Source organism: Novacetimonas hansenii, from assembly GCF_014843995.1.
GTDB classification, from domain to species: Bacteria; Pseudomonadota; Alphaproteobacteria; order Acetobacterales; family Acetobacteraceae; genus Novacetimonas; species Novacetimonas hansenii.
Genome location: NZ_CP062147.1, coordinates 1,716,888 through 2,170,000, shown reverse-complemented (window position 1 = coordinate 2,170,000; position 453,113 = coordinate 1,716,888). Strand labels below are relative to the sequence as shown.

Below are 453,113 nucleotides of genomic sequence, written 5' to 3'. Positions count from 1 at the left end.
AAACAACCAGGAGGTTGGCTTAGAAGCAGCCATCCTTTAAAGAAAGCGTAATAGCTCACTGGTCTAATAGAAACCCTGCGCCGAAAATGTAACGGGGCTCAAGCCACGTGCCGAAGCTGTGGGTGCATACTTTGTATGCGCGGTAGCGGAGCGTTCCGTAAGTCTGTGAAGGGGACGGGGTGACCCTCCCTGGAGATATCGGAAGTGCGAATGCTGACATGAGTAGCGATAAACAGTGCGAGAAACACTGTCGCCGAAAGTCCAAGGGTTCCTGCGCAAGGTTAATCCGCGCAGGGTGAGCCGGCCCCTAAGGCGAGGGCGAAAGCCGTAGTCGATGGAAACCGGGTGAATATTCCCGGGCCTGCCAGAAGTGACGAATGCAATATGTTGTCGGGTCTTATCGGATTGACCCGGCTTTTGGAGCATTCCAGGAAATAGCTCTGGCATATAGACCGTACCCGAAACCGACACAGGTGGACTGGTAGAGAATACCAAGGCGCTTGAGAGAACGATGCTGAAGGAACTAGGCAAATTACTTGCGTAACTTCGGGATAAGCAAGACCCGTCCGTGGGCAACCACAGGCGGGTGGCACAAACCAGGGGGTAGCGACTGTTTAGTAAAAACACAGGGCTGTGCGAAGTCGAGAGACGACGTATACGGCCTGACGCCTGCCCGGTGCCGGAAGGTTAAGAGGAGGTGTGCAAGCACCGAATTGAAGCCCCGGTAAACGGCGGCCGTAACTATAACGGTCCTAAGGTAGCGAAATTCCTTGTCGGGTAAGTTCCGACCTGCACGAATGGCGTAACGACTTCCCCGCTGTCTCCAGCATCGGCTCAGCGAAATTGAATTCCCCGTGAAGATGCGGGGTACCCGCGGTCAGACGGAAAGACCCTATGAACCTTTACTGCAGCTTTGCAGTGGCATCAGAGACATTCTGTGTAGGATAGGTGGGAGGCTTTGAAACCGGGGCGCCAGTTCCGGTGGAGCCATCCTTGAAATACCACCCTGACTGTTTCTGATGTCTAACCGAGACCAGTAAGCCTGGTCCGGGACCCTGCATGGTGGGCAGTTTGACTGGGGCGGTCGCCTCCCAAAGTGTAACGGAGGCGCGCGATGGTGGGCTCAGGTCGGTCGGACATCGACTGTTGAGTGCAATGGCATAAGCCCGCCTGACTGTGAGAGTGACAGCTCGATCAGAGACGAAAGTCGGCCATAGTGATCCGGTGGTCCCGCGTGGAAGGGCCATCGCTCAACGGATAAAAGGTACTCTAGGGATAACAGGCTGATCTCCCCCAAGAGTCCACATCGACGGGGAGGTTTGGCACCTCGATGTCGGCTCATCACATCCTGGGGCTGGAGCAGGTCCCAAGGGTTCGGCTGTTCGCCGATTAAAGTGGTACGTGAGCTGGGTTTAGAACGTCGTGAGACAGTTCGGTCCCTATCTGCCGTGGGTGTTGGAGACTTGAGAGGATTTGTCCCTAGTACGAGAGGACCGGGATGAACATACCTCTGGTGCACCGGTTGTCGCGCCAGCGGCACAGCCGGGTAGCTAAGTATGGAAGGGATAACCGCTGAAAGCATCTAAGCGGGAAACCCACCTCAAAACAAGGTCTCCCCAAGGGCCGTGATAGACCATCACGTCAATAGGCCAGGTGTGGAAGCGCAGTAATGCGTGCAGCTGACTGGTCCTAATCGCCCAATAGGCTCATTCACACAGCCACTCAACGTGGAAAACATACATGCACAGCAGTCATCCACCCACTCTATCCTCTCAGCACCAACCTCCCACACAGTCCCTCAGGACTGACTGGATGATCTGGTGGCCATGGCGGGACGTGCTCCACCCGATCCCATCCCGAACTCGGACGTGAAAAAACCCAGCGCCTATGATACTGTGCCTTAAGGCACGGGAAAGTCGGTCGCCGCCAGATCTTCCAGTCAGCCCTGAATGAAAAAACCCTTTCCATATTTTATGGAAAGGGTTTTTTTGTTGTGATGGGGAATATTAAAAACCTGTTTGAGAACTCAGCCCCAATAACAAACCAAAATCATAAAGGTTTTTGGTGAAGCTTTTTCTAAAAAGCTTCAGAAGACGCCGCCTCTTTGAAAAAATATTTGCTTTCAAACACTCTCTAAGCAAACCGCGTAAAATACGCGTCATGGATATTACAGAAAAACACCAGAAGACAGAAGATGCGGCTTCGACCAAAGCCTTCCTTATGAGTCTCCCTTTTGCGCCAGCCGCGAGGCTGTGACTGAACGATCGTGCTGTCGATCATCAGATACGCGATGTAATCATCCCCATGATTGGTAGGGACCGACTTTTACACATTACGCGGCCATGAGAATTTGGTCCATAGCAGCGTAAACATGTTGTTCGGCCCCGGCTGTGGAACTGCGCCGGTTCAATAAGGCTGGGAGCCGTAGCCGCGTCGCACTGGATGTGCAGTCCGATCTGTCGATCGGGGAGCAGGTGACGGTAAGGGCGACGACCTGGCTGGATCGCCAGCTTATTGCCCGCGATCCGGTCGCGCTCGACGATGCCGGTTTCGGTGCCGAGGTCAGGGATGCGTTGGTCCGTTGCCAGGCGCATCTTATCGAGCAGGGCATTGCCCGGCAGGACGGGAAGAGGACGTATTATCCACGCGGCATGCTGACCACGTTGCCGCGCCGGGAACGGGATGATCTGGTCCGCAAACTGGAACGCGAGACGGAGATGGCCCACAGCCCTGCTGTTGCGGGAGAGTATGTTACCAGAACCTATCGTCGGCGCTTTGCTCTGGCGGCTGCACCCATGGCCATGATTGATGACAGGCTTCAGTCTCAGTTCGTGCGCTGGCCCCCGTCGCGGGAAAAGCAGCGGGGCCGGCACGTCTCGGGTGTCGAGTGCGACATGTGGGGGACGGAATGTAGAGGGAAGGGGGGATTACCTCATGCTGACCTGAAGTAAAAGTAAATCCTTCAGGTTTTTTCAGGAAGAATGCGGCGGTGCTATCGGCAACGTCCTCTTTCTTTTCAAGAATGGTCCGGTAGCGTTATGCCGGTTTCGGACGGCTTTTACGACGCCATTGAGTCAGTTTCAGGCCATCACGGAAATTCAGACCAAGCAGCGTGATATTCGTCGCACCTGCAAGAAGTTCCAGAGCCTGCACACCATAGAATGATGCATCAAACAAACCCGATCGAGCTCTCGCGGCGAGGAACAGGGCCGACGGAATAAGGATCAGGATACCGTTCGCGGCAATGAAGGGCATGCGCCTGAGTTTTTTACCCACCAGCCCGGTGCGCTGCCCCTGCGACAGAAAGACGCCCGAACCTCCTGTTGCAGCGAGTGCCGGGACAAGCAGAAGAAATCCCCATGGGATCGTCGTCTTGACGGCAATCACAACATCCCGGGCCAGAAAAAGCTCGGAGATGACCGTAGAAAGCCAGAAGGCTGCGATGGTCAGAAGCGCCACCACTCCGGCAAGGGGATGAATCAGTCTCGGCATGATGAGGGTCTCTACCGGTTGCACGCCCACACGCCGAGCGCCGATGCGGCAACGGCTAGTACGATGCGGATATTGTGAAGACGAAGCCAGGTATCGAGTTTTCCTGATACCTGATCCAGAGGGAGGCTCCTGGAGGAGAAACCCGTATTGGCAGGCACGAACCAGCCGAGTGTCAGGAAGATAACAGCGGCGATGCAGAGGGCGGCACCTGTCCAGAGAAGCCGGTTGACGGGATCGGCCAGGTTAATCCAGATCATGCTCACCAGCCCGATAAGAGCTGGAAGGACGACAGGCGGAATGGCTTTCTGAATGTATCCCCCATTGTGAGCAAACCATGCCAGGAATTGCTCGGGAGGGAGGCTTTTCCAGTAATTTCCGAGAATGGCCCCGATGGCAAGCATGACGCCTGCAAACATGGCGGGGCCGATAATGGCCAGCATGCGGCATAAAAGACTCATGACACGCTTCCCTGCATCAGATTGCCACGGACCAGAGGGTCAGGCTGTGCAGATACCTGCGACGCCCACCTTCTGGAACAGATGCGGTCTTGCAATGGCCGATGACGGATAGGCCTTCAGCTTCGAGCGGAACTCAGGATGCGTGAAGGCAGCGCGAAATGCCTCATTTGATTCCCAGACGGCATAGTTCAGGTATGTCGGGCTATCACCCAGGGCACGGTGCAACTGGGTCGAAATAAATCCGGGCTGGCGTTTCATGAAACCGGCATCGTCTTTCCAGACTTCAAGAAACCGCTCTTCATCCGCCGCATCAAGGGTGAACAGATTGATCAGGACAACCGGAGCCGCCTCGATCTCAAGCTGGCGCTCAATCGGGAAATTATCGTCCAGTGGCTTTCGATGAGACATTTTGGACACCATCCATGTTGATTGCATAGCGACAGTTCGCTACGTCTAAAATTATATGTCTATATGACATTATGATGTCAATAAAAATGGATGATGACAAATGCCGGAAGTTCCCGCTGATCCGAAAGGTCAGGCTTTGACGGATCTGATTCTGACGGTTTTCAGGACGAATAACCTGCTTCTGCTCTGGGGAGACCGTCTGGTTTCCTCTTTCGGTCTGACCAGCGCCCGATGGCAGATTCTGGGGGCTATCGTTCATGCAGAGCGGCCCCAGCCGGTCGCATGGCTTGCGCGCGATCTCGGAGCCAATCGCCAGAACGTGCAAAGGATTGTTAATGATCTGCATCATGAAGGGTTGGTTGTTTTTGCTCCCAATCCTCACCACAGACGGGCACATCTTGTCGTTCTTACGGAAAAGGGACGTGAGATTTATGACGCCGCAATCGGGGTGTACACGCCACGTGTAAATGCCTTGGCGGAAGAAATGAGTATTGATGATATTCAGGTGGCGTGTAATTTAATGAAGATATTAAAGTGTCATATCGAACGTGATTTAGATATTATTAAATTATAAACAATTTATTTGTAAATATTAATATTTTTATTGAAAATAAAAAACGATAATTAATGAAGATATCGCGTTCATTGTGTCCTGCACATAGTTTCATGCTGTAGCAGTCGGAGTCAGAGGGCTGCGCGGATTTTCGTGACGGGTTGAAAGGGCAGGAGAGAGTCTCCTGTCCGTCTGTCATGGAGTTTTTCTCCATGGCAACTGCTATTCCCAAGATCAGCCTGAGTTCTTCGCGCGACATTGAACGTCGCCGCTTGCTGCGGCGTCTGGCGTGATATTGCCGACACGCCGTAAGGATACCGGTCGTTGTTGAACCAGCCCACCCCTTGGAGAGTGGCCACTCATGCTGATGACCATGGATGAAGGCGAACCTCATGACTTTTGGGTAGCTTTTTTTAATGATTTCCCTCTCCTTCAGAAAAATCGGGTTCTCCAGACGAAGACGTTCAGTCTCGTGGGCCAAGTTTTCCTGAGGCTCGGATATTGGCCCGATCGGACGGTAATCCACTATCCATACCAAAGTCGGCCGCAATGCGCGTGCGCGACAGCCCGCTGCTTAATGCAATTTTCACAGCTTCGCGTTTGAAATCTTCCGTATGCTTCATGGTTTTGTCGGTCTCCTGATACGAGCTTAAAACGCGCAGATGACCGGTACAAAACCATTATTCTTGACAGATTTGCATTGCGACAGAATCAAGTATGCGATCATATGATCTACGTTCCGCTTGACTCAGATGCCGCGTTTTGTGCGTATGCTCATTCATGTCAGTGCGAACTTGCTCAACGTTTTTCCATAACTGGTTTGCAGTATCTTGGGTAATGCGTCGTGCTTTGCGCACATTCCCGATATCAGCTTCCAAAATGTTGGCGCGCATTGAAATATGAGCTTGGGCTGGGTCTTTGATTGATCCTCCTATTTCACCGGTTAGCGACCGCTGTTGTGCAAGGTTGCAACTTGGATAAGCATTGAACAATGTCTCTGCGTGGGCATATGCCAGTGTCAGCGGCAAGCAGGCTACGAATATAAGGAATTTCATCAGTTAATCTTCTTTCTTATGGAACAGTAAGCCCACCCGACAGCTTGCATCGTGTCAAGGCAACCAGCAGTAATAATTCATATATCAACAGGTGCCCCCTTGGCCTGCGCTTGGGCAATCAGAAAACGGTCAAACTGCTCTTTATGAGCCATGTTCATCTCGCCTGCCATGCGGGCATGAGTAATGCTGACTGGCAGCTTAACGACGTCCTGCCCAGCAACAATAGTCTCAAAATCCTGTGCCAGCAGGGCTGCCGCAGCAGCTTAGCGATGCGGAACTTGGCTTCATGGTCGAAGCTGTGCTCAGGGCCATGATGTTGACGTCATCCGTCATCGTAGCCTTGTAATTGGCCAGGCGTGCTACTTGGAAGAAATCGTCCATTCAGGTCCCGGCTTTGCGGCAATATCTCCCTTTTCTGCGTGAGCCGACATATTCTACGAGTTGAGCTTGCTGAAGACCTCCAATGTCCCTGCGGGCGGTCTTCAGGCTTACATTCCATACAGATACAATGTCTGTAGCTCTACATCTGCTTCCTTGCTCGAGTCTTAGCAGGAACCACCGTTGCCGTTCATTCAGTTCCCAATGATCAGGGACATTTACAGGGTCGTGTTCAAGGACATGTTCAGGGTCATTTCCTCTTACAGGCACTGCCTGTCTGCCACTTGCCACCACTCCAAGCCGATAAGCGTCTCTGGCTGCAGCAAGTGAAGAACACTCTGCCGAGTATGTCGAGAGATCAGCATTGCGTCCTGCGACCAGCCCAGAAACAAATGCCCGGATAACCGGCGACGAAACAACAAGACGCAAGAAATATATCGTATCTGGGCCATGCTGCGCGGAAAGCCAGTGTTTTACACTTTTCTCACTTGCGCCTGTCTGTCGCATAAGCCTCTTGATTACACCGTGGCTGTCTTCATGTTCTTTGCGTAACAGTTCGGCAACCGTCTTGGCATAGTTTTCACGATGCCCAAGAATACCCTTCCAAAGAGGTAGTTTCCTGCCCTTTTTCGGCAACATCTTCCGATCCTTCCGACGCTAAAATAATACTGCTTCAGAATGACGGAACGGACTCATTCTCACTGCGAGGGAAGATGTCCAGACCTTCATTATTGGCCTCGGAAAGGGCAAAACGTGACGAGCTGGAGATTCTACGATGATGATCAGACAGGGCCGATGGAACGCTTTGTTCGAGCTGCCGAATACGTCCGGATGTCAACGGATCTTCAGAAATATTCGACCGAAAATCAGTCGGAAGCAATCAGGCAGTATGCCAAGGCACGCGGGATTAAGATCGTCCGCACGTATGCCGATGCCGGGAAGAGTGGTCTTAAAATTGAGGGGCGCAATGCACTCAGACAACTTATTGAAGACGTTCAGGCAGGAAACACTGATTTCACATTAGTTCTTGTTTACGATGTCAGCCGTTGGGGCCGATTTCAGGACGCGGATGAAAGTGCTTACTACGAATATATCTGTCGTCGTGCGGGTATTGCAATCGAGTATTGCGCCGAACAGTTCGAGAATGATGGGAGTCCGATCTCAACCATCGTCAAGGGCGTTAAGCGTGCCATGGCTGGTGAATATAGCCGTGAACTTTCTACCAAAGTATTTGCAGGTCAGGGAAGGTTGATCGAGAAGGGGTATCGTCAGGGTGGGCCTGCTGGGTTTGGCTTGCGTCGAACCCTTATTGATGAGAACGGCACCATCAAGGGCATTCTTGGGCAGGGCGAACATAAGAGTATCCAGACTGACCGCGTTATCCTGACGCCCGGTCCGATCGAGGAAATCAATCTGGTCCGAACCATCTATCAGTCTTTCGTTTATCAGAAACGTAGCGAGAGCGAGATCGCCGACGACCTCAACAGACGTGGCATTTTGACAGATCTTGGACGTCTCTGGACCAGAGGAACAGTACATCAATTACTGATCAATGAGAAATATATCGGCGACAACGTATGGAATCGCCGCTCCTTCAAGCTAAAGAAGAAACGAGTTCGAAATGAACCGGAGGTGTGGATCAAAGCGGAAAATGCATTCGAAGCCATCGTCGAGCGTGAGTTATTTGAATCTGCAAGAAATATCATCAATACGCGCTCTTTCCGTCTGACTGATGAAGAAATGCTGCATTCCTTGAAGGAACTCTATCACCAGAAAGGCCTATTATCGGGTATAATCATTGATGAATGTGATGACTTGCCTTCCAGCGGCGCCTATAGCGCCCGTTTTGGCAGCTTGCTCCGTGCCTATCATCTTGTCGGGTTCAAGCCGGATCGTGACTATCGCTATATCGCGATAAACCGTGAACTACGCAGACTGTATCCAAAAATCATTCGACAGATAATCACTGAATTGCGGATCAAAGGAAGTGATGTATGGCAGACTCCGGAGAATGATCGCATCGTCGTCAATGATGAATTCAGTCTTTCCGTGACAATAGCGCGCTGTATAGAAACATCCACCGGACTGCTGCGCTGGAAAATGCATTTCGATAGCTCACTCATACCCGACATTACGATCGTCGTTCGTATGGACAGCGCCAATCGTAAACCTCTGGACTATTATTTATTTCCACGCATCGACATACTTTCCGGAAAGCTCCACCTGTCGGAAGAAAACAGTCTTGCTCTTGATGCCTATCGTTTCGACAATCTTGAACTCCTATATGATATCGCCACTCCTATTTCCATTGTGGAGGTCGCCTGATGTCTGTCATTCGTCCAAGCAGGATTGAAATGATCCCCATTAGCCGGATTACAGTCGTAAATCCACGCGCCCGCAACAAACGCCAGCATCGGGAAATTGTTAACAATATCGAGGCTATCGGTTTGAAACGGCCCATCACCGTAAGTCGCCGAGAGACCGCCAATGGTCCAAGATATGACCTCGTTTGCGGCGAAGGTCGGTTGGAAGCCTTTCAGATGCTCGGCCAGCCAGATATCCCAGCAGTTGTCATCAAGGCGAGCGAGAGCGAGTGTCTCGTCATGAGCCTGATTGAAAATATCGCCCGACGTACACCGCGCCCCATTGATCTCATGCGCGAGGTCGGCGCATTACGATCACGCGGTTATAGTGATACGGCAATCGGTAAAAAAATCGGTGCCGGTGTCTCCTGGGTTAATATGGCCGCTTCTCTCCTTGAACGTGGTGAGGAACGGCTTCTGACCGCAGTCGAAACCGGTCTTATTCCGATTACTCTGGCAATGGAGATTTCCCGGGCTGAAACAGAAGAAGCCCAGAACCTACTTCTTGATGCCTATGAAACGGGTAAGCTGAGGGGCAAAAAGCTGGCAGCAGTTCGGCGAATGCTCGAGATGCGCTTGCAAAGCCAACGTAAAGGTCTGCCAACAGGGCAGTTAGGACGTAAAACGAGCAGTCGTAGAATGACAGCCGCTGATCTAATGCAGGTCTATCAACGGGAGGCCGAAAAGCAGCGTTTGTTGGTTAAGAAGTCGGATTTTACTCAGACACGACTTTTGTTCATTGTTGAAGCCTTGAAGGATCTTCTGGCAAATGATGGCTTTATTAACCTGCTCAGAGCCGAGGGACTGGCGACCATGCCTCGTGGCCTAACGGTTAGAATATCGGGAAACGAGCATGACTGATGAAGTGACCGCTCCAGGGCATAGCCGTATTCATGTGGCTTTCGGCATGGATTTCCTCACGATTCCTGTTGCCTCAATCATTCCACTCAAGACATTGCCGCCTGATATTAGATTGAGCCGCACATATTCACAGATCTTGACCTCCATAAAAGCGATCGGACACCCGATAGAATCTCCGGCGGTTACGCCAGATACAACGAATGCTGAACGATGGTTCCTACTCGACGGTCATTTAAGAATTGAAGCCATGAAAGAACTCGGCTTCACAGAAGTCGAATGTCTTCTGGCTCCTGATGATGATACCTATACCTACAATAAACGGGTCAATCGTATACCACCGATTCAGGAACATCGGATGATCGCACGCGCCATGGAGCGCGGAGTATCATCGTCTGATATCGCTACCGCACTCAATGTTCAGGTAGAAGCGGTATTGAGGCGTTTCCGGCTACTGGACGGTATCAGTCCCGAAGCCGCGGGAATGCTGAAAGATACCCCCTGCTCAATGAAAGTATTCGATATTTTACGCCAGATGACGGCTGTACGACAGATCGAATCCGCTGATCTCATGATTGGCCAGAACAACTTCACAGTCATGTTCGCCAGAGCTTTACGGGCCGCGACGTCAGAAAATCAGCTAGTACCGAACAAAAGAGGAAAAAAAGAGGGTAGAGCGACACCATCAGGACAGCAGATTGCTCGTATGGAACGAGAACTCGCGGCACTTCAGACACAAGTAAAATCTGTCGAGGAAACCTACGGCATTGATAATCTGCATTTGACCGTGGCACGTGGCTATATCACCAAACTCCTTGCAAACAATAGGATAGTACGTTGGATGGAAACCCATCAACAGGATTACCTTTGTGAATTTCAGAAGATCGCTGAAACCGACCCGCTTGGTTCGATTGCTAAAGAAACGAACACCTGAATTAGAAAATGGGGCCCCTGACCCGATAAGCGCGGAGACCATGGGAAAAGCTACACTGTGGGATGGATCAAGCATGGAGGGGAATGGCGGCGAACCTGCGTGATGCCTACTAGGCGCTGGCTGCATTCATGGATTTTCAAGGCTGTCGATGGAGGGTAAGCCTTGAGCATATGGACATTGACAGATAAGTAATGGAGCCGGATTGAAGGCCATCTTGTGGGCGGTCGGCAATACAGAGTGCTGGTGGGCTGCCGGATGTATTTGGAAAATGGATTGCAGACTGCGTCCGTTTTCAACGTTGGTGACATTCCTGGGGCTGGTAAAAGCTTTTGCATACTTTAGCTGATACCACGGACTTCGAACATACCCTGATCGACAGTAATATTCGAAAGTTTATGCTGGTGCGACTGGTGCGACTGGTGCGACTGGTGCGCTGAATCTACCACTATCGACCGTTCATGTGGCAGGCTCACGATCCGAGCTGCACGCCTGTCGTCGATGCGATTTGCCCCAGATCGTGGCTCTTATGTCCGGTTTACAGGGCGTCGGCCATGTCATCGCCAATACCGCTTACGATGCAGAGCCTCTACGTGCCTGCATAGCTGATGATCTCGGGGCAACCGTACAGATCAAAGCCAATCCCAGCGGCACGACCATGTCCCCGATGAGTTGAAACCTCTATCAGAATCGCCATCAGGTCGAATGTTTCTTCAATAAAATAAAGTTCTTCCTCAGAATCTTCCTGCGATGCAAGAAAGCTTTCCCTGGATTTATGGGGTTCGTTCACCTCGCATGCGCGATGATCTGGCGATGCTGAATGCAGGCAACCCTAGGGATTTATGCAATTCATTTTGGGCTAGCTTCCAGAGGCTCAGGAGCATCCATCAATCGTAAGGAGGCGTTTGAACCATGCAGCAGGAGCGGCAATATTCGTCTGAGTTGCTGCATTTGTTCATGGGTAATATCACGAAAAATTGTGTCATTGACTGGCACTTGGATTTCAGTCAATTTTTTGAGACTGAGACGGCCTTTGGCTGTAGTGTGAAGCAGAATGCGCCGACGATCATGTGGGTTGACTTCTTTTTTTACCAGTCCGGCCTCAACCAGTTTATTGACTTCGATCGTGACAAATGCGCCGCTGAGATGAATATGCTCAGCAATCTGTATGATACCGACTTCTTCGTTTTCCATATGTGCAATAGAAATCAGAATAGTATATTGCGTTCCGCTCAAACCAATATACCGCCCGAGGCGACTGCGATTTTCCTGAATCCTGGCTGAAAATGCCAGAATATTGTGCAGCATTTCACGGAAAATACGATCCGACCCGTTAACCAGAAGCTCAGGCCGCGATACTGTCAGGGGGTGGGCCTCATCAAGAGGAGCCGTCAGGAGCGGGGAGTGGTTACGTATTCGGGAGCCGGAGAGTTTTTTCGCTTTCATTCTGACTTGATAGCATGCCGTATCCCTCTGTCGATCAAAAAAGCAGGGCCAGACCCATTTTCCGAACGTGGAAAATGAAAGGGGCGCAATATCTGGATCGGGTATTTATGGCATGTTAATGCATTATCCCAATCAAGGTGTTTGGTCCCGGGCTTTGATGGTGCATTATTTTCACGCGAATGGAAGGAAGCACTATGGACCAGGTTCACCACGTGAGCGCCATAACGACAGCGGTGGTCCGTCGAGCGATGTAGCATAGTCAAGAGAACCTGAAAGTTCTGGCGAAACGCTACGGGATTAACCCGAAGACGGTCGCGAAATGGAAAAAACGATCAGATATGCTGGATCGTTCCACCGGTCTCCGCACTCCCGCATCAAGCGTTCTGTCGATTGAAGAAGAAGCCGTAATCGTGATATTTTGCCGTCATATGTTACTGCCGCTGGACTTGTGTGATGCAAGATGTTTTTGACGCTATGAATATATAAAGCATGTTATTCAATATTTTTGGTACAGTAAATTATGCATTATGATGACAAGGGCAGGTTTGCTGATATCAGACAGGATGTCCATATAACGATATTTCACTATCTATGATGGTTATCTGAAAAGTCGGCACCAGCAAATCACTAAAAGTATAAATATTTTTCAAATGCCTTTGAAAGAAATTACATTTTTAAAAATCATGGTAAATTCTGAAATTTTACTTTCCTATCAATTGGTTATCTTAAAACGGCCTGTAAGCAGCCAGATATGATATTAATACGCGGAGTGCATCTCCTTCAGTCAGCTCGCGGATATTCAGCTAACTCGACCGACATACGCTTATGATGCGGCTTCTAATGGATTATGCTCCATCCATTCCTCTGGAGAGATATCAGGGAATGAGTCGGCGGCATGCGCGAAAACCCCTGCGCCTCGCCATTCTTCATGATTTCCGACGATATAGAGTACACGCTTTGCCCTTGTCGCGGCGACATTGAGCAAATTGGGCGTTCCACCGGCCCATGTCCGCGATCCGGGGCGTGCGCCGCGTCCAGCCCCCAGCATGAGGATAACAGCCTCAGCTTCTTTACCCTGGAAGGTATGGACAGTGCCGACATGACGGTCAATCCAGTCCTCCCGATCAGTTTGATTCATTCCGGGGAGGATGGCTGGTGTCCGCACCAGCAATTGACGTAGACGCGTTGCTGGCACACGGAAAGGGGAAATGACATACAGGTCCGGTCCCTTGGGCTGCATCCGGCAGAGTTCGGCAATTGCAGTGGTAATAAGTTGCCCTTCTGCCTCGACCCACTTGCCACTGGAAGGTGCATCCACATCGATCCATGCACTTGGGCCAAGTTTCTCGCGGATGGCGGATTGGCCTGCGCCTGTGGCATGGACCATACGTTCAGCATATGCAATCCGGTTGGCAAGGTCGAACATCGGTTTTTCACAGCGCCGATGTACAAGCAGGGGCATGCCAGTATCCCGGCTGGTTGGGCCTCCCGGCACCGGGTTCTCGACCGGAAAACGCCCCTGGATAATGCTTGCACGATCAGCCAGAACCTGTGCCGAGACCGCAGGTGCCGCCCAGGGAGTGGGGAGCAGGCCATTGCCTTGAAAGATCAGGGCCGTTGTATGCTGCGGTGTGGTGACTACTGGTTCGATTTGCAGTGGATCGCCAATCACGACGGCCCGACGGGCGCGCCAGAGGGCACCGACCGCCTGCTGTGGAGCGGCCTGGCCTGCTTCGTCAATCAGCAACCATCCGATTGATGCTTCTCGGAAGGTCTGGAACATCCGGCCGATCGATGCAAAGGTCGATGATACGACAGGCACCAGCAGGAAAAAGTATCCCCAGTCCTGCGGGCTCGCATTTGCCGCGCCATTGACAACCGCGTTCAGCGCGCGCTTAAGGGGTTGGGCGCCAGCGGCCACAAAGGCATGATGCAGGCGAACCGCTGCGATAAACAGTTCGTCGCGTGCATGGCGAAATTGCCCGCCATTCCATGGGCTGCTTTTTTGGAACAGATCGTCTGGCTGCGACCAGAACCCAGGACCGGGGAAACAGTTTCCAAGCTCCTGTTGGCCTTTTTCCAGTTGTTGTCCAAGCCGCGCAACTTTGGCCTGCAATGTTTCCAGGCGCGCTTTCGCGTCCGCATATTGTTCAGCAAACCGCGTTTCTTCGGCTGTTGCGATGTCAAGGCGCGCTCTGGCATCATGGGTTATCCGCTGCGCTTCTTCAAGTCGTACAACCTGTTCGCGGATTCCGTTTTCATGCGTCTTCCACGCCTGAGTGCGCAACATTTTTGAGAAAAAGGAGGGTTGAACGGAAGTCAGGGCGGTGAGTTTGCCAGCTTCAAGCCCTTCAATGCGATCGGCTTCATCCACCTGACCTTTGGCCACCATTGCTGCGTGCGATGCAGCCTCATGATCCAGCCGGAACTGTTCTTGCCTCTCGTCAGCCTGTGGGAGTTCCGTTTCCGTCTTACGCAGGGCCTCCCCCGCCTGGGACAGTGCAACCAGTTCGTTCCTCAGCCTTCGGCTATGGTCAAGGGCCTGTCGGAATGCGTCCCTGGCTTCCCGCCACTGTGCCATGGCCTGCGGATTTCTTGGCGGCGGATCAACTTCCGCCAATTTGCCTGGCCGACGTTCCTTAAGATGTTGCGCATTCGGCCATGCTGCGCGATTCAACCAGTCGTTCAGGCCCCATTCCTCGTTCCACCAGACACGGTCGAAGAATTGCTGCCGGTTTTTTGCCCGACCCAAGCGGGCTGCAATCAGGCCCCAGGCCCGCTTTTCAGGTTCGGCGTCTTGCTTCAACCCGAGCAGATGGGTCGCAGTCCGCCCAAAATGATCGAGGCCTTCATCCCGCCAGACAGATTTGTCGAGTGCTTTCTCGCGAACGGGGAGTTCAAGGCTGATATTTTCGACCGCGGCATTGTTACTGCTGGCGACCACGATGGCAAAATCCATCAGGTCGAGATCCCCGACACCATCAGCCGGATTTTCAATATCGGCCAGTTTTTCTGCGCGTGTAATCATCACCTGTGCAACCAGGTCGCGCAGCAGGGTTGTTTTTCCCGTGCCGGGAGGGCCGTTGATGGCGGCAAGACCTTCCGTCGCCAGATCACGGGTGATGACGTTGACCGCTGCCTGTTGCAGAAGGGTCAATGGATGGAGCCCGGGGCCGGGCCAGCGGCCAAGGGGAAAAAGTTCTGGCGACAGGAGGGCAGCCAGTTGCGTGCGATCGGTCAGCGCGTCCCAAGGGGCGACAGGCGGGTTCAGGCCAAGATAGGCGGCGAGGGCGGCTGGAAGAGTATCCGCATCACGCAGGGCGCGACCAAGGTCGGGAAGGTAGAAGCTTGAGAGCAAGTCACCATTCGGAGCGTTGACTTTCTCGCTCTCGATCACGCATGGCACAGGGATCCAGAGATCGTTTGGCACAGATAACGCCCCGGCGAGTTCATCAGCAACGCCATGCAGGTCCGTCCATGTCAGGGAGCGCGGTTTGCCTTCACTGCCGCATGGGGTGAGAAGGTCGGCAAAACGCGATTGCAGGGCTTCTGATTGACCGTCCCATTCTGCCAGGCCGGCAGGGCTGCCACCATCAAGAATATGTCCAACACCCCAGGCAAAACTGGCAATGGCCAGTGTATCTGGCACCATGATCCCCCATTCGTCGAGTACAACGCTGGCGGCGATCACGTTGCCTTTTTTGGTGGATCGATCAGTTTTGTCGTCTTCATCGGGGTCGTTTTCGCCAAGGGCGGAATTCAGGCGTTCGAATGATGCGCGGGTCGGCATAGCGCCGAGAATGACATTATACCAACGTCGCTTAACACGCGGTTTTTTGGCAGTTTGCGACTCTGTGGTCTTCTTCCGATCACTCTCAACAGACGCGACCGGAGGCTCCGGGGAGGGATCTGGCAGGACAGGCCATGGTGTGGAATCGTCCGGCTGTGGTGGATGCCACAGGTCCGGGCCGTCTGCTGCCTCGGTTCTCCGGTTTTTGATGCGGCCTTCGCGATCCACGGCTATGTCGTTCCAGCCCGCCTCCCGCGTGGCTTGCGGGGTCAGGACTTCCAGCGCAATCCAGGAGCGCAGGACACGGCGGGCTGTATCTGGTGTGACGGTCATAGCTGCATCTTTGCCCTCGTAACGCAATGAAACAAGTCACAAATCGCTGTCATAGGTTATCTGATCGACAGCTTTGGGCATATTTTATACTGTTCTGGGTACAAATGAGGCAGGGGCGTTGCTATTTCTGATATTCCCAGCCGGAAAATGTGGTGACTGGGTGGGGGGATTGAAGGATGAGGGGAAATGTTCAAGTTCGCCTGCTTATGGAATTTTTACCTCCCAATCGATGTAAGGGTTTCTGAAAACTCGATAGAGATCGTTGCTCCTGACAGCGTGTGCTGAGACCTGTCGGATGCGGGAAACCCTCTTGATTAGTCAGATTTTTTTGAGGATGTTTCTGTCACTTTAAGAAAATTTTCCCGATATATATGTGTTTTTACATGTTTATGTATGATATTTTTTTGAGAAAGAGAATAGGTATGTAAATTTTAAATATTACAATATCAATGATGATGTGTATATTTACGATATATTTAAAAAATAATTAATTAAACAAAATATTTTATCGGAATTTATGCGGATGATCGCATTATTATCGTTCCCTTTAGTGGTGTTTTAAGGGGAATATGCGTTTTTTTTCCTGAAATTGCCAGCATGAGGATATCAAATGTTCGATTTACCAATCCTTCATAGTCCTGGGCAATTGTTGTAAGGTCCGGGCTGGTAAAGCGGCTTAATGGATGATCGTCATGTCCTGCTACTTTTAATTGACAGGAAGGGCGAATGCCAACCGATATGTTATATTTATAAGCTGCGGAAAGCACCCCAAAGGCAATGCGATCATTGGCGCATAATAAAGTATTGGCGGGAAAACCATTATTTTCAAATGCCATGCAAGCGATTTCAAACCCGATTTGTTCGAAATCCCACGAAATCTTTTCTATGCTAACAATCATGGGGGGCACACCAGCTTTGTGTGCTGCCACCCGATAGGCAGCAAGGCGTTCTGTTGCATTCTGGTTTATCTTGGGCATATCAATATAGCATGGTGGTTCACCTGTTCTTATTAAATAGTCGTATAAAAGACCTATGCTCTGAAAATTATCATTTCCAACAAATGGTATATCAGTCCCAATATGGCTATCCATAAATACGAGGGATGTCTTCTCTTTAAGTGCCGTGAAAAGAGACGTATTTTTTTTGCTTCCCAAAGGGGCCACGATCGCGCCAGCCAAAGGCAGTGAACGAAGTGTTTCGATCGCTTTGCGTTCGGTATCTTCGTTTCCGTAAGAGCAAAGGATAATTGACCAGTATCCCTCTGCCGCGCATCGTTTTTCAATTTTCGATACAATCTGGGCATAGAATGGATCGGTAATAGTCGGTACCAGAATTCCAATATTTTTGGGTAATTTTCGGTTTAGATTGGTGGCAAACAGATTGGGCCTATAATCATGTTCATGTAAGGCATTTTCAATTTTTTTTCGTGTCGTGAGCTTAACACTGTCTGGATCGTTAAAATACTTTGATAATGTTGGGCGAGAAATGCCTATTACTTCAGATAATTCATCCATGGTGCGGATATTTTTTGCCACTTTGACCCCAGGTTAAACTTCATAGAGCTATTTTCCTATTTTGCCTATCGGGAACATATTTGCAATCCGATAAACCTTATTTTTCGCGCGTAAATTTTTATGTTGATGCGCGGTGTAATATCGTTAAAGAATGCGGTATCGGATTTCTTGATTCCGGTTGGGGCAACGCTGCGGAGACAGCGAGAGGAGATAAACGTGAAACAACCATGTCGATCCACGCAGACGCATGATGGCTTTCCTATCGGGAAAGCAGCATGACAAAGCGAGTGCTTGCCATTGGCGAGGTGATTGTCGAAATCATGGCGACGAGTTTAGGCAGGGGATTTAGCGAACCAATTGCATTGGTTGGTCCTTTCCCGTCGGGCGCGCCAACCATCTTCATCGATCAGGTTGCCCGGCTGGGAGTGCCTGCATCAATGGTTGGTGCTGTTGGTAATGATGATTTTGGCCTTTTGCTGCGTGAACGTCTTGCGTGTGATGGGGTTGATATCGTCGGCCTTCGATCAATTCCGCATGCAGCTACCGGCAGTGCGTTTGTGCGGTATCGCCCTGATGGAGATCGGGATTTTGTATTCAATATCCATGATAGCGCTGCTGCGCGCGTCGTGCTGGATGAAAAAACACGCTCAGTAATCGCGCAGTGTCACCATGTGCATATCATGGGCTCATCGTTGTTTTCTCCTCAGATGGTGTCCGTTATCCAGGCTGCGGTTGATGACGTGAAAAAACGCGGGGGCAGTGTCTCCTTTGACCCCAATGGTCGTAAGGAAATGCTTGATAAGCCCGGAATGCGTGATGCCTTGATGGGATTCCTTGCCCAGACTGATCTGTTTTTACCCAGTGGTGAAGAACTGACCGCATTGACACAGGCTCAGGATGAAGCGGGCGCTTTGGCTGAACTGCTGGATCTTGGCATTTCGGCAGTCGTCATCAAACGTGGCGGAGCGGGGGCAAGCTATTGCGATCGGCAGACAAGAATTGATGTGCCGGGATTGAAGGTAAACGAAATTGACCCGACGGGGGCAGGGGACTGTTTTGGGGCGACGTTCGTTGCCTGCTGGTTGACTGGCAGGATACCCGAAGAGTGTCTGCGTCTGGCAAATGCGAGTGGTGCCATGGCGGTTACCCGGCGCGGCCCAATGGAAGGGACCGCCAGCATGCTGGAACTGGAGGCCTTTCTCGCTACTCGCATGATGGAAATGAATACATGAGTTCAGAAATGTTAATGAAACTGGTCCAAGATCGGCGTGCAGGAAAGTGCTCCGGGATTGTATCTGTATGTTCGGCACATCCTTTGGTGATCGAAGCGGCTTTCCGTCAAGGATTGATGGAAAACACGGCTGTGCTGATCGAGGCGACCTGCAATCAGGTTAATCATCGTGGCGGTTATACCGGCATGACACCTGAAAAATTCCGTATTTTTGTAGAGAAAATCGCCCGGCAAGTCAGTTTTCCGGTGGAACGGATCATAATGGGGGGAGATCACCTGGGTCCTAATCCTTGGAAGAACTTGTCAGCAGATGCGGCAATGACCGAAGCACGGGCCATGGTTGCGGCGTATGCTAAAGCTGGATTTACCAAACTCCATCTCGATACAAGTATGGGGTGCAGCGGCGAACCGATTGCCCTTTCAGATTCATTGACAGCATCCCGAGCGGCAACGCTGGCAAAAGTTGCGGAAGATACCGTTCGTGAAAGGGGTACGGAAGCACCAGTATATGTGATAGGGACCGAAGTGCCGGTTCCGGGTGGCGCTCTCGAAGCAATTGACAGTCTGGAAGTCACCAAGCCAGACGCGGCAATAGCAACGCTTGATATACATCGTAGGGCTTTTGAGGAGGCCGGTCTATCAGATGCCTTTATTCGTGTTATCGCTGCTGTTGTGCAGCCTGGCGTCGAATTCGGCAATGAGAACGTCATTGTATATGATCGTGAAAAAGCACAGGCACTGAGTGCAAGTCTTGATAGCATGCCGATCCCGATTCTATTTGAGGCACATTCAACCGACTATCAGCCGGAAAAAGCGTTGGCGGCACTGGTGCAGGATGGATTTGCCATCCTGAAAGTCGGACCTGGTTTGACGTTTGCCCTGCGTGAAGCCCTGTATGGATTGGATCATATTGCCATAGAATTGCAGTTGGAGACTGATAGTACCGGTCTGCGCGTATGTATGGAAAAACTGATGCTGCGTGAGCCGGAATACTGGCAACGTTACTATCATGGATCGGATCAGGCACTTCGTATTCAAAGGCATTTCAGCTATAGCGACCGTATCCGTTATTATTGGACCCACCCTGACGCTATGGCTGCTGTTTCTCGGCTTTTCGGTGTGCTGGAAGATGTCGCGATCCCGGAGACGTTGATCAGTCAATATCTCGCACGTGTATATCCCCAAGTTATGAGTGGTCAGTTGCTCCCTACGCCCCGGGAACTTGTTATTGCGTCAGTCCAGCAGGTATTGGCGGAATATGCAGTTGCGGTGGGATAGGCCAGAGTACCATCGTAATTCATTGTCTGAGCAGATAATGGAAACTGCCTGAATGCATAGAATGCATGCATAATTTCCTAGAGAGCTATGCTTTTGTATGGAAATGCATTCAGGTTTCACTGAATTGGGATCAGGAAAAATAGATATCCAGTTCAGAATAATAAATATGCAACACGGATAAAAAAATGAAACTAAAATCAAAAGTTGCGATTGTTACTGGTGGGGCACAAGGGATTGGTGCCGCTATGGTGCGTGCCCTTGCGAGTGAGGGCGCGCGGGTCATGATTGCGGATCTTGCGCTGGAAAAAGCCAATGCCCTCGCCAGTGAACTTGGTGATGCTGCGCACGCAGTGAAGGTCAATGTCAGCGATAAAGCCTCTGTGGAGGCGATGGTGGCAGAGACCATCCGGGTTTTCGGCCGCGTGGATATCCTGATTAATAACGCCGCTGTCTTTGAACTTTTACCGATCCTTGAGATTACGGAACAAAGTTTCGATAAGCAGTTCAATGTAAATGTCAAAGGTACGCTTTTCTCAATCCAGGCTGTTGCGGCACAGATGATTGTACAGGGCCAGGGAGGAAAAATCATCAATATGGCATCGCAGGCAGGGCGTCGGGGGGAACCGCTGGTTGGAACATATTGTGCCAGCAAAGCAGCCGTTATTAGCTTGACCCAGTCTGCCGGTCTGGCCCTGATCAGCCATGGCATCAACGTTAATGGTATTGCACCAGGGGTGGTCGATACGCCCATGTGGGACGAGGTCGATGCCGGATTTGCAAAATATGAAAACCTGCCATTGGGTGAAAAGAAGCGTCAGGTAGGTCTGGCCGTGCCGGCGGGACGAATGGGACGCCCAGATGATTTTCGCGGCGTTGCGGTTTTCCTTGCCTCATCAGATTCTGATTACATCGTTGCCCAAACATTTAACGTGGATGGTGGCAACTGGATGAGCTGACTGACTGCATCGTAATCCGTCGCCGTGAAGATAACCAAGAAATAAAAATCACGGCACGATCAGGAGGTTTTAACGTGCAGGATACTTGTCCAAATGACCGTAATGCACGCATTGATCTGGCTGTAAAGGCAACACAACCAAGCCCGAATGCTGGTATCGTTCTGGCCGCTGCATCCATTGCAGCGGCCATCTGTGGTGGCCTTTATGGTTATGATACTGGGATTATTTCCGGTGCGCTTTTATCGATGACATCGGAATTCCATCTTGATCATCAGATGCAGGAGATCGTGGCTGCCGCCATTTTGGCCGGTGCTGTCATCGGTGCCTTACTGTCAAGCTGGTCATCCGAACGGTTTGGCAGAAAACATACGATTCTTGCTGTCGCCGCCCTCTTTGCGGTGGGGGCTGTGGCTTGTGGTCTTGCCCCGACGGTTGATGTGCTGATTATCACACGGATCGTATTGGGCATGGCGGTCGGAGCATCGACGCAGGTCGTGCCTATGTATATTTCCGAGTTGGCCCCACATGACCGGCGGGGAACCCTTGTTACCGTCTTCAATGTTGCGATTGGTGCCGGGATCGTTTTCGCGAATATTATCGGTTTTGGGCTGCATGAAGTGTGGACATGGCGCAGCATGGTTATGGTTGCCGCCATTCCGGCGGGGATTGTTTTCACGGTTATGTTGTTCATGCCTTACAGTCCGCGCTGGATTGCGGAAAAACAAGGTTTATTCGAAGCGGCCCAGACATTGCAGAAAGTCCGGTCCAGTCATGGTGAGATTCGTCATGAACTGACCCAGATTGATGATATCGAACGCACGGTAAAATCTGACGCCATGGGGTGGCGTGGCATTACCCAGCCATGGGTACGGCCTGCTCTTGTTGCTGCATTGGGTGTGGCATTTTTTACCCAGTGTGGCGGCCTGGAAATGATGATCTACTACTCCCCGACTTTTCTGCTGAATGCGGGATTTGGCCGGAATGCCGCTCTTCTCTCCAGTGTGGGTGTGGCGCTTGTGTATGCGCTGGTGACATTGGCGGGGTGTCTGCTGATTGACCGGATCGGGCGGCGACGACTGATGCTTGTCATGATTCCTGGCTCAGTCCTGAGTTTGATTGGGTTGGGTATCATGTTTGCATTTGATACGCATGGGGGGCTGGGTGGGATTATGACAATCCTATGCCTGCTTCTTTTCATGATGTTTAATTCAGGGGGGATCCAGATCTGTGGCTGGCTTCTGGGGGCAGAGCTGTTTCCTCTTGAAATGCGAGGGCCAGCAACAGCACTTCATGCGGCGACATTGTGGGGCAGTAATCTGGTCGTAACTGGGACTGCTCTTTCCGTGGTAAATGCGGTTGGTCTCGGCGTAACGATGTGGATCTACGCCAGTATCAATTTTCTGTCTTTTATATTCGTTTTCTTTTTTGTTCCTGAAACCGCCGGGGCATCACTTGAAGATATCGAAAATGCTCTCAGGAATAAAAAATTCTCAAAAGAATTCAATATAAAACAAATTACATAGGAGTTCATATGTATAATTAATAATTAAATAAAATAATTATTGAAGAGGGGGGAGTCGTGAAAATAAATAAGCCAAAAACATATACGGATTGGGCAGTCTGTGCTTTGGCCATTTTATTGGTTTTGCTGGGGTTGCCTTTGTTTATCATGGGGGTTCAGCTTCTCGTATTGGGAGGGTCAGCTTACTATGCCCTTGCGGGGGCTGCCATTATCGTAAGTGGTGGGCTCATGCTGGCAGGATCTGTTAAGGGGGTCTGGCTATATCTGATGGCCGTAGCGTTGACGTGGCCTTGGGCATTCTGGGAAGTGGGTACTGATGTCTGGGCGTTATTGCCCCGTGTATTTGGTCCCTCACTGCTTGCAATTGCAGTCGCTTTGACCATCCCGGTTTTCCATCGACGTGATGGAGAAAAAACAGTCGTAACAAGGAAAGTCTGATGAAGGTGCATCCTTATTTTCTATCTGGTACGTTCCTTGTTGGATTTTGTACAATTTATTCACTAGCTGGTGTAGGAGAAATACAGGCACAGGAAGCGACGAATGTTGTTCCGCCTGAACCGGGTAATGCGATTTCCAATTCCCCAGGCCAGACATCCGATAGCCGTTTTCAGTCCCCGTCACCAGATACGCCGCAGCCTCCTGGCATTAATGCGGCCAATATTCCGGATGGCCCTCCTGCCGCACCGTCCGAACCTACACCGGCAGTGTCACAGGCTGTCGATCATGTTGAACAGGGTGACTGGGTAGCATATGGTCATGACGCGACCGGACAGAAATACTCTCCACTAAAACAGATCACGACTGAAAACGTCACCAGACTCCAGAAGGCATTTGTCTATCATACCGGCAGTCTTCCTCGTCCTGGACAGCAGAATAAATGGGCGGCGGAGACAACGCCCATCAAGGTGGGGGATGGTTTGTACATGTGTTCGGCCATGAACGACATGATGAAACTGGACCCTGCGACGGGTAAGGAACTGTGGCGTTATCAGGCGGGTGTGAAATACGAGAGTATTCCTTATACTGCAGCATGCAAGGGGGTGGTGTACTATACATCATCCACAATCCCGCAGGGCCAACCGTGCCATAACCGTATCCTTGAGGGTACGTTGGATATGAGGTTGATTGAAGTCGATGCGGATAGCGGCAAGCTGTGTGATGGATTTGGATATCACGGGCAGGTTAATCTGATGAAGGGTATGGGGTATTCCGTGCCTGGATATGTGTCGGTCACATCTCCACCTCCCATTGTGAACGGAGCCATTATTGCCAATCACGAAGTTCTCGATGGTCAGCGTCGCTGGGCGCCGTCGGGTGTCATTAGGGGATATGATGCGGAAACAGGTCGGTTCCTATGGGCATGGGACGTCAAAAAACCGAATAATCATGGCGAACCTTTAGAAGGTCAGTATTATAGTCGTGGAACTCCGAATTCATGGTCTATCATGACGGGTGACAATGAACTGGGGCAGGTCTATATACCGATGGGCAGTGCTGCTGCTGATTATTACAGTGCCATGCGTTCCCCTGAAGAAAATGCAGTTTCCACGTCGATTGTAGCTTTGGATGTGAAAACAGGCACGCCACGCTGGGTGTTCCAGACAGTTCATAAGGATGTGTGGGATTATGATATTGGTTCCCAACCAATTATGATTGACCTGCCACAAGGTGATCATACGGTTCCTGCCATCTTTATTCCGGGCAAGCGTGGCCAGAATTTCATTGTTGACCGACGTACAGGTAAGCCCCTTTCACGAGTTGTGGAACGTCCTGTACCGACCGATACGGATGTACCGGGAGACGAGCGTTCCCCAACCCAACCTTATTCGCCCGATGTCCCTGCTTTTGAAGTAACACGTGATCTTAAAGAAACTGACATGTGGGGCATGTCACCGATCGACCAGCTTTACTGTCGCCTTAAATTTCGGCAGGCGCATTATGAAGGTGAATTTACACCGCCACAAATTCATAAGCCTTATATAGAATATCCTGGTTATGATGGCGGCAGTGACTGGGGGAGTATCGCCTATGACTCGACAACAGGCATTCTGGTCGGGAATTGGAATAATACTCCCATGTATGATCAGGTTATTACACGTAAGAAAGCCAATGAGCTGGGCTTGATGGCAGTTGATAATCCAAATTACCGACCTGATCCATCTGCGTCGGAAGGGAACGGACCACAGGCAGATACACCCGTTGGCATCTCGGTTTCACCATTTTTGAATAAATATACCGGGATGATGTGCAATGCCCCACCGTATGGCATGTTGACTGCCGTGGATATGCATAGCCGTAAGGTATTGTGGCAGGTACCTTTTGGTTCAGCCCGTGCCAATGGTCCATGGGGATTGGCAACGCATTTACCGCTTACGATTGGTGTTCCCTTAAATGGTGGACCGATCATTACAGCGGGTGGTCTTATCTTTGTGGCTTCGACAACAGATAACCTGATCCATGCTTATAATCTGAAAACCGGGAAAGAGATATGGAATGATATACTGCCTGGCGGCGGACAAGCAACGCCTATGACGTATGAATATAATGGCAATCAGTATGTCGCCATCATGGCGGGAGGACATCATTTCATGCAGACACCAGTAAGTGATGATCTGGTTGTGTATGCACTGCCTCACTGAATACTGTTGTCGTATATCTGATTGTGCAATAAATCCATTTTTCAGATATAAGGATTGAAGAACCATCAATTGATGTCTTTGTCATCGAATGTGCGGTGCAAGGAATAATGATTGATGGTTCTGTTCAATGCTATCTGTCAGAAGTGGTACCTGCTTTTTGGCGCCGGGGAACAGGCGCATTCGCGTGGGTTTGGCGAAGATGCCCATCAACATGCCGTCAAACTTCAGGAACTCTATATCGTTCCGTTTTTCGAAAGCGCCTTGGATAGCATAGAGATTGCTTGTGATTGCAGATGTCGGGCGCGCGGCTTTACGTCGTGACCTGGGGAACGTCATGAACAGTGCGATATTGGTGCTGCGGTGCAGGTCGCGGCATCTGACCGTGACAATCGGGGCGGGCTATCCCCGAACCGGCTATCGGCTTCAATCATATATGTCCTGCATATAGCTGCGTGCCATAGTTCTGGGGGGATGAAGGGGGGAGGTACATATTCAAAGGATATGCTCAGCAAGAGGAGCCTTGCGGGGCGCAATTTCCTTACCCCAGCCACCGCCAAGCGCCTTGTAGAGGGTTACACTGTTCGATAGTGCCTGAAGCTGCGTTGTAATGGCTGTGAGTTCGGCAGTATACCACGCCCTTTGGGCGACAAGTGTCGCAAGATAGGGGTCATAGCCAGCCCGGAATCTCTGCAGGGCGAGGGTATATTGTCGTTGGGTGGCAGAAACTGACGCCTGTTGGGCCGTCATCTGTCCGACATAGGTTTCCCGTCCGACCAGTGCATCGGCGACTTCCCGGAATGCGGCTTGGATCGTCCGTTCATAGCGCGCCATCTCTTCTCGTTGACGCGCATGCGCCTGCTTGAGCTGGGCTGTCAGCCGACCCGCGTCGAAGAGGGGCAGGGTGATTTGTGGGGCGACATTCCAGGCTCCCATGCCGCTTTGAAAGAGGCGGGTAATATTGTTGCTTGCCGTTCCATTGGCGGCCGTGATCTGGATTTTTGGGAAAAATTCGGCCCGGGCTGCACCGATATCGTCATTGGCGGCCCGTAACTCGCCTTCTGACGCCGCGATATCCGGGCGTCTGGCAATCATATCGGACGGCAGGCCAGCCGGGATATTTGGGAATGCCGTGACGCGATCAAGTGATGTTTTGGCGTTCATTGACTGGATGGTGGCGTCGGACAGGGGGGTACCCACCAGCAACGTCAACTGATCGAGGGTTTCCGCACGTTGGCGTGTATAGATCTGTAGATCTGTTTCAGCATCATGCAGGGCGGCTTCGGCTTCAGCTACGTCAAGTTGCGTGCCGGTGCCGACAGTGGCCGTCTGTTTGACAAGGTCATAGGTATGGCGCCTGTTTTCCAGCACATTCTGTGTGACCGTAACTGCCTGATTATTGGCAATCCAGTTCAGCATGGCCGTCGCCACACTGGAAATAATGCTCAGGCGCATGGCCTGCTGAGTAAGTGCGCTGGCCATATAGCGGTCGAATGCTGCACGGGATGCGCTGCGGATACGTCCCCATAAATCGACCTCATAAGCGGAAACGCCAAAACCAACTGCATATTGCCGCATATAAATAGGTTCATTCGTGCGGGAAAGGCTCCAGATATGAGAATTCATTTTCTGGATATTGGCGCCTGCCGTGCCGTTCAAGGTCGGGAAGAGGGCGGCATTTTCAATGTCGAATTGTGAACTGGCGGCCCGTGTCTGCTGTTGGGCAATATGTAGGTCCCTGTTATTTTGCAGGGCCGTGGCGATCAGGTTCTGCATGACCGGGTCACGGTAAAACTCCCGCCAGTCCTGCATAAGCGCCGTATCATTCTTGAGTGGCGGAGTGCTTTTGCCGTCAGATGGCCAGGTTGTCGAAACCGGTGCGGCCGGTCTGTGATAATGTGGGATCATGGTGCAGCCGCCGAGCATAGCTGACAGCGCAATCCCGTGAAGAAAGAGCGAGGACCGCACGATCAGATCACCTTCAGGTTTTTGTCAAGTTGTGGTGCAACAGTGCTGCCGTCATGCAGGGCGGAAGGAGGATGGACCACAAGCTGGCTTCCCTCGGGAAGGCCGTCGAGGATTTCCAGCCTGTCACCGAAATCCCGCCCGACCTTGACCTTGTGGATCGTCACCTTGTTATCACTGCCGACCGTTTCGACGGAAAGCCCGTCAGCCTCATAGTTCAGGGCTTCTGAAGGAATCATGATAACGGGCGTTGCGCGCGGGAAATCAAAATGGATTGTCGCGTAAAGCCCTGCTGTCAGGCGACCATCGTGATTGTCGATCTCGATCTCCACAGGCAGCATCCGGCTGCCCTGTTCCAGGGCATGACCCGTGCGCGTCACTGTTCCACGGAAGGTCTGTCCCGGCCGTTCCGGTACCACGATGGAGGCTGGTTCGCCTACCTTGAGCGTCAGGGCGGCATCTTGGGGCACATGGACACGTACGCGAAGACGGTCGGTGCGTGTTACCACAAAGAGTGGTCGCACCTGCGTAGCGTCGGCGCTGACCAGGTCGCCCGCTTCGATATTCCTGATGGTGATAACCCCGTCATAAGGGGCTCTTACTGTCGTGTAGGACTGGCGTTGTGCTGTTTCGGCAAGAACGGCATTGGCCGCTGCCTGTTCGGCCTGGCGTGCCCGTTGGGTCAGGCGGTCCACATCGAAATTCTGTTTGCTGACCGCCCCGCCGCCGACCAACCCGCCTGAGCGCCGCGCCGTAACGCCCGCCAGGTCCAGATTGGCGCGTGCCTGTGCCAACGTGGCCTGTGCCTGTTCGACACGATGGTCAAGTTCGGGGGCACGAATGATCGCGAGAACCTGTCCGGTATGCACCGGCGTACCGATATCCACCAATCGTGTTTCGATATAGCCTGACGCGCGGGCGTTGATCGCCGAGGTTTCTAGGCCCACCGTTTCCCCTGGCAGATCGAGTGGCACGGCGCTGGTCGATACACGTGCGATCATGGTCCGGACATCAGGGATCTGCTGGTTGCGTTCGGCGGCAATGCTGCGTGCTATGGCCGTGCGTTCGACATGCAGGTAGATCCCGTATCCGATCGCGACGATAATCCCCGTCCCGGCGAGGAGGCTGGCGGACAGCGGCCTGCACTTACGACTGGCGCGTGGGGGAACGGGGTCAGACATTCTCATATTCCTCAAGTATGCGGGTCTCGTTCCGGCGCAGGCGGCTGTAGAGCCAGGGGACGATAAAGAGGGTCGTGCAGGTTCCGATCATCAGCCCACCGATCACGGCACGACCCAGCGGTGCGTTCTGTTCGCCGCCGTCCCCAAGACCGAGCGACATCGGCAACATTCCGATTATCATCGCCAGGGACGTCATCAGGATTGGCCGCAGACGTTCCCGACCGGCCTCCATTGCGGCTTGCATGGCATTCAGTCCGTGCGCGCGGCTCTCCTTTGCAAAGGTGACGAGAAGGATGGAGTTCGCGCTCGCGACACCAACGCTCATGATCGCGCCCATAAGGGAGGGGACAGAGAAAGTGGTTCCTGTCACGAAAAGCATGAGTACGATGCCGCACATGGCTCCCGGCAGGCCGAGTATGACCACCAGCGGGTCCATAAAGGACTGGAAATTGACGACCATGAGCAGGTATACCGCGATGGCCGCCACCAGCAGGCCGATTTCGAGGCGCGTGAACGACGTGTTCATGCTGTCGATCTGTCCTGCAATCTCAATATTATTACCAGGCTTCAGCTCAGATCTATGCCGCATTACAATCCGACCGATATCGTGTGCAATGCTCCCGAGGTCACGATTTTCGGCGCTGGCATCAATGTCCAGAACGGGTTGGATGTTGCTGTGTGAAATTACGTCAGGGGCCACCGTGCGTTCAATGGTGGCGACATTCCTTAACAGGGTGGGGATAGACGTGGCCTGGGATGCGTTTCCGGCCACGACCAGCTTGCCCAGGTCATCAACGGTATTGACCTGATATTGCGGTGTCTGCACAGCGACCGGATACAGCGTTCCCATCTGCGGGTCAGGCCAGAAGTTCGGTGTGACGGTATTGGAAGAAGCCTGTGAGACCATCACGCTACGTGCGACATCGTTCAGTACCAGATTGAGGTCCTGCGCGCGTTCACGGTCGATCGATACATTCAGGGCCGGCGCTGCGAGTTGCTGGTGCAGATGTACATCCACCAGACCACGCACATGACGCATCTCCGCCATGATTTTATCCATGACAACACGGTTATTCGCCTGATCATATCCCGTAATCCGGACGTCGATCTGGGAAGTCAGGCCGAAATTGAGGATCTGTGTCACCATGTCGGCGGGTTGGAAGTAAAACACGACATCAGGGAACCGCTTGGCCAGCACAGTGCGCAGGCGGCTGATATATTGCGCGGTGGGGTGATGGTTTTCCGTTAATGCCACCATAATCTGTCCGTCATTCGGGCCAATTGTGGAGCCATCGTCAAATGGCATGGAATAGCGAAAGGGAATGCCAATATCATCAAGCACCAGTTCGCGTTCATTTGTGGGAACGATTTCCCGGATTGTATCTTCGACCTGATCGAAAATCCGTTCTGTCGTTTCGATCCGGGTCCCGGCAGGTGCGCGGACATGAAGCTTGAATTCGCCTGCATCTATACTCGGAAAGAAGTCCTGCCCAACCTGTGTTGCAAGCAGCACGGCCCCCAAGATGAAGATCCCCCCCAGCGCCGGGGCTTTCCATGTGCTTTGCAGAAGGGCGGAAAGCGCATTTTCATAACGCGTGCGAAGACGTTCGAACCGGGCATCGAATTTCGCACCGAAACGTTCGAATACCGTAGGTGGCTTGCCTGTTTCCTTGCGGCGTTTTCTGGCCTGTTCTTCGGAGCGCAGGAGAAGGGCTGCAAAAATCGGCACAAGTGTCCGGCTGATGGCGTAGGAGGCCAGCATGGCATACACTACGGCCAGTGCCATGGGTGTAAACAGGAACCTTGATGGTCCTGTCAGGAACTCGACGGACACAAATACGCATGAAATTGCCAGCGTTGACACAAGAGTTGGCAGTGCAATACCCGCGGCACCATCCAGTACGGCCCTGCGCAGTTCGGCGCCATCATGATGCAGGCGATGGATGTTCTCGATCGTGACCGTTGCGTCATCAACAAGGATACCCACAGCCAGTGCCAGACCGCCCAGCGTCATCAGGTTCAGGGTTTCACCGGTTGCAGACAGGATGGCAATCGAAGAAAGAATGGCAAGCGGAATAGACACGGCGACGATCAATGTCGAACGCCAGCTCGACAGGAACGCAAGGATCATGGCAGCAGTCAGCAGCCCGGCGATGATGGCTTCTGACGCAACCCCCTTGATCGCTGCCTTGACGAACAGGGATTGGTCAAACAGTTCGTCAATCTTCATGCCAGGCGGTGCTGCAGCCCGGGAAATCGGCAGCACGGTGTTACGCATGGCGTTGACGACGGCAAGTGTGGAGGCATTCCCGGCCTTCATGATTCGTAACAGGACAGAACGCTGCCCTTCACGGCGGACAATGTTGTGCTGTACTTCCCAGCCATCACGAACCTGTGCAACATCGCGGATACGGACGATGGCGCCTGTCACGGGATCTTTGCGCAGGGGAATGTTATTCAACTGTGCAGAAAAATAGGGGATGCCGTTCATCTGGATGTTATATTGCGATGGCCCGAATTTTACCGTTCCACCGGGCAGCGTCAGGTTCTGGGCATTGATGGCGTTGGACACATCCAGTGGACTGATCCTTAGGGCCTGCAGCTTGGTCGGGTCGATATCGACCATGATCTGGCGGATCTTGCCTCCGTGTGGGGGAGGCAACAGCGTGCCTGGAACCGGGGCCATCTGCTGGCGCAGGCGATACACGCCATAGTCGTACAGTTCACTTTCGCTGAGTTTGTCGGAAGACAGGGAAAGCTGAAGGACCGCAACACTTGATGCGCTGTACTGCATGATAATGGGGGGTTGCACACCGGGGGGAAGCTGGGCGCGGATCGACTGTGTCGCGGCCACTGTCTGGCCGAGTGCCACGCCAATATCCACGCCAGGTTGGAAATACAGCTTTTGAAGTACCAGGCCCGGTGTTGTCTGGCTTTCGATTGTCCGTAGGTTATTGATAAAAAAGCTATGGGAAAATTCCGTATAGGTACTGATGCGCTTTTCGGTTTCTGGTGCTGACAGGCCGTCATAATACCAGACGACAGTAACGACCGGGATGTCGATATTCGGGAAAATATCGGTTGGTGTCCTGAAGATGGCCGAAATGCCAAGCAGAAGGATCAGCACTCCCCCAACGATAAAAGTATATGGCTTTCGGAGCGCAAGACCAACAATGCCCATGAATTGGCAATTTCCTCTTTTCGCATCTGGTGGGGGATAACTGTGGAAAATTGATTGCCATGTTGCGCGACGTCAGATGGCATCGGTATTGATGCATGAATGGTCATAGTAATTTATCCCATCTTCTTACGACTAGCCGCTATATTTTGAATATGATTATGAATTTCATTCATTAATCATCCACAGGATATGGAGCCCTGAAAATTCTGTCTGGATAAAATGAAGTATTGCGTCATTGATACACCTCTCTGATATTTGTCGAGGGAATGCGTCATGAGACGGCCTGACTGTCGCATTCATGAGCACAATTGAAGGGCGTATGCGTCTACAGGGGGCTAATCGCGCTTGTGATGAAACCCTATATAGGGAAATATCAGGGATTCTGGCATAGGAACGGATATAGAAAAATCATGAAAGCGGTTTATCCTCTCGTATGCGCGGTTGCCATGACCATGACAGGGCAGGCATTGGCGGCGCCGACGCTGGAACAGGCTGTTCATTCTTCCACCCGGGATGCCAAGTTTATCGCGCGCGATCCAATCCGGCATCCTGTGGAGGAATTGCATTTTTTTGGTCTACGCCCTGATGCTCGCGTTGTGGAAATCTGGCCGGGAGGAGGATACTGGACGCAGATCCTTGGTCCCTATTTGCACGATCGGGGGAGCTATACTCTGGCGTTTGGTCCCGAAGATGGGGCCGGTTCCGCTTTTAGCAAGATGCTGGCCGCACATCCGCAACTTGCGCAGACGTTCAGGACCATACGGTTTGATGGCGAACATCTTGATTTCGCCCCGCCTGACAGTGCCGATCTTGTTTTGACATTCCGTAACCTTCATAACTGGATGGAAGCCGGGAACGCGCCACAGATGCTCGCGGCAATCCACCGGGTTCTCAGGTCGGGGGGAATATTCGGTGTTGAAGACCATCGCGGCCATACGGATGCCGTGCAGGATCCGCATGCGGGTGATGGGTATGTGCGCCAGTCTTATGCGATCTCGTTGATTGAAAAAGCAGGGTTCAAGCTGGTTGGTACGTCGGAAATCAATGCCAATCCGCGTGATACGGCCAACTGGCCAAAAGGCGTGTGGACACTACCGCCGACCTTTGCCCTTGGGGACACGGATCGTGCCAAATATGCCGCGATCGGGGAGGGGGATAATTTCGTCCTCAAATTTCAGAAAATCGACCGTTAAAAATACGGAGAATGATCATGAATAACAATGTTACGGACAAGATCGTTGTCATTACGGGGGCAAGCAGCGGTCTGGGGGCGGAAGCCGCACGGCACCTGGCGGGGTTGGGGGGCACTGTTGTACTTGGTGCGCGGCGCGAAGACCGTATCAAAACACTTGCCGACAGTATCCTTGCCAAAGGTGGCAAGGCTCTGGCGATTGAAACGGACGTGACGGACCGTGCCTCGGTCCAGAAACTTGTTGATACGGCCGTCAAAACTTATGGCCGCATTGACGTGCTTCTGAATAATGCAGGGGTTATGCCTTTGTCGCCACTCGAAAAACTGCGCGTTGATGAGTGGGACTTGATGATTGATGTCAATATCAAAGGCGTCCTGTATGGCATTGCGGCAGCTCTGCCCCATATGAAAGCACAGAAGAGCGGCCATATCATCAACGTATCGTCTGTCGCAGGCCATCGCGTTCTTGAAAACAGTGCTGTGTATTCGGCCACAAAATTTGCTGTCCGTGCTCTTTCGGAAGGACTGCGGGGAGAAGTGAAGCCGTATAATATGCGCACGACGGTCATTTCACCGGGGGCGGTTCAGTCTGAACTGCTTAATGGCATCCATGATGAAGCAACTGCCGAACAGCTCCAGAAGTTTGTGCCGAATATTGCTATTGGTGCTGACTCGTTTGCAAGATGCGTGGCATTCGCCATCAATCAGCCGGAAGATGTCGATATCAACGAAATTCTTTTCCGCCCTACCAGGCAACAGATTTAAGATGGGGCAGCTTATATAAATTTATTGTGGATGCGCTGTATACTTGGATATTTCGGCCCATTTGCATAAGACCATGAAGAAATTATCGGCAGCTTCTGCCTGAGTGCCGGCACATGTCCTTATATCTGTCGGCACAGCATAATACCAGCCCCAGAGCATTCATGAATATAATTCATGATAGTACTCGTTTTATTGGGGCTAGTCTATATGCCATTCATTCCTTATGTCTTCTATCACACCTCACCTGCCACAATGCATGAGATAGGCTGGCACATGGCAATAATGTGTCTGATGGCTGGTGCTTTGTTGATCTCTCGCATGATTATGAGGGAGGTCCATGGGTGTAAATGATCGTAATATTGAGGCAGAATGGACACTATCTCTCAAACAGCTCCTGAAATGATCCAGAATGCCGATAGTCAGGCAGGCTCTTGGGGCGCCGTGCTTGCCATGTCTCTGGGGGCCTTTGCGCTCGTTGCATCCGAATTCATGCCAGTCAGCCTTCTGACCCCGATTGCAGCGGATCTTCATATCAGTGAAGGGCAGGCGGGACAGGCCATTTCGGTATCCGGCGCATTTGCGGTCCTGACAAGTCTGTGTATTGCATCGCTTGCCAAGGGCGTGAATCGCAAGACGCTGTTACTGGCCCTCATTGGTATGATGATTGTTTCCGGGACAGTTGTGTCCCTCGCACCGAACTATATCATCTTCATGTTCGGGCGGGCGATGATTGGTGTCGTGATCGGCGGTTTCTGGTCGATGTCGGCTGCTACGGCCATGCGCCTTGTCGAAGATCATCATGTGCCACGTGCGCTTGCGATCCTGAATGGTGGAAACGCCCTTGCGACGGTTATTGCGGCGCCCGCCGGAAGTTTTCTGGGTAGTCTTATTGGATGGCGCGGCGCATTTTTCTGCGTGGTGCCTGTGGCTGTCATTGTTTTCGCCTGGCAGGTTCTCAGCCTTCCGTCCATGCCCAGTGAACGTCACCGACACTCTGCAAGCGTTTTTGCTCTGTTGACGCGACCGATCGTCAGAATGGGAATGGTCGCGGTCAGTCTCTTTTTCATGGGACAGTTCACACTTTTTACATATGTCAGGCCATTTCTTGAAACAGTTGCCCATGTCGATGTGTCCACCCTGTCGCTGATCCTGCTGTTGATGGGGGTTTCCGGCTTTGTTGGTACTGTGCTGATCGGGGGGGCATTGAAAAAAAGTGTCTATCCGGTTCTGATCGTCATTCCGCTCCTGATGGCCATCATGGCCGTCGGCCTCATTGTGCTGGGGAAATGGGTTGTCGTTTCTGCCATGATACTGACTGCATGGGGCCTGTTTGCGACATCAGCGCCTGTGGGATGGTGGACGTGGCTGGCCCGTACGCTTCCGCAGGATGCAGAAGCCGGAGGTGGGCTTATGGTTGCCGTCGTCCAGCTTGCCATCACGCTGGGGGCGACCTGTGGGGGCCTCCTCTTTGATGGGATCGGTTATCAGGCCACATTTGCCGCCAGTGCGCTTGTGCTTGTGATTGCGGCACTACTGGCGTTTGCAACGATGAAGACAGGGCGTGCCTGACCATGACGATGTAAGGCGGATGCAGGCATATCTGCCACCGGGGCAGAAAAGGTTAGGTTTTTATAGGGAGTGCAGAAATATTTCTGTATTGACTGGATATTTCCGATCAATGTCTCCCATCAGGATCAGGGCGTGTACTGGTCCCATTGGTCATGCAAACAGCAAGCTGGACATTCTTACTTGGCGACGGGGCGTTGATGGAACTGACGATTAATGGTGCGCGGCACCACATTGATGTTGAGCCGGATACCCCTTTGTTGTGGGTGCTGCGTGATGACCTGAAGATGACGGGCACCAAATACGGATGTGGCCTTGCGCAGTGTGGTGCCTGCACGGTGCTTGTCAATGGCAATGCAGTCCGATCCTGTGTCATGCCGGTTGGCGAAGTGGGTGCGGCAGAAATTACAACCATCGAAGCAATCGAACAGGACAGGATCGGCAAACGTGTTGTTGCTGCATGGGTCAGGCATCAGGTACCGCAATGCGGCTATTGTCAGTCCGGGCAGGTGATGGCGGCGACATCGCTACTCATGCGGACTGCGCATCCCACGGATGAGGATATCAGGGCGGCGATGGTCAATCTCTGTCGTTGTGGCACCTATAACGCTATCAGGGCGGCAATCCACGAACTGGCTGACACGACGGAAGGAAAGGGGCTGGACAGTGACTGATGCTCCGTTCGATGCGATGGGGATGGAGGAAATCCCGGTCAATCTCTCCCGGCGGGGCTTCATGCTCTCTTCGGCGGGTGTGGCGGCCGGAGCGTTCGTGCTGGGAATTGGCGTGCCTTTAGGGCGCGCCAGGGCAGAGGGGACGAAGCTGCGGGGTACGAATGTGCCGGCATTTCTGGAAATCCGCCCTGACAGTACGGTGCGGTTGCAGAGTCCCTTTGTCGAAGGCGGCCAGGGTACGTTTACGGCAATGGCGCAGATCGTTGGCGAAGAACTTGATGCTGATCCCGCGACTTTCCTTGTCGAAAATGCACCGCCCGGTGATGAATATGTGGTCATGGATAATGGCATGCGCATTACCGGCGGCAGCATGTCCATCCGCAATGGCTATTCCGCGATGCGCCGACTTGGGGCACTGGCGCGACAAATGCTGCTGCAGGCTGGTTCACTGCATCTTGGTGTACCGGTCGGGGAACTGACGACGCAGCCTGGTCAGGTGGTTCATACGGCCTCGGGGCGTTTGATTGCCTATGGTGAACTTGCCCACGAAGCGATGAATCTTCCTGTGCCGGCGCCAGAGAGTGTCACACTCAGAAAGCCAGGGCAGTTTCGCTGGATCGGTGCATCCGTACCGCGTGTGGATGTTCATGACAAATCGACAGGTAAGGTTGTCTACACGATTGATGTCAGCGTGGAGGGAATGCTTCATGCCGCCGTGCAGCATGCGCCACGCCTTGGCATGGATATTCAGTCCGTGCGTAATGAGGATCAGGTCCGGTTGATGAAAGGGGTGCATTCCACGCATCATCTTCCGGGCGCGTTCGCAGTTGTGGCCGAGCGTTGGTGGCATGCGAAGCGTGCTGCCGAAGCCGCCGAGATCGACTGGAAGGAAGCCGGAACGGATACGGGCATGCGTGTCATGCCTGCGGATTTCTCGACGGAGGCCTTCAGGAAGGAACTGGCCGATATACGCGGGCCGGGTCAGGAGGCGGAAACAAGAGGTAATGTCAGGACGGCGCTGCAAAATGTGCATACGGTCGTGGAGGCGACATATTTCAGCCAGTATGTGAATCATGCACAGCTTGAACCGCCATCCGCGCTGGTCCGGTTCAATCCGGATGGCACACTGGATATCTGGGTACCCAATCAGGCACCGGATATGTTCCGGGCCGACATGGCCAGACGCACGGGGCTGTCCGTGGAAAAAATTTCTGTTCACTCACAGATGCTTGGCGGATTTTTCGGGCGTCATTTTCTTTATGACACGGCAAGTCCCTATCCTCAGGCAATTATGCTTGCAAAGGCGACAGGTCGTCCCGTCAAATTGATCTGGAGCCGCGAGGAAGAATTCCTGCGCGATACGCTGCGGCCGATGGCGGCTGTGCAGTTTCGGGGCGGACTGGATAAGAACGGCATTCCCGTGGTTCTCGAAGCCGTAAGCGTGACGGAAGGGCCCACCGAAGGCCTGAATAACAAGCGCGGTGACAAGCTGGACGAGAGTGCCCTCGAAGGATTGACCGGGAAAGCATATGATATCCCGGACAGGCGTATTGCCCAGCATTATGTCAAAAGTCCCGTAATGCTTGGTTACTGGCGCTCTGTCGGGAATTCCATGAATGACTTTCTGTATGAAACATTTCTGGATGAACTGGCCGATAGGGGAGGACAGGACCCTTATGGGCTGCGGCTGTATCTGCTGCGTGATAACAGGCGCCTGACCACCCTGCTCAAGGCGGTCGGGGAACTGTCCGGTGGGTGGAAGCGCGGCCCGTTCACGGCGGAGGATGGTTCGCGTCGTGCACGTGGTGTCGCCATGGCTTCACCGTTCGGATCTCATGCAGCGGCGATTGCCGAAGTGTCGATCAAGAACGGTCGTGTTCGTGTACACGACGTCTGGGAAGCAATAGATCCCGGACAGGTTGTGAACCCCGCCATTGTCGAGGCACAGGTGAACGGGGCCGTGGCGCTTGGCCTGTCACAGGTTCTTCTGGAAGAGACGGTTTATGAAGATGGGGAGCCACGTGCGCGTAATTATGACGGGTATCCGATCCTGACGCTGGATCACATGGCACGCGTGCATGTGAAAATTGTCGAGAGTGGGGAAAAGATGGGTGGGGTGGGTGAACCCCCATTGCCCGCCATTCCGCCTGCTGTTGCCAATGCGGTTTCGACCCTGACGGGGCGGCGTATCCGTAGCATGCCACTGTCACGCCATGATTTTTCAAGCTGAGAATTCGATTGCGGAATATAAAATGAATAACCGCCTGAAGAAAATTTTCACAGTGGTGGTTCCTGTGTCAGCCGTTCTGGTTTCGGGAATGTCATGGTTCGTGACCCGGGTGCCAGCATCGCCTTTTGACCAGACAGGCCCGCAGGAGGAACGCGCGATCGCACTTGTCGCACGCGGGGATTATGTCGCGCGTCTGGCGGATTGTGTGGCCTGCCATACTGCGCCGGGTGGGACGGCCTATGCAGGGGGGCTGAAGATGGTAACGCCGATGGGTGCGATCTTTGCCACGAACATCACGCCTGATCGTGACACGGGTATCGGCACCTATACGCTGGCGGATTTTGACAGGGCGCTTCGCTCTGGCGTGGCAAAAGACGGGCATCGCCTCTACCCGGCCATGCCATATCCGTCCTATGCCCGGATATCGGATGACGATGTCCGTGCGCTTTATGCCTATTTCATGTATGGTGTTCCGGCCGTTCATCAGGAGAACCGGAAAAGCACGATCCCCTGGCCGCTGAACATGCGGTGGCCTCTGGCATTATGGAATGTAACTTTTGCCCGGTTTGGTGTTTATCAGCCAGATGCCTCTAAGGACGTCCAGTGGAACCGGGGCGCCTATCTTGTCGAAGGGGCCGGGCATTGTGGGGCGTGTCATACGCCACGAGGGCTGGCGTTCAATGAGAAGGGGGCAGACAGCCACAGTCGGACGTTTGTGTCCGGCGCGTTGATTGACGGGTGGTTTGCACCCAGCCTGCGTAATGACCCCAATACGGGGTTGGGTCGGTGGAGTGAAGACGATGTCTTTCATTTCCTGAAGACCGGCCGGAATACGCATGCCGTTGTTTTTGGCTCCATGACAGAGGTTTTTAATAATTCAACGCAGTTCTTCACGGATGATGATCTGCGTGCTGTTGCACATTACCTCAAATCCCTGCCCACCGATGGGCAGCGTGATACGTCCTCGTGGCATTATGAACCGACACAGACTGCCGCCCTGGAACCTGTAGGACAACAGGGTGTACCGGGTGCGCAGATCTATATGGCGAAATGTCGTTTTTGCCATGGCGTGGATGGCCGCGGGCAGGGGCAGTGGATTCCACCGCTGGCCGGGGTTGCGTCGTCTCTGGCGTCTGATAGTTCTTCGGCCATCAACATCACGCTGAATGGTTCCGCCCGTATCGTGGCAAATGGTATACCAGATGCCTATCGGATGCCATCATATCGCGCGCAGCTTTCGGACAAAGACATTGCAGATGTGCTGACATTCATCCGTTCGTCATGGGGAAACCGGGGGGCTCGCGTCTTGGTAAGTGATATTCAAAAACTCAGGGACAAGACTGTCCCAGCCAGCAGCGCTCCGGTTATTCTAAAAATACAGTAATATGTAATTCTGATATCGCGTTAGTGGTAATAAAAATCTGATTGATTACGGTGGGGAGAGAATTTTGTACATATTACAAGGTTCTGGCCTGTTAATATCATGAAAAATATTAAATGGCCGTCTATATTTCTTGGTGGACGCAACAACGTATGGTTCATTTTTTAGGGAGGGGAATTTCCAGAATCATGTATTGTTCGTTTTTGGGTTTTAAAAAATATTTCTGATATTTCTATTTTTAATAGTCTCTATGTTCGTCTGGTCCCCGCAATAAAAGAGACACGGCGCGCATGTACCAGAATTATGGTAAGACCATGCAGAAAACAGGTAGATTTCGAAATGCGGGTATGTATTGACTGTGTTTGCAGCCTACGGCGTGTTAGGGCTTGATCCAGTCTGCTGCGGCAGCGATATGGATGACCGCGAGGAACGATGTTGCTGTTTTTCATATCTGGTTGCGACTGCACGCCATTTCTTGAGGCGAGACCAGAGGTTCTCAACGAGATGCCGACACCGATAGGCCCATTTGGGGCGGGCGACCGGTGCATCACGTCGTTTCGCGGGAATGGCTGGTCAGGCTCCCATGTCCCAGATCGTCCACGTCTCATCCGTAAAAATGCCTGTTCTATCTCCTTCTTTCATCCCTACAATATCGGAAGAATTTCAAGGTCTAACAGGTCGTAATATTGCGTATATCCAGCATATGCCAATATAGGCAACAGTCCTGAAGCAAATGCAACATGACTGACTTTTTATGTGATGATGGGTGTTGGCCGTTCCGGGGGATGGATGATGACGGATGGGGATACTGCCACAGGGATGGTATCGGTCTTGGCAGTTCTGGCATTACAGTCGGCTCATGGTGGTCCGTTCACGTTTGTGCTTGCCGCAGGTGAATGCATTACAATTACCGGGGAGTCAGGCAGTGGAAAAACGGTGATGCTGCGTATGATTGCCGACCTTGACCCGCATGAGGGGGACGCACAGGTTGATGGGAAGGCCTGCTCAGCCATGCCTGCGGACCGGTGGCGTCGTCTGGTGCAGTATGTTCCGGCGGAACCTGCATGGTGGTCGGATGTCGTGACGGACCATATGGCGGATACGGACGAAGTGCGCGATCTGGTCGTACGTCTTGGTCTTCGGACAGATTGTTTGCGCACGCCGCTCTCGCGCCTGTCAACGGGGGAACGTCAGCGGTTGGCGCTGATCAGGGCGATACGGCTGAATCCCCGTGTCCTCCTGCTGGATGAACCCTGTTCGGCGTTGGATGGTGCAACGACGGACAAGGTGGAAACTGTCCTGCAGGCGTTACGGGCACAAGGAGTGGCCATTGTTCTTGTTTCCCACAATATGCGCCAGGCCGAGCGTATGGCTGACCGACAGTTTCAGATGAGGCATGGGCATCTGGAAGAGATACTGGCATGAGCCCGATCGTACTGACGACAGCAGATCTTCTGGTTGCTGTTGCGCTTATTGTTACCGGTGCCGCCCTGTCATTTTTTCTGTCATTGGGGCTGCATAGACTGCTGCTGGTATCCGCCGTGCGTATGGCGGCACAGCTTGCCCTTGTTGGCAGCGTGCTGTTGTTTGTGTTTGGTCACGCCTCGGTGTGGCTGACGGTCGGGTTGCTGACATGCATGTTCTGTGCTGCCACTTATGAGGCAGGGGCGCGTCAGCATGATCGGTTGGGTTCGGGCTGGCATTTCGGGATTGCCGGGGCAGCGACAGTGACAGGAACGCTCATTGTGGCGTTGATCGGGTTGAGGACTGCACTCCAGCCCCATCCATGGTATGTGGCGCGTACGGCAATTCCCCTGACGGGCCTGCTGCTGGGCAATGTCATGAATGCAACCAGCCTGTCGATGAACACGCTGCTGTCTGCCATTACACGTGAACGCCAGGCAATTGAGGCGCGGATCATTCTCGGGGCGACCCGTGCACAGGCAATGAATGGACTTATTCGTCAGGCGGCCCGTACCGCCCTGCTTCCCACGCTAAACCAGATGGCCGCCGCCGGGATCATTACCATGCCCGGCATTATGACAGGACAGATACTGGCAGGCATGAATCCTCTGGATGCATCCAGATATCAGGTTCTGCTGATGTCGCTGATCGTCAGTGGCAACCTGATCGGCGCAACGGTCGCAGCATATCTTACGGTCTGGCGATTGATGGACAATCGGGGAAGACTGCGGCTGGAACGGCTACTGTCCCGACCCGGTTAATAAAAAAAGTAGAGACCGGTTGCGTGCTCCAGGTCGCGATGCGGTCCTGTCATTGATTGTGCAGGCTATCTTGGCATGATCGATCGTCCGGGCTTTGGTGGTATCATGCAGGCACGAGTACCTCCTTGGCAGGCTGCATGATGGGCATAACTTGTTTATGCCCCTGATCGACATTTGCGATTTCACGATCGATTTCTGCGATGACCTGCCGTGAGAACGGGCCTAGATGGAGATAGAGGGCGCTTGTCATGATAACATAGGGCACGGCCTTGGGATTATGCAGGGCACAGTCGATCAGCATGCGCCAGAACTGTCCGGCCGTGCCGGGGCCTGCGCGGTGTATGCGCAGTATCAGGCGGGCGAAACTGCGCAGGTCGCCCTTGATCATCCGGTGCGCGCGCTCCCGCTTCAGCATCCGGCCCAGGCGGCGCACCCGGCCGAAATAGGCCACCGGGTCATAGATCGCCTTAAGCACCGTCCGGTAATCATTGAGCACATCCCGACGTGGCCGTTTCGTTTCGAAATTCAGGCCCGCCGTACACTGGTCCCCCGACTGCGTCTGGTCATCGGCGGGGAAAAGGCGTCCTTCGGCCAGCAGGCGGCGTGTCAGTTGCGTCGTGGGCAGGGCATAAAGCAGCCCGACCATGCAGACCGGGATTGCCGTATCCTCGATACATGCGATCATGCCGGCGGCGACGCTGCTCTTTTCGCTGTCAAAGCCGACGATGAACCCCGCATTTACGAAAATACCGGCCCTGTGGATTGTCTCGATGCTCTGTTGCAGGCTGCGCCTTGTATTCTGCTTTTTCTGCGTCATGACAAGCGTATCGGTATCCGGGCTTTCGATCCCGACGAAGATCGCAAAGAAATTCGTATCCGACAGGCTATGCAGAAGGTCTGGGTCATCGGCAAGGTTGATGGAGGCTTCGGTCGAGAACTCGAACGGGAATTTCCTTTCGGCCTGCCAGCGTTTCAGGTCCGGCAGGAACTTCTTGAGCGCCTTTTTGTTGCCGATCAGGTTGTCATCGACAAAATCCACATGGCCGCGATAGCCAAGGTTATACAGCGCATCGAGTTCGGCCATGACCTGCGCATTCGTCTTGGTGCGCGGCACGCGGCCATACAGTTCGATGATATCGCAGAATTCGCAACTGAACGGGCACCCGCGTGAAAACTGGACCCCGACATGAAGATACTGGTCCAGTTTCAGCAGGTCAAAGCGGGGAAGCGGGCTTTTAGTGACGTCGGTCTTGCCCATGGGGGCCTGAAAAGTGCCCTCCCGCGCGCCGCGGCGCCATGCCGCGATGAAATCGCCCATGATTTCCTCGGCCTCGCCCAGGACCTGGAAATTCGCATTGCCATACAGGGCGGGACTGGATGTGACATCGGGCCCGCCAACGACCACCGGCTTGTTGCTGGCGCGGCAGAGGTCGATGATATGCTGCGTGTCATTACGCTGTGGCAGCATCCCGCCGGTCATCACCATGTCGGCCCAGCGGAAGTCCTCATCGCTCAGGTCTTCGGTATTGCGATTGACCAGCCTGACATCCCATTCTTTGGGCAGCAGGGCCGCAACCGTAATCAGGCCAAGCGGCGCGGCAGGATAACGCGCACCGGTCAGATCACAGGCTTCCTTGTAATTCCAGAATGATCCTGCATTGAAAAGGGGAAAGATCATCAGAACCTTGCAGATGTCGGTCATTATGATTGAATCCTTTTGTTGGAACCAATCGCAAGAGGAAGGTGCATTAACTGTTTTACCGTTGGTAAAACGGTAATATTCCGGTGTATGTGCGTCATGTCTCGTCCATCTCTATGATTAAGGGGGCCTGGGGTCACAAGGGGGTATCAGGGGCGGGTTAGCTGGCAATGATCGATGAAGTGTTTCATGCGGATGCCCTATCTGCAGATAGATGATTGCTCACGAGATGCTGACCATGGATCCATACGGATCAAGTGGCAGGGCAATACGTACACACAGGCCCGTTGGCTGGTTATGGTGGAATGTCAGCCTGCCCCGATGGCGCTGCACGATGTCATAAATGATGGGAAGCCCCAGGCCCCCATCCGCATTGCCTACCGGGTTCAGCCGAGCGATGGGAGGGAGTGCAATATCATGCATGTCATATGGGATGCCGGGATCATGATCGGCAACTTCTATAATGGCTTCATGAACATCCCTGAAAGTACGGACCTGCACCTGACTGCTGAATGTTCTGGCATTGTCGATCAGGGTCTTCACCACGCGGGTGATGGCGACAGATTGACAGATGCAGATCAGGTTGGAATTGCCCTGATAATTTACGTGCGTGTTGCTCGCCCGGTAAGTAAAGCAGACCTCTTGCACCAGGCTACTGATATCAACCTGCTTTGTCGGTTCCGTGTCGCCCTTCCGCTTCAGGAATGACAATGTCCCATTCAGTATCCGGTTCATAAGCCATAAATCATTGCGCAGCGCGGCAGGGGCGGCATCCGGGCTGCCCATGATTTCAATCCGCATGGAGAGCCGTGTCAGCGGCGCATGCAGGTCATGACTGATCTTCAGCATCATGTCGTGAAAGGCCCGGGAGATGTAATGCGGTGCCACCGGTTTATGTCTGACCAGGGGCATGGACGTTATGCCATGGACAAAGGTTTGTCCGTTGTCGGTCCGTAAGCTTAGTGAGCGGTTAATGCGCCACAGGCACCATAACAAAAGGGAGCCCATTACGACAGGCAGCGACAGGAACATTATGATCATCGGCAATGTCGTACGTATGCATTGTGAGCGCTGATGATTGAGATGGTTATGGACGGTAATGAAAATCCTGTCCTGCGGCATGTCGATATGGGTGGAGGTCAGGCCACTTGGGTCGACGATACAGGTTGAGTCCGTGATGATGGCATCCCGATTGTTTGGCTGTGCCTTGAGAATGCGCCGCAGCAGGACAGAAACATGTTTGGTCTGGATTGGCAGGCAGGGGAAGGGCGCTGTGGTTCGAAACCGTGTATCAGCCGTGGACATACTGCGTGCGATGGCCTCACGCGTGGTAGGAGAACTGGTGCGCAGGGTGTCAATTGCCGTTTCGATTGCCAGTACATTTGGCCACAACCCAGGGGGCTGGGGGCGGATAATCGGGCACAACGTCATGGCCAGAAGGGATGCGACAATCATGGTCATCATTGTGCAAAAAATTATAATTGCGATCATTGGTCGATAAAATACGCGGGAAGACAGTAAAAAATATTCCGTCATTTTACGCACTTCCCCGGTCGATATTGAGTTGTATCCTGTATAGAAATATCAACGCAATCATGAATATTCTGTCTTGTTCGGGACAGGATGACTGTTACCCGACAGGAAGAAAACATTCCATCTGGCTTCATGCAGACAAAGAGCAAGAGAATATTATTATCAGGAGCATTATTTTTTTATATACGTGAAAATTCCACCTGAATTATTTGTTGCCAATTTTATGCCCTGCGTGGATATGCTGGGTTCCTGAATGTGTCATATATATCCTACGTTCTAAAGAATAATTTGGAAATTTTTAAAAACTTCCTTTATTAAAATATAAAAAATCATGCAGGCGTGTATGAAATAATCCCAATATTGGGATTATTTTAGAAAGCAGACCCGAAGGAAAAAACTTAATAAAATCAGTGTGATGTGTTTAGATCCGATGTCAGATGGTTCCTGCTATTGGTAACCTGTTCTGGATTGATGCCCATTGATAAAAAATATGTATCAAATGGGACAATTTTCGTGGATTATGATTTCTCTGACAGGATTTTGTTTCGGTTCTGGCACATGAAATAATCCATTCATCAGGTGCGGTATGTCGTATTTTTTATCACCGTATCCTGATCGTTGGCATTGAATGGACTGAAACGCGATATATTTCATAATAAAAGAACATATTTTCATTGTATTTTATAAATTGGTAATTTTTAATACATTTTGTTCTGAATGTTGGGGTATATTTTTTATTTACGTATATCTACAGGAAGCATGACAATACATCTCAGGCCAGGATTATTGTCGGACAGGGTGATGGTGCCTTTGTGAAGCTGAATGATGGCTTTTACCATGCTCAGCCCAAGGCCATTGCCGTCATGTGTGCGGCTTGTATCCAGGCGGACAAAGCGGTCGAACACATGGTGCATGGCCCCCAGTGGAATGCCAGGGCCGTTATCCGCGATTTCCACGCAGATCCTGTTATCCAGTGTCTGGATGCGGGCTGTTATCATGGTTTTTTCTGGTGTATGGCGCATGGCATTTTCAATCAGATTGGAAAAAGCCTGCCGCAGGAGAACGGGATGGCCCATGATGGTTGGGCAGGCATCCATGACTTTGGTAATCAATTTCTGACCACGATCTTCCATAACTGGACGATAGGGATCAAGAACTGATTCCAGTAATTGGTCTGGATCAAGCAATTCCAGTTTATCATTCCATGCGCCCGATTCAAGCTGAGCCAGTTTTAGCAATGAAGAAAATATTTCCAGTGCGGCATCCAGGTCATCGATTGCAAACCCGACCTGCTCACGCATTGTATCGGCGGGAACATGTTCCAAAATGGCGCATTCCAGATTCTGACGCATACGTGACAAAGGGCGACGCATATCATGAGCAATATCATTGGATACCTGTCGCAGGCTAACAATCAGTGCTTCATTTCGATCAAGCATCGCATTGAGGCTTTCCGAAAGGTGATCCAGTTCATCATGCGTTCCCCGCAGCGGAATGCGGCGTGACATATCACCCTGCATGATGCTGCGTGCAGCCATGCTTGTGGTTTCGATCCATTTCAGGATTATACTGCTAAGAAAAAGTCCACCCGCAATCCCGATCAGGCCGAATCCTGCAATCTCCCACAGGAGCGTTGTCCATAAGTCATGTTGCAGATGCGTCAGGGAGGATGCATCTATACCAACGAAGTAATACCCACCATCGTTGAGGATGTAACCAACCCCATAAACAATATTCTGATTCGTTTCCATGGGAAGTCGATGGGCCCATGACAGCCAGCGTTCGCCAGGAACGGGGCGCAGGTGCAGCATATTGCCAGCGACAATATTCTGTCCTGGCCCCTGAAGCAGATAATGAAAACCGGGTTCATGTTGCACCAACCCCCTTACAACCGGGAGAAGGTGGGGAACATCGGCAATCAGGGCATCTGCAAATGTTTCATGTCCTTCGTTTTGTACCTGCTGTCGTATTTCCTGACGCAGGGCAGCCTGACTGTAAAGGCCGGACATAACTGTCATGATCGTGCCGCCCAATATGAAAAGGCAGGCAAATAGTGTCACGATACGAAATGAGGCGCTGGCGATGATGCGGCGTATCTCTATAATACCAAATCTAGGCATCCTGTTAAAGTGCATCCTCAGGCGGCGTCATGATATAGCCACGGCCTTTTACTGTGTGGATGACGGGCGCCGCATTCCGCCCCAGTTTTTCGCGCAGGCGACTAAGGTGGGTTTCCACGATGTTGGTGCGGACGGGAAAATCCATGTTCCATACGTATTTCAGCAGCGTCTGACGCGAAAGAACAGTGCGTGGATTGCGCATAAAAAATTCCAGAAGGTTCATTTCCTGCGGCTGTAGCAAAATTTTCCTGCCATTTCGTGTAATGGAACGCGCAAGCAGATCCAGTTCGATATCTGCTATACGGATAAGCAGCGCATGATGGGTCAGTCTGGTACGCCGCAGAAGTACCTGAATGCGTGCTGCAAGTTCCCGCACGGCGAATGGCTTGACCATATAATCATCCGCTCCCTGCCGCAGACCGCCGACGCGGCTGGGAACACTATCCATGGTTGTAAGAAAAATAATCGGCGTTGCCATGCCATCCCCGCGCAAACGGGTCAGGATGGACAGGCCATCCATTCCCGGCAGCATCCTGTCAAGAAGAATGACATCCCATCGGCATTGCTGCGCCAGGCGCAGTCCTTCATGTCCATCTGACGCTGTATGAACGACGATGTTTTCAGGCAACAGCCCTTCGCTGACGTAACGGGCCGTATTTTGGTCATCCTCCACAAGCAGGACATGTACTGGGGATTCCTGATTACGAGAGTTCATTTGATGACTTCACTGTGTGATTAGGTTAAAAAGCAATGCATCATGGGCATTCAGCCGGGTGGAATGCGTATTGTCATCAATATTTCAAGAATTAAGGCAGGTGTTGATGAAGCGGCCTATGTCATGGTTGGGTATGATGCCGGATAACAGGATATCAGGGCATAAAGATTGAGCATGAGAACGAATTGAATTTCATATATAATATATGGGGCTGCCATGGAGAACAAGATTGCGCTTGGCATATTGGGGCTTTTTCATAAAGAGAATATTGACTGATAATGATGGGGAGAGAATATATTATAGAAAATTAAGTGGTTGAAATAACATATTTTTTGCAAATGCTCCCTTTGGGTTGCTGTAGTTCAGGACGGTCAGGGTTGATATTTCAGGGAGTGACATTTATAAAATAATGAATATTGTGAAATATATTATATTTATATCTGAGTGTGCATAAATAAATTGTCGTATATATGGAAAATCAGGCTCTTTCGTTTATTGCCATATATAATGACTCTCGCGATGATGACTTCCACCGCATATGCACAAACGGTTCCCATCAGCGTATTAAGCGCAGGTGTTACGCCGCAACAGAATATCCCTGATCATATTGACCCGCATGCCCATCTTTCGGGTGACTGGGGTGGATTGCGGAACTGGCTGCTCAGGCAGGGGGTTGATATCCGCATATCCGATACGAACGAATTATGGTCTGATCCTGTGGGGGGCGCGCAGGCATCAAATAACTATATTGGCTCCACGGCCATTGAAATGGTGACGGATCTGCATCTGTTGACAGGTCTGCCGTTGGGAACGTTCGATATCAGTGCCATGGAGATTCGTGGACGACCATTCAGTAATGTCCCTTTGTATGTTTTCAACCAGACCTCGAATATCGAAGCTGATGATAACGGTCGATTATATGAATTATGGTACAGCCAGAAATTCATGGGGGAACGACTGGCATTCCGTATTGGCAAGCTGGACCTTGGGCATGATTTCATGGTCAGCGGCGTTGGACTGAATTTCCTGAATGCTTCCTTTTCCTGGCCCATCATGCCCGATAATGACCTGTATGATCAGGGGCCTGTATCACCCGTGACGACGCCGGCGATACGGCTGCGCTATACCCTGTCTCCACGATGGAATTTTTTGGTTGCGGCTGCTGATGATAATCCCATTGGTGCCCCTTTCATTAATGTAAGGGACCCGTGGAATCAGAACCGCGATCCCGGCGGAACACGATTTAATTTCGATACAGGTGCGCTTTTCTTTGGGGAGATGCAATACCGGCGGGACATATCGGGGCGGGCAGGCACATATAAAATTGGTGGTTATTTTGATACCGGTCGATTTCCAGATCAGGCTGATTTTACAAAAAGCCATAAAACAAACTGGGCCATTTATGCCCTTGGCGATCAGACCCTGCAGCATTTGGGCAGAGTGACGGAACTCGATGCTTTCATCCGTGGGAACTGGACTGCGGATACGGACCGCAACCAGATTGTTTATGCGGTTGATGGGGGAATGGTTCTGAAGGGACCGTTTCAACGTGAAGGCGATGTCGTGGGGCTTGGAGCCGGCCTGGGCGCGGCTAGCCCCGATCTGGCACGGGCTGACCGGCGTTCCGGCCAACCCGCACAGGGAACCGAATATCATCTGGAACTGACCTATCAAATCCAGGTTACGCCATGGTTCATGCTTCAGCCTGATATTCAGGGTATCGTGTCACCCAGTGGCGGTATTCTCGATAGTAAGGGCCTGCGTGTGCATGACGAAGCTATTTTCGGGCTACACAGCAGTGTAACATTCTGAAGCAACGGAAAATGCAGGCATTTCCTGTTGCTGTCCTGCGTGACATGTACCAGGAAAACCCGGTTCGTGTGCATGCATCATCACGTTTGATCTTATCCAGTTAGAAGTTAACGTTTGTATGCAGGCCGAAAACGGCTTCGTTTCCGATGGCGCGTGCTGGATGGGATGGGTCGCCCGCACCGCCCATGGGGTGCAGGACATACTGAAAATCAGGTTGCACAACCATCCATGGCATGACCTGAGCCTGATAGGTCAGTTCAAAATGGTTTTCATTCCCTTGCACCATTGCGCCGCGCATGCGGTCATAGGCGCGTAATCCCGATGTCGCCCGGCCCATCCCCCAACCGAACCCCAAGGTGTCATTGACCCTGTTGGGAAAGGGGGCCTTCAGATTCAGGCCTGCATCAATGGCGAAGCTTATGGCATTGCGATCGCCACGATTTCCCGTCGCCCGTACAAATATACCCAACGCGCGTGATGCATCAGGGGCAGGGCGCCAGATCAACTGATCTATTATTCCGTAAATCAGCCAGTTCCCCCGATCCTGTCGCGGTGTGCCACCATCTGTGCCAAGAGATTGCCCCTGCGTGTTGTAACGGTAATCTGGAAATCGTCCTGTGTCGTAATAGCCACCAAGCTTATAGATGCCGGGCAAGCCGGACTGCCTGCTGGTCAGTCCGCGGTCATCAGATTGTGGATTCAGAGCATATTGAAGTTCAGTTATCAGCAAGGCGCCGGTCCCCATATTAAACCGGGTACCGCTGTTATCATTCATTGTCTGGCTTATGGCGATGCTCTGATTTGCGTTCGGGCGCGGAGATGAACTGTTCGATGGATTGTTGTCAGTTTCTGACGGATTGTCATCTGCTGCCGCAAACATGACCGTATAGTTCCCTTTGGGTCGATAGCGCAGACGGATCGCAGGTGAGGCGAGGGGCCATGAAGGACCACCACCGTAAAGGTTGACCGATGGTCCCATCGGCCAGCCGAAATTGGCATTCAGATAAAGGGCTGCGTAATCACTGATCAGGAATTCCGTGTCGAGATCCTGCTGACCTAGCTTGATATCCAGCGCGCCCCGTAGAAAGGATTGCTGGTACCACAGTTCAAACAGGCGGGTGGAGCGACCAGCTTCAAATCCGCTGATGGGATTGAAATCGGCCAGACGGTCCTGGGTAATGGGGCGTCCCCGAATCTGCAGGGCGCTTATGTTGAAAGTTCCCCCCTTCAGGCCCATCAGTTTTTCCAGATCTGCCGTCAGTGTTGGCATGGTCACGCCGATATAGGCCGGACCAGTGTCCGATCCCCTGCCATTGCCATTGCCATTGCCATTGCCATTGCTGCTGGCAATCCCGCCCGTAATATTACCCCATAGTTCGTTTGTATCCTGAATGTTCAAGGCTATGCCATAGCGGCCTAGCCATGGGCGCAGCCCCCCGACGGTCCCAAGCAGGTTACTGCCCCCACCATAGGGTGTGTCGCGATTCTGGCTGTTGGTGAGTGTATCGACCTGCCACGAATTACGTGCGGTTGCTTGGTCGATCTGTGCCAGGAACGGCACAGATCGACCAAGCATGGCCTGTCCATCCATAAGGGGAGTTTGGGTATAACCGGTATCGGGGGCGAAAGCGAAGAAACCTGCGACAAGCATGCCATGACATAGCCAATGGAAATATCCAGGACTGGAAACTTCTGGTATTTTGCAGGATGTCAGTTCGCATACTTGCAAGTGATTCTCATATTCTTATGCAAAAATATTGCAATCAAAGACGTTATTATACAGACAGAACATCCTGCGCAATATGACGTTTTTGCTAAATTTTCAATAATTTCACGCCGTTTATTATTTATTATTTTCAAATATAATAAAAATAAACTTAAAAATTATTTGTTTTTTGAAGAATTTATATTTTCCTCAATATTGTTGCGCGGTTGTCTTCTTGTGCGATGCCGCCGTGCCATGTCTTGCGCCTGTTCAGGTTCGCGTCATGTTGGTCTGTTATACGATCAATGGCCACCGGTTCGGTGGTCTGGACAGATCGTATCACGGAAGGCTGGGCATATAAATCATGCAATGGATGGTACGTTACGGGCTGCCGGTCCTGATGATGATCAGCATGTGTGGTTGTGTCGCCCATGCCGAAACGGCGGCGGATACGGACGATATATGCCGCAATGTGGAACAGGGTGTGCGCCTGCATGTTGATGGTGCCTATGGCGGTTATCCACATTCTGTCCTGCGCGATGCGGTGCTGGACAGCGTAACCTGCCCATCAGGTGAAGGGGAATTGCGTGCGTTTCATCGCATTGCCACGCCGCCACCTCACATGAGGATCGCAGTAACGCGCCCCATGGGACAGGGGCAGCAGGGATCGCTGTCTGTCATGCTGTTTTCCCAGGGGCGTTTCGTCATCGGGGAACGGATGTCGCTTTCGGTGTTTTCGCGCAGCCAGTCTCCTTTTTCAGTGAAGGCAGATATCAACCTGGCGGCGACACGCCTGTGGAACGACTTTGCCGCACGGATCGAACGTGGTGGGCCTGTTATTCCATGATGGAAGGGAACTGACAGGCCCAATGCGTCCAAAGCTGTTTATAGCCGCGGTTTTTTCCGTCATATGGGCCAATCCCGTGATGGCGATGCCGGGACCTGACACATCATTTCATGAAGCAGTCAGCATGGCCTGGGCCATAGATCCTGTCCGTACGGAATTGCAGGTTGGCCACCATTCCGCCCGTGCCCGCGCCAACGCGGCGGGGTCATGGTTTGCAGGTGGCCCGACCCTCTCGGGTGAGTATATGGATGACCATATGCTGGGCAGTAATGAAGGATACACAACCTATCAGGGTGGTGTGTCTGTGCCGCTATGGTTGCCCGGCCAGGGAAGTGCCACGCAAAAGGTCGCAAACGCGGAAGCTGCATCTCTGGACGAACAGCTCAATGTTGAACATATGGCGTTGTCCATTCGCGTGCTTGATGCTGGTGCTGCGGTTCTGATGGCGCGTGCCCGGGTGGATGTCGCCCATACATTGTACGATGCGACGGCCCGCATGGCTGGCAGCGCCACACGTGCAGTACATGGCGGCGAACTGGCCTCTGTCGATGGGCAGATGGCACAGGCTGCTATGGAAAATGCCCGTAATGAACTGGCACTGGCGCAGGAGGAGGCCGCGAATGCAGCCGCTTCTCTGGAGGTGTTGCTCGGCCATCCGGCGGTGCCGGATCTGGGTCGTTATGGGGGGGACGATGTTGCGCATGCTCGTTTCATCGCACCACGTGACATGGAAGATAACGATCCCCGTATCAAGGTGGCACACCGTAATGTGGAGGCCGCAGAGGCCAACATGAAGCTGGCGCGTCGCTCGTTCATGCCCAACCCTGAAATCGGCGTCGATGCGATCCATGAAAAGCAGTACGGCAGCCCGTGGGATGACCGTGTGGGACTGAATTTCAGTATCCCCCTGCCCAGTGAGGTCCGTAATACCCCCATCATGTCCGAAGCCCGCAACCGGCTGGCCACGGCCAGCAGTCAGGAAATACAGGCGCGACGTATGATACATCTGGAGATGACGCGGGTGCGTGAACGCCTGATTGCCGCCACCACGGCACGGCGGGCAACGCAGCTTGCCGCAGAAAACATGGAAAAGCGTGCGGCAGCGCAGGAACGGGCCTGGCGCGTGGGGGAAAGCGGCCTGGACATCGCACTTCAGGCCCGCCAGGCCGCCGCCAATACCCGACTGGTCAGTCAGAGGGCAGAGGTAGAGTGGCATGTCGCCACCATCCGTATGTTGATTGCAACTGGTGTGATGCCATGAAGCATCTGCCGACTGCCCTGCTGTTTGTGGGCCTGTCCTGCATGTCGGCGCACGCTGAACAGGTGGCGTTGCCACCGGTTGTGAAACTGGATGCCGCAGCCGTGCCCAATGAAGGCATCAGCGTCGTCCTGGCCGTGTCCGGCACGATTGCCGCCACGCAACCCGTCATAAGCCGGGTCATGCCCGACACGGCACGGGTTGTGCATATTCACCCCGCCGGAACAGGCAAGGTGCTGACCATTCTTGTGCAACCGGGAAGCGTTGTGCATCACGGGCAGGCGCTGCTGCGTTATCAGGATCACTCCTTGCATGTCGCGCGCCTGCAGGCGGTTCAGATGCGCGCGGCACTTGCGGCTGCCATCGCGGCCCGTGCCGATGCGGCAGGCGCTGTGCAGCGCGCAAGGGCGCTGGTGGGTGAAAGCGTATCCATGGCCGAACTGCGCCGCAGGCAGGATGCGCTGGCGCAGGCGGATGCAACCCTGCGTGCCCGTCAGGCGGATGTTGGCACACTGGGCCATCGTTTTGCGGAGGAGTTCAATTCTTCTTCTGAGCAGGGCGGCCAGAGCGGGGAGGACGAGACCTCGACCCTGATTTCCCCAGTTGATGGTATGGTACAGGCGATTGGTACATCCGTGGCGGGCGATGTGGACCCCACCATTGATGTGGCCACGGTCGCGGATCTGTCCATTGTGTGGCTTGTCTCCGACATCCCTCCTGACCAGGCCGTCAGGGTCGCACCGGGGGGGCAGCAGGTAACACAGGTGGCAGGTCGTTCTCTGCTCTCCCATATTGATACGGTCGATGGCATGGCCAGCCCGTTGACGGGGCTGGTCCGGGTTATCAGCAATGTACCCAATCCTACAGGCGTGCTGGTTCCCGGTATGGTGCTGGATGCCACGTTGGCACAGCATGACGCTGTGACGGGCATTATCGTTCCATCAGAGGCGGTTCAGCGGATTAACGGGCAAAACGTCGTGTTCGTGCGCATGGACCAGACCGATTACCGACCCGCTGTGGTCGATGTCGCGCTGGATGACGGGACGCAGGCCGTGCTGCGGTCCGGCCTGAAGGCGGGGGAGACTGTCGTGGGGCATGGCAGTTTCGCCCTGCGGTCGGTCATCGGTCTTGCCGGGATGGATGCGGACTGATGGCGCGCAGATACCTTGAGGCCCTGTTACAGGCACGTATGCTGGTTCTGGGAGGGCTGGGACTGGTGCTGGCGGCAGGCATCATGGCGGTGTCAGGCCTGCCGGTGGAGGCTGTGCCCGACATTTCGCCAAAGCAGGTGCTTGTCTCGGTCGTGGCGCCCGGCCTTGCGACGGAGGAAGTGGAAAAACTCATCACCTTTCCCGTGGAGGCCAGCATGACCGGGATTCCCGGCATGACCGACCTGCGCTCAGTCTCCCGCGGGGGGGTATCGGTGGTGTATGTGCAGTTCGCCGATGAAACCGATATCAATCTTGACCGCACCCGTGTGAACGAGCGCATACAGCAGGCGCGTGCGAACATATCCGTACCAGGCATTAGCGTCAGCATGGGACCGCTGGCGACAGGCATGGGCGAGATCATGCAGTTCCAGATCCGTGGTCCGGGGCGTTCGCTTATGGAACTCAACCGCATCATGAACTGGACCGTGGTGCCGCAGATGCGTCTTGTTCCCGGTGTGGTGGATGTCAATGTCAATGGTGGGGCGGAAGAAACCTATCAGGTGACATTGGACCCTGCGCGGTTGATTGGCGGCAACCTGTCGCTGGGCGAGGTTTATCGCGCGGTGGATGCTGCCAACGCGGCGTCCGGTGGTGGGTGGATCACGCATCATGCCGAACAGCAGAGCGTAGTCGGACGTGGGCTGGTCGGCAGTCTTGCGGATTTCGGCAACATTGCCGTGCGAACCAACGCCGATGGTTCCGTCGTGCGGTTACGTGATCTCGGACGCATCACCACGGCCCCCCGTACCCGGCTGGGTGCTGTCACACGCGATGGGCAGGGGGAGATTGTGATCGGTGTGGTGATGATGGAAAGCGGGGCCAGTTCCAATGCCACCCTGGCCGCGATAGGGCGCGCCCTGCCGGGTATCAGGCAGGCGTTGCCCGCAGGTGTGACGCTGGACCCCTATTACACGCGCGCCACTCTTACGGGACAGACCATCGCCACTGTTCGCGACAATCTGCTGATGGGGGCGGTACTGGTGGTGGGGGTGCTGGTGGTGGTGATCGGCAGTTGGCAGGCGGCACTGGTCATTGCCTCGGTCATTCCAGTGGCGCTTGTCTGCGCTATGGCTGGCATGCGGCAGTTTGGCATCTCGGCCAACCTGCTCAGTCTTGGCGCCATTGATTTTGGCATGATCGTCGATGGCTCACTTGTTGTGATCGAACATGTCCTGTCGCGGCGCGAGGAGGAGCCGGAGGCGCAATTCGTCCCATTGGTGGTTTCGTCCGTGCAGCAGGTCATGCGACCGGTCGGGTTCGCCATACTTGTCATCATCATGGTCTACTTGCCCATCCTGACATTGCAGGGGATTGAGGGACATATGTTCCGTCCCATGGCACAGACGGTCATCATGGCGCTGCTTGCATCGTTGGCGTACTGCTTCGTCTGTATCCCCGTGCTGGCCGCCCTTGGGCTGGGGGGCGTGCGGCCTGTGGGCGATACACGGCTGATTGCGTGGCTCCGCCGACCCTATACCCATATGGTGACATGGGGGGAGACGCATCCACGCATCCTGTTTGGCGGCACGATTGCGGTCCTGGTTATGTCAGCATTGCTGGCCACACGATTGGGGGGGGAGTTCATACCCCAGCTTGACGAAGGTGCGCTGGCGGTTACGACGACGCGGCTTCCCTCGGCTTCTCTCGATACCGTGTTGGTGTCGGTTACGAAGCAGGAGCAGATCCTGCGTCGGTTTCCCGAAGTTCGCTCCGTGGTCAGCAATACTGGCACATCGGCCATCCCGACCGATCCTATGGGCGTGAACGAAACCGATAGCTTCATCTTTCTCAACCCGCCTGCCACCTGGAAAACCGCCCGCACGCAGGCGGGGCTTGTGGCGGCGATGGACGATGCCCTGCGGCGTGAACTGCCCGATGCGCTCTATTCATGGAGCCAGCCGGTCCAGATGCGTATGGATGATCTGCTGTCAGGCGTGCGTACCCAGATTGCTGTGTCGATCTTTGGCGATGATCTTGCCACGCTGGCTGATCTGGGTGATCGGGTGGTGGCTGCCATGTCGGGTGTAAAGGGGGCGGCGGACGTGGCGGCGGCGGGTGATGGCATCGTGCCGCTGATCGTGGCTGATATAGACCGTACACAGGCTGCCAGCCGGAATGTGGCGGTACAGGACATCCTGGATACGGTGGAGGCGATCGGGGGACACATTGGCGCAAGGCCGGTGATCGTCGATAACGCCATCATCAGCACACAGGTCCGCCTTGATCCCCATGCCGCCCGGTCTGCATCGGCGATTGGCGCGCTGCAGGTCCGGCGGATGGACGGGCAGGGGAATGTGCTGCTCTCCCAGGTGGCGCATGTGCATGAAGTCGATGGACCGCCGCGCATAAGTCGCGACCGGGTGCGCCGGCGGATGGTGGTGCAGGCCAACGTGCGTGGGCGGGATCTTGCCTCCTACGTGGCTGAAGCACAGGCCCGCGTGGCACGGGATGTGAAGTTGCCCGCAGGCTATACGATGCAGTGGGATGGGCAGTTCCGTAACCTGCAATCGGCGGTACTGCGGTTGGAAATCGTGTTGCCGATTGCACTGTGCCTGATTTTTGCACTGCTGGTGGTGGCCTTTGGTGCAGTACGGCCCGCATTGCTGGTGTTTGTCAACCTGCCGGTGGCGGCAACCGGCGGTATTGTGGCACTGACATTGCGCGGCCTGCCGTTCAGCATTTCGGCCGGGATTGGTTTTATTGCGCTGTTTGGTGTGGCCATCCTTAACGGTGTGGTGCTGGTCAGTGAGATCGCGGCCCTGCGGGGGCAGGGGATGGCTGTGGTACAGGCGGCGTTCGCGGCTGCGGAATCCCGTTTCCGTCCCGTCATGGCGACGGCGCTGGTGGCAAGCCTTGGCTTTTTTCCCATGGCGTTTTCCGAAAGCGCAGGGGCTGAGGTCGAGCGTCCATTGGCCAGTGTGGTTATTGGTGGGCTGGTGACATCTACGGTGCTTACGCTTCTGGTGTTGCCATCGCTCTATGCACGGGTCATGCGGGAAAAGGTTCAGGGTTGATGCGTATTCTTATCGTCGAAGATGAACATGATCTTGGGGCGGCGGTGCAGGAGCGCGTGCGGCTTGATGGGCATGCGGTTGACTGGTTCATGACATTGGAGGACGCACGCGCGGCGATTGCGACCGTAGATTATGATTTCATGCTGCTTGACCTTGGCCTGCCGGATGGAAACGGGCGTGACCTGCTGCGTGACATCCGCAGGACGTCATCCGATATCGCCATCCTGATCACCACTGCGGAAGACCAGATCAGTGACCGCATTGCCGGCCTGTCCGAAGGCGCAGATGATTATATCGTCAAACCCTATGACCTTAATGAACTTGTGGCCCGCATTGTGGCCGTGGCGCGGCGTTATGCCGCCCCGCGTCAACGGGGGCATTGCCGTATTGGCGAGATTGCAATTGATCGGGAAAGCCGTTCTGTATCGCGCGATGGGCGGGTGCTGGATCTGACCGCACGTGAGTGGGCGATCATGGAACTGCTATCGCGCAATCCTGGCCGGATCTATTCACGCCAACAGATTGATACGGTCCTGTATGCACTGGATCAGGACGTGGAGAGCAACACGGTCGAAGTGTTCATAAGCCGCCTTCGTCGCAAAGTGGGCAATACGACCATTCGTACGATACGTGGTCGGGGGTACTGCCTGGGTGAAAAGGGCAACCAATGAAACGTTGGAGCCTGTCGACACGAATCGTCAGCGGCGTACTGCTGGTCGTCATACTGGGTCTGCTGTTGCTGAGTGCCGCTGTAGGCGGGTTCACCCGCTATGAGGTGACTGAACGGCTGGATAACTCGCTTCAGGAGGTTGCCGAACGTCTTCAGGCGGCTGTGGCCACTCGGTCGCATGATTTGAGTAATGGTTCTTCCATCGCCTGGCTGCCGGAAGTTGGCCCGCGTACGTTGGCCTATCAGGTGATGGATGAATCCGGTCGCGTTGTACTGCGTTCGCAAAATGCGCCGCAGGACCCCTTTGTCAGAGGGGGGCAAACCGGCTTTGCCAATGTGCCGCATTTCCGCGTTTACATGGCAGCTCCCATTACTGGGCAATATCGTGTCATCGTGGGGGAGCCAATGTTTCATCGGCGGGAAGCCATGCGGCGGGCGATGCTGATTTCCATTGTCCCGATGGTGGTTTTCCTGCCCGTTATCTGGTGGCTGGTACGCCTGATCGTGCGTCGTGCCATGCGCCCGCTGGACCGGTTGCATGACGAAATGCGTGCACGCGGCAGTGGCAATCTGCAACCTATTCCACCGCTTGATCTGCCGATCGAACTGATTTCCATACAAAGTGCGGTTAATACATTGCTGGCACGGCTGGAAACGGCCCTGTCTACCGAACGGGCTTTTGCCGCAAGTGCCGCGCATGAACTGCGCAATCCGCTTGCCGCCCTTCTGGCACAGGTGCAGATGATGGGACGGGTCCTGCCCGCTGGGTCTGAAGCAGGTAAAAGGGTGGATATCATTGTTGACCGTACCCGCCATCTGGGACGGACAGTAGAAAAATTACTCCAGTTTTCGCGTGCTTCTGCCGGTGTTGCTTTTCGGCGTGACCGTTTTGACCTGTTGTCGGTGCTGCATGTGCTGGTGGACGATCTGGAACATAACCTGTCCGATGGCCGGAGGCTTGTCCTAACGACAAATGGCATTGGCCATGTGTTCGTTCGCGGGGATATGGACGCAACAGGCATCCTGATACGCAACCTGCTTGAAAACGCATTACTGCATGGCAATCCCGCTGCACCCGTGGTGGTCGTGGTTGGTCCTGATGGTAGTATTGATATCGCCAATGACTGTACCGCCCTTGCGCCGGATACCCTGGCACGACTGACCAGCCCGTTCGTGCGGGGCAGTACCGTGGCCCATGGCAGCGGGCTTGGCCTGGCCATTGCCAGCAATATCGCCGGGCAGATGGATGCCAGCCTGCTATTGTCTTCCCCTCTTGCCGGTTCAGCACGGGGGCTTCGGGTTTCCTTACGTTTTCCCAATGCAGAGGTCATGACCATTCCTGATGATATGTGAAGGGATCGCGTTCAGGTTCGCGTCATGTTTACAAGATAAGGTTGTCGGGATGAACCAGAAAACCCCATTTACTGTCGTGCGGTATGATAAACCGACCATCCTGTTTCATTGGGTCTGTGCTTTTATTGTCATATTGCAGTTCGTGAGTGCCAATATATGGGGTCTTTTCCGTAATCCGCTGCATCATCATCTGGTCGTACTCCACCTGACAGCAGGCATGGTGCTGAGTGTCCTGTTTCCTATACGTATGATCTGGCGCATGGGATGGGGGCGTCATATCCGCGCCGCTGACCGCTGGTTGGACTATATAATGGCGCGTGGCGTGGAATACAGTCTGTACGGGCTGGTAATACTGGAAATGGCCCTGGGGTATTTGTGGCGATGGGGAAACGGACAGCCCATGAGCTTCCTGACCCTGCAGATAAGGCCACCATTCGAAAAATTTTCAGCTTCAACGATTTATCTGCTGCACCGTCTGCATCAGTGCAATGGTTGGCTGATCACGGCGTTGGCGATGGGGCACGCACTGGCTGCGTGTTTTCATTACTTCATTCTTCGGGACCATGTCCTTCAAAGAATGCTGATGACAGAGGATAGAGCAGATGAATATGGAAAATAACACTGCGCGTCGTCCCCAGGAAATCCACGCGACATCGCGGCTGGGCTGGTTGCGGGCTGCTGTTCTGGGGGCAAATGATGGTATCTTGTCAACATCAAGCCTGATTATTGGCGTTGCCAGTGCGCATGCAACACAGGCCAGCATTCTGTTGGCAGGAATTTCCAGTCTGGTTGCAGGGGCCATGTCAATGGCCGCAGGGGAATATGTCTCTGTCAGTTCGCAGGCAGATTCAGAGAAAGCCGACCTTGCACGTGAAAAAAACGAACTTGGTACCAGTTGGGATGCCGAGGTTGGTGAATTGGCCAGTATATATAGACAACGCGGCTTGGACGACCTTCTGGCGCGCAAGGTTGCTCTTCAACTGATGAAACATGATGCGTTGGGTGCCCATGCCCGCGATGAACTTGGAATTTCCGAGGCAACGGCAGCGCGTCCGGTACAGGCGGCTTTCGCATCAGCTGGTGCATTCTCATCTGGTGCCATATTGCCTGTGTTGGCAGCCCTGCTGTCACCGGCTGCAGTAGTATCATGGACAGTTTCTGCCGTATCGCTGACGGGCTTGGCTGTGTTGGGATTTGTGGGAGCCCGCGCAGGTGGCGCCGAACCCTGGCGTCCGGCAATGCGGGTTATTTTTTGGGGTATCATCGCCATGGCAGTGACGGCTGGTATCGGTCAGATATTTGGGGTTCAAGGATAAATGTTATAAATAATATATTAAATTAATATATGATATGTAAATTCATGTTTGTTTCGATATTTATATTCAGGTCAATTACCTGCGTGGTGTGTATTTTATTCGTTATTCGAGTTTATTTTTTGAATAAAAAACGTTGATATTTCGATGAATTTCCATTGGAAGGCAGTGTTTAATGCTGCCACAGTACACACATCAGTGCAGCATAATTTTCGATAACAAAATATTCATTCATGATACTTGGGCCAAGATTGATATGGCACGAATGTATGGTCGTGGCCTGTGCAGTCAGTCGTTAGCTGAGAGGCTGCCTGCAGGTTCAACTCTGCGGTGGTTATCTTTGTTGCCAGACCGACGACATAGGGAAGATAGGTCTTTCGGCGTCAGAAGGTTAACCTGTTAACTGTCCTTCGAAAAATTTGGAGTTGGGGGTTGCTGGGTATTATGATTTTTAGAGAATTTTTGAAAAGTTATCCTTAATAACCTCCTGGAATTATAAAAATTTTGGCAAATATTTTTCTAAAAATATTCAGAATATTCCGCCTTTTTGAAAAAAGTCGACATCTAAGAACTTTTCTTTTTTTCATCAATACTTTTTTTAAACAGTCTTTTATGATGTTTAAAGGTGTTCCAAGATTGATATGGATCGCTTCATACTGACAGATGCCCAATGAGCGAAAATAAAACTGCTGTGCTTTGGCAAGACGATGGATCGTGGCCGTAGCGAGAAGATTGACAGATTTTTTGCTGCCATGGGCCATCTCGTGGGTGCCCTCATCAGTCTACGATAATTTTCAAAAAGCTTTTTAAATACCCCTTAAAAACTGAATTTTCTCTAGTTGAAAGGCGGTTCCCACGACAATTCATGAATAATATTTATGTTTTCATGAAATAAAATCATTTTTATTCATGGTGTAATTAAGGCATATAGCATGAACCAATCTTAATCGCATTTATAGTGAAGGTTACCATCATGCAGAATTAGGAATTTTTAATATAGTATAAAAATATTATTTTTCTCTAAAGTGGGAGTGTAATAATGAAAAATAATTATAAGTTCAGTATTGATCGAATTTGTTTTGATGAAAACTATCAACCATCCGATAGAACGCGCCTTACGACCAATTTCGCAAACCTGGCGAGAGGGGAGTGCCGTCAGGAAAACCTGCGTAATGTTCTGTTGATGATAAATAATCGTTTCAATGATCTGGCACATTGGGATAACATAGATAGGGATCGCTATTCAGTTGAACTCGAAATAGTCTCTGTCAGTATGGATATAAATTCTCCTGATAAGAAAATTAGTTTCCCGTTGATTGAAGTTCTAAATACAACAATCATCGATAAAAAGGAAAGCAAGCGGATAGACGGTCTGGTAGGGAATAGTTTTTCTTCGTATGTGCGAGATTATGATTTCAGTGTTTTTCTGCCAAAATATAATAAAGATAAAGCAGAGTTTAGTGTCCCAAATAATTACGGAGATTTACACGGGAATATTTTTAAAAGTTTTATTAATTCAAATTTATATAAGGAAAATTTTAAAAAACTTCCTGTCATATGCCTTAGTGTCTCAACCAATAGAACGTATCATAGAACAGGAAATCATCATCCTATCCTAGGTTTTGAATATCAGCAGCATGAATTTTCTCTGACTGATCAATATTTCGGAAAAATGGGTATGGAGGTTCGATATTTTATGCCACGTAACAGTATGGCCCCGTTGGCATTCTATTTTTGTGGGGATTTGCTGTCTGATTACTCTGGGCTTGAGCTGATTGCTACCATCAGTACGATGGAGTCCTTTCAGAAGGTTTATCGTCCTGAAATTTACAATGCCAATTCTGCAGCATCCGATTGCTATCAGCCAAGTTTGAAGAACCAGGATTATTCTATCACCAGAATTATTTATGACCGTGAGGAGCGCAGCCAATTGGCAACGGCACAGGGGATATATACTGAAGAGCATTTCATAAAACCGTACCAAGATTTTCTTGCATAAGGCTCTATCAGCGACATTTCCGGATCAATCAGAAATACAAGGTTATTCTTTATGAAAATACTTCTCCCCACTTCAACGGCTGGTAGCCTGCCTAAGCCATCCTGGCTTGCCAAGCCCAAGACACTTTGGTCACCCTGGCAATTACAGGGAAACCAACTGATCGAAGGGAAGCAGGATGCGCTGCGTCTGGCGCTGGATGATCAGGATCGAGCAGGGATTGATATCGTCAGTGATGGTGAACAGACTCGTCAGCATTTTGTCACGACGTTTATTGAACATCTTAGCGGTGTAGATTTTGAAAATCGTCAGACGGTAAAAATTCGCAATCGTTACGAAGCAAGTGTACCGTCTGTTGTAGGTGCCGTGACACGCGAAAAGCCTGTTTTTGTCGAGGATGTGAGGTTTTTGCGTACCTTGACGCACAAACCCATCAAGTGGGCATTACCTGGTCCTATGACCATGATTGATACGCTTTATGATGCGCATTACAAAAGTCGTGAGAAGCTGGCGTGGGAATTTGCTAAAATCCTGAATCAGGAAGCCAAAGAGTTGGTGGCGGCAGGGGTGGACATCATCCAGTTTGATGAACCTGCATTTAATGTATTTTTTAATGAAGTGAATGATTGGGGTATTGCCACATTAGAAAGAGCGATTGAAGGACTTGAGTGTGAAACTGCGGTCCATATCTGCTATGGCTATGGCATAAAGGCGAATATTGACTGGAAAAATGCTCTGGGGAACGAGTGGCGCCAATATGAGGAGATCTTTCCGAAATTGCAAAAATCCAGTATCGACCTGATTTCTCTGGAATGTCAGAATTCCCGCGTTCCAATGGATCTGATTGAACTTGTTCGTGGGAAAAAGGTAATGGTCGGTGCCATTGATGTGGCATCAAATATCATTGAAACGCCTGAAAAAGTTGCTGATCTTCTGCGACGGGCACTTCAATTTGTCGATGTGGACAAACTTTATCCCTGCACGAATTGTGGTATGGCCCCTTTGTCGCGCGACGTGGCACGAAGCAAGCTCAATGCTTTGGGGGCCGGCGTAGAAATCGTCCGTAGAGAACTTTCTGCCTGATATGCAGGTGGATTGGTATTCCGGTGAGGATGCGCAGCGATACGGATATATGTTCTATCTTATTTTACAAGAAGGTTTTTATATATGAATGATATCTGAATGTTCCGAAGTGTGAGTGGTAGATAAAGTATTTTCGATCTATCTATTATTATTTCATAGTCATTATGATGATATGAAATATTCTTGGTAAAGATATGTAAGCATCGTACACATGAATGTCTGGGCAGCACTTTGTCTGGCTTTATGGAGCCAAGGAAGCATGTGACACGGATATGCACACTGATGGGCGTATTCCCCGCTGCTACTCATGATAGGGTTTATCAGGCTCGATCAGCGGGAATGGCCAATCGCTGCATATAATGGCATATGTACCCTTGCGTATTGTACTGATGTTGACCAGATGGGTGATAGTGACATGCGCATAGACACAATACTGTAGGACAAGAGAGTAGCCCGCAGATCATCGTGCGCCAGATACCACATGCATAGCTTATCTATTTAAAAGAGGATGCAGGAAATCCGTATGTCTGAATTGCATGATAGTGAATCTTCTTTTTTTCTACGGCGTGTCGTCAGTTAAGTTCTGAGTGTTGTGCGTGAGGGTTGTACTGTCTGTCTGCCTGTGGTGTCTGTTTTTCCGGTTTTGCGGGAGATAGATGGATGCGGCGCTATGGTTTGCGCGACGATCAGTGGGAGCGGATAAAGGATCTTCTACCCGGCCGGGAAGGTCATGTTGGCGGTACGGCTGCGGACAACCGGCTTTTTGTGGAAGCTGTGCTGTATCGTTACCGTACAGGCATCCCGTGGCGTGACCTCCCCGCCCGTTTCGGGGACTGGAAAAATGTGCATCGGCGTCTGCGCCGCTGGTGTGAAAGTGGTGTGATCGAGCGGATATTTCGTGATCTGGCCGCCGATCATGACAATGAATACATGATGATCGACAGCACCATTGTCCGGGCTCATCAGCATAGCGCGGGTGCTCTCAAAAAAGGGGTGCGGATCAGGCCATCGGACGCTCACGAGGCGGACTGACCACAAAAATCCATGCCATCTGCGATGCCCTGGGCAACCCGGTGGAACTCGACATTACTCCGGGACAGGATGCCGATATCACCCAGGCGGAGCCCATTCTGGAAAAAATCAACCCGGATGCCTTCCTTGCCGACAAAGCGTATGATGCGGACAGGCTGATTGACCGACTGAAAGAGCGCGGGATTACCGTGGTGATCCCGCCAAAACGCAACAGGACGACCCAACGGGAAACAGACTTCGCTCTCTACCGTGAACGAAACCTTGTCGAGAGATTCTTCAATAAACTCAAACAGTTTCGCGCCATCGCAACCCGCTACGATAAACTCAAATCAACCTTTCTCGCAGCCGTTCAATTCGCCTCAATCATCATCCTGCTTAACTGACGACACGCCGTAGAAAGTTAGCTTTTGCGTGCGCGTATCATAAAAAAAAGCGACATATGATGCGTAGCCCATCCGCCTCAGGCAGTTGGTTGATTTCGTGTTCAGATCTCTGGTAGGAGGAGGATGCATTAATAAAAATCATGCAGAGATGTTCAGACCGCGTGATAGAAGTTTATATAAATGAATTAAAATGATATATTCTGATGATTATATGAATTCTGTGCATTTATGGAGTGAAGCATGGGTGTTCTGGAGCGCCATCATCTGACCATCATTCAGGAGGTCGCACGGGAGGGCTCGTTAACGGCAGCCGGAATGCGCCTGCATTTGACCCAACCGGCGCTCAGTCATGCTATCCGCAAGATCGAAAACCAGCTTGATGTAAAAATCTGGCGACGGGAAGGGCGGTCTCTTGTGCTCACTCAGGCAGGTGAATGGCTGTTGTCATTGGCAAACCGCCTGCTTCCACAATTTGAACTGGCGGAAAAACGTCTTGAACAGTTCAGTAATGGAGAACGCGGTACGCTTCGTATCGGTATGGAATGCCATCCCTGCTATCAATGGCTTCTGAAGGTTGTATCACCTTATCTGGAAAGATGGCCCAGAGTGGATGTGGATGTACGTCAAAAGTTCCAGTTTGGAGGAATTGGCGCGTTATTCAGCAATGAAATTGATATTCTGGTTACGCCTGACCCTCTTTATAAACCTGGCTTGAAATTTACGCCGGTTTTTGATTATGAACTTGTGCTGGCTGTTGGTCCTGACCATCCTTTGCAGAATACAAAGTTTATAGCGCCGGAGCAGCTTGCGGATGAAACATTGATTACCTATCCCGTGCCATCCGAACGGCTTGATATCTACACGCAATTTCTGCAACCTGCGGGTATTGCCCCACGTCAACAAAAGCAGATTGAAACGACAGACATCATGCTTGTCATGGTGGCCCATGGACGGGGTGTTGCTGCACTTCCGCGCTGGCTTGTAAAAGAATATACTACACGCTTTAAACTTTATCCTGTAAGACTTGGTAAAAAGGGTATTGCAAAACAGATATTCCTGGGTCATCGGGAAACCGATGAGGAAATTCATTATCTGCGGAATTTTATTGAGTTCGCGGCCTCGCCTCATTTAAAAAGTTAGGATGCTTTCGTAAAGGCCATCACAATAGTATTTTGGCCATATAATATCGGAGGAGATATTATCTCCTCCTTCGCTATTTCCAGAATTTATGGCGCCGTATCAACAAGGATAACTTCAGCATCTGCAAGTGCGCTAACCTTGACAATATCAGTGCCTGAGATTGCAGCGCCATCGCGCTCTCCAATGGTTTTGCCCTCAATCTCCACACAGCCTTTAGCGACAACGAGGTATCCAAGCCTTTCAATACCAAGATGGTATTCGATGGTCTCGTTTTTTGTCAGCGTTGCGCCCAGTACGCGCGCCTCGGTATGAATGGGAAGGGCATCACCGTCGTTCTGGTAACCTGATGCCAGAGTGATGAATTTCCCTGCCCGGTCGTCTTTTGGAAAGGAGCGTGTGCCCCAGGATGGTGCATGACCGGCACGGTTCGGGAGAATCCAGATCTGGAAAAGGCGGGTGGCCACATCTTCCAGATTATGTTCACTGTGCCTGATCCCTGTACCTGCGGACATGACCTGGACATCGCCTGCTACAGTACGCCCCTTGTTACCAAGGCTATCCTGATGTGTAATCGCTCCTTCGCGCACATAGGTGATGATTTCCATGTTCTCATGCGGGTGCATGCCAAAGCCTGTGCCTGGTGCTATGATATCATCATTCCAGACCCGCAGTGCGCCCCAGTTCATGCGCGTGGGATCATAATAATTGGCAAAAGAAAAATGATGCCTTGCATCCAGCCACCCATGGCTGGCGTGGCCGAGTTTGTCGTAAGGACGAACTTCAATCATGATCTGTTTTCCCCGGATCAATCGAGTGAGTTATCTAGGGCAGATTATCTATGGGCAGGCAGGCGGTATATGGCAATCAAAGAAAGGCATCGTTTCTATTTTTGATGCCCAAAAGGGCGACAGGCATAATGAAAATAAGATATAGAAATTATTGACATTAATCATTTCCAGAGATTTTGTTATGCGCCTTCCTGATTTTGAAGCATGGGCCATTTTTGCAAAAGTGGCTGAGTTTGGCTCGTTTGCCAGGGCCGCAGAGGAGGTGCAGCTCTCAAAACCCACTGTTTCCAAAGCTATAGGACGTCTGGAACAGGCGCTTGGGGTTGCACTTTTCAACCGCAATTCGCGTCATATCTCCCTTACGGAAATGGGACGGATGTTGCTGGGACACGCTAATCGTATCTTGGCTGAAGCAGAGGCGGCGGAAACAGAAGCCAGGGGAGGCACACAACGTCCATCGGGCCTTATCAGGATTGCAGCGCCCATGACATTTGGCATTGGGCATCTTTCACCTGTTTTGCCTGCGTTTCTTGCGAAATATCCGGACATTGATATTACAGTCGATTTCAGTGACGCACTTGTCGACCTTGTCGCCGAGGGATACGACGTTGCACTGCGTATTGCCTCTCTTGCAGATTCTTCATTGCGGGCCCGTAAGCTGTGCGAAGTTCGACTTTTGCTGGTTGCAAGTCCCGAGTATCTGGAGCGGGTGGGGCGTCCTGATCATCCTCGTGATCTGGAGACACATAAAAGTTTTGTCTATACCAATACATCCGCACCTGGAAAGGTTCGGCTTCGGCAGGTCAATAATGGGAATGAATTTGTCCTGACACAAACCCCCCGTTTCCGTGCGGATAATGCAGAGGCTTTCCTACCTGCTCTTGCGGCTGGATTGGGCTTTGGTCTGTTCCCTGAATTCATGGTGGGCGAGGGGCTGGCTTCCAACAGGTTTGAGCGGATATTGCCAGATTGGGAAGCACCCGCCATTGCACTGTATCTTGTCACACCGTCCAGTTCGTTAAGACCGGTGCGAGTGACAGCCCTGCTTGACTATCTGGTGGAATGTTTTGGACAGACCGGATGGTTGGGATATGCAAAATAGCCCTTTCTTCTCGATGATTACCTCATCGAGATCGGTGCAGATGTAGAATGTTAAAAGTACTGGTCATCTGTCTGCATTGAGTTTATCCAGATCATGGCGATAAATACATGGAGCGTTTTCTTGCATCGCAGGGCGATTCTGCGGAAGCGTTTGATTTTACTGGAGGAATATTCGACCTGATGGCGCTTTCTTATAGGGCTCCAACTCATCGGGGCATGGTGGCGCGGCTGGGCCTGATCTGGCAAGGTTCGGACAGAAGCAGATGTAGAGGACTGATACCAACTGGAATGCCCTCAACATAACCCTGGCAACAGGAAGGAATGCGCGCTGCCGGTGTCCTGCGACACGGTATGTGGGACAGGGATATCATGAATCTATTGCTGCTGTATGGCGGCAATCAGCGCAAGTGAGTGTGCATTCAGCCACTATGCGCTGTAACATTGATATTCACATCTACTTCAAGCGCAACCCACTGGCCTGTACTCCACGGGCCAATGCCGACATTGAATGCCGAGCGGACAAGCTGGAGATGGCCTTTGGCATGCGCGTCGGAGCCTGAGATGTCGATGGTAAGAGGAAGGGTCACGGGTTTACTCACTCCCTTGATCGTCAATGTACCTTCGGCGTCATAAACGTTGCCACCTTTGGCTTTGAAATCCTTCACTTCGAAAATAGCCGTTGGGAACGCCTTGACGTCAAACCAGTCGTGACCGGGTAGGGCGCCATCACGTTGGCTGTCACTGGTTGTGACACTTGCCATATCGATGATGATCTTTGCATGGCCTGCTTCCGGGAAGGCTGGATCAAACGATATCGTGCCGTTATATTTCTCGAAATGACCTTCAAATGTCTTGCCGGTCTGTGTACCGGAGAACCCCAGTGTGCCGCTCCCTGATGCGAGCGTCCAATCTGCAGCAAAGGTTGGCGTTGAGAAAAAGAGGCTAACAGCAGCAGAAACGGGTAGAAAGATATGAAGAGCCTTCATGGGTTTTCTCTCTTCTTGCGTGTTATGGAGAGCATGCAAAAGGGCGGCAGCATCTGGCGAAGAACATGATCATGCAGTACGAACTGATGCCTGAAAGAGGCTGCGACATGCAGTAAGATCAGCGCAAGTAACCCCCATGAAGCCCAGTGGTGAAGTAATTTCAAGATTGCTTCGACAGGTGCCTTGTCAGGTAGGGTTGAAAAGACTGGAAGATCCGGCCATGGCACTGTTCCAAACAGCACTGTAGGAATGCCCAGAACCGAAACCGATACCATTGCCCAGCCACTCAGGGGGAGGAGAACCTGCAGACTGTAGAGGGCAAGATGTGCCAGATGCGCGGCTGTCTTTTCCCCCTGTGGCATCTCGTTCGGCAGGGGCGGCGCCCTGTGGCTCAGTCTCCACCCGATACGAAGCAGGATCAGGAACATCATGCTGATGCCAATGGATTTATGTAACTGATAGAGCTGGAACACACGTATCGGATCAAGGTGGAGATGGTCCATGACCAGACCCATTGCGATCAACGTCAGTATTCCCAGCGCGATCAGCCAGTGAAGGATAATCGCCACTGTGGAATACCGTGTGGTCCCGCTCGCTGTGCGTGCGGGCATCGACATGATGTCAGCCCTGCTTTTCAAAAGCACCGTTAATGCGTAACTGCACCTCATCCGACACATAGGGCACGTACATCTTCACGCCGAAGTCGCTGCGTTTGAGGGTGCCGGTGGCTTCAAACCCAGTGGTATATTTCTTGTCCAGCGCATTTATGCCTGCACCGATGAAATGCACTTTGAGGGTTTCGGGCTTCGTGACGCCATGCAGCGTCAGGTTGCCGGTGACGAGTGCATCATTCCGGCCAGTGACATGGATGGATGTGGATTCAAATGTGGCATTGGGAAACTTCGCGGCATCGAACCACTGCGTTCCCTTGAGTTCATCATTCAGCTTGCTGCTGGTTGTCTGTATGGAATCGACAGGAATGGTAACAGATAGTTTGGACGTGGTCGGGTTTTTGGGATCCAGTATCAGTGTGCCCGAGACATTGGAGAATATACCAAGATAGTTTGTAAACCCGAAATGTAACACGGAAAACCCAACCTGCGTATGGCCGGGTTCGACATCATAGGTGCCGGACTGTGCCTGTGCGGCGCTGGTTACAACCTGCGCAGAGGCCGTATTGCCAGTCACCAGGGCAAAAGCGAGAGCGGTGGCGGGGAGTGAAAGAAAGCTGTAGTTCATATGATATAACTCCGCTTCATCATAAAATTGTCTGAAAAACAGCTCCTTCATGCGCTCATAAGCATGCTGTGTGCTGTTTTGCTGACCCCTTCATTAACGCCGGAATTTTGTAGAAGAAATAACAACGATGGAAATATATAGTTTCCATATTTTCCCTATGAAGCGTGGGACGAACCGGTACGTGCCTGCCCCTGTTTGCCTTTGCGATGCCCGCGACCTTCGCTGCATGCGGCCGTTATTCTTCGTCTTGTGCCTGTTTTGGCCGGGCCGTATATACTGCGCATATGGAAGAAAAATCAGTAAATGATGCCTTCTGGCATGCGAAATGGCAACGTAATGAAATCGGTTTTCATGAACCGCAACCTAATATGTTGCTTATCGGTTATTTTTCGCAATTGCACCTCCCGACCGGGGCACGCATCTTCGTGCCCCTGTGTGGAAAGAGCCTTGATATCCATTGGTTACTGGCAAGGGGATACCACGTCAGCGGTATTGAACTGAGCCACATTGCAGTCCAGCAGTTGTTTGCTGAACTTGGCCTTTCTCCCTGCATCACGCCAATGGGTGTTTTAAAGCGTTACGAAGCGGGACATCTATGTATTTTTGTTGGCGATTTCTTTGACCTGACGCCCCAGTTTCTTGGTCATGTGGATGGGGTTTATGACCGTGCGGCACTTATCGCCCTTCCTGCCCATCTGAGGCAGCGTTACGCCAAACACCTGGTGGCCATCACGAACTCAGCCCCCGAATTACTTATTTGCCTGCATTATGAGCAGTCATGTAGGGCCGGACCGCCGTTCAGTGTCGATGAAGCTGAGGTCCGGCAGCATTATGAGGGGCAGTTTTTGTTGACCCGTTTGAAAAATCATGATGTTCCCGGTGGCTTGAAAGGCATCTGTCCGGCAACGGAAACGGTCTGGAAACTTATCCCCCGTAACAGGTGTGGCCTATAGCCTGCTGCCCTGTTGCGCCAATCGAACGGCCTGAACAGATGATCATTCCGATAATATACGGAAACCATGGAATTTCTGTCAGGCCGCTCCTCAAGAGATTATTTTTAGACCGTTGCTATTCCCCCGGCGTGTAGCGTCGCTCGACATGACCTTGCAGCTCTTCTGGGTAGAAGTAGACTTTGCGCAGATTGCCTTCGCTATACCGTGTGGCCTGGTCAATGAAATGGCGTGAGGTCGGATCACTGCTTTCCCCACCTGTGGAGACTGCCCACGCGCGGACTTTCTGGTCGAATTCCACGACGGCGACAAAACTGTTCCCACTTGTGCCGTAATAGCGTTTTGTGCCGGGATAGCGTTTTGCCCCAAACGAGGCGAGGGATCCCCATATGGCGGACGTGAACGGCACAGGCAGACTGGGCTTGGCATCGCTGAAGTTCTGGGTCAGATCGCTGTTTATCCTCTGAAAACGGTTGAGCGTGCCCCACGGAACCTGCCAGCATCCAAAATCGTGAACCAACCGGTTTACCGCCGAATCCAATCGTTCCAGCCTTTCCCCGTCGCTGATGCGTGTGGTCAGGTATTCATAAAGTGATCCGCCCTCTGCCTTGGCCAACGGGCGTACCCGTTCCAACAACCCATCCCCCCATAATACGGCCAGAGAAGTGGCCGTGGACTGCGCCGACCAGCGATCATCCCATTTGCGCAGCAAGGCCACTGGTTCGGCTAGCCGTGATTTCTGTGGTGCATTGGTGGGCAGGTGTTCCCACGCGGAAACAAGTTGTGGCACCAATATCGCAAATTCGGGAAGCCACGAATCATAGGCCGCAGTCATTAACGACTGAGCCGTGAAATCATGTCCTTCACTCAGCAACCGTGTGGCATGGATGCCTCGTGGATTTTCGCCCACCATGTCCATATAACGTGGGAAAGAGGCCCGTCGGGGGCTGTCGGGACCAGATGCAGACCAGGGCCAGTCATTGGTGTTCATGACCCAGCCACTGGATGGATTGACGACCTGCGGAAGTTCCGAAAGCGCATGTAACCCGTGCCAGTCAGTCGCCGGGTCGCTGCCATCAACGGGGTGTCGGTAATCAAATCGGTCGTTGCGACGTGGCACGAATTGCGGGTGTAAATAAGCGATCTCCCCCTTGCTGTCGGCAAAGATGGTGTTGTTTGATGAATTTGCCTGCAGCGCAGATACTTTCATGAAATGCGTGTAATCTTCTGCTTTGGTGCGCAGGAAGGACTGCTCCAGTGCTGGAACCGGTTTCCACATCAGGGCGGTGCTGACCCATTTATTTCCGTCTGTCCGGACAATGGGGCCATGATGTGTGGCGTTAACATTGAATTCGCGCACCGCCAGTGTGCCTGATGGCATGCGGATCCGCAATGTGACCTTGCGGGTTTCGACAGGTATCGTCTTGTCGCCATAACGGTAACAGGTTTGATCGCCGCAACGGGTGATTGTTTCCGCGAATTCATCAACCACGTCCACGCCACTCGATGTGTGCATCCATCCGGCGTGAGGGTTGAAGCCCTGATAAATAAAGAATTGCCCCCAAGTGACCGCGCCATACGCATTCAGCCCCTTGTCGCTGGTCATTTGCAGTTCGGAGCGGAAGAAGAAACTGGTATGTGGGTTGATAAGCAGTAGCGCGTGACCCGCCGCCGTATGGGCGGGGGCGATCGCAATCCCGTTGGAGCCTTTCGGTTCTTGCGGTTTTATGCCGCGCTCTTCCTCGCTTGGCGCGACAGGACGTTTTTCGTAAAATTCCTGAAGCCGAGAGAGTGAGATACGCTCCACATCGCCGCCGATGCTGCCTTCGGTAAAGCTGAGCGCCATCCATGGCTCGAAATGGGTAATGACACGTGGCTTTACCTGCGGATGTGTCCGGAGATACCAGTTGAGCCCATCAGCCCATGCATCCATCAGACGTTTCAGCCACCGGGGGGAGGAGGCATAATCCGCCTGCAGGCGAACCGGATCAACAAACATCCTTATCCGCAGATCCTGCCAGAGTGCGCTTTCGCCCTCTGCCTCTGCCAGGCGACCGAGTGAGACGAGGTAATTGGTTTCGACCCGGTTAAAGTCATCTTCTGCCTGTGCATAGCTGGCGCCGAACACGGCATCGGCATCTGTATGCCCACGTACATGGGCAATCCCCCAATCATCGCGGATGATTGTCACCCGCGTGGCTTCCTGTCGCAGGCGGCCGTACTCCTCGGGGGATGCGGCGCGCGTGCATGGGGTGGGCCCCATGAACAGGGCACCAAGAAAGAGAATACGAAAGGTTGCAACACGGGGACGCACGGTTATCATCGGCAAAAATCTATCCACAGGCGCAACGATATGCAAGATCGACTGACCGTCCTCATGGGAAAGGCCGTAATGCGTTTCACAAAATATTTTCCAATCATTGGGCTGATGGTGACGCTCCTTGCGGTCCCGGCATTGGCCGATGACCTGCTGATCCGTCCTGCGCGGGTCTTTGACGGGGTTGATCCGCATCCCCACGAAGGTTGGTCTGTGCTGGTTCATGACACACGTATCACCGCCGTCGGCCCTGCGCTGTCCGCGCCTGCTGGCGCACATGTGATCGATCTGCCGGGTATGACGTTGCTGCCCGGCCTGATCGAAGGACATTCACACCTGTTCCTCCATCCCTATAACGAAACGAAATGGGACGATCAGGTTCTGCATGAATCCCTTGCGCTGCGGACTGCACGCGCAACTGTTGCGGCAAGGGCGACCCTGATGGCAGGGTTTACCACGGTGCGTGATCTGGGGACCGAAGGGGCTGGTTATGCAGATGTGGGCCTTAAGCAGGCCATAGAGCAGGGGATCATTCCCGGTCCGCGCATGCTGGTTGCGACACGTGCGCTGGTGGCGACAGGCTCTTATGGACCAAAGGGGTTTGAACCCGGCGTCCCAATTCCGCAGGGCGCGCAGGAAGCTGATGGCCCCGACCTGGTGCGCGCGGCGCGTGAACAGATTGCTGCTGGCGCGGATGTGGTCAAATTATATGCCGATTACCATTGGGGACCGGGTGAACCCAGTCGGCCAACCTTCCTGATGGAAGAAATGCGCGCAGCGGTGGAGGCTGCTCATTCGGCAGGACGGATTGTTGCCGCCCACGCGCATTCAGCCGAAGGCATGCGCCGCGCCGTTCTGGCAGGCGTTGATACTGTCGAACATGGATCAGAAGGGACGCCAGACGTCTTTCGTTTGATGCATGATCACGGTACGGCGCTGTGTCCCACCTTGTCTGCCATGGAAAGCATTGCCCGTTATCGTGGCTGGAACGGCGAGGAACCTGCCCCCAAAGCCGTTCAGACCAGTCGCGCAAGTTTTGCCGCTGCGCGAAAGGCAGGTGTTATTCTGTGTGTCGGTGGTGATGTTGGTGTTTTTCCCCATGGGACCAATGCGCGGGAGCTCGAGGCCATGGTTGCCGCCGGGATGCCTGCCTCTGCTGTTCTGCAGGCTGCGACGTCTGGCAATGCGCGGATATTCCATATTGACGATCAGCTTGGCGCAATACGGCCTGGCCTACTGGCCGATCTGGTCGCTGTTATGGGGGATCCGACCCACGATATCAAAACACTGTATGCCGTGCGCTTTGTTGCCAAAGGTGGCAGCGTTATCCGCAATGGCGAGTGAGGAAAAACAGGCGATTGAGGGTTGTTGGGAGTAATTGTGCACTGATAACTCCCATAACAGAATGATAATTCTGTATTGTCGCACTGATATTATTCCGTAAAGTATTCCGTGAGATAATTATCCATAAAAATTCTAAACACCACCTTAATTTTTTAAGGTGGTGTATTTTAAAAAAAATCTATAATTATATAGATATATTTATCATACCCAAGTGTTCGTCTCATTCTCACTAAATATTTGGAAGGGGTATATCTACATGGAATGCCTATTCGGGCATTTTAATTTTTATGGATTTTATTAAGTGATTTTTTTTATCTATTTTCCCAAATACGCTAAAAGTACAAATCCCATCAGATGGTAGATTGAAATTTGAACAGTTACTTCCTATATATATTTTATTTTTCTCATCAATTTCATTGTAGTTAATGATATATGAAGTATATGTATTGACTCCTGCGGAGAGGGATGCCGTATCAACCGGGGTAAAGCGGCATGTCCTTAGATTTTCGTTCAGGTCACAATGTATCTTTCCTGTTCCGATTTCCGATAAACTAAAAGTATTGGCATATTTATAAATAAATAGTGATATGATAGAAAATAATATGAATATAAAAATAACATTTGACATAAATTTAACTATATTTCTCAACTTTCTCTCCTTTGTATTGTAGCTGACTGGCAGATATATTCCTTATAATAACATATTTTTCGAAATTATATATAGATCATAGCAAGGCAAATTTATCGCAGTCAGACTATGTAGCTATGTAAGGTTGAGATTTTTGTAAATTAATTATGTTTCAATATATTATATTAATATTCTGATATTTTATATCGTATTATGTATTGTTTGATTGCTGGCGAGATAAGCTTATGATGGCCAGTTACCTACGCTAGATCTTGCTTGATGATATACAGGACGTGCGCATCGTATCGAATATGCGGGAGTTGGTTTGAAGAGAGTTCGAAATTATATATGGTAATGCAAAAGACTGGTAAATTTCGGATTTTGTATACCAGCCAGTTGTACTATACTATCAGACGGGTTTTATACGATGGTGGTAAAAAATAGAGCAGGTTGAAGCCCCCTGAATGCAAGGCGCTCTTCTTGTGAATAATAGGCTGCCCAAGGCTGAATGTCGCCTGCTTCTGTCGCTCATTCTATGTTGACGCACTGTTAAATTCCCATCGGGTCCGGGGTATGGATACGTTCATCGTGGTAGCGATACATTTTAATGACTTATAATTTCAACCTGACCTTCCCGATTACGTGTTACTGGAGACAGCCTGATAATTGCGGCGAGGGTCAATGGCCCATAAAAGTGTGGAAATATCTGTCCTGCCCGAGATACCTCCCACCGCAGCGATGGTCCCAATACTTCTTGGTCAATCGCAGCGAGCATGAGGCCGGATTGTCCTTTGAAATACAGATCAACGGTTGCAGTTACTTGATCCGCGGTCGACATATGTATGAATCCATCAGAAATATCCAATAAAGAGCCGGAGAAAATCCCGTCATGTACCAGTGCGGCATATTCAGATGCGGTCAGGATTTTATAGACAATCTGTTTTTTCATAAAAAGTGCCTGTCAGGTATATTTTAAATGCCATCTGAGAAGAAATTATGAAGGACCATAAAGGGTAGATGTTAGAATAATAGCAAGTTTATTGAAATCCCAAACAGCACCATACTCCATAGCGTAACAAGAATAAATTTTCTCTTTATGATATTAATTGAAAGAAGGGACATAAGTGGATCATGAATATTTTTGCGTATCTTATCCTCTTTTTCCTTATATATCCCATTATTTTCACATATTCCCATAGAATCCATCAAAAAAAGGCGAAATTTACCCAATTCATCTTCTTTATACAAAGTTTTTTTGTTGATGGAGATTGTTGGTGGCCCACATCGCAATATGCGCATAATGAATAAATGATATTTACGTATTCCAAGGTATTGTGAGGCTTCCGCAGGAGAAAGAATGGATTTCCTGGGAAAGTGTATCAGGTCCGTTGTGCCATCTTGAAGCGAAGTCATCCGAATCTTCTTTCCTGCGTATCGTGGGGAATGCCACCTGCGGCTTTGTGGAGAGGAAGATATGATATCATTTCCGGCCTTCGCCTCCAATCTAAGGTGGCATTTCTTTCTTTTCCGAATGGATGGGAATATGGACCTGATGGTCTTCTTTCATCCAGCCAGACTGTCTGGTCACAGCTCGGGCAAAAGTCCTCATGACGTATGTTTTTGTGTGTGAGTTGCAATTCAAATAGAAGCATCATGTTGTTTTCATAAAACAAGCATTGACATATATATTATTTCAATTTAATTGGGGTATATTGCAATTATCTGTGTGCTTTATTTTTTGAGTTCAGGGTATGGAACGGGATTTTCATGAGTAATAGATGCGGGTTGATCGCTTTTTGTTTGTTAAAATCTTACAATGCAAACGTAAAATTATAGAAAATTTTCATAAAAAGCCCTGATTATCCCTTAACCCGGCATATTAAATGCAAGATATAGTCCTGAATTCCATGATCTGGCGTATTGTAAAGTCTCCTTTTATTTCCGGCCTGCTTTTCGCTCTACTGATGGCGGTGGTCTGCCTGACATATCTTTCACCTGACCGTCAGTTTTTTGTGGCAGTGGGGGGAGGAATTCTGTTTTTTCTTGTCCGCCGACATAATGAACGATGGTCGCGCTGTTTCCTGATGATCCTCTCTATTGTCGTATCCGGTCGTTATCTGGTCTGGCGGTTTACTTCCACCCTCGATTTTGACGGAATCTTGCAAACCGTTCTGGTTCTGGCGCTGGCTGTGGGGGAAATCTACACCACCATTCGCGTCGGGTTTACATATTTCCAGCTTGCATGGCCGCTGCGGCGACAGATTCATCCCCTGCCGGACGACATGGCCACATGGCCGGTCATTGATGTGTATGTCCCGACCTATAATGAGGATATTTCCATTGTCAGGACAACGGTGCTCGGGTGCCTGTCGATGGACTGGCCAGCGGATAAATTGAATGTCTATATCCTTGACGACGGGCGGCGGCGGGTATTTCGTGATTTCGCTCGGCAGGTCGGGGCCGGTTACATCAACCGTGCGCAGAACATGCATGCCAAGGCCGGAAATCTCAATCATGCCATCGGCGTGACGACGGGTGACATCATTGCGATTTTTGACTGTGACCATGTGCCTGTGCGCGGCTTCCTCAAGAAAACCGTCGGGTGGATGCTGGCGGATCCCAATCTGGCGCTGTTGCAGACCCCGCATCATTTCTACTCGCCCGACCCTTTTCGCCGTAACATGCGCCGCGGTATGGAGGTTCCACCTGAAAGCAACCTGTTTTACGGGTTGCTGCAGGATGGGAATGATTTCTGGAATGCGACGTTTTTCTGCGGATCATGTGCGCTTTTGCGACGTAAGGCCATTGTATCGATTGACGGGTTTGCTACCGAAACCGTGACCGAGGATGCCCATACGGCCCTGCGCATGCAACGCCGGGGATGGGGGACGGGTTATCTGCGTGAACCGCTTGCGGCAGGACTGGAGACGGAAACCCTGCTGCTTCAGATCGGGCAGCGTGTGCGCTGGGCGCGCGGGATGTTCCAGATGCTGCGGCTGGATAATCCGATGTTCGGGCGTGGCCTGCGCCTGACGCAGCGGATCTGTTACATGGCGGCGGCCACGAACTATTTTTTCGCCATCCCGCGCATGATGTTTCTGCTGGCCCCACTGGCCTACCTGTTCCTGGGCGTGACCATGATTGCGGCTTCGCCGTATGAACTTGCGGTCTATGCCCTGCCGCATCTGTTTCACACCACCATGACCATGTCCCGCCTGCAGGGACGGTGGCGTTATTCCTTCTGGAGCGAGATTTACGAATCCATGCTCGCGCCGTTTCTTGTGCGTATGACGTTCGTCACGATGCTGGCGCCCCACAAGGGCAGTTTTAATGTTACGGACAAGGGGGGGCTGCTGGACCAGGAGCGTTTCGACTGGCGCGCCTCGTATCCCAGCGTGATCATGGCCGTCATATTGGCGGTGGGATTATGCGCGGGGATATGGGCGGCGATTGTCCATTACAATGAAACGCTTGTATTTCGGGCAATGGCTGTCAATTCGATATGGGTGCTGTTCAGCCTGATTATCGTCCTTGGCGGTGTGGCGGCGGCACGTGAAACACGCCAGCGCCGACGTAACCATCGCGTCGTGGCGAACATTCCCTTCGAACTTACGGATGGGCAGGGGCAGGTTATCGCCTGTAATGCCGTTGATGTGTCGATGGGTGGCTGCCAGCTTCAGGTTCCGGTGCCATCATCCGATGCAGCAGGCGCGGAGGTATCGGTGCGCTGGTCCCTTGCGTCAGGGCAGGTGACGATGCGTGCCACAATCATTGCCCGACGCGAAGGGCGTGTGCATCTGAAATGGGTCATTCCGGGCCTTGCAGAAGAAAACGAGGTCGTGGGCCTTGTCTTCGGTCGCGATGATGCATGGGCGCAGTGGTCCGATTTTCAGCCAGACCATCCGCTTCGCAGCCTCTACCTGCTGGTTCTGAGCATCTGCGCGCTATTCCGTCCTGCCCGACGGACGAAGCCGCCCGCGCCGAGTGCGCCCGTGGAGGAGAAAAAGGCACCGCCGGAAGATCGGCTTCCGCCCCAGCAGCTTGTCATCCCGCCAGATCGCAATGTACGGTTATGTGGCATCGGCAAAACGGTTGTGATCGCCGCCCTGATGGTGTGTTCGGGTGCGCTGGTCCGTGCGCAGGCATCCCCGCCCACGGTGGATGGCGGTTCCGTTGTGGCGATTGATGATGCGCACATGACCACGGCGGATGTGGACGAAGTCTCCCGCACGCCAGTCACGTTCACCCGCACCTTTGCGGAGATGGGGCGAACGGAGGACATGGTGCTGGGCGCGGAGGCACCGCTTTATGGCCTGACTGCCAAAGTGGGCCGTGACGCCATCGTCACATCCGCGCGGCTTGATATTTCCGGGATCTCGCACATGGGGCATGCGGCAGGTCATCTTGCCATTGCCGTAAGCATAAATAACCAGGGCGTAGGCGTTATCTGTCCCGCCGCCGACGGGAATTTCGGGCCTGTCAGCCTGCCGGTCAGTACGATGTTCCTTGATACACGCAACAGGATAAATTTCCGCCTGTTCATGCGCACGTCGCAGGACGCCGGGGGGGCTGTGCCTGCCTGCGGGCCGGATGCGCGTGGTCCGGTGGGGAATGTGGTGCAGGTCACGGATCAGTCCGTCAAAATCCTGATTTCACAGCAATCAACCATGACAGTGGCAACCGTAAGTCTTGTGCCGCATCGTCTGCTCTCGACACTTCCTTATCCGGTGCTGGACCCGGACGCGGCGCAGGTGATGCCGGTTACTTTTGTCCTGCCGGATATGTCAGACCCCGCGCTGCTTGCATCTGCCGGGATGGTGGCATCATGGCTGGGCGTGCAGTCACAGGATCGCCGGATCCATTTCAACGTGACGGGTGCCCTACCTGCCGCAGGAAACGCGGTGGCCATCGCTGCGGGCCTGCCCGGACCATGGGGTACGCGGCCGTCGGGACCGGAACTTGCAGTTGTGCCAAATCCACAGGACAGGTTTGGCACGATCCTGGTGGTAACAGGACGAACGATGGCAGAGGTCCGGACGGCGGCAGGGGCGTTGGTCCTTGGGGCGGAACATGATGAAATGGGCGCGCACGCCCTTGCGCCGAGCCTGCATCCACCAGCGCGTCAGCCCTATGACGCGCCCGGATTGGTGCGTACCGACCGACCTGTTACGTTTGGGGAACTGGTATCAACTGCTGCATTGCGTACCCATGGCCTGACGTCCAAAACCCTCAGGGTCGAGATCACGTTGCCGCCGGACCTGCGGTCGTGGCGTTCCAGGCCCTTCATGGCGCATCTGCTTCTTCGCGCACCCGAAGATGGTGCGCTGGACAGAACAAAATCCCATCTAAGCGTAACGCTGAACGATACATTTGTGCATTCCTATCCCTTGGTGCCCTGGTCGATTAACCCGTTCCGCACACGTGGGACACCGGTGGAACATGCGCTGGAACTGCCGGTATGGAAAATGTCGCAGCATAATGAACTGCGGCTGTATTTCGATGTTCAAACACGCCATTCCCTCGCTGTCGCGTCCGATGCATCAGATGATGTGGTGGAATTGGATCCTTCCTCCAGCGTGGATTTTTCAAAATCACGCCATTTCGCAGTCCTGCCTGACATCAATCTTTTTGCGACTGCCGCATTTCCTTTTTCCCGTATGGCCGATCTGTCGGAAACGACCGTCCTGTTGCCGCCGCATCCTGCCCCGGACACGGTGGGGGCATTTCTTGACATGATAGGGTTCGTGGGGGCGGTTAACCGCTATCCCGCAACCGGGTTGGATGTGCGGACGACGGATATGCCGGTTGATGCGTCGATTACAGGCGATATCCTTGTTTTTTCCACGCAGGCGGAACTGGGTAACGGGCAGGCGGCCCTGGCGCGGGCGGGATATGTAAGTGGCCGCTCCCTCCTTGGATGGATCTGCGATCATGTCACGCCCCCTGACGGGGCTGCGGCTCCTCACACCTATAACCTTGCCGGGGGCGCCGTGGTGGCCGCGCAGTCGCCGTTCGTTGCACATCGTTCGGTGGTTGCTGTACTCGGTGCGACACCTGCTGCGCTGTCTGCCATGGTGCGTGACCTGCGCGACCCCGCTGATCTTGCACGTTTTCAGGGTGATATGGTGATCCGCCATGGGGCGCGGCTGGATAACTATCGCACGGGTGGGATCTATACCGTGGGGAATATGCCGATATGGATGCTGCCGGACTGGTATCTTGGCGGCCATCCACTGCTCTTGTGTGCACTGGCGCTGCTGGCCGCGCTGTGCGGGACATCATGCGCGATGATGCTCCTGAGCGCGCGCAGCAGGCGACGCATATTGAATGATGACCTGACTGGCGACCTGTAACAGAAGGAAACCGACCATGTATGATGGGCCTTCTGTGCCTTGCCGTCTTTTCCTGCCCGATATCCGCCGTACCGGGGCATGGATATGGAGGGGGCTTGCCCTCGTCGGGGCGGTCAGCCTTTGCAGGCCGGTGTCCTCCCTCTGCGCGCAGACGCCCGTGCGTTATGCGGAAAATATCCTCAATGAGCAGATAGAGGAGGGAGCGTTCTGGATCCATCATGGCGATGACGCACATGCCCTTCATGCGCTTCAGCGTGCATTGCGGATCGAGCCGGAGAATATCGAGGCCCGTTTGATGCTTGGTGCGGTGCAGGTCCATCATGGCGACCTGATTGCGGCGCGTGCCACATTGCAGATCCTGCAGGCGCAGCAGGGGACAGATGCGCAGGTCGCGGCCCTGCGTGGCTGGATCGGGCAGGAACCGATTGATCCGGTGGCGCTGGCGAATGCCCGTGCCGTTGCGGATCGTGGTAAGCCGTTGCAGGCAACCCTTGCCTATCGCACGGTTTTCCGGGCGGCGCATCCATTGCCGGAACAGGAACTGGAATATGACCGGGTCCTGGCGGGTTCCCTTTTGGGATATGGCGAGGCGATCCAGCGCCTGCGCGCGCTGGGTGCAATCTTTCCACATGACCTTGAGGTGCGCATGGCCCTTGCGCAGGCGTTGAGTTATCGGGCCGCGTCCCGCCCGGACGCGATCGAGGACATGCGTGTGCTGGCCACGTCCCCCACGACACCGGATTTTATCCGTGACGAGGTGATGCAGTCATGGCGCAAAACACTGGAATGGATGGGAACAGACCCGCAGGCCGAACCTTATTATCGCGAATGGTTGTCACTGCATCCAGATGATGGCGAAATGCGTCGCCGTCTGGCAACAGTGGAGGCCGCGCGGGTACAGGCGGAACGGCTGGCGTTGGTGGGGGCAGGGTACCACGCGCTGTCGCATGGGGAACTGGATCAGGCAGAAAGTGATTTCCATAATTCCATGCAGTCCGATCCCCCCCATGCCGAGGCTCTGGAGGGGCTGGGTCTAGTGGCGCAGCGCCGGGGGGATTTGAAATCGGCGCGTAATTTCCTGACGCAGGCCCTGAACCTTGCGCCCGGTAATGCAGGGATTCGTGATGCCCTTGCAGGGCTTGATGCGCCGGGCGGTGATCCGCAACTGGCCCGCCTGTGGGCATTGGTGGCGCATCATGAATATGAAGAGGCATGGGCCATGTTGCCTGCTGTGGAAAAGGACCATGGCAGGATTGTCGATACGTTCAGGGTCCGCGCCATCATTGAACAGTCGCGTCACCAGCTTGGCGATGCAGAGGCCGCCTGGCGCGGGGTGCTGCGCCTTGTTCCCGGCGACATGCCCGCAGCAGCATCCCTGTCCGATGTGCTGGTGGAGGAAGGTAAGATCCATGAAGCCGAAGGTTGGATCGCGCGTCTGAAAGCCGCGCGTTATCCCGGCGTTACGGCATTGGAATCCGGGGTGCTTGGCGCCATGGCGGAGGCCGAGACGGACCCGCGCAAGCGCATCGTACTGCTGGAACAGGCATTGCGTGATGCCCCGCATAATGGCTGGCTGCGCCTGCATCTTGCGCAGGTATGGTTGGTGCAGGGGCAGCCGACACGCGCGCGGAACCTGATGGCGGTCCTGTGCGATCCCCTGCCGAAAATGAATGGGGACGTACAGGCCTGTTTCATCTTCGCCCTGCAGGATCAGGATATGCCACGGGCCGATGCGCTTCTGGCGCGCCTGCCACCTGCTGATATCACTGCACAGATGTCTGATGGCGTGGCGCAGGTCATGCTGTGGCACCAGATCCGTGTTCTGCCGACAGACGACGCGCGCGCGATTCCCATGTTGGAACGAATGCCCGTTGTGCCCGACCCCGAAGGAACGCATGCGCGGCTGGTGGTGGATGCAATGCTTAAACGCCATGCCCCTACCGAGGCGACAGCAGGCGTGCTGCATCGTGCCCTGACGCAAAGCACGGGATATGTCAGTGTGAATCAGAGCCTGTCTTATGCCGGTATGTTCATGCAGATTGGCGATCCCGTGGCGGCGCAGCAACTGCTTGATGCGCTTCCGTCCATCACGCAGGGAAGGCATCTTACCCCCGCACAGGTCCGGGACCTGGGTGAAATGGAAAAAAGCCTTGCAATCGCACGTGCGGACCGCGCCGATCTGGACGGGCATCCCGACATGGCCCGGCGCCTGCTTGACCCACTATTGGCACAGACGCCAGATGATGCGGACCTGCTCCTTGCGCGGGGCCGTGTGGAAGCCGCGTTGCGCCAGCCCGGTCAGGCCATGGTTTATGACCGCAAGGCTTTGGCGCTCCGTCCGGAAGACAGGATGGCGGAGGCGGCCTTTGCACGTGACGGCCTTGCAAGTGGCCATGAACACATGGCGTTGGAGATGGCGCACAAACTGGCGGCCGGGCATCCGCAATGGGGCGATACGTGGGAGATACAGGCCGAGATTGACGGCCTGCATGGGCATGACCTTCGCCGCCTGCGCGATGTGCGGCACGCGCGGATGCTGGACTGTACGCCCACGCAAAATGAGGATGATTCCACCGGTCATGGTACGCATATCGATATAGGCTGCGCCCCGTATCACGTGCATGCCGGCGATGAATGGCCCGACATAAGCACAGGGTTCGTGCCCGACATGGGGGCGACGATGCCAGAGATTTATCATTATGACCCGCATCTGACCCCTGTGCAGGCGCTCGACCGACAAAGCGATTATCTATCCCGCGCCCTGTCACCGCAGGCAGACGGGAATATCGAAATCCGCGATCGTTCAGGGCAATCGGGACTGGGTCATATGACTGTGGTCAACATGCCCATGACAGCCACATTGCCGCTGTCCTCTACGCAAAATCAGTTGTTTGTTTCGGTAATGCCAAGTGTGCTGATGTCGGGCGATCCGCTGTCCTCCACCACCACGGCGCGACAGTATGGCAGTGTTGCCAGCAATGGTGTGCGTCCGGGATTCCGCGTGGCACCGGCTGTTGCCGGTGTGGCGTTATCTGTGCATTACCAGCGTCGGTGGCTGTCGGCTGATGTCGGGTCAACACCGTTGGGATTTGCGACATCCAACGTTCTGGGGGGAATCGAACTGACCCCACACCTGACACATGACCTGACCCTGCGCCTGACGGGGGAACGTCGGGCGGTGACAGACAGCCTTGTGGCCTATTCTGGCGCGCGGGACCCGGGAACCGGACGTGTGTGGGGCGGCGTGACCCGCAACAGGGGGCATGGACAACTGGAGTGGTCGCAGCCGGGATACAATCTCTATGCCGGCGGCGGGTATGCGGTCATGCAGGGCACGAACACGGTGGCCAACCATGAAGCCGAAGCAGGTGCGGGTGGCTCCGCCCTCGTGTGGCACCGCCATGATGCCCAACATCTGCGGCTTGGGCTGGACCTGGTCTATTTCGGATATCGCCGCAATTCGTATTTCTTTACGTGGGGGCAGGGGGGCTACTTCTCTCCGCATGCGTTCATGGCGGCTCTGATGCCGCTGACCTATGACGGGCATGCGGGGCGATGGACATGGATGTTCAAGGGGGAAGGGGGATATCAGCACTATACCGAGAATGCGACCGCGATGTTCCCGCTGGGTGAAGGGGGGATCGCGGCCCGGCAGAAATATGCCGGCCAGTCCACGGGAGGATTGGCTGGTAATGTGCAGGCTCGGGCGATCTATCAGCTCACCCCGTCTTTCCGCCTTGGGGTGGAGGGCGGATATTCCCGCTCAGGAAGCTGGGATGAAGTCCATGGGATGGTTATGCTGCATTACGCGCCGGGGCATTAGGAAAGGCGATCAGGGCCGGATGCGTCTTACGCGATAGGCGTGGCGGCATGATCTTTACCTGCGTCCCGGTGCGCCATACTGGCTGCCGTAACCACCACGATGATAACCGTCATGCCAGTAAACGGGATGGCGATCACGATGGGCGGCATGGCAGCCAGCGATGGAAAGGCCAAGAGCCATGATGACGAAGATGTTGAATGGGCGCATCATAAGATGTCCTGACTGGATAGATGTTTGGAACGTGCAGGATCGCAAAAGGTTCGGCATGTTCCGGGGACTGCCGGGATAAGTAACTTTTTAAAAAGTAGCAAAATGTGATATTTGCCGCTTAGAGACTGTTTGAAAACAAATCATTAATAAAAAAACAAGAAAAGTTTTTGGGTGCTGCCTTTTGATCGAAAAAGGCAGCATCTTCTGAAGCTTTGTTAGAAAAATATCCACCAAAAACCTTTATAATTTCAGTATGTTATTGAGTCTGACTTTTCAAACGGCTGCTTATATCCCAATGACTAGACACATCAAAACAACACTGCCCGGCAGGATTGGGCCTGCCGGGCAGTCTGCTTATTCTCCCTTATTTTCGTGATAGCAGGATGTTGCCGCGACTACGTGCCTTGCGGCGATATCCGGCTTTAGCCAACCTGCCCATCAGGTCTGATTGCCAACGATCACGTTCACTGTATTCAATGATAATATGACCGGGTAGCAGGCCGACAGGTGCGGTATCCAGAAAGGGTAGTAAGGCCCTATCCTCATATCCTTCAATATCAATCTTCAATACATCAACATGATTTACTTGGGCGTCTGTCAGGATATCAAGCAAAGGTCGAATACGAACGGTTTCTCCTTCACCCTGACCAATGCTACCACTCCCATAATCCATATTGGTCTGGATCAGGGTGCCGGGCTCATCCCTTTTACCTACGGCTGCCTTGACCAAAAAAGCTTTGATCCCGTTAAGGGCCATGTTGGTGGAAAGTCTTTCAAAGACAATGCCATTGGGCTCAATGGCGATGATCCTGGCCTTTTTGGTGGCAGCAAACAGGGAAAAGAACCCCATATTTGCCCCGATATCAACGAAGGTGCCACCAGTAGGCAGGCATTTGTCCAGCCATCGCCATTCTTTGGCATTGTAGCAGTTTCCGCAGACCGCTGACTTGGCATCAGTCTGGTTATCCTGTGGATAGAACCGAACTTTCAACCCGAACAGATATGAATCCACAGGGCCTTTACATTCCTGTTTGAACCTTTCGACAAAGGGGCGTCGAAAACGCATATATCCAAACAGGGTATCGAAAAATACCGTGCGTATCCGTTTCTGTATTTTGGTTGGGGGATAAGTTCCGAAGGGAAGTATGTTTATGTTATGTTCCTGAATGGGCACAACAAATGGCGGTGATTCCGCCACCTTTTGAAGTATCATTATTCACCATGTTTCATCGCCCTACGACAGGCGTGCTTGCACATCAACGCCTTTTGGCGTCGGGTGGGTCGTAGCGTGTGAAACAAGGTGAACTCACGCCCTACCTATTCCCCAGACGATAAACAGCACTTACTGTTCACCGCTGGACCATAGTCCGGGTGTTGTATTCGGCAGGCCACCCGACATAGGGGCCTCCTTGTTTCAACGGCGCTACGACACGCCACCTCACACTATAGCACATGTAGGGTTGCACTACCACAGTCAAATATAAGATACTGATTTAAAACAATATTACAAAAATATAGCCTAATTTTTTAGCAGCTATCATTAATATGTATGGGGGATGTTTGATCGGTGTTCATGCCAATGAACTACGGCGCGGACCTCACTGATGAACAGTGGGATTGAGCCGGCATTACATTCCAAGGACAGGGTCAGGCGCTTGCCCAAGGGAAACAAACATGCATCGGCATCATTGATGCCATCATGTATGTGGTAACGCATTGCTGTAAATGATGTGGGGTGTCCACGCATTTCCTGTCGTAGCACACGGTCTGTAAAATACGGGTGATGACGAACTGTCTATTACACCTTATGTAATATGGTGATAAAAGCTGCCGATGTATGAGGTGCAGCCCGCAATATGTGTAATTAACAGCCGTGGTATCGAACAGGAAAATCCGCCAATGCCGAGATCAAAAATTTTTGGAAATTTTTAGACCCTGATTGAATATTTTACCTTGTTTTGATAATTTTCCAAATAGGCGACAGGATCATGGTCGGTAATCTTATATGCTGGCATTGGGGCGGTCATGAGTGGTGGAAATCAGGACAGGTCTGCACAAAAAGTATTTTGTAAAAATCCGAAAAATTCATACCTGTCATGGTATATTTTGCAACCGGATTTCCAGATCCTCTCCTTGGCAGGTAAAAATATATGATTAAGCCTCTCCATTCCCGTAAGGACAGCGCAGTGTCGCGTCTTGCGCCTACGATGGCGTTAACACAGGGACAGGATGCCCTGATGGCGGAGGTGCTGTCTTTCTGTCGCGCCCATCAGGCGGATGACCACGCGGTGTTTGTGATTGAGGGGGATGCGGGTACTGGAAAAAGCCTGCTGCTCAACACCCTGTTTACCGCGATACAGCAGGCGGCACGGGGACAGGATATTCATGATCCACTTTATGGTACCCATAATTTCCTGTTGGTCAATCATCCGGAAATGATCAAGCTTTACCGTAATATTTCACAAAATCAGACTGCACTACGTAAAAAAGATTTCGAACGTCCGACAACCTTCATAAACCGTGCATATGGTGGGGCGCGACGTGCCGACATAGTTTTGGTAGATGAAGCCCACCTGCTGTTGACCCGCAGCGATCCTTATAACCGTTTTCGCCAGAATAACCAGCTTGAGGAAATTATCCGCCATGCGCATGTCGTGGTGATTATCTTTGATGCTCATCAGGTTCTGAAATTCAAGAGTCTATGGGATGGTGCCTCCCTTGCGCGATTGCTGTCGGGCGTTCCGGTCGTGACACGGCGATTGGAACATCAGTTTCGTATGCATGCCCACACGGATGTCATGCAGTGGATACGTGCGCTGCGAGATGGCATCCTGCGGCCACTGCCCGCACCGCAAACGTTTGATTTCCGTGTTTTTGATGATGCACAGGACATGTATGGCGCTATCAGGCAACGGGACATGCAATATGGTATGTGTCGGATGCTGGCGACCTATGATTATCCCTACATACTGAATGGACAGGATCATTTCATTACAGAAGGGCGTTTTCACCTGCGTTGGGATCGTGCCATGCCGCAGGCCCGCCTGCCGTGGGCGGAACGGCCCGATACGATTGACGAAGTGGGGTCGGTCTATACCATCCAAGGGTTCGACCTTAATTATGCTGGTGTCATCCTTGGGCCGTCTGTCACCTATGACCGCGCGACGGATCGTATCGTGATCGACCCCTCCCGTTACGAGGACCGTGCGGCCTTTACCGGTCGGGACGGGGTGGAGAACCCGGCAAAGGTCATGGTACGGATCATTCTCAATTCAATCAACGTCCTGATGACCCGTGGGGTAAGGGGGCTGTATATTTACGCAAGCGAACCAGGACTGCATGCCCGTCTGGCGCGATTGTGGGAGGAACGGCAGGTTTCTGATGCGCCCCAATCCGGGGAATGTTTATAATATATACCATGTTCATCGTTTCGGCGTGGCCTGCATGACAAAGCGCAGTTCTCCTCCTTTGAGGATATCTTCGTGTCGCAGATGCAGAAGGTCCTGTGTCCTGCCATTGAGGGTCACGGACGCAACATAAGGATGGCCAGCATCCAGCCCATCCGCCACCATGGTAAAGATGCGTCCGTTGGGCAGATGAATGACCGCCTTGGGCACGAACGGCCGGCCGATGGTGTAATCATTGCTGCCTGGTGCAACGGGATAAAAGCCCAGCGCGGTGAACAGGTACCATGCCGATGTCTGCCCCAGGTCGTCGTTACCGGCCAATCCGTCGGGACGGGCATTATACTGGCTGTCCATGATCTGTTGCAGACGCTGCTGTGTTTTCCATGGCGCACCGGCATAGTCATAAAGATAGGCGATATGGTGGCCTGGTTCGTTGCCATGCGCATACCATCCGATCAGCCCGCTGATATCCTCAACATTTTTGAATCGGGCAGGATCGACTTTCGTATCAAACAGTTCGTCGAGCCTGGTGGTGAATTTCTCATTCCCTCCCATTGTCGCAATCAGGCCGGGCACGTCTTGTGGCACGTACCACAGATATTGCCAGGCATTGCCCTCGGTATAATCGCTGCCATAGGCCGCGGCGGCAGGGTCGAAGGGAGTGTGGAATTCCCCTGTGCTCAACCGGGCCCGGAGGAACCCGGTCTGTGAATCCCATTCATTGTGCCAGTTACGGGCGCGTTTTTCAAAGGTCTCGGCAATGTGTGTCCTGCCCATCGCACGTGCCATCCGCGCAAGCGACCAGTCATCATAGGCATATTCCAATGTCTTTGACCCGGCTTCGGCTTCCCGGTCGATCGGGACATAACCAAGCTTCATGTAATCTGTCAGGTCGCCGTAAACGGGTGATGTGGCAGATGCAACCATCGCATCGAGTGCGGCATCCGCGTCAAAACCCCGCACCCCTGCCAAATAGGCGTCTGCGATGATCGGCACGGCGTGATATCCGGTCATGCACCATGTTTCCAGCCCCTGATAGGACCAGATCGGCAGCACGCCAACCGGGCTGGCCTGTTGCGCCGCAAGAAGGGAGCGCACGAACTGTAAACTCATATCTGGACGCAGCAGCGCCATGAGCGGCTGTTGCGCGCGATATACGTCCCATGTGGACCATGTGGAGTAGAAGCCAAAGCCGCGCGCCTTATGGACTTCCTGATCCGGGCCGCGATAATCCCCGTTGGCATCCATGCTTAGGGTAGGGGCAAGCATCGCGTGGTACAGCGCGGTATAGAACTGTGTGCGCTGATCAGTTGAGCCTGAGACGTCAATGACCGAAAGTGCCCGGTTCCATGCGGTTGTGGCATCGGCACGGCGCGCATCGAAATCCCAGCCTCTGCCCTCGGCCTCCAGGTTGGCGATGGCATTTGTCTCGCTGATGGGAGAGATTGCGACCTTCACCCCAAGTGGCGTGGAGAGAGTGCCGAAATCGAATACAGCCTCGACAGCGCGGCCATTCTGCTCATCGGGGTCAACGGGGGCATTCCCTGGTCCACGGAACCCGTGATAGGTCAGGTTGGTTTCGCGATTATAAAGGGTCCGCGCGACCATCGGACGTGAAAAGCGCATTGCAAAACATGTGGTCCGCCCCGGTGCCCACCCACGTGTGGTGCGACAGCCCGACACGGTTCCGTCTGAACGCACGCGCAGGCGCGTCCACAGCACTTTTCCCGGATAGTCATAGATGCTGGGGCGCAGGTCCAGCAGGATATGTGCGGGTTTGTCCGTGGGAAAGGTATAACGATGCCATCCTACCCGCAATCCGGCCGTCAGTTCAGCACGGACACCATAATCATCCAGCGTTACGGAATAAGATCCGGGATGTTCCTCCTCGGTCGCATGGCGAAAGCGTGAGCGATAGCCACTTAGGGGCTTGGCCGGATCGCCGGGTTCCATGCGGACATCGCCTGCAATGGGCATCAGCAGCCAGTCGCCAAGGTCGGAATGCCCCGCGCCAGAGAAGTGGGTCTGTGAAAATCCCATGATGGTGGGGTCATTATACTGGTATCCCCCGGCCCAGTCATAGGCATGGTGGAATTCCGGCATCGCGGTGTCGGGAGAAGGCTGGATCATGCCGAATGGAATGCTTGCCCCGGGGAAGGTATGCCCGGCGCCGCCCGTACCGATGCGCGGGTCCACCATGTCGGCGGGCAAGGGGGCATGTTGCATGCTGGCATGCCCGCTGCATGGGAAAATGAAGGCGGTAGCCGCCAGCATGACGGGCAGGCCGTACAGGATCGGGCGGCGTTTCATGAATGCATCCTGTCTTGGGTGTGGATCATTACGGACACGGCATTTTACATGACATGGTGGCGGTGTCATCCCGCGCCCTGAAGGGGGCTGGTTCCGGCGGAAAACATCCTGCCCCGTCATACCGGTTTCCGCGACAGGTTCCTTCAACGGGATGAATTGTCAACCCACGTTGACAAACTCACTTTTTTTTCGATTGTCACGCTTGTGCGCCGGGGGCAAATTATGACCATACTGCATAACTCCTACACAACCATGAAAACAGTAGCGTCAGCACCATGTAATTACAAATTGCCATGACAAGGGAAACCTGATCAGAAAGCGTTGCCAGAGATATATGTCGAATGTCGGGTGCGTCTGTCATGTATGTGCCGGCAATCGGGATTGTAATATCTCTGCATCAGGCCATGGCCGCGGATCGCGGGATATATGTGTGGTTTTTACAAATACGCTCCGTAATAAAGAAATATTTAATTTTACCCCAGGATTTCTGTGTCCTTGCGGTTTTTTTCTGATGCATGGGCAGGCGATGACGCCTCGCACTGCACCGGCAAAGGGGACATGATGCATTTCCAGCGTCTTCCAGGTGGCCGGGGCTGGCATTTCTGGTCGATATTGATTTTTTTGGTATCGATTGGTCTGGTTGCAGGCGTTCATATTTCCGGCGCCGTGGCAGAGGATCTTTATCGGGCGGTTGTAGGCAATGGCGTCATTGACCTCAGGCAATGGGATGCGCGGCACACCATTGCCCTGGATGGTGACTGGCAGGTTTTCTGCAGGTTGGATGGGGCACATCTGTCCATGCCTTCAGGGGATGCGCTGGTGCCGGATGCAACGCTCCACGTGCCCGGCCTGTGGAACACCACCAACATCTGTCGGCGGGTTAATGATAATCGACCTGCCGGATTTGGGGCACTTACCTACCGCATGGTGGTGCGTCTGCCACAGAACGTACCGCAACTGACGCTCCAGATTCCGCAGATCCTGTCGGCATCGCGCGTGTGGGTGGATGGGCATGTGGTGTCCCAATCAGGGGTGCCGGGCCTGCATGCGGGTGATGAAACGCCGCGCACCCTGCTGAACCAGTACGTGTCGATTGAACCGGGGCATTCCACGCTTACCCTTGCTGTGGAGGTTTCGAATCATTTCCATTTCGAGGGTGGGATCCTTGGCCCCGTTCTGGTCGGTGGGCATGATGACCTTCGGCAGGCCCTTGAATTCCGGCTTGTCTTTGACGCCGGGGTGTTGGGTGCCCTCCTGATCCTTGCCTTCTATATCGCCGCTTTTGGTGTCACGACCCATTCACGTGGATGGGGCTGGCTTCTTGTACTGATCATCTTCCTTGCCGCGCGTCTGGGCTGCACCAGCGGCCTGCTGGCACGGATGTTTCCTTCGCTGTCTGCTACATTCCTGTATCGGCTGGAATACCTGACCATTTACATGTCATGGCCGATCTATTTCCGGTTGCTGTGGGAGTTTTTTCCGGGGTGTCTGCATCGTTTCGCGGGGCGGTTTATACAGGTTTCGGCCGCGATGGGATGCCTGCTGACGATCCTGACCCCTGTGGCGCTGTTTACCCGGTTTCGCGATGTCTCCATCCTGTTTTTGATATGTTCCGCCTGGTACTACACATGGTGTGTTATCCGGGCGATCCGTAACAAGGAAAGCAGTGCTGAAATCCTTGGCCTTGGCGTCGTGATCTTCATTACCTGCGTCCTGCATGATGGCATGATGTATGCCCACTGGTGGCGGTATGGAACCGACCTTGCGCCACTTGGCGGGCTGATGCTGCTATTTTTCCATATCATTATCCTTGGACAGCGTTTCGTGGCGTCACTCAGCCATGTGCGTATCCTTTCGAATGACCTGGCCCTTTTGAATGCCAGCCTTGAGGCGCAGGTCTCTGAACGCACGCAGCAGATTGAACTTACGTTGGCCGAATTGCATCGCGCCAAGGACCGGGCGGAAAACGATGCGCGCAACAAGGGGCGTTTCCTTGCGCATCTGAGCCACGAGGTACGAACACCGCTGAATGCCATATTCGGCATGACAAGCCTGATGCTGCGCGATAGCCCGCGAGAGGACCAGAGACGCAGGCTTGAACTCATGCGCTTCGAGGGGGCAGGGCTTGTGCGGCTTCTGGATGACGTACTCGATATGGCCAGCCTGGAGACTGCCCGGATCGAGATTGTCCATGTGCCCTTCAATCTGGGGGATCTGTGCACGCAGTTTGCGGATGTCATGGTGGAACGCTGTGCGGAAAAGGGATTGGCGTTTACACATGAATTCGATCCCCTGCCGACGACGATATCGGGTGATCCGACACGGCTGCACCAGCTTTTGGGCAATGTCCTCGATAATGCGCTGAAGTTCACACAAACAGGTTCTATCAGGTTTGTTGTCCGGGCGGAGCGCTGCGGTCCGGGTGTGTGGGAGATCGCATTCGAACTGACCAACACCGGTCCCGGAATCCCGCCGCATGTGCTGAACCGTGTCTTTGATGAATTTGTACGTGGCCCGGATACGGAATTCGTACCGGGATCAGGGCTGGGCCTTGCCATTGTCAGCCGACTTGCTGTTGCAATGGGGGGGCGCGTTTCGCTGGACAATATTGATGGTGGCAGCAGGTTCACCTTTACCTTACCCCTTGGCGAGGTCGGTGCGATCCCGGTTGCGACCACGCAGGGCGCGTTGATACCGCGTGTCGGCCTGTCGGTCCTGCTGGTGGAAGATACGCCGGAAAACCGGCTGGTCATGCTGGAAATGCTCGTCCCTTACGGAATGGATATTGCTGTTGCCGCCTCCGGGGCGGAGGCGCGTGCGCAACTCGAAAGTGGATATTTTGACGTGATGCTGCTCGACATGGTGTTGCCCGACATGCAGGGGGAGGATCTGGCACGATATGTCCGTGCAAGTGCCGACGCCACGACAGCAGCAATGCCGATCATTGCCGTGACGGCAAATGTCATGGGGCCGGATATCATGCGTTATCGGGCAAGCGGCATTAGTGATACCGTTGCCAAACCTGTTTCCTTCGATGTGCTTTTGTCCACTATCGCTACTTTGTGTGGGGGGGGCATGCGCAAGGGGGGCGAAACTTCGGATGCCGGTTTTTCCATCGCGGCTGAAATGCCTGTCTTTGCCGCTGCATGTCGGGAGTGTCTGTCGGAAATACGCGACGCCATGGCCCGGGAGGATGGGGAGTGTATACGGCGCGTGGCCCATCGGATGCGTGGCAGTGCGCCTGTCTTTGGGTTCGCGGGGCTTGGGCGTATTGCGATGGACGTTGAAAAAGTGCTGTGCGCGGACCCGGCGCGCCTGGATGTCGCGCATCACCTGATGGCAGCGCTGGAGGCGACGATTGCGCGTTTTAATCCTGCCGAACAGACCATTTCCAGAAAAGTTGTCACATGAAACACGATGGTCCCATATCTGAGGCACAAGCGATCCTGCTTGTCGAGGATGCCCCGGAATTACAAGGTGTGATGCGGCGTTATCTGGAACGGTGCGGCTACCGGGTTACGGTTGCGGGCAGTGTTGCGGAAATGCAGGAAAAATGGGGTGCCAGCCTGCCTGATCTCGTGCTGTGTGATATCAACCTGCCTGATGGTGACAGCCGTGAGGCCGCGCGCAGGTTGCGCATACATGACCATGCCGCGCTGATTTTTGTCACCGCCCGCGACGAGGTTTCTGACCGTATCCAGGCGCTTGACGATGGTGGTGATGATTATGTGGTCAAACCGGTCGTCCTTGACGAACTCGCGGCAAGGGTGCGTAGCGTCCTGCGGCGCAGGGGCAGCAGGTCTTCCTTCCTGATGGTAGGGAACTGGCGCCTTGACCTTGTGCGCAAGCAGCTTGTCTCCCCCGGTGGGGAACAGGCAGTCATGACGGGGGGGGAATTTTCGCTGTTGATGGCCATGGCTGTATCGGTCGGGAATGTCGTGTCGCGTGACGTGTTGCTGGAGGCCATCGGCAGGCGGGATGACCGTGATGTTACCGTCCGCACGGTCGATACGTTGATAACGCGCTTACGTCGTAAAATACCACCGGCCTCCACGGCGCGGGACCTGCCACGCCCCGTGATCCGTACAGTGCGGCGCAGCGGATATCGTCTCGACCTTGTTTAAAAAACATTCGATATATCCGTTCACTATGCAAAGTTATCTGATCGGAATGACTTGTTAACGCAGGTTGACAAAATCATCGTCTTTCCGGTTGTCACCACCCTCTGTCGCGGGCAAACTTCGGGATGTGAACTGACAGGATATCTGCGCCGTAAAACAGGATGCCACCGGATATGCCCGGTGATCCCGGAATGACAGGGGTATGGAATATGGGATTGAAAAACTTTTTAAAAATATAAGAAAAATAAATTCATGAAATATCGGGTTTTTGAAAATAGATTCCGATTGCATGTCTGATATGGGGACCAGATCGGTGGTGTCCCATGTATATGCATGTTTTTCACAAACCTTTTCCTGTCAGGGAATTATCTGAATTTATGTCCCGAAATCAGGGACTGTGCCGGACGTAAATCGTTCCGATATTGCAACGTAATATCGTTGGAAATGTGTGTTTTCCCCCTATCATTTCCAATGCGATGCCACCCAGGATTTGTCTTGATGCATAACAGCCCCCTTCCTGCTCGGGTCACCCGTTTTCCTGCGGGTGGCAACCCACACTCCTATCCGCGTTTGCAGCATGTTCTGCGTGCAGGCACCAGCCTGTCGCGTGCTGTTTCATCTTCGCCCTGGTCGGTTGCCGTGCTGGCGGCCTTGATCAGTACGGGCGTGCCCCATGTGGCGATGGGGCAGAGTGCTGGCGGGGTGGTGGCGTCGGCTGGATATGGCGGCGTGGGCGGTGCCGGTAATGGTGGGGGCGGCGCTGGTGGCGGTTGGCCCGCAACTTCGCTGGCAGGCGCGGGTGCCGCGTCGTCCGACGGTGTGGGCGGCGCCGGGCATGACGGGTTGAGCCTTAGTGGAGAAAGCGGTGCGGGCGGTGCGGGCGGCGTAGTCGGTTCCGCAGGTACCACGGCTTATGATAACAGCTTCAACGCAGGCGGCGGCGGTGGCGGCGGGGCTGGCGTGATCGAAAGTGCCGGCGCATCCGTTACGTCCGCCATCACGGGGGGGCGTGGCGGTGGCGGGGGAAACAGCACCTGGAACGGCGGCGGTGGCGGCGGTGGCGGCGGTGGGGCCGGTGTTATTGCGACCGACAGTGTTACGGTGTCCAATGTCGTAACTGGCGGGACCGGCGGGAACGGTGGTGAGGCGGGTGTCTCCAGTGAGGGCGGCGGCGGCGGTGGCGGCGGCGGTGGCGATGGCCTCGACCTCCTTGCCAGTGGGAATGCCACGGCCACGACCAGTACTAACAGTGCGAGCATCACAGGTGGTGCAGGTGGCACCGGTGGCGCGGGGCAGGCCGTCAGTGGTGCGGCCAACACGAATGGTGGCGGTGGCGCCGGTGGTGTCGGCGTGGCCTTTATGGGGCAGGGGCTGACTCTTGCCAATGCGGGATCGATTACCGGTGGTGCGGGTGGCACAGGCGGAAGTGTCGGTGCTGGTGGTGTCGGCCTTGTCATGGTTGGTGGCGATACAGTGGATAATTCGGGGTCCATTACCGGCGGGATGGCTGGTGATGGCACAACGCAAGCCGATGCGATCCTTGCCAGTGGTACCGGCAACGCACTGTTACTGGAAAATGGTAGTACCCTTTCAGGCAATATTGAAATTGCTGCGTCCTCTGGCCTCGCCATCGCGTCAGGGGGGGCGGGCACGCTGAATAACGCCATTGTAATGGATGATGCGTCGTCCGCGCTGTCCTTTACCAAGGGGACGGGCGATGCGCTCGATGTTTCTGGTGTGATTTCCGGTGCGGGTGCCGTCACGGTGGCCGACGGGGCGCATGTGGTCCTCAGTGGTGTCAATTCATATGCGGGGGGGACCACGATTGATGGCGGAAGCCTGTCGATCTCATCTGATTCCGCGTTGGGCAATACGGCTGGCGGCCTAAGCCTGACGGATAACGGGAACCTGGAGACAACAGCGAACGTCACGACTGCCCGTAGCATCATGCTTGGCACAGGGGGGGGCGAAATTAGCCCCGATGCAGGCACAACCCTGAACGTGACTGCGCCTGTCAGTGGCACGGGCGGACTTACGATGGATGGGGCAGGGGCACTGGTGCTGGAAGGTAGCAATACCTATACCGGGGTCACGACGATCAGTTCCGGGACATTGGAACTTTCGGGGGCAGGTTCGATCGCAACGTCAGGCGGAGTTGTTGATAACGGAACGCTCGATATTTCAGGGTCCTCCATGGAGGCGAATTCGGTCGCATCCCTGTCGGGTAATGGTAATGTTGCATTGGGCGAAGAGACGCTGGTGTTAACCAATGCCAGTGGCACGTTTGGCGGGGTTATTGCCGATGGTGGTGTAGCAGGCGGCACCAGTGGCAGTCTGAATCTGACGGGCGGGACCGAGACACTTACCGGGGTCAATACCTATACCGGATCGACACAGATTTCATCAGGAACGCTGGCACTGGCGGGTGATGGAAGTATTGCGTCTTCCAGCCTGCTCTCAATGTATACCGGCGGTGTTCTTGATATTTCAGGCACATCCGACGGTGCATCCGTCACTGCCATAAATGATGCAAATGCAACAATCGCACTTGGCGGCAATACCCTGACAATCGGGGCAGGGGCCAAGGGAGTGGAGACACCGGAACTGCTTCTCGCCGGTGGTGTCAGTGGCAATATTGTGAACGGGGTTGTCGGCCCGATTGTGGATGGTGGGATCAGCGGTGGTGTCGGGGGCGGGATAACCCTCACGAATCCCGGCACGTCAGGGTCGACTGTCATCACCATCTTTGGTGGGGAGAACACTTATACCGGTGCGACGACCATCGGTAGTGGAACTGCTTTATTGCTTGCCTCTGCAAGTACACTCGGAGAGACGGACGGCTCATCCTCACAGGCCAGCATAGCATCATCCAGCCGTGTGGTGGATAATGGTATTTTTGATATCTCGCTTAACAGTACGGTGGCATCCAACACATCGGATACAAACAGCGATAGCAATAATGATACGCAGTGGACGATCGCCGCATCTTCCACCGCGATTACATCGTTGGCTGGGAATGGCGTTGTGTCACTGGGCAGCCAGAACCTGCTGCTGACGGATGCATCGGATACTTTTTCCGGCACGATTACCAATGATAGCATCGCCAATCAGCAGCTCGGCACACAGACAGATACAGTCGGCGGCAGCCTGACCCTGGCGGGGGGACATGAAACCCTGACGGGCGTCAATACCTATACGGGGGGGACCACGATCGAGGCTGGCACGCTGACGGGTACGACAGCAAGTTTCGGCAGCGGTGCGATCGTGGATAACGGCACCCTGGATATCGACCAGTCAACGAATGGAACGCTAACCAATCTGGTTTCTGGCACCGGCATGCTGTTCAAGGATGGAACCGGCACGCTGAGTGTGGCGCAAGCTGAGACCTATACCGGGGCAACGTCGATCAATGCAGGTACGCTGGCGCTGACGGGTGATGGTAGCATCGCGGCCTCAAGCGGGGTTACGCTCAGCGGCGGTACATTTGATATTTCCGGCACCACGGATGGGGCGTCGATTGCCTCCCTGTCGGGCAATAGCGGTGGCGCCGTTGCGTTGGGTGGTGAAACGCTGACTCTGACCGATGCTGCGGGGAGCTTCGCGGGCACCATTGCCGGGACGGGGGACGTGACGCTGCTTGATGGGCGTGAAACGCTGACGGGCAACAATAGCTATACCGGCGAGACCACGATTTCCGGTGGCACGCTGGCACTGGCGGGTGATGGCAGCATCGCGACCTCAAGCGGGGTTACGCTCAGCGGCGGCACATTTGATATTTCCGGCACCACGGATGGGGCTTCGATTGCCTCCCTGTCGGGCAATAGCGGTGGCGCGGTTGCGCTGGGTGGTGAAACGCTGACCCTGACCGATGCGGCGGGGAGCTTCGCGGGCACCATTGCCGGGACGGGGGGCGTGACGCTGCTTGATGGGCATGAAACGCTGACGGGCAACAATAGCTATACGGGTGAGACCACGATTTCCGGTGGCACGCTGGCGCTGGCGGGTGATGGCAGCATCGCGGCCTCAAGCGGAGTTACGCTCAGCGGCGGCACATTCGATATTTCCGGCACCACGGATGGGGCTTCGATTGCCTCCCTGTCGGGCAATAGCGGTGGCGCGGTTGCGCTGGGTGGTGAAACGCTGACCCTGACCGATGCGGCGGGGAGCTTCGCGGGCACCATTGCCGGGACGGGGGGCGTGACGCTGCTTGATGGGCATGAAACGCTGACGGGCAACAATAGCTATACCGGCGGGACCACGATTACCGGCGGTACGCTGACGGGTACGACGGGAAGTTTCGGCACAGGCGAAATTGTCGATAATGGTACCCTGGAACTCCGTCAATCAGCGGACGGTGCGTTGACGAATATGGTTTCGGGCACTGGTGCGCTGGTTATTGACAGCACGGGCAACATGACGTTGTCGGGTGTGAACAGCTACACCGGGGGCACGACGCTTGCTGGGGGGGCACTGACGGTTGCCAGCGCATCAGCCCTCAGCACGGGTGCGCTGAACATGGCACAGGGCACGACCCTCAATTTCGGTGCGGATGGGCTGGTGCTGTCAAATGCGCTGGTCCTGAACGGTGATCCCACCGTCAATGTGGCCAGTGGCCAGGGTACGCTATCTGGTACGCTTTCGGATGGCACATCGCCGGGCGATCTGGTCAAGGTCGGGGCAGGCACACTGATCCTTTCAGGGGACAGTACCTATAGTGGCGGCACCGAAATCGCTGACGGCACACTTGAAGTCGATGGCAGCATCGTCAGTCCAGTTGTCGCGGATGCAGGCACCACCCTGGCGGGCACTGGTACGGTCGGCACCACGACCATTTCTTCGGGAGGGACGCTCTCGCCCGGGAATGATGGTGATCCGATGGGAACCCTGACCGTCCAAGGGAACCTGACGATGGCCGCAGGTTCAAATTACGTGGTCAACCTGTCCGAAGATGGTGGCCATGATCTGGTTTCAGTGCAGGGTAAGGCCACACTGGAAGGTGGTACTGTCCGCAGTATCACGGCAGATGGAAGCTGGAACACGAATGTCCGGTATACGATCCTCAGTGCCACGGATGGCGTGTCGGGGAAATTCGCATCCGTGACGTCGAACCTTGCTTTTCTGAACCCGATCCTGACCTATAGCGCGGATGACGTCTATCTGCTTCTGGGGCGCAATACAGTCAGTTTCGCGTCGGTGGGGGATACACGCAACGAACGTGCCGTTGGTGGCGCAATGGATAGCATTAGCAGCGGATCGTTGTTCAATGCGTTGGTCCAGACGGATGCCAGCACTGCACGTCATGCCCTAAACGGCCTGTCGGGCGAACTGCATGCATCTGCCCGTACCGCGCTGATTCAGGACAGCTATTACATTCGCGATGCGGCAATAGAGCGTCTGCGTGGCGCGGATTGCGAGCGCGGTGCAGCCAGCGGCATGAAAACGGCATCTGCGAATGGACAGCGGACCGACGGGGCCTGCAGGTCTGAACATGCAGCATTGTGGATGCAGGCCTATGGATCGTTCGGGCATAATGCGGGCGACGGGAATGCGTCAGGCATGGGGCATTCTGTTGGTGGGTTCGTGCTGGGGGCGGATGCGCCGGTGTTGGGCTGGCATGTCGGTGGGCTGGTTGGATATGGACATTCCACTTTCGACAGTTCCGGGGTCTCGTCCTATGGGCACAGCAGCAATGTCAGCCTTGGTGGATATGCCGGGACGCATTGGGGACGTCTGGCGCTGCGGATGGGGGCGACCTATACGTGGGATATGCTGTCCATGACCCGTAATGCGCGCTTTACCGGCTTTTCCGATCGGTTGAGCAGCCGTTATAACGGCGGCACAGCGCAGGCGTTTGGGGATATTGGCTATCATCTTGACGCGGGGCCGGTTGGGATCGAACCTTTTGCCGATATCGCCTATGTTAACCTGCATACGGACCGTTTTTCCGAACATGGCGGTGCCGCTGCGCTTGCGGGACGTGCGCTTGATACCGGGGTGACTTATTCCACTTTCGGGGCGCGTTTCTCTTCCAGCTTCAATGCCGGTGGTGTTGTGTTGATGCCCAATGCAATGCTGGGATATCGCCATGCGTTCGGCCTGACCATGCCGACTGCGCGTGAAGCCTTCATGTCCGGCGGTGACACATTCGAGGTTGCCGGTGTGCCGTTGGCCCAGGATACCGCAGTCGTCAAGCTTGGCCTGCGTGCGAAGCTGAGCCGGGTTCTCGATATCGGTCTGTCCTATATCGGTCAGTATGGTCGTCGTTCGGTGGATAGCGGGCTGACGGGGAATATCCGGGTGAAATTCTGATCTTTCCCGGTCCATGGGCACCTTGTGACCCACAGGCAGGATAGGTTGGAGAGGATTGGGGGATAATTATGAAAAAAACGACCTCACTGGTCGTTGTCCTTGCCATGGGTCTTCTTGGCTGGGGTGTGGCGCATGCTGATCGGGCGCGTTCGGGTTCTGCGAAAGGTGCCGGGGCCAGTAGCGTGGCAGCAACGCCGTCTGCATCCCCGACGGCAGTAGGCGCGAAACCCGCGCCGACCGCACCCGCCATGGAAACCCTGTCACAGACATCTGGCCCATGGCTTGCCCGTTGCATGTATCCACATGGGGGTACCAATGGTCCGGCATTATGTACGATACAGCAGCGACTGGTTGTGCAGAATGCACGGAAACAGCCGATTGTGATGGGGGCAGTGACATTCACCAGAGAACGTGTAACGGGGACCTCTACGCTCGGCCCGTATACGTTGATGGTGGAATTGCCGCAGGGGCTGGCACTGGGCAAACCTGCGACAATTGCAGTGGATGGGGGTGTGGCGATCCCGCTGTCATGGATGACCTGCATGGGGACGGAGTGTATTGCGAACCACCCCGCGCTTTCCGATGCGATGTTGGCTGAATTTGCGCATGGAAAAACTGCACATCTGCGGTTCACCGGACTACGCGGCAGGGATATTACTCTTGATGTGACGCTTAAGGATTTGGATACAGCCATGACGGCGCTTGCTGGATGGGCAGCCAGGAAAAGCACGATGTAGGGTGATTTTCATTTTCATAAATGACAATGGAAGTTTTATAAATGCCACCTTTTAAAGGGTGGCATTTTTTTTTGAAAGATTTTCTGGCCCCTATCCATATCCCTCTTTGATCAAAGTTCTTTTGTCGTCCCAGCGGCATACAATAAGAGACAAGGGGGAATATAAAGCGTCCAAAGACCACCGTTGCGTCCTGATATGAACAGTTGCGTTGCCAGTGTCTGTGAGCGAGATTTATCCCCGACCGTTCGAGGGCGGGGAAGGTATAGCCCTATGGGAAGAGTATGCTTATATTTCCAGATCAGTACGAAATGTCATATGGGAATGATGGCAGCAACAAGAATACAGCATAAGATGCAAGAATATTTACAATAAAATTCGATGTTTATTATAATTAAAAACATTCATGTTCTGTATGTTTTCATAAATAAAATTCATTTATAGTTCATATCGTAAATAACTTATAAATATTTATATAGTTTAATTTTTAACACAATATTTAAAATAAAACAAATAAGTTCAATAAATATATGCGTAATATGATTTTTTTTGTACATACGACATATGTTTTGTCGCTGCTGTGCATCCATTTTACAAGAGGTGCGAACAGGCATCCTTCAGCTATCATAAAAACATATGGATCATAAAGATCGTTTATATGTATCTGTTGGATATTGGCAGTAAATGACTGTTTATCATGTCATTTTATGCTTCTTTTCTCTCGTGGTGAGTGGTCGTTTCGACTTCATGATTTGTTGGAAATCTGTTCGGCACATCGTTATCGTAAAGGAACAATATGAGGCTTTGAAACCATTCATTGGCCTTCTTTCATTCTGGTGGCGAGGTAAGAAATAATGACCAAGAATACGTATTTTCTTTATACAGCGCTTGTGTCTTTTATCTTGCTCCCGCATATCAGCGAAGCGCAGGCTGCCGGGCAGCTTACACGCGTGACGGGGGGCGATACACAACACTCCTCTACGGCCCGAGCTGCCGCGGCAAAGCAGCCGACAGGGATCACAGCGCAGAAAACGCCCGAAACCATTAATGTCAGCCGCAACCGGCAACCCGCATTGGCCAGTGGGCAGATGTCCTATCATACGGATCCGCGGGCAATCAGCACGGTCTCGCGTTCTTATATTGAAAAGCAGGCAGGCGCACAGAGCGTCATGCAGATGATCCAGAATGCACCAGGTGTAAATTTCGGGGCATCAGACCCGTTTGGCGTCACAAATCATTCTCTGCTGACAATGCGTGGCCTGAACCAGCAGGAAATTGCCTTTACAGTTGATGGCACACCACAAAATGACATCAATTCCGGGCAGGTTTTTGCATCACAGTTGCTGGACACCGAGAATCTGGCAGAAGCCCATGTATCGCAGGGGTCCTCTGCCATTGATACCCCTGTCTTTTCTGACCTGGGCGGAGAGGTGGCATATAAGTCCATAGATCCCACCGACAAGATGGGGGGGTATGCCGAGGCCATGTTTGGCACATGGATGTCTCGTAAGCAGTTTATCCGCCTGAATACCGGGTATATTGGCAATACTGGCATCAAGGGATGGGTATCGTTTTCGAACTTCCACGATCAGCACTGGACGGGACCAGGAACTGATAACCGCAAGCATATTGATCTTAAGTTTACGAAGGAATGGGGCGATGGTAATCGTGTTGCCGCCGTGTTCTCGTGGGCGGATCAGGAACTGTCTCAATATTACGAACCGACATTGGCGCAATGGAATGCCAAGGGGACATCTAATTATTATAACCCGACTTTTGTAAAGGGGGCCTCGGCATCGTATAATAAAAACTACTGGCAGTTAAACCATAATCCATGGGACGATATCAATGTTGGCCTCCCTATATCGTTAAAGCTGAACAAGCAGTGGCATTTCAATGCGGAACCCTATCTGTGGCATGGGTGGGGTGGCACGATTGCAGGTCAGACATTGCCATCTGGATATGCCTATTACGGATCTGAAAAGGTCACGGGCATGAGCGCCCTTCCCAATACTGTCGATGGATCGGCAGTGGTGGGCGAGCGCAGCACAGATACGCCGTGGCGCGTCGGATTCAATACCAAATGGACTTACAAGACCGGGATCAATGAACTGATCTTTGGTAACTGGTATGAATATGGTGATTTCAGTTATTGGTCTGATTTTACAGCTGTTGGTTCAAATGGGTTGGCTGCGGCGACATGGGGCAACGAATATGCCATCCGTATGCCCAATGGTAAACCATTGCGTGCAATGGATTATAATGTGGTGGAACAGACCAATGGCCTTTACCTTGCTGATACTGTTTCCCTTCTTAATGACAAGTTGAAAATTTCGGCTGGCCTGAAGGCAATGATGGTTGATCGGCGTGGGACGGACAAGATGCCGAACACGCAGTATGTCGTCAGTGGCAACAGTTTTCAGCCACTTCCGCGTGTTTCCATTCATTATCAGATCAATTCCCATCACCAGATTTATGTAAACGGCACAACCGGATTCCGGCCACCGTTGAGCATGAGCTTCTTTGACATCTACAACCCCAACACGGGTGCGGCAACGCAGCTTGGCGGTGGCAAGACGAAGGATGAATATTCCATCGAGGAGGAACTTGGCTACCGGTATCGGGACAAGACATTTACGGCATCTGTCGTGTTCTTCAACTATAACTTTACCAATCGGCAGATCGCATCACAGACTTATATCGGGTCGTCACCGGTTTCGACCTTCATCAATGTTGGCGGACAGACATCGCGTGGTGTCGATGTGGAATTTGGTACACGCCCATTCTATCACTTCAGCCCATATGTCTCGTTTGAATATCTGTATACGAGATTGGGCGATAACTTCAAGGTTGGGGATAACTACCTGCCGACCAAGGGCAAGGAAGCTGTGGCCTCCCCACGGTTTCAGGGTTCCGTGGGTATTTCCTACGATGACTCCCACTTTTTCGGGAATTTCGCGCTTAAATATATCGGAACACAATATTCGACCTTCATGAATGATCAGCAGATGCCCTCGCAGGTACATGCCGACATGTCCATTGGCTATCGCTTTCCGTCTTACGGACGACTGCAGAAGCCGACACTGCAGGTAAACTTCATTAATCTGGGCGATAATCATTACCTGTCTGGGATCGGTGGTGTCATGGCATCGGCCAAAAGCCATGAAAATGTCGGTAATACAGCCGTTGTTGGGGCGACTGGCACCCCAACTTACTTCATGGGGGCCGGATTTACGGTTGCGGTACAGATGGGGATCCATTTCTGATCGTATGTCACGCCCATGCCCTATTGTGCCAGCCTATGGGGCAGGGAATATCAATCGGCATATAGTATGAATGGATACGGCGCTTTCCGGTCATAAGGGGGAAGGGAACGTATTCATAAAAGAAAGGGTAGCAATAAGATGCATGAATACGATGGATCTTTTCCTGATTGGCGGCATTCTGGATTCTCTGCTACCCGATGAACTCTGGTTTGTTTCGACACAATGTTGGAATTACATTGTTTTTTGAAGACAGGAGAACGGCATGAGCCGTGTTATACGTGTCGCGGCCGCGCAGATGGGCGGAAACCAGAGCACCGATAGCCGTCAGTCCATTCTGGGCCGCATGATCGGGTTGCTGGAACAGGCCGCACAGCAGGGAGCGACACTTGTCGTATTTCCTGAACTTGCATTTACGACGTTTTTCCCGCGGATACTGCTTGATGGTAGTGTATTGGCGGAATATTTTGAAGCACATATCCCCTCGGATACAACAGAACGTCTTTTTAAGCGTGCCCGTGAACTGGGGGTTGGCTTTTACGTGGGCTATGCCGAACAGACGCCAGAGGGGCAGCGTTTCAATACGTCCATCCTTGTCGCGCCAACAGGGGAGATCATCGGGAAATACAGAAAAATCCATCTGCCCGGTTCGGTTGAACCCAGGCCAAATTCACGTTTTCAGCAGCTTGAAAAACGCTATTTTGAATATGGTGACACGGGATTCCCCGTCTTTCAGGGACCACAGGCTTGGGAAGATGCCCGTATAGGCATGCTGATCTGTAACGATCGTCGTTGGCCGGAAGCATGGCGTTGCCTTGCGTTGCAGGGAATGGAATTGTTGTGTGTAGGTTATAACTCCGCTGCCTATGACCCTAATGGTGGCAATAGTGAAAGCCCGGAACTGCGCACGTTTCATGCCTTGCTTGCCGTACAGGGTAATGCCTACATGAATGCGTGCTGGGCTGTCGCTGTGGCAAAAGCCGGTGTCGAAGACGGGGCGGCGTTGATCGGTGGGAGTTGTATCGTTGACCCGAACGGGGTCATAGTGGCACAGGCCAGCACATTGGAAGATGAAGTGCTGGTTGCGGATTGTGATCTGGACATGTGCCTGCAGGGACGCACCAAAATGTTCAACTTTGACCTGCATCGCCGTCCACAGTGGTACAGGCGTATCGTGGACCAGGTTGGCATCGAACTGCCCAAGGCGGAATAAAAATCGCACCGCTTGGTGCAGCCTTATGACCGGGTTCTCTGGTGCCCTGGCTGTCAGCCACCATTGGACAGGGGACAGTAGACCGGAACTGTTTTTATCTTCGTAAAATTGATAAATCGAAATGAAGATAGAGCCTGACTTTAAAATAAAAAGTGGGAGTTTCCATGACTGAATATGATCTTATACTGAAAAACGGTCACGTTCAGATCGATGGACTTCACCAATGTGATATCGGATGCCGCGATGGCCGTATTGCAGCCATAGGAAATATTTCCCCCTCCATGGGGCGTACGGTCATGGATTGTTCCAATCTTGTCATCCTGCCGGGGCTTATTGATCCTCATGTACATCTGCGTGATCCGGGAAACCCGGCGGTCGAGACGATACATGATGGCACACGCGGGGCGATCCTTGGGGGGATCACCACGGTGTTCGATATGCCCAACACATTGGAACCTGTGACCTCGCGTGCGGTACTGGATCGCAAACGTGATTTTGTGGCGGATCAGGCATGGTGTGATATCGGGATGTATGTGTGGGGCGTACACGACAATATCCCTGCCTTGTCCCACCTGGAACTGCAACCCAACGTCTGTGCCATCAAGGTATTCATGGCGGGCAACATGATGGTGGACGATGATGCAGGCCTTGAGGCCCTGATGCGCAGCGGCACCCGGCGTGTATGTTATCATTCAGAGGATAATGACCGGCTGCTGGAAAGGCGCAAACTGTTCACCGAAGGACAGCCCCATCGCATGCACAGTGAATGGCGGGATGTGGAATGTGCATTCCTTGGCACGCGCCGGCTGCTGGCTCTGGCGCGCAGGACAGGACGCCCGACCCACATCCTGCATGTTTCCACCATGCAGGAAATTGAATATATTCAGTCTTATCGTGACATCTGTACGGCAGAAGTCCTGGTGAATCACCTGACGCAGATTGGGCCGGAAGTTTATGATACGCACGGAGGATATGCGGTTATGAATCCGCCCATCCGGGGGCGCGAGCATTATGACGCCCTGTGGCGGGCGATCAACGAAGGTCATGTCGATTGTATCGGGTCGGATCATGCCCCCCATGCGCGTGCGGCAAAGGAACGCCCGTGGCCGTCGACTGCGGCCGGTCTGACCGGGGTGCAGACACTGCTACCCATCATGCTTGATCATGTGAATGCCGGGCGACTGTCGCTTGCGCGTATGGTGCAGCTTATGGCGCATGGGCCTGCACGGGTTTATGGCGCAATCAACAAGGGGCGGATTGCCCTGGATTATGATGCTGATTTCACGATTGTCGATATGAAGAAGAAACGCACAATCGAGGAAAGCTGGATTACATCCCCATGTGGTTGGACGCCGTTTCATGGCTATTCCTGTCACGGGTGGCCGCATGCGACCGTTATTCGGGGCCGTATTGTCATGCGTGAGGATCAGGTTCTTGGACAGGCCACAGGAAAGCCGGTCTTTTTTCATTAAAGGTCGGTTGCATAGACCTGTGGTCAATAAAATATTTCGGCACTCTGTCCGATGGATGACGGTTTCCTTCAGGAGATAAAACATGAATGGACGTGGGCGTATCCTGATTCTCAATCCCAATTCCTCAGCAAAGGTGACAGATGTAATCGAGGCGGGGATTGCTGGGATGCGTGGCATTGTTGCGCACGACATTGATGTCATTTGCCTGCCCGAAGGACCATTGGGTATTGCAACGCAGGCCGATGCGGACAGGGCGGCAGTGCTTGTTCAGGAAAAAATCCGCACTGAACCCGCCGATGCCTACATCATTTCGTGCTTCAGCGATCCTGGCCTGCTGGGCAGTCGTGAAGAGCATGCCGGGACAGGTCGTATCATTCTGGGATGCGGTGAAAGCGCGATTTTGCATGCCCTGACGCATGGTGATAAATTCGGCATCATTGCGTTATCGCCCCTGTCATGCATAAGGCAGGCACGGATCATACGCATGATGGGGCTGACGCAACGTTATGTTGGTAGCCAGTCGATTGACGCCAGTGCGGAAAGTGCGGCAACCCTTGCTGTCGCGGCGCGCATGATTCAGGCAGGTCGGCAGTTGATGGACAAAGGGGCAAACACCGTCATCCTTGGATGTGCGGGTATGGCGCATTTCTGTCCCATCCTTGAAACTGCGTTGGGCATTTCGGTGATGGAACCTACGATCGAGGCATTGGCAATGGCCATGGGGCGTATGGGATTGCGTCAGGCGCGTGCGCCGGAAGAACCGCAACATGCTCAGCGGTCATGAACAATATTTTCCACTTCCCTGATGAACTGTCGGCTTACGCGCGTCAGGGAACGGTTCTCTGCCCACACGACAGATGCCATGACCGAAATTTCAGGAACGAATGGTCGTTGCGCCAGTGAATATTGTGATGAATCCGCTGTCAGGGGATCAACTACAGCCACGCCAACCCCTGCATTGGCAAGCGCGCATGCAGTCAGCCCATAGCGCACTTCCACCGCGAAATGCAGGTCCTGTTTTGACTGTCTGAAGGCATGTCGCAATGCATCGCCCAGTTTCGTTCCGTGTTCCAGCGCGATAAAGCGATGCCTGACAAGATCCTGGGGTGTGACAACCGAAAGTTTCATGAGTGGGTGCTCGGGCGGCATGACGCACACCATATGCCCCTTATAGACGACTTGTGATACAATGCCGGGATGTTCGGCAAATCCCATGACAAACCCGATTTCTGACCGGTGGCTCAGGATATATTCTATGACATCCTCGTAACGATGCACGTCAAAAAAAGCCTTGAGGTTGGGCTTCTTTTTCTGGATCTGCTGGATTGCCTTTGCAACGACACCATAGCCTAGGGGAGGGGTCGCGACCAGGCGCAATTGCCCGATGCGGTTGTTCTTCAAATCTTCAATGCGCATCTCAATGCGTTTATGGATTTCGAAGATCGTTTCAGCCTCGTTGAGGAGGATTTTCGTTTCCTCGGTGGGGAAGATACGATTATTACTACGTTGGAACAGGGAGAAACCAACCTGTTCTTCCATGGTCTTGAGGGCGTTGCTAATCGCGGGTTGTGACAGCCCCAGCACCCGGCCTGCGGCCACGGTGGTATTGTAGCGCACAATCGCCCTCAGGATTTCCAGCTGCCTCAGGTTCACTTAAATACAACCTTTTACCATATGTATTGATGCTCAGGAATATTTTGAAAATAACCTGTCAAGAAAAACAATAAAAGTTTCTTGTTCTCGTCTTCCGCAAAAACACCTGCCGGATCATGTTGACATTACCCATCGGATACAGCCCGATAGGTGATGTCAATATACGATCATGGCCGCATCGTATGTCAGAGGCGATAGTCCGTACCCTCATTTTCAATCAGGCGCAGGCAGGCTTCCCATGCCATCTGTTCTATATCAAGCTGGACCTGTGCATCCGCTTGTGCGCCCAGATGAGCCTGTATGGAATGTGCGGGCACCACCAGTGGCGTATTCCCCGACTGTGCTGCAATCTGGATTTCGCAGGCGCGTTCCAGATTATAGATCCGGTTTACAGCTTCCGCCACAGTACGTCCCACGACGATCAGGCCATGATTGCGCAGGATCAGCGCCTTGTTCATCCCAAGGTCACGCGCCAGCGTCGTGCGCTCTTCACGTGACAGCACAAATCCTTCGAAATCATGATAACCCACGGCATCATGGAACATCATTGCCTGCTGACTGATGGGCAACAGGCCTTTGGCCTGCGCGGAAACGGCAGCGCCGGCACGGGTATGGGTATGGATCACGAACTTTACGTCCGGGCGCGCCTTGTGAATGGCGCTGTGAATATTGCAGCCAGCGAAATTCACCCGCAGATGGTCATTGCCGTGTTTGCGCTGCCCCTCTTCATCAATTTCGACCAGGTTGGTGGCCGTGACCTCATGAAACAGCAGGTCATAACGGTTGATGAGTAGCGTATCCGCCGTTTCCTCGATCCGTGCGGAGGAGTGGGTATGAATCAGGTCCGTAAAGCGGAAATGGTTCAGGATGCGAAAAATGGATGCAAGCTGCTGCCGTGTATCAAGTGAGGCGGGAACAGTCGGGAGGTTATTCCATACCATGCGGGCTCTCCATAATGGAAAGTGAGAAGATGCGGGAATGTCTGCTTTTGCCTGTTCATATATATAATCAGGTACGACGATTTTACGCGCAATATCGTTGCCGACAACGCGCAAATGGAAGATGCCCTATAATTTAAAATGACCTATTATCATTCCCCTTTATAGTTATGAATGGGGTGGTTTTTGGAAATTTTTCCAAGAGTATTTTATAATCATTATTTTTCCAAAACTACATGGTCTGGATCAGGCCACCATCGACACGAAGCGTGCTACCGGTGATGTAGGATGCCCTTCTGCTGGCGAGGAAGGCCACGGCATCCGCAAATTCATCTGCACGGCCATAGCGTTGCATGGGAATGGCCTGTTGCGATGCTGCGGCCACATCCTGTGGTGTGCATCCACGGCTGATGGCTGTAACGCGGTCAATCTGGTCCACGCGACGGGTATGGATGCGTCCGGGAATAACGGAATTAACGGTGATCCCGTCTGCCGCGACCTCCATGGACAGGGCCTTGGCCCACCCAATGACCGACATGCGCAATGCACTCGATAGCCCGAGCTGGGGAATGAGCTGGACAACACTCGAAGAGGCGATATTGATGATCCTGCCCCATGTCTGCTGGCGCATATGTGTCAGGGCCGCCTGTGCAATCTGGATGGGAACATTGACCATCGTTTCGAACTGCGCGCGCCAGGCTTGTGCATCCACGGCGGAAATGTCACCGGCTGGTGGACCACCACAATTGGTAATGACGATATCGATACCCAATGTCGGTATAAGGCCCAGCAATGTTTCGACCTGCGTGGGGTCGGAAAAGTCCACGGTATGGATATCTACCTGCGTCCGCGTCGTTTGCACGGACTGTCGCGCCTGTTCAAGGCGTGCTGTGGACCGGCCCGTCAGAATGACATCAACGCCTTCGCATGCCAGCGCCTGTGCGGAGGCAAGCCCCAGTCCCTGGCTGGACCCCATGATCAGTGCCCGACGTCCGCTGATATCCAGATCCATGATATGTCTTACCCATCCGTGTGTAAAAACAGCTTCATATCGAATAAATTTTATCGTTACATGAAGTTTATGAGCATGCGGGTCAGTGTTTCGCAACCCGAAATGAAATCATCCATCCGCATGGCTTCTCGCGGATTGTGGGAACCATTCTGATTACGCACGAAAATCATGGCTGAAGGAACTCCCATGGCTGCAAAAACTGCCGCATCGTGCCCCGCCCCACTGGGTAATTGCATGAAGCCAACGCCCTGTGCCTTCATGATTGTGCAAAGCCGTGCTTCCCATTGCGGGTCCATCTGCACCGGGGGCGTCGTGTCCTTGTGTCCCATTTGGAACCGGACGCCACGCTGCGCAGAAATTCGGGCGCACTGGGCAAGGAATTCCGACTGGAAGCGTTCCAGCATCCCAGATGATGTGCTGCGGGCTTCAAAGGAAAATGACACTGTATCCGCGATCTTGGCGATGGCGTGTGTTCGTGCATCGGTGCCGATACAGCCACTTGTCATGACCAGGTCTTCCCCATTGCGCAGATGTGCCTGCCAGTGTTTTTCCATGGTCGAGAGCAAGTCCGCTGCCGCCAGAACGGGATCGTGTCGCAGGGCAGGGGGGGTAGAGCCTGAATGCCCGCTTTCACCCATGCAGGTAATGGAGGGATAGCGGAAATTGCCCCGGATGGCGCTGACCACGCCTAACGGGATGTCACATGTGTCCAGAACGGGGCCCTGTTCGATGTGCAGTTCAATCCAACCAGCCAGTGTGTGCGGATCAAGCAGGCATCTCCCATCCGCGATTGCGGTTGTATTAATCCCGCAGGCGCGCATGCACTCCCCTAACGGGCGGCCGCTACCATGCTGGCGCAATGCCAGGTCTGCCGATCCCAGTCGTCCGAACAGAGCTGACGACCCGAGGTAAGGTTTGCCAAAGGCCGCGCTTTCCTCTCCCCGCAGAGCATAGACCCTAAGGTTGCGATGTGGCCGCGCGCCTCGTGCATGGAGTGATGCAAGCGCGATAACGCCCGCGATGACACCGGCCGCGCCATCGTAATTGCCGCCCTGTGGCACGGAATCCATGTGCGAACCGCAGGCAAGGGCGGGCAGGGACGTATCTTTCCCCCGAAGGGAGATGACAAGGTTTCCTGCCGCGTCAGAAGCAGTGTCCAGTCCCATCTGACGCGCATGGCGCGCAATGATCCCAAGTGCCGCATTTTCCTGTTCTGTATAGGCCAGTCGGGTGATGCCGATGCCATCAGCCCCCTGCAGGCGCAGTTCTTCGAACATGTTCTGCGCAAGTTTCAGGCTGTCGGGGAGCAGGATGGACGGCGTAAGGCTGGTCATGTGCGATGGGAGTGTCTTTATTATCGGGTGGTCATGCATTGCATTATGCGTCCATATCGCAGCAGCGGGGGCTGGTCGCGTCGCGCAGGGCACCTGTCAATGCTGCCACCCGTGTGATGCTGCGGGCGTGGCAGAACCGGTCCAGCCCATCAAGGATATCGGTCATGGCCAGACTGTTAATAAAAGAGGCCGTGCCCACCTGTACGGCCACAGCACCAGCCAGCATGTATTCCACCGCATCGTCTGCGGTTGTAATGCCACCGCATCCAATGACCGGAATGGCCACGCTGCGGGCACATTGATATGTCTGGCGCAGTATGATCGGCTTTATCGCCGCGCCCGACAGGCCGCCCATAACATTGCCCAGACGCGGGCGGAATGTGCGGGTGTCGATGGACATGCCAAGGATGGTGTTCGCAACGACCACCGCGTCGGCGCCCGCCGCCTCCGCCGCGCGGGCAATCATGCTCATGTCATGGCAGTTCGGGGTCAGTTTTACCCACAGGGGCAGGTCTGTGGCTGCACGCAACGCCGCAACCACCTTTGTGGTGGCGTTGGCCTCCATGGCGAAAGCCTTGCCGTCAGCCTCGATATTGGGGCAGGAGATATTGGCCTCTATTGCATCGACGCCTGCAATACTGACGGCGCGGGCCAGTGTTGCAAACCCCGCCGCGTCGGGGGCAGATATGGAAACGATCAGTGGCGTACCCCATTGGGTGTAATGTGGCAGCGTCCGGTTGATGAAATCCTCGACGCCACATGAAGGAATCCCGATGGCGTTCAGCATGCCCCCCGTGGTTTCAGCGACACGGGGCAGGGGATTGCCGGCACGTCTTTCACGGGTGATGGTTTTGGTGACGATGGCCCCCAACCTGCGGATATCCATGACCTGGCCCAGCCCGTCGCCAAATGTGCCCGAAGCCGGCATCACGGGGCTGTCAAGGCGCAGGTTGCCGATCATGACCGACATGTCCGTCATGCCAGTGTCTCCCTGATGTCAAAGACCGGACCGTCAAGGCAGACACGCCTTGTCACAGTCCCATGGGCCGACGCAAAATCGCGGACGCAGCAAAAACACATTCCCAACCCACATGCCATCTGCTGTTCCAGCGCGACCTGTCCGGGAAGGTCGAATTCAACCGCAAGTGCCCGTAGCATGTGCAGGAGGCGTGAAGACCCACAGGTGAAAAGCGCATCGCACCGATCCGCCGAGATCAGCCCGCGTAATGCCTGTTCGATCCAGGCCGGATCGCTGTTGCCCTGCGTATCCGTAACCGGGATGACGGACATGCCTTTCATGTTAAATCGGTCTGCCGATACAATAAGTTCAGGACTGCGGGCCGACAGAATGGCGGTGACGCCAATGCCAGCCATGTGCGCAGCCTCGGCCAGCGGTGCGAGTGTGGCAAGCCCGACGCCGCGCCCGATTACGACGATATGGCGCAGGTGTCCGGCAAGATCGTATCCTTTTCCCAACGGTCCCAGAATCCTGATGGTATCGGATGGGACCAGCGTGCTCAGGCCCCGTGTGCCGCTGCCTGTCACTTTATACAGAAACTGGATCTGTCCCGTCGCCGGGTCCGTGCCGTACAGGCTCATCGGGCGGCGCAGGTAGGGTGTTGCCCCATGGGCAGGTGGGCACTGCAACTGATAGAACTGACCCGGGGATGCGGCCGCGGCAAGGGGGGATGCCTGTATCACCAGATGCCAGTACTGTGCATTGACCGCCATGTTGGACAGGACCGTGGCGTCCTCTTCTGCGACTGTCGGGTGAAAGGCGGGGGCGGGGACGCCTGTTGCATGTTCCTGACCCGGTTCAGGATACAGATCATGGGAAAGGTGCTGTATGGTATGCGCCATGGCGGATCTGCTTTCCCATTTTGTTCATGATGCCCGTTCTGGATATCGGGAACCTGCGCGGTATTACTTGACAACATGAAAATCATTACGAAAAAAGGATATTATCGCTGGTGAGGATGTGCGCGATAGATCATAATATAGAGCATCATGATGCTGTAATGGCATCACCTCCCATACGCAGTATCAGGTAGGGTTTCCCTTTGCCGGATGTGGAATGGAAAACGCCATGAAACGGAATCGCCTTAGGATACATGCGGCTTCCTTGCATTATTTCGATGCGGTCTGCCGGGCCGGCACGATACGCGAGGCTGCACGGCGATTGAATATCGCGTCATCTGCGGTAAACCGACAGATTTTACGTCTTGAGGAGGAAATTGGCGCTCCTGTTTTCCTGCGCCTCTCATCAGGATTGCGCCTGACGGAGGCAGGACAATTGCTGGCCGCACATATCCGTACGGTTCTGCGTGATGCGGAACAGGTTGCGTCGCGACTTGATGAATTACGTGGGCTGCGTGCGGGGCATGTGGAAATCGCCACTGTTGCGGGAACCTGTGCCTGCCTGTTGTCGGATACGATCACGCAGATGGCACAGGATTATCCGAAAATTACCGTGGGGGTAAGGATCATTGATACTCATGCCATTGCGGAAGCCATCGTCAATGGGGATGTGCATCTGGGACTGGCGTTTGAAGTGCCCCGCCAGCCGGAGATACATGCAATGCATGTCGCGCAATTTCCGCTTGGGGCCGTCATCCTGCCACAAAGTCCCATGGTCCAGAAAAAAATCGTAGATATAAGTGAGTTTTCAGAACACCCAATCATCCTTCCCAAAGAAAATTTTGCCAACCGCAAACAGGTTCATTCTCTTTTGTTCAAGGCAGGAATGGAGGATTGGGGACAATATGAATCCGGTTCGATCGACCTGATGAAACAACTTGTGTTACGTGGTCTGGGTGTTGCATTCATGACGCGGATTGGTATCGAGCCTGAACTTCGTCAGGGTCTTCTGGCGCATGTGCCGCTGATGCAGGGGGATATGCCGATACGCAGTGAACTTGGATTGTTTGTCCATGCATCTTCACCATTACCGGTGGCGGCAGGTCTGTTCGCGGACAGGATGATGGCCATAATCGACCGCGAGTATGAGGCCACGCACACCAGCGCAAAGGAATGAATATACCCCCGACCGAATGTCAGTCGGGATCAGCATTCTGTGCGTCGCTGTTACGGGGGATAAGGAAGATGGTGGTGATGAGGTCGATGATATAGATGCCAGATAGTACCTTAAGCGCAGTATCAAACGACATGTAAACCAGTAATGCCCCAAAAAACATCGGCCCAAAACCACCCAGCGCCCGACCCACGCTCCAGATCACGTTTTGTGCAGTACTGCGGGCATAGGTTGGAAACAGGTCGGTAATCAGGGCACCATATCCCCCCATCATGCCGTTAATGAAAATGCCGGATACAAATCCCCCCACCAGAAGTTCGGTTGGGGTACGCAGCATTGTATAAAGCAGGACGGTAACAATGGCCCCGACCTGATAGATCAGGAAGGTTGGTTTACGCCCGATCCGGTCGGCAATTTCGCCAAAGGCCCAGACACCAAGGATCATGCCGCATACTGAAACGGCCGTCCAGATCCCTGATACATTCAGTGTGAAGTGGTAGACTTTCATCAGATAGGACGGCACCCAGATGATAATGCCATAATATCCGAAATTCTGTACTGTACTCAGGATCAGTATGGCCAGGCTGCGTTTGGTGCTTTCCACCGTATGGAACAGCGCCTTCAGCGGGAAATGCGGTATGCCCGTTTCCTTGACTTCGGCAAAGGCCTGGGATTCAGGGACTGTGCGCCGGATCATGAACGACGCCACCGCAGGCAGGCCCCCAATGATGAACATGCCGCGCCATCCTACATAAGGCAGCAGGAAAGGGGTAAGCAGGGCAGCAAATAAAACCCCGAATTGCCAGCTCATCCCCACATAGGACGCGATCCGTGCGCGTTTTTCACGTGGATAGGCCTCGGTCGCGAGCGTCATGCCCACGCCGAATTCACATCCCAGCCCGATTCCAGCGCAGAAACGATAGATGAAAAGATCCTTGAACCCCACCGAGAACGCGCACAGGAAGGTGAAGAAGGAAAAGACCAGTATGGAAATGCTCAGAACCCGGGCACGACCGAAATAATCCCCGGCGATTCCAAAGACCGATCCCCCCAGCGCCCCGCCAATCAGCGTCCATGTTACAAGAGATCCGCTTTGCGCGGTCGTCAGGTGCAGCGCCGTTGCAAGTGGTGTGAGAATGAACCCCAGCATCAGCAGATCGAAACCATCAAGCGCATAGCCGGACATGGCGGCGAACAGGGCACGTTTCTGGTTGGTCATGCGATACGTCCTTGGCAGGTGGAATGGTCGGCCCATCATAACTTTGTCGCAACAAAAACGTGGGTGTAACCAGACGATGGAATTCGTGCAAACACGGGGAGGGGAGGTAGATCAGGTTCGCATGTCAGCAAAGTAGATGAAAATATGTTAGATTTCATAGAAGTATAAAAATGTCGATATGATTTGTAAATAAACTGCATGCCCATAACCTATGATAATGCGCGTGTGCCTATTAATCATTGTGATGGAGGGGATATGTTGCGTATCGGCCACGTCTATCCCCCCGATCGTGGTTGTTGGCTGATACTGCCTTCGTGCCCTGCCGGGCGCCATGATCCTGTGTGCCTGTATGATCAAGATGACAGTCCAGCATCGCATGATCCGCCATGGGCCGCAGATAGTCCCGGCAGACGGACAAGGGCCTAAGCCTATATCATATAGTGTGAAAAGGTTTGCCAACAGCGCATAACACCCTGCGTCAAAAGGACTTTTCACGCGATATTGAGCACGAAAGACTTTGTCTGGTGGGAGTGTCTATATATATTCGTATATAGACAAGCGCGGCAAATGGTCTGCCATCCGGCAAAAGCGGCTTATACACCTGACGTGATCTGCGCTTGGTTGTCAGGATGGCCTGCTATATGGCCAATAAAATATATCCGGAGGTCACGGTATAACCATGCTTTACCAGACAATAAATCCGTATACGGAAGAAATTCTCAAGGAATTCGATTTACATTCGGATGCGCAGCTTGCAAATATTATCACAAATGCTGATGCAACATATACTAATATCTGGCGCAAGAAGAGCTATGCAGAGCGCAGCGCCGTTCTGCACCGGGCTGCGGAACTCATGCGGCATAATCGCGATGCGTTCGCAACCCCCATTACCGTGGAAATGGGCAAGCTGTTCCGTGAAGCCCAGGCGGAAGTGGATCTTAGCGCGGATATCCTTGATTATTATGCCGATAATGCTGAAAAATTCCTGGCTCCCGTCAACTTGCAGGTTGATGATGGCGAGGCGACGATCCTGAATCAGCCGATTGGCATCATCTTTTGTATTGAACCGTGGAATTTCCCTTATTATCAGCTTGCGCGCGTTGTCGGGCCAAACCTGATGGCGGGGAATGTGCTGATCGTGAAACATGCGCCTGGCGTGCCGCAATGTGCTGTCATGTTTGAAGACCTTCTAGCCGATGCTGGTGCACCCGCCGGGGCCTATTCCAATGTCTTTATCACCAATGAGCAATCGGCAACAGTTGTGGCGGACCCGCATGTGCGTGGCGTTGCCCTGACCGGAAGCGAGCGTGCGGGCAAGGCCGTTGCCGCCGAAGCAGGTAGCGCATTGAAAAAGAACACGATGGAACTTGGCGGAAGCGATGCTTTCATCGTATTGGATGATGCAGACCTTGATATCGCGATCAAATGGGCGGTATGGGGCCGGATGAACAATACGGGGCAGTGCTGTGTCGCGGCCAAGCGTTTCATCGTTCATGAAAAGGTTGCGGACACCTTTACTGCCCGTTTCAAGGCAGAGCTTGAAAAGCTGGTGGCTGGTGATCCCATGGATGAAAAGACGACACTCGGGCCGCTTTGCAGTGAAAGCGCGTTGAAACTTGTGCTGGGGCAGATTGAAAGCGCAGTCGCGCATGGAGCCCGCATTGTTACTGGTGGCAAGCGTATCGCGCGTTCGGGCTATTTCATACAGCCCACAATCCTGGAAAACATCAACAAGGATAATCCGGCCTTTCATCAGGAATTTTTTGCACCGGTAGCCATGATTTTTCGCGTACCTGATGAACAGGCCGCAATTGATCTTGCCAATGACTCCCCCTATGGGCTTGGTGGTTCTGTCATTACGACGGATATAGAACGCGGCAGGCATGTGGCCGCCCAGATTGAAACGGGAATGGTTTTTATCAACCGTTCGACGTGGACGGCTCCGGGGCTTCCGTTCGGCGGGGTCAAGAATTCCGGTTATGGTCGTGAATTGTCCTCACTGGGTATCGAGGAATTCATTAACAAAAAACTGGTGCACACCCCGGCATAAGCGCGCATTCAACCTGTCTGTCATGGCTGTGAATGACGAAGCAATCTTGGGTAAGGTTTTTCCAAACCTTTGCAAGGTGGGGCGTTTTCAAAAGACAATATCTGGTGCCCCCCCCAAAAAAACCTCCCGCGGCAATTGCCGCGGGAGGTCCGATTTTTTGCAATGCCGACGCAATGACCGGCCATGCGCATCAGAAGGGGGCGTCAATGTCCACAATGTTGATCAGCTTGTGGTTGACAAACTCCTTGATGCCCAATCCGACGAGTTCACGTCCATAACCAGAGCGGGCGATACCGCCAAATGGCAGGTCTGCCTTGGGCACGAGAGGATGATTGATGAACACCATGCCGGTACGGATGGCGTGGGCCACCCGCGTTCCACGGGCTTCGTCACGGGTAAAGACCGATCCGCCCAGCCCGTAAGGAGAGTCATTGGCGATGCGGATGGCATCGGCATCGTCCTTTGCCCGGTAAATCTGGGTGACGGGACCAAAGAATTCCCAATGACGGGCGGCATTCTTTTCATCAAGGTTCGACATGAGCAGCGGTTGGAAAAATGCGCCCTTTTCAGGCACCGGTGCCCCGATGACTTCGACCTTCGCACCGTGATCCATCGCCCGCGTCACCTGATCGCGCAGGTCATCTGCTGCGGCCTGAGAGGACAGGGGCGCAAGCGTGGTGGCAGGGTCCATCGGGTCGCCCGCCTTCAGGGCTGCAACGCCTTCCTTGTAAAGTGCAAGGAACTGGTCATAAATTGCGTCGGCCACGATCAGGCGTTTGGCTGAAACGCAGACCTGTCCAGCGTTCCAGTGACGACCGATAACGGCCCAGTGGGCGGCCTTTTCCACGTCGGCATCGTCAAGTACCACAAAGGCGTCTGCCCCGCCGAGTTCCATGGTCGCCTTCTTCAGTGCCTTGCCCGCAATCCCTGCGATGACTGTGCCTGCACCTTCTGACCCCGTCAGGGCAACACCGCATACGCGTGGATCGTTCAGGATCATGGCGGTATGGGGACGTGCCGCGTACAGGTTGCGGAACAGGCCCTTGGGCAGGCCGGCTTCGACCATCAGCGTGTCGAATGCCGCCGCACACTGCGGCAGGTTGGACGCATGCTTGAGCAGGACGGCATTCCCGGCCGAAAGCTGCGGCGCAATGATACGCACGACCTGATAGAAGGGAAAGTTCCAAGGCTCGATCGCCAGCACAATGCCCAGCGGTTCATGGACCAGGACGGCCTTGCCTTCGGCGGGATCGGCAACGGGCAGTATCTCGGGCTTCAGCAGTTCTTCGGCATATTTTGCATAATATTCAAAGATTTCCGCCGAAAGGATGACTTCCTTCTTGGCCTCTTCAAACAGCTTGCCCATCTCCAGCGTGCCAAGGCGGGCATATTTGTCAATGTCGCGACGCAGGATGGCGGCGGCAGCGTTCATGACCTTTGCGCGTTCGGCAAATGAGGTGTTGCGCCAGGATTCAAATGCGGCATGTGCTTCCGACAGGGCGGCCTGCACTTCGGCATCTGTGGCGTCGGGGAAGGTCGCGACGACCTCGTTGGTATAGGGATTGGTTGTTGCGTAAGCCATTTTCAGTCCTCGTATCTGTCAATTCGTTGCGTCCGGCATGTGATGCCGGACTGTATCCCGATGGTCCCTGCCAACAGGTCAGGCGGCGGCTTCGAGTATCTGACGGCTGACGTCAAGGGTAATATCGCCGTTTTCACCCAGATGGGTCATGCCGTGGTCCTCCAACTGCTGCACCAGGTCGGTAATGCCTTGCGCACCGATGTCATAGGCGGACAGGCGGGTCGGCACACCAAGGTTTTCAAAGAATTCCTCCGTCTTGCGGATAACCGCATTGATCCGCTCATCTTCCGTTCCATCGGTCAGGTTCCATACCCGTACTGCATACTGAAGCAGTTTGGCACGCTTTTCCTCGCGACGCACCTTCAGCAGAGCAGGAAATACCATGGCCAGCGTCCGGGCGTGGTCAATGTGGTATTTTGCCGTGATTTCGTGGCCGATCATATGCGTGCTCCAATCGTGTGGCACCCCTGCGCCGATCAGGCCATTAAGGGCCAGTGTCGCCACCCACATGAGGTTGGAGCGCAGGTCATAATTATCGGGTGCCGCCATGATACGTGGCCCGATTTCCACAAGGCTGGAGAGCAGCCCTTCGGAAAAGCGATCCTGCGCCATTCCGTCCACAGGATAGGTCATGTACTGTTCCATCACATGGACGAAGGAGTCCACAACACCGTTGATAACCTGCTTCATCGGCAGGCTCATGGTGCGTGTCGGGTCAAGCACGGAAAAGCGTGGGTAGACCAGGGGATTGGAAAACAGGAGCTTATCCCCAGTGGACTGCCGTGAAATCACGCTCATGCAGTTCATTTCAGACCCCGTGGCAGGCAGGGTGACCACCGTGCCCAGTGGCAGGGCCTTGGTCGCGGCTGTGCCTTGGCTGGTCAGGATGTCCCATGCCTCGCCTTCATATGGGACAGCGGCAGCGACGAACTTGGTCCCATCCATGACAGAGCCCCCACCCACGGCAAGCAGGAAGTCGAGCCTTTCTTCACGCACCATGGTTACGGCCTTCATCAGGGTTTCATAGGTGGGATTGGCCTCGATGCCACCGAATTCCCGAAAGGTCCGGCCACCGAGGGCGGCGCGTACCTCGGCAAGCGTCCCGCTGCGCTCGGCGCTTGAACCGCCATACAGGACGAGGACACGGGCCTGGGGTGACAACTGATCATCCAGACGGCCAATCATGCCTTTGCCGAACAGGACACGTGTTGGGTTATAGAATTCGAAATTCTGCATCATGCACCTATTAGACCGGTCGTATTTAGTAGACCGGTCATCTATTAAAATCCTGTTGCAGGACCTTTTGCCCCATGCACCAGGATCAGATTTCCAGAAGTTGCCTGCTGGCCTGCCACGCATGGTCAAAAGGCGGGGAACTGTGTGTGATCTTGACCATCAGCGTTGATCCCAGCCAAAGCTGGTACAACGATGACGCCAGCATTCCGGCAGGTTGCGTGCTGCCGATGGAGCCTTCTTCCTGCCCGATGGCGATGACCGTGCTGATCCGCTCGATAACGGTGGCAGTACCAATTTCAAGGATGGCACGCATACGTTCGGACAGGTCAGACACTTCTGCCGCCAGTTTTACAATCAGGCATTTGTTCCCGACCTGTCCGTCGATATGGGTATCACGCCAGAACTGACAGTATCGGGTAATCCGCTGTGCGGCATTGCCGTCGCGGTTCCTGAGGATATCGTCTATCCTGATCAGGTATTCTTCCACATAGGTCCGCAGGAGTTCTTCGCCAAAGGCTTCCTTTGATTCAAAGTAATGATAAAATGACCCCTTGGGAATGTCCGCGACATCAAGGATCTGCGCCAGGCCGACGGCCGAGAAACCACGCTGGCCGATCAGCGGTCTTGCTGCCTGCAATATGTGCTGCCGGGCAGCGCGATGTTTCTCTGCGATCTTCATGTCAGCTTATATAAAAGAGGATATATGCCCTGTCCACAAAAAATTAGACCAGTCGTCTTTTTTGTGGGCGGGTTCAGATCGCATGCCGGGCCATGATATCCCCCATGAGAGTGCCGACCAGATGTGTAAGACGTGAGAGCTGCCGGGTGCGGTCATGTACCAGGGCCAGCGTCAGGTGCGGCATGTCGGTGCCGACAAGCGGTACAAAGGCCAGATCCCCGCGTGCCACTTCGGACATCACGTCAAGGGAACTCAGAAAACAGATCCCGATACCTGTGGTGACAAGGGAAATGATCATCTGCACATTGTTTGCCCGGGCGGCCACAGCCGGAACGATCCGGCCTGCCTCCATAAGGCATGTGAACATGGCGGCCAGTGCCAGCGGCTGTTCCGGCGCAATCATGGGATAGGTTGCGCATTGCGCCAGTGTGACGGCGCCATGTCGTGCCAGTGCGTGATCGGGCCGACAGGCAAAGCCAAGGGGAAAGGACATGCGTCGAATTATGACAAGGTCGCGTGTTTCTTCAGGGTCCAGCACAAGGGCGAGATCCCCTTCGCCAGACAGCAGGGTCGGACAGATCTGTCTGTTGTCGCGGATGTTCATGTCCAGAATCACGCCTGGATGGCTGTGTTTCATGCGGTTAACCAGTTCGGGCAGGAAGGTGCGTGACAGCGCCTCTGGCGCCAGCAGGTCAACCTGTCCACGCCGTATGCCCTTCAGGTCATCTATCTGGCGGTTGAGGTCGTCAAGATCCTTTCCCCATCGTCTGGCACATCCGTACAGCAGCTCTCCTGCCGCCGTCAGGCGCATGCCGCTGGGCAGGCGTTCAAAAAGTGGCGTCTGGAGCTGTTTTTCCCCCAACAGGATATGCCGGTTGATGGCGGAGCCGGCGATGCGGAGTTCTTCTGCCGCCTTACGTATGGATTTATGGCGCGCAACCGCCAGGAAATAGACAAGGAAGCGGGAGAACGGTTGCATGTGTGCTTATTTTGAGAATGGGAAATGATCAATTATGATATATCCGAGATCACATTGGTTGTGAAATGATCTTTCTCCAGATCCGCTGGACACAGTCCGGCGACCCTTCAGGAGGACCCGCCGTGACCACGACCACCCGCCCATGCCCGCCCAACAGCCCTGCCAATATCCTGCCACGGAACATGACGTTCGATGTGGATGACTGGAATATCCTTGCCAGATGCTGGTATCCGGTGGCCCTTGTGCGGGATCTGGGGGCGCAGCCGCTGTCCATGACATTGCTGGATGCCCCACTGGTTATCTATCGTGCGGGGGAAGGTGATATTGTGATTGCCGATGACCTGTGTCCCCATCGGGGCGTTCCACTCAGCATGGGGAAAGGGGATGGCCAGACGGTGGCGTGCGCGTATCATGGTTTCCGTTTTGGTGCGCAGGGGCGGTGTGTAAGGGTGCCGGCGCACCCCGACAGTGCCATTCCGTCGAAGCTGAACCTGCGTACCTATCCTGTGGCCGAACGTTATGGTCTGATCTGGACATGCCTGCGGCCGGAAGGCGAAGTGCCGGAAATCCCGCCCATGCCACACTGGGACGATCCTTCCTATCAGCAGATCAACTGTCCTTGGATCGATATCGCCGGTTTTGCCGGACGGCAGGTCGAGGGGTTTATTGACGTGGCCCATTTTGCCTTTGTCCATACCGATACGTTTGCCGACCCGGAAAATCCGGTCGTGCCCCCATACAGGACAAGGCTGACCCCTGACGGGTTTGAGGCGGAATACCGTAGCAACGTGGGGAATTACCCCATTGGCGTGACCGACAGGGGACGACCGGGTTTTGAATGGTTACGGCATTTCCGGGTCCATGTACCATTTACCGCAACATTGGAAATCCATTTCCCCGATAATGGGCGCCTTGTAATCATGAATGCGGCATCCCCTGTATCTGCGCGCAAGACGCGGATGTTTGCACCGATGTGTCGTAATTTCGACAAGGAATTGCCGCTGCAGGATGTCTACGATTTCAACCTGAGGGTTTTCGAAGAAGATCGTGCCCTGGTGGAGGCGCAGAGGCCCGAGAACCTGCCGCTTGATGTCACGCTGGAGGCCCATGTGATGGCGGACCGCAGTTCTATTGCCTATCGCCGTGCCCTGCGCACGATGGGGCTAAGCCAGTTTTTCACGGCGTGAAGGTAGCTGTGGCGATGTCTTCCCTGTTTCCTGTCCTTGTTGAAAGTGTCACGTCAGAAGGGGCCAGGTGCGTGCGCCTGCGTCTGGTGGCGCGCGCGGATGATGAAAACCTGCCAGGGTTTGAGCCTGGGGCGCATGTGGATATCATGACGCCGTCTGGCCTGATCCGGCAATATTCGCTGTGTGGTTCAGCGGATGATACTTCTGCTTATGAAGTGTGTATCAAGCATGACAATGCCACATCACGTGGTGGGTCAGCATCATTATGCACCCAAGTCAGCCCCGGCATGGAATTGCAGATATCCAGCCCGCGCAATGCGTTCACGTTGCCTGAGGCACGACGATATTCGCTTGTGGCGGGTGGGATCGGCATTACGCCGCTATTGCCGATGCTGCTGCGCCTTCAGCGTAACAATGCAGAATGGGAATTGCACTATTACACACGGGAACCGGAACAGGCCCCGTTTGCAGATATGCTCCGCAACAGTTCGTATCAGGAACATGTCCATTTCAGACGAAGCCTGCGGGAGGGATATCCCGATTGCCTGAACATGCCTTCACCCGATACGGCAATCATGCTGTGTGGGCCAGATGGGTTCATGAATGCCGTTTCTTCTCATGCTGTTGCTGCGGGCTGGCGCGCAGAGCAGATCCATACTGAATATTTCCGTCCCGCAGAGTCCTCCCATAGCCTTATGGACCAGCCATTTGAGGTTGTGTTGGCCCGATCCGGGCAAACCATCCGGGTCCAGGCAGGACAGAGTATCGCATCCGCCCTGCTGGCTGCGGGGATAGAAATCGATCTGGCATGTGAGCAGGGCATGTGTGGTGCATGTATCGTCCCGCTTCTGGCCGGGGTGGGCGATCATCGTGACGTGGTGCTGACACAAGAAGAGCAGGGTGGTCACATTGCCCTATGCTGTTCACGTAGTCGCACCCCTTCGTTGACTCTTGATCTGTGAGCGCACGAGCCTGTCAGGAAGAGTTCATATTTCAAAAAAAATTTTTATAATATATATCTTTTATAAATTATATATTCCTGTCGTAAAAAAACGGGACCGCATTGTGCGGTCCCGTTTCGCTGTGTCTGCAAGAGACCAGACGATCAGTTCGTATTATCCAGTGCATAGACCACGAGGTCATCCGTCACCGGTGTCATCATGAAGTGGTGTCCACCCGCCATGATGGCAACATACTGCTTGCCTTTATATTCATACGTCATGGGTGTGGCCTGCCCACCACCGGGCAAGACGTCATTCCACACTTCCTTACCTGTATGGATATCAAAGGCATGGATCATGTTGTCGGTTGTTGCCGCAACAAAGATCAGGCCACCGGCTGTGATGACCGGTCCACCATTGTTGGGCGTCCCGATATTCAGCGGCAGGTGCGTCGGCAGGCCAAATGGTCCGTTGGCACGCGCACTGCCCAACGGGCGCTGCCACAGTAATTTTTGGGTGTGCATGTCGATGGCTGTAATCATGCCATAGGGCGGGCGATTACACATCATGCCGGTATATTCATCCCAGAAGGGTGAAACCACGATACCATACGGGGTTTCGGCCATGGCGCCTGCGCCCTCTGCCCCACCGCCACCGGGTTTATAGTTGGGGTCATCCACCGGCATCAGGCCCAACTTATCGGCCTTCTTGCGGCTGACCAACTGGTCATACATCGGTGTATTGTTCCAGTTGGCGATCAGGATTCCGCTCTTTTCGTCATATGCCACACTGCCCCAGTCGGATCCCCCATTATAGCCTGGATATTCCAGCCACGGCTTATCGATGCTTGGCGGCGTGAATTCACCCACATAATGGGCACGACGGTATTTCAGGCGGCAGTAAAGCTGATCAATGGGGGACATACCCCACATATCGGTTTCCTTGAGCGGGGCGAAGCCAAGGCGTGGCATCCCCACCGACCAGGGCTGTGTGGGGGCACGCGTATCATCCGGGACCATGCCAGGAGAGGGCGCAGGGCGTTCTTCCACCGGCAGCACCGGATCACCTGTACGGCGGTCGAGTACAAAGGTCTGTCCGCGCTTGGTGGGCATGATCAATGCCGGGACCGTGGAGCCGTCAGGTCTGGTGAAATCCATCAGCGTGGGCTGCGACCCGATGTCGTAGTCCCATACGTCCTTATGCACAGTCTGGAACACCCAGCGTGGCTCGCCCGTTTTGACATCGATCGCGACAACGGCGGAGGAAACCTTGTTTTCCTCCGGGCTGCGCATGGCGCTGTAATAATCGGCCGCCGAATTTCCGGTGGGCACATAAACCAGCCCCAGTGCATTGTCGCCGATCATGGCTGCCCACGAATTGGGGGTGCCACGACTGTAATGTTCGCCTTCCTTTGGTTCACCATGTTCATGCGGGCGATTGACATCCCATGCCCACAGGAAGCGCCCGGTTTCGGCATCATATCCACGGATCACCCCAGAGGGGGCCCAGCGGCGCTGACCGTCAAGGATTTCCTGATTGGTGATGATCGCACCGTTGACGATGGGCGGCGGCGCAGTTTCAGCCACGAAACCGGGCACCGACTCACCCATGCCTTTCATCAGGTTGACCATGCCGTGCCAGCCAAACCCTTCACACACTTTGCCATCCTCGCTATCTACCTCGATCAGGCGTTCATCCAGCGTGGCTTCAAGGATACGGTGATGGCAATGCTCGCCTTCGGGCACGGTCGAGGACGTGTAGTACACAACTGCCTTGCATGCCGCCGTATAGGGAATGCTTTCATATTTCTCGTTGGCATGGAAGTGCCAGATTTCCTTGCCTGTGGCCGGGTCGATGCGCATCATGTCATTCAGTGCGGAACACATGTACAGCCCGTCTCCCACCTTGATGGGGGTGGTTTCGGCGGCCCATTTGTTCACCTGCCCCGGACCAGGCTTACTGCCGGTGTGATAGATGAAGGCACGCTTTAGATGGCCGATATTTTGTGGCGTGATCTGGTTAAGCGGGGAAAAACGGGTCGCCCTGTCATCACGGCCATAGCCGGGCCAGTCATCATGCGCCGGATTTGCCGTGACCTGTTCCACCATCGGGGTGGCTTCGCTGGGCTCGGCAGGTGGTCCGTCTGGAATGTTCGCGGCATTGACGCCCGGCCCCTGCGGCGCGTTGGGGGATGGTGCGGAAAATGCATCAGCCAAGGGGGCTGGTTCCGTGGGCGGGACCGTGGCGTTGTCCTTGCCGGGGGGCTGTTCGGCAGGGGGAACCTGCGCCAGGGCGACCGTACAGGACATGCCTGCGATGATTGTGGCGCCCAGCAGAAAGGAACGCAGCATCGGGGGGGTAGACATCATGCAATCTCCCGCACGTTAAGGGTACGCGCGTTCTGTATACGACGCAGGACCGGCAGGCTTAGCAATACGCCAATAGCCAGCAGGGTGGGGCCGAATACACGCGGCAACAGGCCCCAGCCGTCAAAACCGACTTCCCACAATGCCCACAGCCACGTGAACGCGACCGCCGCGAGGTAAAGCATACCCCCAGCAACCCGGCCCATGGCCATGAGAATGCCTGCCACCGTTACGGCAAGGCCAACAATGATGTAGTACCAAGACCCACCAAGGAACGCGAGTTCCGCACCCATATAAACAAGTGGCAGGCCCAGTAAGGTGATAATGATCGCAAGCCCAAGCGTCGCCCATCCACCGGCGGTTTGGGGGACTGTGAAAGCGGACATGATGGATGTTCCTCCAGTATTGGTGATGCGGAGGCTAATCCCACCTTTACTGAACGTGAAAAAACGAAGTCGTGAAAATGGTCACGAGTTTATGAGTATTGTTACTGCGTGAACTGTATTCCGCCAAAAAACCACGTATTTCATTCCATTTTTAACAGACAGACCTGCGGTTTTCGCACGGTTCCAAGATTGTTATTATTTTTTTATCTATGGAAGGAACTATTTTGAATTCAGAATAATATAGGAGACGTTAACCTTTTGGTCTTGGTCGGTATCATAAAGACCAATTAGTCTATTCCCTGACGGGGGTCACAGGAAATCAATAACCTGTAGTCTATTTTTTCCTGTCATCGCATTGGCGGCTGCCACAGTCCATGCAGGGACACTATATTCATTCCCCGATCTGGAAAAATGAAAATTATTTTGTATATTTTATTTATAAATTGTGAAATTTAAAAAAATATGTATATTATAAATAAAAATGGAAGAAATTTCCGGTATATGTCATCAGGTAATGATGGGTGATATATAACCATAATATCACAAGACCGTTTCATGGATGGCTGTGAAACTACGAATCATTTTCTAAAATATAATAAATAGGGGTATGCTATCGCCCGACAGTAAGAAAAATAAAGTTTCCTCATAGTCCCTATATCAAAGATAGGCGGTTCTCTTGACTCTTCACTCGGGAGTTTTCTGTGTCATTATCATTCACCCAATCAGGTTTGCATCTGAACTGGCGATTTCCTGCTGGATAATACCAACAGTTTGGTGGGGGGCGTGCAGAAACCGAAGCAAGCGGTGGTGTGCAATCATACATGATTGCAATCACGCGTAAGGCATGGATTTTTCTGGAATCCACGGCTTGCAACGGTCTGTTTTCAGGTCGATCAGGAACATTATTCCCGCACTGATCCGTGCCCTTATGACCTTGTATGTAGTCAATGTGTTTGAGCCAGTAGCATGACTGCATGAAAACTCTTGTGCAGGAAAGGCGCCAACCCTCTGGCCCATTATCTGGGCAAGAGGGCGTCCTGTCGTTTATGCAAGCTTTTTTGTGATTTCAGCGACATGCTGGCCAAGGAATGTTGCACCGTCACGTTCATTCGCACTTGGCTGCCGGGAGCCGTCGCCTGCGGCAATCGTTGTGGCGCCATAAGGAGAACCGCCGGTCACTTCATCAAGCTTGAGCTGGCCTTGGAAACTATAGGGAAGGCCAGTAATAATCATGCCATGGTGGATCAGGTTCGACATCAGCGAATAAAGAGTGGTTTCCTGCCCACCATGCTGGGACGCGGTGGAGGTGAATACCGCACCTACCTTGCCGATCAGGGCCCCACGCAACCACAGGCCACCGGTCTGGTCCCAAAAATTGGCCATCTGTGCCGGCAGGCGACCAAAGCGGGTGGGGGCACCGAGGATGATCGCGTCGTAATCCGCCAGTTCATCAATTGTCGCGATGGGGGCATCCTGTTCAACCTTGAAATGATGCGCACTGGCGACCTCTGGCGGAACAAGTTCAGGAACCCGCTTTACATTGGCTTCCAACCCTGCGGAGCGGACACCGTCTGCCACTGCATTTGCCATTGTTTCAATGTGACCATAGGATGAATAATAAAGCACAAGAACCTTGGGCATGGTTGAGACCTCTTGAGGATAGCATATGAACAGGATTTGCAGGCAACGTGCAAAGCCCCCCGATCATATATCCTTGCTTGCATCAGAACAGGCTAAATCCGGAAATGATGTGTTTCCATAAATTATTCCATTCCTTATTGAAGAATGACATGTAAATTCTATACCAGTTTTTGGAATGATTTTTACAGGCATTAAAAAATCGTGGTTGTTAAAAATCAATATAAAATAAAGATATTCATCAAAAAATTTTATGTTTTTGACAGCGGTATTTCCAAACGACCTTTTAGCCTCCAACCATAAACTACTTGGCAAAAGTTTTGTTTGCCCGGTTCCGCTGGGCAGCGCACTCATGCGTAAGGAAAGCGAGTAGAGCTTGCACAGCAGGGAATCGCCCGTGGCATGTGGGGAATACGGCATGAACGATCCCCGCTGTTGGGCTCCAGTCGGGCAGAACTGGTGCCAGATGCCAGGTCTCTATATCGCGTCAGATCATCATGATGGGAAACTGCACAATTCCTACCCCAGCAGGGGGGATTCACGCAGGATGGTCATGTCATCCGTGCCAACCAGGGAAGGGGAATGGTGGCGGTCTGTCACGGCAGCTTTTCCAATAGCAATGAATGCATTCCCCGGATCGGTTTGAAAATCGAGAGAGGGGTATCCGTTCAGGTCTGCGGTGGCAAGAAGACCATAGTACCTGTGCCGGGTTGCGACAGGGCATTGTATGCTGGTGTCAAGCGTGTGCATCACAAGATAAGGGAATGCCTGTGGGGGAGGGGACAGTACACGGTATGGTAGATTTTTTGAAAAAGATCTATTTGAATGAAAGTGGATCGAAAAAACTTTCCCCAGGATAGCTGCCATGCAGGACAAAATCCGGTGCCACGCGCATAGACGTGTGCAGCACAGGACCGATAATCCTGTTAGGGTAGTGAGACCTTAATAATGAAAGCAGGAATTACCATGCGGGATAATACGCTTTTCTCACTTGCGGGCAAACGGGCGCTTGTTACCGGCGCTTCGCGTGGTATCGGGCTGGCACTGGCCCGGGGGCTTGGGCAATACGGTGCGAAAATCGTGTTGAATGGTCGCACGCGTGAACCGTTGGAGGCAGCGCGCATGGTGTTGGATGGGGACGGGATTGAGGCTGTTACAGCCCGGTTCGATGTGACGGACCAAGATGCCGTCATCACCGGGGTTGAGGCGATCGAACGTGATCATGGTCCCATTGATATCCTGATCAATAATGCTGGAATCCAGCGTCGCGCACCGCTGGAACAGTTCAGCCGTAAGGATTGGGATGCGCTGATTGCGACCAATCTCAATGCGGTCTTTTTCGTAGGGCAGGCCGTGGCGCAACATATGTTGCCGCGCAAGCAGGGTAAGATCGTCAATATCTGCTCAGTCCAAAGTGAACTCGCACGTCCTGGGATCGCGCCATATACGGCAACCAAGGGGGCGGTAAAGAACCTGACCAAGGGAATGGCCACAGATTGGGCGCGGCACGGGTTGCAGGTCAATGGGCTGGCGCCTGGGTATTTTCAGACCGAAATGAATGAAAATCTTGTTGCTGATAAGGATTTTACGAAATGGTTATGTCAGCGTACCCCTGCGGGGCGGTGGGGACGGGTGGATGAACTTGTCGGGGCGGCAGTGTTTCTCTCCTCAGAGGCATCAAGTTTCGTAAATGGACATATTCTGATGGTCGACGGTGGTCTTACGTCATCAGTATGAGGTAAATTCTTAGTATAAAATTGTAGGTATTTTATAAATATTCACGAAATATCGTATTTTTATGAATTCAAGGATTGCGGCATTCAAAGAGATTTCAAACCCATCGGACATAAGGGGATGTTTGAAAACAAACCTTTTATAAAAAATAGAAAAATATTTCTGGAGTTGCCTTTTGATCGAAAAGGGGGGGGCGAAGATTTTTGAAAAAGATTCACCAAAAACTTTTATTATCTCAAGATTTTATCGGACTTATCTTTTCAAACAGTCTCCAAGCGTATCCGTTGAGGTCAAGCGGCTTTGAACGCCAAAATGAGCTTGACCACAACGGATACTTTAAGATTCTTCAATATTTTCCTGGTTGGATATTCTTTGAATTCTCTGCGCCTGATCGTAATCAAAGCAGGAGATTTACTCGTCTTGCAGGGAAAGTAATATTTTTGCAGCCTGCCTGCGATCCGGGGCAAGGGCAAAAGCTGAGGAAAAATCACTTAACGGGAATTTCTGCGTCACGAGGATATCGGCAATTTCTGGTTTTTCGGACAGCAGGGCAAGAGCAGCATCGAATTCCACATCAAATCGAAAGGTGCCACGGACATCTATTTCCCTGTTGATAATCAGGGCCATCGGCGCTGCAATATCACCCGGCGGGAACATACCAACCTGCACCAGTATGCCACCGCGCCGTGTGTGGGTAATCGCATGTGACAGGGCTGCCGGCACGCCAGTAGCTTCGAACAGGATGTCGAATTCGTCTCTAACCTCGACATTGCTGGTATTGTAACATGCATTGGCCCCAAGCAGTCGCGCGCGTTGCAGGGGAAAATCCACCAGATCGGTGACGACAATATGTCCGGCCCCATGATGGGCAAGGGCGGCCACCAGCAGCAGCCCAATCGGTCCGGCCCCCTGTACCATTACGGTGCGTCCCCGGACGTCACCCGCGCGTGCAACCGCATGTAACGCGACGGACAGGGGTTCCGCAAGGCAGGCACGGCATGTATCCAGTCCTGGTGGCAGGTGACGCAGTTGCGTTGCCGCCAGCACCATCGTGCGACGAAAGCCGCCATCGGTGTGGGGATCACGCGCTGCACTCCCCAGAAAACGTGTGTTGCGGCACAGGTTGCGTCGCCTCGCCATGCATTCGGGACAGGTGCCACAGGGACGGGCGGGATGAATCGCCACCGCATCGCCTGGCGCAAATCCCCTGACCTCGCTTCCTATACGAGCAATAATGCCGCTGACCTCATGTCCCAGAACCATGGGGCCGTGTAATACCGATGCCCCAACGCCGCCATGGGCAAGGTAATGCAGGTCAGAACCGCATATGCCACCCCATGCCATGTCCACCCAGACCTCATCGGGTGCGGGTTGGGGCAGGGGAACCGGCTCCAGCCGCAGGTCATGTGCGGCATGAATGACCAGTGATTCGGTCATGCTGGGGAAGGTTTTGTCGTCGTCGAAAGGATACATGTCCATGACATCGCCCGCATTTGACAAAATGCAGCATACTGATGGCATATTTACACCATCAGGTGCATGACGCACGCGCCGCGTGTCATGAACGCAGCCATGCAGGCAGGTTTCCATCATGCTCCATCACAGGTTGCCTATAATGCAGTGCGATATGGTGCGATGCCACGTCCTTCGTTATCGACATCAACACGATGACCCATCATCGGCAGGGCACGATGATGGCAGTGTTCGCGGGTGCATGCGCGACAGCCAGGACCAATGGGAATGATCATGCGCGGATCTTTCAGGTCCAGCCCCGCAGAATAGACGATCTGGGGCGCATCGGTGATGGAGCAGCCAAGGACCACAGCCGTCAGACGTGGCCGGTCAAGATAAGAGATGCTGTTGCGTCCGACCGTCCGCGCGATATTGAGATAGACCGCGCCGTCGGTCGTCTGGGATAGCTGGACCTGCACCTGCTGGGGGGTGCTGAAGGCGCGGAAAATGTTCCATAACGGACACGGACCGCCAAAGCGGGACTGTGTAAAGCGGTTCGCGCTGAAACTTTTGAGAATGTTTCCCGCGATATCCGTCTTCAGGAAATAAAAGGGGATCCCCTCATGCCCTGGGCGTTGCATGGTGCTCAGCCGGTGGCAGGCCTGCTCGAAACTGACACCGAAATGGCGTTGCAGCAGTTCCAGGTCATGGCGCACTTCATGTGCCGTAACACGAAACCGCTCATAAGGCAGAAGCAATGCGCCCGCGAAATAGTTGGTAAGGTACACGCGTGCCAATCCCCGCGCCTCACTTTCCTTCAGGCGTGAACGGCGGACTACGCGTGCGAACAGGCTTTGATGTTCGATCTGGCCCAATGCCTGTGCCATCCAGAACGTGCTACTTTCCGAAGGGGCAAGGCGTGACAGGAACAGGATGCGCTGGCGACGGTCGATGTGCCACATCAGGCCCTTCTGACTCAGGTTGAGGTCGATTTCGGTACGGATGCCATGGCGGTCAAGCAGGTAGCGGGCAAGCTGCTCACCAGGACTGCCTTCATCAAGGCGCATCATCTCGAATTGCTGTTCCGCACAGCGATCAATCTCGTCAAAATAGTTACGTTGCGCCTGAACCCAGTCATTCACGGCTTCATAAGGTTCAACCCGATCGGGGCCGTCATGCTGCATTGCGCGTGATGATGCAGATCCTCCCCCGATCAGTGCTGCTTCGGCATGTTCTTGCCGCAGGAGATAGGCGCGATAAAGCCGCACGAACTGCGCACACAGGTCTGGGGCCACACGCATGGCGGCGTGAATACTGTCAAGCCGTATGGCATCCATGTCAAATACGGGATCAGCCAGAATTTCCCGCACGGCCTGTATACCGCGGGTTTCTTCGGTATCACTGAAATAATCCGCACCAACGGAGAAGAGAGTGCACAGCGCGCCAAGCAATGTAATGGGAAGCGGTCGTGTATCATGTTCAATCTGGTTCAGGTAACTGGCGGAAATACCCAGTCGCTGCGCCAGTGCGCTTTGTGTCATTCCGACGCGGTGTCGCTGATGACGGATACGTGATCCGGTAAAGGTTTTGGTGGCGGCTTTTTTCATCTTCGCAATCTTTGCAATTCGCGGCGCGGCATTCGCCCCTTTAAACGGCAAAACATCTTTCGTCCACAATCAGGATTTGCCAAAGTCTGGGTAACAAAAAAAACAAGAGCAGAAAACATGAAGCGCCATGACGGAACAAAAACAATTATAAAATAAACATGTTCCGCAAAACATAACGTGCGGATTGTGCTTTCTGGCACGGCCTGCCGGACATGAAACATCGTTTGTGCAATGTCCGGCAGGCTGCATGCCATACTGCATCCCTGCTCTTGCCTATTGTGATGCACTTCGTACGCAATCTTTCCCGCCGGTCTATTCGTCGCGGTTTCCTGGGTGGTGGATGCGGGCGCAACCCGATGGATTAAGGAACAGGACCATGATCAGCATGAATTATGAAAATTCCGCCCTTCGGTCAGTTCCCCGTACGGGGGCGGCCCTCCCGCAACAGCCCCCTACGGCTGGAAAGCATCGTTTCCGCCCGCAGCCTGATCATGGTCGCAGGGCATTGAATGTGTCCGCCCTGTGTGTTGACCGCCACCTGGGTGATTGTCCAGACCGGGCGGCCGTGATTATCCGCACCAATGCAGGCGCGGAGGCGGTGTGTTATCGCGAACTGCACGAACGTGTCTGCCGCCTTGCGAATGCGCTGAAGGATCAGGGTGTGCAGCGTGGTGACAGGGTCGCAATTCACCTGCCTCTGATGGTTGAAAGCATCGTGGCGCTGCTGGCCTGTGCCCGTATTGGTGCGGTGCATGTCGTGCTGGACACGGAACTTGATGCACATTCAATGGCGGAACGTCTGATGGAATGTGGCGCGGTTGCCGTCCTGACGGGGGATGGTATCGGTGGCGCGTCCGGTCCCGTTCCGCTGAAGGCTACGTTGGATGGTGCGCTGGAAATTGCGGGGACGCGGGCGCGGGTGCATCTGGTTCTGGTTACTGCCATCAACGGTGCGGAAATTACGATGACGGCCGGTCGTGACCATTATTATGATGCCATGGTGGACTGGTATGAACCTGATTTCCCGCCAGAAGCCATGTACCGCGACGATCCGTTATTCGTGCTCTATTCCTCTGTTGGTCGCAATGGTGCCTGCGCTGTAACCCATACGGTGGGGGATTACAGGCGCATGGCGTCCGATGCCATGGAAATGGCATATCCATACACCGACGCCGATGTTCCCTCTGGCCTGCTCAGCATGGCGTGGAATGCGGGACAGACGCCCCTTCTGGTGGGGCTTCTGGCGCATGGTGGTACCATCATAACCACGACGGAGGCGCTGATGACCCTGCCGAGCTGAGACAAGTATTCCCACTTGCGCAAAAAGACAGGCAGGGCGACGAAGGATCGGGTGTAGGGCCAGAAACCTGATCCTTTTTTCACGATATTGTTTTTATCGTTGGAAAACCTGCCTGTCAGGGTGGCGTTAAAGTTCATGATTGCCAAAATCAGAACTTCCACCAACAGGTTAATAAAAACCATCGTTACATACGTAACATTCCCAAACTGAATATAAAAATAATACAGACCTGCACGAAGCCGTGCCAGAGACGGGGAGGGCACGTGATGCCCGTGGCTATTCAATGAATGAACATATCGGCTGGGCCCTGATCGGCGCAAGTAACGTCGCCAGGCAATGGATTGTGGATGCCATTCGTGTACAGAATGACAGCAGCATTGTAACCGTCCTGAGTTCCAGTGAAGAACGTGGGGCGAAGTTCGCAAATGAAAAAGCCATTCCTGCACATGTGACAGATATTGGCGCAATCCTTGCTGATGACAGGGTGAATGCCGTTTATATCAGCACTGCCAATCAGTTTCACCATGCGCAGACCATGGCTGCTGCGGCGGCAGGTAAACACGTGCTCTGCGAGAAGCCGCTCGCCCTTCGTGTCACCGACGCGCATGACATGATTGCCGCGTGTCGTACGGCAGGGGTGGTGCTGGGGATCAATCATCACCTGCGCTGCAACGCCATGCACCAGGAACTGCGTCGGCTTCTGGCGGAAGGTGCCATCGGGCGGCTTAACGCCGTACGTGTGTTCCACGCCAATTTCCTGGCCCAGGCCCTGCATGGCTGGCGGATCAATGATGCGGGTGGTGGCGGGCTGATCCTTGACAGCACGATCCATGATATTGACACGCTCCGCTTCTTGATCGGCAGCAACCCGACCCACGTCATGGCCATGACGCAAAGCGGTCGTTTGGCTCATGACGGGGTGGAAGATGGCATCATGGTCATTATGCGTTTTCCCGGTGACGTGCTGGTGCAGATCCATGGATCCTATACCGTGCCATTTTCAGAAGGCGGCGTGGAATTTTATGGCAGCGATGGTGTCCTTGTCGGTCGCGATTGCATGAGCCAACGGCCTGCGGGTCGGCTGTTTATCCGTAATGCCGATGGGGAACGTGAAATACCCATCCATCACCACAATCTCTATCACTATGCACTTGCCACCTTCAGCGGTGCGGTGCGGGGCAGGGGACAGCCTGCCGCCACTGGCGAAGATGGACTGGCCGCGCTTGCCATAGCGCTGGCCATTCGTGAATCGGCCCTGACGGGCCGTCAGATCGAAGTGGACATTCCATGACACAGGCAGCATTCGGGGCCGTCGGTGCGGACGGTCGGATAATACGGGGCGCGGGCGCAACACGAATGGCCCTGAGCGTAAGCGAACTGCGACGTGCGGCATGGACGTGCTCGCTGGGCAGTGCGCTCGAATATTACGATTTCGCGCTCTACAGCCTTGCATCCGCACTGGTGTTCGGACCGCTCTTCTTTCCGTCGGTTTCCCCTGTGACGAGCCTCATTGCCAGCTTTGCAACCTATTTCGTCGGGTTTGCCGTAAGGCCTGTCGGTGGCATTATTTTTGGCACGTTGGGTGATACTATCGGGCGCAAGAAAGTCCTGCTCATCACGGTAACGCTGATGGGTCTTGCAAGCACGGGCATCGGCCTGATCCCCACGTACCAGACAATAGGGGTATGGGCCCCTGTCCTGCTGGTCACAGCGCGGGTGCTGCAGGGACTTGGCGCCGGGGCAGAGCAGGCAGGCGCGGCCGTGATGATGACGGAATATGCCCCGGCAGGACATCGTGGATTCTATGCCTCGCTACCGTTCCTTGGCATCCAGATCGGCACCATCATTGCCGCCATTGTCTATTGCGGCCTGTTGTTTGGCGTGACGGACATTACGCATTCATGGGTCTGGCGTGTTCCGTTCCTGGTCAGCGCCGTGATCCTGGTGGTTGCCCTCTATATGCGCCTCAAGCTGAAGGAATCGCCGACGTTCGAGAAAATCCAGCGTAAGACGCAAGAAGAGCATGAAGCCCTGGCTGTGGTCATCCGTACCTCATGGCGGACCATCATTGCGGGGATTGGCGTCAGGATGGCGGAAAATGGCGGCTCATCCATCTATCAGGTGCTGGCGATCAGCTATATCGTCAATACGATGGGCCTGCCGGGCCTGTGGGGCACGTCGGCCCTGATAACGGCTGCCGTGGTGGGCGGATTTACCGTGCCCATCGCCGGGTTGCTGAGCGATCGGTTCGGACGCATAAAAGTCTATCGCAGTTTTGCGATCCTGCAGGGCGTCACGGCGTTTCCCGTATGGTATGCTTTCAGCACGGGTCGCCCGCTGCTGGCCGTGCTTGCGCTGTCGATGGGACTGGGGATAACGACATGGGGCATGTTTGGGACACAGGCGGCGATGCTGCCGGAAATGTTCGGCGCACGTCATCGCTACATGGCGGTATCCATGTCACGCGAAGTATCGGCCGTAATAGCCGGTGGCGTGACGCCTTTGGTGGGGTCATTCATCATTCGCTGGGTCGCGGCATTCCATCCCGATGCGGTTCATCCCGGACAGATGGCGTGGCTGCCGATCGCTGGATATGTCGTCCTTCTTTCGATGACCACAATTGCAACCACGTTCTTTATTCCGGAATGCCGCAACCGCGATCTGCTTGAGCAGAACGATATTTTGTAAATTTTTATGATTAGACGGAAATGTAACAATGACTGATGTTGTCTCGACCGACGTGGTACATCTGCTGTTATCGGTGCGAAATGGCAAAACACCACCACCGGCACATGTGGATGATAATCTTGTGCCTTTGTCGATTGAAGATGCCTATCGTATCCAGGACGAGGTTGCGCAGCATCTTGGGCCGATTGTGGGGTGGAAGGTCGGGGCGCAGACGCCATCATCGGAACCGTTCTGTGCCCCCATCCATGCATCAACTCTCTTCAACGATGGTGCGACAGTCCCGCATGGACTGTGTCGCCATCTGGGCGTTGAGGCGGAAATAGCCTATCGCTTTGCCCGGGCTCTGCCCCCGCGTGAGCGGGATTGGACACGTGATGAGGTCATGGACAGGATCGGTACTATCCATCCTGTTATCGAGATTCTGGACACACGTTTCGAAACACCGGGATCACAGCATAAATTTCTGCACACTGCCGACCAGCAGAGTCATGGCGCACTGATCGTCGGGCCGGGGGTCGCCGAGTGGCGAAAATATAACCCTGTCGTGGAGCATGTGCGCCTTAGCATCAATGACGAGACTGTTGCCGAGCATGTGGGGGGAAACTCCGCCGGTGACCCGCTTCGTCTTCTGGTATGGCTTGCCAATCACGCCTCGCGCCGCAATCTGGGTATTGATGCGGGAAGTATCGTTACAACTGGTTCCACCACCGGGACTATCTTTGTGGATCATGGTGCGAGGGTCAGCGCAAGCTTCCCTGCCATTGGGTCCGTACATACCATTCTTGCCTGAAACAGGAGACAATACATCATGAAGCCTGAAATCCTGTTAATTGAACCGATGATGCCTGGAGTTGAAAAGCAGCTTGATGCGGCTTATACTGTTCATCGCTTTACCTCTGTGGAGCAATTGGAGGCGATTGCCCCCAACATACGTGCGATTGCAACGGGCGGGGCGACAGGTGTGCCCGCGCCGGTCATGAACAGCCTGCCCGCACTTGAAATCATTGCCATAAATGGTATTGGCACTGATGCCGTGGACTTGAAGGAAGCCCGGCGGCGGCATATTCATGTCACGACGACGCCAGGTGTCCTGACCGATGATGTGGCAGACATGGCGCTGGGTCTGATTCTGTCCCTGCTGCGTGGATTGCCAGAAAGTGATCGGTATGTGCGTGATGGTGCGTGGGGTCATTCACCCGCACCGGCCCTTGGTCATAAGGTCACAGGAAAAAAGCTGGGCATTATCGGAATGGGGCAGGTCGGTCGAGCGATTGCCCGGCGCGCCCAAGCTTTCTCAATGCCCATATCCTACACCGACCTGAAGGATTTCGGGCTGGATGAATATCATTTTGTTCCTGACCTGAAGGCATTGGCGCTGGAGAGTGAGATCCTTGTGATTGCTGCATCCGGTGGGCCCGGGTCGCGGCATCTGGTGAATCGCGATATTCTTGATGCGGTAGGAACGCATGGGGTCGTTGTGAATGTCGCCCGTGGTTCAGTCGTGGACGAGCAGGCATTGGTGCAGGCGTTGGAAGAAGGAACATTGGGGGGCGCAGCCCTTGATGTGTTCGAACATGAACCCAATGTGCCAACTGCCCTGATGCATTCCAATCGCACCGTGCTGCAGCCCCATCGCGCAAGCGCTACGGTGGAGACGCGTCTGGAAATGGGTAATCTGGTCGTGCGCAACCTTGCAGCTCATTTTGCAGGGCAGGCATTGCTGACGGCCGTTATCTGATTGTAACGGCTTTGCGACCGTATGATTCTCAACGCGAGAAACAGCGGCTGCTTAAAATAGATTATTAATGAGAGTAATAATATTCCCTAGATGTCGCCTGTTTATACAGGCGACATCCTATCGGGAATTTTGGTAACGGACTCAGCAGATTTTGTGTGAGTCAGATTTTTTCAGGGTTTTCTGAAGAAATAACAAATATCAGAAAGAAAATGTTTCTGGAATTATGACCTGTCAGAGCGGGTCTGTGACCAGGAACTTATTTTTCTCATTGTGTATTCTGATAGTGACCAAGTAAAATTATATCGGGGCCAGATGGATGATTGCATTTTTTGCAATGCGTAAAAACACATGTTGTCATGGATGGTCTTTTGTCAAAACGACCCTGATATTCGGTGCTCTCGTCACTATATCATCAGTACAGGCGCTGGCGCAGACTTTTCAGGACAATTCAAACAGTGATGCCAGATTGCGTGTCGCGACACCGCTGATGGCCAATCCCTCCAGCAAGCCTGTAGTCCCCCCCTTTTCACGGCCAGAAGCCCTGTTTACCAACCCGTTTGGCATGACGTCATGGCTACGGTCGCGGGGGGTTGCCCTGACCATGGACAATACCAATGAATATACAGATGCTCTTTCCGCCCCTACAGCCGGTCATCCGAATTACCGGCAGGGATCAAGTAATGCAGGTCAGGTCAATACTGCCCTGCATATTAACTGGGATAAGATACTGGGTCTAAAGGGCTTTGCCACGCATACGCTTTTTACCAGCAGGTATGGCACAACGGCCAATCGCATGATGGGAGACTGGCTGGCGCATTCGTCGGAAATATATGGGGGCGGAGGTAATGTCGTCGTCCACCTGGTTACGGCTTATGGAGAAGAAAACCTGCTTGGGGGGCGCGTTAGTATTGCTGGAGGACGTCTAACGGAAATGAGCGAGTTCAGCGCCAGTTCTCTTTTTTGCAATTTCCAGAATAACAGTTTTTGTGGACGGCCAAAGGCTGCGATTGATAACCAGTACATCACCTCCTATCCCGCTGGGGAATGGGGATTTCGTGTCCGCGGACGTCCATCACGTTATACCTACATACAGGCAGGTGTTTATTTCGCTGAACGCGGAATATATGCCAACAGCCAACATAGGACCGGATTTCATTTTAATTCATCGAATATTGTTGGTCAGTTGGCCCCCATTGAACTTGGGTGGGAGCCTGTATTGGGAAGCAAACATGAATTACCTGGACATTACAAGATTGGTGGACAGCTTATTTCAGCCCCCAACCCCGATAATTACTATGACGTAAATGGACAACCTTATGCCCTGTCGGGAAGGGCAGCCCGTAATCACCAACAGACATGGAGTACATGGCTGGAAGTAGATCAAAAAATTCTCCATCATCCCTATTCCAACTCTGAAGGTGGACTGACGGTCATGGGGGGAGTGATCTATAATGATCCTCGTACATCCTTGCGTAATTACGAAACATATGTAGCATTTGTAGATCGCGGTTTTATTAGAAGCAGACCGTACGATGCTTTTGGCATGGTGATGACATATGTGAAGATTGCTCCGGGAGTTTCGGATACGGATATACTTGATCTCTCCATGATACCGGCAAGGACTGCCCCCAATCATGCAACCGGCGTGCAGGGACATGCAACGATATTCGAGACGAATTACCAGATCCATGTCATGCGTGGTGTCGTACTGGCACCAGATTTTCAGATATATTTTCATCCCAATGCACAAAGAAACCTGAAAAATGTTGAATTTATAGGGTTTAAGTCCCAGATACAGATAATGTAATGTATAATTTACAGAATGTTTTCCGTAATATTTGCAAAGTATCATTCCATGAATGATGGGATGTGTCGTATTATTATTGGCATAAATACGATTTTAAAATTTCATAATTTATATGAATGGATGGTCATCAACCAGACGTGGGATAACGATATTGTTGCCTCGACATCCTTCGTGAGGCGACGGCAACGTCACGAGCCATGTAAAGTTCGCGCAACGATCCAGCGTTTGGGCAGGACGGCGAAGCCTTCGGCCTGATCGCTGCGTTTGACGCCTCGATCATCCATCGACCAAGTTCAACCAGCGCACCACGCAATTTCTATCCCCTGTCACTGATCAGATGGCGAAACCAGGGCAACAAAGACCTGATTTAGGCCGCTAGGAGCGGAACGCCGTCGCAAGCCTGTATGTCGGCAGGATGTACTATGGCCGCGACGATATAGAGGATCGCCTCCATGACCCGGCGCAAAATCCGTAAGTCGTGGTCTGCCCGGTCGTTTCTTCCTGGACATCAGCGGCGCAATCAGTGCCCACTGCGCATCGCGCAGGTCGCTTGCATAGTTTAGGTCGTCCCTTTGATACTGCGCTCGGGTGATTTCAGTTCAGGTCATCTTGATCTCATCAGGTTCTCGCAACCCCATGAATCATAACCGGCTCAAATCGCTAAACTTATTTTCGGTCAGGTACTAAGGCAAGTGGGTATCCGTTACCTGATATTTCTATAATGTCATATAGCAATATGCGGATCAGTCAGGCGAAGAGAATTATCATGGCAAAATGTGAAACCTGTGGGGCCGAATTTTCCTGTCAACCAAATGGAGCATGCTGGTGCATGGAACGTCTGCCTGTCCTGCCTGTACCCATAGATGCGCCATCGGGATGCTTTTGCCCAACATGTCTGGATAAGATGTCACTGTCTTATAAAAAAGAATAGTAATTAATGATTTTATAAATATTCGCATATAAAATATTATTATAAACCAAGTAAATTGCAAAGGAAATTTTGTGATCCCTGTATTATCAAAAGATATGATATGCATCGTTTGACCCTGCGCAATTGATTTATATCAACGACAGGCGAAGCTAAAGAAGCACGCTATGGCTATAAAGGGTTTGAAATGGATGGGCTATGCAATGGCCCCAACAGAGGCATAATATCCCATGAGATACGCCCACAGCAATTATGAAGCCTTTGTAAGGCCAGAAAAACCTGCCGGGATCGAGACACGTTCCGCATGGATTGTGGGTAGTGGCCTTGGGGGGATGGCAGCAGCAGCCTTTCTGGTTCGTGATGCGCAGATGCCCCCGTCACGTATCACCATATTGGAATCTTCAGATGCTGATGGCGGCGCGCTTGATGGTGCAGGCAATGCACAGACCGGTTGGCTTATTCGCGGCGGTCGGGAAATGGAGGAACAGTTTCAGTGCCTGTGGGATCTGTACCGGTCCATTCCTTCTCTGGAGGTTGCCGGGGCGTCCGTACTGGATGAATTCCATCGTTTGAATCGGACGGACCCAAGCAGTAGCCCAATACGGGCCATGTGTGGGCGTGGCCAGCCCCTGCCTGATCGGGGCAGCCTGAAACTGACAGGTGGGGCGCGACGGGAAATTATCTCACTGATCCTGACGGATGAAGAAAAGCTGGCTGATAGAACAATTGAAGATGTTCTGTCAGAAGAGTTCATAAAATCGAACTTCTGGTTATTCTGGCGTTCCATGTTCGCATTCGAAACATGGCATAGCGCAATAGAAATGAAGCGTTATCTTGGGCGTTTTGTCCATCAGATCCTTGGCCTCAAGGATCTGCATACGCTGAAATTTACCCGTTTCAATCAGCAGGAGTCCCTCAGTCGACCGCTTGCTACGTGGCTTGCTGGACAGGGTGTCGTATTCCGACACGATGTGTGTGTAACCAATGTGCAGGTTGATATATCGGGGGAAGCGAAGGCCGCAACCCGTATCGAATGGCTGGAGAAAGGGCAGGCAGGGGGCACCGATCTTGGTGGTGGCGACCTTGTTTTCGTTACCAATGGGTCGATGGTGGAAAATTCCCGCTGGGGTGATCATCATACGCCTGCACCGGTGGATGTGACCATTGCACAAGGCGGGACATGGCAGCTATGGCGTAATATCGCGCAACAGGATCCGGCATTTGGTCGGCCAGACGTATTTTGTGGAGATACCATGAAATCCCGGTGGGAGTCCGCAACCGTTACGACGCTGGATGCGCGTATTCCTGCCCTTGTGTACAAAATCACGGGTCGTGACCCTTTTTCCGGTCGCACCGTGACAGGGGGGCCAGTTACCATCGCAGATTCCGCATGGCTTATGAGTTGGGTCGTCAGCCGCCAGCCACACTTCAAAGGCCAGCCAGAAGGGCAGATGGTGGCGTGGCTTTATGGCCTGTTCAGCGATGTACCTGGGAATTACGTAAAGAAGCCGATGCAGGAATGCACGGGGGAGGAGATTACCCGCGAATGGCTGTTTCACATGGGCGTGCCGGATGAAGAGATTGATGACATGGCGGCAACAGGCGCCCTGACACGTCCATGCATGATGCCATTCATTACGGCGCAGTTTATGCCGCGTTCCAGTGGAGATCGACCGCAGGTGGTGCCACAAGGCAGTGTCAACCTTGCCTTTTTGGGACAGTTTGCAGAAACACCACGTGATACTGTATTTACCACGGAATATTCTGTTCGTACCGCGATGGAGGCGGTTTATACGCTCCTCGATATTGATCGCGCCGTACCGGAAGTTTTTAGTAGCATTTATGATGTGCGCATGCTGCTGCAGGCGGCAGCGGAATTGCGCGATGGCAGAAAAGTCCCGGCGTCGGGTGTGGTACGCCATCTGGTCACAGGAACAGAAATTGGCGATTTATTGGAACGCTATGGACTGATTTGAAAGACAGGACCGACCCGGAAAGGCGGTCCTGTCTATGGTTTATGCTGGACAGGGTATTTTGGGGATATGGGAAAGAGGCCAAGTTGCAATCGCATCTCTGGGACTGAAAGATGCGGACAGGAAGACAATTATATATGACATTCAAAATATCATCCTGATGGTATATGAATATTGAAAACAGGAGGTACAGATAGCTATGTCAATCGCCCAGATGCGTAAAAACATGTCTGAAAATGCGGGTTTCATCGCGGCCCTGGACCAGAGCGGCGGCTCCACGCCGGGTGCGTTACGCCATTATGGCATTGCCGACAGCGCCTATAGCACTGACGCCCAAATGTTTGCCCTCATGCATGAAATGCGGGTCAGGGTCGTGACGGCTCCGTCTTTCACGGGAAAAAAAATCCTTGCTGCCATTCTCTTTGAACAGACAATGAATGGGTCGGTAAAGGATACACCGGTTCCGGCCTTCTTGTGGAAGGACCGCGGTGTCGTGCCATTTCTGAAGGTGGACAAGGGGCTGGAAGCCGAAGCCGGCGGCGTGCAGTTGATGAAGCCGATCCCGGATCTTGACGCACTCCTTGAGCAAGCAACAAAGAAGGGCATATACGGCACCAAAGCCCGTTCTGTCATTCACCTTGCCGAACGCCGCGGGGTGGAGGCGATTGTGAAACAACAGTTTACCTTGGCGCAGCAAATCGCGGAACGAGGGCTTGTTCCCATTCTGGAGCCCGAAGTCCTGATCAAGAGCCCGGATAAGGCTGGGGCCGAAACACTGTTGCATAATGAACTACATCGTGGTCTTGATGCCTTGCCGGGCGATTATCAGGTCATGATCAAGGTTTCAATCCCGGAAAAACCCGACCTTTACCTTGACCTGGTGAAACATCCCCGTGTGCAGCGTGTTGTGGCCCTGTCCGGTGGATACTCACGCGATGAAGCCTGTCAGCGTTTGGCGGAAAACCATGGCATGATTGCAAGCTTCTCCCGCGCGTTGCTTGAGGAATTGCGCTATACCATGACAGACGCACAGTTCGATGCGGCTCTTTCAACGGCTATCAACCAGATTTATGCCGCATCCACGCAAAAGTCCTGAAGTAGGGCACTGCGTCATGTAGTATACCCCATTTCCATACGGGGAAATTGATGAATAGCGGCTTCTGAAATGTGGAAGCCGCTATTTCTGTATGTCGCTGTCATAGCGGAAAAATACATGAACAACTTCTGTTCAATCAGTGGCTTGTGATGATGTCGGTGTGGGAAGTACGTTTTATCGTAGCGATAGATAACGGAGGAAAATCCCCATGCCCCACAATCCCGTCGCCCCTGAATTCCGTGCTGCCCTGAAAGTTCTGCCGTCGTTTGACGGGCTGTGTGACCAGACCCTTTTGCAGACAAGAGAGGCATTCATTGCCGCCATCCGTACGGTCGAGGTGCCTTCATATACGGATGTAGATGTTGAAACGCGCACTGTGCCTGGACCTGTGGGGGCACCACAGGTTCCCGTGGTTATCTATACCCCACGGGAAAGGGACGAAAATATCCCCGTGCTGGTTTATATTCACAGTGGCGGTATCGTCAGCGGCACGCCCGAAGTGGATGATGCGCGATGCCGGAACCTTGTAAATGAACTGGGTATTGTCATTGTTTCCGTGGACTATCGCCTTGCCCCTGAAGCACCGTATCCTGCTGCCATAGAAGACTGTTATGCTGTATTAAAATGGACGCATGCAAATGCTGACAAACTGTCGGTTGATCGGGCGCGCATCGCGATCGGGGGAGACAGCGCGGGTGGGGGGCTGACGGCATGCCTTGCCCTGATGGCACGGGATCGTGCAGAGGTGCCTGTGTGTTTTCAGTTGTTGATTTATCCGATGCTTGATGACCGGACGGGTACGACTGTCATGTCATCCCCTGAACTGGGTAAATATATCTGGACTCGTTCTGCCAACCATTATGCCTGGAATGCCTATCTGGGTCAGGCACCAGGTAGTGCCGGTGTTTCGGAATATGCTGCGGCATTTCGTGCGGCAGATCTGCATGGCCTGCCACCAGCGTATATTGGTGTTGGATCTCTGGACCTGTTCCTTGACGAAGATCTTGAATATGCAAAACGCCTTATGGCAGTAGGTGTCCCAACGGAAGTTTGTGTCATTCCTGGTGCCTATCATGTGTTTGACGTTTTTATTCCGGAAGCACCATTGAGTAAAATATTCAAAAATTCATATTTTTCCGCGCTGAAACGTGCGTTTGCAAAATAAAAATAATTCCTGATAATATTACAATAATATATCGATATATTCACGTATCTTTTGAAATTCATGGAGTTTGAATTTGTAAAAATAAACCAGACATAATGCTAGAGTTAAAATTTTCAAACACTCACTTCTATAATTAGAACTGTATGAATCTAAAAACGCCGCCTTTTAAAAGGGCGGCGTCAGAATTTTTATTGCTCTATAATTTCTGGAATTCCCCGATGCCCTCACATTTGGGAAATAATATTAATTGTTCAGGGCGTCTTTCTCTTCTTTGCGCGTCGCAAATGGGACTTCCTGTTTATCATCAAGTTCATTCATGCTTCCCCCGGGATTACCCAGGTTTTCTTCTATCCATGCCGGCTCTATCGGCTGTCCATTGGCATCAAGCGGGACGGAAGAGGCCACCGGAATCTGTCCTGCATCAGGGTTATTTTCTATCCCGATCAGTTCAGAGGCGTTTTCCCTATAGGCTTCGGGCCCACATCCGGGCTTGCCATCAGCAATCCACAGTTCCTTTGCCTTGGCGAGGATCCGGGCTTCCTTTTGCGGGGAATCTTGAAGTGGATTGTCCATCTTTATGTCCTTTATCCATGGTTCTGGCCTGTCTGTCAGGTTTACGAACCTGTGCCTGACAGACGTAATATCATGCTGCCGCAGAAATCAGGCAGGTTCTTTTGCCAGGTCTGTCTCATTGGTGGTGGGGTCAAGGACGACAGTTGCCTCACTGGTAAGTGCACGGAACACAAAGCTTTCCTGCAGGTAGAGGTCAACTGTCTGCGCCGTATGCGCCAGATAACCGATTGAAAAATCCTGTCCGATATCAAGGGCCAGATCACCGCCACGTGTAGAGACCACAAAAGCCCCCTCGATAGCTGGGGCCCAGATCAATTTCCCATCAATCAGGCTTTCAATATGCTTGCGGACAGGATAGCCCTCGTCATCGCCGCTACTGATGACTTCATAGGCTTTTGTGCCAAGGACAATCGAATAAGGCCCATTTACCCCAGCCAGACGTAATGCACCAAGGGCATCGGCAATAACACGGGGATAATCCTTTGCGGATACAGGTAGCTTGAGATGGGTATTGGACGTGCTTTGACGGATGCCCTGCATTGCGGCGGCGGCATATCCATCGAAAATGGCGCGGTCTTCAGCGAACGCGATTTTGCGTGCGGCGTCCTTGACCGGCTGCCAGTCGGAATCAAGAGAGCCGCGCTCCACGGCATCAATTTCAGTGCGTGACAGGGTAAAGGGGACGCGCAATTCTACCAGTGGCAGGACTTCACGCTGCGTGACTTCTATACCTTCGCCAGGGGAGGTGATCTGACGCGTGCGTCCCGTCCCGACGCCAGAGAAAGCCTCGCCTTTCGGCTCTGACGTATCAACAATGCGACGTCCTGCCAGATGCCGCCGGATAGTGCGGGCTGCCTCTTCCTCAATCTGTGCCCATGCGCTGCTGGAGATGGGGGCAAGGTGCCGATGAAGATTATTCATGTCAGGAATTCCTTATTTTAATGATCCGATACCAAGAGAGCCGGGCCTTGGCTCCGTAAGGGGAGGAGTGGCAGGAGAGGCGGCAGATATATTGTCTGCCGGGATATTTGGCGCATTGTCGAGGAAATCGCCTGTCGGGATGAAGAACAGGGTTCCTGTCACCGCCGTACTGACATCAAGCAACCTGTCATAATTACCCGGTGGTTTTCCGATGAACATGTTTTGCAGCATCTGCTCTGTCCGTGCGGGCGAACACGCATAACCGATGAAGTAAGTGCCAAACTCTCCCTTGCCAACTTCGCCAAAAGGCATGTTGTCACGCACGATCTGAAGCTGCTGTCCGTTTTCCTCGATATTGGTGAGGACATTGTGGGCATAGCTGGGTTTGGCGGTATCGGGCAGTTCGATATCCGACACCTTTCGACGACCGATGATATGTTCCTGAACCTCTGTGGGAATGGCATCCCATTTTTTCAGATCATGCAGGTATTTCTGGACAATCACATAACTACCACCAGCGAATTCAGGGTCCTCATCACCAATCAGCGTGGATTCAAGCGCTGCCTGCCCCGAAGGATTCTCTGTTCCATCGACAAAGCCAAGCAGGTCACGCTCATCGAAATATTTGAAACCATGCACTTCATCAACAACACCTGCGGCACCATCCAGCCTACTGACGATTGCTGTCGCAAGTTCAAAGCAAAGATCCATGCGTGTTGCACGGACATGGAATAGCAGGTCCCCGGCGGTGGCGGGCGCATGATGCACGCCACGGATTTCCTGAAACGGGTGCAGTTCCCTTGGGCGGGGCAGGCCGAAAAGGCGATCCCAGGCATCAGACCCAACACCTGTGATGCAGCTTAACCTGCCGTCAGGCACCCGGAAACCGACACCACGTACCAGGGAGGAAATATCCCCAAGCAGATCTCGCACCTGATTGTTGACAGATATGTCATCATTCAGGCGGACAACAAGAAATACAGCCGCTTGGGTCAGTTTGGTATCAATAGGTTGAGGTGTTGCCAACTGTCTGAAACTCCCTTGCAGGTTGTATTCGCATGATCATGCATGTCCTGCCAGCATAGGCAGGTGGTGGATGATGACAAGATACGGAATGCAGGCAGATAAACAAAACCATCAAAAATCGTTCACATTCATAATCCCTGTTTATGATAAAATAACAGGAATAATTATACATTCGAAACATTACTTATAAATTGTGCAAATTTCCAATTTCATAGGGAATATTTTGAATTATGAAAAAATTGTTCGCTAATGGCTCTTTTTCTGTTTCCATGCCACATTTACTTTTAATGATAATTTAACATCCATAAATATCAAATATGTTTTATGTATTTCATGAATATATAATAAAGACCAGGAGATTTATTCATATATAATACATGTTACATTTTGTATTATTATTGCGATTCGCCATATGAAGGACATATCCTTCTTCTTCTCCTTGATTCTATTTGTAACATTGTTGGGGCTTACATTTGAAAGCATGCGGGACAATCTCTTGATGGTCAGATTATAGGAGACATTATGAAACGCTCGATTTTATTCGCATTGGCTCTTGGTGCCTCTGTACCGATGGTTGCCCATGCCGAGGACGGGCGCCATGGTCATCATCATGGTAGTGAAAACCAGAATGGTGGCGGTCAGGATGGCGACAACCAGAACGGCGGCTGGGGCGGTCGTGGTGGTCACGGCAATGGTGAGAACCAGAATGGTGGCGGCCAGAATAGCGGCAACCAGAACGGCGGCTGGGGCGGTCGCGGTGGCCACGGCAATGGCGAGAACCAGAATGGTGGCAGCCAGAATAGCGGCAACCAGAACGGCGGCTGGGGCGGTCGTGGCGGTCACGGCAATGGCGAGAACCAGAATGGTGGCGGCCAGAATAACGGCAACCAGAACGGTGGCTGGGGCGGTCATGGCGGCGGTGATCGTAACGGTGGTGACTGGAACCGGAATGGCAACTCAGATTCAAACTCAAACTCCAGTTCCAACTGATCCTGCCTGTCATCCCGAAAGGCCTGACTTGATCAGATCAATAAAACCCCAAGGAAGGCTCCGGTTTAACCGGGGCCTTTTTTGATATTCAGGTTTTTCAATTTCAGATTGATTGCGCTCTTATGTGTCCGTCCAAGAACATGCTGAATGATTGGAATCGTTTATGATTTTCTGTCAGCGCGCCTGATTTGAAGGAGTTGCTGATGTGGACCGCCGAGAACCGTGCCCGATAGTGCATCCTGCCGACATCCAGGACCGCGACGGCGCGCCGCGGGTCGCGGCCCGAATCAGGTCCTTAATTTCCCTGGCTTCGCTATCTGATCGATGATGGGGGATATGCTGGCAAGAAATTGTGTGGTGCGTGGGTTGAACTCGGCCGATGTACGATCGAGGTCGTCAAATGTAGCGATCGGGCCGAAGGCTTCGTCGTCCTGCCCAAACGCTGGATTGTGGAGCGTAGCTTTGCATGGCTTGGACGCTGCCGTCGCCTTACGAAGGATGTCGAGGCAACAATATCATTATCCCACGCGTGGTTGATGATCGCCCATATCCGTAGAGTCCTGCGAAAAATCAATCAGATCACTTTCTGATTTATAATTTCAGAGATTATTTCAAAAGTTTGAATAAATAATATCAAGAAAATATCAAGGTTTTTTTTGTGAATGTTTCCTAGAAATTTTTGGAAGACGTTGCCTTTTTCAAAAAAACGGCAATCGCAAAATTTTCTTATTTTATCAATGGTTTATTTTAAAACAATCTCCAAGAAATATATTCGTTCTCTCACACAATATAAAAAGTATTAATGAAATTATTTATTTATAATATGACTAAAATATAAATATATTTTATAAAATACCATATTAATATTTGTTATAAGCACATATATTAATATCAATATAAATTCATAAAAATATCACACAAGGGCCCCTGACGATTTTACATAATGTAAGGGAGGATCTTCAATGATCGGGTCAAGGCATTCTGGATCTGGGAGCAAAGGCAGGCAGAGCAGAAATCTGTATTTTATATTCAGATCCAGAAAGGGATTTTCATGGTATTTCTAAAACGCAGGCAGGTTTTGGCAGGCTTGGGCACAGGATTGCTGCTTTCTACGCGGATCAGGGCCTTGAAGGCTGCTACTCCAGTTAACCTCGATAAAAATCCGAAATTTGATATATCACCTTTTCAACTTGGCGTCGCATCAGGCGATCCTTCATCAGATGGTTTTGTAATCTGGACACGTCTTGCGCCTGCGCCACTTTCGCTTGACGCGGGTATGGATAATAACCGCCCGATGCTGGTAATATGGGAAGTAGGTGAAAATGAGGCTCTTTCGCATATCGTGCGTCGGGGGCAGGCTCTTGCCCATCCCGAACTGGGGCATTCGGTGCATGTGGAAGTGACAGGCCTGAAATCTGACCGACCATACTGGTATCGCTTCCGCATTGCCGGTTACGACAGCACGATCGGACGCAGCCATACATTCCCACAACCCGATGCATCCCCCGCGCGCGTAAGGTTCGCCGCCGCAGGATGTCAACATTATGAAAAGGGATATTATACTGCCTGGCGTAATATTGCGAACGAACCAATAGATTTCGTGTTCCATTATGGTGACTATATTTATGAAAGTGGCGGTAGCAAGGTCGGCATAACGCCGAACAGCACATCGTTTCAGGCATTGCGCCGTCATCTTGGACCTGAATGTTACTCCCTTGATGAATATCGTCGCCGTTATGCACAGTATAAGGCGGACGCAGACCTGCAGGCGGCCCATGCCGCAGTACCTTGGATCGTCACGTCTGATGACCATGAAGTCGATAATAACTGGGCCGGGGACAGTGATCAGGACGGCACACCACCGGATATATTCCGACTGCGCCGGGCATCGGCCATGCAGGCCTATTATGAACATATGCCACTGCGCCTGACTTCGCTGCCCGATGGTAATCATATGCAGATATACCGCAGCCTGCGTTATGGCGACCTGATGAATATATTCGTGCTTGATACACGGCAGTATCGCAGTGACCAGGCATATGGGGATCAGTTCGCCGCACAAGGGAAGGATGTCTGGTCATCAGATCGGACAATGATGGGACGGGAGCAGGAACAATGGCTGTTCAATGGCCTTGCCCATTCAGATGCGAGGTGGAACCTGCTGGCCCATCAGGTCATGATGATGAATCTTGCCTTTCGCAAATCCGATCATGGCGCGTTGCTGTACAGCATGGATCAATGGTCTGGATATATGTACAGCCGCAATCGCCTGTTGCAGTTCATCAGGCAGAACTGCCCCGGGAATGTAGTAAACGTGACGGGAGATGCACATCGTCACTTCGCCGGGAACCTGCTTCTTGATGGAAATGATTCCAGCCCGGTATCGGTGGAATTTCTTGCGACATCCATATCGTCGGGTTCGGATGGGGGCGGGGATAACGACAGTTTCAGTCGTTCGGTCCGGCGTGAGAACCCGCAGCTTATGGCAACGACGGACCAGCGTGGCTATGTGCTGTGCGATGTCGGACGTGATGTCTGGCATGCCGACCTTAAGGTGCTCGACAAGGTCACGCAACGTGATGGCAAATTATCAACTTATGCCAGCTTCGCTGTGGAGCGTGGATACCCAAGAATACAGAAGGCCTGATATCTATAGGAAAAGCAGGAGGTTAAAGGTCAATATTGCCCATACGCCATGCACGCGATACCATTTCATGCGGCTTTAGGCGTTACCGGATCAGGGCGGGGCGAACGATATGGGGTGGGGTTGGGTTGGTGCGACGACCCTTGGGTGTCAGTTACTGTTTATTGGAAGGGTGCTGTTAAGACCCCATCGTCAGCCAGCGTCACGTGTGGCGTGGGTTGCGATTATCGGATCGCTGCCTGTTCTGGGGATGGTTACGTACCTGCTGCTGGGTGAAACGCACCTCAACTGGCGGATTGTCCAGCGTATCCACAAAGCAATCCGGGATCTGCCGGTTCCGGGAAAAAAGAATGATGCCCTCATTGACGCCGAACATGATTTCGGCCTTCCGCCCCGCCTTGCACCCCTGTTCCGGGTGGGGCAGTCGATCAGTGGCTATCCTCCCGCCGGTGGTAACCGGGCTAGGCTGATGTCGGATTCCGATGCTGCGATCACGGCTATGGTTGCCGATATCGATGCCGCAGGCGCACATGTCCATATCAGCTTTTATATCTGGTTGTCTGATAATAATGGTATGAAAGTTGTCGAGGCCCTTAAACGTGCGGCCATTCGTGGGGTTGTCTGCCGTGTGATGGCCGATGATCTTGGATCACGGCGATTGATACACAGCCACCACTGGGGGGATATGCGTGCGGCCGGGGTGCGGGTTGTGCGCGCATTGCCGATCGGAAATCTTTTGCAGCGTCCTTTCCGGGGACGTTTCGACATGCGAAACCATCGCAAGATTGTCGTGATTGACAACCGGATCACCTATTGCGGAAGCCAGAATTGCGCCGATCCAGAATTCCGGGTCAAGGCCCGCTTTGCACCGTGGGTGGATCTTGTCGCACGTTTCGAAGGTCCCGTCGTGCTTCAGAACCAGCATCTTTTCGCGACGGACTGGATCGCCCATACGGACGAGGATCTGACACCTCTCCTTGCTCCGCCTCCCATGGCGGTGGAAGAAGGATTCGTCGCGCAGGTCATTGGCACAAGTGCCGCAGTCCGTTATGCGGCAATGCCTGAGGTATTCGTCTCGCTCATGAATGCAGCGGCGCGGGAACTGACGATCACCACGCCGTATTATGTTCCGGATGAACCGATACAGGCCGCCCTATGCGCGGCGGCGCGGCGGGGTGTAAAAACGGTCCTGACCCTACCGCGTCGTAATGATTCATGGATCGTCGCGGGTGCCAGCCGCAGTTATTATCGTGAACTGCTGGAGGCCGGCGTCATGATCCATGAATATCCCCACGGCCTGTTGCATACCAAGGCACTTACGGTAGATGGCCATATGACCATGATCGGATCGGCAAATCTGGATCGGCGTAGCTTCGACCTTAATTTTGAAAATAATATCCTGCTGGTGGATCGGGATTTTACGGCGGCCATATACGAAAGGCAGCAAAGCTATACCACTGCGGCCGCACGCGTGACGCTTGATGATGTGATACATTGGCCGATCCATCGGGTGCTGTGGAACAATATCCTGGCGATGGTCGGACCAGTGCTTTGACCTGCTCCCCATCAAGCATATGGCCGGTGGGGAGCAGTGCTGCATTCGGGAATGGGAAATAGCTGTTCACCAGAACATATGCATGTGCCCACGATAAATGTGATGTGGTCTGTCGGGCTGTTTACGCATAATCACTGCGCGGTGGGCGTGCAGTGTGGCGTTACGGGTTTTCCTGCCATGACCGCCTGCGTAAACGCGGCTGAATCCGGCAGGGAGGCATTGACCGTTTGGCTGTGGTCCAGTCCCTTGTAAAGATGTGCCTGCACGATTGTTCCTGCCGCACACGCAGCCTTGACAAGGCCGAACTGCAACGGTGGCGGAACATCGCGGTCCAGTTCACCTGTGCCTATGAACAAGGGTTGATTCAGTTTCATGGTAGGATATGCCATCGCAGCGAGTGCCGGGGCCAGGACCTTTGCAAAATTCGGTGTAAGCGAGTTACCGAACGTCAGGCCCTCAGCCTTCACCTGGTCGGTCAGTTCATGCACGCACAGGTCACTCGCGGCCTGATAGGCGGGCAGGGCCTTTGTGGTGAAGGCATCTTGTGGTCGGAAGGCGGGGTCATAACCAGCCAGTCCCTGTGCGAGATAAAGGGTATAGACCATAAGAGGGTCAAACGTCGCGCCCTGCTGCCGTGTGGCGGAAGTCGTCATGAGCTGTTTCAACAATTCCGGCGTAAGATACGGCACGCCGGTCGCCACCGTACCACGAATATCGATGTCGGGGGCATAAGTGGGGGCAAATGCCGCAGATGCAAATGCGGCGCCACCGCCTTGCGACTGTCCGACAATCATGACCCTGTTACGTAGTTCCGGGGTGGAGGACAGGGCAGCGCGAACCCCATCAAGCAGGCTGTACGCCTCAACCCGCGTATCCAGATAAGCATGCGTGCCTGGTGTGCCCAGCCCCTGATAATCGGTACCTACGACAGCAAATCCGCGCTTCATCCAGGTCGACAGGTACTGCTTGTTACGATCCGTCCATGGATTGGAGGATGGGGCGCAATGATCCGCAACCCCCACAGTGCCATGTGCCCATGCAACGATAGGCCACCCTCCCTTTGGGGGCTTACCGGGGGGAAGGATCACTTCGGCCGTAACAGGTACCAGCCCATTGCCAGTAATGCCGTTTGTGGAAAGGTAGGTAATGCGCATGGCACGTCCCGCATCCGGCAGGCCGAATGCTTCAGGCAGCGAGGCCGTGGCAGTAAGTTGTCCCGGCCTGCTTTCATGCATGATGGGCGCTGCGTGAACGATGGATGGCAGGGCGACAAGGCATAGGCCTGCGGCAAAACAGGTCAGGGTGCGGACAGGGCTGGGAAAACGCACGCGGAATCCTTTCCATAAGGCAGCCTGCTTTTTGCTTGACCACCATGCGGGCTTAAACTTAACACTGTAAAGAATGACCATCAGGGCAAGCAGGTGTCAAGTTCCCACGATCATATGATATTGGCTTTGCCGTGCCCTGCGCCAAGGCGGAAAGGCGGAAGCAGGAAAGCCTATCATCATGGCAACTTGCGTGCGGCTTTGCTGAATTCTGCACGTCATTTGCTGGAGGAACAGGGCATTGCTGCTCTTGGGCTACGCGCCATCACGCGGCATGCGGGTGTGTCTTCAGCAGCCGCAACACCGCATTTTGGTAACCTGACCGGCCTTCTAAGTGCGCTTGCAGGCATGGGATATGAAGAACTGGCCGCAACGCTTTCCCCGGTGTTGGAAAAAGGGGTGCATGCAACGGGAATGGCATATGTGCGCTTTGCCATTCTCAACCCCGGTCTGTTTACCCTTATGTTTCGCAGTGACGCCATTGATCGCAGCACACCTGCACTAGCCCTGGCGTCAAGCCGGACATCAGCCATGCTGACACAGGTGATTGAGGGGATGCAGGAACGGCAGGCATCACACACATGCGCGGGAACACGTGCCGCCCTGTGGGGACGTGTACATGGCTTGGCCGTGCTGGCAATCGATGGGTTCCTTGATAGGCTGCTTGCCAGCGAAGGGGTGGGAATGTCGTTGGAGGAACTGGTGGAAGATGCCTTGCGCTGACAGTAGGAAATCTTTTATCAGCATATTTGAAGGATATTGCCTTTGAGATAAAGGCAACGCCAGAGTGTTCTGTCATTACTTTTCAAATATCTGCTCCCAAACAGCTTTGATACAATCGTAGTAGCATCGTCACCGCCAATATAATAAGTGTAAGCAACCTCGGCAACGACACCTGTCCATTACGGTCCACGGTCGGATTGGCGCTGACACAGTTCAGCAACTGATGGAAAATGAATCGGGTGATTTTTGCACGGTATGATCCATGGGTTTGCGATAACCTGATGAGATCATGATGGCTTCGACTGAAACCATCTGCGCGCAGTATCGTCGGGACAATCAGGAAATATGTAAGTGAACTGTGTGATGCACTGTGGGCCCTGATTACCCCCTGATACTGCGAAGGAGGGGCGGTTGGACTGCTCCCCGTGCACAAACCTGCAGCAGATCGTTGAGGCCATTTGATATTGTCACGACTGGGTGCCAGTGGCAGTAACTGCCAGATCATTTTCCCCTTCACGATCATGCAGGTACAGAGAATTTCTACCGGTGGATCCGTGAAGGTCGGGATTGGAGGTCTTGAATCATATCCTCGTCTGGTTGATGACCGCCTTCAATACGGAAGATGGAAAAGGGCTTGGTCTACGTGTGACGACAGGTGGGGAACTGACCAATGCAATTGCGTAGGCATTGAAGAACCATGAAGGGCCGCCCTTGATCGAGTGCCAGATTGAACATGACGATTGTACCAGCGAACTGATCTCCTGGGGGGAGCTGCGACCAATGTAAGGCCACCCCGTAAAGATGTATAGGTGAGTATTTAAAATTTTCTGCATGAAGAAGTCATCGTTTTTATATTATTTAAATAATATTTTATAATATATATTGTTGGAAAACAAAATAATAAAATTTATGAATAACTTATAGTTTTTTATAAATATTTTAGTTTTAAACTATCTATATGTGAATTAATGTCGGGTTTTATATTGTGTATTTATGGTGCCGCTGTGCGTTTCACAACAGGGGGGATGTCCTCGAAACGGAGATTCTGTATCGGATAATCCCGCCAATCCTTGTAATCAAAATGCCACCATTCTTCTGGAAGCTGTGTGAAACCTTCCCGTGCCATGGCCTGACGCAGGATTTCCCGGCTTTTCCGCTCTTGTTGTGTACCACCGGTATAATCGGCATAGGCACGCGGGGTCATTTCATCAAACCCGCTGGGCATGGACACCGGAAGGCCGGATTTCAGTTCATAAAGCGTCAGGTCAACCGCGCATCCCCGGTTGTGCATAGACCCCACCGCAGGATCGGCCACAAACTGGTGTTTGTCGGGAGGCGTTGCATCCCAAAAGAGTTTCGTGACGTACCACGGTCGATATGCATCATAAATCAGCAAACCGTAACCTTGTGAATGCAGGGCGCGCTGTACCCGTACCAGTGCTTGTGCCGCGGGACGTTCCAAATACGCATGGGATGAGGAATAAACGGGATAGCTAAGGAAATTCCGTGTTGTGGCATAACGTACGTCAAAATGGAAAAGCGGCGACAGGCTGGAAAGATCGACAAGGTCGGGTTTCTTTTCCTGCGCTGAGGGTGCAGGGGGAGTGGCTTTCAGGGCATAATCCATCAGTTCCGGCACGGGGCGGCCTGGGGTAATGTGGAATACGGCGCCAGCAGGTTCCTGCGCCGCATGCGCCACCTGCAGAAGTGACCAGAACGATATCGTAACGAGACAGGTCGATCGAAACATCTGTCGGGATTTCCTATGCCGCATTCAGGATAAAGACAGGATTGGAATGTAGGAAAAAATATCTGTCAAGCCTTCCTTTGCAGGGCAGCAGAGACGTCGGACATCATGTAACAGAAGAAACCAGGCATAAAAGACAGCATGTCTGGGGTTATGCGTGGCCTGCATTGGGGGGGCGTATGTATCTTACCTCCATGAAGGGACCAATGTCCTTTCGATACGCAATTTCCAATATGCATACACAATATGTCCAGACAGGCGTTACACGCAGGTGCAATGCAATCATCGCCCGCTTTCAATGATTTCGGGGATGGTTGCACCATATGAAATCCCTTGCCACACTTGTTTCCGATGCGCCGCACCGGCGTCCCCGGCAGTCATGTGCTGCTTCAAGCGATGGATTTTAGGATGAAACGAAGAGAACTTGGCCGTACAGGCATCATGGTCAGTGAAATCTGCCTGGGCACAATGACATTCGGACAGCAAAATACAGAAGCGCAAGGTCATGCACAGCTTGACCTTGCGCTGGAACATGGCATCAATTTCATTGATACTGCCGAACTTTATTCCATTCCGCCCCGTGCTGAAACCTATGGCGCCACGGAGACGATTGTCGGAAGCTGGCTCAGGGCCCGTGGTGGCCGCGACCGGGTCATCCTCGCAACCAAGGTGGTGGGGCGCAGTACGATGCCATGGTTCCGACCCGGCGGAGAAGAAACCCGGTTGAGCCCACAACAGATCCGTTACGCGATAGAAGGCTCCCTGCGTCGCCTTGGAACAGATTACATCGACCTTTACCAGCTACATTGGCCAGATCGTCGCATTGGCTTGTTCGGCGAAGGGGGGACGACTTTTACGGCCCCCCCCGATCCGGACGAAGTTCCCATTGCCGATACGCTTGGCGTATTGGGGGATTTGGTCAATGAAGGGAAAATCCGACATGTCGGTGTGTCCAATGAAACGGCATGGGGAGTGTCGCAATATCTGGCATGCGCGAAAACCGGTGCGCCACGTGTCGCATCAATCCAGAATGCATATAACCTGATTAATCGTACTTTTGAGACGGGCCTTGCTGAAATCGCCATGCGGGAGAAGGTGGGCCTGCTGGCCTATTCCCCCCTGGCGCAGGGCTATTTGACGGGAAAATACCTCGATGGCGCCCGGCCTGAGGGGGCACGCACCACCTTGTTCAATCGTGGGCAACGTTATGAAAAACCTGGTGTGGATGCTGCAATCCGCGCTTACATCGACCTCGCCCATGAACTGGGGCTGGACCCGGTACAACTGGCTGTTGCTTTTGTAACGTCGCGCCCATTTGTGACATCCAACATTATTGGCGCCACGAGTATTGAACAGCTTAAGACAATTCTGGGATCGACGGAAATAAGCATGTCCCCGGAGCTGGAAGGAAAGATCAACGCCATTCACCAGATTCATTCCAATCCGGCCCCGTAACCTGCCGACAGATTGGGGCACGAAACCCGGCTTTATTGATTGACCGGGTTTCGTGTTCCCATGTTCCCTGTCATTCAAGAAAAATCAATGCCGTTGACAGGGCAAAAGCGACGGCAAGCAGGGTGGGACCAACGATATCCCAACGGTTCGGCCCACGCAGTCGTGGGATGTTATTATATGCGGTTTGGCGCAGGTACATGGACATCCAACCCTCCCGAGTGTGGGAAGACATATTGCACGAACAATATTAAAGGACTTCGCGGTGCCTACAGCACCATCAGCGCGCCCCACAGCGCCAGTGTAAGCACAACAATGCCAATTCCAAGCCAGTCCATGGCATTGCGACCGGGATGCATTTCCGGCTCTGGCGTGGGGCGGTATTGTGTTCCCATTGTCATGGCAACCTCCATGCCGGAACGAACATTGCCCGGCACATCCGATATGGGACATGCGACATCGGGAAAAAGGGATGATGACGCATGATCCATATCACAAAACAGCTACTGGCTACCGTTTGCCCATATCCCTGCGGAACAGCGCCCATTCCTCCATTTTCGTGCCATCAGGCAAATGGCAGATACCGACTGCACCATCCGCATCGTTACGGATTTCCAACCGCCCGCCGATTTTGATGCAATGTGCGGATGCGGGATTGGGCATGCCGATCGACTGGACATGTGATGGGTCCTGATGTGTCATGAGGGCAGGTGTCCTGTGGTGGTGGCATGCACCGAGAAGCAAGGGGAGAAACACGGTCATTGCCGCTGTGCGTGTTATCGTCACGTCATATCCTTGTCTGTCATGATGGGGGCCCGGGCGCATGCAGGATGTTCCCGATACCAATGATAGTATATCATGCATGTGCGGGCACAGTCAGGCATGCCATGGCATGCGCATGTAATGTCTGGCACGCCCGCAATGCATCGTCGGCGGCAAACCCGACGAAACGGGCACGATAAAGCGTGCCACCAGCAACCGGAACCGGCATGACCATGGTGGCCAGAGGCACACGTCCGGTCCCGATGATCTGGCGTGTCGTATCAAGGGCCTGACGTGCCTCCACATCCGTGGAAAATGCGCCGATCTGCACCGCCCACTGCCCCGTCGGGGCGGGTATATAGCTTGCGGCATGAAGTATGGGGGATGATGGTGCAGATGACGTCTGTGTATCCGGCAGGGGGGCGCTGTCGGCAATCGCGATGGCACCGGCCGTCATTGAGGGCGCACTCCCCCCATCATCATGCGGTGTATCCTGATCCATCAGACAGGGCGCCGCCGGGTCATAGGCAGCATCGGCATTACGCAGGCAGCCATCCGCCGTCCGTGACAGGGATGCTGCCATCCTGATAGGCTCGGAAGTAGTGGAAGACGCCGTGTCAGTAGAAGCATTGACCGGAGAAGCATTGACTGGGGGCACATAGGCGGCATCCGGGTTCACCCCATCCGCCCGTGCCAGCAGGGTGGGGGCGCGAAGGGGGGATGCATCGATTCCCAGACTGGGCGTGATGGCCGCCACATATTGCACGGTTTCATCAGGCAACGGCGCACCATTGCGGCGCCATTCCTCCACCCGATCCGGACCAGCATTATAGGCAGCCAGAAAGTCAGGGGCGCCAAAACGGTCATACATCTGCCGGATATAGGCTGTGCCTGCCATGATGTTATCATGGGGGTCATATGGATCACCACCAAGCCCGTATTGTGCCTGCATGTCGGCATAGGTCTCGGGCATCAGTTGCATCAGGCCCATTGCACCCGCGCCTGATGTGGTCAACTGCCCATCCAGATACTGTTTTCCACCGGATTCCTGCTGCATGACAGCACGTATCCACGCCTGTGGAACGGAAAACTGGCTGGCGGCCTGCTGGATATATGGCCCCCATGGGTCATCCGCCGTTCCCGGTGCGCGATAGATACGTTGCCCGGCGGTCATCTGCGCCTGGATCGCGGGCTGGGCGGTGGTGCACGCGGCCACCCCCATTACAAGACCCATCATCACCAGTCCCATGCGGCGCTTCTGCATTGGCGCATCTTTCGTCATCATGTGGTTTGGAACATTTCGATCAGGTACCGCCCATCCTATTCCTAATATCCACGTCCTGCATCATAGAGAAGGGCAGGGGGCACACCATGCTCGATTTCGTGAATGACTTCCGCCAGATAGGCAGCCTGCTCCGTCCGGGATGCTTCAGAGGCGGCGTGGGGTGTAACCGTCACCATCGGATGCTCCCACAGGCGGGAGGCCATCGGCAGGGGTTCCTCCCGAAAAACGTCAAGCACCGCCCCCGCAAGGTGGCCATTATCAAGTGCCGCAAGCAGGGAGACCTCGCACACCTGTTCCCCACGCCCGGCATTCACCAGCATGGCCCCGCGCGGCAGCCGCGACAGCAGGGCTGCGTCGATCATGTCACGTGTCTGTGCCGTGTTGGGCAGGAGGGAGACAAGGATATCGACCTGCGACAGGAATTCTCCCAGCTCGCCTGCCCCTGCAAATGATCTGATGCCCGGAACCTCGCGTCGTGTCCGTGACCAGCCGCGCACCTTAAACCCGAAGTGATGCAGCCGCCGTGCCACATGCCCGCCCAGATGCCCCATCCCCATGATCCCGACGGTCGTGGTGGCAGCCGTGCGCGTCACCAACCTACGATGGAAGATCCTGCGTTCCTGCTGCCGTGCCCATGTACGGGTTTCGCGCAGAAGGGACAGGCACGCCCATGTCACATATTCCTCCATCAGGGCAGCCGTTTCCCTGCCCCCCATGCGCACAAGCGGTACGTCATGGGGCCAGTGCGGGTCTGCCAGCAGATGATCCACCCCCGCGCCCGCACACAATATCGCCTTGAGGTTCCTGAAGCGCGCAACAGCACCATGCGCAGGCTTCCATACAAGCAGGTAATCCACACGGTCAGGGATACACTGGGCATCTTCCCACCAGATGATGTCCAGATCCGGGGCAATGGCGGAAAATTCATCTTTCCAGCTCTGGAATGCCGGATATTCGCCTTCCGCGACTGCTAATGTCACCATGTTGAACAAGTCTCTCCCGCCATATGTGATGTTATCGTCAGGCCGGGCAACGTGGGCGGCAGTATCGCGGATACCCGATTGTAACCCTCATACCCTTATGGAGAAGCAGCATGACCACGACCAGCCCCCTGCATTTTGTTACCCTTCTGGGCAGCCTGCGCAAGGCGTCATTCAATGCAGCAGTGGCACGTGCCCTGCCGGAGATCGCACCGGAAGGGATTGCCATCACTCCGCTTGGCTTCATCGGCACCTTTCCGCATTACAGTCAGGATGTACAGGAAGAGGGATTCCCTGCCCCGGTGCTGACGATGGCGCAACAGATCGCCACAGCGGATGCCGTGGTGATCGTGACACCTGAATATAACTACTCCGTCCCCGGTGTTCTGAAAAATGCGATCGACTGGCTGTCGCGTGTGTCGCCGCAACCGCTGGCTGGCAAGCCCGTGGCACTTGTAACCGCGTCCCCGGGAATGATCGGGGGCGCACGGGCGCAATATCATCTGCGCCAGAGTCTTGTATTCCTCGACGCCTATGTGCTCAACCGGCCCGAAGCAATGATCGGGCAGGTGACAGGCAAGGTGGATGCACAGACGCTGGAACTGCGCGATGTCGCAACGCGGGAGTTTCTGGCCCGTCAGCTCGATGCGCTAGCAGCACTTGCACGCACGCTGTCTCCGCGTGCAATCACCTGAAACCGGGGGCGGGTGTGGGGCAGGAACATGGCCTGCCCCACGCGGCAGGCCACATAACAGGGCTACAGGATCGGTTCGCGGACTTCGGCAATACCGCTTTTCTTCAGGATTGCCACCGCCAGAAGATAGACAAGCAGCCCCCCAAGCGAAAGGACTGCCCCCCCCATGCCAAGTGCACCATACCCATAATGCCACGCAAGAAGCTGACTGCCGAGCGAGGCCCCCAGCGCGTTGGCGATATTGAAGGCCGAGTGATTGAGCGAGGCGGCAAGCGTCTGTGCATCCCCTGCGAAATCCATCAGGCGCGTCTGTAGCGCGGGACCAAGTGCATTGACAAACGCGGGAATAAGAAAGACGTCAAGCATCAAGCCATAGATGTTATGCAGCAGTACCGGGAAGACCACCATGGCCAGGACACTGCCCGCCAGTGCCAAAATTGCAGCAAGATCCAGGTTACGGTCCACGATCCATGCACCGATATTCGCACCGGCCAGCATGCCCAGACCCCAGACGACCATGAACACCATGACCAGCCATTCAGGCACATGCGTCACATCCTGCAACACGCTGGTCAGATAGGTATAGATGGCGAACATGCCCCCGAACCCGATGGCCGCCGTCAGCAGTGTCAGCAGCACCTGCGTGTTACCCAGTGCCGTGACCTCCCGCAGGGGGGAATTGGCGCGGTTGGGTGTGTCAGCCGGAATATAGCGCAGGACCCCAAGGAAGACGACGAAGCCAAGGACGGCGATTATCAGGTACGCCACGCGCCAGCCCATATGGTCGGCGGCGAATGTCGAAAATGGTGCACCAAGCAACGTGGCAATCGCGATGCCGGACAGGATACGCCCGACCGCCCAGCCACGTCGGGACCGTTCAACCATGGATGCCGCCACCAGTGCGGAAATCCCGAACAGTGCGCCATGGGGAAGGCCGGTGATGAACCGCGCGACCTCCACCAGTCCAGGCGTCGGCATGAGGATGCTCAGGACATTGCCAGCACAGAACAGCAGCAATAACAGCAACAGCAGTTCACGCCGCGACAGGCGCGCACCCAGAACGGTGATGAGCGGCGCGCCAATCACCACGCCAAGCGCGTAGGCAGTGATGGCATATCCGGCATCAGCGGGTGAAAGGCCAAGCGACGATGCGAATTCGGGCAGCATTCCCATAATGGAAAACTCCCCGGTGCCAACGACGAACGTGCCGAATGTCAGCGTAAGCAGCGCCGCTGTCCTGCCACGGGGAGGGACAACAATCCCATTGATGGGCTTGGGCGGTGCGGTTTCAATCGTCATGAGAGTTCCCGGACAAAGGCCATTCAGGCCGTTAGGATATTGGCCGCGGCGCGGGCGATGGCGATGTCATCCTCGGTGGAGGCGCCAGAAACGCCGATTGCCCCCACAAGCACACCGTCAGCCGCCCTGAGCACCAGACCGCCACCAAAGCTGGTCAGGCCACCGTTGGTGTTTTCCAGCGTATATGCACCAGCGTCGGGGTGGGCGATTTTTGCGAAATCTGCACTGTCCATCTGAAAAAGCACTGCCGTGCGTGCCTTTTTGTTGCTGACATCTATGACCCCCAGCGGGGCATCATCCATACGCATGAAGGCCACAGGCCATGCTGCGGCATCCACGATGGAAATGCACACGCTGACGCCAAGTCGCTGCGCCTCGGTCAGGGCAGCGTTCAGCATGAGTGTTGCAGAAGATAATTTCATCGCACCTGTCCTATTAACCGCTGTTCCGAATGGAAAACGCACAATAACCATCATCCCCGGCATGGGAACATGCCGCGGCCGGGAAAACAGGTTTATTCAGCATTGTTGAACCGCGCGCATCCGGCATGCCGCATCATCATCCATGCCATGCGTGCAAGCCGGTGCCGGGGAAACTGCGCCGCTGATCCCGTCAGGCAGATACTGGCCCGTACTTCCCCGTTTTCACGCCACGGGATGGCCACACCATGCAGTCCGGCCTGATAGGCCTGTAAATCCAGTGCGTATCCACTTATCCGTACCGCCTCGATCTGTGTGCGAATATCTTGGCCCAACGCATTGGCACGGGTTGCCAGTACCCTCTTTCCCAATCCGGGGACAAAGGCCAGGAAAACCAGACCCACAGCCGACCCTTCAAGCCTTTCACGACGGCCTATGCCCGATGTCGCCATCGCGGGATTGGCGATATCCACGATGTCGAGATAGGTGGCTTCATCGCCACTGGGTACAGCCAGCCAGGCGGTGGCGCCACTTTCACGCGCGATGGCCTCCAGCATCGGACGCAGGTGGGTGCGCAGCCTCGTGTCGTCCCCTGCGATACGCGCAAGATTCAGGATACGTCCCCCAAGATGATATCGCATATCGCCCGGCCTGCGTTGCACATAACCAAGCTGGCCCAACGTCTGGAGGATATTGTGTGCTGTCGTCTTGCCGATACCTGAAACGGATGCGATCCGCTGCAATCGCGCGGCGCCGCCTTCCTGTGCAATGATTTCCAATATGGCTGCGGACCGTTCGATGGACTGGATCAGTTTCGGCGTGTTTTCCACGATGCATGTTCCCGTCATCCGGCGCGGATCAAGATGTTTGAACAACCGGAACATACGCGGATTTCGCGGTCAATTCCGCCAGGTAGCCATCCCCACAAAGTTATGACGGGCGGCAGGAGGGCGATTACCCTAGGATAGGGAACGAGACCAGACTGAAAACAGGAGTTTTTCTGCCTATGTTGCTGAATATGATTGAACAGGGACCGCAAAACGGCGACCTGTCACGTCCTCCTGTCGTTTTCCTTCATGGCCTGTTCGGGCGAGGACGTAATTTCGGGTTTTTCCAACGGCGCATCGCAGCCACACGACGTACACTGGCGCTTGACCTGCGCAACCATGGGCAAAGCCCTCATGGGGCGATGGACTATCCCACCCTCGCCGCTGACGTGCGCGAGACACTGGCGGCGCATGATGCATTACCTGCCACGGTTGTCGGCCATTCAATGGGGGGAAAGGTCGCGATGATGCTTGCCCTGTCTTTCTGCACGGATGTGCATTCCCTGCTGGTTGCCGATATCGCCCCGGCGACAGGGGGATTTGCACAGTCATACCAGCTTGCGCACAAGATGGCAGCGTTACGTCTGCCCGCCATGCTGGACCGGGTGGGGGCGGATGCTCTCCTGCAACAGTTTATCGGGGAAAAGCCGATACGTGATCTGATGATAACGAACCTTACCCTTGGGGAACGTCCGCATTGGAATATCGGCATTCAGGATATTGTGGCGTCGATGCCTGCCATTATCGGATGGCCGCAACTGGGCGCGCAAATACATTATGATGGCCCGACGCTGTTTATTGCCGGGGGGCGATCACCCTATATCCAGCCTGCAAATTATCCTGTGATGCGACAGCTTTTCCCGCATTACCAACTGGAGGTCATACCAGATGCAGGCCATTGGGTACATGCACAGGCCCCGGCAGAATTTCTGAACCTGCTGAATCTGTTTTTGGATGCACCCTGAATTTCAGGGAATGCAGAAGGGTAAAACATGGCAGGACAGCAGCCTTCACCTTGAATCTGCATGAAAATAATCACGACAGGCGGGTATAGCTTTGGGATGTTCACAAGATATTATCACACATGATTATTATTTTCAGGGAGAATTCATTCCTTCGAACAGGATTGACGGATCTTTGAGTGAGAGAAATACCGCCCTGCCCAGCACCATCTTCCCTGTGTGACAGTTCTGGGCAGTGCGTGGAAATCCATCTGACAGACAGCCTGCCTGGCCCCTGTAAATGGCCGCCCCCATCACGGTGTTACACACAGCCCTGTTGATTGGGCACCATATAAGAACATGGATGTCCGATCATGTCAGTGGTCATGTCTCAATAATGAATAGCAGACACATGGGGGACGATGCAGCCTGAGCGTTCCTTTGGGGAATAGCAACCATCCGCAAATAATGGGCAAAAACGGTAATGGAAAATAACAATCCTGACCATGCATCAAATGCAGGGAAATATTTCAAAATATAAATTACAAATCATGTCTGTATTTTTTGGTTATTAATGTAACAAAATTTTTCTATCATGTAGTTTTTATGAAAAATAAAGTAACAAAGCATCATCCATGGCTCGATTTCCGTGGTGGGTATGATAGGAATTGCTTGTATTCCAGAGTGTTTTCCTGAATTTCATTACCAGACAGAGATCGCAATATCATGAGAGCCAATAGTACTACCCCCGAATGTTCTGTGAATACGCGATACACGGCCTCACATTCCACCTTGTCCCAAGGTTTATTTCATTCTTTGACGCGTGGGATGGGATTCGAACTTCCTTCAGATTTTCATGAATGGGCGGCGGATCGCGGGTTATATGTCCCACATGGACGCAAACGTCGGCAGCGCATGGATCTGATCGCACGACGGGGGGTATTGTTCATTCATGTGCCGAAAAATGCCGGGACATCCATTGCCACGGCACTGTACGGTCGTCCCATGTTACATGAGACAATGCATTTCTTTACCCGGACCGCCCCGGCAACCCTGCGTCAAATACCCAGCGTTGCCATCCTGCGCGATCCCGTTGCCCGGTTTGTCTCCTCTTACTGTTATGCAAGGGCAGGGGGGGGCCGCCATCGACAGGTTGTGGATACGTTTCGTGATCGTTACATGAAGTTCCGTTCGGTGGATGATGCTCTCGACCATGTCGAAAACGCCCGTTCGATTTATGGAATGGATCATATTTTTCGTCCCCAGTCATGGTACGTCAATGACCGTTCCGAACAGGTGCTGGTGGATCATCTGGTTCCGCTGTCGGCTGTTGCGAACCTGCACAGGGTCCTGCCCGCATTCCGTGGCGTGCGTATCCAGCACCTTAATGAAAGCCTTGATCACGATATCGTCCTGACCGGACGGCAGACCGCGCGCATTCATGCGATCTATCATCAGGACGTCCTTTTATATGATCGCAGCATCAAGAACGCAGACAGGTTTCGATGAAGGGGCTTTGAACATACCCATCGGATGGGATAAGGGTTCGCGAATATCGAATTCTTCCACAAATCCCATGTTTTCCGGGGATTTCCCAAGAAATCCCCGGCAGGTAATCCCTTGATGCCTGTAGCAAGGCGCCCAGAATAACGCTTTGTGCCATGTGCGATGTATGACCATCGCCCTCTTTCCCGTTCTCCTTATTGGCGTATATCGTTGACCCTGCGGTATCAACCACAGGGGGAGACAGAAAAGATGACATGGGTTCCTGATGCACGCCGTTATGAACGGGCCGACTTTCGGCGTTGTGGTCGCTCGGGACTGGATCTGCCCCCGATATCCCTTGGGTTATGGCAGAATTTTGGCGGAAGCGACGTGTTTGAAACAGGGCGTGCGGTTATCCGTCGGGCATTCGACCGTGGCGTCACGCATTTCGACCTCGCAAACAATTACGGTCCGCCCTATGGCTCCGCCGAAGAAAATTTTGGCCAGATCCTGAAAAAAGACTTTTCCGCCCACCGTGATGAAATGGTCATTTCGTCCAAGGCGGGATGGGACATGTGGCCTGGTCCGTATGGGATGGGGGGATCACGCAAATATCTGCTTGCTTCCCTGGATCAGAGCCTGCACCGCATGGGTCTTGATTATGTGGATATTTTCTATTCCCATCGCCCGTCCCCTGATACTCCCCTTGAGGAGACGATGGGCGCGCTGACGCAGATGGTGCGCCAGGGCAAGGCACTTTATGTCGGCATATCGTCCTATGGACCGGAACGCACGCGTGAGGCGGCGGCGATCCTGAAGGCGGAAGGCGTGCCCCTGCTGATCCACCAGCCCTCCTATTCCCTGCTGAACCGATGGGTGGAGGTGTCATTGCTTGATACGCTGGCGGAACTCGGGGTGGGGTGTATCGCCTTCTCTCCACTCGCGCAGGGATTGTTGACGGACAAATACCTTCATGGAATCCCGGATCAGTCCCGGGCGGCACGGGGGGAGTCCTTCAGTCGTGACATGCTGGGGGCGGAAAACCTGGCGCATGTGCGTGCCCTGAACGAATTGGCGGCGCAACGGGGGCAAAGTCTGGCCCAGATGGCCATCGCATGGGTATTGCGCGACCCGCGGGTGACATCCGCGCTGATCGGCGCACGTAATGTTGCGCAGTTGGATAATTCACTTGATGCCTTGAACAACCTTCATTTCAGCAGGGACGAACTGACGCGGATCGACACATACGCCCGCGATGGCAAGATCGATCTGTGGCGCGGGGTCAGCGCCCTGTGAACGGTCATGAACAAGACCGTGGTCATATCCTCGTTCCATAATCCGCCCCCCCTGTAAAATATTATGGGGGTGCCAGAACTTTACTGACCTGACCCTGCATATCATGGGAAACACGACTGCATGCTTTCAAACATACTTGCCGCGATGCTACCGCTTGTGGTGGTGTTTTCCCTTGGTTATCGCGCGGGATGGCATAAGGATTTCAACGGGGAACAGGTTTCCACCCTGAACCGGATGGTCATGCTGTATGCCTTTCCGCTGAACCTGTTCGTCGGGATCACCAATACCCCCCGCGCAATCCTGGCGGAGCAGGTGCCACTTGCGGTGTCCGTATTTTCATTGATGTGCGCGAGCTTCGTCATAGCGTACTTCATGTCACGTCACGTTTTCAGGCGTGATGCCTCCACCTCGACATTACAGGGGTTGGCAATTGGCGCACCATCCGTACCTTTTATCGGTTCGGCCATGCTACCTCCCCTGATCGGGCACAGCAGCGCCACCGTCGCCATTTCCGCTGCCGTATTCGCCATGGTGCTGGTGCAGACGCCGCTATGTTTCATGTTGCTGGCCAAGAATGCGGATGCAGGCAGCGTGACCACGCCAGTCAGTGTCCGCAGGCAGATCCTGTCCTCGCTGGAGGAACCGATCGTCTGGGCTCCCATCGCTGCCACGATGCTTGTGGTCATGGACCTGCATCTTCCCAAGGTACTGCTCGATTCACTTGGTCTCCTGGGGAATGCTGCGGCTGGGGTTGCACTTTTTGCATCGGGGATCGTGCTGTTTGCGCAACGTGTATCCATAACTCTGCCCGTGGTCATGACGGTGCTTGCACGCAATCTTATCGTGCCGGCGGTATCGTGGGGCGTACTGGTGCTGGTTGGGATGCCGCATGATACCATCCGCGCAGCAGTTCTTGCGCTGTCGATCCCGGTGGGGACCGTGATGGTGATCCTTGCCGTACGCTTCAGGGTTGATGAACGTGAGGCCGCATCCACCCTGTTTCTCAGCGCCATCCTGTCGGTTCTGACGATGACGCTGTTTATCGCCTGCACGGGTTAGCACGCGACGCTTGCGGTCATATTGTTCCTTGGGAACTGTCTGAAAACAAACCGTTGATAAAAAATAAGAAAAGTTTTTGGGTGCCGCCTTTTTTCAAAAAGGCGGCGTCTTCTGAAGCTTTTTGGGAAAAGCTTCACAAAAAAACCTTTATAATTTCAGTATGTTATTGAACCTGACTTTTCAAACAGTCTCTTATTGGTATCCTGCCGCCTGAAGGGCAAACAGCTCGGCATAACGTCCATTGCGGGCCAGCAGGTCGTCATGTGTGCCAGATTCCAGTATCTGGCCATGTTCCAGGACAATGATACGATCAGCAGTGCGCACGGTGGAAAAACGATGCGAGATCACCAGCGCCGATTTGCCTTGGCGCAGCGCACGCATACGGTCAAACACATCCGCTTCCGCACGCGCATCCAGCGCCGAAGTCGGTTCATCAAGGATCAGCAGGTCTGCATCACGCATATAGGCACGTGAAATGGCAATTTTCTGCCATTCCCCACCGGACAGGTCCCGTCCTTTTGCAACCCTCTTGCCAAGGGGCTGATCATACCCAAGCGGCAGTTTTTCTACGACGCCATCGGCAAGCCCTTCGCGGGCTGCCGCCATGATCCGCGCGCCATCCTCCAACGCACCGATACGCCCGACGGCGATGTTTTCTGCTGCCGTCAGGCTATAGCGCACAAAATCCTGAAAAATGACCCCGATATGGGCACGCAGGTCATCAAGGTCCATATCGCGCAACAAGACGCCATCAACCGTGATTTCCCCTTCATCAGGTTCATACAGGCGCGTCAGCAGCTTGACGATGGTGGTCTTGCCCGCGCCATTTTCCCCCACCAGCGCCACGGTCTCCCCGGCGCCGATACTCAGTTCCAGATGGCGCAGCGCCCATCGGTTCGTTCCGGGATAGCGGAAACCGACATTTCGAAAGCGGATGCCATGACGGATGGGGGAGGGAAAAGGCTGCGTCACGACAGGCGTGGTAATGACCGGTCGCAGGTCAAGGAATGCAAAGAAATCATCAAGATACTGCGCCTGTCCCGCCGTCTGGGTGATCCCCAGCAGGAGACTGGATAGCAGGCCATGCAACCGAAGGAATGAACCCGACAAGAATGTCAGATCCCCCACCGAAAACTGTCCCCGCACCGTATCGCGTACGATAATGATATAAACACCGTAATAGGCCAGTGACCCGATCGCGGCGAACAGGCCACTCCATCCGAACCGGCGCAGGGCAAGCCCGCGGTTCTGTTCCAAGACAGTGTTGGCCGCCGTACGGAAGCGCCCGACAAGGAACCCGCCCAATCCAAACAGTTTTATTTCCTTGGCATGTTCGGCACTGGCCCCGACATGGCGCAGATATTCCATCTCCCGCCGCTCCGCCGTTTTGGCCCGCATCAGGCGATAGGCTTCGGCATTGAAACGGGCCTCGCCCGCTGCGGCAGGCAACAGGCCGACAATCAGGACAACAACCATCCACGGCGCAAAAGCAACCACCCCGATCACCAGCGTCACGGCCGTCAGCGCCGTTTGGCCAATGTTGAACAGTTGCACCAGCAGGTTGTTGCGCCCGGATGCCTGCCGCCGGGCACGTTCCAGCAGATCCTGCAATTCACTCGATTCGAACTGCGCCAGGTCAAGTGTGGCCGCATGATCCATCAATGCAATGCTGACGGCGTTGATATAACGTTCATTCAAAAGCGCATCGACAAGGGCCATCGCGCGTGATGTCAGGTCTGACATGATAATCAGCGCGAATTCCACCGCCAGCCACAGTTCCAGCCGGGGCGAACCCGCAAGGGAACCCGCATGCCCGTCAAGGCGTATGACGTCATCGACGATCAGTTTCGCGACATACAGCGCAAGGGGCGGCTGGATCGCCTGCACCAGTCGCAACCCGATACTGCCGAGTGTCAGCGCCGGGCTGCATTGCCATAACTGTCGGAACATACGCGGAAGATGTGCATACACCCCGAAACGCCGTAACAGCCATATACGCCATGATGTAAACATATCAGGCCGTGATGACCGGGAGGAAGACTGTGGGATCAAGGCCGATTTTCCATGAACGTGGTGAACGTGGCGACGCATCGCGCCACCCGGACCGGTGACAGGCATGATACCTGACGGGATGGGGGACTGTTACCCCTGTATCCCATAACCGCCCTGATCGGGATCAGTCACCGGATGGCAGCCATCTGGCGTGTTTTCACGCAGGAATGCCGCGAACTCGCGAAATGCGTCCTCCCGCGGGTCGGATGCGCGCCACACCAGGCCAATGGTGCGCCGCGCATCCGACAGAGGCAGGGTGGTGATCAGGTCTTCCCATTCACCGCGATGCCGCAGGGCAAGATGAGGTATCAGCGAATATCCCTCGCCAGCGCCAATCATATGCCACAGCATTTCCAGGCTGGTGGCAAGGCGCTGCCGGTCATGATGTGGGGGCATGCCACACAGGGCAAGTGCCTGTTCACGCAGGCAGTGCCCCTCTTCCAGCAGCAGCAGATCCGGCCCGTCCAGTTCCCCCATCGCCAACCCCTGATGCGCCGCCAGAGGGTGCTGCGCAGGAAAGGCAGCGACAAACGGTTCTTCGAAAATCGGTGTGCAATGCAGGGCATCATGGCTGACGGGGAGGGCGGCAAACACCAGATCAAGTTCATCATGGCGCAGCATCTGGAGCATGGGCAGTGTCTGGCTGTCGGTCAGTTGCAGACGCAGTTGCGGATATGCATGTCTCAGCAATGGGAGGAGGCTGGGAACATAATAGGGGCCAAGCGTGGCGATGACCCCGATACGCAGCATGCCTTCAAGCGGGCCAGCCTGCACGCGCGCGGCCTCGATCATGGCACGTGCGGCGGCAAGCACCTCTCGGCCAAGCGCGATCAGGCGCGCGCCCTGCGGGGTGGGGGCGACATGGCGGCGGGTACGTTCGAACAGCACCACACCCAGTAGGGTTTCAAGTTTGCGCACCTGTTCCGACAGGCCGCCCTGACTGACGCCGCAGCGTTCTGCCGCACGTGAAAAGTTGCGCAGGTCATCCACCGCAACAACATATTCAATGTCCCGCAGCGAAAGGCCGGAAAGGGGGATATAGCTCATGGGTATAGGTATAACGGATTCCTGCATGGGGATTGAAAGGTTTTGCCGATCAGAGCTATCAGAACAAACAGTTTCCGCGTCATCCGTGTTCGTGGGACAACAGGCCTGTCATCAATGACAAGCGAAAAAGTGAGGAGCATTTTACATGGCACGCATCAATTCGCCCCTGAAGCCTTTCAAGGCTGATGCCTTCCACAATGGCAAGTTCATTACCGTGACCGATGCCGACGTGAAGGGCAAATGGTCTGTCTTCTTCTTCTACCCGGCGGACTTCACGTTTGTCTGCCCGACAGAGCTTGAAGATCTGGCCGACAACTATGCCGCGTTCCAGAAGCTGGGTGTGGAAATCTATTCGGTCTCCACTGACAAGCATTTCACGCACAAGGCATGGCATGATACCTCGCCGGCCATCAGCAAGATCAAATATGTGATGATCGGCGACCCGACCGGGCATATCGCACGTAACTTCGACGTCCTGATCGAGGAAGCGGGCCTTGCCGACCGTGGCACCTTCCTGATCGATCCCGAAGGCAAGATCCAGTATATCGAGATCACGGCAGGCGGCGTCGGTCGCAGCGCCACCGAACTCCTCAGCAAGATCGAGGCCGCGCAGTATGTCGCCTCCCACCCGGGCGAAGTCTGCCCGGCGAAGTGGAAGGAAGGCAGTGCGACCCTGACCCCGTCGCTGGACCTCGTCGGCAAGATCTGATCGCAGGTTCGTGGTCCGGCCCCTTTGCGGGCCGGACCATTCCCCACCTTTTCGGAAAAAGCGGAGTTCTTTCCATGTTGCAGGACACCATCAAGGCACAGCTCAAGGGGTATCTGGCGAATCTGTCCCATCCGGTCGTGCTGGAAGCCTCGCTTGATGACAGCGCACCATCGCATGAGATGCATGAGCTTCTGCATGAAGTCGCTGCCCTTTCCGACAAGGTGCAGGTTTCTGAACAGGGCGTGGCCACGCGACGTCCTTCCTTCGTCATCCGTCGCGCCGATGCAGCGGCAGGAAATACCATTGCGGGTGTGACCTTTGCGGCCATCCCGATGGGGCACGAATTCACATCCTTCGTACTGGCGCTGTTGCAGGTGGCCGGGCGTGCGCCCAAATTTTCTGATGACGTGATCGCGCAGATCCGTGCCCTGCCGGGAAAATACACGTTCGAGACCTATGTCTCGCTGTCATGCCAGAACTGCCCGGACGTGGTGCAGGCGCTTAATGCCATGAGCGTGATAAATCCCAACATCCATAATACCACGATTGATGGTGCATTGTTCCAGGACGAGGTTGCCGCACGCAACATCATGTCCGTGCCACAGGTCTACCTTAATGGCGAAGCGTTCGAGACCGGGCGCGCCGATGTGGAACAGATCCTTGCAAAGCTGGATGCGGACGCCCCGCGTCGCGCGGCGGAAAAGCTGAAGGATATCCCCCCCTTTGACGTGCTGATTATTGGTAGTGGCCCTGCTGGGGCTGCTGCTGCTGTCTATGCCGCGCGCAAGGGATTACGTACCGGCATCGTGGCAGAGCGTTTTGGCGGTCAGGTGATGGATACGGACGGGATCGAGAACTTTATTTCAGTCCAGGAAACGGACGGTCCGAAACTCTCTGCCGCGCTGGAGGCGCATGTCCGGCAGTACGATGTCGATGTGATTTCATCGCAGCGCGCCAGTGAACTGTTTCCTACGGCACAACCAGGGGGGCTGCATGGTGTGGCGTTGGAAAGTGGGGCCATCCTGCATTCCCGCACGGTCATTATCGCCACCGGTGCGCACTGGCGCCATCTGGGCGTGCCGGGCGAGGAGGAATACCGCAACAAAGGCGTGGCCTATTGCCCGCATTGTGACGGCCCGTTCTACAAGGGCAAGCGTGTTGCCGTCGCGGGGGGCGGAAACAGCGGTGTCGAGGCTGCGATCGACCTTGCGGGCATTGTCGCGCATGTCACGCTGTTGCAACGCGGATCGCACCTGAAGGCGGACAAGGTGCTGCAAGACAAACTACACAGCATGACCAATGTGACGGTTCTGACGGAGGCCCTGACCACCCGGATCGAAGGAAATGGAAAGAACGTCACAGGCCTGACCTATCGCGGGGGCGATGGCACGGACCACCAGATCGACCTTGAGGGCGTATTTGTGCAGATCGGCCTGCTGCCCAATACCGGCTGGCTTAAGGGCACGATACAGTTGACCGATTTTGGGGAAATTGTCGTCAACGATCATGGTGCGACCTCGATCCCCGGCATATTCGCGGCTGGTGATGCCACGACAACCCCCTACAAGCAGATCGTCATTGCGATCGGGGATGGGGCAAAGGCTGCGCTTTCTGCGTTTGACTACCTGATCCGTGTTCCCCCAATCGTGCAAAAACATGCCACGACGCTGGAGGCTGTTTCAAACTGATCCAATAACGATAAGGCCTCTCCTGGCGCTGTCTTGTCCAGACAAGGCAGCACCAGGACCGTTTAGTTCTGGAGGCGGGTGACAAGCAGCTGGTTAATGCGAAACCCCTCCACATCGACCACTTCAAAGCGGAAGCGTGCAGTATCCACGCGGTCGGCCTTGCGCGCCATGCGCCGCAGCCGGTGCATGACAAACCCGCCAATAGTGTCGAACGGCCCGGCTTCGTCAAGGTCCATGACCTCAAGGTCACGTCGCACATCCTCGATCGAGGCCGCACCATCTATCAGCCAGGAATTGGCATCACGTCGGACAATCAACTGTTCCTCGAACGGATTTGCCACTCCCCCCATCAACGCGCCCATGATGTCCTTGAATGTGATAAGGCCGACGACAAGCCCATATTCATTGACAACCAGTGCAAACCCGACCCCATGCGTGTCGAACTGCGCCAGTGTATCCCACAGGTTGATCGTCTCAGGCACCGACAGGACATCACGTCGCACCTCAAAAACCGCCCTGTCACCCGCAGACGTGCCCGGTGACGGCGTGGCGGGGGCAGGGGGGCGATCCACCACTGCCGCCAGCACGTCTTCTGCCCGGATGGACCCCACGACATTATCCAGCCCGCCATCACATAGCGGATAACGCGAATATGGCTTTGCCCGTACCTTGGCTTTCTGCGCCTCGACGCTTTCCTGCAGGTCAAGGAATACAATTTCATCGCGTGGCGTCATGGCTGATGTGATGGAGCGGTCCTGTAATCCCAGCACGTTCTGGATCATCTGGTGTTCCTGCTCCAGCAGGACCCCAGAGGCTGTGCCCGCCGCAAGGATCGCACGCAAATCCTCTGGCGTGACCGGTTCCACCGCCGATGCCGCCGGAATCTTCAGCGCCCGTAGGATCGCATCCGACATCTTGGAAAAGATCCAGACAAGGGGAAAAAACAGTTTCAGCGCCATCGCCGGAAACCACCCGACAGAAAGCGCAACCTTGTCCGGGGCGTTCATTGCGATACGTTTGGGGATCAGGTCGGCAAACAGCACGAACATGCCTGTCACCATGAAAAACCCTACCGTCGCGGACAGTGTCTGGGCCGTGGCTTCGCCCAGTCCCCATGTCATAAGCCCATGGGTCAGGGATGGGGCGAGCATTTCCGAACTGATGATACCGCCCAGTACCCCCACACCGTTGAGGCATATCTGCAGTACCGTCATGACCTGTCCGCTGTTGCGGCGCAGACGCAGGAAGGCTGCGGCGCGTTCATCGCCCGCATCCGCGCGTGAGCGGAGCCGGACATCACGCGCCGCAGCGAATGATATTTCCGATAGTGAAATAAAAATATTGAGTGCGACCAGAAGAACCAGAGAAATCAGGCCAGATAAAAACAGAATCACAAGAGCACCTGTTAAGAGATAGGTGCCTCAAACTAGCATAAAACCCGCACGATATGGATATATTTTACAAAACATACATATGTCGCGTATGTATGTTTTGTATAAATAATAAAAGCCATGACCCTTTCCTGTGCAATCCTACCGTGCGGGTGGGCTACCTTGCGGTAGCCCTATCTTACTGACAGGGCCGACAGCTTGGGGCCGGTCAGGTTATCTTCGGGGTCTTCGCCCTTGGTGCGCGGCACAGGAACATCGCCGACAGGTTGTGCCGGGTGCAGACCGGAATATTGCAACGCTCCGACAGACGACAGCCGGTTCGACGCCGGCAGCAGTGATGCATTCCATCCCCCGCCACAGGCCCGGATCAGCCCGACCTGCGCCTGGAGATAGCGTGTCTGGACCTCCACCTGCTGGATACGCGCCTCCAATGTACTGACCTGCGCGATCAGCACGTCGAGATATGCGGCCAACCCGCCCTTGTACAAGTTCATCGTGATATCCTGTGTCTGGCTTGCGGCACCTACCGCCGCGCGCAGGCGTGCATTTTCATCATCCAGCCGTTTTGTGCGTGAAAGTCCGTCCTCCACATCACGAAACGCCGTCAGCACCGTCATGCGATAATGGTCGCGCGTCTCGCGGTAGGCCGACCAGCTCTGTTGCAATTGTGCGCGTCGCAGGCCCCCTTCGAAAATGGGCAACGTAACCGTGGCGCCATAGGTCCACATGCTGTTTGCAAGGTTGGCGAGGTTGAAGCCATTATCGTCAAAACCGCCATCCATCCGGAAAGAGACATGTGGATAGAAGGCCGCACGTGCGATGCCGATGGCCCGGTTGGCCTGTGCCATCTGGCGTTCGGCCATAGCGATATCGGGACGACGTTCCAGCAGCTCCGACGGCACCCCGGGTGAAAGTGCGACGCGGTTCGTGTTCAGGTGGCTGTCGGGGGCAAGATGGAACGAAGACGGCGCGACATTGACCAGCACGGCGATGGCATGTTCCATCACCTCACGCTGCGCCTGTATGTCGAGCAGGTGCGCCTGTGTGGTGTAAAGCTGGTTTTCCGCACGCGCCACGTCAAGCCGCGAGGCGGCCTGATCCTGCAGACGCGTGCGCGTCACACGTAGCGAGTCCTCATAATACCTGATCGACTGGGTATAGATGTTTGCCTGCGCATCGAGACCGCGCAGGGTGAAATAATCGCTGGCAAGTTCCGCCTGCAAGCTGAGGCGGGCGGACGCATATTCGGCGGCCTGTTCCTGTGCATAATCCTTTTGCAGGCGGACACGGTTGCGGATGGATGACCAGAAATCCGGCTCCCACGAGGCCATGCCGCCATAGAATTCGTCAGAATCCGTGATCGGCCCTTTGTACCGGAACAATCGTTCGGCCGAGCTCTTGTTATTGCTGCCACCAAAGGCAAGCCCGAAATGGGGCAACAGGTCGGAACGCGCCTCGCTGACGACGGAACGCGCCTGCAGGAAACGTTCCGCCGCGGCCTGCAGGTTCCCATTATGGGCTGTGGCCTCGGCCTCCAGCTCATCCAGGCGGGGGTCAGTAAATGCTTTCCACCATTCCGCCCTGACGCTGTCATCCATCGGATGCGCCGGTGCAAAAGGGGCCTGCCCCTGCCATGTGGTGGGGATCACGTAATGTGGCGCGTGATAGGCGGGGGCAAGGTCACATCCCGCCAGCATCAGCATGGATGCAAGACCGACCCCACGCATGGCCGTGCAACGACGAGGACCTGATTTCATCATTCATCGTCCTTTTCAGAGACATCATTGCTGTATCCTGCGGCGGGTGCGGAGACATGGACCTTCTCCCCCTCCAGCAGGTCGGCGGGTGGGTTGTCGATGATCCGATCCTGCGCCGACAGGCCAGAAAGCACCTGTGTGGCCCCATCCCCCATACGGCCCACCGTGATGTCATGGAAATGCGCGATATCGTGGTCATCCACCACCGCAACCTGCATGCCATGTTCCTGAAACACCAACGCGCCGGTGGGGATGGCAAGGTGGCCGGACTGTTCCGGTGCGCTCAGCGTCACTGCGGCAAAGGTGCCGGGCCACAGGGCGTGGTCCTTATTATCAATCACGAATTCACTGACGCTTGTCCTTGTATCGGGATCATATCCCCCCGATACGGTCAGGAATTGCCCTTCGAACACGCGATCGGGAAATTGCGGGACGCGCACGCTTGCATGCAGACCGGGTTGCAGGATGTAGGACATGTTTTCGGGGATGGAGACAAACAGGCGCATCTGGTGGGTGTCCGCCACACTGAACAATTCGCTGGCCCCGCCATTGGCGTTGAGGTTGCCGCCACCTTCGTGCACGTAATCCCCGACATTGATGTCACGTTCCGTCACCACCCCGTCAAAGGGGGCGACAATCACCTTGAAACGTTCAAGCGCGGCATAGCGATCGAGGTTATGGCGCGCGGCCTCAAGGTCAGCCGCGGCCGATTTTTCATTCGCGTCCTGCACGGACACCGACTGTCCCGATACGGCCTGTGATTTCCCCATCAGCCGCCAGCGCTGTGCCGTGACGACGGCAAGGTCGTATTTGGCCTGTGACGATTGCAGGTCAGCCTGGGCCTGTGCGAACTGTGCATCGAGGCCGGGCGTATTGATTTCAGCCAGTACGTCACCGGCGGCGACGCGTGCGCCGTAATCCTTGTACCACATGCGCACATATCCCGACACCTGCGGATAGATCGGGGCCTGGTACCATGCCTCCACCGTTCCAGGCAGTTCGAGGCTGACATGATGTGCCTCGGTATGGGGGGAGATCACCATCACGTTGGGAATGGCGGCCATCTGGGCCTCCCTGCGCAGGGAGGCTGCATGGTGGACACGTTCGGCCACAAGGTATCCGCACCATCCCATGACGGCGACAGCCCCCGACACCAGCAGTATTTTTTGCGATTTCCGGATCGACATCACTTTGTTTCCCCCCGGCTGCGGGACGGACGATTGTGCAGGATTGCGTAAACACACGGCACGAACAGCAAGGTGGAAACCGTTGCCACCAGCAGGCCACCGATGACGGCACGGCCCAGTGGTGCGTTCTGCGAATTGCTCATGGCCATGGGGACCATACCGATCACCATCGCCAATGCGGTCATCAGGACCGGACGGATGCGGCCATATCCCGCCTCCACCGCTGCGCGCAGGGCGTCACCATGTTCCTCGATCCGTTCGCGGGCAAAGGAGACGACAAGGATCGAATTGGCCGTGGCTGTGCCCATGCACATGATGGCCCCCGTCAATGCAGGTACCGACAGGCGCGTATGGGTCAGGAACAGCGCCCATGCGATACCGGCAAGCGCGCCGGGCAGGGCGGTGATGATGATGAACGGGTCAAGCCATGACTGAAAGTTCACGACGATCAGCAGGTAGATCAGGAGAACAGACACTACCAGACCGAAGATCAGTTCGTTATAGGAATTGCGCATCGTTTCGGTCTGTCCCCGGATCACCACGGCAGCGGTGGAGGGAACCATGTGTGCCGTCTGGCGCAGGACGCGTTGCACGCCTGATGTCACCTGCCCCAGGTCGGCGCCTTCGGCCGAGACATAGATATCGACTTCCGGCATGGAGTTGAAATGCGACACCTGTCCCGGCGTGCCGGTGGCGGTGACATTGCTGATCCCGCCCAGAAGCTGCATGTGCCGACCCTGCGGATCGCCATCCCCCTTGTCCACCGGGATGGTCATGAGGTTGCTGAAATGCGTCAACTGGTCCTGAGAGACATAGACATTCAGCGGGAAAGTAATCCCGGTCTTCGGGTCCAGCCAGTATTGCGGGTCCACCGTCTGGCTGCCTGACAGGGTCATCAGTTCATTATTCGCCAGGTCTGCTTCGGTCATGCCGGTCGCCTGACCAAAGGTACGGTTACCCTGCACAAACAATGTCGGTGTTTTCATCGTCTGCTGGATCACCACGTCGGCGGTTCCGGGCACCTTGCGCAATTCATTTACCAGGTGGCGGGCATATTCATAATTATCACGCAGGTCAGGCCCTGAAATCTGCACGTCGATCGGCGCGGGGGAGCCAAAGTTCAGGATGCGTGCCGTAAGGTCCGCAGGCTGGAACGTGAAGACCGTGCCGGGAAAGCGCGCCGACAGGTCGCGCCGCAGGATGGCGCGATAGTCCCACACGGGCGTTTCCTCGTTCTTCAGGGCGATGGTGATGTCACAATCCTGCGTGCCGATGGTCGGTGTGGGGATGAAGGCCTGATTATGCGCACCTTCGGGCAGGCCACAATTTTCGATCATGGTGTCCACACGGTTGGGGAAAAGCTGGTTGATGCGGTCTTCCACTAACGATGCCTCCCGCCCTGCAACCTCAATACGGGTGCCAAGCGGCGCACGCATATGCATCTGGATCGTGCCTGATTTCGTCTCGGGAAAGAAATCCCGCCCGGCAGTCAGATACAGCCCCATCGAAACGACGGAAATGCCCAGGAACGTGCCGACAAACATCCGCCTGCGCCCGATCGCCCATTGCAGGAGAAGGGAATACCGCTCCCGGAAGGTGTTGAACCCCCGTTCGAACGCCTGCTGGAAACGTTCGGGCAGGCGGCGGGGATATTGCAGCTTGTGATGCTGGGGTTCGCAATGGTGTGAATCCCCATGCCCCGCGACGCTATGGCCCGCCAGAAGGTATTTCGCCATGGTCGGCACCAGCGTGCGTGACAGGATGAACGACGCGATCATGGCAAAGATGATGGCTTCGGCCATTGGCATGAACAGCCATCCTGCAACGCCACTCAGCGCGAACAGGGGCAGCCATACAATGCAGATGCAGGTGGTGGCGACAAAGGTCGGGATGACGATCTGGTTCGCCGCATCAATGATGGCGGTTTCCAGTTCCTTTCCCATCTCCAGGTGGGCGTCGATATTCTCGATCATGACGGTGGCGTCATCGACAAGGATACCAACCGCCAGCGCAAGCCCGCCAAGCGTCATGACATTGATCGTCTGTCCCGCGATATGCAGGCCGATGATCGCGCACAGGATGGCAAGGGGGATGGAGGTTGCAATGATGACGGTGGGACGCCACGACCCAAGGAACAGCAACACGACCATGCCCGTCAGGAATGCCGCCGTCAGCATTTCACGCACGACGTCGAAAATCGAATCTTTCACAAAGACAGAGGCATCGCCCAGGATGCTGACCTTCACGTCGGGGGGCAGCAGTTTCTGTATCCGCGGCAGCAGCGCCTTCGCCCCGGCCACGACATCGAGCGTGGAGGCATCGCCACTTTTCATGACCACGATTTCCACACCCTGCTTGCCCTTGACCAATACAAGGTTCGTTTGCGGATGGCCGCCACGATAGACCTCGGCCACGTCATGTACGTAAATGACGGCATTGCCCACGCGCTTGACAGGGATATCACCCAGTTCCTTCATCGAACGTGGTGTGGCGTTTGTCTGCACCATCCAGTCCGTGGCAGAGATTTTCTGGTCCCCGGCCGGCAGGACGATATTTTGTCCGCGCAGGGCGTTTTGTACATCCATGGCGGACAGGTGATGCGCCTGCAACTGCTGCTGGTTCAGGGCGACCATGACAAAACTGTCCATGCCGCCATAGGCCTGCGGCACCACGGCGCCGGGCACGGTCACAAGCAGGGGACGCACACGGATCATCGCCAGCTTGAACAGGTCAGAAGGCGTCTGCCGGTCCGATGTGACCTGCAGCGTCAGTACCGGCACGGACGAGGCATCAAGGCTCATCACCATGGGGGCGGGGATGTTTTCAGGAAGCTGTTTTATGACCGTCTGGGAAATCGCGGTCACTTCGGCTTCGGCCTTGCCGATGTCGGTTCCGGGCTGAAAGTATATGTTGACTATACCACGGCCGTAATACGAACTGCTTTCCATATGCTCGATGCCCTCGACTGTCGAGGTCACCATCAGTTCGTAATTATATATGATACGGCCGGCGAATTCTTCGGGCAGCATACCGCCATAGGTCCAGACAACGGACACCACGGGAATGCGGATGTTCGGGAACACGTCCGTCGGCGTACGCAATACCGACATGATGCCAAAGACCACGATAAGGATCGACAGCACCACAAAGGTATAGGGCCGACGTAGTGCGGTAACTACGATGGCATTCATGGGATATGTATTTCATGCGTGAAACGGACCCCGCATGCATGGCAAAAGCCATGTATTCAACACGCGGGATTCATTTTTGTTTCCGGGTCCCGGTCATTTCTGACCGCGTATGAACACGAAAGGTTCAGGGTATACAGGCCATATCTGTGAAATGTGACATATGCGTACACTCCGGCAAAGTCGGCAGCAAATGCCTGACATGGGTTCATGGGGTAGCGGCTTGCCCGGTAGATACCTGTTTTTTGACAAAGTATGAACGGAAAATGTTTAAAATATTTTTCTAATACATACAGATTATGATATTATTACTTATAATACATGAGAATATTTTTAAGAAACTTTTGGCGCCATGCCAGAATGGCTGCACTCTGCCTGTTATGACACGCATCCCAAACGGGATGCAGAAAGCCGCGATTATGCCCTTCGGTCATGCGTTCACATTGCATCCTTACGGGATCATGGCTCGACAGCGGGGTGTCCGCATGGCAAGAAACCGCGAAATCTGGACGATAGGACATCGTCGCGCGCCAGCCCTTGCACCTTGAATGTCCGCGACGCCCTGCGGCATGATGCCGGCGGACATAAGGAGAGTGTATGAAGCCCGACGCCAGTGAGGACCAGCCCAAGCCCGGCCTGAGGGAGCGCAAGCAGGGCCGCGTCCGCGCCACCGTGATTGCAGAGGCAATGCACCTGTTTTCCGCGCAGGGATATGACCAGACGACAGTGGACGAAATCGCCGATGCGGCCAGAATTTCGCGGCGCACACTGTTTCGCATGTTCGCGACCAAGGGGGACATCGTCCTTGCATGGACCCGTGGCATGACACAGAGCCTGAGTGACGCGCTGGCGGCATGCACACTTGATATGCACCCCGCCGATGCAATGATGCATGCCTTTACCGCGCTGGTTCCGCAGATCGCGGAAAACAGGAAAGATACTTACGCGTTCGTATTCCTGATCGAAAAGACACCTTCGCTACAGACAGTCAGCTTCCAGAAATATGCCAAGTGGGAAGACTGCCTTGCCGAAGGGTTGGCGAAACGTATGACCGACCGGAAAAGCCGTCGCGCTGCCGCCTGCCTGATGGCGCGTGGTGGCATCGCCATCTTTCGTACTGCCCTTGATGAATGGATACGCCTGAAGGGGCGGCCCGCGCTCGTGCCGCTTTTGCAAAAGACCTATGAATTACAGTCCGCCCTGTGGCCCACGTCCGCCGGGCACGAACCCGTCATCACGATGTGATACGGGAGGCAAGGGGCCGCGCCGGTGCAGACAGCCGCTGCCCGACGCCTTTGTTCAAGCAGCTATCGCGAAGCAGCCCCGTCATAGAGACACAGAACGGTCTTCACGGCTTCAATGGTGATCTGTCGTGGGTCGCGGGGGATGTGCCCCGTGCGGATCTGTTCATAAAGGCCGGGCAGAAACTGGCTAAGCAACGGGTCCGGCATGCCTGTTTCCCGCAGATCGGAAAACAGGTTTTCCACGGCCTCGCGCGCTTCAGGAAGCGCCCAGTAATAACGGATACGGTCGCTGTATGAATAATGCCGTAACCATGAAACCTGCTGATCCGTCCCCGCGTAGTGCCCTGCCCAGTATCCCGGCCTGTCGGTCATAAGACGGTCCATCGTGTCATGCAGCCTGTCACCACCAGGTCGCAGCGCAGCACGGATGCCGTCAAGCGCATATAGTGCTTCCCTGAGGGCGAAAGTCAGGCCCGGTCCGACCTTCAGGATGGCGAACCCATCTTCCACCAGCTCGCGCAACGCGACTGCGGGTTGGTAATCTGTGGAATGTGCCTCAAAAACCAGTCCCGGCATGCGGGGCAGTGTATCAATCAGGTCGCGTGCGGCGTCACGTCGGTAAAAAGCGACATTGTCCACCCCGAATTCCACGCCCGGCTGCACCACAAGGGCAATGACACGCTTCCACACATCCTCGCCCAGTGCGGTCGTGAACATGTCCTGATGGATGCGCAATGTCTGTAGTGCCGCAGCCGGTGCGGTCGGTTTCAGGTGGTCAAGGGCATCGGCCACACCACCCGGAACCGGCACTTCGGTTCCGATGACATAAGCCGCCTGCCCGGGACGCGCCGCCTCGGCTGATGCCGCAAGTCCGCATGCCCGTTCGGCCACGATTTCGTCCGACAGGGCTGCCGCTTCGCCCCGGCACCCCATGCTGGCATCGAGGTGAAGCTTGACGAATCCTGCCTCGGCATAGGCACGGACCATGGCCTGTGCCCGTTCCATGGCCTCCGTCGCCGGCAGGGATTTCCATGGGTTAGGCCCCAGATGGTCCCCCCCAAGAAGGATAAGGCCCCGATCGCAACCGACCCGCATTGCGATATCCCAGACCATATCCCGAAAGGCCACCGGCGTCATACCGGTATAGCCGCCTTCCTGATTGACCTGATTGCAGGTGGCTTCGATCAGGACGGGGCGCCCTGTCTGTGCCGCACGCGACAGGACGGCTTCCAACACCAGCGGATGGGCGGAACATACCGATGTCATACCCCGCCGCGCCTGTGGCGGGATCGTGCTGTCGTGGGCCTGATGTGCCAGCGCGAGGAGCGGGGCTGCGGCTGTGGTCATGACGGGCTATCCTTATTGGGCAATGGCGACGCGGGACTGCCCGTCAGGCAATCTTGACCACCTTGGTCAGGTGACGGGGGGCCAGCGTGTCAAGGCCACGCATACGTGCCACGTATTCACCAAGCAGTTGCAGGACAGGCAGGCAGACCAGCGGCCGTACGTCCGCGCCCGTCGCAATCGGCAGCTCTACCGTGCCGGGACCGCCAAGACCCAGCACACGGGCCCCTTTTGCCATCAGTTCACGCGCCAGAAGGCTTTCTTCCTCCAACGTATCGGGATGATACAGGAAGATAACAAGTGAACGTTCGTCAATCAGGCTGACCGGGCCATGGCGATATTCCAGCGGATGATGTGCCTCAGTCTGGCTCAGGCTCATTTCCTGCAGTTTCAGCGCCCCTTCGCGCGCGACACCGTAAAGCGCCCCGCTGCCGAGGAAGACGAAATGCGAACGCCCCTCGATCTGCTCCTTCAGGTGCCGGTCCGCCGCCGCAAGCAGGTCGTGTGCCGCGCGCGTGGTCGAGCTGTCCATCGTGACACCCGCGTAACGCAAGCCCATCAGCAGCATCAGGCTGGCGGAGGCCGTCATGACGATGCCTTCTTCCGGGTGGGTCTGGGCCACCATCAGCGTGTCCGCCTGATCACACAGGGCGCTGCCGGGTGCGCAGGTGAAGGCCGTGACCTTCAGGCCGGCTTCACGGCTGGCTTTTGCCGCGGCAACCGTTTCGGTGGATTCCCCACTGCGGGAAAGGGCGATGACATGGGGGGCGATTTTCGTGGGGATGTAGGAACTGCGGCGGCAGGTCCATTCATTGCCCGGTATGGCACGCGACAACACCCCATGTTCATTCAGTGCGGTTGCGATGGAATCCGCGATATGGACGGATGTACCACATCCCACGACGACATGGACGTCATCCGCACAGGGCGGGACAGGTTCATCCATGACCTGGTCCCAAAGTGGAAACTGCTCGCGGATACCGCGTTCCGTTGCATTCATTGATGGATCCTTTGTCTGACAAGTGCATCCGGGATATGCCCGGGTTGAAAAAACAGGCTTACCTGTGCAGCCCTTCAAGGGTGTGTGACAGGCGTTCGGTCCATGCCGTACCGGTCTGCCACTGCGCCAGTTGCGCAGCCCGCAGGATCACGCCCCCGATGGGCGGAAGCCGCGGCGCCTGTGGCGTCCCGCAAAAAACCGACAGTGCATGGCGTAGATAGACACTGTTGAATGTGCCGCCGGTATAACTCCATGGCAGGGCCGGGCGCGACAGCCCCTCCCGCGCCACTGCGACATGCCGTGCGAGGTGGGCGGCCGCGCGATCCAGGATGGCGCAGGCCTGTTGGTTGCCCTGTGCCGCCATTTCACTGACCCCATGCGCCAACGCGGCCACGGCCGAACGTTTATGCGACAGGCCGCCATACCACTCAAGCAGCGCCGGCCCGGCAAGGGCAGGGGAGGAGGGAAGGCCCATGATGCCGCACATCGGTGCGATAAATGCCCGCGCATCCGCCGCGCGCCCATCCAGCGCCTGCGTCAGGAGCGAGAGGGCTTCACGCCCGATCCAGAATGCACTTCCTTCATCCCCGAACAGCGGCCCCCAGCCCCCGACACGCAGACTGTGCCCGGTTTCGTCGTTTGCCCATCCCATCGACCCCGTACCCGACAGGACCAGAACCCCCGGCGCACCTGCAAACGCACCGCTACACGCCATTTCCACATCATTGCGGACGACATACTTATCCATGGGTATATCGAGGATCTCGCCCAGGGCCTTGTCCTGCTGTGCCGTGATGCTCCGACTTTCCCCATATCCCGCCAGCCCCAGTGCAACGGCGGCAATATGGTGTGGAATATCATTCAAAAGATCGGCCAGAACGGTGCGCCAGTCGGAACGGTCGAACGGGTTGGACCCCGGCCCCTTGCGCGTCAGGACGACATTTGCATCACGATCGACCACGACCAGCAGCGTCTTGGTGCCCCCGCTATCCACCGCGACAAGGCATGGCGTGTCACCCGTATGCGCTGACGGGTGTTTCATGCCAACAGGCCGATGGTGGAACAGGGAATCATATGGTTCATGATCGGCACTATGGAAATCCTCATTGTCCACCCAATGAGACAGCCCCACGATATGGGGCAGGTTGCATTATGGCACGGGCGCCTGTCCCGCAGGGAGTGCGTCCATGGATATGCTTCGCGTTTCGCGCTTTTCATGTCAAGTCAAAGAATTGATTGTTTATGATCTTTTTGGGGATGAATTTTGAATATTTCCCTATGATCCATACATGATATGACGTGAATCCCCAAATTCCATGATCATCATATTATGAAAAACAACAGAAATTTTATGAAACGACAGAGAAAAATATAGATTCTTCGTTGATGGTGCGAGAATGATGCACATAAATATCATACATAATCAAAAAAACGATTGCATAAGATCGTTCCGGTGTCAGATTCATCAGGAATCGTCCAATTGGTCAGCAAGGCCGAAATTGAGGAATCCCGAATGACAGATACACGTGGCTGCCGCACAGCCCTTGCCCTGACGCTGGCGGCGCTGCCCGCACTGCTTGGTACGCCTGATGCGCGGGCGCAGGCACACGCGGCGATACCGTCGCTGTTGCCACAACCTGCCAGCATGTCGATGCAATCGGGTTCGTTTTTTATTCCGGCATCCTTGAATGTCACCATCGACGGGGTGGATGCCCATGGGGCTGCAACCCTGTTCGACAGGTTGCATGCACCACATGGACCGATCCTGACGCTGGTGCCCGCCGGGCGCGCGCAGGTCAGGATGCGGCTGGTTGCGAATGCCCTTTCCCTTCCTGCGCAGGGATATGAACTGCGCGTGGACCATGGGGGCATTGTTGTGACGGCCCGCGACATGACCGGACTGTTTTATGGTGCGGTCAGTGTTTCGCAACTTCTCGGGGCGGGACGGAAAACCATCCCTGCAATGCGGGTACGCGACTGGCCGCGCCTGCAATGGCGGGGGGTCATGCTTGATTCTTCGCGGCATTTCCAGACACCTGATGAAGTGCGCGCCCTGATTGACGCCATGGCTGAACTGAAGCTTAACGTCCTGCACTGGCACCTGACGGATGATCAGGGATGGCGGCTGGAAATCCGGCGTTATCCTGAACTGACGCGGATAGGGGCATGGCGTCGCGCGCAGGATTCCGGCCCGAAAGGGGATGGTGCGACCTATGGCGGGTTTTATACGCAGGACGAAATACGCGCCATCGTGGCGTATGCTGCCGAACGACAGATCACGATTGTCCCGGAACTCGACATGCCCGGTCATGCGCAAGCGGCGATTGCGGCTTATCCCAAGGTAGGGTCAGGGGGCACCCCGACGCAGGTTTCCACGACGATGGGCGTGCATTCCTACCTGTATAATGTCGATGATGACACCTTCACCTTCATTGACAATATCCTTGACGAAGTCATGGAGCTTTTCCCCTCCCGTTTCATACATATCGGGGGTGATGAGGCGGTAAAGGATCAATGGAAACACTCCCCCAGTGTACAGGCGCGCATGCATGAACTGGGCATTCATGACGAAGACGCCTTGCAGAGCTGGTTTGTCGAACGGTTGGGAAAATATCTGTCCGCCCATGGACGTCGCCTGATCGGCTGGGATGAAATCCTCAAGGGTGGCTTGCCTGCTTCTGCATCGGTCATGTCGTGGCACGGCATTGATGGGGCGATCACGGCCGCCCGGGCCGGGCATGATGCCGTCATGGCGCCGTCGAACACGCTTTATCTTGATTACATGCAGACCAACCGCAATGACGAACCGACTGGCGGACGCTATCCGGCGGAATCCGTGTCCACTGTCTATCATTTCGACCCGCTGCCGCCTGGAACGCCGGAGGCGGTGCGACAGCATGTGCTGGGTGTAGAAGGGGCAATCTGGACGGAATACCTGACATCGGGCGCAGCCGCGATGCAGGCGGCCTTTCCGCGTCTCGACGCGATGGCGGAAATCGCATGGACCCCACGTGAACGACAGGACTGGCAGGGGTTCACCACACGCCTGAAGGACGAGATCGCACGTCAGCTATCCTATGGCGTGCCGGTAAACCAGATGGGGTATGCCGTCGATATCACAACCGCCCCGGCAACCGATGGGCATTACGATGTGACCCTGTCCAACCAGATCGGGCAGGGGACAATCCGCTATACCCTTGACGGCGGTAATGTGGATGCGAACACACAGCCTTATGTTCATCCTTTTGTCGTGACGGAAGGGACCGTCATCCATGCCGCCGCGTTTGACCAGAGCGGCATGCAGCTTGCCCCCGTCACGGCACGCACCCTCACCACGACAGAGGTCGCGACGAGAAGCGGAACACAGTTCAAGGCCTGCGCAGGCGGTCGTCTGTCGGTTCGGGTGCCTGCCACCCCGGATGCAACTGCCGCCCCATATGTAACCATTGACCGCACACGTGACTGCGTCATGTATCCGTCGGCTTCACTGACCGGGACGCAGCAGCTTTCGGTTCGGATGATGCCGCTTACACACTTCTTCAACACTCCGCTTGATGGCGATCCTCAGGCGCCGGCAATGGGTAAGGATGCGCCACACCACGCCGTAAGCATCTGGCTGGACCGGTGCGAGGGAAAACCTCTTGCAACCCATCGCCTACCCCATCATCCAAAGCCAGGGCAGGCGATAGAGCTTGTGCTTTCGCTACCGGCGCAGGGGACGCATGACCTGTGTGTGGCCGTGCCGGAGGACAGGGAAAAGTTTTATTATGCTTTCCAGAAGCTGTCGGTAACCGAAGTTACAGGAAATGCCGGTAGTAAATGATATGGTTCCATGGAATGTTTCAGCAACCATGTCGCCATAACGCCAGTTTATGCCGTGATCGTCAGGTGCAGCAGGACCGGCACCCGGGCGCTCATGGCATTGACCGCATATGTCGCTGTGGCTAGTTTTTGCGTGCCCCATGCGGCTGTCCCGTGGCTGTACCAGCCGTCGCGGGATGGGGCATTTCTATTTTTTCAGGAGAATCAATGTGGCGCCCGACCGTCTGACGCAGATCCGTCGCTATCTATACCTGAACGGTGCGACAGGGGTTCATGAACTGGCGGAAAAGGTGGACGCTTCCCTTGCCACGATCCGGCGCGACCTGCAGAGGCTGGAGGAGCAGGGCATCATAATCCGGACCCATGGTGGCGCCACGATTGCGGATTCCGTGGGGTTGGAAATCGCGTTCGAGGCCCGGGAGAACCAGAATCTGGAAGATAAGCGGGCAATCGCCGACGCCGCTTTTGCCATGCTGCGCCCCAATACCGCGATCTTTCTGGATGCGGGCACCACTGTTTTGCAACTGGCGCGGCGACTGCGGCTTGATCCGATGCCGCTTACGGTCTTTTCCAACAATATTTCCGTGGCCGAGGCCCTGATGGGCCTCGATCATATCCAGGTCATCCTGCTGGGCGGTCGCGTGCGGCAAAGCAATCGCAGCGTGGTCGGCGCACTGTCTGAACAGGTTATCGAAGGATTGTGGTTCGATCAGCTCTATCTTGGGGCCAGCGCCGTCCAGCCAGACTATACCATCGCCACCCCCGACAGTGATGAAGCCAGTCTGAACGCCGCCATGCTTAAACATTCAAGCGAACGCTACCTGCTTGTCGATAGTGGGAAGTTCGGCCGGCATTCCACCTATCGCGTCGGGCGACTGGATCAGATCACACAGATCTTCACTGACGCGCATCTGAGCGAGGAGTGGATCGCCCGCATGCAACAGCTCAACATTCCCCTGACGCAGCCAGAAAACCTGGTCGAATCCATCGCCTGACCCGGCCACGCACGACATTTCGTGTAACATATGAAGAATTGCAGGATGCTGCCTTTCCGAAAGTAAGGCAGCATCCTGTATTACATATGCCCATCAAACGGCGGTTTTTAGCTGCGCCGCCCCAGGGCTTCATCAAACTGCGCCCAGCTATCGGCAAGTTCGATGACAGTGCGCGTACGGCGTGCCTCTTCAATCATGAAAATCAGCAGCCCCGCCTCCAATGCGTCGATGGCGGAAACCGGCAGCGGACGGCCCTCGGTCACATGGTCATACACGTCTGCCGCCATCTGCTCATCCGCGCCATAATGCAGTGACAGTGCGGTGCTGCGGGGGAATGCCTTGTCCATAACGCATTCACTGGTGCGCGCGTCATGCATCTTGAGGAATCCACGAATGAAATCGCCCTCGGCCATGCCCTGCGCACCAATGATACAGAAACGACGGAACTGATCCGCTACATTCGTATTGGCATGAAAGGCAAGGGAGGCACCATTTGCGTATTCAATCAGCGCTGTCTGGCTGTCGACGATGTCAGCATCGCTGTCAAAAACCTTGTCGGTTCCCATCCAACCGCTGGGCTTACGGAAATAAACTTCGGTATCATTGACACCCCAATTGGTCGGCATGTTTTCGGGTGTGAAGCTGCGTCGCCCACCAAAACTGGCGACCCGCATGGGGCGTGCACCCACAATGCTGTTGTAAAGATCAAGATCATGACAGCATTTTTCCATCAGAAAGCCGCCTGAATACTTCTCATAACGCCGCCAGTCGCGCATGAAGAACGCCCCGTGGAACGGTGCAATATGTTCTGCCGCCTCAATGGAGGCGATATCCCCAAGGATGCCCTGTGCCTGCGCACGACGAAGCTCGGTATAAAGCGGGGCGTAGCGCATCACGAGCCCGACCATGAGCTGATCCGCGGGGAAACGTGACAGCAATCGCGCCAGTTCAAGTGTCTGTTCAAGATCCGTGACGACCGGTTTTTCACTGAAGATCTTGACGCCGTGTTCCAGCCCGATGCGGATATGTTCTAGGTGACAGAAATTGGGCGACCCCACCATCAGGAGGTCAAGCTTTTCCGTAGCCAACATTTCTTCAAGGGAGGAAAAATGCCGGCCAGCAGAAATCCCGCGTTCCTGCATGGATGGCAGGCCAGCGGGTTCAGGGTCCACATAACCCACGATCTGGAAATCAGGTCGCACCTGAGTGAAAACATGGGCCAGGTAGCCCAGCCTGTAACCAAGACCAACAATACCAACTTTCATTGACTTCAAAGCTCCATGCTAGAGGGCGGAAATATCGGGCAGGGTGGCATCACGACCGGCTGCCTGCCCTTTGTCTGCGGTAATGCGCATCGCCCAGAGGGAATAGGAAAGGATGAACAGGTACGCCGGGACAAGGATGATCCCAAAGGCGAACCGGAAATTATGCATCGTCGCCAGCCAGACAAACAGTTTGGGCAGGACTGCGCCGCCACTGGTTGCCATGACGGTAATCGCCGTGCCGTGGAGCGTACGGCGCCCCAACCCACGAATGGCGACAGGATAGAGTGACGGCCACATCATGGCGTCGGAAAAACCAAGCCCCGCCATGCACCAGACCGACAGCATCCCCGATGTCAGAACCGCCCCCGCAGACAGGAACATGCCCACGGTCGCAGCAAAGGCGAGGAACTGCAACTGCGACATGATACGGGGAATAACCGCCAGTCCACACAGATAGCCAACGATCATCATGCAGAATGTCAGCGAGGTGAAAAATTTGGTGTTATCGACATCAAGGCCAAGGTGATTGCCATACGTGCCGATGGCATCGCCAGCAATGGCTTCCACCCCGACATACAGGAATAGGCACGCAGCCCCCAGCCATAACAGCCATTGTCCATGTCCAGACGGCTGCTGGCCCAGATTTTGTGCCTCTCCATCTTCCATGGCGTGAAAGCGCAATGGCGGCAGTGTGATGAACCTGATCACCAGCGCCGTCATCGCCAGCCCTGCCGCCAGCAGCAGGTATGGCAACACGATCCGATGTGCAAAATGGCTGAGCAGGACGGTTCTGCTGGCGAGATCGGTGGTTGTGGACAGGGCGCGGGTCGTGCTGCCCAATGTACTTAGCGTAGTTTTGCCAAACACGACGGGAACAATGATCCCTGCTGCCTTATTGCACAGACCCATGATTGCAATGCGCCACGCCGCCGAATCAAAAGGCCCCATTCCCGTCACATAAGGATTGATCGTAATCCCCAACAGGGTCACGCTGCTGCCGGTTACAAACAGCGCAGCAAGTGCGCCGGGATAGAACTGCATGACGGAACACAGCACAAACCCGATGCATCCCCCCGCCATGCCCAACAGGGACAGCATCATGCCCGGTTTGGCACCAAGCCGTCCCGTCAGCCACGCACAGGGAAATGCCGCAAGAAGGTGGGCCGTATAGAATACGGTCGGAATCAGGAACGTTTTGTTATCATCAAGAGAGAATGCAACCTTGGAGAATGCGATCAACGGTCCGTTGATCCATGTCAGCACCCCGATAATAAAAAACAGGAACCCCATCAGCATCATCAGTCCACGCATGTTCATGGTATGCGCCGATCCCGTGCGAGGCATGGATGATGATGTAGATGGTGTGAAATCCATGCCGGAACTTCCCTGAAACATTCTCTGGCAACATCTTTGTCGTTCAGTCGCATCATATGCAAGCATGAAAATGATTGATTTGGTCAGATTCGATATGATCCCGCGCAAAATAGCGAGAGGAATCCACGCACCCTATCGAATCATGCCATGGAAACGGCATAAAAAATCATGAACAATCATATTTATGATCTTATTATGCTATAACATGATAGGGTGAGCCAATGTGCGTTACGGGCATGTATCAAGATATAATTACTAACTTTATGATATAAATATAAGTTTTTTGTAAAAACAAACTTTTTCTATACTGGATACTGTCCGTTTTCCGGTGATTTCCCATAGTGTGAGAAAAGTCACACTTGACAGTTTTTTGCGCATCAAGCTGCGGATAACGACCAAAATGATCGTTTCACGCAAAATATATCTTGAAATGTGCGCGTTTATGACGCCACAAATCTTTATGAAAACGGAATGAAATCACAGATGGCATCGCTATCCATGATTCCAGTTCGCGGATTTACGTTGTCGTCCCATAATGAAACGGTGGAGAAGAAGGTGTTGAACCCAAGCAGGAAGACCCTGATTCTATGTTGCACAACCTTTATCGCGCTTGATGCGGGCGCATTGCTGTCCAAGGCCATGGCGCAAACCGTCAGCGTGCATACGACGCATCACACAAGGGCGGCCCCGACGACCACACATGCCGCGACCCAGCCAAAAGCCAAGGGCGCGTCGTCCACAGCCGCCACCACGGCCACCCCCTCAGGCGTACAGGCCAGCGGCAAGGCCGAGGTCCTGACCGTCCATGCACGTGGGATCAGTTCGGCCACCGGGGTGACGAACACGACGCCGGGCGGCGGCCTGATGGCTGTGCAGACGGCCGCCCGTTCCCAAAGTGGCATGACACGCGACTATATCGCCAAACAGAGCCCTGCCGTTTCACCGGGCGTCATGCTCTCGGCCATGCCGGGTGTCGTCGGGGGGGCATCTGACCCTTATGGTGGTTCAACCCATGATGGCCTGACCGTGCGTGGCCTGACACAGGGGGAAATCGGCTTTGTCATGCAGGGAATCCCGCTTGGCGATCCGGTCAATCCCAATATTTTCAGCGCTGATATGGTGGATAATGAAAATCTGTCATCGGTCACACTGACACAGGGCAGCAGCGATATCTCCGCCCCTTTCTACAGCGCGGTTGGCGGCCAGGTTAAGATGGATACCGTAAACCCGAGTTCGCGTTTCGGTGGCCTTGTTGATCTCAGCTATGGCAACAACAACATGCGTCGCGAATTCCTGCGGCTTGATTCCGGGGAGCTTGGCCATACCGGCATCCGTGCCTTTGTATCCTATTCCAACAACCGTTATGATCAGTGGCGTGGTCCCGGCAATGTCGATCGTAACCACATTGATTTCAAGGCCGTAAAGGAATGGGGGAACGACAACAGTATCACCGCCAACTTTGGCTGGAATCACCAGACAGCGCAGGCGCTGCGTTATCCCACCATGGCGCAGTACGAACAGTATGGTAACAACTATAACTGGGATCGCAGCTATACCCCGGGCGATACGAGCTATCATAAGTTCCACACAACGCAGCGCGTCGATACGCTGGGAAGCCTCCAGCTTCACCTCAATCTGCATCATGGGCTGACGCTTAATGTCACGCCTTATTACATCTCGGATGCCGGGATGTATAATGGTGGTGAAAACCTCCATGCAACGGGAAGCTACCTGGGCAGCCAGGCACTGGGTACGCTCGACCTGCCTTATGCCACCAATGGCACGACCACCGCCATGAGCTTCGACCATGAATTCGAATCAACCGGCGGCATTACGACGCAGCTTTCATGGAAAAAAGGGAACAATACACTCAGCGTAGGTGACTGGTACGCCTACCTGCAGCATTCCGAACTTGAATCCTTCACCGCAGCAAATTACCAGGGCGGCGTCAGCAATTCGTTCGGAAATGACCCCATTCGCGTCAATGGCCAGATCCTGACTGGCTATAATATCAACTTCAAGCAGCAGACCAATGCGCTGTTCATCAATGACCGCTATGCCGCCCTGCATGGGAAACTGATCCTTGAGGCCGGTTTCCGCGAGGTCATGATCAGCCGTACCGCGACCAACGACATCCCCGGCGAAAACATGCAGGACCAGAGTGGGGGGCCATACCTGAACGGCGGCAATTATGCCGAGCCGCTGCCCCAGTTTTCGGCGACCTATTTCATCTCTCCGCATGACCAGATCTATATCAACGGCACGACATCATTCCGTGCGCCTGGGTCGGAAGAAATCTATGTTGACCTGTGGGATCCGAACGGCGGTGGAGTCCCGACCATGCAGCGTCAGAAAAATCCCAAGTCCGAATTCGCCATTGGTGAAGAAATTGGTTATCGACACAAGGGATTTGTCAATTTCTCACTTGCGGCGTTCAACTACAACCTTGTTCATCACCAGGTCAATTCGTCAAACTATATCGGCACCGAACTCGTGACGCAGCCAATCGACATGGGGGGGGAAACCATCCGTGGTTTCCAGGCGGAATTCGCCCTGCGTCCATGGCATCATTTCAGCCCGTATGTCGCGTTCCAGTACCTGCACACAACCATCGACAGCAATTTCAAGGAAGGGAATGTCTATCTGCCGACCGCTGGCAAGACCATGGTCATGAGCCCGACCGAAAGTGGCTCGGCTGGTGTGAACTATGATAACGGCCACTTCTTCGGCAACCTGTTCGTCAGTTGGGCCGGCCGTCAGTATTCGACCTTCATGAATGACCAGTCGCTGCCAGCCTATGCCGTGGGCAACATTACCGCAGGTTATCGTTTCGGCAACTTCTCCTACCTGCATCATCCGCAGATCCAGATCAACGTGACCAATTTCGCCAATGCGCATTATCTGTCAGGTGTTTACGGATATACCGCCAATGCGCATGCCGTGAATGTGGGGGGCACCACTGTCAACGGCAGTGCCCCGACATACTTTGTCGGTGCGACCCCTGCCGTCATCTGCTCGGTCACAACAGGGTTCTGAAGACATGAATGATCAGCTTCATAAAGGCCCCGTTCGCGGGGCCTCACATAAAAAACGCCTCATGCAGGGACGTGCGAAATGGCTGCGCGTGGCGGGGGGCGTCATGATTGCGGGGGGCCTCCTCGCCAGTGGCGGGAGGGCACGCGCGGATGACATACAGGCGGCACGTGACGTCGTCGCCCGTTTATTGCCCGCCCATGCCGGGCAGGTCACACTTACGCTGCGTCCCGCATCGGGGACAACGGCTGAATATTACCGCATATCGGGCCATAAGGGGGATATCCATGTCACGGCATCAAGTGACAGCGCCCTCCTGTTCGGGCTGAACTGGTATCTGAAATACGTGGCGCATGCGGGCATCTCGCCCAACGGCATCACCCCTCCCGCGATGGCGCAGCTTCCAGCACCTGGCCACCCGATCGAGGGTGAGGCGACGTTCCCGTACCGTTATGCCCTGAATGAAAACACGGACGGGTATACCTCGCCTTACTGGAACTGGGAACGCTGGCAGCACGAACTCGACATCTATGCGATGAACGGGTTGAATACGCTCCTGATCGAACGGGGAACGGATGCGGTCCTGTATCGCACGTTCATGCGCCTGGGTTACAAGGACGAACAGGTACGGTCCTGGCTAAGCATGCCTGCCCATATCAACTGGCAGTTGATGGCGAACATGTGCTGTTATGGTGGTCCTGTCCCACGCGAACTGATTGAAAAACGCGCTGTATCCGCCCAGCAGATCATTGGACGTATGCGCGAACTGGGCATGCGTCCTGTCCTGCCGGGTTTCTATGGCATGGTTCCGGATGATTTCGGCAAACGTTTCCCACAGGCCCATGTGATCGGGCAGGGGGAATGGAACAGGTTCCGCCGTCCAGCATGGCTGGACCCGCGTGATCCGATGTTCGCCAAGGTTGCCGCCATTTATTATGACGAGCAGAAAAAACTCTTCGGCGATGCGCCTGTCTATGACATCCAGCCGTTTCAGGAAGGCGGCACCCCTGGGGATGTACCGCTTGCCGATGCGGGGCAGGGAATACAAAAAGCACTGGATACCGCACATCCGGGTGCGATGTGGATGTTGATGGCATGGTATGAGGAACCCGATGCACGGATGCTGGCCGGTGTGGACCGCAAGCGCCTGTTCATCGTTGACCTTGAGCAGAACACCCGTGTGCGGGAAAACCGCGATGCGGATTTCCAGGGTGCGCCCTTCCTGTATGGTGGTTTGTGGGATTTTGGCGGACGGACATCGCTGGGTGGATCATCGTATGATTATGGCGTACGCCTGCCCGGACTGTGGCGTACACAGAAAAATATGATCGGAACGGCGGTCTTCCCCGAAGGGATGGACAATAACCCGTATATTTTCGACCTGTTTACAGAAGCCGCATGGCGGCGTGACGGCGTGGATACCACGCAATGGACGCGTGATTATGCCGACCGGCGTTACGGGCAGCCGGGGGATGTGCATGCACGCAAGGCATGGGATCTGCTGTTGCGCAGTGCATTTTCGTATCGTGCCACCGGGATTCAGGATTTTGGTGAGGCCAGTGCAGCGCCGGATTCCCTGTTCAATGCACAGCCTTCGCTTGATACCCATTCGGCGGCATGGAACGGCATGAAGGTGCTGCCTTATGACCCGCATCTGGTAGAAGCCGCCATGGCAGAACTGCTTCAGGCATCGGATGCCACCCGCGCGACGGAGGCCTATCGCTATGACCTGGTTGATGTCACACGTCAGGCCGTTGCGAATCAGGCACGTGCCATGCTGCCCCAGATCGGGGATGCCTTCGCCGCCAGGGATCGGGCAAAGCTGCATGCATTGACCACCCGCTGGCTGGAACTGATGGACCGCCAGGACAGCCTGCTGGCGACGAACACATTCTTTCGTGTCGGCACGTGGCTGTCATGGCCGCAGGCATGGAGTGACGATCCGGCGCAGCGCAAGCTGATGGATTATGACGCACGCGTCATCCTGACCAACTGGGGTGGCCGGACCGCAAGCCAGGTCGGGCACCTGCGCGATTACGCCAACAAGGACTGGGCGGGCCTGACAAAGGATTATTATCGCGTACGGTGGCAGCTTTTCTTTGACAGCCTTGAGACATCGCTTGCGACAGGGCGACCGCCACGTGAAATCGACTGGTACAAGGTGGGCGAAGAATGGTGCCATAACGGCCGCGTCTATTCCCCCACACCCGAAGGCGACAGTTACACGGTTGCGCGGGACATCCATGACTATCTGACACAAGGGAATATGGCCCCTTCCAAATAAGACCACACTCCCATGCCGCGTCACTGGCCCATGGCCGCTGACGTGGCCCATACACAAAAACAGTCCCTGTCGGCATGACCGACGCCATGCCGACAGGGCATCCGGGAAAGGATCGCCAGGGAATGCAACACTGTCTGAAGCCCTTGCAACGTCTGGAACGGGGGAGGCTCCTTGGTATTGGCCTTCTTTGCATGACGGCACTCGTTGCGCCCCATGCCGTGCGGGCGGATACACTTGCGGCTAATACGTCCACCCCGCTTTCACCCCTGCCGCCCATGGGGTTCAATAACTGGGCGCGCTTCATGTGCGTTCCACAGGCACCGCTCGACGGGCAGGACCGGTCGCATTACAGCTTTCAGGATTTCATGACCGATCAGGGGCGCGCCCTTGTTTCCAGTGGCCTTGCAAAAGCAGGCTATAAGACGGTGGTGGTTGATGACTGCTGGATGGAACGCGACCATGACGGACAGCTTTACGGTGCTTCTCACTGGTCTTCCCCGCGTCATGGCGGCAGCACCCAGCCCGGATTCGCACGTGATCTGTCGCCTTATGTTGCGGAACTGCATCGAATGGGCCTGCTGGCGGGGGTTTATAACACCTCTGGCGCCCTGACATGTGAACGTGTTCCCTCTGGCGAAGCCGGGCATCAGGAAGCTGACGCCAAGAAATTCGTCGGATGGGGGGTCGATTTCCTCAAGCTTGATAACTGTGGCGCACCGGAAACCAGCCTGGAAGGGTTGTTCGGACAGATGGGCCACGCATTGGGGGATGCAACGCGGGAGTCCACGCGCAAGATCCTGTTTGATGAATCCGAGCCTGCAGAATTCGGGCCAACCGACCCCCTGAAATATCAGTCCATGGAATGGGTACGCGGATTGGGACAGATGTGGCGCGTGGCCCCTGATGTCGCCACCACCCGCCTTGATGCACAGGGGCATCCAATGGATGACCCGTGGGTCGTGCATGATCCCGCACGTGCAAGCCTTGATGGTGTGTATCAGGCATATACCGATACCGTTGCCCTGTCGCGTTATGTCGGCCCGGGCAACTGGAACGATGCGGATCAGCTCCTGCTTGGGGACAATGGCCTGACAACGGCCGAGGAACGCAGCCAGATGGGTTTGTGGTCCATCATGGGGGCACCCCTTGTACTGAGTGCCGACGTCCGGCAGATGGCGCACACTCCCAATGATCCGCATTTCGCACAATCACTCTCCATCCTCAACAACCCGCGTGTAATCGCGATTGACCAAGATCCACTGGGGGCGGGGGGATACAGTGTACTGCGTGATAATCCGTCCGATGACAGCGGCACGGATATCGCGCTAAAGCCACTTGCGGATGGCGGTTTTGCCTTCCTCGTCCTGAACAAGAATGCACAACCGGCGGATTACGCGCTGCCGATGTCACGATTGGGGGTGGAAGCACGACATTGCGGGTTGACCCTGACCAATGTCTGGACGGGGGATATTTCCCACGTTCGTGCGGATACAACGCTGCAACTGCACATCGACGGACATGACAACGCCATGTTCCGTGTGGCGCCTGCAGCCTGCGCTGCGCTGAAGCCGGTGGGACAGATCACAACGGTGCAGGCGTCGTTCGGGCGTGCGCCCCTGTGCCTTGACGCAACAAAGGGAAGCCGCGTCATGACGGCCAATTGCTCCGCCAGTCCTGCGCAGCAATGGGTCATGCCCCCCACCAGCGCCGAAGGTCCGATCCATAATGCGGCCTTCGCTGGTAAGTGTCTTGAACTTGATACGACGACTGGTCTGGTTCAGATGGCGGCCTGCCATTCGGGACGGGCGGAACAGACATTCCGTTATCACCTGAACGGAACACTGACGGCAGGGGGCGCCTGCCTTGATGTGGCAGGGGCTGCCGTGACCGCCCCGGGTGAACGGATCATGACCGCGCGCTGCATCGATTGGCGGGTATCGGAAATCTTTTCCGCCCCGCATCATGGTTCCCCGCCTCAATAAGGCGGGGATGGGCATGGGGCAATTGCGCCATGCCCGTTTCCTCAAATCCTGAAAGCTGTCTTATTCACCTGTGGTCATGCAAGGGGCTTTATTTTTCCATGACCTTACGGACACCTTCGCCCAGCAGGTTGAACCCCAGCACCGCGATCGTGATTGCAAGACCGGGAAATAGCGACGGCAGGATGTCGATCCCCAGATAATTGCGGCCATCACTCATCATCGCGCCCCATTCCGGCGTGGCAGGCGCAACCCCCAGCCCAAGGAATGACAGGCTGGACGCGGTCAGGATCACCGATCCGGCCGTCAGTGTGGATTGCACCAGGATCGGTCCAAGCGCATTGCGCATGATATGGACATACAGGATACGCCATGTTCCCGCACCCAGCGTGCGGGCGGCTTCCACATATTCCGTGCGTTGCAGCGTATGTGTCAGGTTCTGGGCCAGGCGTGCATAAACCGGAATGGAAAAAAGTGAAATCGCCAGAAGCATATTGATAAATCCTGACCCCAGAAGGCTGAGGATCAGCAGGGCCAGTACAATCCCGGGAAAAGCAAAGACGATATCCACGACCCACATGATCGCCTGTTCCACATATCCCCCCACCAGACCGGCCAGCATACCCGCAAGCGTCCCGGCAACACAGGAGACAAGGACACTGATGCAGACCTCGGCAAGGGAGTAGCGTGTGCCATAGACGATACGGCTGAAGACATCGCGCCCGAATGCGTCCGTGCCGAAGGGATGTCCCCACGACATGGGCTGGAACGTGGCGTACAGATCCTGCGACAATGGATCGGCCGGACTGATGAGCGGGGCGACAAGCGCACCCATCACCAGAAATGTCGTCAGAACCATCCCCACCAGCAAGGAGAGTGGCAGGCGTGAGGCAAGGGCGCGAAAGGGAACAGTCATGACGATATCTCTCCTTCAGATGCGCCGTGCCTTGGGATCAATCCGCGAAATAAGGATATCCGCCGCAAGATTGACCAGTATGACCGACAGCACCGCAACCAGTGTCACGCCCTCGATCACGGGATAGTCGCGCCAGCGCACGGCCTCGATCATCAGGTGGCCAAGGCCGGGCCAACCAAACACAGTTTCAGTGACAACCGCGCCACCAATGACACTGCCAAGGTTCATGCCAATGACGGTAATGACTGGCGGCAGGGCATTGGGCAGGGCATGGCGCAGACACAACTGCATAAGGCCGACGCCTTTTGCCCGGGCGGTGCGGATATAATCCCGCGACAGCACGGCAATCATGCTGGCACGCGTCATGCGACCAATCAGCGCCATGGGCATCAGCGCCAGGGTCAGCGACGGCATCAGCAGGCTGGACCATGAATGCGCACCCATCAGGGGCAGCAGGCCAAGGCGAACGGAAAAGAGTTCCATCAGCAAAAGCGCAAACCAGAAATTGGGTACCGACGCCAGCACGATCGTAATCCCCATGAAGATCCTGTCCCACACCCCATCCTGAAACATCGCGGCGGCAAGCCCACCGGGAATGCCAAAACACAGGGCAAGGGCATAGGCGCTTAGCCCCAATAGCAATGTATAGGGAAAATGGCTGGCGATTTCGCGTCCCACCGGCTGACGTGATTCAATGGATACACCCAGGTCGCCAGCAAGCGCCCCACGCATGAACCCGCCATATTGCTGCATGACCGGCCGGTCCAGCCCAAGACTGTGGTGAACCGCATCAACTGCGTCCTGCGTTGCGGCAGGACCGGCCAGCATGCGTGCAGGATCTCCGGGCAGATGACGGACCGCAACAAACACCGCAAACGATACCACCAGCATGACAACAGGCAGCATAAGCATTTTGTTGATGATACGTGCATTCATGAATGCGGCTGCCGGTTACGGGTGACATGCGTAATGTCCAGCGCCCCGTCCGGACGCACAACCAGCCCGGTTATATCGGCACGCATGCCCACAAGCGTATCGCGGGTATAGATCAGCACCGCAGGTGCATCATGCATGATCATCTTCTGCACCCTTGCATAGATATCCTTTCGGATATCTTCAGATGTTTCGACTGCTCCCTGATTAATCAGGGTATCCACGTCCGGGTTATGGAAAAAGCCGAGATTGGCCCCTGCGGGCGCAGCCGACGCACTGTAAAACAGGGGGCGTAGCTGCATGTCGGGAATAAATCCTGATGACCAGGACGCAAGCACCCCATCAAGTTGCAGCGCCTCCTTCTGCATTGGGTCCGCAAAGGCTTCGGACGCATAGACGCCTCCTTCAAGCCGTGAAATCCTGAGTTTTATACCAGATTTTTTCCACATATCCTGCAAGGCTTCGGCAATCGGTTCATCCATGTCCTGAACCGCAAGGTTGAATGTCATGCCAGCAGCCAGCCCCGCATCTGACAGAAGGGTCCGGGCGCGTTGCGGATCATATTGCGGATCAGGGGCGTAGCTTACGAAATAGGGGGAAACCGGTTGCAGCGGGGATCGCGCGGGCCGCCCCCTGTCGCGCAGCAGGGCATGGACAAGCGCATGTCGGTCGGTTGCGTAATTCAGCGCCTGACGGATACGTATGTCAGACCCCGACCGCCGGTCCATGTTGATGGCAATCCAGTATAATGGCCCGTTACGATCATCATAAATGACAAAGCGGGGATCGCCCTGCATCTGCTGGGCATAAAGGGCAGGAAGATTACTGACGATATCGCTGTCACCGGTATGCAGCGACATATCCATAACTGATGGTTCAGCAGACCACAGCCAGCGTACATTGGTGATATCTGATTGTATCCCCCAGTAATCCGGGTTGCGTGATTGCATGACATATTCAGAACTTTTCCACTCCACAAACCGGAAAGGCCCCGTTCCGTCCGCCTGCCGCGACAGTGATGTCCCCGCGAAAGGCGACGTCACATAGGCCTGGCTGAAGGACAGTAGCAGCAGGAAATCGGGGTAGGGACGGCGCAGGTGAAACCGTACCGTCATGTCATCATCGGTGGTCGTCACCGTATCCACCACGGCCATGAAACGGCTGCTTCCGGCAAGGGGGGCTGTCCGATCCAGCAGGCGGCGGAAACTGCGCATAACGGCATCCGCTGTCATGGGATGTCCATCATGAAACCGTACATTGCGACGCAGGACAAAATCCCATGTCGTACCCTGCGGGTCATGGGTCCATGCCGTTGCCAGCAGGGGATGGATCGTGCCATCCGCATCGGAACGCACCAGCCCTTCATACATCGCGGTCAGGATGGAGGATGTATCGGTCGCCACCTGGTCCGCCGGGTCCATGCTGCGTGGGGGTTCGGGCTGCATCACGCTCAGGCACCGCGAGGCGTCCACCGCAGGCGATGCATGGGCCGAAGACGCACATAACATACCGATACACGCAAAAAAGGTCATGCGGGACAGGGGCGGGCGGTACTGACATTTCATCTATCGGCCACGATCACCAGTTTGTTTCGATCTGTTCTGACTTATATCACATAAAAAACTTACTTGACGAATGAAAGATCAATCAATGATATAAATTGATCTTTATCCGGAATGGAGGGGCATGTGTCCTGCCGGTCGCATGTGCAACTGCTACGCCTGATCAACCAGTTCGGCCCCCTGAGCCGCGCTGAGCTGATCCGTATTTCCGGGCTGAGCAAAGGCGCGGTTTCCATGGTGACAGCAGACCTGCTGGCGCATGGGCTGATTGAAACACGCGATACCGTACATGGTGGGGGGCGACCGTCGATACGACTGGGGATCGCGGCGGACAGCGCATTTTTCGTCGGGATATCGCTGGCGGACCGTCCTGTCATGGTGTTGGGCGACCTGCATGGGACGATACTGGATCGGCAGGATATCGACCTGCCGGACAGGGTGGAGGATATCGGCCCGCATGTCCGCCGCCTGATTGCCCGGATCGCACCGGAGGGTTCGCTCCATGCACAACGCATGCGTGGCATCGGGCTGGCGGTTTCGGGGCTTGTGGATGAACAGGGCGGCATATGCGTGCGTTCCACCCTGACGGGATGGGAAAATGCGCCTGTTGGCCCGCTGATAACGCAGGCCTGCGGGTTGCCTGCGTATGTCGAAAATGACGCCAATGCCCTTACCGTTGCGCAATACAGGTTCGGACCCATGCGGGAAGCCGCATCCTTCAGCCTTATTTCCGTCGGGCAGGGGATCGGGTGTGGTCACATGTTTGGCGGCGAACTGTTTCGTGGCTTCCGGGGCGGGGCAGGCGAAATCGCCCACGCCACGGCGGAACCGAGCGGGCTGCCGTGCCTGTGTGGGAAAACAGGCTGCCTCGATACCGTTGCCTCTCTGACGGCCATTGCCCATCTTGCCACGCGGGCGGGGCTGCCGGGGGATCTGGACCAGCTTGAACAGCTTGCGGCGCAGGGCAATCTTGGTGCGGTCGAATTGCTGCATCGCGCGGGCAGCGCACTGGGCCTGATGATCGCACAGATGGTGCAGATCATGGACCCGCAGCATGTACTGGTTGCACGCCAGGGCGGTGAACTGACGGGATTGTTCGGACGTGCAATGCGCCAGGCCGCAGAAGGCAACATCCTGCCGCAGCTTGCACCCCGGCCAGAGATCATGACCTGCGATGTCATGGCTGACTCATGGGCGTTCGGCGCAGCCAGCGTCGCGGCCGACCGGTCATTGTTCCACGAATTCTAAACAAAAGGGAAAAGGGTATGCGTATTGCCGTGGGTGGCATTCATATCGAATGCAGCACTTATAATCCGGTTCCAACCCGGATGGAGGATTTTCGGGTGATGCGTGGCGATGAGCTGTTGCAGGCACCTTATTTTGCATTTTTGGCCGATTATCCGGCGCAATTCGTGCCAACCCTGCATGCCCGCGCCATTCCCGGCGGCCCCGTCACGGCAGAGACCTATCGGGCTCTGCGCGACGAATTCCTTGACCGCTTGCGTGCGGCCGGGCCGCTGGACGGTGTGTACCTGTCCATGCATGGCGCGATGTATGTTCAGGGTATGGAAGATGCCGAAGGTGACTGGATCTGCGCAACCCGCGCCGTGGTAGGTAACGACGTACCAATTTCCGTCAGTTATGACCTGCATGGCAATGTGACACAGCGCATCATCGACGCGATCGACATGTTTTCGACCTATCGCACCGCACCGCATATCGACGTTCAGGAAACGATGCGCCGGGCGGTGACGATGCTGGTGCGCAGCCTGACGCAGGGGGTACGACCGCATGTCGTATGGGCACCGGTTCCAGTCGTGCTGCCCGGCGAAAAAACCAGTACCGAGGACGAACCCGCCCGCAGCCTGTATGCACGCCTGCCTGAAATCGACGGACGTGAAGGCATCTGGGATGCCTCCCTCATGGTGGGATATGTATGGGCGGACGAACCGCGTGCAACGGCTGCCTCGGTCATGACGGGAACAGATGCCGCAGCATTGCAGAGCGCGGCCATAGAAATGGCGACGGCATATTGGGACGCGCGCACGCAGTTCCAGTTCGGCTGCTGGACCGGGAATATCGGACAGACCCTCGAGCAGGCGTTTCAGGTCACCAGTGGCCCGGTTATTGTGGCGGATTCAGGTGATAACCCCACCGGTGGTGGCGTGGGGGACCGTGTCGACGTGCTGCGCGCGCTGATTGCATGCGGGGCGCAGGACGTCATTGTCGCGGGAATTGCCGATCCACGGGCCACACGCACCGCCCGTGCCGCCGGGGTGGGGGCACAGGTTACGCTGCTGATTGGGGGCGCCCTGGACACTGCGGGGACGACCCCGGTCGAAGTGACAGGCGAAGTCCGTTTCGTAATTGATGATCCGAACGAGCGTGAATGCCAGGCGGTCATCGCCGTTGGCGGGATACAGGTGGTCGTGGCAGGACGGCGCAGGCCCTATCATAACATCGCCGATTTCACGGCACTGGGGCTTGACCCGCATGGCGCACGGATTGTCGTGGTGAAATCCGGCTATCTTTCGCCGGAACTTGCCCCGATTGCCAATCCGGCGCTGATGGCGTTGTCGCCCGGGGCAGTGGACCAGCATGTCACACGCCTTGTGCGGGCACACAAGGCCCGGCCGACATTCCCGTTCGACACGTCCTTTGCCTGGCTACCGCATGTCTATTCCTCGGCCCGAAAGGGAGGCTGACATATGACGGTGTCACGTCCTGTCCTTTCGGTCGAAGGGCTGCATATTCATTTCCATACCCGACGTGGCACTGTCCATGCCGTGGATGACGTGACATTCGACATCAACCCTGGCGAGATTGTGGCCCTGGTAGGGGAGTCCGGTTCGGGAAAAAGCGTCACCAGCCTGTCGATGATGGGGCTTTTGCCACGTATCGGACGCATCGCAGGGGGACGATTGCTGTTTCAGCCCGCCGGACAGGATATCGTGGATCTGGCCACCGCGCCGGAAAAGGCATTGCGCAAAGTCCGGGGCGGCGGGATCGGGATGATCTTTCAGGAACCGATGACCTCGCTCAATCCGGCGATGACGGTTGGTGAACAGATTGCCGAGGCCCTTGTGTTACATGGACAGGCAAATAACCATGCCGCCATGGCGCGTGCGGCGGACCTGCTGGCGGCAGTTGGTATCGCCAACCCGCATGCACGGGTGCGCAGCTACCCGCACCAGATGTCGGGGGGCATGCGCCAGCGTGTCATGATCGCCATTGCCATCGCCTGTCGTCCCGCACTGCTGATCGCGGATGAACCAACCACGGCACTTGATGTTACAACGCAGGCGCAGATTCTCGATATCCTGAAACAATTGCGCCATGATACCGGTATGGCCGTGCTGTTCATCACGCACAACCTGTCACTGGTGGAGGCATTCGCGGACCGGGTCATGGTAATGTATGCGGGACAGGTGGTCGAATATGGGCGTGCGGCCGATGTGATGGAGGCACCGCGCCATCCATATGCCCGCGCGCTTCTGGACTGCCTGCCGGTGCGTCATCTTGATGCACGGGAAGGCGCGACATTGCCTGAACTCCCCACAATCCGCGGGCATCCTCCCGACCTGGCCCATCGACCAGCAGGCTGCGCCTTTGCCACGCGCTGTGACATGGTGCGGGATGCCTGTCGTGCCGGTCATCCCGACCTGCAGATGGTCAATGCGGTCCGTGGTCATGCCACACGTTGCATCGCATGGCCGGAGATGGAAGGAGGCACCGACATATGAGCGGCCAGCCATTACTGTCGGTTCGTGACCTGAGCGTGGAATTTAGCGCATCGCGCGGCCTGTTAGGCCGCAGCCTGCGAAATGTTCAGGCATTGGACAAAGTGTCGTTTGATATTCATGCAGGCGAAATCGTCGGTATCCTTGGTGAATCCGGTTCTGGCAAAACGACGGTTGGTCGCTGCATGGTCCGCCTGCAAACCCCTACGGCAGGGCATATCAGTTTCGAGGGACGTAATATCAACTCATTGTCCCGCACGGATCTGGACTGGTACCGTCGTCAGGTGCAGATGATTTTCCAGGACCCGGCCGCCAGCCTTAACCCACGCCTGCGGGTGCGTGACATCGTTGCAGAAGGGCTGGAAATCCACAGGATCGGCACACGTGAAAGCCGGCAGCAGACAGTCATTGACCTGCTGGCGTCCGTTGGGCTGGGCAGGGATGCGCTGATGCGGTTCGCACATGAATTTTCCGGTGGTCAACGGCAGCGCATAGGCATCGCCCGGGCCATGGCGGTCAGGCCACGCCTGATTGTCGCGGATGAACCTGTTTCCGCCCTTGATGTGTCGGTGCAGGCCAAGGTCATTAACCTGTTGCGTGAATTGCGCGGACGGCTGGGCCTTGCGATGGCATTCATATCGCATGACCTGCCAACCGTCATGTTCCTGTGTGATCGCGTCGTGATCATGTATCTGGGACGCATCATGGAAATCGCCCCGATACAGGCCTTCCGTACCACGCCCTTTCACCCCTATTCGCGCACCCTTGTGACCCTGGCGCCGGGTCTCGGGTCACCAGAGGCGGGTGCTATGCTGACAACCACCGAACAGCCCGCGCCAGCACCGGACCTGCACTATGGCTGTGCGTTCCGTACCCGCTGTTCCCACGCCATGGCGTCCTGCGCCACGGTGGTCCCCCCATTGAACGAAGTCGCACCGGGACGATGGGTTGCCTGCTTGCGACCGGAGATATTTCATGACGCGTGTTGAAATCTGTGTGGAGACCCCGCAGGGCATTGCCGCGGCCAATGCGGCCGGGGCAGACCGGATCGAGCTCTGCGCCTCGCTTGAGGTGGGGGGACTGACACCAAGCGCCGGACTGATGCGTCAGGCGGCACGCGGGGATGTCGCGACACTGGCCATGATCCGTCCGCGGTCCGGGTCCTTTATATTCGATGATGATGAAGCTGCCGTCATGGTCGATGACATCCGCACCGCCCGTGAGTGCGGCCTGAAGGGGGTCGTGCTTGGGGCGATCCGGCCTGATGGCAATCTGGATCATGATCTGCTGTTGCACCTGTCCGGGCATTGCGCGGGAATGGAACGAACGTTGCATCGTGTTTTTGATCTGGTGCGTGACCCTGCGGCCGAACTGGAATTCGCGATCAAGGCGGGATTCACCCGTATCCTTACATCGGGTCAACGCCCCACCGCACCGCAGGGACAGGAATGCCTGGCCTTGCTGCATGCACAGGCGGCGGGACGTATCGCCATTCTTGCCGGTAGCGGTGTGAACGCAGGCAATGTTGGCGCGTTGATCCGTGCCACGGGGGTGCGTGAAGTCCATGCGTCATGCCGGAAGCCTGCATCTTCTTCTGCGACTGAGGGAGGAGAATTCGGATTTGGCCCCATGCCTGGCCAGACAGACCTGGCCGCTATTCGTGCCCTGATAAATGCAGCACAGAGCGTGCCATCACAGGATTAGGACCGATCGACATTCATGCCATCCAGATCATGGCTGTGGCGAGGTGAACAAAGCCAAGGAAATGGATGGTGCGTCGATCATCTCGGGTAGCAAAGCGTCTGAAGTGCTTGAGGCGGTTGAAGCAGTGCTCGATACGATTACGCAGTTTGTAAGCTCTGGTATCATACGGGATGATAATCTTGCGGGTGCGATTGCAGGGAATGACAGCTTCTGCGCCCATCTGAGCGACAGGAACACGTAATGCATTGCTGTCATAGGCTTTGTCGGCCATAACGGCCGCCTCTTCCTGACCTGCAGGCAGAGCCTGTGCCTGGGTGACATCGCCAACCTGCCCAGTTGTAACAACGAAGCCAAGACACGTGCGCTGTTTCACTTCCTATGAATTCATTTACCAGTCGTGGTAAAAAAATCATCACGGTTCATACATAATCCGCACCATCAAATCCCGGAATCAAACATCTAATATCAAAATATGTCATTACTTTCCTGAATTTATTATTTGTCAATTAAATCCAATAGACACACCACCAAAAATGCCAAATCCATCTCCTGATAGCATGGCGGCCGGCTGCTGCCCGTTGGTGGTAGAATAAACAGGTACCACGCCGGTAGCATAATGTTTATTGGCCAAGTTATGTAAGCTCAGGAACACCTGCCTGTGTTTGTTAGGCCAAAGATAACCGATATCAAAGTTGTAGATGTGATAAGGCGCGGCTTTATACTGGTTATCATATGATGCCAGAACCGAAGAGGATACTTCCACATCGAAAGATGTATAAAAACCGTTTTTCATATCAAGGTGGAGTTCTCCCTGATAAAAATGACGCGGAATGCCAGGAATGTAGTTATGCCCCCATGTTGAATCATGGTTAAAACGAAAACTTTGGAATGTGTATGCCTGGCGAAGTGAAATGATGTTACCTTGCCATTTGTACAATGTTGAATGAAAAGATGTCTCAACCCCCTGATGCGTAGTGGCCGATGCATTACCATAGGTTGCGTTGTTATAAAGTTCAGATAGTGGGGTCATGACGGATAATAGTTCGTTATGTACGGCTGAATGATAGTAGCTGACACTCCATTCGGTACCTTTGAAATGCCCATTAGTACCAAATTCAAATGTTGTTGCTGTTTGTGGCTTGAGATTGACCCAACCGGATGTAAGTCCTTTGGCTATACCAGATGTATAAACCGCGCCGGAAAGATATTGCCAGTCCTGCGGTGATTGTACGCTGCGCGTCACATTGCCATAAATTTCAACATTGGGAGTAATGACATAGCGAAATCCAGCTCGGGGCGCGAAATACAGGGCATTCTGACTGAAGGAACTGGTCTGGGGGTAGGTCTGCGATCCAGAACGTGGCGTGTAACTTAAAGCTCCAGCAGCCGTGAGCCAGAAATTATGAAAGATCTCTGTATTGTTGCGTACATGAAGAACAGTATCGCTGCCGCCAAGATGTGATCGGGTCACAAGCGTACCAATGGCATAATCGGGATAGGCTGATTTCACGCGTACCCGGTTGTCAATGGTTGCCGTCAGGTCATGTGACGTATAAATCCCAATATCTGTATCGCTGTTATGACCTAGCAGGTTGTCATGCCGTGTATAGTCAACCATACCGGTGGCATAGTCAATGTCGTACAATGAAGACGTGCTCCCTAGTTCGTGGTTCATGGGGGCATTCAAATAGGCAAACCCCACCACGAGTTTTGACTGATCGTCTATATGGATGGTCGTGCGATCAGCGACGAAAGTGGTGCCTGGTTCAATGGTCTGGGTGCCCAATCCGGCATAACCGGTCTGTACCTGTTTCGGGTTCTCACGGATCTGGTCGCGCGTCAGGTAGAAAGGATTGCCTTCCGATGTCTGTCGGTACCGGACAAACAGGCGCGTATCGACCCTGTCGTTAAATTTGTATCCATAATTAAAATTCACACCAAAATTCGTGCTCTTTGTATTGTCCTGATAGCCCGCACGATAAGAATTGGTGACACTGATATAATAATCAGACTTACCAATAACCGATCCTGAACTCAATTGTTCCTTTACATAACCGAAGCTGCCTGCTTCCACACGTGCCTGGTAACGCTGAGAGTTATATCCGGTCTGGGTGACGTAATTGATTGCACCCCCTAATTGCGTTGAACCGAAATCCATCCCATTGCCGCCACGCAGGATTTCCGTATAGCGAATGCCCAGTGGTTCCTGAAGTTCATTGACCGTGCCTATGGGCGTCGTAAGCGGAATATCATCAAACAGGAACATGATACCCGAGCGCGTTGCGTTCAGGCCTGTCTGGATGCCAGAACCGCGAATGGAAATGCGCAGGTCATCCGATCCGCAGGGGGCTTGGGCGAAGACACCGGCCTGATACTTGAATGCATCCGCATTGGTGGCGTTACGTCCCTTCAGCACGGTGGCCGCATCAATGACGCTGGTGCCACCGGGGATGGTTTTTAGGTACACCTCCGCCTGATGTGTTGCCGCACTGTGATGGTGCACGGCGATATGTTCGACCGTGCTGGCATTCAGCCCGCTGCTGGCCGCATGTTCATCATGATGGCCGACGGCATCATGGCCACCTGCGGCATGATGGGGTGGGCTATGGTGGGGAATACGATGCGGAGTGATGTCGTCTGACGAGATGGATGCGGCCGCAATGGCGTGATGGGAAGCAACCAGAACACCGAACAGACTGCTGGCGAGGGCAAAGGTCAGTCTGTTTGAAGCCTCTGCGACAGGGCCTTGGTCGCTGTAAGGCAGAGGACGGAGGCGGGGCGGGACAGTTGGGGGAAGTGATAATTCACTTTTTATCATTGTGGTTCTCTATTCTGGCCGCGAGGAATGCACTAATCTGTTAGCAGGCAAAAATGACTTTTCATACAGTGTTATGCCCCCAAACCAGATAAAATACGTAATATATGTAATAAAATAAAATATGATCATATATGATAGTGAATTGTAGGCAGACTCATACAGCTATCCAGACTGGACATCTCTGAAATTCAAAAATAATATCTTTTGTTATCAAATAGATAATAAGAAAAGCAATGCAGGGTCATGTCGTGATTGACACTTGCCATGCTTACACCGAAAATTAAGAATATACTTCTCTTAACGGCGAATGGCCGCATATCCGGCGGGACATGCGACCTGTCTGGATGGGATAATTATACAATTTAAGGTGTTATTTATGGCGCTGCCACCCCGCGCCTCAACTCCATGCATGTAACGGGGGAAAGGTCTGGTTCAGGTAGTAATTTCCCACAATCGCATATTTCCATCGCACCGGATCATGCAGCGTATGCGTGCGCGCGTTACGCCACAGGTAATCAAGGTTCAGCTTCCGGTCCGTGGCGGATGTACCAACCAGTTCAAACAGCCTGTTTGTCGCCTCGATGACACTTTCGGTGGTCAGGACCTTGGCCTGTGCCGTCTCGATCTGGGCGGTGGCGACACTTTGCTCACCCGGGGTCGATACGGCATGGTCAATGGCGTCACCAGCCCTGTCCAGCAGGGCAAGACCCGCATTCAGGCGTATTTTCAATGCTCCGATCGCCTGGATTGTATATGGATCGTCCGATGCCCTGTCCTGCCCACTATCGATCCACGGGCGTGCACGCGTATGGATCAGTTCAATGGCCGTATCGATAGCCGCATCGGCCAGACCGGCGTCAATCGCCGCCTGAATGAACTGCGATATGGCGCTGTCGGCAAACGGCGCATCGGGCCTGTAGGCTTTCCAGACCGGAATGACACGGCTGCGTGGCACCTGCACGTCCGTCAGTTGCACGGTACCGCTTGCAGTTCCTTTCTGGCCGAATGCCGACCAGTCATTGATGACATTCAGGCCGGGCGCATTACGCTCGGCAATGGCAAGATGGCTGTGCCCGTCTTCATCAAGCGCCACGATCTGGACCAGATGCGCCGACAGCGCCCCCGTGCAGTAATGCTTGACACCGTTCAGGGTCACGGTGTCGCCCGTTATCTGGAGACGTGTTCTCAGCGCCCCGACATTCTTGATGCCGCGTTCCGAAAACGCATTGCCAAACCTATATCCTTTCAGCACCAGTGCAAACAGATCGCGCGCCTGTTCGGGGCTGGCACAGGAGGCAAGGCAGGCGATGGTGGCAAAGTGATTCTGACTGAGTTGCGCCACCGCTGAATCTGCTTTTGCAATCAGCCGGATCACGTGTCCCAACGTGCGATAGGACACTTCGGCCCCGCCATAGTTACGTGGCACAGTGATGCCCCATAGCCCAGAATTGGAAAAAATGTCCAGTTCACGCGCAGGAAACCGGTTATCTTGGTCACGCTGCGCAGCACCCGGCGCAATCTGCCGGGCGACTTCGGCGGCAATGCGCAATGCCTCCGCATCATTCGCGATGACGGGCACGCCCGCGGGTGGCAGGGGAAACGGGGCGACATCAGTTTCGCCTGTGCCGACAAATTCCGTAAGGGTCATGATATGTTCAGTCCGGATGCGATCAGTAATGGTCGGGATTCATGACAGCGCCTGCTGCCCTGCAATCCGACGCAACAATTCGTCATGGGGCGCATGGATGCGGCCACACAGCGCGTCGCGATGGACGCGTTCCAGCGGGTTATGGGCGGACAGCCCGGCATTGCCCGCAAGGCCCAACAGGGCGGATGTAACATCGACCGCCGCATCAACCACGCGTGACTTTATGACCGCTGCATGCGCATTCAGTTCAGGCAGCGGGCAGGCGGCCGTGACATCCGTGGCATAAAGCCGCAGCAGCATGGCGTTCATGTGCAACGTAATGGCAAAGCCCCCTACGGCATCGCGCATGGCGGGCAGGGTCGAAAGCGGTACGCCCAGATTGGATGGCACGCGTTTTTTCAGGAATTCGCCAAACCAGGCCAGCGCGGATGTAACGATGCCATTATACAGGGCCCCCAGCAGCCCTGTATTCCATAACATGAGGGTATTGCGTCCTGCCGGTGGTGCATCGGGCGTGTACAGGGCCAGTGCCGCATCGGGTGGAAGCACGACCTGCGTAAAGACAACTTCATGGCTGTTGCTGGCGCGCATGCCGATATGGTCCCAGTTTTCAATGACATGAACGCCCTTCGCAATAGTCGGGACCATGAACGTGCCCACCCGTACCGGGTCTTCATCCGTGCGGGCACGCACCAGCAGCCACGACAGGCCGGGAATGCCGGTAACATAGGCCTTGCGTCCGTCCAGCATCCATCCCGTGGTCGTGCGGGTTGCCACCGTGCCGGGCAGGCCGCCGCGCGATGCGGAGCCAAGGTCGGGTTCCGCCAGCAGGATATTGATCAGCCGGTCATGCTGTTCCTCTTCCATCCAGCGTACGAAATCACCGGAACCGAATTCATGGTGCGCGATCGCGGCCCGCACCATGTAATGATTAACCATGACCAGCGCTGTGGAGGCATCCCCCTGCGCAATCCGGCCCACGATGTCCTGCACCACGCCAAGGGTAAACGGCGTGGGGCGTTCGGGAGTGGAAATGCGCAGCGACAGCAGTCCCGCCCGGCGCAGGTCATCAATATTTTCCTGTGCGAAAATCCCGGTGCGATCATGGTGCGCCGCCCGTGTGGCAAGACGCGCCTGCAGGTGCGTGGCGGCGTCGATGGCATCCCGTGCGGTATAATGAAGGTCTGCGGACACGGCTTCATGCCTCCTGTACAATGGCCCGGACATCCGGGAGGGGCGGAATGCCAAGACCGGTCAGGACTGCGCAACGTGAGTGCCGTTTCATTGCAGGCTTACCTGTAACAGGGGTGGGGCATGCCATCCGGTGGGTTCCTGCCGGTCGATGGATCAGACCGGCAGGCAGATATTAAACAAACAATAAAAAACGTGAATATGTACTTACAACATTATAAACGTAAATTTATATGTCAATAGGATAGTTATCCCGTACCCCGTATTTAAATACGGTCATATTTCGTGGATTATGCGCTAAATTCAGAGTCAATACGATCGGGACATTACATCTCGATGGAATTTTTATGATTTAACAGCCTGTCGGGTTGGGGTGCCGCTCTGACGCGGCGAGGATGTAAGGGGACATGATAAGCCACTTCATCCCGTTTGAACGGTCTCAGCCGTATCTTCTGCCACCCGACCTGAAGTCGTGACTTCCGGCCGACGCTATGGCGCATGTCGTCGTTGAGCGGGTTCCGGTAAACGGGATTCCGCCAAGACTAAAAAGACATAACCCAGCCAGAGGCGGCACGGGTCTCGCACTGGCTTCCCGATTGCATCGGGGGCCAGTACGGAAAACCTTACACGTTCACATGCCGTGTGCCGTTTATATTCTTACTTCAGCCCATCCACAAAAGCTGAGATCCGGCGGCAGCCTTCGCGCAGGGTGTCTGTATCGGTCGCGTAGGAAATGCGGAAAAACGGGCTCATGCCGTAAGCTGCCCCCTGCACGGAGGCAACCTGCTGTTCTTCAAGCAGGGCCATGACAAAATCGGCATCGGTTGCGATCAGGCGGCCACCGGCCGAAGTCCTGCCCATGCAGTCACTGATGTCAGGATAAACATAGAACGCACCCTGCGGTGTGTGACACCGCACGCCGGGAATGGCGTTGAGCAGGGAAACCACCAGATCACGTCGGGCCTGGTATTCAGCCGCGCGGTCCTTGAGGAAGTCCTGCGGGCCGTTCAGCGCCGCCACGGCTGCAGCCTGCGCCAGCGTGTTGATGCCGCTGGTCGACTGACCCTGCATGTTGTTCATGACAGCGATAAGCGCACGCGGGCCACCGCAATAGCCAACGCGCCAGCCCGTCATGGCATAGGCCTTGGACACGCCATTGACTGTCAGTACCCGATCCTTCAGGCGCGGCTCAACCTCGGCGATCGTGCAGAAGGTGAAGCCGTCATAGATCAGGTGTTCATAGATATCATCGGTCATGATCCAGACCTGCGGATGCTTCATGAGCACGGCGGCAATGGCTTCCATATCCGCCCGCGGGCAGCACGCGCCAGTGGGATTGCCGGGGAAGTTGAGCACCAGCCATTTGGTTTTGGGCGTAATGGCGGCCTCCAGTGCCGCAGCCGAGAGGCGAAAGCCGCCTTCGGCAGGGCAGGGCACTGAAACGATGGAAGCCCCGGCAAGGCGCGCGATATCAGCATAGCTGATCCAGCTCGGGGTGGGCAGGACCACCTCGTCACCGGGGTTGATCGTCGCCATCATGGCATCATAGATGATCTGCTTGGCACCATTGGCCACCAGGATCTCGTCCAGGGCGTAATCAAGGTGGTTTTCACGCTGGAACTTGGCCTGGACCGCTTTTTTTAACGCGGGTTTGCCATCCTGCGGCGGGTATTTGGTATCACCCGCGCGGGCTGCGGCAATCGCGGCATCCACAACATGCCCGGGCGTGGGAAAGTCCGGCTCGCCTGATGACAGGCTGATGATCTTCATCCCTTCAGCCTTCAGTGCCGATGCCTTGTCGGTCATCGCGGCCGAGGCCGAAATCCCAATTCCATTCAGTCGATCAGCAAACCCGGGCATCAGACACGTTCTCCAATTTTACTCAATGCAACAGCATATTAGATGTTCATAGCGATCGTAGATCGTTTCGCCACAGGTTAGATACCGGTGAAAGCCGTCTGACCCCATACAACAATCCTATGAGGGGCAGCGCCTTCCGCTTATCCATCCATCCGGATCGGGTTACGCACCATGGCAAGTGACAGCCCGCCCGCAATGAGCAGGGCTGCGGCGCAGATATACCATGCCATGTCAAAACTTCCTGTCCAGGACACGATATATCCGGTCAGGATGGGTGAGAGCAGCCCCAGAGAATTGCTGCATGTCAGGGTAACACCCGTTACAGCGCCCATCTTTCCACCGTCTTCCACCATATCCGTCAGGAGTGCGGTATTGGCGCCATTGGCTGCCATCAGGCAGGCCAGCGCGCCAGACAGCACCAGCAGGATGGGCATCATGGTATGAAAATACGGCAGCAGCCCGATCGTGGCTGCCCCCAGAAGGCAGGTTGCAACAACAAAACGCCGGTTGGGCGGATGAATGCCCCTGCGAAAGACTAGGTGCTCCAGAACGCGCCCGATAACGACCGCGCCCATGGCCGCGACCAGATAACACAGTGCCGTGCTGTTGCCCGTACCGGTGGTGTTGATGTGCAGTTCATGGATCAGGTACAGCGGCATCCATGACATGACCAGAAAGTTCAGGTAGTTCTGGGTGCATTGCACCGCCAGTATCCCCAGAAAGGAAGATGAGCGGAACAGGTTCCTGATCTCGCCGGCCGAAATGGGCTTGCGTGGAGCTGCATCGGGCTTTTCCTGCGGGTTACGGTAAACCAGCCACCACACTAGCGCCCAGGCAATGCCAATGCCGCCCAGCGCCATGAACTCGCACCGCCACCCGAAGAACGTGATCAGGTATGCCCCCGCAATCGTGCCGCCCGCCAGACCGAGCTGCATGCCGGTCAGCAGCATGGTCATGACCGAGCCGCGTTCGCGCGGTTGCGCCCAGTTGCGCACAACCGTGGCCCCTACACCAAAGGTTGGCGCCTCGCCTACGCCAAGCAGCACGCGCGTCATTAGGAACTGGGTAATGTTCTGTGCCATGCCACCGAGCAGCATGGCAAATGACCAGACGCCCACGGCAAGGCTGCCAATAGTGCGCGCGCCAACCATGTCGAGCACGATGGTCGAAGGCAGATTGAGCAGGAAATACGACCACAGGAAGCTCGACGAGACCCAGCCCATCTGCACCGGTGTCAGCGAGAATTCCTTGCCCATCGTAGGCAGGGCAATGGAGAGTGCCGCGCGGTCGCCATAGCTGATGGCGTACATCAGGAAGACAAGAAAGAAGAACACGTAACGAGCAGGAATTGCGCGCCTGCTTCGTGCATTGGTGGTCATTTCACCTGTTGTCACGCTGGAGGACTCCTGGTGTGCCATGAATTACTGGAAGGAAGGGGGAGGGCTGCGCGATCAGGGCGCGGTGCCGGTGGCCGCATCCATCGTGCCTTCCGCCACCGCTTTCTGTTTGGCCGGGCGGTCGTGGCGGAGCATCCACACACCCGAGCCAATGATCAGCAGCCCGCCAATGCACATGGCAATGCCGGGTATCTCACCAAACCCGAACCATCCAATCAGCGCGGCCCAGAGCAGGCCGGAATAGGCAAACGGGCCAATGGCAGATACCTGGGCCGAGGCGAAGGCTTCGGTCTGGAGCACCTGCGCGATACCGGCGAAGGCACCCACGGCAACAAGACAGCCGGCCTCGGTCAGGCTGGGCGTGGTCCAGATGAAGGGCAGCGGTAGCGCGGTCATGACCGTCATGAGAATGGCCTGCCACAGGGAGATGGTGGTACTGGATTCCGTTGCGGAAAGCTGGCGGATCTGCATGGTGGTCAGCGCGCCGACGCCCCCCTGCGCCAGGGCCACGAAATACGCCCAGATGGGCACGGCGCTCCCTGTCATGTCATGTCCATGCAGCAGCCCCTTGCCAAGGGCCACCACGATCACCCCCGAAAACCCGATCGAGACCGCAACCCAGCGCTGGAGCGAGGGACGTTCATGCAGCAGCGGGATCGAGAGCAGGACCAGAAATAGCGGCTGCGTGTAGGACAGGACCTGCTGTTCGGCCAGTGGCAGGCGGGTCACGGTAATCACGATCATGATCATGCTGATCAGCCCCACGACCGAGCGCAGGACATGACCAAAAAAATGATGTGTTTTCAGTATAATGGACGTGCGTGAAGCAATCAGCAGCACAAAGGGAAGCGAAAACAGGTTCCGGAAGAAAATGATTTCAAGTGCTGGAAGCGTGGAACCGGTCAGTTTCTGCAGGGCATTGAGGGCCGCAGTAAAAAACGTTGCCGATGCTAAAAGAAGGGCGCCACGTTTCAGGTCATGCTTCATTTTATCCGTACCTCAATGCACGACATGAACAGCGGTGCATGTCATCAATCAATGCTGGCCCGATATCCCCACGCGCTTCATGTTACGACATCGTAACGCAGGGGGCGGATTTCGGGTCATAGGCGTTCGTTGCGATGCGATAGGAAATTCTTATGGGTGAAGGGCGATGCCCGCCTTAAAGCTGGCAGGCGGGAGTCAACACGCCGCCGCTTGCTTCGATTTCCGCACGGATGGCGCGGGAGAGTTCCAGTGATCCGGGCGTGTCGCTATGCACCAGAATGGACTGCGCCTTAACCGGCAGGCGCGCGCCATCAATGGTCGTGACCGATCCGTCATCGAGGAACTGCTTCACGCGCGCCCGCACGCCTGCCAGATCATGAATGACCGCACCCGGCTGCCCACGCGGCACCAACGTGCCTGCGGTGGTATAGGCACGATCGGCCAGGAACAGGGTCTGGGCCCGCAGGCCGGCCTTCTCGGCGGCGCGCTCGGTTGCCTGGCCGGACATGCAGAATATGCTCAGGTTCCGGTCGATGGCGGCAATGGCACGGGTCAGGCGCAGGGCAAGGCCCTCATCCGCATTGGCCATGTTACCAAAGGCAGCATGGTAACTGACATGCGTGACCCGGTGGCCATGACGGGCGGCAATGCCCTGCAATGCGCCAATCTGGTAACACATCATGGATTCCATGTCCGCGTCGGATACGGCCATGTTGCGGCGGCCAAAGCCCATCAGGTCCGGCAGGCCGGGATGGGCGCCAATGCCCACCCCCTTTTCCTTCGCCAGTCGCACGGTACGGTCCATGATGGCATAGTCACCGGCATGGAAACCACAGGCGATGTTGGCCGATGAGACGGTGTCCATCAGCCCGTCATCATCTGCAATGCGCCAGCGGCCAAAACCTTCGCCCATGTCGGAATTGAGGTCGATTTTCATGCCTTGGCTCCAGATTTCATGCCAGCACGGCTGTGGGCGGATGAGCGGTAATGGGCAACCATCATGCGCAGCTTGTCGAGATAGGCATTGACCGGCTGCATGGCGGCAACGCCTTCGGCAAAGCTGCATTCATGCAAACGGATGCGCGTGCCAATGCGTGCCTGCGCCAGTCGCCACAGATCGGCTTCGATCACGGTAGCGATGCGCGGATAGCCACCCACGGTATTGGCGTCAGCCAGTTGCACGATCGGCTCACCCGCTGGCGGAACCTGCACGATACCGGCAATCACACCATAAGAGCGCAGTTCAACCCGGTGGCGCAGTTCAAGCGGAGCACCCGACAGGCGGTAGCCCACGCGGTTGCTCTGTGGCGTAATGCGCCAGGGCGTATCCCACAGCCGTTGCTGGGCTTCGGGCGTGAACAGGGCGTAATCGGTTGCGGGCATGGCGCGCAGGTGAATGACCTTGCTGTCCTCTGCGGTGGCTACGGCATCGAGCACCGCAGCGGGGGGCAGGGCGCCGTACCCCACCACATCCAGCGCGGTAGCGATGGTTTCGAGTGTATCTCCTGCTTCCAGCGGGCGACCGTCGAGCCCACCAAAGCTGCCACGCAGTTGCGTACTGCGAGAGCCCAGCACCACCGGCACCTCAATACCACCAGCAAGGCAGATATAGCCGCGCGCACCCGCTTTTGGCGGCCCGACACGCAGGACCTGCCCGGCTGCCGCCGTCTCGATCATCCAGGGCAGGATCGTGTGGCCATCAAGTTCGATCGCAGCGTCAATGCCCGTCACCGTAAAGGTGGTGGCTGTTTCAAAGCGCAGCACGAAAGGATAGGTCTGCAGTTCGATGCAGGCATCATCCATCTGGTTGCCCAGCAGGATATTGCCGACCTGAAGCGCAAGCGCATCCATGACGCCCGACGTGCCCACGCCCAGATTACGGTAGCCAGGGCGGCCGAGATCCTGCACCGTGTTCAGGGCGGATGTTTCAAGGATCGTAATCACAACTCGATGCTTTCGGGGTAAAAGCGGATGCGATCGCCAACGGCAAACAGGGCAGGGGGCTGTTTGGTGGGATCGAACACACGCAGGTCGGTAAATCCGATGGAATTCCACCCGTTGGGCCCAGTCAGCGCGGAAATGCCAGCCTGCATGCCACCGATGATGACAGTTCCCGCCTGCATGTTCAGCGATGGTACGGTCTTGCGCGGCGTTGCGATACGCGGGTCAAGGCCGTGCAGGTAGCCAAAACCCGGCGCGCTACCAATGGCGCAGACCGTGTATTCGCTACCGTGATGGATGGAAATGACGTCCTGCGCAGGCAGGCCGGAATGGGCGCAGACTGCCGCCAGATCTTCGCCCAGAGTGCCGCCATAGTGTACGCCGATCTCGAACAGATGCCCCTCGATATGCCGCTCGGGCAGGGTGTTCCAGGCATGGCACAGCCACTCCGCCACCGCCTGCGGGCACTCGGGCGGGGCGGAAAAGATCAGCATGAGGTTGGTCACGCCAGGAATGAGTTCGCACACGTCGGAGCGCGCCTGCGCCGCATCCATCAGCGCCCAGACCCGGCGCTGGTGAGCCATGGTGAAATCACCCGGCGCCTCGAACAGCATGGCGCGTGTGCCGATCATGCTTATGGCAGGCGCCGCAGCCATATTGCGCGCCACATCGTTCTTTATATCCGTGTTCAAAATACACAGTCCCTGGAATGGCGCTGGTTATTGAGCCTGAACCGTAACAATATAGGTTTCACGGCATGAAGTGCCGAATGCAAGAGTATGAGCGTTTACGTAACAATGGCCAGTGCCATTATGGTTGTGAGGCTATTGAATAATCTTATGGATCAGCATGATAGCCGGGCCATCATATTATGTTATGGCGTGAGAACGAAGTGCTCTTGGCGCAAGCTGTTCATGGCCGTTAGCATGCCGGTCAATAGCTGAACATCCGGTATCCGCTGTAGGCCGGGTGGTATTAGTTTTTCTGTTCAGGATCGGGTTTTCTTACCATGAGCAACCAGCCGTACCGTACCGCCCTCGTCACTGGCGCATCTTCTGGCATTGGCGCGCAGATCGTGCGCCGTCTGGCGCTGGAAGGGATTGAGGTTCATGCCCTGGCACGTGACGCGGCCCGACTGGAGCAGCTTTCGAAGGAAACCGGCTGCATCGTGCATGCCGTCAGCGTGTCCGATCAGGCGGGGATCGAGGCGCTGGTCAAGACGCTCGAGATCGACATCCTGGTCAACAATGCCGGGCAGTCGCGCACGGGCAACATCACCAACACCACGCCCGAGGATATCGATGCGCTGGTGGACGTGAACCTGCGTGCGGTGCTGCAACTGACCCGCCTTGTGGTGGCGGGCATGATCGAACGTGATCGCGGGCATATCGTCAACATCACCTCCATTGCAGGCCATTATGCCTTTGCTGGCGGCAACACGGTCTATCATGCCACCAAGGCAGGCGTGCATTCGCTCTCGCAGCAGTTGCGCTGCGACCTGTTCGGCCACCGTATCCGCGTGACCGAAATCTCGCCCGCGCGTTGCGAAACCGAAGTGTTCGGCCGTCTGATCGGCAACATGGAAGAGGCGAAGAAGCGCTTCTTTGATGAATATGAGTCCCTGCTGCCCGAAGATATTGCAAACTCCGTCGCCTTCGCCGTCATGTCACCGCAGCGCATGAATGTCAGTTTCATGGAAGTACTGCCGACCATGCAGGTCGTGGGCGGCCTGAATTTCGCCAAGAAGACATCCGGCGCGGCGTAAGGACGGTGGATCTCACGCATGTCAGGCGGCTGATCGACCTGCTGGCCACGGCTCCGGTTACGGAGCTGGAGGTTGAGGAAGGCGGCTGCCGCATCCGCATCACCCGTGGCGGCGGCGCGCAGCCTGAGGTTGCGCCATCTGCCCCCCCCGTGGTGAGTCCCGTGGTGGGGACGCCCGCAGCGCTCCTGCAGTCAGCAGAGGCATGCGTGGTGGCGGAGACGGTCATTACCGCTCCGTCCTATGGCGTGTTCCATCTCGCGCCCACGCCAGGTGCGCCGCCGTTTGTCACGGTGGGGCAGGCGGTGCGGGCCGGGCAGGAAGTCGGGCTGGTTGAGGCCATGAAGGTATTCAACGCCGTCCGTGCCGAGCAGGCTGGCAAGATCGCCGCCGTGCTGGTGGAAGATGGCACCGAAGTAGAGGCAGGCACCCCCCTGTTCCGGCTGTCATGAATGAGACCCCACGTTTCAACCGGGTGCTGATCGCCAATCGCGGCGAGATTGCATTGCGCATACAGCGCGCCTGCCGCCAGCTCGGGCTGGAGACGGTGGCCGTGTATTCCGAAGCCGATGCCGACAGCCGTCATGTGCACGAGGCTGATATAGCCCTGTGCATTGGTCCTGCCGCGGCTGCCCGCAGCTATCTCGACGCCGACGGGCTACTGCTTGCCGCCCGGTTGACCGGGGCGCAGGCCATTCATCCCGGCTACGGCTTTCTGTCGGAAAATGCTGATTTTGCCGATGCTGTGGAAAAAGCGGGCCTGACCTTCATCGGCCCGACCGGCGCTTCCATCCGCATGATGGGCGATAAGATTACCGCCAAACGCGCCATGCGTGAGGCAGGCGTGCCCTGCGTGCCCGGATCGGACGGGCCGCTGCCTGCTGACATGGAGACCGTGAAGGCCATTGCACTGGACGTAGGTTTTCCCGTTATCGTCAAGGCGTCCGGCGGTGGCGGTGGACGCGGGATGCGCGTGGTCGAGCGTGCGGCCGACCTGGCACAGGCCGTAACGCTCACCGCGAAAGAGGCCGAGCAGGCCTTTGGCAACCCGACGCTGTATCTTGAACGCTTCATGCAGAAGCCACGTCATATCGAAATTCAGGTTCTGTGTGATACACATGGCACTGCGCTGTGGCTGGGAGCGCGTGACTGTTCGCTGCAGCGTCGCCACCAGAAAGTGCTGGAGGAAGCATCCGCCCCTGGCATCACACCGCAAACCATTGCAGAAATTGGCACGCGCTGTGCTGAAGCATGCAGGCGTATCGGCTACCGCGGTGCAGGCACGTTTGAGTTCCTGTATGAAGACGGCGTGTTCGCCTTTATCGAGATGAACACCCGCGTACAGGTCGAGCACCCGATTACGGAAGAGACAACAGGCATCGACATCGTGGTCGAGCAACTGCGCATTGCCCAGGGTGCGAGGCTTGGCATCGCGCAGGCGGATATCGGGCTGCGGGGCCATGCCATTGAATGCCGCCTCAATGCGGAGGACCCGTTCACCTTCATGCCCTCGCCCGGCACCATCACGCGCTGGGATCTGCCCGGTGGCCCCGGCATCCGGGTCGATACGCATGTCGTGGCGGGTTACACGGTGCAGCCTTATTATGACTCGCTTATCGGCAAGGTCATCAGTTACGGCGCCACCCGTGAGCAGGCGATTGCGCGCATGCGCGTGGCGCTGGCGGAAATGAAGGTGGAAGGGATATCAACCAACATCCCCCTGCATCAGGACCTTCTGGCCGATCCCGCCTTTGCGCAGGGTGGGGTGGATATTCACTACCTTGAACGCTGGCTTGCAAAAAGGACAGCCTTATGAGCAACCGGTCCGAACAGATGGTGCCCCATTTTGATCGGCTGCCTGAACCCGAACAGATTGGCCAGATGGCGACATGGCTGGCGCAGGCGGGGCTGGAAAGCTTGGAACTGAGCAACGAGGCAGCGGGGCTGAAACTGCGGATTTGTGTGGGACAGACCGCATCCGGGGCCACAGCCCCCGATGCCCCGACAGCAGCGCAGCCCGATGCGTCGGCGGGACTGGTGGCGGTGAAAACGCCGTATTTCGGCTATCTGTGCCTGACTCATCCGCAACGCGACAGCGCTTTTTCTCCGGTCGGGGCAAAGGTGGCGCAAGGTGATATTGTAGCACTCCTCACGCTGGACAGCCTGCAACTACCTGTTCGCGCACCGGTTGCGGGCACAGTAGCTACAGTAACGGGGCAGGCTGGTGCGCTGGTTGGATATGGCACCACGATCATGCAGATCCAGCCGGGCTGATACGCTCAGGCCGAGCCCTGGGGTTGTGCACATGGCTGTATCCGGCGCGTTTTTCTGGCCTGTTATCATGTCATTACTGGCGAATATTTGCATGGTGCGGGCGCTTTTCCACCCTCGTCCTGGCATTATTCTCAACGTGGATAGATCAAAATGATTAATATGCCCGCTCCGGCACGAGATGGCGCAGCTAGCACCCTGACAGGCAAGGCCAGCCCCATGGGTGCGCAGTCCGGCCCCCGCGTCGAGCGCGACCTGCTGGGCGAGGTCACACTGCCTCCGGGCGTGTTGTGGGGCGTGCATACACAGCGCGCGCTGGATAACTTTCCCATAAGTGGCAACACCATCGGCAGTTTTCCGGATCTGGTGCGGGGGCTGGTCGTGGTCAAGCAGGCTGCGGCGCGGGCCAATCTTGCGCTAGGCTACCTTGACCCCACGCGCGCCAGTGCCATTGATGGTGCCTGTCAGCACATACTGCAAAACCCCGCCTGTCATAAGCAGTTTGTGGTAGACGCCATGCAGGGCGGGGCGGGTACCTCGACAAACATGAATGCCAATGAAGTTATTGCCAATGTTGCCCTGGGGCTGCTGAGCGAAAAACCGGGCACCTATGGCGTGCTGCACCCCAATGACCATGTCAATATGGCGCAGTCCACCAATGATGTGTACCCCACGGCGCTCCGCCTGGGGCTGTTGCTTGCGGTTGATCCGCTGCTGGTTGCCCTTGAAGGATTGCACGAAGCACTAGATAAAAAGGCAGAGACCTTTGATGGGATCCTGAAGGTTGGCCGCACGCAACTGCGCGATGCCGTGCCCATGACGCTGGGGCAGGAATTCGGGGCGTTCCGGACTGCTGTGGCGGGAGAAATCAGAAGCATCAAGGCCCATGCCGCAGCCTTTGAGCAGGTCAATCTTGGTGGTACTGCCATTGGCACGGGGCTGAATACCGACCCGCGTTATGCTTCTACCGTCATGGCGGAACTGCGCAGCCTGACCGGGCGACCCATGAGCAGTTCGCCCGACCTGATCGAGGCAACATCGGATGTGGGCGCTTTTGTGCTGTTTTCAGGCGCGCTCAAGCGCCTGGCGCTCAAACTGTCGAAAATGTCCAGTGACCTGCGCCTGCTCTCAAGCGGGCCGCGCACGGGCTTGGGTGAAATCGTGCTGCCCGCGGTGCAGGCCGGGTCTTCCATCATGCCGGGCAAGGTCAACCCCGTCATACCCGAGGCGGTCAATCAGGTGGCCTATCTGGTTGCGGGGCACGACCTGACCATTACCATGTGCGCCGATGGTGGCCAGTTACAGCTTAATCCGTTTGAACCGATGATCGGCTATTGCCTGTTTACATCGATCAAGATATTACGCGCCGCCATCGAAACCCTGACCACGCGCTGCATCAGTGGTATTTCTGCCGATCGGGCACGGTGCCAATATCTGTTTGACCTGAATATCGGTATCATTACCGCACTGGTGCCGGTGCTGGGATATGATACCTGTTCGGCCCTTGCCAAGCGTGCGCTGGCGGAAGACCGCAAGGTCACGGACCTGATCATGGAAGAGCAACTGCTTTCTCCCGAACGGCTTGCGGCCCTGTTGCAACCCGATGTACTGACCCGCCCCAATATCGGGTGCGTACCGGTCTGATCCCTTAATCGAAAGGTTGGGTACCCGGCCAGTTATGTGAAGCGGCCATCGCCTTGGCAAGGCCGATGAGGAGTTCGCGCACGGCCACCGAGGCCTCAGTCTCAGGAATGATCTCGGGGATGCAGAGCGAAACATCTTGCTGAATGACGGGGTTGTGCAGCGGGAAGATGCGCGACTTACCCGGCATGACAATGCGGCTGGCAACCGACCAGGGTAGGATGGTGCTGCCGATGCCTTGCTCGATGGCGCCCTGCAGGGTGATCAGCGCCTCGATTTCAGCCACGATGCGGGGATCAAGCTGCTTGCGCATGAAGGCCATGTCCACGCTCTTGCGCACAAAATTATGCTTGGGCGGAAGCAGAAGGGGAATGTCAGCGATATCCGCAAGCTGCACGGCCCCTTTTTCATTCTGGGGAAATTCCAGGTCATGGGGTGCAAGCAGGAAGAATTCTTCCTTCATCAGCGGCGTGAAAATAACCCCCTTGATGGGACCCGCGCCATGGATCACGGCCATGTCCAGCCGCCCGGTCATGATCAGTTCGCTGTAGATGTCATCAAAGCTTTCGGTCAGGTGCAGGGTGATGTTGGGCAGGCGCTCGCGCACGAGCTGCAATAGCTTGACCGAAAGTGTGGAGCCCGCGCTGTAGGGAGAGAGTCCGACCGAGACCTTGCCCACCAGTGGACCTGCACCCTGCGTGATTTCAACCATGGCCCGGTCGAACTGTTTGGTCAGGGTCTGTGCATGCCGGTACAGTTCCGCCCCGGCCGTGGTGGGGGTTACGCCGCTCTTGCTGCGGATGACCAGCTTCTGCTTGAAAGCATTTTCAAGTGTGGCGAGCTGCTGGCTTAATGCGGGCTGAGCAATATTGAGCAGGTCAGCCGCACGCGAAATGCTGCCAAGGTCAATAATCTTAATAAAAGCCTGTAATCGGCGTATATCCAACGGGAACTCCGTAAAGGTTATATTCTATGGATTTATAGACTTGACATTAAGGACTTTTATTTAACTGTCAACATATTGTGCCAAGAGCAGGCCATATGGAAGGTCGTGCGCTACACCTGACTGCATATACGCAGTGCGGGACCGCCCGAACATACCTGATGCAGGGTTGCAGATACTTGGAAATATTGTACGAAAAGTAACGTTCGCACAGAAAACGAAACAATTTCAATTATATATTTTTTTATCTGTAAGCAAGAAACAATCCGGGTTCGGAACATATCAATAATTCATATGACGCCAAATCATAACGAATGCGCATCATATCATTACACATATTCACGCGAAACGTTTCGGTCGAGTTCCAAGGGGGGAGAGGCAGATGTCACGCCTGTCAAAGCACAAGTTATATCTGGTGGCCGGGGTAGCATTTGGCACATTCGTGCCGCTTGCAGGTGAAGCCGCGACCGCTACCGTTTCGTCAGTGCAAAAACATTATCGGGTTGCCGCCGATAAAAAGGCACCCACCCCCAAACAGGCCATGCCCGCAGCCCTGCGTGCATCGAGCCGCCCCGAAGAAATCCATGTTGGCGGTCACCAGACCAATTCCATCTTTTCACCTGGCACAGCACAGCACAGCACCACGCAGGTTACGGTCGTAACGGGCGCGGAACTGCTCAAGACCGGCCAGACCAATGTGCTGTCGGCGCTGTCGCAGGCCAATCCGGCAATTACCACCGCAGCCCTGCCCGGTGGCGGTGCCAGCTCTTTTGTTCAGACCATGCAGCTCCGTGGTCAGTCGCCGGATGATACGCTGATCCTTGTCAACGGTCATCGTCGCCATATTGGTGCCAACTTCAACGCCAACGCAGGCACAAACTGGGGCAGTGAGCCGGCTGACATTTCGCTCATTCCCATCACCGCGATCGACCATATTGAAGTGGTGACCGAAGGTGCTTCCGCGTTGTACGGACAGGACGCCATTGCAGGTGCGGTCAATATCGTACTCAAACGCGATACGCATGGTGGCACCGTCAACTTCAAGAACAGTGGTTATTACGCAGGCGACGGCCAGGCGCTTGATGGCTCGGCCAGCTATGCCATGGCGCTCGGCAACAGGGGCGGCTACCTCGACCTTGCGGCACAGGTGACCCACCAGTTGCCTACCACCCGTGGCGGTGATTACTATGGCAACCTGTTTTCTGCCAACGACCCGCGTAATGCCACGGCGGACCGTAACGTGCAGCGTGGCCTGGGCCTGCCCAAGAGTACGCTGGAAACCCTGAGCGAAAACATGTCCGTGCCACTTGGGCATGGGTTCAGTTTTTACAGCACGTCCACCTTTTCGCATCGTCGTGCCAACGTGGCTGAAACCTATCGTGCCAATAACGGTGATGATATATGGATTAATTCGGCTCTGTACCCTACTGGTAACCAGCCTTACATCACCATGGACCAGTACGACTTCGAGACTGATAATGGCATCCGTACGCGCAAATTCGGCTTCGCATGGGATGCTTACGTAACATTCGGGCGTGACCAGCAGACATACGGTACGAAGGATTCCGAAAATGCCTCGCTGACGTCTGGCGGCGCATATGCATACGATCCGACGCAGACATCCTTTTATGATGGCAAGTCGATCTCGACCGAATTGACAACCGGGTTGAGGGGATCACGTTCGTTCCATACCGGTCTGCTGCCCAGGGACATCAACCTGCGGTTCGGTGCGGAATACCGCCACGATACCTTCCAGATGACCGAAGGTGAGACCGCGTCGTGGAGTGGGCAGGGCGCAACCGATCACCCTGGCAATCCGGCGCTGGCCGTATCGAACACGAACCGTGACGTGTACGAAGGTTTTGCCAACCTTGATTTCCATATCACCAAAAAATGGGAATGGACGCTGGGCGGCCGTGTTGCCAACTACAGCAACATGGCAACCGTCGAGACAGGTTCGGTCGGCACGCGCTACAACTTCAATAAGCACTGGGCCATCCGCGCCAATATCAATTCCGGTTATCGCCCGCCAACGCTGGGTGAGATTTCGTACTTCTATTCGGCGCCATATCCCGGCTATGTTGTGGATCAGGTTCCCTCCAACAGTGCCCTGGCCAAGTCCTATGGCGCGACACCCCTGAAGGGCGAATATTCACGTAGCTATACCATTGGTATTGATGCGACCCCCGTAGATGGTTTCCACCTGGCGGGCAACCTGTACTACATCGCCATTAATGACCGGATGGGCAGCTCCAAGAGTTTTGCCGTTGACTCGGGTAATATTACCGGTCTGGGTAACGTGACTTCGATCAGCTACTATGCCAACCTGTATAATACCCAGACATTTGGTGGCGACCTGACTGCTGATTACACACTGCATACCAGTCATTACGGCAAGTTCCGCTTTGCCATGGGCATCAATTTCTCGGATAACGAAATCCGTTCGAGCAAGAGCAACCTGGTTAACGAATATACCAAGGAAATGGTGCTACACGCCGCGCCGAAAAACCGCGAGCAGATCAGCGTGAACTGGCAGTATAAAAAGTGGTCGGTTTTCGTGCAGGAAATGCGCTATGGCTCCATGACCTACATGGCGGCGCCGACAGGCCCGGGGTCCGTGCCGTTCGAGCAGAATCCCGCCTTCATTACCAATATGGAAATTGACTACAAGCCTGTTCCGCGCTGGACCATTGGCATAGGTGCGAACAACCTGGGCAACAAATACCCGACCCGTATTTCCTCCGCTATTGCCCAGTCGCAGCAAGGCCTTGCCAAATATGCTTCCTATTCGCCCTACGGGTTCAATGGCGGCATGTATTATGTCAAGACGTCGCTCGATTTCTGAGCAAGCGCATCGGAGCATAAAAAGCATTTGATAAAGAGTAGGGCAGGGGTTTCATGATCCCTGCCTCGTTCCCCTGGCCGGGAGAGCAGGTTGCCAGAACTTTTCCCGATGGCTTTCGAAAGATGATTTTTCAATAATAGAAGTTCCTGAATATTATCTTTCGAGGTCAGCATGTTTTTTCAAGATGTCAGGAACAACCATCAGGTTCGCTAGCAGGTTTATTATTTCAAAGAACGTGCGAAATTCAGCGTTTCCGACAGATGCTTACGATAACGGTCAATGGTCCCGTCGACATCCGGGGCTTTCATGACATCGGTGGCCAGAAAGGTCGGCAGGGCTGACAGTGCCAGAAACTGATTGGCCTTGTGAAAGGGGAAATAGACAGCATCTATACCTCTGCCTTCAAAGAACTGCACAGGATCCGTAAAGGCATCATCCGGCGCGTTCCATGTGAGGGACAGCATGTAACGCTTACCGCCCAACAGGCCACCCGAGCCATATTTGCGTTCGGGACAGGCCCGGCTGCGCCCATCATTAGCGTAGAGCGTGCCGTGACCGGCGGTAAAGACCTCGTCCATGTATTTCTTGACGATCCATGGCGCGCCCATCCACCAGCCGGGCATCTGGTAGATGACCAGATCTGCCCACAAAAAATTCCGGACTTCCTGCTCGATATCGTAGCCTGCGTCGATTTTGGTCTCGCGTGTCGCGAAACCTGCTTCTGTCAGCACCCGTACCGCGACATCATGCAATGTATCGTTCAGACGGCCATGCGAATGCGCAAAGACCTTGCCACCATTCAAAAGAAGAATGTTTTTCATAGCTCAGAATATTCCTTAATGGGGAATGACAATGACAGGGTGACCGTATCATCGCTGAACGATGCCGCTTTCGGACGGGCTTGATAATCGGCTTTTCCTCCACATAATCTTGGATTGCAATTCACAGATGGGCTCAGGAATATGGATAATCGCGCGGGAGAGATGCAGGTCTTTGTGAGAGTGGCCGAAGCTGGCAGTTTCTCCGAGGCGGCAAGACATCTCCTGATGACACCATCGACGGTCAGCAAGCTGATCGGCCGCATGGAGGAGCGGCTGGGCGTGCGGCTGATTGAGCGATCGACCCGACGGCTCTCGCTGACTGACGAGGGGCGCCTGTTCCATGAACGCAGTGTCGCACTCTTGGCGGAACTGAATGATATCGAGCGCGAGGTCTGTCATGGGGCGGGTGGTGCCAGCGGAATTGTGCGGGTGAGCGCCTCGGTCCCATTCGGCGTCCTGGGGATCGAGCCGCTGCTGCCGGAATTCTGGCGGACCTATCCAAATGTCATCATCGATCTGTCGCTGTCGGACGAGATCGTCGATCTTTATCTTGATCGTACCGACATTGCTTTCCGTGTTGGCTCCCTGACAGACAGCAGCCTGCTGGCTCGCAAGATCGGAGTGGCACGTCGGCAGATCGTCGCTTCACCCGACTATCTCAAGAATCATGGTACCCCGATCACGATCGACGACCTCAACCACCATAATTGCCTGGGATTCAACTTTCGCCGGGCTGCGCCGGTCTGGCCGTTGCGCGAAGGAAGGCGGATCGTGGACCGCATGGTCGGCGGCAGCCTGCTGGCCAACAATGGCGAGACGGTGCGCCGTCTGGTCCTGGCAGGGGTGGGGCTGGCGCGTCTGGGCGACTTTCATGTCCGCAATGATATTGCCCATGGGCATCTGGTCGAGGTGCTGGCAGATGCGGGGCATGGCGATGCGGAGGACGTCCACGCCCTTTATCTCGGGGGGCAGCGCATGCCGCAGCGTATCCGGCTGTTCCTCGATTTCATGGTACCAAGGTTGCAGGCGTTCATGCGGAACGGAGTGTAAGGGGCGTTTCCAACCCATTGGACTCTTTTTTGTGACCCTGGTTCACAGCTCTTGTGGCCACAAAGCCTCTGGTTGGTTTTATCCTACACTGGCAATTTCCATTTTTCGCCCATCTTTGGCCAAAAAGGGTTGCTGATGCTGTTTTCGCCTTATTCGCTGGGTGATCTGAACCTGCCCAATCGTATCATCATGCCGCCCACGACACATTCCCGCGCCCCGCGCGAGGGGATGCTACCCCTGGTCATCAATGTGATGCATGCTCAGGGTGATTGCATTTTCACCCGAGTGTAGCATGCCGGACGTGTTTCCCACACCGGCTGCGTATGACCATGTATTTGAAATCTCTTATCGAACCAAAGAGGCGAATGTGCCGGATTCTCATTCTTCGTCAGATCGTGCGCTGTTGTCCCTGGCCTGCGGGGCCTTCGCGATCGGGGTGACGGAATTCACCCCCATGGGTCTGCTGCCTGTCCTGGCAGACGGGGTCCATGTCAGTGTACCCAAGGCAGGCAGCCTGATCAGCGCCTATGCCTTCGGCGTGATGGGCGGCGCACCCTTCGTCACCCTCTTTCTGGCACGTTATCCACGCAAATATGCGCTGATCGGACTTATGATCCTCTATGCGATCGGCAACCTGACTTCGGCTGTCAGTGGCGATTATATGCAGTTGCTGCTGTCACGGGTGCTGACCAGCATGGCCCATGGGGCATTCTTCGGGCTGGGCGCGGTGGAGGCAGCAAGCCTGGTTGCGGCCAACCGGCAGGCCAGTGCTGTGGCCAGTATGTTCATGGGTCTGACCGTTGCCAATATCTTTGGCGTGCCGGCCGCGACATGGCTGGGTGACACGCTGGGCTGGCGCAGTGCGTTCGCCTCCATTTCGGTGCTGGGTCTGATCGCGGCTGCGGCCCTGTCCGTTGCCCTGCCATTGGCTGAGGCCGGCCCAAGGCCGGACGCGGTGGCCGAGATGAAGGTCATCATGCGCCCCAATGTGCTGATGGCACTGGGCGTCACGGTGATCGGCGCTGGAGCGATGTTCGAACTCTATACCTATATCGTGCCGATGCTAGAACATATCACCCATGCGGGGCCAACCTTAACGACGGTGGCACTGATGCTGATCGGTATTGGTTTCAGTATAGGCAATGCTATCGGCGGTCAGGCGGCAGACCGGTCGCTGGCCGGTACGTTGCTGGTGTTCTTTCCACTCCTCGGCCTGATCATGCTGGCCTTTCCCTTCGCCGCGCAAACGTCGGCCGGTGCGTTGGTCGGAGTCCTGCTGTGGGGCATCGCCAGTTTCTCCCTTATGCCGGCCCTGCAGATGCGCACCATGCAGGCCGCACACGATGCACCGGGCCTGGCTTCGTCGGTCAATATAGGCGCGTTCAATCTGGGCAATGCCTTGGGGGCGGCGTTGGGCGGGGCTGTCTTGTCTATGGGGTTCGGCTATCCGATGGTTTCCGTCGCGGGCCTAGGCATCAGCTTGCTGGGCGTGCTGCTGGTCCTGCTGTCCCGTAAGGGACGGCTGTCACCCGAAAGGTCGCTTTCAGAAACGCGATGATCCGGGGTTCATCGTCGCTGTTGCGGATCAGCGTCGGTACGTTACGCGACGTGCCGCAGGCCGGATTGTGGTAGATCATGATGGTCATGAGTAAGGTTCCGGATTTGGGCAGCAGGCGGATAAATCGGCGCCCAGAAGCACACATGGTTCGGGATTTCCTGCCCAGAAATCCTTGACTAGGAACAGCATCAGTAAAGTATCATTAAAAATAAGCATATTATTCTATATTTAGGTGAATAATTGCGTGCGATTTAAACCCCGACACTCCGAACGGTCTGGATTCCTGTGTGGGGTGACATGTGCAGGATGAAACCATGGAATATGGGAGTGCCGGGTAGATTTGTTGATGGGATATACACCCGATGGATCAGTTCCAGTTCATTGCCGTGTTCCCATTCAACTACGAAGATATGCTGCTGCCATGACAGGGAAGCAGAGAGATCCCCGGATGCATGTGAATAATTGAGAACAGCAGCATTCTGACGTGCAATCTGGCCAGCTGCTGTGATCACCATCATGAGGCCTGCTACAACCATGGCTGCGTGACCGATATGGTGAAACAGTCGGTCATGTAGGTAAGGGAGCAGATGGCGCATGATGATCGAAGACAGGATTGCGGCCGCGGCAACAGCGATACCCACGATGACGACATGAATACTCAGCAGGCCGAATGCCGCGTAGAGAATGAGCTTAAGACCATGCAGCATGATTTCATTGGCGGCGCGAGTTGCGACGACTTCTTCCTTGCGAAGACCAAGCTGGTAATAGAAACCGTTGAAGACCAGACCAATCGCCCCAGTAAAACCGGAAATGAAGCCTGCGGCGGCACCCAGCGCATGGAGCGATGCGATACGGACTGGTTTCCTGTTGGGCTGGATTGTAGGTGTGCGAAATAGAAGGGGGAGATGACCCACCAAAAACAGACCCAATAGCAGCGACAGATAGACGGGATTCATGCGACTGAGCGCCCAGGCACCGAGGGCGGAAAATGGCAGTGCGGTTGGCGCAAAATGCCGAACAATGTCCCACCGGATTGCTTTGTGAAACGAAATGATGCGCGCCGCCGAGCTGGTAGCAGTGCCAATTGATAGGGCGGCGGGCACCTGCATGTCAGGCAATACCAGCCCCAGCAGGGGCATCAGGATCAGCCCTGCACCGCCGCCCGAAACGGCACTGATCCCAAAGGCCAGTGTCGACGTAACCAGAATTGCAAACCAGAGCAGCATTGGCCGTATAAGCTCCGATTGAAGGCCCTGTGCGCCGGAGCCATGACGGGCGACCACGTCCTGAAAGGTGCGTGACAGCATTATACCTGGCGAAGGTTCACGGCGATGTCAGCTTACAATATCCCAACCCTCTGGGGAATCAGGGGTCATGCCTCATGCCGGGCAACGCACGCTGTCTGAAACACCAGTACTTGGAGATACGTAAGGGTTCCTGTCGTGCAGTCATGACGTTTTGAAGAAATCTTCATCAAAACCCATCCTCGTTTAGCAACCAGCCAGTAAGGCTTTATCAGGCGTGTTTCGCTATCCCATATGAACTTGAGCGGCGGGAGTTCCGGGGATGATGAAAGTCATGAAGGGGCTGGTAGATCTTGAGTTCGAACGTCTCTACAACATGGAAGTGGCCTGTATCGACACCTTGATGGTGACGCGTCGGGAAGCTGCAATGGTCCGCTTGTCCTGTAACCATGCTCGTAACACTCTCTCTATGGTCGCCGGGTGGGCAGTACATGCCACAGCCGTTGCTGGTCTGGCATTCTGACGCGCATATGCGATGACAATGCCCATTCCGCATCTGCTGTCTTCTATTGCCATCCGTGGATGAATGGCCAGGTTGAACGCATGAACCGGACGATCAAGGCGGCGACGATCAAGTGCTTCTATTATGAAACGCATGACTAACTGCGCCAGCACTTCGCAGGCTTCGTCGTCGCCTGCAATTGCGCCCGCAGCCTCAAAACACTGCGGGGACTTACTTCGGATGAATTCATTTACACGTAGTGGGAAAAAGAGCCACTACGGTTCATGCAAAATTCGCACCATCAAACCACGGAACTAAACAGCTTATGGACTTGTTTGAGGTTCCCGCAGACGCCGTCGCGCAGCGCGGCGTTCCTGCAAAGCAAGATGTTCATAGCGAACACGCTGGCGTATCCAGTTCAGCATGCCTGAAAATGTCACGACGACAATACCGATAAAGGTCCATCCATCCAGAGCCTGATGAAACAGGAAATAGCTAAAACCCACCGCCCATAACATCTGGCTGTATTGGGGCAGGGCCACCCGGTTGGCGGGGGCACGGGCTGTTGCCACCATCATCAGCAATTGTCCCAACGCCGCCAGGAAACCATACCCGAACAGGAAAAACCACGTTTGCAGGCCATGCGGCCAATGCGCATGCGCCAGCATCAGCAGGCCATCACCCACCAGCGGCCCAAACAGGCTGGACCCGAACAGTGACAGGCGTGGCGTATCATTCCCCGCAAGGCGATAGGCGATAACGCCCACGGCATTCGCAACCGCTGCGATCAGGGCGCACAGATGTCCAAGATGCAGGGCACGCATCCCCGGCCGCAGAACGATCAGAACCCCGATGAACCCGACGATAACCGATACCCACGCCCACGCTGATACCTTTTCATGCAGCAAGGTGACAGACAGCATGGTCACAAAAAGCGGCATGAGGAACATCAGTGACAGGGCTTCGGGCATGGGAAGCAGCATGAATGCTTCAACACTTGCGGCGGTAGCGGTAAAGGTCGCGATCGCACGCACAAGCCACATGCCCGGCTTCTGTGGAGAAAAAATATCCAGATAGGATTCATTGTCCCGCCTGATGAACGGAATGATCAGAAAACCGAAGATCCCACCCGAAAAGGCAACCTCAAACGGGTCAAGCTGTCCTGCAAGCAGCTTGGAAAAAGCGTCACTGATTGAAAATGAAGAAAAGGCGGCGAACGCCAGCACCATCCCCGAGGAAAGAAAGCCCATCTTCATCTGTCACATCCATGATCAGTATTCCGCCCCAGGGGGCTTTACGGGCCAGCAGGCATAAAAACCAGTGCTGTCACACATTACCAGCCATGCATGAAGAATACATCCCATGATATTACTTACATATGAAGAATTATTTTGGAAATAATTTATATATAAAAATAATAAATCCCGCAACCAGCTTCTGTCCAGACGGCCTGTCACCGTCATTCATCCAGGACAGGTGCCACGTGACATATGATGGCTCTGTCCCTGCCATGGCCAGGTCATGCATCGATTATGACAGGGACAGCACCCAAATGGGGAAAAACTCAGTCGGCGGATTTACGACCGAAGATATAGCTCGCCAGCGATGCAGCAGCGAGGATCAGAACCCCATAGACCTTGCATGAGGTCGGGATTTTGTTTTCATGGACCCGTACTTCCCCTTTCAGCGCGCCCAGATGTTCGGCAATCTGTTTGTGCAGTTCCGCCTTGTGCTGGTGAAGGGATTGTTCCACGTGCTTTGTGATGTCCTGAAGGTCTTCAGGGCTCAGCTTGCGTAGGTTTTCGGCAACACTCATGATCCGGTTCGTCCCTGTTTATCATCACTTTGGATATGCCCATGGAATCATTGGGCATATTTTTTATATCGGTTCGGGGGAGATATATTTCAAGCCTTGCCCCTCGCCATGGAAGTCCGATCATTGGCCATGAAATGATGGTGCGTCATTGCAAGGAATGGTTGTAGTGTGAAGACCGCAGGGGATTTTTCCCATTAGTGCAGTTTAGGTACCTGATTTTTGCAATGAAACATAGTTCATCTCGCCATCTCCATCCTTCCCGGCCCCGCATAAAGGGTCTGCCACGCACTGCCGCAATTTTCACCCTGACGATGCTGGCGGCATGCGCGGGGCCGGTTGAGGTCCGGCATGTTTCCCTTGTCAAAAGCTATAACAACGCCCGCCTGACCGCGTTACAGGGGCATGGCCTTGGTCCCAATACGCAGATCGTCCTAAGGCGGCACGGGCTGGCCCCTCTGTGGGAGCGTCATCCCGATCGCGCGATCGAAACCCTGCGTGGGCTGGCGGGCAAGGGCACCGGCGATGAACTGCCAGATATGCTGTTTGCACTGGCGGAACTCAGCTACCGTCAGGGCCTGCGTCACCGGCGGGCGGCCGATTTCCTGGCGGCTGCGGTTTATGCCTACGCCTTCCTCCAACCCGGAGAGGTGGGGGGACCCAGCCCCTATGATCCACGTTTCCGGCAGGCGGCCGATTTCTACAATCTTGGCCTGACGGCGGCATTCCCCGCCCCCGTTGCGATCATAACGCAAAACCGCCTCCTGCCGTTCGGGGATATCGAACTTGGCGCCGACCCGGCACAACTGCACTGGCATGGCCGCCTGCTGGAGAGTTTCCTACCGACGGCCACACTTGCCGTCAGCGGCATAAGCAATGTCTATCGCACCCCTGGGCTGGGCGAGGCCCTGACCGCCCTGGGCCGCCCTGAGGATGGCACAATAGAGGCCACAGGCGACGGGACACAGACGGGCAGGCTGTTTGACGTTTCCACCCGCCTGCGGATTCCCACCAGCATGATGTTGGAAATCCGCAATCCACGCGCGCAGGTACTGACCGGACACCTTCATGGGCGTCTGGTTGTGCATGTCATGGATGACACTCCCGGCGTTTCCATCCCGCCCGCATATGATCAGACAGCCGCCCGCGCCATCAGCCTGCATGAAACTGCATTATGGACCAAGGAATATCGCGGTTTCTTTGATGGCACCACCTATGATGGGACGCAACCACGACTGGTCGCGATGACGCCGCACCGACCGGGCAACATGCCGGTCGTCTTCATCCACGGCACAGCTTCCAGCCCGTATCGCTGGGCCAACATGGTCAACGATCTTCTGGAAGATCGCACCATCCGCGATCATTTTGATTTCTGGTTCTTTTCCTACGCCACCAGCAACCCCATCCCATATTCCGCATGGCAACTGCGCCGTGCCATCACCCAGGCGGTGGACAGTCTGGGCGGCACAAAGGCCGAGCCCGCACTGGGACATATCACGCTGGTGGGACACAGCCAGGGGGGGCTGCTGGCGCGTATGCTGGTTATCAACCCGGGAGACAGACTGTGGGATGGAACGGCGGGACGTCCGCTTTCGACATTTCACCTCAATACCCGCACGCGGCAACTGATCAAGGACACCATGTTTCCGACCCCGATGCCTGAAATACAGCGGGTCGTCTTCATCGCCACGCCACAGCATGGCAGTTATCTGGCCGGGATGTCACTGGCCCAATTGGTTGGCGGTATGGCAAGCCTGCCATGGCGGGTCAGTGAAACCGCGCGCGAAATCGTCACCGGTGCAGGCGACAGCACGCGTCTTGACAATCGTATACCACGATTGGGCAGTGTCTATGCCATGTCCCCACGCAGCGCCTTCATGCGGACGTTACCCACAATCCCGATCATGACTGATGTGCATACGCATTCCATCATCCCGGTCTGTGGCACGGGGAACCCGCTATCCAACGCGAATGATGGCGTGGTGTCGTATGAAAGCGCCCATATCCCAGGAGTGCAATCCGAACTGATCGTACGCCATTCAGAACATTCCACGCAATCCAATCCGTTTACCATCGCCGAAATACAACGCATCCTGCTGCTGCAACTGGCCCAAAACCCTGCTACCGCCCCACAGGGTTCGTCCGTACAGGCCGCAAGGCAATGAACTGGCGCAACTCACTCAGGTGGGGCGGTCATATTACGCTGGTCCTGTATGGTGTGCTGGGGGCGGCGGCAGTCTACTACTCCACCATTCAGCCGGACGTGCTGCGGGTGGGAGGCACCCTGGTTTTTCCCATCCTGCTGTTTGGTAGTGCATGGATACGCCTGCCGCGCCGCAGGCGTATCCTGCGCATGGCATTGGTCGGGGGCATGGGTGTATGGTATGTCACCGACCCGCCGCGCAATGATCGGTCATGGGCACGCGAATATGCCATCCCCGCCGACGCATGGCGCGACGGTAATGACGTCCATGTCCATAATGTCCGTAATTTTCGGTATCGCACGCCAGATGACTATCTTCCCGCATGGTATGATGCGACCTATCACCTTAACGGGTTACAGAGTGTTGACCTCGTCACCTCTTACTGGGCAGGGGACTCCATTGCACATGTTTTCCTGAGCTTCGGCTTCACAGATGGGCAACACCTTGCCATTTCCATAGAAACCCGGCGGCAGGCACGTTTTGCCTATTCCACCATTGCCGGTTTCTTTCATCATTATGAACTGTTCTATGTCACGGCGGACGAACGTGACCTGATCGGCGTGCGAACCGATATCCGGCGCGAACGTGTCTATCTTTATCGCCTGAATCTGTCGGCACAGGTACGTCAGCGCCTGTTCATAAGTTATGTCGATGCAATCCATGACCTGATCCGCCATCCACAATGGTACAATACCCTGACAGACAACTGTACCACCGGCATTCTGGCACGGGCAGGAGCACGACTGCGCTACCGGCTGGACTGGCGCGTGATCCTTAGTGGCCATACAGCGGCCATGGCTTATGACATGAACCTGCTGGGACCGTACGATACCACCCATCTGCCGGATTTTGCCGCCCTGCATGAAGCAAGCCATATCATCCGCCCCCCCGGTGCAACCCCGGGGCCGGATTATTCAATTGCAATCCGTGCCAGCCTGCCGCCCCCTGAAGGAATCGGCGGAAAATAAGCGGCCGTTTTTACGACCCTGTTGATACATAAGAGACTGTTTAAAAACAACCTATTGGTAAGGAATGACAACCCCGTCTGGACAGCGACCTTCGAAGATTTTTAAAAATCTTCGCAAAAATTTTATCATTCCAATGGGGTGTCAGTTCCATATTTTCAGGCAGGCCGCCAAAAGCATCCCATGTTTTTTGATGCCACCCGGTTCCACTGACTATGGATATCCCTGTCCCACCGATGTTGTGCTGGCGCGATTACGGCGACGTGCCACCACCTGCCACCCGTCATAAAGACAGACAAAAAACACGGCATTCAACAGGCTGGCGATGGCCGTCATGCGTTCCGTCGGATCCAGCAGCATTGCCACAAAGACCATGCAGATCCCGCCAATACTTACATATCCCTGCCAGATACGACCCATCGTATTCCTGCGACGCATCATTACAAGGTAACTGACCGCGATCAGCAGATAGACCAGCAAGATGACGCCGCCACTGCAACTTAGCAGGAAAGAGAAGATCACGTTTGGCGACAATATGGAGCAGAATGCGACAACAAGGCCAGCAAACGTACTGGCGATCAGGGCCGACCGCGGGGCCCCCTGTGCCGAATGCCGCGCCAGCAGGGCAGGGGCATTGCCTGAGCGTGCAAGTTCGGCAAGAATACGCGATGTTATGTAAAGGCTGGAATTCAGGCATGACAGGATCGCGCTGAATACGACAACACGCATGATCGTTGCGGCACCGGGAACACCCATGACACTCATGGCGGCAATGAAGGGAGATTTCCCCGCCGTCACCTCAGTCCATGGCACGATCGCAAGCAGCAGCATGATGGATGTCAGGTAAAATACCGTGACCCTGACACCGATACTGCGTGTCACACGGGCAACCCCCACACGTGGGTTAGCGGATTCCGCAGCCGCCACCGTCGCAACTTCGGACCCGATCATGCTGAACATGATCGTCGGTATGACCGCAAGTATGGCCGTAATCCCGTGGGGGGCAAACCCTGCATGCCCAAGGTAATTGGCCCGCACGGAAATGCCTGGCCCAAACATATGCCCCACGAAAAGCACACCCATCACGATGAACATGATGATGCTTGCGACCTTCATCAAGGATAGCCAGAATTCACATTCCCCGAATACATCCACCGACCGCAGGTTGACGGCCATCAGCACAAGGATAATGCCCACCGCCAACAACCAGATGGGCAATGCGATCCAGTCCTGCATCAGCAGACCGCCTGCGATGGCCTCGCTCCCCATTGCGACCACCCAGAAAAACCAGTACATCCATCCCGCGACAAACCCGGACCTGCTGCCATATCCCTGCCGGATATATTCCACGAACGAGCCCAGGCCCGGTTGCTGCATCACCATTTCGCCCAGCATGCGCATCACAACCATAATCAGTCCGCCGCACAGAGCATATGCCAACAGAACCGCCGGGCCGGCCACGGTAATGGCGGAACTGCTGCCCACGAACAGGCCCGCCCCGATGACACCACCAAGGGCGATCATGGCAATATGGCGATTTTTCAGCGTTCGGCCAGAAACGGCATCCTGTGTCATCAAATATCCTTCGTGGGCCACGGACCGTCTGTGGCCCGCCAGAACCGTCTGCTGCCCATCAGGGAAAGGGCGACATCATGTTAGTTCCTGTGTGGTGGGAACGATACCACCTTTCATGGCATATGTCCAAAATCGTAACGTAAATCTTCTTTATATTCTTATGTTTTCCATATTTTATTACATATTTTTCGCTTCAGATCCGAAAAGATATCATGCGAATTTCAGGATTTTATATTCTGAAACTGATGTTACCTTCCATCCCGTTTATTTATAAAATAAAATAAAAAACATATAAATTTATATTTATACAGTAATTAAAATAATAACATAGCCATATTACTCTCCCACACCATGCAGGACATGCGATGGTGTGGGGTAACGATATGCTGTGTAATCAGAAATCGGCCTTGATGGCGCCAAAGGCCATACGCGGCGTGCCAAGCAGCATCGACTGATCACCATAGGCAGATGCGCCATTCATCGGGTTGCCATTTTCCCCCATCGTCGCGATATAGCGGGTATTGGTCAGGTTGGTCAGGTTGAAAGACAAGGTCAGGCCACGCAGGAAACCGCCAAGGCGCGGACCGGTATCGCTGGTCTTCTTTACATGCCATTGCAGGCCAAGATTCGACAGCCAGTAACCCGGAATCCGGTATTCTCCCTCATAATCATAATTACGCTGCCCGACATAGTTTCCATCAATATAGAAACTGAGTGAACGCCAGTCATAGGACAGCCGTGCCTTGTACATGAACCGCGGATAATTCACGACCTGCTTGCCCTTTGTGGCATGTGTGCCGTTGGAATCCGTAATGTTATCGTCATAAACGGCATGGTTGTAGCTGACGCTGTTGGTGATCGCGAGGTTACGCAGTGGCGTTATCGTCAGGGCCGCATCCACGCCATTCATGGTCACGCCGCCCACATTGGCAACACTGGAAATCGGGTTGACCGCAGGACCAGACGTAATCTGTTGCAAGCGATTGTTGAAATTCGTGCGATAGGCATAAACCGAAGCCCCAAGCAACCGGTCATGATACCGATAACCGATGGCATAGGTCCACGCTGTCTCCGGCCGCAGGGTGCTGCGCGCATCGTTATAGGCGGTTTGTGTCACCGCAAACGGCGAGTTGGACAGCTTGAACCCTGACTCCGCATAAGTATGGACATTTTCTGAAATGTCGATGAACAGCTCATGACGTTTCAGGAATGTCCAGTCCACGCCAATATGTGGCAGGAAGGGCTTGGCAATTGTCTGGCTGACGCCACTCGTGATATTACCGATATTGCCGTAATAATCCTGATTCAGATACCCATCACCCACACGTGTTGTATTCAACAGTGACTTGAACCCGAAATGCAGCGCAAGATTACGGATCGGACGATATGTATCCTGCACGAAGGCGGTGAAGGTATTCGTGTTATAGTTCTGGTTGAAAACCTCGGCAAACGGGTCTTTGAAATGTCCCAGTGGATTGACAAGGTTGCCCTGCACGACGCCGTTGACGACATTGGGTTCCGCATACTGGTACATCGGGGACTGATAATCATTGTTTTCATACCAGACGCCACCACCAATATGATTATGCGCGATATCATATGTGACCTGCGACAGCACGCCAAAGCGCCGGATGGAAGGCTGCTTGACCAGTTCGCTCAGGGGGGAGCCATTGGGTGAACCACTATAGGGCGTGGTCCAGGTGGTCTGCTGTGATTCCCCGTGACCATAGGCAGTGGTTGTCCAGCGCACCTTGTCCGTCAATGCCAGGTCGGCCTTGAGATAGCCTACGATGTCGTCCTGGTTGGTCGCCCCTTCGTAATAGGATGCATCCGACGCATCACTCAGGTTGCCATATCCGGCGGGATAGCCACCGCCCTTGTTCTGTGCCGCCAATGCTGCGTCATAGGCACGGATATAACCGCTTGCCCGGCCATTATAATAATTATCGGCATTGGGGCCGAGATGATTGAGAATATCAGGCGACATGTCCTGATATTCCAGTTCATGCAGGTCGCTCCAGTCGAAATAGGCGGAAAGTGAGCTATTATTCCCGATCGGCTGAACCAGCTTGGCATTGACCTGCTGATAGAACTGTTCCCCGTACCCTTTCCATTTATCCTGATCATTGCGCATATAGGATGCATAAAAGCGGGTGCCGGTGCTGTTCAGGTCACCACTATCGACCCGTGCAAATGTATGGAACGTATTAAAACTACCGAAGCCCTGATTGACCGTGCCGCCGAGCTTATGGCTCGGGTCAGTAGTGGTATACGCCAGGGAACCCCCAAGATTATTGGTCGCCGCCACATCTTCGGCGCCCGCTGACTGCGACACGTCAATGCCCTGTACATTTTCAGACGAAACAGCCAGAACGGGATTCAGACCGTTATAATTTCGATATGTCATTTCACCCAGCGGCACACCATCAAGCGTCATGCCGATTTCCTGCTGCTGGAAACCATGCATGAAGATCTGCGTACTCCACGTACTGACGCCCTGCGCATCGGCGGACTGGAAATCCACACCGGGCATGGTGTTCAACGCCGCCATCGGGTTGGTACCCGGTGGCGCTGCCTCCAGCAGTTTCTTGCCAACAACCAGGTGCGCACCATGCACCGTGCGATGTGCCGAAACCGACAGGGCTTCAGGTGCGGCACGTGAACGGACCGGACCGGTATCATGCGTCGTGGCCGTATGATGTGCCGCATGCACGCCCATCGGGCGCATATTGCCCCGCGATGTGGCATGTCCTGTCTGGATCGTACTGGTGGCGGCATAGACCGAATGTGAGGACACGCCCGACAGGACCGTTGTCATCAAAAGCAGGCCTGAGAAAATTTTACGGTTGCTCATGCGTCTGTGTTCCTACCGGGCGTATGGACAGGAGAGGGTCACAACATGCGCGGGCACATCACAGCCCATGGCGGCAACCCGATTTAACAGTCGGTGGAACAGGTCGTTTTCATACAGCATTATTCCTAATCCCTCTGTATATATTTTAGAATACCAAGAACAAAAACATGAAACCCGCATGAATATGAAAGTATTCCCCGAATATGGGCACATGACCAAAGTGTCTTTTCCGTCACAACCACCTGACATCGCTGATGTGTGGAATATTGCAGAAATTGGTATGGCTTCCCCCTTGAGGATTTATGCATCTCAAAGTCAGGATTTCTGTGGGAAAATTGCTTTCATTGAAAGTGTTTCGTTATTTTTGTTTCCTGAAACCCCGCAATTGGTATCGAATATATCGTATACCGTGCATGAAATATAATATATGATCAATACGTTTCCGCATTATTTCGCGACAAAAAAGAGATTGATTTCCCAGATCGTTGCATATTTAACACACATTTTACGGCGGAAAGTTCTAAGAATATGTTTGTTTATTTTAAATAATAAGCAAAGAAAATTCTCATGAATTTTAATGATTTATTCCATACATATAATAATTATATAATGAAATGAAATTATTATAATGAATTATATTCCATGCATATGCTCTGGAATTATATTCCGGTATAACTTGAATCGAAACTACAGCTTTTACTTACAATCCACTTTGCGCGCACATCTGTACAACGACAGACGTCAGCATGTCACCATCCGCCCAAAGATGCAACATCATATATTATATGATATTGCGATTTTTATATATAAAATATTCCATTCATGTCGCGAAATAGGGCGCATTTGGAATAAAATATATGCATATGCCGTTATTTTCATCATATTGGATATGTCAGGCGAACTCTCCGCCCCGTTCATGCTGTTATATCCGGCGTGCCGCAGGTTGAAACAGCACTGAATGATTTGCGGATAATGTCCTGATAAAAAACAATGAATACCGAATCATTTTTCGAAAAAGCTAACTGTCGAGGATATCACGGGAAAGATTCCTCGAAATTTTCAGGGCGTTGCAATTATCTTTCCGACAGTTCCTTGGGGGCTGTCGGAAAAAAACAGGTCCAACAACCCGCTGAAATCATGAATATTGTTGGTCGATATTGTCCTGGAAACGCTTTGAAAAATGTCAAATTCTTGAAAAAAGGCATAGATCAGAATTTTTATTATTGTATTTCAGTGGGTTATCCGAAAATTTCTTATTATGTAGAACCAGCCCGCGGCAGTTCCTTACGCAGATCCTCATGTGTATCGCGGATATGGTTGCGTGACAGCTTCAACAGGGTCTTTTCATCCCTGTCGATCCAGGCCGCCAATATCTTGCCATGTTGTATGTTGGCCTGTTCCGGTCGCCCCATCGGACCAAGATGAAAACGCACATATCGGTCCGCGATGACATTAAGGCGTTCAATCATTGTATAGGTTAACGTGCCCGCCCCAGGGCGGATCAGGGACATGTGAAAGGCGCGATTACATTCCCCCCAATCCCCGTCACCCTGCATGCAGGCATTTCCCACCGCCGCCAGCATGGCGCGCGCATGTGCATGATCCGCAGCCGTGGCATGCCGGCTTCCTGCTACGGTAGCTGTTGGTTCAAGTTGCAGCCTCAGCGCAAAGACCTCGTCCGCTTCTTCCGCGCTCAGTGCATTGACGGTGAAACCGCGATTGACGTGTGACCTGACCAGGCCATCCTGTTCCAGGCGGGCCAGGGCCTCACGCAGCGGGATCTTGCTGATTCCCAGTTCGGCTGCAATCGTATCTTGGCGTATGGGCTCTCCCTCCGCCAATTCTCCTTGCAGGATACGTTTGCGAATCAGGTAGTAAAGCTGATCCGCAATGGTGCGTATCTGCAGCGATGCGGAATGGCGTACGATGCCCATGCACAGGGGGCCTTTATGCAAGATGAAGGTCAGGACTGCAGCGGATGGCCGGTTTCAGACCACCTGGAAACCGTTGCTGAAAACATCTTCCTTATCAATCCAGATCGTATTGAACCCGGTTGAAATGGCGCTTCCCGTAATCAGCGGAACGATCGCCTGATGGTCGCCTACTTTCGTCTTGCTGTCGATACGTCCGGTAAAACGGCTGCGGATATAGCTTTCATGGATGAATGACTGTCCCGGATCAAGGATTCCCTTGTGCGACAGATGTGCCAGTCGCGCCGATGTCCCGGTGCCACAAGGGCTACGGTCAATGGCTTTGTCACCATAGAACACGGCATTACGTCCCTGGCGTGCGGGATCTTCACCCGGTTCCGCCCACAGGACGTGGCTGACCCCCTTGATTGTGGGGTCAAGCGGGTGGACCGGGGTATAGGCCTTGCGCACCAGATCACGGATCACGGGGCTGAGTTCAAGTATACGGCGTGCGCCAAGTTCATCGAGCGTATGGTATGCGCCCTGCGGTTCCACGATGGCATAGAAATTCCCGCCATAGGCCACATCCACCGTCAATGGGCCAAAACCCGGCACTTCAATGGAAATCCCGGTTCTGGCCACCCATGCCGGCACATTGCGGATGGTGACAGACGTCACCCGGTTATGTGCATGTGTATAGGTGATGTCGATTATGCCCGCAGGAACTTCCAACCGCAATTCACCTTCTTTGCGGGGTTGCAGCAGCCCATGTTCCAGCCCGAATGTTACCAACCCGATCGTACCATGGCCACACATCGGCAGGCAGCCACTGGTTTCAATGAACAATATCCCCCCATCCGTATCGGGACGGGTAGGGGGATACAGGAAACCACCGGACATCATGTCATGGCCACGGGGTTCGAAACACAGTCCGGTGCGTATCCAGTCGAAACGCGTCAGAAAATCCTGACGCCGCTCGCTCATGCTTGTCCCGCGCAGCAAGGGCGCCCCGCCCGCGATCAAGCGGACGGGATTGCCCGCTGTATGCCCATCAACACAGAAAAACGTATGTCGCATTGTCATATCCCTGATGTAAACGCGGCGGACGCAGGCGTGTGGCCTATTGTGCGCAGGGGCGCGTGGCGGCCGCTTTTTCCACCATGGCCGTGACTTCGGCGCGACGCGCGCCGGTCAGGGGCATGCGTGGCATACGGACGCGTTCATTGCCACGCCCCATGATCTGTTCCGCCAGCTTGATCGACTGCACCAGGTCATGTTCCGCATCCAGATGCAGCAAGGGCATGAACCAGCGATAGATTTCCAGCGCCCGCGCCATATCCCCCCTGTTCAATGCCGCCACCAGTTCGACCGATTCCTGTGGAAATGCGCTTGTCAGCCCTGAAATCCAGCCCGCAGCCCCCAGGGTCAACCCTTCAAACGCCACGTCATCCAGCCCCGCCATCATGATATAGCGTGCGCCAAACGCATTGACCACATCGGTATAGCGACGCGTATTGGCTGAACTTTCCTTAACCGCAACGATCGTTTTCACATCCGTCAGCTCTTGCAGAACCTCCATGCTGATGTTCACGCGATAGGCGGTGGGATTGTTATACAACATGATCGGCAGGTCGGACGCCCCCGCCACGGCCTTCAGATGGGCGACAAGCTCCGCTTCCTTGGGGACATAGACCATCGCTGGCAGTACCATCAGCGCATCGGCACCAATCCGTGCGGCATCGGCCGCGAACTTCACCGCGCGCGGCGTCGTCAATTCGGATACGCCCACAATCACGGGCACACGCCCTTTTGCCGTTTCACATGCGGCGGCAAGGACCTTCAGCTTTTCTTCGGGTTCCAGAGAATTGTTCTCGCCACATGTTCCCATGATCGTCAGGCCATGGACGCCATCGCCAATCAGATTGTCCAGAACTGTTTGCGTCGCTGTAAAATCGATCGACAAGTCCGGGGCGAACTGCGTGGTCGCCGCAGGAAAAACACCTGTCCACTGCATTGGAACTCTCCACTTGATTTCGATATCGTTTCGTCTATCGTATACGTATTGATTTGGAAAGGACGAAATATCCATGCCCCCAAAATCCGGTCGCGTTGCATCCGCTGTCGTGGTCGGGGGTGGGGTCATAGGGCTTTCGTGTGCGCTGCGCCTGCGACAGAAGGGATTTTATGTCGTGGTCCTGAATACGGGTGAGGCACGCGACGCCGCGTCATGGGGAAACGCGGGACATATCGCGACAGAGCAGGTGATGCCGCTGGCCTCGCCACGCATGCTCCTGTCCGCACCGGGGCGCATGTTCACGCTGACAGGTGGGGCGCTGGATATCGGCTGGCGGCATATTGGTACGTGGTTGCCATGGGGCATGCGCTATGTGCGCGCGTGCGCACCTTCCACGGCGCGACGCGGACACATGGCCCTGCGTGACCTGCTATCGCACGCCATGCCCGCATGGCGACGCATGGTGGGTGATCTTGGTGCGCCTGACCTGCTTATCGACAAAGGGCACCTGATGCTTTGGGATGGGACGACCGACCCACGCCGCGCGATGCGTGCGGTCATGTCGTCCGACCTTGGGAGCGCAACGGCATGTGCCATGACACGGCAGGAACGCGAAAGCCTGATCCCGCTGCTTGGTCATATTCCACGCGCAGGGCTGGCTTTTGGCGGAACAGGGCAGGTCCGTGACCCCGGATTGGTGCTGACAACATTGCAGGACCGTCTGCGCGCGGAAACTGGATGCGAACTGCGACAGCAACGCGTCATCCGGGTTTCATCCGGCCCGTCGGGGGCGCAGGTCATCGTGCAGGATGGCACATCCCTTACGCCTGATATCGTCGTGATGGCCGCAGGGGTGGGGACGCGCGACCTCGTCCATGGCTGGACGCTCCCGCTAATCGCGGAACGTGGTTATCATATCGAATGGGACCATGGCGGCATGCCCGAAGGGCCACCTATGGTTTTTGCAGATCACGCCGTCATCGTATCGCGCTTTGAAGCACGGATGCGGGCTTCGACGTTTGTTGAATTCACCCGTGCCGATGCACCACCTGACATGAGGAAATGGCAGAAACTGGAACATACGGTGCAGAAAATCGGCCTGCCCGTCAGGTCCGGCTTTTCCCGCTGGGTCGGCTGCCGCCCCACTTTACCCGACTACTTGCCTGCCATCGGCCGTATTCCCGGGCTGCCGGGGATCATCGCCGCGTGCGGACATCAGCATCTGGGCCTGACACTTGCGCCATTCACGGCGGAAATTGTGACAGCCATAGCCACTGACGAAGACATATCGCTGAACCTGCATCCCTTCCGCTCGGATCGCTTCGGACGGACACATGCACGAAAGGTATAAAATATGACAGGAGGAAAAGAAAATATGACATTAAGCGGAACCTTGCTGATCGGGCAACGCGATGTCGGGGGTGACACGCATTTCCATGCGATCAATCCCGCAACGAACGCACATCTGGAACCGGCCTTTGCCTGCGCCACGTCCGCAGACGTGGATACTGCCTGCCGTCTGGCGTCCGACGCATTCGATCCCTATCGTGCCGTGTCATTTGAAAAACGTGCGGTGTTCCTTGAACGGATCGCATCCTGCCTGGCCAAGAATGCCGATGCCATCATAGCGCGCGCAGGCGCGGAAACCGCATTGCCCGAAGGACGCCTGCGCGGAGAGATGGGGCGCACAATGGGGCAGTTACGTCTGTTCGCCACGCTGGTGCGGCAGGGGGAATGGAGTCAGCCGCGCATTGATCCTGCATTACCCGACCGCACGCCAATGCCGCGCGCCGACCTGCGCCAGCGCCGTATTGGCGTGGGGCCGGTTGCTGTATTCGGTGCCAGCAATTTCCCGCTTGCGTTCTCTGTCGCCGGTGGTGACACGGTTTGCGCGCTTGCTGCGGGATGCCCGGTGGTCTGCCGTGCCCATCCCGCACATCCGGGAACCAGTGAACTTGTGGCGCGCGCCATCCGTCAGGCAATTCAGGACTGCGCCCTGCACGAAGGGGTTTTCTCCCTGCTGGGTGGGATCGGGCATGAGGTAGGGGAATGGCTGGTAAAGCATCCTGCCATTATGTCAGTCGGTTTCACCGGCTCTTACGCCGGGGGGACGGCCCTTGCGGCAATCGCGGCGCAGCGTGCGGTGCCCATTCCCGTATTCGCGGAAATGGGCAGCATCAATCCGGTCTATCTGTGTCCGCAGGCATTGTCCGCACGCATGGAAACACTGGCGCGGGAATTTGTCGGTTCCCTGACCATGGGGGTGGGGCAGTTCTGTACCAATCCGGGCATTGTCATCGCCCTGGAAGGAGAGACGTTCGAGGCCTTTGTCCACACAGCCGCGCAGGACATCGCCACACGCCCGGCGATGACGATGCTGACACCAGATATCCATGCTGCCTATGATGCAGGGGCGGGGAAGCTGGCGCGATGTCCGGGCGTCACGGTCGTAGGGCAGGGGACGGATGACGGGGCACCCAATCGGGGGCGGCCGATGCTGTTACTTACGACAGCCGCTGACTTTATGCGTGAAAGCATCCTGCGGCACGAAGTTTTTGGCCCGGCCTCGCTTCTGGTTTCATGTCCTGATATCACCACGCTGCATGCCCTGACCGAAAGTCTGGAGGGGCAGTTGACCATGACCTTGCACATGGATGACGGCGACATTGACTTTGCACGGATGCTGCTGCCGGTTTTCGAACGCAAGGCAGGACGCATTGTGGTCAATGCGTGGCCCACCGGAGTAGAGGTCAGTCCTGCCATGGTCCATGGCGGCCCGTTCCCCGCCACCACGGACACCCGCACCACATCGGTAGGGACTGCTTCCATTGAACGTTTCTTGCGGCCAGTCTGTTATCAGGATCTGCCAGACATCCTTCTGCCCCCTGAACTGGGGCGCGCCAACCCCCTTGGCCTGACACGGCTGGTGGATGGAAGGCCACAGGCCGCCGCCTGATCCAGTGTCCGCACCGGCGCATATCTGTCCATGACCTTGTGCGCCACGCATCAACCGGCAAGGAAGTGCGCCATGGCCCCGCCATCACCGACATTCAATCGTTCGCTTTCCCTCCTCGATCTGACATTACTGGGGTTTGGGGCGGTTTTCGGGTCCGGCTGGCTGTTCGCGGCGTCGCATGTCGCGGCGATTGTCGGTCCCGCCAGTATCCTTTCATGGCTGATGGGCGGGATTGCGGTCCTGTTTCTGGGGCTGATCTATTGCGAACTCGCCGCCGCCCTGCCAGAGGCAGGGGGCATGATCCGGTATCCGGCCTATGCACACGGTCCCCTGCTGGGTGCATTGCTGGGGTTTATTACCGTCATTGCCTATTCCAGCCTGATTTCCATCGAAATCATCGCAGCACGCCAGTATGCGGGATCATGGGTCCCCGGACTTACAGCCAACAAGGCAGGGGATCCGACCCTTTTGGGGTGGGGGATGCAGGTCGCGGTACTGGCAGGGATGCTGCGGCTGAATATTTCTGGTGTCAAGACATTCGCATTATTCAACAATATCATAACATTCTTCAAATTCGTCGTGCCAATGCTGGTCATTGGTGTGCTGCTGCTGTTTCTCCGTCCTGATAATTTCACGAAATACGGCTTCATGCCTTTTGGCGGACAAAGCATGGAAAGCGCCGTCTCCGTCGGGGGCGTCATCTTTGCCTATCTGGGCCTGACCCCCATCATTGCGGTCGCAAGCGAGGTCCGCAATCCGCAACGAACCATTCCCATCGCCCTGACGCTTTCGATCTTCCTTGCCGCCTTTGTCTATATCCTGCTGCAGGTCGCCTTTATCGGCAGTGTGCCCGCCCGCATGCTTGCACCACATGGATGGGCCGGTATCGACCGCCTGCTGCCCCTGCCATTTCATGATATCGCCATCACGCTGGGTCTCGGGTGGCTGGGCTTTGCCGTTGTCATTGATGCGGTCGTATCCCCCACTGGCACGGGCAATATCTATATGGGATCGACCACACGCATCATTTACGCATGGTCGCGTTCCGGCACCTTCCTTTCATGGTTTGGGCATCTGGACCCGCGCCATGGCATACCCCGGCGCGCGGCTTTCCTGACATTCGGGCTCGGCCTTTTCTGGATGCTGCCTTTTCCATCGTGGGAAGCACTGATTGGCGTGGTGTCATCCGCCCTGATCATGAGTTATGCTTTCGCCCCGGTTGCCGCCGCCGCATTGCGACACGCAGCCCCCGACCTTGTCCGCCCGTTCCGGGTCAGGTGCATCCGGGTTATCGGCCCGGTTTCCTTCATGATCGCCAGCCTGATCGTATTCTGGTCAGGATGGTACACACTATCTTGGCTGTTATCGGTTCAACTTATTTTTGCGGTGGGGTTCCTCGCCATTCGCACGTTACGCGCCATGGGCAATACAGGCGAAGATATCCGCAGTAGCGCATGGGTGCTGGCCTATTTCACAGGCATGCTTGCACTTTCGGCCAGTGGATCCTTTGGGGGATATGGCTTTGTGCCCCATCCATTCGACGATATGGCGGTGGTCATTTTTGCCGGGCTGATTTTCATATGGGGCGAACATACCGCACATCGCAATATGACATTGCCCGATGCACCCGCCGACATCCCGATGGCCATGACGCCAGATACGCTTATCGCCCAGGAACCTGTTATTTCTCTTTGAAAGGCCGGTTGAAACACTTTCTTCGAAGCATTTCATGGTTCTGAAATCGCAAGATGGCCGGACGGCGGGCAAACCCTTTGACGGCATTGGCAGCGTATCATATAATTTTATATATAATGTATACCAAGGCTCCTGTCGTATAACTTGCCCGCTGCACCATGGCAGGAGAGGGGGAGGAGCCGGGAGCCTATGTCCAGGAGATTGCCATTTCCCCGTCTGCCCTGCGTGGGGACACGACCATCTTGCGAGGGAAAACATCTGCATGCTGCCATCTGCCATCTTTGATGTGGAAACCGGCCAGAAACGTGGTGCCGCGTCAATTGTGGTTGGGGCCGCGTTGCGCAATGCCATCCTGACGGGACAGCTTCCGGCCGGGCAGGCATTGCCGCAATCAGAATTGGCTGGTGGTTTTGGCACCAGTATCATTCCCGTGCGCGAGGCGCTGAAGCAGCTAGAAGCCGAGGGGCTGGTAACGTTCCTGCCCAATCGTGGCGCAATGGTGACCGGCATGACCGAACAGGACATCATCGAATATTCCGAAATCCGCGCCTCGCTGGAGGAAATGGCCGCCCGTCACGCCGTCAGCCACATGTCACGCATGGACCTTGCCCGGGTGGAGGACGCCTATGACGCCTTTGTCGAAGGTGCGGCCAATGCCACCAGCAAACATGATTCCGGCGACCTGAACCGGGCCTTTCACAATGCGATCTATGTCGCGGCACAACGCCCACGCCTGTTGGAAATGATTGATGACCTGCATATCCGGCTCAATCGCTATATCCGCAGCCATCTTGAAATTGAGGGGCGCAAGCTTGTAACCGACAGGGAACATGCGGAAATCATGCAGGCCTGCCGACGACGTGATGGCGATGCGGTTGCGAATCTGACGCGACGACATATCCTTGAAGCTGCCGATATTTCCATCCGGGTCATCCGCGAGCGCGCACAGTCCTGACGATATCAGGGCCGTATATCATCCCAAACGGCCTCCAGACATAATCACAGGCGCCGAAAGTTCCCGGTGAAGCTTTTTCACAAAGCTTCAGGAAACATCCCCTGCCTGAAACAAGACAATCCGTAAATTCTGATCACCTGTTATCAACGGGTTGATTTGAAAATAGCTTGCCATTGCCTTCCGCGATGGACGCATGACCACGCCATTATGCTGCAAAAACATGCTATGAATTTTTAGATCGTATATTATAATAAGAAAATTATATCATCTTGGGTTTCTCCCGGATGTGCTGGCCTGCCTTGGGATCTTCATCATGGTGTTTTTCAAAGAGTTTTCTGGTCCGGTGGATGCCCCTTCCCCCCTGCGGCAACGGATAACCGATGCGTGGCGTCGGCCCGAAAGTGAGTGCATTGCCGCGCTGGCTCCGGCTGCGACGCTGACCCCGGCGCAGGGCGCGCATACAACCGCACTTGCAACAAGCCTGACCGAGGGATTGCGCCATAACCGCGCACCTGGTGGGGTGGAGGCACTGGTGCAGGAATTCTCCCTTTCCTCGGCCGAAGGGGTGGCTTTGATGTGTCTGGCCGAAGCACTTCTGCGCATTCCCGACAGCGCCACGCGCGATGCCCTGATCCGTGACAAGATCGGCTCAGGCGACTGGATGGCGCATATTTCGCGCGACCGTCCGTTATTTACCAATGCCGCCGCATGGGGACTGCTGGTGACGGGACGCCTGACGGGGACGGAAACACACAAGGAAGCCGGCCTTGCACGGGCGCTGAAGGGACTTGTGGGCCGATGCGCCGAACCCGTGATCCGCAAGGCCGTCGATCTGGCCATGCGCATGATGGGCGAACAGTTCGTCGTCGGGGAAACCATCGAATCCGCGCTGAAGAACAGCGAAAATCTGGAGGCAATGGGCTTTCGCTATTCCTACGACATGCTGGGGGAGGCGGCGTTGACGGCACACGATGCCGAACGGTACCGGCAGGACTATATCACGGCCATCCATGCAATCGGCAGGCAGGCACAGGGTGCGGATGTATATGAACGCCCCGGCATCTCGATCAAGCTGTCTGCGCTTCATCCGCGTTACAGCAGGGCGCAGCGCGCACGCGTGATGGCTGAACTTCTGCCGGTGGTGATCGAACTGACCGTTCTGGCGAGGCAGTATGACATCGGCCTGAACATTGATGCGGAAGAGAGTGAACGGCTTGAACTCTCGCTCGACCTGCTGGAAGGGCTGTGCCATGAACCGGCCCTGCAGGGATGGAACGGCATCGGCTTCGTCGTTCAGGCCTATGGCCGTCGTGCGCCCTTCGTGCTGGATTTCATAATCGACCTCGCACGACGTACCGGCCATCGCATGATGGTGCGCCTGGTAAAAGGCGCCTACTGGGACAGTGAAATCAAGAAGGCGCAGATCGAGGGGTTACAGGATTTCCCTGTTTATACGCGCAAGGTCCATACCGACATCAGCTACATCGCCTGCGCGCGCAAGCTGCTTGATGCACGCGACGTCATATTCCCCCAGTTCGCGACCCACAACGCCCGCACGCTTGCGACCATACATACGCTCGCGGGGCCGGAATTCCATGTCGGTTCCTATGAATTCCAGTGCCTGCATGGCATGGGGGAACCCTTGTACAAGGAAGTCGTTGGCCCCGGAAAGCTGGACCGGCCCGCGCGCATCTATGCCCCTGTCGGGACACATGAAACATTACTGGCCTATCTGGTGCGACGCCTTTTGGAAAACGGGGCGAATTCCTCCTTTGTGAACCAGATCGGGGATGAACGCGTGCCGGTTTCCACCCTGGTGGCGGACCCTATGGCCATTGCACACGGCATCGTGCCGTTCGGCGCCCCCAATCCGGCGATCACCGCCCCGCCCGACCTGTTCGCACCCGAACGCCGCAATTCCGCGGGGCTGGACCTGAATGATGAAAATACCCTTGCAGCACTGGGTGCGGGGCTGGTGGCGGAGATGCCTTCATGGACATGTGCACCGATGGTTGCCACATCCATCCCGGTCGGACGTATGCTGGATGTTGAAAACCCGTCGGACCGGCGTGACATCGTGGGGACATGGGCCCCCGCCGATATCGCCATCATCCCCGCCGTCATGGACAGTGCCGTTGCAGGTAGCAAGGCCTGGGCCGGGGTGCCGCCCACAGAACGTGCCGAAATACTGACACGCGCGGCGGACATCATGGAATCACGCCGCGATGCGCTGCTTGGCCTGATTGTGCGTGAAGCGGGGAAATCCTTTCCAAACGCCATTGCCGAAATTCGCGAAGCCGTTGATTTTCTGCGTTATTATGCGGCTCAGGTCCGTGCTGAATTCAATAATGCCACCCATATCCCCCTTGGCCCTGTTATATGTATCAGCCCATGGAATTTCCCGCTGTCAATCTTTACGGGACAGGTTGCAGCAGCACTGGCTGCGGGAAATAGCGTCGTCGCCAAACCGGCGGAAGAAACACCCCTGATTGCGGCACAGACCGTCAGTATCCTGCATCAGGCGGGCATTCCCACAGACGTCCTGCAACTGCTGCCTGGGGCAGGGGATGTGGGTGCGGCCCTTGTTGCAGCGCCACAGGTGGCAGGCGTGATGTTTACCGGATCAACCATGGTGGCGCAGTCGATCAACCGGCGGCTTGCGCCCCGTCGTGGCCGCATGGGACACCCCGTACCGCTGATCGCTGAAACGGGGGGGCAGAACGCGATGATCGTGGATTCCTCCGCCCTTGCGGAACAGGTCGTTACCGATGTCGTTGCCTCAGCTTTCGACAGCGCGGGACAGAGATGTTCGGCATTGCGCATCCTGTGTGTGCAGGAAGACTGTGCCGATCATGTGCTGGCGATGCTGCGTGGGGCGATGCGCGAACTGCAACTTGGCAATCCCGCCATGCTGTCCACCGACATCGGGCCGGTCATTACGCCCGATGCGGCAAAAGGGATAGAGGCGCATATCGAGGCCCTGCGTGCAAAGGGCGCGCCCGTGTTCCGCGTGCAGGCCACGCCACAATGCGACCATGGCAGCTTCGTCTCCCCAACCCTGATCGAGATTGATTCCATCTCTGACCTTGGGCCAGAAATCTTTGGGCCCGTGTTACATGTCCTGCGTTACCGTCGGCAGACACTCGATACCGTCATCGATGCCATCAATGCATTGGGCTATGGCCTGACGGGGGGGCTGCATACCCGTATCGAAACCACGGTCGAACATGTGACGCAACGCCTGAACGTGGGGAATCTGTATATCAACCGCAACACGATTGGCGCGGTTGTCGGGGTACAGCCCTTTGGTGGGCGTGGCCTGTCAGGAACGGGACCAAAGGCGGGGGGGCCGCTGATCCTGCGGCGTCTTGTCGCACAATGCCCCGCGATGATTACCCTGCCGCGCGGCATGACCGCCGGACAGGTGCCGGCAATGATGCAGACATGGCATGACTGGCTGGTGGGAACCGGGCAACACCAGGTAGCACGATATGTGGCTGATATGATGAAAGCCCCGCTTGTCGGCGCACAGATGATGTTGCCTGGTCCGGTGGGAGAGGAAAATCTCTATCACCTCATGCCGCGTGGCAACGTCCTGTGCATCGGCGGCGGCACGCGCGGGGAACTGCTGACAGTCATATCCATGGCACTGTCATGTGGTAATACGGTGTTCGTAACCGGAGCAGAAGGGGAGACGACATGGCTGTCGGGACTGCCCACGCATATCGCACAACATGTACACGCTGTTCATGACGTGGGGCAGCACACATATGCGGTCGTAATTGGCTCCCGCGACAATGACAGTTTCCGAACGATCACGCCCACCCTTGCCAATGGGGCAGGGGCGATTACGTCCGCCTTCCTGCTGCAAGAGGGCGACCTGAGACGGGAATTCCTGTTGGAGGAACAGTGCCGCAGCACCAACACGACAGCAGCGGGTGGTAATGCAAGCCTGATGGCAATCGGGTAAGCAACCGCACACAGGGCGCCATCTTTGAAAAAGATGGCGTCTGAAAGATCACTCTTGCACCGGCATGTTTCCATGCCGGCCTGCCGGGCAGGTTTCAGCAGCCTCCGGCAAGCACCTGCTCTATGATATCCATGCCTTCGTCAATGATTTCATCTGATGCCGTAAGCGGGACAAGAATGCGGATGGTCGCACCCTGCACCCCGCATGACAGCAGGATCAGACCTTTGTCACATGCCTTTGCACAGATCGCGGCGGCAGCGTTGTCACGCAATCCTGCGTCACCATGGGCGTGCAATATGTCGAATGCAATCATTGCCCCCAATCCCCGTGGGGCGCTGATCGGCAGGAGCGTCGTATCCTCATGCAATTGCATGATACGCGCGCGCATCCTTTCGCCAATGACATTGGCGCGCGCGGGCAGGTCTTCTTCCTCCATGATATCCAGCACGGCAAGTGCCGCGGCACAGGCCAGTGGCGCACCGGCATAGGTTCCGCCCAGGCCACCCGGTCCAACCGCATCCATCAGATCCGCGCGCCCGATGACACCCGACAGGGGCAGGCCACCCCCCATGGATTTTGCAACCGCCACAAGATCCGGTTCAACCCCGGAATGGGTGATGGCGAACATCCGGCCAGTACGGCCAAAGCCACTTTGCACCTCATCCGCAATCAGCTTGATCCCATGTGTATCGCAGATCTGGCGCAGGCGATGCAGCAATTCAGGCGGCGCCACACGAAAGCCGCCTTCTCCCTGCACGGGTTCAATGATAATCGCGGCAACGTGGGACGGATCAATATCAGCAGCGAACACAAAGCCAAGCATCTTCAGGCTGTCATCCACCGTAATATCCCCATCGGGGAAGGGGATATGATAGACTTCACCCGGCAGCGTCCCGAACGGTTTCTTATAGGGCCGGACCTTTCCTGTCATGGCCGAGGCCAGCAGCGTGCGGCCATGGAACCCTCCACAAAACGCAATCACCCCTGTACGCCCTGTTGCGGCACGGGCGATTTTCACGGCATTTTCGGTGGCTTCCCCGCCAGTGGTGAAAAAGATGGTCTTTGCCGGGCCGGAAAATGGGGCGAGAAGATTCAGCCGTTCCGCCAGAGTGATATAGGATTCATAGGCCGAGACCTGAAAGGCGGTATGTGTAAAACGTTCCAGTTGCGCCTGTACCGCCGCCATGACCCGGGGATGGCGATGCCCAACATTCAGGACTGCGATGCCACCCGCAAAATCTATATAGCGACGATTTTCAATATCCCACACTTCAGCATTCAGGGCACGGTCGGCGAAAATGGGGGTCGAAGTCGCAACACCACGTGCAACGGCGCGTTCACGCCGGGCACGCAGTTCCTGATTGGTGGTCGTCATTGCCGTTTTCCTTTCATGCCTGTCATCGCAGGGGAGTGAAGGAAAAGGGATAGGAAGGTTGGGGCAGGGCAGGAAGTTGTCTTTTATCCTACGGGTGGTGATGAAAAATCACCACCCGTGGCTGTTCCCCAATCTGACAGCATTCTTTGCTGTCTCTCTTTCAATCCGCAGTTGGCGTGACCCTGGCTTTTGCCAGTTCCTCCAGATGTGCGCGATAGGCATCGTAATGTTCAGGGGCAGCATGTTTAAAGTGGGGATCATCCAGATGGGGGACGCGGCCATGATGACCGAAATTGACCAACCGTGCCTCCAGAAGATGAATCTTGCCAAACAGGTCACACTGGATAGCAAGAACCGCAAGTGACGATCCTGCAAAAGGACCGATCAGATAAATCCACAGGCTGGTCCATGTCCCATCGAACAGTGCCGGTCCAAGGCTGCGTGCAAAATTGACGCTGTTGCCCGACAGCCATGCGGTCAGGGGATTCATGACAAGGAAGAATATCCCGCCGATCCATGGGGTCACAGCCTTGTAACGCGGATGCGCCGCAAGCCAGTAAAGCGTGATGATCAATAACCCGGTCACAAGTGCCTCAGACCCCAGGGCGTACCAGACTGAAATGCTCGTATAGGGGATGGTCGCACCGTAATGCACCTCGCGCGACAACAGGTGCCACGGGGCAAAAACCAGCCCCAGGGCATAAACCACCGCCGTTCCTGCCAACGCGCCCACGATCTGCGCAATGGCATAGCCAACGGCATCAATCCAGACGATCCTGCGCGAGAGCATGAACGCAAGGGTGACGGAGGGATTGAGGTGCGCGCCACTGATCTTGCCAAACGGTGTCATCGCCGCTGCTGTTCCCGCCATACCAAAACACAGGCCACACAGAGCGGTCTGGATATTTGGATACGGTGCCAGCAGGCGGGCAAGGAACGTGCCTGGCGCACTCAGCAGGATGACACAGACCAGCCCGACGATCATCAGCACGGCCGTGGCAAGGGCCTCGCACCAATAAAGTCGCCAGTGAAATGGCCTGTCGGGGTGGGGTGCCCCCGATAGGGGCCGGTCGTGAAAGTGAATGTGGAAATGCGGCCAGTGGATATGCGGCAGTTGCACATGAGGAAGATGAAAGTGCGGCAGGTGCATATGCGGCATATGAAAATGCCGCGGCCCATCCTTGTGTTCCGTACTGTCCTGATGTTCCGACATTATCCTGTCCATGTATTCATCATGCCACGAAAGCGGAAACACATCATATTCCCATATTATTTTTTGTCATTACATTTGAATACATAGGTCATATTAACAGTTTTAATCGTAAATACATCGTGATAACCCAACATATTCATTTATTTTATTATATTTATATATGTGTTTTAGGTTCTGATAAAATCATATACTCGCCACATACATCAGGTATATCCAATAATTATTTTCATAATCACCATGACTATCCAAGTATAGCCGATATCGTATGTTGCTTCCCATCATCTGACATCCTGACCCGATGCCCCATCACCACAACCTGCCCATCCATCAACAGTCGCGTCACCCCGCGGCAGACATGGTTCGGGTTTTCAATGGTGATGACATACAACGCCGTTCGCCATGCAAGCTTTGCCTCAAAACCAGGCCAGCCAGCGGGAATGCAGGGATCAAGTATCAGTTCGTCACCCTCTATGCGGATGCCAAGAATGGTTTCACATCCCACCCGCTGCATCCATCCGGCGGACCCTGTATACCATGACCATCCGCCACGCCCTTCGTGCGGGGGACGGGAATAGATATCCGCCGCCACCACATACGGTTCCAGCCGATAGAGTTGTGCCGCACGCATCGTCAGGGCGTGCGTAATGGGAAGCAGGTCGTGAAACAGGGCATGGGCACGATCCCCATCATGCAACCCAGCCACCGCCATGACAGTCCACAGCGCCGCATGCGTATATTGGCCGCCATTTTCACGAATGCCCGGCGGATACCCACGGATATAGCCGGGGTCTGGGCCATTTCCGCCGAATGGCGGTGCAAGCACCAGGACCAGCCCATGCGGTTGCCCCGCCAGACGCTGCATGACGGACCGCATGGCGTGCGCGGCACGTTCGGGCATTGCCACCCCCGACAGGACCGCCCATGATTGCGAAATCGCATCGATCTGGCATTCTGTATTAAGGTGCGAGCCCAATGGTGTACCATCGTCGAAATAGGCCCGCAGGTACCAATCCCCATCCCATGCCTGTTCCAAAGCCCCCGCCAAGGCATCCGCATGGGCCTGCCATGCATCGGCACGGGCATCCGCCCCACGTTCGCGCGCAAACGTGATAAAATCCATCAGGGCCGCATGCAGGAACCACCCCAACCATACGCTCTCCCCACGGCCCTGTTCCCCCACACGGTTCATCCCGTCGTTCCAGTCGCCCGTTCCCATCAGGGGAAGGCCATGTACGCCTACCCGCATGCTGTGATCCAGCGCACGTGCACAATGTTCAAAAAGGGAGCTGGTAACAGCCGAAATGGCAGGTACCATGAAACGATCATGCTCGGTCAGGGATAGCGGCGGCGCCTCCAGAAACGAGACCGGCTCATCAAGGATGCCGCGATCGCCACTGACCCGGACGTAATGGGCAACGCTATGGGCCAGCCACGCACAGTCGTCCGAGATATGAGTACGCACGCCCGCCCCTGTCTGGGGCAGCCACCAGTGCTGCACATCCCCTTCGACAAACTGGCGCGATGCGGCATGCAGCAGATGCGCCCGCACCCGCGCGGGACAGGCAGACACCACAGCCATGCCGTCCTGCAACTGATCGCGAAACCCGAAGGCTCCGCTGGCCTGGTAAAAACCTGCCCGCGCCTGGATACGGCTGCTGAGGGTCTGGTAAAGAAGCCAGCCGTTGAGCATGATATCCATTGCGCGATCAGGCGTGCGAACCTGCATCGAACGGGCCAGCCCCTCCCACCGGGCCCTGACGTCATTGAGGACGGCATCAAGGCTGGTCGCACGGTATTTTGCCACAAGGGCACGCGCGGCGTCCTCATCCTCTCCTTCCCCCAACAGGCAGACAACCTCCACCCGTCCATCGGGGGGCAGGGTCACGATCGTCTGCAATACCCCACACGGGTCCAGCCCCGCGCCCAGGGCTCCGGCCACGCCGCCAGGCCGCATGAAGGCCATCGGCGCGTCAAGCGTGCCATGACGTCCCATAAAGGCCGCCCGATCCCCGCAGGCTGCGGTGCTATATCCGCCGATATCAAGGAAGGCGACACGACGGCCATATGTTACGTTCCACGGATTACGCGCAAACAGCGCCCCACTTTGCGCATCAAGCCCGGTAATGACGAACGGGGCGGCCATCGCACGTGGGGCCCCCAGCACCCATTCGACATACGCGGTGACAGACAGCGTACGCGGGCGTTGGGACAGGTTATGCAACTGGATGCGCGAAATCTTGACCGGGTCGGTGTCAGGTACGTACTGCAACACCGTGCTGGCAATGTCATGGGCCACGCGTTCATGGCGGGTATAACCGCGCCCATGGCAGGTCACATAGGTCGCCCCCGCTTCCCGGCGGGTCGCAGCCAATGGGCACCATAGGTCACGTGTGTCCTGATCCTCAAAATAAAAGGCTTCGCCGGCACGGTCACTCACCGGGTCATTCGACCATGGCGTCAACTGGTGCTCGCGGCTGTTCAGCGCCCATGTATATCCCGCCCCTTCGGCAGAAACCTGAAAACCAAAATCGTCATTGGCGATGACATTCACCCACGGCGCAGGCGTCGTACGACCCGGTGCAAGAATTACGACATATTCCCGGCCATCATCAGCAAATCCCCCAAACCCATTAAAGAACTCCAGTTCAGGCAGGACAGGCACCCCAGGGGCGGGAACGCCGGCCCCCGGCATACCCCGTGTCATGACGGGGAGGGAGGAGGTCAGGGCTTCCGCCTGTTCCAGTTGCTCTGCAATGGGACGGGCCGCTGACAGCACAACCCGCGCCACCGACAGCAGCAGGTCGCGCATGGCAGGCTGGATCAGGTCCGCGCGGAGCGTACGCACCGACCCCGCACCCGCGACCAGACGTCCGGTCGCACGCACCAGGTCATCCAGCGAAATCTGAAGATCCTGCAGGTAAGACGACGGGTGTTCATTCAGGATGACGATATCCACCGCCAGCTGCTTAAGCTGGAAATATTCCTGCGCCTGCAGCAGGTGACGTACTACATCGGTATTGGCATTGTCGCGTATCCGCAGGAGTACGATCGGCAGGTCCCCTGAAATCCCCTGTTCCCACAACAGGGGCTGCGCGCCGGCCCCCTTACTGATGCACACCGCCTCGGCCCGCAGGGCCGGGCCTGCAAATATGATGTGCCCTGCAAGACGCTGGAACAGGTCAGCATCCGCCTGGGTGATGTCCAGATGACGCAACTGTACCTGCGCCTGTGTCCAGGCCAGCGTACGTACCCGTTCAAAGGCGGCATGGTCACGGTGTGTGTCGATCAGGTCAAGCAACGCCTCACGCGACGGGGCAACCAACGTCCAGAAAGTGATCCGGGCCATCGCACCGGGCTTTATCAGCATCGTGCTACGGATCGAAAAGACAGCATCCAGCACTGTTCCCGTGCGCCCTGACATAATCCCGTCAGGCTGGAGCGCACGCGGATGGCGCGTATCATATCCGCGCCCGACAAAGTACGCCCGGTCCGTTTCCACCTGCACCGGCGTTGCGCAGACCGCCAGATGCGCAGCCCAGATTTCGGCCTCATCAGCCGTACGGCGACGGCGCGTGGCAATTATGGCACGGGAATCCGGCAGGTATTCTGTCTGTACGAACAACTTGGTGAATGCAGGGTGCGCAAGGTCCGCCGCCTGGGTAATAAGCGCAAGTTCCGCATAGGACGTGACGTCGATTTCCAACGCATCACCACCACCATTAAAGACGGAAACCTGCCTGCATTCGGCATCGTCCTCGGCCGAGACCATGACCTCCATCATGGTCGTGACAGCACCGTCGCGGCGGGCGAATTCCGCCCTGTCCTCATGAAACACAACGGCATGATCGTCCCCCCGCACGCCACAGGGCTGCACCCCTGCGGACCATACCTGTCCGGTCCGGACATTCCGCAGATAGATATACGATCCCGTATCATCGCATGTCGGATCTTCACGCCAGCGGGTAATGGCCTGCCCCTGCCACCGGCTATATCCTGATCCGGCAGTTGTCAGCATGACTGAATACCGTCCGTTTGACAGCAGGTGCGTTACGGGTTGCGGTGTATCGGGTGTCCCATAATATCGTCCAGCCGCCGCCGTCACCGCCCGCACCGGCACAGGGGCCGCATCCTCTGCCACCAGGGCGCGGGCCACCGCCCCGGTGCGCGGCGCGCGTTCCTGCAACAGCAGTTCAGCCGATGCGATGGCTGGATCATCATGGAAACGCGAACGCATGATGCCGTTCATGACCGCATCGGCCACCGCCAGGATCGACATGCCCTGATGATGGGCCATATAGGCACACACGACGGCGACACGTTCATGATCTGGCACGCGCTGCGGGGTGTAATCAAGGGATTCGTAAAACCCGTAACGGCCCTGCGCGCCCACATGCTCAAGGGCCAACAGGTTGGCAACCGCCTTTTGCGGATCCACCATCGCCGCAAGCATCGTGGCATAAGGTGCAATGACGATATCGGCCCCAAGGCCACGTTTCAGGCCCAGACCCGGGACGCCAAAATTCGAATATTGATAGGTATATTCAAGATCACGCACATTATATGCGGATTCCGAGATCCCCCATGGCACATCATGCCCCTGCCCATAGGCGATCTGGCACTGCACGATCAGTGTATTGGTCTGTTCCAGCAGACTTCCGATCGGCGCGCGCATGACCAGCGATGGCATCAGATATTCGAACATCGACCCCGACCATGATACCAACGCCGCGCCATTGCCCACGGGGGTAATGGCACGTCCCAGACGGAACCAGTTGCGTGCAGGTATGTCCCCCTTGGCGATGGCGAAAAAAACCGCCAGTCGCGCTTCGGATGCCAGCAGGTCGTAACAGTTGCCGTCCTGTATGTCTTCGGCCACCACAAAGCCGATCGAAAGCAGCTTGCGTGATTCATTGCACAGAAAACCGAACTGCATGTCCTGCGCCATGCCACGTGCCTTGCGTTCAAGCGCCTCCAGACGCGCCCGCAGGGACGATGCGGGGGGGATGGACGCCAGATCCCGCATGTGGCTCTCCAGCCCGCGCAACGCCGCATTGGCCCAGAATCCCGGGTCCGCACGTCCCGTGGGCATTGTGTCCACAGACATGTTCGCTATGGCATCCACCTGCTGGCTCACACGACGCGCACGTGCCTGCAATATGGAAAGCTGCGTGTACGATGGCAGTTCAGGGGCAGACAGGGCCGCGCTTTTCAGGGCCGCAAGTGCCCGCACCAGACGCCGTTGCCCGATGGACAGGGACAGGCGCGTACCATTGTGGAACGTAAGGTCCGTAATGGCGATATTAAGCGCATCGGCGACCCCTTCGCGCCATGATACGCAAAGCCTGTCATCGCCATGGCGCCACTGGCGGCAGGCACTGGCCAGTGTCACGAGATGGCCCGCCATGTTGCCACTGTCCACGGTGGAAATATAGGCGGGTTCCAGCACCGTCAGGTCGGATGTATCGTACCAGTTATAGAAATGCCCGCGATAACGTCCCATGCCATCAAGCGTAGCGAACGTAGCCTCCAGCCGGTCGATCGTATCGGTCAGCCCGGACCAGCCGAAATCACGTGCGCTGATGCAGCACAGCAGATACAGCCCGATATTGGTGGGCGACGTACGGCGCGCCAGTACGGCATCGGGATCTTCCTGAAAATTGTCGGGCGGCAGCATATGGTCCGCAGGCGTCACAAATGTTTCAAAAAAGCGCCATGTCCGCCGCGCGGTCATCCGCAATGCGCGGATATCCGTACGTGATGGCCGTGACCGCGCCGCCGTGACCGGAAACCTGCTGACCCACATCGCAACGATAGGTGACATGCCCCATACCATGATCAGCGGCACGGCCACGAACAGGCTCCGTACCGCAAAACGTGCGATCATGTCCCCCATCACCAGGGACAACAGCGGGACTGCAAGCATCCGGCGGTAATATTCCACCATCCTCGGATGCACGGTCGGGATTGTCTGTGCCGCTGGCACCCATTGCAGCAGATTGCGGCGGGTTATGAACACCCGGATCAGGGTCCGCACGATCGCATCCCCCATCAGGACCGCCAGATGTGCAGCAAAAGTGATATTGAGCGCGGCGAGCACACATGCATCCGCCGCATCGGCCATCAGAACGCTGCCGTAACTGCGTAACGTGATCCATTCGCGACGGGGAACAAAATCCGCAAGGACAGGCAGGAACACCGGCAATGCCATCATTGTCATGATGAACAGGCCCCAGACCATGGCGTCATGCAGGGGCAGGAACCAGCTTGTGAACAGTGCCAACAGCACGAAAGGTGCGCTAAGTGTGCGTCGCAGGTTATCCGTCATTTTCCATCGCGAAATTCCCGACAGCCGACGCCGTGGGTCCGCCCTGCGCCCAAATACCGGAAAGATCCACGGCAGGAGCTGCCAGTCCCCACGCGTCCAGCGATGCAGCCGCCGTGCCGCCACGAGGTAATCGGTGGGGGAGTCCTCCACCACTTCGATATCGGAAGCAAGGCCCGCACGCGCGAAAATCCCCTCGAACAGGTCATGGCTCAACAGGGTCGATTCCGGTATGCGATGAGCAAGCGCGGCCTCGAACGCGTCGATATCGTAAATACCTTTTCCTGCATACGATCCTTCGCCAAACATGTCCTGGTACAGGTCGGACACGGCGGCGGAATAGGCGTCAATGCCGCTGGCGCTGGAAAAAGCCCTCTGGAACACGGTGCTTTTGTGACCGACAGGCAGTGCGGGCGTAACCCGTGGCTGCAGGATCGCGTATCCTTCAACCACACGGGCGGATACGGGATCAAACCGCGGCAGGTTCAGTGGATGCGCCATTTTCCCCACGAGCCGACGCACCGTCTCCAGCGGCAGGCGCGTATCGGCATCAAGGGTCACGACATAGCGGACACCATCAGGCAGCACACGCGCAGGGTCCGGCAGGAAGGTCGTATTACGCGCACCACGTAACAACTGATTGAGTTCATGCAGCTTGCCACGCTTGCGCTCCCATCCCATCCAGATCCGTTCGCTTTCGCACCACACACGCCTGCGATGCAGCAGCATGAAACGTGGCCCGCCGGTTGCAGGGCCATGGCGGTGGTTGAGGCGCGCGATCCCGTCACAAGCCAGTGCCAGCAACGCCTCATCATCGGGTGCATGCGCACTGTCATGATCGTGCCAGTCGCTGAGCAATGCAAAATGCACCGCGTCATCACGTGTGGCGAGGTAGTGTACCTCCAGCCGTGCGACAAGCTCCGCAACTGTTTCCTGCGTTACCAGCATGACCGGCATCACAACAATCGTACGCAGATGTTGGGCAATGCCATCGCGCAGTTCCAGTCCCGGCAGCGCAGTGACACGAATGGCCTGTAACGCAAGCCGGTTGATGCACGCCACGGCGGCATCGGTCGTGGGCACGAACGCAAGGAGCGCCACCACCATGGCCAGAGGTGTCGTAGTCCCCGCCGATGAGAGAAGCCAGAACGGAATCACAAGAAAGACAAGCGTGAGGAGTGTGACCGCGATGCTATATCCCGCGATCCCCCAGCGACATCCCCCCCGCACCACCCACATCAGGGGCGTGGGCCTGAATCCCAGCGCCTGTTCCAGCCCCCGGCGACCATCCATCAGCAGGTAATATCCCGGGTCGCCCCGCCGTGGATCATCAGGATGTGCCTGCTGCGCAGCTCTTGCCATTGTCACGGCAGTCTGCGCGATGTCTGTTTCGGTATGATCGCACCCACGGGCGATCTCTTCTATCGCCTTGCGATACAGGTCGCGACTGGCGAAATCAGCCTGCGTGAAACTGTCATATTCCGCAAATACCCGATCCACCAGACAGATACGCTCAAACGCCTCGGTCCAGTCAATCCCGGCAATCAGGCGAAGGCTGGTGATAATGTTGCGGATCGTGGCATTGAAGGCGCCCTGTTCATGCAGGTCATCGCGGACAGCGGCCTCAATCGTGCTGTCCCTGTCGGACAGGCGTTGCGCCAGCCAGACAAGGGCCGGGTCCTTTTCAGGGTCCAGTCCACGCAGGCAATGCGCCATCTGGGCGGCAAAGGCGGGAGTAAGCAGGTCAGGCGCCACGGCGGCAAGAAGGACAGACAGCACCGGATGACCATTTTTCCGTGCAGCAGCCAACTGTTCACACAGCAGGTCGGCCGCACGGCGATGGGTGTTGTTGTGCATGATCGCACCGACAACGCGACGCAGGTTTTCAATCAGCACAATCCGTAATGTAATGGGAACGGCCCATAATTCCCCGATCGTCAACGCCTCCACTTCCTGATAGGCAAGAAGGTAGCCACGCAGGATATCGGGTTGCAGATTGCTGTCGGTATGGGCGACATACGCCCATGCCACGGCGAATATCCGTGGCAGGCCGGCAAACGGACCATTCGCAAGCTTGGGCAGCCGCGCATAATATCCCGACGGAAGATCCAGTGCGGTTTCACGGATCTGCATATCGACCAGGGCATAATTATCCGCCAACCATTGCGCCGCTGGCGTCAATTGCCTGTCTTGTGTGATCGCCTTTGTAATCTCGCGTTCGGCATTGCATAAAAAGGCACTGTTCTGCGCAAGGCGTCGCGACAGGGGTTGTGTGCCCCATTGTCGCGCGTGCGCTAAGGTAATCTCCTGCGCCGCAGCAAGGCTGCGGGCATGATCCTCCAGCCGCTCCGCGCCAAAAATCTCGCTTCTGACAGGAAAATCATCGGCCTGCCATATTGGCCACGGCTTCCTGCGAAAGAGGCGACGCATGAAACCAGACCATCCGCCCCCCGCCGTCAGGGACGGGGCAGACGTCAATACAGGATGCGCGTCCATGCTCTGCTCCGGTCCCTGGGGGGAAGAAGGTCAAAACTCTATTTCTTTTCAATATCTATTTCCGAAAAAGGGTCTGCCTCTGCCGCTGATCCTTTTTCCCGGAAATTTGTCGCAACAGGGGAGGGATGTCCCCGGAAAAAGGCGACCGCACCGGCGGTTTTATCGCGACATCATCTTTTTTCCGCTTTTCTTCAGCGATCTGCGTAATGTCTGAAAATCCCATGACCTTTCTCCCCAATCTGTCGATGTGGAAACGATCTGGACCCTGCATATCAGGGCGTCATTCGCATGTTTTACGAATATGGCGTGATCGTTTGAAAGCGTGCAGACAACGCACCATCGCATCGCATGTTGCATGGACATCCGTGCAGGCATAAGGCAGCCATCATATGCCCCCTTTTGAACCGTTGCAGGCATGACCGGTACCCGGCCGGTGGCTGCATTACGTCCATTACCAGAACATTTTCTGAAAATTTCTTTTTCTTACCAAAGATCTGTCGCAGTCACCCGACAGCTCCATGCCCTGTCGAAACCATGACGGGACGCATGGCAAACAGCGCCACGATGGCAGTGCAGAAAACCTTCAGATCATCTGGATGACGTGACGTCACCAGCATACCATCCGTCACGACATCGCGATCCACCCAGTTTCCCCCGGCATTTGTCAGATCGGTGCGCAGGGAAGGCCATGATGTAAGCGTACGTCCCCCCACGCCCCCGGCTTCAATCAGGGGCCATGGGCCGTGACTGATGGCGGCGATCGGCTGTCCCGCCTTCACGAATTCCCGCACGAAACGCACCGCGTCGCGATCCATACGCAGGCAATCGGAACAGGTGATCCCCCCAGGCAGCAAAAGGCCGTCAAACATTGCCGCATGTACTGCGCCTACCTGTATATCGACATGATACCGGTTGGTGGGATGAATATCGGATTCCATCGCCTGGATATCCACACGGTTGGGGGAAATCAGCAACGTCCGTGCCCCAGCCTGTCGCAAGGCAGCGACCGGATCGGTCAGTTCCACTTCCTCCACCCCGTCTGTCGCAAGTATTGCAATCGTCCGCCCGCCCAGGCGACTGCCATCACGCCGCACGGGATTGCGTGGTAACGACGTACGGCACGGTCCCAACCTGACCGGCAAGGGGATATTGCGCAGGGCCATGGACGGCCTCCATCAACGATGGAAAAGGAAGGAAGTAGCACTCTCGTCCACCACCAACGGCTGCAGGTGGATCGTGTTCCCACGCAATCACATATTTCTTGGGACGGCCGAAACCAGAGTGAGCACGCCTTCATGACGTCCGGTCAAAGCCTTGGCATGGCACCAGTTTCACAGGAACGAAGCATTTTTCGTAGACTATTGAACAAAACAGTCAGGAGACGTTTTATTTTCACACGAAGTCCGCAGAATTTTTATATTGAATGGTTGTTATATATTTAAGGTGCTTTTCCAACGATCATTTTAATAACATCTGGAATATCAAGTTCCAAAATCATGTTGCCTCAAGGCACGTTTAACAAAATCAAGAAAAAATCGCACCCGTGGTGGCAGATGCGTGCGTGACGGATAAATCGCGCACAACACGACATCTTCCCATGCATACGCACTCAGGCATTCAATCAGTCGTCCGCATTTCAGGTCATCTGCGATATCCCACAAAACCTTCAATGCAATTCCCTGCCCACTTACTGCCCAGTCATGGACGACCTCGCTGCTGGAAGCGGCAAGATGGGGTGTGACATGGATTTCCTTGCGCGTCTTGCCATCATAATATGCCCATTCATTAAAGATCCTCTGCCGCCGCAACAGGCAGATGCAGTCATGTTTAAGCAGGTCATGGGGCGTGGCAGGCAATCCCTTGCGCACGGAATATGCAGGGGAGGCACAGACCACGCGACGGCTGCTTATCAATGTCGTGGTCATGACGTCCTGATCGGGCGGCATGCCCGCGCGAATTGCAATATCAAGCCCGTCGTCAATGACATCAAGCCCTGCATCCGACAGTGTCAGGTGGACCGTGACATCGGGATATTTCTCTACAAATGCGGCGACGATACCCGCAAGCATCTTCCGCCCGAGTTCAGATGGAACCCCCACCCGCAAGACCCCGTGGGGAATACCGGCCTTGGCCGTGACCTCGGCCTCGGCTTCCTCGATTTCATGCATGATACGGGTTGCACGTTCATGCAACCTCTGTCCTTCCGCCGTCAGGGCAAAATGGCGCGACGTACGGGTGACAAGCCGGGTGCCAAGCCGTGCCTCAAACCCACTAAGCCTCCGGCTCATGGCGGCGGGCGACATGCCCATGACACGGGCACAGCCTGCAATACTGCCTGCGGCGGCGAGGATGCAAAAGAATTTAAGGTCGCTGATTTCGTCGGGCATGCGACCTCCATGATTGCATGTGGCGTACGGTTGCCGTGCATGAACGGGCTCTACACGGGATTGTGCAGACAGGTATTGTGCGCACTGTTTCATCGTCATCGCAATATTGAGTTCCCATGCCTGCTTCCGCGCAACCGTCGTGCATCCCCTCGCGAAAAATTAGCCTTAATGGACATAACCTTCTGGAAAGTCCTGTTTTTAACAAGGGAAATGCCTTCGATATGCGGGAACGAGACCTGTTCGGACTGCATGGCTTCCTCCCGCATAATGTCACGACACTGGAACATCAGGTCGCCCGTGCGACGCGGCGCCTTGAGGCCCTGCCGGACAATTTTTCGCGCCATGTTGCGCTGCGTGAAATCCAGGACCGCAACGAAACTCTTTTCCATGCCATCGTGGCGCAGTCACTCGAAGACTATCTTCCCATTATCTACACCCCCTGCATCGGGCGCGCCTGCCAGCAGTTCAGTCAGATATGGACCCGTCCACGTGGTCTGTTCCTGAATTACGACGACCGGGGACGCATTGCAGACATCCTGTCCGATACGCGCTGGGACGATGTGCGCGTCATCGTGGCAAGTGACGGTGGCAGCATCCTGGGGATTGGCGATCAGGGCGCGAACGGGATGGGTATCCCGATTGGCAAGCTTGCGCTCTATACCGCCTGTGGTGGTCTGGACCCTGCCTGTGCGCTACCGATCCTGCTGGATGTCGGGACCGATAATGAAACATTGCTCAACGACCCGGATTACATCGGATGGCGACACCGGCGCGTACGCGGTGCTGACTATGACGCATTTATCGCGGAATTCGTCACGGCGGCGGAAGCGCGCTGGCCCCGGATTGCCCTGCACTGGGAAGATCTGGCCGGGGAAGACGCCCTGCGTATCCTCAGCCGTTATCGCGAACGGATGTGTACATATAATGACGATATTCAGGGCACGGCCGGGGTAACTGCTGGCGCCCTGTTGGCTGCAATTCGTGCAGGTGCTGCGCCGCTTGCGCAACAGCGGGTCGTCATCTTTGGCGCGGGCGGGGCAGGGTGCGGGATTGCCGACCTTCTGTCACGTATGATGATGGCCGAAGGAATGCCACCGGCGGAAGCACGGGGCAGGTTTTTCATGATCGACGTCGATGGCCTGGTCCGGCACGGTATGGCGGGAATGACGGACGGGCAGGCTTCTTTTGCACAGCCACACGACATCGCAGCACGATGGAATGTCGCGGATCCTGCGCATGTATCGTTGTCCGAAGTGGTGGCGCATGTCCGTCCCACGATGCTGATTGGCACATCAGGGCAGGGGGGGGCATTCACGCGCGAAATCATTGCCCCCATGACCCATATGCCGCAACGTCCCGTGATCTTTGCCCTGTCGAACCCGACCGCCAATATCGAGGCCACGCCATCCAACCTGCTGGAATGGACGGATGGGCGCGCCATTATCGGCACAGGCGGCCCTTTTGCTCCGGTTGTCTTTGGCGGGCGCGAACGCCCGGTGGACCAGATCAATAACTCATATGTCTTCCCCGGCATTGGCCTCGCTGTCGTGGCCGGGGGGATCACCCGCATGACTGACGGCATGTTCCTTGCTGCCGCGCGGGCGCTGGCGGCGATATCCCCCGTCTCAACGTTTCAGGAGCCGGCATATGCATCGCTGCTGCCACCGGTTTCCGACCTGCCAAAGGCCGCGATCGCAGTCGCGCGTGCCGTTATTAACCAGGGTCAGGCAGAAGGTGTGGCCCCGCCAGCCACGCAGGACGAAATTGAAGCCGCGCTGGACAGAGCGATATGGACACCGCAGTACCGCCCATATGAAAAGGCGGTAAGCTGAAAACTCTTCAGCTCCAAATGATGTCATTATTAGATCGGCACATATAGCTGCTGATGTGCTTTCTGTATTCTGCCAGTACCACTCTGCCCCGTTTCGCGTGGCAGGCGTGTCGTGACAGGCTGCGTTGGCTGTACTGCCCATCGTTACCAGCCATCGGCTTTGCCGCACGCAATACGCTGGCGTCGCTTATCGCGCTGGCCGCCGCATTGTGGATGGAACTGGACAGTCCGCAGTGGGCAGTCGCCACCGTATGGTCAGTCGCACAGGTGCGCCGTGGCGAAAGCATGTCAAAGGCGCGCTGGCGCATTGTCGGCACCTTGGCCGGGGCCGTTGCGGCCGTGGTGTTCATTGCCGCCTTTCCACAACAGGCATGGCTGTTTTTCCCGGCTGTCGCAGCCTGGATCGGGTTGTGCAGTTTTCTTGCGACATTCAGTGTCAACTTCAGATCTTACGCTTTTGTACTGTCCGGATATACCTGTTCGATTATTGCCGTGGCCGCCGCGTCGCAGCCTGACAATGTATTTTTCATCGCGGTATCACGCGCGACCTATATCGTTCTGGGTGTAGTGTGCGAGGCCGCCATGGCGTTGCTGTTCGCGCATAACCTTGCATCGCGCGCCCGCGCCACAATGCTGGCGCGGGTAGAGGATGTCCTGCACCGCCTGGCATCCCTCCTGCGTGAAATTGTACTGTATGATCGTGAAACATTGATTCACGCAGGGGAATTTTCGGACATGATGGTCTCCGTCCATCATGGAATTGAATTCCCAGCCATTGAAATGGGGCGACATTCGCACGCGGGTGATCATGCCCGGGCGGTATTTGCCAATATCTCGATCATGGTAACACGCCTTGTTGGCCTGTCGGGCAGCATGGAACGCGCGGAACTGAGTAAAGACCCACTTCTGGTGGATACGCGCGGCAGGTTGCTGCAACTGTGTGATCGACTGGTATCCTGCCGACTGCAACGCAACATGCTGGACACATTGTTGCGTCACGTAACGCAGTTACATGCATTGTTCCAGGACCGGGCCAGATACGAAAATGATGAAACGCGCCGGATTACACATAGCGTTTTGTGTGACGCAATGGCAGACCTTGCCACCGCCATCACACATTGCCAGGCCATTTTCATGCCCCCGCCGCATGACCGTTTCCGCTTCCGGCTGCCTGGCCATCGGGACCTGCGTCTTGCCTTTCACAACGGATTGCGGGGGGCCATCGCCATCGTTGGCGCGGGCATGATTTACGAAATGACGGCATGGCCGGGGGGAATGGGATTTATTGCAATCACGACGCTGGTATGTGGCCTGTTTGCAACCCGCGAGAACCCGGTCGTAGGAACCTCGCGCTTCCTGTCGGGGGCAATATGGTCCGCTGTTGCAGCAGGATGCCTTGACCTGTGGATTATTCCGTATCTTGCGGATTATGAGGTACTGGCCCTCGTCCTTGGGGTTTTTCTGTTCGTTGGAGGACTGGCAAAATACAATCCCGCCACGGCAGGGGCGGCGGCGGCCTATGGATTATTGATGCCGAACCTGCTGATGCCCGGCAACCAGCTTCGCGTCGATGAGGTCACGTTCCTGAACGCAGCCCTGCATACCGTGCTTGCTGTGGGACTAAGCCTGCTGGTATTCCGTCTGGTACTACCTTTTGATGCACGCAACGAACGGGGGCGGTATGGTAGGCATATTCGGGTGGAATTGCGCGGATTATGTGTCATGCCACTGCCGCCTTCGCCACAGTGGTGGATCGGCGCAAGCGTGGACCGGATCGGGCGCCTGGTGCGGCATGCTGCACGGACTTCCGATCATACTGCGGCAGGCGACATACGCCAGACATTGCTGCTGTCGGCGGTTGGCCTTAATATCCTGCTGCTGCGGCAGTTGAAACGTGAACAACGTCACGAAGCATCGCAGACACTGACCCTGCTGATGCGGGCTTTGGCACGATACAGGCCGATCAGTCGACGAGGGATCGCCATGATATCCGTGGCACGTCGCCGCGTGCTGCTGATGCTGCGGCAGGAACCGGATAACCTGTGGCTGCTGCGGGTTCTGGGCTGTCTTGACGGGATCGGGCGCGCCGCCTCTGATTGTGTGACAGAGAACCGCACCAGCCAGGAATAAGGCCTGTTGACAACAGCCTGCTTTTTCCAAGGTCCTGACATTTTATAGCACGAAAATATATAAATACATTTTTTATTCAGGATAGTATTTCAAAACCCTCAGGCAGAAAACTGATTTTCATGACACTATGTGACATGGTTGTGATATCATATTTTCTGTCAATAGAATCTACGGCAAATGAAAAATTGGATCTTCATCTTTGATGATGGAAATCCGAAAAACACATGAACCATGTTTCATTTGCATATCTGATATATTAATATATAATGTCATTCGCATAAATTAAAAATAAAGAGAACGATATGGATCAACTTCTTCATTTTTTTGCGGACGTACTCCTGTTCGTTTTTATTCCTTCACTATTATGGCGTTTGTCACAGAAAACCATACCGATTGTCGTAATTCCGATATTGGTGGGGATCGTGATTGCGGTCACGAAATATCCCGTGGGAACATGGGGTATCCCATCGCAATATGGGGAAGATGTCGGGTGGATTGCCGTCCTTGTACTGGCATTTACGGCCGGGCTGGATATGTGGCAGTTCTCCGACGGGGTTGACCCGAACCAGAACTTTACCGCTCCCTCCATGGGACGCCTGTTAGGCAGTGCGCTTGTCGCCCTGGGGGTTCCGTTCTGTATCGGCTCCGTGCTGATCTATTTTTATTTCCTCCCATTGCATGGCTGGGAAACCCCGCATGGCAGTTCCACCATTGGTGCCATGTCCATTGGGCTGTGCCTTGCGGTCAGTGCGTTACCCGTACTGATCGGGGTTGTGCGCGAACTTTCCCCCGCCGAACGTCCGATGGGGCATCTGGCGTTACGACTGGCGATTGTTGATGATGCGGCCCTGTGGATCGGGCTGGCATGCCTGCAATTCGCGGCCGAAGGGCCTGGTGCCTTTCATGGGTGGCATATCACACAATTCATTGCCGTGGCTGTGCTTGGCGGACTGGCACTCATCAGCAGTACCGCCGCGTACCGCCTGCCACATCCCCCGTTATGGGTCATATGGGCGGCAGTTCCCCTATGGCTGGCAAGTGGTGCATGGGCCAGCATGCAGATCGGGTTGCATGAATTAATCGGCGCCTATTTTGCAGGGGCGATCATGCCCCCCAAATGGGTCCGTCGCCTGCCTGTGGAACGGGTGGGAACGTTTTCCCTGCTCTGGCTTGCGCCCATGTTTTTTGGCCATAGCGGAATGCACATCAATGGGGAGGCCCTGACATGGCCGTCCGTTATTGCCTCACTCCTGCTGGTGGTCATTTCCATTACGACCAAGATGGGGGCCGTCATCCTTTATCCGCCATCACCCGATATGTCGCGCCAGCAGGCACTTGGCATGGGGGCCCTCTTGCAATGTAAGGGGCTGATGGAAATCGTTGCCGCCACCATCTTGCACAACAAGGGCATGATATCTGAATTCGCCTATGCATCGTTAATGGTGCTTGCGGTCACATCCACGACCCTTACTGGACCGATGTTCCGTCTGGTGACACGCTGGAGGCGGCCGGCATAGGGACTGACTGCGCTGGTTCACGCGCAATCAGTTTTGCAAGCGCCAGCGCCTCTGCCGCTGCTGCCACCGCAGGAAAGGATTTACCTGAACGTTGGGCGATATCCATCAGGGAATGCGTCCCATCGGCAAGGTTCAGAACCCAGAGCAGGGTCATCTGGTCAAAGGCAGGACGGGGGGAGGCATCGCCATCCCCACCACCAATCGCTTTGTAAAGCCCCCTGCGCCCCAGTTGCGGTTCGCCGTAGGGCGCAAGGCTGTGCGGATAAAAATCCGTCTCCATCATGGATATAAGGTCCATGATGAAACCGAAGGAGGCGTATAACCCTTCGGGGGTTACGAAATCCAGGTTATCGGCGGATGTATGATACTGTTCGAACTGCCCGTTGGGAGAACGCATGAGGCATCCCACCGGCAGGTTGAACCCGGGCGAACAATATTGCCGTTCATCATAGCCATATGGTTCGAATGGCACGACCTTCCCACCCCAGCGTGTCTGCACCAGATAAGCTGCATATCGATCGACCGGGGCGTTCCCCTGACGTGACTGTTTATAAGTCGGCTTCCCCGCATCCCCCAGGCAGCTCATAACCAGGCCATGGCGGATACGGCCAGTCCTGTCACCATTCCGGGCCAGCCATGTTATTGAGCCTATGGTCCCCGGAATGAAGACAAAGCGGTAGGACAGGCGCCGATGAGCGGTTTCCTGCAACGCACGGATTACCTCGACCGCTATTGCAATGGACGATGCATTGTCATTCGCAAGGGCGGGATGACAGCAGTGAATTGAAAACAGGACTTCATCAGCCTCATCACCTGCCGTCATAGTCGCGGGAATGACAACTTCACCATAACTGAGGTGCCCGGGGCCAAGTTCAGTCCGGATCTCCACATCATATTCATCATCCGTCAACTGTGCATATTGATGGGCGGAAAGGCAAAATCCCCAGTCCTTTTTGTAATAGGATGTCCGATAAGGGATAAGGTCGGGCTGATCCGACAGCCAGTACAGATGTTTTTCCAGATCCTTACGTGAAATACGTGCGCATACCGGAATACTATATTGCATCAGATGAAGATTACACCATGCCCAGTCAATCACCACTTCGCCAGTTGTACGACGAAGGGTCGCACCATAGACATTCCATTCATCTGGCACGGTCCAATCCAGCACTTTAGTACCGGACTGGATATGGTAGATGGAAAAATTTTCAACTCTCGTGGCGATATATCCCAGTGTCTTTCTTATTCCCCTGCCGGTTATACTGCGAAAAATAGGGAATATATCTTTGACATGGTTATAAAGTATATCAGGGAGGTTCTCCATTGGGACGATATACCTTTCTATCGGGGAAATATCCTTAATGTGGAATAAAGGTTCCGATTGCGGACCCAATAACCTTTCCAGGCCCTTGCATGACACCCATTTTTCCAGTAACTCCCCATGTATTAAATGGAAACTGTACTATATTATACTCACTATGTGATGAAATCCATGCATCTGCTGTCGGTTTCCCGTTATAGCCATTGACCATCACAAATGACCCCGGCGTCATGAACAATTGTGCAGCCACCATGTTGGGTAACGCCCGCAGTTCAATCACCGGCTGGTCAGATGGGCCGGTTTCAATATGTCCGTCAAATTCGACAAGGGCAGACAGGATCGCCGTTTTGCTGTTATAATCCCAGTGCCCCCCAAGCCAATCCATTTCAAACCCACCTTCATCATCAATACCCAGTTGGTTATTAAAAACACCCACATCAACAAAAGTCATGCGTTCCCCAGCATCTTCCGCACCATTTACGGTATAGATTCCAACTTTATTATTAAATATTTGTATGTGTGAGAGGCCAAATCCATAAGAATGGTTAGAAAAAGTGATTGCGCGTCGGAAACCTGAAATTGACATACTTTCCAATGTCATTGCCGCTGCAAGAATATTGTTATGATGCACACTGTTAAAGACAATACCATCCACATTTTCATTACCAATAAGGCGGATACCCTTAATATAATGAACGAATGTTCCATAATCCGGGGTTGTCTCGCTATCAGTACTGACCGTAATTGCCGCGTCCCCTGCCGGCAGGGCAGATGCATCAATCCGCCCATCCTGTAACGTAACACGCAGTGGATTGATCAGGATACCATGGGCAAGGTGCGCGGTACGTCCCCCAAGATTAAGAACACATGTACCATGTCCCGCGTAACAGGATTGCAGCGCGGCGGGAAGGTCTCTGGCAATATCAATACTGGCAGGGGCGGTGGCGGCTACAATATTTCGTGGAAGAACAACCAACCCAACCAAAAGCAGGGCCATGATTGTCCGTGAAACATATTGCATCCCCAGACCCTTCCTCTTAAGAATATTAGAATTATTATTTTTTATTTTAATTAAGAAAATACCTTTCCCATGATTCCCGCAGGCAGCATTCGTATACGGTGCCACAACGCCAAGAAAAGCGGGAAGATATAGGTACTGACAGGAAAACGACGAAGCCTTTTTCCAAAAATACTCTTCGGAACAAAAAATTTCTCAGGTCGCCCTTCATATCTGATCGTACTTGCAATGTAGCGTTCCCGATCCAGAACAGGATGAACAACTTCGTTTTCCAAGAGCATATGAGTATCTTCTTCAAGATATGCCGGTTCATGGCTATAACGTCGAACATCTAGATATTTTGACAGCTCAGTATAATGATACCCTGCCAATCTGGTTTCAATCGGAATAAACGCTTCACAATGTGGCCAATATTTCAGGGATCCTGATCTGAACTGTTCCGATAACGCCAGCCTGCGTTGATAAAGAAGGCTTACGGCCCTCCTGGAGAAAATACCTATCTGCAGGAATGTCTTCGTCAGATCCCGTTCCCTATAAAGATCACTGCAGGAACGGTAAAAATACCATTCCCTGAATATGTCTTTTGAGGTCAATCCGACAAGGTCACTTCCATCGCGACATATATTTTCCATCAGGCGATCAAAATTTATGTTTCCACGGACATCATATTCAAACAATATATAGTAATCATATTTATCATATCGATCGGCAAAAAAATATAATGCATAATCTACATTATACCACATGGGGTTTACATTGACCCCAAACTCTAAGCCCTGATCACGAAAATCTGCTTCATGGAAAATAACAACAGGAAAATTGTCCGGGATACGACATTTTCCTGATGTATTATTGGCAACAATGAATAAGTCGCCATTTCCGATCATTGATCGAAGACGAAGAAACTGGCGTTCGACAAAGCTGTCCCATACATGAGTACGAAACAGGATCGCATATTTAGGTGTACGAACCACCTTTGAATTCCCTGATATGGTTTAGATATATATGTCAACAGACATTCATCAGTCATAATATTTCTATGCCCGGTATCGGGGTTACAAATTTTCCACCCCATTCACGAATATACGACATGGTATCAATGATTTCGTTTTTCAGATTCCATGGAAGGATCAATACAAAATCAGGCTTCTTTTCGCGGATTGCATCCGGGGCAAGGACCGGAATGCGCGTGCCAGGCAACAGCATATTCTGTTTATGTGGACTGGCATCGACCGTAAAGGAAAGCAATTCTGGCCCAACGCCACAATAATTTAAAAGCGTATTCCCTTTGGCCGGCGCACCATACCCAACAACAACTTTTCCATTGTGATGAGCATCAATAAGAAACTGAAGAATATTGCATTTTATATTCACAACAGATTTTGAAAATTGATCATATGTATCAAGGGATTCAAGGCCGAATTCACGTTCTTCCATACAAAGTTCATTGACGGCAGGATTTTCCTGTAATGTCGTATTTTCTTCATGCGTCGCATAAACCCGCAAGGATCCCCCATGCGTAGGAAGCTGCTCGACATCGAAAACACGCAATCCATGATTAAATAGTGCGCGACGGATAACCAGCAAAGAGATATAGGAAAAATGTTCATGATAAATGGTATCGAACTGATATTCCTGCATCAATTTCAATAGGTGCGGAAATTCAAATGTTATCACTCCTCCGGGCGCAAGAAGAATTTTGAACCCTTCAAGAAAATCATGAAGGTCAGGGACATGCGCAACAACATTATTGGCCACCATCAAGTCAGCCGCATATCCTGCCCCCTTCAACCGCATTGCAGTCTGTACGCCAAAAAAAGCGACTTCAGTGGGGATACCTTTTGCAATTGCAATTTCTGCTACATTCGCGGCGGGTTCTATTCCCAGGATTCTAATTCCAGCATCCTTTACATATTGCAAAAGATATCCATCATTACTTGCAATTTCTACGACCAAAGATTCAGTATTCAGCGAGAAACGCGCCCTTTGCTGTGCGACATATCTCTTTGCATGCTGGAGCCAACTGGCGGAATATGACGAAAAGTAGATATAATCCCCAAAAATGGATTGAGGGGATTCAAATTTAGATAATTGTACCAGGAAACATTTTTCACATACAAACGCATGAAGAGGATAGAATGCCTCCATTGTATTCTGCAGCTCAGGTTTGATAAATGAATTCGCCAGTGGCGAAAGCCCTAGATCAGCAACACTCCGCCGGAGAGGGGTAGCACATAAACGGCATGCCCCCGTCGATGAGTAGAGAATACTTGAATGAACATGAACACGATCATGGGGGGCGGAATGGGTTAAATTGTCCATGGTGATGATCCATTATACCGAGTGACGGGGAGGGATGTAGTATTTCAGGGAATCGTTGCATTTTTTGTTTCATAACAAGGCCAATTCAGGTCTTTTTCTGAAATATAAGTGACTGGTCGTGGCCATGAAATCCCAAGTCTCGGATCGTTATATCTGACACCTGATGCATGACTTTGCATATATATGCTTGACATGGCATATAATACCTCAACATCATCATTAAGTGTCATGAACCCATGGGCACAACCTGGCGGAATATAAACCATTTCATTACTAGAAAAACTCAGATAAAAACTTTCATATAACAGATATGTAGGTGAATCAGGACGAAGGTCACATATAACGTCATATATCTCCCCCCGCAGACAATGCACCAATTTAGCTTCTGCATAGGGTGGCCGCTGAAAATGGAGTCCTCGTAATGTACCTGCATAGGATGTGCGTGAAATACTTGTCTGTATAAAATCGCACGATATCCCATTTTCCAACAAGCAACCCTGATCGAATATACGTCCAAATGATCCCCGTTCGTCGCAATGACGGGGGAGAGTGATTTTCTGGACACCAAATATTTTGGTCGGTTCAAAAATCATCTTCTTCTGATCACGCTTGTGGCATTTTCCGAAGTACAACGGCATACCCCGGGATGCGTGCTAAAGAGTGCCCCAGAGAGAAAGTTTCCTGTTTTAAAAAATATTATTTATAAACTATCATAATATGCGCATATATACAGAATCTTCGTCTTTTTTAATCCCTTGGCAGATCTGGTGGACGGATCACGATATCCGTGATTTCCGCGCTTCGTGGTACAAACAGGCATCCTAATATGACATCCGCAATGTCCTTCGGCTGAAGAAGCGGGATCCTCATATCCGACCGACCTTCATGACGCAAAACCTCGGATTGCATTGGGGTTGCTGTCCGGCCAGGATAGACATTCAGTATGCGGATGCCGCGCCCGCGGCTCTCTTCGCGAAAGCGTGAAACCCCCTGTTTCAGAGCATGCTTGCTTGCTGCATACGCATCCATCGAAATACGCTCGCCTAATGATGCTGTCGAATTAAGAAATACCACCTGTCCACCCGCCGTTTCCAGAGCAGGCAATAACAGATTTGAAAGATATAGCGGGGCATCGACATTTACACGATGAAGTAAAATATTCATATCATTGGAGATCTCGGAAATGCTCCCTCCATGGAACATTCCAGCAGAGTGGATGAGGACATCAAGTGACTCGATATTGCGTATAAGAACAGGAAGAGCATCTTCATCCGTAATATCAATCGGACAGACAGTCGTAACATCTTTCCCAAGTTGATCTGCCAACAGATTCAGCGGAATACTTTTCCGCCCCACCAGAATAACATGATAACCGGCATGGCATAAAGCAGAGGCAACCGCACGGCCAATACCACTCCCCGCCCCAGTTACAAGGGCCTTTCCATGATGCGGACACCTGGAAGGCACAAATATATTTTCAGGTTCCATGGGGTCATCATTCCCTGTTCCAGCGTTCACCTTGAAACAAGATACTGGCAATAAAAAATAATATCTTCCCGATAATTTTGAAATTTATCGATTTATTTTCTTCGTATTTATAACGTTCTTACGCGCCTAAGCCTCCTATAGAACGTTGTCGAACTGACACGGTTTCTTTAATTCTTCATATATGCGCAAAAAACCAGATATCTGACAGGTTTGAAACGTTGCATAGGTTCGTTTGAAATTTGTTTTATAGAACATAAAACCCAGTCGAAGAAATGACGTTCGTCGTCGTAGATCAAGACAGAATAGACGATAAAGGGAATATGCGCACAAAAACCGTCATCCGAGGATGATGTGGCACATATGTGCCGATGTATGGAATGTCCTAAAATTTTAGGAACATTTTTCGCATGACTGCAATATCCGTAACCTGAGACAGTTTACCTCCCTCTGGAGCATAAGAAAAATATGCGCATACTCATTGTGGGAAATATGGGCTATGTCGGTCCAGTCGTCATACGACATCTGCGGGATCGATTCCCGACGGCGACACTTGTGGGATATGACAGTTGCCTGTTTGGCCAATGCCTGACCACATCCGGTCCGTTCCCGGAAATTATGCTTGATGCGCAATATTTTGGGGATGTACGCGATATTCCTGCTCCTTTCCTGAATGGAACGGATGCAGTCGTGCATCTGGCCGCCATTTCAAACGATCCAATGGGATCGCGATTTGAGGACGTAACTGACCAGATAAACCGTGGCGGCAGCCTGCATCTGGCCCAAATGGCCGCCCGTGCTGGCGTGCAGCACTTCGCGTTTGCCTCCAGTTGCAGTGTATATGGCGTAGCGGGTGGCCTGCCACGCAAGGAAAGTGATCCGGTCGAACCCCTGACCGCCTATGCCCGCTCGAAAATAGAGACTGAACGTGCCTTGATGCACATGGATGCAGGTGAAATGGCCATTACCTGCCTGCGTTTTGCAACGGCCTGTGGTTTCTCAGATCGCCTGCGACTTGATCTCGTAGTAAATGATTTTGTCGCCAGCGCCCTGACCTGTGGGGATATCACTGTCCTGAGCGATGGAACGCCCTGGCGTCCGCTGATCCATGTGCGGGATATGGCGCGCGCGCTCGAATGGGCGATAACACGCAAAGGGGAACGGCATCTTGTGGTCAATGCAGGCAGTAATGCCTGGAACCATACTGTCCGTAACCTTGCCGAGGCCGTGGCACAGCATCTGCCAGGCACCTCGGTGCATATTAACACCGAGGCCCCGCCAGACCGACGTTCTTACAAGGTTGATTTTTCCTTTTTCCAGAATATTGCACCTGATTTCATTCCGAGGGTCAGCCTGTCGGAGACCATCGCCGAACTCATTTCAGGTCTGCGGGGCATTGGCTTTTCCGACCGCAATTTTCGCAATTCCTCCCTGATACGCCTGCATGCGCTGAAGAACATGATGGATGCAGGATATCTGGGACAGGACCTGAGATGGGTCAGATGACCCCAAGGCAGGTCATCATCAGCCAGCATGCGGCAGCAGGATAGAATCCATGACCATTTTCCAACCGACATTCGCCACGTTCTGGGGCAGTGAAACCATTTCGGCATATGAGGCTGCCTGCATCAATTCCTATGTGGCGCATGGGTATACCTTCACCGTCTATAGTTACGAAGCGGTCAAGAACCTCCCTGCGGGTGTGATAAATGGTGATGCGCGCGACATTACCGATCCGGCCAACATGATGCGTTTCCTGATTAGGGGAAAGCCGAACCTCAGCCATTTTTCCGACCTGTTCCGCTATGAACTATCGCGCCGGACCGATCACATATGGGTCGACGCGGACATGCTCATGCTGCGCCGCATCGACTTGCCGCGATGGGACATGCTCCTTGCCAAAGAAGACCCGACTTCGGTGTGTGGCGCGATCATGCGCCTGGAACGCAATCATCCCAAACTTGATCATCTGGTCCATGAAACGCTGGCGTTGCGGGATCGCGATCTGGTCTGGGGGGCGACAGGCCCGCGTCTGCTGACATCGTTGTTCGGAAAACAGGTGATCATGCAGGAATCCTATGCCCCGCAATATTTCTTTCCCATCCATTTCCGGGAAGCATGGAAGATCCTCCTGCCGCAATACCGGCAGGAATGCGAAAAACTGTGCGCATCCGCCTATACGCTTCATCTGTGGAATGACCAGATGGTGCGCATCGGCATATGGAAACGCTTTGCCCCGCCACGCGGCTCATTTCTGGCGGAGTGTTTCGCAGCCACGAACGGGCTTGATTTCTTTGAGGATTTCTACCCTCTCCAGGTCATGGAACACATGGTCTCCAACTGGAGGTTCCGTTGTGAGGGAGGGGAGATCGGCATGGGACAATGGCTTCGCCGGGGCCTGCCGAGTGTTGGCGTGACCGTGCGCCGCCGATTGAACCTGCCGACATGAACACACATGCGACAAAAGGTGTGCAACGTCACGGGCTGTCAAATTTTACCTGAGACCTGAATGGAGAGCAGTGATCATGAAAGCCGTTATCCTATCCGGTGGTTATGGAACACGCCTGATGGAGGAAACCGACAGCAGGCCAAAACCTATGGTTGAAATCGGGGGACGTCCCATCCTGTGGCACATCATGAAAATCTATTCCCATGCGGGGATCAATGATTTTGTGATTCCCCTTGGCTACAAGGCAGAGATGATCAAGCAGTATTTTGCCAATTACCATCTCCTGTCATCGGATATCACGGTTGATATGCAAAACGATACTATTGTCACCCTGAAACGCAGTGCCGAACCATGGCGTGTAACGTTGGTGGATACCGGGCTTGATACCATGACGGGTGGTCGTCTGCGACGCCTGCAACCCTATCTGCAGGATGAAGCGTTTTGCATGACATATGGCGATGGGGTCGCCGAAATAGATGTGCGCACGACGGTTGCGTTCCATCACAGCCACGGCCGTGTTGCAACCGTCACGGCGGTCAAGCCCCCGGCGCGTTTTGGCACACTGGAAATCGTCAACGGATGCGTCGAAGCCTTCCGTGAAAAGCCCATCGAACCCGGTTATGTAAATGGTGGCTTTTTCGTGCTGTCACCTTCGGTCTTTGGGTATCTGGAAGATGATGAAACCGTTTTCGAACGCACTCCGCTGGAGCGCCTGGCCAGCGATGGGCAGTTGATGGCGCTCAAACATGATGCATTCTGGCATTCCATGGATACCCTGCGTGACAAGCGTCATCTGGAACATCTATGGGAAACACGCAACGCACCCTGGCGCATGTGGTAAACATAATGCGGATGCACATATCTGACGTGCATATACGAAAGGAGGGGTGGACATGGGCACCCGGCGACATGCTATGATGCCGATTGTCCCACCGGGGCATGTCAAAGAAGTCCTGTGGATGGCAGGGAAACGGGTGTGAACGCGATCGGCGCAAAAAAGTGGCGGTATATGATGGCCTGCCTGTTCTTTCAGGTCGGGATGCTGCTGTCTGTCGTGCCGGTATATGCTGCACCCAGCCCCACTGGTATCGAGGCGATGCCTGATACACACGCCCGGGATACATATGCGACCCCGGCGATGGCGGCAATGCCAGGCGTCCATCAATCCTCCCCCCAATGCCATCATCACCAGCCGTGCGACACACACCAATCCTGCAAACATGGCGATGCAGGATGCTGCCTGTCGGGTCCAGCCTGCATGACCGGTTGGGCGGTGACACCAGGTTTTGTGCCACTGATGCAGGCACGTGCAGACACAGTGACCTTTGGCAGCCGTTATGCCATTGGTGCAGGCGGGGTGGCATCCGCCCCCGCACTTCCACCCCCCAGAAAAACGGTCTGATCCCTTCCTGACCGTTTCGGAACCGGACTTCCCGCATGGGAAGACACGGTACCGTCCATATTTTCTGGCGGATATCTATCCATGACACTTGTATCGCATGCGAAAGGCGGGGCGTTGACGCGTCGTCGTTTCGTAACCGGCGCAGGCATATGGGGCGCGCTTGTGACCGCAGGCACAAGCCCCCATGCCCGTGCGCAATCCCCCATGACGGGGCAACCTGCCGCCACGCCGTCCACCCGCTTTGACCTGGGCATTGAACGCCTGCACGCCAACATGACAGGACACCGCGTCCGTGCCGTGGGGGTCAATGGTTCCATCCCGGCCCCGATCCTGCGCTGGCGACAGGGGGACACTGTTGAACTCAATGTCACGAACCACCTGCATGAAGACAGTTCCATCCACTGGCACGGCATCCGCCTGCCTGCCGCCATGGATGGCGTGCCGGGACTGAGCTTTGCCGGCATTCCCCCGGGCGAGACATTCACCTACCGCTTTCGCCTGCACCAGAGTGGCACCTACTGGTATCATAGCCATTCCGGCTTTCAGGAACAGCAGGGCATGTATGGGGCGATCATCATCGACCCCAGACATGGGGAAACCCATCATTATGACCGTGAATATGTGATGGTTCTGTCCGACTGGACAGACGTGGCCCCAGCAGACATCGTCTCCAACCTCAAATTCGACAGCGACTATTACAATTTTCGCCAGCGCACGGTGGGAACCCTGTTCCATGACATGCGCCACAAGGGCATATCGGCAACGTTGCATGACCGTCTGCAATGGGGCGGGATGAACATGGCGCCGACCGACATCCTTGATGTGTCAGGTATCATCTATACCTACCTTCTGAACGGGCACTCGCCACAGGCCAACTGGACGGGCCTGTTCGGGCCGGGAGAACGCATACGACTGCGTTTCATCAACGCTTCGTCCATGACGTTGTTTGATATCCGCATCCCAGGGCTGGAGATGACGGTCATACAGGCCGATGGCAACGAAGTCGAACCTGTAACAATAGATGAATTCCGCATCGGTACGGCGGAAACCTATGACGTTCTGGTCACCCCACGCGGGTCCGGTCCATACACCATCTTCGCACAGGCCGAAGACCGGACCGGATATGCACGTGGTACGCTTGCGACCCGTGCAGGAGTTTCTGGGCCGATCCCCCCGATGGACCCACGCCCACTGCGCACCATGACGGACATGGGGATGGGGAATATGGACATGCATACCCCATCTTCGCCTAAGTCCAAGGAAATGGAGGGCATGGACATGTCACACATGACGCATGATATGCCCGCCCATTCCACCCCACGCCTGCGCCCTGGTGTGGAAGTACAGAGCATCGCCATGATGCCCATCAACCGCCTGGCAGAAGCAGGGGATGGGCTGGATCATAATGGCCGCCGCGTCCTGACCTATGCCGATCTGCGCGCGACCATCGCAGGCGCGGACCCCAGACCACCATCGCGTGAGATCACATTGCATCTGACAGGCAATATGCAGCGCTTCATATGGGGGTTCGACGGTAAAAAATTCTCCGAAGCGGACGCAATCCGCCTCACGCTGGGCGAACGGGTCAGGTTCATCGTGATCAATGACACGATGATGGAACATCCGATCCACCTGCATGGATTCTGGAGTGAACTGGAAAACGGGCAGGGGGAGTACCGCCCCTATAAACATACGATCATCGTCAAGCCAGGCGAGAGACTGAGTTACCTTGTCACCGTCGATGAACCAGGGATGTGGGCCTATCACTGTCATCTGCTCTATCATATGGAACTGGGCATGTTCCGCACGGTCATCGTGTCATGAAACACATGTTCATCATTGCCACGATATTACCATGTATCCCCGTCTCCTCCCTTCATGCACAGGCCGTCACCCCGATGGCACAGGCCCACACCATGAAAAATAGTGGCGTGCAGAAAAAAGGGCTGTCTTCTGCGCCTGTTGCCTATGTCAACGCAATGCCACCGGTCATGGATCATAATCTCTATGCCCATGCCCTGCTTGATGAGTTCGAGGCACGCTATAACGCCAATGGGGGACAGTTCCGATATGACGGACAGGCGTGGGTCGGCACGGATTACAACAAGCTGTGGCTGAAATCTGAAGGTACGGTGGGTACGAACGGAAAGTTTGGCGACGGCGATCATGAAATTCTGTATGATCGTGCCATCTCGCGCTATTTCGATGTCCAGACCGGGGTTCGGATGGATATCGACAATGGTCCCACCCGCGCATGGGGTGCAGTCGGGATAGAAGGGCTGGCGCTTTATTTCTTTGACGTGGAAGCGACTGCTTATTTCAGCGATCGTGGCGCAGCCGGCCGCCTGCAGGGATCATATGACCTGTTGCTGACCAACCGCCTGATCCTTCAACCTCAGGTCGAACTTAATTTCTACTCACAATCCGATCCGGGTCGGGCGAACGGACGGGGCCTGTCTGATATCGATACAGGATTGAGGCTGCGTTATGAATGGCATCGCAAACTCGCCCCCTATATTGGCGTCACCTATAGCGGCACATTCAACCAGGCCACAACGTTGGCACGGGCGCGTGGCGAACATGACCTGCATGACCTGAATTTCACATTCGGGCTACGGACATGGTTCTGAAGGCAGGGCAGGGCCGGTTCCCCCAAGATATGAAAAAATATTCCTGTATAAATAAGGATTACAAAGCAATGATGAAACATGGTTCCCGGTTTTTTGCCCTTTCGACCATTATGGGCACGATCTTCCTGATGGCCCCTTACGCCCATGCAGCCACCACTCCGGCGATGCAGATGCACGATATGCAGGGAATGGAACATATGGAGGGGATGGAAGGAATGGAGGGGATGACCCATCATCCTGCACCGGCACCACATCCCACCCATCGCATCCAGGACCACATGGCGCAACAGAACGGACATCCATCCGCAGCCAGAACAGGTCCATTAGGTATGCCGGAAGCCGTGCGTGAACGATAAGAAATGGTTTTAACAATACCCTGACAAAAGAAGAGGATTCATAAAGCCCTTGCGAGAATTCTTCAAAAAACGTCACAAGGGCCACGCCTTTCGGCAGGCTGCTGAAGACAGGGAAACGCATATTTCTGAGCTATATTCATGCATTTTTTGGTAAGAGATTATTTTAAACCAAATCATTGACAAAAAATAAGAAAAGTTTTTGGTGCCGCCTTTTTAAAAAAGGCGGCGTTTTGTGAAGATTTTTAGGAAAATATTCACCAAAAACCTTATGTAATTCCAGATGTTATCGAGCCTGATTTTTCAAACGGTCTATAAAGTTTTTTTTAATAGGGTTCACACGCCTTCCCCTTTTGGAGAAAACTGACTGTTAAAGAATTTTATCGTTTTTTGTCAGTGACTTGTTCCAAAATCATGTCCGTCCCCCTGACTAATTCCCATACTGTTCCCATGACATGGGTGCACATTTCATGTCGATCCCGCTATAGTACAACGTACAACGCCCACATTGGTTAAGAAATCCATGCCCCATTCCATACTGCTTAAAAACGCGCTGATGCTTGTGACGATGGATACGCAGCGACGTGAAATCGCCGGGGGCTGGGTCCTGATACAGGACCAGCAGATCGTACGTGTTGGCATGGCCGACGAAGTACCGCCCACCGCGGACGAGATCATGGACATGTCAGGTCATGTGGTCATGCCAGGCATGGTCAACACCCATCACCACATGTACCAGACCCTGACCCGTGCCGTGCCCGAAGCACAGGATGTCTCCCTGTTCGGCTGGCTGCGTACGCTCTATCCCATCTGGGCACGCCTGACGCCGGATATGATCCGGGTTTCTACATGCACGGCAATGGCGGAACTGATTCTTTCGGGCTGCACCACCAGTAGTGACCATCTGTACCTGTTCCCGAATGGCAGCCGCCTTGATGACCAGATTGAGGCGGCAACCACGATGGGCATGCGCTTTCATGCCGCCCGTGGCGCAATGAGTGTTGGTGAAAGCAAGGGGGGACTGCCCCCCGACAGTCTGGTGGAGGATGAAAAAACCATCCTGCATGACATGCAACGTGTGGTCGAAACATATCATGATCCCTCCCGCCTTGCGATGCGACGCATTGTCCTGGCCCCCTGTTCGCCATTTTCCGTCAGTCGGGATCTGATGCGCGAATCAGCAGCACTGGCGCGTGCAACGGGCACAAGGCTCCACACCCATCTTGCTGAAAACGCCAGCGATATCGAATATAGCCGCGCAACTTTTGGCATGACTCCGGCAGAATATGCTGAGGATACGGGCTGGCTTGGGCCGGATGTATGGCATGCACATTGCGTCCGTCTGGATCATGCCGGCATTGAACGTTTTGGGCGCAGCGGGACAGGCGTTGCCCACTGCCCATGTTCCAATATGCGTCTGGGGTCAGGCATTGCACCCGTGCGCCATATGATGGCCCATGGTGTGCCCATAGGGCTGGGGGTGGACGGTTCGGCCTCCAATGACAGCAGCCACATGCTGACAGAGGCACGCCAGGCGATGCTTGTTTCGCGATTGCGTGATAATGGGGACGATACCCCCATGATGGGGGCACGCACCGTTCTCGAACTTGCGACACGAGGGGGAGCCACCGTTCTGGGACGTGATGATATCGGGCATCTGTCGCCGGGCATGGCGGCGGACCTTGTCGCCTTTGACATGCGTGGCATCGAATATGCCGGGGCGCTGGTGGACCCTGTCGCAGCCCTTGTGTTCTGCACCCCGCGCAATGTGGCACTGTCGATCATCAACGGACAGGTCGTCGTACGTGACGGACATCTGCTGACATGTGATACGGGAATGCTTGCCGAACGACACAACCGTCTGGCCCATGCCTTGCTGAACAATGAGACCCTGGCCTGAGGCAACTGATGTTACGATGGATGGACATACGGCAGATGGATGATTATTGAGGCGCCATGTCTTCCATCGGATCCCCCCAGAGCGTCAGGCTCGGCATTGATTTCGGCACGACCAACACTGTTATTGTCCTGCTGGATGAAAATGGGCACCCCCATCCGGCACGCTTTTCCTTTCCCCATCACGAGGCCACGGAAACCTGCCGTTCGCTGCTGTGCCTGTGGCATGAGGAAACGCAGGCAGGGCGCATCAGCCTGTGCGAAGCCATAGGTGCCGCAGCTATCGATGCCTATCTGGAGGATCCGGCCGAAAGCCGCCTGATCATGTCCATGAAATCCTATCTGGCGCAGGCCTCCTTTCGCCAGACGCGCCTGCTTGGGCATGTCATGACGCTGGAGATGATGATCGCGCGCTTTCTGGGTTGCCTGATGCGCACGATCGGAATTGATCCCGCCACAGTCACCGCCACGGTGGGCCGCCCAGTGCATTTCGCGGGGGACGGCGTCGATGATGCCTTTGGGGAGCAGCGATTGCGCGACAGTTTCCGTGCCGCAGGGTTTCACCATGTCGATGTAGCCCTCGAACCCGAAGCCGCAGGGTGGCGCTTCGCCCGCCGCCTTGGCACACCAGCCACAGTGCTGGTGGGGGATTTCGGTGGGGGCACCAGTGATTTTTCCATCCTGCGTTTCGACCCCGATACCCCGCATCGGGCAACACCATTAGGATATTCCGGTGTTGGCATCGCAGGCGATCAGTTCGATTACCGTATCATTGATAATGTCATTGCTCCTGAACTGGGACGGCATACCACTTATCGCGTGATGGGTGGCGCACCACTGCCGGTCCCGGCGGAATGGTATGCAAGCCTTGGCCGCTGGCATCGCCTTGCCCTGATGCGCACGCCACAAACCCTGCGCGATATCTCGGAAGTGGCGCGCACGGCCTCAGAACCGGATCGACTACTTGCATTGCGTAACCTGATTGATGATCAGCAGGGACAGGCACTTTATCGTGCCGTGGGCGCGGCAAAGCGGGAATTGTCACAGGCCGACCGCGCGATCTTGACATATGATCATCGGGATATTCACATCAATCGTACAATCACACGCACCGAATTCGAAAACTGGATCGCCCCGGACCTGCATCGCTTTGATGCGGCCGTTGAAAACGCCCTTGAACGTGCGGCGCTGCCTGCAAGCGCGATAGACCGCGTTTTCCTGACCGGTGGCACATCGTTCGTACCTGCGGTGCGGGACCTGTTCACCCGTCGCTTTGGCGCGGAACGTGTTGATACGGGCGGAGAGTTCGTCTCGGTCGCAGAGGGGTTGGCCCTGATGAATGCGCAGCCCCGCGAGAAACGGGACTAAATTTCACAGGTGTTTTGTGAGGATTGCTTTTTGCAAACATTACAGAACACCCACCGGACTCTTATGGCGACAAGATAATTTCCAGACAGATGCTTCAAATCGGATTGGGTGCAGAATCGATCAAGCACACAGATTAAGAGATTGTTTGAAAAAAATCATTGATAAAAAACAGGAAAAGTTTTTTGGGCGCTGCCTTTTTTCAAAAAGGCGGCGTCTTCTGAAGCTTTTTGAAAAAAGATTCACCAAAAACCTTTATGATTTCAGTATGTTATCGCGCCTGACGTTTCAAACAGTCTCTAAATATGACCATCACGGTTTTTGAATTTACACTTTTTCTGTGGAGAATATTATAAAATATATTCGCGGATTACTTATTCCCCGTCAGTGTTTTATTTATTTTTTACATACCGTTACTGAAATATCCGAATTTTATGGTGTTCGGATATTCTGCCATCCCCATTTCAACCCGCATGTCCATCATAGGTCAGACGATAGATCGCACCGGCCAGGTCATCACTGACAAGGACGCTGCCATCGGGCAGGGGCTGTACATCCGCAGGCCGCCCCCACGGGGTCTCTTCATGTTGAAAACCGTCTACAAGGACAGAGGCTGGCCCTACGCTGCCACCCGCACTGACAGGGACTGCCACCACCCTGTATCCCGACAGACGGGAACGGTTCCATGACCCATGCTCCGCAATCAGCAGGCCACCACGATACATTGCGGGAAACATCGTTCCTTCGTAAAATCGTAACCCGAGGGCCGCGACATGTGCGCCCGCCTGAGGACAGGCGGTGTAAACCCAGCACATGGATGACCCTTGCCATAGACAGGATCAGGAATGTTACCCTGATGGCAATAGGGAAATCCAAAGGATTGCCCAACCCTGTCAATACGGTTCAGCTCATCAGATGGGATGTCATCGCCCATCATATCGCGGCCATTATCGGTAAACCACAGGGCGCCCGTTCCGGGCTGCCACGTAAATCCCACGGTGTTACGGATGCCATACGCCACATCCTCACGCCCGGTGCCGTCGGGATTCATGCGGATCAGACGACCGAACTCATGCCCGATATCACAAACATTGCACGGTGCGCCAATCGGAACATACAGCTTGCCATCTGGTCCAAACGCAATGAATTTCCATGAATGGTCCCCCGCACGATAGGGCAGGTTATCCGCGACCGTTTGCGGTGTGGGCGGGTGGTCCAACCGGTCCTCTATCCCCCGGAGGACGACAATCCGGCGGGTATCGGAAATATACAGATCCCCCTGATGAAAGGCCACACCAACCGGGAGGTTCAGGCCATGGGCCACCACCCGCACTTGTGGTGCATGACCGTCTGCCCCGTCTGTCAGGGCATAGACCTTGCCCGCCCCCATGGAGCCGACAAAAATCGTCCCCCGATCACCAAGCGCCATTTCACGCGCACCGGGGACATGACTGGTATAAGTAGCAATATGGAACCCCGCTGGCAGTTGCAGCGCCTCTGGCCGTGGGGCGGCCTGTGCGGCCATATGCCAGAATGATGCACCCAGAAACAGTGAGAGCACGATACCATGACGACCCAGGCGACAAGATGACATGATCCGATCCTTTATCAGGGACGACAGAACAGGGAACATAAATGTAGGGCTTCCGTCTTCTGAAACGCATCTGGAAAATGCATAATCCGGCATAGACATGAACACCATGGAGAAAACGTGACATCCCTGTTCGAGACCGTAGCGCCCCGTCCCCTTGCCGAAGCCCTGCGTCCGGAACGGATCGAGGATGTCATTGGCCAGGCCCACCTGATGGCCCCAGATCGGCCCATTGGCCGCATGGTGGCATCGGGGCGCCTGTCATCCATGATTTTCTGGGGCCCTCCGGGAACGGGAAAAACCACGCTGGCACGCATACTCGCCGCGCGTTCGGGCATGGCGTTTGAACAGATCTCCGCCGTCATGTCAGGTATGGCAGACCTGAAAAAAGCACTCGCCCGGGCGCAGGGCCTTCGCCAGCAGGGGCAGACAAAGGGCATGGTCCTGTTCGTCGATGAAATCCATCGCTGGAACAAGGCACAGCAGGATGCACTGTTACCGTATGTGGAAGACGGGACCATCGTCCTGATCGGTGCAACCACCGAAAATCCCTCTTTTGAACTGAATCGCGCGCTTGCCAGCAGGGCGCAGGTCATGGTGCTTGAACGGCTTGCCACACACGACCTGTCGATCCTGCTGGAACGTGCGGAGGCGCATTTGGGCCATACGCTTCCCCTTGAGGCGGAGGCGCGCACCGAACTGCTGAACATGGCGGATGGCGACGGGCGTTACCTGCTGGTGATGGCCGAAGCACTGTCGGATCTCGGCCCTGACGCCGCCGTTACGCCCGAACAGCTTCATACCCTTGTACAACGCAAAGCACATGCCGGCGACAAGGGATCGGATATTCATCATGCGCTACTGTCCGCGTTTCAGAAATCAATCCGGGGTTCGGATGTGCAGGCAGCACTTTACTGGCTGGCCCGGCTGCTCAGAAGTGGGGAACCACCACGCGCGATCCTGCGCCGCCTGATGGTCATGGCGACGGAGGAAGTCGGTCTTGCCGATCCGCGCGCCATCGAACAGGCCGCCGCCTGCGCGGCTGTGTTTGAACGGATCGGGGAACCAGAAGGACTGCCCGCACTTGCACAATGCGTGGGATACTTGGCAACCGCGATCAAATCCAATGCAATCTACAAGGCATTCTACACCGCCATGGACCTTGCCGAGGCACATGGTTCAATCATGCCGCCAAAGCATCTGGTCAATGCGCCAACGGCACTGATGAAGGCGCAGGGCTTCAAGGATGGATATAGATACGACCATGATTTCCCGCATGCCTTCAGCGGTCAGCCGTTTTTTCCCGACATATTAAGCGGGCCAGACAGACCGGAAATCTATCGTCCCAATGCACGGGGATATGAACGCGATATCCTGAAGCGATTGGCATGGTGGGACCAGCGCCGCGAAAACTAGGCAATGTTTACTACGATTATTAAAATTACCATCCTGTATTTTAGAAATATTATTACGAAAAACTTTCCAATCCGATGGATTGTTAAACACTTCTCAAGAGGAAGAACCAATATACGATTGAAATTACAAATTTTATGAATATTTTCCAAGATACTGCGAAAAAACAGTATCTTGGAAATTTTTACATTTATATAAATAGTTTGTTTTCCAAATACCCCCTCCATTTACAGATCATATACGCATACCGCCGTGTGTGCGCGTTCCCCTTCAGTCCACATCCTGCTGTTGGCCTGGGAACCGCCCGGAAAACGCGACATCGGCAAGAGGACGTCGGGAGGAGGGGACATTACGCGCACGCAGCCCTTCTGGCAGGCTCCCGGCATCGCCTGGGCGTCCGATGATGATGGCGGCATCAAGAGCATAATCTTCAGGCAATTCCAGCCCTGCACGCGCCAGATCATGATCAAAGCCGCTGATGGGATGGGCTGCCCACCCAGCCTTGTTCAGTTGCAGTTGCACCAGAACTGCCGCTGCACCGGTATCAAATGAATGGGTAGGGGCGGGCACAGGTTCCACCTGTCCGATATTCATGACCGTATGCGAAGCGACATAAACAACGGCGGAGGCATTTTGTGCCCATGAATGGTTGAACGGGATCAACCACGACAGGAAACGTTCCCAATCCGCAGTGTCACGCCGGGCATAGATAAAACGCCATGGCTGTGAATTATAGGCCGAAGGCGCCCAGCGTCCGGCATCAAGGAAGGACAGAAGTTCCGTTTCCTCAATCGGGGCCGGGGTAAAGGCATAGGGAGACCAGCGGTCAAGGATCAGGCGATCCACCGAGGTCTCGGAAGTGCGGGCGGGAGGTTGGGTCATGTGGGTTTACCTGCCATCGGTTATTATGAAAAATCGGGATATGTTACGCCACATGTTCCCGGCAAAGACAGACATGTGGACGGAAAAAGCGGGTATCAGGGACTGTCGCCCCGGCTTTTGCATATCCCCCAACATATGAAAAAGAATTCTTCCATTCAGGAATTCTCACGACATGCGGCATGATTGCACATCAGGGCGGATTGAAAAATATTTTCAAATTACTAAAATTTTTCGCGATATACATGCTCCCGAATTGGAATTTTCCGTATGAAACAGACCACAGAAAAACTATGCCTCTCCGAACTCACCGCGCAGGAAGCACGCACCGCACTTGCCGATAACCCCGTTATCATCCTGCCCCTTGGCAGCCATGAAGATCAGGGCCCGCACGCCCCCATGGGGGATTACCTGTGCGCGGATGCAATCGCACGCCGTGTGGCACTTGCCACGCGGGCACGTGGCATCGGAACCTACGTCGCGCCCGTCCTGCCTTATGGCGGGGCGGATTATTTCGGCAGCGTCATCGGCGGAATTGCACTGGGCCAGGCAACGTTACGTGCCGTCCTGACCGATATCATGTCATGCCTGCTGCGTAACGGGCTGACACGCATCATCATCTTCAACGGGCATGGCGGCAATGCACAGGCCGTGCATGATGTCACGCTGTCGATGCGACACACACATGGCGTGGTGATCCCAAGTGTCTATCTATGGGGCATCGCGGCAGATATGCTCCCCGAAGTAATGGGCAACCGCGATGTGGCGGAACGTTCCGCCGGGCACGGTGGCAACCCGTTATCCAGCGTGGCCATGGCGCTGTTTCCTGACCTGGTGCGTCCCGACCTTCTGCCGGCCCCTGCCACCCATCCACAGCAGTTCATGGGCTTGCCCGTCAATGGTTTCGCCACGGCACGGTTCGAGGGTTCCAGTATCCACTTTCCCCTTGAAATTGACGAAATCGCAACGCAGGGGGTCATGCAGGCCGACCCGCGCCTGTGTTCCCCAACCGCGGGGCGGGAACTGGTGGAGCGCCTGACCACCCTTGGCGTCAACCTTGTGTCACATCTCATGAAGGAGGAATGGTGATCCCCAAACCATTTCAACGGCTGGGGGAAATCCCCTCAGCCACACGACACTCCGCCCCATAAGAACTGGGCACCATGGATACGTGCTGCCTTCAGGAACGTAGGGAGTCCGCACCCTCCAGCAGGGCAAGTATCTCGTCCGGGGGCGGTTCATGCATGATAAAGTCAAAACATTCATGCAGTTCACGTCGTACCCAGTGAAACAGGGGCTGGTTTTCCGTCTGTGTATAGAGGGAAAATTTCATGACACTCATCATTCCCTCCCTTGAGCCATTGCCCATACAGCGTATGGCCTACCGAAAGGTTTCATACAGAACGCGCACAACCTGATCGCTTAAGAGGCAGCGCAACCACCTGCAAATTCGCTTCCAATGTTTTTTCACAAAACTGCGGCCATATATGCAGATTGAAAAACCCGATCCCTAATCATCCGGCAGATAGGCGCCCATAGCCTACTTTCTCCGGCGTCGCTGTCCACTGGCATCGATCACCCCACCTGCCAGCATATGGGCGGTATGGACAAGGGCAAAATGGCTGAAGGCCTGCGGAAAATTCCCAAGCTGCCGCCGCGCAACGGGGTCATATTCCTCAGCAAAAAGGCCAAGGTCATTGCCATAGGAGAGCAACCGTTCAAACAGGATGCGCGCCTCCTCCATGCGACGGGACATGATATAGGCATCACACAGCCAGAAACTACATGCAAGGAACGCGCCCTCCCGTCCCTCCAGCCCATCGGCCGTCACCCCTTCGGGCAGATAGCGATAGACCACATTGTTATGCAGCAGTTCCTTTTCGATCCGGGCAACCGTGCCCTGCACGCGCGGGTCATCTGCCGGCAGGAAACCCAGCAGCGGGATCTGCAACAAGGAGGCATCTACACGGTCCGCGCCATAATACTGCATGAAACTGTTACTGGCCACGTCGAACCCTTTTTCACAGATTTCGGCATGGATTTCCTCACGCGCCGCACGCCAGGCGTCAACCGGGCCTTCAAGCCCGAAATCCACAGCGCTGGCAATCGTGCGGTCAAACGCAAACCAGCACATCATCTTGGAATAAACAAAGTGCTGCTTCGGGCCACGTACCTCCCACAGGCTGGAATCCGGCTGACGCCACAGGACAAGCAGGCGGTCGGCGATCGAACGTTGCAACGGCCATACCGCGTCCATGTCCGCCAGCCCGTCACGTCGCGCCGCATCGAATGCACCCAGCAAAGAGCCATAGACATCAAGCTGGAGCTGTTCATGCGCCGCATTTCCGATGCGCACAGGACGGCTGTTTTCGTATCCCGCCAGATGGTCCAGCGTGGTTTCCGTCAACCTGCGCTCTCCATGCAGGCCATACATGACCTGCAACCCGTCTGGCGCGCCAGCGGTCGCGCGCATCAGCCACCATCGCCATGCGCTTGCTTCCTCCATATACCCCGATACCGTCAGCGCATGCAGCGTCCAGACCGCATCACGTAGCCAGCAATAACGATAATCCCAGTTACGCCCCCCACCGGGATCTTCGGGCAGGGAGGTCGTAGGGGCCGCAACAATCCCACCGGTCGGCTGATAGGTCAGCGCCTTGAGCGTCATGAGAGAGCGTCGCACAACCTCGGCATAAGGACCGTCATAGGTACACTGCGCCGCCCACAGCCGTCCCTGGGCCTCTGTATGGCGTAACAGGGCGTAAGGATCACGCGGCAGGGGCGGTATTTTGTGTGAGGGGAACCATTCCAGTGTCGTGGCCACACTTTGCCCCGCAACAATGGTAAATTCCGATGTGGTGGAAAAGTTGGTGTTGCTGAGGTCAACGCTACTGCTCAGGCGGATGGCATCCGGTCCGGCAAAGGCAAAGATCGCCCCCTCGCGCCGTTCCACCCAGGGAATCCATGCGCCATAATTGAAACGAAGGCGCAGTTCGGCGGAAAAATCGACCTGTCCTTCGACACCACGGATGATGCGGACAAGTTCATGAAGATCGCCATCAACGGGTGTCGGCATGAAATCAAGCACGACGGCACGCCCTGACACCGTCTGTATCGTGGTTTCAAGGATCATCGTATCAGGAACATAACGACGCGTGATATGTGCCGCCGGATCGGTGGCACGTACCGCCCACTCCCCATTTTCAGACGTACCGAGGAGAGAGGCGAAAATCGCCTCGGAATCAAAACGTGGCATGCACAGCCACTCGATAGTGCCGTTACGGTGGATCAGCGCGGCACTGTGGGTGGAACCGATCATGGCATAATCTTCGATCGGATGCGTGATGGTGGGAGTAGGGGACATGAAAAGGTCCTTACATGCTCGAAGGATCAACACGGCTGCCGGACGTGGCGCCATGGGTGACATAATCCAGCATCGCGCGTGCGATCTCGCGCTCCCCCATGATGACCAGACTGGCGCCATATTCCAAAAGATAGTTCGCAGCACTGTCAAAGTGCGCACGTGCAACGATATCGATTTCGGGGTTGAGGCCACGCGCCTGCTGGATGATCTCCCCCGCCTCGAACGCATCGGGAATGGCCACGATCAGGATACGGGCACGATCCAGCCCCACAAGCGGCAACAGCCCGGGGTCCGCCGCATTGCCCAGCATCACGTCGATCCCCCGCCCACGTAATGCCTTTACCTGCGTGTCCGCTTCCTCCACCACCAGCAACGGGACATCATGCGCACGCAGCCCTTCCGCCACGAGGGCACCGACCCGGCCACCCCCGATCAGGATGGCATGCCCCCGTAATCCTGCAACAGGGCTTTCACGTTCCGTGCCATCAGTGCGCAGGCGCGCCCGTCGGTCCAGCAGGTCGTTCATCCGGTTGATGACCGCAACAAGGACAGGGTTAAGCAGTATGGATATGATGGACGCACCAAGCACAAGGTCGCGCGCACGTTCGGCAAGCACCCCCGATTGCACCCCAAGGGCGGCAAGGATGAAAGAGAACTCTCCGATCTGTGCCAGTCCTGCACCGACCGACAGGGCTGTCCGCCATGGCTGGCGCAGGATACGCAGGATCACGACCGTCAGGGATGGCGTTGCCACCATGATGACCGCCAACGTACCCAGCAAGGGCAGGGGATAGCGAAACAGGATGACGGGATTGAACAGCATTCCCACCGAAATGAAGAACAGCACGGCAAAGGCATCGCGCAACGGCAGGGTTTCCGCCCCCGCATGCTGCGACAGCGGCGACTCACTCAACACCATGCCTGCAACGAACGCCCCCAGAGCAAAGGAAACGCCAAAGATTTCCGTCGCCGTCAGGGCAACACCCAGTGCAATTGCCAGCACGCACAGGCGAAACAGTTCCCGTGAACCGGTATGCGCGACATAATGCAGCATTATCGGGATCAGCCGTCGCCCGACCACCAGAATCAGGGCAATAAAAGCCACGACCTTGCCAATCGTCAGCCCGACCGCGATGATCAGTTGCCACGGACCGACCATGGCTGCATGCGGATCATGTTTCAGCAACGGCGCCATAACCGGCAAAAGCACCAGAACCATCACCGTCAGCAGGTCCTGGATCACCAGCCAGCCGATGGCGATATGCCCACGTTGCGTGTCCATCAGGCGATGTTCCTGCAACGTCCGCAGCAGCACGACCGTACTGGCGATGGCAAGGGTCATGCCGAAAACCACGCCACTTCCCCATGACCAGCCCAGCAGTCGTGCCAGGAACATGCCACATATTGTGGACATGACGACCTGCAACACGGCGCCAGGAACTGCGATGGCCCTGACGGAGACGAGGTCATTGACGGAAAAATGCAGCCCCACACCAAACATCAGCAGGATAACGCCAATTTCCGCCAATTGGGGCACAAGATCCTGATCCGCCACAAAACCAGGAGTGAACGGGCCAATGGCGATACCCGCCAGCAGATAACCGACAAGCACGGAACATCTGAGCCTGTTTGCGATCGTGCCGAGTACGAAGGCAAGACTGAGACCAATGACAAGGATCGTGACAAGGGGGCTTCCATGCGGCATGGCCTGCTGATCCCGTACAGCCGATGATATGACAAACAGTGTTTACGGTGGCGGGGCACCGCGTGCTTTAGGCAGCCCCATCCAGCCTGGATGACGTCGCTCGATCCATGCAAGGAGGCGCGCCATGACCCGACGTAGAAACGGAATATCCTCTGCCAGCAGGACAAGCCCGAGCGGCGTCATCCACAGACCAAAAACAGGCAATACCGCCAGAAACCCTGCCGGAACCAGCACGATACCAACCGGCACCCGCACCCACCGCGCGGACGGACGGCGCAACCTGTGTATCAGGCCCTGTATCCGCGCAGGAAGCCTGCGGACAAGCAACGCCATGCGACGTTCATAATCACGGGAAGAAAAGCCCGCAGGATGGTCTTGATCGGGCGCAGACTGGTCCATATGCTCGTTTTTCAGATATTCCACTCCCCCTTTATTGCGGCAGGGCGCGTGCCATTTCCAGATGGGATTTCAGGATTGGCAATGTTTTTACAGCCCAGCTTTTCAGTTTCATGTTATCCCCACTATCTGCATAACGCTGGAAAAAGGAAATCGCACTTTCATGTGCGCTGATCTGATCAGAGCGATAGCGTCCCACGAAATTATTACCGTGCAGTTTCCTGAGCCTGTCGAGCATCTCCTGATGCGAACTGTCGAGTGCAGTGGGAAGGTCAATCTGCAGATCGCCATTTTGCACCATTTCCTGCAATTGTCCCGATGTTGCCTGATGATCGGTGATCATACGCGATGCAAAGCCCTGCAACGACGCCGTATGCTCCTCCTGCGCAAGCTGGCTGGACTGGATTTCGAACTGGTCACTGATGGCCGCTTCCCTGAGAAAATCCGCAGTTGCGGGCGCCACGCCAAACACGGAATTCAGTCCCGTCTTTTCCGTCAATGACTGCGCCACGGCAGAAGACGAACATAATAATACAGCGAGAAGGAAGCAGACTTTTTTCATGGCACGATGCTCCTGTCATGCATGTAAAAAGTCTTTTTCGTGATAAAAGTTTTTATGCTCCTTCATATATCATGAATTTTACATTCGCCTTGCACGGGAATCCGCATGGAAATACCGCCTTTTGCTTTTGGCAAAAGGCGGTTGCGGAACCTGCCGTCCTGTATCATCCGGCGGTTTTCCAACCCACCTGGCTGTTTTATCCCACAAGTCCGGGTTTGAGGTACCTGCGTCGTGTCAACCAGTAGCCAGCCTTCATGCAGGGCGATTCCACCAGCCAGAAGCAGACCATTGCAACCACACAGCAGGTCGGCAGTGCAAGCATTCCCCATTCCCACAGGGACATATGATGCAGCAAGGTATAAGCCATGACCAGCAAGACCACCATATGGCTGAGATACAGGCTGTATGAAATATGACCCAGGCCCTGCATATGTGATTTCTGAAGATAAAGAGAGATTTTTTCATTATGCAGTGCGATGCAGATTACAGCGCATGATCCAACGATCGTACAGACGATCCATATAAGGTTTTTCATGATCCCGACGGCATTTTCCGGCCCGATGGTGGGCGTCCCCAGCAACAGGACCGCCAGTGGCAGGGCAATATTGCGAATAACTGGCCATGTGGAACCATAAAACCCCCGTATCTGCTCCCTGAACTGATAAAAAAGAATGCCCACCACGAAAAGTGGCAGGTATTCGAATGTAAACAAAATGCTGTGCATGAAAGTGGTAGGCGGGTTTTCCCCCAGGCGGTTCAGAAAAATGCTAGAGAAAAAATACGCAGCCACAACACCGGTCAGTGTCTCACTCCTGTATTTTTCCATAAGGATAAACAGGATTGGAAATATCAGGGATACCCGCATTTCGATAATAAGGGACCAGATCGGGCTATCGAGGCTGACCAACGGCACCGTGCCGATCATCATGAGATGGCCCATGATCACCTGTTCTGTGGGATAAACGGACCATGGCTCGTTTGCAAACCACTGGCTAACCCCATGCAGTGGCGCCGTTTTGACAAGAGGCAGGAGAGAGGCGCTGAAAAGGATGACGACGACAAAAGGCAGGTAGATCCGAAATATCCGCCTTATGACAAAACGCCCATAGGACGCCATTCTCTGTCGTGCCACAGACAGGGACAGCACATATCCACTCAGTACAAAAAACAGCCCCACAGCACCTGATCCTGATACCAGAAGGCGCAGGGGGGTGAAATGGAAAAGGATTTCGGGGGTAATGGATATCCCCGCCATATGCGTAATATACGCATGTGATTTCCATTCATCTGGAATAATCAACCAGAAATGGAAAAACATGACAATCAGCGCGGCAATGCCACGCACGGCATCAAGTTCTGTTTCGCGACGCACGACTGCCCCCCATCAATGTCGGGTTGAACCAAAACGGTCCTGATCTTGTCGAGAGATGCGCCACAAGCCGCCCCGCATCCATCAGGAAACAGGTGTCATGTGGACGTTACCGTAAGATATTTTGACATAAATCCAATCTGGCGCGCCGGCATTGGGGCGTCTGCCATAAAATTAACATAATTTGAACGTCGGCTGAAATCCAGCTTATTTCAGGACCGGACAGGAACCGGCCCGAACACTTTTATTTTTGAAGAAAATAAATACAGGCCGGAAACTTTACTGTATCTGGCTTTTTGTTCTGATATCAAATCATTTAATGCGTATTATCAATATCTTCCGGGTCTTACCTTACGAAAAACCGCCCTGCGCCTGAACAAGGCATTCAACAGGGATGCCATCTTGCAGGAATGACAGTGAAAGACGCGCATCCTGCGGATATGTCCTGTTTTCATGCAGAATACTGCGCCATTCCCCATTCCCGGAGACAGGGAGAGAAAGATAGGTCTGTCCCAGCGTCGGGGCATCAAGGCTCAGGTCGTGCGGGGAGGGGACAAGCCCCCAGACGCAACGCACCACAACCACAAGCAGCACATTCCCTCCCTCGCGGCGCAGGAATGCGATGACATGCTGTTCAGCAGGCCCTGACACCTCCACCGGTTCATAAGTGCCTTTCGAAAACATAAGGGGATATCGTGCACGAAACGCCAGCAAACGCTGTATCAGATGCATCTTCACCCCTCCCGTCCGCCATTGCGCGGCCTGCCTGCGCAGGGACGTATCATGCTGTATCAGCGTTTGGCGCAATGTGAAGTCCACAGGCCGCCGATTGTCGGGATCTACCAGTGAAAAATCCCATAACTCCGTTCCCTGATACAGGTCCGGCACACCGGGCAGCGTCAGGCGCAGCACGACCTGTGTTATGGAATTCACCGCTGCGGCTGGCGCAATGCGCGCCACGATTGCATCCATCTCTGCGATGAATGCACCAAAAACATGCGGGTCAAGCAGCCGTCCCACGAATTCCCGACAGCCCCTTTCATATTCTGCATCAGGATCGATCCAGTTGGTATGACGCTTTGCTTCACGCAATGCCTTGACTTGCCATGCGACGATCCGGTCGTGAAACACCTGCCGCGCCTCTGCATCCGGCCATGGCTCCAGTGGCCAGGCGCCGAGCATCGACTGATACAGGATCATTTCATCCGCACGGTCGGGTATCATGCGCCGCTGACGCAGATGCGCATTACCGATGATCCAGCGATTGACCAGATCACGCCAGTGCGGTGCAACCTCGCTCAGGACTGCAAGACGCATGCGCGCATCCTCACCGCGTTTATGGTCGTGCGTCGCAGTGGCCAGCAAGGTGGCGGGATATGCCTTGTACCGATGCAGGTTATCCTTATGAAACTGTGCGCAGGACAGGGAAATACGCCCAGGATCGGACCCGACCTCGTTACGCGACAGCAGACGTCCATATCGATAGAAGGACGTGTCTTCCACGGCCTTTGCAGCAAGGGGAGCCGTCAGGTGTTCAAACTGCTGCTGCGCCACGCGAATGGAACCATCGCGCGGGCCTGCCTGACCCAGCGTGTCGACAATCCAATCGAGCATTTCATGACATGAAGGCAACAGGTGCCTGCGCGCCTCACGCACTGCGCCCCTCAGGACGATATGGTCGGCCTGAGGCCCACCAGACCCATCATCGGAAAAATACGTGCGATAGGAATGAAATTCCACTAGCAAGGCCTGAAGGACCATTCCAATCCGGCCCATACTGTAATCACGGGTATCAACATTGCATTGCGCAATGTGGCCCAGGTGCGTCCGCAGACGTGACAGCTCAGCGGCAAACGCGTCATTAAGCACCTGAACACGCGCTTTTCGTTGCGTGGTGGCGAATGTCGGGTCTTCAATGGCATGGTCACGCCACAATCCGTCAAGGGTCGCGGTTCCTGCGGGATCATGCAGCACGGCGGACACCTGATCCATGAAATCATATCCGGTCGTTCCATCCACCTGCCACGATGCGGGCAGGTGTTCACGGTCATGAAGGATCTTCTCCACATGAATGGAAAGAGATTGCGGCGCCATGGCAGGCCGCAGGTGTTGCACGGCCATCAGCCGCTGCCGAAGGCGCCGGCAATAGGATCGGGGCTGCGTCAGGCCATCCACATGGTCCACCCGCACCCCATCAATCAGGCCGTCCGCATACAGGGCGACAATATGGCCATGCACGGCATCGAACACATCATCATGTTCGACAGACAACGCAGCGAGACCGGTAATATCAAAAAATCGCCGCCAGTTGATAAGGTCAGGCGTCGTACGCCACCAAGCAAGCCGGTATGCCTGCCGCACCAGCAGGTCATGCAGGCCCGATCGCCCGCAGGCTGTAACCGTATCATGCTGTTCCATAACCCGCGCGATCGCGGCCCGCCCATCCGGCGTCTTTCCCCATTGTGCCAGCCGGGACAGCGCAGGGGCATCCGTCATGCACGCCCCACGCAGGGGCGCCAGTTCCCCAAGGGCATCGCACAACGCATGCGGGGCGCCCGCACTGTCCAGCAGGGCAGCATAATGGCGCGGACAGACAGGAAAACGATGATCATGATGATGGATGAAAAACATCCCCGTTTCCGCCTCATACACAAGGCGCAGCACGCCATCACGCAGCGCCGTGCCATAAGGACGGTCCAGAAAGGGGGCGAGGATACGCCCATGCAGCCATGGGGCGAAGGCGTCCCAGTCCACGTCGAAATAATGCGCGTACTGACTGGCCCGGCCCCATGCCAGCAAATCTTCCCACCATCGGTTGCCTGTACCACCAACCGCCATGTGATTAGGCACGATATCGACAATCAGCCCCATCGCATATTCACGCAGGCGCATAACAAGGCGGCACAGCGCATCACGCCCCCCCAATTCGGGATTTACCCGCCCGTAATCAAGTGTGTCATACCCATGGGATGATCCTGGTCGCGCCATGAGGATGGGCGAGGCATAGACATGGCTGATCCCCAGCCTTGAAAAATAGGGAACCTGTGCTGCTGCATCATCGAGTGTAAATCCCGCATGCAACTGCACCCTGACGGTTGCGCGCAGTTCGTTCATATGACATCGCGTCCCTTGCGCAGCAGGGCCAGCCGGTGGGAAACGTCCGGACGTGACAGAAGAGGATGTGTGGAGGGGGGATACCGGCGGCGCCAGTTGGGGTGGCCATCGACCGTGCCGGGCAGGTTTGGCTGCTCCACCAGGCCCAACGCATCCTCCAGCGGCAGGATCGCCAGTTCCGCTGCCGATGTCCCGATAAAATGCGCGGCTGCATCCACCACCAGCGATGCCCCTTCAGGCGTCACGGGTGGTAACGGGAAATGTCCCATCCCCCGTGCCGCGATCAGGGCGGACCATAGGGCCTTTCGGTCCGTCTGGCGCTGTGTCCGTATCGTGGTGCGTTGACACTGGCGTGGAGCGGCCTGCTGCAGGCGCTCACGCCAGTCAAGGTCGGTTCCCAGCCACCACCCAGCCACAGTGGGCAGGTCATGGGTGGAGGTCATGGCAACTGAACCCGCCGTCCATTCACATGGGGGAATGAATGCGCCATCCACATCGCGCTGGAACCACAACACGCTCATCCCCATGATGGCATGCCGCCGCGCGTCACGGCGAAAGGAAGGGGCGACCGTGCCGAGGTCCTCGCCCACCACCACGGCATCATGCCGCATGGATTCCAGCGCGATCAGGCGCATAAGATCCCCCCCCGGAAAGGCGAGATAGGCCCCGTCCATCGGGCTTCCTCCTTCGGGAATGATCCACAGCCGCTGCAAGCCCATGACATGGTCGATCCGCAGCCCCCCGCCATGGGAAAATCCCGCACGCAATGTCTGGATAAACGCATCATAACCATGATGCCGCAGGCCTATGGGTGAAAAGCTGGTCAGGCCCCAGTTCTGCCCGGAGGGGCTGAGCATATCGGGGGGGGCACCGATCGACAGGCCCGTCAGGAACTGCTCATGCTGCGCCCAGCACTGGCTGCCACCCGGATCGACGCCGACGGCCATGTCCATGATGAGGCCGATCTTCATACCTGCGCCACGCGCACCTTCGCACGCACGGCGCAGGCTGGTGGCCGCCATCCACTGTAAAAATCCATGGAATGCAACATCCACGGCATGAAGCCGTGCGAAGTTACGTACCTCTTCGCTGTCGGGACAACGCAGGGCGGGTGGCCACATGCGCCAGTTGCCCCCATGCGGCCCCTTGCGGGTTTCCTGCGCATGTAATGCTTCGAATATGGCATGGTGTCGCAGGGCCTCTCCCCCTGCTGTTATAAATTCGGTCATGGCGGCGGGGGGGGCCGGTGCAATCATACGATCATACAGCCAACGGAACAGGCGAAGCCGGGCCTGTGCTGCCAGTGGCCAGTCAATCAGTACCGCGTCCTGCAGATGCGACAGCTGATCGACCGTATCCTTTTGCGCATGCATGGCCATGGTGATGTCATGGGCACAAAAGATACATAGCGGGTCCGCCAGAAGGACATTAAGGAACAGGCGGCTGGAGGGGGAATAGGGGCTGTATTGTCCCGATGTGGCGGCAAACATCGCATGGACCGGACTTAGCGCCAGTGCATCCGCACCCTGTGCCGCCGCCTGCCGTGCAAGTGATTCCACCGCGCCGAAATTACCAATCCCACCGTCACGCGGCATACGCAGGCCATAGACCTGCGCCGCCACCCCCCACAGGCGCGGATCGGGGCGTCCCGCCCGCATCGCCACACTGCAACAGCGCGCGGGCGCCACGGCCAGTGTCGTCATGGCATCACGCAGATACAGCCGATGGTAGCCGGGCAATGTCACGGCAGGCAATGTGCAGCTCTTTTCATCACGCGGATGGAGAAAACCTTCGACACTGCCGCCATTTTCCAGCTCCAGCCGGAAGCCGCCCGTGCCACGGAGCACCGCCAGGGGCAGGGGGGTGGGACGATCGACCTCCGTTACCACCAGGGACGGAAGAAGCGGGGCGTCACACAGGGCGGCTTCCTCCTTTTGCAGGACACGCAGGAGGTGACGCAGGCTGTCATCACCCACGTGATGCATCCGCCCCGACGCATCACGCCAACGACGGCTCAGCCCAAGGGCACGGGCACGCCCGCAGAGCGTACGCTCATCCATGGCCGTCCCCCGTCATGAAGACCATGACACCATAGCCCGACAGCACCACGGGTGTACCTTTCCCCCTATCGGGAGGGGGATGGGCATAGACCAGCCTGTCGGCGCAGGGCGGCATGTCGGCCTGCGCGTGGGGACCAAGATTGAGCATGATTGTCAGGACCGCGCCGTCGTTCATGCGCCATCGCGCAATGACCGCGGCCTGCCCGATCGCCCGGGCATCAAGCGCATGCGCATCCCGCAGGCGTGGGACAATCCACTTCGCCCGTAGTGCAAGCAGATGTGTGATCAGGTTGATCCGGTCCTGCGCGCGCGCCGATTGACGGTCGGATTTTGGCAGGCAACTGGCCTCGAACGTTGCGGGATCGTTGGGATCGGGAATGGTTTCGCGCACGGCGGGATCGGAAAAATGCGAAAATGCCGCCAGTTCCGCGCGCCGCCCGTCACGCACAATCCGGCCAAGTGCTGCGTTATGGCTGGTAAAAAACAGAAAGGGACGGGTGCTGCCCCATTCTTCCCCCATGAACAGCATCGGGATCTGTGGCGACAGAAGCAGCAGCGCATACGCTGCCAGCAGGGCACGGGGGTCTGCCAGGCGGTCCAGCCGCTCCCCAAAGGCACGATTCCCGATCTGGTCATGATTTTGCAGGAATAAAATGAAACTTGTGGCTGGCAGGTCGCCACTCGGGCTGCCTCGTGGCTGGCCAGTTACGGGTTCGACCTGTCCATGGAATACAAACCCGTCGCGCAACACCATGGCCAGTTCACATGCCGTTCCGGCCTGAAAATTCCCGTAATACCCTTCATGTTCCCCAGTCAGCAGGACATGAAGAACATTGTGGCCGTCATCATTCCACTGCGCATCAAAGCCACGCCGCAACAGATCGGCATCATTATTTCGGTTTTCGAGCATCAGATGCACCCGCCGCCCCGGCTCTACACATGCGCGCACATGCACCAGCAATTCGACAAGCCAGTCCCGTTCCGGGATCGCATCCACCGCATCCAGACGCAACCCGTCGAAACGATATTCCATCAGCCAATATAACGCATTATCCAAGAAATATGTCCGCACCTGCGGTATGCGAAAATCAATCGCGGCCCCCCATGCGGTATGCGATCCGGCACGAAACATCGGCGCGGCATATTGGGCAAGGTAATTCCCGTCGGGGCCAAAATGGTTATAAACAACATCCAGAAAAACCATCAGCCCGATACGATGCGCGGTATCAACCAGCATCTTCAGGTCATCCACAGTCCCATAGGAGGACTCCGGCGCATAGGGCAATACCCCGTCATATCCCCAATTCCGGCCGCCCGGAAACTCCGACAATGGCATAAGTTCGATGGCCGTAATGCCCAGCGCCGCAATCCGTGGCAGATCATCGCACAAGGCACGAAACCCACCTGCAATACCGACATGAACTTCGTATATGACAGCCTGTTCCCAGTTGCGCCCATTCCATTGTGTACTGCGCCATTCAAAGGCGCGCGGATCGACCACCATACTGGGTCCATGCACATCGTCGGGTTGCGCCCGCGATGCGGGATCGGGCACGATCAGATCAGGACCAACACGATAACGGTACCGCGCCCCGGCCCCCACCGGGGCGATACATTCGAAATACCCCCCGGCCGCCACATGCATCGGCAGATCGGGATACCCCTCCAGCAGGAGGGAAACCTCGGTACAGGTGGGCGCCCACAGGCGGAACAGTGTCCGTGACGGGTCCAGCAACGTAGCCCCCATCGTGCAACGATAGGCATGGCGTTCGCTCATGATAGCCTCTCTTTTGCAACGCTACGCGGCGTAAAGGACATGAACTGGACCGAAGATGCCGCGACCCTGAAGGTTCGGGAAACGGCCATCCCCATGCCCGGCCCAAACGGGTCGGCGCTGTCAAGCAGCAACAGCCAGTCACCTTCGGGTTCGGGCAATGTACAGATGGCTTCCTGCAACCCGGGATTGAGCACAAGGAACGTAATATCCGTCGCATCCCCCGGACAGCGACATGCGCGACGCAGGCCCAGAATACGATCGTTTGGGTCGTTCCACTTTTCCGGTGTCATAGCCGTCCCATCAGCGGCATGCCACGAAATATCCGTGATATCGGGGGAAGGGCAGTGCCGGGCATGCCAGAACGTATCTCCCCGCACCGAGGGATGCGCGCGACGCAGGGCCGTCAGCCTTGCGACATAGGCGCGCATCTCATGCCCCTGCGGATGGTCCAGAAGGGACCAGTCCAGCCAGCTTGTCGCGTTATCCTGACAATAGGCATTGTTATTACCCTGCTGCGTCTGCCCGATTTCATCACCCGCCAGCAGCATGGGCGTACCCTGCGCCAGCAGCAGCGTCGCCAGCATGCCACGGCGCACCAGGGTACGGACATGCATGATGGCGGGATCGGTGGTCGGCCCCTCCATCCCCCAATTCGCACTCAGGTTATCAGCATGGCCGTCTTGCCCATTTTCGCCGTTCGCCTCATTATGCCGTGCGCAATAGCTGACCTGGTCCATCAGGGTGAAACCGTCATGCGCAGTGATGAAATTGATGGAAGCGTAGGGGCGTCGGCCACTACGGTCGAACAGATCCCCCGATCCCGACAGACGCACGGCCATGTCCCCACGTTGCAATGCATCACCGCGCCAAAAGCGCCGTGTCGTGTCGCGAAAACGGTTATTCCATTCCGAAAAACCGGGCGGGAAATTGCCAAGCTGGTACCCACCCGGCCCCGGGTCCCACGGTTCCATAATCAGCTTGAGCCGTGAAAGCACCGGGTCCTGTCGCAGGGCATCGAAAAAGCCCGCCCAAGGATCAAAGCCATAGGATTCACGCGCCAGCGTCGTACCAAGGTCAAAGCGAAACCCGTCGACATGGAACTCCGTCGCCCAGTAGCGCAGGGAATCCATGACCATCTGCAAGACGCGCGGATGCGACAGGTTCAGTGTATTCCCACATCCGGTGTCATTGATGAAATGCCGTTCGTCAGAGGGGACGAGCCTATAATAAGTCGCGTTGTCCAGCCCACGCCACGACAGCGTCGGACCAAGTTCGTTTCCCTCGCAGGTATGATTGTACACCACATCAAGGATAACCTCGATCCCAGCGGCATGCAGGCGACGGATGGCGCCCCGCATTTCATGCAGCGACCCGTCGGACAGGTACGCCGCATGCGGGGCGAAAAATCCCAGCGTACTGTACCCCCAGTAATTCGTAAGGCCCCGTTCCAACAGGAACCGGTCGCGCGCGAATGCCTGCACCGGCATGAACTCAAGCGAAGTCACACCAAGTTTCGTCAGATATTCAAGGGTGCGCGGATGTGACAGGGCACGAAACGTACCACGTTCGGCCACCGGCACGTCCTCACGCAGGATGGACATACCGCGCACATGGGCCTCCATAATGACCGCCTGTCCCCACGGCACGTCCGGCAGGTGGTCATCACCCCATGCGCAGGCCTCTCCACCCACGACACATTTGGGCATTGCCTGTCCACTATCGCGCCGATCGAACGACAGATCACCACGCGATGCGCCGATACGATATCCAAACAATGCATCCGACCACACCAACGCACCATGCAAACCACGCGCATAGGGATCAAGCAACAGCTTGTGCGGGTTGAATCGGTGTCCGCGCATCGGGTCATAAGGACCAAAGGCACGAAACCCATAGAGCAGGCCGGGGCGGGCGTCAGGCAGGTAGCCATGCCAGACTTCATCGGTGAATTCAGGCAGGCACATCCGCGCCACTTCCCTGCGTCCCACCTTATCGAAGATACACAGGTCGATACGCTGCGCATGTGCGGAAAATACGGCGAAATTAACCCCCAGCCCATCCCATGTCGCCCCCAGCGGATAGGGCCTGCCCGCATGCAGGGTGGTTGGCCAGGGCGTCGTCATGACGCCACCCGCGCCATGCAGAGATACAGCACCCCAAGCGGCGGCAGCGTCAGCACACAGGCCTCGGCATATCCATGGATTACATATGGATGGCTGTGGACGCCGCCGCCATTCCCGACACCCGATCCACCATATTCGCGTGCGTCGCTATTGAAGAGTTCATGCCAGTATCCACCATGGGGCACACCGACATGATAGTCGTGGCGCACCGATGGCGTCATGTTGCATACAATCAGAACAGGCGCGCTTTCCCCATCATCGCGTATCCATGCAAAGACATTGTTGGCCGTGTCATCGGCGATGACCCAGGCAAAGCTGGCAGGGACGCACTCTCTACGATGCAGGGCGGGACAGGCACGATAGAGGTGATTGATATCCGCCACCATCCGCTGCGTTCCCACCGCAAAAGGCAGGCAGGCCGCATCCCACGCCAGTTGCCCATCCGGGTTCCAAGGGATTTCCTGCGCGAATTCCTGTCCCATGAACACAAGCTTCCTGCCCGGCCATGCCCACAGGAAAGACAGATATATGCGCCACGCCGCATGCCGGCGCCACGCATCCCCCGGCAACTGCGAAAACAGCGAAGGCACATCCCCCGCATTACCCGCATCTGCAGGACGCAGGATGTATTTCCCGGAAAACGCCTGCGCCGACGCCGCAATGATGTCCAAATGCCGCGCCCCCCGCCACAGCGCTTCCTGCGCCAGATAGGCACCCACCCTGCATGGGACGGCAGTGCACGATTGCAGCGAAAAACCCCATCCACCACGTGACACCGGCACCGTGGCATCAGGACCTGTCGACCCGCCGGATGCAATGACCAGCGCACCGGGCACCCGCTGCGCAATGACTTCGTTCAGTTCACGCAGGAAACTGATGATTTCGTCATGACGTTCCCCCGCACAGCCACGCATATCCACGCGCAGACCATCGACATGACAATGTTCCAGCCACATCAGGGCGCTTGAAATCAGGAAACCGCGCACCTCCGCACGATGAAGGTTGTAAAACAGGGGAGGGCCCTCCAGCACGGACCGCTCATGCGGGTGGGGATGCGGATGTTCATACAGCGCCGTGCCGTCAAAACAGGCAATGCCGTGCAGGTCCGGCGGCAACCGGTCGGGTATCCAGTCCATGATCACACCAAGCCCCGCACGATGACAGGCATCGACAAGCCGGCAGAACCCCTCTGGCGGGCCATGCCGGGCCGAAGGGCGGAACAGGCCAAGCGGCGCGCATTCCCACACCCCACCTGAAAGCAGTTCCATGACCGGCAGGAAACCGACATGCGTAAACCCGCCCGCCTGGACATAGGGGACAAGTTCGGATGCAAGTGCATCCCACGACATGGTCAGCGCCGGGTCCCCTTTTGGCCGACGCCATGACGCGGCATGCACTTCGTATATCGTTATTGGGGCATCATCGGCCTGCAGGCGTGCGCGGTCGCACATCCATGTCGCATCCGTCCAGATGGGAGGAGCCGACGATGCAATGACCGATGCGGTCGCAGGCGGTATTTCCGCATCCCGTGCAAACGGGTCTGCCTTATGCGGGACAATCCGCCCCTCCTGGTCAAGGATTTCGTATTTATAACGTTCACCGGCCCCGATACCGGGGATGAAAATTTCCCATATCCCCGCCTCATGACGCAGCCGCATCGGGTGGCGTCCGCCGTCCCATATATTGAAATCCCCAATGACCGAAACACGCCGCGCATGGGGTGCCCATACCGCAAAACGCACACCGGCCACCGTATCGACCTGAAGGGGATGCGCCCCCATGATCCGTTCCAACCCGGCGGCATGGCCATTGCGGAACAGTTCAAGTTCGCGTTCATTAAGCAGCGGAGGAAAAGAATAGGGATCCTCCGTTTCCTCCACCCCATCGGCCCATATGATCTTAAGGCGATAGGAAATACCGGCGGGGATGTACCCGATATACAGGCCCGTATCCCCAATCCGGCGCATCGCACGTTCGCCCCATCCCCCCTGCGGACGACCAATCAGCAGGCGTACACGTCGTGCATCGCGGCAAAAGACACGCACGATATCAACGCCACCGGCATTATGGCGGCCCAGGATGGAAAATGGGGTGCCGCATGTACCCTCCAGCAGCGCATCCGTTCCATCCGGCAGGGCATAAAGGATCTTGTCATCTAATCTGGGCATTGCTCGACCATCCCCGCATGTCCCAAACCCCGCTGCGTGCTCCACCCGGTCTGTCGCATCCATTATTGCCCGGAACGCGGCAGGGGGGCACGCAGGCGGGGCTGGCGCGCAATCCTGCGCCGGGCGGCGGCCACGTGATCCATGTGATGAAGAGGGACCACATTCCCCCCGATGTCCCCCTTCAAGCGGGCACGGGCGACGACCGTGCGAAAAAGATCTGCATATTGCGCGGCCTTTTGTGTCCATGACACGTCATAGGCCACGGCATTACGCTGCAATGCGGACCAGGCCTGCCTGTCACGGAAGGTCACATGCGCGCGCCGGACAGCACCCAGCAGCGTTCCTGCGTCCACTGGTGAAAACAGGAACCCTGTCGCAGCATTCCCCGCGATGGCCGCCGCGTTGGCATCTACAATGGTATCCGCAAGCCCCCCCACACGCGCAGCAATCGGCACGCCGCCGTAATGGCATGCACTCATCTGCGTCAGGCCACACGGTTCGAAGCGTGAAGGCATGAGTAATGCATCCACCGACGCAGGCATCCGATGGCCGAGCGCCTCGCTATACCCGATATGACAGGCAAAACGACGCGGAAACCGGCGTTGCAGCATGGAAAGTTCACGCTGGATCGATAGGTCGCCGCTTCCCACCACCACGAGCTGGATATTATCACGAAAGATATCCGCCACCACATCAGGCAGCAGATCGACACCTTTTTGCATCGTCAGGCGACTGACACTCCCCAACAGGAATGCATCCGGGTCCTGTGGCAGGCCGAATTCCGCCTGAAATGCGCGCTTGTTCGCTTCCCGCCCTGCAATATCGCGCAGGCGATAGGGGAAATGCACATCAGGATCATGTTCAGGATTCCAGATATCGGTATCAATCCCGTTCAGTATGCCCGTCAGGGTCTGCGTCCGCGCCCGCAGCAGACCGTCCAACCCCATCCCGCCTTCTGGCGTCTGGATTTCGCGTGCATAGGTGGGGGAGACGGTCGTAATCCAGTCGGCAAAGTAAATCCCGGCCTTCAGGAACCCGACCTGCCCATAATACTCCACCCCCTCCATCCGCAGCGCATCCGCAGGCAGGCCCAGCCGCATGAGGGTGGAAGCAGGAAAGCATCCCTGGAACGACAGGTTATGAATCGTCTGCACGACAGGCGGTGCCGCGTGCTGGTCATAATGCAGATAGGCCGCCGTCAATCCCGCCTGCCAATCATGGGCCTGCACCAGATCGGGGCGATACCCCTCCACCATTCCCTGTGCGATATACGCAGCCGCGCGCGACAGCGCGGCAAAACGGATGTCATTGTCAGGCCAGTCATTTCCGTCGGGACCAACATATGGATCCCCCCCGCGATCATACAGGGCAGGGATATCGAGTATGAAAATATCATTCCCATACAGGATATTTTCCAATATCTCAGCCCTGTGCCCCAACAGGTCCGCAAACCGTGCGACGCAACGCGCATGTTCCCACCCCGCGAGTACTGCACGATATCCCGGCAGCAACGTGCGCGTACGGATGCCATGCCCCGATAAGGCGCGGGGAAGGGTGCCGACTATATCGCCCAGCCCTCCTGTCTTCACAAAAGGAAACATTTCCGATGCAACCGAGAGCAGTTCCACTGGGCTGGCAGGATGCAGATTGGCAAGACTCATCCGCTGGATGTCCCCATTTGAAAAAACCATGGAATAGTCTGTTTTTGTGCAACGCAGCCTGGGCATAACAGTGCGACAATCACGGTTAAGTGATATCCAGCCAGAGAACGGCAAAAATAATACCGAGCCTGTAAGTTACTTCATCGACTCACGGTATTAATAATATGAAATAATATGCCAATGAAATATTTCAAAACATCCATCCGCAAGCATATTGAAATGCCATAATTTTCGATGGATTTAACAAAAACAATTACAAATAAACATTTTTTTGAAATGTAATGTCCGATAAATTTATCAAATGATTATTCCAGACTGTTTTTTCCTACCATCAGGCACAACGTAATCCACACCATGCCCATGAGCCGGAACAGCACGACCCGGACAGCGTGGCGTGACATGTCAACATCCAATAGGCCGTCGGTGCCGGATGATCTGCGTCAATTACTGCCACGCATGAATAACGTATGAGAAAGATGCCTGAAGACCTTTATGGAAATGTGGATGTGAACATGCATATTTAAGCTAAACCGCCTGTCTGTGTGCCAATCGTTGCAAAACAGACACAGCGTTGTATTTCGACATCGCTTTTTTACATAATAATTCCCACATCCTGCGCAGCCCGCCGTAATCGCACGAAAAAACCGGATCATCGCCATTTCCCGTCTCGACGGGGGGACATTTCATCCTTTACAGATTGTTCCTGAATCAAAGAGATGTTCCCGTGATTGTCCCAGCGGGTGCCCCTGATATCCCCCAAATCCTTTCACGGAGCCACCAATGTCCAATCAGATCAGTCCCCTGGCAGGAAAGCCCGCCCCGGATTCCATCCTGGTCAACATTCCCCGCCTGATGACCGCCTACTTCGCAGGCAAGCCAGACCCGAAAATTCCGACACAGCGGGTGTCCTTTGGCACATCAGGACACCGGGGCTCCTCCCTCAGCAACAGTTTCAACGAACATCACATCCTGGCCATCAGCCAGGCGATCTGCCTGTACCGGGCGCAGGCGGGGATCACCGGGCCGCTGTTCATTGGCATTGACACACATGCCCTGTCCGAAGCGGCACTGGCCAGCGCGTTGGAGGTTTTCTCCGCCAACAAGGTGGAGGTGATGATTGACCAGGACGGCGGCTATACCCCCACGCCGGTCATTTCCCACGCCATCCTGACCTATAACCATGGCCGCAAATCGGGACTGGCGGATGGTGTCGTCATTACGCCCTCCCACAATCCCCCCGAAGATGGAGGATTCAAATACAACCCACCCAATGGTGGCCCTGCGGATACCGACGTCACGACATGGATACAGGACAAGGCCAACGCCTTCCTTGAAACGAAGATGGAAGGCGTACACCGGATTGCATATGCGCAGGCACTAAAGTCCCCACACGTCCATAAATACGATTATATCACGCCATATGTGGCGGACCTTGAAAACGTTGTTGACATGGCGGCGATCCGGGACGCGGGCGTGAAGATCGGCATCGACCCGCTGGGTGGCGCGGCGGTTCATTACTGGAAACCGATCATCGAACGGTATGGCATCAATGCAACGATCGTCAGCGAACAGGTCGATCCAACCTTCAGCTTCATGACGGCGGACTGGGATGGCAAGATCCGCATGGATTGCTCATCCCCCTACGCGATGGCGCGCCTGATCGACCTGCGTGATAAATTCGATGTTGCCTTCGCCAACGATACCGATGCCGACCGTCACGGGATTGTCACCCGTACAGCCGGGTTGATGAATCCCAATCACTATCTTTCCGCCGCCATTGCCTACCTGTTCGAACACCGTGCGGGATGGAGCAGGGACGCTGGCGTTGGCATCACCTTGGTCAGCAGCGCGATGATCGAACGTGTCGCCGGCATGCTGGGACGTAAGTTCGTGGAAATGCCCGTCGGGTTCAAATGGTTCGTTGATGGGCTGAATACCGGATCTCTGGGCTTTTGTGGGGAGGAAAGTGCTGGCGCATCATTCCTGCGCACGGATGCGGGCGCATGGTCAACGGACAAGGACGGCATCATCCTGGGCCTGCTGGCGGCGGAAATCACGGCCAAGACCAAGCTGGACCCCAGCCAGATCTATACGCAGTTGACTGAAAAGCTGGGCACGCCTTTCTACGCCCGTATTGATGTGGCGGCTGATCCCGAACAAAAGGCACTGCTCAAGAAGGTGACGGCCGAACAACTGGCCTATCTGACGGAACTTGGGGGACAGCCGGTCCGTGCAAAGCTGACGAAGGCGCCGGGCAACAATGTCGCGTTTGGTGGCATCAAGATCACGGCAAAGGACGGCTGGTTCGCCGTGCGCCCGTCGGGAACGGAAAATGTCTACAAGATTTATGCTGAAAGCTTCATCAGCGCGGACCATCTGCGGCAAATCCAGCAAGAAGCACAACAGGTCGTCTCGACCTTGTTCGAAAGGGCCAAGGCCTGATCCCATGGCCTGATCCCCAAGGCATGCCTCATGGCGGTCCGGGTCATCAAATGACCCGGACCCGCATCACAGGGATCAAACCTTATTATGTGAAAAAGGGCTGAAGGTCGTGGCGGGCCTTCAGCCCTTCGGCTTTACGCCCTGCACCCCCGCAAGAAAGATCTGCACCGCCACGCCGGTATGATGACGGATCGTTTCGCATGTTGGCGCTTGTGTCGCACACCCCAGTGCCTGCAACAAAAAATCCCCAACGGTCATACCAAACAGCATCTTGCCCCAGAGCCGGACATTGGTGTTGGAATATCCCTGCTGCCTGCAATAAGCCTGCAACCATGCCTCAAGCGCGTTATCCTCGCCCCCGGCCTCAAGGGCTGCCATAATTTCGCGGACATACCCTGATTCGGAACTTTCTGCGATGATTGCGCGGATAAGGGAGATTCGGTCAGGGCGCAGGATCGTACACGCCAGGTCGATCAGAAGGGTGGAAAGTTCCTCTTCCGCTGTCATGGCGTCCGGTGCGACCTGCGGCTTTACATCAAACAGGCGCTCCCTGATCAGGATCTGAAACAGCTCCAGCTTGGACGGAAACATCTTGTACAGGGTCCGCTTGGACATGCCTGAACATTCAGCAACCTTGTCCATAGACGCGCCGTGATAGCCATGCTTTTGCAGAACCTTGCACGCGGCCTCCAGGATACGCTCCCGCCGCACGCATTCCTCCATCTCTGGCGGGCGTCCGCAGCGGGGCTTTTCCTCCATAAAGGCCTGGCTCGCCTCATTCAATTTATGGCTGTTGCTGTTTTCCATCACCTCGCCCAGTTACGTGCGCCACATCATCATGACGGCTTGACCGCCCTATGGAGACGATATAGTTTTCGTTTATCAGAAAACCAAGTGGTTTCTTTACCCCATCTCCGCCGAGCACGTCATGCATGTTACGTCTTGAGACAGAATTTTCAGGATGCTGCGGGAGACAGACTGTAAAGGCAAGGTCAAGATTGTGAAAAGCCAGCATTATTTTCAGGCCCTCGCCCCTGTTGCTGTCCTGCTTGTTCTGGCGGGCTGCAATCGCAAGGCGGCCGCCCCTGCGATACAGCCACAGCAGGTCAGCGTGGTGACGCTCAGGGCGCAGCCTGTTGAAATCCATACCAGCCTGCCAGGACGCACGGAAGCCTTTGAAATCGCGCAGGTCCGCCCGCAGGTCAGCGGTGTGATCGAACAACGCCTGTTTGTCGAAGGCAGCGATGTCAAGGCCGGGCAGCAACTTTACCAGATCTATGCCGCACCGTATCAGGCCGCCTATGATTCGGCACGGGGGCAGCTTATCCGCGCACAGGCAGCCGAACTGACGGCCCATGCGAAACTGACCCGCTATGGTCCGCTCTTGCGCGCCCATGCCGTCAGCCAGCAGGATTATGACGATGCCCTTGCCGCAGACAAGGAAGCGCAGGGAGAAATCCTGACCGCGCAGGGGCAGGTGGAACGCGCCGCGGTGGACCTTGGCTATACCAAGATGAATGCCCCCATCAGCGGGCGGATCGGTCGGTCCATCCTGACGGTTGGCGCGCTGGCCATCGCGAACCAGAGCAATAACGTCGCGATCGTAACGCGGCTTGACCCGATTTATGTCGATGTCAACCTGCCGGCCACCGAACTGCTGCGTTTCCGTCGCGAACTGGCACAGGGACGCCTGCAGCGCGAAGGCGATAATGCCGCCAGCATCTCCTTGCAACTGGAGGACGGCACGCCATACGAACATGCAGGCCGGATGGAATTTTCCGAAGTCAATGTCGATGAGTCAACCGCCACCGTAGTGGTGCGCGCAATCATGCCCAACCCGGACAAGCTGCTGCTGCCGGGGATGTACGTGCATGCGCAACTGACCGAAGGAACGGACCCACAGGCCCTGCTGGTGCCGCAAGAAGCCGTCAGCCGCAATTCCCATGGCGACCCGCAGGTGTGGGTCGTGGATCAGGACAACAAGGTGTCGCTACGCCAGATCCAGACATCCCAGGCAATCGGTACAAGCTGGCTGGTAACGAACGGGATCAAAAGCGGGGAGCGGGTCGTCACCGTGGGCCTGCAAAAGATCCACCCCGGTGCGACAGTAACCCCCATCGAGGCCCAGCCTGCGGGCAAGGCAGGGTAAAGTCATGTCCCTTTCACGTTTCTTCATTGATCGCCCGGTCTTTGCCTGGGTGATTGGCATCATCATCATGCTGGTGGGCGGACTGTCGATCTTTGCGCTGCCGATCGCACAATACCCCAGCATTGCCCCCCCACAGATCGCGATCAGCGTGACCTATCCCGGCGCATCCGCCGATACGGTCAACAACACCGTCGTACGCCCCATCCTGCAACAGATGTTCGGGCTCGATCACCTCGAATACATCTCGGCGCAATCCTATGCGTCAGGGCAGATGGAAATCGACCTGACCTTCGCACAGGGAACCAATCCCGATATCGCGCAGGTCCAGGTGCAGAACAAGCTGCAGCTTGCGCAGCCCAAGCTGCCGACCGAAGTCACCGCGCAGGGGCTGAGCATCACCAAGGCCGTCAAGAACTTCATGATGGTGATTGCATTCATCTCCACCGACGGCAGCATGAATGGCGCGGATATCGCCGATTACGTGGCATCGAACATTTCCGACCCCCTCAGCCGTGTCACCGGCGTGGGCGACCATACGCTGTTCGGGGCGGAATATGCGATGCGCATATGGCTTGACCCGTCCAAGCTGTATAAATACGCCGTAACGGTGGGTGATGTGCAGGCCGCGATCCAGGCACAGAACATACAGGTCTCGTCCGGTGAACTCGGCGGGCTGCCTGCACGGGCAGGGACACGGCTTGACGCCACCATCATTGGTCCGACGCGCCTGACCTCGACCGAGGAGTTCAATAATATCCTTATCCGGGTCCAGCAGGATGGCTCCCAGGTGCGCATACGCGATATCGCACGTGTGGAACTTGGGCCACAGACCTATAATACCAACTCTTTTTATAACAACATGCCTGCATCGGGCATGGCACTGAAACTGGCGCCGGGCGCCAATCAGCTCAAGACCGAAACGGCGGTACGCGAACAGATCGCGGAGCTGGAGAAATTCTTCCCCCCCGGACTGAAGACAGTTTATCCGCTTGATACGGAACCGTTCATTGTCCTGTCGATCAAGGAAGTCATCATCACGCTGATGGAGGCGATTGCCCTCGTGTTCGTGGTGATGCTGATTTTCCTGCAGAACTTCCGTGCGACGCTGATCCCGACCATTGCGGTTCCGATCGTGTTGCTGGGCACGTTTGGCATCCTTGCGGCCCTGGGCTTCTCCATCAATACCCTGACCATGCTGGCCATGGTGCTGGCGGTCGGGCTGCTGGTGGATGATGCGATTGTCGTTGTCGAAAACGTCGAACGTGTCATGACGGAAAAGAACCTGTCCCCCGTGGAGGCGGCGCGACAGTCCATGGACGAGATCTCTGGCGCGCTGGTGGGGATCGTGCTGGTGCTGACGGCTGTGTTCCTGCCGATGGCGGCCTTCAGTGGATCGACCGGCGTGATCTATCGCCAGTTTTCGATCACCATCGTCGCCGCAATGTGGCTGTCGGTGCTGGTGGCCATGGTCATTACCCCTGCATTGTGCGCAACGATGCTCAAACCCGGCACGCATGAAAAGACCAAGGGCCCGGCCGGCTGGTTCAACCGTCATTTCACACGGATGACCGCAGGATACATGAAGGGTGTGACCCGCATTATCCGGCATGCCGGCACTGGAATGCTTGCCTTTGCGCTGGTGACTGCTGGCGTGGGGTACCTGTTCATGAAGCTGCCAAGCGGCTTCCTGCCGGACGAAGATCAGGGCCTGATTTTCGGTCAGATCACGATGCCGCCTGGCACCCCGATGGAGCAGACCGCAATCATCAACCACAAGGTCGCGGACTATATCCTCAAGACCGAAGGGAAGAATGTCGAATCCGTCTATTCCATGAACGGCTTCAACTTTGCGGGGCAGGGACAGACGGCGGGGGCGTTCTTCATCCGCCTCAAGGATTGGGACGAACGTCCGTCCGCGTCCCAATCCTCTGCCGCGATCGCAATGCGCATCATGATGCATTTCTGGAGCGACCCCGTGGCCCAGATATTTGCCATCAATCCGCCTGCCGTGCTGGAACTGGGTAATGCCAGTGGCTTTGACCTGGAACTGGAGGACAGGGGACACCTTGGCCATGACAAGCTTCTGGCCGCGCGCAACATGGTGCTGGGCATGGCCAGCAAGGATCATCGCCTTGTGGCCGTGCGTCCCAACGGGATGGAAGATGCACCGCAATATCACCTTGATATTGATCGGGAAAAAGCAAACGCGCTTGGTGTGACCATCGCCGATATCAACACCACGGTCGAAGGCGCGCTGGGGTCGATCTACGTAAACCAGTTCCTGCGTGATGACCGTGTCAAGCAGGTCTATATCCAGGGCGAACCCGACGCCCGCATGATCCCCGATGACCTGAACAAATGGTATATCCGCAATGCAAGCGGTTCCCTTGTGCCATTCAACTCGTTCGTATCCGGCACATGGATCATGGGGCCGCAGAAGGTCGAGGATTATAATGGCCTCAACGCCTTTGAAATCCTTGGTCAGCCCGCTGCGGGCTTCAGTTCGGGTGATTCCATCGCGGCGATCAAGGAGATCCTGGCCAAGCTTCCAACCGGGATCGGGTATGAATGGACCGGCCTGTCCTATGAACAGATTGCGTCCGGTTCCTCCACCGGGCCACTTTATGCACTGGCGGTCATCGTTATCCTGCTGTGCCTTGCCGCATTGTATGAAAGCTGGGCCATCCCCTTCGCCGTGCTGCTGGTGATCCCGCTTGGCGTATTGGGGGCGATTGTCGCAACGCTTTCACGTGGGCTTGCCAACGACGTTTATTTCCAGGTGGGGCTTCTGACCACCGTCGGGCTGGCGGTCAAGAACGCCATCCTGATCGTGGAATTCGCCAAGGCCTTTTTCGAGCAGGGCAAGACGCTTGAGGACTCTGTCATGGAAGCAGGACGCGAACGCCTGCGTCCGATCCTGATGACATCAATCGCATTTGTGGTCGGCGTCTTCCCGCTGGCGATTGCATCGGGGGCAGGATCGGCCGCACGTGTCGCCATTGGTACGGCCGTCGTAGGCGGCATGCTGACGGCGACATTACTGGCGGTCTATTTCGTGCCGCTATTCTTTGTCGTGGTCCTGCGCCTGTTCAAGGTGCGCCGCATGAATGAACGCGTGCAACCCGCCACAGCCCCAGAAATCGCGGGGAGAGAACAATAATGAAAAGGTTTTCCTTGCATGGTATAACGCTTGGTGCCGCTGCGGCGCTGCTGGCGGGCTGTACCATGATCCCCCATTATCACCGGCCCGTCGCGCCAGTTTCCCAAAACTGGCCGACCTATGGCGGTGACAGCCAGCCGATGGCGCAAAACACGCTATCGGCCAACCTTGGCTGGTCGGAATTCTTCACGGACCCACGTCTAAAGGCGCTGATTGCCATCGCCATCCGTGAAAACCGCGACCTGCGCGAAGCCGCAGCCAATATCCGCCGTGCGCAGGGGCAGTTTGATATCCAGCATGCCACCCTTTTCCCCCAGATTGGCGGCAATGGCGAAGCCATGTTCCAGGCTCCATCCAGTGCTGCAGGTCTGAGCTTCGCACCAGGCCTTGATGCGCAGGCCAACCCGCCGATGTTCAAGTATTTCAACATGGGTATCGGTTTTTCATCGTATGAAATCGACCTGTTCGGACGTATCCGCAGCCTGTCGCGTGAGGCCGCGGAACATGCACTGATGCAGCGCGAAAATGCCCGCGCCATGCTGATCAGCATTATTTCGCAGGTTGCAAACGCCTATATTTCCTGGCTAGGCGATCAAGAAGCACTCAAGCTGTCGCAGGCTACACAGGCATCACAGCAGGCGACGCTCGACATGATCCGCGCCAAGTTCGAACATGGCGAAGCCGATCAGCTTACCTTGCGCCAATCCGAAACGCAGGTGGAACAAAGTGCCGCCTTCCTTGCTGACTCCCAACGACGCGTGGCGCAGGACAAGAACCTGATTACCCTGCTGATTGGCGCACCGATCCCCGATAATCTGCCCCCAGCCAGCCCTTTTGGGCAGCAGACGATGATGCAGGACCTGCCACCGGGCCTACCGTCCGATGTGCTGGAACACCGCCCGGATATCATCTCGGCAGAACATGATCTGAAGGCTGCCAATGCCGACATCGGTGCAGCAAAGGCGGCCTTCTATCCCCGCATCACCCTGACCGCATCCGACGGAATCAGCAGCCTGCAACCGCATCGCCTGTTTACGGCGGCAGCAACAACGTGGGGGGTCTCACCACAGTTGCAGGTGCCCCTTCTGACATGGGGACAAAATAGCGGAAATCTGAAGGCATCCCGTGCGGAACGGAACGTCAAGGCGGCCGCCTATGAAAAAACGATCCAGACCGCATTCCGCGAAGTCGCGGATGCATTGGCGGGCCGTGCCGCCTATCATGATGAAGGAATACAGGTGGACAGGTTGGTCGCGTCCTCGGCTGATTCCTACCGCTTGGCCAAGATGCGTTATGACGCAGGGACAGATTCATATCTGACCTCGCTGGAATCCCAACGTTCGCTCTATCAGGCACAGCAATGGCAGATTTTCGTTCTGGTTTCTAAATATCAGAACCTGGTCACGCTGTACCGTGCACTGGGCGGGGGATGGACGGAAAAGACGGTCCAAAATACGACCATTACGGCCAAATCACAGGATAAACATGGATAAGGCCCGGGCCAACTGCATTCATAAATGCAGTTGGCCCGTTTTTAAATGGTTTGTTGAAAACTGCTTTAAAATACGGGACAGCACGAGTTTCCGGAAAAAGCATTCCTTATCCCTCATGCAAAACACTGGATTTTTTTAAAATTCCTCCGATCAACTTGTTTATAGATTGTTTAAAAACCACTCATTGATAAACAATAAGAAAAGTTCTTTGGGTGCCGCCTTTTTTTCAAAAATCCAGTGTCTTTTGAAGCTTTTTGAAAAAAGATTCACCAAAAACTTTTCTTATTTCCCGATCTTATCGGACTTACCTTTTCAAACAGTCTCTTAGGGCCTGACTCAAAAAGCGGTTTGAGTAGTTTTTGGCAGAAAACAACACTTCGTTGGGATCAAATCTTATGAGGCTGGAGGGCAAATTGTCTCCAACCTCATGACCATAAACTGCGATTGAGAAACCAAAAGAACCTATCTGGTTTTCACTGTGAATATCAGCACCTCTTAAGTAACTGAAATAAATTTATGTTCGGTCAGACTCTCAGAGAATTATGTGAAATTTAGATAGAATAACCCACTCAAATAAACGTTGCCCAAAATCTTTTGCAAGACGTCACTTTTGAAAAACAAAGCAACGCCGCAAAACTTTTATTCCTGACAAATAAGTTACCTCTCAGAAATCGTCCCGGCATGCCGGGACAGACCTCCTACTTTCCTGACATCGGATGCAGGGGGGCAAGATTGTCTTTCAGATACCGCATGCGTGCGATCGCAACATGCGAACGCAGCGTCGGATCAGATAGCATATGCGTCCCCGGCAACAGCATCAGGTCATAGGGACGCCCAGCAGTCACCAACGCGCGTGTCAGCTTCAGCGTATTGATAAAATAGACATTATCATCCGTCACCCCATGAATCAGCAGCAGGGGACGTGACAGGCCGGATGCGTATGTCAGCACATTGCTGATACGGTATCCAGATACATCCTGATCCGGCAGCCCAAGATAACGTTCGGTATAGGCAGTGTCATAATCTGAAAAATCCACAGGTGGCGCCCCCGCCACGCCTGCATGGAACAGTTCGGGATGACGCATGACCGCCATGGCCGTGAAATATCCGCCAAACGACCAGCCATAAACCCCGACACGCTTCATATCCATTTCAGGAAATGCCTTGCCCAAGGCGGTCACACCCGCAACCTGATCGTCAAGAGGGGCATCAATCAGGTCATTATGTATGGCCCGTTCCCAGTCACGTTCACGACCGGGCGTCCCGCGCCCATCAAGACTGACAACGATAAATCCCTGATTGGCAAGACACTGGTTTTCCGCATGCAGGCGCGGTGCGCGCAGTACTTCCTTATATCCCGGCCCGGCATAAACCGACAGGATAACCGGCAGGCGCTGCCCATGGCGAAAATTAACCGGCCGGATGACCATGGCGTCATAATCCCGCGTGCCAATTGTCAGGAACTGCATGTTGAACACAGGCGCGGGATGCGCGACGTCAGGCAATACACCTGTAACCTGCCCATCACGCCCACGCAGCAGCACACTCAGGCTGCCGTCCGCCGCATTGAAACGGTCGATGAAGCCGTCATGGTGACCGGCTGTAAAATTCACCTGATGCAACCCAGCCGCCGTCGCCAATGGCGTGACAGCCCCCGTCGCAAGATCCGCACGGTACACTGCGGTTCCCATGCGATCCGGTGTCGCGGTAAAGGTGATCGTATGGCGTGTCGCATCCACATCATCAAGTGAAGCAAATGGCAACGCCGATGGCGTCACAACATGATCCATGGACCCATCCGCGTGCCGCATCTCCAACTGCCAGCGACCACTACGTTCCGATGCCCACAGAAAATGCTGCCCATCATGCATCCAATAGGGGAGGGGAAGGCCCGTCGTCCGTGCCGTAGGGGCGATATTCACCCATGCAGCATCATGCTCGGACAACAGTTCCTTTGTCTGGCCCGTGCGGGGATCGACGTCAAGTACATGTTCCTCGTCCTGCGCACGGTCCATCACCACCATCGACAGATGCCCGGTTTCCTTTGACCAGACCACGCGCACAACATACGGATAACGCTCCTGATCCCAACGTATCCAGCGTGTATGGCCACCAGTACGCCTTATGATGCCAAGACGTACTTTTGCATTGGGCGTGCCTGCCTTGGGATAACGAAAGGCCACCGGCGGTGTCGCCGGATTTTCCGGATCGGCGATATAGTGTTTTTCCACACCGGACAGGTCTGCTTCCTCATAGACAAGGAAACGGCTGTCAGGCGACCACCACATGCCTTCATGACGATCCAGTTCTTCGGCCGCCGCGAATTCTGCAACGCCATGGGTCAGGTCTGCCGTGCCCCCGCGGGTGACGCGATGCACCTTGCCTGTTTCAAGCGCGATGACGTGGACATCATTATCCTTTATAACCGCGACATGACGTCCGTCGGGGGAAAGGCGTGGCGCACCCCAGTCATCCCCCGGCAACGATGTTACCTCCTGATTGGTCAGGTTGACCCGCAGCAGATGCCCCGCCTGGCTGGCAATGGCCATCGTCCCGCCATCAGCCATTTCAAAGGCAGTCACACCCGTCATCGTCAGGCGCGCCCGCTCCCGCCGGGCTTTTTCCTCAACCGAAAGATGCTCGTTCGCAACCGCAACATGCGTCAATGCCACATCGCGTCCCGAAGCAATGTCACGATACCATAGCTGCTGGGCCGTATCCTGCGCGCCGCTGCGCAGGAACATAACCCCACGACCATCGGGGGTCAGCATCGCATTACGTGCAATGCCAAGCGTATAGCCCTGTGTCGCCGCACTTTCGGCAAAACATTGCAACGTATCGGCCCGACCGTGGCCCTGCCAGGCGGCAAGCATCAGCACACCGCCCATCAACCGCCATCTGTTCATCACCTTCATGGTGCAATTACCCGGGGACGAAGGATATCAGCGAGCATGTCGGGCGTATTGGCGACCCGTTCCAGACGCGGGTAACGCAACCCCGCGTGATAGGGAACGTCAACCGTCGTATAACGATCCCCGGCACGAACCAGCAGACGAATGGGGGCGGCACCGGTCGCGGTTGCCGCAGTGATGGCATCGGACAGGGTATCCGCGTCGAAGGCAAAGCCGTTAACAGCCACGATTTCCTCGTCCATCGTCAGTCCAGCCTGCCAGGCGGGACTGTTCCATTCGACATTCAGCAGCTTTCCCTTCTGGTTAAGGGAGAAGCCAAGGGAGAAGCTGTAATCATGCATCTTCAACAAGGCTTCGCGCGCGGACTGGTATGCGGTGGGTTCCGTCGCATAAGTCAGGCGATACCCACCCCGTGCCAGTCCTTCAAGCGGGGCATGGCGGGTTACAACATCCACACGGTCATGCAGAAATTTGGCCCAGTCATAAGGCTGGACTGCATTCAGTGCGGCAATCATGTCCTCACGCCGATAGGGGTGGGTCACGATGCTGCCATCATCAACACCAAAGAACCGACGCGCAACATCATCCAAGGAATGCTGCCCGTGCGACAGGTCACGCAATAGCGTATCCACCTCCAACCACAACAACTGCCCTTCGGAATAGTAATCCTCGCTCCGCTGCCAGCTACGCCAGGAAAGGGGCGTGCGTCGTGCGATGACGGGATCGTTGGTCGTATCCACCAGGGGACGCCACAAACGCCCCGCGCGCCCGTCATAGGTCGCGGCCACCATCGCGATCGCATCCAGCACCTGCTGCGGTGTCATCAAACCACTGCGTGCGGCCAGGACATAACCCCAATATTGTGTCTGCCCTTCATAGATCCACAGCAGGGCCCCGCGTTGGGGAGTATTGAAATCCGCAGCCCACAGGTCATCCGGCCGACGGAATTTTCCATTCCAGGAGTGGGTGAATTCATGCGCAAGCAGGTCACGGACGGGAAAGGTCTTGTCCCATTTTGTGAAATAGCCGCGCGGTCCACTATTCTCGCTGGACTGATGATGTTCCAGACCTATGCGGCCAAGTTCTTCGGTCAGGGCAAGCAGGAAATCATAGTGTTCATAATGATGGGAACCAAAGACTGCATTCGCCTGTACGACCAGGTTACGATGCACCTGAACCTGCGCATCCGTCGCCGCAAGTTCTTCTGGCCGGTCGGCTACGACATCAAGTGAAACCGGAACGCCATGTGGCGGCGTCAGGTCGAAACGCCGGAAATAACGCCCGGCAAAGACCGGAGAATCTACAAGTCGGTCAAACGAAGTATCCTGGAATGTGACACTGTCGCCCGACACAGCCCCCGTACGGGCACGTAGCGCCGTTCCATACTGCCACCCATGCGGCAACACCAGCGTTGGCGATACGGTAATGCCACGCGTAAAATATCCTGCGGGATAGAGGGTTACGGCATTCCATTGCACATTAAGCATGTCGGGCGTCATCACCACGCGTCCCACATCGGGGGATACAGGGGTCAGGATCTGAAAATCCAGTGTCACCGTGGTTGTGCCCGCAGGGATGGGGATATGAAAGGCACTGATATCCACCGTATCACGGACCCATGCGATATTCTGGCTACCGGCACGCACCGACAGGCCGCCAAACTGCGTGATCGAACCGGTTGGCGCATGGTCTCCCGGTACCCACATCGGATACCTGACGATGAAATCCCCCCCGTGGGCCGACAGTTCTGACGCAACAGGAAGCGTTTCGTGAACGGTATAGATATGACGCGCAAGGTCTGTCCCATCGACCTTTAGCGCAATGGTCCCAGGCATGTGCGCATCCCGTGCCGCCGGTATCGGCGCGGGCAGGGGACGCGGCTGCGGCGCAGGCGCATCAGCCCCCCGCGCGTTCGCATTCATCGCGACAAAAACAGCAAGTCCTGACAAGCCTGCAAACAGGATAGAACGCAAAACGCATACTCCATAAACATAGTGTACCGGTCATATCCCGATACGAAATCCTGGCCTTTCAGGTCCTTTGTGGACAAACGGGCCTGAAGCAACATTCCGATGAAAATGGAAGTTCCTGTTTCATACCATATTTAAAGAAAGCCATATTCCGCATGACTTTTTAAAAACAGTTTCCCGGAAACTTCCATATCGGGGCATCATGCCGTCCAGAACATTTTTTCAAAGGCCACCAAAGCCGGCACCAGAAATCCTGATAGTCCCATTTTAAAAAATCACCAGATTTTTACACGTGATTCTGGACTAATATACAGAGACTGTCCCGGCTGTACGTTCCAGGCCTTGTACCATGCATCGATATTGTGCATCGGGACATTAACGCGGGCACGCGGGGGGGAATGCGGATCGGTAATTACGCGCTGGCGGATCGTGTCATCACGCAGCTTTTCACGCCAGACCTGCGCCCATCCCAGGAAAACACGCTGATCCCCGGTCATGCCATCAATGACCGGTGCTTTCTTTCCCTTCAACGAGGCATGATAGGCATCAAGCGCCAGGGTCAGGCCGCCAAGGTCTGCTATGTTTTCACCCATCGTCAACTTACCATTCAGGTGTACGCCAGGCAGAACCTCGAACGCATCATACTGCGCCCCAAAGCGCGCCGAAAGTTGATTGAAGCGTTCTTCGTCTTTTTTGGTCCACCAATCGCGCAACTGCCCCTTTTCGTCGAATTTACGACCTTCATCGTCAAAGGAATGGGTCATTTCATGACCGATCACCCCACCGATCGCCCCATAATTGATGGCCATATCCGCCGAAGGGTTGAAAAATGGCGGCTGAAGAATGGCGGCGGGAAAGACAACCTCGTTAAAAACCGGATTATTATAGGCATTAACGGTCTGTGGCGTCATATCCCATTCGTCACGGTCAACAGGCTGCCCAAGGTGGGCCAACCAGTAAGACCATTCAAACGCGACACCGCGCGCCGAATTGCCATATGCATCGCCGCCATGAACAACCAACCCTGTATAGTCGCGCCATTTGTTGGGATAGCCGATCTGGATCGCAGAACTGTCCAGCTTGCGAATGGCAGCCTTACGCGTGGCCTTGCCCATCCACGCATTATGTTTCAGGCGAATGCGAAACGCCGCCTTCAGTTCCTGCGTCAGTCCCACCATTTTGTCACGATAGGGGGCGGGGAAATACCGGCTGACATAGACCTTGCCCAACGCCATGCCCATGGCTTCGCCTGTTGCATGTCCCGCCCGTTTCCACCGTGCGGTCAGTTGCGGCTGCCCTGACAGGGTCTTGCCATGGAAATTGAACGATGCATTGACAAAATTATGCGGCAGAACCTGCGCCGCATTATCCACAAGATGGAACGCCAGCCACGCACGCAGCGTCGTCATGTCTGTCCGGGCAAGGATCTGCGCCTCTGTCGTGATGGCGGACGGTTCGCCCACAATGATATGCCCCGACTGGGCCACGGCATCAGGAATGCGGGCCGCCTTCAGATAGGATGACCAGTCAAATCCGGGAGCTTTTTCCTGCAACATGGCAAGCGACATCGGATTATAAATCCGATCTGGATCACGCATATCCTGACGCGCCCAGTGCGCCTGTGCCAGAGCCGTCTCAAGCGCTACGATCGCGCCTGCGGCACCACGCGCGTCAGGCCAGCGGATCAGGGCGAGCATCTGTGCAATATATACCTGATAGGCATCTTTTTTCGCCTGCATTTCGGGCTTCAGGTAATAATCACGATCCGGCATACCCAGCCCTGCCTGATCCAGTGTCAGGGCATATTTCGTGGGCGTACGGGCATCTGGCTGGATGCCCAGGGCAAACGGAGTGAACTGGAAACCATCCTGAGCAGTTCCCGACAGGGTGGCAAAATCGGTGATCGTGCGCAGCGCACGAATTTTCGAAAGATCATCGGACAGGGGACGAATGCCACGGTTCTCTATATTTTTTTCGTCAAGGAACGTGGCATAAAAAGTGCCAAGCTTCTGCTCGATTGTCTGGGGATCTTCGACCGGATGGGCGGACAGTTCCTCCAGAATGCTCCTGACGCGCGTCCGTGACAGTTCGGCCAGGGCATTGAACGGGCCATATGATGTCATGTCAGGTGGGATGACGATATTGCGTACCGCCGTACCATCCGCATATTCAAAAAAATCGTTCCCCGGCAGGGCTGAAGTATCACGTCCGGCGAGGTCAAATCCCCACCGTCCGAAATTGTTACTCACCACGCTGCCCGCCCCTTGTGCGGCCGGGGTGGCATGCGAAATGCCTGCACCACAGGTCGCCAGTAACGTGGCCCCCAAAAGTCCGGCGCGCATTGCCCGTCCTGTCATACCTGCCATTATGTATTCCCCGTTTCGAGAGCATGAGTAAGCATCTCCATTTTGACCTCAAAATGGAATCACGACAATATATCCACGCGTATAAGAAACATGAAGTTCACATCAGAAAACACAGATGTGACAATATGACGGTCCCCGCATCATGATACGGGGCAGGGCACAACATATCCGCATCACCAATTTTTCAGAAATGTATGCAAAGCTGGTGTAACCATATTTTTAAATATTAAGGCTGCACATCCACCCAAAGGATAGATTTTTAAATATTCCCAAAAAATATTCACGAAAGTTTGTTATTTGTAAATTTACTATTATTTATCTTAATATTATTTTCCTAGAAATTTTTATATTATTATATTTAATAATATATTATTTAAAAATAAACACACTAAAAATGAATATTTTTATTAAATTATCATGTTCATACCGTCTCTTTCCCACAATAAAAAAGGCGCGACCCGTTACCGGATCGCGCCCTGACATCGAAACCGCCAATCAGAACTGTGCGGAAACCGAACCGAAGAACATACGCGGCGCAGCCACGTACAGGTTGGCGTTGTCGTCGCCACTCACACTCGCGGCGCCATACACACCACCAATGTAGTTCTTGTTGAACAGGTTGGTAATACCAAAGGTCGTCTTGATATTCTGCGCAAAACCGACCTTGCCAAAGTTGTAGCTGCCATTCAGGTTCGACGTCCAGTAAGACGGAATGTACTGGTCGTTCGTATAGGTCATGGCGCGACGGCTGGTATAGGTCGCATTGAAGTTGAACATCGCCCGATGCCACGTATAGGTCAGGTTCGCCTTATACATGAACTTCGGGTAATAGACCTGATGCTTGCCCTTCAGGCTCAGCATGCTGCCGCCATCGGGAATGCTGCCTTCATAAACTGCATTATTCCAGCTGAAGCTGTTGGAAATCTCCAGCCCATGAACCGGACGGATGGCCGCCATCACATCCGCGCCGTTCATCGTTTCACGACCCACGTTCGCCACGGCACCATATGTGTTGCCGGTCGAACCCGACGTCACTGTCGCCAGACGGTTATAGTAGTCGGTGTGATAGAAATCAGCACTTGCCGTCAGCATCTTGGAGTTATAGCGATACCCCACGACGTAATTCCAGGTCCGCTCCGGACGCAGTGTATTCTTGTTGGAATTGAACACGCTCTGTGCCGAATTGGCCGCGCTGCCAAGACCGCCCCACACGGTGCCGGAGCTGCTCTGCTGACCATAGTCATAGGCGCGCATGTTCTCGGCAATATCGAAATACACTTCATGATGCCGCTGGAAGTGATAATCGAAATTGAAATGCGGCAGGAATGCATCGGCTGCCGTCATGCTGCCATCGGCAGGATGGCTGTAATACGTGCCCCAGTTGGAATATTTGGCGGAATTATCAAGCTTCGTGCCACCATGCGTATCCTGCAGCATGGATTTGAAGCCCGCACTGACCGTCATACCCGGAATGATATGATAGGTGTCCTGCAGATAGAACTGGAACGTATTGGTGTTGAAGGAATCAGAATACCATGTCGCCGCCTGCGATGCCTTGAAATCGCTCTTGGAATTGTGGGCTGCATCCACACCATCCTCATACATGCGCATGGGATAGTTGAAGGCATCATTTTCATACCAGATCCCGGTCTGGATATCGTTGCCATGCGTATGGATCGAGAAATTCTGCGTGAAGCCGATACGCTGCACATCAGGATGCCCGGTTTCCAGCGCCATCGGCACACCCGAGGTCGGGGAGACCAGGAACGGGTTGCTGCCGCTGTAATCGCCGCTGGAGACATGCGCATAGGCAATGGTCTTGGACGTTACGTTCGGGAAAATCTGGAATTCGCCTGTAATGGCGGACAGATAGTTACGCTGCGTCTGTGTACCGTCATAGGCGTAATCGCCAATTTCGTCATTCGACAGTATCCCTTCAAGATTGGAGGGAACGCCGCCATTCTGCGCGTAACCGGCATACTGCTTCGACAGGGCATAGTTTGGCTTCAGGTAGGTCGCGTTGCGCCCCATCTTCTGCCATATGTTCTTCGTCAGCCCCATGTAGTTGTACTGGGCAAAGTTCGAATAATCGAAAATCGCCGTGATCTTGCCGCGATCACCCACCGGCTGGACCAGCTTGAAATTAGCCTGCTGTTCCTGCTGGTCGCCAAAACCTTTCCACATATCCTGGTCCGTGCGCGCATAAGCCGCATAGAACCGGGTGCCCGTCGAATTCAGGACACCACTGTCGACGCGCCCGAACGTGCGGAATGCATTATAGCTGCCGAAGGTCTGACCGACACGTCCACCAGCCTTCAGCGAAGGATCGGACGTCGTATAGGTCAGCGCCCCGCCCAGGGTCTGCGCAGACGGCGTATCGAGCGCGCCGGCACCCTGCGACACGGTCATGCCCGCGACGTCTTCCTGGATTTCCATCTGATCGACACTAAGGCCGTTCCAGTTATGGAACCCCTGACCGCCCATCGGGATGCCGTCAAGCGTTTCACCAAGCTGCGTCTGGTTGAAGCCACGGACATACAGGGTGTTCGCCACCGTATCGAGACCGAAAGCATCATCCGATGCGAAATTAACGCCGGGCGTGGTCAGCGCAAGGATCTGGTTGGGGCTTGTGCCCTCAACGAAATGATCCATCTGCTCACGCGTTACGGCCTGAACCGCACCGTGGGAATGCACACGACCGACACTGACCTGCAGGGTTTCAGGCGCCGAATGCGGCACGGCAGTACTGCGTGCGGTGGCCTGCGCACGGGCAGGGGACACGCGGCCAGCATGCGTACTGGCAGCCTGCGGGGCATTCGTCCGGTGAAGACGATGGGCAGTCGTGCTGGAAGGGGTGGTCGCCCCTCCCTGCGTCGCGGCCACGGCCGTAGAACCGACCGACAGCAGCCACACAAACGCAGACCCTGCCAGCAAGGGCCGACGAGCCAGACGATTTTTTTCCCGCCTCACGATATTTGGCATAGAGGACTTTTTCCAATCACAGCCATGACGCGGTGCCGTATCGGATCATGCAATGATCCTGCACCGTCATATTGTTGATATTCACGCCGCGGCATGAGGAAAAAGTACGGAACATTTCGCTCATTGCTTCCCCCATAAAATCGGACCTGCCGACCGCCACAGCCTGTTTTTCAGATGAAAATCATTACAGTGTCAGAAGAGGGATTATTCAACGCCGAAAAAAGACAGCACACCACCCGTGCGCGCTTTGTGGTCAAAAAGCAACACATGGTCATGCCGACGCAAAAGTTCACATATGGATTTTTTTAAGTTTCCCCCATATGAAAATGCGAGTCATTAACATTTCACTTATTCATTTTTTTCATATATTTCAAAAAAAATCAAAGGTTGTTTTTGATTATATCTTTTATTGAATCCAGACAGAAATATAAATTCAATGCCCAAAAATATATTCCATCAGATACAGATCGATATCATTCTGTTATCACAATATTTTTCCACAGACCCATCATGCTTATGTCATAAAAAATACATAAAACATTCATTTTAGGGCTTGCTGTATCCAAAAAGCCCTAGCCAAAACCGGCAGAATAACATTCACGATAAAATATCATATTTTTCGAAAGATAAAATATGAAATGTACATTCCAAAGATAATGATCTTGCAAACCTATGCACGAACCTCTTTGCCAGCATCCTGTCATTCATTCTTTTTTTGATGATGTTAATTGAAATTACATACCATATTGAATAGGTTTTGCTTCACCGTCTGTTGTCATAACAATAAGAGTAGAGGCAAAAGGTGCATCGTCACGAACCAGCCGCGCGATGCACCCCGCCAATTTTCACGTGATTGCCAGAGTCACAACCATCCAGATATCAGCCAAAACGCGCACGGACGCTGAAGGTCACGCTGGCAGGCTGGCCGGGAAGACCGTCACTGAACTGCTTGGAACAGCCATAATTGCTCACCGCCTGTCCGGCGAACGGACCGCTGGTGAAATTCCCGCATGAAGAGGGGGAAATCTGGCGATATTTGTACTGCCAGTAGAACGTATTGAACAGGTTATAGACATTCACGTCGAAGTTCAGGGACTTGAGTGGCCCGGCATTCTTCAGGGGCATTTCGTAATTGAGATCAAGCGAGAAGATCATATAAGGCGCGATGCCGCCATGTGGGTCATACGTCGTGGAACCCGCCGTGGCATTATAATAGGCATAGCTTCCATAGCTGCCGATACCAGGAATCGGGCCGACATTCTCGCTGCCCGTCAGGTCATAACTTGTATATTGATGCCCGGTATACTGTCCCTGAAAGCGTACATTGAAATCGTCGCCGTGACGGAACATGCTGCGTTTGTTGTAATCAATGCCGATCGTCGACAGCCATTGTGGTACACCGGTCACAGGGGAGCCGTTCGTCGCAATACCGAACTGATCTTCCTGAACCGAGATGGATTCCAGCGCCGTCGCCTTATAATGATCGCTGAGGTGAGAGAAATTGCCAAAGAGCTGGATCTGCGGCGTGACCTGATAGACCACCGACATTTCCTCGCCCTTCATGGCACGCTGTCCTGCGTTGGTATAAATTGACATGCCTGCATCGGGGCCCGACTGATAATTGAACATGCCAAAGTCCCGATCAATCTTCTGATAGAAATAATCAATGGAGACAGTCAGGTTAGAGCGGTTATACTTGATACCACCTTCCGCCATATGAACGATGGAGGCGTTGGGCACACTTCCCATGACTTCGGGCGAAAAATCCGATGTCGGGGCATACAGGGCAGAATTCCCCCAACTTCCATACAATGACAGGCCCTTGGCCGCAGGCAGGACCTTATCAAGGTCATATGTCACGTTAATGAACGGCAGCCATTCACGATCCCATTTATGGGCGCTATAGGCACCCGTGCCACATCCGTATTGTTGGCAATATGCGCTAGATGCAAGGCCGGCTGGCACTGTCCCGCCATAGATCTTGCTGCCCGTCAGGCTGGACTGGGTTCCTTCGACCACAAAACCTGGGGTGATATGCAGGGTGTTCTTGAACAGGTCAATTTTATCCTGGAAATAACCCTGGTACATGACACGCTGCGGTCCCCCGTCATACCCGCTGATCAGGTTTGATGAGGTACGGGGAATATTTGATGTGCCCCATGCATATGTCGGGGAACTGTTGCCGGTTTCCTTTGCAATCAATGCGCCTACCTTGATGGTCTGCTGTATGCCCCACACTGTCGGGGGCGTAATCGTCAGGCGTGGACGGATGCCGTAGGTATCGGTGCGGGTATACGAAAGCTGCGCATTATATCCGCACGGGCTGGCCTGTCCGGCGGCACTCCACATATTTGCGACACTGCTGGGACAGGCGGCGGAACCGGCGGGAAAACGTGATGCCCCGTCATAGGTATAGACCTGAGGGTCATAAAAGAGGTTCCCATACCCATACAATCCCTGCTCACCAAAACCTGCCGGGTTCTGGGCAAAGATGCTTGTGCCGGGCGGGTCATAGGCACCACTGCCCCCATTGGGCGCAAAAGCTGCGGGATTGGCATAGCTTTCCATGGTCGAATCAGAAAATTCGTAAAAACCTGTTACGCCCGCTGTAATATAATCATTGATATATTTATCGTTTTTCAGGATCAGGGTAAAATAATCGTTGTTTTCCGAACTGAATGCCTGACTTGGGTCATAATTCGCATATTTCCCATATTCATTCAGATAGGCGATGGGCAATGGCTCTGCCACGAATTTCCCTGATCCGGTATTATAGAGGGCCGTTAACTGGAACAACGACATGCCGTCGTCATATGGCTTGTCAAAAGCAAATTCCATGTTGTTGTAACGCGCGGGGGTATGGTCGATATACCCACGTGTCTGCATGTTGGAATATTTGATCATCAGGCGCGGGGCATTGATCCCTTCACCCATCCAGCCATTGAGTTTGCCGCTATCGAACTGGAAGCCCTCGTTATAGGTGCCATAACTTCCAAGAGAGCCGAAAATATCAATCTGCCTTTTTTGCGCCGGGCGCAGGCTGTGATAATCAATGGTGCCACCAATCGTGCCAAACGTCGTGGAGGCAGGGTAGGCGACACCTGGCATGATCGTCACGCCACTGATCTGATCAAGATTGAACCGCCCGCCGATGATGCTGTTGAGGTAGCCACCCGATCCCCCGTTCAGAAGATCCTGCATCGGCACGCCATCAAGGGTGGAGGCAACCTCTGACCCACGTGCACCACGGATGGACATGACCGGTTCATTATTACCGATCCCCTGTGAATAGACATTGACCGATGGGGCATCACGCAGGATGGAAACGATACTGCCCGTGATACCAGCCTGGCGGATATGATCTTCGCCCAGAACGGTCGCCGCACTTGGGGAATCTTTTTCACGCAGCAGGCGGCGCTGCGCCCGGACATAGATTTCCTCCATCTTGCTTTTCGGGCTGGCCACGGTCGTGCCCGCACCCTGTGCAGGTGTGGCAGCCGTCGGTGCGGTGGCAACCGGCGTTGCCTCTGCCTGCGGTACGGTCCGGGCAGGCGTCGTGGAGGTGGCGGATTGGGCATGATGCCCATGCGACGTGCCCCCTGACGCCGACGCCGACGCCGACGCCGAAACCGCCGTCGCACTGTCCTGCGCGCGGACAGCATTACTGTAAAGCCCGGCGCATGTCGTCGCCATCAGGGCGACGGCCATCGTGGCTGACGGGTGCAGGACCCGATAGGCGCCGATGCTGCTTTTGTTCAAAGAGGCAGGTTCTCCCTGCTGCATTAACGTGCAATGCAGCAGGGGAATATTTATTTTCTTCATAGAGTTCCCCTTTGTGATGAGCCGATTCATGAACTATCGGTAATATCATTACAAAGGCGGAAACATCTGCGTTCAATATAAATGTATAAAACTATAACATTAACTACTTTTAGTTGCCAAAAGACAACACAATGTAGTGAAATTATTTAAGTTTATATTTGTTTTTATTTAATGTTCTTCTCCTGCATCCATTCAGTCAGTTGCGCCCGCGCACGTGCATAAATCTCCGCATTGGACAGGATCTTGTCTGCTGCCTGTCGCGCCGAAATCAGGCTGCCACGCGAAGACGTGCTGGACGGATTACTCAACAATGCTTTGGCGATATCGGGATTCACCGTTTCTCCCGCAACTGCGGGCAACAGTTTTTCCTGCGACCATGGCGCCAGAAGTTTCCTGATGTCATCCTGATTTTCCAGAACAATATTCCAGACTTCGTCAGGATGTCCGCTTTCACGTGCGACAACCGCCAGCGATCTTACGATACGTCCGTTGGGAATGCTCCCGCTATAGGCGAAGGCAACCGTACGTCGTGTCAACGCCGTGTCATGTGATGCAGCCAGCGCGCCAAAGAAACGCAGCTTCTGTTCTGTATCCGGTGCCTTGCGGATGACATTTTCGATCTGGTCATATGTTTTGCCATCCGCTTCACGCCCTGCGATCGTGGCAACGGGATCAATCAGGCTGGCGGGCAGGGATTTAGAGGATTTCAGGTATTTTTCAAAACGTCCCTGCGCCTCGGTAATGATTGCGCGATCCCCGAACTGGCCCAATGCGTCGATCACCTTGGGACGCAGCAGGGTATCGGTAAAGGGTTCATCCGCACGCACATCCCAGCCAAGGCGCTGCATCTGTCCTTGAAGGATGGAACGGGCAAAATCGTGGAACCGTCCCTGCGCTGGCGTTCCCGTCATCATGACATCAAGGGCCTGCAGATGCGAAATTGTATCCTGCCAGACGGCGATATCAGCTTCCTGGGTGGCCGGAAGGTTGGCGACCAGTGACAGGTAATCCTTTAACGATGCCTGCCCGGACTGGAACATCGCAAACTCGTCACCCAGGATATTGGCACGGTCCGCCGGCCCGAAGGAAGCAAACTCCTTTTGCAGAAGCGCAAGGGATGCCGCGTCATAGCGGGTACGGTAATACCCATTTTCACCAAGGTTGATCTTGATCGCATGGTCACATCCCGCAATACGCAGGGTGGATGGGGCCTTGCCCAGCAGGATCTTGTGGACATCGCCACCAGCGGTTCCCGCAATGACCGGCACCTTCCACTTCAGCGCCGCTGCATGGGGATCATGGATGGTAAAGCGGCCCTGTGTCAGGGTCAGGACAGTTTCACCCGCCACACACCGGCGGGCAACATTGACCTGCGGGATTCCTGGCTGCTCGACAAAGCTACGCGCAACCGCGCCGATATCCTGACCCGAGGCATGCGACAGCGCGGCCCACAGGTCATCGCTGGTCGCATTGCCATAGGCATGGGCCTTCATGTAATCGCGCATGCCATCACGGAAACGGTCCTCGCCCAGCCAGTTTTCGACCATGCGGATCACCTGCTCACCCTTTTGGTAGCTGATCCGGTCAAATGCGCTGCTGGCCTCGCTTACGTCATGGATGGTCTGCTGGATGGGGTGGGTGGTGGATTGTGCATCCAGCGCCATCGCCGCTTCGCGATCGGAATGCTGGCGCGGCCAGATTTCCCATCCCGGATTGAAATGATTGGTGGCCTTGGTTTCCATCCACGAGGCAAAACCCTCGTTCAACCAGATGTCATTCCACCATCCCATGGTCACAAGGTCGCCTGACCACTGGTGCGCCATTTCATGTGCGACCACCAGGTACACCCATTCACGGGTTTCGGGGGAACTACGGCTTGGGTCAAACAGGACAGCGTCGTCAATGAACGTCATCGCCCCCCAGTTTTCCATGGCCCCCGCTTCGTAATTGCCGGGAATGGCCAGCAGGTCCAGCTTCGGCAGGGGATAGGGAACGCCAAAATACTGGTTATAATAAGGCAAGATGTCGGTTGCCGCGCCAAGCGCGTATTCACCGTTCTTCTGCTCCCCGCTGGGGGCGTAAACATTGATGGGTGTGTCACCCGCCTTGCCATGCACCGCACCAAGGTCGCCAGCCACCACGGCAAGGAGATAGCTGGACATACGTGGCGTGGTGGCAAAATTGACGTATTTCGTCCTTCCTGCCGCTTTTGTGACCGAGGTGACCGGCATGTTGCTGACGGCGGTATAGGCCCGCGGCACACGCACGCTCAGTTGATAGGTCGCCTTCAGGCCCGGCTCGTCCCAGCTTGGGAACATGCGACGGGCATCGGCGACTTCGAACTGCGTCACCAGCATCCGCTTTTTCCGCCCCTTCGGATCACGGTAATCGTCATAATAGATACCGTTGGGGGTCTGGGGGATTGGCCCGGTATAGCGGATCGACAGCACATGCCGCCCCGCCGGAAGCTGCCCCGGGACAGGGACGCTCAACGTCGCGGTCTGGGCGGCCTCGTCTTGTGAAATCCGCAGGGCGGTGCCATCAACGCTTGCGGACTCAAGCTTCAGGCCCGCCTGGTTCAATATGATCTGCCCCACCGGCTGTGTTACCGTCAGGTCGATATCTTCATGACCACTCAGTACGAGGGCCTTCATATCGGTATCGACACTGATACGATAGGCTGCGGGCACAACAGTCGTGGGCAATCCCCCCGGCGTCAGTTCGGGCGACGATGCATGGCCTGCTGCTATTGGTGCGGCGTGGGCGGCACCCCCTGCAAGCAGCGCCAGCACGGGAAGTGCCAGCATGGGCCGCATACGTGGCCCTGAAAACCTGCCTGAACCTTCGTCATCTGCAAAACGCACAATCATCCTCCGTTACGGAATGTTATTACCATTCCTGTCATAGCCACAAACCGTAACGGTTTCCTTTGTTGTTATGTAAAGTTAATGAAACAGCCAACGCAGGCATTGCACGCCGCCCACTGACCGGCCGCCATTGGGGCACCTCCACAGGTCCGCACCCATGACGGGAAGGGAAGGGGGCAGCCCCCAAGATGCAGTTTTTACACCCGATCCCGCACCAAGGTGTTTTTGGGCGTTCGGAACCGACCATTGCTATGATAAGGGCAATGCAACGATAACGCCCCATGGGCAACACTGGAGTGCAATGACATGAAACGGCTTTCCTGGCGGCACCTGCCGTCACTGGCAATCATGATTGCAGGCGTATCGTCAGGTGCGCTGGCTGAACGCTGCCTTGCGGCGGACACGCACGCTGCGACAAAGGCAACCGCGACGACCGATGCCTCCGCACTGATGGTACAGACCGGCAGCGATATTCCCGCCCATGTGGTTTTCCCCACCAGCGCGCGCAATTATGTCAAGCGTGACGTCATGATCCCGATGCGCGACGGTGTGAAGCTGCATACGGTCATCGTTATCCCCAAGGATGCATCTGGCGCGCCAATCCTGCTGACGCGCACCCCCTATCATGCCTCGGCGCGGGCGAACCGCATTCCTGATGCCCCCGACATCCGCTCCATCCTGCCTGAAGGCGACGATACGTTCGTCGAAGGCGGCTATATCCGGGTGTTTCAGGACATCCGCGGCAAGTACGGCTCCGAAGGGGATTACGTCATGACCCGCCCGCCGCGTGGTCCGCTGAACCCCACGAAAACGGATGAAACCACCGATGCGTGGGATACAATTGAATGGCTGGTCCATAACCTGCCCGAAAGCAATGGCCGCGTGGGCATGCTCGGCTCTTCTTACGAAGGTTATACGGTGGTCATGGCGCTGCTTGACCCACATCCGGCATTGAAGGTTGCCGCCCCCGAAAGCCCGATGGTCGATGGCTGGATGGGTGATGACTGGTATCATTATGGCGTGTTCCGTCAGGGTGGGCTTGATTATTTCACCATGCAGATGTCCGAACGCGCGGAAGGCCATGCCATCCCGCGTATCGACCATGACGATTACACCAATTTCCTGACCGCCGGTTCCGCCGGACAGTTCGCGCATAATGCGGGGCTGGACCAATTCCCGTGGTGGCAGCGCATGCTGGCCCATCCCGCCTACGACGCCTTCTGGCAGCAGCAGGCGCTTGACCACCTGCTGGCGCAGCGCAAGACAAGCGTCCCGACCTTATGGGAACAGGGATTGTGGGATCAGGAGGACATGTGGGGCGCCATCCATACATGGCAGGCCCTTCAGGCAACGGCCCCGACCGTGCCGAATGTCCTGGTCATGGGGCCATGGCGCCACAGCCAGGTCAATTATAACGGCTCCTCCCTGGGTCCGTTACAATGGAACGGCGATACCGCTTCGCAGTTCCGGCATGATGTGCTGCGCCCCTTCTTTGACCAGTACCTGCGGCCCGGTTCCGCCACTGTTCACCTGCCCGAAGCCATTATCTATAACACCGGCAAGAACCACTGGGACTATCTCGACCGCTGGCCACTGGCATGTGACGAACATTGTCCCCATTCGCTGCAACCTTTCTACCTCCATGCGGAACATGCCCTGTCGACCCGCCAGCCCACCCATGACGAACAGGCGTCGGATCATTACATCTCGGACCCGCAGCATCCGGTTCCCTTCCTGGCCCGTCCGTTCTCCTTTGTTTCAGATTCCGATCGCTGGAAGACGTGGCTGGTGCAGGATCAGCGCTTTGCCGAAAGCCGTCCCGATGTCGTGACCTATGAAACCCCGGTCCTGACCGCGCCGGTCAAGGTCAGCGGCGTCCCGACGGCCGACATTTATGCCGCAACCACCGGGACGGATGCGGACTGGGTGGTAAAGGTCATTGACGTCAATCCGCCGACGACTGCCGACCGGCCTGAAATGGGCGGGTATGAACTGGCGGTGTCGATGGATATCTTCCGCGGACGTTACCGCCAGGGCTTTGACAAACCCACCGCCATCGTGCCGGGACAGCCGACGCGCTATCGCTTCACATTGCCGGCAGTCAATCATGTCTTTGAACCTGGGCACCGGATCATGATCCAGATCCAGTCCAGCCAGTTCCCGTTATATGACCGCAACCCGCAGAAATTTGTCCCCAATATCCTGCAAGCCACCAAGGAGGACTATACGGTTGCCACCCAGGAAATCTATCACGACCACGCCCATCCTACGGCCGTATGGCTTCCGGTCGTGCCCTGAGTGCATGTGAATGCAGAGTTCAGACAGTGACGCCGACATGAAACCCATGTCGGCGTCTGGCAGGTCCGCCGCGTTCCGGGTCGTCCTTGCCATCGAGATATGGGAGCGGTTCGGGTTTTATGGCATGCAGGCGATCCTGCTGTTGTACATGGTCCAGAAACTGGGCATGCATGACACACAGGCCAACATGCTGTGGGGCAGTTTCGCGGCCATGACCTATGCCGCGCCGGTAGTGGGCGGATGGCTGGGTGATCAGGTGCTGGGGTCGCGACGGACAATGGTGATGGGCGCCATCATCCTTGCGACCGGCTACCTTCTGCTTGGGGGGATGACGGGCAACGCACATTCCCTGTTCCTCGGGATGGCCGTCATTGCGGTGGGAAACGGCTTTTTCAAACCCAACTCCTGCAACACGGTCACCCTGATCTATCGCGATCAGGAACAGAAGCTCGATGTGGCCTTTACGATATATTACATGTCGGTCAATATCGGCTCCACCTTCTCCCTTGTCCTGACACCATGGCTGCAACAGACATATGGTTGGGCCACGGCGTTCACATCATGTGGTGTTGGGCTGGTGCTGGGGATCGTGGCCTATTTCCTGCGCCGCCGCAGGCTGGATGGCATTGGCACGACGCCGGATTTCACACACGTCCCCCTGCGTCGCACCATCACGATCGCCGCGGCGACGCTGGCGGCCATCGCGGTCATCGCCCGCATCTTTGAATCCAATTCAATTCAGGGAATGCTGGTCATCGCATCCGGCCTGACGATCATGGCGGCATGGATATTCCTGTATGTCCGCGCCGCGCCGCATGAACGCCCCGGCCTGAAGATCATATATCTGCTGACATTTGAAGTTGCGCTCTACTTCGTCTTCTATCAGCAGATGGTGACGTCGCTGACATTATTTACCCTGCGCAATGTCAGCAAGGATTTCACCCTGTTCGGGCTGCATCTGTTTTCCATGTCGGCGGGCCAGTTCCAGGCGTTCAATCCCTTTTGGATCATGCTGGGCACCCCCATGCTGATCACGATATATAACTGGCTGGGACGCCGAAACGCAGATATCAGCATCGCCGGGAAATTCGTCATCGGCTTTGCCTGTGTCACCCTGTCATTCGTGATGTGGTGGATCAGCACGCGCCTGTGTGCGACCGATCAGGTCTCACCATGGTGGATGCTGTTCGGATATGCTCCCCTGTCGATCGGTGAACTGATGCTCAACAGCCTCGGGCTTGCCGCGATCGCCCGATATGTTCCCCAACGTATCAGCGCCTTCATGGCGGGCTGTTTTTATGTGCTGATCGGGTTTGCCATGTATGTCGGCAGCATGGTTGCCAATCTGGCGGCGATCGACAATGCGGGGGAAAGTGGTACTGATGCGGCACAGACGCTGGTGATCTATGGGACGCTGTTTCGTAACCTTGCCTTTGTGGCCGGGGCGGCAACCCTTGTATTCGCACTCCTGCTGCCACTGGTGCGGGGCTGGGAACGCGCGCGGCAAGCATAGGGGGCACCTGATACTCACGTGGCGCCCTGAATATTTTTCCTAAATCCTATGAAAGATGCCGCCTTTTTCAAACAAGGCGACATCTGGATTACGGTCAGGCAGATGCTCGTAAAAACAATAAACTGGAGCATTTTCACCGAACCGGCTTTCGGTAAAAATGCTCTAGAGGCACAGCATACGGTCAAGGAATATCCGCGCCCGCGTGCTGCGCGGGGCCTCGAAAAAAGACGTGGCAGGGGTGGTTTCAAGTATCCTGCCACGATCCATAAAAACGATGCGATCGGCCACATGGCGGGCAAACCCCATTTCGTGGGTGACGAAAATGGCCGTGATACCTGCGGCACATAATTCATTGATGATGTTCATCACCCCACGGATGGCTTCCGGGTCAAGGGCGGCCGTCGGTTCGTCAAACAGCATGATCCGGGGCTGCATACATAATGCGCGTGCAATTGCCACGCGCTGCTGCTGTCCCCCGGAAAGCTGATGCGGATACATCTCCGCCTGTTCACTGATACCCACCTGCTCCAGAAAGCCGAGTGCAAGGGCACGCGCCTGCATCAGCGGCATATCGCGTACAAGCCGTGGGGCGAGGGTGCAATTATCAAGCACACTCAGGTGCGGAAACAGGTGATATGTCTGGAAAACCAGCCCCACCATACCCCGCAGCTTCACAAGGTCGGTCGTGCGGTCGATCACCTGCCCATCAATTGACAGGGTGCCACTGTCATGCACCTCTGTCTGGTTAAAACAGCGGATCAGGGTGGATTTACCCGCCCCAGAGGGGCCAATTACGGCGATCTTCTCTCCTTTGAGGATATCAAGGTTGATATTGTCCAGCAGGTACATCTCCCCGCGTTTCCTGCATAATGCACGGGCCGCCACGACAATGGGCCGTGGCACCATCACGGGGTCGGAATCAACGTTCATGCGCACCTGCCCCATGGATCGGCCGCCCAAGGCGATGTTCCATGATTTTCTGCAACATGATAAAAAACAGCACCATCAACAGGTAATAGACAAGAGCCGCCGCATAATATTCGCTGAATTCGAAACTCCGCGCGACCTCCACCTGCGCCACGGACAGAAGCTCGTGCAGTGAAATGACAGATGCAAGCGAGGTCGTCTTCAGCAGGGTAATAAAGTCATTGAGCGTGGGGGGCAGGGCAATGCGCAATGCCTGTGGGAAGACCACATGGCGATATGTCTGCCCCGTTCCCATTCCCAACGCACGTGCCGCCGCAATCTGCCCCGCATCCACCGCCACAAGGGCAGAGCGGTTGATTTCCGCCTGATAGGCACTCTCATTCAACGACAGGGATATCCACGCAGCAAGGAAGGGTGAAAACCATGCCTCCCTGAATATGGGGCAGAACTGCGGCAATGCGTTCCATACGAACAGAAGCTGCAGCAGGGTTGGTACTGCGCGGAATATATAGATGTACAGACCCAGCAGCGCACGTACAGGGCCCGGCTTCCCCCCAAGCCGCAGGGCGATGGGAATGGAAATGATGATGGCCGTCACATGCGACGCCAGTGCCAGCAGGAGTGTCACACCCGCACCACGAAGAAATGCCCCCGATGCCAGCGCACGGAAAAAATCCCCCCATGCAAAGGTGATGACAGGCCCGGCTGTCAGGTCCGTGGCACCGACCGGGTTGATCGACCACCTGCGCGCAATGGCATTGATCTGCCCATTGGCGGACAAAACGGCAATCGCATGCCGCAGGGCCTCATGGTCCTGCGCGTCCTTGCGCATATATAGGGCAAACTGCCGATAATCCGTATCATCGGTACGCAGGATGATATGCACCCTGCCATGAAGCTGCTTCTGGCGAAAATATATCTCCACATCCTGGCTGATGAAGGCAAAATCCCGCCCCAGCAGAACCTGCTGCACCACGTTTTCCTCGGTGGGGTACTGCTGGATTTCAATGGGCGCACGATGCTGCGCCACAAGCTGCTCATTCAGATGCTCGACCATGGCGGTGTAACTGGTGCCCGCCTGCACGGCAATACGCCGGCCCGACAGGTCGGACATGCGATCTATCGGTGGCGTCGTCGCCGGTGCGACAACCACCAGCGCCGTATCCAGATAGGGAACCGCATCAAAACTCCGCTCCCGACTGGGCAGGCGCGTGACCCCGCTTGCGACAAGCCCGCACCTGCCCGCCATGAGGGAAGGGAACAGCCCCACGAAATCCATGGAGGATACCTCCAGCCGTACATGCCAGTATCCCGCCAGCGCACGGGCAAGGTCGATATCCACACCGGAGGGCATGTCCGTATCACCCCCCGCATGTTTCATGAAAGTCATGGGCGGCAGCGTGGGATTGGTACAGACGTTCAGGACGCCATCATGGATAAATCCCGGCACAGGGGACGATTGCGCCCGGAGCAGGCACCCGGGAAAAAACAACAAAAGAAGACAGAAACAAACGAACTGAAGGCCCGTAACTGCATGAGGGGTGCAAGATCTCAATATGAGTCTTCCAGTATCGTGCGGAATGTTTCGATCATCATGCTTGTATCGGGGGACGGGCGCACCAGGAAATGAAAGCTGGTCATCAGGCGCAGGCTGTCGGGCGCGATCTGGCGCAACAGCCCGTCATCAACCAGGGGCCGGGCATATGCCTCTGGCAGGAAACCAATATAATTCCCCGAAAGAATCAGCAGGGCACGGGCATCCACGTTTTCCGCGCCAGCACAAAACGTCATCTGCCCCCTGATCCGATCCCATGCGGCAGAAGAAACCGCGCTGGAAACCTCGATCATGCGCTGCTGTTTCAGGATATCAAACGTAATGTCCGCTTCTTCCACCCGTGCCAGTGGATGCGTCATGGCGCAGTACAGACCAAGGGATTCCGTAAACAGCGCCGTACTTTGCATATCCGGCCGATGATGCCCATGCAGTACGATGCCCGCCGTGGCGCGCCCATCAAGCACCGCAAGTTCCACTTCACGCGGGGATGCGGAACACATGTTCATGAAAACCGCGGGATGGCGCGCGGTAAAGGTCTTGATGGCGCGTATGACCGCCGTTTCGCCGTGAATCAGGATATTATCTGGCATATACAGCGAAAAACGCCCCGACAGGATACCGCTTGCCGTATTGATGCGCTGCTGGAAACGCTCGATATCCGTCAGCAACTCCTCCGTGGCCTCCAGCACCATGCGCCCTTCACCCGTCAGGGCAAAGCCGCTGCGCCCACGCTGGCACAGCTTGATGTTGAGGCGGCTTTCCAGGGCAGAGATATCAATGCTGATGGAAGACTTGCTTTTGCCCAGCGCGATTTCGGCTGCGGAGAATCCGCCGCGTTCGGCAACGGTGCGAAAGACACGCAGCAGCCTGAGGTCCACTTCGGCCACCTGGCCACGGAAACCACCACCCCGGCGTCGGCCCGCGGCCATCCGCTTTGTGGATGGCAGGGAAGGGGAGGAAAGGGTCATTAATGGGGCTGTCATGTGCGTCGGGGTCCGTCCATGGTGCCTGCGGGATAACGCTCAGGATGTCTTCAGTCAGATGGATATGACTGGCAAAGTCCGCTGATCGTTACTTGCCCGCTCCAGATTGTCCAGAGAATGCAACAATATGTGTCTGCGCACAAACAGGTTTTTTGATTGCGTGTGGTTAATAAAAAACCAAAGTGAACTCTGTATCATTCCTATCCCGTCATATCTGCCGCATTGCTACGCTGCTGTCTTTCCCTGCGATGCGGGGGTGCTTTTATCTGCGGGATTGTGACGTAATGAATACAAACCACTGGTTCATAGACAGCGAAAGCGGCGATCTGGCCGATGTGCTGTTGTGCCGGCCGGAACATTATTCATGGATACCAAGCAACGATATCGCGATTCAGACGCTGGCCCGTGGCCAGCGCACCAATCATGCGGACATGCTGTCACAGTTTGAGGAGCTGGTAGACGCCCTGCGCATGGCGGACGTCAACTGCCATTTCCTGACGCCACAGCCCGGCATGCCGTACGAGGTATATACCCGTGACAGTTCACAGACCACGCCATTCGGCACGGTCATTACCCGTCTGGCGCGTCCCGAACGCCGCGCGGAAGAAGGACCGGTGCGGCAGTTCCATGCGTCGGGTGAAGTCTGGAAAACCTGCACCCAGGGCCATATCGAAGGCGGCGACATACATTTCATACGTCCCGGCCTGCTGGTTGTGGGCGTAAGCGGTGGGCGCACCGACGAAGTCGGCGCGCGGCAGTTCACAGACTGGTTCACGCAAGAAGGCTGGACCTGCCGCCTGATCCGATTCCCGGCACATTTCCTGCATCTGGATGTCATCTTTACAATGATCAATGATGATACGGCCATCGCCGTCACTGATGTCCTGCCTGATGCCGACCTCGCATGGCTGCGGGCGCAGGGCATACGCCTGCTGTCCGTCACTTACAAAGAAGCGATGGAGGGCATGGGATGCAATGTCCTCGCCCTTGGGAAGGGACGGGTCATCAGCCCGCATCACAGCACGCGAATCAACCAGATGATGCGTGCGGAAGGGATGGAGATCCTGACACCACATCTTGACCAGTTTTCGCGCGGCGGGGGCAGCGTGCATTGCATGACGATGCCCCTGCGCCGGGCCCCCATCGGGGGATGAGCATCCCACGCGACCATGTTCATAAGGCAACACCCGCGATGGCAACATGATCATTACGATATGTTTTTCATAATGGAACTTGATCGTAACGAATAACCCTGCATGATGCGTATTCATAATGATGGCCGTGGGATGTCGCGTGCCATCACCCTGATATAACGAGGAACGCATATATGAATACGGATGCGACTTTGTCGGCTGACGCCCAACGCGACCTGTTGCAGCGGGGATATTCGCGTCGGCAGTTTGGCCGGATCGGGGCGCTTCTGGGCACGGGCCTTGCGCTGGCGTCCCTGCCGGGACGGATCGCGCAGGCACGCGGGGTTGTGGCGTCGGCAGGCGATAACGCAGGCAAGGTGCTGATTGACAGCAACGAATGGTGGACCGGCCCCATGGAAGAAGGCGTCCGTGCCGGCGTCGCCATGGTGGCGCAGGGAAATCGTTACTGGCCCAACGGCAACCGTCAGGCACTGATCAAGGCTGTGGCCGAGATCGAGGGCGTACCGGCTGACCATATCATGCCATGGCCGGGATCTGGTGATCCGCTATGTCGCACCATCGTGACGTTCTGTTCACCGCAACGCGGGCTTGTCACGCTGGACCCGACCTATGAACCCTCATGGGAAACGGCCGAATGGCTGAAGGTCCCGCTGGCGAAGGTTCCTCTGCGGCGCGAAAAACACTGGAAAACGGATGTACGCGCCATGCTGGCGGCCGATCCGAACGCAGGTGTTTATTATATCTGCTCGCCAAACAATCCCACCGGCACGGTGACACCCATCGAAGATATCGAATGGCTGCTTGCCCATAAACCGGCAGGGTCGATCATCCTGGTGGATGAAGCGTATATCCATTTTTCGGGCACACGCAGCGCCGCCTCCCTTGTGGCAGCAGGCAAGGATGTGATCGTATTGCGCACATTCTCCAAACTATTTGGCATGGCAGGACTGCGCCTTGGCCTCAGTATGGGGCGTCCTGACCTGCTGGAAAAAATGATGCGCTATGACGGGTTTTCACAATCCTTCATGCTCTCCACCGTGGCACTTGCAACCGGACTTGCCAGTGTCACGCGCGCGCAGGAAATCATCCAGCGTCGCAACCAGATGATTGCCAATCGGGAAATGACATTCGCACACCTGCGCCAGCGTGGGATCTCCTATATCCCCAGTATGGCGAACATGTTCATCGTTGACTGGAAACGCCCGGCCAAACCCGTGCGGGAAGCATTTGCAAAACAGGGTGTCCTTATCGGGCGTAACTGGCCCATATGGCCAAACTGTTCACGCATCACCGTAGGATCCGAAAGTGACATGCAAAGTTTCTGCAAGGCGCTCGATGTTGTCATCGCCTAATTCCACCATCACGGGGAACATGCCCGACGGTTCCCCCCATACACCACCATCACCCCGGTCAACCGTCACGGAACAGGCGCTGCGCCGCGAACTTGCCGCGGCCTATCGCCTGGTGGCGCATTTCGGGATGACCGACCTTGTCTATACCCATCTGTCGGCACGACTGCCGGGGGTGCGACATGCCTATCTGGTCAACCCGTATGGTTTCCTGTTTGAGGAAATAACTGCATCTTCACTGGTCACGGTCGATGCCGACGGCCACCCCCGCCAGCCAATCGCACATCCCATAAACCCGGCGGGGTTTGTGATTCATTCCGCCATCCATCGTGCCCGGCCTGATGCCGCATGCGTCATGCATACCCACACCATCGCGGGCATGGCGGTTGCGGCGCAGGATCGCAAGATCCTGCCCATCAACCAGATCAGCATGGAATTCCATGACCGCATCGGTTTCCATGCCTATGAGGGGCTGGCTGCGGAAGACAACCTGAGTGAACGCGAACGTCTTGTCCGCGACCTGGGACAGAACCATGGACTGATCCTGCAAAATCATGGGCTGTTGACCGTGGGACGCACGGTGGCGGAATGTTTTTACCGCATGTACTACCTTGAACAGGCCTGCCGTATCCAGGTCGCGGCCCAGTCCACCGGCACATCGCTGCATTTCCCATCCCCCGCCAGCATCCTGCGCGCACGCCAGCAGTTCGAAGATGACACGGACCAGGGGCAACTGATATGGCAGGCGCTGCTTCGCAAACTCGACCGCGAACAGCCGGACTACCAGACCTGACCCCCTGACCATAAGGTTACGGATGGGGATGGATGCCCCATCCGTAACCGACTGCGTCCCCTGACATTTTCCAACAGGCCAATTTTAACGACTGCCCTGTGTCACGGGTTCCCGGCGCTCGCGGCATTGTAATCTCTATGCTATGAAAAATTGTCGTCACTACAAGATATAGCCTATTGCATATTTTGTAGCAGTGACGTTGAATGGTGTGGCGACAAAGTTTTCAGGCAGGTTCCCATGTCCACTCCCCCCACCACGCCGCCCACGACACATGCCTGGCGTTTCACACGACAGGGGGCCGACAGCCAGAGCCTGCCGGAAGTCCATTCTAGCATTCACGTCCCCAACAGCAGCGCCCTGTGGTGGCGTCGTTTCCTTGCCTTCATCGGCCCCGGATACATGATATCGGTTGGGTATATGGACCCGGGCAACTGGGCCACCGACCTGCAGGGCGGATCGCAGTTCGGTTATCACCTGTTATGGGTAATCATGCTGTCGAACCTGATGGCGATCGTGCTTCAGGCCCTCGCGGCGCGATTGGGGATCGTAACCGGCCGGGACCTTGCACAGGCATGCCGGGACCATTTTTCGCCGGTGGTCAGTTACGCCCTGTGGGTGTCATGTGAACTGGCGATCATCGCGTGTGACCTGGCAGAGGTGATCGGAACCGCAGTCGCGCTGCAACTCCTTTTTGGCCTTCCGCTGATCGGGGGATGCGTGGTGTCCATCGCGGACGCCTTTATCGTCCTGCTGCTGATGCAGCGCGGCTTTCGCTATCTTGAGGCCTTTATAATCGGGCTCCTGATTATCATCGCAGGCTGTTTCGTGGTACAGATCATCGCAGCCGTCCCCTCGATTTCCGCGATGCTGCATGGCTTCGTGCCCACAACGCAGATCCTGACCGACCCGTCCATGCTGTATATCGCCATCGGCATCATCGGGGCGACGGTCATGCCCCATAACCTTTATCTGCATTCATCCATCGTCCAGACCCGTGCATTCGAACGCACCCCGACCGGGCAGCGCGACGCCATCAAGTGGTCCACACTCGACAGCACGATTGCCCTTGTGCTGGCGCTGTTCATCAATGCCGCGATCCTGATCGTGGCGGCAGCGGCATTCCATGGCAGCGGCCATCAGGACGTGGCCGAAATCTCGGATGCCTACCGTCTGCTATCGCCCGTGCTGGGGGTGGCGATCGCTTCGACCCTGTTTGCTACAGCCCTGCTGGCAGCGGGCATGAACTCGACAATAACCGGGACACTGGCGGGACAGATCATTATGGAAGGGTTCCTTCACCTGTCCCTTCCTGCGTGGGCGCGTCGCCTGCTGACACGTGGCCTTGCGGTCATTCCTGTCCTGTTCGTCACGCTGTTTTATGGCGAGCATGGCGTGGGGGAACTGCTGATGTTCAGCCAGGTTATCTTGTCCATGCAGTTGCCGTTCGCTGTCATCCCGTTGGTGATGTTCGTATCAGACCGTGAAAAAATGGGGGAATTCACGATTTCGCCCGTCATGAAGGTCCTGGCATGGGTCATCGCCACCATCATCCTTGTCCTTAACTTCAAGCTGCTGTGGGACACCGTGACGTCTGCATCCTGAGTGAGATCAGCACGTCACTCCACACCATTCGTGCAGGGAGGGAACATGACAGGCTTATCCCATACGGCGGCCCCACCAGCTCAGGTGCATCTTGGCGCCCGACACACAGCGCCGGATTATTATATGGGCCGCCTTGTCATCATCGTCATGGCAATCGCGTGCATGACTCTGTTTTTCATCCTTCAATAACGCCGCGATCTGGCCACGCCACACAAGCATATGCATCAAAACGCATGCCTTCTTCTGGACGTGCGCGCGCATGTCGATTATTTTCCGGCATATGCCGGAGCCGGTTGCGCATCTGCTCCTGAAACGCGAATGAGACGGAAGAGCTGATGCCAGGCAAATCGTACGACCTTGTTTTAAAAAACGGGACTGTCGTCCTTCCCGATCAGACCGTGATGACGGATATTTTCGTCCACGATGGGCGCATTGCACAAATTGGCGGCACCGGGAATGCGCAACGTACGCTGCAATGTGATGGCCTGACCATCCTTCCTGGGGTGATCGACACGCAGGTCCATTTCCGCGAACCCGGCCCCGGTGATGCAGAAGACCTGGAATCCGGCAGTCGTGCGGCCGTGCTGGGCGGGGTAACCGGGGTGTTCGAAATGCCCAATACCCGTCCCCCCACCGATACCCCCGACGCTGTCACTGACAAGCTGGCCCGCGCACGGGGACGGATGTGGTGCGAACACGCGTTTTATGTGGGGGCCACAACTGACAACGCGGAACAGTGCGGGGAACTGGAAAAACTGCCGGGCACGGCGGGGATCAAGATTTTCATGGGTTCGTCCACCGGCAGCCTTCTGGTCTCTGACGATCGCATCCTTGAACGCGTCCTGCGTTCTGGCTCCCGCCGTGTTGCGATCCATGCAGAGGACGAAAACCGGCTGCTTGAACGGGTTAACCATCGCGTGGCGGGGGATCCGTCCTCCCATCCTGTCTGGCGGGACGAGGAAACGGCAATGCGGGCGACACAACGCATCGTCGCCCTGGCGCGCAAGACAGGCCGACGTATCCATGTCCTGCATGTCACGACGCCGGCGGAACTGGAATTCCTTGCCGCAAACAAGGATATTGCAAGCTGCGAGGTCACGCCGCAGCATCTGACCCTCGCGGCGGAGGATGCCTATCCCGAACTCGGCACGCTGGCACAGATGAACCCGCCGATCCGCAACCGTGCGGCGCGCGATGGTCTGTGGCACTGGATGGGACAGGGGGTTCCTGACATCATCGGGTCCGACCACGCCCCCCACACCATAACGGCAAAAGAGCGATCCTATCCCGACTCCCCATCAGGGATGCCTGGGGTGCAGACGCTGCTGCCCCTTATGCTGGACCATGTTGCCCATGGGCGCCTGACACTGCGCAAGGTTGTGGACATGACCTCCGCCGGTCCACAGCGCCTGTTCGGGCTGGTGCGAAAGGGACGGATCGCCGTTGGTTATGACGCCGATTTTTCGATTGTCGATCCACAGGCCCGGTGGGAAATCAGGCAGGACTGGCTGGCATCACGATGTGGATGGTCTCCCTTTGTCGGTCGTACACTGACGGGTCGCCCCGTTGGCACCATTATCCGTGGCAATACCGTCATGTGGGAAGGGGAGTTGCCGGGCAAGGCAATCGGCCAGCCCTTCCGCTTTGACGCAACAGACCGCCCCCAACAGTAAAATAGAACTGTATGATCTCGTACGGGGAACCTGGTGCTTATATCCGGCGCTTAGGTATAAAGCAGGTTAATCGCCTAAAATACAAAACCCATAATTTTATCAGTTTTTTCAATAAGTTCTTTTCAAGGTGACTCTGAAGACGGATTTGGGATGGTATGTAGATAATAGAATTACAGACCTGTACTCCTTTGATTTTCGCAACACACCACAATCCCACAGGATCACCCAACCGTCATGCCGGAAGCTACATGCAGATAAGTTCACGTGCGGCTGTGGCATTCCTGATTACATGCAGCCTGACGTCCCCGGGACATGCACAACCCGTTTCGCCTGACATCGCACAGGAAATGAATGACCTACGCTCGGCGATAAAAACGGAACTTGGGTCACAGGCCGTGCATCTCAACAGCAACCTGACCGACAAAGATCTTGCGCAGGCGAAACAGATTCTCGATAGGACGCATCTCTGGCCGGATACACCGCAGATCATACTGGTCGTGGACCGTTCCGAACGGGTGCAGCGATTGTGGATTGCCGTGGGGGGAGGGGAGCTTGAAAAGCTGACCGCGCTGGGTTCGGTCCGTGTCAGTACGGGACGTCCCGGCCGAACGGAGCATTTTCGTACCCCCGTTGGGGTCTTCATAAATGACGGGCAGATCTATGGTTATCGCGCGCAGGGAACGAAAAACGAATTCGGCGTGCGTGGAAATGGTAACAAAGGCATGCGCGTATGGGACTTTGGCTGGCAAACGACCGAGGACTGGCGCAAAAAGGACACGGTCGCGGTCGTGCGGCTGGAAATGCATGCAACCGATCCCGACCTGTTGGAAGGGCGTCTGGGCCGATCAGATTCCGAAGGCTGCATCCGCATTCCCTCGCGCTTTAATACGTTCCTTGACCATCATGGCCTGATTGATCGCGACCTCGATCATCTGATCCATGACGGACAGAATGCACGCGCCCTCCAGGCGCTGCTTGGCGCAAGCCACGACCCTGCCCCCCTTGCTGGGGACAGGGTGGTTGTGATCGATTCATCACAAACAGATGCGCAACTTTCGGACCCGGAACGGGCACGGAAGATACAAGATGATTTTGCAAAATTCCTTGCACAATCACAAAATCCCAATCCCAATCCCAATCCCAATCCCAATCCCAATCCCAATCCCAATCCCAATTCTGCTTCTGCTCCTGCTTCTGCTCCTGCTCCTGCTCCTGCTCCTGCTCCTGCTCCTGCTCCTGCTCCTGCTCCTGCTCCTGCTCCTGCTCCTGCTCCTGCTCCTGCTCCTGCTCCTGCTCAAGGAGAACCTGCAGCGGAAGATACGACAACCCTATAATTCATATATTCTGAGTATTTCGTATATTTTTAAATTTACATATCCAATTAATATACCACATAATTTATATAATACTTAAGTATATGCACTTCACATCCAATTAAATATATATAATGAATCTATAGCATTCATAATGCATGCGGCAGCGACAGTAATTATGAATCCTACGGACTGATCGACCAGTGAATGCGAGATGATATTCTCCCGACCATTCCATCCAGAAGCCATAGGAATACGTAAAGGGAATAGACTTTCTCCACTACGGCGCATGGAAAACACAGCCCGCAGGTTTTGTAACAGGCCCAGATTATCGCCCAGATACCGATAAACTGAAAACCACTTTACCATGCCGCCATTCCGCTCACTTCAATCATCATCCCACTTCACCGATGACATGACCTGATCTGCTGGTGAAAAAAATCATCAGCTTCGGTCATGGCATGCGCCGAAATCTTCGGTGACAGATGATCAAATGCTTCATGGGCATAGGCGAATTCATGCGCCACCAACTGATCCAGCATGGCAGGCATCCTGACCAGGCGTGTTTCACGCGTTTGCGCCTTGGCACGGATCAGATCATCAATGATTTCGACTGTGCCATGTTCAAGTTCGCATTCACGCAGCAGGGAAGGAAAGTGCATCGGCACGACATTTTCCGCCGGATGCAGACGTAACCAACGCAGGGCAATCGCCGGACGCAGCGCATAAAACAGTTTCTTCAGCCGCATGTCCTGCCCCTGTCCGTTGCAATTCCGGTTATATTGTTTCTCGCCCAGATGCAGGTAGTGCCGTGCAACAAGGGGACGGCTACAGACCCGATGCGCCAGGGCCATGAACTGTGTCTGGAAGGCCGTGTCCATCCCATAGATAATGGGAGAAGACAGCCACTCCATGACCACCACATTTCCCTTCAGCAGCAGGCGGACAGCCTTGGCCAGATCCCAGCCATTGACATCAAGTTCCTGCGTGAGCGGGATTTCGATGACATCACGCACGGGCCACAATGACAGATACTGCGCCATTGGCCTGATGAAGATGAACCGGCAATCATAATGGGAGGGAAAGCCCCATGCACGACTACCGCTTTCAATCGCCAGCGGGATGATGACGTCATGCTCCGCCCGGATCGTCGCAAGCGTCCGGTCGATATCCGTCAATGCGGTCTTACAGAAACTTTCGGGGATGGAGCGAAGCCATTCCTGTGCTTGCGTCATGTTCATCAGGCCAGTTCTGTATTTTCAATATATCTTTTGGGGTCAGGCGCACATCCTGCGCGCCGACGCGTGGTCCGGCAGGGGAGGCACGTCGTCGTCAGTATCCTAACATTATATTTCGCCATATGTTTTTGAATATAAATAACCGATATCCCCGGTTCAGGTATCATCGTCTGTCTTATATGCATTTGCCCACAGTTGGGTGGATGACAATCGCCATTTTCATATTACAGTTGCAATGACACCAGTATGAAAGAGGCCATTCATGCAGATCACGGCAATCAGTGATATCGATGGACAGTGTAGCCGCAGGGGCGCTGACATCCTGCTCGAAATTCTTGAAAGCGAGGGCGTCAAATATATCTTTGGCAATCCCGGCACGACGGAACTTCCGCTGATTGACGCCCTGCAGAAACGTCCGGACCTGCAATATGTGCTGGCCCTGCAGGAAGCCAGTGCTGTCGCCATGGCTGATGGTTATGCGCAGGCGGCGGGACGGCCGGGATTTTTGAACCTGCATACGGCAGGTGGTCTGGGCCATGGCATGGGAAACCTCCTCAACGCCAGCGTGTCGCAAACCCCCCTGGTTGTCACGGCGGGACAGCAGGATTCCCGCCATACCATCTCCGACCCCCTTCTGTTCGGGGATCTGGTCAGCATCGCCACCCCGGCCGTCAAGTGGGCGCAGGAAGTCATGCATGCCGATCAACTGCCGGTGTTGGTCCACCGTGCTTTCAATGACGCCATGGCGGCCCCGACCGGGCCTGTCTTCTTGTCATTACCCATGGATGTCATGGAGGAAATGAGTACCGTTTCCGCAGCCCCCCCATCGCGGATCGAGCGTTGCTCCATCGCTGGCGGCCTGCCGGAACTGGCGCGGCACCTGGCGCAGATCGCACCAGGACGGCTGGGAATTATCGCAGGGGACGAAGTTCACGCCGCGGGGGCTGCGGCACAGGTGGCCGCCGTGGCGGAACTTCTGGGGGCACCGGTCTTCGGCTCCTCATGGCCGTCACGTGTTCCCTTTGCAACATCCCATCCCTTGTGGGAAGGCAACCTGCCAACACGGGCCACGGATATCGCGGCAAAGCTGGGAGATTATGATGCGATCTTTGCACTGGGTGGCAAATCGCTGATTACCATCCTGTATTCCGAAGGGTCTGCCGTGCCGCCGGGGTGCGCGATCTATCAGGTCTCGGCAGATATCGGGGATCTTGGGCGCACATTTTACACGCCACTATCGCTGGTGGGACATATCCGCGCCTCTCTCGAAGCGTTCCTGCCTTTGCTGGCCAGGGAAATCGAGGGGCGTCAGGATGTCTACGCCTCTGCGCGGGAAAAGGTCACGGCGCGTAACCGTGATCGCCGGAACGCGGCATTATCCATTGCACGACACAGGATGGAAGACCCCGTCATCGCGCCATGTGTCGCAGCCTATGAGGCCGTGCGCGCCATCGGGCCAGACATTGCCATCGTTGATGAAGCCATCGCCACCTCATCACACGTGCGCTCTTTCCTCAACAGCGACTGGCCCGCGCAGTACTCCTTCCTGCGCGGCGGTGCGCTGGGCTGGGGGATGCCGGCCGCCGTGGGCGCATCGCTTGGTCTGGGGCGTGAACCTGTCGTCTGCCTGGTGGGGGATGGGGCCTCTCTTTACTCCCCGCAGGCAATCTGGACCGCAGCGCATGAGAAGCTGCCGGTGACTTTCGTCATCATGAACAATCAGGAATATAATGTCCTGAAGGGCTTCATGCGGGGACAAACGCACTACGTCTCCACCCGCAACGGCAATTACCTTGCCATGGACCTGAACGACCCGGTCATAGATTATCAGGCGATGGCTACATCCTATGGCTTGTCAGCATGCAGGATTACGCGGGCAACCGATATCGCCGCCGCCATTCAGGCAGGGATCGCATCGGGTCGCGCCAATGTGGTGGAAATCATGATCCGGGCTGAATAACCATGACATGATAACCATGACATGAGGGGAGGCAGGCGCTGCATGCCGCCCCATACCGGGCCACAGGATGCCATTTGATACGCCAAACCCCTTAATCCTGTTGGGTAATACGGGATATCCCCGATATGATGGAAGGCAGCTATTTGAAAAATAGGCTTTCCATGGATTGTGAAATCCCCCATTGCGTTATCAGCATGGCATATCGGGCGACATGGACACCGCCAGAAGAGGTGATGACAGCCATTTCCAGTCGCGTGAAAGCCGCGCCACACGCGGGTTGCGCAAGGAGATTGTAAGCTGCTTCACCACATGGAATACCTGTTCCAGCATTATGGATATGGCGTAATCACCCTGATCGTCATGCTGGAAAGCATGGGATTGCCCCTGCCGGCGGAAACGCTGATCATCTCCGCCTCGCTCTATTGTGCGGCGACGCATCACATGGATATCGGCTGGGTTGCCGTGGCGGCCATCGTGGGCGCGATCATCGGCGATAATATCGGCTATATCATCGGGCGCATGGTCGGAATACCATTGCTGCAACGCTATGGCGCGCGGATCGGCATGACACCGGATCGCCTGTTGCTTGGCCGGTTCCTGTTCCGTCGCCATGGCAGTGAAATTGTGTTCTTTGGCCGTTTCATCGCTGTGGTCCGTGTGTTCGTGGCCCTGCTGGCCGGTGCGAATCACATGACGTGGCCACGTTTCATGATCTTCAACGCGGCAGGCGGCATCTGCTGGGCTGGTGGCTATGCCATGCTGAGCTACTATCTCGGTCACAAGATCATGCAGCTTTCCGGTCCCGCCAGTGTCATCGGGGCCGTAACTGTTGTCATCGGGGTGGGAGGATGCGCCATTTTCCTACGCCGCAACGAAAAGCGGCTGACGGATAAGGCATTGCAGGAAGCCCGCCAGGACATGACTGACGACACCCAGAAAAATCCTTCGCAAAAGATACCGTGAAAATACCGATTACGATTTATCTTCGACGTCATGATGACTTTATGTTACCTCAGGTAACATGAGCCAGATGCATATCAGGTTGAAAATAATCACAATCTTATCGTTCGCGAGACTCTTATGACGGCTCCGTTTCCACCGGCTTCAACACAACATCCGCTGGCGGTCATTACCGGCGGGGCAGGGGGGATCGGTCGCCTTGTCATCGAAGGCCTGCTGACTGCCGGATACCATGTAATTGCGTTGACGCGACAGGGGAGTGTCCCGACACTGGAACACTCCCCCGGCATCACCAACATCCGCTGTGACCTTGGGGACCCGCAGGCCATCGGATTGGCGACGGACCGGATCAGGTCATTTGGCGCCCCCGTGCGGGCACTCATCCACTGTGCGGGGGTCATCGTACCGCAGACCGTCTCCGACCTTGATGACGGGGCAATCAGGGAACAGGTGACGGTCAACCTGCAAACCCCCATCATGCTGACGACACGACTGCTGGACCTGGTGCCACGGGGCGGTCATATCGTCTTTGTCAATTCTATGGCTGCGATCGTTCCCCTGGGGGGGAGCAGTGTCTATGCCGCCACGAAATTCGGGCTGCGTGGCTTTGCCCTTTCCCTGCGGGAGGAGGTCCGGTCACGCGGCATCCATGTTTCCTCCATTTTCCCTGGGGCCGTGGATACGCCCATGCTGCAAAGGGAAATGCAAAATGGAGGGTCTGCCCTTAATTTCGTGACCTTACCGGTACCACCACAACACATCGCGACACTGATCCTGCGCGCCCTGCGTCAGCGGAGCCGGGATGTGTTCGTCCCTTCATCTGACGGGATTTTTGGCCAGCTTCTGCTGATTTTTCCCGCCATCTGGCAAAAACTTCTGCCGGTCATGCTATGGATGGGGGAAAAAGGGCGGCGCAAATACCTGCGTGAACGCAAGGATGAAACGACCCCAACCTAAAAACCCCCAATCATGACATGAAGGCGGGGATCAGGCGATAACATCGATCATGCGCCGCACGGCATAGATATGGGTGGATGCCCCCAGAACCACCATGACGTGCCACAGCGCGTTGGAGAAAGGCAGCTTGTCGTAATTATAAAACAGCGTGCCAATCGAATAAAAAACAAGGCCAAGAATAATCAGGACAAGCACCTGCCACGGCAGGTGCCAGAAAACCGGATCTGGACACAAGAAAAACATCCATGCAACCACCAGATAGGGAATGACCTGATATTTCTGGCTTTTTTCAAACCAGAACAGCTTCATCCCCATACCGGCAAAGGCCACGATCCATAACAGCACGCAGAAGTAGAAGCTGCGCCATCCATGCCCCCCGATAACGATGAATGGCGTGTAGGTACTGGCAATAGCGACAAAGATCATGGCCTGATCAACCCGCTGCAACCCGCCCTTGATGCGACAGGCCGGACAGAAATTATATGCTGCCGAGCATATGCATACGAGGATCAGGCAGGTGCCATAAAGAACAACCGACTGCCGCACCATCCAAGTGGCAGTATGCGGCACCGAGGCCCCCAACCATCCTGCACCGGCAATCATGACGGCCACCCCGACGACATGCACGATAAGGTCAGCAACACGTTCAAGCAGGGTGTAAGAGGGGAAGCGGGCTTTTATACTCATACCCGGCATTATATCGTAAATATCCCTCATCCGTGGACGCGGCAGCCATGCAGCACATGAATGAGAAAAAGTATGATCCTGTTGAAAATGATTATCCCCGGGCATTCCTGATTGGGCGGTGATATGTCTTTTCAGCTCGGCATGATCCGAGAGGCTGTTTGGAAATTTGTGGCCAGTAACCTACTCGGGCATGTTGGAAATATCGCACATTGATGATCGCGACCGCGAGATGAATCATGGCAGCGAACAGCCTGTCAATCTTCTCGCGCTACCTGACGATGCACTCGAACTCACTGAGCTTGCAGAAGCAAGCTCTCGATGAGAATGGAATGCTTTGGACAGGAGTTTATCGAGTTGAACACATATGGCATCATCTGGTCAGTGGATCATTAAGCGCCCTGCCGGCCAAAATTCATTTTGAATTCGCATCAAAAAGTAAATTCAAAATGAAATTTATTCTTAATTATTAACAAATTTTAAAATAACAAACATATTTTATATATTCCCCAAAAAAATACCAAAGAAAATGCATTTATTATGTTTTATATTCAAGGAAGAAAAATCTGCATCAAACCGAAATTATAGAATATTTCTCCCTACATCCTGACACTCCCATGAAAAAATCTTTCATGTTCATAAACAACGGATAAATCCATTTGCCACATCGGCGATCATAACACTTATGAACCGAATTGACCGTATCCCTACAGGCAGGCTACGTTCGTCCCGACATAATCCATCTTAATGGCGACACCAGAGTAAAAGGTTCCATATTCATGAATTTCCGTTTTGATACAAAAGGATACCGGTCCCTGCTTCTTGGCTGTGTCGCCTCCCTTGCATGTGTTACGTCCGGGTGGGCCGCAGACCGTCTTCCCCCCGGACAGGCAGCACAGGCACCGGCGGTTTTCATGCCACAACCAATGCCGGACAGGCCCACGGCCTTCCGCTCGGCTGCAGGTATTCCGGGGCGTGCTTTCTGGCAGAACCGCGCGGATTATTCCATCCACGCCACAATACAGCCAGATACGAAAAGCCTTTCGGGGCAGGAAACCATTACCTATACCAACAACAGTCCCGATGCGCTGGATGTCATCTGGCTGAATCTGGAACAAAACGAATATAAGCCTGACTCACGTTCACAATATGCTTCGGAACGTTTTTCCACCCCGCGCACCGATGGCGTCCAGATTGAAAAAGTCGTTGTAGAATATAAGGGTGTAAAGAAAGAAATCACCCCGATCATCAGCGATACCCGCATGCAACTGCGCCTGCCTGCCACCTTGCGGGGCAAGGGGGGGAAATTACGCATCCATGTAACATGGCATTACGTCATTCCCGGTCCATGGGGTGGGCGTACATCTGTTACCCCAAGTAAAAATGGGGATATTTACGAAATCGCACAATGGTATCCCCGCATGGCGGTATATGACGACATCCGGGGATGGGATACTGCGCCCTATCTGACGCAGGAGTTCTATCTTGAATACGGAAATATCGACTATCGTGTAACGGTACCCTGGAATTACACGGTTGTGGGGTCAGGCACGCTGCTCAATCCCGGCGCCGTCCTGACCGCAACCGAACGACAGCGCCTGTCACAGGCCGCCCACAGCGATACACGCGTCCTGATCCGTACCGCACAGGATGTCACTGATCCGACCAGCCATCGTCATGACCATGGCGACATGACATGGCACTTCCGTATGGAAAACACCCGTGACGTGGCATTTGCCGCATCCCCGGCCTTTGTGTGGGATGCCGCGCGGATGAACCTGCCTGACCATGGGGTCAGCAAGGGTCCGCACCTTGCCATGTCCGTCTATCCCACAGAGGGGATTGGCCCTGATGGATGGGACCGATCCACCGAATATGTGAAGCACGCGATCGAATATTTTTCGGAACAGTGGTATCCCTATCCGTGGCAGAATGCGATCAACCTGGGCGGTCATGGGGCAGGGATGGAATATCCCGGCATTGTCTTTGACGGCATGAAGGACCATGGGCCACAGCTATTCTGGATCACCACGCACGAACTTGGCCATGGCTGGTTCCCCATGATCGTAGGATCCAATGAACGACGCAACGCCTTCATGGACGAGGGATTCAATACCTTCATCGATGCCTATGCATCCGATCATTTCAACCATGGTGAATTCGCCCCCAAGAAGGACAATGAATTCGCCCCGCTGACGGGTATCCCGGCTGATGATATTGTCCCGCTCCTGCGTGACAAGGACGCCCCCCCGCTGATGGTGCCATCGGATCTGGTGCAGGAGCGTTATCGTCATCCTGTCACCTATTTCAAAGGGGCCTATGGGCTCAAGCTGCTGCGTGAACAGATTGTCGGGCCGGAACGCTTTGACCGTGCTTTCCGACGCTATATCGACGTCTGGGCCTACCATCACCCGACGCCATCGGATTTCTTCCGGTTCATGAGCAGCGAAACAGGCGAGGATCTGTCATGGTTCTGGCGCGGATGGTATTTCGAAAACCGTGCGCCTGATTATGCCTGCACCGGCATTCATGCAACGTCCGATGGATACCGGATCAGTGTGCAGAACAAGGGCAGCCTGCCCATTCCGGTGACAATGCTTCTGACCTATGCGGATGGCTCGACCACGCGCCAGACCATTCCTACCGAAACATGGTATCAGCATACAGCCATCGACCTCCCGATCAAAACACAGGGTTCGCTGCGGATGGTGACGCTTGATCCCGACCATGCCATTCCCGACATTGATCGCAGCAACAATACCCTGCACACTCCCTGAACAGGGCTGGCGAATACACAATCGATTTTATCGCACCGCGCTCTGGTAGAGGACCGGGCGTATAATACGGGGGCCATTCGACAGGAATGGCCCCCTTTTTCATGATTTCGATCCGCATGTTACGCTGCGCAAACAGTGATCCAGACGGCCTGGCGGGATGGACCGGCATAAGCTGTCTCGCGCCATGCCACCATCTCGGCAAGGGATGCCGTATCCCCCGATTGACCCTATCATCCCATATATAATCGCAACCTTTGGCGCGTCACGGTCTTAAAACCTGTAACGCCCCCGCATTTTCCGCCACGATGAAAGGCCATGACCAGACATCATGATACCCCGTAAATGCGCCGGTCCCATCCATGTTCCCCTTTCACGCCGCCTTGTCTTGCAGGCAGGGGCGGCGGTGACGGGACTGTTGAATACCCCATCGGCCGGGGCAGCAGGTTTGTCCGCACATGGCCGGGATCACATGAATCCGGTCACGAATGACATCATGCAGCATGACGTGGATATCCGCCTGACAATCAATGGCACTTCCCATCACCTTGCAGTTGACACACGCACCACGCTGCTCGATCTGCTGCGTGAGCATCTGCATCTGACCGGCACGAAGAAGGGATGTGACCACGGGCAATGCGGTGCCTGTACTGTCCTGCTTGATGGCAAACGGGTTCTGTCGTGCCTGTCGCTTGCCGCATCACATGACGACGCGCAGGTCATCACCATTGAGGGCTTGTGCAAAGAAGGGCACCTGCACCCCATGCAGCAGGCCTTCGTTGGACATGACGGGTTTCAGTGCGGATACTGCACGCCGGGACAGATCTGTTCGGCGATCGGCATGCTGCGTGAATGGAAGGCAGGTTTCCCCAGCATGGTTACTATGGAACGTAGGGAACATCCTCCCCACCTCGACCCCGCGGACCTGCGCGAACGCATGGCAGGCAATCTGTGCCGGTGCAGTGCCTATCCCAATATTCACGCCGCAATCATTGATGTCGCGCGACATTCCACATGAAACCATTTTCCTATGTCCGTCCCACCACAACCGAAGCCGCGACACGCGAAAGGGCAACAGGGGCCACGCTTCTGGCCGGTGGTACCAACCTGCTTGACCTGATGAAACTGCAGGTGATGCAGCCCGACCGTCTGGCAGATATCAACCGTATTGCACAATTACGCGGGATTACGACCGATGGCGCAGGTAACACGCATATCGGTGCACTGACCACCAATGCCGACGTGGCGGCGCACCCCCATATCCTGCACCATTATCCCGTACTGTCCCATGCCATCGTGGCGGGGGCATCGGGACAGATCCGCAACATGGCAACCACTGCCGGCAACCTGATGCAGCGGACACGATGTGTCGCATTTTACGACCGGGCGGCAGCATGCAACAAACGACATCCCGGCAGCGGGTGTGCCGCAATGGGGGGTGGCAACCGGATGAACGCCATCATTGGTGGCAGTGAGCAGTGCATTAGCGTTCACCCATCCGACATGGCCGTGGCGTTATGCGTGCTTGATGCACGGGTATGCACCCGGCGGGCAAACGGGCAGGGACGTGAAATCCCCATCGCTGACTTCCATCGCCTGCCCGGTGATACACCACATATGGAAACGGTGCTGCAAGCCGATGAAATGATCACCTCGATCATGATCCCGCCCACGCCGATAGGGCGACAGACCTATCGCAAGGTCCGCGACCGGGCCTCCTACGCGTTTGCGCTGGTTTCAGTCGCAGCCATAGTGCAGGTCCGGCAGGGATATATACAGGAGGCCCGCTTTGCCTTTGGCGGCATTGCCCCACGGCCATGGCGCATTGGGACGGCCGAGCAAGCCCTCATGGGACAACAGCCCACGCCTGCAATCCTGTCGCATGCAGCTGATATTGCCCTGACGGGTGCCAAAGGCCATGGCGACAATGATTTCAAAATTCCCCTTGCCCGACGGACACTGATGCAGGTTCTGACCATCCTGTCGCGGGAGGATGAAAATGACTGACCTTCCCCCCAGATCATCCGACCAGATTTCCTCTGCGATCCCGATGATCGGCGCGGGCATACGCCGTGTGGAAAGCACACCGAAAGTAACGGGGCAGGCCCGCTATGCCTATGAACTGGATGCGTCCACACTGGGTGCAGCTGCCAACCCGCTTGTGGGGGTTATGGTACTATCAACAATCGCCCGAGGACGTATCACTGCCACCCTGACCGCGACAGCACGGGGCATGCCGGGGGTCCACCTCGTCCTGACCAGTGATAATGCCCCACCCCAGGCCCCATGGGGACCATTGCGCGCCAAGGACCGATTTGCACGTGCGCAACCCGTGCTGCGCGGTCCTGATGTCCATTATTATGGCGAACCCGTGGCCCTTGTCGTGGCGGATACATTTGAACAGGCACGCGCCGCCGCGATGGCCGTCGATGTGCGCTATGACAGCGAACCACATGCGGTGGTACTCGACTCCAGTACCGCGACAGAGCCGGAATTCCTCAATGGGTTCAAACCCGCCCATACGGATTATGGCGATTTTGATACAGCTTTTGCCAGATCCGCCGTCAGGGTGGATACGGTTTATGAAACGCCACACCAGAACCATGCCCAGATGGAACCCCACGCCACAACGGCGATGTGGCACAAAGACGGCCTGATCCTGCATACATCCGCGCAAAACCTTGTATCAATCCAGATGGGCATTGCCGCAACCCTGCAAATCTCGCCCCATCATGTGCGCGTCCTCAGCCCATATGTGGGCGGCGGATTTGGGGGCAAGCTGCCATATTTCGCCGATGCGATCCTTGCCGCACTCGCCGCACGCATGCTGGGCGCGCCCGTCAAGGTGGGCATGACACGCACACAGATGTTTTCCGCAACCACCCACCGCACCGCCACCCGCCAAACAGTGCGCATCGGTGCGGACCGGACGGGCCGCCTGTGCGCCATCTGTCATGATGCACTGTCACATTGTGCCTCGTTCGATAATTTCGTGGAGGACACAACCACCATCACGCGTGGCCTGTATCGTGCGGACGCCATACGCACGGATGCACACCTCAATCACCTTGACCTGCCACGTTCAGATTCCATGCGCTCCCCCGGTGATGCAGTCGGTATGGTCGGGCTGGAATGCGCCATGGACGAACTGGCGCACGAACTGGGGATGGACCCTCTCGAACTTCGTCTGCTCAACGATACTCCCACCGACCTGACCGCAAACAGACCCTTCAGCAGCCGACATCTACGACAATGCCTGAAAGAAGGGGCCAGGCGTTTCAAATGGACAGCCCGCAATCCCCGACCAGGGCAGGTAAGGGAAGGGGAGTGGCTGATGGGCATGGGGATGGCATGCGCGATGCGCTATAACCTGCTCAAACCCTGTCAGGCGCTGGCACATATTGATGCGGGGGCGAACCTGACGGTTCAACTGGCGATGACCGATCCCGGAACCGGCACCCAGACCATCCTGACACAGATCGCCGCTGGCACAATGGGGCTGCCCCTCACGCAGGTCCGTGTGGAAATGGGGGACACGACCTATCCCCCCGCACCGGGTTCGGGGGGATCATTCGGGGCCGAAAGCGCGGGATCAGCCGTCCTGCGTGCCTGCGAAAATCTGCGCACCCTGTTACTGGAGGCATCCATCCGTGATGAACACTCCCCCCTGTATGGACAGCCGATGGAGGCCATACAGCTTGACGCAGGCAGCCTTCACGCAGGGGGACGACATGAATCCCTTTCCAGCTTCCTGGAACGCGTATTTCCCCATGGCATGCAGGCCCACGGCGAAATCACGGCAGACCCGAACTCCCTGAAATGGTCGCAGGCTTCGTTTGGTGCGCATTTTTCCGAAGTTGCCGTTAACGCCATAACCGGCGAGGTACGGGTGCGCAGGATGCTCGGCGTTTTCGCATGTGGCCGCATCCTCAATAGCCGCACCGCGCGTTCGCAACTTCTGGGGGGTATGATATGGGGAATTTCAAACGCACTGCACGAAGAAAACACACCCGACCCACGCACGGGGCAATTCACGGCCCATGACCTTGCGAATTACCACATCGCCACCCATGCTGACATGCCTGATATGGAAGTTGTCATGATCGCGGAAGATGAACCGGTTTCCAACCCACTACATATCAAGGGGCTGGGCGAAGTCGGGATCTGTGGCGCGGCAGCGGCAATTGGCAACGCCGTATTCAATGCCACGGGCATACGCGTGCGCAACTTTCCCATCACGATTGACCGGCTGCTGCCACATCTGCCGGAAATGCCAGCCTGAGTCATAAAGGACTGTTAAAAAATAAATCGCGCCAGAAAGTATTTTGTTGAAAATTCCTTACGAAATAAATGATTTTCTGATCACTACATGTCGGTATTAAAAAAGGGGGCACGCAATGACGTGCCCCCCTTTCATGCGATATGGTTCACCCAGAATCAGCGCTGCTGATAGAGCAGGCGCGCACGGATCGTACCCTTGAGATCACGCAGCTTGCTCAGGATGCGGTTGTCCTTTTCCACATCCCTGCCGGTATCGGCTTCTACGACAACATACCCCAATTCACCCGCCGTCTGTAGATACTGCGCCGTGACGTTGCAGCCCTCGCGGGAGAAGATTTCGTTAATCTGCAACATCACACCCGGCGCGTTGGTATGGACGTGCATGAAACGGGTGCCGTGCGGGTTTTCCGGCAGTTGCACAGTAGGAAAATTGACGGCCCCCAGTGTGGAGCCAATGTCGGAATAATCCAGAAGCTTACGGGCGACTTCCTGACCGATACGTTCCTGCGCCTCGGCGGTTGACCCCCCGATATGCGGCGTCAGAATGACATTATCCAGCCCACGCAGCGGTGTTTCCAGGCTTTCGCCCGCAGCCTTTGGCTCCTTGGGGAACACATCGATCGCGGCACCCAGCAGGTGGCCATCCTTCAACGCCGCGGCAAGCGCGGCGAGATCCACAACATTGCCGCGCGCATTGTTGATCAGGAATGATCCCGGCTTCATCGCACGGATCTGCGCCTCGCCAATCATGTTCGCCGTTTCCGGCGTCTGGGGCACATGCAGGCTGATGACATCACTCAGTCCCAGCAGCTCCTCCAGCGTGGCGACAGGATGGGCATTGCCATGCACCAGTTTGTCGATCACGTCATAATAGAATACGCGCATGCCAAATGCCTCGGCCAGCACGGAAAGCTGCGAACCGATGGACCCATACCCCACGATGCCCAGCGTCTTGCCGCGCACTTCCCAACTGTTCGTTGCTGACTTCTTCCATACGCCTTCGTGGCATTCCACCGATTTGGGGAATATCCGGCGCATCAGCATGACAATCTCGCCCATCACCAGTTCGGCGACAGAGCGGGTGTTGCTGAATGGCGCATTAAAGACGGGAATTCCCCCCTCACGCGCGGCCACAAGGTCAACCTGGTTGGTCCCGATGCAGAAGCAGCCAATGGCGATCAGGCGGTCTGCACTCTCGATCACTTCTCGCGTCAGTTGCGTGCGCGACCGGATACCGACGATATGCACCCCCTCCAGCGCCTTGCGCAGGGCTTCGCCTTCAAGCGCGGTCTTGAGGCGGGTTACGTTTTCATACCCGTTTTCCTTGAGAAGCGACACGGCACTGTCATGCACGCCTTCAAGCAGCAGGATACGAATCTTGTCCTTGGACAGGGAAAGGTGGCCGACGGAGGGATGAGTCATGTGGAGTACTCACGCTTGTTCGATCAAAGGGATGCCCTATCCGATTGCTTGGCGCATGGCTAGGGAGGAATGATGCAGGGCAGGGAATTAGAGGGCGGGGAAGTCAGGAAAACGTACTATTTCGCCAGAAGGCGACGTGCCTGGTCCATAAGGGCGGGATTGCCGATGGCGAGGACACTGCCATCACCATCAAGCCGGAGCGTGCGCCCGGCCCAGTCCGTCATGCGACCGCCCGCACCTTCGACCACAGGGACAAGGGCGGCCCAATCCCATGGTTTCATGGTGCATTCGGCAATAATATCCACCTGTCCCAACGCCAGCAGGCCATATGCGTAACAATCCCCCCCCCAGCTCACGCGCTTGACCGCCCGCGACAGGGCCTCCCACCGTGGGCGGTAATCACCTTCGAGGATTTCAGGCGCGGTGCATGACAGTTCAGCCTGCGCCAGTGACGGGCACAGGCGTGTCCCGGCCTGTCCCGCAAGGCGTGAGACGTAACGCGTTGCCTCCCCCCGCACACCGATCCAGCGTTCACCGGTAATGGGCTGGTCAATAATGCCCAGTACCGGCACGCCATCATGCAGCAGCGCGATCAGGGTACCGAAGGTGGGACGCCCCGTCAGGAAAGCACGCGTCCCGTCAACCGGGTCAATCACCCAGCGATAGGCCGCGTCGGGCTGTTCCGTACCGAACTCCTCCCCCATGATCCCATGATGGGGCAGACGTTCGCCGATGACGGCGCGGATCGCACGTTCGGCGGAACGGTCGGCAATCGTCACCGGGCTGGCGTCGGCCTTGTCATCGGCGCGAACCCCCGCACGGAAAAACGGCCGCACAATACATGCGGCAACATCGGCCGCCGCCTGTGCCGCCGCAAGAAACTGCGTCTTTTGCGCCAGCGGGTCCGACATCAGTTCTTCTCTTCGACAAGGGTCTGGATATAGGCGACAAGGTTGGCCCGGTCTGTTGCCGATGTAATTCCAGGAAAGGCCATCTTGGTGCCCGGGGCAAAGGCATCAGGTTTCTTGAGCCATTCCGCCAGCAGGGCAGGGGTCCAGACGTCCTTCTTGTGCGCGCTCAGGGCTTCGGAAAATTCATAATCGGGAATATCACCGATATGCGTCCCCATAACGCCAAACAGATCGGGACCGATGATGGACGGCCCATGCGGGGCAAAGCTGTGGCACATCGCGCACTGATGATCGGCGATCTCATGCCCCTTGGCCGCATCCGCGTGGGCCAGCAATGTCTCGATCGGCGGGTCCTGCCCGTCATCGGGGGTGGATTGCGGCATGGGAACCGCCGTCTGGGCCGCCGCGCGATGTGGCACGAGGAGGTTGCCCATACCCCAACTGCCCCCAAACGCCACCGCTGCGATCAGGAACGCTGCCCCCACCTGGTTAACCCGCATGCTGTTCATGAATAAAGACGCCTTTCGTGCGCGGTTGCATGACTTTGCTTCATTACCTAAACTGCCGTGCCGCTTGTGTGAAGCAGCCACAAGCTTGCACGTTTCGTGTCGCCTTGATGAACCGATGGGCCAAAACCAGATTTCATGAACCCGATTGTCATAATACCGGCCCGTATGGCGTCATCACGCCTGCCCGGAAAACCACTGGCGGATATCGCCGGACGCCCGATGATTGCGCATGTCCTTGAACGCGCCACACTGGCCGGAATCGGCCCGGTGGTCGTCGCCGCCTGCGATGCCGCTGTCGCGCAGGCCGTGGAGCAAGCGGGGGGACATCCCGTAATGACCGATCCAGACCTGCCATCGGGTTCCGACCGGGTATGGCAGGCACTGCAACGAGTTGACCCGCAGGGCAGGCATGACACGGTCATCAACCTGCAAGGCGACCTGCCCGGCGTCATGCCCGATATCCTGCACAAGGTTCTGCTGCCACTGCATGAGGCCGCCACCGATATCGCAACACTGGTGGCCCCCGTGCAGGACTCTGACGAAGCCGCCGCTGACTCGGTGGTGAAGGTGGCCTGTGCTTTTGCCGATGGCGCCGATACGGCACGCGCCCTGTATTTTTCCCGTGTCGCGATTCCATGGGGGCAGGGGCCATTATGGCACCATGTCGGCATCTATGCCTATCGCCGCACGGCCCTGCAGCATTTCGTCAGCAACCCGGAATCCCCGTTGGAACACCGCGAACGCCTTGAACAGCTTCGCGCGCTGGAGGCGGGGATGCAGATCGGATGCGCACGGATCGCGCATGCGCCATTCGGGGTGGACACCCCTGCCGACCTTGAACGCGCACGCGCCGCCGCGACTGCCACGATGCACGTGGCACAGGCACAGGCACAGGCACAGGCACTCACATGACCGGGGGCATCATCGCATTCCAGGGCACATTCGGCGCCTATTCCGACCTTGCCTGTCGGCAGGCCCGTCCGGGCTGGACAACCCTGCCGTGTGAAACCTTTGCCGAGGCGATTGCCGCCGTGCATGAAGGCGGCGCGGACGCCGCGATGCTGGCCTGTGAAAACAGCCTGGCGGGACGGGTGCCAGATATCCATGCCCTGCTGCCACAATCCGACCTGTTCATCATTGGCGAACATTTCCTGCGCATCGAACACTGCCTGATGGGAATCCCCGGCGCGACCCTGCATGATGCGAAACGCGTCCATACCCATCCTGTCGCCATGGCGCAGATCCGGGGCCTGATAAAGGAAACAGGCCTGAAGCCGGTGGTGGAATTCGATACGGCCGGCGCTGCTGAACTTGTCCGTGGCTGGGGCCGCAAGGAAGATGTCGCCGTCGCATCGTCACTGGCGGCTGACCTGAACGGGCTTGTCATCCTGCGTCGCAATGTGGAGGACGCAACCCATAACACGACGCGCTTCTACATCGCGGCACGCACGCCCCCCGACCTGCCCGCGCGCATGCCCGAATGCATGACAACGGTGCTGTTTCGCGTCAGCAACCAGCCCGGGGCGCTGTATAAGGTGCTGGGCGGTTTTGCCACCAATGGCATCAACATGACACGCCTGGAAAGCTACATGCTTGACGGGTCGTTCGCGGCGACGCAATTCCTGCTCGACGTGGAAGGGCATCCCCATGACCCCGCCCTGGCGGCGGCACTGCGCGAACTGTCTTTCTTTGCAGAGCAGGTGGACCTGCTGGGGGTCTATCGCGCATCCCCCTTCCGCCGCAGGACCACGGATCAGGCGAACAGGGACCATGACGCGGCGGATACGGCCCGGACCGGAACGCCCGTCATGAAATGACAGCATGCCCCGCCCGCGGATGCTTTGCCATCCGCCCGCCCCATACCCATATCAGGGGATCATAGAGGCCGGGTCCATGCCCCGCCCCGTAACCGAGACAAAATTCAGGCCTGTCGCATTCATCTTTCAACCTGGCCCTTACGCCGGGGCGGACAGGACCTGCCAACAAAGTGGAAACAACCATGTTCAAGGGTTCCATTACCGCCCTGATTACGCCAATGAACCAGGATGGGTCGCTGGACCTGCCCTCCATGGGGCGTTTCATCGACTGGCAGATACAGCAGGGAACCTCCGCACTGGTTCCCGTGGGCACGACAGGGGAAAGCCCGACCCTGTCGCACGATGAACATGCGCAGGTGGTCGAATTCACCATCAAGACCGCCAATGGCCGCGTCCCTGTCCTGGCAGGAGCAGGATCCAACAGCACAGCCGAAGCCATCAAGATGGCCCTGCATGCGCAATCCGCCGGTGCGGCTGCGGTACTGGTGGTGACACCATATTATAACAAACCCACGCAGGAAGGAGTGTACCGTCATTTCATGGCGGTTGCCGATGCGATCTCGATCCCGGTCATCGTCTATAACATTCCCGGACGTTCCGTGATCGACGTATCCGTGGAAACCATGGCACGCCTGGCAAAGCATCCCAACATCATTGGCGTCAAGGATGCGACGGCGAACCTGTTGCGCCCATTACAGACGCAACAAACGGTGGGCAAGCCGTTCAACCAGCTTTCGGGTGAAGATGGCACGGCGGTGGCGTTCCTTGCTTCCGGCGGCGATGGCTGCATCAGCGTGACTTCCAACATTGCACCGGCACAATGCGCCGAAATCCAGGCCGCGTGGAGTGACGGGCGGGTGATGGAAGCCATGGAAAAGCACAACCGGCTTTTCCCGGTACATGACGCCCTGTTTTGTGAAAGCAATCCCGTCCCGGTCAAATTCGCCGCCAGCGTGCTGGGATTGATGGGGGAAACCTGCCGCCTGCCGCTTGCCCCGTTGAGCGATGCATCACGCGCACGTGTCAAGGATGCCATGTCCGCCGCAGGACTGCTGGACTGACCCCATGGCAGCGAAACAGAAAAATGGCAGCGGGATGATTTCTACGGGAATCGCAGCACAGAACCGCAAGGGCCGGTTCAATTATACGATTCTGGAAACGCTTGAGGCAGGACTGGTCCTGAAAGGGCCAGAGGTCAAAAGCCTGCGCATGGGACGTGCGACCATTACAGAGGCCTACGCCGCCGAACGTAATGGGGAGTTATGGCTGTTCAACAGCTATATCCCAGAATATCAGGGGGGGGTCCTGTCCCGCTTTGAACCACGTGCGCCACGCAAACTGCTGTTGCATGGCAAACAGATTGACCGCCTCCTTGGCGAAAGCGCACGCAATGGCGTGACCCTTGTGCCGCTGGATATCCACTTCAACAGCCGCGGTCTTGCCAAACTGACCCTTGGCATAGGGGAGGGACGCAAGAAAGCGGATAAGCGGCATGCCATTGCCGAACGTGACTGGCAACGTGACAAAGCCCGCCTGATCCGTAACAAGGGGCGGGAAGACTGATCTGACCGGTTACAACACGACATAAAAAAACAGGGCGTCCCGTTATGGGAGGCCCTGTTTCCTTATGCCGGGCGGCATGATGTTTTCACATCATGCCATCCAACACTCAATCAACGCTGATTGCAGCGGCTTCGGGGCCTTTCTGGCCTTCGACCACCTGCACATTGGCCGTCTGGCCTTCGGACAGGCTGGTCAGGCCGGAACGTTCCAGCGCGGATGCATGGACGAAAATATCCTTGCCGCCACTTTCCGGCGTGATGAAGCCAAAGCCCTTCGTGGCGTTGTACCACTTCACAATGCCACGCATGTCCTGCGCCTGCGACAGGTCAGGGGCGGGACGGCCAGAACGGGCGAACCCGCCACCGCCAGCACGCGGTGCACCACCAAAACCACGGGGGCGTTCCGGCTGCGCGGTGCTTTCGTCAACGGACACCACGGCGGCGACCTGGCGGCCCTTCGGGCCCTGACCAATGCGCACGACAAGCGTACTGCCGGGGGAAACCGTCTCGAAACCGGTGGGGTTCAGTGCATTTGCATGCAGGAACACATCGCCCGATCCATCCGACAGCTCGACAAAGCCGAAGCCCTTTTCGCTATTGAACCACTTGACAGTGGCACCAATCTCCGGCCCGGATGCGACGATCTGCGGGCCTCCGCTGCCGGCAAAGGGGCGACGAGGGGCGGCAGGGCTGCTGGCGCGGTCATTGAATGACGGTGCCGACATGAAATCATCGTCAAATCCGCCGCGGCGCGGGGAGCGGGAGCTGCGGTCGGTCCTGTTACTTCTCAACGGTCGTAATCCCGAGGTCTAGGTGGCGGGTCCCGGTCACGGGAAGCCGCCGATATGGAAACGCTTTGTTCGCAGAATAGAGTTTTGCCTGTCTGGCATGACCGCAGTTCAGGCGGGCCGCCGGGAAACATTCTCTGTCCTGTCTTTGACCCTAGCATGAATCGCATCGGTATCACCAATATCTAAAGCATATTCCGGTGGCCGGATTCCACAGCATTTTTCACGTTCAAACATTTTTGTGACAAAGCAAGGGATCGCAAAGACATCTGCCCCCACCAGAACCCACCTGCCCCTGCGCCGTTTCCATGGCATCAGGCGTCACGTGCGCGCATCCCGCGCCATCTCGGCCATGGGCATGTGCTTGGCATGTGCCTGACGCATGCCAAGCAAGCATTTATAAGAAGCAGGGAATATACCTGACATGAACCCGACGACCCTACCACCCGCCCCCCATAAGGTACGTGGGCGCGGACGCCCCCCCAAGGACATTTCCGAACAGCAGGACATCCGCCATCAACTCATACAGGCGGGAATCATCGCACTGACGGAAAAGGGATTCGGTGCCAGTGGCCTTGACGATATCCTGCGCGGGGCAGGTGTCGCCAAGGGATCATTTTACCACTACTTTGAAAACAAGGAAGATTTTGGGATCGCGGTCATCAGGGGATATGCCTGTTATTTCGATGCGAAACTCGCCCGGTGGCTGGATGATGACACCTATCCCCCAGTGCAGCGTCTGCGCCATTTCGTGGAGGACGCAAAAACGGGAATCATACGTTTCGACTACACACGTGGCTGCCTGATCGGCAATCTGGGGCAGGAACTGGCTATCCTGCCAACTTCGTTCCATCAGGAACTGCGCGCCGTGCTGGCGGGATGGGAATGCCGGGTCGCCACATGCCTGACGGCAGCATTTGATACACCTTCTCCTGCCTGTGGCCATATCTGCCAGCGCTGGGCCGAATTTTTCTGGATCGGGTGGGAAGGGGCAATCCTGCGCGCCCGTCTTGAACGCTCGGTCAGGCCGATGAGCCTGTTTTCGGAAATCTTCCTCGAAATGGTGGAGGCCGGATGTGACCTGAAGGGCTAGGGCAGATCCTGTTTGAATGCGTGCATTCAAACAGGTGAAGATGCGCGTAAAAACAATAAGCTGGAGCAGTTTTACCGAACCGGTTTCCGGTGGAAATGCTCTGGGTCCGGATTTTCACCCCGTCTTATTTTACCCTGCCTTCATGATCCGCTGCGCATCGGTGCGTGAGAAGAGTTCAAGCAATATGGCAATCGCCGCGTCGCGCCTGTGCACCGCTGGTGCGGTGCCGTCCACCACGCGTTGTGCATCCTGCGCCGCGGCGCGTAATAACTGCTCCACATGCACACCGGCTGCCATACGGAAATCCGGCAGCCCCGACTGACGGTGCCCCGCAAGATCGCCGCCACCACGGATTCGAAAATCTTCATCCGCGATGACAAACCCGTCTTCCGTATCACGCAACAACGCCAGACGCCGCCGCGCGGTCTGCCCCAACTGACCATCATGCAGCAGCAGGCAGAAGGAGTCTGCCTGTCCACGCCCCACCCGACCACGAAGCTGATGCAGCTGCGCCAGACCAAAACGTTCGGCATGCTCGATCATCATGACCGTGGCTGACGGGATATCCACCCCGACCTCGATTACCGTGGTGGCCACCAGGATACGTGTCCGCCCCTCGGCAAAGGCGCTGATCGCTTCTTCGCGCACGGCGATATCCTGCTGCCCGTGGGCCAGACCTACAAGATCGCCGAAATACTCCTTCAGCATCGCATGACGCGCCTCCGCTGCGGCGATGTCGAGTGCCTCGCTTTCGGATACCAGAGGGCAGACCCAGAAAACCTGCGCCCCACGCGCCAGCGCCCGGCGGACGGCCGCCACCAGTTCCGGCATGGCCGATAGGGCATGCAGCGAGGTGCGTATGGGCTTGCGTCCCGCCGGTTTCACATCCAGGCGGCTGACCTGCATATCCCCCCACTGCGTCAGCAGCAGGGTACGGGGAATGGGCGTGGCGGTCATGACCAGCACATCGGTCCGATCGCCCTTTTCACCAAGCATCATACGCTGCGCCACGCCAAAGCGATGCTGTTCATCAATGACGACCAATGCGAGATCAGCGAATTCGACCTTATCCTGAAACAGCGCATGCGTCCCGATGACAAGGGGAGCCGCCCCGGTGCGAATGGCCTCCAGCGCCTGCTTGCGCGCACGCCCCTTGACGGAGCCACTCAGGAACGCCACGGGAACGGGGGAAAGCTTCTGGAAGGTCGCCAGATGCTGGCGCGCAAGGATTTCGGTGGGTGCCATCATCGCCGCCTGATGTCCGGCCTCCACGGCGCAGAGCATCGACAGCAGCGCCACCAGCGTCTTGCCCGCCCCGACATCGCCTTGCAGCAGTCGCGTCATGCGATGGGGGGCACGCAGGTCGCGGCCTATTTCCTCCAGCACACGGATCTGTGCCGTGGTGGGTTCATGACCAAATCGCGACAGGGCCACCGTACGCAACGCACCTGTGCCAATGATGGACCGGCCAGGCCGGTCGCGGTTATCGATCCGCGCGCGCGCCATCGCGATCTGCATCGCCAGTAATTCGTCATAAGACAGGCGCGCGCGCGCGCGTTCGCTGGCGGCGGCATAACGTTCCCCTTCCATCAGGTCGGGGAAATCCGACGGGCGGTGCATGATGCGCAAAGCCTGCTCAAACGTCGGCCATTTGCGTTTGCGCACCATTTCGGGGTCCAGCCATTCAGGCAGATCCGGAAAACGGGCAAAAGCCCCCTGCAGGGCGGTGCGCAACTGACGGGGAAAGAGGCCACCGGTCAACGGCCATACGGGATCAAGCAGGGGAATCGTATTCTCCTGTTCCCCCATTACCAGGTAATCGGGATGCGGCATGCTCAGCCGATCACCGAACCGCTCCAGCATGCCTGATACGCATATCTGCATATCCACCCGCAACCGCTGTGCCTGATAGGGGGAAAAGAAGACCAGTTCGGCCTGACCCGTCCCGTCACCAACCACAATCCGCCATGGCTTGCGGCCCCGGCTGTTTTCGGGGGCGATGATCCGCACCACCCGTGCATGGAACGTACATACGCGCCCCGCCTCCGCCACAGCAAGCTGAGGGCGGTAACGCCGGTCCACCAGACCATCAGGCAGATGAAACAGCAGGTCGATCACGCGATCCCCCCGCGCCGCACGCGCGATCAGGCGTTCGACCGATGGGCCAATACCCGGCAACGTCCCCACACTGGCGAACAGGGGGGCCAGAAGCATGACGTCCGGGGAGGAGGGGGCAGGGGGGCAGGGTGACACGCGGCTGTTCATCCGGCAGGTTGGCATGCAGGTCGTCCGGGCTGACATACGGCCCGGGGACGGCTATAGGACAAATGCGTTACAGAACAAAACGCAACCATAACGGGGTGGAACGCAATGCAAACCAATAATCCTGATCTGTCACGCCTTGATGCACGTCGGCGGCGTATCTATTACCGCGCGATGCATCGCGGCACACATGAAACAGATGTGCTGATCGGGGGATTTGTCGCCCCACGCCTTGAAGGCATGAGCGAAGCGGAACTTGACGCGCTGGAGGAAGTGATGGACCTGCCTGATGCCGACCTTGCCGACTGGCTGAGCGGACGACGCCCCATTCCGGCGGAAGTGGACACCCCCATGATGCGCGCCATCCTTGCCGATGCCAACGACCCCGAACGCCTGGCCGCGATCCGAGGCCCCAAATGAACGAGATCCGCGCCGCGCGACAGACATCCGGCCTGACCCATATCTGGGGCGTGCCGGAAGGGTATGACGCGTTTCTCCTCGCCCGTCGCCTGTCCGAACATGATGGCCCCCTGCTGCATGTGGCGCGCGATGACGCGGAAATGGCGCGGATTGGCGAACAGCTTGCCTTTATTGCACCCGATGCGGAAATCCTGCGTTTTCCGGCATGGGACTGCTTGCCTTATGACCGGGTTTCCCCCAATCCCGCCATCGTTGCCGAACGTGTCGCGACCCTGACCTGCCTGCTGGAAAAACCGACACGCCCACGCATCGTGCTGACGACGGTCAATGGCCTGATCCAGCGCGTCGCCCCACGCCGCGCATTCGCGGGGCAATCGCTCAACATCGCAACGGGCGAGGCACTGGACCAGGAATTCCTGATCGAACTTCTGGTCGCAAACGGCTACAATCGTACTGATACGGTGATGGAACCGGGTGAATTTGCGACACGCGGCGGGATTTTTGATATTTTCCCGGCCGGTGAGGCCGAACCCGTACGCCTTGACCTGTTCGGGGACGAGGTGGAAAATATTCGCGGCTTTGACCCCGCGACCCAACGCTCCACAACACAAAAAAACGCGCTGGTCATGAGGCCCGTGGCGGATTTCAGCCTCGATCCCGACAGCATCTCGCGCTTTCGCACCGGCTGGCGCGATCTGTTTGGCCCTGCGGCAGCCGAAGACCCGATGTACCAGCATGTCTCTGACGGGCGGCGGCATGCAGGCATGGAACACTGGTTGGCGCTGTTCCATGAACATATGGAAACCCTTGTCGACTATCTGCCCGGGGTGTCGATTTCACTGGCGCAGCAGGCGGAAGAGGCCTTTGCCGCGCGTCTGGAAATGATCACCGATCATTTCGAAGCCCGCCGCCAGCCCCCCCGCGAAGGGGAAGTGCCTTACCGCGCACTTCCGTCCCACCTGATGTATCTTGACCGCAAGGGATGGGACGCCATGCTGTCGGGACACCCGGCAATGGTATTCATGCCCTTTGCACAGCCCGATGGTGCGCCAGGCATTGATGCAGGTGGCAGGCCGGGACAGATGTTCGCGCGGACCGCAACCGACGGCATGCGCGAAAATGTCTTTCCGATGCTGGCTGCGCGCATGAATGAATGGGCACAGACGGGACGGCGCACCTTTGTCACCGCCTGGAGCCGTGGCTCTGCCGAACGGCTGGGTGTACTTTTGCGCGAATATCATCTGCCGGTGCAGTCATTCGCGACATGGCGCGACGCGTCACGCATGAAGGCCGGCACGGTTGGATTGCTGACACTGGGGCTGGAACACGGTTTCGTGGCCGAAGACATGGCGTTCGTGTCCGAGCAGGACCTTCTGGGCGAACGGATTTCGCGCCCACCGCGCCGCCGCAAGAAAGCCGACCAGTTCATTGCCGAAGCGTCTGAAATCGCGGAAGGCGACCTTGTCGTGCATCAGGATTACGGCATCGGCCGCTATGACGGGCTGGAGACGATTGGCGTGGGCAGTGCGCCGCATGACTGTCTGCGCCTGATCTACGACGGAAATGAAAAGCTGTTCCTGCCGGTCGAGAATATCGAACTGCTCAGCCGTTTTGGCTCGGAACAGACGGGGGTTGCGCTCGACAAGCTTGGCGGTGTGTCGTGGCAGTCGCGCAAGGCAAAGATGAAGCAGCGCATCCGCGACATGGCGGGTGAACTGATCCGTACGGCCGCGGCACGCGCCCTGCGCGAAGCCCCGGCGCTGACCCCGGCCGAAGGGCTGTGGGACGAATTCTGCGCCCGCTTCCCCTTTGTGGAGACCGAGGATCAGTCCCGCGCCATTGCCGACGTGCTTGATGACATGGCGTCGGGCCGCCCGATGGACCGGCTGGTATGTGGCGATGTCGGGTTTGGCAAGACGGAAGTGGCATTGCGCGCGGCCTTTGTCGCCGCGATGTCGGGCGGGCAGGTCGCGGTTGTCGTGCCCACCACATTGCTGGCGCGACAGCATTACCGCACGTTCGCCGCCCGTTTTGCCGACCTGCCGATCAAGGTGGCGCAACTGTCGCGCATGGTCACGGGCAAGGACGCCACCGCAGTGCGCAAGGGGCTGGAGGATGGCACGGTCAATATTGTCATCGGCACGCATGCGCTGCTGGCCAAGACGGTGAAATTTGCGGATCTTGGCCTGCTGATCGTGGATGAAGAACAGCATTTCGGCGTTGCGCACAAGGAAAAGCTCAAGGCCCTGCGTGAAGATGTCCATGTCCTGACGCTCTCGGCCACCCCGCTGCCGCGCACCTTACAACTTGCGTTGACCGGTGTGCGGGAAATGAGCCTGATCGCTACCCCACCAACCGACCGCCTGGCGGTGCGCACCTTCATCATGCCATTCGACAGCGTCGTCATTCGCGAGGCCATCCAGCGTGAGCGGTTCCGTGGGGGGCAGGTGTTCTGTGTCGTACCCCGTATCGAGGATCTGGACCGCATGGCAACACGGTTACATGAAATCGTGCCCGATGCGCGGATGGTACAGGCACATGGCCGCCTGACCCCGACCGAACTGGAACGGGTCATGACCGAATTCAGCGATGGCAAATACGATATCCTGCTGTCCACCAATATCGTCGAAAGCGGTCTGGACATGCCTGCGGTCAACACGCTGATCATCCATCGTGCGGACATGTTCGGGCTGGGGCAACTATATCAATTGCGTGGGCGCGTCGGACGCGGCAAACAGCGGGGATATGCGTACCTGACATGGCCGCAGACACACATCCTGTCCGCTGCCGCGCAAAAGCGGCTGGAGGTCATGCAGACACTCGACACGTTGGGGGCGGGCTTTACGCTGGCATCGCATGACCTTGACCTGCGCGGCGCGGGAAACCTGCTTGGCGATGAGCAGTCGGGACATATCCGCGAGGTCGGGATCGAGCTTTACCAACAGATGCTCGAAGATGCTGTGGCGGACCTCCGCCATGAAAAAGGCCGTCGCAAGACAGAGGATCGCGACTGGACCCCCAACATCATCCTGGGCCTGCCCGTACTGATACCCGACACCTACGTGCCCGACCTGCCAGTACGTCTTGGGCTGTATCGCCGGATCTCGGCCCTTGCCAACGATGCGGAGATCGAGGCGATGCAGGCAGAGCTGATTGACCGGTTCGGCACCCTGCCCGATGAGGTACGCAACCTGCTTGATGTCGTCGCACTCAAGCGGATGTGCCGCATGGCAGGTGTGGAACGGCTGGAGGCCGGGCCGAAAGGCATGGTGATCCAGTTCCGCAATAACAGCTTCGTCAACCCGGCAGGACTGGTCACATGGATCGCACAGCAAAAGGACGCAAAAGTGCGCCTGCGCCCTGATCACAAGCTGGCGGTTATCAGGGAAATGACGAATGTGCAGCGTATCGCACAGGCCCGCAGGGTGCTTGGTGCGCTGAATGCGCTGGCGGATGCCGCCCCGGCCTGAAGAAGGCCGGACGGCTGCCATTGCTCAACAACATACACCCATCAGACAGGACAAAATTTTCAGCAAATCCTTCGTCCAAACACGCCGGGGGAATCGTCACCTTATTAAAGGACGAAGGTAACATCCGGATACTTTGTGCCTGATCTGGAGCATTTTCACCGAAAACCGGTTCGGTGAAAATGCTCCGGTTTATGGTTTTTACGAGCATCTTCACCTGTTTGAAGGCACGCATTCAAACAGGATCTGATCTAGGTGGCACCCATCGGGCAGGTTGTGCAGGCCGTCATATCCCACCCGTGGCGATCAGGTTATCCCCCTGATCGCACACATATTCAGTGGATGGGCAGGGGGATATGGTTGACCGTCAGGACACCTGCATCCCAGTTGACGTCCCATGACGTGCCAGTCGCGGAACGATGCCCGAACAGCTTGGCCAGCACCAACGCGGCGCTGGCTTTTGTCTGTCCGCTCTCACGCAGGGTCGCGATGATATCATCAAGGTGCTGCACCGCAATATGACCTTCCCCGGCAGAGGCATCGGTATTGCCCGTCAGGGTTGCCTTGCCGTTGCCTGAAATCTGCATCGTGTCACGTACAGCCTTGATGGAGGTTAACTCCACCGGCACAGCGACACTTTCGCTCGGGTGTCCGACGATGGCTGCGGCAAGCGGCACGATCGAGGATGCCGGCATGGAAGCCGAGGCGAAGGCCTGCTGGGGCATGGTTGCCTCCAGCAGGTGGTTCTTGCTGCCATCAATGTTCACCCCCTGCGTCTCCAGCGTCATGACGGCAGGGGCATCGGGCGTGCGCCCGCCGGTCAGACGCAGATGGGCACGGCGAAAGGACAGGTGGGTCGCACCGGTGGACATGACCCCGTTATCCCATACCAGGTCATAACTCTTGCCCGACTGCACCCCGTCAAGGACAGGGGCGACAACCTGCAGGAAATAGGAATTCGGGCAATGGTCGGAATGATGCCCCGTCAGGGTCGCCACCATCACCAGGGATGCCGCATCCTCCAGATCATGCAATTCGGATGCATCCATCCCGCTGCCACTTGCGGTGATATCGCCAGCGCGCAGTTCCTGATGGGCATTTTCCCCAGACAGGCGCAGGTCATACCCGCGGGAGACGATGCTGTCGGCCCCATGTGCCTGACTGCTGGTGGCGGTAGACACCGCACAGCCATCCGGCAGGGATGTCGCCCACGCGCCACCGGCAGCAGGGAAGGCGATCACCGGCGCGCATGCGCCAAGGAGAAGCGATAAAAGAAGTTTCTTCATTGTGATGCGTAGACTGGCTTGGATACGTTAATTATGCAATCGGTGGCCGCACGTACAAAGCCAGATATCCCCCTGCAATCAGAAGTTTCAAACCCCATGTTCCGCAAGATCGACACGTTCCTGCTTTGCCTGGTTGCCACGATCCTTATCGCAACCTTTTTTCCCTGCACAGGCAACGAAACAAAATTTTTCCAGATACTGGCCATTATCGTCATCGGGATCATGTTCTTCTTTCAGGGGGCGCGACTGTCGCGACGCGCCATTCTCGACGGTATGACGAACTGGCGCATCCATCTTGCGATCCTTGGTTGCACTTTCGCGGTCTTTCCCCTGCTGGGGGTGGGGTTCCACCGCGCATTCCCCTCATTCCTTGATGCGGATACGTGGACGGGGCTTCTGTTCCTGTGCTGCCTGCCTTCGACAGTACAATCGTCCATCGCCTTTACCTCCATCGGGCAGGGGAACGTGGCGGCGGCGATCTGTTCGGCCACCATGTCCAACATCCTGGGCATTTTCATCACCCCAGTGCTGACCGGGCTGGTCATGCACCAGTCGGCATCCTCTCCAGGGGGGATCACGTCCATCATGCTGCAACTCCTGCTTCCCTTCATGCTGGGGCAGATGGCGCAGCCATGGATCGGGGGATGGGTCCATCGTTACAAGAAGCTGATTTCCATCACGGACCGGACCTCAATCCTGATTGTCGTCTACACCGCCTTCAGCGAAGCTGTGGTGCAGGGGCTGTGGCACCGTGTGCCCGCCGCACAGATCGGGCGCATCATGGTGGCGGACAGCCTGATGCTGTTCACTGTGCTGGTGTTGACTACCATCGGGAGCCGCCTGCTCGGGTTCAGCCGCCGTGACGAGGTGGCGATCGTGTTCTGTGGTTCGAAAAAAACACTGGCTTCGGGGGTGCCCATGGCCAATGTCCTGTTTGCTGGCCCCGTTGTGGGCATCATTGTCCTGCCCCTGATGATCTATCACCAGATCCAGCTTTTCGTCTGCGCGACCCTTGCCCGACACTATGCCCGTCGTGCCGCAGGCCATGACCCATCGAAACAGCCGCAACCCCGGGCAGGACAAAGGATCGAAGAGTAGGTATTTTTGCCACTCGCCGTTGCGACGCAGGAAGGCTATGACACATGCGGTTTCATGGCGCGTGCCTGATCCGATTTATTGTTGCGCAAGAGGGTGGACGAACGAATCATGAGTGGACTGGACCCTGACAACTGGGACGCGCTGCGTCAGCTTGGTCACCGGATGCTGGACGACATGATCGATCGCCTCAGCCATCTGCGTGAACAACCGGTGTGGCAACCCATGCCCACCGACCTGCGTCAGGAACTGCGTACGGGCCTGCCAGATGTCCCGTCCTCGCCCGAAGATCTGTATGCACGCTTCCAGGAACTGGTCGTCCCATATTCGACCGGCAATGTGCACCCGGGTTTCATGGGGTGGGTCCATGGTGGCGGCACCGCGATCGGGATGCTGTCGGAACTGCTTGCCGGGGGGCTGAATGCGAATTGTGGTGGTCGCGATCATGCCCCGATTGAGGTGGAGCGCGAGGTCATTCGCTGGGCCGCGCAGATCTGCGGCTTTCCCACCGACTGTTCCGGCCTGCTGGTGACGGGTTCGTCCATGGCCAACATGATCGCGGTCATCACCGCCAGCCGCGCCGTGCCTGACGGCCTGGCAATGCGCAAAGCCGGGGTGGGCACGCGGAAACTGACGGGATATGCCGCCGCCAGCGCACATGGCTGCATTTCACGGGCATTCGACCTGACAGGGCTGGGGTCTGACGCCCTGCGGATCATCCCGGTGGATCACAATAATCGCATGATCCTGTCAGCACTGGAAGATGCCATCGCGCGTGACCGCGACGCCGGATACGAACCGTTCATGGTGATCGGCACCGCCGGAACGGTGGATACCGGTTCCATCGACGATCTGGACATGCTGGCTGATATCACGGCGCGTGAAAAACTGTGGTTTCATGTCGATGGGGCATTCGGGGCACTGGCGGCCCTGTCTGCGGATCTGCGCCCGATGCTGCGCGGGATGGAACGCGCGGACAGCATCGCGTTCGATTTCCATAAATGGGCACAGGTCCAGTACGATGCGGGCTGCATCCTGGTCCGCGATCCTACATTGCAGGCCGCGGCCTTCGCACAATCACGCAGCTACCTCGCGCGTGAGGACAGGGGGCTTGCGACGAATGGCCCATGGTTCTGCGACCTTGGCCCAGACCTGTCACGCGGTTTCCGGGCGCTGAAGGTCTGGATGACGCTGGGTACCTACGGCGCAGAGCGGATGGGCGAAATGGTGGCGGGATGCTGCGCCATCGCCCGCCACCTTGCCCGCCGGGTGGAAGAAAACCCGCGTACGGAACTGCTGGCTCCAGTCACGCTGAATATCGTATGTTTCCGTGTTCTTGCCCCGGTGGACGACCTTGACCACTTCAACGGGGAAATCGTCAAGGACCTGCATGAAAGCGGCGTCGCAGCCCCATCCACCACCCTAATCCAGGGGCGCAAGGCCGTACGCGCGGCAATCGTCAACCACCGCACGGTGGAAGCGGATGTGGACCGGATGCTGGATAAGCTGCTTGAACTCGCAGATGCGCGGCTTGCCCTCGAACAGCAGGACTGACTAACGGCAAAGGCCCGCGGGTTCCGTCTTTGTCAGAATGACGGAACCCGTTGACGCACTGTTTTCAAAAAATGACACGACAGGGGATGGCGTCAGCGCCGTCCCCGTGCCTTTTCCTTGGTAAAGAGTTCGGAAAGTTTCTGCATCATCGTGCCACCGAGTTCTTCGGCATCGGTAATAGTGACGGCACGGCGATAGTACCGTGTCACGTCATGCCCGATACCAATCGCAAGCAGTTCGATGGCGCTGCGTGTCTCGATCTGCGCGATGACTTCGCGCAAGTGCGTCTCCAGATAGGAACCCGGGTTAACCGACAGGGTGCTGTCATCCACCGGCGCACCATCGGAAATTACCATCAGGATCTTGCGGCTTTCAGCACGGGCACGTAACCGACGCTGTGCCCACAGCAGTGCTTCGCCGTCGATATTTTCCTTCAGCAGCCCTTCGCGCAACATCAGGCCAAGATTCCTGCGCGCGCGCCGCCACGGCATGTCCGCAGCCTTGTACACTATATGCCGCAGGTCATTCAGCCGTCCCGGATTCGTGGGTTTTCCGTCTGTCACCCACTGTTCGCGACTGCGGCCACCTTTCCACGCACGGGTGGTAAAGCCAAGAACCTCCACCTTGACCGCACACCGCTCAAGCGTGCGGGCCAGGATGTCACCACACATCGCCGCAACTGAAATGGGGCGGCCACGCATCGACCCCGAATTATCAATCAGCAGGGTTACAACGGTATCGCGGAAATCTGTATCGCGTTCATGCTTGTACGACAGAGAAAGCATGGGATTGACCACAACACGCGACAGGCGGCCTGCATCGAGGATACCTTCCTCAAGGTCGAATTCCCACGCCCGTGTCTGCTGCGCCATCAGGCGGCGTTGCAGGCGGTTCGCCAGCTTCGAAACCACGCCCTGCATGCTCAACAACTGCTGGTCGAGGGTCTGGCGCAGACGGAACAGCTCTTCCGCATCACAGAGATCTTCCGCCCCGACTTCCTCGTCATAGGCAGTGGTATAGGCATGATAGCCCGGAATCCTGTCCTGATCCGGTTCGTCCCCTTCATCAGAAGGGCCGCCGGCTTCCTCCGAACCGGACGCGGCGCCGTTCTGCTCGCCGTTATCCTGCTCGTCCTCTCCCATGCCGGTGCCCTGCGACATCTGCATCTGAAGCCCGGGTGCTTCTTCTTCCGCCGGACTGTCCTGCTCCTGCGGGTTCGGCTCCTCCGGTGCGTCAGAGGCATCGCTTTCATCTGACTGGGCAGTGGCGCTTCCGTCCTCATCTTCTGCCTGGGGGTCGATTTCCTGTTCGATCAAGTCGCATGCCACCAGCAATTGCCGGGCGGCACGGGCAAAATCGACCTGACTGTCCTGCCGTGCGACCATTGCATCAAGCGCCTGCAACACCGCCGCGGGCAGTTCATCCTGCCAGCGCTGCATGGTCATTTGCATGGATGCGGGCACAGGCTGGCCCGTCATACGCGCCCGCGCCAGCAGGCCGAACGCCATCGCAGACGGCATCTCGCGCCCGCCACCGGCATCATCAAACCCGGCCTCCGCACATTCCTGCGCCAGACGGGCCTGCAGGTTGGCCGCCATGCCGGACATGTATCGGGCGCCGACACTTTCAACACGCGCCTGTTCCAGCGCGTCATAGATTTCCCGCGCCTCGCCCGCATCTGGCTGTGCTGCGGCATGGACGGCCTCATTATGATGTCGCACACGCAATGCCGCCGCGTCTGCCGCCCCACGCAGGCGCGTCATATCGGCATCGGACATACCCACCGCCGGCTGCGGCAGGCGCACCTGGGCACCAACCACCGATACGCCAGGGGCGACAGGGCCGTTCAGGAACATCACCTCCGTCGCGGCATTACCGCCCACGGCACGAACGGCCCCGACCGTCGCGCGCTTGAAACGCTCGGCGCGCGCGGTCCGCTGGGCCGGGCGTTCATCCGGGCGAGGGGATGGGGTCTTTTCACGCATGCCGTATGCCTGCCTGCTCTATGATCGTTTCAAGCCGCCTTACCGCCCGTGGGGCGGCATGGGGTCGGCATTGAAACAACGCTGGTAATATTCGGCCACGGTCGGTCGTTCCGCCTCGTCGCACTTGTTCAGGAACGTCACACGGAACGCGAATGCCAGATCATTGAAAATACGATAATTCTCGGCCCAACTGATAACCGTGCGCGGCGACATGACGGTGGAGATATCCCCCGCGATGAACCCCGAACGCGTCAGGTCCGCCAGGGCAACCATCGTTTCAATCCGTTTGGCGTCCTGCGGATCTTTCTTCGGGTCGATCCCCATCTTTGCCATGACGATTGTGCTTTCCTGCGCATGGGGCAGGTAATTCAGCGTCGTGACAATGTTCCAGCGATCCATCTGTCCCTGGTTGATCTGCTGCGTGCCATGATACAGGCCCGTCGTATCGCCAAGGCCAACCGTATTGGCCGTGGCAAACAGGCGAAAGGCCGGATTGGGGCGGATAACACGGTTCTGGTCCAGCAGCGTCAGGTGGCCTTCGACCTCCAGCACGCGCTGGATAACGAACATGACATCCGGGCGTCCTGCATCATATTCATCAAAAACCAGCGCGCAGGGATGCTGAAGCCCCCATGGCAGCAGTCCTTCGCGGAATTCGGTAATCTGCTTGCCGTCCTTCAGGACGATCGCATCCTTGCCGATCAGGTCGATACGCGAAATATGGCTGTCGAGGTTAATGCGCACACTTGGCCAGTTCAGGCGCGCGGCCACCTGCTCGATATGCGAGGATTTGCCCGTACCGTGATAGCCCTGGACCATCACGCGGCGGTTGTACGCAAACCCCGCAAGGATGGCCAGCGTGGTGTCATGGTCGAACTGATAGGTCGGGTCGATCTGGGGCACATGGTCGGTGCGTAGTGAAAATGCGGGCACTTCCATATCGCTGTCGATACCGAAAACCTCTCGCGCCGACACTTTGCGGTCGGGCACAGAAATGGCGGAAATGGGGGGCAGGGGGTCACCCTGCGCGTTGACATTTCCGGGCGTGAGCTCTTCGAGTGCATTCATTGATATTGTGTCCGTCATATTCTGGTGCCCCCGCCATCATACGCCGCGATCCGGCACAACAGGTAAAGTCATGCGTGGCAGTATAAGAAGGGGACGGGCGATCAGCCATCACTTAAAACCTAGGCCGAACGGGCGAGATCACTGTCCGGCATCGCAACAAGATGGGCACGTATCGCCGTATAGGCAACATTGATTCCCTTCAGCCGCTCTTCCGCCGCGCGATCCCCACCATTTGCGTCGGGATGATGCTGTCGGGCGAGCGCCTTGTAACGTGTCTTGAGTTCCTCCATGGACAAGGGCCAGCCAAGATCAAGCACGCTAAGCGGATATTTCAGCGCATCCGGGGCGGTATGGCGCGGATCACGTTCCTGCGCGCGGCGGGCACGGGCGCGCGAACCGCCCTTCAGCAGGTCCAGCGGATCAAGGATTTCTTCCTCGTCAAAGGTGCGTGCACCATTGGCCTGCCCCAACCGCCATGATGGCCTGTTCCACGAAACGTCAGCACGGATATGCGCCTCGATCTGGCCGGGGGACATGCCTTTGTAATAATCCCAGCGCGCATTGTATTCGCGCACATGTTCCAGACAGAACCAGAAATACTGGTTCAGCGCATCGCGCGAACGTGGCGCGCGATAGCCAGCAGCCTCGGTGCATCCGGCCATGTCGCAGCAACGCTCCGGCGCATCCGGGTCGGGGTCAAAGGCCCTGGGACGTGTGTTCCTTCTCTTCATCATTGTCGTTATGTGCGTCCGTTCATGCTTCGTGCAAGAGCGAAGATGTGCGATGTGTTGGCCTATGGAGCAGAGGAAGCAGACAATGACAGACCGCACTGCGGGACGTGCCGCCCGAATCGAGACATGCCTTCGTGAACGCCTGGCCCCGGTGGAACTGCATGTCCACGATGACAGCGCGCGCCATGCCCACCATGTGGGGATGCGTGACAATGGCGTGCAGGCCGGGGAAAGTCATTATAATGTCCTGGTCATCAGCGATGCCTTCGCCAATATGGGCCGGGTGCAGCGGTCGCGCCTTGTTCATGACCTGCTTGCCGCGGAATTCGCAGGGGGGATGCATGCATTGTCCCTGACATTGCGCACACCGGCGGAACATGAACGGATGGTGACGCAATGAAACCTGCATTCCCATTCCATGTGCGCCGCCTGATGGCTGGCGGCCTGCTGATGCTGCTGGGCGCATGCCAGGCCGTACCGGACAGCGCGACCCTGAGCCAGAAGGACGAGATCACGCGTGTCGAGCATTACCTTAACGACACGCACGGGCTTGGCGCGCATTTTGTCCAGACATGGCCCGACGGGGGCAAGGGCGATGGCAAGCTGTATTATGATCCGGGCAGGCTGCGCCTGGATTACACCACACCTGCCGCGATGAAGCTGACGGCGGCGAACGGACATCTGGTGTTCATCGACCCGCGCCGCGATTCCGTGACACGCATGTCGCTTGGCCACCAGCCTCTTGGCCTGCTGCTGCAACAGCCCGTACATCTTGACGGGGCGATTGTCGTCACCGCCGTCCAGCACGGTACCAACAGTCTCCAGATATCCATGGCGCGTTCCGACAGCCCATCCCAGGGGCTGCTGACACTCGGTTTTTCGGATATCGCGGGTAAACTGAGCCTGATCGCCATCGAAATGACGGATGTCGAACGCCAGCATATCCGCCTTGACCTTGATGGCGCACATACAGGTCCTGCATGGCCTGACGATCTGTTTTCCCTCAACACCTCGAAGTAAGGGAAACAAGCCCCCCGCCTGCAAAAGGCGTCCTACCCCCCTTTGGTAATGCATGAAAATGCGAAAGATGGGGCAGGCGGGACAGGCTGCCCATTTACACCTGGAGGCACTCTCCCTCCACCGGCACGCTCCCGAAACACTCCTCCCAGCCTTCACACAGCGCGCGATCCAGCTCGTCCATGGTGATGTCCAGACCCAGTCGACGCAGACTGGTCACACCATATTCGCGGATTCCGCATGGGACGATCCCTTCGAAGTCCGACAGGACGGGATCAACATTGATCGCGACTCCGTGCCAACTGACCCAGCGCGAGACTCGCACCCCGATGGCCGCGATCTTCTCCTCCTGCCCACTGTTCGGGTCCACCACCCAGACACCTACACGCCCCTCGCGCCGTTCACCGGTCACGCCAAAACGGTACAGGGTCCGAATCAGCCATTCCTCCAGCGCGTGGACATAGGCACGGACATCGCGCGCAGGCACCGGGCCGTGCGGCTGCGTCAGGTCCAGCATGACATAGCATACACGCTGCCCCGGCCCGTGATAGGTCCACTGCCCGCCACGTCCCGCAGGCCATGTGGGATAGCCCGCCGGATTGAACAGATCCTCCGCCCGGGCCGACGTCCCCGCCGTATAGGTGGGGGGATGTTCCAACAGCCAGACCCGTTCCCCCATCTCCCCGGCCCGGATTGCACGGGCGTCGTGCTCCATCCGGGCCAGAGCATCGGGGTAGGGAACCTGTATGGATGCCTTTTCCCATAAAATCTTGTTTTCAGTCATTGCCCGTTCGTCTTCCATCGGTTATACGGCCTGCATTGCTTCGCTATCGCTTACCCGATACCGAAGATAATGTATGCGGCCATGGCGGAATGGTAGACGCGCAAGCTTGAGGTGCTTGTGGGGGAAACCCCGTGGAAGTTCGAGTCTTCTTGGCCGCACCATACATTTTTCCAGACATACCGAACGGTTTTCGACAGGGCGGTGGTGGTTTATCCACCACCTGTTGAATCGTGCCATTTGAATGGCAATTGCGGACGGCATCGCCACAAAATCGGCACAATCATACATCTTTATAACGCCTGTCCTTCGGACCAGCCGATCAACATGTCGGCACATCATGCCAGCATAGCAATTATGGCATATCAGGTCCGGTCAGATCCGGAAAACCGTGCTGAATGCATGACAAAGCATGTCAGTTCCCCCTGTGGATGCATTCCAGACTAAAATAGTTGATTTAGGTCATGTTGTTGCGCGACACTGCGCCCTAAAGATGCAGTCGACGCGACGTTCCCGTGGTCCAGATATTGCCGATTGTCCTGGAATTCAGGAGGGCAGGAAAAGGGAAGTCCGAGGTTATTTGTAAAATAAGGTGAATTTTGTGATCAAGCCCCTGAAAAAAGCTGTCCTTCCTGTTGCAGGAATGGGAACCCGTTTCTTGCCCGCAACGAAATCGGTTCCCAAGGAGATGCTGCCGGTTGTTGACAGGCCGCTGATCCAGTACGCGATTGACGAAGCCCGCGAAGCCGGGATCGAGGAATTCTGCCTGGTGTCCAGCCGTGGCAAGGATTCGCTGATTGATTATTTTGACATTGCATTTGAACTCGAAGCCACGCTGACGGCACGCAAGAAAACATCGGCGCTGAAGGCTCTCGAACCGACCCGCGTCACGCCGGGTTCGATGATTTCCGTCCGCCAGCAGGAACCGCTTGGCCTGGGCCATGCCATCTGGTGCGCCCGCAGCTTCATCGGCAACGACCCCTTCGCCATCCTGCTGCCCGATGACGTTGTGCAGAGCAAGACCTCCTGCCTGAAGCAGATGGTCGAGGTCTATAACCGCACTGGTGGCAACGTTCTGGCGGTGACTGAGGTTCCGCGTGAAAAGACCGATCAGTACGGTGTGCTTGATGTCGGTAAGGACGATGGCAAGCTTGTTGAGGTCAAGGGCCTGGTCGAGAAGCCCAAGCCCGAAGATGCACCGTCCAACCTGTCGGTGATCGGCCGCTATATCCTGACGGCCGACGTGCTGCCGCATCTTGCCAAGCTTGAAAAGGGCGCCGGCGGTGAAGTGCAGTTGACCGACGCGATGGCCAAGATGATCGGCCACGTGCCGTTCCATGGCTTCCGTTACGAAGGGCGCCGCTTTGACTGTGGCAACAAGATCGGCTTCCTCGAAGCGCAGATCGCCTTCTCGCTGGAGCGTGAAGACCTGGCGGGTGAGGTGCGTGAGTTCCTCAAGACCTATCAGGCAAAATAAGGCCGGTGTCCTTTCGCCATCGCTTCGACCCGACAAGCCTGCGTGAATATGATATCCGCGGGATTGTCGGGAAGACCCTGACGGCACAGGATGCCTATGCCATCGGTCGTGCCTTTGGCAGCATAATCGCCCGCAGGGGCGGTACGAATGTTGTGATCGGTTATGACGGTCGCCTTTCCTCACCAGCACTTGAATCCGCGCTGGTGAGGGGGGCCATGGCGTCCGGCATGGCTGTAACCCGTGTGGGATGCGGCCCCACACCGCTTCTTTATTTCGCATCGGTGACACTTGGGGCCGATGGCGCGGTTATGGTGACAGGCAGCCATAATCCGCCGGACCATAATGGTTTCAAGATGATGCTGGATAGCAGGCCATTCTTTGGCAGGCAGATCCGCGATCTTGGCAACCTCTGCGCCACCGGCGATATGGTGCCTGAAACGACCGGAAACGTCCGTGACATGGACCTGACCGATGCGTATGTCCAACGTCTGCTTGATGATTGGGATGGCGGGGCACGCGCGCTGCATGTGGTGTGGGATAATGGGCACAGTGCCGCAGGCAGGGTGCTGGCGCGCCTCGTCCAGGGATTGCCAGGGCGGCATACCATCCTGAACGGCGAAATTGACGGGCATTTTCCCGTTCATCATCCTGACCCAACCATCCCGGAAAACCTTGAACACCTGATCGGCACCGTGCGGGCAGAGCATGCCGATATCGGCATTGCCTTTGATGGAGATGCTGATCGTATCGGGGTTGTTGACAATACCGGACGCATCATATGGGCGGACCAGCTTCTGGTCATACTGGCGCGTGACATACTATGTCATCATGCGGGCGCAACAGTCATTGCGGACGTCAAGGCAAGTCAGGTTCTGTTTGACGCGGTGAAAGGGGCAGGGGGCAATCCAGTGATGTGGGGGGCTGGTCACTCCCTGATAAAATCCAAGATGGCGGAAACCGGCGCCCTTCTGGCGGGGGAAATGTCAGGGCACATCTTCTTTGCCGATAAATGGTACGGTTTTGACGATGCGCTATATGCGGCCGTCCGGCTGTTGGGTATCGTCGCGCGTCTGCCAGGCCCACTGTCGGATATATGGCAGGCACTGCCGGTTATGATCAATACACCCGAATTGCGCTTTGCATGTTCTGACACACGCAAATTCGCTGTCATCCAAGATGTGGCCGAGCGCCTGCGCGCAGCAGGGGCGACGGTCTCCCTGATTGACGGGGTCCGTGTCAGCACTCCTGATGGATGGTGGCTGCTGCGTGCCTCCAACACACAGGCCATGCTGGTGGCACGGGCAGAAAGCATGACCGAAGCAGGACTGGCACGATTAAAGGCCGAATTGACAACGCAACTGCAGCAGTCAGGGATCAAAGCGCCCGACTTTTCCGCCCATGATCCCCATCATGGGTGCAATGGGTGAAAAGTCATTTAACGTACTGAAAACAAAATATTTTTTGTATATATCTGTTTCCAGTCACAGACGGTGGGTTTTGAAACAGGAGATTATTTCCAAACCATTCCTTCACTGACCATACGTGGATGACCCGGAATGATCGCTGGCCGTTTTTCATTGAACCTGACGCCAACAGGTTTAAAAGGCCCAAATCAGTCCTATATGATATCAGGCATTACTCCCGGGTTTATGGCTTCATGACGGCATCACTGCCCTTTCACTCATTTTTGATCCCTGGCCAGCATGTGGCCCATCCAGAACATCCCGAATGGGGGATGGGACAGGTGCAATCCGCCACGGGACGACGGGTTGTGGTAATGTTCCCCCATGCGGGGAAGGTTGCCATCGATGCAATGGTCATACAGTTGACGGTGGTGGACTGATTGGAACGCCTGATGACGCGCCCATTCCTTGATTCCTTTGGCCGGGCGGTGACGTATCTGCGGGTATCGGTCACGGATCGCTGCGACATGCGATGCCTGTATTGCATGGCCGAGGACATGACGTTCCTCCCCAAACCCGAAATCCTGTCTTATGAAGAACTTGAACGGATCTGTGCCGCGTTCATTCATAATGGGGTGCGGCGCATCCGTATCACGGGCGGCGAACCACTTGTCCGGCGCGATGTCATGTCATTCTTTTCCGCCATGGGGGAATGGCTGCGTCGCCCTGAGGATGAACCCCGCCTGGACGAACTGACACTCACGACCAATGGTTCCCGCCTGGGTGAATTCGCAATTCCCCTTCATGCGGCAGGGGTAAGACGCGTGAATATCAGCATGGATTCCCTTGACCCCACGCGCTTTGCGACCATCACCCGACGGGGAAACCTGCGCAAAACGCTCGACGGCGTCCGGGCGGCAAAGGAAGCGGGCCTGAAAATCCGTATCAATGCCGTCGCCATGGCCGGCCTGAATGATGACGAATTCGACGATATGATCGCATGGTGCGGCCAGATCGGCGCGGACCTTTGCCTGATCGAGACCATGCCCATGGGCGAGACAGGGGACGACCGACAAAATCGCTATATCCCACTGGACCGGGTACGGGCGGACCTTGCCCTTCGATGGACGCTGGAACCCCTGACCCATCGCACTGGCGGGCCTGCGCGCTATATGCGTGTGGCCGAAACAGGGCAGAAAATCGCCTTCATTACCCCGATGAGCCATAATTTCTGCGAAAGCTGCAATCGGGTGCGCCTGTCATGCACGGGACAGTTGTACTCATGCCTTGGCCACGAAGGCGCAAGCGACCTGCGTGGGCCACTGCGTGCCGGAATGGATGACGCCGGTATCCTGCGCCTGGTCCAGTCCGCCATAGGACGCAAGCCCAAGGGGCATGATTTCATGCTGGACCGGGCCGCCGACGACCCTGCCCGCATTTCGCGCCATATGAGTGTTACCGGCGGATAACCCCCGGAATTACAGGAATTCCCACCAGATTTCCCCTGCAATAACATGGCAGGCCATATGCCCGCTTTTTGTTTTCCAATAAGTAATTTCAACCTGCTGTCGGCATGTCCACACCACCATGTGCGGTACCGTCTTCGTCACCAAGGGCATCCTCAAGCGATGTCGTAAACTGCCCCGGTTTCAAGGCACGCGGCTGTGTCACGGCAGGTGCCCAACCCGTCATGATCGCGACATGCAGCGGCATGGCCACATTTCCCTGTTCATCACGCGGCAACCCGGCCAATGCTGCGGGGAAAAGTGCGACAGGCGGGCTGGCACGATGCCGTTCAACCAATGCATTGGTTTCCCCTGCATCACGCAGATCACGCAGCAACATCATCGGCGAGCGATAAGCCAGTTCAATGACATCCGAATCGGCGACAGGCAATGCGAATCCAGCCCGCTGCAACAGGGCCGCACAATCGCGCAGTCCCGGGAACGGTGAAATCCGCACCGACGCCCCACCCAGCAGGTCATGTTCCGCCACAATCAGTGCCTGACGCAATTCCGCCAGTGTGGGCAGGATCGGCATACATGCCAGAAACAGTCCGTCAGGACGCAGGATATTGCGTATCTGCACCAGCGTGCCAGGCAGGTCATTAACCCAATGTAGCGACAGATTGGCGATGACGAGATCGAAGGTCCCCGCCCCGAAGGGAAGCCATTCCTCGTCCATACAGACGCATGGACCGGGTTCACGCGCACACAGGGCAGGGGAGAGATCCGTGGCCACGACCTCGATTCCACGCGCCCTCAACATGGGGGCACTTACCCCACGGCCCCCAATATCCAGCGCATGGGAAAACCGGTGCGTCGTATCATCAAGCCGGTCCAAAAGCCGATCTGCGGCCGCCTGTATGATGGGCTGTACCCGCTGCAACGAGTTGCGCGCACGATCCCGATGCAGGCGCACGGCATGACGGTCAAAAATTATCGGCGTCTCCATGACAGTGATGTGCGCCATCCGCTACCATCTGCCAAGGACACCATCACGTGAATGTGCCATGCTGATGTCGATATCTTTTCGCCTGTTTTCGCCATACCTGCACAAGGTCGCCGGTCAGGTTCTGGATCTGCTCCTGCCGCCGCACTGCCTGTCATGCGGGGAAGAGGTGGAGCAGGCCGGCCATGTCTGCGCGGCATGTTTTACACATCTGAACCTGATTTCCGCCCCGGCATGCCGCAAATGCGGCACTCCCTTTACATCCGAAGCCGCAGCCGGCGATGACCTGACCTGCCAGAACTGCCTTGATGCCCCGCCTCCATGGGACTCGGGAAGGGCGGCATTGGTATATGACGACTGGTCGCGCCGTCTTGTCCTTGGCCTCAAATATGGTGATCGAACGGAAAATGCGGCCTTTCTGGCACGCTACATGCATCTGTCCGCACGCGACCTGCTGATCCGCGACGCCATACTGGTCCCGGTGCCCCTGCACCGACGACGGTTATTTGCCCGTCGCTATAACCAATCCGCGCTGCTGGCGGGGGAACTCGCCCGGATGGGCGGCATGACGCACTGGCCCGATGCGCTGATGCGCACATGCCATACACGTCCACTCGGCCATCTTGCCCTGCCACAGCGCCGCGCGGTCCTGCATGGCGCAATTACGGTACGTTCCCACCGAATGGCGGCCCTGCGGGGAAGGCATGTCATCCTTGTCGATGACGTCATGACCACCGGCAGCACGCTTGCGGCATGCACCGTGGCATTGCGCGATCATGGGGCCGCACGTGTCGATGTCCTGTCCGCCACGCGTGTCTGCGTGACTGCGGATCGGCGACACCCGGCATCATATCCGTAACGGATACGGTTTCATTACCCACCAGCCACACGGACATGGCATTATGGGATGAAATTATCGTAGAGACGACATTGATCCAGCAGATGAAAGTTCCTCATGCCTAAAGTCGAGATCTATACCCAGCCCGGTTGCCCTTATTGCGTACGCGCCGTCAGGCTGCTGCAGTCAAAAGGGGTTACGTTCGAAGAAATTACCGCCCTGCACGGCACCGAAGCCCGCAGTACGGCGATCAGCCGTTCGGGCGGACATATGACGATGCCCCAGCTTTTCGTGGATGGAAAATTCATCGGGGGCTGTGATGACATGATGGCGCTGGAGCGTGGGGGCAAACTCGACGCGCTGCTTGGCGTAGGCTGAACGGACGGGCGTGGGACAGGGGGCAGCCACATGATTCTCTACCGCCTGCGATGCGAAGGGGAGCATGAATTCGAGGGGTGGTTCCCCAACAGCGCCAGCTTTGAACGCCAGGCGGAAAAAGGATTGCTGTCATGTCCGTACTGTGGAGGACATGACATCACCCGCGCCCTGATGGCGCCCGCAATCCGCCGTGGCTCCGGGGACGCTCCCGTCATGCCCGACACGCCTGACGCGCCCCCGGCGCAGCCCCCCGATACGGTCGCTTTACCCGATGCGGCGATGGCACTGTTGCAAAAAATGCGCGATGTCATCGAAGGACATTGCGTGAATGCTGGGGAACAGTTTGCGGCAGAAGCCCTGAAAATGCATCGTGGTGAAAAGGAAGCCACGGCAATATACGGCAGCGTCACCGAAGATGAACGCGAAATGCTGGATGACGAAGGGGTCGAGGTGCTGACCATCCCCTGGGTCAGGCCCGCCGATAGCTGAACTGAGACTACGCTCGCTTCGTATCCACCGCATGTTACGCAGCGCACGACCAAGGAGAGGGTATCCATGCGCCGAACGACAGGAATGACCGGACGGATCGGTCAGGGACCGGAAACGGGCCGGGTCCGACCTCATCGCACGCCGGGTATCCTCACGCGGGTGCTGCTGGCCCTTGTTGCCGGTGTGGGCATGGGTGGTGCCCGTTCGCCCGCACACGCCACACCGGCGGCGACACCCTCCATCATCGGGGAATGGGAAACCAAGGATCATGACGGCGTCTTTCGCGTCATGCAGTGCGGCACGGAAATCTGCGGCGACCTTGTCGGGTTGAGCTATACCAAGGACGTTCCCAAGGACCATAACGGACATTCGGAATGTGGCCTGCGGATGCTGACGGGCTTTACGCCCGATCAGGGGGAGGCCGGCCACTGGAATGGCCATATCCTTGATCCCGACAGTGGCCACGTCTATCACGCCAAGATCTGGATTGCGCCTTCGGGGGCGCTGAAACTCCGGGGGTTCGTGGGGGTTCCTCTGTTTGGGGAAACGGAAACATGGACCCCCTTCACCGGCAAGATCGGGCCGGAATGCCGCCTGCCATAGGCATGCAACCATTTTTGAAAATCTGAAATTGGGATAACTGAAATTCGATGAAGTCCAATCTTACCCGGCGCGCCGTTATTGCGGGGCTGGCGATGGCAGGGGTGCCGGTCGCATCGCGCCCGTCACTTGCAGAGCTGCCTCAGCGCTCACGGACCATCTGCTATATCGGTGGCTATACGCAGCACGGGCCACCGGGCGGCAGTGGCAACGGGGAGGGGATTTCAGTCTTCGAGATGAATCCCGACAATGGCAGCCTGTCGGCGTTGATGACATATGTCGATATCGCCAGCCCGTCCTTCATCGTCATTTCACAGGATTCGCGCTTTCTTTACGCCCTGAGTGAAATCGAGGATTTCAACGCCAATCACGAAGGATGCGTTACGGCATTTTCCGTCAATCGCAAAAGTGGCGAACTGACCAAGATCAACGTCATGCGTTCAGGAGGGGCCATTCCCGCCCATCTGAGCATCCATCATTCAGGCAAATATGTGATGGTTGCCAATTATATGGGCGGCAGTGTCGGCATCCTGCCCATTCGGCCCGACGGCAGCCTTGGCGACCCGACCGATGTGGTCAAGAACACCGGCCCGCGCATGCCCGATCGCGCCAGTGACAACCCGCCCGGGAATTTTGCCGTCAGCGACCATTCCGGCTCCCATGTCCATATGGTCGCATCCGACCCCAGCGGGCGCTTTGTCCTAGCCTGTGACGCAGGGCTGGACCGGGTCTATGTCTGGACGCTGGACCTGCACACGGGACGGTTGGTACCGGTCGCAAAGGCGCCGTTCATCAACATGACCCCCGGGTCCGCCCCACGCCACTTCGCCTTCAACGCGAAGGGAAACATGATCTATATCCTTGGCGAGCAGGATTCGAAGGTAGTGGCCGCCACCTTTAATGCCGAGACAGGCGAAATCGTCCCACAGCAGACCGTAAGCACCGTCACCCCGCATTTCCGCGGCAGCAGCCTTGCCGCGGGCATCCTTCTTTCACCTAGCGGGCGTTACCTGTACGTTTCCAACCGGCTTGGCGATTCATTGGCCAGTTTCCATGTCAATGACGATGGCACGCTCAACCTGGTCGATGAAATCTGGATGCATGCAGACTATGGCCGTTCGATGATGTTCGACCCCAGCGGATCGTTCCTGTTCTGCGCCAACCAGCGCAGCGATTCCGTCACATCATTTCGCGTCAATGGTGCAACGGGCGAATTGCAGTTCACATGGAACTTCACACCCGTTGGCAGCCCGACCACCTTTGCCTTTATGAACACGATCTGAGAATTTTTTTAAAACAGGCGACCGGCATTCCTGGATGCCGCTTTTTCGAATAAGCGGCATCTTCTGGAGCTTTCTGGAAACAGTTTCACCAAGAATTCAGTCCCGGCCCCGATCGTTTTCCCATCAGTCGCGCACGAGGCAGGCAATATAATTGACCCCGAGGTCACGGCTTTCACGCCATCCCCCCAGCGCGGGCACCATCCCGGCGATATCGGCGATTCGCAGCCCTGCCCGCACGGCCTGCTGCCCCAGTTCGGCAGGTGTTATGAATTTGCGCCATTCATGCGTGCCGACCGGTAACAGACGCAGCACATATTCGGCCCCAATCTTTGCCATTGCCAGCGAACGCAGCGTCCGGTTCATGGTGGACACGACAAGTACACCCCCCGGCCGCAACATGGTGGCAAGCATCCCCAGGAACGCGGCGGGATCTGTGACATGTTCGATCACTTCCAGCGCTGAAATCGCATCGAACTGCGCGCCTTCGGCACATAACTCTTCCGCGCTGCCACAGCGATAGGCAAGGGGCCCGCTGTCTGCGGGTAACGGATGGTGACGCAGGTGCTGGCGTCCCGCCGTAATGGCTGCGCTGGAGGCATCAAGCCCTGTAACGTCGAATCCCGCCCGTGCGAACGCCTCGCTTGCCAGGCCCGCGCCACAGCCGATATCCAGCAGCGTGCGCCGCGTCCCGCGATCATCGGCGGGGGCGGGAAGGCGGGCCAGTGACCACGATATCCGCAGGTCATTCATCGCATGCAGCGGACGCATCGGTCCCGCCGGGTCCCACCATCTTTCGGCCAGTTCACTGAAACGGGCGATTTCCGAAGGGGAGACCGAACCCGGCCCCTGGGCTGACGAATCGTGAAGCTGCATGGGTGCAACGCCTTTCATATGGCTGTCTCGCGCTGGACGCAGAGGCGGGGGGGATGTATGTGACGCGCCTTGTACATAACCGCAATGCCCCGGACCACCCACCTGTGATAATGGCCCGGACAGCACGAATCCTGACCCACAGCGGAGAGCTTGTTCCAATGTCCACTACCGTACCGCGGATCGTTATGAAATTCGGTGGCACATCCGTGGCCAATCTGGAGCGGATTCGCGCTGTTGCCGAAAAGGTCCGCAAACAGGTCGATGCCGGATGCGAGGTCGCGGTTGTCGTCTCTGCGATGTCGGGCGTTACCAACCGGCTTGTCGGTTACTGCCAGGACCTGTCCACCCTTCATGACCCGCGAGAATATGATTCCGTCGTTGCCACAGGCGAACAGGTAACAAGCGGCCTGCTGGCGATCGCGCTTCAGGCGCTGGGGATCAATGCGCGTTCATGGCTGGGGTGGCAGATCCCCGTGCGTACGGATGACGCCCATGGCAAGGCCCGTATCGAGGGTATCGACGGACAGGCCCTGATCGCCTCAATGCAGGCGGGACAGGTTCCGGTGATCGCAGGCTTTCAGGGCGTGACCGCCGACAACCGCATCACCACGCTGGGCCGGGGCGGGTCCGACACCTCTGCCGTGGCGCTGGCGGCGGCGCTGCACGCCGACCGGTGCGATATCTATACCGATGTGGACGGAATTTATACAACCGACCCCAGGATCGTTGCCAAAGCACGCAAGCTCGATAAAATCACCTATGAAGAGATGCTGGAACTGGCGTCCGTCGGGGCCAAGGTCCTGCAGACCCGCAGCGTCGAACTTGCAATGAAAAAACGGGTGCGCGTACAGGTCCTGTCCAGCTTTACGGACGGCCCCGCACCTTCGGAAGGGCATCTGCCCGGTTCAATAGTCGTGGATGAGGACGAAATCGTGGAAAAGGAACTGGTGGCAGGGATTGCCTATTCCCGTGACGAGGCAAAAATTTCCGTGCGCCGGGTTCCTGACCGGCCGGGAATCGCCGCCGCCGTGTTTGGTCCCCTGACTGCGGCGAATGTAAACGTGGACATGATCGTGCAAAGCACCGGCGACGACGGCATGACCAACATTACCTTTACCGTGGGCAAGACCGATTTCGCACAAGCCATCAAGGCGCTGGAAGACGCACGCGACGTCATCCATTACGGCGAACTTGCCACCGATGACGACGTGGTGAAAATCAGCGTGGTGGGCGTGGGCATGCGTTCACATACCGGCGTCGCCAACACGATGTTCCGCACCCTCTCTGAACGCAACATCAACGTTCAGGTCATCTCGACCAGTGAAATCAAGGTATCGGTCCTGATCGCCGCCGAATATACCGAACTTGCGGTCCGCGCCCTGCACGCCGCCTATGGACTTGATGCAGCCTGACATGAACCAGACCAGCCCTTCCTCCACCACTCCCACGGCCCCCCGCCGGGTTGCGGCGCGCGCACGCCTTGACCGGCTCTGGTCGGCGGGCACCAGTTTCCTTGGCAGCGAGGTCGCCCTCCTTGGCGGGGCAATGTCGTGGATCAGCGAACGCCACCTCGTCTCCGCAATTTCCAATGCGGGTGGCTTTGGCGTGCTGGCCTGCGGGGCCATGGAACCCGACCGTCTGGCAGAGGAAATCGCAGCCACACAGGCCCGCACCACCCGTCCGTTCGGCGTCAACCTGATTACCATGCACCCGCGTCTCAATGACCTTGTGCAGGTCTGCCTTGATGCGGGTGTCGGCCATGTCGTGCTGGCTGGGGGCATCCCGTCCGGTCCCGTGATCCGCGCGATCAAGGACGGCGGGGCAAAGGTCATCGCCTTCGCCCCCGCTTTCGTTCTGGCCAAGCGCCTGATGCGCATGGGGGTGGATGCGCTGGTGATCGAAGGCTCCGAAGCGGGCGGGCATATCGGTCCCGTATCGCTGACGGTACTCGCGCAGGAGGTCCTGCCCTTCGTCCATGACATTCCCGTCTTCGTGGCGGGTGGCCTGGGCCGGGGCGATGCGATTGTCTCCTATCTGGAGCAGGGGGCCGCAGGCGCGCAGCTTGGCACGCGCTTTGCCGCCTCCACCGACAGCATCGCGCATGAACGCTTCAAAAAGGCATTCATCCGCGCCAGCGCACGCGATGCTGTGACTTCGGTACAACTCGACGAACGCTTTCCCGTCATCCCCGTACGTGGCCTGCAGAACGAAGGAAGCCGCCGTTTCCTGAGCCATCAGGCAGAAACGCTGCGACGGTTCCAGTCGGGGGAACTGACGAAGGAACAGGCCCAACTGGATATTGAACATTTCTGGGCCGGTTCACTGCGTCGCGCCGTGATCGACGGGGATGTCGAAAACGGTTCGGTCATGGCGGGACAGTCCGTCGGCATGATCACCAGCGAACAGTCGGTGCGCGACATTATCGCCGAACTGGTGGAACAGGCGCTTGATGCCCTGATCCGGCAGGAAGACAGGATGCGCCGCGAATGAGCGAGGGCACACGCATGTTCCGCCAGAAAAATACGAACACCGGCGACGCCGCCATCCCACCCACAGGCGGGGACCTTCCCCATAGTGTTGGTCAGGAACTGCGCGCGCGCCGGGAACAGTTGGGCTGGAGCCTGCCGGACGTCGCATCATGGCTGCGTATCCGCCTGCCATATCTGGAGGCGCTTGAGGAAGGCCGTGCACAGGCGCTTCCCGGCAGTGCCTATGCCATCGGCTTCCTGCGCACCTATTCCAAGGCACTCGGCCTTGCGCCAGAACCGTTGATCCAGCGTTTCAAGATGGAAACACGCGGGTCGTTCGATCGCAAACCCGACCTTTCATTTCCTGTTCCGCTGCCGGAAAAAAGCCTGCCGCTTGGCGTGATCCTGCTGGGTGGGATCGTTATCCTGGTGGGTGCTTATATAGGGTGGTACCGCATGACCGGGGCGTCGGAACATCCCGTCGTCACCACGCATACCGACCTGCCGGGCATTTCCACACCAGGCACGGCATCGCCACAAATCGCATCCGTCCTGCCCGCACCGGGGGAACTGCCGCCCAACCCGCCACAGCCCCTGCCACAACAGGAACAGAACAGTATCACGGCGCTGGCCCCATCCGGACCGCCCGAAGACACCAGCCCTGCCAAAGCGCCTTCCGGCCCGGTGGAAAAGATGGGAGAGGACAAGAACGCCCTTGCCAACCCCCATCCTGACGCCGAACATCCCGCTGGTACGGATCCGGCAGGCCCCGCGGCGACAGCGGCGACGGACCAGATCACCCTGAACGCCTCCGCCCCGACATGGGTGCAGGTGCGCCAGCAGGGTGGTGGGGTCATCTATGACCATACACTGGGCAGCGGGGAGACATGGCAGGTGCCTGTGGACAAGCACGATCTTGTCCTGACCGTGGGCAATGCCGGTGGCCTTACACTCAGCGCGAATGGCGTGGTATCACCGCCGTTGGGACGGAACGGAGAGGTCCGGCGCAATATCATATTGAGTGCGCAGGCCATCAGCAGTGGCACCATCACACAGGCCCCCCCGACAACATCACGTGCGCCAATGCCGCCGCCCGCGGCGCGTCCGACGGGCACGATATCCGCCCCAATGCCACCTTTGCCGCCAGTCGGACCCTCGGATGGAGGGAATAATACGCTTCCCCCACTCCCACAAACCGACAAAGCGGAGTAATATGGTCGGCAACGACACGTTGTGAAGACAGCATGCGTATCCGTCACAGGATCTGAAAACAGGACTTCATCGCACCCCGTCATGCCATAGCATGACTGGGCGGCATGAACTCCCCGCCTCGTATGGAGGGCAGACAATGAGCAGCTATCGTCCTTATCAGCATATCGAACGCCGCAAATCGCGGCAGATCCACGTGGGCAAGGTTCCGGTGGGCGGGGATGCACCGATTTCGGTGCAGACCATGACCAACACCCTGACCACCGACGCGGAAGCCACGATCGCACAGATCCGCCGCGCGGAACTTGCCGGGGTGGATATCGTGCGCGTCTCATGCCCTGACGAAGAAAGCACGGCCGCACTGGCTGAAATCGTACGCGAAGTGAATGTCCCCATCGTCGCGGACATCCACTTCCACTACAAGCGCGCGATCGAGGCCGCCAAGGCTGGCGCGGCGTGCCTGCGCATCAATCCGGGCAATATCGGCAATGCCGCGCGCGTGCGCGACGTGGTCAATGCGGCTAAGGACTATAACTGCTCCATCCGCATCGGCGTGAACGCCGGGTCGCTGGAAAAGCACCTGCTGGAAAAATACGGGGAGCCAAACCCCGACGCGCTGGTCGAAAGCGCGTTGGAACATGCCAAGATCCTTGAAGATCATGACTTCCATGAATTCAAGATCAGTGTGAAGGCCTCGGACGTCTTCCTTGCCGTCGCAGCCTATCAGCAACTGGCCGATGTCTGTGACCATCCGCTGCATATCGGCATTACCGAGGCAGGCAGCAAACGCGCGGGCACCGTGAAGTCGTCCATCGGCCTGGGTAACCTGCTGTGGGCGGGCGTGGGTGATACGATGCGCGTTTCACTGTCGGCCGAGCCGGAAGAAGAGGTGCTGGTCGGATGGGATATCCTTAAATCCCTTGGCCTGCGTCATCGTGGCGTGAAAATCATTTCCTGCCCGTCATGCGCACGTCAGGGATTCAATGTGATCCAGACCGTCCAGACGCTTGAAGACCGGCTGGCGCATATCAAGACACCACTGACGCTGTCCATCATCGGCTGTGTGGTGAATGGCCCGGGCGAGGCACTGATGACCGACCTGGGTGTCACGGGCGGCGGCGCGGGACGACACATGGTCTATTCCGCCGGACGGCAGGACCATACGATGCCCGCCGGCGACATGGTCGAACATATCGTCGAGCTGGTGGAGGCAAGGGCCAAGGCCATGCAGGCCGAAGAAGACGCCCGCAAGGCAGCCGAAGACAAGACCCGCGCGTCGGAACTGACGCCCGCGGGCTGACACAGGCCGGGAGGGGAGGGAACGGCCCGCGGGCGTCAGTTCCGCGCCCCTTCCGGCTGGCCTGTCCCTTCGCATGTGGTGACGGAACGGGCATGATGTCGTTCAAGCAGGAATTTCGCAGTGAGCAGTTTACAGCCCGTCCGCGGCACCCATGACCTGATCGGGGAAACGCAGCGCCGTTTCGCCCATGTCATCGAAACGGCCCGTCGCATCACCGGACTTTACGGTTTTGACGAATGGGCGACCCCGATTTTCGAGGATACGCGCGTTTTCAAGCGCACATTGGGCGATACGTCCGACGTCGTTTCAAAGGAAATGTACACCTTTGAGGATCGGGGGGGTGAATCACTGACATTACGCCCCGAAGGAACGGCAAGCGTATGCCGGGCGCTGGTGACAAACGGGCTGACGCAATCCCTGCCACAGAAAGTTTTTTATGCGGGACCGATGTTCCGCTACGAACGGCCGCAAAAGGGACGTTACCGGCAGTTCCACCAGATTGGCGCGGAACTTCTCGGCCCGGCAGAACCGCTGGCCGATGCCGAAGTGATCGCGATGGGACGCGATATTTTGCAGGCCTTGGGCATTGCGCGCGATACCGTTCTGGAACTCAACACCCTTGGCGATATCGAAAGCCGGAATGCATGGCGCGCGGCCCTGATTACCTATTTTTCCGAACGGCGCGATGAACTTTCCAGCGAAAGCCTGAACCGGCTTGAACGCAACCCGCTACGCATCCTTGACAGCAAATCGCCACAGGACAAGGTCGTGGTGGAAGATGCCCCGCTGATTTCGGGATATCTCAACCCGCAGGCCCAGGCATTCTGGGATGACCTGCGCAAGACGCTGGATATCCTTGGGGTTCCATTCCGTGAAAACCCCCGCATCGTACGCGGGCTTGATTATTACAGCCATACGGCATTCGAATTCGTGACGGAACGGCTGGGTACGCAAGGTACCGTGCTTGCGGGTGGGCGATATGACGGGCTGGTCTCCGAAATGGGTGGACCACAGACACCCGCGATTGGGTGGGCAGGCGGGATCGAACGCCTTTCGATGCTGCTCGACGAAGCGCCTGCCGCCCCGCGTCCCGTCGTTGTCGTCCCGATGGGCGAAGGTGCCGCAGCAACCGGCATCACAGTGCTACAGGCATTACGGGGCGCGCATATCCGCGCGGAAACATCTTATCGTGGCAACCTCAAGCGACGCATGGAACGTGCAAACCGCCTGAACGCGACCCATGCCATCGTCATTGGCGAGGATGAGGTCGCACGGGGCGTTGTTCAGGTCCGCGACCTTGACAAGGGGCAGCAGGCCGAAGTTGCAATGGATCAGGTGACAGGCTTCCTGCATGGCCTGTCGCGGGGCGCATAAGGGTGGCGCGGTTTGACGAACGACTTGACCGGATCGTAGCGCGTGGCGAGGAATTGCAGGCGCTATTGGCAGAGGGGCTGTCCGGGGCGGCATTCAGTCAGGCCTCGCGGGAATTCGCCGAACTGGATCCCATTGTCGCCAAGGTCAATGCCCTGCGCGCCACCGAACAGGCGGTGCAGGACACCCAGGCCCTGCTTGATGATCCAGAAATGCGAAGTCTTGCGGAAAGTGAGCTTGCAGAACTGCGCAGGCGCATTCCCGAACTGGAACACGATATCCGCATTGCCATGCTGCCGCGTGACGAAGCGGATGATCGCAGCGCCATTCTGGAAATCCGCCCCGCAGCGGGTGGGGATGAAGCTGCCCTCTTTGCAGGGCAGATGTTCGGGGCGTATCAGCGATATGCGGATCAGCGTGGCTGGCGGTTCGAAATTCTTGAATACGATGAGTCCGAACTTGGCGGCCTGCGCGAAGGGATTGCCAGCATTACCGGCCGTGGTGTCTTTGCGCGCCTGAAATACGAATCAGGCGTGCATCGCGTCCAGCGCGTGCCCGCCACCGAAAGCCAGGGCCGCATCCATACATCCACAGTGACTGTCGCTGTCCTTCCCGAAGCTGAGGAAGTGGACGTGGAGATCAACGACAACGACCTGCGCATCGATGTCTACCGTGCCTCAGGCGCAGGGGGGCAGCATGTCAACAAGACGGAAAGTGCCGTGCGCATCACGCACATGCCCAGCGGTATTGTTGTGGCGATGCAGGAAGAGAAGAGTCAGCATAAAAATCGTGCAAAGGCGATGAAAATCCTGCGCGCACGCCTGTACGAACGCAATCGCGCCGCCGCCCATGAAACCCGGGCAGCAGACCGCCGCTCGCAGGTGGGGACAGGGGACAGGTCTGAACGCATCCGCACCTACAACTTCCCGCAAGGGCGCGTTACCGATCACCGCATTGGCCTGACGCTCTATAAGATCGATAAAGTCATGGGAGGGGAGTTTGATGAGTTCGTCGACGCCCTGACGCAGGAAGAACAGGCAGCACTTCTTGCGATGGACGAGGATTGAGAGGCGGCTTGTGCAACCCCGCCTGATAACAGGCCAAAACAAAAAAGCTGTTGGCGAGGCTTTTCCCAGGAGGCCTTGCAAGACGCCGTCTGAACTTTTTTCTGATATTTATCAAAGGATTATTTTCAGACAGGTGCTACGCACGACAATCACGAGGTGGGGGCAGTACACAGGGAACTGCGGCCGGGATAATGTTCCACCACCGTGGGATCATCCGGGTCATCAAGATAGAATTCCGTAAAATTCTTTGCCCCCAATGCAACAAGATGATGGCCGTTGGGGGCATGCAGAACGCCTTCGCCGCTGACTTCGTGTGTTTCGGCTTTGCCGGAGGGCAGGCGGATCGTTATTTCTCCGCACAGGGCATAGCTGTGATTGACGCGGCCGACTGGCGTTTCGACATTGACAGTGCGTTCAGGATGGCGCGGATCAAGCTGAAATGTTGCGACCAGACGTTCGTCGATATACAGGCGCGACACCTCGGAAATCTCGTCCGAGGCACAACCATCTGTAACATCGAACGTACCCGCCAGTACCGGCGATGCTGTGGCGACAAGGCCCAACATCGCCAGAGCAAGACCAAGACGAAGATGAACAACGGGTTTCATGATGACAGGGTATGATGGAAACACGCTCCAATGAAAGAGGATGATCCACCGCACACCCATGATTTACGCACGGTGCTGCAACAGGCCACCCAGCGCCTGTCAGCGGCAGGAGTGGAAACGCCACGACGTGAAGCACGGCTTTTGCTGGCGCATGCATTAGGGACCGACCTTGGTGGCCTGCTGCTGCGTGACTGGATCGAAAAAGGGGCGCTGGCACATTTTCATACGCTGCTGGAACGGCGGAGCCTGCATGAACCACTTTCCTACCTGACAGGCAGGGCCGGGTTCTGGTCCATGACGCTGGACGTTTCCCCGGCCACGTTAATCCCGCGCGCCGATACGGAAACATTGGTCGAGGCCCTTCTGGAACTGCGTCCCGATCGGACGGACATCAGCACAATCCTGGATCTTGGGACGGGAACGGGTTGCCTGTTGCTGGCAGCATTGCAGGAATATCCGCAGGCGTGGGGACTTGGGGTGGATCTTTCGCCCGATGCGGCACGTCTGGCCCTGAGCAATGCCCGGCATGTGGGCCTGTCGGATCGATGCAACATCATTTGCGGGAATTGGGCACAGGCCATTACAGGGCGCTTTGACGTGGTATTCAGCAACCCACCCTATATCCCGCATGCGGACCTGTCGGGCCTGATGCCTGATGTCCGCGATCATGAACCCCACCGCGCACTTGATGGGGGGGATGACGGGCTGGTCTGTTACCGTATCCTGATGCAGTCCTTGCCACGACTTTTAAAACCGCGCGGCCTTGGGATCGTGGAACTGGGGATCGGACAGGATCACAGCGTCCCAGCACTTGCCCGTGATGCAGGTATGGACGTCGTGGCGATACGTCCTGACCTGGGCGGTGTCGGGCGGGCGCTGATAGTGCGGCGGGCAGGGGAGCCGTGAAAAAATAATTTGGCGACCAATGATTTGCAGGTTATATTAACAGGGCATAACGGAACCGGAAACGTACGGCGTTTCACGGTTGCCTGGAAAGCGAACGATCCCGATTGTATATAATCAGGTGGCAGATCGTGGTCTGTCCTGTTGTCCCCGGACGTGGACCATGGGATCGGGGTTCGGCAATGATGTCGGGCATTCATTATTTATAACAGGCAGGGGCATAAAGACGTCCCTACGGTCAGATGCCCTGCGGGTGACCGTTAACATGAAAGTGCTGCGCAGCTTATGAACATAAAACGCATGCGAGGCCGTCACCATCGTTCTGGCGGCAGCAACGGCGGGGGGACGCGCCATAATAACGGACAGATTCCCCTGAACCGTAACCATGTCTTTGACAGTAACGGGCCTGATCTTCGCGTGCGGGGTACAGCACAGCAGCTTTTTGAAAAATATCTTCAGCTTGGTCGCGATGCCAGCGGCGCGGGCGACCGTGTGATGGCAGAAGCCTATTTCCAGCATGCGGAACATTATTTCCGTATTCTCAATGCCATGACGCAGGCCGCACAACAGAGCCAGCAGGAACGTCAGGAGCGTCAGGCCACCCGGCAGCAGCGCCAGCCCCACACACCGATACAGAATACGACAGAAGCCGATAGTGAGAGCGACGAGGAAGAAAATAACGAATCCGTCGCGGAAACGATCAAGCCAGAACCAAAGTCCGTCGAAAAAAGCCGCACCCGTACCCGCAGCAGCACTACGGCTTCGGCCACGAACACCGAAGAACTTGCTTCCACCAATTCCTGAATAATGCATTGCTTGCCCCATGTGACGGCAGTGCGCTCACATGGGGCAAGATATTATTGCGGTGCCTCGCCATCAGGATGGCCCGGGGTGACAAGTTTCCATACCTTGCGCCGCCGTCCTGATGTCGGGTCGTCATCAACGCTGACCAATCCCTGATTGCGCAGCGCCTGAAGCGCAAGACGCGCATGATATGTGCCCATTTCGGGAAACATATCACCTATTTCCTTGACCGACCGGGCTTTTCCATCAGACAGGATTTTCAGCACGATCTGTCGCTTGCTGTCATGGTTCGTCACACGCCAGGAACGATGTTGAAAAAACGTCATGGCACACTCATACCAGATACGGCAGGCCTGACCTAGTGCAGATCAGGCAGGTATGCTGCCCATGTCCGCAGGGATACCCGCCGCGCAGGCAACATACGGCACATCAAAAAAAGTCCCTGCGATTCTTTATCTCAGGAGCATCACAGGCTGTCGCCTTTTTATAAAAATATGATCCCCACCGTTTCTAGCCTGCCGCGCCATCACGTATGACGCGCACGATGGCCGAGGTCAGACGTGACAGTTCGTCGGGACGCATGACAAAGGCCGGTGTCAGGTAAATGATGGTGCGGAATGGGCGCACCCATACCCCCAACGCGATCAGGGCGGCTTTCAGCCGGTTCATATCCGCGATCGTCGCCAGTTCCACAACTCCCACACCGCCAAGGACACGCACATCGCGCACATTTGGCAGGCCGCGACACGCCTCCAATTCGTGCGTCATCTGTTCACTGATGCGCGCGACCTGTTGCAGGCGGGGTTCCGTCCTGAACAGGTCAAGTGACGCATTCGCGCAGGCACAGGCAAGGGGATTGGCCATGAATGTCGGACCATGCATCAGCGCATGTAACGGATTATCCGACAGGAAGGCTTCGAACACATGGGCACGCGTCACTGTTGCCGCCAGCGGCATGGTTCCTGCCGTCAGGGCCTTTGACAAGGTTATGATATCTGGCACGACATCGGCCTGTTCGCAGGCGAACATGGTACCGGTACGGCCAAATCCGGTAAAAATTTCGTCGAACACTAACAGGATATTGTACCTGTCCGCCAAAAGACGCAGCCGTCGCAGCACCTCCGGCCCATGGAACAGCATCCCGCCGGCTCCCTGCACGAGGGGTTCCACCAGAATCGCAGCAATCTCATCGCCCGATTCGGACAAGAGTGTCTCAAGTGCTGCGAACGTGGCATCGTCATGGGGCAGATCCACGATATAATGCTGTGGCAGGACACCGCTGAACAGCGCATGCATCCCCTCTTCGGGATCGCAGACTGCCATGGTGGCCAGTGTATCACCATGATACCCTCCCTTGAACGCCACCAGCCGATTGCGACGCGCAACGCCACGATTGATCCAGTACTGGATCGCAATCTTGATGGCGACCTCTACCGCGACGGAACCTGAATCGGTAAAAAATACCCGCTCCAGATCCCCTGGCAACATTTCCGCCAGCCGTGCCGCAAGCATCAGCGCAGGTTCATGCACCAGACCACCGAACATGACATGGGGCATACGTGACAGTTGCGCACTGACAGCCGCGCGGATGTGGGGATGGTTATACCCATGACAGGCCGTCCACCATGATGCGATGCCATCGGTCAGGATACGTCCATCCGCCAGATGAATATCACAGCCTGACGTGCTGACCGCAGGAAGGGGAGGCAGGACCGTCTTCATCTGTGTATAGGGCAGCCAGATGTGCGGCATGCCGTCATCCAGCCATTGGGGTCCACGCATGCGGGTTCTCCGTGATATTGGGACAGGCATGATTGGCCGATGCAGCAGCCATCGGCAGGAGAGGACGTTTCATGACGCGTTTTGATATTTTTTTCCAGACGGCGCTGAATACGTTGGAACAGGACGGCATACGCAGGACGCCGGCGACCATTACCCACCGCGACGCCGTGACGATCATGCGCGACGGACAGATGTTGCTGGACTTTTCCTCCAACGACTATCTTGGCCTTGCGCATCATCCACTCCTCATCGAGCGCGCCTGCGAGTGGGGGCATAGATGGGGCAGCGGCAGCGGTGCATCGCGCCTGGTCAGCGGCACAACCCCCGCCCATCGGCAGGTCGAAGCGCGGCTGGCGGATTTCAAGCAGACACAGGCGGCCCTGCTGTTCGCATCCGGCTGGCAGGCGAATGCATCCGTCCTACCGGCCTTATGCCGCCTTGCCACAGCCCGGATGGGCGAGGCACCGCTGGTTTTTACCGACCGCCTGAACCACGCCAGCCTGCATCATGGCTGCCAGGCCGCATGCATCCGCCAGATCCGTTTTCGTCATAACGACCTTGATCATCTCTCGACACTTCTGGAAACCCACCGTGACCGGCCGGGCATGCGCTTCATCGTCACCGAAAGCGTCTTCAGCATGGATGGGGACCGTGTTGACATACTGGCGTTGCGTGCGCTGGCCGACGCGTATGATGCTTTCTTATACCTGGACGAAGCCCACGCGACGGGCGTGCTTGGGCCACAGGGGCGGGGGCTGTCGGGCCTGACGCATGATGCTGCTTCACAAGAGGCGGGTTCACAAGCGGCCCATGCACATGGGGTCGATCTGGTGATGGGCACCTTCAGCAAGGCTATGGGCAGTTTCGGGGCCTATGTCGCGGGATCACGCGCACTGTGCGAATGGCTGTCCAACTGCTGCTCCGGCTTTGTCTATACCACCGCGCTGCCCCCTGCGAACCTTGGGGCGATTGACGCGGCGCTGGAACTCGTGCCGTTGATGGAGACACAGCGACGGCGCCTGCAGGAGAATGCCCGGACCGTCCGGCAGGCGATCCATGAATGCGGCCTGTCCACCGGTGCATCGAACACCCAGATCATTCCCATCGAAATCGGGGATACACCCCGTACCATGGATTTTGCCGCCATTCTGGCGCGTGAAGGGATTCTGGGCATTCCCATCCGCCCCCCCTCGGTCCCGCCGAACGGCAGCCGTATCCGACTTGCCCTGAGCGCCGCCCATGATGATGCGATGATTGCAACATTGATCGCAGCCATCAGGACCGCCGCACAGGAGACGCGACATGCCCGCGACTGACCTGCCTCTGGTCTTTGTGCATGGATGGGCCTTCGGACCGGAAATCTGGGACCAGATCCGGGCGGCACGCCCGAACCATACATGCCAGATGCTTGATTTCGGTTATTTTTCTTCCGTCGCGCAGACTGAAACGCCACAAAGGCCATTCATCGCGATCGGCCATTCGCTTGGGGCGTTATGGCTTCTCTCTACAATGCCGCAATATTGCCGCGGGATGGTACTGATCAACGGTTTTGCCCGTTTTACCGCGTCCGATGATTTTCCCTATGGTGTTCCGCCACGCCTGCTGACCCGAATGGCGCGAAAGCTTGCAACCGCCCCGGATGACACGGTACGTGATTTCCGGCAGAAAGCCGGAACCGATCTGCCATTGCCCGGGCCGTCGCATCCCCAACGCCTGCATGATGGACTGCACCAGCTACTGACGCTTGATGCACGGCAGGATATGCGCATGGCCCATTGTCCCGTATCCTGTATCGCTGGCACAGGTGATCCCATTGCACCGCCGCCCCTGACGCAGGGTTCCTTTGCGCCTGCAACCACCATTGAATGGCACGATGGCGGACACCTGCTGCCCCTGACGCATCCTGATGCCTGCCTGCAGGCCATCGACCACATGATGAAACGTATGACGCCGTGACCTCCTTGCATAAGCAGCTTATCGCCCGCAGCTTTGGCGCTGCCTCCGGTTATGACGCCGTGGCACGTATCCAGCGCATTGCCGCACGCCAACTGGCACAACGGATCGCGCAGACCTGCCCCACACCGGGACCACAACGTATCCTTGAAATAGGGTGCGGAACCGGGTTCCTGACACAACATCTGCGTCGGCTGTTTCCTGCGGCACAGATCGTGGCCACGGATATCGCACCAGGCATGTTGCATCAGACGCAGGCCAAGTTTCTTGATGATCCGGCTTTGTCCTGCCATGTCATGGATGCCGAACAGCCTGACCTGACGGGACCGTTCGATCTCATCTGTTCCAGCATGGCGATGCAGTGGTTCAGCGCACGACACGAGACCCTGCGACGGCTGGCCGCCCTGCTGTCGCCAGGAGGCGTGATGGCGTTCTCAACCCTGTGTCGCGACAGCTTTACACAATGGCGGGGATATTACGCCACACTGGGCCTGCCATGTCCGATGCCGGTTTATCCTGACCTTGCGATGCTTGAACAGGAATGGCCACGGACAGGAAAGGGATCATGGACTCATGAAACAATCATAGAGGTTCCACAGTCGGCGCTTAGCTTCTTACGTGAACTGCGTGCCATCGGGGCGGATGTTCCCACCACCGCACAAGTGCTGCCAGGTGGCCTGCGCCGTGTCCTGAAGCAGGCCGACAGGGATGCCACCTTCAGCGTAAATTACAATATTGCATATGGAACATTCCGGCGCACCCAGAATTGCGGCGTGTTTGTTACGGGCACAGATACAGGTGTGGGAAAGACACTCACCTGCGCCGTTCTGGCGCGGGCATGGGATGCATCCTACTGGAAACCGTTGCAAAGCGGCATTGCCGATGAACCCGCCGATACCCTGAGCGTGGCGACATTGGCGCAACTCTCATCCGCACGGCTGCATCAGCCCGCCGGAATTTACGCGGCCCCGCTTTCCCCTGAGGATGCCGCCGCCTGCGAAGGGAAGGTAATAGATCCTGACCGGATTATCCTGCCCCATAATCCCGACAGCCGCCCTATGATCGTGGAAGGGGCAGGGGGTGTCATGGTGCCGATCAGTACGGACTTCCTGATGCTTGACCTGATGGAGCGCCTTGGCCTGCCAGTAGTGCTTGTGGCACGCAGCAGCCTGGGTACGATCAATCACACCCTGCTCAGCCTTGCCATGCTGCATCAGCGCAATATTCCCGTACTTGGCATCATCCTGAACGGACCGGACAATCCCTATGCCCGCAGTGCCATCGAACGGCATGGCAAAGTCCGCATCCTTGCAGATTTCCCGCTGCTGGCAGATGTAAATGCCGAGGCCGTCGCGCAGCTTGCCCATCGCGTGCCACGATGGGAGACACTGCGCCCCGGTAAAACCGATCCTTAATAACGCCGGATCAGCCCCGCAATGCTGCCCTGTATGGCAACCTTGTCGGCTGGCATGATGCGCGTCTCGTAACGCGCATTTGCTGGTTCCAGGGCGATCGTGCTGCCCTTGCGACGCAGCCGCTTGAGCGTCACCTCCTGTCCCTCGATCAGGGCGACAACAATTTCCCCGTTTTCCGCCTGTCGGTCCTGCCGCACGATCACGGTATCACCGTCAAGTATTCCCGCTTCGATCATCGAATCGCCACAGACTTCCAACGCGTAATAGGTCCCCACCCCGATCAGGCCCGCCGGCACGTCGATCAGGCGCGATGCATCGCTGATCGCCTCAATCGCGTGGCCTGCGGCAATACGCCCCAGGAATGGCACCTGAACCGCGTTGGCCGTATCCGCAACCTGCACGGCCGGAAGGGCAGGGGTAAAGTCTCCCTTGATGACGGTGGGGGAAAACATGTCGACACCACGCGCGCTGGCCGGTTCGGCCGCCTCGATCTGCGGGATCTGGACCACCTCCAACGCGCGGGCGCGATGATGTTTGCGCCGCACGAACCCACGCTCTTCCAGTGCGGAAATCAGGCGGTGGATACCGGATTTCGACCTCAGGCCGAGTGCGTCTTTCATCTCGTCAAAAGACGGCGAAAAACCGGTCTGCTTCAGGTGCCTGTCGATATAAAGCAGGAGTTCATGTTGTTTACGCGTCAGCATGAAGGATATCTCCCGCCGGAAAGGAACAAAACCAGAAAACTTATTCTTCGTTCTATGTTAGTTCCTACTCTCAGGTCAACTCCCCCTATCCAGGAATATTCTGTCAGCAAATATCAAGACGGATGATCTGACAGGCCTCTCCCTTGCTGGCAGGCGGGGCCTTGGCATCACGTATCACCAGCGCCTGACTGTCACACAGCACCTGCAACATTGCGGAATCCTGCTGTTCGAATGGCACGGCACGCAGCCGCCCTTCCTGGTCATGGTGCAACCGGGCGCGCTGGTAACTTTCCCGATGGTCATTCGCCCCCACATCCGCACCAAGGACCGCCATCGCGATTTCCGGCCCGACCTCGTGCCGTCCCATCAGACGCCGCAACGCCGGGGCGACGAACAATGTTCCACATACAAAGGCGGCCACAGGATTACCCGGTAGCCCGATCACCGGCATCGCACCCAGACGGCCATGCATCAGCGGCTTGCCGGGACGCATGGCGATCTTCCAGAAATCCATCTCCACGCCGATACGCTTCAGGGCCTCCTGCACAAGGTCATAGCGCCCCACGCTGGCCCCGCCGACCGTGACAAGCATGTCCATGCCCTCCACCATGCGTGCCAGCGCGACAAGGTCTTCCATCCGGTCACGGGCGACCGGCATCATGACCGGCTCCCCCCCGGCGGCACGGATCAGGGCCTCCAGCATGAGTGTATTGGAATTGGCGATCATGCCCGGTCCCATCGGTTCACCCGGCAGGACCAGTTCATCCCCCGTCGCGACAATGGCCACCCGTGGGCGACGATGTACGCTGACCCATGGATGGTTGGCCGCAGCGGCAAGGCCGATGGTGCGGGCATCCAGACACCGGCCCGCAGGGATGATTTCGCGCCCCCGTCCAAAATCCTGCCCCCGCCTGCGCACATACAGCCCGACATCCGCAACCTGCGCCGTGGTCACGATATCATCATGCTGCGAGGCATTTTCCTGCAGCACGATCGCATCCGCCCCATTCGGCACGATACTGCCGGTATAGATCCGAACGCATTCCCCCGCCCCCACGGTACCGCCAAAGGGATGTCCCGCCGGGCTTTCGCCAATCAGGCGCAACCGGACACCCGCCGCCGACAGGTCGGCCGCACGCACCGCATACCCATCCATGGCGGAGATATCGGCAGGGGGATTATCAAGACGCGCCAATAGGGGCAGCGCAGTCACGCGGCCACCACCGCAGGAGAGGGAAACAACCTCCGGCGCGGTGGCCTGAAGCCCCTGCAGGATACGTTCACGGGCCTCTGAAACGCTCAACATGGCAGGCCAAACTCCTTTTTTTGCCGGTTAAGAGGATTTTGAAGGCGAATATCAAGACTAAAAGCTTGACCTGAGCCTTTTGTATGCGCATTTTCCGCCAAACTTGAACCACTGCTGCACCCGAGTGTTCCAGCAGCGGCGGAGCAGTGCTGAGGATATCATGGCAAAGACCAACACCATTCAGATCAAGCTCGTTTCCACGGCGGATACTGGCTACTTCTACGTCACGAAAAAGAACGCACGCGCCCAGACCGGCAAGATGGAAATGCGCAAGTATGACCCCGTCGCCCGCAAGCACGTCGCGTTCCGTGAAGCGAAAATCAAGTAATCCTGCAACTTGATGCGATATGAAAAACCCCGATCCATTCAGTTGGACCGGGGTTTTTTCATATCCACGCCCATAAGACGCGAAACGCAGGATCAGTAAAGCCGGTCATGCGGCCCATAGGGGACGACGATTTCATCCTGCCGGGCAAGGTTCTGCATGGATCGCGCCCGTTCATCCATCAGGTCACGATCAAGGGTATTTTCCTTGAGCCCACGAACCCGGCGTAGCCAGACCTGCTGCTCGGCATAGGCATCTTTCTGCGCGCTATTGGCCTCGTCAAGCAGGCGAAGCTGTGCGGCATAACTATGCAGGCCATGTTCGCCGCCCATCACGTTCCACCCAAAATAGGCGGTCAGCCCGATAAAAAGGGCAGGGGGCAGGGCGCTTCCCACGACCCGTCTGATAATCTTGCCAATCTGCATCTGCTGTCCGGTATCCGTCCTTTTACCCCTGTCCGGTGGCATCCGTGAAACCGGATACCACCAACACGCACGCGACTTCAGCCCGCCTTGAGAATCGTGCGGCCCGCATATCGCGCAGCCGTCGCCAATTCATTTTCGATTCGGATCAACTGGTTATATTTCGCCGTCCGGTCAGAGCGGGAGAGGGAGCCCGTCTTGATCTGCCCACAATTCGTCGCCACTGCGAGATCGGCTATGGTGGAATCCTCCGTCTCACCCGAACGATGGCTCATAACGGCGGTATAGCCTGCATGCTGCGCCATCTGCACCGCCTCCAGCGTTTCGCTCAGCGTGCCGATCTGGTTGACCTTGACCAGCAGGGAATTGGCGACACCGGCCTTGATACCACGGCGCAGGCGATCCGGATTCGTGACGAACAGGTCATCCCCCACCAATTGCAGCTTCCCGCCCAGATTTGCCGTCAGTTCGGCCCAACCTTCCCAGTCATCCTCAGCCAGCCCGTCTTCGATCGACACGATGGGATAGCGCGCGGCAAGGTCCGCAAGATACGCAATCATCCCGCCCGCATCCAGCGACTTACCTTCGCCCTTCAGCTCATAACGCCCGTCATGATAGAATTCCGTCGCCGCGCAATCGAGCGCGAACGTCACGTCATCACCGGGACGATAGCCAGCCGCCTCCACCGCACGACTGATGAAGCCGAGCGCCTCGTCCGCGGATTTCAGGGCGGGGGCGAACCCACCCTCATCACCCACATTGGTGTTGTAACCTGCACCAGACAGGCTCTTTTTAAGCTGAGCGAAAATTTCCGATCCCATGCGGATCGCGTCGGTTACAGTGGGGGCCCCCACCGGCTGGATCATGAATTCCTGGATATCGATGGGATTGTCCGCATGCTGCCCGCCATTGATGATGTTCATCATCGGCACCGGCAATGTGCGCGCATAAACCCCACCGACATAGCGGTAAAACGGGACCTGCAATTCTTCGGCTGTGGCCTTTGCCACGGCAAGGGAAACACCAAGGATGGCATTCGCGCCCAGCCGGGATTTGTTTGGCGTGCCGTCGAGGTCGATCATCGCTTCGTCAATAGCGACCTGATCGCTGGATTCCGCCCCCTGCAGGGCGCTGAGGATATCGTTTTCGACGTTGCCGACAGCCTTCAGCACGCCCTTGCCGCCATAGCGCGACTTATCGCCATCACGCAGTTCCACGGCCTCATGCGCGCCTGTGGACGCACCAGAGGGAACGGCCGCACGCCCCTTGGCGCCGGATGCAAGTTCCACATCCACTTCCACGGTCGGATTACCGCGACTGTCGAGAATTTCGCGGGCAATGATGTCGATGATGGCGCTCATGATATCCGTTTCCTCTTTTTCCAGAGTTTATTGAGGTATCGAAAACCGGATGCGCTTCCGATACCCGGTACGCGCGACGATACCAGAAACATATGACGTGTCACGTGCCTGAGTGCGATAAGAAGCTGTTTGATACTGCCTGTATGAAGACCATGGTCCAGATCACCATGAACATTCCTGATGAAGTGTGTGCAAAATGCGCCCCAGGCGCGCCATGTTTTTTCAAAATAACCGTGATCTGATTATTTTATATAAATATATCAATACATTAAACAGATGACTCAAAGTTCAAAATAAATAAGGAGTGTCCCACACCGTGAAACGCCTTCCTCTTCTGGCCATCATCATGGGCATCGCCAGCCTGATCCCGATCATAGGATGTACCTGCGCGATCATCTTTCTTTCCCCCACCGTAACACCACGCATGCTGGAGGTTACGGTGGGATATGGGGCGGTGATGCTGTCCTTTATGGGGGCGGTTCACTGGGGACTGGCACTCGAAACACCCGCAATCATCACGCCGGGTCAGGAAGCAGGAAAAACCAATACCTACCGCCTGTTACTGGGCAGTGTGCCGGCAGGCATCGGCTGGCTGGCGCTATGCGCGGCGATGTTCCATGAACTGGCGGCGCTGCTGATGCTGATGGCGGGATTTGGTGGCATGCTGGTGATTGAACGCGTGGCATGGCGCAAGGGGGCGATGCCACGCGGTTACATGACGCTGCAATGGATTGTCGTCACGGTGGTGGAGGTCTGCCTGCTTGCCGTAACGGTCATGGCGCTGTCATGGAAATACACTGCCTGAGGATAGCCTGCCTGTGACAGGCAGGCCCATAAGCCGTGACAGAGACATAATGACCAGGACATAACGAGGGCATTGTCTGAAAAGCCTTTTGGAAACAAGCCCCTGCATAAGAAGCAGCATCCAAAACCTTCTGTATTTTCAACCAGCCCTCAGACGATGCCCTTTGTCAGCCGGTCATAACGCTGCAGATTGGCCAGCAGGCCTTCCATCTGTGACAGCGCAATCATGTTGGGACCATCACTGGGGGCTTTATCCGGGTCTTCGTGCGTTTCGATGAAAACGGCGGCCACACCGATCGCAAGGGCCGCACGGCTCAAAACCGGGGCGAATTCACGCTGCCCCCCTGACGAACTGCCCAACCCGCCGGGCTGCTGCACTGAATGTGTCGCGTCATAAACAACCGGAAACCCGGTCCGTGCCATAATCGGCAGGCCACGCATGTCATTGACCAGCGTGTTGTAACCAAACGAGGTTCCCCGTTCGCACAACATGATACGCTCGTTACCGGTCGAGGCGATCTTGGCCGCCACATTGGCCATATCCCACGGGGCCAGGAATTGCCCTTTCTTCACATTGATGGCCGCCCCCGTTTCCCCTGCGGCAAGCAGAAGGTCAGTCTGGCGACACAGAAAGGCGGGAATCTGCAGCACATCGACGGCTTCGGCGGCGGGCGCACACTGCTCCGGCAGGTGAACATCGGTCAGCACGGGAATGCTGAAACGTTCGCGTACACGGGCAAGAATTTCCAACCCACGATTCGCGCCAATTCCACGTGCGCTCGTCAGGCTGGTACGATTCGCCTTATCGAAAGAACTTTTATAGATCAGCCCGATTCCCAGCCGCCGCGTCACGGCCTGTAGAAAATCAGCGGTCTCCACAGCATGGGATTCCGATTCGATCTGGCAGGGGCCAGCAATCAGGGTGAATGGCCGGTCATTGCCAATCACCAGATCCCCGACCCGGATTTCCACCTGCGCATTCTCCATCTGCACGTTCATTGGCGTGAAGTCCGCTTCAATGCCGCACCCACCAGCCCCGAAAACAGCGGGTGCGGATCAAACGGCTTGGACAGAAGTTCGGGATGGTACTGCACCGCGACAAACCACGGATGGTCGGGATATTCCACGATTTCGGGCAGGATTCCATCGGGCGACATCCCGGAAAAACGCAGACCCGTTTTTTCCAGTTGCTCGCGGTAATGGACATTCACCTCGTAACGATGCCGGTGGCGTTCACGGATGTCCGTCCGTCCATAAATATCCGCAACCCGCGATCCTTCGGCCAGACGTGCAGGATAGGAACCAAGCCGCATCGTGCCACCCAGTTCGCCGCCTTCGCGTCGACGCAGCAGTTCATTGCCACGCGCCCATTCCGTCATCAGGCCCACAAGGGGCTCTTCCGTCGGACCGAATTCGGTGGAAGATGCTTTGGGAAGGCCCGCAAGATTACGTGCGCATTCGATCACCGCCATCTGCATGCCGAAACAGATACCAAGGAAGGGGATGTTGTTTTCACGGGCAAACTGCACCGCGCGGATCTTGCCTTCCGAACCCCGTTCCCCAAAGCCACCGGGGACAAGGATGGCATCGGAACGTGCCAGCGCCTGAAGGTTCGTATCAGACTTTTCAAAATCCTCGGCCTCGACCCAGTTCAGGCGCACCTTCGCACGATGGGCGATGCCACCATGGTGCAACGCCTCGATCAGGGACTTGTAACTGTCAAGGAGGGCCGTGTACTTACCCACGACCGTGATCGTCACCTCCCGCTCAGGGTGGCGGATCGCATCGACGATACGCTCCCACCGCGACAGGTCGGGTTCGTGGTCCGCAGGCAGCCCGAAATGGCGCAGCACCTCCGTATCCATACCTTCGGCATGATAGGAAATGGGGCAGGCATAGATCGTATCGACATCCCGCGCGGCAATGACCGCCTCGGGACGGACGTTACAGAAGCTGGCGATCTTGCGCCGCTCGTTGGTGGGAATCTCCCGATCGGAACGACAGACCAGCATCTGCGGCTGGATGCCGACATTCTGGAGTTCCTTGACCGAATGCTGTGTGGGCTTGGTCTTGAGTTCACCCGCTGCCGCAATCCATGGCAACAACGTCAGGTGAATGAACATCGTCTGTTCGGGCGCAAGGTCATTACGCAACTGACGGATGGATTCGAGGAAGGGCAGGCTCTCGATATCGCCAACCGTGCCGCCGATCTCAACCAGGACGAAGTCCACGTCCTCTGTTCCCGCCACGATCATTTCCTTGATCGCGTTGGTGATATGGGGGATGACCTGCACGGTCGCACCAAGATATTCGCCACGCCGTTCACGTGCGATCACATCTGAATAGATCTGGCCCGTCGTGGCATTGTCTGCCTTGGTCGCGGGTACGCCTGTAAAACGCTCGTAATGCCCGAGGTCGAGATCCGTTTCCGCACCGTCATCGGTCACAAAGACCTCGCCGTGCTGATAGGGACTCATGGTCCCGGGATCGACATTCAGATAGGGATCGAGCTTGCGCAACCGGACCCGATAGCCACGGGCCTGGAGGAGGGCGGCAAGGGCTGCCGAAGCGATGCCTTTGCCAAGGGAGGACACCACGCCGCCGGTGATGAATACAAACCGCGTCATGGATGGCCTTCCTACACTGCTTGCGCCCGGCGTGAAAGGCCCATGACGGGTGCAATCACGGATTGGGCGAAAAAATATCCAGCCCGGTGCCCCATGGGTGGGGAACCGGGCTGTTTGCATACGTCATTTGGTGGGCGTCGTCGTGGCCGGCGCTGACGGGGCGGCAGGCTGCGCCAGGATGTCATGGCCCACACCAGAGGACGCGCCACGGTTCATGATCGCAAGCGTCAGCGACAGCACCATGAAAATGGTGCCCAAAACGGCAGTCGAACGCGTCAGGAGTGTGGCCGTGCCACGGCCCGACATGAAGGAGCCCATTCCCTGGGAACTGCCGATCCCAAGACCGCCCCCTTCGCTGCGCTGGATCAGGATCGTCCCGATCAGTGCCACCGTGACAAACAGATGCAACAAAAGAAGGACCGTGATCATACTTGTTCCCAGCTATCCCCTGCGGCGGGGGCGATAATATCAGATATCGACCGCCGCACGGACGATCGGCATGAACGTCTCCGCCGCCAGGCTGGCATTGCCGACAAGCGCACCGCCAACATCGGCGATGGGCAGGATATCGGCGGCGTTACGTCCATTGACCGACCCACCATAAAGGATTTTTATGGTTTTACCAGCGTCCCCGAACTGCCGGACCAGTTCCTCGCGGATGAACTGGGTCATGTCGGCGATGTCCTGCTGTGACGCCGCCGTGCCCGAACCGATCGCCCAGACCGGTTCATAGGCGACGATGCCGGTGAAACCCTGCGGCAGGGATCCCTGTATCTGCCATCCGACGGTTTCCTGCGAATCCCCATTGGAACGCTGGTCGGCGCTTTCGCCCACACATATGATGGGGATCAGGCCCGCGGCAGCGGCGGCAACCGCTTTTTCACGCACGGTCTCATCCAGTTCGTGATGGTCGCGCCGACGCTCCGAATGACCAAGGATTACGTATTGGACGCCAAGGTCACGCAGCATGCTGGCCGCAATGTCGCCAGTATGCGCGCCACAGGGATCCTGATGGCAGTCCTGTGCGCCAAGGGCGATCCCGTGTTCACGCAGTTTCGGCCCCAAGAGCGCGAGTTGCGTGAAGGGCGGACAGATGACCACCTGCGCGCCGGAAACATCCGCGGCCATGGCCGCGCCAATGTCATCGGCCGCCTTGGCCGCATCCGCGGTCATGCCGTGCATTTTCCAGTTGCCGACGATTATCTGCTTCATTTCTGCTTTTCCGGTTACTGCGCACACTGAAACTGTAAAATACCGCCGGCCTGCCCGTGCCTGATGGCAGGACCGGGGACGTTATGGCCCAACCTAGACCACGCCCCCCTGCAGGTGGCAACCCATCCGCACGAAGGGCAGGGACGCCCCCAACTGCCTTCTGGTCAAACGCACGGGGGGGCCGTATGGTGCCGCAGCTAAAAAATGGCCCATCCATGCCACGCGCGCATGGGTCATGTTGCGTTTACTTGCCGATTTTCGTCTGGGTCTGGTGTCTGCATGTTATCATTCTTGTGCCGTATTTTTGTCGATTCCTGGGTTGGCAGGGTTATCGTGGGGCTGTTTTTCCTGACATTCGTCGGGTGGGGTGTGGGGGATGTACTGATGAACATCGGTACCGAACGTGCCGATGTCGTGGCACGTGTCGGGCCGGACCCCATCCTTGTGCCAGCCTATGAACAGGCATTACGCACGGAAATGCCCCAGATCGCGCAGCAGATGCACCTTGACGATCCGTCGCAGATCCCGGCGGCCACGCGTGAACAGATCGCACAACAGGTCCTCCAGCGCCTGATCCTGCAGGATGAGGTCGCGCTTGCGGCACGCAACCATGGCCTGCTGGTGCCGGACAGCGCCGTGCGGGCCGAGATTTTCGCCATCCCGGCATTTCAGGACAAAAACGGGCAATTCGACCGCACCACCTTCAACAACCGCCTGCGCAGCAGCGGCATGACAGAAGCGCGGCTTATTGAACTGGTCCGTGCGGAACAGGCATCAAAAGCCCTGATGGAACCGATTCGCAACGGTGCGGGTGCACCCGACCTCCTGACGCGCCGCATCTTTGACCTTGAGGCACAGACCCGCAAGGTGGATATCGTGCGCGTTCCCTTTGCCGCGCAGACCCCCGCCGCCCCCAGCGACGCGCAGGCCCGCCGGTTCCATACCAACCATCCGTGGCTGTTTGAGGCGCCAGAGTACCGCCACGCCCGAATCGTGGTTCTGTCGCCTGAAACCGTGGCCCGCTCCATGACCATTCCCGATGCGGACCTGCATCATATGTATGAACAGCAGGCACAACGGTTCAACACCCCCGAAACCCGCTCCGTTCAGGTCATCACCGCCCCGAACGAGGCGCGCGCGCGCGAACTGCTGACGACATGGCAGGGCGGCGCAAGCTGGGACGCGATGCAGAAAAGCGCGGGCAAGGACAGCGCCAGCGTGGAAATGGACGATATCCGCATTTCCTCCATCCCGTCACAGGAACTCGGTCGGCAGATCTTCAACGCGCCGTCTGATACCGTCTCGCCCCCCATCCATACCGATGGCGGATGGGCCATCTTCCGCGTCCTCCATGTCACGCCTGCACATATTTCCGATTTTGAATCCGCACGTCCCGCCCTGCAGGCGCAGGCACTGGCCGAACGGGTGCAGGCCCAGATTGGCGATCGGGTCCAGAAACTGCAGGACGCCATTGCAGGCGGCGGGCTGGATTCCATCCCATCCGAACTGGGCGCGGTGGCGGTCGCGGGCAATGTCGATGCCCATGGCATGACGCAGGAGGGCACACCAGCCCCCATCCCGGGCAGTGACGCCGTGCGCCAGGCGATTGTCGCGCGCGTCTTCTCCCAGCCAAAGGGCAGCAGCCCTGAACTGCTGCAGGCCCCCGAGGGAACATGGTACGCCGTTTCCGTGGATGGTGTGACACCCGCCCGTCCGCTGTCGTACGAGGATTCGGCGCAGAAGGTCCGTGACGCATGGATGGACGATGCCCGTCGTCATGCAGCAGACCAGACGGCAACGACGCTGTATACACAAGCCCAGACCATGGGGGGGCTTGCCCATATTCAGCCCGCTGTGCCCGACCTGGTACACAGCACCCCATTTTCGCGCGCACATGACGTGACCGAGGTCCCGCATGACATCGCGGAAATCGCCTTCCGCCTTGACCATACCGGCCAGAGCCTGATGGTGGAGGCGGATGGGGCTTTTTATGTTGCGACGCTGACGGATATTTCCACCCCAGACCCGGCATCACAGCGCATGCTGTTCGACCGCATCCGCACGACACTGACGCAGGCCGTGGCCGATGATGTGGAGATGAGCTACGCTCAGGCACTGCAGAGCATCGTGAAACCCAAGCCCAACCCGAGCGCCATCAGCGCCGTTATGTCCGCCGTTTCCGGCAAGGGCAATCCAGAGGCAGGACAGTGAGCACAGACCCTTCGCAGTTCATTCCCCCGTTCCGGGCAACGCCGGCTTCCGACCGCGAAGAGGCTCTGGCCATGCTGCGCGATGGAAAGGCGACGGTTGCATGGCGGGTGGAACCTGCGGACCTGCTGACACCGGTTGCAGCCTTCTTGCATCTCTCACCACTGGCCAGTCGCCATGGTGGGGGCAGGGGCGGCCGCAATGCTTTCCTGTTCGAAAGCGTCGAAGGCGGCGTCTCGCGCGGACGGTATTCGGTGATCGGACTTCTGCCCGACCTGATCTGGCGCTGCCATGATGGTCAGGCCAGCCTGTGCATGGACCCGGCTGCTGCCCAACACGAATTCCACGCTGACGACCGCCCCCCGCTGGAGTCCCTGCGTGACGTGCTGCACGCCAGCCGGATCGGGCTTGCCGATCATCTTCCCCCGATGACCGGCGGGGTGTTTGGCTATCTTGGCTATGACATGATCCGACAGATGGAATACCTGCCGGATATTCCGCCTGATGACCTTGACCTGCCCGAAGGCCTTATGATCCGCCCCGGCCTGTTCGCCATTTTCGATACGGTGCGCGACGAACTGCTGCTTGCGGTGCCGCTACGCCCCGATCTGGACACCCCCGCGGACGAGATATGGGACAAGGGACAGGCGCTGTTGCATCAGGCGCGTACGGCTCTGGCCACCCCATTACCGACGCCACCCCAGGAAACGGGGGCGATTACGCCGCCCATCCCCACATCCCCCTTCACGCGGGAGGAATTCTGCACGGTGGTGCGTCGTATCCAGGATTATATCGCCGCAGGTGATGCATTCCAGGTCGTACCCAGCCAACGTTTCGAGGCGGACTTCACCCTGCCGCCGTTCGCACTCTACCGCGCGCTTCGTCGGATCAATCCCGCGCCATTCCTGTTCTTTCTCGACCTTGACGGGTTCAGCCTTGTCGGCTCTTCGCCAGAGATCCTGGTACGCCTGCGCGATAACACGATGACGGTGCGTCCCCTCGCCGGCACACGCCCACGCGGCCGCACGGCCGCCGAGGACATGGCGCTGGAGCAGGATCTGCTTGCCGACCCCAAGGAACGGGCTGAACATCTCATGCTTATCGACCTTGGCCGCAATGATGTGGGCAAGGCCTGCGCGCTGGGCTCGGTCAAGGTCACGGAACAGTTCGTCATCGAACGCTTCAGTCACGTCATGCATATCTCCTCCAATGTAGAAGGGACGATCCGTCCGGGGCTGGAGGCACTTGACGCGCTGATGGCGGGATTCCCGGCGGGGACGCTGACTGGCGCACCAAAGATCCGGGCCATGGAAATCATCGACGAGGTCGAACCCACACGACGGGCGACCTATGCCGGGTGCATCGGTTATTTCGGCCCAGAGGGACAGATGGATACCTGCATCGGATTGCGCATGGCGGTCGTCAAGGACGCAAAGATGTATGTACAGGCTGGCTGCGGTGTCGTCGCCGACAGTATTCCCGAGGCCGAGTACGAGGAAACCCGCCAGAAGGCCCGCGCCCTGTTCCGCGCCGCGGAAGAGGCCGTCCGTTTCGCCAGCCGCGAACAGCCTGAAAAAGCAGGTGAGTAAATGCTGTACGGAAATGCACACATTTATTTTATCGCTTGCCCCAACAGGGATTTGACCCTGCCACGCGGGGGGGTCATGATATCGCCATGATCCTTCTGATCGACAATTATGACAGCTTTACCTTCAACCTTGTCCACTATCTGGGGGACCTGGGGGAACGCTGTGACGTACGCCGCAACGATGCGCTGAGCGTGGAAGACGCGATGCGTCTGAAGCCTGAGGCGATCGTATTTTCACCCGGCCCCCGATCCCCGAACGAGGCGGGGATCTGCTGTGATCTGATCGCGCGCGCGGCGGGGGAAATCCCGATGTTCGGCGTGTGTCTGGGCCATCAGTCGATCGGTCAGGTTTTTGGTGGCCAGGTCGTGCGTGCCCCCATTCCGATGCATGGCAAGGTTTCGCCCGTAATCCATAACGGGACGGATATCTTTACCGGCCTGCCGGACCCGTTCCGCGCCACACGTTATCACAGCCTGACGGTTGACCCCGATACACTGCCGGATACGCTGGTGCCCACGGCATGGACGTCAGATGGTGTGATCATGGGGCTGCGGCACCGCGAACTGCCGATCTTCGGGGTACAGTTCCATCCCGAAAGCATCGCCTCAGAACACGGCCATGATATTCTGGCCAACTTCCTTGCCATCGCGCGCACAGGGACTGCACCGTCCAAATCCAGGGCTGCCTGAACCGTCATGGCGAAGTCATCCGGCCAGTCCATGCCCGTCCCCATGGTTGGCGATTTCCGCTCCGCGATGCAGGCGCTGCTGCTTGGCCGCGACCTCCCGCTTCAGGTCGCCGAAGAGGTGTTCGGCCAGGTCATGGACGGGCATGTCTCCGACATCCGCCTTGCCGCGCTCCTTACCGCACTCCATGCAAAAGGGGAGAGCGCGGACGAGCTGCGCGGTGCCGTCAGTGCGATACGTGCGCGCATGGTGGGCGTCGACGGCCTGCCATCGGGGGCCATGGACGTCTGTGGCACAGGGGGCGACGGGCTTGGCACGTTCAATGTCTCCACCGCAGTGGCCTTCGTTCTTGCGGCCCTCGGCGTGCCGGTGGTCAAGCATGGCAACCGGGCATTATCCTCGCGTTCCGGGGCGACAGACGTGCTGTGCGAACTTGGCGTTGGCCTGCCGGACGGGCATGATGATATCCGCGCACTGGTGCATGCCTGCCGTGTGGCGTTCCTTGCTGCCCCCAACCATCATCCCGCCTTGCGGCATGTGGGGCAGGTCAGGCGGGAACTCGGCTTTCGGACCATTTTCAATCTTGTCGGCCCCTTATGCAATCCGGGACATGTCCGTCGGCAACTGGTGGGCGTGTTCGATCCGCGCTGGCGGCGTCCGATTGTCCAGACCCTGCGTGACGAAGGATCGCTTTGTGTCTGGAGCGTCAGCGGCGCATGCGGTGACGGCCGCTGGGTGGATGAACTGACCCTTGCCGGGGAAAACCGGGTCTGCGCGCTTGATGACGGGACCATCCGTGAACTGTCCATCACGGCCACGGATGCGGGATTGCCCCCCACGCCGATCGAGGCGATCGCGGGCGGTACTCCAGACCATAATGCCCGCGCGCTGGAGGCCCTGTTGCATGGTGAGCGTGGCGCATACCGCGACACGGTCCTGCTGAACGCGGCCGTGGCGCTGCATGTGTCGGGGCATGGGAATATCATTCAGAGCGACGGACTTGCTATTGTCGCCCTGCGTAAGAACGTTGCCTTGGCCGCCAGCGTTCTTGACAATGGCGCGGCGCATGCCGTGCTTCAATCCGTTCGTGAATACCGGGCGGACAGGCCAGAATAGAGTAACACAGGGTAAAAAATGAACGACACGCCAATGATGCCGCAACAGACCGATTCTGTCCCGGACCTGGATGCCGATGATTTGCCCGATGTGCTCGACCGGATCTGCGCCCGCACCCGGGTGGATGTCGCGCAACGTGCAACCGTCATGCCGCTCAAGGAAATCACCGCGCGCGCGCGCGAGGTGGCAACCCCGCCGCGCGGCTTCGGACAGGCGCTGAAGCAGCGTACTGCCGACCACCAGATCGGGCTTATCGCGGAAATCAAGAAGGCGTCCCCCTCTGCCGGCATCCTGCGCGCCGATTACCAGCCCACCTTGATTGCACAGGAATATGAACAGGCAGGGGCGGCATGCATTTCCGTGCTTACGGAAGGATCGTGCTTTCACGGAAGCGCCGAAGACCTGACCCGCGTGCGCGAGGCGTGCAAGCTGCCGATCCTGCGCAAGGACTTCATCCTTGATCCGTGGCAGGTACATGAAAGCCGCCTGATCGGTGCGGACTGCATCTTGCTGATCATGGCGATCCTGACGGATGCAGAGGCTGCGGAACTCCTCGACATCGCACGCGGACTGGACATGGACGTACTGGTCGAAGTGCATGACGAGCAGGAACTAAACCGGGCGCTGGCGCTTGATACATCGCTTATCGGCATCAACAACCGCAACCTAAAGACCCTGAAGACCGACCTTGGCACGACACTGGAACTTGCACCGATGGTCCCGCCGGACCGGATCATCGTCTCTGAAAGCGGCATCCGCACGCACGAGGACATCGTGAAGCTGAATGCCGTGGGGGCGAGTGGATTTCTGGTCGGTGAAAGCCTGCTGCGCATGGATGATCCGGCGAATGCGGTCCGCATGCTGCTGGGCACCGCACCGGCATGACGGAAACGACACTGTCGCATCTTGATGCTGCGGGCAACGCCGTCATGGTGGATGTCTCTGGCAAGGCGCAAACCCGGCGTGAAGCGGTGGCAAAGGGCCGTATTACCATGCGCGGCACAACGCGGGACATGATCCTGTCAGGCACCGCGCCAAAGGGGGACGTACTGGCCACGGCACGGATCGCGGGCATCATGGCGGCGAAGAAAACTGCCGACCTGATCCCGCTCTGTCATCCGCTGGCATTATCATCGGTCAAGGTCGACCTTATCCCCACGACGGATACACCAGGTATTGAGATTACCGCACGCGTCAGCACCACCGGCCCAACCGGTGTGGAAATGGAGGCCCTGACGGCTGTCTGCGTGGCGGGCCTTACGCTGTATGACATGTGCAAGGCGGTCGATCGCGACATGGAGATCGGTCAAATTTGCCTGCACCATAAATCCGGCGGCGCATCAGGGCTTTATGAAAGGACGGCACCGCCATCCAGATAAACCGGACGCGACCCCTGGTTGCTGCGTGATTATCTGGCCTGGCCCGGTCTGTACGTCATGTAAGAAGGCAAGGACACTCAATGAGTGAAAAACAAGTTTCCGATGTCGTAGTCGGCCGTAACAGTCAGGCCATGACCCAGGCTGAACTGCAGGAAGCCTATTACCAGATGGTCCTGATCCGCCGTTTTGAGGAACGCGCGGGGCAGTTGTACGGGATGGGCCTGATCGGTGGGTTCTGCCATCTCTATATCGGGCAGGAAGCCGTGGTGGTCGGTATCCACATGGAGCTCAAGGACGGGGACAAAATCATCACGTCCTATCGCGACCATGGGCAGATGCTTGCCGCGGGCATGACGCCACGCGGGGTCATGGCGGAACTGACCGGACGTGAAGGCGGATATTCCCACGGCAAGGGAGGATCAATGCACATGTTCTCCCGCGAGAAGAACTTTTACGGCGGGCACGGCATCGTCGGTGCGCAGGTCTCCCTTGGTATCGGGCTTGCCTTTGCCAACAAATATCGTGGTACGGACGAAGTTTCCGTCACCTATTATGGCGAAGGCGCATCCAATCAGGGCCAGGTCTACGAAAGTTTTAACCTCGCCGCCCTGCACAAGCTGCCGTGCGTCTTTGTCCTTGAAAACAACCATTACGGAATGGGCACCAGTGTGGAGCGGGCCTCTGCATCGCGTGAATTGTGGCGCAACGGGGAACCATGGGGCATTCCGGGATTCCATGTCGATGGCATGGATGTGGAAGCCGTGCGCAACGCGGCACGTGACGCAGTCGCACATTGTCGCGCGGGCAAGGGGCCGGTACTGCTGGAGGTCGATACCTATCGCTATCGCGGTCATTCGATGTCCGATCCCGCCAAGTATCGCCAGCGGTCCGAAGTGGACGAAATGCGCAAGAACCACGACCCGATCGACCGTGTGCGCAAGGAACTCCTGAACATGGGCACGACGGAAGACGCGTTGAAAGCCATTGACGCCAAGGTCAAGGCCATCGTTGTCGATGCCAGTGACTTCGCCCAGACCAGCCCCGAACCCGATCCGTCCGAACTGTGGACCGATGTGCTTGTCGAAAGCTGAACACATGCCCATACAGATATTGATGCCCGCCCTGTCCCCCACGATGACAGAAGGGAAGCTGGCGCGCTGGCTGAAGAACACGGGGGAAGATGTCGCCCCCGGCGACGTGATCGCCGAGATTGAAACCGACAAGGCCACGATGGAAGTCGAGGCGGTGGAAGAGGGAACCATCGGGCGGGTTCTCGTTCCCGAAGGAACGGAAAATATCGCGGTCAATACCCCCATCGCCATCCTTCTTGCACCGGGGGAAGACAGCTCCGCCGCCAACGCGGCGCCTGTAGAACCCGTATCCGCAAACCCCGTATCCGCGACGGCGGCTGTACCGATGGCGCCCCCCCGGACGACCAGCGCCCCTGCCATACCCCCAGCCCCCCATATGGGCGCCGAAAAGGACTGGGGCGAAACCAGCGAGATCACAGTGCGTGAAGCCCTGCGTGACGCGATGGCCGCAGAATTGCGCCGTGACGGCGACGTTTTCCTGATTGGCGAGGAAGTCGCGCAGTATCAGGGCGCCTATAAGGTATCGCAGGGGCTTTTGGACGAGTTCGGAGAGAAACGTGTCATCGACACCCCGATTACCGAACAGGGCTTTACCGGCATGGCGGTTGGCGCGGCGCTGACGGGGCTGAAACCGATCGTGGAATTCATGACCATGAATTTCGCCATGCAGGCCATTGACCAAATCATCAATTCCGCCGCCAAAACGCGCTATATGTCCGGGGGGCAGATGTCCTGTCCCATCGTCTTTCGTGGGCCCAACGGTGCGGCGGCACGCGTGGGCGCGCAGCATTCACAGTGTTATGCAAGCTGGTACGGTCACATCCCCGGCCTGAAGGTCGTGGCCCCCTGGTCCGCCGCCGACGCGAAGGGGCTTTTGCGTGCGGCAATCCGCGACCCCAATCCCGTTATCTTCCTTGAAAATGAAATCCTCTACGGACAGAAATTCCCATGCCCGGTAGATGAGGATTTCATCCTGCCCATCGGCAAGGCCAAGGTCGAACGTGAAGGCAACGATGTCACCATCGTGACATTTTCCATCATGGTCGGCGTGGCGCTGGAGGCTGCGACGCAACTGGCGGATCAGGGCATCAGCGCGGAAGTGATCAATCTGCGTACCATCCGTCCCCTTGATACCGAAACGATCGTGAACAGCGTCAAGAAGACCAGCCGACTTGTCTGCGTGGAAGAAGGCTGGCCCTTTGCCGGGATGGGGGCGGAAATCGCCATGCAGGTGATTGAACATGCGTTCGATTACCTCGACGCCCCACCGGTACGCGTCGCAGGTGCTGACGTGCCGATGCCATTCGCCGCCAACCTTGAAAAACTGGCATTGCCCAATGTCGAATGGATACTCAACGCCGTTCGGCAGATCGTCTGAGGGAGCAACGCGATGTCCACGAATATCCTGATGCCGGCGCTGTCTCCCACCATGACGGAAGGCAAGCTGCTGCGCTGGCTGAAAAAGGAAGGGGAGGCCGTTTCCGCCGGTGACGTCGTTGCCGAGATCGAAACGGACAAGGCCACAATGGAGGTCGAGGCGGTGGACGAGGGCATCCTTGGCCGTATCCTCGTGCAGGAAGGGACCGACGCAGTCAGCGTCAATACACCAATTGCCATCCTTGTGACCGAGGGGGAGGCCGTGCCCGATGCGCCCAGCCCCCCTGCCACACCCCCGACACCTGCTCCAGTCACAGCCCCAACTGCCACCGCCATCCCTGCCACGACCATGCCCGCCGCCACAGGGCAAGGCACGGGCCAGGAGGCCAGAGAACAGGCGAGGGGGCAGGCCAGGGGGCAGCGTATTTTCGCATCCCCCCTTGCACGGCGTATCGCCAGCCAGAAAGGGATCGACCTGTCCGCACTGAATGGAAGCGGCCCGAACGGGCGCATCGTCCGTCGCGATGTTGAACAGGCCACCATACAGCCCGCAGCGTCCCCTGCCGCACCACCCACGGCCACCGTCCCCGCACCTGTGCAGGACATCGCGGCCATTGCAGGCGATACCCCACACCACACCGTCGCCAATTCGACGATGCGTAATGTCATTGCCCGCCGCCTGAGCGAAGCGAAATCGACCATTCCGCATTTTTATGTGGAGGTTGATGTCGAACTCGACGCGCTGCTTGCGCTGCGCACGCAACTGAACGCGGCATCCCCTGCGGATGGGCCGGGGGCTTACAAGATCTCGGTCAATGACATGCTCATCAAGGCCGCCGCCGTCACGCTGCGCCGGGTGCCTGACGTGAATGTCTCCTTTGCGGGCGACATGACGGTCCATTACGACACGATCGACATCTCGATGGCGGTCTCCATCCCCGATGGCCTGATTACGCCCATCGTCCGGCAGGCCGACCACAAAAGCCTTGGCCAGATCAGCGCGGAAACCCGTGACCTGATCAAGCGCGCGCGGGCGGGCAAGCTCAAACCCCATGAATTCCAGGGGGGAACATTCTCCATCTCCAACATGGGAATGATGGGGGTCAAGGCATTTTCCGCCATCATCAACCCGCCACAGGCCGCCATCCTTGCCATCGCGGCAGGAGAAGCGCGCCCTGTGGTGAAGGATGGGGGGATCAGCATCGCAACCGTCATGACCGTGACCCTGTCGGTCGATCACCGCGTCGTCGATGGCGCGCTTGCTGCGCAATGGGTTTCGGTCTTCCGTTCCGTAGTGGAAAATCCGCTAAGTCTCTTGGTCTGAGGACGCTGGCATGAGCACTTCCCAATTTGACATCATCATCATCGGTGGTGGTCCCGGCGGATATGTCAGTGCAATCCGCGCGGGGCAACTTGGCCTCAAGGTCGCGGTGGTGGAGGCCGCGCATCTGGGTGGTATCTGCCTCAACTGGGGCTGCATCCCGACCAAGGCGCTGCTACGGGCATCAGAAATCAACCATCTGCTGCATAACCTTGGGGAATTCGGGTTCGCGGCAGACAATGTACGTTTTGACCTTGAAAAGGTGGTCAAACGTTCCCGTGCGGTTTCGGCGCAGCTGTCGGCAGGTGTCGGACACCTGCTGAAAAAGAACAAGGTGACAGTCATCAACGGCTTTGGCCGCCTCGACGGCAGGGAGGGTGATAAGCACCGTGTGTCAGTAACACCGGCCAAGGGAGGGGAGGCGATCTCCCTTGCCGCCCCGCATGTGATTATCGCCACGGGCGCACGGGCACGTGTTCTGCCAGGGCTGGAGCCGGACCAGAAACTGATCTGGTCCTATCGCGAGGCCATGGTGCCGACAACGTTGCCAAAACGTCTGGTGGTGATCGGGTCCGGGGCGATTGGAATAGAATTCGCGTCGTTCTATCGCAACATGGGGTCCGAAGTGACCATCGTGGAGGTTGCCGGACGTATCTTGCCGGTGGAAGACGAGGAGATAAGCGGTCTGGCCCGCAAGGCGTTCGAAAAGCAGGGAATGCAGATCCTGACGGGCGCGAAGATCGTGTCCGTTTCCAAAGGGGCCGAAACCGTGACCCTGAAGATCGAGGCTGGCGGCAAAACGCATGACATGACCGTCGATCGCGTGATTTCGGCGGTCGGGATTGTCGGCAATGTGGAGAATATCGGGCTGGAAGGCACGGCAATCGAAGTTGACCGCACCCATATCAAGGTCGATCCCTACTGCCGCACGGCGGAAAAGGGGATCTATGCCATCGGGGATATCGCCGGGCCACCGTGGCTGGCGCACAAGGCAAGCCATGAGGGGGTCATGTGCGCGGAAATGATTGCGGGGCAGGACGTCCATCCGATGGACCCGCTCAACATCCCCGGATGCACGTACTGCCGTCCACAGGTCGCTTCCGTCGGGATGACCGAGGCGCGGGCAAAGGATGCCGGCTATAAGATCAGGGTAGGACGCTTTCCCTTTGTGGGGAATGGCAAGGCCATCGCGATGGGAGAACCCGAGGGGCTGGTCAAGACCATTTTTGACGCACAGACCGGCGAACTTCTGGGTGCGCACATGATCGGGGCCGAAGTGACGGAGATGATCCAGGGTTACGTCATTGCCCGGACGTCGGAACTGACGGATGGCGAACTGAAGGAAACAGTCTTCCCGCATCCCACAATTTCCGAAGCCATGCACGAAGCCGTGCTTGCCGCCTATGATGGGGCGCTGCATTTCTGAAGGCTGCAAAGACCGCTTTCATGCGCCATGAACGGGGGAGGTATGTTACACTTTCCGCTTTTCCCGACCTTGTGATTGCCTGCCAGGTTCCGGGACGCAAGAATGCTTGACGCATGGAACGGTGCGTTCCACTTGTGGATATCTGCCTGTTTTTCGGGGTTTTACCGCTATGTCCGTACGTGTCCTGATCGATCATCGCAAGGAGGGTTCCCCCGCAGCGCGGCACCCGGAAAAAGCGCACCGGCCTGACAATCCCATTGCCAGGAAACCGGACTGGATCCGGGTGCGTGCGCCCAATAACCCCGTCTATCACGAAACCCGCAAGTTGATGCGTGACCAGAATCTGGTCACGGTGTGCGAAGAGGCAGCCTGCCCCAATATCGGTGAATGCTGGTCGCAGCGTCATGCAACCATGATGATCATGGGCGAGATCTGTACCCGCGCCTGTGCATTTTGCAATGTCACCACCGGGTTGCCAAACGCGCTGGATGCCGATGAACCGCAACGTGTGGCCGAAGCCGTAGCAAAGCTGGGCCTGCGCCATGTGGTCATTACGTCCGTTGACCGCGATGACCTGCCGGATGGGGGGGCGCAGCATTTCGCCCGTGTCATCACCGCGATCCGGCAGGCGGCCCCCCCCACCACCATCGAAATCCTGACCCCGGATTTCCTGCGTAAACCCGGATCGCTGGAGGTTGTGGTCAGGGCGCGGCCGGATGTTTTCAACCACAATCTTGAAACCGTGCCACGTCTGTATCCGTCCATCCGGCCTGGCGCACGTTATTACCAGTCGATGCGGCTGCTTGACGACGTCAAGCGCCTTGATCCGTCGATCTTCACAAAGTCAGGTCTGATGCTTGGGCTGGGGGAAGACAAGCCGGAAATACTTCAGGTCATGGATGACCTGCGTATAGCAGACGTTGATTTCATCACCTTGGGGCAATATCTCCAACCTACGGTCAAGCATGCTGCGGTGGCGCGATTTGTCACGCCGGATGAGTTCGCCGACTATGCCGCCATGGCCCGGGTCAAGGGATTCCTTCAGGTAAGTTCCTCGCCACTGACACGGTCATCGTATCATGCGGACTCTGATTTTGCGGAATTGCGCGCCGCACGACAAAAGCGTCTGGAAGCCCAGAATGGCGCGATGGAGACGAAGTGATGCCCACCCATGCCGAACGTCGGTTGATCGCCTATTCTCCAGATCAGCTTTTTGATCTGGTGGCCGATGTCGGAAAGTATCCGCAGTTCCTGCCCTGGTGCGTCAATGCCAGCGTCAGGAGCCGCACCGCCACCCTGCTGGTGGCGGACCTGTCGATCGGTTTTGGCCCGTTTCGCGAAACCTTCACCAGCCGCGTTACCCTGGATCAACCACGGACCATCCGCGTTACCTATGAAAAAGGTCCGTTTCGATACCTTAACAACGTCTGGACCTTTACCCCTGATGAACGGGGATGCCTGATCGATTTCTTTGTTGATTTCGAATTCCGTTCCCGCCTGTTGCAGGCGGCAATTGGCGTTGTGTTCAACGAGGCCGTTCGCCTTATGGTTTCGGCCTTTATCCGGCGGGCCCGCGATATTTATGGTCCACCCACGATTATACCGCCCGCCAATCCCTCGACCATGCCCGCCAAGATGGGAAACGCATAAAAGCGGGCATGCCTATTTCCCGGAAAATGGTCTAATGAAATATTCTTCTTTCCTGATTTTCCTGCTGTCTGTAATGGCGGGGGCAGGGACGGCACATGCGTCTCCGGCTGGGGGGCATGCACATCATCACGCATCAACCAGCCAGCACCCGGCCCCCGGCAGCAACGCTGAAACAGCGGACCTCAACGCCATAAGCCTGAAAAAAGCCCGGGCCAGCATGACAACACCAGCAGCAGCCCCGCCGCAGGCCGTAACGAACGGCAAGGTTCAGCCTGTCCAGGCCGCAGGAACGGGAATGACTTCGCCGCCCATCCGCGTACCTGAAACCAGCGATACTGTCGCAATGTATTAAAACAGGATGTTACCAGACAGAAATTTGACTTTTTCTGCACGCGATCAGGTCATGGCACCTGATCGCAACATATATTAGATGTATACTCAGATGCTTACCCAACCATAGAACTGAAATTATTTTTTATAAATTATTATGAGATACGATTTTAAAATAAACAAAATTTTTATACGATTTATTTCGAATGAATGACATATTTTGGCTTTGTTATTTTTTGAAATTCCATCTCATTCCATAGAAAACATCCTACTTAACCAGCATGTAACGCCTCAAGCACCAGTGTCTGGGCATAAATAACTGCCTGCTGTCGGATTGAATCCCGGTTCCCGGAAAATACGACCGAAACCGTCCGGGTCTGCCGCTGCTTTATCGCAACCGCGAACCAGACCAGACCAACCGGCTTTTCAGCACTTCCCCCACCGGGGCCTGCAATCCCTGTTACAGATATCGCGACATCCGCATCAGGGGCGACCGCCACGGCCCCATCAGCCATGGCTGCGGCAACCTCGCTACTGACTGCGCCACGCAGGTCAAGCAGGATAGAAGGCACGTCCAGCAATCGCATCTTCATGGCGTTGGAATAGGTGACAAACCCACCCGCCACGAATTCGGATGCCCCTGCTGGCTGCGTCAGGGACCCGGCCAACAGGCCGCCGGTGCAGCTTTCAGCCGTGACAATACGACGTCCCTGCCGGGCCAGTTCTTCGAGCAGCAGCAGCGCCCCCTGCATCATCGGGGTGGGCAATGACGGTTCCATATCCACTCTCCTGTTTCTACTTACCCCAACGCTGGGATCAGGCAATGGCATGCAGGGCCATGACAATCAGGCCCGCCCCCATACCCGCCACGATATCATCGCCCATGATGCCCACCGCATCATGACGCCTGTCAAACCAGCCAACCGGCCCCGGCTTCGTGATGTCAAACAGCCGGAACAGTGCGAACGCCAGCGCCAGCCACAGGCAATCGGCGCCACGCAGGGCAAAGGGGGAAAGTGGGGCAAGCGGCCACATCGACAGCCACATGCCTGCGACTTCATCAATGACGATCCAACCATGGTCTTCCCCATTGGACACCATGGCCGTGGCCCAATACCCGATGACACAGCATACCATGATGGCCATGCCCATCCACGCCACGTGCTGTAATAGCGGTATCCCCACCAGTAACGCCGCCAGAGACCCAACCGTCCCCGGTGCCCTGGGGAAAAAACCACAGCCACCAAAACAGGCAATCATCCGTGCGAGGAAACGCATTACCGTGCGACCTCCTGTCCTGTTATCGCCCGAGCCTGATAAACCGCCATATTTTCCATCACACGTTCCACATAATTGCGCGTTTCCTCGAACGGGATACTTTCAATCCAGTCGAGTACAACCTCGCCCGATGCATGGTCACGTGCAGGGTCCCCAAGGGAGGCAAGCCATGTATCAACACGATGCGGACCGCTGTTATAGGCGGCAAGCAAGTAGGGTACACTCCCACCAAAGCGCTCCATCAACTGCTGCAGGTAAGCTGCCCCCAGCGTCATGTTGACCTGCGGGTTCGTTAACGTGGCTGCCGTTATCGTGCCAAATGACTGGTGCGTACGCCGCGCCAGCTCCTCGCCCGTGGCAGGACGCAACTGCATCAGACCAACCGCATGCGCCCCACTGACGATGGTGGGATCAAAATTGCTTTCCTGCCGCATGACTGCAAGTTCCAGCCCCTGCGGCAGATCATGTTCTGCCGGAACATAGGGGCGCGGCCAGCCATCCTCCACCAATGCCAGCCCGTCACGACCTGCGCGGCGTGCAATCAGCACCGCGACATCAGGCATCGCAAGGCGGGTTGCCAACCGGGCAGCCATCACATGCTCCACCGGGTGGGTCGCTTCTTCATCCAGCTTGATGACGAAATCACGGGCATGATGAAAATCATTCCACGACGCCAGGATCTGGGCCGCACGCGCAAGGTCCGATGTCTCGAAACGCACGGACTCTTCGACCGTGGGTTCGGGCGGATGCAGGCGCACCAGATATTCACGCACGGACTGCCCGGCCTGACTTGGGGCCAACAGTCCATTGACCGCATTGTCCTGCAGGCAGGTGATCGACATCTGGCCATAAAAAGTATTGGCAAGCTGTGCGGCCTCGTCCCACGCAACACGGGACGCCGCGCGGTTGCCACGTGCGGCCTGCGCGCGCCCACTCCAGTATAATCCGCGGCTACGGGTAATCAGCGAAGTTGCCGTGGTCAGGGGGGCAAACGCCGCCAGCGCCTTTGCAGGCTGGTGCAGCCGTTGCAACATGATCCAGCCGCTCAGGAAACGCGTATCGTAAAAACTGACCTCCGGCAGGGCAGAACGGTCATCGGCAACCAGCAGGGCGTCGCGATTACGCCCTTGCGCCAACAGATCACGCGCCAGCGCATCGCGGGCATGCCAGAACATCGCGGCCCCCGCCTTGTCCTGCTGCTGTTCTATGGTGAACCCCGAACGCTTCCATAACGCCAGGGCATCATCAAGGCGCTGCGCATGGTCAAGCCAGCGCAACTGCTCCAGCACCAGTATGGCGTCATCGCGCTGGTCAGGTGGCACCAGTGCAAGCAGGCTTTCAGCGCCCATATCGTTATGATGAAAGGCAAGCCGCGCACGCGCAAGCGCCTGCTGCTGCGGATCAAGGAAGGACACCTGCGCGTCCGCGGCGCCAAGGCGGCCTGTACGCTCCTGCCGATCGAAACGCCGCCAGTTATCCTGCGCAGTGAAGCTGGAACCAAACTGCTGCTGCATCAGGCGCGCATCGGCGGGTTGGTCATTTCCCGCGATCCATGCCGCACGCGCCCATTGCGTGATCCGCGATGGGGGGAGTGCCGCCCCTGTGGCGCATCGGGCAAGGGCCTGTGCGGTGCCAAGTTGCCAACGCGCACACAACCGCGCGAGTACGGCAGGATCGCCTTCCTGTGACAGGGCACGCTCAAAACGCGCAACCATGACACCACGTCTGGGCCATGTGGTGCTTTCGGTCAGGAAATTGGCATATTCATCCGCCGTGCCGCCCGCAGGCGACAGCAGCCGCAGATAAACCGTCAGGCGGGCAGCGACCGGGCTGTCATCGGCATTGCCTGTCCCGGCCTGTCGCTCCGTAGGCCATGCGGGGGCAGGGGGGATGACAGGACCTTCGGCATGAAGGGAAAAAACCGGGCAGGACATCCATACCCCGGCCGCCACGCAGGCAAGAAAGGCGCCACGCCGCAGCGCACCGTGCGCGCGACGCCGGAAATAACCGATAGCCCGACCGTCACCCGTCACGAAAGATGGGTCCACACTTCACCTCCGCCCTTGAAGATCAGCTCAACCGCCACAACCAGCACCACCAGCAGCCCGATCCATGAAATCCAGCGAAACCGCTCCAGCAGCCGTGCAATCAGCGACGCCGCGATGGCCATCATCAATACCGACACCACCAGCCCGGTTACGAGCACGCCTACATGTTCTCCCGCGGCCCCCGCCACGGCCAGCACGTTATCAAGGCTCATGGACAGGTCAGCCACGATGATGCGGATAATGGCGTTGCGCAATGACGCGGGCGCAGGGGCGCCATCTTCCCCCGCATGGCCGGGACCGCGCATTTCACGATACATCCGCCAGCAGACCCATAGCAGAAGGAGCCCCCCCGCAAGCGTCAGGCCGATGACCGCCAGCAGCCGGACGGCCACCAGTGCAAGGCAGATACGGATCAGGGCCGCACCCAATACCCCCGAAAGGATCGCAACCCTGCGCTGTGGGGCAGGCAGGCCGCGCACCGCCATCCCGACAACGATCGCGTTGTCGCCCGCAAGCGTGAGATCAATGAGGACAACCTGACCAAGCGCGTAAAGCGAGGAGGCGGAAACGGCAAATGACATGAAGCAGGGATATCCTGTTGCACCGCCCATAAGGGACGTGAAAGTAAGTCGGTCTGCCCTGTTATATGCCGTGGGACGCGGATGCCATGCAATCATGCGTATCCGGATTTGAAATATGCACGAAAGGGAAGACGCGCGACGCGGAATTGGCTAGGAAAGGGTCCCACATTCCCCTATCGCGCATTTTGTTAAGGAAATCCAACCCTATGGTCCCGCGTTATACCCGGCCGGTGATGGCCGCCATCTGGTCCCCGGAAAACCGGTACCGCATCTGGTTCGAGATTGAGGCCCTCGCCTGCGAGGCGATGGCCGAATACGGCGCCATCCCCAAGGAATCCGCACGCACCATCCGTGAAAAGGGCGACGCCGCCATGGCGGCGTTCACGCAGGCCGACCTGGACCAGATTGACGAAATCGAAGCCGTGACACGCCATGATGTCATCGCCTTCCTGACATGGCTTGCCCAGAAGGTCGGCCCCGACAGCCGCTTCGTCCATCTGGGCATGACATCATCCGACGTACTTGATACCTGCCTGTCGGTGCAGATGGTGCAGGCGACCGACCTGCTGCTTGAGGATCTGGACAAGCTGCTCGCCGCGCTGAAACAGCGCGCATTCGAGCACAAACATACGCTGACGATCGGACGCAGCCACGCCATCCATGCCGAACCGACCTCGTTCGGGCTGAAACTTGCGGGACATTATGCGGAATTCGCGCGTAACCGCGAACGCCTTGTCCGTGCACGCGCGGAAATTGCCGTATGCGCGATTTCCGGGGCGGTGGGCACCTATGCCCATATCGACCCGCGCGTGGAGGAATATGTCGCACGCAAGCTGGGCCTCGAACCCGAAGGCGTTTCCACGCAGGTCATCCCGCGTGACCGTCATGCGGCCTATTTCTGCGCGCTGGCGGTCATCGCCAGTGGAATCGAACGCCTTGCGGTTGAAGTACGCCACCTGCAACGCTCCGAAGTGCGTGAGGCGGAGGAGTTCTTCCATCCGGGGCAGAAGGGATCGTCCGCGATGCCGCACAAGCGCAACCCGGTCCTGTCGGAAAACCTGACCGGGCTTGCGCGTCTGGTGCGTTCACATGTCATCCCGGCGCTGGAAAATGTGGCGCTGTGGCATGAACGCGACATCAGCCATTCGTCGGTGGAACGCAACATCTGCCCCGATGGCACGATCGGCCTTGACTTCGCGCTGATGCGCCTTGCCGGCATGATGGAAAAGCTGGTCATCTATCCCGATCGCATGCAGGCCAATATCGAAAGTCTGGGTGGCGTTGTCCATTCGGGTGAAGTGCTGTTGGCGCTTGCACGCGCAGGCATCCTACGTGAAGATGCCTATCGCATCGTGCAGCGCAACGCGATGGAAACATGGACCAAACTGGGACAGCCCGACGGCAGGACGTTCCGCGAAAACCTCGACGCTGACCCAGAGGTTGCAGGACGCGTGCCTGCCGAAGTGCTGGATGCGGCGATGGACAGCACGGCGCATCTGCGGCAATTGGACCATACCTACAACCGCGTATTTGGTGAAACCGGCCCCCGGTCCGCATAAGGGGACAGCCGGCAGACCTGCCTGTCCGGTACCGGCGCGCGCCAAACCGGACAGGCCCAGAC

Annotated in this window: 339 protein-coding genes, 1 tRNA gene, 2 rRNA genes and 9 pseudogenes (1 of these 351 only partly in view); 189 read left to right on the top strand and 162 right to left on the bottom strand. The window is 56.0% G+C overall.

The genetic code is table 11. The features are described 5' to 3' along the window. The 3 genes from IFJ82_RS09320 to IFJ82_RS09310 form a co-directional block, all read left to right on the top strand. Positions 1 to 1,714 (top strand): 23S ribosomal RNA (locus tag IFJ82_RS09320) (it extends 1,027 nt beyond the left edge of the window). A 102-nt stretch (positions 1,715 to 1,816) separates the two neighbouring features. Beyond that, positions 1,817 to 1,932, top strand: a 5S ribosomal RNA gene (gene rrf, locus IFJ82_RS09315). Between the two features lie 458 nt (positions 1,933 to 2,390). After that, positions 2,391 to 2,951: a DUF3363 domain-containing protein gene (locus IFJ82_RS09310; RefSeq protein WP_192264084.1), complete on the top strand. Its 561-nt coding sequence runs from the start codon at positions 2,391 to 2,393 to the stop codon at positions 2,949 to 2,951. Between the two features lie 85 nt (positions 2,952 to 3,036). Here IFJ82_RS09310 and IFJ82_RS09305 read toward each other — a convergent pair whose 3' ends face one another. The 3 genes from IFJ82_RS09305 to IFJ82_RS09295 are packed head-to-tail and all read right to left on the bottom strand — an operon-like array spanning position 3,037 to position 4,370. Beyond that, complete coding sequence (locus IFJ82_RS09305; protein ID WP_225578616.1) at positions 3,037 to 3,516, bottom strand: hypothetical protein; 480 nt, start codon at positions 3,514 to 3,516, stop codon at positions 3,037 to 3,039. Then, complete coding sequence (locus IFJ82_RS09300) at positions 3,504 to 3,950, bottom strand: DUF1772 domain-containing protein (protein ID WP_225578615.1); 447 nt, start codon at positions 3,948 to 3,950, stop codon at positions 3,504 to 3,506. The genes IFJ82_RS09305 and IFJ82_RS09300 overlap by 13 nt, the downstream gene beginning before the upstream one ends. Before the next feature lie 39 nt (positions 3,951 to 3,989). After that, positions 3,990 to 4,370, bottom strand: a complete 381-nt coding sequence (locus IFJ82_RS09295) for an antibiotic biosynthesis monooxygenase family protein (protein WP_225578614.1) — start codon at positions 4,368 to 4,370, stop codon at positions 3,990 to 3,992. A gap of 88 nt (positions 4,371 to 4,458) precedes the next feature. On the opposite strand from IFJ82_RS09295, the gene IFJ82_RS09290 reads away from it, so the two are divergent. Then, positions 4,459 to 4,932, top strand: a complete 474-nt coding sequence (locus IFJ82_RS09290) for a MarR family winged helix-turn-helix transcriptional regulator (RefSeq protein ID WP_192264081.1) — start codon at positions 4,459 to 4,461, stop codon at positions 4,930 to 4,932. On the opposite strand, the gene IFJ82_RS09285 is transcribed toward IFJ82_RS09290, so the two are convergent. The 5 genes from IFJ82_RS09285 to IFJ82_RS09265 all read right to left on the bottom strand — a co-directional run bounded on the left by IFJ82_RS09285 (position 4,922) and on the right by IFJ82_RS09265 (position 6,983). Beyond that, the gene (locus tag IFJ82_RS09285; RefSeq protein ID WP_192264078.1) at positions 4,922 to 5,392 is read right to left on the bottom strand and encodes a hypothetical protein; all 471 of its coding nucleotides are present in this window, start codon (positions 5,390 to 5,392) and stop codon (positions 4,922 to 4,924) included. The two genes, IFJ82_RS09290 and IFJ82_RS09285, sit on opposite strands and share 11 nt — an antisense overlap. Continuing rightward, positions 5,376 to 5,534 carry a transposase gene (locus IFJ82_RS09280; RefSeq protein WP_192264076.1) on the bottom strand — a complete coding sequence of 53 codons (159 nt, stop codon included), beginning with the start codon at positions 5,532 to 5,534 and terminating at the stop codon, positions 5,376 to 5,378. Before IFJ82_RS09280 ends, IFJ82_RS09285 begins: the two co-directional genes overlap by 17 nt. Before the next feature lie 57 nt (positions 5,535 to 5,591). Beyond that, complete coding sequence (locus tag IFJ82_RS09275; protein WP_192264073.1) at positions 5,592 to 5,966, bottom strand: hypothetical protein; 375 nt, start codon at positions 5,964 to 5,966, stop codon at positions 5,592 to 5,594. A 228-nt stretch (positions 5,967 to 6,194) separates the two neighbouring features. Next, positions 6,195 to 6,347, bottom strand: coding sequence for a hypothetical protein (locus IFJ82_RS09270; protein ID WP_192264070.1), 153 nt, complete (start codon positions 6,345 to 6,347; stop codon positions 6,195 to 6,197). After that, positions 6,348 to 6,983, bottom strand: coding sequence for a hypothetical protein (locus IFJ82_RS09265; RefSeq protein ID WP_192264067.1), 636 nt, complete (start codon positions 6,981 to 6,983; stop codon positions 6,348 to 6,350). 114 nt (positions 6,984 to 7,097) lie between these two features. Between IFJ82_RS09265 and IFJ82_RS09260 the strand changes: the two genes are divergently transcribed. From IFJ82_RS09260 to IFJ82_RS09250, 3 genes are read left to right on the top strand one after another with little or no spacing between them, the layout of a single operon-like run. Continuing rightward, a complete protein-coding gene (locus IFJ82_RS09260) occupies positions 7,098 to 8,669 on the top strand; it encodes a recombinase family protein (protein WP_456306886.1) in 1,572 nt (523 codons plus the stop codon). Continuing rightward, positions 8,669 to 9,568, top strand: coding sequence for a plasmid partitioning protein RepB C-terminal domain-containing protein (locus IFJ82_RS09255; protein ID WP_192264064.1), 900 nt, complete (start codon positions 8,669 to 8,671; stop codon positions 9,566 to 9,568). The genes IFJ82_RS09260 and IFJ82_RS09255 overlap by 1 nt, the downstream gene beginning before the upstream one ends. Continuing rightward, positions 9,561 to 10,499, top strand: a complete 939-nt coding sequence (locus IFJ82_RS09250) for a plasmid partitioning protein RepB C-terminal domain-containing protein (RefSeq protein WP_192264061.1) — start codon at positions 9,561 to 9,563, stop codon at positions 10,497 to 10,499. Before IFJ82_RS09255 ends, IFJ82_RS09250 begins: the two co-directional genes overlap by 8 nt. A 586-nt stretch (positions 10,500 to 11,085) precedes the next feature. On the opposite strand, the gene IFJ82_RS16000 is transcribed toward IFJ82_RS09250, so the two are convergent. Both IFJ82_RS16000 and IFJ82_RS09240 read right to left on the bottom strand, forming a co-directional pair. Then, positions 11,086 to 11,286 (bottom strand): hypothetical protein, encoded by a 201-nt coding sequence (locus tag IFJ82_RS16000; RefSeq protein WP_192264059.1) that lies wholly within the window; start codon positions 11,284 to 11,286, stop codon positions 11,086 to 11,088. Between the two features lie 59 nt (positions 11,287 to 11,345). Then, complete coding sequence (locus tag IFJ82_RS09240; RefSeq protein WP_075596475.1) at positions 11,346 to 11,942, bottom strand: MarR family winged helix-turn-helix transcriptional regulator; 597 nt, start codon at positions 11,940 to 11,942, stop codon at positions 11,346 to 11,348. Positions 11,943 to 12,136: 194 nt separating this feature from the next. Between IFJ82_RS09240 and IFJ82_RS15725 the strand changes: the two are divergent. After that, positions 12,137 to 12,394, top strand: a pseudogene (locus IFJ82_RS15725) (IS481 family transposase); the annotation flags it as partial. Between the two features lie 371 nt (positions 12,395 to 12,765). On the opposite strand, the gene IFJ82_RS09235 reads toward IFJ82_RS15725, so the two are convergent. Further along, entirely contained in the window at positions 12,766 to 15,960 is a 3,195-nt protein-coding gene (locus tag IFJ82_RS09235) for a DEAD/DEAH box helicase (protein WP_192264056.1), read from the bottom strand. A gap of 620 nt (positions 15,961 to 16,580) precedes the next feature. After that, positions 16,581 to 17,600: a LacI family DNA-binding transcriptional regulator gene (locus IFJ82_RS09230; protein ID WP_081254460.1), complete on the bottom strand. Its 1,020-nt coding sequence runs from the start codon at positions 17,598 to 17,600 to the stop codon at positions 16,581 to 16,583. Positions 17,601 to 17,854: 254 nt separating this feature from the next. Between IFJ82_RS09230 and IFJ82_RS09225 the strand changes: the two genes are divergently transcribed. From IFJ82_RS09225 to IFJ82_RS09195, 7 genes are all read left to right on the top strand, one after another. Further along, positions 17,855 to 18,811, top strand: coding sequence for a tagatose kinase (locus IFJ82_RS09225; RefSeq protein WP_062810118.1), 957 nt, complete (start codon positions 17,855 to 17,857; stop codon positions 18,809 to 18,811). Next, a complete protein-coding gene (locus IFJ82_RS09220) occupies positions 18,808 to 20,088 on the top strand; it encodes a D-tagatose-bisphosphate aldolase, class II, non-catalytic subunit (protein WP_192264053.1) in 1,281 nt (426 codons plus the stop codon). Before IFJ82_RS09225 ends, IFJ82_RS09220 begins: the two co-directional genes overlap by 4 nt. Positions 20,089 to 20,273: 185 nt before the next feature. After that, positions 20,274 to 21,044 carry an L-iditol 2-dehydrogenase gene (locus IFJ82_RS09215; RefSeq protein WP_040510738.1) on the top strand — a complete coding sequence of 257 codons (771 nt, stop codon included), beginning with the start codon at positions 20,274 to 20,276 and terminating at the stop codon, positions 21,042 to 21,044. Between the two features lie 74 nt (positions 21,045 to 21,118). Continuing rightward, a complete protein-coding gene (locus IFJ82_RS09210; RefSeq protein WP_192264050.1) occupies positions 21,119 to 22,567 on the top strand; it encodes a sugar porter family MFS transporter in 1,449 nt (482 codons plus the stop codon). 56 nt (positions 22,568 to 22,623) lie between these two features. After that, a complete protein-coding gene (locus tag IFJ82_RS09205; RefSeq protein ID WP_192264048.1) occupies positions 22,624 to 23,004 on the top strand; it encodes a glycerol dehydrogenase in 381 nt (126 codons plus the stop codon). Next, positions 23,004 to 25,205: a pyrroloquinoline quinone-dependent dehydrogenase gene (locus IFJ82_RS09200; protein ID WP_225578613.1), complete on the top strand. Its 2,202-nt coding sequence runs from the start codon at positions 23,004 to 23,006 to the stop codon at positions 25,203 to 25,205. The genes IFJ82_RS09205 and IFJ82_RS09200 overlap by 1 nt, the downstream gene beginning before the upstream one ends. Positions 25,206 to 25,319: 114 nt before the next feature. Further along, the gene (locus IFJ82_RS09195) at positions 25,320 to 25,526 is read left to right on the top strand and encodes a hypothetical protein (protein WP_192264046.1); all 207 of its coding nucleotides are present in this window, start codon (positions 25,320 to 25,322) and stop codon (positions 25,524 to 25,526) included. A 171-nt stretch (positions 25,527 to 25,697) separates the two neighbouring features. Here the strand turns inward: IFJ82_RS09195 and IFJ82_RS09190 are convergent, their stop codons facing one another. The 3 genes from IFJ82_RS09190 to IFJ82_RS09180 all read right to left on the bottom strand — a co-directional run bounded on the left by IFJ82_RS09190 (position 25,698) and on the right by IFJ82_RS09180 (position 31,529). After that, the gene (locus IFJ82_RS09190) at positions 25,698 to 27,110 is read right to left on the bottom strand and encodes an efflux transporter outer membrane subunit (RefSeq protein ID WP_239026114.1); all 1,413 of its coding nucleotides are present in this window, start codon (positions 27,108 to 27,110) and stop codon (positions 25,698 to 25,700) included. Between the two features lie 62 nt (positions 27,111 to 27,172). Further along, on the bottom strand, positions 27,173 to 28,348 hold the full coding sequence (locus tag IFJ82_RS09185) for an efflux RND transporter periplasmic adaptor subunit (protein ID WP_192264043.1): 1,176 nt from the start codon (positions 28,346 to 28,348) through the stop codon (positions 27,173 to 27,175). Continuing rightward, positions 28,341 to 31,529, bottom strand: a complete 3,189-nt coding sequence (locus IFJ82_RS09180; protein WP_192264040.1) for an efflux RND transporter permease subunit — start codon at positions 31,527 to 31,529, stop codon at positions 28,341 to 28,343. Before IFJ82_RS09180 ends, IFJ82_RS09185 begins: the two co-directional genes overlap by 8 nt. Before the next feature lie 410 nt (positions 31,530 to 31,939). Here IFJ82_RS09180 and IFJ82_RS09175 point away from each other — a divergent pair, with 410 nt between their 5' ends. The 6 genes from IFJ82_RS09175 to IFJ82_RS09150 all read left to right on the top strand — a co-directional run bounded on the left by IFJ82_RS09175 (position 31,940) and on the right by IFJ82_RS09150 (position 39,340). Continuing rightward, positions 31,940 to 32,722, top strand: a complete 783-nt coding sequence (locus tag IFJ82_RS09175) for a class I SAM-dependent methyltransferase (protein WP_225578611.1) — start codon at positions 31,940 to 31,942, stop codon at positions 32,720 to 32,722. Between the two features lie 17 nt (positions 32,723 to 32,739). Then, positions 32,740 to 33,486 (top strand): SDR family oxidoreductase, encoded by a 747-nt coding sequence (locus IFJ82_RS09170; RefSeq protein WP_003619578.1) that lies wholly within the window; start codon positions 32,740 to 32,742, stop codon positions 33,484 to 33,486. A gap of 369 nt (positions 33,487 to 33,855) precedes the next feature. Beyond that, a complete protein-coding gene (locus tag IFJ82_RS09165) occupies positions 33,856 to 35,055 on the top strand; it encodes an MFS transporter (RefSeq protein WP_225578610.1) in 1,200 nt (399 codons plus the stop codon). A gap of 152 nt (positions 35,056 to 35,207) precedes the next feature. Beyond that, on the top strand, positions 35,208 to 35,726 hold the full coding sequence (locus IFJ82_RS09160) for a (2Fe-2S)-binding protein (protein WP_275394575.1): 519 nt from the start codon (positions 35,208 to 35,210) through the stop codon (positions 35,724 to 35,726). After that, positions 35,719 to 37,956 carry a xanthine dehydrogenase family protein molybdopterin-binding subunit gene (locus tag IFJ82_RS09155; RefSeq protein WP_225578609.1) on the top strand — a complete coding sequence of 746 codons (2,238 nt, stop codon included), beginning with the start codon at positions 35,719 to 35,721 and terminating at the stop codon, positions 37,954 to 37,956. The genes IFJ82_RS09160 and IFJ82_RS09155 overlap by 8 nt, the downstream gene beginning before the upstream one ends. A 100-nt stretch (positions 37,957 to 38,056) precedes the next feature. Beyond that, on the top strand, positions 38,057 to 39,340 hold the full coding sequence (locus IFJ82_RS09150) for a c-type cytochrome (RefSeq protein ID WP_225578608.1): 1,284 nt from the start codon (positions 38,057 to 38,059) through the stop codon (positions 39,338 to 39,340). A gap of 376 nt (positions 39,341 to 39,716) precedes the next feature. On the opposite strand, the pseudogene IFJ82_RS15720 reads toward IFJ82_RS09150, so the two are convergent. Beyond that, positions 39,717 to 39,910, bottom strand: a pseudogene (locus tag IFJ82_RS15720) (transposase); the annotation flags it as partial. Positions 39,911 to 40,096: 186 nt separating this feature from the next. Here IFJ82_RS15720 and IFJ82_RS09145 point away from each other — a divergent pair. Together IFJ82_RS09145 and IFJ82_RS09140 are read left to right on the top strand one after the other, a co-directional pair. Beyond that, positions 40,097 to 40,762, top strand: a complete 666-nt coding sequence (locus tag IFJ82_RS09145; protein WP_225578607.1) for an ABC transporter ATP-binding protein — start codon at positions 40,097 to 40,099, stop codon at positions 40,760 to 40,762. Further along, positions 40,759 to 41,562, top strand: coding sequence for an ABC transporter permease (locus tag IFJ82_RS09140; RefSeq protein WP_192264034.1), 804 nt, complete (start codon positions 40,759 to 40,761; stop codon positions 41,560 to 41,562). Before IFJ82_RS09145 ends, IFJ82_RS09140 begins: the two co-directional genes overlap by 4 nt. A 103-nt stretch (positions 41,563 to 41,665) precedes the next feature. Here IFJ82_RS09140 and IFJ82_RS15995 read toward each other — a convergent pair whose 3' ends face one another. The 5 genes and pseudogenes from IFJ82_RS15995 to IFJ82_RS09120 all read right to left on the bottom strand — a co-directional run bounded on the left by IFJ82_RS15995 (position 41,666) and on the right by IFJ82_RS09120 (position 47,629). Continuing rightward, positions 41,666 to 42,208, bottom strand: a complete 543-nt coding sequence (locus IFJ82_RS15995; RefSeq protein ID WP_408901712.1) for a DUF4070 domain-containing protein — start codon at positions 42,206 to 42,208, stop codon at positions 41,666 to 41,668. Positions 42,209 to 42,328: 120 nt separating this feature from the next. Beyond that, positions 42,329 to 42,820 (bottom strand): annotated as a pseudogene (locus tag IFJ82_RS15990) (B12-binding domain-containing radical SAM protein); the annotation flags it as partial. A 663-nt stretch (positions 42,821 to 43,483) separates the two neighbouring features. Then, a complete protein-coding gene (locus tag IFJ82_RS09130; RefSeq protein ID WP_225578606.1) occupies positions 43,484 to 44,716 on the bottom strand; it encodes a sensor histidine kinase in 1,233 nt (410 codons plus the stop codon). An 812-nt stretch (positions 44,717 to 45,528) separates the two neighbouring features. Further along, the gene (locus IFJ82_RS09125) at positions 45,529 to 46,914 is read right to left on the bottom strand and encodes a sensor histidine kinase (protein ID WP_225578605.1); all 1,386 of its coding nucleotides are present in this window, start codon (positions 46,912 to 46,914) and stop codon (positions 45,529 to 45,531) included. 4 nt (positions 46,915 to 46,918) lie between these two features. Then, positions 46,919 to 47,629 (bottom strand): response regulator transcription factor, encoded by a 711-nt coding sequence (locus IFJ82_RS09120; RefSeq protein ID WP_192264023.1) that lies wholly within the window; start codon positions 47,627 to 47,629, stop codon positions 46,919 to 46,921. A 459-nt stretch (positions 47,630 to 48,088) separates the two neighbouring features. Between IFJ82_RS09120 and IFJ82_RS09115 the strand changes: the two genes are divergently transcribed. Next, the gene (locus tag IFJ82_RS09115; RefSeq protein ID WP_225578604.1) at positions 48,089 to 49,441 is read left to right on the top strand and encodes a carbohydrate porin; all 1,353 of its coding nucleotides are present in this window, start codon (positions 48,089 to 48,091) and stop codon (positions 49,439 to 49,441) included. A gap of 100 nt (positions 49,442 to 49,541) precedes the next feature. Here IFJ82_RS09115 and IFJ82_RS09110 read toward each other — a convergent pair whose 3' ends face one another. After that, entirely contained in the window at positions 49,542 to 51,092 is a 1,551-nt protein-coding gene (locus IFJ82_RS09110) for a carbohydrate porin (protein WP_408901682.1), read from the bottom strand. A gap of 418 nt (positions 51,093 to 51,510) precedes the next feature. Here IFJ82_RS09110 and IFJ82_RS09105 point away from each other — a divergent pair, with 418 nt between their 5' ends. From IFJ82_RS09105 to IFJ82_RS09050, 12 genes are all read left to right on the top strand, one after another. Continuing rightward, complete coding sequence (locus IFJ82_RS09105) at positions 51,511 to 51,993, top strand: hypothetical protein (protein ID WP_192264018.1); 483 nt, start codon at positions 51,511 to 51,513, stop codon at positions 51,991 to 51,993. 79 nt (positions 51,994 to 52,072) lie between these two features. Continuing rightward, positions 52,073 to 53,254, top strand: coding sequence for a TolC family protein (locus tag IFJ82_RS09100; protein WP_247067728.1), 1,182 nt, complete (start codon positions 52,073 to 52,075; stop codon positions 53,252 to 53,254). Continuing rightward, complete coding sequence (locus IFJ82_RS09095; protein WP_192264015.1) at positions 53,251 to 54,402, top strand: efflux RND transporter periplasmic adaptor subunit; 1,152 nt, start codon at positions 53,251 to 53,253, stop codon at positions 54,400 to 54,402. Before IFJ82_RS09100 ends, IFJ82_RS09095 begins: the two co-directional genes overlap by 4 nt. Next, a complete protein-coding gene (locus tag IFJ82_RS09090) occupies positions 54,402 to 57,476 on the top strand; it encodes an efflux RND transporter permease subunit (RefSeq protein WP_192264012.1) in 3,075 nt (1,024 codons plus the stop codon). Before IFJ82_RS09095 ends, IFJ82_RS09090 begins: the two co-directional genes overlap by 1 nt. Next, positions 57,476 to 58,147 (top strand): response regulator transcription factor, encoded by a 672-nt coding sequence (locus IFJ82_RS09085; protein WP_192264010.1) that lies wholly within the window; start codon positions 57,476 to 57,478, stop codon positions 58,145 to 58,147. Before IFJ82_RS09090 ends, IFJ82_RS09085 begins: the two co-directional genes overlap by 1 nt. After that, positions 58,144 to 59,499: a sensor histidine kinase gene (locus IFJ82_RS09080; RefSeq protein WP_192264007.1), complete on the top strand. Its 1,356-nt coding sequence runs from the start codon at positions 58,144 to 58,146 to the stop codon at positions 59,497 to 59,499. Before IFJ82_RS09085 ends, IFJ82_RS09080 begins: the two co-directional genes overlap by 4 nt. Positions 59,500 to 59,548: 49 nt before the next feature. Continuing rightward, positions 59,549 to 60,118, top strand: coding sequence for a cytochrome b (locus tag IFJ82_RS09075; protein WP_225578603.1), 570 nt, complete (start codon positions 59,549 to 59,551; stop codon positions 60,116 to 60,118). Next, the gene (locus IFJ82_RS09070; protein WP_192266448.1) at positions 60,108 to 60,815 is read left to right on the top strand and encodes a VIT1/CCC1 transporter family protein; all 708 of its coding nucleotides are present in this window, start codon (positions 60,108 to 60,110) and stop codon (positions 60,813 to 60,815) included. The genes IFJ82_RS09075 and IFJ82_RS09070 overlap by 11 nt, the downstream gene beginning before the upstream one ends. A gap of 1,036 nt (positions 60,816 to 61,851) precedes the next feature. After that, positions 61,852 to 62,811 (top strand): DUF1852 domain-containing protein, encoded by a 960-nt coding sequence (locus IFJ82_RS09065; RefSeq protein ID WP_075594755.1) that lies wholly within the window; start codon positions 61,852 to 61,854, stop codon positions 62,809 to 62,811. 51 nt (positions 62,812 to 62,862) lie between these two features. Then, positions 62,863 to 63,891: a methionine synthase gene (locus tag IFJ82_RS09060; protein WP_003619618.1), complete on the top strand. Its 1,029-nt coding sequence runs from the start codon at positions 62,863 to 62,865 to the stop codon at positions 63,889 to 63,891. A 660-nt stretch (positions 63,892 to 64,551) separates the two neighbouring features. Beyond that, a protein-coding gene (locus IFJ82_RS09055) for an IS5 family transposase (protein WP_192264003.1) occupies positions 64,552 to 65,306 on the top strand; the annotation gives its coding sequence in 2 pieces (ribosomal slippage) (positions 64,552 to 64,882 and positions 64,882 to 65,306; 756 coding nt in all). A gap of 240 nt (positions 65,307 to 65,546) precedes the next feature. Beyond that, positions 65,547 to 66,446: a LysR family transcriptional regulator gene (locus IFJ82_RS09050; protein ID WP_192264000.1), complete on the top strand. Its 900-nt coding sequence runs from the start codon at positions 65,547 to 65,549 to the stop codon at positions 66,444 to 66,446. Between the two features lie 86 nt (positions 66,447 to 66,532). On the opposite strand, the gene IFJ82_RS09045 is transcribed toward IFJ82_RS09050, so the two are convergent. Next, positions 66,533 to 67,234, bottom strand: a complete 702-nt coding sequence (locus tag IFJ82_RS09045; RefSeq protein WP_062809884.1) for a pirin family protein — start codon at positions 67,232 to 67,234, stop codon at positions 66,533 to 66,535. 181 nt (positions 67,235 to 67,415) lie between these two features. On the opposite strand from IFJ82_RS09045, the gene IFJ82_RS09040 reads away from it, so the two are divergent. Continuing rightward, positions 67,416 to 68,336: a LysR family transcriptional regulator gene (locus IFJ82_RS09040; RefSeq protein WP_192266447.1), complete on the top strand. Its 921-nt coding sequence runs from the start codon at positions 67,416 to 67,418 to the stop codon at positions 68,334 to 68,336. A 418-nt stretch (positions 68,337 to 68,754) separates the two neighbouring features. Here IFJ82_RS09040 and IFJ82_RS09035 read toward each other — a convergent pair whose 3' ends face one another. The 3 genes from IFJ82_RS09035 to IFJ82_RS09025 are packed head-to-tail and all read right to left on the bottom strand — an operon-like array spanning position 68,755 to position 70,560. After that, the gene (locus IFJ82_RS09035; protein WP_075594761.1) at positions 68,755 to 69,321 is read right to left on the bottom strand and encodes a YceI family protein; all 567 of its coding nucleotides are present in this window, start codon (positions 69,319 to 69,321) and stop codon (positions 68,755 to 68,757) included. Then, positions 69,318 to 69,938, bottom strand: a complete 621-nt coding sequence (locus IFJ82_RS09030; RefSeq protein ID WP_117129696.1) for a cytochrome b — start codon at positions 69,936 to 69,938, stop codon at positions 69,318 to 69,320. Before IFJ82_RS09030 ends, IFJ82_RS09035 begins: the two co-directional genes overlap by 4 nt. Positions 69,939 to 69,942: 4 nt before the next feature. Further along, a complete protein-coding gene (locus IFJ82_RS09025) occupies positions 69,943 to 70,560 on the bottom strand; it encodes a YceI family protein (protein ID WP_192266445.1) in 618 nt (205 codons plus the stop codon). A 284-nt stretch (positions 70,561 to 70,844) separates the two neighbouring features. Between IFJ82_RS09025 and tmpT the strand changes: the two genes are divergently transcribed. Then, the gene (gene tmpT / locus IFJ82_RS09020; protein WP_040510756.1) at positions 70,845 to 71,513 is read left to right on the top strand and encodes a thiopurine S-methyltransferase; all 669 of its coding nucleotides are present in this window, start codon (positions 70,845 to 70,847) and stop codon (positions 71,511 to 71,513) included. 115 nt (positions 71,514 to 71,628) lie between these two features. Here the strand turns inward: tmpT and IFJ82_RS09015 are convergent, their stop codons facing one another. Beyond that, positions 71,629 to 73,833, bottom strand: a complete 2,205-nt coding sequence (locus IFJ82_RS09015) for a penicillin acylase family protein (protein WP_225578841.1) — start codon at positions 73,831 to 73,833, stop codon at positions 71,629 to 71,631. Between the two features lie 69 nt (positions 73,834 to 73,902). Here IFJ82_RS09015 and IFJ82_RS09010 point away from each other — a divergent pair, with 69 nt between their 5' ends. Then, entirely contained in the window at positions 73,903 to 75,171 is a 1,269-nt protein-coding gene (locus tag IFJ82_RS09010; protein ID WP_225578601.1) for a metal-dependent hydrolase family protein, read from the top strand. Between the two features lie 1,232 nt (positions 75,172 to 76,403). Here the strand turns inward: IFJ82_RS09010 and IFJ82_RS09005 are convergent. Beyond that, positions 76,404 to 76,748, bottom strand: coding sequence for a DUF952 domain-containing protein (locus IFJ82_RS09005; RefSeq protein WP_062808936.1), 345 nt, complete (start codon positions 76,746 to 76,748; stop codon positions 76,404 to 76,406). 958 nt (positions 76,749 to 77,706) lie between these two features. Between IFJ82_RS09005 and bcsA the strand changes: the two genes are divergently transcribed. Together bcsA and IFJ82_RS08995 are read left to right on the top strand one after the other, a co-directional pair. Then, entirely contained in the window at positions 77,707 to 82,152 is a 4,446-nt protein-coding gene (gene bcsA / locus IFJ82_RS09000; protein WP_192266443.1) for a UDP-forming cellulose synthase catalytic subunit, read from the top strand. A gap of 34 nt (positions 82,153 to 82,186) precedes the next feature. Beyond that, the gene (locus tag IFJ82_RS08995; RefSeq protein WP_225578600.1) at positions 82,187 to 85,975 is read left to right on the top strand and encodes a cellulose biosynthesis protein BcsC; all 3,789 of its coding nucleotides are present in this window, start codon (positions 82,187 to 82,189) and stop codon (positions 85,973 to 85,975) included. 54 nt (positions 85,976 to 86,029) lie between these two features. On the opposite strand, the gene IFJ82_RS08990 is transcribed toward IFJ82_RS08995, so the two are convergent. Both IFJ82_RS08990 and IFJ82_RS08985 read right to left on the bottom strand, forming a co-directional pair. Next, the gene (locus IFJ82_RS08990) at positions 86,030 to 86,185 is read right to left on the bottom strand and encodes a hypothetical protein (RefSeq protein ID WP_167613971.1); all 156 of its coding nucleotides are present in this window, start codon (positions 86,183 to 86,185) and stop codon (positions 86,030 to 86,032) included. Between the two features lie 364 nt (positions 86,186 to 86,549). Next, positions 86,550 to 87,398, bottom strand: coding sequence for an FkbM family methyltransferase (locus tag IFJ82_RS08985; protein ID WP_003619639.1), 849 nt, complete (start codon positions 87,396 to 87,398; stop codon positions 86,550 to 86,552). A gap of 937 nt (positions 87,399 to 88,335) precedes the next feature. Between IFJ82_RS08985 and IFJ82_RS08980 the strand changes: the two genes are divergently transcribed. Continuing rightward, complete coding sequence (locus tag IFJ82_RS08980; RefSeq protein ID WP_192263992.1) at positions 88,336 to 89,595, top strand: DUF2075 domain-containing protein; 1,260 nt, start codon at positions 88,336 to 88,338, stop codon at positions 89,593 to 89,595. A 12-nt stretch (positions 89,596 to 89,607) separates the two neighbouring features. On the opposite strand, the gene IFJ82_RS08975 is transcribed toward IFJ82_RS08980, so the two are convergent. Together IFJ82_RS08975 and IFJ82_RS08970 are read right to left on the bottom strand one after the other, a co-directional pair. Continuing rightward, positions 89,608 to 91,902 carry a GH92 family glycosyl hydrolase gene (locus IFJ82_RS08975; RefSeq protein ID WP_192263990.1) on the bottom strand — a complete coding sequence of 765 codons (2,295 nt, stop codon included), beginning with the start codon at positions 91,900 to 91,902 and terminating at the stop codon, positions 89,608 to 89,610. Positions 91,903 to 92,259: 357 nt separating this feature from the next. Beyond that, on the bottom strand, positions 92,260 to 92,694 hold the full coding sequence (locus tag IFJ82_RS08970; RefSeq protein WP_192263988.1) for a hypothetical protein: 435 nt from the start codon (positions 92,692 to 92,694) through the stop codon (positions 92,260 to 92,262). 6 nt (positions 92,695 to 92,700) lie between these two features. Between IFJ82_RS08970 and IFJ82_RS08965 the strand changes: the two genes are divergently transcribed. From IFJ82_RS08965 to IFJ82_RS08930, 8 genes are all read left to right on the top strand, one after another. Continuing rightward, positions 92,701 to 95,313 carry an ATP-binding protein gene (locus tag IFJ82_RS08965; protein ID WP_175576183.1) on the top strand — a complete coding sequence of 871 codons (2,613 nt, stop codon included), beginning with the start codon at positions 92,701 to 92,703 and terminating at the stop codon, positions 95,311 to 95,313. Next, positions 95,310 to 96,026 (top strand): response regulator transcription factor, encoded by a 717-nt coding sequence (locus tag IFJ82_RS08960; protein ID WP_003619646.1) that lies wholly within the window; start codon positions 95,310 to 95,312, stop codon positions 96,024 to 96,026. Before IFJ82_RS08965 ends, IFJ82_RS08960 begins: the two co-directional genes overlap by 4 nt. A 495-nt stretch (positions 96,027 to 96,521) precedes the next feature. Continuing rightward, positions 96,522 to 102,332, top strand: a complete 5,811-nt coding sequence (locus IFJ82_RS08955) for an autotransporter domain-containing protein (RefSeq protein WP_192263987.1) — start codon at positions 96,522 to 96,524, stop codon at positions 102,330 to 102,332. A gap of 68 nt (positions 102,333 to 102,400) precedes the next feature. After that, positions 102,401 to 103,069, top strand: a complete 669-nt coding sequence (locus IFJ82_RS08950; RefSeq protein ID WP_192263985.1) for an invasion associated locus B family protein — start codon at positions 102,401 to 102,403, stop codon at positions 103,067 to 103,069. Positions 103,070 to 103,920: 851 nt separating this feature from the next. Next, complete coding sequence (locus IFJ82_RS08945) at positions 103,921 to 106,332, top strand: TonB-dependent receptor (RefSeq protein ID WP_192263983.1); 2,412 nt, start codon at positions 103,921 to 103,923, stop codon at positions 106,330 to 106,332. A 262-nt stretch (positions 106,333 to 106,594) separates the two neighbouring features. Continuing rightward, on the top strand, positions 106,595 to 107,542 hold the full coding sequence (locus IFJ82_RS08940) for an N-carbamoyl-D-amino-acid hydrolase (RefSeq protein WP_192263981.1): 948 nt from the start codon (positions 106,595 to 106,597) through the stop codon (positions 107,540 to 107,542). Between the two features lie 164 nt (positions 107,543 to 107,706). Next, positions 107,707 to 109,014, top strand: a complete 1,308-nt coding sequence (locus IFJ82_RS08935; RefSeq protein ID WP_003619657.1) for a dihydroorotase — start codon at positions 107,707 to 107,709, stop codon at positions 109,012 to 109,014. A gap of 82 nt (positions 109,015 to 109,096) precedes the next feature. Next, positions 109,097 to 109,798: an aspartate/glutamate racemase family protein gene (locus tag IFJ82_RS08930; protein WP_192263978.1), complete on the top strand. Its 702-nt coding sequence runs from the start codon at positions 109,097 to 109,099 to the stop codon at positions 109,796 to 109,798. On the opposite strand, the gene IFJ82_RS08925 is transcribed toward IFJ82_RS08930, so the two are convergent. From IFJ82_RS08925 to IFJ82_RS08900, 6 genes are all read right to left on the bottom strand, one after another. Beyond that, complete coding sequence (locus tag IFJ82_RS08925) at positions 109,786 to 110,667, bottom strand: LysR family transcriptional regulator (RefSeq protein WP_003619661.1); 882 nt, start codon at positions 110,665 to 110,667, stop codon at positions 109,786 to 109,788. The genes IFJ82_RS08930 and IFJ82_RS08925 overlap by 13 nt on opposite strands. A 185-nt stretch (positions 110,668 to 110,852) precedes the next feature. Then, a complete protein-coding gene (locus IFJ82_RS08920) occupies positions 110,853 to 111,608 on the bottom strand; it encodes a class II aldolase/adducin family protein (RefSeq protein ID WP_062808950.1) in 756 nt (251 codons plus the stop codon). Between the two features lie 229 nt (positions 111,609 to 111,837). Further along, complete coding sequence (locus IFJ82_RS08915) at positions 111,838 to 112,617, bottom strand: SDR family oxidoreductase (protein WP_003619669.1); 780 nt, start codon at positions 112,615 to 112,617, stop codon at positions 111,838 to 111,840. 56 nt (positions 112,618 to 112,673) lie between these two features. Further along, the gene (locus tag IFJ82_RS08910; RefSeq protein ID WP_192263975.1) at positions 112,674 to 113,951 is read right to left on the bottom strand and encodes a Zn-dependent hydrolase; all 1,278 of its coding nucleotides are present in this window, start codon (positions 113,949 to 113,951) and stop codon (positions 112,674 to 112,676) included. Between the two features lie 43 nt (positions 113,952 to 113,994). After that, on the bottom strand, positions 113,995 to 114,930 hold the full coding sequence (locus IFJ82_RS08905; RefSeq protein ID WP_192263972.1) for a dihydroorotate dehydrogenase: 936 nt from the start codon (positions 114,928 to 114,930) through the stop codon (positions 113,995 to 113,997). Next, positions 114,927 to 115,811: a dihydroorotate dehydrogenase electron transfer subunit gene (locus IFJ82_RS08900; protein ID WP_192263956.1), complete on the bottom strand. Its 885-nt coding sequence runs from the start codon at positions 115,809 to 115,811 to the stop codon at positions 114,927 to 114,929. Before IFJ82_RS08900 ends, IFJ82_RS08905 begins: the two co-directional genes overlap by 4 nt. 226 nt (positions 115,812 to 116,037) lie before the next feature. Between IFJ82_RS08900 and IFJ82_RS08895 the strand changes: the two genes are divergently transcribed. Then, a complete protein-coding gene (locus IFJ82_RS08895; protein ID WP_225578598.1) occupies positions 116,038 to 116,985 on the top strand; it encodes a LysR family transcriptional regulator in 948 nt (315 codons plus the stop codon). 19 nt (positions 116,986 to 117,004) lie between these two features. Here the strand turns inward: IFJ82_RS08895 and IFJ82_RS08890 are convergent, their stop codons facing one another. Further along, entirely contained in the window at positions 117,005 to 118,201 is a 1,197-nt protein-coding gene (locus IFJ82_RS08890) for an MFS transporter (protein ID WP_192263950.1), read from the bottom strand. A 679-nt stretch (positions 118,202 to 118,880) separates the two neighbouring features. Here IFJ82_RS08890 and IFJ82_RS08885 point away from each other — a divergent pair. After that, complete coding sequence (locus IFJ82_RS08885; protein WP_192263947.1) at positions 118,881 to 120,251, top strand: NAD-dependent succinate-semialdehyde dehydrogenase; 1,371 nt, start codon at positions 118,881 to 118,883, stop codon at positions 120,249 to 120,251. Positions 120,252 to 120,441: 190 nt separating this feature from the next. Here IFJ82_RS08885 and IFJ82_RS08880 read toward each other — a convergent pair whose 3' ends face one another. The 4 genes from IFJ82_RS08880 to IFJ82_RS08865 all read right to left on the bottom strand — a co-directional run bounded on the left by IFJ82_RS08880 (position 120,442) and on the right by IFJ82_RS08865 (position 124,727). Continuing rightward, a complete protein-coding gene (locus IFJ82_RS08880; RefSeq protein ID WP_003619685.1) occupies positions 120,442 to 121,833 on the bottom strand; it encodes an NAD-dependent succinate-semialdehyde dehydrogenase in 1,392 nt (463 codons plus the stop codon). A 78-nt stretch (positions 121,834 to 121,911) separates the two neighbouring features. Then, a complete protein-coding gene (locus IFJ82_RS08875; RefSeq protein ID WP_192266442.1) occupies positions 121,912 to 123,069 on the bottom strand; it encodes an iron-containing alcohol dehydrogenase in 1,158 nt (385 codons plus the stop codon). Between the two features lie 85 nt (positions 123,070 to 123,154). Continuing rightward, the gene (locus tag IFJ82_RS08870) at positions 123,155 to 123,748 is read right to left on the bottom strand and encodes a TetR/AcrR family transcriptional regulator (protein ID WP_192263944.1); all 594 of its coding nucleotides are present in this window, start codon (positions 123,746 to 123,748) and stop codon (positions 123,155 to 123,157) included. A gap of 73 nt (positions 123,749 to 123,821) precedes the next feature. After that, the gene (locus IFJ82_RS08865) at positions 123,822 to 124,727 is read right to left on the bottom strand and encodes a LysR family transcriptional regulator (RefSeq protein ID WP_003619689.1); all 906 of its coding nucleotides are present in this window, start codon (positions 124,725 to 124,727) and stop codon (positions 123,822 to 123,824) included. A 182-nt stretch (positions 124,728 to 124,909) separates the two neighbouring features. On the opposite strand from IFJ82_RS08865, the gene IFJ82_RS08860 reads away from it, so the two are divergent. Together IFJ82_RS08860 and IFJ82_RS08855 are read left to right on the top strand one after the other, a co-directional pair. Beyond that, a complete protein-coding gene (locus tag IFJ82_RS08860) occupies positions 124,910 to 125,914 on the top strand; it encodes an aromatic ring-hydroxylating dioxygenase subunit alpha (RefSeq protein WP_062809888.1) in 1,005 nt (334 codons plus the stop codon). A 14-nt stretch (positions 125,915 to 125,928) separates the two neighbouring features. After that, positions 125,929 to 126,876, top strand: a complete 948-nt coding sequence (locus tag IFJ82_RS08855) for a PDR/VanB family oxidoreductase (protein ID WP_192263941.1) — start codon at positions 125,929 to 125,931, stop codon at positions 126,874 to 126,876. A gap of 143 nt (positions 126,877 to 127,019) precedes the next feature. On the opposite strand, the gene IFJ82_RS08850 is transcribed toward IFJ82_RS08855, so the two are convergent. The 5 genes from IFJ82_RS08850 to IFJ82_RS08830 form a co-directional block, all read right to left on the bottom strand. After that, entirely contained in the window at positions 127,020 to 129,206 is a 2,187-nt protein-coding gene (locus IFJ82_RS08850) for a pyrroloquinoline quinone-dependent dehydrogenase (protein ID WP_062808959.1), read from the bottom strand. A gap of 14 nt (positions 129,207 to 129,220) precedes the next feature. Further along, positions 129,221 to 129,607 (bottom strand): hypothetical protein, encoded by a 387-nt coding sequence (locus IFJ82_RS08845; RefSeq protein ID WP_062808960.1) that lies wholly within the window; start codon positions 129,605 to 129,607, stop codon positions 129,221 to 129,223. Positions 129,608 to 130,651: 1,044 nt separating this feature from the next. Next, positions 130,652 to 131,248, bottom strand: a complete 597-nt coding sequence (gene wrbA / locus IFJ82_RS08840; RefSeq protein ID WP_062808962.1) for an NAD(P)H:quinone oxidoreductase — start codon at positions 131,246 to 131,248, stop codon at positions 130,652 to 130,654. A gap of 63 nt (positions 131,249 to 131,311) precedes the next feature. Further along, positions 131,312 to 131,665: a hypothetical protein gene (locus IFJ82_RS08835; RefSeq protein ID WP_192263938.1), complete on the bottom strand. Its 354-nt coding sequence runs from the start codon at positions 131,663 to 131,665 to the stop codon at positions 131,312 to 131,314. A 99-nt stretch (positions 131,666 to 131,764) separates the two neighbouring features. After that, complete coding sequence (locus tag IFJ82_RS08830; protein WP_148424781.1) at positions 131,765 to 131,998, bottom strand: hypothetical protein; 234 nt, start codon at positions 131,996 to 131,998, stop codon at positions 131,765 to 131,767. 213 nt (positions 131,999 to 132,211) lie between these two features. On the opposite strand from IFJ82_RS08830, the gene IFJ82_RS08825 reads away from it, so the two are divergent. Then, a complete protein-coding gene (locus tag IFJ82_RS08825; protein ID WP_192263935.1) occupies positions 132,212 to 132,982 on the top strand; it encodes an SDR family oxidoreductase in 771 nt (256 codons plus the stop codon). 408 nt (positions 132,983 to 133,390) lie between these two features. On the opposite strand, the gene IFJ82_RS08820 is transcribed toward IFJ82_RS08825, so the two are convergent. Then, on the bottom strand, positions 133,391 to 134,458 hold the full coding sequence (locus tag IFJ82_RS08820; protein ID WP_192263920.1) for an L-idonate 5-dehydrogenase: 1,068 nt from the start codon (positions 134,456 to 134,458) through the stop codon (positions 133,391 to 133,393). A 131-nt stretch (positions 134,459 to 134,589) separates the two neighbouring features. Further along, on the bottom strand, positions 134,590 to 136,038 hold the full coding sequence (locus IFJ82_RS08815; RefSeq protein ID WP_075596308.1) for a helix-turn-helix domain-containing protein: 1,449 nt from the start codon (positions 136,036 to 136,038) through the stop codon (positions 134,590 to 134,592). 376 nt (positions 136,039 to 136,414) lie between these two features. Between IFJ82_RS08815 and IFJ82_RS08810 the strand changes: the two genes are divergently transcribed. The 6 genes from IFJ82_RS08810 (at position 136,415) to IFJ82_RS08785 (ending at position 143,571) form a co-directional block, all read left to right on the top strand. Next, complete coding sequence (locus IFJ82_RS08810) at positions 136,415 to 137,338, top strand: AMP-binding protein (RefSeq protein ID WP_192263918.1); 924 nt, start codon at positions 136,415 to 136,417, stop codon at positions 137,336 to 137,338. Positions 137,339 to 137,621: 283 nt separating this feature from the next. Next, positions 137,622 to 138,629 (top strand): Gfo/Idh/MocA family protein, encoded by a 1,008-nt coding sequence (locus tag IFJ82_RS08805; RefSeq protein ID WP_192263902.1) that lies wholly within the window; start codon positions 137,622 to 137,624, stop codon positions 138,627 to 138,629. After that, positions 138,626 to 140,026, top strand: coding sequence for an MFS transporter (locus tag IFJ82_RS08800; protein WP_048858867.1), 1,401 nt, complete (start codon positions 138,626 to 138,628; stop codon positions 140,024 to 140,026). The genes IFJ82_RS08805 and IFJ82_RS08800 overlap by 4 nt, the downstream gene beginning before the upstream one ends. 28 nt (positions 140,027 to 140,054) lie before the next feature. Further along, positions 140,055 to 140,816 carry a 2-keto-4-pentenoate hydratase gene (locus IFJ82_RS08795; protein WP_062808765.1) on the top strand — a complete coding sequence of 254 codons (762 nt, stop codon included), beginning with the start codon at positions 140,055 to 140,057 and terminating at the stop codon, positions 140,814 to 140,816. 18 nt (positions 140,817 to 140,834) lie between these two features. Beyond that, positions 140,835 to 141,764 carry a 2-hydroxyacid dehydrogenase gene (locus IFJ82_RS08790; RefSeq protein ID WP_192263899.1) on the top strand — a complete coding sequence of 310 codons (930 nt, stop codon included), beginning with the start codon at positions 140,835 to 140,837 and terminating at the stop codon, positions 141,762 to 141,764. 316 nt (positions 141,765 to 142,080) lie between these two features. Further along, positions 142,081 to 143,571, top strand: coding sequence for a carbohydrate porin (locus tag IFJ82_RS08785; protein ID WP_192263896.1), 1,491 nt, complete (start codon positions 142,081 to 142,083; stop codon positions 143,569 to 143,571). Positions 143,572 to 143,672: 101 nt separating this feature from the next. Here the strand turns inward: IFJ82_RS08785 and IFJ82_RS08780 are convergent. Beyond that, a pseudogene (locus tag IFJ82_RS08780) lies at positions 143,673 to 144,164 on the bottom strand (transposase). A 565-nt stretch (positions 144,165 to 144,729) separates the two neighbouring features. Between IFJ82_RS08780 and IFJ82_RS08775 the strand changes: the two are divergent. From IFJ82_RS08775 to IFJ82_RS08765, 3 genes are all read left to right on the top strand, one after another. Continuing rightward, positions 144,730 to 146,475 (top strand): oleate hydratase, encoded by a 1,746-nt coding sequence (locus IFJ82_RS08775; protein WP_192263893.1) that lies wholly within the window; start codon positions 144,730 to 144,732, stop codon positions 146,473 to 146,475. Between the two features lie 196 nt (positions 146,476 to 146,671). Then, positions 146,672 to 147,568 (top strand): fructose bisphosphate aldolase, encoded by an 897-nt coding sequence (locus IFJ82_RS08770; protein ID WP_192263891.1) that lies wholly within the window; start codon positions 146,672 to 146,674, stop codon positions 147,566 to 147,568. A 208-nt stretch (positions 147,569 to 147,776) separates the two neighbouring features. Then, positions 147,777 to 148,733, top strand: coding sequence for an alpha/beta hydrolase (locus tag IFJ82_RS08765; RefSeq protein WP_075596249.1), 957 nt, complete (start codon positions 147,777 to 147,779; stop codon positions 148,731 to 148,733). Between the two features lie 243 nt (positions 148,734 to 148,976). Here the strand turns inward: IFJ82_RS08765 and IFJ82_RS08760 are convergent, their stop codons facing one another. The 3 genes from IFJ82_RS08760 to IFJ82_RS08750 all read right to left on the bottom strand — a co-directional run bounded on the left by IFJ82_RS08760 (position 148,977) and on the right by IFJ82_RS08750 (position 151,253). Further along, the gene (locus tag IFJ82_RS08760) at positions 148,977 to 149,306 is read right to left on the bottom strand and encodes a hypothetical protein (RefSeq protein WP_192263889.1); all 330 of its coding nucleotides are present in this window, start codon (positions 149,304 to 149,306) and stop codon (positions 148,977 to 148,979) included. Positions 149,307 to 149,393: 87 nt separating this feature from the next. Continuing rightward, entirely contained in the window at positions 149,394 to 150,227 is an 834-nt protein-coding gene (locus IFJ82_RS08755; RefSeq protein WP_003619733.1) for a family 1 encapsulin nanocompartment shell protein, read from the bottom strand. 12 nt (positions 150,228 to 150,239) lie between these two features. Further along, positions 150,240 to 151,253 carry a Dyp-type peroxidase gene (locus tag IFJ82_RS08750; RefSeq protein ID WP_192263887.1) on the bottom strand — a complete coding sequence of 338 codons (1,014 nt, stop codon included), beginning with the start codon at positions 151,251 to 151,253 and terminating at the stop codon, positions 150,240 to 150,242. A 522-nt stretch (positions 151,254 to 151,775) separates the two neighbouring features. On the opposite strand from IFJ82_RS08750, the gene IFJ82_RS08745 reads away from it, so the two are divergent. The 4 genes and pseudogenes from IFJ82_RS08745 (at position 151,776) to cls (ending at position 156,442) form a co-directional block, all read left to right on the top strand. After that, a complete protein-coding gene (locus tag IFJ82_RS08745; protein WP_192263876.1) occupies positions 151,776 to 152,243 on the top strand; it encodes a hypothetical protein in 468 nt (155 codons plus the stop codon). A 229-nt stretch (positions 152,244 to 152,472) separates the two neighbouring features. After that, positions 152,473 to 152,833: pseudogene (locus IFJ82_RS08740) on the top strand (transposase); the annotation flags it as partial. 461 nt (positions 152,834 to 153,294) lie between these two features. Continuing rightward, the gene (locus IFJ82_RS08735; RefSeq protein WP_192263873.1) at positions 153,295 to 154,890 is read left to right on the top strand and encodes an alkaline phosphatase D family protein; all 1,596 of its coding nucleotides are present in this window, start codon (positions 153,295 to 153,297) and stop codon (positions 154,888 to 154,890) included. 109 nt (positions 154,891 to 154,999) lie between these two features. Next, positions 155,000 to 156,442 (top strand): cardiolipin synthase, encoded by a 1,443-nt coding sequence (gene cls / locus IFJ82_RS08730; RefSeq protein WP_192263870.1) that lies wholly within the window; start codon positions 155,000 to 155,002, stop codon positions 156,440 to 156,442. Between the two features lie 131 nt (positions 156,443 to 156,573). Here the strand turns inward: cls and IFJ82_RS08725 are convergent, their stop codons facing one another. Next, a complete protein-coding gene (locus tag IFJ82_RS08725) occupies positions 156,574 to 157,770 on the bottom strand; it encodes a lipase family protein (protein WP_192263867.1) in 1,197 nt (398 codons plus the stop codon). 114 nt (positions 157,771 to 157,884) lie between these two features. On the opposite strand from IFJ82_RS08725, the gene IFJ82_RS08720 reads away from it, so the two are divergent. Then, positions 157,885 to 158,490, top strand: coding sequence for a TetR/AcrR family transcriptional regulator (locus IFJ82_RS08720; RefSeq protein WP_048858937.1), 606 nt, complete (start codon positions 157,885 to 157,887; stop codon positions 158,488 to 158,490). Between the two features lie 991 nt (positions 158,491 to 159,481). Here IFJ82_RS08720 and IFJ82_RS08715 read toward each other — a convergent pair. Continuing rightward, positions 159,482 to 160,240, bottom strand: coding sequence for a M15 family metallopeptidase (locus tag IFJ82_RS08715; protein WP_003619743.1), 759 nt, complete (start codon positions 160,238 to 160,240; stop codon positions 159,482 to 159,484). Between the two features lie 405 nt (positions 160,241 to 160,645). Here IFJ82_RS08715 and IFJ82_RS08710 point away from each other — a divergent pair, with 405 nt between their 5' ends. Continuing rightward, positions 160,646 to 161,692: an aldo/keto reductase gene (locus IFJ82_RS08710; protein WP_192263864.1), complete on the top strand. Its 1,047-nt coding sequence runs from the start codon at positions 160,646 to 160,648 to the stop codon at positions 161,690 to 161,692. A gap of 266 nt (positions 161,693 to 161,958) precedes the next feature. On the opposite strand, the gene IFJ82_RS15900 is transcribed toward IFJ82_RS08710, so the two are convergent. The 4 genes from IFJ82_RS15900 to IFJ82_RS08695 form a co-directional block, all read right to left on the bottom strand. Then, positions 161,959 to 162,090: a hypothetical protein gene (locus IFJ82_RS15900; protein ID WP_275395023.1), complete on the bottom strand. Its 132-nt coding sequence runs from the start codon at positions 162,088 to 162,090 to the stop codon at positions 161,959 to 161,961. A 109-nt stretch (positions 162,091 to 162,199) separates the two neighbouring features. Beyond that, positions 162,200 to 162,391, bottom strand: coding sequence for a putative hemolysin (locus IFJ82_RS08705; RefSeq protein ID WP_192263861.1), 192 nt, complete (start codon positions 162,389 to 162,391; stop codon positions 162,200 to 162,202). A 154-nt stretch (positions 162,392 to 162,545) separates the two neighbouring features. Further along, the gene (locus tag IFJ82_RS08700; protein WP_338042207.1) at positions 162,546 to 163,736 is read right to left on the bottom strand and encodes a lytic transglycosylase domain-containing protein; all 1,191 of its coding nucleotides are present in this window, start codon (positions 163,734 to 163,736) and stop codon (positions 162,546 to 162,548) included. A 41-nt stretch (positions 163,737 to 163,777) separates the two neighbouring features. Next, positions 163,778 to 164,719 carry a 2-hydroxyacid dehydrogenase gene (locus tag IFJ82_RS08695; RefSeq protein WP_003619751.1) on the bottom strand — a complete coding sequence of 314 codons (942 nt, stop codon included), beginning with the start codon at positions 164,717 to 164,719 and terminating at the stop codon, positions 163,778 to 163,780. A gap of 110 nt (positions 164,720 to 164,829) precedes the next feature. Here IFJ82_RS08695 and IFJ82_RS08690 point away from each other — a divergent pair, with 110 nt between their 5' ends. Continuing rightward, on the top strand, positions 164,830 to 165,411 hold the full coding sequence (locus IFJ82_RS08690; protein ID WP_192263859.1) for an NADPH-dependent FMN reductase: 582 nt from the start codon (positions 164,830 to 164,832) through the stop codon (positions 165,409 to 165,411). A gap of 62 nt (positions 165,412 to 165,473) precedes the next feature. Here the strand turns inward: IFJ82_RS08690 and IFJ82_RS08685 are convergent, their stop codons facing one another. From IFJ82_RS08685 to IFJ82_RS08675, 3 genes are all read right to left on the bottom strand, one after another. Then, positions 165,474 to 166,709, bottom strand: coding sequence for an MFS transporter (locus IFJ82_RS08685; RefSeq protein WP_192263856.1), 1,236 nt, complete (start codon positions 166,707 to 166,709; stop codon positions 165,474 to 165,476). A gap of 23 nt (positions 166,710 to 166,732) precedes the next feature. Next, a complete protein-coding gene (locus tag IFJ82_RS08680) occupies positions 166,733 to 167,131 on the bottom strand; it encodes a GlcG/HbpS family heme-binding protein (RefSeq protein ID WP_062808781.1) in 399 nt (132 codons plus the stop codon). Positions 167,132 to 167,223: 92 nt separating this feature from the next. Next, positions 167,224 to 167,976: an IclR family transcriptional regulator gene (locus tag IFJ82_RS08675; protein WP_192263854.1), complete on the bottom strand. Its 753-nt coding sequence runs from the start codon at positions 167,974 to 167,976 to the stop codon at positions 167,224 to 167,226. 158 nt (positions 167,977 to 168,134) lie between these two features. Between IFJ82_RS08675 and IFJ82_RS08670 the strand changes: the two genes are divergently transcribed. The 4 genes from IFJ82_RS08670 to IFJ82_RS08655 all read left to right on the top strand — a co-directional run bounded on the left by IFJ82_RS08670 (position 168,135) and on the right by IFJ82_RS08655 (position 172,736). Next, complete coding sequence (locus IFJ82_RS08670) at positions 168,135 to 168,920, top strand: alpha/beta fold hydrolase (RefSeq protein ID WP_192263852.1); 786 nt, start codon at positions 168,135 to 168,137, stop codon at positions 168,918 to 168,920. Positions 168,921 to 169,724: 804 nt separating this feature from the next. Next, the gene (locus IFJ82_RS08665; protein ID WP_040510775.1) at positions 169,725 to 170,405 is read left to right on the top strand and encodes a sulfotransferase family 2 domain-containing protein; all 681 of its coding nucleotides are present in this window, start codon (positions 169,725 to 169,727) and stop codon (positions 170,403 to 170,405) included. 246 nt (positions 170,406 to 170,651) lie between these two features. Next, entirely contained in the window at positions 170,652 to 171,677 is a 1,026-nt protein-coding gene (gene mgrA, locus IFJ82_RS08660) for an L-glyceraldehyde 3-phosphate reductase (RefSeq protein WP_062808783.1), read from the top strand. Positions 171,678 to 171,797: 120 nt separating this feature from the next. Continuing rightward, a complete protein-coding gene (locus IFJ82_RS08655; RefSeq protein ID WP_192263849.1) occupies positions 171,798 to 172,736 on the top strand; it encodes an AEC family transporter in 939 nt (312 codons plus the stop codon). A 192-nt stretch (positions 172,737 to 172,928) separates the two neighbouring features. Here the strand turns inward: IFJ82_RS08655 and IFJ82_RS08650 are convergent, their stop codons facing one another. Then, a complete protein-coding gene (locus IFJ82_RS08650) occupies positions 172,929 to 174,707 on the bottom strand; it encodes an ABC transporter ATP-binding protein (RefSeq protein ID WP_275403440.1) in 1,779 nt (592 codons plus the stop codon). 171 nt (positions 174,708 to 174,878) lie between these two features. Continuing rightward, the gene (locus IFJ82_RS08645) at positions 174,879 to 175,835 is read right to left on the bottom strand and encodes a hydrogen peroxide-inducible genes activator (RefSeq protein ID WP_003619766.1); all 957 of its coding nucleotides are present in this window, start codon (positions 175,833 to 175,835) and stop codon (positions 174,879 to 174,881) included. A 145-nt stretch (positions 175,836 to 175,980) separates the two neighbouring features. On the opposite strand from IFJ82_RS08645, the gene ahpC reads away from it, so the two are divergent. Then, on the top strand, positions 175,981 to 176,544 hold the full coding sequence (gene ahpC / locus IFJ82_RS08640; protein WP_003619768.1) for an alkyl hydroperoxide reductase subunit C: 564 nt from the start codon (positions 175,981 to 175,983) through the stop codon (positions 176,542 to 176,544). 74 nt (positions 176,545 to 176,618) lie between these two features. Then, on the top strand, positions 176,619 to 178,232 hold the full coding sequence (gene ahpF / locus IFJ82_RS08635; protein ID WP_003619770.1) for an alkyl hydroperoxide reductase subunit F: 1,614 nt from the start codon (positions 176,619 to 176,621) through the stop codon (positions 178,230 to 178,232). 62 nt (positions 178,233 to 178,294) lie between these two features. Here the strand turns inward: ahpF and IFJ82_RS08630 are convergent, their stop codons facing one another. The 4 genes from IFJ82_RS08630 to IFJ82_RS08615 form a co-directional block, all read right to left on the bottom strand. Next, positions 178,295 to 179,626, bottom strand: a complete 1,332-nt coding sequence (locus IFJ82_RS08630) for a hemolysin family protein (RefSeq protein ID WP_192263847.1) — start codon at positions 179,624 to 179,626, stop codon at positions 178,295 to 178,297. 170 nt (positions 179,627 to 179,796) lie between these two features. After that, positions 179,797 to 181,380: an efflux transporter outer membrane subunit gene (locus tag IFJ82_RS08625; RefSeq protein ID WP_192266436.1), complete on the bottom strand. Its 1,584-nt coding sequence runs from the start codon at positions 181,378 to 181,380 to the stop codon at positions 179,797 to 179,799. Beyond that, positions 181,380 to 182,567: an efflux RND transporter periplasmic adaptor subunit gene (locus IFJ82_RS08620; protein WP_003619776.1), complete on the bottom strand. Its 1,188-nt coding sequence runs from the start codon at positions 182,565 to 182,567 to the stop codon at positions 181,380 to 181,382. The genes IFJ82_RS08625 and IFJ82_RS08620 overlap by 1 nt, the downstream gene beginning before the upstream one ends. Beyond that, a complete protein-coding gene (locus IFJ82_RS08615; protein WP_192263845.1) occupies positions 182,567 to 185,758 on the bottom strand; it encodes an efflux RND transporter permease subunit in 3,192 nt (1,063 codons plus the stop codon). The genes IFJ82_RS08620 and IFJ82_RS08615 overlap by 1 nt, the downstream gene beginning before the upstream one ends. A 594-nt stretch (positions 185,759 to 186,352) precedes the next feature. Between IFJ82_RS08615 and IFJ82_RS08610 the strand changes: the two genes are divergently transcribed. Beyond that, complete coding sequence (locus tag IFJ82_RS08610) at positions 186,353 to 187,000, top strand: TetR/AcrR family transcriptional regulator (RefSeq protein ID WP_192263843.1); 648 nt, start codon at positions 186,353 to 186,355, stop codon at positions 186,998 to 187,000. Between the two features lie 62 nt (positions 187,001 to 187,062). Here the strand turns inward: IFJ82_RS08610 and IFJ82_RS08605 are convergent, their stop codons facing one another. Genes IFJ82_RS08605 through IFJ82_RS08595 form a run of 3 tightly spaced genes read right to left on the bottom strand, consistent with a single transcriptional unit; the run spans position 187,063 to position 190,385 of the window. Continuing rightward, positions 187,063 to 188,346: a class II D-tagatose-bisphosphate aldolase, non-catalytic subunit gene (locus tag IFJ82_RS08605; RefSeq protein WP_192263841.1), complete on the bottom strand. Its 1,284-nt coding sequence runs from the start codon at positions 188,344 to 188,346 to the stop codon at positions 187,063 to 187,065. 43 nt (positions 188,347 to 188,389) lie between these two features. Continuing rightward, the gene (locus tag IFJ82_RS08600; protein ID WP_003619786.1) at positions 188,390 to 189,343 is read right to left on the bottom strand and encodes an SIS domain-containing protein; all 954 of its coding nucleotides are present in this window, start codon (positions 189,341 to 189,343) and stop codon (positions 188,390 to 188,392) included. Positions 189,344 to 189,401: 58 nt separating this feature from the next. Next, positions 189,402 to 190,385, bottom strand: a complete 984-nt coding sequence (locus IFJ82_RS08595) for an N-acetylglucosamine kinase (RefSeq protein WP_225578596.1) — start codon at positions 190,383 to 190,385, stop codon at positions 189,402 to 189,404. A 471-nt stretch (positions 190,386 to 190,856) separates the two neighbouring features. Between IFJ82_RS08595 and IFJ82_RS08590 the strand changes: the two genes are divergently transcribed. Together IFJ82_RS08590 and IFJ82_RS08585 are read left to right on the top strand one after the other, a co-directional pair. Continuing rightward, entirely contained in the window at positions 190,857 to 193,166 is a 2,310-nt protein-coding gene (locus tag IFJ82_RS08590; RefSeq protein WP_192263838.1) for a beta-N-acetylhexosaminidase, read from the top strand. Positions 193,167 to 193,374: 208 nt separating this feature from the next. Beyond that, complete coding sequence (locus tag IFJ82_RS08585) at positions 193,375 to 194,160, top strand: DeoR/GlpR family DNA-binding transcription regulator (protein ID WP_040511916.1); 786 nt, start codon at positions 193,375 to 193,377, stop codon at positions 194,158 to 194,160. 107 nt (positions 194,161 to 194,267) lie between these two features. On the opposite strand, the gene IFJ82_RS08580 is transcribed toward IFJ82_RS08585, so the two are convergent. Both IFJ82_RS08580 and gluP read right to left on the bottom strand, forming a co-directional pair. Beyond that, positions 194,268 to 195,425: a Gfo/Idh/MocA family protein gene (locus IFJ82_RS08580; protein ID WP_003619794.1), complete on the bottom strand. Its 1,158-nt coding sequence runs from the start codon at positions 195,423 to 195,425 to the stop codon at positions 194,268 to 194,270. An 18-nt stretch (positions 195,426 to 195,443) separates the two neighbouring features. Next, complete coding sequence (gene gluP / locus IFJ82_RS08575) at positions 195,444 to 196,742, bottom strand: glucose/galactose MFS transporter (RefSeq protein ID WP_192263836.1); 1,299 nt, start codon at positions 196,740 to 196,742, stop codon at positions 195,444 to 195,446. A 555-nt stretch (positions 196,743 to 197,297) separates the two neighbouring features. Here gluP and IFJ82_RS08570 point away from each other — a divergent pair. The 3 genes from IFJ82_RS08570 (at position 197,298) to IFJ82_RS08560 (ending at position 204,098) form a co-directional block, all read left to right on the top strand. Then, positions 197,298 to 199,835 carry a TonB-dependent receptor gene (locus IFJ82_RS08570; RefSeq protein ID WP_175576258.1) on the top strand — a complete coding sequence of 846 codons (2,538 nt, stop codon included), beginning with the start codon at positions 197,298 to 197,300 and terminating at the stop codon, positions 199,833 to 199,835. 61 nt (positions 199,836 to 199,896) lie between these two features. Next, a complete protein-coding gene (locus IFJ82_RS08565; RefSeq protein WP_225578595.1) occupies positions 199,897 to 202,116 on the top strand; it encodes an alpha-N-acetylglucosaminidase in 2,220 nt (739 codons plus the stop codon). 191 nt (positions 202,117 to 202,307) lie between these two features. After that, positions 202,308 to 204,098, top strand: a complete 1,791-nt coding sequence (locus IFJ82_RS08560) for an alpha-galactosidase (protein ID WP_192263830.1) — start codon at positions 202,308 to 202,310, stop codon at positions 204,096 to 204,098. An 88-nt stretch (positions 204,099 to 204,186) separates the two neighbouring features. Here the strand turns inward: IFJ82_RS08560 and IFJ82_RS08555 are convergent, their stop codons facing one another. The 3 genes from IFJ82_RS08555 to IFJ82_RS08545 are packed head-to-tail and all read right to left on the bottom strand — an operon-like array spanning position 204,187 to position 207,389. Beyond that, complete coding sequence (locus IFJ82_RS08555; protein ID WP_192263828.1) at positions 204,187 to 205,011, bottom strand: ABC transporter permease; 825 nt, start codon at positions 205,009 to 205,011, stop codon at positions 204,187 to 204,189. 15 nt (positions 205,012 to 205,026) lie between these two features. Next, positions 205,027 to 205,947: an ABC transporter permease gene (locus IFJ82_RS08550; protein ID WP_003619803.1), complete on the bottom strand. Its 921-nt coding sequence runs from the start codon at positions 205,945 to 205,947 to the stop codon at positions 205,027 to 205,029. Next, positions 205,944 to 207,389, bottom strand: coding sequence for an ABC transporter substrate-binding protein (locus tag IFJ82_RS08545; protein ID WP_192263826.1), 1,446 nt, complete (start codon positions 207,387 to 207,389; stop codon positions 205,944 to 205,946). Before IFJ82_RS08545 ends, IFJ82_RS08550 begins: the two co-directional genes overlap by 4 nt. 243 nt (positions 207,390 to 207,632) lie before the next feature. Here IFJ82_RS08545 and IFJ82_RS08540 point away from each other — a divergent pair, with 243 nt between their 5' ends. The 5 genes from IFJ82_RS08540 to IFJ82_RS08520 are packed head-to-tail and all read left to right on the top strand — an operon-like array spanning position 207,633 to position 212,950. Continuing rightward, positions 207,633 to 208,754 (top strand): ROK family transcriptional regulator, encoded by a 1,122-nt coding sequence (locus tag IFJ82_RS08540; protein WP_192263823.1) that lies wholly within the window; start codon positions 207,633 to 207,635, stop codon positions 208,752 to 208,754. 17 nt (positions 208,755 to 208,771) lie between these two features. Continuing rightward, on the top strand, positions 208,772 to 210,211 hold the full coding sequence (locus tag IFJ82_RS08535) for a M81 family metallopeptidase (RefSeq protein WP_192263820.1): 1,440 nt from the start codon (positions 208,772 to 208,774) through the stop codon (positions 210,209 to 210,211). Between the two features lie 3 nt (positions 210,212 to 210,214). Beyond that, entirely contained in the window at positions 210,215 to 211,249 is a 1,035-nt protein-coding gene (locus IFJ82_RS08530) for an ABC transporter ATP-binding protein (protein WP_062808798.1), read from the top strand. Further along, a complete protein-coding gene (locus IFJ82_RS08525; protein ID WP_192263817.1) occupies positions 211,246 to 212,235 on the top strand; it encodes an ABC transporter ATP-binding protein in 990 nt (329 codons plus the stop codon). Before IFJ82_RS08530 ends, IFJ82_RS08525 begins: the two co-directional genes overlap by 4 nt. Beyond that, positions 212,222 to 212,950 carry a copper homeostasis protein CutC gene (locus IFJ82_RS08520; RefSeq protein ID WP_192263814.1) on the top strand — a complete coding sequence of 243 codons (729 nt, stop codon included), beginning with the start codon at positions 212,222 to 212,224 and terminating at the stop codon, positions 212,948 to 212,950. The genes IFJ82_RS08525 and IFJ82_RS08520 overlap by 14 nt, the downstream gene beginning before the upstream one ends. Positions 212,951 to 212,963: 13 nt before the next feature. On the opposite strand, the gene IFJ82_RS08515 is transcribed toward IFJ82_RS08520, so the two are convergent. Continuing rightward, positions 212,964 to 213,323, bottom strand: a complete 360-nt coding sequence (locus IFJ82_RS08515) for a transposase (RefSeq protein ID WP_192263811.1) — start codon at positions 213,321 to 213,323, stop codon at positions 212,964 to 212,966. Here IFJ82_RS08515 and IFJ82_RS15985 point away from each other — a divergent pair. Then, positions 213,310 to 213,413 (top strand): annotated as a pseudogene (locus IFJ82_RS15985) (IS481 family transposase); the annotation flags it as partial. The gene IFJ82_RS08515 and the pseudogene IFJ82_RS15985 sit on opposite strands and share 14 nt — an antisense overlap. Before the next feature lie 39 nt (positions 213,414 to 213,452). Here IFJ82_RS15985 and IFJ82_RS08510 read toward each other — a convergent pair. From IFJ82_RS08510 to pxpB, 9 genes are all read right to left on the bottom strand, one after another. Further along, positions 213,453 to 215,768, bottom strand: a complete 2,316-nt coding sequence (locus IFJ82_RS08510) for a TonB-dependent receptor family protein (RefSeq protein WP_225578594.1) — start codon at positions 215,766 to 215,768, stop codon at positions 213,453 to 213,455. Positions 215,769 to 216,165: 397 nt separating this feature from the next. After that, complete coding sequence (locus IFJ82_RS08505; RefSeq protein ID WP_075596228.1) at positions 216,166 to 217,416, bottom strand: SfnB family sulfur acquisition oxidoreductase; 1,251 nt, start codon at positions 217,414 to 217,416, stop codon at positions 216,166 to 216,168. Between the two features lie 39 nt (positions 217,417 to 217,455). Further along, the gene (locus IFJ82_RS08500; RefSeq protein ID WP_175575101.1) at positions 217,456 to 218,610 is read right to left on the bottom strand and encodes an acyl-CoA dehydrogenase family protein; all 1,155 of its coding nucleotides are present in this window, start codon (positions 218,608 to 218,610) and stop codon (positions 217,456 to 217,458) included. Positions 218,611 to 219,264: 654 nt separating this feature from the next. Then, a complete protein-coding gene (locus tag IFJ82_RS08495; RefSeq protein WP_192263808.1) occupies positions 219,265 to 220,467 on the bottom strand; it encodes a pyridoxal phosphate-dependent aminotransferase in 1,203 nt (400 codons plus the stop codon). A gap of 140 nt (positions 220,468 to 220,607) precedes the next feature. Continuing rightward, positions 220,608 to 221,846 carry an MFS transporter gene (locus IFJ82_RS08490; protein WP_192266432.1) on the bottom strand — a complete coding sequence of 413 codons (1,239 nt, stop codon included), beginning with the start codon at positions 221,844 to 221,846 and terminating at the stop codon, positions 220,608 to 220,610. Positions 221,847 to 221,918: 72 nt separating this feature from the next. Next, positions 221,919 to 222,851 carry a DMT family transporter gene (locus tag IFJ82_RS08485; protein ID WP_192263806.1) on the bottom strand — a complete coding sequence of 311 codons (933 nt, stop codon included), beginning with the start codon at positions 222,849 to 222,851 and terminating at the stop codon, positions 221,919 to 221,921. Positions 222,852 to 223,026: 175 nt separating this feature from the next. After that, on the bottom strand, positions 223,027 to 223,788 hold the full coding sequence (locus IFJ82_RS08480; protein WP_075596224.1) for a LamB/YcsF family protein: 762 nt from the start codon (positions 223,786 to 223,788) through the stop codon (positions 223,027 to 223,029). Beyond that, positions 223,785 to 224,795, bottom strand: a complete 1,011-nt coding sequence (locus IFJ82_RS08475; protein WP_192263804.1) for a 5-oxoprolinase subunit C family protein — start codon at positions 224,793 to 224,795, stop codon at positions 223,785 to 223,787. Before IFJ82_RS08475 ends, IFJ82_RS08480 begins: the two co-directional genes overlap by 4 nt. Then, positions 224,792 to 225,448 (bottom strand): 5-oxoprolinase subunit PxpB, encoded by a 657-nt coding sequence (gene pxpB, locus IFJ82_RS08470; RefSeq protein WP_225578840.1) that lies wholly within the window; start codon positions 225,446 to 225,448, stop codon positions 224,792 to 224,794. Before pxpB ends, IFJ82_RS08475 begins: the two co-directional genes overlap by 4 nt. Before the next feature lie 353 nt (positions 225,449 to 225,801). Between pxpB and IFJ82_RS08465 the strand changes: the two genes are divergently transcribed. From IFJ82_RS08465 to IFJ82_RS08445, 5 genes are all read left to right on the top strand, one after another. Further along, positions 225,802 to 226,557 (top strand): SDR family oxidoreductase, encoded by a 756-nt coding sequence (locus IFJ82_RS08465; RefSeq protein WP_075632336.1) that lies wholly within the window; start codon positions 225,802 to 225,804, stop codon positions 226,555 to 226,557. 5 nt (positions 226,558 to 226,562) lie between these two features. Continuing rightward, a complete protein-coding gene (locus IFJ82_RS08460) occupies positions 226,563 to 227,006 on the top strand; it encodes an acetyl-CoA carboxylase biotin carboxyl carrier protein (protein WP_192263801.1) in 444 nt (147 codons plus the stop codon). Then, complete coding sequence (gene accC, locus IFJ82_RS08455; RefSeq protein ID WP_192263798.1) at positions 227,003 to 228,370, top strand: acetyl-CoA carboxylase biotin carboxylase subunit; 1,368 nt, start codon at positions 227,003 to 227,005, stop codon at positions 228,368 to 228,370. Before IFJ82_RS08460 ends, accC begins: the two co-directional genes overlap by 4 nt. Then, the gene (locus tag IFJ82_RS08450; protein ID WP_075624338.1) at positions 228,367 to 228,828 is read left to right on the top strand and encodes an acetyl-CoA carboxylase biotin carboxyl carrier protein; all 462 of its coding nucleotides are present in this window, start codon (positions 228,367 to 228,369) and stop codon (positions 228,826 to 228,828) included. Before accC ends, IFJ82_RS08450 begins: the two co-directional genes overlap by 4 nt. Before the next feature lie 216 nt (positions 228,829 to 229,044). Beyond that, a complete protein-coding gene (locus tag IFJ82_RS08445; RefSeq protein WP_192266420.1) occupies positions 229,045 to 230,469 on the top strand; it encodes an aspartate ammonia-lyase in 1,425 nt (474 codons plus the stop codon). Between the two features lie 4 nt (positions 230,470 to 230,473). On the opposite strand, the gene IFJ82_RS08440 is transcribed toward IFJ82_RS08445, so the two are convergent. Then, positions 230,474 to 231,412, bottom strand: a complete 939-nt coding sequence (locus tag IFJ82_RS08440) for a LysR substrate-binding domain-containing protein (RefSeq protein ID WP_003619845.1) — start codon at positions 231,410 to 231,412, stop codon at positions 230,474 to 230,476. Positions 231,413 to 231,791: 379 nt separating this feature from the next. Here IFJ82_RS08440 and IFJ82_RS08435 point away from each other — a divergent pair, with 379 nt between their 5' ends. After that, entirely contained in the window at positions 231,792 to 234,254 is a 2,463-nt protein-coding gene (locus IFJ82_RS08435) for a TonB-dependent receptor plug domain-containing protein (protein ID WP_192263795.1), read from the top strand. 221 nt (positions 234,255 to 234,475) lie between these two features. Here IFJ82_RS08435 and IFJ82_RS08430 read toward each other — a convergent pair whose 3' ends face one another. Next, positions 234,476 to 235,075 (bottom strand): NAD(P)H-dependent oxidoreductase, encoded by a 600-nt coding sequence (locus IFJ82_RS08430; protein ID WP_192263792.1) that lies wholly within the window; start codon positions 235,073 to 235,075, stop codon positions 234,476 to 234,478. A gap of 141 nt (positions 235,076 to 235,216) precedes the next feature. Here IFJ82_RS08430 and IFJ82_RS08425 point away from each other — a divergent pair, with 141 nt between their 5' ends. Both IFJ82_RS08425 and IFJ82_RS08420 read left to right on the top strand, forming a co-directional pair. Beyond that, on the top strand, positions 235,217 to 236,125 hold the full coding sequence (locus IFJ82_RS08425) for a LysR family transcriptional regulator (RefSeq protein WP_192263789.1): 909 nt from the start codon (positions 235,217 to 235,219) through the stop codon (positions 236,123 to 236,125). Between the two features lie 454 nt (positions 236,126 to 236,579). Beyond that, positions 236,580 to 237,683 carry an MFS transporter gene (locus IFJ82_RS08420; RefSeq protein WP_239015750.1) on the top strand — a complete coding sequence of 368 codons (1,104 nt, stop codon included), beginning with the start codon at positions 236,580 to 236,582 and terminating at the stop codon, positions 237,681 to 237,683. Here IFJ82_RS08420 and IFJ82_RS15715 read toward each other — a convergent pair. Both IFJ82_RS15715 and IFJ82_RS08415 read right to left on the bottom strand, forming a co-directional pair. After that, positions 237,667 to 237,771: pseudogene (locus IFJ82_RS15715) on the bottom strand (arsenate reductase); the annotation flags it as partial. The gene IFJ82_RS08420 and the pseudogene IFJ82_RS15715 sit on opposite strands and share 17 nt — an antisense overlap. 163 nt (positions 237,772 to 237,934) lie before the next feature. Beyond that, entirely contained in the window at positions 237,935 to 238,990 is a 1,056-nt protein-coding gene (locus tag IFJ82_RS08415) for a sulfite exporter TauE/SafE family protein (protein WP_225578592.1), read from the bottom strand. 259 nt (positions 238,991 to 239,249) lie between these two features. Here IFJ82_RS08415 and IFJ82_RS08410 point away from each other — a divergent pair, with 259 nt between their 5' ends. After that, positions 239,250 to 239,450, top strand: coding sequence for a hypothetical protein (locus tag IFJ82_RS08410; protein WP_178388368.1), 201 nt, complete (start codon positions 239,250 to 239,252; stop codon positions 239,448 to 239,450). Positions 239,451 to 239,500: 50 nt separating this feature from the next. Then, positions 239,501 to 239,686: pseudogene (locus IFJ82_RS08405) on the top strand (IS481 family transposase); the annotation flags it as partial. A gap of 66 nt (positions 239,687 to 239,752) precedes the next feature. Here the strand turns inward: IFJ82_RS08405 and IFJ82_RS08400 are convergent. Both IFJ82_RS08400 and IFJ82_RS08395 read right to left on the bottom strand, forming a co-directional pair. Then, positions 239,753 to 240,685, bottom strand: coding sequence for a DMT family transporter (locus IFJ82_RS08400; RefSeq protein ID WP_075624333.1), 933 nt, complete (start codon positions 240,683 to 240,685; stop codon positions 239,753 to 239,755). Positions 240,686 to 240,993: 308 nt separating this feature from the next. Beyond that, positions 240,994 to 241,245 carry a hypothetical protein gene (locus IFJ82_RS08395; RefSeq protein ID WP_003619870.1) on the bottom strand — a complete coding sequence of 84 codons (252 nt, stop codon included), beginning with the start codon at positions 241,243 to 241,245 and terminating at the stop codon, positions 240,994 to 240,996. Positions 241,246 to 241,469: 224 nt separating this feature from the next. Between IFJ82_RS08395 and IFJ82_RS08390 the strand changes: the two genes are divergently transcribed. Together IFJ82_RS08390 and IFJ82_RS08385 are read left to right on the top strand one after the other, a co-directional pair. Continuing rightward, positions 241,470 to 243,407: an esterase/lipase family protein gene (locus IFJ82_RS08390; RefSeq protein ID WP_192263786.1), complete on the top strand. Its 1,938-nt coding sequence runs from the start codon at positions 241,470 to 241,472 to the stop codon at positions 243,405 to 243,407. Further along, positions 243,404 to 244,414 (top strand): Lnb N-terminal periplasmic domain-containing protein, encoded by a 1,011-nt coding sequence (locus tag IFJ82_RS08385; RefSeq protein WP_192263783.1) that lies wholly within the window; start codon positions 243,404 to 243,406, stop codon positions 244,412 to 244,414. Before IFJ82_RS08390 ends, IFJ82_RS08385 begins: the two co-directional genes overlap by 4 nt. Positions 244,415 to 244,624: 210 nt before the next feature. Here IFJ82_RS08385 and IFJ82_RS08380 read toward each other — a convergent pair whose 3' ends face one another. Together IFJ82_RS08380 and IFJ82_RS08375 are read right to left on the bottom strand one after the other, a co-directional pair. Continuing rightward, positions 244,625 to 245,986 (bottom strand): amino acid permease, encoded by a 1,362-nt coding sequence (locus IFJ82_RS08380; RefSeq protein WP_003619875.1) that lies wholly within the window; start codon positions 245,984 to 245,986, stop codon positions 244,625 to 244,627. Between the two features lie 394 nt (positions 245,987 to 246,380). Then, complete coding sequence (locus tag IFJ82_RS08375; protein ID WP_075596213.1) at positions 246,381 to 248,840, bottom strand: TonB-dependent receptor; 2,460 nt, start codon at positions 248,838 to 248,840, stop codon at positions 246,381 to 246,383. Between the two features lie 178 nt (positions 248,841 to 249,018). On the opposite strand from IFJ82_RS08375, the gene IFJ82_RS08370 reads away from it, so the two are divergent. After that, the gene (locus tag IFJ82_RS08370) at positions 249,019 to 249,264 is read left to right on the top strand and encodes a hypothetical protein (RefSeq protein WP_139313079.1); all 246 of its coding nucleotides are present in this window, start codon (positions 249,019 to 249,021) and stop codon (positions 249,262 to 249,264) included. Positions 249,265 to 250,096: 832 nt separating this feature from the next. Here IFJ82_RS08370 and IFJ82_RS08365 read toward each other — a convergent pair. From IFJ82_RS08365 to IFJ82_RS08355, 3 genes are read right to left on the bottom strand one after another with little or no spacing between them, the layout of a single operon-like run. Beyond that, positions 250,097 to 250,795, bottom strand: a complete 699-nt coding sequence (locus tag IFJ82_RS08365; RefSeq protein ID WP_225578591.1) for a GntR family transcriptional regulator — start codon at positions 250,793 to 250,795, stop codon at positions 250,097 to 250,099. A gap of 33 nt (positions 250,796 to 250,828) precedes the next feature. Continuing rightward, a complete protein-coding gene (locus IFJ82_RS08360; RefSeq protein ID WP_192263780.1) occupies positions 250,829 to 251,827 on the bottom strand; it encodes a 4-hydroxyproline epimerase in 999 nt (332 codons plus the stop codon). 43 nt (positions 251,828 to 251,870) lie between these two features. Next, positions 251,871 to 252,764: a dihydrodipicolinate synthase family protein gene (locus tag IFJ82_RS08355; RefSeq protein WP_003619884.1), complete on the bottom strand. Its 894-nt coding sequence runs from the start codon at positions 252,762 to 252,764 to the stop codon at positions 251,871 to 251,873. A 73-nt stretch (positions 252,765 to 252,837) separates the two neighbouring features. Between IFJ82_RS08355 and IFJ82_RS08350 the strand changes: the two genes are divergently transcribed. From IFJ82_RS08350 to putA, 5 genes are all read left to right on the top strand, one after another. Continuing rightward, positions 252,838 to 254,115 carry an NAD(P)/FAD-dependent oxidoreductase gene (locus IFJ82_RS08350; protein ID WP_192263777.1) on the top strand — a complete coding sequence of 426 codons (1,278 nt, stop codon included), beginning with the start codon at positions 252,838 to 252,840 and terminating at the stop codon, positions 254,113 to 254,115. Between the two features lie 24 nt (positions 254,116 to 254,139). Next, complete coding sequence (locus IFJ82_RS08345; protein ID WP_192263775.1) at positions 254,140 to 255,720, top strand: aldehyde dehydrogenase (NADP(+)); 1,581 nt, start codon at positions 254,140 to 254,142, stop codon at positions 255,718 to 255,720. A gap of 72 nt (positions 255,721 to 255,792) precedes the next feature. After that, a complete protein-coding gene (locus IFJ82_RS08340; protein WP_192263772.1) occupies positions 255,793 to 257,415 on the top strand; it encodes an APC family permease in 1,623 nt (540 codons plus the stop codon). A gap of 262 nt (positions 257,416 to 257,677) precedes the next feature. Next, complete coding sequence (locus IFJ82_RS08335; protein WP_003619892.1) at positions 257,678 to 258,370, top strand: GntR family transcriptional regulator; 693 nt, start codon at positions 257,678 to 257,680, stop codon at positions 258,368 to 258,370. 313 nt (positions 258,371 to 258,683) lie between these two features. Continuing rightward, a complete protein-coding gene (gene putA, locus IFJ82_RS08330) occupies positions 258,684 to 262,340 on the top strand; it encodes a trifunctional transcriptional regulator/proline dehydrogenase/L-glutamate gamma-semialdehyde dehydrogenase (RefSeq protein WP_192263769.1) in 3,657 nt (1,218 codons plus the stop codon). Positions 262,341 to 262,434: 94 nt separating this feature from the next. Here putA and gabT read toward each other — a convergent pair whose 3' ends face one another. The 3 genes from gabT to IFJ82_RS08315 form a co-directional block, all read right to left on the bottom strand. Continuing rightward, positions 262,435 to 263,715, bottom strand: coding sequence for a 4-aminobutyrate--2-oxoglutarate transaminase (gabT, locus tag IFJ82_RS08325; protein ID WP_192263766.1), 1,281 nt, complete (start codon positions 263,713 to 263,715; stop codon positions 262,435 to 262,437). A 160-nt stretch (positions 263,716 to 263,875) separates the two neighbouring features. Beyond that, a complete protein-coding gene (locus tag IFJ82_RS08320) occupies positions 263,876 to 264,835 on the bottom strand; it encodes an MIP/aquaporin family protein (RefSeq protein ID WP_048859209.1) in 960 nt (319 codons plus the stop codon). 334 nt (positions 264,836 to 265,169) lie between these two features. Beyond that, positions 265,170 to 273,746 carry a GH36-type glycosyl hydrolase domain-containing protein gene (locus IFJ82_RS08315; RefSeq protein WP_192263763.1) on the bottom strand — a complete coding sequence of 2,859 codons (8,577 nt, stop codon included), beginning with the start codon at positions 273,744 to 273,746 and terminating at the stop codon, positions 265,170 to 265,172. Between IFJ82_RS08315 and IFJ82_RS08310 the strand changes: the two genes are divergently transcribed. Next, complete coding sequence (locus IFJ82_RS08310; protein WP_192263760.1) at positions 273,745 to 273,960, top strand: hypothetical protein; 216 nt, start codon at positions 273,745 to 273,747, stop codon at positions 273,958 to 273,960. The two genes, IFJ82_RS08315 and IFJ82_RS08310, sit on opposite strands and share 2 nt — an antisense overlap. A 289-nt stretch (positions 273,961 to 274,249) precedes the next feature. On the opposite strand, the gene IFJ82_RS08305 is transcribed toward IFJ82_RS08310, so the two are convergent. Then, the gene (locus tag IFJ82_RS08305) at positions 274,250 to 274,909 is read right to left on the bottom strand and encodes a type 1 glutamine amidotransferase domain-containing protein (RefSeq protein ID WP_225578590.1); all 660 of its coding nucleotides are present in this window, start codon (positions 274,907 to 274,909) and stop codon (positions 274,250 to 274,252) included. Positions 274,910 to 275,227: 318 nt separating this feature from the next. After that, on the bottom strand, positions 275,228 to 276,133 hold the full coding sequence (locus IFJ82_RS08300; protein WP_003619904.1) for a LysR family transcriptional regulator: 906 nt from the start codon (positions 276,131 to 276,133) through the stop codon (positions 275,228 to 275,230). Between the two features lie 116 nt (positions 276,134 to 276,249). Between IFJ82_RS08300 and IFJ82_RS08295 the strand changes: the two genes are divergently transcribed. The 3 genes from IFJ82_RS08295 (at position 276,250) to IFJ82_RS08285 (ending at position 281,611) form a co-directional block, all read left to right on the top strand. After that, a complete protein-coding gene (locus tag IFJ82_RS08295; RefSeq protein ID WP_192263758.1) occupies positions 276,250 to 277,965 on the top strand; it encodes an NAD-dependent malic enzyme in 1,716 nt (571 codons plus the stop codon). A 53-nt stretch (positions 277,966 to 278,018) separates the two neighbouring features. Further along, positions 278,019 to 280,094 (top strand): FUSC family protein, encoded by a 2,076-nt coding sequence (locus IFJ82_RS08290; RefSeq protein ID WP_062808830.1) that lies wholly within the window; start codon positions 278,019 to 278,021, stop codon positions 280,092 to 280,094. 302 nt (positions 280,095 to 280,396) lie between these two features. Further along, positions 280,397 to 281,611, top strand: coding sequence for a cation:proton antiporter (locus IFJ82_RS08285; RefSeq protein WP_192263755.1), 1,215 nt, complete (start codon positions 280,397 to 280,399; stop codon positions 281,609 to 281,611). Here IFJ82_RS08285 and IFJ82_RS08280 read toward each other — a convergent pair. The 6 genes from IFJ82_RS08280 to IFJ82_RS08255 all read right to left on the bottom strand — a co-directional run bounded on the left by IFJ82_RS08280 (position 281,562) and on the right by IFJ82_RS08255 (position 287,760). Further along, positions 281,562 to 282,935: a DUF4910 domain-containing protein gene (locus IFJ82_RS08280; RefSeq protein WP_192263753.1), complete on the bottom strand. Its 1,374-nt coding sequence runs from the start codon at positions 282,933 to 282,935 to the stop codon at positions 281,562 to 281,564. The genes IFJ82_RS08285 and IFJ82_RS08280 overlap by 50 nt on opposite strands. Before the next feature lie 34 nt (positions 282,936 to 282,969). After that, entirely contained in the window at positions 282,970 to 283,953 is a 984-nt protein-coding gene (locus tag IFJ82_RS08275) for a hypothetical protein (protein ID WP_192263750.1), read from the bottom strand. A gap of 50 nt (positions 283,954 to 284,003) precedes the next feature. Beyond that, positions 284,004 to 284,924 carry a hypothetical protein gene (locus IFJ82_RS08270; protein WP_192263747.1) on the bottom strand — a complete coding sequence of 307 codons (921 nt, stop codon included), beginning with the start codon at positions 284,922 to 284,924 and terminating at the stop codon, positions 284,004 to 284,006. A 52-nt stretch (positions 284,925 to 284,976) separates the two neighbouring features. Beyond that, positions 284,977 to 286,272 carry a class I SAM-dependent methyltransferase gene (locus IFJ82_RS08265; RefSeq protein ID WP_192263744.1) on the bottom strand — a complete coding sequence of 432 codons (1,296 nt, stop codon included), beginning with the start codon at positions 286,270 to 286,272 and terminating at the stop codon, positions 284,977 to 284,979. A gap of 44 nt (positions 286,273 to 286,316) precedes the next feature. Further along, positions 286,317 to 286,865, bottom strand: a complete 549-nt coding sequence (locus IFJ82_RS08260) for a dTDP-4-dehydrorhamnose 3,5-epimerase family protein (RefSeq protein WP_192263742.1) — start codon at positions 286,863 to 286,865, stop codon at positions 286,317 to 286,319. Positions 286,866 to 287,019: 154 nt separating this feature from the next. Then, positions 287,020 to 287,760 (bottom strand): SDR family NAD(P)-dependent oxidoreductase, encoded by a 741-nt coding sequence (locus tag IFJ82_RS08255; RefSeq protein WP_192263739.1) that lies wholly within the window; start codon positions 287,758 to 287,760, stop codon positions 287,020 to 287,022. A 465-nt stretch (positions 287,761 to 288,225) separates the two neighbouring features. Here IFJ82_RS08255 and IFJ82_RS08250 point away from each other — a divergent pair, with 465 nt between their 5' ends. The 9 genes from IFJ82_RS08250 (at position 288,226) to IFJ82_RS08210 (ending at position 297,855) form a co-directional block, all read left to right on the top strand. Then, positions 288,226 to 289,263, top strand: a complete 1,038-nt coding sequence (locus tag IFJ82_RS08250; protein ID WP_192263736.1) for an NAD-dependent epimerase/dehydratase family protein — start codon at positions 288,226 to 288,228, stop codon at positions 289,261 to 289,263. 49 nt (positions 289,264 to 289,312) lie between these two features. Then, complete coding sequence (locus IFJ82_RS08245) at positions 289,313 to 290,206, top strand: hypothetical protein (protein ID WP_003619928.1); 894 nt, start codon at positions 289,313 to 289,315, stop codon at positions 290,204 to 290,206. 76 nt (positions 290,207 to 290,282) lie between these two features. Beyond that, on the top strand, positions 290,283 to 291,047 hold the full coding sequence (rfbF, locus tag IFJ82_RS08240; RefSeq protein ID WP_003619931.1) for a glucose-1-phosphate cytidylyltransferase: 765 nt from the start codon (positions 290,283 to 290,285) through the stop codon (positions 291,045 to 291,047). Positions 291,048 to 291,182: 135 nt separating this feature from the next. Further along, positions 291,183 to 291,608 (top strand): hypothetical protein, encoded by a 426-nt coding sequence (locus tag IFJ82_RS08235; protein WP_192263733.1) that lies wholly within the window; start codon positions 291,183 to 291,185, stop codon positions 291,606 to 291,608. A gap of 81 nt (positions 291,609 to 291,689) precedes the next feature. After that, the gene (locus IFJ82_RS08230) at positions 291,690 to 293,432 is read left to right on the top strand and encodes a copper resistance system multicopper oxidase (RefSeq protein ID WP_192263730.1); all 1,743 of its coding nucleotides are present in this window, start codon (positions 291,690 to 291,692) and stop codon (positions 293,430 to 293,432) included. Positions 293,433 to 293,437: 5 nt separating this feature from the next. Further along, on the top strand, positions 293,438 to 294,238 hold the full coding sequence (locus tag IFJ82_RS08225) for a copper resistance protein B (protein WP_110549995.1): 801 nt from the start codon (positions 293,438 to 293,440) through the stop codon (positions 294,236 to 294,238). A 68-nt stretch (positions 294,239 to 294,306) separates the two neighbouring features. Then, positions 294,307 to 294,594, top strand: coding sequence for a hypothetical protein (locus IFJ82_RS08220; RefSeq protein ID WP_192263718.1), 288 nt, complete (start codon positions 294,307 to 294,309; stop codon positions 294,592 to 294,594). Positions 294,595 to 295,114: 520 nt separating this feature from the next. Beyond that, complete coding sequence (locus IFJ82_RS08215; protein ID WP_192263716.1) at positions 295,115 to 296,491, top strand: 8-oxoguanine deaminase; 1,377 nt, start codon at positions 295,115 to 295,117, stop codon at positions 296,489 to 296,491. A gap of 56 nt (positions 296,492 to 296,547) precedes the next feature. After that, entirely contained in the window at positions 296,548 to 297,855 is a 1,308-nt protein-coding gene (locus tag IFJ82_RS08210; protein WP_192263713.1) for an Hsp70 family protein, read from the top strand. Between the two features lie 461 nt (positions 297,856 to 298,316). Here the strand turns inward: IFJ82_RS08210 and IFJ82_RS08200 are convergent. Then, positions 298,317 to 299,377: pseudogene (locus IFJ82_RS08200) on the bottom strand (PQQ-dependent sugar dehydrogenase). 186 nt (positions 299,378 to 299,563) lie between these two features. On the opposite strand from IFJ82_RS08200, the gene IFJ82_RS08195 reads away from it, so the two are divergent. Then, positions 299,564 to 300,859 (top strand): replication-associated recombination protein A, encoded by a 1,296-nt coding sequence (locus IFJ82_RS08195; RefSeq protein ID WP_003619948.1) that lies wholly within the window; start codon positions 299,564 to 299,566, stop codon positions 300,857 to 300,859. 267 nt (positions 300,860 to 301,126) lie between these two features. On the opposite strand, the gene IFJ82_RS08190 is transcribed toward IFJ82_RS08195, so the two are convergent. Next, positions 301,127 to 301,738: a nitroreductase family protein gene (locus tag IFJ82_RS08190; protein ID WP_062808843.1), complete on the bottom strand. Its 612-nt coding sequence runs from the start codon at positions 301,736 to 301,738 to the stop codon at positions 301,127 to 301,129. A gap of 267 nt (positions 301,739 to 302,005) precedes the next feature. Between IFJ82_RS08190 and IFJ82_RS08185 the strand changes: the two genes are divergently transcribed. Then, positions 302,006 to 302,824 (top strand): creatininase family protein, encoded by an 819-nt coding sequence (locus IFJ82_RS08185; RefSeq protein WP_192263706.1) that lies wholly within the window; start codon positions 302,006 to 302,008, stop codon positions 302,822 to 302,824. A gap of 91 nt (positions 302,825 to 302,915) precedes the next feature. Here the strand turns inward: IFJ82_RS08185 and IFJ82_RS08180 are convergent, their stop codons facing one another. The 12 genes from IFJ82_RS08180 to glgA all read right to left on the bottom strand — a co-directional run bounded on the left by IFJ82_RS08180 (position 302,916) and on the right by glgA (position 322,034). Continuing rightward, positions 302,916 to 303,068 (bottom strand): hypothetical protein, encoded by a 153-nt coding sequence (locus IFJ82_RS08180; RefSeq protein WP_155734111.1) that lies wholly within the window; start codon positions 303,066 to 303,068, stop codon positions 302,916 to 302,918. Between the two features lie 207 nt (positions 303,069 to 303,275). Next, positions 303,276 to 305,099, bottom strand: coding sequence for a glycoside hydrolase family 15 protein (locus IFJ82_RS08175; protein WP_003619957.1), 1,824 nt, complete (start codon positions 305,097 to 305,099; stop codon positions 303,276 to 303,278). 10 nt (positions 305,100 to 305,109) lie between these two features. After that, positions 305,110 to 306,804 (bottom strand): YbaL family putative K(+) efflux transporter, encoded by a 1,695-nt coding sequence (ybaL, locus tag IFJ82_RS08170; RefSeq protein ID WP_192263701.1) that lies wholly within the window; start codon positions 306,802 to 306,804, stop codon positions 305,110 to 305,112. Between the two features lie 42 nt (positions 306,805 to 306,846). Continuing rightward, positions 306,847 to 307,203 carry a hypothetical protein gene (locus IFJ82_RS08165; protein ID WP_225578589.1) on the bottom strand — a complete coding sequence of 119 codons (357 nt, stop codon included), beginning with the start codon at positions 307,201 to 307,203 and terminating at the stop codon, positions 306,847 to 306,849. Between the two features lie 31 nt (positions 307,204 to 307,234). After that, the gene (locus tag IFJ82_RS08160) at positions 307,235 to 307,762 is read right to left on the bottom strand and encodes a DUF4142 domain-containing protein (protein ID WP_003619961.1); all 528 of its coding nucleotides are present in this window, start codon (positions 307,760 to 307,762) and stop codon (positions 307,235 to 307,237) included. Between the two features lie 196 nt (positions 307,763 to 307,958). Then, on the bottom strand, positions 307,959 to 309,134 hold the full coding sequence (locus tag IFJ82_RS08155; protein WP_062808846.1) for an acyltransferase family protein: 1,176 nt from the start codon (positions 309,132 to 309,134) through the stop codon (positions 307,959 to 307,961). A gap of 348 nt (positions 309,135 to 309,482) precedes the next feature. Then, complete coding sequence (gene treY, locus IFJ82_RS08150; protein ID WP_192263695.1) at positions 309,483 to 312,245, bottom strand: malto-oligosyltrehalose synthase; 2,763 nt, start codon at positions 312,243 to 312,245, stop codon at positions 309,483 to 309,485. Further along, on the bottom strand, positions 312,242 to 314,305 hold the full coding sequence (gene malQ / locus IFJ82_RS08145) for a 4-alpha-glucanotransferase (RefSeq protein WP_192263684.1): 2,064 nt from the start codon (positions 314,303 to 314,305) through the stop codon (positions 312,242 to 312,244). The genes treY and malQ overlap by 4 nt, the downstream gene beginning before the upstream one ends. After that, positions 314,298 to 316,082, bottom strand: a complete 1,785-nt coding sequence (treZ, locus tag IFJ82_RS08140; RefSeq protein ID WP_192263682.1) for a malto-oligosyltrehalose trehalohydrolase — start codon at positions 316,080 to 316,082, stop codon at positions 314,298 to 314,300. Before treZ ends, malQ begins: the two co-directional genes overlap by 8 nt. Next, positions 316,079 to 318,205, bottom strand: coding sequence for a glycogen debranching protein GlgX (gene glgX, locus IFJ82_RS08135; protein ID WP_192263680.1), 2,127 nt, complete (start codon positions 318,203 to 318,205; stop codon positions 316,079 to 316,081). The genes treZ and glgX overlap by 4 nt, the downstream gene beginning before the upstream one ends. Then, positions 318,202 to 320,373, bottom strand: coding sequence for a 1,4-alpha-glucan branching enzyme (glgB, locus tag IFJ82_RS08130; protein ID WP_192263678.1), 2,172 nt, complete (start codon positions 320,371 to 320,373; stop codon positions 318,202 to 318,204). The genes glgX and glgB overlap by 4 nt, the downstream gene beginning before the upstream one ends. Before the next feature lie 62 nt (positions 320,374 to 320,435). Then, positions 320,436 to 322,034, bottom strand: coding sequence for a glycogen synthase GlgA (gene glgA, locus IFJ82_RS08125; protein ID WP_225578588.1), 1,599 nt, complete (start codon positions 322,032 to 322,034; stop codon positions 320,436 to 320,438). 780 nt (positions 322,035 to 322,814) lie between these two features. On the opposite strand from glgA, the gene pgm reads away from it, so the two are divergent. After that, entirely contained in the window at positions 322,815 to 324,476 is a 1,662-nt protein-coding gene (gene pgm, locus IFJ82_RS08120; RefSeq protein WP_192263673.1) for a phosphoglucomutase (alpha-D-glucose-1,6-bisphosphate-dependent), read from the top strand. Between the two features lie 120 nt (positions 324,477 to 324,596). On the opposite strand, the gene IFJ82_RS08115 is transcribed toward pgm, so the two are convergent. After that, the gene (locus tag IFJ82_RS08115; RefSeq protein WP_048858860.1) at positions 324,597 to 325,235 is read right to left on the bottom strand and encodes a TetR/AcrR family transcriptional regulator; all 639 of its coding nucleotides are present in this window, start codon (positions 325,233 to 325,235) and stop codon (positions 324,597 to 324,599) included. 202 nt (positions 325,236 to 325,437) lie between these two features. Here IFJ82_RS08115 and IFJ82_RS08110 point away from each other — a divergent pair, with 202 nt between their 5' ends. From IFJ82_RS08110 to IFJ82_RS08100, 3 genes are read left to right on the top strand one after another with little or no spacing between them, the layout of a single operon-like run. Then, entirely contained in the window at positions 325,438 to 326,625 is a 1,188-nt protein-coding gene (locus tag IFJ82_RS08110; protein ID WP_003619971.1) for an efflux RND transporter periplasmic adaptor subunit, read from the top strand. Positions 326,626 to 326,629: 4 nt separating this feature from the next. Beyond that, positions 326,630 to 329,785: an efflux RND transporter permease subunit gene (locus IFJ82_RS08105; protein ID WP_048858858.1), complete on the top strand. Its 3,156-nt coding sequence runs from the start codon at positions 326,630 to 326,632 to the stop codon at positions 329,783 to 329,785. Beyond that, positions 329,785 to 331,278 carry an efflux transporter outer membrane subunit gene (locus IFJ82_RS08100; RefSeq protein WP_003619973.1) on the top strand — a complete coding sequence of 498 codons (1,494 nt, stop codon included), beginning with the start codon at positions 329,785 to 329,787 and terminating at the stop codon, positions 331,276 to 331,278. The genes IFJ82_RS08105 and IFJ82_RS08100 overlap by 1 nt, the downstream gene beginning before the upstream one ends. 698 nt (positions 331,279 to 331,976) lie before the next feature. On the opposite strand, the gene IFJ82_RS08095 is transcribed toward IFJ82_RS08100, so the two are convergent. The 6 genes from IFJ82_RS08095 to IFJ82_RS08070 form a co-directional block, all read right to left on the bottom strand. Then, complete coding sequence (locus IFJ82_RS08095) at positions 331,977 to 334,193, bottom strand: S9 family peptidase (protein ID WP_225578586.1); 2,217 nt, start codon at positions 334,191 to 334,193, stop codon at positions 331,977 to 331,979. Continuing rightward, the gene (locus IFJ82_RS08090; protein WP_192266412.1) at positions 334,190 to 336,112 is read right to left on the bottom strand and encodes a M61 family metallopeptidase; all 1,923 of its coding nucleotides are present in this window, start codon (positions 336,110 to 336,112) and stop codon (positions 334,190 to 334,192) included. Before IFJ82_RS08090 ends, IFJ82_RS08095 begins: the two co-directional genes overlap by 4 nt. A gap of 323 nt (positions 336,113 to 336,435) precedes the next feature. Continuing rightward, a complete protein-coding gene (locus IFJ82_RS08085; RefSeq protein ID WP_225578585.1) occupies positions 336,436 to 338,526 on the bottom strand; it encodes a M13 family metallopeptidase in 2,091 nt (696 codons plus the stop codon). A gap of 495 nt (positions 338,527 to 339,021) precedes the next feature. Beyond that, positions 339,022 to 341,508, bottom strand: a complete 2,487-nt coding sequence (locus IFJ82_RS08080) for a TonB-dependent receptor domain-containing protein (RefSeq protein WP_003619980.1) — start codon at positions 341,506 to 341,508, stop codon at positions 339,022 to 339,024. An 879-nt stretch (positions 341,509 to 342,387) separates the two neighbouring features. After that, a complete protein-coding gene (locus tag IFJ82_RS08075; protein WP_192263671.1) occupies positions 342,388 to 345,267 on the bottom strand; it encodes a TonB-dependent receptor in 2,880 nt (959 codons plus the stop codon). A 227-nt stretch (positions 345,268 to 345,494) separates the two neighbouring features. Continuing rightward, complete coding sequence (locus IFJ82_RS08070; protein ID WP_408901681.1) at positions 345,495 to 348,146, bottom strand: M1 family metallopeptidase; 2,652 nt, start codon at positions 348,144 to 348,146, stop codon at positions 345,495 to 345,497. Positions 348,147 to 348,503: 357 nt separating this feature from the next. On the opposite strand from IFJ82_RS08070, the gene IFJ82_RS08065 reads away from it, so the two are divergent. Continuing rightward, positions 348,504 to 350,495, top strand: a complete 1,992-nt coding sequence (locus IFJ82_RS08065) for a CocE/NonD family hydrolase (protein WP_003619990.1) — start codon at positions 348,504 to 348,506, stop codon at positions 350,493 to 350,495. Between the two features lie 46 nt (positions 350,496 to 350,541). Further along, complete coding sequence (locus IFJ82_RS08060; RefSeq protein WP_192266409.1) at positions 350,542 to 352,008, top strand: peptide MFS transporter; 1,467 nt, start codon at positions 350,542 to 350,544, stop codon at positions 352,006 to 352,008. Positions 352,009 to 352,170: 162 nt separating this feature from the next. On the opposite strand, the gene IFJ82_RS08055 is transcribed toward IFJ82_RS08060, so the two are convergent. From IFJ82_RS08055 to IFJ82_RS08045, 3 genes are all read right to left on the bottom strand, one after another. Beyond that, on the bottom strand, positions 352,171 to 352,938 hold the full coding sequence (locus tag IFJ82_RS08055) for an amino acid ABC transporter ATP-binding protein (protein WP_275403439.1): 768 nt from the start codon (positions 352,936 to 352,938) through the stop codon (positions 352,171 to 352,173). After that, a complete protein-coding gene (locus tag IFJ82_RS08050; RefSeq protein WP_192263667.1) occupies positions 352,928 to 354,385 on the bottom strand; it encodes an ABC transporter substrate-binding protein/permease in 1,458 nt (485 codons plus the stop codon). The genes IFJ82_RS08055 and IFJ82_RS08050 overlap by 11 nt, the downstream gene beginning before the upstream one ends. Before the next feature lie 101 nt (positions 354,386 to 354,486). Then, positions 354,487 to 355,458, bottom strand: coding sequence for a LysR family transcriptional regulator (locus tag IFJ82_RS08045; protein WP_003619997.1), 972 nt, complete (start codon positions 355,456 to 355,458; stop codon positions 354,487 to 354,489). A 299-nt stretch (positions 355,459 to 355,757) separates the two neighbouring features. On the opposite strand from IFJ82_RS08045, the gene IFJ82_RS08040 reads away from it, so the two are divergent. From IFJ82_RS08040 to IFJ82_RS08015, 6 genes are all read left to right on the top strand, one after another. Further along, positions 355,758 to 356,627 carry a dimethylarginine dimethylaminohydrolase family protein gene (locus IFJ82_RS08040; RefSeq protein WP_062808855.1) on the top strand — a complete coding sequence of 290 codons (870 nt, stop codon included), beginning with the start codon at positions 355,758 to 355,760 and terminating at the stop codon, positions 356,625 to 356,627. A gap of 173 nt (positions 356,628 to 356,800) precedes the next feature. Then, entirely contained in the window at positions 356,801 to 357,979 is a 1,179-nt protein-coding gene (locus IFJ82_RS08035; RefSeq protein WP_003620001.1) for a pyridoxal phosphate-dependent aminotransferase, read from the top strand. Positions 357,980 to 357,998: 19 nt separating this feature from the next. Beyond that, entirely contained in the window at positions 357,999 to 358,769 is a 771-nt protein-coding gene (locus tag IFJ82_RS08030; protein WP_192266405.1) for a class II aldolase/adducin family protein, read from the top strand. A 237-nt stretch (positions 358,770 to 359,006) separates the two neighbouring features. Further along, the gene (locus tag IFJ82_RS08025) at positions 359,007 to 360,371 is read left to right on the top strand and encodes an Nramp family divalent metal transporter (RefSeq protein ID WP_192263666.1); all 1,365 of its coding nucleotides are present in this window, start codon (positions 359,007 to 359,009) and stop codon (positions 360,369 to 360,371) included. Positions 360,372 to 360,706: 335 nt separating this feature from the next. After that, positions 360,707 to 362,044: a dihydroorotase gene (locus tag IFJ82_RS08020; RefSeq protein WP_192263664.1), complete on the top strand. Its 1,338-nt coding sequence runs from the start codon at positions 360,707 to 360,709 to the stop codon at positions 362,042 to 362,044. Between the two features lie 248 nt (positions 362,045 to 362,292). Then, positions 362,293 to 363,378, top strand: coding sequence for a L,D-transpeptidase (locus IFJ82_RS08015; RefSeq protein WP_225578583.1), 1,086 nt, complete (start codon positions 362,293 to 362,295; stop codon positions 363,376 to 363,378). 383 nt (positions 363,379 to 363,761) lie between these two features. On the opposite strand, the gene IFJ82_RS08010 is transcribed toward IFJ82_RS08015, so the two are convergent. Continuing rightward, positions 363,762 to 364,598 carry a nucleotidyltransferase domain-containing protein gene (locus IFJ82_RS08010; RefSeq protein WP_225578582.1) on the bottom strand — a complete coding sequence of 279 codons (837 nt, stop codon included), beginning with the start codon at positions 364,596 to 364,598 and terminating at the stop codon, positions 363,762 to 363,764. A gap of 259 nt (positions 364,599 to 364,857) precedes the next feature. On the opposite strand from IFJ82_RS08010, the gene IFJ82_RS08005 reads away from it, so the two are divergent. The 3 genes from IFJ82_RS08005 (at position 364,858) to IFJ82_RS07995 (ending at position 368,472) form a co-directional block, all read left to right on the top strand. Next, entirely contained in the window at positions 364,858 to 366,555 is a 1,698-nt protein-coding gene (locus tag IFJ82_RS08005; protein ID WP_003620014.1) for a thiamine pyrophosphate-binding protein, read from the top strand. A gap of 309 nt (positions 366,556 to 366,864) precedes the next feature. Next, positions 366,865 to 367,518 carry a DedA family protein gene (locus tag IFJ82_RS08000; RefSeq protein WP_003620016.1) on the top strand — a complete coding sequence of 218 codons (654 nt, stop codon included), beginning with the start codon at positions 366,865 to 366,867 and terminating at the stop codon, positions 367,516 to 367,518. Between the two features lie 117 nt (positions 367,519 to 367,635). Beyond that, positions 367,636 to 368,472 carry an SDR family NAD(P)-dependent oxidoreductase gene (locus IFJ82_RS07995; protein WP_003620018.1) on the top strand — a complete coding sequence of 279 codons (837 nt, stop codon included), beginning with the start codon at positions 367,636 to 367,638 and terminating at the stop codon, positions 368,470 to 368,472. A 30-nt stretch (positions 368,473 to 368,502) separates the two neighbouring features. Here the strand turns inward: IFJ82_RS07995 and trhA are convergent, their stop codons facing one another. Then, positions 368,503 to 369,159 carry a PAQR family membrane homeostasis protein TrhA gene (trhA, locus tag IFJ82_RS07990; protein WP_040511952.1) on the bottom strand — a complete coding sequence of 219 codons (657 nt, stop codon included), beginning with the start codon at positions 369,157 to 369,159 and terminating at the stop codon, positions 368,503 to 368,505. Between the two features lie 776 nt (positions 369,160 to 369,935). Between trhA and IFJ82_RS07985 the strand changes: the two genes are divergently transcribed. The 4 genes from IFJ82_RS07985 (at position 369,936) to IFJ82_RS07970 (ending at position 376,212) form a co-directional block, all read left to right on the top strand. Further along, a complete protein-coding gene (locus IFJ82_RS07985) occupies positions 369,936 to 371,933 on the top strand; it encodes a M1 family metallopeptidase (RefSeq protein WP_062808864.1) in 1,998 nt (665 codons plus the stop codon). 328 nt (positions 371,934 to 372,261) lie between these two features. Continuing rightward, positions 372,262 to 372,948, top strand: coding sequence for a 2Fe-2S iron-sulfur cluster-binding protein (locus tag IFJ82_RS07980; RefSeq protein ID WP_192263662.1), 687 nt, complete (start codon positions 372,262 to 372,264; stop codon positions 372,946 to 372,948). Beyond that, the gene (locus IFJ82_RS07975) at positions 372,945 to 373,937 is read left to right on the top strand and encodes an FAD binding domain-containing protein (RefSeq protein ID WP_192263659.1); all 993 of its coding nucleotides are present in this window, start codon (positions 372,945 to 372,947) and stop codon (positions 373,935 to 373,937) included. Before IFJ82_RS07980 ends, IFJ82_RS07975 begins: the two co-directional genes overlap by 4 nt. After that, complete coding sequence (locus tag IFJ82_RS07970) at positions 373,930 to 376,212, top strand: xanthine dehydrogenase family protein molybdopterin-binding subunit (RefSeq protein WP_192263656.1); 2,283 nt, start codon at positions 373,930 to 373,932, stop codon at positions 376,210 to 376,212. The genes IFJ82_RS07975 and IFJ82_RS07970 overlap by 8 nt, the downstream gene beginning before the upstream one ends. Positions 376,213 to 376,367: 155 nt before the next feature. Here IFJ82_RS07970 and serA read toward each other — a convergent pair whose 3' ends face one another. The 3 genes from serA to IFJ82_RS07955 form a co-directional block, all read right to left on the bottom strand. Next, on the bottom strand, positions 376,368 to 377,633 hold the full coding sequence (serA, locus tag IFJ82_RS07965; protein WP_192263653.1) for a phosphoglycerate dehydrogenase: 1,266 nt from the start codon (positions 377,631 to 377,633) through the stop codon (positions 376,368 to 376,370). Positions 377,634 to 377,749: 116 nt separating this feature from the next. Then, entirely contained in the window at positions 377,750 to 378,544 is a 795-nt protein-coding gene (locus IFJ82_RS07960) for an inositol monophosphatase family protein (RefSeq protein ID WP_192263650.1), read from the bottom strand. Next, the gene (locus IFJ82_RS07955) at positions 378,544 to 379,053 is read right to left on the bottom strand and encodes a c-type cytochrome (RefSeq protein ID WP_003620032.1); all 510 of its coding nucleotides are present in this window, start codon (positions 379,051 to 379,053) and stop codon (positions 378,544 to 378,546) included. Before IFJ82_RS07955 ends, IFJ82_RS07960 begins: the two co-directional genes overlap by 1 nt. A gap of 135 nt (positions 379,054 to 379,188) precedes the next feature. Between IFJ82_RS07955 and IFJ82_RS07950 the strand changes: the two genes are divergently transcribed. The 4 genes from IFJ82_RS07950 (at position 379,189) to smpB (ending at position 382,433) form a co-directional block, all read left to right on the top strand. Further along, positions 379,189 to 379,965 carry a 3-deoxy-manno-octulosonate cytidylyltransferase gene (locus IFJ82_RS07950; RefSeq protein ID WP_192263647.1) on the top strand — a complete coding sequence of 259 codons (777 nt, stop codon included), beginning with the start codon at positions 379,189 to 379,191 and terminating at the stop codon, positions 379,963 to 379,965. Beyond that, positions 379,962 to 380,870, top strand: a complete 909-nt coding sequence (locus IFJ82_RS07945) for a prephenate dehydratase (RefSeq protein ID WP_003620034.1) — start codon at positions 379,962 to 379,964, stop codon at positions 380,868 to 380,870. Before IFJ82_RS07950 ends, IFJ82_RS07945 begins: the two co-directional genes overlap by 4 nt. A 170-nt stretch (positions 380,871 to 381,040) precedes the next feature. Then, complete coding sequence (gene dapA, locus IFJ82_RS07940) at positions 381,041 to 381,931, top strand: 4-hydroxy-tetrahydrodipicolinate synthase (protein ID WP_003620035.1); 891 nt, start codon at positions 381,041 to 381,043, stop codon at positions 381,929 to 381,931. Positions 381,932 to 381,935: 4 nt separating this feature from the next. Then, positions 381,936 to 382,433, top strand: coding sequence for an SsrA-binding protein SmpB (gene smpB, locus IFJ82_RS07935; RefSeq protein ID WP_003620036.1), 498 nt, complete (start codon positions 381,936 to 381,938; stop codon positions 382,431 to 382,433). A gap of 106 nt (positions 382,434 to 382,539) precedes the next feature. On the opposite strand, the gene IFJ82_RS15895 is transcribed toward smpB, so the two are convergent. After that, entirely contained in the window at positions 382,540 to 383,223 is a 684-nt protein-coding gene (locus IFJ82_RS15895; protein WP_075596166.1) for a cold-shock protein, read from the bottom strand. Between the two features lie 421 nt (positions 383,224 to 383,644). Between IFJ82_RS15895 and acuR the strand changes: the two genes are divergently transcribed. Next, a complete protein-coding gene (gene acuR / locus IFJ82_RS07925; RefSeq protein WP_062808870.1) occupies positions 383,645 to 384,313 on the top strand; it encodes an acrylate utilization transcriptional regulator AcuR in 669 nt (222 codons plus the stop codon). A 129-nt stretch (positions 384,314 to 384,442) separates the two neighbouring features. Here the strand turns inward: acuR and recG are convergent, their stop codons facing one another. Beyond that, positions 384,443 to 386,578 carry an ATP-dependent DNA helicase RecG gene (recG, locus tag IFJ82_RS07920; RefSeq protein ID WP_192266400.1) on the bottom strand — a complete coding sequence of 712 codons (2,136 nt, stop codon included), beginning with the start codon at positions 386,576 to 386,578 and terminating at the stop codon, positions 384,443 to 384,445. A 105-nt stretch (positions 386,579 to 386,683) separates the two neighbouring features. On the opposite strand from recG, the gene IFJ82_RS07915 reads away from it, so the two are divergent. Next, positions 386,684 to 386,995, top strand: a complete 312-nt coding sequence (locus IFJ82_RS07915; RefSeq protein WP_003620044.1) for an FAD assembly factor SdhE — start codon at positions 386,684 to 386,686, stop codon at positions 386,993 to 386,995. Continuing rightward, on the top strand, positions 386,992 to 390,465 hold the full coding sequence (gene mfd / locus IFJ82_RS07910; protein ID WP_192263645.1) for a transcription-repair coupling factor: 3,474 nt from the start codon (positions 386,992 to 386,994) through the stop codon (positions 390,463 to 390,465). The genes IFJ82_RS07915 and mfd overlap by 4 nt, the downstream gene beginning before the upstream one ends. Positions 390,466 to 390,797: 332 nt before the next feature. On the opposite strand, the gene IFJ82_RS07905 is transcribed toward mfd, so the two are convergent. Beyond that, positions 390,798 to 391,748 carry a hypothetical protein gene (locus IFJ82_RS07905; RefSeq protein ID WP_003620050.1) on the bottom strand — a complete coding sequence of 317 codons (951 nt, stop codon included), beginning with the start codon at positions 391,746 to 391,748 and terminating at the stop codon, positions 390,798 to 390,800. A gap of 96 nt (positions 391,749 to 391,844) precedes the next feature. Here IFJ82_RS07905 and IFJ82_RS07900 point away from each other — a divergent pair, with 96 nt between their 5' ends. Together IFJ82_RS07900 and IFJ82_RS07895 are read left to right on the top strand one after the other, a co-directional pair. Next, positions 391,845 to 392,846, top strand: a complete 1,002-nt coding sequence (locus tag IFJ82_RS07900; RefSeq protein WP_192263642.1) for a bile acid:sodium symporter family protein — start codon at positions 391,845 to 391,847, stop codon at positions 392,844 to 392,846. 108 nt (positions 392,847 to 392,954) lie between these two features. Continuing rightward, positions 392,955 to 394,397 carry a pyridoxal phosphate-dependent decarboxylase family protein gene (locus IFJ82_RS07895; protein WP_192263639.1) on the top strand — a complete coding sequence of 481 codons (1,443 nt, stop codon included), beginning with the start codon at positions 392,955 to 392,957 and terminating at the stop codon, positions 394,395 to 394,397. Between the two features lie 92 nt (positions 394,398 to 394,489). Here the strand turns inward: IFJ82_RS07895 and cobT are convergent, their stop codons facing one another. The 3 genes from cobT to IFJ82_RS07880 all read right to left on the bottom strand — a co-directional run bounded on the left by cobT (position 394,490) and on the right by IFJ82_RS07880 (position 398,184). After that, positions 394,490 to 396,382: a cobaltochelatase subunit CobT gene (gene cobT / locus IFJ82_RS07890; RefSeq protein ID WP_192263636.1), complete on the bottom strand. Its 1,893-nt coding sequence runs from the start codon at positions 396,380 to 396,382 to the stop codon at positions 394,490 to 394,492. Positions 396,383 to 396,421: 39 nt separating this feature from the next. Then, on the bottom strand, positions 396,422 to 397,450 hold the full coding sequence (cobS, locus tag IFJ82_RS07885) for a cobaltochelatase subunit CobS (RefSeq protein WP_003620059.1): 1,029 nt from the start codon (positions 397,448 to 397,450) through the stop codon (positions 396,422 to 396,424). A gap of 119 nt (positions 397,451 to 397,569) precedes the next feature. Next, on the bottom strand, positions 397,570 to 398,184 hold the full coding sequence (locus IFJ82_RS07880) for a J domain-containing protein (protein WP_003620061.1): 615 nt from the start codon (positions 398,182 to 398,184) through the stop codon (positions 397,570 to 397,572). An 82-nt stretch (positions 398,185 to 398,266) separates the two neighbouring features. Here IFJ82_RS07880 and IFJ82_RS07875 point away from each other — a divergent pair, with 82 nt between their 5' ends. Together IFJ82_RS07875 and IFJ82_RS07870 are read left to right on the top strand one after the other, a co-directional pair. Then, complete coding sequence (locus IFJ82_RS07875) at positions 398,267 to 398,581, top strand: BolA family protein (protein WP_003620063.1); 315 nt, start codon at positions 398,267 to 398,269, stop codon at positions 398,579 to 398,581. After that, entirely contained in the window at positions 398,578 to 399,201 is a 624-nt protein-coding gene (locus IFJ82_RS07870) for a LolA family protein (protein ID WP_003620065.1), read from the top strand. The genes IFJ82_RS07875 and IFJ82_RS07870 overlap by 4 nt, the downstream gene beginning before the upstream one ends. Before the next feature lie 94 nt (positions 399,202 to 399,295). On the opposite strand, the gene lipB is transcribed toward IFJ82_RS07870, so the two are convergent. Further along, positions 399,296 to 400,000 (bottom strand): lipoyl(octanoyl) transferase LipB, encoded by a 705-nt coding sequence (gene lipB, locus IFJ82_RS07865; protein ID WP_075596160.1) that lies wholly within the window; start codon positions 399,998 to 400,000, stop codon positions 399,296 to 399,298. 57 nt (positions 400,001 to 400,057) lie between these two features. Here lipB and IFJ82_RS07860 point away from each other — a divergent pair. The 5 genes from IFJ82_RS07860 (at position 400,058) to moaA (ending at position 404,328) form a co-directional block, all read left to right on the top strand. After that, positions 400,058 to 400,143: transfer RNA gene (locus tag IFJ82_RS07860), tRNA-Leu, on the top strand. 479 nt (positions 400,144 to 400,622) lie between these two features. After that, positions 400,623 to 401,456 carry a UTP--glucose-1-phosphate uridylyltransferase gene (locus IFJ82_RS07855; protein WP_231105623.1) on the top strand — a complete coding sequence of 278 codons (834 nt, stop codon included), beginning with the start codon at positions 400,623 to 400,625 and terminating at the stop codon, positions 401,454 to 401,456. Positions 401,457 to 401,461: 5 nt separating this feature from the next. Further along, complete coding sequence (pgmG, locus tag IFJ82_RS07850) at positions 401,462 to 402,883, top strand: phosphoglucomutase/phosphomannomutase PgmG (protein WP_192263618.1); 1,422 nt, start codon at positions 401,462 to 401,464, stop codon at positions 402,881 to 402,883. Between the two features lie 230 nt (positions 402,884 to 403,113). Continuing rightward, positions 403,114 to 403,299, top strand: a complete 186-nt coding sequence (locus IFJ82_RS07845) for a DUF3553 domain-containing protein (RefSeq protein ID WP_040511959.1) — start codon at positions 403,114 to 403,116, stop codon at positions 403,297 to 403,299. 12 nt (positions 403,300 to 403,311) lie between these two features. Continuing rightward, on the top strand, positions 403,312 to 404,328 hold the full coding sequence (gene moaA / locus IFJ82_RS07840; RefSeq protein WP_192263615.1) for a GTP 3',8-cyclase MoaA: 1,017 nt from the start codon (positions 403,312 to 403,314) through the stop codon (positions 404,326 to 404,328). A gap of 88 nt (positions 404,329 to 404,416) precedes the next feature. Here the strand turns inward: moaA and IFJ82_RS07835 are convergent, their stop codons facing one another. After that, positions 404,417 to 405,331, bottom strand: coding sequence for a methyltransferase domain-containing protein (locus IFJ82_RS07835; RefSeq protein ID WP_192266224.1), 915 nt, complete (start codon positions 405,329 to 405,331; stop codon positions 404,417 to 404,419). A gap of 46 nt (positions 405,332 to 405,377) precedes the next feature. Between IFJ82_RS07835 and IFJ82_RS07830 the strand changes: the two genes are divergently transcribed. The 5 genes from IFJ82_RS07830 to IFJ82_RS07810 all read left to right on the top strand — a co-directional run bounded on the left by IFJ82_RS07830 (position 405,378) and on the right by IFJ82_RS07810 (position 408,898). After that, entirely contained in the window at positions 405,378 to 406,169 is a 792-nt protein-coding gene (locus tag IFJ82_RS07830) for a ComF family protein (RefSeq protein ID WP_048858885.1), read from the top strand. Positions 406,170 to 406,265: 96 nt separating this feature from the next. Beyond that, positions 406,266 to 406,526 carry a glutaredoxin 3 gene (gene grxC / locus IFJ82_RS07825; protein ID WP_003620082.1) on the top strand — a complete coding sequence of 87 codons (261 nt, stop codon included), beginning with the start codon at positions 406,266 to 406,268 and terminating at the stop codon, positions 406,524 to 406,526. Between the two features lie 30 nt (positions 406,527 to 406,556). Then, positions 406,557 to 407,015 carry a DUF1178 family protein gene (locus IFJ82_RS07820; RefSeq protein ID WP_003620083.1) on the top strand — a complete coding sequence of 153 codons (459 nt, stop codon included), beginning with the start codon at positions 406,557 to 406,559 and terminating at the stop codon, positions 407,013 to 407,015. Positions 407,016 to 407,081: 66 nt separating this feature from the next. Further along, positions 407,082 to 407,618 carry a DUF2147 domain-containing protein gene (locus IFJ82_RS07815; protein ID WP_371861392.1) on the top strand — a complete coding sequence of 179 codons (537 nt, stop codon included), beginning with the start codon at positions 407,082 to 407,084 and terminating at the stop codon, positions 407,616 to 407,618. 47 nt (positions 407,619 to 407,665) lie between these two features. Next, positions 407,666 to 408,898, top strand: a complete 1,233-nt coding sequence (locus IFJ82_RS07810; protein ID WP_062808878.1) for a lactonase family protein — start codon at positions 407,666 to 407,668, stop codon at positions 408,896 to 408,898. A 123-nt stretch (positions 408,899 to 409,021) separates the two neighbouring features. On the opposite strand, the gene ubiG is transcribed toward IFJ82_RS07810, so the two are convergent. Further along, the gene (ubiG, locus tag IFJ82_RS07805) at positions 409,022 to 409,771 is read right to left on the bottom strand and encodes a bifunctional 2-polyprenyl-6-hydroxyphenol methylase/3-demethylubiquinol 3-O-methyltransferase UbiG (RefSeq protein ID WP_192266222.1); all 750 of its coding nucleotides are present in this window, start codon (positions 409,769 to 409,771) and stop codon (positions 409,022 to 409,024) included. Positions 409,772 to 409,929: 158 nt separating this feature from the next. Here ubiG and IFJ82_RS07800 point away from each other — a divergent pair, with 158 nt between their 5' ends. From IFJ82_RS07800 to prfA, 6 genes are all read left to right on the top strand, one after another. Beyond that, complete coding sequence (locus tag IFJ82_RS07800) at positions 409,930 to 411,183, top strand: aspartate kinase (RefSeq protein ID WP_040511963.1); 1,254 nt, start codon at positions 409,930 to 409,932, stop codon at positions 411,181 to 411,183. A 1-nt stretch (position 411,184) separates the two neighbouring features. Beyond that, a complete protein-coding gene (locus tag IFJ82_RS07795) occupies positions 411,185 to 412,261 on the top strand; it encodes an NAD(P)H-dependent flavin oxidoreductase (protein WP_192266207.1) in 1,077 nt (358 codons plus the stop codon). Beyond that, positions 412,258 to 413,451, top strand: a complete 1,194-nt coding sequence (locus IFJ82_RS07790) for a helix-turn-helix domain-containing protein (RefSeq protein WP_192266199.1) — start codon at positions 412,258 to 412,260, stop codon at positions 413,449 to 413,451. Before IFJ82_RS07795 ends, IFJ82_RS07790 begins: the two co-directional genes overlap by 4 nt. 136 nt (positions 413,452 to 413,587) lie before the next feature. Continuing rightward, positions 413,588 to 414,748, top strand: coding sequence for a flavodoxin-dependent (E)-4-hydroxy-3-methylbut-2-enyl-diphosphate synthase (ispG, locus tag IFJ82_RS07785; RefSeq protein ID WP_062808881.1), 1,161 nt, complete (start codon positions 413,588 to 413,590; stop codon positions 414,746 to 414,748). 120 nt (positions 414,749 to 414,868) lie between these two features. After that, positions 414,869 to 416,122 (top strand): histidine--tRNA ligase, encoded by a 1,254-nt coding sequence (gene hisS, locus IFJ82_RS07780; protein WP_192266197.1) that lies wholly within the window; start codon positions 414,869 to 414,871, stop codon positions 416,120 to 416,122. Positions 416,123 to 416,124: 2 nt separating this feature from the next. Beyond that, positions 416,125 to 417,186 (top strand): peptide chain release factor 1, encoded by a 1,062-nt coding sequence (gene prfA / locus IFJ82_RS07775; protein ID WP_062808883.1) that lies wholly within the window; start codon positions 416,125 to 416,127, stop codon positions 417,184 to 417,186. Positions 417,187 to 417,335: 149 nt separating this feature from the next. Here prfA and IFJ82_RS07770 read toward each other — a convergent pair whose 3' ends face one another. Beyond that, positions 417,336 to 417,794: a hypothetical protein gene (locus tag IFJ82_RS07770; protein WP_192266195.1), complete on the bottom strand. Its 459-nt coding sequence runs from the start codon at positions 417,792 to 417,794 to the stop codon at positions 417,336 to 417,338. 30 nt (positions 417,795 to 417,824) lie between these two features. Between IFJ82_RS07770 and prmC the strand changes: the two genes are divergently transcribed. Further along, entirely contained in the window at positions 417,825 to 418,700 is an 876-nt protein-coding gene (gene prmC, locus IFJ82_RS07765; RefSeq protein ID WP_192266193.1) for a peptide chain release factor N(5)-glutamine methyltransferase, read from the top strand. Between the two features lie 282 nt (positions 418,701 to 418,982). Beyond that, positions 418,983 to 419,501, top strand: a complete 519-nt coding sequence (locus IFJ82_RS07760) for a DUF4167 domain-containing protein (protein WP_192266191.1) — start codon at positions 418,983 to 418,985, stop codon at positions 419,499 to 419,501. 53 nt (positions 419,502 to 419,554) lie between these two features. Here IFJ82_RS07760 and IFJ82_RS07755 read toward each other — a convergent pair whose 3' ends face one another. Further along, on the bottom strand, positions 419,555 to 419,827 hold the full coding sequence (locus IFJ82_RS07755; protein WP_003620110.1) for a helix-turn-helix domain-containing protein: 273 nt from the start codon (positions 419,825 to 419,827) through the stop codon (positions 419,555 to 419,557). 184 nt (positions 419,828 to 420,011) lie between these two features. Next, positions 420,012 to 421,283, bottom strand: coding sequence for an adenosylmethionine--8-amino-7-oxononanoate transaminase (locus IFJ82_RS07750; protein ID WP_075631724.1), 1,272 nt, complete (start codon positions 421,281 to 421,283; stop codon positions 420,012 to 420,014). Positions 421,284 to 421,354: 71 nt separating this feature from the next. On the opposite strand from IFJ82_RS07750, the gene IFJ82_RS07745 reads away from it, so the two are divergent. The 3 genes from IFJ82_RS07745 to bioD are packed head-to-tail and all read left to right on the top strand — an operon-like array spanning position 421,355 to position 424,651. Beyond that, on the top strand, positions 421,355 to 422,599 hold the full coding sequence (locus tag IFJ82_RS07745; protein WP_192266189.1) for an aminotransferase class I/II-fold pyridoxal phosphate-dependent enzyme: 1,245 nt from the start codon (positions 421,355 to 421,357) through the stop codon (positions 422,597 to 422,599). Next, positions 422,586 to 423,239 (top strand): alpha/beta fold hydrolase, encoded by a 654-nt coding sequence (locus IFJ82_RS07740; RefSeq protein WP_192266187.1) that lies wholly within the window; start codon positions 422,586 to 422,588, stop codon positions 423,237 to 423,239. The genes IFJ82_RS07745 and IFJ82_RS07740 overlap by 14 nt, the downstream gene beginning before the upstream one ends. Continuing rightward, positions 423,236 to 424,651, top strand: coding sequence for a dethiobiotin synthase (gene bioD, locus IFJ82_RS07735; protein ID WP_192266186.1), 1,416 nt, complete (start codon positions 423,236 to 423,238; stop codon positions 424,649 to 424,651). Before IFJ82_RS07740 ends, bioD begins: the two co-directional genes overlap by 4 nt. Here the strand turns inward: bioD and lexA are convergent. Both lexA and IFJ82_RS07725 read right to left on the bottom strand, forming a co-directional pair. Continuing rightward, positions 424,648 to 425,355 (bottom strand): transcriptional repressor LexA, encoded by a 708-nt coding sequence (lexA, locus tag IFJ82_RS07730; RefSeq protein WP_192266184.1) that lies wholly within the window; start codon positions 425,353 to 425,355, stop codon positions 424,648 to 424,650. The two genes, bioD and lexA, sit on opposite strands and share 4 nt — an antisense overlap. Positions 425,356 to 425,458: 103 nt before the next feature. After that, positions 425,459 to 426,661 carry a molybdopterin molybdotransferase MoeA gene (locus tag IFJ82_RS07725; RefSeq protein WP_192266182.1) on the bottom strand — a complete coding sequence of 401 codons (1,203 nt, stop codon included), beginning with the start codon at positions 426,659 to 426,661 and terminating at the stop codon, positions 425,459 to 425,461. A 160-nt stretch (positions 426,662 to 426,821) separates the two neighbouring features. Here IFJ82_RS07725 and rpmG point away from each other — a divergent pair, with 160 nt between their 5' ends. Further along, on the top strand, positions 426,822 to 426,989 hold the full coding sequence (rpmG, locus tag IFJ82_RS07720) for a 50S ribosomal protein L33 (RefSeq protein WP_003620129.1): 168 nt from the start codon (positions 426,822 to 426,824) through the stop codon (positions 426,987 to 426,989). Positions 426,990 to 427,081: 92 nt separating this feature from the next. Here rpmG and IFJ82_RS07715 read toward each other — a convergent pair whose 3' ends face one another. Both IFJ82_RS07715 and eno read right to left on the bottom strand, forming a co-directional pair. Beyond that, complete coding sequence (locus IFJ82_RS07715; RefSeq protein ID WP_003620130.1) at positions 427,082 to 427,411, bottom strand: FtsB family cell division protein; 330 nt, start codon at positions 427,409 to 427,411, stop codon at positions 427,082 to 427,084. Positions 427,412 to 427,488: 77 nt separating this feature from the next. Continuing rightward, positions 427,489 to 428,769 carry a phosphopyruvate hydratase gene (gene eno / locus IFJ82_RS07710; RefSeq protein WP_003620132.1) on the bottom strand — a complete coding sequence of 427 codons (1,281 nt, stop codon included), beginning with the start codon at positions 428,767 to 428,769 and terminating at the stop codon, positions 427,489 to 427,491. A 316-nt stretch (positions 428,770 to 429,085) separates the two neighbouring features. Between eno and IFJ82_RS07705 the strand changes: the two genes are divergently transcribed. Next, a complete protein-coding gene (locus IFJ82_RS07705) occupies positions 429,086 to 429,574 on the top strand; it encodes a DUF3429 domain-containing protein (RefSeq protein ID WP_192266180.1) in 489 nt (162 codons plus the stop codon). 149 nt (positions 429,575 to 429,723) lie between these two features. On the opposite strand, the gene kdsA is transcribed toward IFJ82_RS07705, so the two are convergent. The 4 genes from kdsA to tpiA form a co-directional block, all read right to left on the bottom strand. After that, the gene (kdsA, locus tag IFJ82_RS07700; RefSeq protein ID WP_371861391.1) at positions 429,724 to 430,572 is read right to left on the bottom strand and encodes a 3-deoxy-8-phosphooctulonate synthase; all 849 of its coding nucleotides are present in this window, start codon (positions 430,570 to 430,572) and stop codon (positions 429,724 to 429,726) included. Then, positions 430,569 to 432,200: a CTP synthase gene (locus tag IFJ82_RS07695; protein WP_003620137.1), complete on the bottom strand. Its 1,632-nt coding sequence runs from the start codon at positions 432,198 to 432,200 to the stop codon at positions 430,569 to 430,571. Before IFJ82_RS07695 ends, kdsA begins: the two co-directional genes overlap by 4 nt. A gap of 123 nt (positions 432,201 to 432,323) precedes the next feature. Next, entirely contained in the window at positions 432,324 to 432,629 is a 306-nt protein-coding gene (gene secG / locus IFJ82_RS07690) for a preprotein translocase subunit SecG (RefSeq protein WP_075596143.1), read from the bottom strand. Positions 432,630 to 432,668: 39 nt separating this feature from the next. Next, entirely contained in the window at positions 432,669 to 433,412 is a 744-nt protein-coding gene (gene tpiA, locus IFJ82_RS07685; protein WP_192266179.1) for a triose-phosphate isomerase, read from the bottom strand. A 279-nt stretch (positions 433,413 to 433,691) separates the two neighbouring features. Between tpiA and IFJ82_RS07680 the strand changes: the two genes are divergently transcribed. From IFJ82_RS07680 to IFJ82_RS07620, 13 genes are all read left to right on the top strand, one after another. Beyond that, on the top strand, positions 433,692 to 435,623 hold the full coding sequence (locus IFJ82_RS07680) for a peptidylprolyl isomerase (protein WP_192266177.1): 1,932 nt from the start codon (positions 433,692 to 433,694) through the stop codon (positions 435,621 to 435,623). A gap of 71 nt (positions 435,624 to 435,694) precedes the next feature. Continuing rightward, positions 435,695 to 437,209, top strand: a complete 1,515-nt coding sequence (gene trpE, locus IFJ82_RS07675) for an anthranilate synthase component I (protein ID WP_225578837.1) — start codon at positions 435,695 to 435,697, stop codon at positions 437,207 to 437,209. 86 nt (positions 437,210 to 437,295) lie between these two features. Continuing rightward, the gene (locus tag IFJ82_RS07670) at positions 437,296 to 437,898 is read left to right on the top strand and encodes an anthranilate synthase component II (RefSeq protein WP_003620142.1); all 603 of its coding nucleotides are present in this window, start codon (positions 437,296 to 437,298) and stop codon (positions 437,896 to 437,898) included. 6 nt (positions 437,899 to 437,904) lie between these two features. Then, a complete protein-coding gene (gene trpD, locus IFJ82_RS07665; RefSeq protein WP_192266173.1) occupies positions 437,905 to 439,011 on the top strand; it encodes an anthranilate phosphoribosyltransferase in 1,107 nt (368 codons plus the stop codon). A gap of 33 nt (positions 439,012 to 439,044) precedes the next feature. Beyond that, a complete protein-coding gene (gene trpC / locus IFJ82_RS07660) occupies positions 439,045 to 439,896 on the top strand; it encodes an indole-3-glycerol phosphate synthase TrpC (RefSeq protein WP_003620145.1) in 852 nt (283 codons plus the stop codon). Continuing rightward, complete coding sequence (gene moaC / locus IFJ82_RS07655; protein WP_003620146.1) at positions 439,893 to 440,390, top strand: cyclic pyranopterin monophosphate synthase MoaC; 498 nt, start codon at positions 439,893 to 439,895, stop codon at positions 440,388 to 440,390. The genes trpC and moaC overlap by 4 nt, the downstream gene beginning before the upstream one ends. Before the next feature lie 131 nt (positions 440,391 to 440,521). Then, on the top strand, positions 440,522 to 441,481 hold the full coding sequence (pdhA, locus tag IFJ82_RS07650) for a pyruvate dehydrogenase (acetyl-transferring) E1 component subunit alpha (RefSeq protein WP_174805748.1): 960 nt from the start codon (positions 440,522 to 440,524) through the stop codon (positions 441,479 to 441,481). Between the two features lie 4 nt (positions 441,482 to 441,485). Then, positions 441,486 to 442,859: a pyruvate dehydrogenase complex E1 component subunit beta gene (locus IFJ82_RS07645; protein ID WP_075631717.1), complete on the top strand. Its 1,374-nt coding sequence runs from the start codon at positions 441,486 to 441,488 to the stop codon at positions 442,857 to 442,859. Between the two features lie 12 nt (positions 442,860 to 442,871). Beyond that, the gene (locus IFJ82_RS07640) at positions 442,872 to 444,182 is read left to right on the top strand and encodes a pyruvate dehydrogenase complex dihydrolipoamide acetyltransferase (RefSeq protein ID WP_192266171.1); all 1,311 of its coding nucleotides are present in this window, start codon (positions 442,872 to 442,874) and stop codon (positions 444,180 to 444,182) included. Positions 444,183 to 444,192: 10 nt separating this feature from the next. After that, entirely contained in the window at positions 444,193 to 445,605 is a 1,413-nt protein-coding gene (gene lpdA / locus IFJ82_RS07635; protein ID WP_192266169.1) for a dihydrolipoyl dehydrogenase, read from the top strand. A gap of 169 nt (positions 445,606 to 445,774) precedes the next feature. Then, positions 445,775 to 446,767 carry a lipoyl synthase gene (lipA, locus tag IFJ82_RS07630; protein ID WP_075624266.1) on the top strand — a complete coding sequence of 331 codons (993 nt, stop codon included), beginning with the start codon at positions 445,775 to 445,777 and terminating at the stop codon, positions 446,765 to 446,767. After that, a complete protein-coding gene (locus IFJ82_RS07625) occupies positions 446,767 to 447,255 on the top strand; it encodes a type II toxin-antitoxin system RatA family toxin (protein ID WP_003620158.1) in 489 nt (162 codons plus the stop codon). The genes lipA and IFJ82_RS07625 overlap by 1 nt, the downstream gene beginning before the upstream one ends. Positions 447,256 to 447,289: 34 nt before the next feature. Further along, positions 447,290 to 447,607 carry a hypothetical protein gene (locus tag IFJ82_RS07620; protein WP_003620159.1) on the top strand — a complete coding sequence of 106 codons (318 nt, stop codon included), beginning with the start codon at positions 447,290 to 447,292 and terminating at the stop codon, positions 447,605 to 447,607. 250 nt (positions 447,608 to 447,857) lie between these two features. Here IFJ82_RS07620 and IFJ82_RS07615 read toward each other — a convergent pair whose 3' ends face one another. From IFJ82_RS07615 to IFJ82_RS07600, 4 genes are read right to left on the bottom strand one after another with little or no spacing between them, the layout of a single operon-like run. Beyond that, the gene (locus IFJ82_RS07615; RefSeq protein ID WP_225578813.1) at positions 447,858 to 448,364 is read right to left on the bottom strand and encodes a CinA family protein; all 507 of its coding nucleotides are present in this window, start codon (positions 448,362 to 448,364) and stop codon (positions 447,858 to 447,860) included. A gap of 37 nt (positions 448,365 to 448,401) precedes the next feature. Continuing rightward, positions 448,402 to 448,863: a phosphatidylglycerophosphatase A family protein gene (locus tag IFJ82_RS07610; protein ID WP_003620163.1), complete on the bottom strand. Its 462-nt coding sequence runs from the start codon at positions 448,861 to 448,863 to the stop codon at positions 448,402 to 448,404. Further along, entirely contained in the window at positions 448,863 to 450,911 is a 2,049-nt protein-coding gene (locus IFJ82_RS07605) for a lytic transglycosylase domain-containing protein (RefSeq protein WP_192266167.1), read from the bottom strand. The genes IFJ82_RS07610 and IFJ82_RS07605 overlap by 1 nt, the downstream gene beginning before the upstream one ends. Then, the gene (locus IFJ82_RS07600; RefSeq protein ID WP_003620166.1) at positions 450,893 to 451,492 is read right to left on the bottom strand and encodes a YjbE family putative metal transport protein; all 600 of its coding nucleotides are present in this window, start codon (positions 451,490 to 451,492) and stop codon (positions 450,893 to 450,895) included. Before IFJ82_RS07600 ends, IFJ82_RS07605 begins: the two co-directional genes overlap by 19 nt. A 206-nt stretch (positions 451,493 to 451,698) precedes the next feature. Here IFJ82_RS07600 and purB point away from each other — a divergent pair, with 206 nt between their 5' ends. After that, the gene (gene purB / locus IFJ82_RS07595) at positions 451,699 to 453,051 is read left to right on the top strand and encodes an adenylosuccinate lyase (protein WP_003620167.1); all 1,353 of its coding nucleotides are present in this window, start codon (positions 451,699 to 451,701) and stop codon (positions 453,049 to 453,051) included. The last annotated feature ends 62 nt before the right edge of the window (positions 453,052 to 453,113 follow it).

Bases quoted from the DNA above. Each gene is read 5' to 3' on its own strand.
- IFJ82_RS08015 (WP_225578583.1), top strand. From the start codon at position 362,293: ATGCAGATAAGTTCACGTGCGGCTGTGGCATTCCTGATTACATGCAGC.
- IFJ82_RS08835 (WP_192263938.1), bottom strand. From the start codon at position 131,665: ATGCCGTATTCCCCACATGCCACGGGCGATTCCCTGCTGTGCAAGCTC.
- IFJ82_RS07645 (WP_075631717.1), top strand. From the start codon at position 441,486: ATGCCCATACAGATATTGATGCCCGCCCTGTCCCCCACGATGACAGAA.
- IFJ82_RS08745 (WP_192263876.1), top strand. From the start codon at position 151,776: ATGAAACGCTCGATTTTATTCGCATTGGCTCTTGGTGCCTCTGTACCG.
- IFJ82_RS09170 (WP_003619578.1), top strand. From the start codon at position 32,740: ATGAATAACAATGTTACGGACAAGATCGTTGTCATTACGGGGGCAAGC.
- prmC (WP_192266193.1), top strand. From the start codon at position 417,825: ATGAAAGAGGATGATCCACCGCACACCCATGATTTACGCACGGTGCTG.
- IFJ82_RS09255 (WP_192264064.1), top strand. From the start codon at position 8,669: ATGTCTGTCATTCGTCCAAGCAGGATTGAAATGATCCCCATTAGCCGG.
- IFJ82_RS08245 (WP_003619928.1), top strand. From the start codon at position 289,313: ATGACCATTTTCCAACCGACATTCGCCACGTTCTGGGGCAGTGAAACC.
- wrbA (WP_062808962.1), bottom strand. From the start codon at position 131,248: ATGCCCAAGGTTCTTGTGCTTTATTATTCATCCTATGGTCACATTGAA.
- IFJ82_RS07880 (WP_003620061.1), bottom strand. From the start codon at position 398,184: ATGATGAAGAGAAGGAACACACGTCCCAGGGCCTTTGACCCCGACCCG.
- IFJ82_RS08525 (WP_192263817.1), top strand. From the start codon at position 211,246: ATGAGCGGCCAGCCATTACTGTCGGTTCGTGACCTGAGCGTGGAATTT.
- IFJ82_RS08275 (WP_192263750.1), bottom strand. From the start codon at position 283,953: ATGCAATATGTTTCACGGACAATCATGGCCCTGCTTTTGGTTGGGTTG.
- IFJ82_RS08860 (WP_062809888.1), top strand. From the start codon at position 124,910: ATGACGTTCGATGTGGATGACTGGAATATCCTTGCCAGATGCTGGTAT.
- IFJ82_RS08670 (WP_192263852.1), top strand. From the start codon at position 168,135: ATGTTGCTGAATATGATTGAACAGGGACCGCAAAACGGCGACCTGTCA.
- IFJ82_RS08875 (WP_192266442.1), bottom strand. From the start codon at position 123,069: ATGCAGAATTTCGAATTCTATAACCCAACACGTGTCCTGTTCGGCAAA.
- IFJ82_RS08415 (WP_225578592.1), bottom strand. From the start codon at position 238,990: ATGCTGTCACGCACCTTTCAGGACGTGGTCGCCCGTCATGGCTCCGGC.
- IFJ82_RS09105 (WP_192264018.1), top strand. From the start codon at position 51,511: ATGCAATGGATGGTACGTTACGGGCTGCCGGTCCTGATGATGATCAGC.
- IFJ82_RS08450 (WP_075624338.1), top strand. From the start codon at position 228,367: ATGAGCAACCGGTCCGAACAGATGGTGCCCCATTTTGATCGGCTGCCT.
- IFJ82_RS08255 (WP_192263739.1), bottom strand. From the start codon at position 287,760: ATGGAACCTGAAAATATATTTGTGCCTTCCAGGTGTCCGCATCATGGA.
- IFJ82_RS09050 (WP_192264000.1), top strand. From the start codon at position 65,547: ATGGGTGTTCTGGAGCGCCATCATCTGACCATCATTCAGGAGGTCGCA.
- IFJ82_RS08530 (WP_062808798.1), top strand. From the start codon at position 210,215: ATGACGGTGTCACGTCCTGTCCTTTCGGTCGAAGGGCTGCATATTCAT.
- IFJ82_RS09295 (WP_225578614.1), bottom strand. From the start codon at position 4,370: ATGGTGTCCAAAATGTCTCATCGAAAGCCACTGGACGATAATTTCCCG.
- IFJ82_RS08445 (WP_192266420.1), top strand. From the start codon at position 229,045: ATGGGTGCGCAGTCCGGCCCCCGCGTCGAGCGCGACCTGCTGGGCGAG.
- IFJ82_RS07745 (WP_192266189.1), top strand. From the start codon at position 421,355: ATGACGCGTTTTGATATTTTTTTCCAGACGGCGCTGAATACGTTGGAA.
- IFJ82_RS09190 (WP_239026114.1), bottom strand. From the start codon at position 27,110: ATGATCCCACATTATCACAGACCGGCCGCACCGGTTTCGACAACCTGG.
- IFJ82_RS08570 (WP_175576258.1), top strand. From the start codon at position 197,298: ATGATTCCAGTTCGCGGATTTACGTTGTCGTCCCATAATGAAACGGTG.
- IFJ82_RS09090 (WP_192264012.1), top strand. From the start codon at position 54,402: ATGGCGCGCAGATACCTTGAGGCCCTGTTACAGGCACGTATGCTGGTT.
- IFJ82_RS08795 (WP_062808765.1), top strand. From the start codon at position 140,055: ATGACTGATGTTGTCTCGACCGACGTGGTACATCTGCTGTTATCGGTG.
- IFJ82_RS08680 (WP_062808781.1), bottom strand. From the start codon at position 167,131: ATGAAATTATCTTCTGCAACACTCATGCTGAACGCTGCCCTGACCGAG.
- IFJ82_RS07900 (WP_192263642.1), top strand. From the start codon at position 391,845: ATGTTCCGCAAGATCGACACGTTCCTGCTTTGCCTGGTTGCCACGATC.
- lipA (WP_075624266.1), top strand. From the start codon at position 445,775: ATGTCCGTACGTGTCCTGATCGATCATCGCAAGGAGGGTTCCCCCGCA.
- IFJ82_RS08805 (WP_192263902.1), top strand. From the start codon at position 137,622: ATGAATGAACATATCGGCTGGGCCCTGATCGGCGCAAGTAACGTCGCC.
- glgA (WP_225578588.1), bottom strand. From the start codon at position 322,034: ATGAGTCTTGCCAATCTGCATCCTGCCAGCCCAGTGGAACTGCTCTCG.
- IFJ82_RS08340 (WP_192263772.1), top strand. From the start codon at position 255,793: ATGGCCCCGCCATCACCGACATTCAATCGTTCGCTTTCCCTCCTCGAT.
- malQ (WP_192263684.1), bottom strand. From the start codon at position 314,305: ATGGATGAGCGTACGCTCTGCGGGCGTGCCCGTGCCCTTGGGCTGAGC.
- IFJ82_RS08675 (WP_192263854.1), bottom strand. From the start codon at position 167,976: ATGACGGGAACATGCATCGTGGAAAACACGCCGAAACTGATCCAGTCC.
- trpE (WP_225578837.1), top strand. From the start codon at position 435,695: ATGCTGCGCGATGGAAAGGCGACGGTTGCATGGCGGGTGGAACCTGCG.
- trhA (WP_040511952.1), bottom strand. From the start codon at position 369,159: ATGAGTATAAAAGCCCGCTTCCCCTCTTACACCCTGCTTGAACGTGTT.
- IFJ82_RS08810 (WP_192263918.1), top strand. From the start codon at position 136,415: ATGATCAGCATGAATTATGAAAATTCCGCCCTTCGGTCAGTTCCCCGT.
- IFJ82_RS08355 (WP_003619884.1), bottom strand. From the start codon at position 252,764: ATGCAGTGGACAGGTGTTTTTCCTGCGGCGACCACGCAGTTCGCCCCG.
- moaC (WP_003620146.1), top strand. From the start codon at position 439,893: ATGACGGAAACGACACTGTCGCATCTTGATGCTGCGGGCAACGCCGTC.
- IFJ82_RS07905 (WP_003620050.1), bottom strand. From the start codon at position 391,748: ATGAAGAAACTTCTTTTATCGCTTCTCCTTGGCGCATGCGCGCCGGTG.
- IFJ82_RS08930 (WP_192263978.1), top strand. From the start codon at position 109,097: ATGAATGGACGTGGGCGTATCCTGATTCTCAATCCCAATTCCTCAGCA.
- IFJ82_RS08700 (WP_338042207.1), bottom strand. From the start codon at position 163,736: ATGATGACGAAAGATGCGCCAATGCAGAAGCGCCGCATGGGACTGGTG.
- eno (WP_003620132.1), bottom strand. From the start codon at position 428,769: ATGAGCGCCATCATCGACATCATTGCCCGCGAAATTCTCGACAGTCGC.
- ahpF (WP_003619770.1), top strand. From the start codon at position 176,619: ATGTTGCAGGACACCATCAAGGCACAGCTCAAGGGGTATCTGGCGAAT.
- IFJ82_RS07995 (WP_003620018.1), top strand. From the start codon at position 367,636: ATGACGGCTCCGTTTCCACCGGCTTCAACACAACATCCGCTGGCGGTC.
- IFJ82_RS08180 (WP_155734111.1), bottom strand. From the start codon at position 303,068: ATGAAATTTTCCCTCTATACACAGACGGAAAACCAGCCCCTGTTTCAC.
- IFJ82_RS08295 (WP_192263758.1), top strand. From the start codon at position 276,250: ATGCCTGCTTCCGCGCAACCGTCGTGCATCCCCTCGCGAAAAATTAGC.
- IFJ82_RS08010 (WP_225578582.1), bottom strand. From the start codon at position 364,598: ATGAACATGACGCAAGCACAGGAATGGCTTCGCTCCATCCCCGAAAGT.
- IFJ82_RS08090 (WP_192266412.1), bottom strand. From the start codon at position 336,112: ATGAATGCGAACGCGCGGGGGGCTGATGCGCCTGCGCCGCAGCCGCGT.
- gabT (WP_192263766.1), bottom strand. From the start codon at position 263,715: ATGACGACCACCAATCAGGAACTGCGTGCCCGGCGTGAACGCGCCGTT.
- IFJ82_RS08855 (WP_192263941.1), top strand. From the start codon at position 125,929: ATGTCTTCCCTGTTTCCTGTCCTTGTTGAAAGTGTCACGTCAGAAGGG.
- pxpB (WP_225578840.1), bottom strand. From the start codon at position 225,448: ATGGCTGCGGCGCCTGCCATAAGCATGATCGGCACACGCGCCATGCTG.
- IFJ82_RS08115 (WP_048858860.1), bottom strand. From the start codon at position 325,235: ATGGAGGAAAAGCCCCGCTGCGGACGCCCGCCAGAGATGGAGGAATGC.
- IFJ82_RS07625 (WP_003620158.1), top strand. From the start codon at position 446,767: ATGCCCACCCATGCCGAACGTCGGTTGATCGCCTATTCTCCAGATCAG.
- moaA (WP_192263615.1), top strand. From the start codon at position 403,312: ATGACGCGCCCATTCCTTGATTCCTTTGGCCGGGCGGTGACGTATCTG.
- IFJ82_RS07835 (WP_192266224.1), bottom strand. From the start codon at position 405,331: ATGGCGCACATCACTGTCATGGAGACGCCGATAATTTTTGACCGTCAT.
- IFJ82_RS09280 (WP_192264076.1), bottom strand. From the start codon at position 5,534: ATGAAGCATACGGAAGATTTCAAACGCGAAGCTGTGAAAATTGCATTA.
- IFJ82_RS08555 (WP_192263828.1), bottom strand. From the start codon at position 205,011: ATGACTGTTCCCTTTCGCGCCCTTGCCTCACGCCTGCCACTCTCCTTG.
- IFJ82_RS08955 (WP_192263987.1), top strand. From the start codon at position 96,522: ATGCATAACAGCCCCCTTCCTGCTCGGGTCACCCGTTTTCCTGCGGGT.
- IFJ82_RS07815 (WP_371861392.1), top strand. From the start codon at position 407,082: ATGCGCCGAACGACAGGAATGACCGGACGGATCGGTCAGGGACCGGAA.
- IFJ82_RS08400 (WP_075624333.1), bottom strand. From the start codon at position 240,685: ATGAAGATGGGCTTTCTTTCCTCGGGGATGGTGCTGGCGTTCGCCGCC.
- IFJ82_RS08990 (WP_167613971.1), bottom strand. From the start codon at position 86,185: ATGATGCGCCCATTCAACATCTTCGTCATCATGGCTCTTGGCCTTTCC.
- IFJ82_RS07755 (WP_003620110.1), bottom strand. From the start codon at position 419,827: ATGACGTTTTTTCAACATCGTTCCTGGCGTGTGACGAACCATGACAGC.
- pdhA (WP_174805748.1), top strand. From the start codon at position 440,522: ATGACCCAGGCTGAACTGCAGGAAGCCTATTACCAGATGGTCCTGATC.
- IFJ82_RS08335 (WP_003619892.1), top strand. From the start codon at position 257,678: ATGCTGCCATCTGCCATCTTTGATGTGGAAACCGGCCAGAAACGTGGT.
- IFJ82_RS08220 (WP_192263718.1), top strand. From the start codon at position 294,307: ATGATGAAACATGGTTCCCGGTTTTTTGCCCTTTCGACCATTATGGGC.
- kdsA (WP_371861391.1), bottom strand. From the start codon at position 430,572: ATGAACGTGCAGATGGAGAATGCGCAGGTGGAAATCCGGGTCGGGGAT.
- IFJ82_RS08760 (WP_192263889.1), bottom strand. From the start codon at position 149,306: ATGGACAATCCACTTCAAGATTCCCCGCAAAAGGAAGCCCGGATCCTC.
- IFJ82_RS08535 (WP_192263820.1), top strand. From the start codon at position 208,772: ATGCGTATTGCCGTGGGTGGCATTCATATCGAATGCAGCACTTATAAT.
- IFJ82_RS07750 (WP_075631724.1), bottom strand. From the start codon at position 421,283: ATGCGTGGACCCCAATGGCTGGATGACGGCATGCCGCACATCTGGCTG.
- IFJ82_RS07725 (WP_192266182.1), bottom strand. From the start codon at position 426,661: ATGTTGAGCGTTTCAGAGGCCCGTGAACGTATCCTGCAGGGGCTTCAG.
- IFJ82_RS08870 (WP_192263944.1), bottom strand. From the start codon at position 123,748: ATGAAGATCGCAGAGAAACATCGCGCTGCCCGGCAGCACATATTGCAG.
- IFJ82_RS08735 (WP_192263873.1), top strand. From the start codon at position 153,295: ATGGTATTTCTAAAACGCAGGCAGGTTTTGGCAGGCTTGGGCACAGGA.
- IFJ82_RS08720 (WP_048858937.1), top strand. From the start codon at position 157,885: ATGATATTGGCTTTGCCGTGCCCTGCGCCAAGGCGGAAAGGCGGAAGC.
- IFJ82_RS07845 (WP_040511959.1), top strand. From the start codon at position 403,114: ATGACGGCATCACTGCCCTTTCACTCATTTTTGATCCCTGGCCAGCAT.
- IFJ82_RS07855 (WP_231105623.1), top strand. From the start codon at position 400,623: ATGGGAACCCGTTTCTTGCCCGCAACGAAATCGGTTCCCAAGGAGATG.
- IFJ82_RS09025 (WP_192266445.1), bottom strand. From the start codon at position 70,560: ATGAACTACAGCTTTCTTTCACTCCCCGCCACCGCTCTCGCTTTTGCC.
- IFJ82_RS07610 (WP_003620163.1), bottom strand. From the start codon at position 448,863: ATGCGTTTCCTCGCACGGATGATTGCCTGTTTTGGTGGCTGTGGTTTT.
- IFJ82_RS08305 (WP_225578590.1), bottom strand. From the start codon at position 274,909: ATGGCCCTGCGCAATATCCCCTTGCCGGTCAGGTTGGGACCGTGCCGT.
- IFJ82_RS08165 (WP_225578589.1), bottom strand. From the start codon at position 307,203: ATGGACCAGTCTGCGCCCGATCAAGACCATCCTGCGGGCTTTTCTTCC.
- IFJ82_RS08520 (WP_192263814.1), top strand. From the start codon at position 212,222: ATGACGCGTGTTGAAATCTGTGTGGAGACCCCGCAGGGCATTGCCGCG.
- IFJ82_RS08265 (WP_192263744.1), bottom strand. From the start codon at position 286,272: ATGGACAATTTAACCCATTCCGCCCCCCATGATCGTGTTCATGTTCAT.
- IFJ82_RS09130 (WP_225578606.1), bottom strand. From the start codon at position 44,716: ATGATTGTCGCATCCCTTCTGGCCATGACGTTGTGCCCGATTATCCGC.
- IFJ82_RS07945 (WP_003620034.1), top strand. From the start codon at position 379,962: ATGACCGGGGGCATCATCGCATTCCAGGGCACATTCGGCGCCTATTCC.
- IFJ82_RS08430 (WP_192263792.1), bottom strand. From the start codon at position 235,075: ATGAAAAACATTCTTCTTTTGAATGGTGGCAAGGTCTTTGCGCATTCG.
- rfbF (WP_003619931.1), top strand. From the start codon at position 290,283: ATGAAAGCCGTTATCCTATCCGGTGGTTATGGAACACGCCTGATGGAG.
- IFJ82_RS08060 (WP_192266409.1), top strand. From the start codon at position 350,542: ATGTCGGCGTCTGGCAGGTCCGCCGCGTTCCGGGTCGTCCTTGCCATC.
- IFJ82_RS07810 (WP_062808878.1), top strand. From the start codon at position 407,666: ATGAAGTCCAATCTTACCCGGCGCGCCGTTATTGCGGGGCTGGCGATG.
- IFJ82_RS08945 (WP_192263983.1), top strand. From the start codon at position 103,921: ATGACCAAGAATACGTATTTTCTTTATACAGCGCTTGTGTCTTTTATC.
- IFJ82_RS08655 (WP_192263849.1), top strand. From the start codon at position 171,798: ATGCTTTCAAACATACTTGCCGCGATGCTACCGCTTGTGGTGGTGTTT.
- IFJ82_RS08890 (WP_192263950.1), bottom strand. From the start codon at position 118,201: ATGACCAACCAGAAACGTGCCCTGTTCGCCGCCATGTCCGGCTATGCG.
- IFJ82_RS08085 (WP_225578585.1), bottom strand. From the start codon at position 338,526: ATGGCAGGTATGACAGGACGGGCAATGCGCGCCGGACTTTTGGGGGCC.
- gluP (WP_192263836.1), bottom strand. From the start codon at position 196,742: ATGAACATGCGTGGACTGATGATGCTGATGGGGTTCCTGTTTTTTATT.
- IFJ82_RS15995 (WP_408901712.1), bottom strand. From the start codon at position 42,208: ATGGTCGGGCTGCTTTATGCCCTGCCCACGACGCAACTGACACGCCGC.
- IFJ82_RS08820 (WP_192263920.1), bottom strand. From the start codon at position 134,458: ATGGACATGTATCCTTTCGACGACGACAAAACCTTCCCCAGCATGACC.
- IFJ82_RS15900 (WP_275395023.1), bottom strand. From the start codon at position 162,090: ATGACAATGGGAACACAATACCGCCCCACGCCAGAGCCGGAAATGCAT.
- IFJ82_RS08545 (WP_192263826.1), bottom strand. From the start codon at position 207,389: ATGCAGCCCGAACCCCCACGCAGCATGGACCCGGCGGACCAGGTGGCG.
- ahpC (WP_003619768.1), top strand. From the start codon at position 175,981: ATGGCACGCATCAATTCGCCCCTGAAGCCTTTCAAGGCTGATGCCTTC.
- IFJ82_RS08080 (WP_003619980.1), bottom strand. From the start codon at position 341,508: ATGCCAAATATCGTGAGGCGGGAAAAAAATCGTCTGGCTCGTCGGCCC.
- IFJ82_RS08065 (WP_003619990.1), top strand. From the start codon at position 348,504: ATGAAACGGCTTTCCTGGCGGCACCTGCCGTCACTGGCAATCATGATT.
- IFJ82_RS08625 (WP_192266436.1), bottom strand. From the start codon at position 181,380: ATGAAATCAGGTCCTCGTCGTTGCACGGCCATGCGTGGGGTCGGTCTT.
- IFJ82_RS08025 (WP_192263666.1), top strand. From the start codon at position 359,007: ATGTCCACTCCCCCCACCACGCCGCCCACGACACATGCCTGGCGTTTC.
- IFJ82_RS09095 (WP_192264015.1), top strand. From the start codon at position 53,251: ATGAAGCATCTGCCGACTGCCCTGCTGTTTGTGGGCCTGTCCTGCATG.
- mfd (WP_192263645.1), top strand. From the start codon at position 386,992: ATGAACGAGATCCGCGCCGCGCGACAGACATCCGGCCTGACCCATATC.
- IFJ82_RS08250 (WP_192263736.1), top strand. From the start codon at position 288,226: ATGCGCATACTCATTGTGGGAAATATGGGCTATGTCGGTCCAGTCGTC.
- IFJ82_RS08230 (WP_192263730.1), top strand. From the start codon at position 291,690: ATGACACTTGTATCGCATGCGAAAGGCGGGGCGTTGACGCGTCGTCGT.
- IFJ82_RS09270 (WP_192264070.1), bottom strand. From the start codon at position 6,347: ATGGACGATTTCTTCCAAGTAGCACGCCTGGCCAATTACAAGGCTACG.
- IFJ82_RS07870 (WP_003620065.1), top strand. From the start codon at position 398,578: ATGAAACCTGCATTCCCATTCCATGTGCGCCGCCTGATGGCTGGCGGC.
- IFJ82_RS08350 (WP_192263777.1), top strand. From the start codon at position 252,838: ATGCCCCCAAAATCCGGTCGCGTTGCATCCGCTGTCGTGGTCGGGGGT.
- IFJ82_RS09300 (WP_225578615.1), bottom strand. From the start codon at position 3,950: ATGAGTCTTTTATGCCGCATGCTGGCCATTATCGGCCCCGCCATGTTT.
- IFJ82_RS07895 (WP_192263639.1), top strand. From the start codon at position 392,955: ATGAGTGGACTGGACCCTGACAACTGGGACGCGCTGCGTCAGCTTGGT.
- IFJ82_RS08935 (WP_003619657.1), top strand. From the start codon at position 107,707: ATGACTGAATATGATCTTATACTGAAAAACGGTCACGTTCAGATCGAT.
- IFJ82_RS09290 (WP_192264081.1), top strand. From the start codon at position 4,459: ATGCCGGAAGTTCCCGCTGATCCGAAAGGTCAGGCTTTGACGGATCTG.
- IFJ82_RS09045 (WP_062809884.1), bottom strand. From the start codon at position 67,234: ATGATTGAAGTTCGTCCTTACGACAAACTCGGCCACGCCAGCCATGGG.
- IFJ82_RS08685 (WP_192263856.1), bottom strand. From the start codon at position 166,709: ATGACGATTGAAACCGCACCGCCCAAGCCCATCAATGGGATTGTTGTC.
- IFJ82_RS09140 (WP_192264034.1), top strand. From the start codon at position 40,759: ATGAGCCCGATCGTACTGACGACAGCAGATCTTCTGGTTGCTGTTGCG.
- IFJ82_RS09275 (WP_192264073.1), bottom strand. From the start codon at position 5,966: ATGAAATTCCTTATATTCGTAGCCTGCTTGCCGCTGACACTGGCATAT.
- IFJ82_RS09220 (WP_192264053.1), top strand. From the start codon at position 18,808: ATGAGTTCAGAAATGTTAATGAAACTGGTCCAAGATCGGCGTGCAGGA.
- IFJ82_RS08695 (WP_003619751.1), bottom strand. From the start codon at position 164,719: ATGGTGACATTAGCAGTCGCGGAAGGCGAATATCCGGCATTCCAGAGC.
- IFJ82_RS08095 (WP_225578586.1), bottom strand. From the start codon at position 334,193: ATGAAGGTGATGAACAGATGGCGGTTGATGGGCGGTGTGCTGATGCTT.
- trpD (WP_192266173.1), top strand. From the start codon at position 437,905: ATGGCGAAGTCATCCGGCCAGTCCATGCCCGTCCCCATGGTTGGCGAT.
- IFJ82_RS08345 (WP_192263775.1), top strand. From the start codon at position 254,140: ATGACATTAAGCGGAACCTTGCTGATCGGGCAACGCGATGTCGGGGGT.
- IFJ82_RS07830 (WP_048858885.1), top strand. From the start codon at position 405,378: ATGTCGATATCTTTTCGCCTGTTTTCGCCATACCTGCACAAGGTCGCC.
- IFJ82_RS09240 (WP_075596475.1), bottom strand. From the start codon at position 11,942: ATGAAAGCGAAAAAACTCTCCGGCTCCCGAATACGTAACCACTCCCCG.
- serA (WP_192263653.1), bottom strand. From the start codon at position 377,633: ATGACTCATCCCTCCGTCGGCCACCTTTCCCTGTCCAAGGACAAGATT.
- IFJ82_RS08420 (WP_239015750.1), top strand. From the start codon at position 236,580: ATGGGTCTGCTGCCTGTCCTGGCAGACGGGGTCCATGTCAGTGTACCC.
- pgm (WP_192263673.1), top strand. From the start codon at position 322,815: ATGTCCAATCAGATCAGTCCCCTGGCAGGAAAGCCCGCCCCGGATTCC.
- IFJ82_RS09215 (WP_040510738.1), top strand. From the start codon at position 20,274: ATGAAACTAAAATCAAAAGTTGCGATTGTTACTGGTGGGGCACAAGGG.
- IFJ82_RS08290 (WP_062808830.1), top strand. From the start codon at position 278,019: ATGTGCTTTCTGTATTCTGCCAGTACCACTCTGCCCCGTTTCGCGTGG.
- IFJ82_RS08615 (WP_192263845.1), bottom strand. From the start codon at position 185,758: ATGAATGCCATCGTAGTTACCGCACTACGTCGGCCCTATACCTTTGTG.
- IFJ82_RS08705 (WP_192263861.1), bottom strand. From the start codon at position 162,391: ATGACACATCAGGACCCATCACATGTCCAGTCGATCGGCATGCCCAAT.
- IFJ82_RS08950 (WP_192263985.1), top strand. From the start codon at position 102,401: ATGAAAAAAACGACCTCACTGGTCGTTGTCCTTGCCATGGGTCTTCTT.
- IFJ82_RS09120 (WP_192264023.1), bottom strand. From the start codon at position 47,629: ATGAACTCTCGTAATCAGGAATCCCCAGTACATGTCCTGCTTGTGGAG.
- IFJ82_RS08385 (WP_192263783.1), top strand. From the start codon at position 243,404: ATGAACTGGCGCAACTCACTCAGGTGGGGCGGTCATATTACGCTGGTC.
- IFJ82_RS07715 (WP_003620130.1), bottom strand. From the start codon at position 427,411: ATGCAGATTGGCAAGATTATCAGACGGGTCGTGGGAAGCGCCCTGCCC.
- IFJ82_RS07980 (WP_192263662.1), top strand. From the start codon at position 372,262: ATGATACCCCGTAAATGCGCCGGTCCCATCCATGTTCCCCTTTCACGC.
- lexA (WP_192266184.1), bottom strand. From the start codon at position 425,355: ATGCTGACGCGTAAACAACATGAACTCCTGCTTTATATCGACAGGCAC.
- IFJ82_RS08005 (WP_003620014.1), top strand. From the start codon at position 364,858: ATGCAGATCACGGCAATCAGTGATATCGATGGACAGTGTAGCCGCAGG.
- IFJ82_RS08260 (WP_192263742.1), bottom strand. From the start codon at position 286,865: ATGATTTTTGAACCGACCAAAATATTTGGTGTCCAGAAAATCACTCTC.
- IFJ82_RS07985 (WP_062808864.1), top strand. From the start codon at position 369,936: ATGAATTTCCGTTTTGATACAAAAGGATACCGGTCCCTGCTTCTTGGC.
- IFJ82_RS08605 (WP_192263841.1), bottom strand. From the start codon at position 188,346: ATGACCACAGCCGCAGCCCCGCTCCTCGCGCTGGCACATCAGGCCCAC.
- IFJ82_RS09110 (WP_408901682.1), bottom strand. From the start codon at position 51,092: ATGCTTGTCGCAGGTTTCTTCGCTTTCGCCCCCGATACCGGTTATACC.
- IFJ82_RS09180 (WP_192264040.1), bottom strand. From the start codon at position 31,529: ATGGGCATTGTTGGTCTTGCGCTCCGAAAGCCATATACTTTTATCGTT.
- IFJ82_RS08965 (WP_175576183.1), top strand. From the start codon at position 92,701: ATGCCTTCAGGGGATGCGCTGGTGCCGGATGCAACGCTCCACGTGCCC.
- IFJ82_RS08315 (WP_192263763.1), bottom strand. From the start codon at position 273,746: ATGGACGCGCATCCTGTATTGACGTCTGCCCCGTCCCTGACGGCGGGG.
- IFJ82_RS08690 (WP_192263859.1), top strand. From the start codon at position 164,830: ATGACCACGACCAGCCCCCTGCATTTTGTTACCCTTCTGGGCAGCCTG.
- treY (WP_192263695.1), bottom strand. From the start codon at position 312,245: ATGAACGAACTGCGCGCAACCGTCAGGGTGCAGTTGCATGCGGGATTT.
- grxC (WP_003620082.1), top strand. From the start codon at position 406,266: ATGCCTAAAGTCGAGATCTATACCCAGCCCGGTTGCCCTTATTGCGTA.
- lpdA (WP_192266169.1), top strand. From the start codon at position 444,193: ATGAGCACTTCCCAATTTGACATCATCATCATCGGTGGTGGTCCCGGC.
- IFJ82_RS08665 (WP_040510775.1), top strand. From the start codon at position 169,725: ATGGGATTCGAACTTCCTTCAGATTTTCATGAATGGGCGGCGGATCGC.
- IFJ82_RS08580 (WP_003619794.1), bottom strand. From the start codon at position 195,425: ATGAAAGTTGGTATTGTTGGTCTTGGTTACAGGCTGGGCTACCTGGCC.
- IFJ82_RS09175 (WP_225578611.1), top strand. From the start codon at position 31,940: ATGAAAGCGGTTTATCCTCTCGTATGCGCGGTTGCCATGACCATGACA.
- IFJ82_RS09225 (WP_062810118.1), top strand. From the start codon at position 17,855: ATGACAAAGCGAGTGCTTGCCATTGGCGAGGTGATTGTCGAAATCATG.
- lipB (WP_075596160.1), bottom strand. From the start codon at position 400,000: ATGGAAGACGAACGGGCAATGACTGAAAACAAGATTTTATGGGAAAAG.
- IFJ82_RS08825 (WP_192263935.1), top strand. From the start codon at position 132,212: ATGCGGGATAATACGCTTTTCTCACTTGCGGGCAAACGGGCGCTTGTT.
- ybaL (WP_192263701.1), bottom strand. From the start codon at position 306,804: ATGCCGCATGGAAGCCCCCTTGTCACGATCCTTGTCATTGGTCTCAGT.
- IFJ82_RS07950 (WP_192263647.1), top strand. From the start codon at position 379,189: ATGAACCCGATTGTCATAATACCGGCCCGTATGGCGTCATCACGCCTG.
- IFJ82_RS07695 (WP_003620137.1), bottom strand. From the start codon at position 432,200: ATGACGCGGTTTGTATTCATCACCGGCGGCGTGGTGTCCTCCCTTGGC.
- accC (WP_192263798.1), top strand. From the start codon at position 227,003: ATGAATGAGACCCCACGTTTCAACCGGGTGCTGATCGCCAATCGCGGC.
- IFJ82_RS08190 (WP_062808843.1), bottom strand. From the start codon at position 301,738: ATGACCCAACCTCCCGCCCGCACTTCCGAGACCTCGGTGGATCGCCTG.
- IFJ82_RS08985 (WP_003619639.1), bottom strand. From the start codon at position 87,398: ATGATACTTCAAAAGGTGGCGGAATCACCGCCATTTGTTGTGCCCATT.
- IFJ82_RS09015 (WP_225578841.1), bottom strand. From the start codon at position 73,833: ATGATAACCGTGCGTCCCCGTGTTGCAACCTTTCGTATTCTCTTTCTT.
- IFJ82_RS08215 (WP_192263716.1), top strand. From the start codon at position 295,115: ATGCCCCATTCCATACTGCTTAAAAACGCGCTGATGCTTGTGACGATG.
- IFJ82_RS08225 (WP_110549995.1), top strand. From the start codon at position 293,438: ATGTTCATCATTGCCACGATATTACCATGTATCCCCGTCTCCTCCCTT.
- IFJ82_RS09265 (WP_192264067.1), bottom strand. From the start codon at position 6,983: ATGTTGCCGAAAAAGGGCAGGAAACTACCTCTTTGGAAGGGTATTCTT.
- tmpT (WP_040510756.1), top strand. From the start codon at position 70,845: ATGGAAGAAAAATCAGTAAATGATGCCTTCTGGCATGCGAAATGGCAA.
- IFJ82_RS08785 (WP_192263896.1), top strand. From the start codon at position 142,081: ATGATTGCATTTTTTGCAATGCGTAAAAACACATGTTGTCATGGATGG.
- IFJ82_RS09160 (WP_275394575.1), top strand. From the start codon at position 35,208: ATGCAAACAGCAAGCTGGACATTCTTACTTGGCGACGGGGCGTTGATG.
- IFJ82_RS08185 (WP_192263706.1), top strand. From the start codon at position 302,006: ATGAAACAGACCACAGAAAAACTATGCCTCTCCGAACTCACCGCGCAG.
- IFJ82_RS08040 (WP_062808855.1), top strand. From the start codon at position 355,758: ATGAATACAAACCACTGGTTCATAGACAGCGAAAGCGGCGATCTGGCC.
- IFJ82_RS08560 (WP_192263830.1), top strand. From the start codon at position 202,308: ATGACGGCACTCGTTGCGCCCCATGCCGTGCGGGCGGATACACTTGCG.
- IFJ82_RS08485 (WP_192263806.1), bottom strand. From the start codon at position 222,851: ATGAAGCATGACCTGAAACGTGGCGCCCTTCTTTTAGCATCGGCAACG.
- IFJ82_RS07600 (WP_003620166.1), bottom strand. From the start codon at position 451,492: ATGTCATTTGCCGTTTCCGCCTCCTCGCTTTACGCGCTTGGTCAGGTT.
- recG (WP_192266400.1), bottom strand. From the start codon at position 386,578: ATGAACAGCCGCGTGTCACCCTGCCCCCCTGCCCCCTCCTCCCCGGAC.
- IFJ82_RS08030 (WP_192266405.1), top strand. From the start codon at position 357,999: ATGCCCGACGGTTCCCCCCATACACCACCATCACCCCGGTCAACCGTC.
- IFJ82_RS08775 (WP_192263893.1), top strand. From the start codon at position 144,730: ATGAGATACGCCCACAGCAATTATGAAGCCTTTGTAAGGCCAGAAAAA.
- cobS (WP_003620059.1), bottom strand. From the start codon at position 397,450: ATGAATGCACTCGAAGAGCTCACGCCCGGAAATGTCAACGCGCAGGGT.
- IFJ82_RS09185 (WP_192264043.1), bottom strand. From the start codon at position 28,348: ATGTCTGACCCCGTTCCCCCACGCGCCAGTCGTAAGTGCAGGCCGCTG.
- IFJ82_RS09085 (WP_192264010.1), top strand. From the start codon at position 57,476: ATGCGTATTCTTATCGTCGAAGATGAACATGATCTTGGGGCGGCGGTG.
- IFJ82_RS08960 (WP_003619646.1), top strand. From the start codon at position 95,310: ATGAAACACGATGGTCCCATATCTGAGGCACAAGCGATCCTGCTTGTC.
- ubiG (WP_192266222.1), bottom strand. From the start codon at position 409,771: ATGCAGCTTCACGATTCGTCAGCCCAGGGGCCGGGTTCGGTCTCCCCT.
- treZ (WP_192263682.1), bottom strand. From the start codon at position 316,082: ATGAGCGAACGCCATGCCTATCGTTGCACGATGGGGGCTACGTTGCTG.
- tpiA (WP_192266179.1), bottom strand. From the start codon at position 433,412: ATGAAGCAGATAATCGTCGGCAACTGGAAAATGCACGGCATGACCGCG.
- IFJ82_RS08110 (WP_003619971.1), top strand. From the start codon at position 325,438: ATGCTGCGGGAGACAGACTGTAAAGGCAAGGTCAAGATTGTGAAAAGC.
- IFJ82_RS08970 (WP_192263988.1), bottom strand. From the start codon at position 92,694: ATGTGCCCCATCCAACCTGCAGAAAACCTGCCAGTCACCATCCAGGGC.
- IFJ82_RS08550 (WP_003619803.1), bottom strand. From the start codon at position 205,947: ATGAATGCACGTATCATCAACAAAATGCTTATGCTGCCTGTTGTCATG.
- IFJ82_RS08380 (WP_003619875.1), bottom strand. From the start codon at position 245,986: ATGACACAGGATGCCGTTTCTGGCCGAACGCTGAAAAATCGCCATATT.
- acuR (WP_062808870.1), top strand. From the start codon at position 383,645: ATGAACCCGACGACCCTACCACCCGCCCCCCATAAGGTACGTGGGCGC.
- IFJ82_RS07875 (WP_003620063.1), top strand. From the start codon at position 398,267: ATGACAGACCGCACTGCGGGACGTGCCGCCCGAATCGAGACATGCCTT.
- IFJ82_RS08815 (WP_075596308.1), bottom strand. From the start codon at position 136,038: ATGAAAAAAGCCGCCACCAAAACCTTTACCGGATCACGTATCCGTCAT.
- IFJ82_RS08100 (WP_003619973.1), top strand. From the start codon at position 329,785: ATGAAAAGGTTTTCCTTGCATGGTATAACGCTTGGTGCCGCTGCGGCG.
- IFJ82_RS08480 (WP_075596224.1), bottom strand. From the start codon at position 223,788: ATGAAAATCGACCTCAATTCCGACATGGGCGAAGGTTTTGGCCGCTGG.
- IFJ82_RS08915 (WP_003619669.1), bottom strand. From the start codon at position 112,617: ATGGATCTGGATATCAGCGGACGTCGGGCACTGATCATGGGGTCCAGC.
- IFJ82_RS08565 (WP_225578595.1), top strand. From the start codon at position 199,897: ATGCAGGGACGTGCGAAATGGCTGCGCGTGGCGGGGGGCGTCATGATT.
- IFJ82_RS07960 (WP_192263650.1), bottom strand. From the start codon at position 378,544: ATGTCGGACCCGCTGGCGCAAAAGACGCAGTTTCTTGCGGCGGCACAG.
- IFJ82_RS07680 (WP_192266177.1), top strand. From the start codon at position 433,692: ATGTTATCATTCTTGTGCCGTATTTTTGTCGATTCCTGGGTTGGCAGG.
- IFJ82_RS08710 (WP_192263864.1), top strand. From the start codon at position 160,646: ATGAAACGAAGAGAACTTGGCCGTACAGGCATCATGGTCAGTGAAATC.
- IFJ82_RS08770 (WP_192263891.1), top strand. From the start codon at position 146,672: ATGTCAATCGCCCAGATGCGTAAAAACATGTCTGAAAATGCGGGTTTC.
- IFJ82_RS09005 (WP_062808936.1), bottom strand. From the start codon at position 76,748: ATGAAAAAACAGATTGTCTATAAAATCCTGACCGCATCTGAATATGCC.
- cobT (WP_192263636.1), bottom strand. From the start codon at position 396,382: ATGCGTGAAAAGACCCCATCCCCTCGCCCGGATGAACGCCCGGCCCAG.
- purB (WP_003620167.1), top strand. From the start codon at position 451,699: ATGGTCCCGCGTTATACCCGGCCGGTGATGGCCGCCATCTGGTCCCCG.
- IFJ82_RS08020 (WP_192263664.1), top strand. From the start codon at position 360,707: ATGCCAGGCAAATCGTACGACCTTGTTTTAAAAAACGGGACTGTCGTC.
- IFJ82_RS07955 (WP_003620032.1), bottom strand. From the start codon at position 379,053: ATGAACAGCATGCGGGTTAACCAGGTGGGGGCAGCGTTCCTGATCGCA.
- IFJ82_RS08160 (WP_003619961.1), bottom strand. From the start codon at position 307,762: ATGAAAAAAGTCTGCTTCCTTCTCGCTGTATTATTATGTTCGTCTTCT.
- IFJ82_RS08300 (WP_003619904.1), bottom strand. From the start codon at position 276,133: ATGCCCGACGAAATCAGCGACCTTAAATTCTTTTGCATCCTCGCCGCC.
- IFJ82_RS08590 (WP_192263838.1), top strand. From the start codon at position 190,857: ATGACAGATACACGTGGCTGCCGCACAGCCCTTGCCCTGACGCTGGCG.
- IFJ82_RS08285 (WP_192263755.1), top strand. From the start codon at position 280,397: ATGGATCAACTTCTTCATTTTTTTGCGGACGTACTCCTGTTCGTTTTT.
- IFJ82_RS08845 (WP_062808960.1), bottom strand. From the start codon at position 129,607: ATGTCCGCTTTCACAGTCCCCCAAACCGCCGGTGGATGGGCGACGCTT.
- IFJ82_RS07790 (WP_192266199.1), top strand. From the start codon at position 412,258: ATGAGCGAGGGCACACGCATGTTCCGCCAGAAAAATACGAACACCGGC.
- ispG (WP_062808881.1), top strand. From the start codon at position 413,588: ATGAGCAGCTATCGTCCTTATCAGCATATCGAACGCCGCAAATCGCGG.
- IFJ82_RS08395 (WP_003619870.1), bottom strand. From the start codon at position 241,245: ATGAGTGTTGCCGAAAACCTACGCAAGCTGAGCCCTGAAGACCTTCAG.
- glgB (WP_192263678.1), bottom strand. From the start codon at position 320,373: ATGCCCAGATTAGATGACAAGATCCTTTATGCCCTGCCGGATGGAACG.
- IFJ82_RS08865 (WP_003619689.1), bottom strand. From the start codon at position 124,727: ATGCAACCGTTCTCCCGCTTCCTTGTCTATTTCCTGGCGGTTGCGCGC.
- IFJ82_RS08310 (WP_192263760.1), top strand. From the start codon at position 273,745: ATGCTCTGCTCCGGTCCCTGGGGGGAAGAAGGTCAAAACTCTATTTCT.
- IFJ82_RS08435 (WP_192263795.1), top strand. From the start codon at position 231,792: ATGTCACGCCTGTCAAAGCACAAGTTATATCTGGTGGCCGGGGTAGCA.
- IFJ82_RS08375 (WP_075596213.1), bottom strand. From the start codon at position 248,840: ATGAGCAACCGTAAAATTTTCTCAGGCCTGCTTTTGATGACAACGGTC.
- IFJ82_RS08105 (WP_048858858.1), top strand. From the start codon at position 326,630: ATGTCCCTTTCACGTTTCTTCATTGATCGCCCGGTCTTTGCCTGGGTG.
- IFJ82_RS07615 (WP_225578813.1), bottom strand. From the start codon at position 448,364: ATGGAACCGTCATTGCCCACCCCGATGATGCAGGGGGCGCTGCTGCTG.
- IFJ82_RS07975 (WP_192263659.1), top strand. From the start codon at position 372,945: ATGAAACCATTTTCCTATGTCCGTCCCACCACAACCGAAGCCGCGACA.
- IFJ82_RS08880 (WP_003619685.1), bottom strand. From the start codon at position 121,833: ATGGCTTACGCAACAACCAATCCCTATACCAACGAGGTCGTCGCGACC.
- IFJ82_RS08975 (WP_192263990.1), bottom strand. From the start codon at position 91,902: ATGAAACGCCGCCCGATCCTGTACGGCCTGCCCGTCATGCTGGCGGCT.
- cls (WP_192263870.1), top strand. From the start codon at position 155,000: ATGGGGTGGGGTTGGGTTGGTGCGACGACCCTTGGGTGTCAGTTACTG.
- IFJ82_RS07620 (WP_003620159.1), top strand. From the start codon at position 447,290: ATGAAATATTCTTCTTTCCTGATTTTCCTGCTGTCTGTAATGGCGGGG.
- IFJ82_RS08905 (WP_192263972.1), bottom strand. From the start codon at position 114,930: ATGACGGACATGTCGGTCATGATCGGCAACCTGCGCCTTGACAGCCCC.
- IFJ82_RS08410 (WP_178388368.1), top strand. From the start codon at position 239,250: ATGATGAAAGTCATGAAGGGGCTGGTAGATCTTGAGTTCGAACGTCTC.
- IFJ82_RS08390 (WP_192263786.1), top strand. From the start codon at position 241,470: ATGAAACATAGTTCATCTCGCCATCTCCATCCTTCCCGGCCCCGCATA.
- IFJ82_RS08885 (WP_192263947.1), top strand. From the start codon at position 118,881: ATGCTTTACCAGACAATAAATCCGTATACGGAAGAAATTCTCAAGGAA.
- IFJ82_RS09250 (WP_192264061.1), top strand. From the start codon at position 9,561: ATGACTGATGAAGTGACCGCTCCAGGGCATAGCCGTATTCATGTGGCT.
- IFJ82_RS08920 (WP_062808950.1), bottom strand. From the start codon at position 111,608: ATGGTATGGAATAACCTCCCGACTGTTCCCGCCTCACTTGATACACGG.
- IFJ82_RS09100 (WP_247067728.1), top strand. From the start codon at position 52,073: ATGGCGATGCCGGGACCTGACACATCATTTCATGAAGCAGTCAGCATG.
- IFJ82_RS09070 (WP_192266448.1), top strand. From the start codon at position 60,108: ATGGAAAATAACACTGCGCGTCGTCCCCAGGAAATCCACGCGACATCG.
- IFJ82_RS09080 (WP_192264007.1), top strand. From the start codon at position 58,144: ATGAAACGTTGGAGCCTGTCGACACGAATCGTCAGCGGCGTACTGCTG.
- IFJ82_RS08510 (WP_225578594.1), bottom strand. From the start codon at position 215,768: ATGATAAAAAGTGAATTATCACTTCCCCCAACTGTCCCGCCCCGCCTC.
- IFJ82_RS09145 (WP_225578607.1), top strand. From the start codon at position 40,097: ATGATGGGTGTTGGCCGTTCCGGGGGATGGATGATGACGGATGGGGAT.
- IFJ82_RS07740 (WP_192266187.1), top strand. From the start codon at position 422,586: ATGCCCGCGACTGACCTGCCTCTGGTCTTTGTGCATGGATGGGCCTTC.
- IFJ82_RS07640 (WP_192266171.1), top strand. From the start codon at position 442,872: ATGTCCACGAATATCCTGATGCCGGCGCTGTCTCCCACCATGACGGAA.
- IFJ82_RS07795 (WP_192266207.1), top strand. From the start codon at position 411,185: ATGAACCAGACCAGCCCTTCCTCCACCACTCCCACGGCCCCCCGCCGG.
- IFJ82_RS08800 (WP_048858867.1), top strand. From the start codon at position 138,626: ATGACACAGGCAGCATTCGGGGCCGTCGGTGCGGACGGTCGGATAATA.
- IFJ82_RS08175 (WP_003619957.1), bottom strand. From the start codon at position 305,099: ATGTCCCCTACTCCCACCATCACGCATCCGATCGAAGATTATGCCATG.
- secG (WP_075596143.1), bottom strand. From the start codon at position 432,629: ATGATCACGGTCCTTCTTTTGTTGCATCTGTTTGTCACGGTGGCACTG.
- IFJ82_RS09060 (WP_003619618.1), top strand. From the start codon at position 62,863: ATGAAAATACTTCTCCCCACTTCAACGGCTGGTAGCCTGCCTAAGCCA.
- bcsA (WP_192266443.1), top strand. From the start codon at position 77,707: ATGATCTGGCGTATTGTAAAGTCTCCTTTTATTTCCGGCCTGCTTTTC.
- IFJ82_RS08895 (WP_225578598.1), top strand. From the start codon at position 116,038: ATGAAACGGAATCGCCTTAGGATACATGCGGCTTCCTTGCATTATTTC.
- glgX (WP_192263680.1), bottom strand. From the start codon at position 318,205: ATGACGACGCCCTGGCCAACCACCCTGCATGCGGGCAGGCCCTATCCG.
- IFJ82_RS08490 (WP_192266432.1), bottom strand. From the start codon at position 221,846: ATGACCACCAATGCACGAAGCAGGCGCGCAATTCCTGCTCGTTACGTG.
- IFJ82_RS08850 (WP_062808959.1), bottom strand. From the start codon at position 129,206: ATGCTGCGTTCCTTTCTGCTGGGCGCCACAATCATCGCAGGCATGTCC.
- IFJ82_RS08900 (WP_192263956.1), bottom strand. From the start codon at position 115,811: ATGGCGCATACCATACAGCACCTTTCCCATGATCTGTATCCTGAACCG.
- rpmG (WP_003620129.1), top strand. From the start codon at position 426,822: ATGGCAAAGACCAACACCATTCAGATCAAGCTCGTTTCCACGGCGGAT.
- IFJ82_RS08035 (WP_003620001.1), top strand. From the start codon at position 356,801: ATGAATACGGATGCGACTTTGTCGGCTGACGCCCAACGCGACCTGTTG.
- IFJ82_RS08070 (WP_408901681.1), bottom strand. From the start codon at position 348,146: ATGCGGCCCATGCTGGCACTTCCCGTGCTGGCGCTGCTTGCAGGGGGT.
- IFJ82_RS08645 (WP_003619766.1), bottom strand. From the start codon at position 175,835: ATGAGCTATATCCCCCTTTCCGGCCTTTCGCTGCGGGACATTGAATAT.
- IFJ82_RS09010 (WP_225578601.1), top strand. From the start codon at position 73,903: ATGCGTTTCACAAAATATTTTCCAATCATTGGGCTGATGGTGACGCTC.
- IFJ82_RS08280 (WP_192263753.1), bottom strand. From the start codon at position 282,935: ATGGAGAACCTCCCTGATATACTTTATAACCATGTCAAAGATATATTC.
- IFJ82_RS09065 (WP_075594755.1), top strand. From the start codon at position 61,852: ATGAAAAATAATTATAAGTTCAGTATTGATCGAATTTGTTTTGATGAA.
- IFJ82_RS09195 (WP_192264046.1), top strand. From the start codon at position 25,320: ATGGTTCTGTTCAATGCTATCTGTCAGAAGTGGTACCTGCTTTTTGGC.
- IFJ82_RS09075 (WP_225578603.1), top strand. From the start codon at position 59,549: ATGAACCAGAAAACCCCATTTACTGTCGTGCGGTATGATAAACCGACC.
- IFJ82_RS08940 (WP_192263981.1), top strand. From the start codon at position 106,595: ATGAGCCGTGTTATACGTGTCGCGGCCGCGCAGATGGGCGGAAACCAG.
- IFJ82_RS08370 (WP_139313079.1), top strand. From the start codon at position 249,019: ATGAATATGAAAGTATTCCCCGAATATGGGCACATGACCAAAGTGTCT.
- IFJ82_RS08620 (WP_003619776.1), bottom strand. From the start codon at position 182,567: ATGTCGATCCGGAAATCGCAAAAAATACTGCTGGTGTCGGGGGCTGTC.
- IFJ82_RS08505 (WP_075596228.1), bottom strand. From the start codon at position 217,416: ATGACCCTTACGGAATTTGTCGGCACAGGCGAAACTGATGTCGCCCCG.
- IFJ82_RS09030 (WP_117129696.1), bottom strand. From the start codon at position 69,938: ATGTCGATGCCCGCACGCACAGCGAGCGGGACCACACGGTATTCCACA.
- mgrA (WP_062808783.1), top strand. From the start codon at position 170,652: ATGACATGGGTTCCTGATGCACGCCGTTATGAACGGGCCGACTTTCGG.
- IFJ82_RS08755 (WP_003619733.1), bottom strand. From the start codon at position 150,227: ATGAATAATCTTCATCGGCACCTTGCCCCCATCTCCAGCAGCGCATGG.
- IFJ82_RS07820 (WP_003620083.1), top strand. From the start codon at position 406,557: ATGATTCTCTACCGCCTGCGATGCGAAGGGGAGCATGAATTCGAGGGG.
- IFJ82_RS08765 (WP_075596249.1), top strand. From the start codon at position 147,777: ATGCCCCACAATCCCGTCGCCCCTGAATTCCGTGCTGCCCTGAAAGTT.
- IFJ82_RS08425 (WP_192263789.1), top strand. From the start codon at position 235,217: ATGGATAATCGCGCGGGAGAGATGCAGGTCTTTGTGAGAGTGGCCGAA.
- IFJ82_RS08495 (WP_192263808.1), bottom strand. From the start codon at position 220,467: ATGCCCGGGTTTGCTGATCGACTGAATGGAATTGGGATTTCGGCCTCG.
- IFJ82_RS08360 (WP_192263780.1), bottom strand. From the start codon at position 251,827: ATGCGACATACGTTTTTCTGTGTTGATGGGCATACAGCGGGCAATCCC.
- IFJ82_RS08210 (WP_192263713.1), top strand. From the start codon at position 296,548: ATGTCTTCCATCGGATCCCCCCAGAGCGTCAGGCTCGGCATTGATTTC.
- IFJ82_RS07760 (WP_192266191.1), top strand. From the start codon at position 418,983: ATGAACATAAAACGCATGCGAGGCCGTCACCATCGTTCTGGCGGCAGC.
- IFJ82_RS08465 (WP_075632336.1), top strand. From the start codon at position 225,802: ATGAGCAACCAGCCGTACCGTACCGCCCTCGTCACTGGCGCATCTTCT.
- IFJ82_RS07800 (WP_040511963.1), top strand. From the start codon at position 409,930: ATGTCCACTACCGTACCGCGGATCGTTATGAAATTCGGTGGCACATCC.
- putA (WP_192263769.1), top strand. From the start codon at position 258,684: ATGGTGTTTTTCAAAGAGTTTTCTGGTCCGGTGGATGCCCCTTCCCCC.
- smpB (WP_003620036.1), top strand. From the start codon at position 381,936: ATGGCAGCGAAACAGAAAAATGGCAGCGGGATGATTTCTACGGGAATC.
- IFJ82_RS09125 (WP_225578605.1), bottom strand. From the start codon at position 46,914: ATGCCTAGATTTGGTATTATAGAGATACGCCGCATCATCGCCAGCGCC.
- IFJ82_RS08055 (WP_275403439.1), bottom strand. From the start codon at position 352,938: ATGAACGTTGATTCCGACCCCGTGATGGTGCCACGGCCCATTGTCGTG.
- IFJ82_RS08790 (WP_192263899.1), top strand. From the start codon at position 140,835: ATGAAGCCTGAAATCCTGTTAATTGAACCGATGATGCCTGGAGTTGAA.
- IFJ82_RS09035 (WP_075594761.1), bottom strand. From the start codon at position 69,321: ATGAAGGCTCTTCATATCTTTCTACCCGTTTCTGCTGCTGTTAGCCTC.
- IFJ82_RS09165 (WP_225578610.1), top strand. From the start codon at position 33,856: ATGGACACTATCTCTCAAACAGCTCCTGAAATGATCCAGAATGCCGAT.
- IFJ82_RS08045 (WP_003619997.1), bottom strand. From the start codon at position 355,458: ATGACCCTTTCCTCCCCTTCCCTGCCATCCACAAAGCGGATGGCCGCG.
- IFJ82_RS08715 (WP_003619743.1), bottom strand. From the start codon at position 160,240: ATGTTTCGATCGACCTGTCTCGTTACGATATCGTTCTGGTCACTTCTG.
- IFJ82_RS09040 (WP_192266447.1), top strand. From the start codon at position 67,416: ATGCGCCTTCCTGATTTTGAAGCATGGGCCATTTTTGCAAAAGTGGCT.
- IFJ82_RS08600 (WP_003619786.1), bottom strand. From the start codon at position 189,343: ATGAATGCAACGGAACGCGGTATCCGCGAGCAGTTTCCACTTTGGGAC.
- IFJ82_RS07670 (WP_003620142.1), top strand. From the start codon at position 437,296: ATGATCCTTCTGATCGACAATTATGACAGCTTTACCTTCAACCTTGTC.
- IFJ82_RS08000 (WP_003620016.1), top strand. From the start codon at position 366,865: ATGGAATACCTGTTCCAGCATTATGGATATGGCGTAATCACCCTGATC.
- IFJ82_RS08595 (WP_225578596.1), bottom strand. From the start codon at position 190,385: ATGAAACACCCGTCAGCGCATACGGGTGACACGCCATGCCTTGTCGCG.
- IFJ82_RS08910 (WP_192263975.1), bottom strand. From the start codon at position 113,951: ATGACCAGCCTTACGCCGTCCATCCTGCTCCCCGACAGCCTGAAACTT.
- trpC (WP_003620145.1), top strand. From the start codon at position 439,045: ATGATGCCGCAACAGACCGATTCTGTCCCGGACCTGGATGCCGATGAT.
- IFJ82_RS09200 (WP_225578613.1), top strand. From the start codon at position 23,004: ATGAAGGTGCATCCTTATTTTCTATCTGGTACGTTCCTTGTTGGATTT.
- IFJ82_RS07770 (WP_192266195.1), bottom strand. From the start codon at position 417,794: ATGAAACCCGTTGTTCATCTTCGTCTTGGTCTTGCTCTGGCGATGTTG.
- IFJ82_RS08980 (WP_192263992.1), top strand. From the start codon at position 88,336: ATGATTAAGCCTCTCCATTCCCGTAAGGACAGCGCAGTGTCGCGTCTT.
- IFJ82_RS07970 (WP_192263656.1), top strand. From the start codon at position 373,930: ATGACTGACCTTCCCCCCAGATCATCCGACCAGATTTCCTCTGCGATC.
- IFJ82_RS08610 (WP_192263843.1), top strand. From the start codon at position 186,353: ATGAAGCCCGACGCCAGTGAGGACCAGCCCAAGCCCGGCCTGAGGGAG.
- IFJ82_RS07915 (WP_003620044.1), top strand. From the start codon at position 386,684: ATGCAAACCAATAATCCTGATCTGTCACGCCTTGATGCACGTCGGCGG.